The sequence below is a fragment of the Streptomyces turgidiscabies Car8 genome (assembly GCF_000331005.1).
Lineage (GTDB): Bacteria > Actinomycetota > Actinomycetes > Streptomycetales > Streptomycetaceae > Streptomyces > Streptomyces turgidiscabies.
Window position 1 is genome coordinate 1 of the sequence record NZ_AEJB01000361.1, and the last position, 458,149, is coordinate 458,149.

Genomic DNA, 458,149 nt, shown 5'->3' on the forward strand with positions numbered 1-458,149 from the left:
CGGCCAACTTTGATGAAGCAGCGGCCTTGTTACTTGGTGGCAGTACCGCCGTTTGTTGCTTGCGCCTTCTCGTACGCCTGGCGCACGTTGGCCGGTATCGGGCCCTTATCGCTTACGACGTGCCCGTTACGGATCGCCCACTCGCGAATAGCCAGGGAATCATCTCCATTGCGCGGCTTGCGCGGCGCAGAGGTGGGGCGAGAAGCGTTCCTGTACGGTTCGAGGGCGTTTCGGAACTTGGTGGCATTGACCTCGGAGAGGTCTATCTCAAACCACTCGCCATCCAGACCCCAGGTGATGTTTTCGGCGGCCTCGCTCTTTTGGTCGAGGTCGTCGAAGCTGATCAGTCGCTTGCCCACGGGTAGCCCTTCAAAAGGTGCCTACTTACTTCGGACGTGGTGCATGATTAATTTTGAACTATTAACAACTTTAGTCAAGCGGTCGCAATTTTGCTCTTGACTGCCACCGCGGGCGCTGGCGTAGCAATACAAAAACGCCGGAACCCAAACCCGGCTTCACCACTAACTCAAGGGCTTGGCAAGAGTAAGTAGGTGCCGGCGAGCGCTCTAGCCTCACATGCCGCCAAATAGTTATTGTGCGACGCGCTCCCCTGTTACGTTCAATCCCTCCACGGCAAACTCACTAACAAACCCGTTGTGCCTAGATGGCACGCCGCCGTACACTCCCGCCCATGAAAAGACTGAGCCAACAGGAGGTCGAACGGCGGCTGGGTATGCGCGCCGTTGACCCCCATGAGTTGGCGTGGGCTATTGCCAACGTCGTACAGCAGTCGCAATTCACTTCTGAGCTACAAGTGGACTTCCCGCGCGAGGACTCTCCCGCTCTGACACTGCACTACTTCAAGAAGGGCGGCCTGCGGGCCATCGCTCCGGGGCCCAGCCTCACCGAGGAGGTCTTCACTCAGATCGAGCAGAAGGTGAAGGCAACACTGCTGGCTCCGGCGGCTTCCCTCGTCCACCGCATGGTTCTGTTCGCACACGTGCCCACAGAGGGCTACTGGCGATACCGGGACAAGCTCCTGATTCGGCGTGCTCCGGATGAAGCACCCCGGCCTCAGATGGTGATGGGCGAACACCCCCTCGTCTTCGAGGTGGCGTTCAACGGCTCCGCTGACTGGCAGTTGAGGAACATGCGCGCGTTGCAGGAGCCGCGACAGCTTGCCCTATTGCTCTCTCTCCTCATCCCTGGGCTTACCGTGCCGCCCATCAACTCACGTAAGCACTGGATGCTGGACGCAACACCCGGGGCCATGCGCTCCGTCTGGGCACAAGAGACCTACTTCATCCCCAACTTTGAGGGGTACGCCGACGAGCTGTCGCCGCAGGGCGACCTTCCCACCATCGAGATGGTGGCGGCTATGCCCGGCGGTGTGAGTGCAGACACAGTGTTGGTAGTGCCTCAAGACCTTGAGCAGAAGCTCGATACCTTCATGCAGCTCGACGGCGAGGACCGTACGCGTCTGCTTCGTGCCGCCTACTGGCTCCACCACGCGCGGGAGGTATGGGACATCTCCAAGTCCGCCTACTTCCAATCTCTCGTGCAGGGCGTTGAAGCCATGCTCAAGTACCCGCCTCATCGAGAGCGTTGCACTGAGTGCAAGGCTCACCTGGAGGGGCCGACGGCCTACTTTAGGCGTTTCATCGACCGCTACGCTCCAGTGCGGAATGAGCACGATGAAGACGAGAAGAAGGCCCGAAAGCTGCTGTACCAGAAGCGCTCCGACCTAACCCATGGCACATCACTATTGAGCGCCGATGAGGAGGTCGGTTTGGGCTGGCACACTCCAAAGCCGTCTTACGAATACCAGCTCTCCAGTGAAGCCCAGCGCGTTTGTCGACGGGCCATCATTGGTTGGCTGGACGAGCATCCCTCCATGCGCGAGCAGGAGTGACGCGCCAACCCTCTCGGATGCCCAGCATGAGTAGGTTGGTGCCGGCGGCGGTCGCCCGCCCCTCTCCCCTACCTACTACATAGAAGCCACTGACAGCCTCGGTATCCACTCGCTACGCTGCGCACATGATGACGGACATGCCCTACGACGACATGGACGACACCCAGTTCGAGGAGTTCTGCTTTGCACTCATGGGCGAGCTGGGATTCGTAAACCTGGATTGGCGTAAGGGTACCGGCTTGGCGGCCAGCCCCAGCGACTCCGGCCGTGACATCGTGGCGCAACTCCCCCGCGAGGACGTGGACGGCCGCCACTATTTCGAGACCTGGTTTGTGGATTGCAAGCACTACCAACGAGGCATCCCGCCGGACAAAATCACGGGGCTACTCTCATGGGCGACGGCGGAGCGCGCCGACGTCGCGCTCATCATCGCGAGTAACTACCTCTCGAACCCCTGCAAAGACTTCCTGAAGTCGTACGAGACCAACAACCGTCCACCGTTCCGTGTGCGCTATTGGGAGCGCCCCAATCTGGAGCGCCTACTTGAGGGCCGCGACGAATTCATCATGCGGCACCTACGGTCGGAACGGCGCACAGAGACCGAGATCATCGAAGCCGAGCAAGAGTTCTTCGACCGAGTTTGGTACAACCGGAAGATGGTGTTGGAGGAACGGCTCGCCGCCGGTGACAAGAGCTTTTCTCCCGAGCTCATCACCAAAATGCGCGCAGCATACCGGGAGATGGAAGCGAAGTACGGCAAAGAGAACCTCGGCCCGTATAGCGATTTCGAGTGGGGGATGATAAACGGGAAGCTGTCGGCGCTCCGCTGGGTGCTCGGTGAAGAGTGGGACTTCCTCGACACGTAGAACGCAGCAAATAGGGCCATAAACAAACCCGTTGTGCCCATATAGGGCATAGACGTAGACTCCGCCCATGACGACAACCCTGGTAAGGGAGAAGCTAACCACCCTCTTCCTCGACGCGTGCAAAGCGGCCACAACCAAGCTGGCCGAGGCAGGAGTGCCTCTTACCTTTACCCAACCCCGCACGCACGTGATACGGAGCGGAGAAAGCTACGGCTGGGAAATTCAGCGCCCCACGGAAGAGGAGAACATTCTCCGCCTCCGCGGGAAGGCAATCGAACCGGCCGCACCGCTTCTGGGCAATGAGCTGGTACACAATGCGGATGAATGTGCGGCCAGCCTGCTTGCGCTAGAAGGAAATACGCTGCTACGGAACCGCATCTATTTCCCGCACGGCGCTTGGCCGTTGAGTCCCCTACTGCGGGGGCTGGAGTCAGCGAACCGCGATGAGGAACCCGTGCGATGGGCGCGTGAGGTCGTACTCTTGCCTGCGCTCCTGGAGCACATGCAAGCACTCCCCCGTCTCGACCAGGCCGAGCCGCAGCATGCCAAGTGGTTTGCTAATGAGGTTGTGCGAGTAGCTACCACCGAAGCCGCTTCGTACCGGGTGTCGGTGCCGCTCGCTGGCATCGACATTCAGACCTCGGGCGATGCACCCCTTGAGTGGGAGGACGTTACTATCCGCCGTTTGTCAGCGGCCGAGCAGGGCGACCACATGGAGGAGTGGGGCACTAGGTCGCTGATGGTTCTACTCCATGCGCCACCGCTCGTCGTGCTGGAGTACGACGCGGAGCACCCCCGCAACGAGCAGATGCCGATTGCCTTGCCCCGCCGAGTCCGCAGCATCATGGCCGCACTTCAGTTGTACGGCTTCGAGCTGGCTGGGCACTCCGCCAGAGTCGAGGGAGTGCCGAAGTGGTTCAGTATGGGCGCGGGCCTACCGCCCCTCGGACTCCCTGGCACACCGCCGAGTTGGCGGGTACTGACGCCGGAGGTATTCACAGGTGTAACCGCCACGGCACGGTGTTTGGATCGGTGGAACATCGACCAGCCCAAGTCCACCCACGACTTGGCCTTGCACCGCTTCTGTTCGGGCGTCGCCCGCACCAACGACACTGACGCCGTACTCGACTTCACCATCGCGCTGGAATCGTTGCTACTGCCGTACGACGCCAACGCCCGGCATAGCGAGCTGAGTTACCGCTTCCGGCTCCATGGCGCGTATTACCTCACCGATGGGCCGAGCGAGCGCCAAGCGATGAGTAAGGCACTCAATGGGCTCTACACCATGCGTAGCCGTCTGGTGCATGGCGGCAAGTACCCGACGGCCGAGGAGATCCAGGCGACCCGCAAGACTGCCCGAGAACTAGCTCAGCGCGGGTTGATGCAAGCCGTGCACGGTGGCTTCCCTACTGCCGAGACCTTCACTCGTATGGCGCTCGGTCTGGTTGGCGACGCCGAGGAGTAGTCCTGCCCCGCACAGTGCATCGCGCGGAGTGAGTAGGCGCCGGCGGCGGTACTCACTCGCCAGCTTCCGACGACGTGCCCAGCTCTCTCCCGCTGGATTGACGGGTATATGGGCGAACGGGATTGAGTTGGGTACAGCGCTTTTCTAGCGCATTAGTCCACGCGCAGACTATCCGGCAAAAAGCGGTTGATCTCCTCGTTGGTGAACGTCATGTCCTCGTGGATCTGGAGAGCCTTTTGTGCTCTCCGGTATGCCCGGCTAGTAGTATCAGGAGCAAGTTTGTAGATGGATTTGAGCTCTTCCATCAGCTCATCGCGGCGACGCACGACGTCTACCGAAGTAGGGTCGGTGGCGATGTCACTCAACAGGTGAACATACTTCTCTCGCACATACCAGAGCTCGTTAGCGGCGCTACGGTGCCGCTCGGCCTCTTTGGCCGGGTCGAAACTCAGTTGAAAGATGGTGAAAGCGAGAGCGAGACCGGCCAGGCCGCTGCTCACATAAAGGAGCACCTTTTGGTCGGTGATAACCGTGCTGAGGATGGATGCCGACGTCAGCGTCGTGAGTGCAATATTCACCCACTTCACCGCTACAGCTCTAGCCGACGCCATCTCTCGCGCCTTCTCATGAGTTTTATGCGAGTATACTACTCGGCCAAAACTCTCCCGGATCACCTGGACGTTTACGCTCTCCGGCGCTTGATTACCCGACATACTGGCTTCCAAAGATCTTCTGCCACTCTTCGGTGGCGCTATAAGGCATGTCCGAGGCCTCGTACTCGCACGCCTTGCGCGCACGGGCGTACGCAGTCTGCGCTTTGCTCAGCCATGCATCTCCGTACTGGCACTTCTCATCAATGCCGGGAATCTTGCATTGCCCGTTCGCGTACTCGATGAGTGACCCCAAGAAGTCTCTCACCATCCAGTCGTAGTATGTGCTTCCTTTTGCTCGATACTCCCAACTCGCAAGGAAGTTGACTGCTCTGAGCTCAAGCACCAGCGACTTGATAGGTACCGTGCAGTACGCCTGCCACACCTTCATCATTTTGATGAGATTTCGGGTGTCGCCGCCACTCGCGGTATCGGAGGCCTCGATGTTGGCAAACTCGGCGAAATGGTCTACTGTCTTCCAGCTGCCACCATCGTGCGTGTTCGGGATCAGGAATTTATCGTTACTTGCCGACCACGCAGGAAGTACCTCGACCGTGTGTCCGCCTGAGAACGGGACAACTACGACCTGCCCATCTCCACGAATTTTGTCAGTAGTGGGGTATCTCTGCTGGAGAACGGCCTTAACCGCTTGAAGAAGCGCCGATTGGCCGTTGCCGATATACGAGTTATACCGCGCGTACTCGCTGTAGGGCATCAGAAATAGGATGTCTACGTCACGAGGTGGCCGAACCTGGGTTTGCTTGCCGTACGAGCCAATCAGCAGCTTGGTAGACCCGTCATAGGCCGTGCCGTAGTAGTGACTATGCAGCTTCCCTGCAACGCCTGCAACCTTCGTGTTGGCGTCGTTGAGGTCAGTCGTTGTAACCCTGATCTTGTCAAGGAATCTATCGAACCGTGGGCCCGTCGCCATTCTTCGGCTTCTCCTGCCTATAACTCGTCCGCATTGTACACCGCGAGTATGGACGTTCAAAGCAGAAGCGGAAAGCCCTCGGTCGAGGGCTTTTCCTGTGCCTCCTAAAGAGATAGCTGCCCACGCCCACGCCTGCACGCCATTGGTGCCCGTACTGTGAGCGCCTACTGTCGGCACTGTCCCCCGCTCACTACGCTTCCCACCATGGCAGCAGACAGCGTGACGGTTCGTACTCTGGACGGCCTACACCTGGCGGGCACCCTGGTTCGTCCACCACAACCGGCGACTCAGGCGGTACTCCTCGTCCACGGTGGCGGCGTCACCCGGGAGGAAGGCGGCTTCTTCACCCGGCTGGCCAACGCACTCGGTGAAGCCGGTATCGCTTCCCTTCGGTTCGACCTACGTGGCCATGGCGACAGCGACGGCCGTCAAGAAGAGCTCACCCTCTCGACGATCCTCAACGACATCCGCGCCACCCTCACCTACCTGCGGGAGGCCACGGCCGCCGAGAAGGTAACGCTCCTCGGTGCGAGCTTCGGGGGTGGCGTGTGCGCCTACTACGCCGCCAAGCGTCCCGCGGACGTGCAACACCTCGTGCTCTTCAATCCCCAGCTCGACTACAAGAAGCGCACCATCGACAGCCGGGAGTACTGGCACGACGACAGCATCAGCGAGGAAGCGGCGCGCGAACTGGACGAGAAGGGTGCCATCCGGTTCACCCCGACGTTGCGCCATGGGCGGCCCATCATGAACGAGGTGTTCTGGCTACGCCCTCATGAGGCCCTGGGAGAGGTGCAGGCACCCACTCTCATCGTGCACGGCACCGCTGACACCCTCGTCCCCTTCTCGTCGTCCAGCGAAGCCGTAGCGCGTTTCAACGCACCATGTGAGTTGGTGCCGGTGGAGGGCTCACAACACGGCTTCGCGGTGCACGACGACCCCACATACAAAGACCCCAAGAGCCAGGAGTACCAAGCTTTCGTCATCCAGACGGTGAGTCAGTGGCTCGGGGCCGGCGCGTCTTAATAGCCTGCGATGCCGACTACAGGTGGCATTCACACGGACAGACCTCGATCCCCGGGCAGGAAGCCGACGCAAACACCTCGGCGACTAGCCCACGTTGCTGGAGCGCCGACAGTAACCGAAGAAATCCTTGAACCGAATCCCTATCCTTGACCGTCCCATCGGTCGCTGTTGCCGCCAGCCGTGCGCGGGCCGTTGAGAATGCGCAGGCGAACTCGGCAACATGCCATGCCAATCGGCTGTCTAGGTACTGGATGACTGGATCACGACCGTAGCGACGGCGACCTGCAACGAGAGACGTTCGCCCTGCTTCGATTCTCTCGAAACACCACAACATCGTGTAGTAGGCGCCGAAGTGCAAGCGCACCTCGCTTGGATCGCTCAAATCAGGAGTCTGTTCGTGTTGGTGACCGTAGTGGAGTCGTGCCATATTGTGGCGGACAGCCACCGTCTCACCAGAGTTGAGTTCTTGGAGCAGGCTCCGAGCGGTCTCAAATCTGGATCGCCGATGCTCCGTCTGGTGAGCCCGTACGGCGATAGCAATCGCCGCCAACGCCAATACCACTGACGCAACGCTCGATATCGCTGACCAGTCATCGACGTTCATTGGTCCCCCAACCAACAAGGTCAGTTCATGCCGACAGAGCCTCACGGAACTCCCGCACCGCCGGACGGGTGCGCCAACGGTCGAGGGTCTGGAGTACTTCGCCCAGCACCCGCACTGTCCGCTCCGACTTCATGTCGTGGGCGACTTCCGCCGACGACTTCCCTACTCGGGCCGCCTCGTCCGGCTCACCGCTGAGCGCCAACGCCGCCGCCCGCCGCGCGTTGAAGAAGCCGGTATCCCGGTTGGACAGCGCCCCCGCGCTTATGACGTCCGAGAACATGACGGCCGCGGTGCTCGGCTTCCCCGCCTCGGTGAACGTAATAGCGTCGCGCAACAGCCGGGTGTGCCCGGTGAAGTACGCGCCCAACCCGTCCCCATCGTCTTCTGTAGCCGCGCCCAACAGTTGCTCGGCTGTGTCGAGTCCTGCGCGCACCACGTCGAGCGGGTCGCCCAGCATGGCGCGGCCGAGTGCTTCTTGCTGCGTCACCTCGGCCCGGACACGTACCGGCAACTGCCACCGCTCATGGCTGGCGGCCTGGGCGAGGGTGAGCATGCGCAGCGCATCACGTTCGTCGTACGCCATCTGTGACTTCTTCAGGAGTACATACCCCTGCATGGGAGCGTTGCCCGCTTCCTGCGCCCACTCCATGGCGCGGTCGTACCAGAAGACGGCCGTAGTGGGCTCTTGGATGTCGCGGTACAGCCAGCCAACAAACTCCGCGCCTTCCGCGCCCACGGTGAGTAGGTCGCGGCGAACCTGCGGCTTCACGTCGCGCGCGCTGCTTTCAATCGCGCCGAGCAGGCCGAGCACGACCGGCAACGTCTTCTTGGGGCCAAGCGCGCCATCGTCGCGCTTCGCCTGGTCGAGCTGGCGGCGGAAGTAGTCCACCATCGGGCCGTCGAGGTAGCGCCGCGCGTCACTCAGGGCGGACGCAACGTGGTGCAGCTCGTCGAGTCCAAGTCCGGGTAGTGCGGCGGCAGCAATGCCGCCCTTGAGAAGGTCTCGGCGGTTGAGGGGGCTCATGAAGCCTCGTTCTGTGGCAGGCACGGCGGCGGAACTGTCCGCCAGGGAACCGAGTGCGCTGCCCAAACCGCTCGCCGCAATAGCGTCTACGTCCACCGGCACCAGGACGGTGCGGCCATTAACTACGACCGGGAGAAGCGCGCCGGCGGGCTTCTCACTCCTCGGCGGAGCCGCCGCTTCTACGGTCTTGGTCGGGAGTGGCTGGCGACGGCTGGGCAGCTTGAACCACAGTAGGTCGCCCGGAATCCCGAGCCTATGCGCCCATCTCATGAGTTTGGCGAGGTCTTGTGGCGCTTTGCCGCTCTCGATCCGGCTTAGTTGCGCCTGGTTCAGGTCGAGCCACGTTGCCATGGACTCCTGAGAAACTGCGCGGCCATGCCACGGATGAAGCCGGTATGCGTAGAACACATGGCCGATGTGCCAGCTTTCGAGTGCCTCGCGCATGGTGGGGTGTTGCCAGAACTCCGGCGGCACGGCGGGCGGGTTGAGCACTTCCAGCGCCCGTTCCCGACGCAGGCAAACCGCGCACAGGTCACCGGAGTTGTCCCGCGCTAGGCGCGTGCCGCAGGAGCAGTACCGCGCGTCTTGCCTGGTCATGTGGTACCTCGCGCTCCCGTGGCTTCCCCTCGACTGGCGCACGCGCCAAGCCTATAGACGCTAGATGCCGGGCGTCCGACTGTCCATGCATCCCGCGCATATCCGCTCATGCGGCAGCGCCATGACTTCTCTACGTCCAACTCGCCCAAGCTCATTGGCGTGCTTCTCCACCAAGCGACACAGCAAGGGAGCACCGCAATGACCCTGGAACGCTTCGTTAGCCAGCTGGAGTTGGCCGCGCAGTCGCAAGCCGTCCGCTGGGCGCGCAGACACACCCGCGACGTACTGAGTGCGTGGAGCGTGCCCGGCGACCACATCGACGCGACCGCCCTAGCTGTTTCTGAACTCGTAACGAATGCGGTGAAACACGCCGCGCCGCCGGACGACGAGCCTTCCCCTCCTCCGGCAACGCTGACGCTTCGGCACCGCGATACCCACCTCATTGTTGAGGTGGCCGACCCGGACACCCGCCCGCCCATAAGCGAGGGCAATTCCGACCCCACGGAGTTGGGCGGACGCGGGTTGTTCATCGTGGACACCATCTCGAAGGAGTGGGGTTACTACCTACCGCCAACCGGCGGAAAGGTCGTCTGGTGTGTTATGGCGCTCGACTAGAGCGACCCACCCCAACCCACACCGCAACGAGAAGGGCCGCTCATGTCCGCGCCATTTAAGCCGCTCGCCATAGCGTACATACCGCTAGATCCAGAGGCATCCGCCGCCCAAGTCGCGGCGCAAGAGCAGCAATTCCGCGACTACGCCGACGAGCGTGGCTATGAGCTGTGCCAGATTGAGTTGAGCTCCGAAAGCGTTATGCCGCTCGGCCGATTAGTGCGCCTGATCCAGGGACACGGAGCGGAACACTTATTGGTGCCTTCAATGAAGAGCATTGCCAGCCACCCGATAGCCGAGTTAGTCATCCGCGAAGCCGTCACCCTGGACTCACGAGCGGAACTCCACGAGGTGTGCGTGCCAACGGAGTTGACCAGCGAAGAGGCATCAGCCGGCCCGAGCTAAGCGGAACCTACCCCAAGCGAGTCCCCCATATGACCCCCACACCCGTATGGCAACACTTCAATTGGTTTCGCGGTGTGTGCTTCCGCTGCGACCAAAGCGGCATACCCGTGGCCCACGTTGGCGACGTCACTTCCTACGGCAAGCCCATGCCGTTGTACGCCTGCCATCTCTGCATCTTCCGTATGCAGCAACGCCATTGGGTGGAAACCGGCCGCCAGGCGTGGCCGCTTCAATTGCTGCAACTCCCGCCGAGTCCGCGCCCCCGCGCCCACCGGCCTGCGTGGTGCAGCTGGCTGCGCTACCGCAAGCATTCCGAGGGACGGCATACCTGTGCTTCCCGCTAGTTGAGAGAGGAGGGCATCGCCCTTTGCTCCTGTAGCAGTCCCCTCCCCTAACGAACCCGCCCGAGAGCTGTTGTGACGCTCTCGGGCGGGTTCTATTTGTGCCTGGGCTAGTACGGCCGTCTGTGGTACCGGCGAAGCCGCTGAGCTGTTGTACGAGTGCGCCGCGCCTGCTCGTCGCTAGCCACAAGGCGGGCCGCCAGTTGCAGCCACGCCCCGGGGCTCGTGGCGCGGCAGGCGTAAAGATTGAGGCCCGTTCGTTCCGTGACGAAGGCTTTGCAGGCGTTGAGTAATTCGGTTTCGGATTGCATAGTCGAGTGCTCTTCTTACTTCTCCATTGTGCGCTCAATAAATAAATAGTGCAATAACTATTTAAATAAATAACTAAATAGTTAACTAGTTATCTAAATGGCTATTTATTGATCTATTTATTTATTGCCACTACAATTGGAGAGTAAGTAACCGCAGGCACACATGACGGCAGCAGCAATTGCAAGAAAGATAGTAGTAGCCATCCGCAAGGGAGGTTCGGGCAAGACCACAACGGCCGTGAATCTAGCCGGTGCGTTGATGCTTCTTGGTAAGAGAGTGCTGTTAGTCGATCTCGATTCACAGGGCAACGCAACCCGCGCCATGGGTGTCAGTCGCGACGAAATAATTCTAACCGTCAGAGACATCCTCGCTGCGAAAGCGACCAACCTTAAGGACGCTGTCGTAACAAGAGCGTGGAGCGAGTATGCCCAAGGTCGGTCGCTAGATGTATTGCCTTCTCACGAGAAGCTAGGCAACACCGAGATGGGCATGGCTGTTCAGACGGCTCTAGCTCAACTTGGTATGGGTGATGAACCCGTAGACACTATGCAGAGCATAGCCAACCTCCTGCGATTTTACGAGACATCCTATGACTACATCATCATCGACACGGCTCCTAACCCTGGCCCGTTAACACTCGCGGCGCTGTCGGCTGGCGATGACATGCTCATCCCTTACGAAATGGGCGCGTTCAACGATGACGGTCTAATTCATGCCTTCAAGACGGCCCGAGATGTGCAGCTCAAATCCAACCCAAACCTCACGATCCACGGCATCCTATTCACGATGACGGATAACACGCTCTTCTCGAAAGAATCAATGGACGACATGAAGCAGTACGAGGGACACATCTACCCCTTTCGCGTGCCGCGCAGGACGCTCTACAACTGGGCAAATAATAACGGGGTGCCCGCGATCGTAGCTCGACCATCAGATGATGCTACGCGGCCGTACATGCAACTCGCGGAGGCATTCATTAATGGATAAATCGGCTTACAAAAAGTTGCGCGGCTCGGGCGTCAAACCGGTGCCAGTCATAGACTTTGACCCATTCGCCAAACCGAAGCCTAAGAGTGACGCGGTAGTCACACCGGGCGAACCTAAGCAAACTGAGCCTTCCGTAGAAGCCGGTAAGAGTGCGGCGACGGCTCGGGAGCAGACCACCCCAGTAGAGGCACCAGGGAGCTCTAATAAAACAAGTGTCGAGGGTGGTCGCCTGCCATTCATCACCGAGGTTAATAAGACAGAGAAGCTCATTACGCGAACATCAGCGATGTATCCATCCCGCCACACTCAGCTGGGAGATATGGCTTACTGGGAGAACCGCAAGCCATGGCAGATCATCGACCAAGCCCTAGAGGAGTACGTTAAGCGTCACCACTCGAACAAAAAGGGGAAATCCTGAGCTCCACCCAAGCTAAACCGCTATTGATTGTTGTAACCATTACTATTATGCTGGTTGCAAGGCTAGCGTACGTCTTGTAGTTATTTCGCACGCTAGCTACCAAAACTCGGTGGCTTTCGTGTCCTGAATGGCAAACCCCCTCAACAACTTAAAGGGTATTGACTCATCCGGGCAGGGTGTTAAACTTGATGTATAACTACAAGTCGTACGCCAAAGGCCCCGAGTAATCGGGGCCTTTCTCTGTTCTGGCCCGAGTTTTGGGGCGGCAACTCCGCGCGGTACGCCGTCGTCTGATGAAGCAAATCAACGAGCACCAGCCTGCAAGTAGGCTTCTTAGGTGCGCCCAAAAGGGAGACGACATGAATAGTGCAAGTGCAGTCCTACAACAACGCCAAGCGGCCCTCAACGCGGTACGCGACAAAGCGGGCATCCGACCCGACCTCCGTTCTATAGAAGAATTGGTTGCTAAAACCAACAGTTCTTCTATAGAACTACCGGCACAGTTTGACGGCCTCAATAGCGGCTGGGAGTCGATGCGATTAGCTAAAGCTCGCCGGTATCGGATGCTCATCAGGGAGGGCCACCTCAGCAAGCTACTGAAGCTCGCCGAGATCGCCCGGACAAAGGATAAGCCGGACAGATGGTTTGCCGCCGCTGCCTCTGTAGCGAAATGGGAACGCACCCTCGACTACCTATCCAAGCTCGCCAAAGTCACGGAAACCGTCGAGCGGGTTGCCCGCAAGCTCGGGGTAGCGGTAAACGGCTTCATCTACAAACAAGCCTGGAAGGGCGTTAACGTCGAACGCTGGGCGGACATGGCCCGGGAAAACGGCAAGCACAAAGGTAAGTACTTCGCTTGGTTGTGCCTGAGAGAGCAGGGGACTGCTCCACACGCCGCATAGGTTCGCACGTACCCTCGTTCCTACCCTCCCCGATGCAAGACGGCTTGTAAGGGAAGACGGGCGAGACAATAAACAACGCTCTTTGTCAACACAGGGTGCCCCTACAAGCCCGCCCCCTTGGGCCTGTTGCTGCGGCGCTTCTGCCCTCGCTCCAGCCGAGTCAGTACCCCCGCGGCGGCCAGGAGTAGCGCCGCCGGCTGACTACTCACTCCCCGCCAGGACGAGCGAAACCCCGCTCTGGGTGAGCGGGGCCGGTGCCACAACCTCTTACGAGGCGGCGGCTGCTTGCTTCTCTTCCTCGGGCTTCGGCGACGGTTTAGCCTCAGCGATGCGGTCGCGGCCCCATCGTTCTCCTCGGCCGAACAGCGTCCCCAGCTCCTTGCCGGTGAGTGGGTTGCCCTTCTCGACGCTGTGCAGGTAGGCCCGCACAGCTTCATCCTGCCGCCCAGTGGCGTGCGGGCGGCGCTGTTTGGGGCCGGTACGGTGCCACTGAATGCCGGGTGAGTTGTCCGCCGGCTGCGGGATTGCCGCCGAGTGATCTTGCGCCTTCTCCGGCTCCTGGGTGGAGTCAGTACCGCCGATCGGCAGTGGATCTTGCTCTGACTCCGCTACTTCCTCGTGATCCAATGCCGCTGGGGCCACGGTCGGCGGCGGCATTGGATCATGCTCCGCCGGGGGCCCGTGGGCGGCAACCTCCGGCACCCGATCATGGGCCGCCTGCCGCGCCTGAGCGTGCCCGATGGCGAGCAAAGCACCAGAGCAGACGGCCATGAAGCCATCGACGGCCAGGGGCCCGATTGCCGCGCTCACAGCGTCCTCCCCGTACGACGCCAGGAGCGCCGACATGTGGCGGTAGCTGATGATCGCGGCAATCCCGGCAACGGCAGTTAGGCCACCGTGCCGCAGGAGTTTCCAGAGCCAACCATCCGGCCAGTGGACACGTGAGATAACTTCAATGGAAATCAGGAGCGCCACGGGCCAGAATGCCGCCGCGACTATGGCCCCACCTTCTGGCGTCCAAGTTGCCGCCGCGCGGGCGGGCTTGAGGTAGCTGTGGGCGACGTTCGCGGCAATTGAGGCCACGATTCCAACACCAAAACCTAGCCGCGCCCAAGTGCGGCCAGGCGGAGAGTCAGCCATTAGGTTTCCCTTCTCTCGGCCGCATGTTGAGCATACTAAAATCGTGACATTGTGTCAGTTGCGTCCAACTCCTTTGGATCAGATACGTTTAGCCGCGCTCGTGTTCCTCTTCTTGCTGCTGCTTCAAGCTGGCGAGCTCAGCGATGACTGCACCAATCGCTAGCTCAAGCATTCCGATCTGCTGGTTTATGTCGTGCAGTTGGCCATCTGTGCCGTCTGCGGCAAGCGCTACTGCTCCTCGTACGGTTGTTGCGTAGTCGAAATAAGCCGCCCTCAGATCGGTTGCTCTGCCGTACAACAAGCTAAGTTGCTGCACGACGTCTTCAATCAGCACTTCTTGCAACATGCCTCCTACGTGGTGAGGTACCTTGCGGCCTCGTCGAGTTGGGTGATGCGGAACAATTCGGTGTCGCCATGCTCGGCAACCTTTCGTTGGATGTAGCTCGCTCGGGCTTCGTCTGGCACGACAAACACAACTGCCGGAAATCTGCCCTGTGTCCATTGCTGGCGCGCGTCGGAGTAGGCCCGGAGTTTGGCGGGAATCTTCTGGCCCCACTCGCTACCCTCGTCCACCTCAATGAAGCAATCGCGTAGGTTGTCGCCGAGCCGGATTTGCACGCGGGCATCGGGGCGGAGGGGCGTCATGCCGACCCTCAAAGCGGCTTGCTCTTCCGGATGGAAGACCACCGGGCCGCACAATCCATCGTGCTGCGCCATGGCGAGTTGCACCCGGAGTTCAACGATGTCGTGCGTGTGCATCCGCCGGGAACGGGCCGCGCTCGTCGGCGGTATGTAGACGTAACTGCCGCTGCCACCTTCAAAACCGCCAACCCAACGAACGCCCGGCATCCGCTTTATGGCGCCCCTTAGTACCAGGCTTCTCAGAGTGCGTTGCACCCGAGTAGGGCGGGAACGGTCGGTGCCGTCCCGGTAGAAGTGGAGTCTGGTTATTTGGCTGGTGGTGACTTGGTGATGATCGAGGACGGTTTGAACGATGGATTGATGGCGGGGGGAGAGTGGGGGATGAGGGGTCACCAGAGGCCCCCAGTCCGGCCGTTTTCGCGCGCGTCCATGGAGGCCAGCGACCCTACGAGGTGTCTGGCGATCCATACACCGACCCATACAGCGATCCAGACACTCACCAAGCCACCTCCGGGGCCGCCGGGGTGACCGCCTGGCCCTGCCTACTCTCCTGGTCGCTGAGCACTTCCTTAATGCTGCGGCCGTATCGGCTATGCGACTTCTCAATGGCTACTTGCCTGGTTCCCAGCGCTGGAGTGGGTGGGAAGGTTTGAGCCGTCGCCGCCGGGCCACCGTCCATCTTCACGACTACCTCATACTTGTCGAGGGTCTGGAAGTCGGCAGCGGTGAGTTCGCAAGCCAACTCCCGAGCAATGACAAGGGCGTCATTGGCCGAGCAGCCGAACACGATTTTAGAGCGGGTATTGGGCATGATGGACTCACGGATGTTGGGGGAAAGCTGGGTCATGTACTGGTGCGCCAGGACAAACCCCACGCCATACTTACTCGACTCGGAGAGGGCATCGGCGAAGTTGGTGGGGATGTTGATGTAATTCTGGAACTCGTCGATGAAGACAGGGAAGGGGGAGCGCTCCTGTACCGGAATGGCACTGCGGCCCTGGATCGCTTGCCATAGCTTCGTGACGAGCAACGAGCCAAACAGGCGGGAGGTTTCATCGCCGAGTTGGCCTTTGCTGAGCGAGACGATCAGGATTTTACGTTGACGAATAATGCTCTCAAGGTCAAGGCCGCTACCGGCTTGCCCAAGGCAAGCGCGAAGGTTGGGCCGGACTTCAAAGGCACGTAGCCGCCGCAACACGGGTGCGGTCACGTCGAGTTGGCGAGCCTGAGACTGGCCGTTGTACCACTGCCAGAACCTCTTTTGCGCCGGGTCTGTTTCGCGGCGCGTTAGACCTTCTCGGAAGTTGTTGGATGCTGCGTCTACTCCCAGCAGCATCGGTATATCCATGAGTGTCATACCTGCTTGCGCCAGGGTGAGAACGCTTGAGCGCAACACGTCGGCAGTCTGAGGCAAGCGGTGAAGGTCGTACAGCTTGTCGAAGACGGCCAGCACTTGTTCCATCACCATGTGCGGGTCGCCAGCGAGGACGTTGAGCGAGATCGAGCGGCTACTGTCCGCCGGGTTGAACCACACCACGTCGTTGAGGCGATGCTGGGGGATGCGATCTACTATGTTGTTCGCTGCATCACCATGTGGGTCTATGAAAACGCCACCAGAGCCGTTCTGGGCTGCTTGTAGAAACAGATGCTCTAGTACGGTCGTCTTGCCGCTTCGCGTGGCTCCTACGACATGCATATGGCGTGTGAGGGCATCTACAGTCATCGTCAGGTCGCGGGCGTCGCCCGGGTAGTTACTTACTCCGACCCGAATGCCGTTCCGCGGCATGTCTCGGCCGGCTGCCAACCTACGGCTCTGGCCTAGAGAGAGTCCCGGTACTTGAGGCGAGCCGATGGGAAGCGCACACACCACTGCCAGCGTGTGCGCCTTGAGTTGTCCCGGCCATCTGATAGTTGGGGCCGATCGGTGGTTGACTCGGGTCGTCCACTCCGCGCGGAGTTTGCGCGCCTGGAACACTTGCAAGCCGCTGTAGGCGGTGAGTGTCCGCCGGATGAGGGACTTGGCCCGAACGTCATGACCAGACGCCGCCAGCCGACCCACTACCCAGAAGGCAGAGTCTTCCTTGGGGTCGATGACGTTGCCGATGGGCGTCATGACGAACTGCACGATGACGGCTTCGTTCTCGTGCAAGTCCGTGAGGCTGCGTAGCAACACCGGGATGAGCTTCGGATCGGGGTTCACCTCTTTGATGACGCCCTTCTCGTCTTCCACCACAACGTCATGGCGAGCAAGCTCGATGGCGTAGTTCCACCGTCGCGGCTGCTGGGCCACCTCCTCGACCCGGATACCCGGTATGACGCCGGTGAGGTGGCCGCGCACTATGTCAGCCATGTTCGGCGGGAAGCTGAGCAGGTAGTGAATACCCGTATGGGTAGCCAGAACCTCGAACGCGATGGTGTTGCGCCCAAAGGGTTCGCCGACACGTTGCACGGGGCGGTATAGCCCCCGCAGCGACGTGAAGAGCAGAGCGGCATCATCGTGCTTGAGCTCACGCGGGAAGGTGAGTTGATACGTGACGTGGCTAGTGTCCAACTGACGTTGCCCCCAAAGCCTCACGATGAAAAGACCTACAACGAGGAGGCCGCTCAGGGTGATAGCTATGTCGAACCAACCTAGAATCACTCCCCCATAATACGATCGATTTTTGCTTTGGTTTCGCGCTCCAGATCGGCGAGCTGACTGCGGACTCGCTCTTCACTTTTGACTATGTCCTCGACGGCGTAGTCGCGCGCCCACCTCAGTTTTTTCTCAGCTTCGGCGTCCGCGTGCTTCTCGTCGTTGAACCCATTGTCGTCCAGCCACTGGCTGATGCCGCCGCATAGCAGGATCACCAAGGGCGTGATGACGCAGAACCCCAGCACTCCAAGCTCCGACATCAGAACCCCCCGTTGATGATGCGTTTGGCGTTGAGCTCCCAGTTATCGAAGAGATCCACTAGCTTCCCGCGCACCATGGGGTTGTCGTTCTTGATGATCTTCCCGGTGATGTACTCCCCGAACTCGATGTGCTTCTCGGCCACTTCCATGTGAAGGCGGTAACTTACGTCCAGGCGCAGGGCTTTGACCGCCGCCTCCAGCCTGATCATGAAGATGGCTTGACGAGCAGTGCGCTCAAGGGCGCGTATCTCCTTGTAGCTTGCTCCCTCCGTCATCGGAATGAGGTCGTAGTTCTGTCCTTGGTACGGCTCGATGCTCACTGGCTTCCTTCCTTCTCTTTAGGTAGGCATTCCACTGATTGGCGCCGCTACGTTGGCGCTCGCTGATGTACTGCTCGAACCTGGCTCTGGCCTTTATGGTTTGCTCCAGCTGGTATTCCTCCCAGCTGGTTTCGTCATCGGCCCAGTCGGTTGCGTCTTCTTCCAACACTTCTCCCCTCGGCGCTGCCGCGCCGGCAGCGACTCACTCCGGCTCATTGGCCGTGTCAGTCGTGGGTACGGCTCCGGCTCCACCCGCTCGACACGTGGCGGCAAAGCCGGGCGTACAACTCCTCGATCTCGCGCAAGTAGCCGAGCGCCACGGGGTCGGCACCAATCACGACCCTGACGAACTGATGGCGTCCGCCTACCTGTTCCGTGAGGTCGTGCAGCGCACCGAGTAGGCCACGCTCCCACTCGTCCACGTAGTGGCCTTCACTTGGGCTCATCTGGGTTGCTTCCTTCCGATCGTCTTCCGGGTCAGCACCCTTCCTGGGATGCTCGGAACCACGATCAGCCCGTCGCAAGCGAGTAGATGGCAACGGGGTGGAAAGCGCAGGTAGGGGGCGCGCGTTATGCCTTACGACGACGAGGTACAGAAGATCACCAAGGCGCTCATGAGCGCAGTGAGCGCAATCGGCGGCCTCAAGGAACTCGACCTACGTGGGTGCCCTCTCTTGGAGCTCAGTCAAGTTGCGTCACTCCTCGATCGAAGCAGCTCAGGCGCGACACTTGCTGGAGCCGTTCGCAAGGCGGTTTCGCAAGCAATAGACGAGATTCGAGCCCCAACCCACGAGCCTGCCTACCCGATACGGGTGGGCCAAGGAAAAGAAACATTGGCGGTCACGCCAAACCATGTGCGTAATGCATTGCGTATCCTGCTCAATGAGCCGCACGTGTTTGGCAATCAGGTGCCGGAGGTTCGCAGGAAGCAAGTGATGGAGATTCTTGGAATTGACGGCGGGATCAAAACATTTCGCTCACCGAAGGCGGGGCCGGAGCTAGACCTAATAACAATTTTGGCGAAGCAGCTCACGGATACTCATCTTCACAGGTCGGATGTTGACGGGGAGATAGACCACGTAGCTTTTGAGAGCGTAGATATTGAGTATGTAATCGTAGAGGATAGCGAGGGGCCCTATAAGGTCCGCATCGGCAAGGCCATCGTAAAATGCACCGCTACAGCTCTCAGCGTTGACTGCGGCGGGTTTACAGATTTTCCGAGCTACCTCCTCCCCTGGGGTGGGAGCTATGAGAACTGGAGGCCCAATATCCGTCGTCAGTGGTTTGAACAGCCACCCCTTACCGATTACCCCTCCGTCTATCGACACCGGAAGATAACAAGCGCCAACCTCCCAGCCCTCTATCAACCGATACAGGGGTGCGCTCCGGCGTCCCGTATGGACCAAACAGAGCCGACACTATGGGTGGAGTTCGACCCCGGGCTTAAAGCTGGGCAAGAACTCAAGTATGAATACGTCGTCTCCTACCCACCGCACAATCTCCTGCGGCCCGTTGAAGAACCTCTCACGGATAAGGAAACGGGGTTGGAGGCTTGGTATGGCGGACTGGAACTCTGGGCGCGACCTCGTGAGAACATCTCTAGGTTTTCCATCAAGGTGACGTGCGAGGTCAGCAGCATTCTAGGTGGTGCGCTGTGGCTCCAAGAGTTTCCCCAACGCCATCCGTGGAACATCGGGAGTGGGGCAATCCAGCCCTCGGATGCAGGTGAGCGTGTGGCGCACTTTAACAACCCACCGCGCAATTACTGTATCGGGGCGAAGGTATACTTCTTCTATGTTCCAGACCCTGAAGATGGCTAAGGCCGCAGCTGACGCTGCGGCCTATCGGCTTTGAAGGCCACTTCACCCATGTTCGGGGAAGGTTGGGAGTGTACCCAGCTCTTGGCTGGGCTTGAGGCGGTAGAAGATGGCTTCCGTCAGTTGGCCGGAATCGTCCGTGCCGAGCCACCCGATGACCCACACCTTTTCCGGGTAGTCACCCGAGAGCCATCCTTCAAATTCGTACTCGGGGACGTTGAAGAAGGCTTCCGGCTTCGCATGGGCCGGGTTATGCGTCACCCGTATAGCTGTCGGGACGACATGCACGCGCACGAGACCTTGGCTATCTAGCCCTAGAAGCTCGGCCTGCACGTCAAAGGCCAGAGACTTCGGTGAAAGCCGGTGGTTGTGCTCGATGCAGGCGAAGAAGTCCGCGAGGGTGTAGAAGTCGCCCGGGCGCTCGGGGTGGTTGACGCCCGCCTTGGTGCCGGGTACTACTCGTTCTGATTCACTCAAGGTGCCAAGCCTCCGCTTGTTCGGGCCTGGCTTCTGTATCCAGACCGCACCCCTATCCCCCAGCAGGGGCGCGGCATGAATCAGCTTTTATCTCATGAACAACAAAGTTATACAAGCAATAGCGCTTTGCGTGGCAGCAGTTGGCGCTACCTTCTCCGGCGGCTTCACGGAGTAGTGCGCTGGAGTTGCAACGGGGCGCGGCGGCGGCTGGCCGTCCGGCGGCACCGTTCCGACAGGGTGGACCGTCCGGCGGGAGGTTGCTGCCTGGTGAGCGTATGTGACGGCCCATCAGGAGCGTTGCAGGCGAACGATCTAGCCCATGACCAGGGCAAAGGAGAAGAGGAGTGCTCGGGGCGGTGCGCCCCCGCTACGGGGTGGATACGCTAACCATGGCGTTGCCGAAGGTCTCCACGCCGGTGACGACGGTCTCCACGTCCGCGCCGAGCACCTCGATCCGGTCGCCGACCCGTACGGTGCCGCGCTCGACCGCGCCCGTGACCACCGTCCCCCGGCCGGTGATGGTGAGCACGTTCTCCACCGGCAACAGGAACGGCGCGTCCACGTAACGCTCGGGGATGGGCACATAGGTGTCCACGGCGTCGAGCAGCGCGTCGATCGACGCCGTCCAGCGTGGGTCGCCTTCGAGCGCCTTCAGCCCCGACACCCGTACGACGGGTACCGTGTCGCCGCCGTAGCCCTGCGCGCTGAGGAGTTCGCGGACCTCCAGCTCCACGAGGTCCGTCAGCACCGTGTCCTCGCCGTCGCCGACGGCGTCGGCCTTGTTGATGGCGACCACGATGTGGTCGACGCCCACCTGACGGGCCAGCAGGACGTGTTCGGCCGTCTGCGGCATGATCCCGTCGAGCGCGGAGACGACGAGGATCGCCCCGTCGAGCTGCGCGGCCCCGGTGACCATGTTCTTGACGTAGTCGGCGTGACCCGGCATGTCCACGTGCGCGTAGTGCCGGGTGTCGGTCTCGTACTCCACGTGCGCGATGTTGATGGTGATGCCCCGCGCGGCCTCCTCCGGGGCGCGGTCGATCCGGTCGAACGGGACGAACGTGCCGGAGCCGCGCTCGGCGAGCACCTTGGTGATGGCGGCGGTCAGGGTAGTCTTCCCGTGGTCGACATGACCCATCGTGCCGATGTTGAGATGCGGTTTCGTGCGGATGTAAGCCGTCTTGGACATGGCGGTACCTCGAAGCCTCTTCAGCGGTACTGAGTGAAGGTCCCGGCGCGGAGAACTCGGCCGGGACGGGGACCCCGAGGAAGTTCGCCGACCCTCCCCCTACGGGGTCCGCCGGACGATCCGGGAAGGGTCAGCTTCGAGCGCCGTCGACTGCGGCCACAAGGATCGGGACGGCAGCCTTCGGGGCATCCGCGACTGCGGACGCTGCGAGGTGGAAGGCGTACCGGAACATGAGGCCGATCATCGCCGACGCGTCACCGCACGTCGAATGGTTTTCCGGCGACGGAGGCTTCGCGAGCGCGGGAACGCCCACAGCAGTGGCGCATGTCACGGCGTGGTGTTTCCGCAGGGTACGGAGGCACGTGTCACCTGGCGCGCCGGTCGTGTGCCCGGTTGTTCCCTCGTTGAGACGCACCATACGGCGATCACACACACTCCTCGGATAATCTCGCCGAATGCTCGATGCCACCACCCGCTCTGGGGGCACCGCCACGGCCACTCCCCCGGCCATCGCCTCGGAGCTCTCCCCGCTCTCCCCTGCCGTGATCGTCGTAGCCCCGCCAGGCGGCCTCGCCGCGCGCTGCACGAGAGCAGTGCTCTCGCCGTGGTCGCGGCTGTCGCTCCTTGTTCTTCTGCTCGGCGCCGCGGCGTCGTGCGTCGTGCTCTTCGAGCCCCAGCGGCTGCTCGCCGACGGCTGGCCGCCCCAGGTCGGCGGGGCCGCGGCGGCGGTGCTCTTCGGAGCGGCGTACGGACTGTGCACCGTGGCGTTCGTGCCGCGTCCGCTGCTGAACCTCGCGGCCGGCGCGCTGTTCGGTTCCCAGCTCGGCCTCGCCGCAGCGCTCGGGGGGACGGTCCTTGGCGCCGGACTCGCCTTCGGCCTGGGCCGCGTCCTCGGCCAGGACGCCCTGCGCCCCCTGCTGCGCGCCCGCTGGCTCCAGGCGGCGGACGGCCAGCTCAGCCGGCACGGCTTCCGTTCCATGATGGCGGCGAGACTGTTTCCCGGGGTGCCCTTCTGGGCCGCCAACTACTGCGCCGCCGTCTCCCGCATGGGCTGGCTGCCGTTCCTGCTCGCGACGGCACTCGGATCAGTCCCGAACACCGCCGCGTACGTCGTCGCGGGGGCCCGCGCCTCGTCGCCGACCTCCCCCGCCTTCCTGATCGCGATGGCCTTCATCGCCGTACCGGCCGTGGCGGGCGCCGTGGTCGCCTGGCGCAAGCGCCACCACCTGCGCGGACACTGATCCCACTCGACTCAAAGCGTGCCCCGGTACACGTCCAGCCGCCCGCACATCCCGAACTTCCCGTGCGCCGATGGCTGTTCGGCCCGTACGACGGCCTGCGCGAGATGGGACGTGTCGCCCCGTTCCAGCCGGGCGAGCTGGGCGCCCGTCGCCGTGGCCGCCGCCTCGGCGCCGCGCCGCCAGCGCTCGCGCCAGTCGGCGAGCCGGGGCCGTACGAGAGCTGCCGCCGCCTCGTGGAAGGCGGCCAGCGCCTGAGGCCCCTCAGCGTCCCGAAGCACGCGGTACCCCTCCAGGGCGAGGTCGCGGCGGGCCCGGGCGACCCGCTCCTGCTCGGCGACGGGCGCGTCGGCCGGGATCACGGTCGCGGCGGCGTACGTCTCCGGGTCGGTCAGGTACCGCGGCGGCAGGGTGAGCACGGCGTCGCCCGCCTCCGGCAGCCCGCTGTTCTGCATGAGGACGGTGATGCGCAGCTCGTCCTCGTTGACCAGCCGGTGGATGGTGCCCGGCGTGAACCAGGCGACCGTGCCGGGCGCGAGCGGCGTCACCTCGTACCCGGACGTCGTGAGCGTCTGCACCGCTCCCCGCCCGCCCGTGACGACGTACGCCTCCGAACACGTCAGGTGCATATGGGGAGTTCCGCCGCACACCCCGTCGACGGCCGGCCAGTCGTAGACGGACAGGTGCGAGACGGCGACGCCGCCGGGCAGCCCGGCGAAGGCCGCCGCGCCGGGTGCCGGGCCGGGTGCCGCGCTCACCACGAATGCTCCTCCAGGTACTTGGCGACGCCTTCGCGCTCCCACTCCCCGTCGGCGACGACGATCCGGTAGCGGCGGGTGAGCGTGTCGCCGGGCGGGAGCTCCAGTTCGTCGTAGAAGGCCCAGGAGGGGGCGACGGCGGCGAACGGCTCGTTGCGCACGAACCAGTGGGCGGGGTGAGCGCCCTCGGCCCCCAGATGGTCGTTCTCGGGCGCGTGTGCGAAGACCAGCGTGGCATGGCCGTCGGCGCCGTCGAACTCGCCGGAGTAGGCCAGCCACGGCGTCTGCGCGCCCATCAGCCCGGGCCCCTCGGCGTCGGGGCCGAGGATGCGCCCGTCCCGGAAGGCGCGCGGGCCTCGCCAGAACAGGCCGGTGTAGCCGGCCGCCTCGCGCCCGGCGGTGGTCGGGCTGCCGAAGAGCAGCGGCTCGTCGCGCCGGTTGGTGATCGCGCTCGTCCAGGTCAGCGCCCAGGAACCCGCCTCCGGATCGACGTCGTGCACCTCGACCCGGCGCGACTCCTGCGCCCACAGCTCCCCGCTGTACGGGTGCCAGGTGAGCCGCTCCACGATGACGACCCGGCCCGCGCTCGATGCGACCTCGTCGAAGCCGACGTGGGCCATCGAGCCGACGCGCTCGGGGAGGGCGAGATATCCCTCGCCGTGGACGTACGAGTTGCCGCCCCACAGGTTCGCCCCGGACAGGTGCGAGGCCGTCAGCTGGAGGCCCTTGTGCCAGCGGTGGTCGTTGGGCCGGTAGTCGGTGACAACGTTTCCGGCGAGCGTCCGGATCGGGTGCAGATACGGCTTGGGCGACTCCCAGGCCGCCTCCGCCCCGTACACGTAGCTGAACAGCTCGACCCCGGTGACGGGTTCGGTCACGGTGATGCGGTCACCGTGCGCGTGGACGACGCGCAGGTCCTCGGACGTGGTCACGCGGACGCCTCCTCGGTAGCGGAACCGGACAGGGCACCATCGTCGCCGGTCACGGGCGCCCAGCCGGGCGCACCGCCGTGCAGCGCGGCGTAGTAGGGGTCGCCGGGCCCGATGTCGCCCGCCTTGACGGTGGTGTCCGTGAAGGCGGACTTGTACAGCGCGGTGATCAGTTCCAGGCTGGTCCGTCCGTCCGCCCCGCTGCTGCGCGGCCGTTCGCCGGCGCGCATGCTGGCGACCAGTTCGCGCAGCTGCGCGAGGTGCGAACTGGGCACGTCCGCCCCGAAGTCCCGCCAGGCGGTGACCTCGGCCTCCGGCACGTCCGGCGCCGGGGTGATGGTCCAGTCGGCGTTGGAGTGCCCGTACAGATGGGTGAGCTCGACGGTGGCGCGCTCGCAGTCGATGCGGATACGGCTGACCTCGTCGGGGCTGAGCACGCTGTTGACGACGGTCCCCAGCGCGCCGTTCGCGAACCGGACGAGCGCCGTGGAGACGTCCTCGGTCTCGACGTCGTGGACGAGCCGTCCGGCCATCCCCCGCACCTCGCTCCACGGCCCGAGCAGATCGAGCAGCAGATCCATCTGGTGGATGCCGTGGCCCATGGCGGGCCCGCCGCCCTCGGTCTGCCAGCGTCCGCGCCAGGGCACGGCGTAGTAGGCGGTGTCGCGGTACCAGGTGGTCTGGCAGTGCGCCACGAGCGGCCGGCCCAGGACCCCGTCGCCGAGCAGCCGCCGTACATGGGTGGAGGCGGAGCCGAAGCGGTGCTGGAAGACGATCGAGGCGTACGGTCCGCCCCCGAGCCCCTCCTCCGCCTCGATGGCGTCGAAGTCGGCGAGCGTCGGCACCGGCGGCTTCTCGCACCAGACCCAGGCCCCGGCGCGCAGCGCGGCCACGGTCTGCTCTCGGTGCAGGGTGGGCGGCGTACAGATGGTGACCAGGTCGGGCCGCTGCTCCCGGAGCATCTGCTCCAGGTCGGTGTACGCGTGCGGAATCCCGCTCTCCGCGCAGAACGCCTCGACCGCGTCGGCGTTGATGTCGACGGCGGCGACGACCTCTGTCTCGCCCTCGTCGGCCAGCTGGGCGAGCGCCGGCAGATGCGACCCGCGTCCGATGGCGCCCGCCCCGATGACGGCGGCCCTGATACGACGGCCGGTGAGCGGCGGGAGCGGAGCGGGTGAGTCCTGTGGCACGCGGCCTGCGGGAGGGGCGGCGGGAGACGTGCCGGAAGGCGTGCCGGAACGGGGTGCGGGTGTGGTCATGTGCGTGATCAACGCTCCATCGGACGCGATGCCTGACGTGGGCCAACGCGTGATGACTCCGGACCTCCGGGGGCAGCAAGCGCTTACTCTTCGCTGGCAACGTATGTTCCGTCCAAGCGGCCGGTCAACACCACGTCGGGAGTGTCCACGGGGTGGATGGTGCGGGGCGGGCGACCGGGCGAACCCCGCCCTTTACCACCCCTTGACTCCGCCCCCTGTGCTCAGCTTGTCGCCGGAGGCCGCTAGGCTGCCCCCAACACACCTGATCTCCGCCGTTCTTCGAGCGTTCGCGCGCGGCGCCGGGTGTGTCCGTCGGCCCTTCCACGATCAGCGCTTGGACCACGTAACTTCATGTCTTGGTTTGAATCCCTCATCCTCGGACTCGTCCAGGGGCTGACCGAGTTCCTTCCCGTCTCCTCCAGTGCGCATCTGCGCCTGACGGCCGCGTTCTCCGGCTGGAAGGACCCGGGTGCCGCCTTCACGGCGATCACCCAGCTGGGTACGGAAGCCGCGGTGCTGATCTACTTCCGCAAGGACGTCGCGCGGATCCTCTCGGCGTGGTTCCGCTCGCTCACCAACAAGGCGATGCGCAGCGACCACGACGCCCAGATGGGCTGGCTGGTGATCGTCGGCTCGATTCCGATCGGCGTCCTCGGGGTCACGCTCAAGGACCAGATCGAGGGGCCGTTCCGGGATCTGCGGATCACCGCGACGATGCTGATCGTGATGGGCATCGTCATCGGCGTCGCCGACCGGCTCGCGGCACGCGACGAGACCGGCGGGAAGCACCGGGCGGCCAAGGAACGCAAGGGCCTGAAGGACCTGGGCGTACGGGACGGTCTGATCTACGGCCTGTGCCAGGCGATGGCACTGGTCCCCGGTGTCTCCCGGTCCGGCGCGACCATCAGTGGCGGCCTGTTCATGGGCTACACCCGTGAGGCGGCGGCCCGTTACTCCTTCCTGCTGGCCATGCCGGCCGTGCTCGCCTCGGGCGTGTTCGAACTCAAGGACGCGTCGGAGGGCGGCCATGTCTCCTGGGGCCCGACGGCCTTCGCGACGGTGATCGCCTTCGGGGTCGGCTACGCGGTGATCGCATGGTTCATGAAGTGGATCTCCCACAAGAGCTTCATGCCCTTCGTCTGGTACCGCATCGCCCTCGGTGTGGTGGTGATTGTGCTGGTCAGCGCGGGTGTGCTGAGCCCCCACGCGGGCGAATCCGGCGGCTGAACCAGGGCCGCACAGGTAGCGCTATCTAGCATTTCCTAGCGCCTGATGGCAGCACCACGCCATGATCATCTCCCACTTGTCTCCCAGTCATCTCCCACCGGGGAGGCGGGATACGCCCTCTTAGTTAGGGCGTGTGCGTGCGCAACGTAGGGGATGACGCGGAAGGGCGCGCACGGACGTGCGGGCCCTTCCGCACAGAGGGTAGAGCGGGTCAGCTGAGTTTCATGTCCGGCCAAGGCCGGACTCTCGCCACGCGGAAACGCAGCCGCTCATCCACCGTGTCCCAGGCATCACCCGGTGAGGTCGTCCAGCGCCGCGGCCGTGAGGATGAGCCAGCCGAGGCGCGCTTCCATGTCCTCCCACGTGTGCGTCACCTCGACTGCCTCACCGTGTGGACCCGTGCCCCGTACACCGTTATGGCGGCTCTGTTCCGTAGTCGGTGGTGACGGTTGGTGACGGGCGTCGTTGATGTTGTATGCGAGATGTCAACTCCCTCGTGGCAACGGTGTTCTCAGGGCTCTCAGCGCTGGTCATCGAGGATGTGGCGGACGACGGCGAGATGATCCGGGTCTTGGCCCGAACCCGGGATGTTCCCTTTCCCTGCTCGATGTGCGGGGTCCCGACGGGGAAGGTGCACGGATACCACGTCCGGACCGTTGCGGATGTGCCGGTCGATGGCCGCCGGGTCGTGGTCAACGTCCGGGTACGACGTCTGGTCTGCCCGGTCCTGGGCTGTCGGCGGCAGACCTTCCGCGAGCAAGTCCCTGGGCTGATCGAGCGCCTTCAGCGCCGCACCACGCGTCTGACCAGCCAGGTCTCGGGGGTGGTCAAAGAGTTATGCGGCCGGGCGGCTGCCCGGCTCACCCGGTTACTGGCCGTGCCCGTATCGTTCGCCACCGCCCTGCGGGTGCTGCGGGCAATACCCCCGCCGACGCTGCGGATCCCGAGGGTGATCGGGGTCGATGACTTCGCCCTGCGCCGCCGGCACCGCTACGCCACGCTCATCATCGATGCCGAGACCGGGGAACGCGTCGACGTCCTGCCCGACCGGGAAGCCGCCACATTGGAGGCTTGGCTGCACGGGCAGAAAGGGATCGAAGTCGTGTGCCGGGACGGCTCGGCCACCTACGCCGAGGCGATCCGCCGGGCCTTGCCCGACGCGGTGCAGGTCAGCGACCGCTGGCATCTGTGGCGGAACCTGTGCGACAAAGTTCTGGCCGAGGTCCGCGCCCACGCCCCCTGCTGGGCCACCGTCAACCCGCCCCGGCCCGGCGGCGTCCGCGAGCAGACCACCCGCGAGCGCTGGCATAAAGTCCACGCCCTCCTTGACTCCGGCGTGGGCCTGCTCGACTGCTCCCGCAGACTGAACCTCGCCCTGAATACCGTCAAGCGCTACGCCCGCATCCCTGAACCGCCCGCGGATCGCATCGCCCCCCGCTACCGGCCCACCCTTGTCGACCCCTACCGCGACCACCTGCGCCGACGCCGTGCCGAGGAACCCGCCGTCCCGGTCACCCATCTCCTCGAAGAGATCCGGAAGTTGGGCTATACCGGCAGTGCCAACCTGCTGGTCCGCTACCTCAATCAGGGCCGCGCTGAAGGCGACCGCCCCGTGACAACCCCCCGCCGCGTCGCCCGGCTCCTGCTCACCCACCCCGAGCACCTGTGGACCAAGGACACCGACCTGCTCGGCCTCCTCACCGCGGCGTGCCCGGAGATGACCGAACTCGCCCGACTCACCGGCGAGTTCGCCGCGTTCCTTACCCCGGCCCATGGCAACAACGACAAGCTCTCCCGGTGGATCGCGACAGTCCGCACCGCTGGCCTGCCCCACCTGCTCAGCTTCTGTAACGGCCTCGAACTCGACCGCGCCGCCGTGAACGCCGGCCTCACCCTGCCCCACCACAACGGCCGGACCGAGGGCGTCAATACCCGAACCAAGAAGATCATGCGGCAGATGCACGGCCGAGCAGGATTCGACCTCCTCCGTCACCGCATCCTCCTGCAATGAGGAGAACGCACCGTCACCACCGACTACGGAACAGAGCCCGATTGCTGACACGTCCTCAGGCCGATAAACAGGGGCAGCCACGCGCCGTGGACCATTACTGGGCATTCCGGGTCAGCGGGTGCGGGCCACCAGTGGCGGTGCTGGTGGAGAAGGCGTCAACACTGAAGGGGCGGCAGCGCCAGGCCACCCAGGCTTCCGGGGCTCGTCCAGCGAGCGGTGCAGCAGGCGCCCAGCGTTGTGGACCAGGTACGCGACGACGCCAGCAGCGTCACATTGCTGTGTTCAGGGGACCGCGTCCGGCACCTGAACAGCGGTGGCGGTGAGTGCCGCCGTAGCGCCCGCCCCAGAATGACATCGACCGTTTCGCCGATGTCACCGGCGATCACCAGTGGATCCACCTCGACCCGAACAAGGCCGCGAAGGGCCCGTACGGAACGACGGTCGCCCACGGCTATCTGGTCCCGTCCCTCGTCCCCATGCTCCTGTCGGAAGCCGCGCGGACCGAGGGGCTGACCGCCGCCATCAACTACGGCAGCAACAAGGTCCGTTGCCCGGCCCTCACACCCGTGAACTCCCAGGTGAGGGGCATGGTGGAGCTGACGGAACTGCGGCGCGGACCGCAGGGAGCCCAGGCCGTCCTCCGCGTCACCGTCGAGCGGCGGGGCGGCGACAAGCCTGTGTGCGTCGCCGAAGTCGTTGCAGTGCTCTTCGAGTGAACCCACAGAGGAGAAAGCTGACATGAGAACCCCTCCCTCATAGCGGAGGGAGGCATCACCCCGTCGGCGACCTCCTCCCCACGGAGACCAGCCGCGGCATCTTCCCCTTCGGCGGCGTCACCACCCCACCGTTCGACCCGGTCTGCCTCCGGCCAACCAAGGCAGCGCCCTCCTCGACAAGCGGCGGCTGGGCGAACTGGCCGTCCAGCGAGTCGGCCAACTCCCCGCAGGCGAACTGCCACCCCCTATCGTCCCGATACCAAACTTGGATGTCCGCGGCACGCCGTGACTCACCCTTTACCTCGATCCGGCAGCGAGGTTCGGGCGCTGAGCGACTCGGCGGTTCGCTCGCAATGTCCCCTGCAGTCGGGGGTGGGCCGTCGCGTGACGCTGCGGCTGCGCCGGGCTCCACGGGCCCGGGGTGGTGCGGGTCTCCCCCGTTCTGGTCTTCGTCGGGACAGGACCGACGGTCGGGTGACGGCGGGAAGTTCAGAGAGTCGCCGCCCGCAGGTGGTGAACGCGTTGGCCCAGGGCCAGGTGGCCTCGATGCGGAGCAGGCGGCGGGCGTGCTTCGCGATGCGGGCCCGCAGGCGGCAGAGGCGAAAGCGCCTGGTGCCGGGCTCGGCATCGACCAGATCGGCGTGGTCGCGCACCGCCAGGAGCCTCACCCAGGCGTCGCGGTCGGCGGTCAGGTTGGCGGAGAGCATCCAGCCGCAGTTCCCATCCCAGGACTCGGGTGGGAGGTCAATCAGGCCCATCACCTTGTTCGTGGGGCACCCGGTCCTCAGTTCGCTTCGCTGTAGTCGTCACCGCGGATGATGCCCCAAGGCAAGCCCCCACCTTGGGCCAACCGGCCCTTGGCTCGCATCTTACTTACCTGTAAGTTAGAAGCATGGTTACCACCGTGGCCGAAGTGGCCGCATCAGACATCAAGGCCCTTGAGGCGTTCTGCGATCGATGGGAGAGGGCTTGGAACGAGCACGATGGCGATGCCGCGGCGGCGTTGTGCGCCGAAGACCTGGTGTACGACGAGCCGGCGCTCGGTGAGACGGCACACGGCCCCGACAGCCTCCGCGCCTTCGTGACGCAGATGGCACAGGCCTTTCCCGACTACTCGTTCACGCGTATGGGGTTGTACGGGGAGGTGACGCGGCGGGCCGTGCTGGTGGCGTGGCGCTTCTCGGGGACCCTCGCCGGCACGGGGCAGCGCGTGGAGTTCCACGGTGACGACCGTCTGGAGCTGGGAGAGGACGGGCTGATCCACGCCTACCGGTGCCTGTACGACCACCGCTTCGTGCTGAGTCAGATCGGCCGCGCGAAGGCCGAGAAGTGACCGAGCCCGGCCGCACCCGTAAGCCGGCGTCGGTGCGGCGGGCTGAGATCATGGAGGCGGCCGACGCTGAGTTCGCCCGGAAAGGACTGTCGGGGGCGGGCATCGAGGCGATCGCCGCACGGGTCGGCATCTCCCATCCCCGCATCGTGCAGATGTTCGGCTCGAAGCGTGATCTGTTCCTTCAGGTCGTACACGCGGCCTACGACGGGATCGAGGCCACCTTCGAGAGCGCCGAACCGACGCTGAGCGCGCTCGGTGACGCCTACCGGCATCTCCTGCAGAGCCGACCCACTGTCGGCCTCGTCCTGTTGCAGGCTTATGCCGCGTCAGGCGACGCGGTGGTCCAGGAGTCGGTACGGCGGCGCCAGCTCGACCTCCAGCAGACCATCACCCGTCTGACGGGCGCCGACCCGATGCAGGTGCGCTCCTTCTTGGCCACCGGTCTCGTCCTGACGGTCTCCACCGTGCTGGACCTGCCTGAACGGCGCACCGACACGGAGTGGGGCGCCTGGATCATCGGCCGCACGGACCCACCCACCGACGAGCCATGAGGCGCAAGCGGCGACAGAACTGATGCGCCCTGAGGGGCACCCGCAGCGCCGCGACACCGCGCGATCGACGAGCCGTCACCCTAGGTCGCCGCAGCTGTCGCCGCATCTCCACCCGCCGGCTCGTCCTGGCGGTGGCTCTTTCGGCGCTGCTCGGCAGCGGAGCGTTCGTGGGCACGATGCCCCGACGGGGCGCCCACCTTCCCGAAAAGGATGCACCATGACAGAACACCTTGAAATCCCATCGGCTTCAGGCACCTTCGACGCGATCGCAGCAGGACCCGCCGACGGGCGCCCCGTCCTGCTCCTGCACGGCTTTCCCCGGACCGCCGTCCTCTGGGAAGAACAAGTGGCCGCGCTGGGTGACCAGGGCTTCCGCGCGGTCGCGCCCGACACCCGCGGCTATTCGCCAGGTGTGCGCCCGATGCGTGCCGACGCGTACGGGGTGAGCGAACTGGTCGGGGACGTTCTGGCGGTGGCCGACGCACTCGCCTGGAACCGCTTCGACCTCGTCGGACACGACTGGGGCGGCGCCATCGCCTGGTGGACCGCGGCCCGGCACGCCGAGCGACTGCGCACGCTCACCACCGTGTCGACGCCGCATCCCAACGCGCTGGGCGAGGCACATCGCACCGACGACGACCAACGCCGTCGCTCCCAGTACCAGCAGGACTGGCGCAGCCCCGACACAGAGGCCCGCTTCCTCGCGGACGACGCCGCGCTCCTGCGTTCCCTCTACCAGGGCAAGGTTGCCGACCATCACGTCGACTCATACGTACAGCGTCTGTCCGAACCCGGTGCGCTGAGCGCGGCCCTCAACTACTACCGCGCCGACCGGCCTGACGCCGCGGTCGGGAAGATCCAGGTACCCACGCTCTACGTCTGGGGCACCGAGGACGTCGCGCTCGGGTCCACCGCAGCTCATGCCACAGAAAAATGGGTGAGCGGCCCCTACTCGTTCCACGCACTGCAAGGCATCAGTCACTGGGTCCCCGATGAGGCTCCCGAGGTCCTCACCAGCCTGATCATCGACCACCTGAACGAGCATGCACCGGCGCTCTGACGCAGTAGTCAGTACCAGTGCTTGCCCAGCGAGCGGGGAGTGCCCGGCATGGGCCTGCCGCCAGGGGCGGGACCGACGTCGGGGCCCTGGCCGTCGAGCATGCAGGAAACGGAATCTTGCGATATGACCTCACTCACCCTCGTCCAGCTCACTGAACGGCTCCGCAAGGACCTCGGTCGCCCCGAGCGTGACCTGCTGGCGCCGGGCAGCGCCTGGAACCTGTCCCAGACACTGCAGCACTGTGCCCAGACCGTCCGCTACTCCGTCTCCGGTTATCCCAAGCTCAAGCCCGCCCTGTTCCGGGCGACGGCAGGCGCTCTGGCCAAGTGGGTCTTCCTGCGCCGCGGAGCGATGAAGCACCCGCTCGGCGCGGAGATCGACGGAGCGCCGCCGCTGGACCCGGGCCTGCCGGTGAGCGAGGCCGCGGCCGGCTTCACGGACGCGGTGGCCCTGTTCACCGGCCACACCGGAGAACACGCCCCCCACCCCGCCTACGGACGCTGCACACACGACGAGTTCGCGCGGCTGCATACCATGCACCTCGCCGAACACCTCCCGGGACTGGCCCATGCCTGACACTGCTCCCGCCGGTGCTCGTTCATCGTGACGCAGGACGTGCGCGACGCCGTTCTGCGGCCGGGCGAATTCACCCTCCGCACGAAGCTGACAGTTCCCATCGAACGGGCCATGGCTCGCCCTGCCGTGATCATGGCCCCGACGGCAGTCGCACGAAGCTGACGCCGTGGGCGACTCGGCGTGACACGCGGCGGCGGACTGAACGGCACATCGAAGCTCCGGTCGGGCAGAACGACCTGACAGGTCACTCTGCCCACCGGAGCTTCGTCGCGTACGTCGTGTGCCACCTGGCATCGTCACGCCGCCGAGACCCGCCCACCTACGGGATCGTGGCGGTGGTCATACGGCCACCCGAGAACTGTGGCATCGCCCGCCCTACCCCTGTAGCGCCTGTGCCGCGTGCGGACCGGGCGGCTGTCGAGGGGCGGGGTTCTCAGCCGAGTGTCCAGTTGACGCTGTCGGTATAGGTGGAGCCGTTGATGGTCGCGGTGACCGTCACGGTGTTCTGGCCGGGCCTCAAGGTGATGCTGGGCCATCTGAAGATGTGGTCGCTGCTGCTCCGGGTTCCCAGGGAGGTGCCGTTGAGGGTGGCGGTGACCTGGCCCGCGTTGGAGTAGACCTTGAGTTCGGTGGTGGGCTCGGTGCGCTGGGTCCACCGACGGCTGGTGATGTAGAGGGTGGGAGTGGTAGCCCAGTTGGACTTGTACCAATAGAAGGCGTCCTTGCGGATCTGCCGGTCGCGGGTGACCAGGCCCTTGTCGTTGATGCCGGGCTGGCCCCCCTCGCTGCGGCCGTCGGAGGGGAAGTCGAACATGGCCCAGACGAACGTGCCCCAGATGAAGGGACGGGCGGCGAGCTGCTTCCAGGCCGCTTCGTGGAACAGCGACTGGTACTCCTCGGGGTGCCAGGATCCGCCCGGAGCCGGCTTGGGCGGGTTGAGGGCGTGCTGGGTGGTGCTGGCGCCGACGCCGTACTCCGACATGGCGATCCTGCGGGACGGGGAGGTGGCGTGCAGGTTGTCGGCCCACGCGCCGAGGTCGCCGTCCTTGGAGCCGTAGTACCAGCCGTAGTACTTGTTGAAGCCCGTGGTCTGGGTGTGCAGTCCCGCCTGCGCGTTGTCGGGGTCCTCGCCGCGGACCGCGTAGGTGGAGAGCCTGTCCGGGTCCTCGGCCTCGACGATGTCGGCCAGTGACGCGAGCAGCGTGTTCGTGGCGGTGCCGTTGTAGTCGATCTGCTCGTTGCCGATGCCCCAGAAGGCGATCGAGGGGTGGTTGTAGTTCTGCCGGATCAGTTCCCGCAGCTGGTTCTGGGTGCTGGTGGTGAAGGCGGCCGAGTCGGTGACGAGGTCGACCAGGGGAATCTCCGCCCACACGATCATTCCGCGTTCGTCAGCGAGGTTGTAGTCCTTCTGGTCGTGCTGGTAGTGCGCCATCCGGACGGCGTTGGCGCCGATCTCGCTGATGAGGTCGAAGTCCTGGGTGTGATCGGCGTCGGATATCGCCCAGCCCTGGCCGGCCCGGTCCTGGTGCAGGTTGACGCCATGCAGGTGGAGGTGGCTGCCGTTGAGGCGGAACCCGGTGTTGGCGTCGACGGCGATGGAGCGAAGACCCAGGCGTTCGGTCACCACATCCGTGATCTGGTCCCCGCCCCCGGTGACGTCATGGATCTCGACGCCGGCGTTGTGGAGGTAGGGATCCGCCAGGCCGTTCCACAGGTGCGGGCTGCTGATGTGGAGAGTCTGCTGGACCTCCGTGCCGGTGGCCGCGAGGACGGTCTGCGCGGTGCTGCTCGTCTCCGCGACGACGGTCCCGCTCTTGTCCGCGATGACGCTGCGCACGACCACCGATCTGGTGGTGGTGCTGTCGTTCCACAGCTTCGTCGTGACGGTCACCGTGGCCGAGGCCGCGCTCACGTTGGTCTGCCGGAGGTAGACGCCGGGGCCCGCGTAGTCCGTCATCCGGACGTGGAGGTCGTCGACGGCCCACAGGCTCACGTTGCGGTAGATGCCGCCCTGGAAGGTGTAGTCCGCGCTCAACGGGGCGATGCCGGTGTCGCGGGCGTTGGTCACCTTCACCGCGATGACGTTGTCCCCGCCCGGGACGAGCGCGGCCGTGGCGTCGAAACGGAAGCGGGAGTACCCGCCCTTGTGCTGCCCGAGGTACGTGCCGTTGACCCAGACGTCGGCGATCTGGTTGACCCCGGCGAACTGCAGGTACAGCCTCTTTCCGGCGAGTTCGGCCGGCACGGTGTAGCGGCGGCGGTACCAGCCCACTCCGCGGTAGTAGTCGTTGCCGCCGTCGGCACCGCCGACGGCGTTCCACGTGTGGGGGGTGACGACGGACGTCCATCCGGAGTCGTCGAAACCGGGCGCTTGCGCACCAGTGGCGTCCGCTCTGATGAATCGCCACCCGTTGTTGAGGTGGATCCACACCCGCGGATCCGGCGCCGTGTACGTCACAGCGGCGGACGCGGCACCGGCATGCGGGATCCCGGCCAGCGTGGCCAGTACTCCCGCTGCCGTCCCGCCGAGTACCTGTCGGCGACTGGGCAAACCTGTCATGTCAGAACTCACTTTCCGTGGAGTCGAGAAGGAAATCGACCTGGCGCGGCATTACGCCGACGACCGTGGCGGGCCGGGCAGCACCCGGATCGGGCTGACGGCCTGCTTCAGACAACCGGGAGGAGTGCCCCGGCCCGCCTCGCGTCCAGTCGGCGCTTCTCCCGGGCAGCGGCGCCGTAGTGGCACGAGGTGTGATTCTCGGAGATGCGGGGCCGCGCCGGCCGGCGCGGCCGTTGGTCATGTGGAAGCCGGGCGAGGTCGCACCTGGAGAGAGGGCCCCGGCACGTCGGCACAGTCGAGCGGAATGCCTCCCGATGACCCCATGGCCGAACCTCGCCAAGCCCGAGGAAGGACCGACACACGGAGCAACCCCCTATACCTGGGCTCACCACTCGGCTTCCGCCATCGGCTCTCGGACGACTGCGACGCGCTCATGGAGTCGGGAACCCGGTAGAGACAACGCTCGTGGCCGACCCTGCGCGCAGGGCACAGCCCGCAAGGCTGGGTGGGGTTGATCACGACCAGGCCACCGGGCTTGAGGCCGGCGACGGCCGGGCCGACCTCGGTGACCGTGCCCACGCCCTCGCGGCCGAGGATCAGGCCCTTCTGTCCGATGGCGTACTTGCCCTTCCGTTTGGTCATCAGACGGTGTGCGAACCCATGGATGCATCCTTGAAGACCGCACCGCTGTTTCGGCCCGTCGCTGACGAAGTGTGTGCCGGGAAACGGTCCTGACGAGGGCGGTGGGCTTCGCCGGGTCGCCTGGCCGGCCGCCATCGCCCCTCGACAGCGGCCCGGGGCTCGCCGAGCTCGGCACAGGCTCGCGCGTAGGCCTCGGCCCGGCCGATCTCGGAGAGGGGGATGCGGCAGGCGCCCGGCTCGAGCGGCATGCTCTCGTCGAGGGCAGTCCGCGGTCCGGGACCATCGTTCGGGGAACCGCCAGCCACCCCCGCCGCCGGGCCGTGCAGCGCCCGGTCGGCCCGCCGGCCCACGGTGGGCAGCAGCGTCGCCGACGGGCTCTGTTGCTCAGGCGCCCGGTGTGATGCGCAGCCTGATGGTGCGGGCTTCGGGGCGCAGCACGAACTCCGGCCACACGTCCGGCCCGCAGGACCGGGAGCCGAGTCCGTGCTGGACGGCGTCGATGATCAGGTGACTCGCGGTCGACTCCGGGAGCTCGAAGGGATGTGCGGCGCTGGCGATCTGCTGGGGGGTGTGGCGCCCGAGGGTGAAGCCGGGGCGCCGACCGCGGGCGTCGGGGAGTGCCACGAGCCGCAGTACCTCGGTGCCGCCGCTGGTCAGCGTGAGGCGCCGCAGCTGGGAGCGGTGGCCGGTCTCCTGGGGGCGCGCGTAGGCGACCGCGAGGTCCCCGATCGGGTAGGAGAAGCGGCCGGTGCGGGCCGCGCGGAGACTGTCGGGGTAGGACTCCAGCGGGCCCAGGCCGAACCAGTCCGCGCCGTCGACGGGTGCCGTCCCGTCGGGCAGTTCGAAGCGCACCCCGATCCGCGGCCACACCGACCGCCAGCCGCGCGACGGCTCGATCTCCACGCGCAGTTCGAGTTCGCCGTCCTCGATCGACCAGAGGGACTCCACGGTCACCGAGAGGGCGGAGCCCGCGGCGGAGACCCGGTCCACGGTGCGCAGGGCGTCCGCGGCCTGCTCGACGTCGAGGCGCCGCGTGGTCAGCCGGTCCAGGCCGTCGCGGCGCCAGGTGTCGGCGCTCGACACCCCGAGGACGCTGTTGTCGCTTCCCTCCAGCCGGTCGGCCCGGCTCTCGTCGTTGTCGGTGGGCGCGCGGAACAGTTCCAGGCGAGGGCCGGCCACGGGGCGCCCGGCGAGGCGGGTGAGGGAGCCGCCGGTGAACTCGGCGATGCCGAGCGTGAGCGTTCCCTCGCCGGGCCGCCAGTCGCGCCGGGGCCGGGCGACGGGCACCGGCCGCCGTACCGAGCGGTCGAGTTGGGCGGTGGCGATCTCATGCCCCTGCGGCGCCCAGGCGGTCGCCGTCGCCAGCACCGCCTCGACCGTCAGCCAGGTCTCGCCGTCCGGGGCCACCGCGACCGGCGGCAACGGCACCCGCCCCGACTCGCCCGCCGCGAGGACCGGGGCATCCCACTCCCCCAAGTCCACGAGGTTCCCGTCGTGCTCGACGCGCCAGCGAAAGCGCAGGTCGGACGTGTCGGCCGAGTGCCGCAGGTTGGTGATCACGAGCTTGTCGCCGTCGAAGGCGAAGCGGATCGGCGTCACGACCGCCTTGAACTCGTACAGGCTCGGCGTCGGCACGTCGTCGCTGAGCAGCATCCCGTCCATCACGAAGTTGCCGTCGTGCACGACCTCCCCGAAGTCGCCGCCGTAGGCGTGGTACGGCGTCCCGTCCGGGGCCGTGGCCAGGATGCCGTGGTCGCGCCACTCCCAGACGAAACCGCCGTGCACCCGCGGGAACCGGTGGACCAGTTCCTCGTACTGGTCGAGGGCACCCGGCCCGTTGCCCATCGAGTGGGCGTACTCGCACAGCAGGAACGGCTTGGTGCGCTGCCGGGCGCCCTGCGCGGGGGTGCAGCCGAGCAGCGGCGCGACGGAACCGTCCGTGCCGATCTGCTCGATCTCCGGGACCGTCGGATACATGCGGGAGTAGACGTCGGTGTACTCGCCGGTGTAATCGCCTTCGTAGTGCACGGGACGCTCGGGGTCGCGGGCGTGGACCCAGGCCGACATCGCGGCGAGGTTGGCGCCGGTTCCGGCCTCGTTGCCGAGTGACCAGATCACGATGGCGGGGTGGTTCTTGTCCCGCTCGACGGTGCGCTGGACACGGTCCAGATAGGCGGCGCGCCAGGCCGGGTCGTCGCTCGGGTTGTCGGCCCAGTCGACGTTCTCGAAGCCGTGGGTCTCCAGATCGCTTTCGAGGACGACCCAGAAGCCGAGTTCGTCGGCGAGGTCGAGCAGCCGGGGATGCGGGGGGTAGTGACTGGTGCGGATGGCGTTGACGTTGAACCGCTTCATGCGGGCCAGGTCCGCGCGGGCGTGCTCCTCGTCGAAGACCCGGCCGCGCTCGGGGTGGGCCTCGTGCCGGTTCATCCCGTGGAAGACGACACGGCGGCCGTTGACCAGGAGCCGGTCGCCGTGGATCTCGACCGTGCGGAAGCCGACCCGCAGGGCGATGCTCTCCGCGGCCGAGGACACGGTGGCGTCGTACAGGCGGGGCCGCTCGGCCGACCACGGCTGGACGCCCGCGATGTCGAGGGGCGCCACGTCGGCCGGGGTGGCCCAGACCCGCTCGACGCCGAGTTCGGGGATGCGCAGGGTGACGGGGAACGCGGCGGCGTCGGCGGTGACCTCCGGGTCGATACGGCCGTTTCCGTGGTCGTAGCCGGTGCGCAGCCAGACGTCCTCGACGCCCCCGGCCGGGCGGGCGAGCAGGGTGACGTCCCGGAAGATGCCCGGCAGCCACCACTGGTCCTGGTCTTCCAGGTAGCTGGCGGCCGACCACTGGTGCACCCGTACGGCGACGACGTTGCCGCCCGGTCGCACCGCGGACGTCACGTCGAACTCGTGGGCCAGCCTGCTGCCACTGGCGCTGCCGATCTCGACGCCGTTCACCCACACCCGGAACAGCGACTCCACCCCGTCGAACCGCAGCAGGACCCGCTCGGCGTCCGACCAGTCCTCGGGGACGTCGAAACGGCGGCGGTAGTCGCCGGTGGAGTTCTCGTCGGGGACGTGCGGCGGGTCGATCGGGAAGGGGTACTGGACGTTCGTGTAGATCGGCCGGCCGTAGGCGCCGTCGCCCTCCAGCACCCAGTGCGCCGGCACCGGGATGCTGTCCCAGCCCCGGTCGTCGAAGTCCTCGGAGGCGAAGTCCTCGGCGACGGCCGCCGTGGGCGACAGACGGAACTGCCAGGAGCCGTTGAGCGACTGGGAGGGAGCGTCGGAATGCAGCCAGGAGCGGGCCGGGCGCAGGGCGCCCCGCCACGGTGCGGTGTCCGACACATACGTGGGGAGCTGGGAAGGCAAGGGGCTCACAACCTTGTTGGGGCGTTCGGTGCTCACAGGTGCTGCTCCGGGGAAGTGCGGGGAACGAGTGGGGGGTTCAGGTTCAGCCCTTGTTGGCGCCCAGCGTGAGGCCGCTGACGAACTGCCGCTGGAGCACGAAGTACACGATCAGGGTCGGGATCGCGGTGAGCAGGGCTCCGGCTGCGACCAGGTTGGGGTCGGTGAAGTACTGGCCGGAGAGGTTGTTCAGCGCCGAGGTGATCGGCATGTTCTCGCCGGTGGAGATCAGCACGATCGCCCAGAAGAAATCGTTGTAGATCCAGATGGACAGCAACGTCGCCAGGGCGGCCATGGCGGGCTTGCACAGGGGCAGCACGATCTGCCAGTACAGGCGCCAGACGGAGGCGCCGTCGACCAGGGCGGCCTCGGTCAGCTCGTGCGGCAGGGAGCGCATGTAGTTGGCCAGCACGAAGGCGCAGAAGCCGGACTGGAACGCCACGTGGATCAGTACCAGGCCCAGCGCGGAGTCGTAGAGCTTGCCGCTCATGGTGATGCCGGGCAGGTCGATGAGCAGATACAGGCGGTACAGCGGGGTGATGATGACCTGCTGGGGCAGCAGGTTGCCGGCCGTGAACACCAGCAGCAGGAACAGATTGACCCGGAAGTCGAAGCGGCTGACGTAGAAGGCGACCATCGACGACAGGAACAGCGTCAGCAGCACCGCGGGGATCGCCACCAGCAATGTGTTGCCGAAGTAGTGCAGCATGTCTGACTGCTGGAAGGCGTTGGTGAAGTTGTCGAGGCTCAGTTCGTCGGGCCAGGAGACGTAGCCCTTGGTGCTGGTCTCGGCGTACGGGCGCATCGCCGCGTACATCGCCCACAGCAGGGGTGCGAGCCAGGCCAGCGCGGCACCGGCGAGGAAGACGTGCAGCAGGATCCGGGCAGGGCGGACGGGGGTGCGCTGCTTGGCCAGCGCGCCAGAGTTCAAAGGGGTGGCGCGAAGCGCCTCGTTCAGGGTGGTGGTGGGCGACGGGTGGGAGCTCATGCGCGCCGCTCCTTCCGGAAGGTCGCGATCAGATACGGGATGATCACGGCAAGCGAGATCACCAGCAGGACCACGGCGATCGCGGAGCCGTATCCGATGCGGCTGGACTCACCGATGATGTTGTTGGTGACCAGGATCGACAGCAACTCGGTGCCCTCGGCGCCCTTGTTGAAGACGAAGACGAGGTCGAAGGCGCGCAGCGCCTCGATGATCGTCACGACCAGGACGACGGTGTTGGTGGGGCGCAGGGTGGGGAAGATGACGTTCTTGAACGTCTGCCACTCGTTGGCGCCGTCCAGCGAGGACGCCTCCCGAAGCGCCGGGTCGACACCCTTCAGGCCGGCCAGGTAGAGAATCATCATGTAGCCGGTGTGGCGCCAGGAGGCGGCGATGAGGACGGACCACAGGTTGAGGTCCGGGTCGCCGATCCAGTCGATGTAGTGGCCGGGCTCGTTGGCGCCGATGATGCTGTTGATCAGGCCGGTGTCGGGGTTGTAGACGAGCTGCCATACGAACCCGATGACCGCCATCGACAGCACGACGGGCAGGAAGAACGCGGTCTGGTACACCTTGCTGAACCGGATCTTCTTGTCGAGCTGCACGGCCAGGAACAGGCCGAGCGGCGTCGGGATCAGGATGAGCACGACGAACCAGACGATGTTGTGCTCGACGGCGGGCCAGAACTGCGGGTTGCTGGTGAACAGCTCACGGAAGTTGTCCAGGCCGACCCATGTGATGGAGTCGAAGCCGATGCCGTCCCAGGTGGTGAAGGCCAGCGCGATCGAGGCGAGAGCTGTGAGCCAGACGAGCATGACGTGCAGGATCGTCGGCACCCCGGCCATCAGGCCGAGGGTGAGGCGGTCCCGTCGGGTGAGCAGCCGTCGGTGGCCCAAGGGGGCGCGCAGCCGCTTGGTCTGATTCTTGGTCACATTCTTCGGGTTGCCCGGGGGCGGCACTGCGGCCGCCCCCGAGGTGCTGGTGGTTCCGGTCCCGGTACCGGTGTTCGTGGTGGCGGTCATGCGGACGCGAAGATCGTCTTCTTCTGGCGCTCGATCGACGCCAGCAGGCTGTCGACGCCCTTGGGGTCGCGGACGAACTTCTGCAGGGCGGGCTGCATCACCGTGGAGGTGAAGTCCGGGCGGCTGTCGCGGTCCATGAACTGGGTGAGGTGCTTGGCGCCGGCGATCGTCTCGTACGCCTTCTTCTGGAGCGGGGTGTACGAGGAGGTGTCGGCCTTGTTGGAAGCCGCGACCAGGCTCGGGTCGGACTTCAGGTAGATCTGCTCTGCCTCCGGGGTGCCCAGGAACTCCAGGAGCTTCAGCGCGCCGTCCTTGTTCTTCGGAGCCTTGGAGAGCATGAAGCCGTCGGTGGGCGCCTCGACGGTGTCCTGTCCGTGCGCGGAGTCGATCTCCGGGAAGGGGAAGAAGTCAAGGTCGTCCAGGTCGGCCTTGTTCGTGAACTGCTGCGCCACGAAGCTGCCGAACAGGTACATGCCCGCCTTCTTCGAGATCAGCGTCTGGGCCGCGTCCTGCCAGGTGCGGCCGACCGCGCCCTCCTGGTGGTAGGGGAGGATCTCGGCCCAGTGGTCGAAGGCGGTGCGGACCTTGGCATCCGTCCAGGACGCCTTGCCGGCCATCAGCTCGACGTGGAAGTCGTAGCCGTTGGTACGGAAGTTGATCTGGTCGAAGGTGCCGAGCGCGGGCCAGGCGTCCTTGTCGCCGAAGGCGAACGGAACCAGGCCGTCCTTCTTCATCTGCTTGCACAGGGCGACGAGCTGGTCCCAGGTGGTGGGGACCTCGTAGCCGTACTTCTCGAAGACGCTCTTGCGGTAGAAGACGCCCCAGAGGGACGTGGAGATGGGCACGAAGTAGTACTTGCCGTCCGCGCCCTTGCTGAGCGCCTTCATCGCCTCGGGGAAGTTTCCGCCGATCTTCTGCCACACGTCGTCGATCGGGGAGGCGAGGCCCTTGGCGGCGAAGAACTGCATGCGGTAGCCGGCGAACCAGTTGAACACGTCGTCCGGGGTGCCCTGGAGGTAGGTGTTGATCTGCTCCTGGAACGTGTTGTGGTCCTTGGTGTTCACGTCGACCGTGATCCCGGACTGCTTCGTGAACGCCGCGTAGATCTCGGCGAACGCCTTCTTCGGCACCGCGTCCGACGCGTTCGACCCGAGGCTGACGGTCTTGGGGTCGGATGCCGTGCCGCTGCCGCTGCCGCTGCCGCCGCAGGCGCTGAGCAGCGGTATGCCGGCGCCGAGGACGGCTGCGCCACCGATACCGCGCAGGACGGTGCGTCGGCTGGCAGAAGGCATGGGCCGACCGAGGGAGGAAGAGTGCATTTCGGCTCCTGACAGGGCGGCCGTGCTCAGGCGGCACGTCGGCCCGCGGGGTGTGACGGGGAAGCGGTCGTCTACGCGACCAAGACTCAACACGATCGAACAAATTCGACCGGCGGTTGGGAGGAAGAGTGAACGCTCCGAGGAGTCGCTGTCAAGCCCCTTCGACCTGACCTCAGAGCTGACCGTACCTGTCGGCAGGACGGCCGGCCTACCGCCGGAGGGGAGCGACACCCCCGTTCCGCGAGCCGGCGCGAGAGCCAACTTGTATCCCTTGACCAGCAGATATGTCCACCACGGGGGCTCTCCGCACGGCGACTGCGACTCCCTTCGCCGACCGGCCGCCCTCCGACGAACCCGCATCCGCCCCTCGGAATCGATACCGCCGGAACCCTTGACGTACCGCTGTCGGCTACGTAGACATGACCACGCGGTCAGACCGCGTGGTCATACAGTTGACCGCCTTCGATGCAGACGTACGGCCGTCGGGAGACTTCATGGCAGCAGTGGTGGGACGGAGCGAGGGCTCCGCTGTGCCGCGCAGCGCGGACGTGGCCCGCCTGGCCGGGGTGTCACGCAAGACGGTGTCCCGGGTCCTCAACAACGAGCCGTACGTCTCCGAGGACGCCCGCACCAAGGTCCTCGCGGCCGCCGAGGAACTCGGCTACCGGCTGAACCAGGCGGCCAGGACACTGGTCTCCGGGCGTACCGGCTCCATCGGTGTGGTCGCCCTGGGCACCGCCGGCTACGGGACCGCTTCACTGCTCGTGCACATCGAGCGGGCCGTGCGCGACGCGGGCTACGCGCTCCGCGTGGTCAACACGCCCGACGGCGACCCGACGGGCATCGCGGGTGCCGTGGCGTCGCTGCTCGAACAAGGGGTGGACGGCGTCATCGTCTCCGAACCCATCGTGGAAGGAGACATCAGCGTCCGCGTCGGCGTCCCCGTCCTCTTCCTGGGAGCACCGCCCGCCTTCACCGCCACCCGCACCGTGACCATGGGTGTGGGCGCACAGGAACTGGCGCGGGCGGCCACCGAGCATCTGCTGGACCTGGGACACACGACCGTTCATCATCTCGCCGGTCCGCGGCGCTGGTACGCCACCAAGGACCGCATCGAAGGATGGCGTGCGGCGCTCGCGGCACGGGGCGCGCACGAGCCGCCACTGCTCAACGGTGACTGGTCGGCTGCCTCCGGCCATGCCGTGGGCCGGGCGCTGGCGTCGGACAGGTCCGTGACCGCTGTCTTCGCGGCGGGCGACGAGATGGCCATCGGGCTCATCCACGCCCTGCGGGAAGCCGGGCGCCGCGTACCCGAGGACATCAGCGTCGTCGGCTTCGACGGCAACCCGGTCTTCGCCTACGTCTCTCCTCCCCTGACCACCGTGCGCCAGCCCTTCGAGGCCGCGGCCAGAGAGGGCATCCGCCTTCTCGTGCACGCGATCGAGAAGCCCGACACCGACCTGCCGCAGGCGAGCGACCCACCGGTCGAACTCGTCGTCCGCGGCTCGACCGCGCCTCCGCCGTCGCACCCCGACAAGACGGACCGGCCCACCACCTGAGAGCACCCCGGCTTCGGAGAACACACCGCGCCCCGGGCACAGCTCCGCCACTCGCACCAGCCGTCTCACTCGCGAGGCGGATCGGTCCGACTCCTATGCCGCACGACACCGCGGTTCCTCGTACGCGGTGGACGTGCACTCCGGGCTCGCCGCTTCCCACCCGGTTTCGTCCCGGGCGGCACGCACCGGACCCTCCTGTCCCTCCCCTGCCCTGAGAGCCGCACATGTCCCCTGCACTGTTGAGCGCCAGACCCGGCGCCGCTCAGCATTCCCGCCCCACCACCCTGCTGTTGCTCATCCTGGCGCTGATCGTCGCCGCGGCGACGATTGTGCTGCCTGCCTCGGGGCGGGCTCAGGCCCTCTCCCGTCCCTCGCAGACCATGTACACCCCGCCCGCGGGTGCGCCCTCGCCCGGTTCGCTGTACCCGCGGGTGCTGCGTCTGCAGCACAACGGATCGGCCAACGGCACCCTGCTCGCCACGTTCGAGCAGTACACCAACGGTACGCCCGTCTTCCCGATCTACCGCTCCACCGACAACGGCGACTCCTGGAGCAAGCTCTCCGACGTAGCCGACACCGAGAACGGCTGGGGCATGCGCTGGCAGCCCGAGCTCTTCGAACTGCCCACGGCCATAGGCGACTTCCCGGCCGGGACCATCCTGGCCGCAGGTGACTCGGTGCCCTCCGACCGGTCGGCCACCAAGATCGACATGTACGCCAGCACCGACCGCGGTCAGACCTGGGACTTCGTCAGCAACATCGCCACAGGCGGCTCGGCGTTCGACACGAACGGCCAGACTCCCGTGTGGGAGCCGTTCTTCCTCGTCTCCGACGGCAAGCTGATCGTCTACTACTCCGACCAGCGCGACCCCGACCACGGCCAGAAGATCGTCCACCAGGTCTCCACCGACGTCCGCAACTGGGGCCCCGTCGTCGACGACGTGGCAATGCCCACCGCCGGCGACCGGCCGGGCATGCCCACCGTCGCGAAGCTGCCGAACGGCAAGTACGTCATGTCTTACGAGTACGGCGGCGCTCCCGAGGGCAACTTCTCCGTCTACTACAAGATCTCCTCCGACCCGGAGGCGTTCGGCTCGGTCACCGGCATCCCGCTGCGGACGACGGGCGGCGTGGTGCCGCAGAGCGCTCCCTACATGACCTGGCTGCCCACCGGCGGCCCCAACGGCACACTCGTCGTCAGCGCCAACAGCGCCGAGGACCTGTTCATCAACACGCAGAACGGCGCCGCGAACACCTGGACGCGCATCAGCGCCAATGTGATCGGCGGCTACAGCCGCGGCATGACGGCCCTCGCCGACGGGCACAGCCTGCTGATCCTCAGCGCCGGACGGGGAGGCAGCGGCCTCTCCAACCCGGTCACCTACAGCACGATCGACCTGGGCGGCGGCGTCTCCGACGGTGCCACCTACACCATGACCAACGCGAACAGCGCCCTGAACCTCACGATCGTCGGCGGCTCCACCACCAACGGCACCACCGCCACCCAGCAGAACCCCACCACCTCCACCAACCAGCAGTGGCGCTTCGAGCAGCAGTCCTCGGGCTACTTCAAGATCTTCAACGTCGCCAGTGGCAAGGTCCTCGGCGTCCAGAGCCAGTCCACCGCCAACGGCGCCACAGTCCTGCAGTGGGATGACAACGGCACGCCCGACCACGAATGGGCCATCGCGCCCCACCCGGCCGGCGGGTACAGCATCACCAACCGCAGCAGTGGCAAGCTCCTCGAAATACCCAGCGCCTCCACCACCGTCGGCACCGCCGCCGTCCAGTGGAGCGGCACCAGCTGCGGCTGCCAGCGCTGGAACCTCACCCAGACCGCCCTGCCGCCCCTGGGCACCGGCCAGTACGTCCTGGTGAACAAGAACAGCGGCAAGTACCTCGACATCCCGAACGGCTCCACCACCGCCGGCACCGCCGCCAACCAGTGGCAGAACACGAACTGCACCTGCCAGCTCTTCACCTTCCAGTCCGCCGGCAGCGGCGCCTGGAACATCAAGAACACCAAGAGCAACCTCAACCTCGACATCCAAGGCTCCTCCAGCGCCGCGGGCGCTGCCATCGTCCAGAACACCGCCTCCAGCGCCGACTCCCAGAAGTGGACCCTCACCGACGGGGGCGGCGGCTACTACAAACTCCGGAACGTGAACAGCACCCTCGTCGCCGGCGTCACCCAGTCCTCCACCGCCGACGGGGCAGCCGTCATCCAGTGGGGCAGCGCCAGCCTCGACGACCAGCTCTGGAAGATCGTCCGGATCAACTGACCGTCCCACCGTGCCATGACCAGGCGCGGGGACCGCCGGCGAAGCGGTTCCCGCGCCTGACGTCCGCCTCGGCCGACCAGCCGAGGCGCAGCCGACCGCTCCTCTCTACAGTGACCGATGTGAACCTCCTGCCTGCGACGGACGACCCGACCACGACGCGGACCCGCCGACAGGGCTGCCTGCGTGCGACGGGCGTCATCACACTGGTCCTGCTGGCCGCCGCGGACGTGCTCATCGCCGTCACCAACGGCAAGACCCTCTGGCCTGTGCTCCTGCTGCTGTCGCTCGGCCTCGCGGCCGTCCTGTGGCCCTCCGCCCGGCAACCCGCGTGGCTCACTCCCCAACTGCGGGCCGCCCTACCAGCAGGCGCTTCCCTGGCCTTGACCGCCGTGGCCACGACGACCGAGCGAATTCGTATGTTCGGCCCTGGGGAAGTGGCGGTCCTGCTCTGCCTGCTGCTGCTCGCCGTCCGTACCTGCCCACCACGATGGGCAGGCCCCTGTGCCCTGCTCGTCGGCGGGGCGGCCATCGCTGCACCGCTGCGCTTCTACGCAACCGGCACCCAGGACGACGCCCTGATCCTGGGGCTCACACTGGTAGTAGCGCTGATGACCGGCATCACCATCGGCCTCGGCGGCTACCTGCGCTCCCTGGACCACAGGCGCGGCGTCGCGGTCGCCGAGACCCGTCGCTCCGAACGCCTCGCCATGGCAGCCGACCTGCACGACTTCGTCGCCCACCACGTCACCGGCATCCTCATCCAGACACAGATGGCCCGCATGATGGTCAGCAGCGAACCAGATCGCCTGGACCCGGTCCTGGCGGGAATCGAGCACGCCGCGACCGAGGCGCTCGACTCCATGCGGTTGACCGTCGGAATCCTGCGCGAAGGCCCGGAGCAAACGGCCCGGCTGGAGCCGGGCGAGAACCACCTGGTGGGCGACCTGGCAGCCCTCACGGAACTCGTCGACCGATTCGGCGGCCCGACCGGCCCGAAGGCCGAACTGCACCGCTCCGCCTCCATGCCCCCGAATCTGCCCCACGAGGTACAGGCCGCCGCCTACCGCGTCGTCCAGGAAGCCCTCACGAACGTACGGCGCCACGCCGCCGACGCCACCGAAGTCACCGTCGCCCTCGCTCACGCCGACGACACCCTGCACGTGACGGTGCGCGACAACGGCCGCGCAGGCGCCCCGCTGCCCTACGCCGCCCGCGGCGGAGGCTTCGGCATCGTCGGCCTCACCGAACGCGTCACCGCACTCGGCGGCACACTGCACACCGGCCCACGCGAGGACCACGGCTGGGAGGTCATAGCACTCCTCCCCACCATGCGACGAGCGGGCCCTGGCAGGGCCGGGCATCGCTAAGGGCGCCGCCAACTCCCGCAGTCCACCCGCCCCCCGGCACCGGACTGAGGTCTGCCCGCCGGGGCGAGCAGGTGCTGCGTCCAGTTGCTGGAGCCGGTGAACGGGCGCAGGCACTTCCTACCGGGTCCCTTGTCCAGCCGTCGCCCAGTCCTCCAACAGGCGCACTGTGCGTCCGACATGTTCCTCGTGCAGGTAGTGCCCGGTGTCAGGCCAGTGTTCGACGCGGGAGCCGGGGACATGCAGGGTGCCGCGTTCCCAGGTGGCCGCTTGCGCCGAGGTCCATACGGTGAGCGCGGGCTGGCTGCGCCGGCGCAGATACGCCTCGCTGTGCGGGCGGACGCCGACCGCGCCGGAGTCGGTGTACATGCCCGCGTACGCCTGGGCGATGACGTGATCCGGGGTGCCGAGCATGGTGCGGACATGTGCCGTACGCAGTCCGGCCGGAGCGCCTGCCGGGAAGGCGCCGGCGATGAACTCGGCCGCGGCACGCGCCCCGCGTTCCCGGTACTCCGCGAGCCGGGCGGGAATCCCCTCCACTTCCGCCCCGTGCGCGCCGTGAGCCGGATCAAGGGCGATGACCGAGCGGACGAGCTCCTGATGCCGGACCGCGAGCAGGTTGACGACCTGGCCGCCCATGGAGTGGCCCACGGCGATCGCCGGCCCGGTGCCAAGGTGCCGGAGCAGCGCGGCGAGGTCGTCGGCCATCTCCGTCGGCGTGTTGCCCTCGTCGGGGACGTCCGACCGGCCGTGCCCGCGCAGGTCGGGGACGATCACGCGGAACCGGTCGGCCAGCGCCTCGGCGTGCGCGGACCACTCCCGGCCGTCCCCGCCCCAGCCGTGCACCAGAAGCAGCGGCACCGCCTCGTCGGACCCGAGATCGGTGCGGAAGAGGTGGACGCGTCTCAGGTCGTCGATCGTCATGCGGGGCCGTCCGGAAAGGTCCGGTACGTGGCGTGGGCGAAGTCCGCGTGGACACCGGCGCCGTCGAGGTCCTGCACCCACAGGCCCCACATGGCGCCGGTGAAGCCGAGAACGCGCAACTGGCCGTCGTGGAACTCGTCGGCGTGCTCGTCGGACAGGACGGTGGCGTCGAGCTCGATCGGCAGCGTCTGGACTCCCCCGCCGGTGTCGTACGAGAAGCGCAGGGCCGGAACGTCGAGTTCCGCGTGCAGGACGACCGGGCGTCCGGGCTTCAGCGGTACGGTCGGCTCATGTGCGACGAGACGGCCGGCTTCGCAGCTCAGTGCCCGCAGGACCGGGGAGCCGTCGTCCTCGGCGGTGACGTACAGGTAGTGCCAGTTGCGGGTGTTGTAGTAGGCCGTCAGACCGGCCAGATGGTCGGGGGTGCGGGGCGAGAAGGTCAGGCTGGTCTCGAAGGAGCAGCGCGGGGCGGTCACCCGCCGGGCCACCAGACTGGGCGTGCGGCGGCCCACCGGCGACTGACCGCCCCGGATGCGCAGCCGCCCCGGTGCCGGCTCGATCCAGTCGTCGCCGGCCGGGCGGCGCAGGGTGGACCAGTCGGGGCCGAGAACCGGAGCGTCGAAGCAGTCGTGCGCCGGTGGTTCGGCGACGGGCGCCGGTGGCAGCGCGGGTGCCGGCACCGCTACGGCGGGTACGGCGCCGGGGATGCGGGGCCAGCCGTCGTCGGTCCAGGTCACCGGTTGCAATGCGGTCTCCCGGCCGAGCACGCACCGGCCCCGCTCCGTGTGAGGGCGGGCGGCGATGTGAGCGGCGTACCACTGGCCCGTCGCCGTCTCGACGAGGGAGCAGTGCCCGGCCTTCTGCAACTCCAGGGACGGGTCGTGCCGGGACGTGAGCAGGGGGCCGGCCGGATCGGCCTCGTACGGGCCGAGCAGGTCGCGGGAGCGGGCCACGGCCGCGCCGTGTTCGTATCCGGTGCCGCCCTCCGCGTGCACCAGGTAGTACCAGCCGTCGCGCCGGTAGAGATGCGGGCCCTCGGCGACACCGACGGAGGTTCCGGTGGTGAGGGTGCGGGGTTCGCCGAGCAGGGCCCGGGTCTTGCGGTCGTACTCCTGGATCTCGATCCCGGCGAATCCCTCGCGGTCCGGACGCCAGTCGAACCGCATGTTCAGCAGCCAGCTGCGGCCGTCACCGTCCTCGTCATGGAACAAGGAGACGTCGAAGCCGCGGCCGTGCAGCGGAACCGGGTCGGACCACGGTCCTTCGATCGAGGGGGCCGTGGTGACGTAGTTGGGAAGGTCCTTCCATCCCTCGGCGTAGGTGTCGACGACGGTGAAGACGAGGTGGAACAGGCCGTCCGCGTACGACAGTCCGGGCGCCCAGATGCCGCCGGAGTCGGGGACGCCGGTGAGGTCGAGCAGGCGCGTGCTGTCCAGAACCCCGCCCAGGGACCGCCAGTCGACCAGGTCCCTGGAGTGGTGGATCCGGACGCCCGGGTACCACTCGAAGGTGGAGGTGGCGATGTAGAAGTCGTCGCCGACGCGGAGGATCACGGGGTCGGGTTCGAAGCCGCGCAGGACGGGGTTGTGGATCACGAAAGCTCCGCTCAGAGGGTGAACAGCAGGGTGCCGAAGCCCACGTGGTCACATTGGAACGCCGCGCCCTCCGGGCTGATGTTCCCGATGGCCGCGTACGTCCAGGGGGCGGGCAGGCTGCGGCGTTTGACGTAGTGGTTGAAGGCCATCTCGTAGATCGGGCGCAGATTCCCGCGCTCGACGGTGGAGATGGAGTTGAACGTGAGCCGGCAGGAGCCCCAGACGGTGTACGGCACGTCGTTGCCGGTGTTGTACTTCGCCGTGTACTCGAAGCCGGCCAGCAGCCGGTTGGCGGAGGCGGAGTACAGGTCCTGGCCCTGGACCCAGGCGATCTCGCAGGCCTCGGCCATGCTGCCCAGGATGAGCTGGGTGTGGGCCTGGTCGCGTCCGCTGTCCACGCACTGGCCGGAGTCCCTGATCACCCGGCTGATCTTGCAGCAGTCGTGCAGGTGGAAGGCGTCGACGGCGGCGTTGTAGAGGGAGGTGTCGTTGCAGAACACCCCGAACGCCATCATCGCCTTGATGCAGTTGGTGCCCCAGCCCGCGTCGCCGAACGTCCTCACCAGGGGCACGAAGACGTTCCTGAAGAGGTTCTCGGTCTGGGTGATCTCGGCCGCGGACCAGCTGCCCGAGGGGGCGGTGTACCGCATCAGCTCGGCTGCCGCCGCGAGTTTGAAGCCGTAGATGGAGGCCGCGAGCTGGGCGTCCTTGCCGGTGATCGAGGTGAGGGTGGAGGACCATGCCTTGATGATCTGCAGTGCCTTGGTGGCGTGGGCGGTGGTGCCCGTCAGGTTCCACATCAGGGCGTTCTGGTAGGCCGCGTTGCAGTCGTTCCAGAACTCCCAGTTGCCGATCTCGGTGGTGCCCCGGTCGATGGTCGTGCGCGGGCCCAGCATGGCGTAGGTCGACTGCGAGTACGCGTTCGCCCTGAACACGTTCCAGCCGCTGAGCCAGGGCTCGGTGGCGGCCGCGATCCGCGTCTTCATCCGCTGGATGTCGGAGAGTTTGTGCAGCACCCCGGGGTGGATGAAGGAGGTCAGGGCGTCCGCGGTCGGGGCCGCGGCGATCCCGGTGGCGGCCGCCGTGGTGCCGACGGCGGTGATCTGCAGGAAACGGCGGCGGCTCGGGGACGCGGGCGTGGCGGGCTGTGACTCGGACATGCGTCTTCCTCTTTCACTCGACGTTGAGTGTCAGGGGGTGGCAGATGAGGGGGAACCGGGCGTCGGCCCGGCTCCCCCGGTGCGGTCAGCCGGCCGCGCGCCGGCCCCGGTACAGCACGAGCGTGCTGCGCGGGCCGACCTTGGGACGCTGTCCGGCGCCGATGACGCGGCCGGTGGCAAGGTCGCGGGCCGGACCGAAGTCCTGACGGGCGGGCAGGGTGTACGTCCGTTCGGTGCTGGTGTTCATGGCGATCAGGTAGTCGCCGTACTCGCACAGATAGAACGGGGCGCGTCCGACGAGCATGGTCTCCACGCCCTCGAAGTCGACGCCCATGGCCGGGTCCGGGACGTCGGCCGGGACCGGAGCGAGCGGGTACACGTCACCCTTGAGTGCCTGGTGGAGGGTGTCGCCGGGGGGCGGGAAGCCGCCGGGCGGGATGTGTCCGGCCCCGGGATCGTTGATCGCGTAGTCCCACAGGATCCAGTCGTGGACCGTGTACGTGTCGTCGGTGGCGCCCGCCGAACGCTGGCGGATCGTCGCGGAGCGCTGGTCGGTGGGTGTGAGGTGGTGGATGCGGGCGTAGTCGTTGACGCCCTGCCGGGCGCGCCAGTACAGGGAGGCGAAGAGGAGTTCCTCGCCGTTCTTCACGGCCAGGACGCCGTTCTCCTCGTCGGTGAAGACGAAGTCGGGCCGGTCCCAGGCGGTGGGGATGCGCCCCGGGCGGGCCGGGAGGGCCTGGAAGGCGTCCCAGTCGCGGGAGACCAGGCGCAGCGCGGCGAGGCCGACGCGGGTCCAGGTGTGGTGGACGAGCAGATCGAGCTGCCGGTAGAACTGCCCGTCGTCGACCATCTCCTGGGTCCAGCCGACGATGTCCGGGTCCTTGAACACCACCGCCGACATCAGCGGGTGCGAGTCCCAGGCCGTGCGGGAGGCGTAGGCGACCTCACCGGGGTAGACCTCGTTGCGCCAGCCGACGACGGTCTCGATGCGGGAGACGCGGGCGCCCGTCTCGTCGACGTCGACCACCCGGAACCGCCCCCGGGCCTTGATGATCTTCACCATCTGCTCGCGCAGCTCCGGCGCCTCCTGGGCCCGGTATCCGCGCGTGACCGACTCGTACATCATGACCAGCCAGTCGTGGACCTCGCCGTAGCTGCCCACGTACCCCAGTTCGCGGGTCAGGCCGGCCCGGCTGACCTGGTGGTAGCTCTCACCCAGCGGCTTGGTGGGGTTGCCGTCCTTGTCCTCCTTGCCGAGGTAGGGCTTCATGCCGAGCGACTGGTACAGGTAGTCGCGGGCCTTGTCCTCCGGCAGTGCGAGGTCAGGGGCGAGCAGGCCGAGGCCGCGGTTGGCCTGGTAGAGGCCGATGGCGCAGATCTGCGACTGGTTGGTGTAGTGCGGGAAGTGCTGACGCCAGTAGTCCCGGCTCGACTTCAGCATGTCGGTGTAGGCGGCGCGCCGCACCGGCTGCTCGTGGGTTCCGGTGGCCTCGGGCGCGACAACGGCCAGGTCGTCGAACCAGGCGGTGCCCGGTCCGCTCAGCCGCAGATGGAACTCCACCTGGGTGGCGCCGGAAGGGGTTTCCAGGTCTATGGAGACCTGCTCCCACCCATGGGTTCCGGTGGCGGCGTACTGCCGGTGGTCGCCGCCGACGAGTTTGCCGCTCGCGTCGAAGAACAGCGGGTCGATGTGGGCGCCCGTGCCGGTGACGCCGTCGGTCCTGACCCAGGCGCCGTAGGTGTACTTCCCCTTGCCGACCTGGAGCTTCGCCGTGTTGTACGCCGTGACGAAGCCGTTCGCCGCGGTGGCGGCCAGCCTCAGCGACGCGGAACCGGACCGGTTGACGGACGCGTCCCGAGCCCAGGAGGCGTCGGCGGTCTTCCCCCAGCCCGGCACCTCCCAGCCCGACGGGGTGCCGGTGCCCTGCTCGAAGCCGGGGTTGCGCAGCTCGGTGGGCCCCACCATGTCCACGGAGTCGAACCAGGCCGTGCCGGGGCCGGACAGTCGCAGGTGCATCTCCACCTGGGTGGCGCCGTCGGGTGTGTCCAGGTCTATGGAGACGTATTCCCAGCCATGGGTGCCGGTGGTGGCGAACTGGCGGTGGTCGCTGCCGACCAGCTTGCCGCCCGCGTCGAAGAACAGCGGGTCGATGTGGGCGCCCGTGCCCGTGACGCCGTCGGTCCTGATCCAGGCGCCGTAGGTGTACTTCCCCTTGCCCACGCGGGTCTTGGGCGAGTTGTACACGGTGATGAATCCGTTCGCCGCGCTCGCCGTCACCTTGAGCGAGGCGGAGCCCGACCGGTTGACGGTGGTGTCCCGGGACCAGGAGGCGTCGGCGGTCTTCCCCCAGCCAGGTACCTCCCATCCCATGGGAGTGTCGCCGCCCTCTTCGAAACCGGGGTTGGAGATCTCGTACGGCGAACCGGTCACCTTCTCGTCCAGGCGGTCGCCCAGGTGCTCCCAGAGCAGCGCCAGCACCAGCCCGACCCGGCCGAAGCCCTGCCACTGCTGGTCGGAGCCGGTCATCACGGTCGCGTCGTTCTTCCACGCCATGTACCGGCCGTCGAGCGCGCGCAGGACGCGGTCCAGCGCCGCCGGGTCGTGGTACGCGGGGCTGCCGGACCAGAGGTAGCCCTCGGCGAGCGACTGGAAGGCGAAGGCGTCCATGCCGGCGGGGTTGGCCCCGGTCAGGTAGTGCTTCTGGTCCTTGGCGACCCGTTGACGCACCGCCTCCAGGATCTCGGGGCCCTCGACGGTACGAGCCTTCGGCAGCGGCGCGGGGCCCTGCACCTCACCCTTGGGCGGGACGAAGTACGGCTCGGTGTGGGTGTAGAGGCGGTAGATGCCCCGCGACGGCGTGGTCATCTTGTAGTACAGCTGGTCGACGTTCTGGCCGTAGGACCAGATGCGGCCCATCGAGCGGATCTCCAGCTTCACCTTCTTCCTGCCCCGGGTGAGCCGCTCCGGAAGCGGCAGGGTGTGGAAGAAGAACCGGCCCGGGGTGCGCGGCGCGGTGTCCAGGATGTCGAGGCTGTCGACGGCTCCCTCGTCCTGGTAGCCGACCTGCTTGCCGTCGCAGAACAGCTGCAGCCGCCACATGTTCGTGCCGGAGCCCGCCTGCTGCGAGGTGGTGTCGTAGTCGTCGCCCCACAGGCGAACGGTGACGTAGGTGGTGTCGGTCGGGCTGACGACTACGTCGAACTCGAGCGTGCCGCCCCAGTACGTGGCCGGCTCGGTGGGGTTGAGGACACGGGCCTTCTGGCCGAGGCCTCCGGTGACCGTGTCGGAGAGCGTGGCAGTGAGACCGTGCGCCGACTCGGAGCTCCCGTTGCCGAAGACGACGATGTCCAGGGGCTTGCAGACGGCCGGCTCGAAGGCGGCGTCCGCGGCCGGGGCCGCGGCGGCGGACGGGGAGTTCAGCAGGCCGAGGCCGGCCGCGGCGACGCCGGTGGTGCCGGCGTACTTGAGGACATCACGTCTTCTGGGTGCGTTGGGCACGGCTGATCCTTTACTTGAGGCTGCCCATGAGGATTCCGCTGCGCCAGTACTTCTGGAGCGCGAACATGAAGACCGCGAGCGGAACGATGGACAACAGGGACCCGGTGAGGACGAGGGTGTTCATGTCGCGGGCGGTCTGCGCCTGCTGGAGCCAGGAGTACAGCCCGAGGCTCACAGGGAACGTGCGCTCACCGGTGAGCATGAACAGGGGCAGGAAGAAGTTGTTCCAGATGTTGATGAATTCGAGCATGAAGATGGTGATGCCGCCGGTCCGCATCAGCCGCAGCGCGACCGACCAGAAGATCCGCAGCTCCCCGGCGCCGTCGAGACGGGCCGCTTCCATCAGTTCGGTGGGGACGGAGCTGTCCGCGTACACCTTGCCCAGGTAGACCCCGAACGGATTGATGAAGTACGGGATGAGTACCGACCAGATGGTGTTGGTCAGGCCGATCTGGGCGAAGACGAGGTACAGCGGGAAGGCCAGCAGGGTGCTCGGCAGCAGCGAGGCACCGACGATGACCGCGAAGAACGCGCCCCGGCCCCGGAAGTCGAACTTCGACAGCCCGTACCCGGCGGCGAGCGAGACCAGGGTGGAACCGGCCGCGCCGAGTGTGGAGTAGAGGATCGAGTTGCCGATCCAGCGGTTGAACACCCCGTCGTGGTAGGTCCAGATCTCCTGGACGTTGTCCGCCAGGTGGTTGGAGGAGAACCACAGTCCGAAGGTGGAGTACAGGTCCGTCTGGTTCTTGGTCGCGGAGACGATCAGGAACCACGTCGGGGCGAGTGAGTAGATCAGGAAGAGGACCAGCAGGCCGGTGGTGAGCGCCACCGCGCGGCGGGTGGGGCGCACGCCGCCCCCGGATACGGCAGCGCTCATGACATCTTCCTGTTCGTGGCCCGGTAGAAGACGAAGGCGAGGATGCCGGTGACCACGGCCAGGACCAGCGACTCGGCGGCGGCGTACTGGTAGTCACCGGTCTTGAACGCCTTGTCGTAGATCTCCATCATCGGAGTGAAGTCGGTGTTGATCGACTCCGGCGCGATCTGCCGCAGCAGCAGTGGTTCGGCGAACAGCTGCAGCCTCCCGATGAGGGAGAACATGCCGGTCAGCACCAGGATGCCGGTGATGTTGGGAATCTTGACCGACCAGGCGATCCGCCACTCCCTGGCCCCGTCCAGTCGGGCCGCCTCGTACAGCTCGCGGGGCAGCGCCTGTAGCGAGGCGGAGATCAGGATCATGTTGAAGCCGATCCCCTGCCAGGTCAGCAGATTGCCCAGGGAGAGGTAGGTGTTGAGGCCGCCGAAGAAGGTGATGTCCGTGCCGGCGCCGTGCGCGAGGTCGAGCAGCGGAGAGCCCGTCGGGCTGTAGAGGAACAGCCAGATCACGGTGGACACCACGGCGGGCACCACGTACGGGATGAGCAGCGCCGCGCGGAAGAACCGCACCGCACGGGCGGCCACCCCGTCCAGGAGCAGGGCGAGCAGCAGCGACAGGCCCAGCATCACCGTGATCTGAGCCGCTCCGAACAGCAGCGTGCGCAGCATGCTCGACCAGAAGGCGCCGTCGCCGAGGATGGAGGCGAAGTTGGAGAAGCCGGTGAAGACGACCCGGGTCGGGCCGAAGCCCAGCCCGCTGCTCTTCTTCTCCCTCAGGCTCTGGCTGAAGGCATAGCCGATCGGCACGACGTACGTGGCCAGGAAGCCGAGCAGGAAGGGCAGTGCGAACAGCAGTCCCTTGTGGGCTCCCCGGCTCCCGGCCCGGCGGGGGGAGGGCCGCCGGGCCGGGGAGTCGGTGGCGACCTTGGGGGGTCGCGTCAGGGTGGACACGGGTGTCTCCAGAGGTGGGTCCTACAGAGGCGGGGCCTACAGGGGAGGTCAGCTGCCGGCGACGGCCTTGATGCCCTTGCGGTTGAGGTCGTCCACGGTCCACTTCTGCAGCGAGGTCAGCATGTCCTTGACCGTCAGCTGCTTCTTCATGACCTTGCCCCACTGCTTCTGCATCTCGGAGTACATCGCCGCGTAGTTCGGCCCGTACTGCCACTGCTCGCCGACCCGCGAGGCCGCCGTGGTAATCACCTGCGCGCTGTCCGACTTCCCGTTGAACATCCCGGTCGGGATGATCTTGTCGACGTACGGCGAGACGTCCTTGACGGCGGGGAACAGGCCCGACTTGGAGTCCGGGTCGGTGAGCGCCGTCAGTGACTCCTTGCTGCTGCTCAGCCAGGCGGCGAACTCGGCGGCGCGGTCGGGGTACCTACAGCCCTTGAGGACGCCGGTGGTGTCGAAGTTACTGGAGGTCTGCGGCTTGGCGGTGTCGAAGGCCGGCGAGTCGGCGAGCTGCCACTTGCCCTTGGACTTGGGGAAGTTCGTGTCGTAGATCGGCAGCTGCCAGGTCGAGCTGGTCATCGCGATGGTCTTGCCGAGGTCCCAGGTCTTGAAGACACCCGGGTCGGCGTACGACGCGTTGGAGGCGAGGTCGTTGTCGACGAGCTGCTGGACGATGTCACCGGCCTTGAGCGCCTCGGGAGAGGCGAAGTCGATGACCCAGTGGTCGCCGTCCACCTTGTACCACTGCGCGCCGGCCTCCCAGGACAGGTCGACGAGCGAGCTCGGGTCCTCGCCCGCCATGTTGTAGATCTTGACGTCCTTGTCCTTCTCCTGGACCTTCTTGCCCGCGGCGATCAGGTCGTCCCAGGTCTTCGGGGCCTCGATCCCGTACTTCTGGAACAGGTCCGCGCGGTAGGCGGTGAACAGCGGCGCCGACCCCATCGGAATGCCGAAGGTGGTGCCTCCGGGGCTGACCGCGTTCCACGCGGCGACCGTGTACGCGTCCTTGTGCTTGGCCGCGACCTCGCTGATGTCGGTCAGCAGTCCGTCGGCGGCGAAGCTCGCCAGGTTCATCCCGTCCATCTTGGACAGACAGGGCGCGGTGCCCGCGTTCACCGCGGCCCGCAGCTTCTGGTAAGCGGTGTCACCCGCAGCGTTGACGAACTTGATCTGCGTCTCGGGGTGCTTCTTGTTCCACACCTCGGCCTGCGCCTCGATGCCGTCCGTCCAGCTCCAGAACTCCAGCGTGACGTTGCCCTTCGTGGCCGCCGAGGCGTCGGTGCCGGAGTCGTCAGAGCAGGCGGTCAGCAGCAGCGAGAGAGAAGCGGCGGCGGCCACCGAGACAAGGACCCTGGGGCGCATACCGGACTTGGACATCGGTCCTCCACGAAAGGAATGGGACGGCGCCTGCACGTGGGGGAACGGCGCGGTCAGGGCGACGCGAGGGGAGAGAAACGGGTACTGCGCGGCGAGGCAGTAATCGTTTGTTGTCGTGGACGGTACGACCGAGGGAGCCAGATCCACAAGAGGTGGCGCCGGATTGTTTCGCTCGACTTTCCAGAACGTTACCTGTCGATGCGCCTGACCATGGACGTTCGCGCCATCGCGGGGCAGGTGGGTGGACTCTCTGTGACGTACCTGTGTCGCAGAGCTGGTCATTGACCGGGTTCTCTGGGGCTTCTAGCGTGGAATACGTTTACTGTGACGCTCAGGCTTGTCGCCGGCCGATCCCGGCGCCCCTCCCCAGGAGCAGCATGCATACGTCAGTGCCGCCGTTCGCCCTCTTCGCCATGAATCCGGTACATCTGCCCGAACTCTTCCCGCCTCCGCTGCTGACCCGCCTCCAGCAACTGGCGCGGGTCGACCTCACGCTCGTCGCCCAGGACTTCTCCGATCCCGCCGTGGCCGAGGCCCTGGGCCGCGCCGAGGTACTGGTCACCGGCTGGGGCTGCCCGCACCTCGGCGCGGAGGTACTGGCGGCGGCGCCGCGACTGCGCGCCGTCATGCACGCCGGCGGCAGCGTCCGCCACCTCGTGGGTGAGCCGTTCTGGGAGCGCGGTCTCACCCTCTCCAGCGCGGTGCGGGCCAACGCCCTGCCCGTGGCCGAGTACACGCTCGCCGCGATCCTGCTGGCCGGCAAGGACGCCTTCGGGCTGCGCGAACGCTTCCGGGCCGAGCACGTCTACCCCGCTGCGACGGAGTACGTGACGGTCGGCAACCTCGGCCGCCGGGTCGGTCTGATCGGCGCCTCCCGGGTGGGCCGCCGGGTCCTGGAACTGCTGCGGCCCTTCGAGCTGTCGGTGAGCCTCCACGACCCCTACGTCGACGCCGCCCAGGCCGCGGAACTGGGCGCGGTCCCGCTGGGCCTCGACGAGTTGCTGCGCACCAGTGACATCGTCAGCGTGCACGCCCCCGACACCCCGCAGACCCATCACATGCTCAACCGCGAGCGGCTGGCGCTCATCCCCGACGGCGGCGTCCTCATCAACACCTCACGGGGCGCCCTCGTCGACCACACCGCGCTCACCGAGGAACTGGTGAACGGCCGGCTCAGCGCGATCCTGGACGTCACCGACCCCGAGCCGCTGCCCGCGGACTCCCCGCTCTACCGCCTTCCGAACGTGTTCCTCACGCCGCACATCGCCGGCTCCCTCGGCAACGAACTGGCCCGCCTCGGCGGCACGGTGGTGACGGAACTGGAACGCCTGACGACGGGGCTGCCGCCTGCCCACCCGGTCCACCGGGCCGAACTGGCGATCAGCGCCTGAGGACTTCGACGCCCACCCGCCGGCCGAGGACGCCGCCCGCCCGCCCGGGCTCCCGCAACGCCGATCCCGTCGCACCCCACCCCACCCCAGCCCGTCCCTCTTCCCTCGGAGACACCCTTGAACACCATTCAGGCCGGACCGGTCCACCCCTCCCCACGTGCCGTCTCACCCCTGCGTCCCGCCTCCGCGGCCCGCATCGAGGGCGGCTTCTGGGCCGAACGTCGCCGGGTCAACGCCCGGATCTCCCTCGCCGAGGGCCCGGGGCGGCTGGAGCAGGCCGGCAACCTGGCCAACTTCCGTGCCGCCGCGGCCCCGCGCACCGACGGCGCGGACACCCCGTCCGGCACCGGCTTCTCCGGCGACTTCCAGTTCCAGGACTCCGACGTCTACAAGTGGCTGGAAGCCGCCTGCTGGCAGCTCGCGGACACTCCCGACGAGACACTCGCCACCGAGGTCGAAGCCATCGTCGAGCTGATCGCCGCCGCCCAGCGCGAGGACGGCTACCTCCAGACGTACTACCAGCTCGGCGGCGGCATTCCCTGGACCGAGCCGGGCTGGGGACACGAGCTGTACTGCGCGGGACATCTGATCCAGGCCGCCGTGGCGCACCACCGGGCCACCGGTTCCGACCGGCTGCTCGCCGTGGCCCGCCGGCTCGCGGACCACATCGACTCCGTCTTCGGCCCTGGCAAGCAGGTGGACACCGTCTGTGGCCATCCCGAGGTGGAGACCGCCCTCGTCGAACTCCACCGGACGACCGACGAGAAGCGGTACCTGGACCTCGCCCGCTACTTCCTGGAACGCCGCGGTCACGGCACCCTCTCCTCCGGCGCCGACCGGGGCCACGACCGCGACCCGGGGCCCGAGTACTGGCAGGACCACACGCCGGTCCGCGCGGCGGACGAGGTCACCGGCCACGCCGTACGCCAGCTCTACCTCCTCGCCGGAGCCGCCGACCTGGCCGCGGAGACCGGCGACACGGAACTCCGCACGGCGCTGGAGCGGCTGTGGCGGGACATGGTCACGACCAAGACCTACCTCACCGGCGCCGTCGGCTCCCGGCACGACTGGGAGGCCTTCGGCGACGCCCACGAACTGCCGGCCGACCGCGCCTACGCCGAGACCTGCGCCGCCATCGCCTCCGTCCACTTCTCCTGGCGCATGGCCCTGCTCACCGGCGAGGCCCGCTACTCCGACCTCGTCGAGCGCACCCTGTTCAACGGCTTCCTGGCCGGCGCCGGTCTCGACGGCCGCACCTGGCTGTACGTCAACCCGCTTCATCGGCGGGCCCGTTCACACGAACGCCCCGGCGACCAGACCGCCCACCGCACCCCCTGGTTCCGCTGCGCGTGCTGCCCGCCCAACGTCATGCGCCTGCTCGCCGGGCTCCCGCACTACCTGGCCACAGCCGACGACAGCGGTCTGCAACTGCACCAGTACGCCACGGGCGTCTACGGCGGCGACGGCCTCACCGTACGGGTGACGACGGAGTATCCGTGGGAGGGCACGGTGACCGTCACCGTGGACGAGGCTCCCACCGCCCTGCCGCGCACGCTCTCCCTACGCCTGCCGGCGTGGTGCGCCGACCACACCCTGACCGTGAACGGCACCACCGTCGAAGACGGGGCCGACTCCGGCTGGCTGCGCATCACCCGCGCGTTCACCCCCGGCGACACCGTCCGCCTCGACCTCGCGATGCCGGCCCGGCTCACCGTCCCTTCCTCACGCGTCGACGCCGTCCGGGGCTGCGCCGCCGTCGAACGCGGTCCGCTGGTCTACTGCCTGGAGCGGACCGACCAACCGGGGCGCCTGGACCCGGACACGATCGCTGTGCCGCCGGACACGCCACTGACCGTGCGCAGCCGCCCCGAACTGCTCGGCGGGGTGCGAACGGTGAGCGTCGCGGGGAACCGGCTCCGCGCCGACGATACGTCCGGCGACTGGCCCTACCTGCCGTACACGTCGGCGACTTCCGGCGAACCCCACGAGAGCGTCGAGCTGACGGCGGTGCCGTACTACGCCTGGGCCAACCGCGAGCCGGGCGCCATGCGGGTCTGGCTGCCGCTGGCCGCCCGCGGGTAGACGTCGGCGCGGTCAACATGCCCGCAGTAATCGTTTACCAAGATTCGGGAACCGGTCGCACCCTTCTGTGTCCGCGAGGATGCTCAGTGCAGTAACGTCAAGGTGTGACAGCGAACGGAAACGGTTCTCCCCCAACGCCCGCCTCCCAGGCTTCTAGGCGTCGGCGCAAGAACCAGGCAGGTGAAGAGCGCCCCAGCACGATTCGCGATGTCGCCGAACGGGCGGGGGTGTCGGTAGCAACCGTTTCCAGGGCCCTGGCCGGCAACTATCCCGTGTCGGCCGCCACCCGGGAGCGCATCATGGCTGCCGTGGAGTCGCTGCACTACGTGGTGAACGTCCACGCCAAAGCCCTCTCCGGTCGGGTGGCCGGTCCCGTCGCACTGGTCCTGCGGGACATCACCGGGCCGTCGCTGGCCCATGTCGCCGCCGGGGTCGAGCAGGAGGCGGCCCTGCGGGGCCGGCTGAGCCTGGTCTGCGCCACTCACGGAGACACTGCCCGCGAGGACGACCTGGTGCAGTTGATGCGCGAGCAGCACGCGGCCGCGGTGGTCCTCGTCGGCGGGGCAGTGCAGGACGAGGTCTACTTCCAGCGCATGACCGAGTACGCGCGCGCCCTGGACGCCGCCGGGTCACGTCTGGTCCTGGTCGGCCGCCCGCCCCTGCCCGGGCATCACCCAGTCACCGTCGTGGACTACGACAACCGCGGAGGCGCCTTCCAGGCCGCAGACCATCTGTTCGTCCAAGGCCACCGGCGCGTCCTCTTCCTGGGCGGCGACCCACAACTCAGTACGGGGGCGCAACGGAGGGAGGGCTACCTCCACGCCCTGCGCGCGCACGGCGTGGAGTACGCGGAAGAACTGGACGTCCCCGGTCCGTACACCCGCGTCTCCGGCTACCAGCGCACGAGGGACGCGCTGAAGGCGGGGGTCGATTTCACGGGCGTCCTCGCGGGGACGGACATGGTGGCCCTCGGTGCGTTGGCCGCGCTCCGCGACGCCGGCCTGAACGTCCCCCGGGACATCTCCCTGGTGGGCTTCGACGACGTCCCCTTCGCCTCGGACCTGACCCCGTCGCTCACGTCGGTCCGGGTGCCGTACGAGGATCTCGGCAGAACAGCGGTCCGGCTCGCCCTGGAGCACAGCGAACGCATCAGCGGCGACGACCATGTCGTCCTCAGTACGCAACTGGTGATCCGTCAGTCCGTACGCCGCCCCCGTCCGTAAGGCCGTTGAGACTCCTCGTCCGTTCGGTCGGGAACCCTGGACGGCGGGAACAACTCCGCAGATCCCGCCCTGGGTCACTCCGCCCCCGCCAGGGCAATATCACCCAGTCCCGCAGTCCTCTTGGCAACCTCCCACTTCGTTCATACCGACTTCCACTCCAGAAAGAGGCCCGCAGCGGTGTACTCCCGCAGCCCGGACCACCACCCATCCACAATAGCGAGGGCAACGACCAACGCAGCACTTCGTGCGCAAGTCGCAGCCGGGGCGAGTGCAAACCCTCCGTCAACGCATTGGGTGCCCGTGTCTCCAGCCTGCCGGTGGCCCTTCGTCCTCTCACCCGGCGGAGGAGTTGGACAGCACGCGACGCAGACGCCCGGCGCACCCTGTCGTGAGCGCGCCGGGCGTCTATCCCCCGTTTGACCGTAGACGAGAAACTACTTGACGTCAGGCGACCGTCACGTCCACGGGATCCGATTCGGTCGATCCCCTCGCGTTGGTAAGGACGACCTTCAGGCTGTGCTTGCCCTTCGGAACCCCGGACAGAGCTACCTGAGGCGACTGTGCGTTCGGCGAATCGGCGGCCAGCTGGCCCTCACCGACGACTGCCCCGTCGAGGTAGAAGGTGTACGAGGTGGCGTTGGTGCCCCACCACAGGTTCGCGGTGGCGGTGAAGGTGCCGTCCTTGTCCCAGTTGTCGTGGCTGACCACGGGCTTGCCCGGGGCGGCATCCGTGACCGTGACAGTCGTGGTGTTCGTGGACGTGGTGCCCTTCGAGTTGATCAGTTCGGCCCGGTACGCGTAGGTGCCGTTGGGCCTGTCCTTGAATTCGGTCACGACTGACTGCGAGGTGCCGCTGACTGTCGTGGGCACCCGCGCGGCGACGAGCTTGTCGTTCTCGTAAAGACGGAAGAAGCTGCCTGGCGTGCCGTGCCAAAGGTTCATCTTCACGCTGTAGTTGCCGTCATGGAGGCCGTGGGTCCACCCGCTGGTGTTCGACAGGGTGCCGGCGCCAGCAGCCGAGGAAGCGGAGACGAAGTTCCGCAGAGCGTCGCGCGTGGCGTAGTACGCGGGCTTGGGGTTGTACTCCTCGTCGAACATGAGGGGCTTCGCGCCCGGCAGCCACGTGTAGGCGTGCTTGTCGGTGAAGCCCCAGAAGCTGATGTCCCGGATTCCGGCCGCCAGCGCCTCGGCCATGACGTCCCCGTAGATCTGCGTCTGCTGATCCACGTCGTAGGTGTGCACGTCGAGTTCGGTGATCGCGACTTCGAGTCCGAGCTTCTGGTAGGACTTCGTCATCTCTGTGATGACTCCGGGCTCGGGACCCGCCTGTGTCTCGTGCATCTCGAAGCCCACCCCGTCGATGGGCACACCGTCGGCGACCATGCCGGCCACTAGGTCGTAGAGCTCCTGGCGCTTCGCCGGGTAGAACTCCACCAACGCCTCGTTGATGAACAGCTTCGCCTCGGGGTCAGCGGCGTGCGCGATCCGGAACGCTTCCGCGATGTAGTCCTCGCCGAGCACCTCGTAGAAGTGGTTCGGCGCGAGGCCGGTGCCGCCGAAGGTGGAGAACGGCTCGGTCATCACGTCCCACCGGTCCATCTTTCCGGCGTAGCGGTCCATGATCGTGTTGAAGTGAGTCTTCATGACCGCGCGCAACTCGTCCGGGTCGGTGACGTCGGTCACGTATTCCGGGTTGCAGCACTGGGAGATGAGCCCGTGTCCCTTGACTACCATGTCGTTGTCTTCAACGAAGTCGACGAGCCGGTCGAGGCCCCCGAACTCGAAGTCGCCCTCCGTGGGCTGGACGAATTTCCACTTCAGCTCGTTCTCGGGAGACAAGCTGTTGAACTGTTCCGCCAGCACCTCGCCGAACTTCGGTTCGTCGAGATAGGTGGGGTTGGTCGCCCCCGAGCCGATGAGGATTCCCTCCTTCGCTGCCAGTTCGCGGAGGGTCGCGTCTGAATCAGCTGAGGCGCCGGTGGTGGGGAGGGCCACGGTCAAGAGCCCTATGGTGACAGTTGCGAGCGCCGCGCCGATGCGGTGCATTCTCATTGAATGGTGTCTCGCTTTCCTGTTGAAGGATGGTCCGAGGGCACGCTGCGGTATCCGGACGACGTGGACCGTACGCTGTCTCCCGGCGGCCCACGAACGCGGCTCGGCCCGAGACCGCCTCTGCGGGTGTGCAGAATGCGGAAATTGAGGGTGGTCGCTCAGCGGCCGGCGAGGGCCGGGACGACCTTCGTGGCACACAATTCCGCGAACCAGTGCGCGCTCAGTTTCGGAATGCGCTCGTGGGTGTCGTAGTCGACCCGGATGATGCCGAACCGCGGGCCGTATCCCATGACCCATTCGAAGTTGTCGAGCAGCGACCACACGAGGTACCCGACAACGCGGGCGCCCCTCTCGCGAGCACGATGAGCCGCCGTGACGTGATCGATGAGGAACTGTGTTCGGTCGCGGTCGACGACCACGCGCCGGCCACCCGAGTCGTCGACCACGTCCTCGAAGGCCGCGCCGTTCTCCATCACCATGATCGGCAGTTCGGGGAACTCCTTGGAAAGGGCGACCAGATGATCCTCGAGGCCTCGTGGTTCGATCCCCCAGTCCATCACCGTTCGCGCCAGCTCGTCGCGGCGGACGAACTCGATGCGCTCCGAGCCCGGGAAGGGCGTGCCGCCGGAGCTTTCGGCGCTGGGGTCGAAGTCCTGATTCAGACGTACGTGCATGACCTCGTAGTAGTTGACGCCGAGCAGGTCGATGGGCTGGTGGCAGATCTCCAAGTCGCCCGGCAGAACGAAGCTCCAGTCGGTGAAAGCCCGGGTGTCTTGCAGCAGATCGGCCGGATAGTTCCCGCGGAGCATGGGCCCTGTGAACACGCGGTTGGCCACAGCGTCGAACCGACGCGCGGCTTCGGCGTCCTCGGGGGTCTCGGCTTCGATGCGGAAGATGTTGAGCACCACGGAAATCTGTGCTTCGGCATTGGTCACGGTGCGCCGCAGTGCTGCCACCGCGAGTCCGTGGGAAAGGTTGAGGTGGTGCGCAGCCTTGAGCGCATCTGCATGGCTCTTACCGCCAGGCGCGAACACGCCATTGCCGTACCCGGCGAAGGAGTTGTTCCACGGCTCGTTGTGGGTTGACCAGACGGCGACCCGGTCCCCGAGGGCCGCCCCCACGATCTCCGCGTACTTCTCGAAGGCGAATGCGGTTTCCCGCCCTCGCCAGCCGCCGTAGCGATCCTCCAATGCCTGCGGGAGGTCCCAGTGGTTGAGCGTCACGATCGGCTTGATGCCGCGTGCGAGCAGTCCGTCGACGAGGCGCGAGTAGAACTCCAGACCCTCCGGATTCGCTTCGCCCTCGCCCGTGGGCATCACGCGCGGCCAGGAGATGGAGAACCGGTAGGCGTCGAGGTGGAGCGAGGCCATCAGGTCGAGATCGACCTCGACGCGGTGATAGTGGTCCGCGGCGACGTCCCCGGTCGCCCCCTCAGCAGTCTTCCCCGGGGCGTGGCTGAACGTGTCCCAGATGGACGAGCCTCGACCGCCCTCCCTCGCGCCACCCTCGATCTGGTACGCGGCGGTCGCGGCGCCGAGGATGAAGTCGGGCGGGAACGCCAAGTGCCCGCGGTCGATGGAGTCGCGATACATGGATCAGCCTCTCTGGTGACGTGGCGCCAAAACCTATCACCTGAACTGTTATCGGCACAGGGTTGCGTCAAGGCGAACTGCGACTTCACATTCGCGATGACTTCCGCTGCCGAACATCCACGTTGACCTGAGGGGAAGACGGCGATCGACTCACGATGGGCGTGCTTCTGCAGGGATCGACCAATCGGCGCACTTCGGACCAAGCCGTTTCGCCGTCACGGCAGTTGCGGGTGCGTACGGCAACGACGGCAGCCGACGAGGCGCTTGCCAACGCTGACCAGCGCAGGGCTGCCTGAACGCCACAGGTCCTGACCGACCATGGCCGGTGTCGGTGCGGTCCCTGGGCTGGTGCCGTCAGGCAGAGCGCCCCAGGTCGGGCGTAAGGTGGCCGTCGGGTTGCGGCTGGACGGCTCCGGCAGCCGGCGCTTGGAGGGTCTCGGTGGTGCGTCGCGGGTGACGAGCGCGGATGTCGCGCGGGAGTCAGGCGTGTCGCGGTCAACGGTGAGCTTCGTACTCAACTACGTGCCGAAACAGACCATCCCGGAAGCGACGCGACAGAAGGTTCTGGCGGCTGCCGAGCGGTTGGGTTACACCCCGAACGGGCCCACGCAGGCACTGTCGCGAGGACGCGGCAGCACTGTGCTGCTGCGCCTGCCGGACTTTCCGCCCAGCTCGATCGTCGCCGAGCTCGATCGGGGATTGGCCTCGCAAGGATTGATGCTGGTGACCCATACGGCCAGCCCGGGCCGCCAGCCGGCTCTATCGCTGGCCGCCCCGGTCGCGGTACCGGGACTGACCCCCTTCGACGCAAGGCAAGTCGTCGCATTTCAGGCACGCGGCGCCCGGGTGGTACTGCCAGGACCCGACGACCCGCCGCCTCCCCGTGACGACGCGGGCCGCGTCGTCGGCGCGGCCCAGGCGACCCACTTGGCCTGGCGCGGCACCGTCCGCATCGGCTACGTCCACCCCGCCGATCCCCGGCTCGGACCGATGTCCGACCGGCGCCACGCGGGCGCCGACGAAACAGCGCGCCGGCTCGGCCTGCCTATGGTGCCCTCGCGTCGCATGCCCGACGACGGGGACTTCACGCCGATACTGCGCAGTTGGCCGGCACAAGCGCCCGTCACCGCGATCGCCGCGTTCAACGACGACGTCGCCCTGGCGATCTTGAACGCCGCGTGGGTTCTGGGCGTGGAAGTTCCCTCCGAGCCGGCCGTGATCGGCGCGGACGACATCGCGGCCGCCCGGTACGCCTGCCCACCGCTGACTACGATCCGCGGCTCCAACAAGCCCTTTGGGGCCATGCTGGCCGGGTGGGTTCTGCAGCGGCTCGACGCCGGCGGAGTCGCGCCCCCCAGCTCGGACGAACCTCCGGTGTGGACACCGGACATCGTGGCCCGAGCGTCCGCCTGACCGGTTCTCCAATGTCGGAGTCTGCAGCCAAGGAGCCCTCACGGGTGCGGCCACCGTGGCCGTCATACCCGGCGCCACAGAGCCGAAGGTCAAGGCAGTTGTGCTCTTCGGCAACCCCATCCGCGGGTTCCCGACCTACCGTCAGGTGACCGGCACCTACCAGGCACGCACGCTCGACGACTGCGCGACCGGCGACCCGATCTGTGGCGGCGGGACGGACTCCGCCGCCCACGGCGCCTACTCCCAACCGCAACACAACGACTCCGCCGCGGAGTTCATTGCGGCACGCATGTGACGCAACATCCACAGTCCGACAACGGATGCGAGTCATGAGCACCGCTGAGACCGCCGCCTGACGGCCGCTTGCGCCTCCGGCTTCGCGCGCGAGCGGAGCCGGAGGTCTTCATCAACCCGGCGGACCGTGAACGACGCTCAGTCGGAGTCGTCGTCGCGGCGGTTGGAGTCGTCCGAAGCCGCCTGCTGCACCCAGTGCGCCCGAGCAGCAGCCACGAGCCGCCAGAAGGCGTCGATGGCCTCGACGACATCCAGGTCGTCCCGGTATCGCCGCTGGATCTGGAGCCCGTCCTGCAGGGCGGTCCCCAGCGTGGCGATCATCTCCGGGCTGATCCCCATCGGGGCACCTTCGGGCGCCTCAGGGCCGGGGTCGAGCGTGAGTGTCTGGGCTGCCTGGTAGTGCTCGACGAAGTACGGGTGCGCCGGATGATCGCGATCAATCGCCTCGGCCGAGAGGATGATGTACAGGGACGTCAGTCCCTCGTGCTCCGCGGAGTGACGCGCGACCTCGCGGGACCGCGTAGCGACATCGGTGGCGTGCTGCTCCGACAGGTAGTCGGCAACGGACGAATCGCGCAAGTTGAGCACTTCGACCAGGAGTTCTTCCTTGTCGGCGAAGTGGTGGAGAAGCCCTGTCTGTGTCAGGCGCATCCGCCTGGCGAGCTCACGCATCGACGAGTGTGCGTATCCGGATTCAGCAAAGAGCTCGGCTGCAGCGGCGACGATCTCCCGGCGGCGCTGGAGCCCCTTGCGATAGGGCCCCCGAGGCCCGGTGCTTTCCGCCATGCCTTCAACATACAGCGACGCGGCGGCCCGTTTGACCTGGGTGTGGGCGTGACGATGAAAACTCCACAAAAACTTGTCAGGTGAACTGTGTTACGTGATACTGACGGCCACCGCCACTCCGAGACGACATCTCAGCCGGGGACGCAGCGGCATACACGACGTTCGGGTGACGGGGTTCGCGCACGTCTCAGGAGCGTGGTGCGGCCGGGGGGGGCGGCTCCTTGCCGCCGCAACATCGCGGCACACCGCCTGGAAATAAGGAGTACAGATGCGATCCATTCGAAGGTCCCTCGCTGTGCTTGCAGCGGTCGCATTGACCGCCGTCACCGCCGGGTGCGGATCCAGCGACGAGGGCGATGCCGGCGGCAAGATCACCCTCAACGTCTCGACGTTCAGCGAGTGGGGTTACAGCGGCCTGCTGAAGGAGTACCAGAAGCTCCACCCCGACATCACGATCAAGCACAACCGCTTCGCCACGAGTGATGAGGCCAAGGAGCAGTTCCAGACCGCGCTCGGCGCGGGCTCGGGTCTCGCCGATGTCATCGGTGTCGACAACAGCTGGATGCCGCAGATCCTCAAGTACCCGGACAACTTCGTGGATCTCTCCTCACCGAAGGTCGAGGGCCGCTGGCTGGACTGGACAACGAAGATCGCCACCACGGACGACGGCAAGCTGCTCGGATACGCGACGGACCTGGGACCGCAGACGATCGCCTACCGCGCCGACCTGTTCAAGGAGGCCGGTCTGCCGAACGACCGCGAGGAGGTCGCCAAGCTCTTCGGTGGCGACAACGCGACATGGGACGACTTCTTCGCCGTCGGCGAGAAGTTCAAGGCCGCCAAGACAGGTCCGGCGTTCTACGATGCGTCGGCCTCGGTGGCGACCGGCTGGACCGACCAGTACGAGGTGCTCTGGGAGGACCCCAAGAACGGCGAGATCATCGCCGGCGAGAACAAGGACCTCCGGAACATCTACGACACCGTGATGTCGCATGAGGGCCTGTCCGCAGACCTCGCGCGGTTCAGTGAGGACTGGGTCAGCGCATTCCAGAAGGACAAGTTCGCGGTGATGCTCGCGCCTTCGTGGATGCTCGGCGTCATCAAGGGCAATTCGGCCGGGGTCAAGGGCTGGGATATCGCCGACGTCTTCCCCAACGGCGGTGTCAACAGCGGCGGTTCGTACCTCAGCGTGCCGAAGCAGTCCAAGCACCCCGAGGAGGCGCAGGCGCTGGCGGAGTGGCTCACCGCCCCGGAGCAGCAGATGAAGGCGTTCAAGGCGTCGGGCAACTTCCCCAGCCAGGTCGAGGCCCAGAAGAGCCCTGAGATGCAGAAGGTGACCGAACCCTTCTTCAACGATGCGCCCGTAGGAAAGGTCCTCGCCGAGCGCGCGTCGAACATCAGCGTGGTCCCGTACAAGGGTGACAACTACTTCGCGATCACAGCGGCATTCAACGACGCGGTCAACCGTGTCTCGGTCGACAAGACCCACTCCGCCAAGGAGTCATGGGACATGTTCGTCGAGGGACTGGACTCGCTGAAGTGATCGGTTCGTCCGCGCGCTCGGGGGCGCCCTCCGCGGACGGCGCCCCCGATTCACCATCGGAGGAAGAGCGCATGGTCCGTCCGGCAGGGAGCGCGTCACCCCGTGGTGATGCCTCACCTCCACACACGCCCTCGCCCTGGCATCAGCGTCTGGGCCGCTGGGACATGAAGGCGTCGCCGTACGCCTATATCTCCCCGTTCTTCATCCTGTTCGGGATCGTCGGCCTGTTCCCGCTGCTGTACACCGCCTACGTCTCGCTGCACGACTGGGACCTCATCGGTGGGCAGAGCGAATTCGTCGGGCTCGACAACTTCACCTTTATCCTCGACCAGCCGGTCTTCTGGGATGCGATGGGCAACACCGTCAGCATCTTCCTGCTCTCGACGGTCCCCCAGATTCTGATCGCCCTCGTACTTGCCAGCCTCCTGCACGCGAACATTCGTGCGCGCACCTTCTGGCGGATGGGGGTACTGCTGCCGTACGTGATCGCTCCGGTCGCCGTGACGCTGATCTTCTCGCGCATGTTCGCGGACCAGTCCGGTCTGGTGAACGCGCTTCTCGAGCAGCTGGGCATGGATCCGATCGGATGGCACCGGGACAGCCTTCCGGCGCACATCGTCATCGCAAACATGGTCAACTTCCGGTGGACCGGCTTCAACACCCTCGTGCTGCTTGCGGCGATGCAGGCGATCTCCCGTGACCTGTACGAGGCGGCGATCCTCGACGGCGCGGGGCGGATTCGACAGTTCTTCTCCGTCACGGTGCCGTCCGTGCGTCCGACGCTCATCTTCGTCGTGATCACGTCCACGATCGGCGGGCTGCAGATCTTTGACGAGCCGCGTCTGTACGACACGCAAGGGCTCGGCGGCAGTTCAGGGCAGTGGAAGACGATCACTCTGTACCTGTACGAACTCGGCTGGAACCAGCAGCGACTGGGCCGTGCAGCGGCCGTCGCGTGGCTGCTCTTCCTGCTGATCATCGCATTCGCTCTGGTCAGCAACTGGCTGTCGCGCCGCATCGCTTCCGGAGACGACGCCACGGCCGGCTCCCGGCAGACGCGCCGTGCCGCCCGACGCAGCGCACCGAGCGCAGCAGCTCGTACGCCCGACTCCTCCGCACCGTCCGGTGCCACGCCCGGGAGCAGCACGTGACCCCTCCTTCCATCCCGTACATCGAGCAGACGTCCGGTCGTGGAGCCGCCCGTGCGGCGCGCCGTCGGCGTGGACGGAACGACGGCGCTGTGCGCCGACCGGGAAAGACGACCTACGTCATCCTCACTCTGGTCGCGCTCATTTCGATCTTCCCGCTCTACTACGCGCTCCTGCTCGCGTCCTCGACGTCGGCAGAGGTCGCGCAGAACCCGATCCCCTCGCCGATCCCGGGCGGGCAGCTGGCCGACAATCTCACGCGGGTCTTCGAGTCGGACATCGACCTGCCGCGCGCGGTCTGGAACTCGGTCTTCGTCTCGGTGACAACGGCCCTCGCCGTCGTGTTGGTGTCCACGTTGGCCGGCTTCGCCTTCTCGAAGCTCCGGTTCAAGGGACGTGCCGGCCTCCTCACATTCGTGGTGGGCACCATGGCGGTACCCACTCAGCTCGGGGTCGTGCCGTTGTTCATCGTCATGCGCGAGATGGGCCTGACGGGAAGCCTCTGGGCGGTCATCATCCCCGGTATCGCCTCCGCCTTCGGCGTGTTCTGGATGACGCAGTACCTCCAGTCGGCGCTGCCCTATGAGCTCATCGAGGCAGCCCGCATCGACGGGGCATCAACGTTCCGGATCTTCCGCTCCATCGTGCTGCCGGCCGCCAGGCCCGCGGCCGCCATGCTGGGCCTGTTCACCTTCATCGGGGCGTGGACCCAGTACTTCTGGCCGTCGATCGTGCTCGGCACGACCAATCCGACACTCCCCGTCGCGCTGCAACTGCTGCAGGCCGGGTTCTTCAAGGACATCCCCCTCATCATGACCGGCGTTCTCGTGTCCGTGGTGCCGCTTCTCGTGCTGTTCGCCGTACTCGGCAGGCAGTTGGTCGCAGGCGTCATGCAGGGAGCCGTCAAGGGGTGACCCGCCCGCACCGCACTGCCGGACCGGGACATGTGCCGGTGCACTGACACGGTGCACGGCCCCGACCGCCCCGAGGGGGCCTGCACCCAGGCCCCGGGAACGAAATCGAGAGGAACTCCCACCACTCATGCCTGCGACGACTGCATCGGGCAGTACCACCTTCCGCGATCTCAACGGCAACGGGCGCATGGAGCCCTACGAGAACCCGCGGCTCAGCGCCGAGGAACGCACGGAAGATCTGTTGACCCGGCTCTCGCTCGAAGAGAAAGTCGGTCTGCTCTTCCACACAGTCATCGAGATGGGCCCGGGAGGCACCGTCCTCGAAGAGCCCGGTGCGATCAGCAAGTCACCCACCAGCGAGGTGATCCTGGGCAGGGGGATCAGCCACTTCAACACGCACCGAATCGAAGACCCTCGGGCAGCCGCACGGTGGCACAACGCGATCCAGCGGCTCGCAGAGAAGACCCCGCACGGCATCCCGGTCACGATTTCCAGCGACCCTCGACACGGATTCCTGGAGAACATCGGGGCTTCCTTCACTGCAGGTCCGTTCTCGCAGTGGCCCGACGCCCTCGGCCTTGCGGCACTGCGCGACCCGGACACCGTGCGCGAGTTCGCGCGCCGGGTGCGCGAGGAGTACCGCGCCGTCGGCATCCGCATGGCACTGCATCCTCAGGTCGACCTCGCCAGCGAACCCCGCTGGGCACGCCAACTCCAGACGTTCGGCGCCGACACCGATCTCGTGGTCGCCTACACGCGCGCGTACCTCGAAGGTTTCCAGGGCGCGGCGCTCGACTCAACGAGCATCGCCTGCGTCACCAAGCACTTCCCCGGCGGCGGCGCGCAGCTGGACGGCGAGGATGCGCACTTCCCGTACGGTCGCGAGCAGGTCTACCCGGGTGGTGCGTTCGAGGAGCACCTCCGTCCGTTCGTCACCGCCGTCGAGCACGGCACCGCCGCGGTCATGCCCTACTACGGCATGCCGGTCGGTCTTGAGATCGACGGCGAACCGATCGAGGAGGTCGGGTTCGGGTACAACAAGCAGATCCTCACCGGGCTGCTGCGCGAGCGGCTGGGCTTCGACGGGCTGATCGTCACGGACTGGGAGCTGGTGAACGACAACCACGTCGGGGACCAGGTCCTGCCCGCACGCGCGTGGGGGGTTGAAGAGCTCGACGCCCGCGAGCGCATGGTCAAGATCCTCAATGCCGGCGCGGACCAGTTCGGCGGTGAACAGTGCACGGATCTCCTGCTTGAGCTCGTACGGGATGGCGTCGTCCCGGAGAGCAGGATCGACGAGTCGGCGCGCCGCGTCCTGCTGATCAAGTTCCGGCTCGGTCTGTTCGACAACCCTTTCATCGACGAAGATGCCGCCGTGGCCGTTGTGGGCAACGCCGAGACCCGGCGGGTCGCCCTGGAGACACAGTCCCGTTCCGTCACCGTCCTGAAGAACTCCGTGGTCGAAGGAAGGCCAGTGCTTCCGCTCGCCGTGGGCGCGCGCTTGTACGCGGAGGGGATCGATCCGGAGGTCCTCGGCCGGGAGTTCACCCCCGTGACGACGCCGCAGGAGGCAGAACTGGCCATCGTGCGCATCGACGCACCGTTCGAGCCGCGGGACGACCTGTTCCTGGAGTCGTATTTCCACCAGGGGTCTCTTGACCTGCCCCCCGGCCTCGTACACCGACTGCGTAGGATCGCCCACTACGCCCCGCTGATCGTGGATGTCGCCTTGGACCGCCCGGCCATCCTCACGCCGCTCGTCGACGCGCTCGCCGGACTGACCGTCACCTTCGGTGTCTCGGATGACGCTCTGCTCACCGCCCTCACCGGCCGCATCGCTCCGGAGGGCAAACTTCCCGTCGAGCTTCCGCGGTCGATGCAGGCCGTACGAGAGTCCGCGCCGGACGCGCTGGCGGACACCGCCGACCCGCTGTTCCCCCTGGGATCGGGGCTGGAGATCTGATGTCCCGTTCGTGGAACCCGCACTCGCACAGAAGGATCACGTCATGACCGACGCACGTTCCCGCGCCATCGAGTTGCTCGGTCGCATGACCCTGCACGAAAAGGTCGCGCAGCTGACGTCGCTGATCCCGACAATGCTCTTCGACGCCAAAGGCATCCGCCCGGACGTCGCCGCGGCCAAGCTGGCGAATGGCATCGGCTACATCGAACCGCACATGGGGGGCTTTCCGGCGAACGCGGCCGAACTCGCCCGGCTCAACAACGCGGTACAGCGCCACCTGGTCGAGAACACCCGCCTGGGCATTCCCGCGATCATGCACATCGAGGCGCTGAACGGTGTGAACGCCCCCACCTTCACATCCTTCCCCACCGCGATCGCCCTCGCGGCCACCTGGGACACCACCGGGGTGGGCGAGATGGCCGCACTGACCCGTCGGCAGATGCGATCCGTGGGCCTGCACCACGCCCTGTCGCCGCTGCTCGACATCGCCCGCGACGCGCGATGGGGCCGAGTTCACGAGACGTACGGCGAGGATCCATACCTGGTCAGCGCGCTGGGAGTGTCCTTCGTACGCAATCTTCAAGGCGAGTCGCTGCTGGACGGGGTCATCGCCACCGGCAAGCACTTCCTCGGCTACGCAATGAGTGAGGCCGGTCTCAACATGGCGACCGTGCCGATGGGAGCGCGCGAGCTGCGGGAGGTGTACGCGCGCCCCTTCGCCGCCGCCATCCAGCTCGCGGGACTGGGCTCGATCATGAACTCGCTCGCCGACTGGGACGGAGTGCCCGCTGCCGCCGACCCTCGGGTGTTCCGCAAGATGTTGCGCGACCAACTCGGGTTCAACGGCACCGTCGTGTCGGACTGGCTGTCGATCGAGAACCTCGTGACCCATCATCGCGCCGCGCGCGATGCACGCGAAGCGGGCGTGCTCGGCATGCGGGCCGGCATCGACGTGGAAATGCCCGAGCCGTTCGGCTACGGCGACAACCTCGTCGAGGCCGTCCGCGACGGCGAGATTCCCGAAACGACCGTCGACGAGTCGGTCCTCCGCGTACTGACGCACAAGTTCCAACTGGGCCTGTTCGAGAACCCCTACGTGGAAACCGACCCGGTGGAGATCATGTCCGTGGCGCAGGAGGGCCGCGACCTCTCCCTGCGTCTTGCGCGCGAGTCCGTCACGCTCCTCAAGAACGACGACGGGGTGCTCCCACTCAGCGGCGCCCCGCGCATCGCGGTCGTCGGACCTCATGCCGAGGCTGTGGGCACGGCCTTCGCCCCGTACACCTTCCCCTCCTTCATCGAGCTGACCCGAGCACTGCTGAACGGCAAGACGAGTTCCATGGTCGGTGTCGAAAACCTCGACTCCTTCGGCCCCGACGACGCCTACGTGCACGAGGAGATCGGCGACCTGCTCGCCATGAGCGAGGACGAGTTCGCGAGGTCGCGCTACGAAGCGGTCTCCCTGGCGGACGCCCTCCAAGCCGCGCTACCCGACTCCGAAATCCTCGTCGCAACTGGATGCGGAGTCACCGACGGGGCCGAGGGGATCGGCGCGGCAGTCGACGTCGCGCGTGATGCGGATGTCGTGGTCCTGGCACTGGGCGGCGTGGCGCGATGGTTCTTCGGTGAACGGACGGAGGGTGAGGGTGCGGACACCGCCGATGTGACGCTGCCGGATGTACAGCGTCGGCTCGTGCACGAGATCGCCGCGCTCGGCAAGACGACCGTCGGCGTGATCTTCTCGGGCCGCCCTCTCGCCCTTGGTGACGTCGAGCCCGAGCTCGACGCCATCCTGCTCGGGTACTACGGCTCGCAGTTCGGCACACCTGCCGTCGCGGAGATCCTCAGCGGCACGGCCGAGCCGCAGGGCCGCCTGCCGTACACGATCCCCCGCTCCAGCGGTCAGGTCCCCCTCCATGCGGGCCAGCGGTTCGGCAGCGGATACCGCCGTCGGGAAGGCGATCCGCACGGCGGATACGTGGACGAGTCCGCGGCACCGCTCTACCCGTTCGGGCACGGCCTGACGTATACCGAATTCGTCTACTCCGACCTCCAGCTGAGCAGCACGTCGATCGCACCCGACCGCACCGTCGAGGTCACCGCGACCGTCACGAACACGGGCGACCGCCCAGGCGTAGAACTCATGCAGCTCTACGTCGAGGACGATGCGCCCGGCGTGTCGAGGCCGGCGCTCCAGCTCGCGGGGTTCCATCGCCTCGAACTGCAGCCAGGGGATCAGGCGACGGTGAGATTCGCTCTGGAACTCCCGCTGCTGGCCTACCTGTCCCTGGACGACAGATGGGTCGTGGATCCGGGCCCGATGTGGATCTCGGTCGGCTCGTCGTCGAGTGACCTTCGCCTGCGCGGTCGCCTGGACGTCGTCGGTGACACCGTGGACGTCACGCGACGGAGGGTGTACCTGACCCACTCTGCACGGACCGCTCCTACGACGGGAACGTGACACGCGAGACCGCCGCCCCGCCAGCAGCCCGTGGGGAGCGGACCTGACACCGCTCCCCACGGGCCTTCGCCTGGCCAACTATCCGGCATCGCGCCGCACCCCTGGGACGGCGATGGCTGAGAGCGCCGGCAGCGACCTGGCGCCGTCCGCCGCCCTCGCCCGAAGACACCGCTCAACCGGAAGACATCGATGGGAGCCCCTTGCAACACCACGGCATAGACCAGGCCACGGGCCAGCTGATCGTCGGCGGTACGCCGTACCTGATCCGCGGCATCGAGGTCCACAACTCCACCTCGTCCCACGCCGACTACCTGGAACCCGTGTGGAAGCGGTGTGCGGACGCAGCGGTCAACACCGTTCTTGCACCGGTCAGTTGGGAGCTTGTGGAACCGACGGAGGGAGAGTTCGACTTTCACTTGGTCGACGCCATGCTCTCCGGTGCGCGCGACCACGAGCTCAAGCTGGTGCTTCTCTGGTTCGGCAGCTGGAAGAACGCTTCGTCGAGCTACGTGCCGGCCTGGGTCAAGCTCGATCCGGTCCGTTTTCCGCTGCAGGTCGACGAGGCCGGCGATCCGCTGGACAACCTCAGCCCGTTCTCCACGAACAACCGCGACGCCGACGCGGCCGCTTTCGCGGCCTTCATGGAGCACCTCGCACGCGTCGACGGCCGCGAGAAGACCGTGATCATGGTGCAGGTCGAGAACGAGGTCGGGCTGCTCGGGGCACCGCGCTCCTACGGAGCGGACGCGGCAGCCGCATGGGCGGCTCCCGTTCCGGCAGCCCTTGCGGAAGCACTGCGCAACGGAGCCTCCCCGTACGTCCAGGCCCCGGACGAGCCGTCCACCCCGACGTGGGACCTCCTGACGGGCGACTCCGACCGGAAGGCCGAGTTGTTCATGGCCTGGCACTACGCCTGCTACATCGAGCACGTCGCCGCCGCAGGCCTGGCCCGCTACGACATCCCGCTGTTCGCCAACGCCTGGCTGGACTCGAGCGTGCCGAACGGATCGGAGTCCGCGAACATCGCCGTCGCCGGCGGCAGCGCGCCGGGGGTGTTCCCCAGTGGGGGGCCACTACCGCATGTCAGCGCTGCCTGGAAGCTGGCCGCTCCCTCGCTCGCGTTCCTCGCCCCAGACGTGTACTTCGGCGACTTCGACATCCCGTTCAAGCGCTACGCGGACACGAACACCACCTTGTTCGTGCCCGAGATGCGCGCCGACTGCCACGGGGTCTCGCACAGCTTCCTCGCCATCGGACAGTACGGTGCCATCGGGGTCTCGCCGTTCGGCTTCGACTCCCTCGACGATGACCGCACGGTGGAGCTGCGCCGTATCTATGCGCAGCTCGCGGCGCTGGAGAACGACATCCTTGCCGCACAGCCGCGAGGGCGCGTGCGCGGCTTCCGGGTCCCGGCCTCCAAGGAGGAGACGTTCGCCCTCGGCAAGTACGAGTTCGTGATCAGGGCCTATCCGGAACACGGCAACGGCGAGCGGTTCGGCTATGGGCTCCTGCTGCAGTTCGACGACGACGTGTTCATCGCCGTCGGCGACAACTTCACGGTCTGCCCGCGCTCGCCGGACGGCCGGCCGGTGGCCATCTTGCAGGCGGACGAACTCGTGGCAGGCACGGGCCGGCTCCGTCCGCGAAGGCGCCTCAATGGTGACGAGACGTTGTCCGGCACCGGCATCAGGATCGCGGAGCACCCGGCCCCGATGCACGGTTTCATGGCGACCAGCGGGATCCCGTCAGGGGTGGTGAGGTTCTCGCTGTACTTCCCCGGGGCGCCGAGGGGCACCGCCGCCCCGGACTACTGATGGGTGCCGCCGTCAATACGGATCTCCGTGCCGGAGATGAAGGCGCCGTCGTCGGAGATGAGCGTGGCCACGACTGCTGCCACCACCTCCGGCGACCCGTAGCGCTCCCGGACTGCGGGAGTGAGCTTCGCGAAGAGGCTCCAGTCGGTGTCCTCCGGCACCAGTGACGCGAAGTTCTCGGTCATGGCGCTGACGATGCCGCCAGGGCAGATGTTTACCGCGCGCAAGCCCTGCTTGGCGTACTCCTGGGCGATGCTGTGCGTGAAGGACAGGATCCCGCCCTTGCTGGCGGAGTACGCGGCCAGGAACGGATGGGCGAACTGGGCTGACGTGGAGCTGAAGTTGACCACGACGCCGTTACCCGTCTCCAGCAGCGCGGGCAACGCGGCCCGGGTGACCAGGAACGTGCCCGTGAGGTTCACGGCAAGGACGCGGTTCCACAGCTCGAGCGAGCACTGGTGTGTATGCGCTCCGCGCAGCATGCCGGCGATGTTCACGAGCGCGTCGAGCCCGCCGAGGGTGGCAATCGTTTCACCCACGACGTCGACGACCGCGTCCGCGTCCGCCACGTCCAGCGCCGCGGTGACGAGCCGCTCGCCGGTGCCGGCCTTCGCGGCCAGGCCGGCGGTCCCGCTGAGCCCCTCTTCCTCGATGTCCGTCGCGACGACCGCCGCTCCTTCCTCGAGCAGCCTCAACGTCGTCGAGCGTCCGATGCCCGAAGCGGCTCCGGTGACGAACACGCGTCTGCTGCTGAGTCGTTCCATGAGGTTCCTCCAGGTCTCGACGGTGCGCTTGCCCTGGCCGCGAATCGCCGCCCGCTCATTCCGGGATCGGTACCTGGCGGTACGGCGCGATACGGACCGGCCCCATGAGGCCGTATTGCTGCCGGGGCTTCTCGGCCTGACCCGGGAAGCCTTCCGTGACCCGAAGGCGATTGCGCAGCGGTGTCGCCACCCGGACCGTGATGCTGTTGTCTCCTTGCTTCACGTAGCCACTGAGATCGATCCGCCGGCCGACCTGGTCGGACGGTGGCAGCGTCGTGCCGTTGACCGTCACCTCGAAGGTGTCGGTGACCTGTCCGAGGTCGAGGTAGGCCCCGTCCAACCGCACGAGCCGTACCGTGGTGCGATAGGTGCCGACCCCGGAGACGTCCTCAAGGCCGGGGATGGCGGACCAGGGTGCAAGGCGGTTCAGGTGATGCTCGTGCTCGCTGACTTCGAGCTTGCCGTCCGGGCCTCGGTGCCAGTCCTCGACGGAGAGCTCCCACACGTTCAGCTCCTGGGCTGCCCCGGTGGGAGGAACGGTCACCCTCCGTTCGGAGCCGTCGTCAAGCTTCACGGTGTACGAACCAGCCGTTGAGCCCCGCAGGAGCAGACCGCCACCGGGCGCCGTCACGACCTCTCCGCCCGTGGTGGCGACCACATGACGGGCACTGCCCGGTACGAGAACGATGATGGTGGATTCGCCGGGTGCGAGCCGCACCGGGACTGTGATCCGCCCGCGTTCTGTTCGGTACTGGGCGACTGAGGTGACCGTGCCCGTCCAGGCATCCAGTTCGTAGGGGGTGCCTCGGCCCTCCAGGGCGACCTCCTCGGACACGGCTCTTTCCGAGGAGTTGTGCAGGTGATACAGCGCGCCTCGCGACAGTGTGCGACGCAGGGCGAGCACGGCGGGAGCGACGCGCGTGTCCGCTGCGGGACGGATGCCGAGCACCTCGAAGACGGCGGGCAACCCGCTCGGTTCGGCGACGTGGCGTACCGAGGCCTGCTTGAGCAACAGGTCCATCAACTCGGCCAGTGCCGCATCCTGCTGTGCCGCCCGGTGGGCGCCAGGCGTGCGGGTCGGCGGCGCACCGACGATCACTACGGGCAGGCCGCTGCGGGCGTGCGACAGCAGCAGTCGGGCGGTGGCTATGGGCAACGTGGGCTGGCGGTCGAGGATCAGCGCACGATAGGCGGGTCCTTCCGGGGCAAGGCGCCGGTCACGTACGCGGGTTCCGTCGAGTTGTGCCGGGCCGGCGAAGTCGTAAGTGAAGCCGTCCAGCCCGGCCGGGATGCGCATGCCGGTCCCGTAGGCGTGGCGGTAGACGACCAAGTCCACCGAAGGCCTGCCCTGGCGCAGGGCGAACTGCGTGCGCGCAGTCCAGTCGACGATCTTGCCGGTGTCGTTCCACGTGGGCTGGCGCGGCCCCCATGCCTCGGAGAAACCGTTGCCGCCCTGGAGGGTGAACGGTGAGAAGCCGGGCCAGGTGGTTCCCAGGCCCGCCTCGGTGGCGAAGCCGTGATAGACGACCTGGTTGACACCGTGGGCGAAGGCGGCGTTGAAGTGCTTGAGCATCTGCGGCCAGGTCTGCGCGTACGCCTCGCCGTAGATCGCGCAGCCTTCGAGCGAGAAGACGCGCTGCCCGGACAGGTGCACCGCACCGGACGAGAGCCATCGGTATGGCTCGTCGGTGTAGTCGGGCGCCGCGCCGAGCGACTCGGTCTCGTTGATGTCGAGGGCCGCGCCGATCGTGGGAACGTCGGTGGTGGTGCCGTAGGGCTGGGCCCGCAGTCTCAGGCCCATGGCGTGCGCCCAGGACTTCAGTGGCTCGACGTGCTCACTGATGTACAGGTCCGTGAGCGTGTGATAGTAGTCGTCGCGGACGCGGGCGCCACTGTCGTCGGTGAACGCGAAGTCCGGGGTGTCGTCGGGTGTCACGCTCGTGTACTGCCGGTGGATCCGGTCGATGAACAGCACCGGCAGGTTGTCGATCAAGGAGTAGCCGCGCAGCTTCTTGAAGCGCGCCGGAAGTTCCCGGGACCAGTGCTGGGCGGAGTCCAACTCCAGGGAATCTTCGAAGAGATCCCCTCCGTTGTCCTGCAGCAGACTGCGCAGGCGGGGCGTCAGGACGCGCTCGTCCCAGTAGCTGGTTACTGCCCGGGTACCGGCGGCACTGAAGTGGTCGACGACATACGCCGCCTCTGTCGTGGCGGCCTGGCCGACGACGGCGGCCTGGCCGGTGCCGCGCTGCCAGAACGCGAACAGCAGCCACTGCCCATCCGCTGGGGCGGTCCAGGCGAGGGTGCCGTCGCTCACCCGTCCTGTGAGGTCGATCCGGGAAGCCCGCTCGAGCAGTACGGGCTTCGCGTCGGTTGGGCCCGCGCAGCGAAACGCCTGGACCGCTATCAGGGTTTGCTCGGTGACGCCCGCGTGCGGCTGCGGGGCCGCCGGCACGGGCCCGTCGTATGCTTCGCCGCCCGCAAGGACCGCACGCCCGTAGGCGATCTCCTGGGCTGCTTCCGGGCTGTCCGGCGACAGCCCGGGGGCCACCAGCGGCCAGGCCGGGCCCACGGTGAGATCGATGCGCACCCCGTGCCTGTGACCGGCGGCGACCGCCTGCTCCAGGCGCTCGGTGAGCACAGCGCTGCCCCAGCCGTACTGCTGAGCGTCGGCGGTGACGATGCACTGGATCTCGACTGCGCCGAAACCTCGGCCTGCGATCGCCTCGATCTCCGCGTCGATGGTTTCCGCCGCGATCTCTCCGCACGGCCACCAGTAGCGGATCTTCGGCCGGGCATTCGCAGGCGGGTGAGCGAACCGCCGGACGAAGGCGCTGTCCAGCCCGGTCGACGAAGAGGCGGCAGCGCTCTTGGCCCCGGCCCACAAGGTCCCCGTGGGTGCCAGCGTCACCGCGGCCGCGGTCGCACAGAACTGTCTGCGGGAGAAACGGGACACAGCGGCTCCAGATGAAGTGATCCCCGGCAGTCGGGAGTTGGTGTGCCGGGCACCCTTTCATCGCCTGGGCCGTTCGGTGTCGGTCGATCCCGGTGACCGGGAGCGCCTCACGTGGTCCCTCAACCCTCAAGAAGAGGCAGCAGTCCCGCCGTCAGCAAAGTTGCGCCATCCGGCGGGGCGTTCAATCACCCTCGCCGCCGTCGAGCACCTGGTGCAACCAGGCGCGTTCGGCCTGGCTGATGCTGCGGACCATGAGCAGCATGCCGCGGCGGTAGGGATCGGCGGTCTCCTCCGCGGACAGCGGACGATCACCCTCGTAGAAGAAGCTCGCGGAAGTCTCCAGGAACTCCAGCCGGCGCCGCAGCACGGCGTGCTCGCCGGAAGAGCTCCGGTTTGCCGATCGCAAGCTGAAGTGCGACGACTCCGCCCATAGAGTTGCCGACAACGTCGGCCTGCTGCAGTCCGAGCCCGTCGAGCAGCGCTCGCACGGCCCGCGGCGCGGCCAGCATGGGGTGCCTGTCGGTCGGATCGCTGATACCGAAGCCAGGGAACTCCAGGACGAGACAGCGGAATTGCCGCGCAAGCGTCGGCAGGTTGTGCCGGAAGTTGCGCCAGCCGGTGACAACCGGGCCCCGACCCGTGCAGCAGGAGCGGGTCAGAGCGATCCAGAGAAGCGCTTCCTCCCGGGCGTGAACGCCCGGGGTTCCGCGCTAGATCAAGCTGAACTCCCCGGTCGCCGGCAGGGGGACCGGCGACCGGGGTCTGTACAGGGACCAGGAATCTACGCGCAGAGGCGCCGCTCAGGCCGTGCCTACGCGTGCCGTGCGCAGTGCGCTTTCGCCGAACAGGTCCAGAGTGATCCGCTGCGCCATGTCGTACACCAGCGGCGCGATGCGCTCCAGTGGCGACGCGTGCCCGGCGACCAGGGAAATAGCGCCGACCGGACCCTCAGGTCCCCGGATCGCCACGCCGACGCACGCGATCCCCTCGACGCACTCCCCCCGTTCGACGGCGAGCCCTCGGTCACGCCGGATACGGCCGAGTTCACGGTGAAGTGCGGGAAGGCCGTCGACGCTCGCGCCCGTCGCGGCCGGCACCCCGTCGGCGTACAACTCGTCGATCTCTTCCGGCGGCAGCCAGGCGAGCATCGCCTTGCCGAGCGCCGTGCAGTGCGCGGGTGCCCGGCCTCCGACACGGGAGGCGACAGCGGCAGCCCGGCGGCCGCCGACCTTGTCCAGGTACTCGACATACGTCTCGTCGAGGGTGCCCAGATGTACGACGAGGTCAGTCATGACGGCGAGCTCGTGCAGCCACGGCGCGGCGGCCGCGCGCAGATCCGAGTGCCCGCTCTCCCGCGCCCCCCAGGTCCGCACTCGCCGCCCGAGGTGGTAGCCAGAGCGGGTGTGCTCGACCCACTGCAGCCGCACGAGCTGGTCGAGGATGCGGTGCGCGGTCGACCTCGGAAGTCCGGTGCGGCGGGAGACCTCCTCCAACAGCAGCCGGGTCTTCGGTCCCTCGAAGCAGTCCATGATCAACGTCATTCGCTCGACCATCGAGGGCGGTCGCACCGCGACCTCCGGTCGTGACGACAGCGCCAGCGTCATTGTCAGCACCCTTCGGCCACTGGAATTGATTTCAATTCTAGTGACGCCACGGTTACTGCCAAGAGATGTGCATGCCTTTTATCAAGTAATTTTGAGCCCGCTTTCCTCCGCTACAGAATGGAGGAATCGGGCGAAATGGCCCCAACTTGAAGGACAGCTCGGACAGATGACTGTATGCAGCCAAGTAAGGTGTGCGCCCCTCGGGGAGTACCTTGGCAGGGCACTCAGCCCGCGGCGCTCTTCGCCGCGTGCTCCATCGCCAGGTAGCTGAACACCATGGCGGGACCAATCGTGGCTCCTGCCCCGGCGTACTCGTTGCCCATCACCGCGGCCGATGCGTTGCCCGTGGCGTACAGACCAGGGATCACGCTGCCGTCCGGCCGCAGCACGCGGCCCTGAGCGTCCGTCAGTACGCCGCCCTTGGTGCCCAGATCCCCCGCCTCCGATCCGGATCGCGTAGAAGGGTCCGCCGTCAATCGTGTCGAGATTGGGGTTCGGCAGTGAGTGGTCGCCGTAATAGTTGTCGTACGGACTGTCGCCGCGCCCGCAGTCCTCGTCCCTGCCCTTGGCCGCGAAGCCGTTGAAGCGAGCGACCGTGGCCTCCAGGGCGTCCGGCGGGACCGCGATCTTCTCGGCGAGTTCGCGCAGCGTGTCCGCATTCGCCACCAGGCCGCTGCGTAGAACGAGCAGCCACGGCGCGGCGGCCGCGCGCGAGACGACCCGCCAGGCCGCCACGCCCAGCATCCGCCGGGCCTTCCACTCGCGCCGGATCATCATGAGGTTACGCGCTTCGTAGCCCGTGAACCACAGACCGAGCGGCATGGGGACGTCCAGCGCTAGCAACTTCCGCTCCTCGTCCCCCAGTTTGCGGACGTCGATCGGACGCGGCTGGATGGTCCTGCCCGCCGCCCTGCCGCCGGGCAGCTCAGGGTGATAGTCGGAGTAACCGGGACACCAGGAGAACTCCATGTGCCGACTGACGCGATGCAGCATCTCGAGCACCTCGAGCCCGCAGTCGACGTAGGCGTCGATCCGATCGGCCGCGACGCGGTCGCCGACGACAGCCCGCAGATAGTGCCGCACGTCCTCGACATCGTCCGTCTGCCCCTCCTTGCGCGGGGTGGGATTGTTGGGGATCCAGATCCCTCCGCCGGACATCGCGGTCGAGCCGCCGATCCCGGCCGCCTTCTCGACCACGAGCGACGTGAGCCCGAAGGTGTTGGGCCGTGATGGCCCCGACCATTCCGCCGGCCCCGCTGCCGCCGATCAGTACGTCGACCTCGTGGTTCCAAATGGTCCCGTCAGTGCTGGGCACCGCTGCCGACTCTCTGCCACCCGCATGGATGTGCAATGCTTGATAGATGTCCCGTATCTCGGCATACGGGCTGCCGTTCATGGAGTGGTGGGGGAAGGGGAGTCCGCGTGGACCGGGTGCCCGAGGAGCTCGCGCTGGAGAGGGCGACGCTCAGACTCATCAACACGGTCGCCTTCATGTCCGGTACGCGGGCGCACAGCCGCGGGTTGCGAGCGGTGACCGGAACCGAACTGTCGCCCTCCGACCTGCGCTTCATCGAGCTCCTCGGCAGCCGTGGCGCGGTGCCGACCAGCACGGTGGCACGCGAGCTCGGCATCGATCTCGGCCAGACGAGCCGACAGGCGGCCCAGCTCGAGGCTGCCGGACACCTCGTACGCAGCACGGATCCTGCGGATCGCCGCCGGACCCTGTTGGAACTGTCGGAGCCGGCCGCGGCGACGCTCGACCGGTGGCTGCTCGCATGGAGCCGCGACTACCTGGTGGCGGAACCCCGGTGGTCCGCTGACGGCATCGCGGCGCTCGCCGAATGGTTCACGCTCGTGTATGACCGGCTGGTGACGGCGCTGCCCGACAGCCCCCGGTCCGCGGCCGCTGACCGCTGGACGGAGCTTGCGGGTGACGACTACGACGCCGGAACCCGCGCCTTCTTCCGCCCAGTCATCGGAATCGTCACCTGGGTCGGCCAGTCCAGCGGGTTCAACGATCTGCTGGAACTCATCGACGCGCCCGTACGGCAGACCGGGCTGTTCGCCCTCCAAGTGATCCAACGCAGCGGCCCTCTCCCCGTCGCAGAGGTCGCGGCCCGGCTCGCGATCGACCCTTCGCAGGCGAGCAAGCGCCTGCGCCAGCTCACCCAACTGCGGCTGGTGGACCGCGCGGTGGACGGGTTCGACCGCCGCAGCACACTGGTCCGCATCTCGCGCAAGGGGGCGGCGCTGCTCACGCGCGTGCTCGAAGTCCAGCTGACGGTATTCCAGAAGCTGATCGACGACCTCAGCTCCGAGGACCGACAGCGCTGGACGCCCTTGGTCGAGTCGTATGTCACCACGCTGCTCGACGCTCGGGGCTCGACCGGCCCGTCCGGAGGAGATCTGTTCAGCCGGAACTGACCGCATTCGCGGTCACCGCCTTGATGAGCGTCTTCAGCGATACGTCCGGATCCATGAGATCGGAAGCCGCGATCTCCGTTCCGGAGGCCAGCGCCTTCTTCAAGGCCATGAAGTCGGCGGTCGCGTTGACGGCCTCGACAGCCGCCAGTCGCCCGTCCCGGTAGTAGCCGACGAGGCATCTGTCGCGATCGCCGAATTGGCGTGTGACAGCAGTGTCGTCGCTCGCACGCAGTCCGACGATCCGGATGCGCAGGCTGCCCTGATCCGACCAGAACCACGGCACGCACGTGTACGGACGACGCTCGCCGAGGATCGTGGCGGCCGCGGCATCGGGCCGGGCCCTGCGCGGCGAGTTCCACCACGCGCACGCCCGCCAGCGGTCCGCTTCCGGTCGCCATCAGAACCCCTCGGGAGCGGTGCCGACGACGCCCTGCTCCACCAGGCCGGCGTACGCCTCCTCGGTCAGCCCCAGTTCACCGATCAGCACCTCGCGATTGTGTTCGCCCAGGGTCGACGGGCGCCGAGTGAGCCAGGCGGGCCGGCCTCGGTGGCGGAACGGGAGAGTCGGCAACGGAACCGTGCCGGCATAAGGCAGTTCGGCCGTTTCGTACGCGCCTCGTCCTGCGAGGTGAGGGTGCTCGTGCACCCACCGACTGTCGATGGACACGGCGGCGGGGACACCGGCCGCGAGGAGCAGACCGACGACTCATCGGCCTCACGCTCCGCGACCCAGGCGCCGATTCGGGCCTCCACCTCGTCCGCAGCCTGCCGGCCGTCACGGTCGGCTAGGGTTGGATCGGTGCGCCAGTACGTCGCCCGGCTTCCATGCCCGTCTCGACGGCCGCACCTGGCGGGTCGACGGCGCGATGTCGCACGATACGCGCGTGGCGCCGGGCGAGCGCCTGGCGCACCGAAGGGTCGTCCAGGACATACGAGCCATCAGGCGCCTTGGTCTCGGCGGCCCACGCCCGCACACTCGCGAGGATCTACTCGAAGGGCGCCGTGGCCACCACGGCGACGCGTTCGGTGTTGAGCTGACCGGTGATCATGGCCCAGCCGTTGTTCTCCCCACCGATGCAGTTCTCCACCGGCACCCGGACGTTGCGGAGCACTTTCTCCTTAGGGGAACAGGTCTTACTGTGTGGGACACATAACCGCTTCGCTGTTCGCAGGACACCTGCCAACAGCGCAGATGCGGGAGAACTAACGGCTTCATGACAAGCAAATTCCTGATGAGCGGCCGCCTGGAACTCACCGCAGCGGGCGCCCCGATGACGCCGCTTCATGTCGTTCCGCTCGACGGCATGGACTGGGACGACCCCTTGCTCCCGCCTCGCGTAGCTCCTGCTCCGCTGCTCGTGGGCGTTGCCACCGCGCCGCTCCCACCCGAAGCGGTGCCGGTCGTCGAGCAGCTCACGGTCACCCTCGGCGGCGGACTCGCCCCGTACTGCGCGGGGACTGCTTCGGATGTCGACGCCGTCCGTGCCACGGTCGCCGGCGCTCCGTAGGCTGCGCTGACGCTGGACGAAACGCTCCGAGCGACGCCCAAGGCGACGGTCGCCGAAGGACTGCTCATCGAGTCCCTCTCATACTCGATACTGCTCGGCGCCAGGGAGTTCGCGGCTTGGCGATCGCGCTCCAAGCCGCGCCCCACGGCGGCCTGTGCGGATCCGGTGCTCCTCGACCGGGACGACGGCACGCTACGGATCACTCTCAACAAGCCCAAACGGCATAACGCGTTCGGCCACGCCGTGCGCGACGGGCTGCTCGAAGGGCTGGAGTTAGCGCTCCTCGATCGAAGCGTGGAACACGTTGTGGTGAGTGGCGCAGGCCCGTCGTTCTGCAGCGGTGGCGACCTGGACGAATTCGGCACGGCGCCGGACATGGCGACCGCTCACCTCCTCAGGCTGCACCGCTCCGCCGCGCGTCATGTCGCCGCTCTCGGCGACCGAATCCGCTTCGAGGTGCACGGTGCCCGCGTCGGCGCGGGCGTCGAAGTACCGTCCTTCGCACCCCGCGTGACGGCGGCAGACGACGCGTACTTTCGGTTGCCCGAGCTGGAGATGGGCCTGATCCCGGGAGCCGGGGGCACGGTTGGCGTCACACGCAGGATCGGGCGGTGGCGGACGGCGTATCTCGCGTTGACCGGGCACGCCATCGATGCGACGCCGGCGCTGGACTGGGGACTGGGGGACGCACGTGCCGAGAGAGGGGATCCGCACCGGCGGAGCATGGAGGAACTCCCGTGCCGACACGGTCTTCCGCGACGTCGAGGTCGACGGCCGAAGGGTTGACGTCCACGTACGCGGTGCGACCGTCGTGGCGGTCGGTTATATCACCCCCGTCGCAGGGGCAGAGGTGGTCGAGGGTCATGGCGACGCTCTGCTGCCCGGGCTGCACGACCACCATCTGCATCTCCTCGCGATGGCGGCCGCCGCGTCCTCCGTCGACTGCGGTGTCCACGCGGGCGACCCTGACGGGCTGGCCGCCGCGCTGCGCTCGGCCCCCGGCACCTGGGTGCGCGCCGTCGGCTACCACGAGCGCACAGCGGGCCACCTCGACCGGCAGGGTGCTCGACGCATGGGTGCCCGACCGGCCGTGCGTGTCCAGCACCGCAGCGGGGCCCTGTGGATTCTCAACTCCCCTGCGCTGGCTCTCGTCCACCACATCCTGGACCACTCACCCGAAGTGGAACGCGATGCCGTCGGCCGCCCCACGGGCCGACTGTGACGCTACGACGGCCCTGTTCTCGTATAGCTACGGCGAGGGGGCAAGTAGCTCAGTGTGATTTCAGGGCCTCTGCACGGAAGATTTCAAGTCCAGTGAGACGGTCGTACACCGGAGGGCCGGCGGCTTCTTGCATCCGCTTGGCTGCACTCCGCGCGTGCTTGATCCGGTCCTTCGCTTCAGCCTTGCGACCACCGCGCGCGGCAGAGACAGCAGCGCGCAGTTGCAATGTCCCCCAGGCCCGAACAGCCAGCGGGTCACCGCGGTCGTACTCTCGCTGCACGCTGCGAATCGCCTTGTCGGACAGGGCAACAGAGTCGTCCCAGTCTGCCGTTGCCCACATGTCCCACACGCGCATCCAGTCGGCGACGGCAGGCATCACCGGGTCGCCCGACAGCCGCGCAGACCAAGCAGCTCGTTCGCATGCCATGGCCACCAGCTCCGGGTGTCCAAGCGCGTGCGCGGCAGTGTGGGCGAACTTGCAGCACACCGCGTAGATGGCATACGCCTCTTCCTGCTCATGGCCCGTGGCGACTTCGGCCAGGGCGCGCGCCTCACGGAACAGGTCGGGGAGCACCTGCACGATCGCCACGTTCGCGGCAGCGTCGCGGAGGCGATGCAGGCGGGTGGTTTCCTGCCACAGCTGACCGGCTGTACGGGGCGTTCCGTCGAAGACGGGAGCGAGGTCGTAGCGGCGCAGCTCGCGCATGATCGCGGCGGCAGACACCTGCCACTGGTTCTCGGCCGGTGCGGTGTTGTTGTACGGACGCCCGATCAGGTCGTTCGGGTGTACATGCAGTTCCGAGGCGAGCAGGTTGAGCAGGCCGACGCGGTCGAGTTCGATGTGGCCGCGTTCCATCTTGGACACCCAACCCTGTGTTTTGCCCAGGGCGGCAGCGAGGTCGGCTTGCGTCATGCCAAGGCGGAGCCGTGCGCGACGTGCGCGACGGCCGATCTCTTCGGCTTCTTCCAGCATCAGCGCGCCCCCCTGGGGGTGAGGCGCCAGCGTTCGAGAGGGCGGCGAGGCATCGTGCTCCATCCATCAGGGCTTGTCCCCTTGACGGTACCGAGGTCGCTGGGCCGAGTGTGGAGTGCCCAGGGCAGGAGGTGACTACTTGTGGTGCCTGGGTCAGTCCAGCCCCGACGAACCGGCGGCTGGCTGCCATGGCTCCAGCCCAGCCTGCCGGGCTGCACTCAACAGTTCCCTACGTTGTCTGCGGGACAGGGCGAGCCCTTCGTATGGTTCTTCCACCCAGGGGCGTCGGGCGTGGCTTTCAAAGTTCTGCCGCTTGGGGCAACCAGCGATTGGCCACCCGACGCCCCACGACGACTCGGCTGCCAATTAGGAATTGCGAATGATCGCTCCGTAGGGAATCGACAGCGAGGTCGTCCGTCGGGAGGCACCGAGCACACCCACCGCACGGAGGCACCATGGCCGCGATCTGGGCCGGCATCGACGCAGGCAAAACCCACCACCACTGCGTCGCGATCAACGAGAGCGGCCACCGGCTGCTGTCCCGGCGCGTCGCCAATGACGAGCCCGAACTCCTAGAACTCCTCACCGACGTCCTAGCCCTTGGCGACGAGGTGACCTGGGGCATCGACCTGGCCGACGGCGGAGCCGCCCTGGCCATCACAGTCCTCTTCAACCACGACCAGCAGGTCCACTACATCTCCGGCCGCGCCATCCACCGCGCCTCCGAGAGCTACCGCGGCGAAGGCAAGACCGACGCCAAGGACGCCGCCGTCATCGCCGACCAGGTCCGCATCCGCCGCGACCTGAACCCCTTACGCACCGGCGACGAGACCGTCACCGACCTCAAGATCCTCACAGGTCGCCGTATAGACCTGGTCGCCGACCGCACCCGCATCGTCAACCGGCTCCGGGCCCAGCTGCCCGGCATCTTCCCCGGCCTGGAACGGGTCCTGGACCTCACCAACAAGGGCCCGCTGACCCTGCTGACCGGCTACCAGACCCCCGCGGCCATCCGCAGACTTGGCGCCAAGCGCCTGGAGACCTGGCTGCGGAACCGCAAGGTCCTCCGAGCCGACCAGCTCGCCGAGGCCGCGGTCGAAGCCGCCGAACGCCAGCACACCAGCCTGCCCGGCGAGAAGCTGACCGCCCAGATGGTGCACACCCTGGCGAAGGAGGTGATGGCCCTCAACGAGCAGGTCGCCGAGCTCGGAAAGCTCATCGAGGCCCGATTTCGCGATCACCGACACTTCGAGGTGATCACCAGCATGCCCGGCCTCGGCATCATCCTCGGTGCCGAGTTCCTGGCCGCCACCGGCGGTGACATGGCCGTCTTCGGAACCCCCGACCGCCTCGCCGCCTTCGGCGGCGTCGCCCCGGTCCCGCGCGACTCCGGCAAGATCAGCGGCAACCTGCGGCGCCCGCAACGCTACAACCGCCGGCTCCAGCGCGTGCTCTACACCTCCGCGCTGATCAGCATTCGGCGGTCCGAGGCATCCCGGCGGTTCTACGACCGCAAACGCGCCGAGGGCAAGCGCCATACCCAGGCCGTCCTTGCCCTCGCACGCCGCCGCGTCAACGTCCTCTGGGCCCTCCTCCGCGACGGACGGCGCTACGAGCCCGCTCCGCCGACAAGGGCTGCCGCATAGGAAGGGACGCGACACGCTGCGCGCGGCCAATTGGCCTGACCGACCCCGTCAGACCAGGCAAAACTCGTTACCTTCCGGGTCTGCCATCACCACGTGATCCGGCCTGCCCTGCAACTCGTCCTCGCGGACCACGGTCGCGCCCGCAGTGGTCAACCGCTGCACCGCCTCGACCACGCGCGGCCAGCGCACCTCCCACGGGGTTTCACGGCCGCCACCAACTTGCACGTCGATATGCAGCCGGTTCTTCGCCACCTTCGGCTCCGGCACCTTCAGGAAGGACAAGGTGGGGCCCACGCCATCCGGATCTGACAGGTACGCCCCGTCATCCCACTCGTCCTCCGGAACCTCATGATGCGAGAACCACTCCTCCCAGCTCCCGAACCCTGCGGGCGCGGGCTTCTCCGCGTAGCCCAACGCCAGCGCCCAGAACGCGGCCAGTTTCCCCGGGTACGCACAGTCGATCGTCAAGCTCCACTTGGTCGCCATGAGCCCTCCCCAGTCGGATGAACGGACTGTACCCCGCACCTCCGACACCAGGGCCCCGGCGTTTGCCCGGGTCGTCCGGTTTGATCATGTGATGCCGTAGAGGCTGAGGACGAGGGTGCGTTCGGTGTGGGCTCGGCGGCCGGCGGCGGTGTTGACGTACCCGGCAAGCTTGAGCGCACCGCGGATCAGGTCGCGGACGGCGGCGAGGACTGAGGGCGTGTTGTGGGTCCTGACCTGGGACTTGTCCTCGTTGAAGGTCACATCCCGACACCAGTGGACGGTGTTCTCCACGGTCCAGTGCCCGCGAGCCCATGAAGCGATCTCGGCGGCACTCGCTTCCTCGGCGGGCAGGTCGGTGATGGCGTAGACGGTCTCGCTGGACCACTTCTTCGCTCCGTAGAGACGGCGTCTGCGCTGGATGCGCAGGACCTGGGCCGCGTGGGGAAAGAGCAGGCCGTTGACGGTGACGACCTGGACGAGACGCTGTTCGTGGCGGCCGTGGCCGCGGGCGTCGTCACGGTGGATGACGGGGATCTCCTTCCAGGGCAGGGCGTGGAGCTGACGGGCTTGGCCGCGCTGGTTGTTCTTGATGGTCAGCAGGTAGTGGGCGCCGCGTTCGTGCAGGTAGGTGGCGTGGTCGCGTTGGGCGTGGAGGGCGTCGGCGGTGACGACGGCCCCCTTGAGATCGGCGTCGTCGAGCTGGTCGAGCAGGGGTTGGAACTCGGGGATTTCGTTGGTCTTCGCGCCGATCTCGCGGGAGGCGAGGGTGATGCCGTCGCCGTGCCGGACGGCGGAGAGCACGAAGACGCGGCTGCCGTCCGGGCGCTTCGCACTGCGCAGGCACTTGCCGTCCACCGCGATGGCCCGGCGCCGGGAGCGCACCGGTTCGGCGCGGGCGGCCGCCCGGTGGGCGCGGCGCTGTTCGCGTTCGATGCCGCCGTCGGGCATGAGCGGCTCGGGAGAGTGGGACACCGTGGACAGCAGGGGCCGCAGGTGGTCGTAGCCGGCCGCGCTGACCTCACCGGGATCGAGCCGCCCCAGAACGGTGCGCAAGGTCTTCTCGCTCGGGATCCGGTAGCGGCCGCGCAACGGATGGTAGGGCAGACCGAAAGCGGCCAGTTCCTCAGGCGTCGCACGTCGGCACCACTCCGCCGCCGCGGTGATGGAGTCATGGCCCGCCGGGGTCATCGCACAGACCACCAGGGCCAGCAGCGAGGAGACCCGGTAGCGCACCCCGCACGCCCCGCGAGGATCGGTGACCGACTCGAACTCGGCAACCAGGCCGCGGACTTGGTCTCGCGCGGCATCCGAGCCGAGGGCCTCCAGGCGGGGCGCCGGAGAGACGGGAACGACGGCAGGGGATGATGGAGGAACGAACACGGCACCTTCGTGGATCTTGCAGCGTAGAGAACTCCATGATCCACAGGTGCCGTGTTCATCTGCTTCCGAGGCCCGCCAGCATGATCAACCGGCCCAGGCCGGGGCGATCCGGGCAAACGCCGGGGCCCTGCCTCCGACACCTCCTGCCCGCTACCTCAGGCGTGCGCCACGGCTTGACGAACGGCATTAGGAATCGCCGACCGCAGCCCCCGTTTTTTGGGGCCCCGGCCACGTGCTGAGATCCAGGGCTTGCCGTCGGCCCTCACTCGTGTCGTGGTTCTGAGCGCGCCAATCCGGCATGACTCGGTTCGGTGGCAAAAAGACTAAGTTCAATTTCGAAACAATGAAATCCGGAGCTCACCCGAGACACCAGCCGGACTATAGATTTGCCCACCAAGAGCCACGGAAAGCGAAACGACCTGCCAACGGAGTCGGCAGGTCGTCACGAAGGATCGAGCTTCTTTAAGGCCAGTCAGCTACTTTCTCGTTATCCATATAGCAACCGACGACACCTGGTCATTCCACGGCAAATTGGGTATGCCTTGATCGAAATTGAAGCGCTGGGCATTGTTGGAGCTGCTCGCCCTGAACCGTGTTTCGTACTCTCCGAGCGGCACCTGCCCGCCATTGTCTCGATAAAATTGCTGATGAATCGTGACTGTTTCATTCGGGTGATTGGCGCGCGACATCACACTCCCGAGAATGCGAAAGGAGGACATGGTGTCGCTCTGGTCGCGGTACAGTTCATGGAGGTCAATTGTCGATACCGTCGGCCCGTCATCGAAATTCACTGACCATCTGCTACTCGAGCCACTACCTCCCGCACACTGGTAATTCGTGTCGCAATACCCCACAGCAGTGAAGGTGGAATTGGCGAACGCAGCGGAAGGATTTGCGACCACAACGCCCGACGCGGCGAGAATAGTCGCAAGGCTCGTAAGAACGCGACGCTTTGGCGAACTTGATTGAGTCTTTGGCGTCACTCCAGAGGTTCGCATGAGATCTCCAAGAGTGCGAATTTTCAGATTCACTACACGTCCTCTCTGCAGGCGAGGTGTTTTAAAAGGCGCTTTCAGGAAGAAGCATACCGGCCCAAGCACTGGTTGGCCCCCGTTACGTCCGGGGCTTCCGTTCGCGCTCATCTTCGCGCTGTCTCGGCGTGGGCACCTCGACCGAAAGGCCAGAAACCTGCAGACCTTGACCCGCAGTCTGGCCGAATGGCTGAGGCGATTGGCGATCTGAAGTGCTAGCAGTTCGCTCCCGCCGTGGTTGCGTCCATGGAGATGGTGTACGGGTTCGACCTGATCCGGGGGTTTGCTCCGGCGTCGGGATGAGGCCCGCATAGATGAACGGCCACCGGCTGATCTTCGAGGTGTCGAAGCCTCGAAGGAGATCAGCACGATGACCGCATCCGACAGTCTGCCCCTGCACGCCCTCGCCGAAGACAACCTCGCCGCGGCGAGTCCCGATCTGCTGCGCGCGATGGTCAAGACGTTCGCTGACGCGCTCATGTCCGCGGAGGCGGATGCCCTCTGCAATGCTGAATACGGGCAGGTCAGCGAAGAGAGAGTCAACCACCGGAACGGATATCGCCCGCGCGAGTGGGACACGAGGGCCGGCACCGTCGAACTCGCCATCCCCAAGCTCAGGAGCGGGAGTTACTTCCCGCACTGGCTGCTGGAGCGACGTCGCCGGGCCGAGCAGGCCCTCATCTCGGTGGTCGCCACCGCCTACCTGCTGGGCGTGTCCACCCGCCGTGTCGAGAAGCTCGCCGAGTCCCTCGGCGTCACCCAGCTGTCGAAGTCCCAGGTCAGCGCGATGGCGAAGCACCTGGACGAGCAGGTCGCCGCTTCCGCAACCGGCCCCTGGATCAGGGCCCTTACGCGTTCGTCTGGGTGGACGCGCTGACCCAGAAGGTCCGCGAGGGCGGCCGGATCATCAACGTCCACGCCTTGATCGCGGTCGGCGTCAACGCCGACGGGCACCGCGAGATCCTCGGCATCGATGTCGCCACCGCCGAGGACGGCGCCGGCTGGCTGGCCTTCCTGCGCTCGCTGATCGCCCGCGGCCTGTCCGGCGTCCAGCTGGTCATCTCCGACGCGCACGCCGGCCTGATCGACGCCATCGGCGCGGTCCTGCCCGGCGCGAGCTGGCAGCGATGCCGCACTCATTACGCCCGCAACCTGCTCAGCCAGGTCCCGAAATCGGCCCAGCCCTGGGTGGCCACGCTGCTGCGGACCGTCTTCGAACAACCCGACACCGACGCCGTGAAGGCCCAGATGCAGCACGTCCTGGACGCGCTGGAGGCCAAGTTTCCCAAGGCCGCAGCCCACTTGGACACCGCCCAGCACGACCTGCTGGCCTTCACCGCCTTCCCACGCGAGATCTGGCGGCAGATCTGGTCGAACAACCCGCAGGAACGGCTGAACAAGGAGATCCGCCGCCGCACCGACGTGGTCGGCATCTTCCCCGACCGCACCGCCGTCATCCGGCTCGTCGGCGCCGTGCTGGCCGAACAGAACGACGAGTGGACCGAGGCCCGCCGCTACATGGGACTCGACCTGCTGGCCAAAGCCTGCCTCCACCCGATCGAGTCAGAAACCCACGAGACCGACCTGCCCACCGAACTCACCGCATAGCCTCAAAAGGAGATCACCGAGTGGCCGTCAATACACCACTCCAGCGGACGTGACCCCCGCCGTGGTCGCCAGTCAGGGGCATTGCGTGAACGAGATCTGTCTGGGCGCGGCGATGTAGGTCTGGCGTCCGGCTGTCCTGGCGGAAGACGCTGATGGCGAGGTTGCGCAGGGAGGCCATGGCGCGGGGCAGCTTGCCGATTTCTCACACACACCGAGGGACCCTGCTATCCAGGCAGGGCCCCTCGAAGCAGCTCAGTCACCCAATTCGATACCCAAACTGTCCGCGAGTTCGCGGAGGTCTTCAACCGAGATCTGGGGGGCTTTCGCCGCTTGCCGAGATGCCCAACGCTCCAAAATTTCGTCCATGGCGGCTCTGACCTGCACTTTCTCCAAGTGTCTTGACTCAAGTATCTGACGGAAGGCTTGTGTCCCTTGCGCTTGCCGGTGGGGATGAACAGGTCGGGCTGGATCTGCCCGACGGACTCGCCGCCGGCCCGGCGCCGGAGCACGGTGTGCAGCATGTCGTCGGTCATCGCCGGGGGCCGGCCGCCGTGCTTGCCCTTGCGGGCCGCGGTGTCCAGGCCCTCCAACGTGGACTCGCGGATGTTCTCTCGCTCGGTCTCCGCCATCGCCGCGAAGTACGCGAACAGCAGCTTGCCCGGGCCAGTGGGGTCGTAGATGCCGGGCAGGGGTCCGGCGAGCATCTCCAGGACCAGGCCGTGGGCGGTGAGGTGGTCGGTGAGCGCGGTGAGTTCGGCGGCGTCGCGGCCGAGGCGCTTCATCTCGTACACGGTGAAGATGACCCGGCAGTGCGGGGCGTGCGCCTTGACCTCCCGCGCGGTTCGCAGCGCCTTCTCGAACCGGGGCCGGACCCGCACCCGGGTGCTGATCTTCTCGCTGAAGATCTTGCCCCTCGGGATGCCGTGCTTGCTGAGCGCGTCGAGCTGGGAGTTGAGCGTCGAGCATCGCGCGTTAGCCGATGTGGATGTCCGCACTCGGCAGGTCCGGGTCGATCGGCGCCGGTGGCGGGGTGCCGGGCCGCCACGGCCGACCCCGGCCCACGGTCGGCCGGGGTCGGCACCCGCAGCGCCTTCTTCAGCCGGGGCACCTTCGTGAAGCGGCGGGTGTGGTAGGCGGAGGCGACCGCGCCGCCGCGCGAGCGGCACGGGGAACCGGGCTGGGCGACGCACTTCGGACAGGCGTGCTGTTCGGCGTCGTCGGCGTCCGACCGGTCGGTTGAGGAAGGAAGCCGAGGGTCCGTCACGGGCCCGGATCTTCGCACAATGCAAGTCTCAGAAGGAGGCCCGTCCTGCTTCTTAGTGAGAACGGGTTCTGCGAACGAACCCGGGATCGGCGGGGGTCCGGCGGCCCGCGATTGATCTTGCTCGCGCAAAGGACTGTTCATGAGAGAGCTCTGGATGAGACGGGCAGGCCGGAGATGCCGGCGCCTTCGGAGCGGCCTTGCCATCCACTCCGCCCCGCAATAACATTACGACAGTAAGCCATACGATCGAAATTCAATGTGTAAGGAGTCCGTCATGGCGACACAACGGCCGGTAGCACTCGTGACGGGGGCGTCATCGGGGATCGGTAACGCAACCGCTCGGGCCTTCGTCACAGCCGGGTTCGAGGTGATCGGAACCGGACGGAACACCTCGGGGCTCACCCCGCCCGCCGGTGTGGCCTTCCTCGACCTCGACGTGACCAGCGACGAATCCGTCACCGCCGCGGTCCGGGAAGTGATCGAACGGTTCGGACGGATCGACGTCCTGGTCAACAACGCCGGTCTGGGCTCGGCCGGCGCCGCCGAGGAGAGCTCCGTCGCCCAGGCCCAGCGCCTCTTCAACCTCAACTTCTTCGGTCATGTCCGCATGGCGAAGGCCGTTCTGCCGCACATGCGCACCCAGGGCCGTGGACGTATCGTCAACGTCTCGTCCGTCCTCGGCGTCATCCCGCAGCCCTACATGGCCCTCTACGCCGCCGCGAAGCACGCCGTCGAGGGCTACTCCGAGTCCCTGGATCACGAGGTCCGCGAGCACGGCGTCCGCGTCCTGCTCGTCGAGCCCGGCTACACCCGGACCGCCTTCGATGCCAATGCCGCGCAGCCCGACACCCCGCTGCCGCTGTACGCGGAGCGGCGGCGTGTCTTCGACGAAGTGGTCGCCGCGGCGATGAAGACCGGCGACGACCCCGCCGTCGTCGCCAAGGAGATCGTCACGGCAGCCACCGCCTCGAAGCCGAAGCTGCGCTACACCGCCGGACCGCTCGCCTCACGCATCACCACCGCGCGACGCCTCGTCCCCGCCGGGATGTTCGACAAGCAGATCCGCAGGTTCAACCGGATGCCCGGCTGAAACGTCGCACCCGGCCCATCGACCCGCAGCGCGCGCGAGAGGCGCGTTCAGCTCTGACCTGACAAGGAGCATCACCATGGGAATGAGCACGGAAGCGCAGCAGTTCGCGCAGTTCCTCGACAGCGTGCGTGCGAAGGCGTCGACGCCGGGACTCGATCTGGCCGTCGTCCGCGACATCGTCGACACACATGCTTCGGCATCGACCGAGCCGGAAGGCGTCACCTACGCCGACGTGGACGCGGACGGCGTCCCCGCCCTGTGGGTCATCCCCGAGGGCGCCGACCCCGACAAGGCGCTGCTTCACTTCCATTTCGGCGGATCGGTCGCCGCCTCGATCGCATCGGACCGCAAGGCCGCCGGCCACATCGCCAAGGCGGCCGGAATCCGCTCACTCGTCGTGGGCTTCCGCCTGGCGCCCGAGCATCCCCACCCGGCGCAGATCGACGACGCCGAGACCGCCTACCGGTGGCTGCTCGCTCAGGGCTACGCGCCGCGGAACATCGGCAGCACCGGCCACTCCATCGGAGGCACCCTCGCGATCGCGCTGCCGCTGCGCCTGCTCGCCAAGGGCGAGGCAGTCCCCGGCGCGGTCGTCAGCATCTCGCCCTGGACCGACCTCACCATCAGTAACCCGAAGGTGGACGAGAACGAGGAACTCGACAGGATGCTCAGCCGGGGCATCCTCGAGCTGTTCCGAGCGGCTTGGCTGCAGGACCCCGGCGTGGACTTCACCGACCCCGCCATCAGCATCGTGAACGCCGACCTGACCGGCCTGCCGCCCACGGCCCTCCACTACGGCGAGCACGAAACGCTTGCCGGCGATGGCGCCGATTTCGGCCGCCGACTGACCGACTTCAAGATCGTCTCTGAGGTCCGCCCGCTGCCGGAGGGCCAGCACTCGTTCATCCTGGGCGCGGGACGCGTGCCCGAGGTGGACCGGGCGATCGAGCAGATGGGCCAGTGGCTTCGACGGCACCTCGGCCGCTGAGGTGGAAGCTGCCCGGACATGCGCATCGTCCGCCGAGAAGACAACCGAGAAGATCACGCGAAGGGACGGCTGACATGAAGGCGTTCGTCGTCGAGAAGTACGGCAAGGGCGGCCTGCGCGCCGCTGATGTTCCCGAGCCCACCGTCGGGGCCGGCGACGTCCTGGTCCAGGTGAGCGCTGCCAGCATCAACCCGCTGGACAAGATGGTCCGCAACGGGGAGTTCAAACGACTCCTGAAGTACGAGCTTCCGTTCGTGCTCGGCCATGACGTCGCCGGGATCGTGACGCAGGTCGGGCCGACCGTGCGCGGCTTGACGGTCGGCGACGAGGTCTACGCACGTCCCCGCGACCTGCGGGTCGGAGGCTTTGCCGAGTTCATTGCGGTCGACCAGGACGACGTCGCGCCCAAGCCGGCGTCACTCACGCTCCGCGAGGCGGCCGCGGTGCCGCTGGTGGCCCTGGCCGCCTGGCAGATCCTCGTGGAGCGCGCCCACGTGGTGCCGGGCCAGAAAGTGCTCGTCCACGCCGGTGCCGGTGGCCTCGGATCGACGGCCATCCAGCTCGCCAAGCACTTCGGTGCCACGGTGGCCACGACCACGAACTCCCGCGCCGAGGAGATGGTCAGGAGCCTCGGCGCCGACACCGTCGTCGACTACACGAAGGAGGACTTCTCGCAGGTGCTGTCCGGCTACGACCTGGTGCTGGACTCCCTTGGCGGGGCGAACCTCGAGAAGTCGCTGACTGTGCTGAAGCCGGGCGGCCTGGCCATCGGTGTCGCCGGCCCGCCGGACTCCGGGTTCGCCAGGCAACTCGGCGCGCCCTCGTTCATGGGCGTGGCCATGAACGCGCTCAGCCGCAAGGTGCGCAAGCAGGCCAAGGCCCTGGGTGTGCGCTATGAGTTCTTCTTCATGCAGGCCAGCGGCGCCCAGCTCCGTGAACTCGGCGCCCTGTACGACAGCGGACGGCTCCGCCCGGTCATCGACCGGACGTTCCCCTTCGACCGGACGCTCGAGGCGATGGCGTACGTCGAGCAGGGGCGTACCACGGCCGGAAAGGTCGTGATCTCGATGACGCCCGGCGACGACTGAACCAGGCCGGCCGCGCAGAAGGCGTGGCGGTGCTCCAAGACGCCGCCCGCACACCATTAGAGTGCGTTCGTAATCCAATATGATGGCGAGGCCGGCGGAAAGCGGGCGACCCTTCCGGCGCACGAAGGAGCGAGCGCGTGACTCGTTACGGGAAAGAGCACAAGCAGGCGACCAGGCAGCGGATCATCGAGACCGCCGGCCGCCGGTTCAAGCAGGACGGTATCGATGGCTCGGGCATCTCGACGCTGATGGCGGACGCCGGACTGACCAACGGTGCCTTCTACGCCCACTTCGCGTCCAAGGACGACCTCGTGGCCGCCTCGGTCGCGGACCAGCTGCGCACGCAGTACGCCAACGTCATCGACCAGGCGGCCCCCGGCATCGCAGGACTCGAGCAGATCGTGCGGTGGTATCTGTCGCCCCAGCACCGCGACAGCCCCGACGACGGCTGCCCCTCCGCCGCACTCCTCGATGAGATCGGGCGCTGCCCGCAGGAGACCAAGCAGGCGTACACCGACGGGGTGCTCGCCGTCATCGACGGCATCGCCGCCCGCCTGGCGCCCGCCGATCCGCGCTCGGCGCACACGAAGACCCTCAGCGTCTACGCCATGATGGTCGGGACACTGCAGCTCTCCCGCGCCCTGTCTGACCCGCGACTCTCCGACGAACTCCTCGAAGAGGGCATCCGCAACGCCCTCACGCTGCTCAGCGCACAGGAGTCCCGCTGACACGCCGCAGCAGCCTCGCCGAGCCGGCCCGGCGAAGCCGACATCCGAGGCAGCGGGCGCGCGCCCGAGACCGAACGGGCGGGAGAGACTTCGCCGGCTCATCGACACCGCCTGATCGATGAGCGGCCGTCCCCGCTCCGAGCGGTTCCCGGCGTCGGCCCGGCTCTCCCCACCGCCCGGCCGTGACCACGGGATTCTGGGTCGAAGCCGCAGCCGACGGCTTCGACCCGGAATCGCTGGCGCTACCGCTGCGCGGCGCTCTCCCCGGCGGGCGCCGACTGCGGTTCGTCCGCTCGCTGGCCCGGGACGACTACAGCCGACTGGAGATCTAGCCGGTTGCTCATGTCCAGCTCGAACCGGCCGTAGGGGTTGACGTGAGTCCAGAACAGCGGGGACAACGCGCGCCGATCGGCATCGCCGAGGCGCTCGACCCCCTTCGGCTCGGCCAGGACCTCTGCAGCAGCAGGGTGTTGACGTGGACAAGGGCAGCCTGCAGCAGGTGCAGGGCGAGCATCGAGATCTCCTGGCTCTCGCGGTCGGCGCCGGTCAGGTCCCCGTCCTTGCCGTAGAACAGGTCGTGGTTGGCGGAGTTCCAGTTCTCCACCACTTGCAGGCCCTCGTGGATCTCCCGCCGTAGTTCGGGGCTGGCCAGGTAGTCGCAGACGAACGCTGTCCGCACAGCGCGGCCGAGCTCCTCGATCGCCCGGTAGGTCGGGTGCTTCGGGCCGCCGCAGGTGAAGCGTCGTAGCACCTGCTCGGCCTCGGCCGTGCCCAGGCGGAGCGCGGTGGTGTATTTGACGATCTGGTCGTACTGCTGGCGGATCAGCTCCCAGTCGATCGTCTTGCTGGACAGCACCGGGGCCAGGTGCGGCCACGTCTCGTCCTCGCCGGCAACCGGCCGGTACAGCCGGGCCGAGCCCACGTTCTTCAACCGGGGCAGCAGGTTGAAGCCGAGCATGTGCGCGAAGGCGAATCCGACGAATGGACGGGCCGGGCGCTTGACGATGCGGTCCTGAGTGGTGTGGTCGACCGCCACGAGCCCGTGCTTGGGGCGGTAGCCGTCCCAGCACTTGAAAGTGGACGTAGCCGGTGACGGGCAGTCCGTCGTCGATCAGCCGGTGCACGACGCGCAGACCTGCTCGGATGTAGTCGATACGCTTACGTGCATCGCGGGATCCCGTCAGCGGGTGCGGGTGCGTCTTCCGCCAGTGAGACGACTTCCGCCTGGCGGTGCAGGGGCGGCAGGGCGAGCGACTGCGTCAGGCGGGGGCTGCGCAGGATGTGTGCAGGAGGAGTCAGTGGACCCACCGAAGACTGACCTGTTGGGCCTGGGGGCCCCGTGCTCGCCACACAACCGTACGGCCGTAGGCACATCGATGTGCCTACGGCCGTACGGCGATTCCCTCCGTCTAGTCGGTCTTGATGGCCATGAGCATGTTCAGTCGGGACGCGTTGCGGGCCGGCCACATGGCGGCCAGGAGTCCGACGAGCGCTGCCAGCAGCAGGAAGAGCGCGAACCGGCCCCACGGCAGCACCAGCGCGTACCCGGGGATGTCCGCCTTTACGATCTCGCAGACGGCCCAGCCCAGGAAGGAACCGACTCCGATGCCGATGACCGCGCCGAAGAGGGAGATGACCACGGCCTCCAGCTGGATCATCCGCGTCACGCCTCGCCGGTCGAGTCCGACGGCTCGCAGCATGCCGACCTCGCGCTGTCGTTCGAAGACTGACATCGCGAGGGTGTTCACCACTCCCAGCACCGCGATGGCCAGGGAGATCGCGAGCAGTGCGTACAAGACGTTGAGCGCAGCATCGTATGTGCCGCTGAACTCGTTGCGGATGGCCTGCTGGTCGTCGATCTTGATCCCCGGGCGCCCGGGGAGGGCGTCAGCGAGCGCCTTCCTGTCCGTGCTGCCGTCCGTCTTGACGTAGATCTTGGAGAGGGACGCCGCGAGGGTCGATTCGATCACGTCCGCGGAGACGACGACAGGGAAGACGACCTCGTTGGACTCGAAGATAGCCCCGACGGTCACCCTGCGCTTCTTGCCGGAGTCCCCGTACACCGCTGGCAGGGTGTCCCCCACCTTCCAACCGTGGGATCGCGCTTCGTCCTCGGCAACGGCGATCTGCCCCTTGGCGAGCGTGCCCTGTGAGCCGGAGACCACCGGAAGGTCGAGTGCCTTGTCGAACTCCGCCGGGGCGATGGCTGTTACATCCTCCTGGATGCCGTCGATCTGCATCCACGACTGCTGCTCTGGCGACACGGCCCTGACGCCGGGGAGCTTGCGCACGGCGGCGACCGCCGAGGTGTCCAGGTCCACAGCAGTGGTCGTGATCATATAGTCGGCCTTGACGATGTCCGTGGTCATCCTGTCCATGGACTGACCGACAGTGACGCCGAGCACGGTCAGAGCACTGACCAGTGTGAGGCCGATGGCCAGTGCGGAGGCGGTGGCGCCGGTACGGCGCGGGTTGCGTACGGCGTTCTGGCCCGCGAGCGTGCCGGAGACACCGAAGCCCCGCCGCAGCAGCGGCCGTACGAGCGCGATCACCGGCCGGGACAGCAACGGGATCAGCACGAGGACACCGATCACCGCGAGGAAGGCACCGAACCCGACGATCATCGCGCCGCGCGAGCCGCCGGTCCCGGCGCCCGCGACGACGACCGCCGCGCCGAGCAGCGTGAGGATGCCGCCGAACACGTTCCGCAGGATCAGGGACCTGATGGTGGAGGGCAGGTGTGCGCTGCTGATCGCCGCGACCGGCGGGATCTTCGCTGCGCGACGGGCCGGCAGCCAGGCGGCCACCATGGTGACCAGCACACCGACGAATGCTGAGACCAGGACAGTCGTCGACGTGACGATCAGCGGCCCGTCCGGGAGCTTCCCTCCGCCGAAATCGACCACTGACTGTGCTATGGCGGCCATGACGGCACCGAGCCCGAGCCCAGCGACCGCACCGGCCGCGCCGACCACCATCGCCTCGATCAGCACGGAACGGGTGACCTGCCTGCGGGAGGCGCCGACCGCACGCAGCAGAGCGAGTTCCCGGGTGCGCTGGGCAGCCAGCATGGTGAAGGTATTGGCGATCAAGAAGACGCTGACGAAGAGCGCGACACCGGCGAAGGCAAGCAGTATCCCACTGAGCAGCGAGGCGTCTCCCTCCGCCAATTTTGCCTCGGCGTCGGCGAGTTGTTGACCGGTCTCGGCCTTCGCGGAGTCCGGAAGTACCTTGCCGATGGCGGCGGCGAGCTTGGTGCTCGAAACGCCGGGGGCGGCGGTGACGGTGACGTTCTCGAAGAAGCCCGGCTGGAGGTAGAGCCGCTGTGCGGACGGTGTGTCGAACAGCACCAGGCTGCCGCCTCCTGCCACCAGCTGGTCCTCGGTGGTGAAGATGCCGGAGAGCTTGTACTTCTTGGCCGGACCCGTCAGAGCGACAGGCACGGTGTCGCCGACATGGTAGCCACCCTTGTCGGCGCTGTCCTTGTCGAGCGCGATCTGCATGGCCTCTGTGGGACCGCCACCCTCGGTGAACGCGTAGAGCGGGTCCTTGCCGTTCTTGCCCGGCGCGTAGTTGGCGCCCGAGTTGAACGCGCCGCCGATGAGTCCGCCGTCTCTGTCGGAGACGTAGGCGAGTCCGTCGACCCGCCCGGCGGCTTCGGCGACCCCGTCCACACGGGCGACCTCTTCGAGCGTCTTCCGACTGATGCCGGGGGAATCGGAGTAGTGGTTGGGGTCCGGGTCGACCTGGACGTCCACGTGGGCGAAACTCTTGGCTTTCTGGCTGCTGGAGGAGTTCGTGTAGGTGTCGGTGAAGATCAGAGTGCCGGAGACGAACGCGACGCCGAGCATGACGGCGAGCACGGTCATCAGCAGTCTGGCCTTGTGCGCGAGGACGTTGCGCAGCGCTGTGCGGAACATGGTGGTGTGATCCCGGTGAAGTGAGGGGAGCTGAGGACGGAGGGGGTGCGTACCGGTTGGTCGGCTCTGCTGCGGGCCGCTCAGCTCGTACGGAACGGGGTCTCGAACGACTTCATGAGGTCGAGGACCCCGTCCGCGGTGGGCTCGTACATCTCGTCGACGATCCGGCCGTCGGCGAGGAAAACGACCCGGTCCGCGTAGGAAGCGGCGACCGGATCATGGGTGACCATGACGACGGTCTGGCCCAGCTCCCGTACCGAGTCACGCAGGAAGCCGAGGACCTCGCCGCCCGAGCGTGAGTCCAGGTTGCCGGTCGGCTCATCCCCAAAGACGATGTCCGGCTTGGAGGCGAGCGCACGGGCGACGGCGACGCGCTGCTGCTGGCCGCCGGAGAGCTGGGCGGGGCGGTGGCTGAGCCGGCCCGACAGACCGACCATCCGAATGACGCTGTCCAGCCACTCCTTGTCCGGTGTCCGGCCCGCGATGTCCATCGGGAGCGTGATGTTCTCCAACGCGGTCAGGGTGGGCAGCAGGTTGAACGCCTGGAAGATGAAGCCGACCTTGTCCCGGCGGAGTTTGGTGAGTTGCCTGTCCGTCAGTGACCCGAGCTCGACATCACCGACGCGGACCGAGCCGGAGGAGAAGCTGTCCAGCCCCGCGACACAGTGCATCAGCGTGGACTTCCCGGACCCCGAAGGCCCCATGATCGCGGTGAACTGGGACTGCCCGAAGCCGACACTGACCTGATCGAGGGCCACCACATTGGTGTCGCCCTGTCCGTAGACCTTGGAGAGCTCAGTGGCGCGGGCGGCGATGGCAGGGGCGGCGGCGCGGGGGCCGGTGGACGGGCTAGTGATCATGGGTAGCACTCCGATCGGGATAGAGACAGCGAGGGGCACGTGCCACGGGCCGTGCAAACGGCCACAAGAGGCCCATGGACGCGAGAGTCCGGGTCCATCCCGCTGGGAACCTCTCTATCGTCCGGTTCCCACAGATCCTGCGGATCAGCTGAATTGCCGACCACCTGAGGCTGATGCGAGAAAGGGTTTCGTCAGCCTCAGGTATGTCGTCGCATCAGCTCCTGGGATGACGCCCAGCGAAACAGCCTGAGAAACTGGCACGCGGTAGGGATGGTGTCCCTGGATTGGCACGGCGTGCATGCCTGCACCCCGGGACGTTAGGGCGCAGGTCAGGTGCCAAACTCACCTCGAGCTCACTGATGCAAGGCAGATCCCCGCACAGGAGACGCGCCAGAGGCTGCGACCTACGCGCGCGGGGTATCAGCCTTTCGGCCGAGGACGCTTGCGACCGCTTCGTTTCCTGGCCGTTCGGCCGAGGTGGGGCGGTTGGGCGGGCAAGCGGGCTCCCTGCCATGTCTACCGCACACCCAACTGCCCTCGTCGTCAGCCTGTGCATTCCCACGGCCCACACCGCAGTGGTCGCCTCTTCGGCCCGGACTCGGTGGATTGGCCGTCATCGCCCTTGATGATGGCAGACCGACCCTTGACTCTATAGGGGATCACCGCGCCTTCTGCTTCGCGCTGGCCGAGCACCTCTATCAGGACCTGTTCGGACCCGGCCAGGCGGAGATCCTGGTCCGGTTGCGTGCCGAGCACGCCGTCTGCTGGCCGCACGGGGTACCGGGGCGGCGGCGAAGCAGGGCTCCTGTGGGCCGAGGGGCGTGGGCTTGTGGTAGCACAGTCCGGTGCCGTGCAGACAGATGACCAGCAGGCGCGGCTGGCGTCGGCCGGTGCGCGTCTCCACCACGGGTTGCAGATGGTTTCCTCGGCGAGGACGGCGGCAGTTCGACCGGGCGCTTGCCGGGGCTACGGAGCCTACTGCGATCCGGGCCGATGTTGCTTGACGGGATGGTGCTGCGCGCGGACGTCCACCGTCTGGGTGGGACGGGGCCATGGCCGGTGCTGCCGAGTCGGCTGCTGAACGGCAAGCAGACCTCCTTCATGGCCAGGCCTCTCAATCTGTTGCCGCGGCCGAGCGCGGGCTCATGGCGATCATCCAGGACACGCGTGGCCGCTTCGTCTCCGAGGGCGAGTAGTACACCGGGTGGGACATCGAGACGTACAGGGTGCTGGGCGCCCACGGTGTAGCGCTTAGCTGGGGATGCGGGACACCGTGGGCACCGGATGAGGGGAAGCCTTTCAGGGTGTAGGGGCGGACTCCGGCGGAGCGCCCAGTGGCTGTCCGCCCGGCCCGCCGGAGAAGGTCAGCCACGGCAGAGAGGGTTGCTGGGCCACGCCTGGCTCGCGGTAGTCGCACACCCCCTCGGGGAAGGCCTTCCGCAGTCGGCCCCATTGGGCGTTGGAGAAGTCGACGGTGTAGTCGTCCCGGTTGAGTTCCTTGAGTTGGCACTTGAGGATGTTGTTGGCCGTCGGGCCCCCGGCCGCAGTCCGGGGCACACCGAAGTAAGGGTAGGTGGCGCGGCAGACGGACATATCGGAGATCTTGCGGTTGCCGATCCAGCACGCGTCGACAGCGTCGGCCGGCTTGTCGCGCACCACCTTGGTCTCGATCGGGTCGTTGGACGTGTCGGCTTCGATGCGGGTCAGCCATCTGTCCATGAGCAGGAACGCCTTCTCGCGGGCATCGCCGTCGGTTTGCACCGGAGGCACACCCGTCCAGATGATCTGATTGTCATGGCCACCGTTGGCCTGGTCGAAGCGGGCACGCATGGCGTAACTGTGGAAGTCGCTGTGGATCTCCCAGTTGCCGGGAGAGCGCAGATCGATGACGGGGACCTTGGCCGCCTCGCGGGGGTAGGTCACCCGACCGGAGCGGTATGCGACTTCCAGCGCCGCAGGGTCGGCTTCACTACGCTCCGGCTGCCACTTCCAGTCGATGTCGAGCCCGCCGACGCTCTCGTTGAGGTCGACGAACTGCTCAGCGGTGATCGTGCCGGACTCGACGGCCTTCAGGCCGTACTGGACACCGGTGTTGTCGTACGGCCGGTTGGCGAAACCGCGTTGGATGCGTTGTTCGACCGGCCCCCATGAACTCGCGGGCCTTCGGCCCCAGACGGCCACGGCGTAGTCCTGAAGAGTGCACCGCTCACCGGCAGGATTTGCCTCGGCGTCGTACACCCACGAGCGATTGGGCTCCAGAGTGGTGTGGCCGGCCAGGAATCCGCCGAGGCAGCCGGCCCCGTTGTCCGGGTCCAACCAGGTCTTGGAGTACTGCCCGTTGCCTGTCGGGTTGTCCCAGAGTGTCCGGCACACCGTCTCGAACGCGTGGCCGGTCACCGCGGTTCTGTGGGTGGTCAACGCCCACAATGGAGACCTGTCGAAGTGGTGGTCGAGTACGTGACAGTCCTCGGCCTCCTGCAGCGTGGACCAGACGTCGGGGAAGCTGCAGGAGGGCAGGATGCCGTCCAACAGACCGGGGTAGTTGGAGGTGATCCAGTGCTGCTGCATGGAACCGCCGGAGCAGCCTTGCCCGATGGTGTAGCGGATCGGGCCGTAGTTCTCGACGAAGTGCTCCTTGAGCATCACCAGCGCTTCGGTGGAGACCACGTCGTTGCAGTTCTGCCCCAGCATGTTCAGGTTGGACACCGCGACGGCGAACCCGCGGGACAGAGCCGTGTCGTTGAGAACGTTCTCCATGGGTGCGTCCTGTGAATGCCGCGGCGTGCAGTCGCCGCCGAACGGCACAAGGAGTTTTCCGTTGAAGCCGCCTTGCGGTGCCCACGGTTGCCACGGCTTGGCCGGGTCGTACAACACCGCGATGTCGTAGATGCCACGGTCCATCACGCCGCGTTCCCGGCGTACGACGTACGCGACCCGCTTGCCCTGGTCCGTCGTTGTGTATGCGAGGTCTGCGGGCGGTCTTTTCGGATCATATGCGGTGAACTGGCCGGTCAGCCAGGACTTGTAGAAGAGCTTGTACTTCGCTGGAGTATTGCACGCGACATCCTGCGGCTTCCCGAGGCCGTTCTCCTCGGTCGCGCACACCCACGGCTGTACCTGTGGCCCGGCGAACAGCGGTCCGCCGATGGGATGGCCGGTGATGGTAAGGCTTGCCGCGCCCCCCTGTGTCCGGGCCGTCATCCTGTTCTCGCCGACCTGGAGGCCGGTGACCAGGCCCAGGAAGCGGCCGTCCGGCCGGACGGCGAAAGCGGATGTCACATCCCGGCCGTCCACGTCCACGCGCACATTCTCTGGTGTTCCCCCGGAAGGCAGGGCCACCTCGACGAGGGCGTCGCCCCCGGACACCAGATCCGCGCGATTCGACAGCACCCTGATCTGAGGCGATTCCCCTGAGGCGGAGTACGCGATTCCAGTCAGCATGAGATCGAAAGCCATGACGAAAACAACCAGCCATCTGGTTCTGGCCCGTGGCGTGAGCCTGCCTGGGGGCCGTTCTGCACTGTGAGCCATCGGCTTCTCCGGCTTCGGTTGAGTAGCGACGCCGCAAGCGGCTCCACGGGTGCGGGCCACATCAGGCGGCGGAGATCCGTACCGATCCCCTCGGACGCGGTTACGGCAGCGGAGTGGCCGTAACCCCGAACGCATCCGTATGGCTGGCTGGTTGCGGGAACGTCAGTGAGTGGTGTAGCTCAGGCCGATCTGGTCGCGCACGGTGTCGAGCGTGCGCATCACCGCCACGGTCTCGTCCAGAGGCATGATCTCGCTCTCCAACTCCCCTGCGCGTAGCCGCTCCTGGACGTGCCGGATCTGGCGGTGCAGGCCGCCGCCCGCCGTGTCGTCGCCGTCGCCCTCGCGGGCGGCGGGCAGACTCAGGCGTTCGGTGGTGCCCCGCGTCTGCACGGTCAGTTCGTCCGGGCAGTGCATCAGGAACGGCAGTTCGATGTGACCTTCGGTGCCGGTGATACGGGCTGTGCAACCGAGGTTCGCCCGCATGGAACTCTGGGCCAGCGCGACCGCCCCACTGTCGTACCCGGAGAGGACAGCGACATGCTCGTCGACGCCGGTCGAGCCGAGTGTGCCGTACGCCGTGACCCGGTCGGGCGTACCCAGCACCATGCTGGCCAGCGATAGGGGATACACACCCAGGTCGAGCAGGGAACCGCCACCCAGCGCGCGATCGAACAGACGGTGTTCGGGGTCCGCCGGGAATTGGAAGCCGAAGTCGGCCTCCAGGGACTGGACTTCACCGATGACGTCCTCGGCGAGCAGTTCTCTGACTTTGACATAGGCCGGCAGGAACCGGCTCCACATCGCCTCCATCAGGAACAGGCCCCGTTCCCTGGACACAGCCACCATTTCAGCGGCCTGCTCCGCGTCCAGCGAGAACGCCTTCTCGCACAACACTGGACGCCCCGCGTTCAGGAACAGCAACGTGTGCTCGTGATGGTGGGAGTGGGGCGATGCGACGTAGACAATGTCGACAGTGTCATCGGCGGCCAGATCTTCGTACGAAGCGTGCCGGTGTCGCGCGGCGATGCCGTGCTTCTCGCCGAACGCGTCGGCCCCTTTCCGACTGCGGGAGCCGACGGCGACCAAGTGGGCGTCAGGCAACCGGCCCAACGCGTCCGCAAAACTGTTTGCTATGACACCAGTGCCGGCGATGCCCCAGCGGAACGACATGAGAACTCCTTGTTGCTGTGATGGTGATCATGGGATGGCGCTGTGGGCACCGGAACCACGAGGTGGGTGCGGCCTACGGCGGCGACGAACCGCCACCTGGCGTCGTTGGCTCTGATCCAAGGCCGACCGGGCGGTTGTCCTGCGGTACGGGGATGGTGGAGCCAGGCCAGGTGCGTTCGCCACAGTCCATGACGTTCATCGAGACGCCTGCTCCGCAGCCGCATGCAAATTAGGTCGCCCGCCTGACGCGCGCAGTGACCTGGACCGTGCGTGGCGCGATCTGGTCGTTCAGCGCCGCCGATATTCGTATGCGACGCTCGCCCTGGGCCAGTTGCGTGCATGTGGTATCGAAGACCTCAAGGCCTGTCGGCGCCGCTTCGAGGGCGGACTCGGCCACGCCACCCAGCGGGCGAACGGCTCATGCCGAGGTAGCCGTACCGTGTCCCAGGCGGCGGCTCATGTTGGCATCCGGTTGATCCGGGCCACGTCGCCATACCAATGTGCCGATGGTTTGACGACCCGCTCCTGAGTGCTGCGGTCGACCGCCACGAGCCCGTACTTGGGGCCGTAGCCGTCCCACCACTCGAAGTTGTCCAGCAGTGACCAGTGGACGTAGCCGGTGATGGGCAGTCCGTCGCCGATCAGCCGGTGCACGACGCGCAGACCTGCTCGAATGTAGTCGATACGCTCGCTGTCGACGTCGGTCGCGACACCGTGCTCGGTGAGGACGATCTCCTTGCCGGGGAAGAGGCCCGCCACTCGCCGGGTCGTGGCCTCGACCGCCTCAGGAGCCCACAGATATCCCATCTGGGTGCGGCGGCCCTCGCCGACGGGTGCTCCTTCCGCAGACACGGCTGCCGCTTGGCGGCGCAGGTACGGCAGGGCGAGCGACTGCGTAAGGCGACGGCTGCGCAGAAGCGCCGCGCTGAGGGGTTTGGTGATGCGGGGGGCGTTGACGTCGAGGCGGGTGTAGGTCTGGACGCCGATGAAGTCGTCGTCGGCGGTCTCGGCGAAGAACCTGTCTTCGTGGAGTTCCCGAGCCCATTCCATCGCTGGGACTCCGCCGGGATTGGCGTGCCAGTCCTGCAGCGCATGGGCCATGCCGACCTTGACGCCGGGTGCGAGTTCACGGATGACCTCTCGGGCATTGCGGTGTGCGGCGATCACTCCTGAGGCTGCGGCGTCGAACGCGTCGAGGTTCCGGACGAAGGGCGGAGTCGGGAAGGTGCCCAGATACCCCCGCGTGATCATGTTGCCGGGCTCGTTGATCGTGCAGATGTAGGGAGCACGGTTCTGTAGATGTTCCATCACGTGCCTGGTGTAGCGCGTGAACCAGGCCGGGAGTTCGGCATTGGTCCAGGCTCCGGCGTGGGTGACCCAGGCCGGCAACGTGAAGTGCTGCAGCGTGATCATCGGTGTGACGCCGTGGGTCAGGCAGGTCTCGACCATGTCGGCGTAGTGTTGGAGCGCCTCGCGGTCGAATTCTCCCTGGCGGGGCTCGACTCGTGCCCACTCCACGGAGAAGCGGTAGGTGTTCAGTCCGAGTTCCGCGAGCAGCGCGATGTCGTCCTTGTAACGGTTGAAGTGGTCGCACGCCATGCCGGAGGGCCCTGCCATGGGCGCCTTGGGCGCTGGGTCGGTCTCCCATTCCCACCAGTCGCTGTTCGCGTTGTTGCCTTCGACCTGATGTGCGGCTGTCGCGGCCCCCCAAAGGAAGCGCTCGGGGAAGATCAACGGTTCGGGCACGATCAGCAGCTCCTGAGGTTCTGAGTTCGTAGGGATCAGGCGCGCGGTCGTCGAGCAGAACGAATCTGCATGTCTGCGGACGACCTCGAACCCCGCACGGGCTGCGTGGGTTCTGCTCCGCCGGAACACGGAGCAGAACCGATCGTGCCCCTTCAGGGGTAAGCCGTGGATTGGCACCGGCCCCTCTCAGGGCCCTTAGGGGGTGGTTGTCGGAGCGGCATGACGAGTCCCCGTGGCCACGGGGACGCCCTACCGACTATTCATTCACTAACGCGCGTTAGTGAGTGCGGGTACAGTACATCAGGCGTGGTACACCCACAAGAGCGGAAGGGGCGATGGATGGCGGGCGAGGCCGCTGCTCGGCCGGAGGGCCGGGTCACCAGTTCCGACGTCGCCCGGGAGGCCGGAGTCTCCAGGGCCACTGTCAGCTTCGTGCTCAACGGCACCAAGGGGCAGACGATCTCCGAGTCGACGCGGCAGCGCGTCCTCGAAGCGGCGGCCCGGCTGCGCTATGCCCCCTCGGCGGAGGCCCGGACGCTCAGCCGCGGCCGGAGTGACGTCGTGCTCCTCTATCAGCCCCCTCAGTTGCCGCTGACCGACCTGGGCACACTGGTCGAGTTTCTCTCGGCGGAGTTCGCGGCCGTCGGGCTCACTGCGGTGATCCATCCGTGGTCCCGCAGGCCCGATGGTGATGTGTGGACCGTCATCACGCCCGTGGCCGTCCTCGCATGGGACCTGCCCGATAATGACGTCGCCGCGATGCGGCGCAATGGCGTACGCGCCGTGGTCTCTCTCACCGCCGAGTCCGACCCCGTCGCGCAGTGGATCTGGGGAGCCCGGGAAAACAGCATCGCCCGGCTGCAGGTCGAGCGACTGCTCAGGGCGGGGCACCGTCGGCTCGGCTACGCCCGCCCGCACGACGAACGCCTGGCCGAGGCGAGCGAGATGCGCCTGAAAGCACTGCAGGGAGCCTGCGCCGAGCACGGTGTGCCGGGCCCGGTGGCTCTGGCTGTTCCCTGCGACGAGGTGGGAGCCGGAGCCGCTGTCGAGGCATGGCGTGGGATGACCCCCGCCGTCACCGGCGTGTGCGCCCACGACGATGTGGCAGCCTTGGCCGTCCTCGCGGGTCTACGCGAGCAAGGACTAGCCGCGCCGTCGGACCTGGCCGTGATCGGCGCGGTCGATTCGCCGGCCGCACGCCTCGCAGCCCCGCCGTTGACGATGGTGGCAGTAGATATGCGGGACACCGCACGACATCTCGTCGAGGCGATCATCAGTCTCCTCGACGGACGGCCCGTCCCTATCGGTCCTGAGGTCACCCGGGTGATCGAGCGTCGCTCAGTCTGATCTCGGATCACGCCCCGCCGCGCCGCAGCAGGCTGGATGCTGTCTCCTCCGACCGCGGTGAGGGCGTAGGATGGCGCTTGCGCGCGCTACTAACGCGCTTTAGTTATTGTGGATGATGAGATCGAGACGGCAATGCCTCGTCGGCGCGAGGACCCGGGCGCGACTGGTTACTGCGGATCCGGCGACACGATGCGACGGTCAGGCGAGGCGCAGTCGTTGAGCCGGTCACCTCGCTGATCGCCACAAACGCCCTCACGGAAATCGTCTCCCTAAAGGCGGCCTAGAGGCGTCCCGGCCCAGGGTGTGTAGCACTGCCCGGCACAGCCTGTCCTCGGCGAACCGAAAGTGGTAGTCGGGGTTGACGGAATAGTCGACGGCGATGGCCCGTACCATCGCCGAGCACAGCAGGGGCCGGTCCAGCAAGGACCGGGTCAGGGCCACCAGCCGATCGCCGACGGTGGCGCCCGGATCGTTCCCAGGGGATTGCCAGCAGTCCTCAACAAAGCCGTCGATATGCGTCTTCCACAGCGCTGCGAACAAGTGCACCTTGGAGGGGAAGTAACGATAGAGCGTGCCGAGTGCCAGGTCGGCGGCCTTGGCGACCTCCTGCATCTGCACTCGTTCGTAGGCCACATCGGCGCCCAGCTCGGCAGCGACTTCCAGAATGCGTTCGCGCCGTGCCACCTCCGTCGATGACGGTCAGCTCGTACGGGCGGGCGTTGGCCTGATCGGCACTGAGGGCGGTGGTGGTGGAGCGACGGGGATTTTCCTTTGCCCGGGTGAGGTTACTCCTTCGGTAAGATACCCAAGGGGGTATCTTACCGAAGGAGTGTGGGTTGTGGAACTGGCGATGGCGGCTGAGGAACTGAAGACGGTGGTCAACCGGCTGCGCCGGGCGCAGGGTCAGATCGCCGGTGTGATCAAGATGATCGAGGAGGGGCGGGACTGCGAGGACGTCGTCACCCAGCTCGCCGCGGCGTCCAGGGCTTTGGACAAGGCCGGTTTCGCGATCATCGCCACGGGGCTGCAGCACTGCCTGACCGATGCGGACATGGCTGCTTCCGGTGACCGGGAGCAGATGCGTACTCGGCTGGAGAAGCTGTTCCTTTCTCTGGCCTGAGCTGTGGTGCCGCGACGCCGGATCACCCGCCCGGTTCGGAGCTGTTGGCCACATGGCCTGGATACGAAAGGGGAGGGATCCGGAGCCAGGTCCCTCCCCTTTGTGGTGTGGTTCAGCGGTTGCGTAGTGCGGCCAGTGTGTTGTCGAGGTCGGCGGCGCGGGGGCGGTTGTGGGGGAGCTTGGCGAGCATGGCGGCCATGCCGCAGGTGTTGGTCAGGGCGGAGTAGACCAGACCGCCCGCGATGCCGGCGGAGATGAGCTGGAAGGCGGGGTGGACGACGAGCCCGAGCAGCAGGCCGAGCAGCACGGTCACTCCTGCGGTGAGCCTCACCTGTCGCTCCATTCCCCAGGTGGCGCGGGAGGCGCCCTGGGGGCGGTGGAGCTCGTGGCCGTCGGCCGCCCAGGCACCGGTGCCTCCTGACAGGGTGGCGGTGGTGACGCCGTTCTCTGCGAGGATCTTGCAGGCGTTCTCGGAGCGGGCGCCCGAGGCGCAGACGACCAGGACGTCGCCGCGGTCGGTGGCGTGACGGATGTCGGGCAGCGCGCGCCGGATCTGGTCGAGGGGGATGTTGAGCGCGCCGGGGAGATGACCGCCGGCGTATTCGCCCGGGGTGCGCACGTCGATGATGGTCAGTTCGTGCAGGCGGGTGCGCGCCTCGTCGGTGGCGAGGGCCGTGGGTGTGGTCATGGCAGATGTCATCCTTGTGTGTCGGAGTGTGCTGAGCTTGATCTGGCGGGAGCCGGACTGAGGGCGGTCCTGAGATGCGCGGTGGGGCTGGAGAAGCTCTCCTGGTCCTGGTCTGAGCCGGTCGCGGCCCTCGTGTTCAGACGATCACGTCAACGAGCATGAAGGCCGCCACTGCCAGCAGTACGCCGGCGAAAACTCTCTGAAGAGTGGTGCCGGAGATCTTCGTCGCGAGGCGTTTGCCGTCCCAGGCTCCGAGGATCGCGGCTCCGGTGAAGGGGCCGATGACCTCCCAGTGGAGCCCGCCACCGGTGCCGGTGCGAGCGGCGAGCGCGGCGAGGGAGTTCACCGTGATGACGAGCAGGCTGGTGCCCACCGCCCGCCGCATGGCCAGTCCCAGGACGCCCACCAGGGCGGGCACGGCGAGGAATCCCCCGCCGACCCCCAGAAAGCCCGTCACGGCGCCGAGTCCGGCACCGGCGCCAGCCGCCCTGCCGGGACGGATCCGGTCCGGCGGCCCGGACGCGGACGGACGCAACATACGCAGAGCCGCCAGCGCGGCGATGACCGCGAACGCCGCCGTCAGCACCGCTTCGGGCAGGCGCCCTGCAACAGCTCCGGCGAGAAAGGCGGGGACGATGCCCGCCGCAGCGAACAACGCCCCTGTCTTCCATGCCACGTTCCCGCCGCGGGCGTGGGCGTACAGGGCGGTGGCGGAGGTGGCGGTGACGATGATCAGGCTGGCGGTGGTGGCGGCGGCCGGGGTGAAGCCGAGCAGATAGATCAGTGCCGGTACGGCAAGGACGCTGCCACCGCCGCCGAGGGCCCCGAGCGCGAGACCGATGACGGCCCCGGCGATGAGGGCGAGAACGAGTACGGTCACGCTATCCGGCCGCTGTTCCCGCGTTCGTCGACGACCGGGTGCCCGGCGGCGGCCCACGCGTTCATACCGCCCTCGACGTCCACCACCTGCGCTCCGCGGTCGGTGAGGAGCTTCGCGGCCTGCTGGGAGCGGTGTCCACTGCGGCAGATCACCACCAGCGGACGGCCCTGCGCCTCGGCGGGCAGGATGGCGCCGGCGACCAGGTTCGTCAGCGGTACGTGGATGGCGCCCGGGGCGTGGCCCGAGTTCCATTCGGGCTTCTCGCGGACGTCCAGCAGGACGGCGTCAGGCCGGTCGCCGCTGGTACGGCTGTGTGCCTCGTCGACCGTGACACGGGGCCCGTTTCGGCGAAAGAGGAACATCACACGCTTCCTTCCTTGCGGGAGATCGGCCGAACTCAGGCGGAGGCCAGGGGCAGCCCGGCATCCGCCGCGGCGTCGAAGGCGTCGTCGACGGCGACCACCTTGCGGCCGGCGGCATCGAGGAGGGAGGCGGCGATCGCCGCGCGCATCCCGCCGGCGCAGTGCACCCACACCGTCCCGTCCGGCACCTCGCCGATACGGCCGTGCAGCTCGTGGATCGGGATGTGGACCGAGCCGTCGATGTAGCCGCCTACGCGCTCCGAGTCCCGGCGCACATCCAGGACGACCACCTCGTCGCCGCGCTCGCGCACCTGGGCAAGGTCGGCGAAGCGGGCACGCGGGAAAGAAGCGAGCCTCTCGCCCTCATGGACCCAGCCGGCCGGGTCGCCGGTGGCGGCGGCGGCCGGGCGGTCGATGCCTACCCGCGCGAGTTCCCGCTGCGCGGCGCTGATCTGCTCCGGGGTGTCGGCGAGCAGGGTGACGGGCTTGCCCCAGGGGATCAGCCAGGCCAGGTAGGTGGCGAGCTTGCCCTCGCCCTCGAAGTTGAACGAGCCGGCCACGTGCCCCTCGGCGAAGGCCATGCGGCTGCGCAGGTCCACCACCCACTCACCGGCGGCCAGCCGGGAGGAGATTTCGCCTGCATCCGCACGCCTCGGCGGGGTGAGGTCGACGGGGGCGGGGCCGGCGGCGTTGGCCGGGCCCATGTGCGCGTAGTAGGCGGGCACGTCCTCCAGCCCGGCGAGCATCCGCTGAACGAAGGTGTCCACGTCCAGGGTGAGCGCGTCGTTGCTGGTGCGTTCCTTGCCGATCGTGGTCGCGTCCCCCTCGGCCTGGGCGGAGGAGCAGAAGCTGCCGAACCCGTGGGTGGGCAGCACCGGCACCTCGTCGTCCAGCTCGGCGGTCAGGCGGTGGGCGGAGGCGTGCTGGGCCCGGGCCAGCTGCTCCGTCAGCCGAGGCTCCACCAGGTCAGGGCGGCCCACCGTACCGATCAGCAGCGATCCGCCGGTGAACGCCGCCACGCCGCGCCCGTCCTGCTCCAGGACGTAGGAGGTGTGGTGCGGGGTGTGCCCGGGCGTGGCGATCGCACGCAGGACCAGACCCGCGTCCACGTCCACGGTGTCGCCATCGGCGACCGGGGTGCGGGCGAAGGACACGTGCGCCGCGGCCGGCACCAGATAGGAGGCGCCGGTGACGCGGGCCAACTCCAGGCCACCGGTGACGTAGTCGTTGTGCACGTGGGTCTCCGCCACGTACGCGATGCGCACCCCGCGCCTGGCGGCGGCGGCGATCACCTGGTCGATGTCGCGCGGCGGATCGATAACCACCGCGGCAGCGGCCCCGCCGGCCAGGTAGCTGCGGTTGCCCAGACCCTCGAACTCAAGAGTGTCGACGAAGAACACGACTGCGGCTCCTCCACAAGAACGGTGTACCCCGGGGGGTATTCGGCACCTACCCTAACAGGGGTACCCCGGGGGGTATTCCTGTGGTCCTGGACGTCCCCCATATCTCCGGGTGCGGCATTGCGTCCGCTGCGCCGGGTACCCGGCGGGGTATCAAGGAACCGGGTTTTCCGCCTCACCGAAGGAGCAGCGCACCGTGTCCTACGACCGCACCGTCCGACTGGCCGTCACCGACTTCGACGCCGCCACCGCCGCCGTCCGCCAGGCCTTGGCCGACCAGGGGTTCGGCATCCTCACCGAGATCGACGTCCAGGCCACGCTGAAGGCCAAGCTCGGCCACGACATGGAGAACTACCTAATCCTGGGCGCCTGCAACCCGCCGCTCGCCCACCACGCCCTGGAGGCCTACCGCTCCATCGGCCTGCTCCTGCCCTGCAACGTCGTCGTCCGCCGCGACGGCGACCACACGCTCGTCCAGGCCCTCGACCCGGACACCATGGTCACCTCACCGGCCTGGACGCCCTCAAGCCCGTCGCCGACGAAGCCACCGCCCGACTCGACGCCGCGCTCAGCGCCCTGGCCGCCACCTGCCCTCTCCCCGGTTCGGCATCTGGCCGACCCCGGCACGCGGTGCGCGGATCGTGCCCACGCCTGGCAGCAGGAGAGTGGTGAGCCGGGCCCGTTTCAGTACGGAGGCCGCGGTCTCGATCCACTCCCAGTCGGTGTGCGAGCCGGGCCCGTAGTTGACCGAACTGCCCGCCAGACCGTCGCCGTGTGCGATCTCGATCGCGTCCACGCCGGCCTCGTCGAGCGCTGTCACGATGCGGGCGACATCGACAGGGCTGATGCGGTGGCGAACGGCGTGCATGCCGTCCCGGAGGGTGACGTCCTGGACGTAGATCTGCGTGGTCATCGGCTGTCCGCCTTCGCTGCGGCGATCCGCTCGGCGACTTGGAGTCCCGCCGCGGTCATGATGTCGAGGTTGCCTGCGTAGGCGGGCAGATAGTGTGCGGCGCCCTCGACCTCCAGGAACACCGACACCTGATGGGTGGGGCGCCGGGTGCCGGCTTCGAGCAGGGTGTCCAGTGGCTGGTCGCCGGGGATCTCGGTGATCTGCGTCTGCTGTTTGAGCCGATACCCCGGGACGTAGGCCGCCACGTCGGCCACCATCTTCTCGATGCTCTGCCGGATATCGGACCAGGCGGCCGGGTCGGGGGCGTCGACCAGGACGAAGACCGTGTCACGCATGATCAGCGGCGGCTCGGCGGGGTTCAGGACGATGATCGCCTTGCCGCGCTGTGCGCCGCCGACCTTCTCGATCGCTCCGGCGGTCGTCGTGGTCTCGGATCGCACGAAGGCGCGGCCTGCTCGCGACTTTGGGTGAGCGAGCCGTGGCGGAGGCACGGCTGATGTTCCCGCATCAGCCTCCAAGCGCACGAGTCCGGCTGGACGCCCTCGGACCGAGCCTGGCGGACGAACTGGCACGGATGCACAGAAGGGCTCCGTTCCGCGGCAGCACGGCTCTCAGATCGTCGTTCTCCACGGACCTCAGACGATCCTGCTTTCCTACCGCAGGAGGTGAGCAGAGCCCGATGCGAGCATTTCCTACTCGCCATTCCTGTTCACCGGGATCACTTCCAGGGTGCGCGAACCGTGCACCCCCTCGACCCGGTCCAGCCCGACGTCGCTGGTCGCTGAAGAACCGGAGATCCACGTCAACGGACTTACCGGTTCGAGGCGTTCGAGGCCCTGCGGCACCGCGGAGACGACCTGGTCCGGGACCCGTACGACGCAGATGCGCTGGTCGGGCATGAGCGTGATGCGGCGGCGGCCCTGGCCGGGGGAGCCGTCGAGGACGACGGTGCCGGACTCGGCGACGGCCACCGCGCACGCCGTCACCACACTGTCGATCCGGTCCAGCTCGTGCGGGGTGCTCGGCCCGGTCCGGGACCTGCTCGGCGTCGGCGTCCGCGAGCCAGGACTGCTCCAGCCCCGACGGCACCAGGACCGTCTGGAACCCCGCGCCGCCGGCATCCCGGCGAGCGTCGCGGGCAGGTCCGCTGCGGTGCAGTGGTGCACGATCGCCCGGTAGTCGGCGAGGTTCTCGGCCAGGAGGTCCGCCGTCTCCTCGACGCCGCGGTCCCCGTGCTCCCGCAGATACGTCCGCTCGATCGGAGCGTCCTCGCCCGAGACATCGGACAGCGCGCGCCGCACCCGGCCCAGGATCCGCTCCCTGCTGCTCACTTCGAGCCCCCCTTCTCCGAGCGGCCGCCGTCGGTCCGCGGCCACCAGTCGCGGAACGGCTCCACGGGTAGGGCCGGAAGATCCCGGGTACCGCTCCAGGCCTGCCCGGCCCCGGAAGCGAACGCGGATGCAGCCGCCGGGTGCGCGAGGTCGGCCGCTGTCCGGTGCGCAGGACACCGGGGCGGGCGAACGCCCAGCGGGCCGCCCGCATCGCCGCCCGCTCGGCCGCGTGCCCCTTGGCGGGCTTGAGCACCACCTTGTTGCCCTCGCGGACCACCAGCCCGCCCTGAACGACCCGTTCCCGCAGATGCACCAGCACCTCGGGGATGTCGATGGCGACCGGGCAGACCTTGTAGCAGGCCCCGCACAGCGAGGAGGCGTACGGCAGCGGGGCGTCGATCTCGCTTTCCGTGCCGCGCAGTTGGGGGCTGAGGATCGCACCGATCGGGCCCGGTTAGACCGAGCCGCAGGCGTGGCCGGAAGCGTGGCCGCAGGCCCACTCGTAGACCGGGCAGACGTTGAGACAGGCCGAGCAGCAGATGCAGTGCAGGGCCTGGCGGCCGACCTCGTCGGCGACGGAATCGGAGCGAAGCGGCCGACTTCGAAGAATCGGCACGCTCAACAGGAACCGGGTCCAACGCCCGCGCGGATCACCCCCTGCAGGAGACAGGCATACTCGAATCCCGAACGTTGATAGTTTTCTGATGTGGACCACTTCCAGATCGGCGTGCGGTCAACTCCTGGCGCCGCCCACACGCCGATGGGCTCCTCAGTACCGTCGTGCACCCGCGCCGCTCACCGGGGCTGCCGCCCGGTCGGCGTCGCGCGGCTGCCGTGCCGCCCGATCCCATCCCGCCGGCCCGGACGCCTGCGTCAGCCTGCTCGTCAGTCGCTCCCCCTCGATGTCCATGTCCGGCAGCGCTCGGTGCAGGAACCGGGGCAGCCACCATGCCTTACGGCCCAGGACCGCCATCACGGCGGGGACAAGCGTCATCCGGACAACGAACGCGTCCAGGAGCACGCCGACGCCGAGCGCAAAGCCCATGCCTTTGATGACCTGCATGTCGGCGAAGACGAACGACCCGAACACCGCGATCATGATCAGCGCGGCAGCGATCACGACCTTCGCGCCGTGCCCGAATCCGCGGACCATCGCCTCGACCGGCGGCAGCCCATGGGCGTACTCCTCCCGCATCCGGGAGACGAGAAAGACCTCGTAGTCCATAGCGAGGCCGAAGAGGATGCCCACCAGCAGCATCGGCAGGAAACTCAGGACCGGGCCGGTGGTCTTGATGCCGAGCAGGTCGGAGAGCCAGCCCCACTGGAACACCGCCACCAGCGCGCCCAGCGAAGCACCGAGGGACAGCAGGAACCCCAGGGCCGCCTTGAGCGGGACGGCGAGGGCGCGGAACACCACGACGAGGAGGAGGAGCGCCAGGCCCATCACCAGCAGGCAGTACACGGGCAGGGCGGAGGAGAGCTTGTTCGCCACGTCGATGTTGACGGCGGTGGTGCCGGTGACATTGATCTCGGTGCCGCTGTTCTTCTCCACGGCGCCTCGGGCGTTCCGTATCTCTGCCAGGACCCGCTTGGTCGTCTCGGTCTCCGGGCCACCGGTGGATGTGACGCTGAGCAGTGCCGCATGACCGGACTCGGCACGGACCGCGGGGGTCACGGAGGCCACCCCAGGCAGGTCCCGCACCACACCGGCCATGCGCTCGGCGGCCGGGACGACCTCCGTCCTTTCACCCTGTACCAGCACGACCAGCGTGCCGCTGTAGCCGGGGCCGAATCCGTCGTCCACGAGCTTCTGTGCCCTGCCCGCGGAGGTGTCGGGATCCTGCGTGCCGCCGAGCCCCAGTCGGAGATCCGCCGCAGGGACAGCGAGGACGCCCAGGCCCACCAGAGAGACGAGCAAGACGCTCCACCGGCGGCGGGCCACCATGGCCGCCCAACGCTGCCCTGCGGGCTGACGTGCCGAGACGGGGGCGCGCTCGACGGAACGACGCAGGACGGGGACCGTGCTGGTGGCGATGTTCCGTCCCATCAGGCCGAGTACGGCCGGCAGCAGTGTGACGGCGATCGACACGGAGACGACGACCGTCGCCGCAGCACCCAGTCCCATGACGGTAAGGAACGGGATGTTCACCACGGAGAGCGCGGCCAGTGCGATGACGACGGTCGCGCCGGCGAAGACGACCGCTCCACCGGCCGTCCCGGTCGCCAGGCCGGCCGACTCCTCTGGTTCCATGCCCGCCCTGACCTGGGTCTGGTGCCTGGAGACGATGAACAGGGCGTAGTCGATGCCCACGGCCAGGCCCAGCATCACGGCGAGGATCACCGAGGTGCTGTCCATCGTGACGACGCTGGTCAGACTCAGCAGGCCGAGCACACCCACGGCAACCCCGACGAGCGCGGTCGCGACGGGAATGACCGCGGCACGCAGGGAGCGGAAGACGAAGACCAGAATGCCCAGGGCGATGAGCACGCCCACGGCTTCCCCGGGGCCCATCACCTTGACCTCGACCTTGGAGAAGGCGTCTCCGCCGATCTCCCCGGTCAGCCCCTCGCGACGTGCCTCGGCCACGAGTCGCTCGACGCCGTTGGTGGTCGCCTCGGAAAGGGTGCCGGTCTTGTCGGTGGTGAAGGTCAGTGCGGCGATGCCCGTCCGGCCGTCGGCCGAGACCGTCCCCGACGACGCGGAGGGTGCGGTGACCGACCTGACGCCCAGAACATCCGCCGCCTCATCGACCGTTCGCCGTACGATGCGGGCCACGTCGCCGGTCGTGAGGGTCTCACCGCGTGGGGCCCGAAAGACGATCCTTCCGGTGAGGTGGGACTGGTCGCTGGGGAACTCTGCCTGCACGACGTCGAGCGTGCGCTGGGCCTCGGTACCCGGGATGGTCGTCGAGGTGGTGAACGGCTTCATCAGGCCGAGGGCCGCCAGGACCGCGACGAGCAGCAGTACGGACCAAGCGCCGATGACGGACCATTTCCGCCGGTAGGCGAAACGGCCCAGGCGGTACAGCAGGGTGGACACGCGAAGACTCCCGATGGCCGGGGAATGGGAAATGAGCAGTGCCCCGACCGGTGGAGGACGCCAGTCGCCGAGGCCTGCCTTATCCACCGTAGGAACGCCTCCGGGCCACACTCCGCGAAACGGCCCTTCGGGACCGCTGTTCACACACAACTCCCATGGAACGCGCCACGCGGGTCGGAGACGATCAATTGAGCACCGAAGGCGGGCAGGGTCCCGCGGCACTGAGGAAAGGGTTGACGCGCATGCCCGACGAGAACGCCGCAGCCGTGGCGGAGTCCGAGCCACCGCTCGGGCGATTGCTCGTCGTCGACGACGAGCCGGCGATCCTGGACACCGTCGGCCGTTTCCTGCGGTTCATCGGCTACGAGGTCCGGACGGCCGCCACGGTGAAGGAAGCCCTTGCCGAGGCCCGCGACCACCTTCCCGAGCTCATCCTGCTGGACATCATGCTCCCGGACGGCGACGGCATCGAGGTCATGCGGCGGTTGCGCGCCGACGGCCTCCCGCACGCGGTTGTCTTCCTCACCGCACGTGACACACGTAAGGACCTGGTCAAGGCACTCGCAGCGGGTGGTGACGACTACGTCACCAAACCGTTCGGTCTCGACGAGGTGGCCGCCCGGATCGGTGCTGTGCTGCGCCGCACCCGCAGACCCGAGCACGAGAGCTCCGTCCTGCGGGTCGCCGACCTCGAACTCGACCCGGCCACCCACTCCGTACGCCGCGGCGGCACTGCGATCGGTCTCTCCCCGACCGAGTTCCGGCTGCTGCGCTACCTGATGCTGCACAGCGGTCGGATCGTGCCCCGGGCCCAACTCCTCGAACACGTCTGGTCGTACGACTTCAACGGCGACGACACCGTGGTCGCCACGTATATCAGCTACCTGCGCCGCAAACTCGACGCGCTCGGTCCACCCTTGATCCACACCCAGCGGGGCATCGGCTACGCCATCCGGGAGCCGGGATGCTGAAGCGGTTGCGCCGGTCGCCGCTTCGCGCGCGCCTGAGCATGGTCGTCACGGTGCTGTGCGCCGGCGCCATGGCAGCCACGGCACTCAGCTGGATTCTCAGCGGCGATCCGGCCGTGATCGTGCTCGTGGAACTGGCAGGGCTGACCGGTGTGGCCCTGGTGAGCACTACTGTCGTACGGCGGGAACTGCGCCCGCTGGAGCGGGCTGCGGACACGGCCGACACCATCGCCGCCGGCGACTTCGCCCAGCGGTTGACCGTAGCCGCCTCAGCACCCACCACGGAGGTCGGACGCCTCGCGGACGCCTTGAACGGGATGCTCGACCAGATCCAGGCCGCGCTCACCGCCCGCGAGCAGTCCGAGGAGCGGATGCGTCAGTTCGTGGCGGACGCCTCGCACGAACTGCGCACGCCGCTCCAATCCCTGCGCGGCTACGCCGAGTTGTACCAGAGCGGGGCGCTGCCGGACCGGGCCGCGGTGAACGAGGCGGTGGAGCGGATGCTCTCCGAGATCCATCGCATGACACGGCTGGTCGAGTCGCTCCTCGGGCTTGCCCGGTTCGACGAGCAGGACGAGGCAAGTCTTGAGCCGGTTGACCTGAGCGGGCTCGTACGCGACTGCTGCCGCGACGCCAGGGCAGTGGAGCCGTCACGGCCGACCGGGGCGTACATCGAGCCCGACGTGACAGTCAGCGGGGACGAGGCCCAGTTGCGGAGCCTGCTCAGCAATCTGCTCGGCAACGTCCGTATGCACACGGCACCGGATGTTCCCTGTCGGGTCACTCTGAGCACGTCGGGCGACGAGGTGATGCTACGGGTGGAGGACTTCGGCCCGGGTATCCCCCATGAGTCGCTCACCCACGTCTTCGACCGGTTCTATCGCGCCGACAAGGGCCGCAGCCGTGTCGACGGAGGCAGCGGGCTGGGACTGGCTATCGTGGCGGCGATCACGGACCTGCACCACGGCAGGATCCGTCTGGACAGCGTCCCCGGCCGTGGCACGCGGGTGGACGTCCTTCTGCCCGCGTCCCGCACCGGGTCGGTATCGGTCGATCGGGACACACTGCCGCGCTCGTCGGCAGATCGCGCTGAATGCTGACTTCGGCGGCCTGTCCCGGGGGCCCGCTCGTGACGAGCGGGCAGACCCGTCTGTCGGACACGGCCGTCCAAGGCCGCGAACTTCTTCTCCAGGTCAGCGAGGAAGCTGTCGCCACCGGGCAGCATCCCGGCGATGGCCCGGACCGTAGTGCCTGTGGAGCCCCTGAGCCGCCCTCGATGAAGGCGGCGGCCTCCGGGACGTATGCGGTCATCAGTTCCTTGAAGGCACGGGCCGCCTCTTCGCGGTCCAGCAGGTCGTCCATGCTCATGTCCACCGACAGGGGCGTTCGTTCGGCGGGGTCGGCGTCGAACGGAACCGTCCAGGTGTGGCGGCCCGAGCCCACCTCGACGCCGTCGCTGTCGCCGGGCAGGACAACCTCGGCGGCGGTGTTCGACGAGACGAGGGCCGTGACCGTCAGTTCGTGGTTGCCCTTCATCGTGGCAGAGTCCCGCGCCATGGACACGAACTACTGCTGAGCCACCGGCAATTCGCCCACGAGCTGTACCAGGTCGAGCACCGGGTGCTCAGGTTACTCGACGGGTTGCGTTGGTGACCCCGCGCTGGGCCGGATCCGAGAGGGCGGCAACCGCACTGTCGGCCTGGCCTTTCGTCGTACGCGGAAAGACCGCCCGAGATGTCGTCACTGGCGCCAGTCAGGATGCCATTCACCTCGTACCGCGAGGTGAATTCCGTCGACCGGCCCTGCTCGGCCGCCTCCACAGTGCCCCAGGTGTGTCGCCCCCTGAAGCGGGCTTCCAAGACTGCCCCGTTCGCCGCGGGCGCACGGGCGTCTGTCACGCGCGGCAGTGCCGATCTGGACACAGAAGATGTGAACTCCCCCAACTACCTTGCCATGAGCCGGACGTACATGAGCGTCACTCAAGGGTCCTCGCGGATCCATGAACTCTCCGAGGTACCAAGAGCTCCAGTTCGGCATTGGTGCCCGCGAGCCGACCGAGACTGCGCTGATATCGGCGCCAAGGAATGGCAGTTGTGGGGGTGTACCGGATAGCGCGAGAGCACCGGCTGCCGCGCGAGGCGGCGGGGCCTGTGCCACATGGCCCGACCACCGCGCGGCTCCTGGACGGCCCCTGACACGCCCGGCAGGTCGGTCTCGGCCAGGAACCATCAATCCCGGGCCGGCACGCATCAGCCGTCCCGCCTGAAGACATTTCCGCAGGCCGTGATCACGAAAGGCGACCGCCACCAGCAGCGAAGAATCCGCTGGCCAGCCCCCCGCCCCTGGCAGACGACCACCGCCACTCAGTGCCCCGTCAGCGGCTCATCGGCCCTACTGCTCGCCGCGCCACCCCCAGCCGCAAGGCGAATCAGTACACGACCTCGCACCACCCTGACCAGCGGCAATACGCTCCACAACCGAAAACGGTGCGGATTCGACCCGGATTCGCCCCGAGGGCCCCAGACTCCAAAACGAACAGTAGTTGACCTGCAGTGATGCTGATTCTTGCCGCTGTACCGAGCATCCACCGACAGAGGAGTCTCACAATTGAAACTAAGTGGACATTTTTGGGCGATTAGCGCCACGTAGCGAGTAGTCGCACCCGCCGGCGCCACCTCCGGCTCCCCCGAGCGCGAACCGAACAGCAGCACCACCCGGCGCTCCACTCTGGCGACTAGGGGGCTGACAGAACAGGGCTCTGACCAGCCCCTTTACGGAAGTCCTTCCGCCTGACAGAAGACGTCTTGCCGAGCCGATGCAAGCCTCACAACCCTGTTTCCAACCACGGCACGCGGGGCGACGGAGCCCCGCCGACAGAGACGGGAACTGCCATGCCGCACATCACCGCTTTTGCTGGAAACCAGTGGTTCTTGGCGGGAGCGATCAACGAGACGCTCTCGCAGTGATCACTTCCAGGGCCTGCCGCAGGGCGCCCCACCGGTGATCGAGTTCAGCCCGAGCTGGTCGACAAGAAGACACCTCGTACATGTACTTGTGAACCTGTCCGGCGCCTGGATGTCCACTACAGACCGATGCCGGACCACCTTCATCGCCCGGAATGACCGCATCTGCCGCATGTCGGTGGGACGGGAACGACAATACGCGAACCCGAATTCGACCCGGATTCGACCCCAAGTGTTTGTTTATCAATTAAACATAGCCTCTGACCTGCGGAAATACGGGGCGGCAGACGAGTCAGGCTATACGCCGGGTACTGGCCGGGGCGTCCAGCGCCACCAGCAGCCGGGCTCGGGCCCGGCCGACCAGAGCGGTCAGCGCGTCCGGTTGAGGGACGGTCTTTTGTTCGCCCCGCAGGGCGGCGGTGCCGCGGGCAGGGTAGATCAAGGTCCTGGGCCAGGGGTCTTCCAGGTGGGCGGCGATATTCCCGACGAAGACCGAAGGGATCAGCAGGAGACCGTCGCCGGCGAGGCGGACAGTTCCGCCCTGTCACACCGGTGCGGGTGGCGGGAAGTGCGTGGCGCGGAACTCGGCGAGGGTCTGCTCCACACCGGCGATGGTCAGACGCCAGAAATCCCAGCCGTCGATCTTGTTGCTGCCGGTCGCGGCCCTGGCGGCGGTGGTCGGGGTGCGCCAGGGGCGGCCCAGGACGTTGATCTGGCCCTCGTGGTTCAGGACCGCCTGGTGGACCTTCTTCTCGTGCCGGCCCGTGAAGGTGATGCCGGCCTTCAGGTCGTCCGGGTCCAGATGTTCCAGCAGGTCTTGCAGGTCGACTCGGGAGCGTTCCGGGTCGACGGTGGGTGTGGGCGTCGTTGCGGCCGGCGTGGGCGCGGCAGCGGGCCGGTCGCAGGCGCGCTGCAGGGCCAGGGCCATGGCGGCTGCTGAGCTGTATGGCGCCTTGGGCCCCACCTTGTCGTCGATCAGCTGCTGGATGGCGGGATCGTCCCCGTAGCGGGCGAGTACGGTGACCGCCCGCATGAGGCGGCTGCGGAGCGGGACGAGGTGGGAGTCGTTGAGCGCGAGGATCCGTATGGTTTCGTCGGCGCGGCACAGGCCGCGTTTCGCTTCGGCCTGCGAGTAGGGGGTGCTGCTGCGCCGGGCGTAGCCGGCGCTGTCGAAGCCGAGCAGGTCGGGGTCGCTGTGGTGGGCTGGGAGCAGCGGCTGTTCGCGGTCCAGGTCATCGGCTGATGCGCGGGCGCGGGTACCGCCTATGACCGGGAACTGGCTGCCCTTGGCGCGGCCTTCCCGGACACCGTTGTAGCGGGCTCCGCCGCTGTTGCAGTGTCTGCAGGCGATGCCGTAGTTCGACACGTCGCAGGCCAGCCACCAGTGACCCGGGTGGCCGGGCACGTCGCGTACTGGGCACCGAAGATCTCGGCTCCCGCACCGAACCCGTGCTGCTCCGGGAACACGGCCACGGGAGGAAGATCCGGGGGCGCTCCTGGCTGACTCCCGGCCGTCAGGCGCGCAGCAGGGTGACGGTGCGCCCGGAGGGCGTGGTCTGCTGCGAGAAGGCGGTGCGCTCGTGGACCGTGGCTGCTTGCGGGCGGGTGTCGAAGACGACGAGGGTGCCCGTGGACAGCTCCATGCGGTCCAGGTAGTCGTCCAACTGTGCCAGCCCCTCGGCGAGTGGGTCGGTGCGGCCCTGGCGCCACACCTTCAGCTCCAGCGCCTCGCGCTGCACCGCCCGCGAACGGTCGGCAGCGGTGTAGGGCTGGCGGATCAGCAGGTCCACGCGCCGCCGGCCGATCCCGTACTCCCGGTCGATGAAACCCGCCCCGTTCACGATCCGGTGCAGGTAGGCCATCATCACCAGCTGTGCCGCGGCCTCCGGGTAGGTCGAGGCGGTGGCCAGGATCTCGCCGTTCTCCCGCCAGAACTCGGCAAAGGAGCACAGCAGCTTGTCCATGTCGATCCGGCCGTCCGGCAGCCGGAAGCTGCTCGGGGCGGCGACGACCTGGCCCTCCGTGTTGTTCCCCAGGACCCGGACAATGACCTCCTGGTAGATCGGATTGGCCACCCGCACCGGCGCGTCCGGAGCGACCAACCCCAGGTCGCGCACGTACGCCAGATCGTCGTCGTACGTGTCCGTCGGCAGGAGCAGCTCGCCCGCGATCACCGGCTGGATCACCCGCCGCACCCGGTCCTCGCCCAACCTGGCGGCCAGCGAGTCCAGATGCGTCGCACGCGCCAGGATCAGCCGCTCCTTCGCCTCCTCCATGTGCTCGGCCGTGATCGGCGTGTCCGACGGCACCCCCATCTCCTCGACGACCTCCCGGGCCAGCGCGTTGACCAGCCACGGCTGTCCCTGGGTAAAGCCGAAGGCACACTCCAGCGCATCCACCGTGAAATCCTGGCCCGTCTGCGTGGTGTGCTGCCCGTACAGCTCGGCGACCTCGGCCTCGGTGAAGTCGCCCAACCGCAGCGACGCCACCTTGATGTTGAACGGACTCGACGTACCAAGGCGCCCCGGATCCCCGCCCGAGGCCGCCTTGTAGTCACGCACATCCCGCAGCCCGCACAGCACCACCGCATGCGGGAAGCCGCCACGGCTGACAGTGAAGCCATCGCGCAACTGGCGCAGCACACTGCGCAGGCTCTCCCCCCGCAGCGCGTCGATCTCGTCGAAGAACAGCACCAGCGGACGCGGACAGCTCCGCACCCACTCAGTCAGCCCCCGCGTGAGCCGGGACCCGGGCACCGCGTCGGGCCAGGAGGCGGGGGGCGCGAGCTCATCAGCAAGCCCAGCGGACTCCGCGGACCGCCGAATCGCCTCCAGCACCAGCAGCTCGGCCTGGCCGTAGTCCTCCCCGGCCACCTCCGCGCTCTCGCACGAGAAGTGCAGCGCCGCGTACCGGCCCGAGGCCGTCAGTTCCCGGGCCATCGCCGCCAGCACCGTCGTCTTCCCGGTCTGCCGTGGCGCGTGCACCACGAAGTACTGGCCCTGCTCGATGTACCCGCGGGCCCTGGGCAGCCGCTCCTGAGCCGGCACCATGTAGTGACGCGTGGGGACGCACGGCCCGGCCGTATTGAAGTAGCGCATACCGCGCACGCTAGCCGACGGCACCGACAACCTGAGGCGACCGTGCACCCGACCACCGGCTACACCGCCCCGTACGGGCACGAGTGCCAGAGCAGCGGTGCCCCGGTACGGGATCACCCGGCGGGCAGACGCAGAAACGCGGCCAGCGCCCGCTGGGGCGCGGTGACCGCTGGAGCGCCTCCGGCGCCCGCCAGGGCATGCAGGTCACCGCGGCACAGCTCTTCACGTGCCCATCAGCTCATCCGGGGCACCGCTGTCGTCCCAGTCGGCCTCATGCATCCTGCCCTTGCCGAAAATCTCATCCGGGCTGGTGAGCGACCGAGGCGCGCACTGCGGCCAGTGCCTTGTCGGACAGTTTGGCCGCGGGTCAGGGGCCGGTTCCCCGCGACCACGAACGCCGGAAAGCGGCTGTACCTGCTTCGTCACGGCGGCAAGGAGTGGCTGGACGAAGATCGACACAGTCGCATCGCCGTGGAGACCCGCATGGGCCGCGAGGTCGCCGGCGTGGAAGGTCTCCACTCGCACGTTGCCCTGCCATGGAGCAGGAGATTGCCGATTCGCTGCAAAGCAGGTGGCTGCGCCGTTCGTGGTCGGCGAGGGAGGGCACTGGAAAGGCGCCATCTCCCACTGCTCTACCATTCGATCTTGAAAAGTGGTGGAAAACAGCAGGTCAAGTCCGCTCGGTCAAAGTCGTCATAAGTTCGTTCATGAAGTTCATCTCCCACAAGAGCTTCATGCCGTTCGTCTGGTACCGCATCGCCCTCGGTGTGGTGGTGATTGTGCTGGTCAGCATGGGTGTGCTCAGCCCGCACGCGGGCGAATCCGGCGGCTGAACCAGGGCCGCACAGGCAGCGCTATCTAGCATTTCCTAGCGCCTGATTGCAGCACCACGCCATGATCATCTCCCACTTGTCTCCCACTCATCTCCCACCGGGGAAGACGGATACGCCCCACTAGGACGTGTGCGTCCGCAACGTTGGGGATGACACGGAAGGGCCCGCACGTCCGTGCGGGCCCTTCCGTGCAGAGGGTGCGGGTCAGCTGAGGTTCATGTCCGGCCAAGGCCGCGACCCTCGCCACGCGGAAACGCCGCCGCTCATCCACCGTGTCCCAGGCAGCACCCGGTGAGGTCGTCCAGCGCCGCGGCCGTGAGGATAAGCCAGCCGAGGCGCGCTTCCATGTCCTCCCACGCGTGCGTCACCTCGACTGCCTCACCGTGCAGACCCGTGCCCCGTACACCGCGATGGCGACTTCCCCCATGTCCCCATTGATCGCGAGGACCTGGAGGAGCCGGATGCCCCCAGCCGCCGGTGATCCCATCCGGCGCGCGGCCCTGGAGCTGGTGCTCCACCACCGCCGCGCCGTCCCCGCTCACGGCATCCAGGGCAACCATGGCCGTCACGATGACGTCCGCGAACTCCTTCGGCACACCCCACGCGTGAGGCGCCCTTCCGCGGGTTGGCGCCGAGCGCGCCGTGAAGGGCCTCCGCGGCCTCGCCCAGCTCCTGACTGATCTTGAGCACGCGCACCGGCTCCGCCGCACGCCGCCCATCCCCGAAAGGCCCCTCCACCAGACCGACTCACGGACGCTCCTCGCCCGCCGTTCAGCCCACGAGATCTGCACCGTCCCTCGCTACCGCGCACGACGCCGTGGGCCGAGCCACACCCGATCGTGGCCCGAGGGCCGGCACACCGGGATATGACTGGACGACGAGGACATCGTCTGCGCTGAGCCCTGGCCGATCCTGCTCGACTCGCGGTGTACAAGGTCACACAACGCCATCAATACTGAGCGGCGGTCTTCGCACAGCTCGCGGCGAGCCAGATGTGGTGCCAAAAACGCAGCGGCGTCTCGCCATGGACATCTTCGAGTTCCGGTGGTGTCCCTGAGGAGACAATTTGCTTCCACCGGCCGGACGCGACAACGACGCTGATCGCCGAAGCCCCGAGCAAGACACCGATGAGACCCGTCAATGCACCAGCCGGGACACGCATCGGCCTCCGCCAAGACCCTTGATGGCCTCACACGAGTAGGCCCAGTGCCCGACGCGGAACAGCGGCGCGGGAGCGGTCAGTTCTTTCGCCACCAGTACCTCGATCACCTGGCCGTGCGTCAGGTCCGCCCGCGAATCCGGCGGCCGCAGCCCGTCAACGATCAGCGCATTTGGGCCGCAGCGTGTGGGGGACGAGCCCCTGCGTGATCTTTTCCCTTGCCTGGCCCCTGGGGGCGCTGTGCTAGGGAAGACGGCGCGAGCACGGGGGACAGCACCATCCTGGTGGTGTGTGAGGTTCGACTGGATGACCGATCAGCAACGACCGAAACAGATCCAACCCGCCACACCTCTGATCACTTTGAGTCAAGTAGGCAACTCTGCCCCTTCCGTATCAGATACTGCTCTGACTCTCGGTAGTCGCACGCGTATGCCGTCCCGGGAGCGGGGTTGGGGACGATGTCGGGAGTGAGATGCAGCTGACGCATGCCGAAGTGATCAACTTTCGCGCCCTGGAGAGGGTGGACGTCCGAGTTGACCCGAAGGCCACTCTCATCGTTGGGCGCAACAACAGCGGCAAGACGTCGTTCGTCAATCTCTTCGAGAAGTTCTTCGGTGAGGAGGACACGAGGTTCGTCCTGGAGGACTTCTCCACCTGCCGTATCGCCGACATCGAACAGGCGCGGCAGATCTTCGGCGAGGCTCAGGCGCATGCCGGCCGTGGAGACTCCGAGACGAGCGAGGACCTGCTGGCCAAGGCCTACGACCTCGTCCCGGCCATCCGCTTGGTCCTCACCATCGAGTACACGGAAGACGACGACCTCGCGCCGCTCACGGGTGTGATCCTCGACCTGGACGACACCTGCTTCGAGGTCAAGATCGAAGCGGCGCTGGAGGTGGCCCGCCCGCACGACTTCCTCAAGGACTTCTGGTCGGCCAGCCAGCGGGAGCAGTTCGATCGCATCAAGTGGCTGCGCAAGAACTTCTCGGACTACTTCGCCCCGGCTTATCGCGCGGTCAGCGCCTTGAACGAGAGCGTCCGCAAGGAGATCAAGCGCGGCGCCGCCGAGGCCATCCTGTCGGTCAAGTTCGTCTACGCGCAGACCAAGATGGATGACACGCCGAGCGACAAAGCCCGCACGCTGTCGAAGACGTTCGAGGCCTACTACAAGGTCAACAGCGGCAACGAAGACCGTCACCAGAGCATCGAGCAGATCGAGACCGCTCTGGCGTCCGCCTCGCAGCAGCTCGACGACAACTACGCCACGCTGTTCGACCCGATCTTCGAGGACCTGCGCACCTTCGGAGTGGGCACCATCACCCCGGTCCAGAAGCCCCGCATCGTCTCCCTCATCGAGGCCTCAGGCATCCTGCGCGGCAGTACCCGCATCCAGTACCCGTCCGGGGATGACGACTTCCATCTTCCCGAAGGTCACAACGGGCTGGGCTACAGCAAGCTGATCTTTACGATCCTGCAGGTCATCAGCTTTCACCAGACCTACGAGCGCACCACCCCCAAGCCGGCGCTGCAGGTGCTGTTCATCGAGGAACCCGAAGCCCATCTGCATCCCCAGATGCAGGAGACGTTCATCAAGAACATCCAGGACTTCATCGACCGTAAGACGGGCTGGAAGGTGCAGGTGGTCATCACCACTCACTCCTCCCACATCGTCGCCAGCAGCGGCTTCCACACGGTGCGCTACTTCGACCGTTCCGAGCCGCAGCTCACGGTCAAGGATCTCTCGACCTTCGAGGCCAACGTAAAGGCCACTCCGCAGGGTGACGAGACCCTGCGCTTCCTGCGCCAGTACATGGTCTTGCACCGGTGCGACATGTTCTTCGCCGACAAGGTGATCCTGATCGAGGGCACCGCGGAACGGCTGATCCTGCCGGAAATGGTCCGGCGGTGCGCCAAGGGGCTTCTGCACCAGTACGTATCGGTCATCGAAGTCGGCGACGCCTACGCCGTCCGCTTCCGGGAACTGCTCGCCTTCCTAAACGTCAAGACCCTCGTCATCACCGACATCGACTCCGTGTGCCCCAAGCACCGCAAGGCCTGCCCACCCGGCCAGGGGCCGACGGTCACCTCGAATGCGACGCTCAAGAACTGGCTGCCCGCAAAGTCCAGCATCGCCGAGCTGCTCGCCACCGACCCGGCCGACAAAGAGCAAGGACACGTCCGCGTCGCCTACCAGATCCCGGAGAAGGATTCGGGAGCCTGCGCGCGGAGCTTCGAGGACGCCTTCATCATCGCCAACGCAGAACCCCTCGTACGTGGCTTCCGCCAGCTCGTCCTGAAGGCGGCCTTCGTCAAGGAGGTCGGGGCCGACCCCACCGCCGACGACATCGAAGCCAAGGCCTACGACATCGCACAGCAACTCAGTGACCACAAGACGGACTTCGCCTTCGACGTCATGCTCCTGGAGGACTGGGCCGTTCCCCGCTACATCGCCGAAGGACTGCAGTGGCTCGCCTAGACACCCTCGAAGCCGTCACCACCGAGCTGGAAGCCCGACGCAGCTTCCTCGTCGAAGCAGGGGCCGGCGCCGGCAAGACGACCACCCTGGTACGCGCCCTGCAGCACCTCCTGACCCACCACCGCGTAGACCTGGAGGCACACGGCCGGCGGATCGCCTGCATCACCTACACCAACGTCGCCAAGAAAAAGATCGTCGAACGCATCGCCGCAGACCCGCTCGTCGACGTCGACACCATCCACGAATTCCTGTGGAGTGTCATCCAGCCCTACCAGTTTGAGCTCTGGCAGCAGATCCTCGACTACAACAAGGACCTGTCCAAACCGGAAGACCTTGATGATGTCACCGATCCTCCCGTCATCGAGTATTCCGACCGCGGGCGCAGGCTGCACGAGGGGCGCATCTCCCACGACGACGTCATCGCGCTGTCGCTCCGTCTCGTCACGGCCCACCCCAAGCTCATACGCATCATCACCAGCAAGTACCCGGTCATCTTTGTCGACGAGTACCAGGACACTTCGCCCAAGACGATCCAGCTGTTGCTGGACCACCTGGCCGGTGCAGGCCGCGAGAAATGCGTGGTCGGTCTCTTCGGCGACTCCATGCAGAAGATCTACGAGTCGGGCGTCGGCGCGGTAAAACGGCCCGGCCTTCTCACCGAGATCACCAAGCACGAGAACTACCGGTGCTCGCCTCCGGTCGTCGAGGTGCTCAACCGGATGCGTCCCGAGCTCACCCAGGACGCCGTCGGCAAGCAGCAGACCGGCGAGGTCCACTTGTTCCTCAACAGCAGCGTCCCGGCCGGCCCTGCGCGACTCACCGCCGCCGAAGCAATACTCGCCCGGAACGGCTGGACACGGGAGAACAGCAAATACCTGCTGCTCACCCACCGAGGGATAGCCGGCACCCTGGAGTACGCCAACCTCCTAGAGCAGTACCGAAAGCTGGGCCGCTACGGTCCCGACGACCTCATGGCACGCAACGAGCCGTACATCCAGTACCTCACCCGCATCGAGGCCATCAGCGCCGCGTTCCGCGACAACGACTTCGCCGGGCTGACCGATCTGCTGGACGAGGGGCGGACACGGATCACCCGTCACGCCAACAAACGCGCCATCAGTGACGCGATCCGTGCACTCGACGCCGTACGCAGCACCGGCACCATCGGTGAGGTGCTCGATCTGATGGCCGACGGCCATCTCCTCGCCCAGCCGGGAAAACTCAAGGATCTGGAACGCCGGAGATCCGCAACGGACCTGGACGAACGCGACCAGCGACGGGCGGACTTCTCCAACAACCTCCGCACCGTGTCCTACCGTGAAGTCATCAGCGTCACCCACTTCATCGACGAACTCACCCCGTTCTCAACCCAGCACGGCGTCAAGGGTGACGAATTCGAGAACGTCGTAGTGGTGGTCGACGACCGCGCCTGGAACAGGTACAGCATCAGCAAAATGCTCGCCGGCACCGACAAGCCCGACCGTACCGAACGGTCACGCAACCTGTTCTACGTCTGCTGCTCGCGAGCCCAGCGTGGCCTGGCCGTGGTGTTCATCGACGATCTCCCGGACGGAGCAGAGCCCACACTCCACACCTGGTTCTCTTCAGGCACCATCCACCCGTGAAATACGTACCACGCAGAGCAGTTACGCATCCCGGACTCCGGGACGTGCAGCGCAGACCAGCTACTACCAGTGGGCACATTCGCCCTTATGTCGCAGGTAAGCAGCCGCACGCCAGCTCCGGGTCTGCACACTGTTGCTGCGCTGTGTGAGGACCGCGTGGGGATGCCGGGCGGCAAGTAACTTCCCGAAAACTTACCGGACTTGACGATCGTGTTCGGGCAGGTCAAGCCGGGGCTTCTGCTGCTGTGATCATGCTGCCAAGGCGAGGTTGTGCATGTGGGCGACGGCCTGGACCGCATGGTGGAGGCCGTCGCCGCTGCGCTGGCGGCAGTCACGCAGGATCTTGCAGTTCTTCATCCGGGCGACGGCATGCTCGACGCGGGCACGGACCCGACGGTGCTCGGCGTTGTCTTCCTCCTCACCCGCGGGGAGTGGCCGGCCGGGCCGTTTTCGGTGCGGGGCGACCAGGCCTGTGTTGATGTAGGCGCCGTCGCCCAGCACCGTGACGCCGTCGCAGTGCTGGGCAAGACCGGAGTTCCGCCAGACCTGGGCATCGGCCCGGTTGCCCGGGCCAGGCAAGCGGCGGGCACGACCAGCCTGGTGCCAGCATTGATGATGACCTGCACATTTGCCGAGAACCGGTAGTTGCGGCTCGAGGCGCCGATCTTCCGGTCGCGGACCGGGATCAAGGTGCCGTCCACGATCCACAGCCGGTCCGTAGTGTCGGCGGGCCGGGAGATGGGCTCAAGGGCGAGGAGGGGCCGCAGCCGCTGGATGACCCGGCACACCGTCGCCGGCGAGACAGCGAACAGCGGCGCGAGCTGTCGCACGGTCAGGTTGGTGCGGTAGTAGACCGCCACCAGCAGCACCCGATCTGCCAACGGCAGGCGCCACGGCCGCCCGCCGCCAGGACCGCTGCCGCCCCGTTCCCGCACCACCCGTAACAAGCCTTCGAACTGCCGCATCCGCAGGCCCGTGAACGTCTCGACCCACAACGGATCGGATGTCTGGCCTGATGGGCACAGGGGCGGAGCCGTGTCGTCAGGCGATCTTTGCACCGAGAGCAAAGTGGGCACGTCATGAGCGGAATATTTTGAGGTATGTTTCTGCGTATACTGCGCTGGGTTGTATGGTGGTGGCACGCTGACGAGCCTGAGCGCGGGAGGTGGGTGTGGTCGTGGATGACATTGTCGACTTGGTGGCGCAGCCCGCCATGTTGACGCTGGCCCGTGAGTCGCGTGGTTGGACGCAGGCTGACGTAGCACGGGAAATGACATGCCGTGCGGCCGACGACACGGTGTCGCAGGGGTATGTCAGCCGAGCCGAAGCCGGTCGCCTGGCAGTGAGGGGCGAGCGTCTCGCCCTGTTCGCCGCAGCTCTCAGGTACACGCCCCAGATGCTATGCCGCGCCACTGACAGTGGCGGGACGGGCGTTGGTCTCGTTCACCACCGGAAGCGAGCGTCCATGGGCGCGCTGGCACTGCGGCGTGTGCACGCGACCTTGGCAGTTACCCGTCTCCAGGTGGATGCCCTGACGGCAGCGGGTCACGAAGACGACAAGCATGCGTTCAGGCACATCGCGGTGAACGACTTTGATACGCCGGCTGATGCCGCGGAGTCGCTGCGGTTGGAGTGGGGGCTCCCGCAGGGCCCTGTCTCCAATGTGGTAGAGGTGCTCGAAGCCGCCGGCGCTCTGCTCGTGATCCGCGATCTCGAAACTCGTGAGCTGGATGCCGTGAGCCAGTGGCCGCACAGTGAACGCCCGCTCGTCCTGCTCAACTCGACTGCCCCTGCGGACCGTTATCGTTTCAGCCTGGCGCACGAACTCGGGCACATCGTGATGCACACTGAGCCTGGGGACGGACGCTTGCAGGAACAGCAAGCCGATGAATTCGCAGCCGAATTTCTCATGCCGCACGAGAGCATCGTGGCCGAACTTCGGCCGCGCGTGGACTTGGCGCGGTTGATGGAACTGAAGCGTCGGTGGAGGGTCTCGATGGCAGCGCTCGCCCGCCGAGCCAAATCACTCGGCGTCCTCACCGAGTGGCAGTACCGCTCGCTCATGGTGGAGATGTCCGCCCTGGGCTACCGAACCACCGAACCCGCTACGTTCGAGCTCGAGACCCCGCGTCGCCTTGCCGAGGTCGTGACCCGACTGAGGCAACAGCACAACCTCGACCTGTCCCAGGCAGCCCACCTAGCCGGTCTGGAACTCGAGGAGTTCACCGAGATCTACTCGTGTCCTTCCTCCGCCCCGGTGACCACACGGCCACCGGATTCACCAACAAGTAGGTGACAATGGCAAACTCGCCGTTCCCCGGCCGCACCCCCGCCCTGCGGGTCCTCGATGCGTCGGTACCGGCCACGCCGCTACTCCAGGGGCGTGTACTGCTGCATGAGAACGCCCGCTTCGTACCGCAGATGCGGACTCCGCTCGACGATGACCTCGGCGGCGTCGTCATGAGCGGGGAGAAGGCGGGTGAACGCGCCTACCAGCTCCGAACCTCCGGCTACACAGGCGCCCTGCTGATCGACACTGCGGCCTACAAGACGCACACCGCGACAGCCGATGAACCCTTTCTGCTGGATGGCAACGAGCTGTTCGACACGGTCGACACCTCGCTTGAGCTGCAGAAGGCCCGCGGTGCCAGCGCCTCTCTCACACCGACTGGATACATTCCCCCGGGAGCCTCCAGGGCGCTCAAGGCGGTCATGCGCCAGTCCGAACGCCTCGAGCGGGCAGACACAATCGTCAACCTCCCGATCGACATCGCCTGGCTCACCGATGAATTCCTCAGCCAGCTGATCGCAGTCTGCAAGCGCATCCCGCAACCGAAGGCCTTGACCCTGTTCCGGCAGTTCGATCCGATGGAGCAGGCCAAGAGTGTTCCCGCCAACCTGCGCCGCGTCGTAGCCGAGCTACCTGATGTCGCCCTCCTGCGGACTGATCTGGCCGCACTGGACGTACTCGCCCACGGCGGGCTGTTTGCCGGTATCGGCGCCGACAGCGCCAGTCGGCACAGCATTCCCCCTGGCGAGCGGGCGTTGTTCAACCCCAACGGTGGTGGACCCCAATATCCGTCAGTGCTGATGCCGAGCCTGATGTGCTTCAAGGGCACTCAGTCACTTGCCCGCCTGTACGCCAATCACCCGCCAGCAACCTGCAGCTGCGACGTCTGTGACGGTCGAGGCCTGGACCGATTCAACGATCCGGGCGGCGAAGCGCGGCGCGAGTCGGAAGACCACAACATCAGCACCTGGAGCGCCTGGGTCATCGAGATCACCAGCAGGAAGCCCGGGATAGAGCGCAAAGGGTGGTGGCGCGACAAGTGTGCCGCAGCCGTCGCGCACTACGCCCTGGAAAACCAGCGTCTGGGACTGTCGGCAAATTCGAAGGCGGGCTTTGCAGTCCCTGACCCGCTGGAGGCCTGGGCAACGCTGCCGATCACGCCCTGAGGCGGCTCACCGAGCCAAGAGCTGCTTATACGCCTCTTCCACGAACCTCCAGCCGGCCACAGTGTGCCGACGCCGAACGAAGGGGCGAGGCGGGACAACGACCTCAACGTCATTGCTGGTCGCGACGAGTAGCCCAATGCCGTAGAACTCTGCCTCCATCACGGCGTCATCTCGACGCCGCAGAGGCCGGTCGATCAAGACAGCCCGCGCGCAGAAAGGTGTGAACCATTCGGCTTTTTCCTTAGCGGAGGCCCAGCCCTTACCCGGGACGACGGCAAGATCGACTCGGATGGGGTGGGTTGCTTCGCGGACGACGACGTTGTCATGCCGGGTAACCGTTCCCCTAGGCATCCGCCTCAGCACGCGTCGCTCTGTGTCGCTCAGCGAAGTGACCGGTACAGGCTCGCCCAGTGGAAGGTTCATCAGCAGGTCCAGCGCCCGAGGATTGGTGAGCTCCAGCGTGCCGACGCGAGCACGTCGCTCGATCTCGTCCTCGTTTTCGCTGTATGCAACTACGGCATCGATACCAAACATGTTCAACACGCCAATATCTGCACCCTGAGGGAACAGAGTGCCAGGCGCCGCCGCTCCGGAGATCGCTTCCGCCGGACCTCGCGCCGCCACAGCCATGTTGCTACCTCTGCCCTCGCCTCAAGGAGGCTCGCCCTTCACAGACGACCGCCTACTTACCTACCGGTAGGAAACCTTTCACGGAATGGTCTGAACGCGCCAGCACTGCAGGCCGCGGCTGCCACTACCCACGACGACCACGCCGCCTACCAGGCACAACTGAGACACTGCTGCCCGGGTCACGGGCACGAGCCCCTGTCTTCAGATCAGGCTAGTGCTGCCACACCTGCCCCGTCGCAGGAGCGACAGCGATGACCCTAGTGCGAGCCCTCGGCACTCCACAACGGTCGTCTTGCCATGCAATCCAAACGTTTCCCGCTCTTGATCGATCATACGGAATGCTCGCCCCAAGTCGTTCAAGACCCGCGCACTGATACGAAGATCCGCTCTAGGCCGCGACCCTCGCCACGAGGGAAACGCAGCCGGTCATCCAACGTGTCCCAGGCATCGCCGGTGAGGTCGTCCAGCACGGCGGCGGCCGTGAGGACGAGCCGGCCGAGGCGCGCTTCCACGTCCTCCCACGTGTGTGTCACCTCGGTCGCCTCGCCCCGCGGGCCATGCCCAGCGCCCCGTACACGGCGGTGGCGACCTGCCTCATGTCCCCGCTGATCGCGAGGACCTGGACGATACCCCCGGCCGCTGCCGGCTCGTCCACCGTGCGGTCCTGGAGCTGCTGCTTCACCACAGCCGCGGCGTCCCCGCTGACCGTGTCCAGCGCGATCATGGCCGTCACGATGACGTCCGCGCTCCTTCGCCACGTCCCCCCACCCGTGTGACGCGCCCTTCCTCGGGTTCGCGCCGAGCACGCCGTGCAGGGCCTCCGCCCCCAGCTCCTCGCTGATCTTGAGCACTCGCAGGAGCCGGGCGTCTTCCAGCGTCGTCGGCGCCGCGTCCGTGTCGAGCCACTTCCGCAGCAGCGTCACGTAGTCCCAGGTGTCAACCTTCATGCCGTCCTCCTCGGGCGGTTCCTGCATCAGGGTCAGAACAGCGCCGGCGCCGAGTGCTCCACGGCGGCCGGGTCGGTCACGTCCAGGGGCGCCGTGGCATTGAGCGCCAGGGCGACCGTCAGGGCGGAGTGGTCCGTGAGCAGCCGGTCCTCGTCGGTGCGCGGCTCGTGCACGTACCGGGAACCCGTCACGTGGCGCGTGAAAGGCCCGGAGACGTGGGCGTGGTCGTAGCGGTAGCCGTCGCCGGTACGCCCCACCCAGGAATACTCCAGGGCGTCCGGGGCCAGGAGGCGGAAGGCGTCCCGGTACCCGGCCGTGGCGAGCCCGGTATAGAACTCGTACCCCCAGGCCTGGAAGGTCCGGTATCGCGGGACGTGGGTGGACTCCAGGATGTTGAAGCCCCCGAGGACCAGGCGGTGGCCAGCCTTCCCGGTGGGGAGCGCGGCGGCCAGGCCCTCCAGGAACGTGCGCTTCCTGGTGACCTTCGCCTCCGTCTGATCGCGGGACGGTACGTACACCCCGACGACCTCCAGGGGCCCCGTGTCGGTCTCCACGGTCACGGCGGCCACCCGGTGCGGGAGGTAGTCCACCGGCAGCGGGAGCGGGCTTGTGGCGAGGCGGGACACGATCATCGCGCCCCCTCCCGGGTGCCGTGCGGCGGCCGGGGACGTCCGCGTACGGCTCCGCGACGAGCAGAAAGTTCCGATCGTCGCCTACTCGACCTACGGGGAGTGGGCCGCGCTCCAGGCCCTCGGCACGGCCGGAATGGTCGAGTACCTGGCGAGTCCGCGCCGAGCTGGCCGCGCTCCACCCGGACGTGCAGACGACGGTGCTTCCCGTGAAGACGACCGGCGAAGGTGGAGGGGAAAGGCGCCTTCACGAAGGAGGTTGACGCCGCGCTCCTGGCCGGTGACGCCGATCTCGCGGTGCACTGTGTGAAGGACGTCCCCGCGGACCGGCCGCTCCTGGCCGGGGCCGTGTTCGCCGCCTTCCTCAAGCGCGACGACATCCGGGACGCCCTCATCCACCCCGGCGGCGTCACCCTTGACGAGCTCCCGGCCGGCACGCGGATCGGCACCTCCTCCGTCCGCAAGATCGCCCAGCTCCCCGTATACCACCCGCACCTGGAGTGCGTCCCGATGCGCGGTAACGCGAACCGCCGCCTGGAGAAGCTGGGCGCCGGCGAAGCAGACGGGCTCATCCTGGCCGTCGCTGGCCTGGAGCGGATCGGCCGGCGCGAACGGAGACCCTGGCCACCGACGTGATGATGCCGCCCATCGGCGCCGGAGTCCTCGCGCTCCAGTGTCGCCAGCACGACACGGAGCTGATCGACCTCGTCAGCGGGCTCGGCGACCGCGACGCCTACCGGGAGACCGAGGCGGAGCGCATGTTCCTCCACGTCCTCCAGGGGCACTGCGACTCCCCCATCGCCGGGTACGCCCAGGTTGAGCGCGGCGGGGAGCTCTCGCTCCGCGCCACGGTGTTCTCCCCGGACGGGAAGGTCATGATCTACGCCCACGAGTGGGCGGGCCGCCTGGACCCGGCCACGCTCGGCACCTCCGTGGCCGTCTCCCTTCTTCGTCAGCGCCCGCGAGTTGATCGACGGCATCCCGTATTGAGCCCTCCGCGAGGGCGTAGCGGCGAGCCTCGCCTGCCCGTCCGCGCCCTCGCCGGGACCTCCCTGCCGAGGAGTCGGCCGAGTTACGTCATCGGGGGCGGAGCTCGGCGGCCGTTGTCGGTGCGGGCCCGTACGATTTGTCCATGTCCTCCCCCTCCAGGCCTCACGGTCGGCTGCAGCCTGCTGCTGCGCGGATCAACACGGCGATCCGACGACTCATGGAGGAGCCCAACACACCCCGGCGCGCGGTGGAGTACCAACGGCTCCTGGTCGAGTGGGAGAAAGCCACCCGGGCCGATATGGTCAAGGCGGCGTAGCGCACGAGCACCCCGCCGACTGGGCGGGTCCTACCGGTAGTTCGTTAACCCCGCCGGTAGCTGTGGGTTGACGGCTGGGTGGTTCGGCCGCAAAGCGGTGGGTACGAGTCAACTGCCGTGCTGGGGGCTGAAGATGACTGCCCGCCGTTCGTGTCCGCCCGCGCCAGGTCCATTGGAAGAGTACGCGAGCCGGTTCGACGACCTCTTTGCCAGCCTCGCCCAGCGGCGGGGGTTACTTGACCCTAGAGCGGAACAAGACGATCACCTGTCTGGCCGGAGCGGAGCCGGTTGTCGGCGCGCGAACAGCTGCGGCGCAGCGATTGCAGTACTTTCTGTCCGAGTCCGTCTGGGACACCGAGCAGGTCAACGGCCGACGGCTTGACCTGATGCGCGGTCAGACCGCGACCGCTCCGCACGCCGACGGAGTGATCGTGATCGACGACTCCGGGGACCGCAGGGACGGCACGGCCACCGCACATGTGGGTCGGCAGTAGCTGGGCCGGTTGGGCAAGACCGACAACGGCGTCGTCACGGTGACCACGGTGTGGACCGACGGCCGTGTGTACTCGCTTGACCACCGGTTCACTCCGGGGCCCGAAGCCTCTGATCTCCAATGTCCATCAAAGCGGACCGGGCAGTTTCTGTGTGTGCCCTCAGGTCAGCGCAGGCCGTCTGTGTCGTCGCACTCTTCACCGACTGGGAGTGGCCGATGGTCGCCCCCCAGGCTCTCGCTGTAGATGACCGAGGAGACCGCCCTGTCGTATGCATCGTTGAGGCCGTTCCCGCTTGTGCCGAGCATGTTCTCCCAGTCAATTCCCATACCTACGAGCCTATCCGCACCGCTCGAGACACTGCGGCCCTGCGGCTGAACAGCCTGGAGCTGCATCCGATCGAGGGCATCTATGTGCACGTGGGCGAGTCGAAGGCCAACCGGGACAATGTGCTGCCCGACATCGTCGTCCTGCCTTTCAGGCGGACGTCATCGAGCTGTGCGCTGTGCGGCACCGGATCACCGATGGGTCTGGTGGCGGCCTCTACGACAGAAGACGCCCGTAAGCGTCGGCGGACGATCATGCGGCAGCTGCACAGGTACCAACTCGACGCGCATGTCTTCGGTGTCGGCGGCCGTGCGAGGCTGATCAGCGGCGCGGACCTCGCCTCGCCCGCTCCCCTGCTGCGAGCGACGTACCGCAACAGGAGGGACGTACGGATTCAGGAAGCCGGTGTGAGCGGCGACGCGCTGCACGCGATGCTGCACAGGCGCATAGAAGAGGCCGGGATGGATCCGTCGGCATCCGGCTTTCACCGTCTGTGAGCAGGGCACGTCACTCAGGGAAGACGAAGCGGCGCGAGCACCGGGGGAATCATGCGGGCCGGCCGGTGGAGGAAGCCCGAGACGGCGTCTACGACCGGGAATTCAACCCGGCCGCCCGCAACAGCGTCATGCGCCTGGGTCGGTGATCTCTCCGGCCGGCTTGTTGCGGACATCACGCATCCGGGCGTCGAGAGCGGCCTGGGTCTCAGGGTCGAGCTCGTAGTCGCCGGCGGTTTCCGGGTTGACGTCCAGCGCGTGAGAGCGGAATGCCTCCCGCTCGGCGGACAGATGCTGGATGGTCTGGGTGATCCGGTGGATCTTCTGGCGCAGCCTCTCCCATTCCTGCTCGGCAAGGGCGAGTTCGGCGAGCTGGTTCTGGATCTCGGCTTCGTTTTCGCGGGCGTAATTGTCGCTGACCAGTGTGACCAGAGGGACCCCGAGAGCCTCGGCAGCGGTGACCGCCTCGTCGAGCCTGACCGCGCGGGTCTGCTGCTCGATGCGTGTGATGGCGGTGGAGTCAACGTTCGTGCCGAGCAGGGCGGCCATACGGCGCGCTAGCTCTGCCTGGCTGATGCCGAGGCGTTCGCGTTCTTGACGAAGTCGGCGGGCGAAAAGGTCCCCGGGCAGTGGGTTCATGGCGGCTTGGTACTTCCTGGTCGAGATCGCGATCGACGGGGTGCGTGAGGGCGACCCGCCTCGAAATCGAGCAGGCCAGCGCCGCAGCAGTGCTGGAGCGGCACATTACACATCTCACACTGCGGATTCCACAGGCTTCCGCCGCGACCCTGCGGTCGCGCGTCGCGATGCCGATTCGCCTCGTTTCCGAGCCCCTTTTGGGTCTTTATCAATAGACCCTTTCACGGCCTATGTGACTAGCCATTCGAATGAGGTAGATTAGTCACTGCAGATGCGCACGTATACGAGCCAGCGGGGGGGAGCCGACAGCATGTCTACCGACCACCCCGGCTTCTATCACTGCCCGACCGGGCGGATGAGCTGCGCTTGTTGCCTTGTGACTCACTGTCATGCCACCGAATGATTCGAAAGGCGAGAGGAAAGATCCATGACGAAGATCTACGAGGCAGCCGTCCTCACACAGGCTTCCCTGCCGAGTGCAGCCTGGGACCTGACCAGCTTCCTGCAGAACGCCAAGTCCCAGATCCAGCTCTGGGGCGGTCTTCTGCTCATGCTGCTCGGTGCTGCCGGCCTGGTCTGGGGCGGTGTGCTCCTGATCAAGAAGCTGATGGCCAACCCGCAGTCCGCGGGTCAGCAGCAGGGCTGGGGCACGATCGCGCTCCTCATTCTCGTCGGCGGAGCCCTGGGCACCGGCGGGTGGTCGCTGATCTCGACGATCGGTTCCGGCGGCCAGCAGACCATCACGGACCTCGGCGGCGGCACGGTGATCGTCCAGACCACCGATCAGTTCAGCGGGTTCCTGAGCGGCCCTTCCAAGTAAGAGGCCGTCACAGACGTGCACACGACCGGGGACAGAGGCGTCGAGCGAACCGGGTCGGTTGAGGTGCCAGGCCTCCTCCGGCCCGGTTCGCCATATCCGGGCCCGCAGCACGGTGCAGGCACGAAAGAGAGCAGAACATGGGGATCAAGGACAAGGCACTGGCCTTCAGCAGGAAGTTCAAGCTCGACTCGCACCACGCGATCGAGCGGTTTGGGGTGTTCTTCGGCATCTTCGCGGTCACGGGCGCGATCGTGATCAGCGCATCGGGTGCCTCGGCGTACCAGGCGGGGCGTGACTCGCTGTCGCAGACGGCGCTGTACACCAGCGACTTCAAGACGTCGAAGACGAATCTCGACGGCACCGTCGACGGGGTCTACACCAACGAGAGCGGCAGCAAGGCGCTCGTGATGATGCACTTCAGTCCGACCGCTCAGATCTCGTACAACGCCGCGGACTACAGGGCGTTCCTGCTCGGGTCGGACACCTCGCTGAACAGCGAGCCGGTCAGCACCAGCGGGATCAAGGGCTCCTTCTTCGCCTTCGGTTCGACCGGATACGTCGGGGTCCTCCTCAACGCCGACCGGCCCTTCGACCGTCAGGTGTTGAACCTGACGGTCCGTGCGAATGCCGAACTCACCACGCCCGGAGCGGAGCAGGCGCACAGCAGCGGCAAGCTGGCCGGCGACGAGACCTTCTCCAAGTACGACCAGTGGCGGGTCTTCTTCAACCCCGGCGCGTCCGGGGTCCAGAAGATCGCGGCGCTCGACGCTCTGACCTTCGACCCTGCGCAGGCCTACTACGAGGTCGCGCTCAAGGAGATGGAGGCCGAGGCCAGGGATGCCCTGGACCAGAAGCTCGTCGAGATGCGCACGAATCTGACGCAGATTCAGTCGTATACCTCCGACCTGCAGACGACGAAGATCGACGGCCTGTTCCTGCGTCCGCCGACCGTCCCGGTCTCGATTGCCACCGACAAGATCACGGGCGTCTCCGCGGCCGCGGCCAAGGACGGCGTCTCGACGCTGGCGCTGCAGACCAAGCATGTCGTCCCCGGCGGCTTCGACCTCAACTGGCGTGCAGGCAACGTCTACGACGGCTACCTCGACGCCCTGGTGCCGGCCGGTCAGAGCTACGCCCAGTTCTTCACCAAGAAGCGTGACGAGGGCTCGGATCCGACGAGCCAGCAGATCTCGGACATGCAGTGGATCCTCTCGGACGGCACCAGCCTCACCAAGGACTACCAGTCCTCTGACGTGACGATGCGCCCGCTCATGAACATCATGAACAACCTTTCACAGGCGTATCAGGACTACTCCCGAAACAAGTCGCAGTACGAGTCTGATCTGTCGCTCGATCTGCTCCGACTGGACGTGGGTCTGCGGGACGTGCAGTCCAACAGCACCATTCGCGACGACAAGGACTTCCTCACCACGCTCCATTGAGTGCAGCGATGAAGTGACGCATCCCGCTGCCTGGCATTGACCCGGAAAGGAAAACGACATGGCCACCGACAAGCCGAATCGGAGTCCCAAGAAGGGGACGACGAAGGACCAGCCGAGCACGTCGGTGAGTCAGGGGATGCCCCGGCAAGGTCGCGGGACCAAGAGCCTCGGCCCTGAGGAGGGCATCGAGAAGCCTCCCGAGGGCAAGGCCAGCGTGCCCAAGCAGCTCCCGGCCCCGGGAGCTGCTTCTTCTGGTCCTTCTGGCGCGGCAAACACTGCGCCGAAGATGCCGGACGCGGCAGACACCGCAGAAACCGCAGGCAAGGCAGCCGGTGCCGCGAATGCTGGGTCGAAGATCAAGCAGGGCATGAACGGCGTTGCCGGGAACATGGCCGGAGGCGCGGCCCAGAAGGCGATCGAGGGAGACGGCAGCAGCGCGACCCGCCGTAACGCCGGGCGTTACGCGGGAGCTGCCGTCTCCGGTGCCGTGGCCGGCGCACAGGCTGGCGGGCTTCCGGGAGCTGCCGTTGGCGCAGCGAAGAACGTCGGCGTCGAAGGGGCCCAGGACGCCGTCAAGGGCGTGTCCAAGGTCACCGGTGGCAGCCCGGACGCCAAGCCGGCCGACCAGCGCATGCTGGGTGCCGGCGGCACGGGCTACGAGCACGGTGCACCGAAGGACGACGAGGGCCTGGGCTCGAAGGCAGCCAAGGGCGTCGCCGTCGGCGGTGGCGCGGCTGCTGTTCCGCCGGCCATGGGTGTGGTCATGGCCATGGCCTTCCTGAACTGGCTCAAGTCCATGTTCTTCGCCGCCATGGCGATGGCCGTCAACGCCGGGAAGCTGCTGTGGACGCTCATCGTCAGCATTGTCAAGGCGGTTGGTCATGCGATCGCTGCGCCGTTCATGGCGATCGGCAGCTTTATAGCCAAGGGGGCCGGCGCGGTCCTGGGCGTCACTGTCACGGCGACGATGGCCCCTGTAGCGGCAGCGATGTCGGGTGCGGTCGCGATGACCGCCACCGTGGCCCTGTTGGGCACGGTCTTGACCGGCCTCCTCAACTCGACGGCGCTGACCGAAGGCAGCATCAATACGAACGGGACGGCGTGCGTCGTCAACGCGGGTAGCGTCGGCAACGGTTCCGGGGCCACCGTCCCGGCGGACGTGGAGAAGAACGCCAAGGAGATCTACTCGGTACTCAGCAGCTGGGGGATGCCGAAGGAGAACATCGCGGGCATCCTCGGCAACTGGTCGCAGGAGTCTGGGATCGACCCGACGAGCGTGCAGAACTTCCCCTCGGGGACGTATGCCATGACCGCCGAGAAGGCCAGCGCCGCACAGAACACGGACAACGGCATCGGTCTCGGGCAGTGGACGTTCGGCCGCAACACGTTGCTGCGCCAGTACGCGAAGAGCAAGGGCGTCGACTGGTTCACGATCAAGGCCCAGCTGGCCTTCATGGTCGATGGTGACAACCCCGGCGATGTCACGGTCTTCAAGGACATGCTCAAGACGTCGCAGGGCTCGCCGCGTACGGCGGCGCTGCACTTCCACGAGAACTGGGAGCGCTCCACTGACGGCGCGGCCGGGCTCACCGCACGAGGCGACAACGCCGAGATGTGGTTCGGCAAGATGAGCGGCTGGTCGGTCGACAGCTCGATCGTGGGCGACGTCAAGGACATCGTCGGCGGGATCATCGAGAACATCGTCAACGGCATCAACACGATCCTGGGCAACTGCACCTCCAACGGCGGCAGTTCCGTCTCGCTGAAGGACGGCGGGATGACCCAGGAAGAGGCTCAGGCCCTCGTCGACCTCTTCAACAAGGAGGGTGACAAGTTCCTCGACGACCGCTACGGCGACCAGGGTGGTCCCGGCTCGTGCGGGAGCAATCACGCTGAGAACTGCGTCTCGTTCTCGACCTACTTCGTGAACAAGTACACGACGTTCCAGACCTACCCGGCGGGTGACGGCAAGGAGACGGCGTACACGATCGCGGGGGAGACCGGCAAGCAGTTGTCTTCGACTCCGACGGCGTATTCGGTGGGTTCCGGCCCGGGCTCCGGTCCTGCCGGCCACACCCTCATGGTGCTCGGCGTCCAGGGCGACAAGGTCATCCTCGGCGAGGCCGGCTACTGCGCCTTCATGGGCCGAATCCGTGTCGACAGCGCGGCGCGGATGGCGGCCGAGGGCTGGAAGTTCGTGGACATGTCGGATTCGATGCTCCCCTCCGGCAAGATCAAGACGGTCTGATGCGCTGCATCTGATCTGGGAGTGAGAAGCCGGTGCCGGGCGATCTGGGCACCGGCTTCTTCATGTCCGGTGCAGGCCCTGCGTGCCGGCTTCACTTTTCGGAGCCCTTATCGAATGGATTCAGGGTCTATTCCGAATGCCTTTCGAGATAGACTTGAGTCGTTTATGAGGGCAACGTGGAGTGAGGAGTGTGTTCCGTGACGACAGCCCATGACGAGTCCGAGAGCTCGGGCCCCGATCAGGAGACCGGGTCGATACCCGAGGAGAAGCCCGCGGCACCGAAGACGCGCAAGAAGGTCACCGGAGCCGAGCTCGAGGAGCGCTTCGCGGGCTGGACGATGCGCCAGCGCGAGAAGGTCCAGGTGCGCACCCCTGAGGACAACACACGTTTGATCCGGCGCAGCGTGACCGCGGTGATGGGCGTGGGGATCCTCGCCCTGGTCGTCGCCACGGGCGTGCTCGGCGAGAGCTTCAAGGCGAGCACGGCGGACAACGACGCCCAGATTGTCCAGCTCAAGGGGCAGCTGGACAATGCCCAGTCCACGCCCGTAAAGGCGGACGCCGGCGCGCAGTTGTCCAAGCTCACCGAGGCGGCAGCCGCTGATGCGAAGAAGGTCGCGTCCGGGGAGCAGACTTTCGCCACGTTGTACCACCAAGCCGGCATCCAGCCCAGCCCGGACAACGGGTCCCCGAACAAGGCCACGCTGGAGATCATCAAGCACCGCCGAGACATGGCACCGCTGTTCAGCAAGGACTCCTTCCTGGTCAGTGACAAGGAGGCGTACAGCACCTCGTCGCTGACGCCGTTCGATGCGACCACCGAGATCGATCCGCGCCACGCCTGGTACATCCGCTACGACGGCCAGAACGCGGCTGCCCCGAGCACGTACGCATGGAAGGTCGAAACGGTGATGCCCGATCTGAGCGTGAAGGACGGCTCGGGCGCGACGAACCAGGCAAAGGTCGTCTGGCTGTGCCGGGACACGAAGAGCGGTGAGGTGCTCGCCTGGGCGAGCGCGCGCTACGTGCGCAACGGCTCAACGGGGGCCTTCAGCGACCTGGCGCTCGTGGTGACGGCCACCGGTGCTCAGTACGAGAACCCCGCGATCAAGCAGCCGACCGGGTCCGGAGTCCCTGAACTCAGCGGCTCGGGCGCACAGAAGAAGGGTGGGAAGCGATGACGGAGCAGACGGCAGTACCCACGCGGCGGGGGTTCTTCCGGCGCAATCTCTCGGTCCTGGTGACGGCAGCGGTCCTCACGATCGTCGCGACGGCTGCCGGTGTGACCTGGGGCAGCCAGCACGCGGCCCTGGCTGAGCAGGAAGCCCAGATCAACGACGTCGAGGGACATCTAGCAGGCATCCAGAAGAAGAACGCCGAGCAGGTGAACGCGGACGTTATGGCGGCCCTGGGGGTCAGTCAGAACCGGCTGAGCACCGACGGCGGGCGCATCAAGTTGCTGCTCTCGATGGCCTTCACGTGGGACTCGGGACAGAGCTACGAGGCGGCGCGCGAGAGCCTGAAGAGCCGGTTCGGCCTCACCGAGAACGAGACGTTCCTGAAGTCGTTCATGCCTTCGTCGAGGTTCAACGAGGACTCCCAGGAGCGGCGTTACTACTACATCGACACGGTCGGCCTGAACTCGGCCCTCGGCGCGGATCCGGACATCGAGGTCGTCGACGTCAAGGCAGGCGTCTACACCTACGCCGTCCTAGCCGACGTCGAGGTCACCTCCGACGCGGTGTCCCAGAACAAGGCGAGCAAAGCCAGTGTCACGGCGCACCGGCGCGCGCTGCTCTTCGTCACGGTCGACGCCCAGGGCAAGGTCTCGAATCTCTCCGGCGTCCCGGCGAGCGGCGAGACTCGCTATTCCGGATAACCAAGACTCCCTTTCGACTCGTCTCATTGATAGAGTTGTCCTGGTATTCGAGTGAAACGGCGAGTTGAGGACTAATGGCATCGACACAGACCGATGAGTCGGGTGGGGGCGCAGTGCGCAAGACGCGCTTCGTCGCGACGTCCGCGTTCTCACAGGAGGGCGCGGACACTCCTGCGCAGACGGAGCCCGCGGGCGGCCTGCGCAAGCGCACCCTCGCGGCCGGCGTGAGCATGGGTGTGGGCGCACTGCTGTGCTTCGTACTCTCCGCGGGGTTCTCCGGCGGTCAGAGCGCGGTGAGCGATACGGCTGCGCCGGAGATCCCCTCTCTGCAGGAGCAGATCAGGATCACCGAGGCGAAGACGGCGGCGCTGCCGAAGGCCGACGACGCCGAGCGTGGTCTGACCGCGGCCCTGACGGCGGCTGGTCAGGTCGCGAAGCTGCAGAACGACTACCGCTACCTGACGCCCAGCGTGGCGGCAGACGGCGGCTCGCTCGACACGGCGACGTCTCAGTCGACGCTGCGCAACCTCATCCCCTACTTCGCCCCCTCGGTGCACCAGGCGGACCTGGGGCCGTGGTACCTGCTCGCCAGTGACAAGGACGTGGCGGCCGGCGTCGGGATCCCGATGAGCTTCAGCTCCGGCTTTGAGTGGGTCGCCCAGGTGCCCTACCTGGTCAACGACGACAGCACCATCACGGTGACCTGGCTGGCAATGGAGACCAGGACCGGTGCGGGCGAGAGGCCGGCGGTGCTGGCCTGGGCCCGCGCCGATTACGACCAGGTCCGCAAGGCGTTCGTGAACATCCAGACCGGCACGACGGCCACCGGCGAGGCCCTGAAGCAGGAGGTGAAGACACCGTGAACGAGGAGATCAAGGACAAGCTGCGCCAGCACGCCAGGAAGATCCTGCTCGGCGGCACCGGGGCGCTGCTCGCGCTCTCGGTGGTCACGCTCGGAGCCAGCCTGCTCAGCGACGGCCCGGCCGTGTCGGACACCCAGGCCGATGCGGTTGTTCACAAGCTCGAAGGCAACCTCGGCGACGCCCGGGCCAAGCTCGCAACACAGCACACGGCGCTGCTGGCTCAGCTGCCGGGCATGGACATCGAGCGGGTGAACCGTGACAGGGCGACGGGCCGGTCCCTCCTGCTCAGCCTCACCGACAGCTCGGCGTCGGCCCGGACCGTCAAGGAGCAGCAGGTACTCCTCGACGCGCGCTACGCCTTCCTCGACCACAAGTCGCGGGTGCTCACCGAGTTCGTACCGGAGTGGATGACGGCGACCAGAGCCACGAAGGGCGCTGGGACGACGTACACGCTCGCTGATCTGGACATCGATGTGAGTCGGGTGCAGGGCCTGAACTACTCCTACACGGGGGTGGCCCGGTTCGATCCGGTCCGCGTCGGACCGGATCAGAACAGCGCTATCAAGAGCGAGTTCGTGGTCTTCACCTACGCCACCTCTCAGGACGGCACGGCGACGTCGCTGGACGCCTACCGGGCCTCCAGCAAGACCCGCGACGCCCTCGCTGCCGCCAGCGAGGAACAGCCCTCCCCCAAGCCGACCGGGTGAGCGAAGCGCCCACCGCTTCAGCACGCACCAAAGAAGACCCCGACGAGACGTAAGGACACGAACATGTCGACCCAGACCCTGGAGAAGACCGAGACGACCGCCCCGACGAGCACGGCCGCGACGGCGAAGAAGACCAGGGCGAAGCCCGCGAAGGAGCAGAAGGACTCGAAGCTGCGCACCGGATGGCGGCGTCTGGCCCCGAAGAAGGAGACCGGCAGGTTCTCCGTCGTGGTGTGGGCGGGGTTCTTCCGGGTCATCGTCCTTCTCGCCGACTGCCTGCTGGCGTTCATCACGGCCATGGTCATCATCCCGCTGCTGGGCGCATGGCTGCACCAGCAGTCGGGCGCATCCAGGGGTGCGCTCAGTGCGGACGGAACCATCGCCATGTGGCTGATGCCGCTCCTCTTCCTGGTCGCAGTGCTCGCTGCGGGCGAGATCGTCGTGATGCGCGGCATGTGGCGCTGGGCAACGCGGATGATCGCGAAGATCCGGGACGCCCGGGGCGAGGCGACCGGGGCCGACGTCACACCGAAGTCCACGACCAGGACCACCAACCAGAGCAAGACCAATCGCAAGAGGAGCACGTGATGCGCACCGCAGGACTGACGATGAACGACGTGTGGGCCCACCGTGTCCTGCGTGAACGGGGAGTGGAGACGTACCGACTGGAGGGGGTGACCGCCGAGCTCGGCGTCATGGTCGAATCGCTCGATCTCAAGCACCGGGGCAAGGATGAGAACTACCGCCCGTATCTGCACATGACGGGCGAGCTGCGCTCGGTCACCCCGGCCAGGGCCCTGCCGTTCGGCATCTCCCAGGTGACCTACTCCCCCGGCCAGGGCGAGAAGGTAGACGCCTTCTACGAGTTCGACGACCAGCAGCTGGTCGCGCTCGCCAGCAAGGGCTACTTCACGAGCGGCTTCGCCGTGCCCGAGCAGGTCACCGGGATCGAGTGGGAGCTGCCGGCCACGGCGGACATGCTCGTGCTCGCTCCGTCGGGGGCGCAGACCGAAGGCGATGCGCCCGTGGTCTTCACCCAGATCCACGACATCGGGGGCCTGGAGATCGATCTCGAGTCCAGCGGCTACGACCTCGCGGGCTACTTCGCCGACCACTCCAAGGACGGCGTCCCGCGGGCTGAGGCTGTGGTCGATGCGCGCGGGCTGAAGGCACGTTCGGACGCGATCAACTCGCTGTTCACCGAGGACGAGCTGGGCCTGGACACCGAGGTCAAGCAGGTCGTTGGAGCGCCTGTGCCTGAGGCAGCGCCGGTCGCTGACGGCATGAGCGCGCGTCTGCAGCAGATCGAGGCGGAGATCGCCGCCGAACGGGAGCAGTACCAGACCGAGCGCGCGAGCACCGAGGGCACCACGGAAAACCTCTACCGGGAGCGCGTGGCGGCAGCGTTGCAGACGGCTGAGGAGCAGGAGGAGCCGTTCGCTCCCCCGGTTCCGGCCCATGAGGCGCAGCGCGACCTGAACCTGGATCTCGACCTGGAGCTGGAGGAGCAGGAGCAGGAATCCCGACGACGTGAGGTCAAGCCCGCTCCGAGTCTGGACGAGCGCAAGCGCCAGGTGGCCCAGCATGCGGCCGATCTGGACTTCGGCGAGGACGGCGAGCAGAGCCTGGGGTCCTGAGGACGGACCAGGCATGACGAGCGCGGCCCCGGTTGCTGGCGGACAGCAACCGGGGCCGTAGTGCATCGGTACCGAGACAGGAGGGAGAGCGACGTTGGGCCTGAAGCAGGACATCATCGTGGTCAACGAGTTCAGTGTGCCGCTGCCTAGCGGCAAGGGATCGCGTGGTGCGACACCGGGTGACTACGTCACCCGGTACATGGCCCGCGAGCAGGCGACCGAGTCGCTGGCTCCCATCCAGCGTCTGCGCACCGACGACTTCATCATGCGCTACATGGCGCGGGAGTCGGCCGTCGAGCGCGCCGGTATCTCGCGGGGCGCGGCGAAGCATGAGATGCGCCAGGCCCAGGGTGACGGCGGCGTGGCCTTCGGCTACGGCTCGGTCTCACTCTCCGACGAGCAGCTGCGCGCGGCTGGCAAGGACATCCAGCACTACTTCGACGCCGGACACACCGTGCTCAAGACGGTGCTGTCCTTCGACGAGGAGTACCTGCGGAAGCACAAGATCGTCGACGAGGACTTCCACTGCGAAGCCCGCGGCAACTACCGCGGCCACATCGACCAGATGAAGCTGCGCATGGCGATTATGCACGGTCTGGAGCGGATGAGCTCGGGCACCAGCGGCTTCGACGACCTGCGCTACGTCGGGGTCATCCAGGTCGACACCGAGCACGTCCACTGCCACCTGGCCATGGTCGACGGCGGCCGGGGCCAGGTGACGAAGAACGGTACGCAGCGCGGCAAGCTCCTGGACCGGCACAAGTCCAGGCTCCGCCGCGGTGTTGACGCCTGGCTCGATGAGAAGCAGGCGGTGGCGCATCTCGCCAGCGCTGTCGGCTACGAGCGGCGCAACGTCACCACCTTCATCAAGCGGTGGGCGCACGAGCGGATCCGTGCCGAGTCCCTGCCGCAGTTCCTGCTCGCCTGCCTGCCGGCAGACCGAACGTTGTGGCGCGCCGGCTCGAATGACGCCCGTATGCGCAAGGCGAACCAACTGGTGACCGAGCTCGTGAAGGAGCAACTCGACCGTGCAGGGTCCCCGATGCCGGAGGCCATGGAACGCATCGTCGACTACGCCAACGAGCGCCGCGCGAAGGAGTCTCTGAGCACGGAGGAATGGCAGAAGCTGGTCGAGCAGGGACGTACGCAGATCATGGAGCGCGCCGTCAACGGCGTCTACCAGATGCTGCGGGCCATGCCGGAGTCGGAGTTGCGGGTGCGCACGCCGATGCTCGAAGTCATGGGGATGGACTACCAGCAGATGGCGGTGCTCGCCGCGGACCGGCAGGGCGAAGACCAGAATGCTGAGGCCGACTTGGTCTCCTTCGGCTTCCGACTGCGCAGCTACGCCTCACGCCTGCAGCATCATCGGGAGAAGGCCGGGGTCTACCGCGACCTCGCGCACCAGTGGGAACAGGCCGAGAAGGCCGACGTCGCCGCCGAGGACTCGCGCCCGCTCTACGACTTCTACCGCTTCGAGGAGAACTACCACCGGCGGCTGATGAGCAAGTACCAGCACTTCCTGCCCTTCCTCGGGGACGCCGGCCAGTGGTACGAGCAGCAGCAGGACGTGGCGACCTACGGCCAGCGGCTGCTCTCGCTCATGGCGCTGCGCGCGGATGCCTCCCTGCAGCGGATGAAGGACCCCGAGGAAGCCGAGAACCTGGGCCGGACAATCTACGATCAGCCGGGCGGCCGGCTTCTGACTGAGGGCAAGCGCGGCCGGGCGGTGCTGGACGCGCGCATCCGGACGATGAAGCAGTCCTATGACCAGAAGCTGGACGGCCTGCGGGCTGATCTCGCTTCCTCCGGCCTGGTGCTGCGCGTGGGGTCGAGCGCCGAGGACCAGGCGAGTACGGAGACCGACGCGGTCAGCACGGACTTCAAGATCGTCGCCGGTGCCGCGTATGACTTCGACGAGGTCAAGGCCCTGGACCTGCACCACCTGGGACACGACTTCGTCACCGACGTCGAGATCGGGCCGCACGCGCGCCAGACCTTCGTCGAGATGACCAGGGATCGCCGGCGGCTGCTGCTGGCGGCGATGGACTACCTGGACCAGTCCGGCCAGGCCGAGGCAATTCCTGATCTGCCGGTGGACGATGTCGCGGCGATGACACGGGCCTCCCGGGAGCTGACGCTTCAGCAGACGGACGAGGAAACCGGCACGCTCGTGTTGCGTTCCCGGATCGCGGAACTGCGCGCCGAGCGCGGGCAGGCCGAGCGGATGCGGCGGTCCAAGGCATCGTCGCTGGACGCCGGCCTCGTCGTGCGGGTCCAGGCCCAGGTCGATCAGGCTGTGACCACAGCGGATGCCAGGATGGCATTCGACTGGCAGTCACCTTCCATCTCGACTGACTTTGGACGTGAACAGAAAGACTAGTCACAGCCTTGTCGAATGCTCTATGAGAGTATTAGCGTGAAGAGCGTTCGGCGGGACTCAATACCTTGTCCGGACGATGTGACTGATCGCGGCCGACTTGTCAGAGGGCAGTCGGAACGAACGGAAGGAAGAGATCATGGCACTTCTCAAGGGCAAGGGCGCGATGACCGGAGTCAACCTCATCGCGAAGGTCTACAAGAACGGCGTCACCAAGGACGGCAAGTCCCAGTACGCCGACGTCCAGCTCGACGCTCGAGATCCGCGCGGTCCGGAGCAGACGAACCTGCATCTGAAGTCCGATCGGGTTCAGGGTGAGGACGGCAAGGTCCGCTACAACAACGGCGCTCCGTACTCCACCGGTCAGATGGAGGAGATTGCCAAGGCTGCGGGTCCGAACACCGAGCCGATCCTGAACAAGGACGGCACTGAGGTCGGCACCATCTACGGCTTCAAGGGCAACGTGATGCCCGCGACGCGCGGCACTGGCCTGGTGGTTAACACCAAGTCCGTCGAGGCCTCCGAGTTCAAGGTCGACGACAAGACGCTGGACAACCAGTTCGCGTCCATGCGCGCCGCCCGCGAGGCACGGGCGGCGGCCAAGGAGTCGCAGGCTCAGGCCCCGGCTCCCGAGGCCAAGCAGGAGCAGGCAGCTGAGGTCGAGGTCGACGAGCCGGCGGTCGGCTGAGACCGAGGTCGAGTTAAGCCCTATTCGAAAAGCCCCTGGATGTCACTTGGTGAACTCGCCGTCGTCGCAAGCGGAATGCTCGCTGTCGGCCTCGCTGCCGTGGGTGCCTCGACGTACTCACGGCGCCGCTCCCGTCAGGGCGATCAGCCAGCTTCGCACGGCTGATCCACAGATCCCCAGCGCGTCCGCCGCGCTGGGCGGGGGCCGCGTCTCCAGCGTCCCCCGCACCTCGACGAACACCTCCAACCGAAGGTTTCTTCTCATGCGATCCGCCATCCGCAACGCCGTCATGACGACGACGGCCACCGCGGTCCTGCTCGGCGGCCTCGCCGCCGTCGCCACGCCCGCGTCCGCCGTCGGCTCGTCCGCCTGCACCCGCAACGACCGCAACCACTCCGTGTGGGGCCCCAACCTGGAGTGGCCGAACATCCGCACCGGCCCCGGCGTGGCCTACAAGTCCAAGGGCCACCTCGACTCCGCCGGCGAGTTCTGGGTGGAGTGCTCCGCCGTCAACAAGTACGGCAACCGCTGGTACTACGGGGAGAGCCTCTCCTCCAGCTCGTACGGCACGAAGGGCTGGGTCGCCGCCAGCTGGTTCTAGCACCACCGCGCGACGCCGACGCGACGCGCCCCCAGACCGCTCCCTCCTGGAGCGACCGGGCAGAAACGCCCTGACCTGACCACGGCCAGGCCCGCCTTCCGGGCCCCGGCGACGCCGGTGACACGACACCCCGCCAGCGCCTGCCCACCGACCTCTCGCCGAGGCACACCCCTACCCAACCACACCCCTTTTATGGAGGTTTGCACATGTCTGCACGTCGCGTAGCCGCACTCGCAGCCACCGCGGCCGCCGTCGCCCTGCCGCTGCTGTCCGCCCCGGCGGCCACCGCCGCGCCGCAGTCGGTCGCCACCACGGTGCCCGCCTCGTCCTGCACCACCAACCCCTACCTTCCGTGGGCGGTGCACGGCACCAGCGCGGTGACCATCCGCTCGAAGGCGACCACCAAGTCGACCGCGGTCGGGGTCCTCTACAAGTCGCACAAGTTCACGGTGCACAAGACCACCAAGGGCGCGACCTGGGTGTACATCACCGACAAGAACACCAAGAAGACGGGCTGGGTCTCCGGCAAGTACGTCTACCGCGACGTGCGCATGTGCCTGGACTGAGGCACCGCCTCACTTCCGTGCCCCGGGCCGCCCGGCCCGGGGCACCTCCGCCTGGCCTGCCCCCTCGGCGCCGCGCTTCCACTCCAGCCCTCACCCCAGTCCGGCAGGGTTCCGCGAGTCCGAATACGGCGGGTGAGCGACCCGCGACCAGTGCATGGAACGAAAGGCCCCGGAGTCCACTCCGGGGCCTTTCGCATTCTCCATTCAATGCCCTATCGAATGCTACCGTGATAGGATTTCGACTGATTTTTCAGTTAAATCTTCAGTCCAGTCGAGAGGTCTTGCGCGGCATGTTCCACGAGGCACAGCTCAACGAGCGCTACCCACTCCTGTCCAAGCTCTCGGAGCCACTGAAGAAGGCCGAGCGCGACATCGTCGGCCGTGAGCACGAGACGATGCAGCTGCTGGCCTCGATGAGCCGCCCTGAGCTGTGCAATGCGCTTCTACTGGCCGAGGCCGGAACGGGAAAGACCGCATTGGTCCAGGCCACGATGCTCGTGGATCCGGGCCGCCTCTACCTGGAGGTGGACCCGGCGCGCATGATCTCCGAGGCGGGCAACGCCGAGAACATGGCCTCGAAGCTCAAGGGTTTGTTCGACGAGGCCGAGGACTTCGTCAAGGACGAGAAGCACGAAGTGGTGCTCTTCATCGACGAGTTCCACCAGATCATCCAGCTCTCCGACGCCGCTGTCGAGGCCATCAAGCCGGTCCTCGCGGCTTCGGGAACCCGAGGCATCAGGATCATCGCGGCGACGACCTACGAGGAGTTCCACAAGCACATCTCGCCGAACCAGCCGCTCGTCGAGCGCCTGCAGCGCATCAACCTCAACCCGCCGGACCAGGCGACGACCATCAAGATCCTGCAGGGCATGGCCGAACGGTACGGGGTGGCCGGCGAGTTCTACGACGACCACGTCTTCCGGCAGATCTACGAGTACACCCAGCGCTACATGCCGGCCAGCGCCCAGCCGCGCAAGTCGATCCTCGTGCTCGACTCCATGGTCGGCTGGCATCGCCTGACGCACCGGCCGATGGACCGGGACCTGCTCTCGGACGTGCTCATGGAGTCCCTGAACGTGAACGTCGCATTCCGGGTCGACGGCGCGAAGATCAAGAAGCAGCTGGACGCCAAGGTGTTCAGCCAGGACTGGGCGACCGGCGCGGTGGCGCGTCGTCTGCAGTTGTCGGTGGCGGACCTCAACGACAAGGGAAAGCCGATGGCGAGCCTGCTGTTCACGGGATCGACGGGAACGGGGAAATTCTGCACCGACTCGACGCAGGTTCCTGTCTACTCGAGCGACGGCGAGACCACCTGGAAGCTGCACGGCGACCTGGTCCCGGGCGACAGAGTGTTCGGTCGCCAAGGTCACCCGGTCGAGGTGCTCGGACACTTCCCGCAGGGCATGCAGGACGTCTACCGGGTCACGCTCTGGGACGGCCGGACTCTCGACGTTGGAGGACCGCACTTGTGGACGGTCTACACAGCCAAGCAGCGGTCGAAGAAGCATGCGGGCAAGGACGTCGCGCCGATGGTCCTGAGCACGCAGGAAATGGTCGAGCGTGGCGTCGTGCGGACCTACCCCGGCGACTCTCGGGAAGATCTGAAGTTCTTCATCCCGGCGAACGGACCGGTGCACTGGCCGGAGCAGGACTTCGACGTCGACCCGTACGTCTTGGGCGTCCTCATCGGTAACGGGTGCCTCACTGAGAGGCAGCTGACGCTCTCGTCTGACGGGGACGACGCCGACCACACCGTATGGATGGTGGGCGAATGGCTGGGGTCGGCACCGAAGTCGTACGGACGCAACTACAGCTGGGTTTTCCCTGTCGGTGTTGGCCCGGTGGAGGACCGCCGCGATTCGCTGTACCAGACGAAGGACGTGCTTGCCTCGGTTCCCGATCTGATCGGTGCGCGCTCGGCGGAGCGCCGTATCCCGGAGAGGTACAAACACGGATCGGTACAGCAGCGGTGGGCGCTGGTGCGGGGCCTTTTCGACACCGACGGATCGATCGGTGCCTCGAACGACCGCTTCAACGTCTCGTACTCGACGTTCTCCAAGGGGCTCACGGAGGACCTTAGGGAGGTGCTGTTCTCGCTCGGCGTCTCGAACACGATCAAGTCGTGGACACGCACGAAGGAGGGCGGGCGCGAACTGGTCGAGTACGGCGTGCACGTGAAGGTCGGCAACGAGGATAAGGCCCGGTTCTTCTCCCTCCCCCGCAAGCACGAGATCGCACGGCGCGCGGCCATCGAGACCTCGGGTCGTAAGCGCGTGAAGAAGTTCGACATGGTCGGCATCGCGTCGATCGAGAAGCTGCCGGAGCAGCAGAGCTCGTCGTGCATCTACGTCAACGACGAGGAGCACCTCTACCAGGCTGGTCAGTTCGTGGTCACGCACAACACGGAGCTCACGAAGCAGCTGGCACGATTGCTGTTCGGTGACGACCAGCGCCACCTGATCCGGTTCGACATGACGGAGTACGCCGAGGACTCGTCGTTCGCGGCGTTCCGTTCTGAGCTCACCAAGCGCGTGTGGGCCCTCTCCCACGCTGTGCTGCTTTTCGACGAGGTCGAGAAGGCCTCGGCGATGGTGACACGCGTGCTGCTGCAGGTACTCGACGACGGCCGGCTCAACGACGCCAACAACCGCGAGGTGAGCTTCCTCAACACCTACATCGTGCTGACGACGAACGCCGGCTCGGAGATCTACAAGGACATCGCGCAGTACGCGGCGGACGACACCGGGTCGGGCAAGCAGCTGCTGGAGTACGAGAAGCTCATCCGCCGCTCGATCTCCTCGACGACGGGCGACAACCGGTTTCCGCCCGAGCTGCTGGGCCGTATCGACGCGATCGTGCCTTTCCAGCCGCTGTCGCTGCTGACGCAGCAAAAGATCGTGCGGAAGAAGCTGCGCCAGATGGTGCAGGAGGTGTTCGTCAAGCACAACGTGCGCATCGACGTCGATGCGAGGGTCCTGCAGTACCTCATCGAGGACAAGGGCGATACCGCCTCTGATGTCGGCGGTGCGCGTGCGGCTGTGGCGAAGCTGACCGACGAGGTCACCACCGCGGTGGCGACCTTCCTCAACGAGCACCCCTCGGAACGGCGTATCCGCATCGACGTCGTCGGCGACCTGGTCAGCGACGACAAGAACCTGCTGAGTTCCGACGCCTACGTCGAGGTCAGCGCGGTGCGATGAACCGGTCCGAGGACGGCGAGAACGAGTCGACTCATGAGTCGATAGCCCACCCATGCCCCATGATTGCCTATCATGATAGAGAGGCGATAAGATACTCATAAACCAGGTGAACTGTGCTTTATTAGCGGAGGGATCGCGCATCAATGGGCATTCTGGGTACGGCAACGGGAAGCCGCAGGAAGGAGCGGAAGAAGAAGCCCGACGAGCTTCTGGCCTCCGTGGTGAGAGAAACGGCGATCCCGGCGGCGGTAGAGCTGCTGCGGTCGAACACGCAGTTCGTCTTTCCCAGCGGTACGGCCTGGGTGATGCTCGTGCTCGCAGCCGACTCGATCGGTGGCTTGAACAAGCGGCACGGCCGGGACGAGGCGAAGGGCTCGATCATCGAGCTCATCAGCTCCGACCAGATCCGCACGGTCGCCACGGCGGAGATGCTCGAAGAGGAGGTCTTCGGCATCATCCCCACCGACGAGACTCTCGCGCGCATGGAGGAGTACTCGCTGCTCACCGGTGCCACCTACGCCTGGGCCGTCGTGTGGCAGAAGCCCAGCGGCGATCTGCTCGTCGATCTCGTGAACGATGCGACCTTCGCGCAGGCACGCTTTGTCGCTGCAGGTACCACGAGCCTCGAAGAAGCCGTGGGCAAGGAGGCATGGGAAGAGCACAGCGGCCTGGTCGCCGAGGCTGGAGCCACTGCCCCCGCGGTCCTCGGGGAGGACGAGGGGGATGCGATCTTCGACGGAATCCCCGGTGACGAGGGGGCTGCCGAGGGCCTGGACGACGAGCCGCTCTTCAGCGACGTCGTCGACGCGGATGAAGGGGCGGACGCACCCATGCTCGGCGAGGACGCCGCAGGTATCGACGACGCGGGCGCCGTCCCGGTCGAGTCGGAGCCGGACTACGACGGCGACGAGGTGGCCGGCTACGAGGGTTTCGACGAGACCGACGCCGGCTACGGCGTCGAGGGCGACTACCAGGAGGCCGGCGACACTGTGCTGCTGGCCGATCAGGCCCAGGTGCGCGACACCATCGCCCGTCGGTTCCTCTCCGAGGAGCTGGACCTGGACGTCCGGCTCGATGAGTTCAACGCAACCTTCGCCATCGGCGCGCCGGTCGTGCAGATCGCTGTGCCCGAGGGCGCGACGGAGTGGCTCGGGGACCAGGTCGCCCAGCTCAACCGGCAGGCCAACGCAGACCTGATGCAGCTCCGTTCCGCGCATGAGGATGAGCTGCGTGCGCTCTACGTCAACCTCATGTCGGCGCACACCGAGCAGGTCATCCGCGATGTGGCCACCGACCGCGCGGGCTCCCGGTACAAGCTGCTGAAGGACGCCGCCGAGGCCGAGCACCAGCAGCGGCAGACGGAGAAGGATGAGAAGATCCGGGCCCGCCGGGCGGAGATCGCCAAGGACTACGAGTCTCAGGCCTCCAAGGTGGCCCAGCAGGCGGCGCTCTCGGCGGAACTGCAGTACAAGGAGCGCAACCGCTCGAAGATGGAGCGCGAGCAGACCGACTCCATCGCCGGGATCGAGCGGGACATCGAGGACACCCACGCGCACAACCAGCAGGAGATCCTGCGGGTCCGGCGTTCGGACGCGACGCTGAAGATGCAGACCGGGCAGACGCGGATCTTCGAGGTGCTGGCCGAGCGGCAGTCAAAATACCTGGCGGCCGAGGAAGAGCGCCTGAACCAGTGGAAGTCCGAGATCCAGCGGATCGTCGACGACAACCGCAAGGCCGACATCGCCCAGTCCGAGGCGCTGGCCGAGCACCTGCGGACCACGGACGAGATCGGCGCCCTGCGCCGGGAGCAGCAGGACCTCCTGGAGTCGGTGCGCTCTGAACACGCCGACCGGATCCGCCGGATGGAGGAAGAGCTCGAACGCAACCGCAAGGACGCCATCACGCAGATGACGGCTCGGGACGCCGAGTGGCAGCACAACCTCGACCTGGAGAAGGAGAAGACCAACTCCCAGGTGGCACGGGTCACCGACCTGCTCCAGCAGCTGTCGACGGTCGAGGATTCAGTGGCCAGGCGGTATGAGGTGCGCCTGGCGGAGATGCAGGCCGACAAGGAGTCCTACGCCAACGAGCTGGCGCGGGCCTCCGAGATGCAAAGCCGCTCGAACAAGATCCTCGTCGTCATGATCGTCACGCTCTCGCTCCTGATGGGCGCGGCCGGCTTCATCGTCGGGGTGGTCTTGATCCGTTGAGCGGACCGGTCATGACCGACGGGGTGATCTGACGGCGCATGGGTGCATTCCCCATGCGCCGTCGTCGTCTGCGCAGGCAGGCGCACTGGACAGCAGGACAGCAGGACGAGCGAGGCTCGAGATTAAGGGATCACGATGGCCACGAACAGGCGGAAGGCAACACGGCCGAAGGCGAGCAGCTGGGACAAGATCTCGGCGCGGACGCCCGGCGAGACGCTGACGAACCGAGACGTCCACGACAACCAGCAGCTGGACCGCAGCACGTTCCTGACTCTGAGGTCGACCAGACCGGGCATCGTCGTCGCGGTGATTACCGGCGTGCTGGTGACAATCGTCGCCTGGGTCTTCTACTCGCTCATCGCCACGGCGGTGCTCTCGGTGGGCGCGTCCGTGGGTTCGGGCGTGCCCGGCAACGGCACCGGCAAGCCGAGCGTGTACTACGTCCAGGACACCACGACGGGTGCGGGCGGCTCGGCCGTGAAGTGCTACCGGCCCCTGGCCAAGGACGGCAACCCGGACGTGAAGGCGAAGTGCTACCACAGCGCTGAGGCTGTTCCGGTCCCCAGCTGGTACACCGCGGCGAAGGACGGCAAGCCCAGCGCCGAGAAGCCGGCTGAGCCCAAGAAGAGCGCGACGACGGTCGGCGAGCAGCTGGCCGACGTCTCGGGGTTCAAGCTCTTCATCACGCTCGGGTCGGGTCTGATGGTCGCCCTCATCATCGGTACGTGGTTCTCGCGGAAGGTCGCCGCGGCGAACCTGATGAACACCACGAGCGACATCAACCAGTACCAGAACGACCAGCACATCTCCCTGCCGGAAGAGATCCAGCAGAACTACGACTGGTTCCCCGACGCCGGTGCTCACTCAAGCGTGCAGGTCAGCTCGATGCTCAGCCACATGATGCTTAAGAAGAAGGGCCTGGGCACCGTCGAGGTCGCCCAGCGCGCCAAGAAGGACGTCATCGATGAGGAGGGGAACCTCGTCTACTACGCCGGCGAGGTCATGGACGACGACGAGGGCGATCCGCTGACGCAGACCCTGCCGATCATCGACGAAGACTTCGGCGACGAGCTGTTCGAGGCATCCGGGCTCCCCGATGACAAGACGCTGCGGCAGAAGTACGACACGACGCGGATCCCGTACAACCCTGACGGCAAGAACCGGGACAAGCTCGGCTTCGGATCGGACACGTACAAGACCGTCGCTGACCTGATCAAGAAGGACTGGGAGTTCCCGGCGTACGAGGTCCAGCGCCCGGCCGGGGCGTACGTGGTCGATACCGCGCCGGTGAACACCATGGTGCTGGCCATCACCCGAGCCGGTAAGGGCCAGACGTACATCGAGCCGATCATCGACATGTGGTCGCGGGAGAAGAAGCCCTCGAACATGGTCATCAACGACCCCAAGGGCGAGTTGTTGGTGAAGAACTACGTGCCCCTGGTCACACGCGGGTTCGAGCCGGTGCAGTTCAACCTGATCAACTCCATGAAGACCGACATCTACAACCCCCTGGGACTGGCGGCCGACGCGGCGCGTGAGGGCAACTTCACCAAGTGCGCGCTGTACGTGGAGAACATCGCCGGGATCTTCTTTCCGCTCGACGGCGGCGAGGACCCGGTCTGGCCCAACGCCGCCAACAACGCCTTCAAGCGCGCGGCCTACGGACTCATCGACTTCTATCTGGAGGAGGAGCGGGAGCTGCGCAGCGCCGCAGCCGTGCTGAATATGGACCCGGCGCTGCTGGAGCAGAAGCTCGATGACCTCTGGGGCAAGGCCACGCTCTACAACTGCTACCAGCTCTTCGTGCAGATGAGCTCGAAGAAGATCAAGAACCCTGAGGCCGAGCTGGAGAAGCGGGTCAAGGCCGGCGAGTTCGAGAACAACGAGGACGCCCTGGCCGAGGAGCAGGAGAAGGCTGCGGCCCAGGCCTTCATGTGGGAGGGCAAGGCCGATCAGGACATGCTCAGCCTGTACTTCAACGCGAGCGAGGAGCTGCCCCGCAACAACATGCGCACGCTGGTGGGCAACGCCCACAACGCGCTGCGCTCGATGGCCGGGGCGGAGAAGATGCTGGCCTCGGTGTACGGAATCGCGATCACCGCCATGTCGTTCTTCACCGACCCCACGATCTCGACGCTGACCTCGGGCAAGCCCTCGCAGAACACCGACCTGGCCGGCCTGAGCTTCCCGCGTCGCCTCGGCGTGCGCTTCGCGCCGAACTACGTCAAGCGCGACCACCTCGTCGGTCAGCAGGCCGTGTGGTCGGCCTACGCGGACCCGATGTTCACCGAGAACCTGGGTGAGGACTTCGAGCACGAGGAGATCGTCGGCCGCGAGGGTTGGGCCCGGTACAACTTCAAGGGCAAGTTCCCTGACGACGAGGCCTGGCTCAAGCTGGAGCTGGTCAACCCGCAGACAAAGATGCTGGTGCGCACCTTCTACTTCAGCTTTACGAAGAACTACCAGGTCTCGCTCAACGGCCGGCACTACGTGGTCGAGCCGGTGACGGGCAATAAGATCGTGAAGAACGGCGTGATGCGTGAGCTGAAGCCGGTGCGTAAGGGCGGCACCCGGGACGGGAAGATCCTGTCCTTCCAGCCCGGGGACACGCTCTACCCGGACACGCGACTCGACTTCTCCGGCGTCGGCAACCCGGAGAAGGTCTCGTACCAGGCACGGGCGATCACGCAGACGCTGTCGCGCTACTCGGAGTCCCCCAAGGCGCTGTTCCTGGTGACTCCACCCCACCTGATGAAGTACGCGAAGCTGATCCTGATCCTGGTCAAGCAGCTGTTCGACGTGAGCGCCGACCAGGCGTACATGACGAAGTCGAACCAGAAGCCGCTCTACCGCACGCGGTTCATGCTCGACGAGCTCGGCAACCTGCAGTCCGAGGGCAAAGGCATCGACGGCTTCGAGACGATGCTCTCCATCGGCCTGGGCCAGGAGCAGCAGTTCACGCTCATCCTGCAGACCCTGCAGCAGCTGCGCGACGTCTACGGCGAGAGCGTCGACAAGATCGTGCAGGGCAACACCTCGAACATCGTCTTCTTGAAGTCCACGGACGATTCGATGATCGAGACGCTGGAGAAGATGAGCGGCAAGACGCACCGGTCGTACCGTGACAGCAAGCAGATCAGCCAGGATCTCGACAAGGTCATCGGCGGCAAGACCGAGGGCCGGGTCTCCTACACGATGAACACCAAGGAAGAGCCGCTGATCAGCTACAACGACATGGCATTCCTCTCGCCGCGCAACTCGATCGTCTTCCGGGCCGGCGACGCGCCGATCTGGAACCGCAACCAGACGATCCTGCCGATGTCGTTCCGGCTGCTGGGCAACACGATCAAGCACCCGGGGCACACGTACTCGCTGCAGACGATCCCGACGCTGTCCAGTGCCATGGACTTCGACGTGCGGATGAACCAGCCGGACTTCGTGAAGATGCTGGAGAAGCGCATGCGGCAGGCAGTCAAGGCCGCAGACGCGAAGGCGCAGTACAAGGAGATCTACGGCTACCAGGAGGTCGACATCGAGCGCCTGGATCCCGATGTCTACGCCGACGAGGTCATGGAGGTCATCACGACGATGACCACGGTCGACGAGGGCCAGGACCCCAACGCTCCGGTGGTCGTCGACCCCGACGCGTACGAGGGGATGAGCATGTTCGACGAGGACCAGTTCATCGAGAACGTCGAGGTTGGGGTTGCGGTCGCCGAGAGTCAGGCGGTCAGCATCGAGCGGCAGCGTCTGCTCTACGCCGAGGGGACGATCAGCAAGGAGATGCTGGTCAACCCCGACGGCTCGGCGAAGGTCAAGAGCCTGGACATCGAGATCGGTGAGGCCTACAAGTCGGCGCAGACCGAGTTGGAACAGGATCGCGAGCACTTCTCGGTCGGCGGCGACGGCGAGCTGCGCAGCGCCGACGGGTCTCAGACGTACATCAGCCAGATCCGCTCGGACGCGTACGCCCATGCGGCCCGCCGGATCAACGGCCATGTGAACGACGAGGACTCGCGGGTGTTCGCGGAGGGGGACGTCACCGAGGAGGACCTGAAGTCCCTGGCGACGGTGATGGTCCACTCGGCCTTCTACCAGTACCTGGCCTCACTGCCGAGCTGGGAGGTGCTGGCCGACGGCCGGTTCGACCGGGCCATGGCCATCGAGATGAACTCGAAGTAGCCGACGGCCACTTGGGGGCCAGCCAAGGATCACGGCCAGTGCCGAGGTCGTCTCTCGACTAAGGGAGACTGCCTCGGCACTGGCCTTTCTGGATGACTCCTCACTTCCTTTCGATAGGCAGAGTAGGCTCTATACATACTTATGTAACCCCGAGCGTCCACAGGAGGCTGATTGACTATGAAGAAGGCACACGGACTGCGCAGGTACTTCTATGAGTACGTCTACTACAAGGCAGTCGAGCAGGCCCGGGATCAGACCGGACAGGTCATCCCGATCTCCCAGGCCAAGGCGATCCGCGCCCGGGTCGACGAGATCCTCGGACAGCGCGGCACCGCGCTGGCCGACCCGCGGCTGGGCGTCACGGACTGCCTCACCGCCATCGACCAGGCATTCGCGGAGAAGGTGTCCGACTACGAGCCGCAGTTCGGTGACCATTCCCCGCAGAACGAGAGCTACCAGCAGTCGCAGCGGGAGTTCATCCGTGCCACCGGCGTCGGTGCCCAGGCCGACCCGAAGTCGGCCCGGCTGCCGATCAGCCCCTACGACCCCGACTGGTCCGAACGCGCGACCGTGAAGCGCGCCGGGACTGCGCTGGTGTACCTGCCGGACGAGACGATCGCACGCGTGGCCGGCGGCGAGGTGGAGACCCTGGCCGATCCCCGTCGCGGGAACATGGTGCTCTGGCGCATCGACGACGAGGGCAAACCTTTCGAGGCCGGCCGAGCGATGACGAACGATGACGCCGCTGGGCTCACCGCGCTGATGGACAAGATGAGCCAGCAGGAGTACGACCAGGTCCGCGAGTGGGTCATCGACGGCGGCCGGGATCCCCAGACGAACCGTGTCGACCACAACCGCTTCATGTCCCGGCGCGCCGTGGCACGCTCGGCAGCACTGCTCGAAGAGTTGAAGGCCCAGGGCGTGTCCTACGAGGTGATGCGCGACCGCGAGCCCGGTCAGATCAAGGCGAAGATCGCCCAGACCGGCATGGAGATCCGCCTCACCGACACGCGCCAGGAGGAGTATGCCGGAGCCCGGATCTACGACAACGGCACTGTGCTGCGCTACTCGACGAACTACCGGGTCCCCGGCGGCATGGCGGTCTACTCCCCCTCGCCGACGGAAGCCGTTCAGCTGCTGCGCTTCGCCCAGGGCCACCGCATCGAGCGCACGGATCTTCCGGGGCACGCCGCTGGCGAGATGGGCACGACGCACCAGGAGCGCGGCCGTGGCCGCACGCTGGTGGATGTGCCCGACAGCTACCACGTCGACCGGGAGTCGATGTTCGTGGTCGGCAACTATGTGGCCCCGGGCGAGTCCGGTCCCCGGCCCGGGTCGAAGGTGATGCTGCGCCGGGACGCGAAGAACCGCTCCCTGCCGACCTTCTTCATCGACGCCCAGCCCGCTGAGGCCTACGCGAAGGCCGCCGTCGAGAGCGCGCGGGAGAACGTGCAGGCAGCTCTTGGCGTCGAAGACCTGATCGCTCGTGCTGAGGCCGAGCTGGAGCGAACCGGCGGACAGCTGGATGCGATCGAGCCGCCGGAGTACTCGGCTGACTCTGAGGTCGCTGCGATCCAGCGCTCCTACTGGGACGTCCTCACCGGCGCGCACAGCGATCTGCTGCGCCCGGGGGCGACCGAAGAGATGTACCAGGAAAGGCTGGAGGAGATCGGCGAGTTGCAGGCCGAGGAGGTGCCCGAGATGGGCAACCTCGTCTACGGCGGCACCGCCGTCGAGAAGGTCCGGCAGCACGCCGAGGACGTCCCCTTCGAACTCATCGGGACCTGGGAGGCGGAGCCCCACGACGTCGACGGCGAGTGGGTCGACCAGCGCTTCAACCCGGACCGGGTGGCGCGGTACATGACCAGCCCCACCGGGCAGTGGTCGAACCTCGACAACCTCGCCTCGGCGCTTCGTCGTTGCGGAATCTCCCCCGACGAGATGATGGGCTCGACCTTCCAGACGACCCGGTTCAAGGACCGGCTCGTCCGCTTCGACGCCGAGCGCTCCGTGCCGATCGCCGATCACGAATCTGCGTTCATGCGGCGCATCGGGGCCACCGTGCGCGAGAGCATCGAGCGCAACGCGGCGACGGTCTCCGAGATCCTGGTCGACGAGCAGGGCGTCATCCGCTGGAGCGGCGAGAAGCAGCGCCGTGACGGCAAGGGGACTCCGATCGCCGGTGAGATCGGCCAGGTCTTCGATGTCGGCGAGTACGGCGAGATCACCACCGCCTTCGCCAGCGGGGATAACGCCCTGGTCGTGCCGGGCTACGAGGCCACGATCACGGCCCAGACTCCGGGCGAGGCTCCGACCTCGGTCGAGGAACGCACGCGCCTGCGCGGCTACGAGCAGCTCATGCACGAGCGCATCCAGTACCAGATCGCCGGCGACCTCATCGCCGGGCGCAGCGAGACCGGCGAGCCCTCCTCGCTCAACGCGGTCTACTCGCAGCTGTACGGCACGAAGCACCCGATCGACTTCATCGAGCGCGCCACCACGTACCAGCTCGACGAGTCCACCGGCGAGATCAGGGAGCACCTGGACGAGTGGACGGCCGCGATCCTGCAGACCGAGGCGCGCCGTGTGCGCTACTCCAACGAAATCAAGGCCGGCTCGACGATCTACGCCGAGTACCGGGCCCAGCGCGACCAAACTGACCCGGCTGACGACAACCGCTTCGACGCCTGGCGGCTCACCGGCGGGCGGAACATGACGGTACTCACCGGCAAGGACCGGAACAACGTCGCTGCGCCCAGCGGCTACTTCGACCCGGTGATGACCGGAGGCGCGACCAACCAGGGCATCGTGCGGTACCTGACCACTCAGGCCCAGGTCGACGCCGACGGCCGGATCGTGCCGGGCGACGAGAGCGTGGCCGGACAGCGTGCGCCGCTCATGGCTCTCCCCGAGCTCGAGACGCTGCGGTACGACCCGTTCGACCGCCAGCAGATGACGGCCTCGACGATCATGCAGTCTTCTGAGGTCACCGCGCCGGCGAAGACGGCGCTGATGACCTTCGGCGGCTGGACGGCTGATGACCCGATCGTGGTGTCGAAGGAGTTCGCCGAGCGTCACCGCATCCGCGGCGCCGGCGGCCAGGAGCGCGATCTCGTCGTGGGCGACAAGATCTCGGATCTGCACGGCAACAAGGGCGTGATCTCGCTGATCGTCGACCGGGACATGCCGCTGCAGGACGCGCAGGAGCAGGATGTCGTCGAAGAGGTCAACTGGTTCCGGGCCAACCCGGGCCTGGACGTGGTGATGAGCCCGTTCAGCCTGATCTCCCGGCGCAATGCGGGCTCGGCGCGCGAGCTGATGAGCGGAAACGTCTCCGACCTGCGCTCCCCCAACGGAGAACTGCGGCCGAGTGCCCTGGGCGAGATGCGCTTCGTGGTCACCCACATGGCCGTCGACGAGAAGACGAAGATCTACGACGACGAGCAGGTGCGTGCTGGCAAGGGCCGCAAAGCCTCCTCGCAGCTGGCCTGGGCGCTGCAGTCTCAGGACTGCCCGGCGATCATGCGCGAGTTCTACGGCCACAACAGCGGGGCCGAGTCGAACCTGCGCGAGTACCTGCTGGTGACCGGCATGGACATGGAGGCTGACGGCACGCTGCGGGTGGTCGGCCAGGCCGAGGGCATCGACGAGCGCCCCGAGCGCCGGTTCATCCCGATGCCCGAGCTGCTGCGCACTCAGCCGCGCAAGGCGGGCCAGCTCCCGGGACTGAACACCACGGCGATGCGCAAGTCCTTCGGCGATCTCATCGGCGACCGCGGCGGCGACTTGGAGATCCCGTTCCCGCTCACGTATCCGACCGGTGAGCAGACCGAGACGGTGAGCGCGAGCTCGTGGAAGCTGCCGGTGATGTCCTCGCATCTGCGCAGTGGCCAGGAGTTCGAGGACGGGTCCTCCGTCACGCACGACTACACCCGCAGCTACCAGGACGTCTTCGTCGAGGCCTGCCGCTACCGCTACATGACCGAGCAGCTGGACGGCCAGGGTCTGTCCGCGGAGAAGCGCTCCGAGGTGCGCCGCGGCATGAGCGAGTCGGTCTCGCGCGCTCAGCGCGCCTTCGAGGCGATCACGACCGACGTGCAGAACCGGGTGCTCACGGGCAAGAACAACATCTTCAAGACCGGGCTGATGGCCTCGCGGCTGACCGACTCGGCGACGATGGTGTGGACTGCGGACCCGCGGCTGGACGTCGACCAGGTTGCGCTGAGCTCGGTCAAGGCCGAGCAGTTGGGGCTGGCCGAGGGTGACCACGCGCTGGTGTGGCGTGACCCGGTGCTCCGTGACGCCGGCGTGCGTTACATGCGGGTCGCGATCGACGACCGGCTCACCGGTGCCGCGATCAACCCGGTGATGGACGCCTGCTTCGACGGCGACTTCGACGGCGACGCGGTCGCCGTGGTGAAGCTGCACAGCGAGGCCGCCAAGGGGGAAGCCCTGGCGAAGCTCTCGGTGCCGGCCAACCTGCTGGACACCGGCGTGGTCAAGGGCGACGGCTCGCACCCGCTGGCCATGCAGGTCTCGCTGGACACCCAGGTCGCGCTCTCCAAGGACACTGCTCTGGCTGAGGAGCTGGAGAGCTCGCGCAGCGAGGCGAACCGGCTCCGGCTGCAAGCGCTCACGGGCGCAGAGTCGCCTGAGGACATCAAGCTCGACCAGCAGGTCGTGACGGAGGAGCTGAGCGCGCTGTACCGCCAGGCGCAGCGTGGCGAGTTCGGCGCGGCACTGACGTTCTCGGACCGCGAGGCGCACCTGCAGAGCGTGCGCGAGGTCTGCGTCGAGACCGGTGCCAAGGGCAGCGAGAAGAAACTCACCGACTACGCCCGGAACCTGGGCGATGCGCAGGGCACGCCCGGCATCACGCAGGCCGACCAGGAAGCCTCGATGTTCGCCACGGCGATCAAGGCTCACGGCACCGGCCTGGGCGGCTCGTTCAGCCAGCGCGCCGTGCGCGCGCTGCGCGGCGAAGACCTCAAGGCCGTCCTGGAGGTCACCTACCCGGTGACCCAGTCGATCCTGCAGGCCAAGCACGACGCCGCCGAGGCCCGGCACAAGTACGCGATGCTCCAGGGCCCCGGCCGCGAGCTCTGGAGGGGCCGCAGCATCGAACACGTCGGCCCCGGTCAGTGGCGCACGGCATTCCTCGACGGTGAGCCCGTCCAGGCCACGGCCGAGGAGTGGGAGAAGAAGTTCATCGAGTTCTACGAGTCCAAGGAGGGCTTCGGCGTCACGGTCAACCCGGACTACGTGGCCCGCGTGGCCAGTTCGCTGGAGGACCCGAAAACCGGGCTCATCCGCAACCTCGAAGAGGACCCGTCGCTGCGGGGCACCGTGATGGACCGGATGGCCTACGGCGGTGGCTTCGAGGCGCTCGTGCAGGCGGCCAAGAACCGCGAGAGCGTCTACGACGGCGAGAAGAACGAGCAGTTCGCGTCCTCGGGGACCCGGAAGGCCCGGGCGGAGATGTCCCGGCAGCTCGATCAGCTGAGCTCCGCCGAGGCGCAGGGCCTGGACAGCGCTGCGATCGCCGTCGATGACTCGGCGGTCAAGCGCGACGTGATCTCTCAGGACGCGGGGACCTCCCGCACCCGCGGCTCGCACCGCCGCTCTGCGCATGCCGTGGGCGTGGGCACGTCGCGCCCGGTCTACACGCCGAGCATCGAGATCGATCAGCCGGAGGGCGACGACGACTACGGGGCGGGCTACTGAGATGGCACAGCACAAGGAACTGGGAACGGGCCCTGCGGGCCGCCCGCGCGCGGCCAAGAAGCTTCCGGTGGACGACGATCGGCAGCAGGCCGACGAGCCGCAGAGCAGCGCATACGCCTACTGGGACTCGCGCTCGAACGAGCCGATCGACGCCGAGGTGATCGACGAGCCCGGACCGGAGGACGCAGACGGTTCGCGCGCCTGGCGCGAGCGGCTCCGGGACCGCGCCCGCGGGTTCTTCGGCGCGAAGACACAGGATCGGATGGCCGACCGCGAGCGCGTGCACGGGATCGACGTCGACCGGGCAGAGGACGAGACCGAGGGCCTGGACCAGCGCGAGCAGCTGCTCAAGCTCCGGGCGGAGACGCGGCTGGCCGGCGAGAAGTACATGGCCTCGCTGCGTGACTCGAAGCTGCTGGTGCCCGGCTTCAACGACGAGGAACGGACGCAGGAGCTCGGCGTCATGCACCACGTCTACATGCAGATGATGATGCAGTCGTGTCTCAAGCCGCTCTCGCGCGGAGTGAATGCCAACTCGATCATCCAGGCCGTCGGCATGGTGATGACGATGCGGATGCTCGCCCCGGACTTCAAGAAGGAGATGGACAGCTACCTTCAGCCCCTCAAGGACAAGATCCAGGAACGCATCGACACCCGGACCCGCGGCATGATCGCCTCTGCCGAGAGCGGCATCGCGCACCGGCAGAGGATCTTCAAGGACGTGCCGAGCGACGCCCGGCGCGAGCGCCTCATCGGCAGCACCGATCCGCGTGACCACCTGACGAAGAAGTGGCGCAAGCGCTTCGACGCCATGCAGCACCGTGAGCGCGGCCACCGGGAGATGTTCACCCCGGACTCGGCAGCCATGACCGAGGTCGCGCTCATGGAGAACGCCTTCTGGAAGATGCGTGAGCCGGGCGCGGACGCCGGCCTGATCCGCGACAGCTACCGGGCGATGCGCAAGCGGCTGCACGAGCAGATGAGCGAAGACGGCCTGGAGCGCCAGGAGGTCGTCCAGCGCGCGCGAATGATCATCGGCGAGCGGATGGAGTACGAGCCCGAGCTGCGCACGATGTTCAACGGCGTGGCCCACGGCCGGATCGTCAAGGCTCCCGCGCACGAGGAGCGGATCGCAGGCTCCGACCGGGTCCGCACGGTCTGGAGCGGGGAGTTCGACGACCAGCTGGGTCAGCGTCTGCCCGATGACGGGATGTTCACGCTGCGCCGGCCCATGGACGCGGACGCCCACCAGGTCCAGTTCGCCGAGACGATGAAGACCTCGCTGCTCGACGCGCTGGGCCGCGGCGACCAAGAGGGCTACGGGGGCAACATGCTCGGCTACCTGGTCGGCTTCGCGGCACAGAAGCAGGGCCTGGACACCAGCGGACTGCCCGACACGCTCCAGCACCGCCTGGACCAGTCCGAGGTGATGATCGCGAGCATGGACATCGACGGCCTGCCGCCCGAGGAGCAGCAGCGGGTCTACTCCAACGCTTACGTCGACGCGATGGAGGCGGTGAACGAGAAGTACCCGGATCTTGAGGCCGAGCTGAAGCGGAGCCTCGGGGAGAACTGGCAGCAGACGCTGCAGACGGCGGTCGACGACCCGGGTGCCTTCTTCGAGGAGCAGCGGCTCAAGCCGCGGTCGCGCCCTACGGGTCCGTCGTCCGAGCAGGAGGCCGGCCCGCAGAACGAGAGCCCGAACGCTGAGGCCGATTCCGAGGACTACCAGCCCGCCTGAAGGCGATCCGAGAACAAGGAGCAGGAGGAAGGGCCATGAGCCAGGAACAGAATGAGGGACAGCAGGTCAGGTTCGGCTCACGTTTTGCGCGGATGTTCGGCTACGTCACGCCGGAGGACCGGAGCCGATGGGAGCAGCAGCGGGCGCAGAACAAGCCGAACGTCAACGCGATCAAGCAGGGCACGAAGTCGGCGCTGGGCTCGATGATGGAGTTCGGGGAGCGCAACATCGGCGCGAAGCTCGATGCTGCCCACCGCGTAGCGGCGCAGCAGCGGTTCGAGGAGTCCCACGACAGGGTCGTGAACCAGCGCCGCGATCCGAACACGCGGAACATCATCGAGTCGGTCGACTACGAGCCCAAGGACGACCGGGAGGAGATCGAGCCGGATCTGGAGCTCTAGCCGAATGGGCCAAGACAAGCGTATCGAGTGGCACTCTATAAGCCCACCTCTCCTTCTCGACTCGTTACTATCTTCGATAGACTGGTTTCTCAGCGAAACCGCGTCATGAAGGACGACAGGACAGGGTGTGGGTATGGAGACGACGACGAATCCGCGTGTCAGTAAGCGCGAGTTCATCTCTCGGGTCGCGACTCGCAGCGGGTTGCCGATCCGGGTGGTGAACAAGGTGTACGAGTCACTGCTCGGCGAACTCACGGGCGCGGTCAGCTGCGGAGAGACGGTCGTGCTCACGAGCTTCGGCCGCTTCTACCGACAGGACCACAAGGGCCACAAGGTGCGCTTCGGCAAGAGCAACGTCGACGACTACGTGGTGCTGAAGTTCTCCGCGTCGAGCAGCTTCAACCGCCGGCTCGGCGGCGATGAGGACGAGATCTCACCGGAGACCAACGGGATGATCGAGGATGCCGACGAGTTCGAGAACGTCATTGAGGATCGTGAGCTACGGGCCGCGTCGTAGGCAACGAGGAGCCAGCAGAAAAAGAGAACCCCCGTGATGCACAGGCATCACGGGGGTTCTCTTTATGGCGGAACGAGCCCAGTTGCGACGCTCAGCCGTCGGCGATGGCAAAGATCAGCACGAGCACGATGACCGGGACGATGAGCACGCCAGCCCCGGCGAGGAGGTGCTCCCACCCCAGCGGCGAGTTGATCCAGCCCATGAAGTCGTTCCGCAGGCCGGCGACGGTGCTCGCGATCGAGGCGAAGAAGCCGGTGACGCATCCGCCGATGACCGCCAGACTGACGCCGCCGATCAGACCGAGAGCGATGATGGCACGAGCACTATTGAACATGGTCCTGAACATGACGCCCCGTCCTACTTCCGGTCCTCGAAGAGCAGGTAGTACAGCCCGATGTGCGGGATGACGAGGGCCGCCAGCGCGATCCAGGCCCGCCCCGGGTCCTCGACCACCCAGCCGATGAAGTCCTTGACGGGTCCGACGTAGGCCAGCACGGGGGCGAACACCTCAGTGCGGAAGATGACGTGGAAGATGCCGTAGGCCATGCCGAGGGCGATCGCCAGTCCGATGCCGCGCCGTACGAAGAGGGCGCAACGAGGACTGATCCACCGGCGGCGACCCGCGGTTGTGCTGGACTAGGGTTCAGCATCCAGAGCTGCCGCCTGGGTCACTGGCTCGTAGTCGTACATCGCCACCATCTCGCTCTTATCAAATAGCCATTACTTCCATTCTATGAGAAACCATCAATGGTCAGAAGAATCGCGAATTACAGGTCACTCGAACTGGAGGTCAGGCTCATCCGCGGATGGCGTGCCGAAGCTGCTGATCGAGCGCTGTCGGGGTCGTGAGGGACTCGCGATCGGCTCGCGCTGCGCAGCCAGCTCGGCGAGAGTGAAGCCCACGGGGCGACCGAGGCGCTGGCCGGCCATGTAGTAGGCCTGCCCGTTCGCGCGTTCACCCAGGGCGATGATCTCGCGGGTGACGGGCTCACCCGGGCGCTGGGGCGCGCGCTCCCGCCAGACGATCCGGTGCGAGGGCTTCGCATTCGGATCCGCGCCGACGTACGTGGTCTCGCAATCAGAGAGGTCGGGATAACTGGGCATGTACTCCAGCGGGTGCGTGCTCGGCGCGCCCTGCTGGATCCGGCCCAGCTGGTTGAGAGCCACGCGCAGGAGCCGGTCCTCCGGTCCATGAGGGTGCATCACCGCGGCGTCGTGAAGCGTCTGGAGGTCCTCCTTGAGACCGGTCGTCGGCAGAAGGCGGACGGGAGACCGACGCTCACTCATCACGCTTCTCCTGCTGGGCCGCACGATGCGCATCCGCCCACTGCTGACCGAGCGGGCCAAGGCTCTCGGCGAGCTCTTCGATGGTCATGCTCGCCTCGCTGGAAGCGTCGGACTCCTGGATGCGACGGGAGAGCTCGGCCTGGAAAGCAGCCTCAGCGTGGACGTGGGCCGCGTGGTCGTACTTCATGAGGCGCACGAACGCGGCGAAGGGGATGATCGCGGCCTCGGGCTTGTTGCCGTCCCCGAAGATCAGCGGCGTGATCTCGCCGCGGCGATAGAGGTTCAGCATCGTGGCGAGGTCCTCGCGCCTGAGCTGGTCGGTCGGGATGACATTGACGGAGAACTTCGGGAGCTCGGCGTCGGGAGTGCCGTTGTCGTGAGCGTTGCTGTTGTGAGTCATAGCTTCAGCCTAATCAGTCGGGAATAACTTGTCATCGACTCGCATACGACCGTGTTGCCGAGTCAATAAGGGCATTGAATGGCCGATCACTCCGCCGTTGAGAGGTGGTGCGGTTAGGAGAAAGAAGAGACCCGCGCCCCAGTGCCGCGTGGTGCGGAGCCGGGGCGCGGGCCCTGGTGGATGGACGGTCGTGACTTCAGAAGTTCCCCTCGTCGACTTGCAGGCAGACGATGCCGGTGAGCGCCACAGGGCCATCGGATGCGGTGATGACGCGTGTGCGGGTCAGCGGGTGGTGTGCCGGGTGATCGCGATGCGGATCGCGGTGATCAGGCGGGCGGTGTCCTCGGCAAGGTCCGGAATCCCGGCGGGATAGAAGGCGTCACCGGGGAGGTCACCGGCGTAGCCGTCGGGGTAGCAGACGGCGTGCCATCCGGCGTGCTCGGCGGGCGGGTACGCGAGTTCGCTCTCGTGGGCGCCGCTGGCGGTCACCTGGATGACTCCCCCGCCGGTGCCGAAGGGAAGCTCGACGTAGTCGCTGGCCCTGTCGCCGTCCTCGACGGCGGTCCATCCCGCTGCCTGCAGGGCGTTGAGCAGGTAGGCGCCCGCGGAGGATGCAGGGTCGGTAACGGTCACGATGTCTCCTTCAGGTCCATAGTGGGTTGAGCAGGTGCGACCTTGCGTGTGGGCTGGGCAAGCCCTGCAACACGCAGCACCCGGGGGCGGGAGCCGAGAGCGGGGGCGAGTGCGGATGAGGCGCGGGCTTACGGCGCTGTGCGGGCAGGTTGCGTATCGTTGCCGGTGACGGCGCGGATGGAAGCGGCGGCCAGCTCGGCGAGCGCTTCCAATCCGTCACCGGCACAGGCCCCTTCGAGGTAGACCCCCGCGTCGCAGTCGAGCACCCGCTTCGGCAGCTCCGTATCCTCGAAGAAGTCGTCGGTGGAGCCCCAGAACTCGATGACCAGGTCGCCTTCCTCGTCCACGAGGAACGTGAACTTCGCCGCGCGCGGGCCAGAGAGCCTGCCGGTCGTGCCCCAACTGTCGGACTGGGCGCTCCATCTGCCTCCGAGAAGGTGGGCGGTGGTGCGGGCGATGTCGGACACGCTGAACGGGTACTCCGTGCCCGGCGCCGGGACGTACGGCTCGCTCCCTGCCGGGAGCACGGCACCGACGGCCAGGGAAGCGTCGGTCTGGAAGGGGGTTCAGAAGGGGAAGGTGGTCTCACAGAGCGCGGTCGAGGCCCAGTCGGCGTCCGGGTGATTGCTGCGCACGAACCCGAAGACGCGCCGTCCCGGCTCGGCCGGGACGGGCGGCTACTGCTGGATCGCCGCCCAGTCGATTCGGCGTGCACCACCCGCGAGTTGGCCGAGCGCGGCAAGCACGGTGCTTGCCGCGGTGCAGGAGGCGAAGAGCCGTCCGACGTCGTTGCCGGTCAGGTGCCGTTCCCCCTTGGCGACGCCCCGGACTGGCAGGGCATGGCTGCCGGGCTTGTGGGCGACGGTGTGGGTGGCGCGGCTGCCGTGGGAGTCGGACGGACCGTGGACGACTTCGAGGGCGTGGCCGGTTAAGTGGGCGGCGTATCCGGCGACGCACAGGGTCGTCCTGGACAGGGGCCGGTGCTGCCGAGCGGGGTGTCCGGGCGGAGCAGGCTGGTTCAGCGGAGCCAAACGGCCGTGTCGTAGTGGCGGGGACGAGTGACGATTGCGGTCCGGATACGGGCAGCGAGTTCAGCGTTGGGCATGCTCGAGTTCCCTCTCACTGGGTGGGGTGCGCCGACACTGCCCCATGGGGGCCAGCCGCGCACCGCCGGCTCACAAGGCGCCTTCGGTCACGACGAGCTGCTCCGGGTGGCGTTGGATGGCTGCACGCCCTTCAGCACGGCAAGTTCCCGCTGTACCGCGGTCAACTTGGCCAGATACTCCGCGGCCTGCGTCTTCCAGTCCGCTGGCGCGTCCGGCCGCAGGATGACCCGGCCGGTCATGAGGCGGTCCCAGCCATCCAGCGCGTACTCCAGGTCCCGGATACGAGCCCGCAGTCCGTCCGGGTCACGGTCCTGCTGTAGTTCGGCCACCTCATCCTTGAGACGGCGTACGTCGCCGGCAGTGCGCAGCTTCTGGCGTTCCTTGCCCTTGTCGAAGCCGCGGCCAAAGGCGGCACGGCGTTCCTCGCGGGGGCACTCCTGGATCCACGGCGCCAGGTGCGCGGCCGCGTCCCGGTGTTCCTGGGCGCGTTCGGGGTCTTCCTGCTCGAGCTCGGCCAGGGGCCGGTAGTCGTACTGACGGGCCAGCTGGTCGGCCAGGCGCTCCATTTGGGATGGCAGGGTGATGTCGTCCTCGGTGGGATGGCCGGTGACAGAGGCGATCCGGTCTGCCTTCTGCTGGAGGGACTCCGGGGGCCGCTCGGCGTTGACCGGGTCGTCCGGCAGGCTGTCCAGCAATTCCTGCCTCCTCTGTTCCTCCATCACGGCTCCTCCACGCTGTCATTGATGCGTTCGACGGAGAGACCGGGCAGTTGAGGGATCTCGGTGAACGTGGTTGATCGGCCGGAGTTGAAGCGGACCCTGCTCCCGCGGTCGGGAAGGGACGAGCCCGGTGCGGCGGGGCGGGGTCTCTGCGCGCAGCTCAGGCCGTGTACGGCGTCCCGGTGGTCGTGAGTGCGTTCATGGCTGGTGTCCCTCCGTATCGAGGCTGGTGCTTCAGTCGGCTCCCGGAGCAGAGCCAGGGAACTCGCGCACGACGGAGACCAGGAGCGGCACGAGGGTGTCGAACGGGTCAGCTGCCTGCTGTTTCCCGTGTGGAGAGGCACTGTGGAAGAGAGCAACAGGGTCCTCCGGCAGGGTTCCGGACTCGCCGCACTTGGGGCACGCCCAGGTCCAGCCGACGACGGGAGCGTGGACGATCTGGCCGTCCTGGATGATCCAGTCGAAGCGGTCGGCCAGCCTGTGCTCGTCGGAGGCGAAGAAATCGGCGTCGAACAGCTCGTCGGGCACGGTGAGTTCAGGCATCAGTGGGCTCCTCTCAGCCGGTAGCGGGCCCCGGCAGCGCCGGGGCATCGAAGGACGAGGCTTCGATGGAGGGCTCGGTACCCGTCAGTCGGACGACCTCCAGGACGTGGGCCTCGATATCGGCGCGGGCCTGGGCGACGACCTGCTCGCCGGCCTCCACGAGTGAGTCGACGGTGAACTGGGCGTTGCTACCCGCACCGGCGACGGCGTTCTCCAGTGCGTTGAGTGCTTCCTTGGTGGCCCTCACTCCCTTCTTCTCGTGGATCGCCTCGTGCAATGCCGCCGTGGCGGCCTTGACGCGGGCGTACATCCGGTCGGTGACCTCGCGAACCTCTCGCAGGTTCTCGGCGGTGCGGGGCTGATGAGGGATCTCGGGTACGAAGGCGTTGTGCTCGGTACGCCGGATGGTCACCGGGACGCCGCTGCCGAGCCCCATGGAGGACACGAGCGAGCCCCACTGCGCGAGGCTCATCTCGATCTCCACGAGCTCTCGGCCCGGATGGACCCAGTCGTGGTTAAGGTCGCGCTTGCGTACGGCCTCGTGGACGGAGAGCGAGACGGTCTCGTTGTGGAGCAGGTCGGACTGGAACAGCGAACGGCCTGATCCATGCCTGCGCGTCACGACCGCGACGCCGAAGGCGGGGTGGATCTCACCGCCGTGCTCCGCGTCGATCGCTGGGTCCTGGTTTTGACGGCGGCTCATGCCGGCACCGTCTCAGAGGTCTCAGCCTGCTGGGCCTGGTGCTCGGCGGTCTCGCTCAGAAAGTCCGAGTAAGCCTGGGCGTAAGGGTTGGTCGGTTTGGTCATGGCGGGTGTACTGCGCTTCCTCTGAGGTGCAGGGGGATGTTGTGGATCTGGCGGCGAGCACGACGGCATGACGAAGCCGGGGCCTCCGTTGAACTGAGACCCCGGCTTGCCGTACGGGGCTCAGCTGACCAGCACGCTCTGCTTCTCCTGGGCCGGGAGCGTGGCGAGGACGACGTCGGCCACTTCCTTCGCGGGGGTGTCGAGCGGCATCTCGCGCTCGTACCCGTGGCCCCATGAGAAGTCCTGGAACTCCGCGGTGTCGGTGAGCGTGGTCGCCTCGATGGGATACGAGCCGTCCGGGGGCCAGGCGTTCACAGTGGCGCTGTGAAACTGGCAGCCGCCGCACCATGCCCGCCGGCGCAGCGGCTGGGTACTCGTCGTCGGGGCGCCGGATTTCGACGAGGTGGACCGGGCGCTCGGTGCTGTCTGCGGGCGCCAGGTGCGGGAGAGGGGCGTCAACGGTCGTCATCCAGGGGCTCCAGGACGTCGGCCGCCGTGATGTCGCCCCGGATCAGCAGGAGGGCGACAGCGTGGGCCCGGTCGTGCGTGCCGGTCTTCTTGTAGATGCGCCGCAGGTGGGTCTTGATCGTGTCCTCGGAGAGGAACAGGTCCACGCCGGTCTTCGCGTTGGACATGCCGCGCGCCACGCGGACGATGACCTGCTTCTCGCGGCCGGTGAGCGGGTGCGTCAGCGAGGGCGGGAGCATCCCCAGGTCGCGCAGGTGGCCGCGCCTGCCCCGGTGGAACGCCGCCTCCAAGTGGGGCATGACGGCCCGCAGGTAGGTGGCGACGACGTTGCGCTGCGACAGCCAGGCCGCCCGCGTCTTCTCTGTGGCGTCGGCCAGGTCGTGGGTCAGTTCCTCGCGCCAGGTCGGGGGGCGCGTCTCGGTGGGTTGGGCTAAGGACATATCAGCGCTCCTTGCGCTCACGGAACTTCGAGAATTGCTGGCCGCGCGTGGGCATCGAGTCGGCCAGGGCTTGGGCCGCCTCGGGGCGGCAGTTGGGACAAGGGCGTTTCGTCTGGTGGGTGACGGGCTGGCTGTCCCGGGTACGGTCGGCTGTCGGCGCCGCGCTCGGGCTCCTGCTCGACGGTGTCGATCCAGCCCGCCACACACGGAGGCTCGTGCGTGCACCTGCACTCGGCCCACGGGTACGGTGCCCGGCTAGCCGAAGTGGTGCTCTGCGGGCGGTGGGGCCGCCGGAGGCCGGGAGCCGGGGACGTAGTCGGGGGTCGCTCACGGGTCGTCAGCCGTACGCGGCTACCGCTCGAACGTCGGCGGCCCTTCCAGCCCGCAAGGTGCCGAGCGTCACGGGCTGGAAGGGCCGCCTCGGCGAGGGCCTTGAGGGCGCGGGTGATGCGCGGTTCGAAGCACGCAACGCCTTCGGCTTCAGGAACCGAGCCAACCAGCGCCTGCGCTCACGCTGTGCGATCACCTGGCGCAGCCGACGGGAGGCGCACCCCTGCTAGTCGGTATCCGGCGGCGGGGCAGCGGCGCGATAGCTGGTGCGCGTGCCGGTGCGTGGCCGGAGTCCGGGCGCGCCTCAGCCGGGCTAGACGGGGGCCGAGGCCGGCTTCACGCTCCCTCGGCGTCCCAGGCCGTACGCGATGCGGAACGGATCGGGCATGTCCCAGGACCCATCGGTACTGGGGTGCACGACGCCAGCAGCAGTGAGCTCTTCGAGGAGGTCGTGGTAGCGGGCTAGGTGCCGCATGCCGCCGGGGTACGGGTCCGCCGTGCGGGAGCCGAGACGGCGAAGACGGTCTGGCAGGCACGCGTGGTCCCACTGGGCGATGACCTGGTCGGATTCGATCGGCAGCTGCTGCCCGGCCAGCGGAGCGAGTGCCGCCCGCACCCATGGCATGGCCTGCTCGACTTCTGCGGCGCGGGCACGCGCTCCCTCCGGCACGCCCCGGCGGATGTCCCGGTGGTGAAGGGCGCGCGGGTGGTCGGGGTGATCGTCCAGGGCGTGGCGCACGGCCTGCCTCAGTGCGATGAGGAACGGGCGCGGGCTGAGTCCGCCGACACCGTCCTGGAGATACGTGAGCATGAACCGGTACGTGGAGCCCTTGCGGGCGGTCGCGCCCATGTACGGGTCCGCGATCACGGTGAAGAGGCGATCTTGCGCGGCGGGATCGGAGGTCAGTTGCTCGGGCGCGCTGAAGCGACCGTCGGGGGTGAGCCTCCAGCCCGGGGTCAGAGAACGGAAGGCGGCGGCACCTTCACTGGGGTGGTTCGCCAGGAGCTGGAAGAACAGCCCGTAGAGGTGCGTTCCGGTCACCTGGCCCCAGTGGTCCGGCGTGCTCCAGTTCAAGTCGGTCGTACGCAGAGCACGTCGGGCCTCGGACCTGAGCGCCCACAGGGCCGCGTCGAGGGTGTCGGGGCGTAGGAAGACCTTCGCCCTCACGCGCGGCCCGAGGCGGGCCAGGTCGGCAGCGAGCTGGAGGACTCCGGAGGCGAGGCGGTCCGTAATGCGCTGATCGGGGTGGAGACGGTCCAAGCTGTCGAAGACAACCAGATGAGTGTGGCCCTGCGAGTTCAGGTCGGCCACGGCCTGGCGCAGGGCGTCGGGGTTACGCAGCAACCACTGCGCGCGGTCGCGCCAGCTGGGCAGGTGTGTGAGGTCGCAGACGCCCAGGGCGGTCAGGGCGACAGCGGTCCACACCGTCACGGGGCGGATTCCTTCGCCGATCAGTGCCTCCAGCTCCGGCGCGGCCGGATAGCCGTCGCTGTCTCCTGCGGCCCCTGGGGCGGAGATCACCCGGGTATCCTCCAGGCGCGGCATCTTCAGGTCATAGGCGGCTGCCGCACGGAGGTCAGGGTCGGTCATCAGGAATCCTTCGGAGTGCAGTAGGGGGCGCCGGGGCAGGGGCCGAAGCCGTTGTGCTGCGAGCACTGGAGCTGTGACGGATTCGGGCCGCCGTCCTCGGCGGGGTCGATCAGTTCCGAGGCCCTGCGCATTCCGACCTCGTACTCCTCGCGCTCGTAACGGCCGAACGAGTCGCGACGGCTCCAGGAGTCGTCCGCGTATCTCTTGCGCCGGCGCGCGAGACGCCAGCGGTAGAGGGGCTCGGCACACGGTTGGACTTCCGCCGGTTGTGCCGGCGGCAGAGCATCTGGCCGTTCCACAGTTCAGTCGCCCCGCCGCGGCTCCAGGGGTGTATGTGATCGGCCTCAGTTCCCGGTGCCGGGCACCGGAACCAGAGGGGCGGCTTGTGCTCGCACCGGCCGTTGGCCTGGCGGATGAGCTGCTGCTTCTGGGGCCAGCTGAAGAGCCGGGTGGGATCACGCCAACGCCGCTTACGGCCAACGCCGATGGCGAGACACAGGACACCGAGCGCAGCGACGGCCAGGCAGGCGAGCAGCACAGTCGGATCTGGCTGCATAGCGCTCAGTGCAGGTCGTTGCCGAAGGAGATCAGCTCACGCCTGGTCACCCGGAACAGATCCTCGGAGTCGATGGCCGTGACGAGACTGACCTTGCCGAGGTAAAGGTTGGCCCTTCGGGGCTCACGATGCTCTGCGCCGGGGCGGGGCTCGGAGACGATGCGGTACTCGGGCATGGTCGAAGGCTGCTTTCTGTACAGGAACGCGTGAGCCGGACAGCGAACCGCCGAGGAGACTGGAGTGGCGCCTCGGCGGTTCAGATGGGGGCGTCCTCAGAAGTCGATGGAGTACTTCGGGGGACGGCGCAGGATCACCGCGGCGGCACGCAGGTCCTTCTCGTCGTCGGGCGACCTGTCGTCCTCGTCACGGAGGTCGGTGAGCGTGAAGGCACCATCCGGGAGCTGGTAGCCGTCCTCGGACGGGACGGCGTCGCGCATGCGGAACTGCAGCCCGATGCCGGTGTCCCAGTCGTTGATGGTCTGCAGGCTGTCGCTGTTGAACAGATCGACACGACCGTCGAAGACGTCGGTGTCGCCGTTCTTCCAGGTGATGTGGGCCTCGATCCGCGAGCCGGTGTGCTCGCTGCGCTTGATATTCAGGTCACCGATCACCTCGGCGAACGACTCTCCCAGACGCAGCTCGAAGGCGATCGCCCGCAGGTGGTCGAAGTTGATGTCGTACTTCCGGGAGAAGTCGACGATCTCGGCCACTTGCTTCTCGGCTACTCCGGGCACCTGGTCGCGCAGGTAGGTGGCCACCGTCTCGGGCTCGGGGTAGGCGAAGCGCATGTGGTAGTGGAAGCGGCCGGGGCGGTTGAGCATGTAGTCGTTGACGCGGTGCAGCTCGTTGACCGACAGGACGTAGAGGCGCTTCGTCGTGCTCAGCCCGTCGAACAGACTCAGGAACTGGTTCTGCGACTCGTCGTCCTCGTTGGAGAAGATCTTCTCGAACTCGTCGAAGACGACGACGACTTCGCCCAGCTCGTCGAGGAAGGCTGCCAGCCCCGGTGTGTCGTGGTGTACGAGCACGGTGGGCAGGTGGTGCTCCTCGCGCATCCGCTCGGCGAGCAGGCGGAGCATGAGGCTCTTACCCATGCCCTTGTCGCCGGAGAGGATGACGCCGAGCGAGCGGTCCATGGCGGAGTAGCCGGTGACGATCCTCCGTACACGGGAGGCGTGGCTGCCATAGACGGTCTCTCCGGCGCATGCCAGCGGCTCCGTCTGGCGCAGGCTGTAGCCGGTCGTCTGAGAGAAGGCGATCGTGTAGGTGGCCACGGGCAGGTCAGCGAAGGTCTGCACGGAGTCCCCGTAGAGGCGGAACTCCCCGCCGGAGGCGACGATCGTGGATGCGGGCATGAAGACTTCTCGCTTTCGCGGGAGTTGAGTGGATGGAGATGGCGGCGGACCAGCGGATCGGAAGCCCCCTGTTGTCCGAGGGCAATAGGGAGGTGCCCCAGGGAGTTGTGCAGCTCCGCGATGCGACCCTGGTGAGCGCCGAGTGCGACGACGACGAAACTCTGGGAGCGGCGGAACAAGCCGCCTCGCGTGAGGGTGTGTATTCCGCCGGAGAAGAAGCCGCGCCGACCGGGACCTTGCCGTCGTCGTCGAGGTGTGCCGACAGGCTGAGGATCTGGTCGCTCAGCCGCTGGACGGTGCCGTCGGTGAAGTAGTTCTTCATGAAGTAGGAGCGGTCGATCACGAGGTAGACGGCGGCGCGGTCGCCGAGGCCGCCGCTTTTGCGGAGGCCGCTGCGCGCCGCTCGTGGGACATGGCGGCGCGGGTCTTCTTGCGCTGGGCCCGTTGCGGGCGTGCGGGGCGGTGCTTGGCTCAGTGGGTCAAAAGCTCGTCGAGGAAGCTGTCGATATCGACGGTTTCAGACTCCCGGCCTGCGGGGACGACCTCGAAGGTCTTGGCGAGCCATGCCTTCACGGAAGCTGCCGGCCCTTCAAGGCAGGCGTATCCGCCGGGGGATTCCAGTTCGATGCTGAAGCAGCGGTTTCGGTGAGGACCGATCGGAGTGATCTTCACGTCCCCGATGCCAGCGGGTGTGATGAGGCCCTGGTCGAGCAGTTCCCGGGCGAACGTCCACCGGACCACCTCGTCAGGCGTGACGTCAAAGGAGAACTGCACCGCGTACGGGTCGGAGTCCGTGTAGTACAGCCGCACGGGGACGAAGACACGCGCGTCCGGGCCGGCCACGAGCGTCATGCGGATCTTCAGTTCCAGGCCGGGAAAGTCCATGGGTGGATTCCTGTTCTTCGGCGGGAAAGCGTGGTGGAGGCGGGAGGCAAGGCCCGGCGCTGCTCAAACACCGCCGTTCCGCCTAGCTAGGTCGCTGTGCGGGAGGGGGACATGGCGGGTGCGGCTTGCTGCGCCTGGCGTTCTGCCAGGGCGTTGATGGCGAAGAGGACCTCGCCCTGGATGGCCCATTGGACGAGGTAGGTTTGTGCAATGCGGAAGACCGCAGGGGCGGGTGTCTCGCTCGTCGAGAACACCCGCCCCTGCGGCATGGGGTGGCGGCGGTTGGTCAGACGGCCGCAGTGACCGCAGAGCGATCTTCGGTGTTGCCGGGAGCAGCGCTGTCGTTGTCGTCCAAGAGGTCCGGATCGATGCCGAGGGCGCGAGCGGCGTTCCTCTTGTCGCGCTCGGTCAGAGCCGTCACGATCTGCTCGTAACTGCTCTGGATCGGCGGGTTCTTCACGGTGCCGTAGCCGAGTACGTACTGGCTCTTCATGGCACGGGTAAAGGCGACGTAGAACATCCGCTTGACGTCCTGGGTCATCTTCGTGTCCTCCCTGTAGAGGACGACAACGTTGTCGAATTCGAGACCCTTGGCACCGTGGATCGTCGAAACGACCAGGTCGGCCTTGGACTCGAGGTTCTTCCGCTTGCGCTCCTGGTTCTTCTGCTTGTTGATGTTCAGCTTCTGCTGGTTCCGCCGAATCTCGAAGGAGAGCAGGTTGTCGCGCAGCCGATCGAAGAACGCCACGTGCGTGAGCGTGCCCTGGTGGCAGAGCGTGACCCAGCCGTTGATGGTCGCGCTGTTCTCGATCCACCACTCGGAGATCGTGCGCAGGATCGCCTTCTCAACGTTGGCGTTGGCAGCGTTCTTTGTCAGCTTGCCCATGTTGTCCTTGATCCCCTGGGAGACCACGAACGCGGCGTTGGCCGGCGGTGCCTGCAGGACGTCGTTCCAGAAGAACTTGATGTACTTCGAGAAGATGTCCGTGGCGTAGACCCGATCGCTGACCAGAGAGGCGACGTGGCGGTCCGGGTAGCGCTTTTCGAGCACATCCTGGATCAAGGACACCTCGCGGCGCGAGTAGGCCAGGAAAGCCACCTGCTCGCCCCGGTCCAGGCACTTGTCCACGTAGTCGGGGATGACCGTGTTACGCACGATCGCCTGCAGGTCCTGGGTGACGAACCCGGTGAGTCTGGCCACCTCGCGGTACTCCAGGGTGACCTTCTCCTGGAACGAGTCGGCCGTAGGCATGGCGAGCGAGTTCGCCTGCAGCTGGATGTTGGCGAACTGGTTGGTCTCCAGGCCGCCGAGCACGACGTTCGCGAAGTCCAGGATCTCCTGGTTGCTCCGGTAGTTCGTCGTGAGCTTGAAAGTCGCGAAGACCCCCGAGCCCTCCAGCGTGTTGAGCGCGCGCGGGTTCGCTGAGCGGAACTCGTACAGCGTCTGCGAGGCATCGCCGACGATGAACAGGGACTGAGCGTGCTTGGTGATGTACTTCAGCACGTAGATGAACTCAAACACGCTGTTGTCCTGCACCTCGTCGATGATGAGGTACTTCGACTGCACGTGGGCCGGCTCGGCCATGTCGTCGATCTTCTGGTAGCAGATGATGATCTGCAGCTCCAGCGACGTCTGCTCGATGCGGTCGAGCAGGGCGATCACCTCGTCGAAGTGGCTCTCGACGAAGGTGTTCAGGGCCGTGAAGGCACCGGTCCTGTTCTGGTCGACCTCCAGCAGGCGGTGGCGGAACGTCGCCGCGAACTGGCTGTTCGGGTAGAAGATGTCGATCGAGTTGATGATGGTGTCGATGGCCGAGACCTTGTGCCTCGGGTGGTTCATCGAGTAGATGTCGATGATCATCTTGGCGATCGTCATCGAGCCGACGTCCGGGTTCTTCTCCGTGATGTTGTCGGCTGCGGCGTTGGTGAACGAGAGCACCGTGATGTCCGAGGCGGGGACGCCGCAGGCTTCGAGGTACTTAATCCGTTCGAGGATCACGGTCGACTTGCCGGTGCCGGCTCCCGCCTGCGTCATCACCAGCGGCTCGTGCGTGGTGAGCGCGTCGAGCTGCTGCTTGGACAGGTGGGGCGGCAGATTCGGAGGCGTGGCCGGCTGCGCAGGCACGATCAGCTGAGGCTTCATCTGCTCCAGGTGGTCGAGCGTGCGGTTCATCAGCAGGCTGAGGTTCTGCTTCGACAGCTTCGTGGCGATCCGGTCGGAGAAGGTCGCATCCAGCTGCTTGTGGATCTGGCGGTAGGCCTCCAGCGGGACGTTGTAGTTCTCCAGGTAGCGCAGCTGGACGGCGAGCATATTCAGCTGCTGCTCCGTCGGGCCCGCGGGCATGTCCTGGATGTAGCGGCAGACCTCGTCGGCAATCACCTCGGAGTCCCAGATCTGGGCCAGGCGCGTGATGCGCTCGTAGATCGAGTACTGGCGCATCCACTCGTCAAACTCATCGCCGAGGTTGGAGGCCGTCAGGCCGGCGGATGTGAGCACGTCCTGGACGTAGTCACGGGCGTTCTCCAGCGGGCTGGTGTCCCACTGCAGGAAGACGGCGGCGTCGTGGTTGCCGTAGCCGGCCGAGCGCGAGACAGCGGTCGCGTACTCCGGGTCGGGCAGCCCATTCTTGAAGAAGTACAGCTCCATCCGGTACTGGATGACGAGGTCGCGCGTGGACTTGCCGCCGGACTTGTCCTCGTAGAACACGAGCGCCTGCGGGGTCATGTCGAAGGCGACGTCCCAGTCGTCGAATCGGCTGGACGCGGTGTCGACAGCGAAGCGGTCGTCGGCGTGCGGGCTCGGCAAGGTGAAGGACCCGCCGGCGTTCAGAGCGCGGCGCGTGATCGGCGCGAGCGGGATCGACGTCGTGGTGATGTCATGCTGCGTCGAGCTCTGCTTGACCTCGATATCAGTGGCCATGGCGTAGGCGGTGTTGGTGGCAGTGTTGATCGGCAGCAAGGACTCGTTGAGCAGGCCGATCTTCTTGCCGTTGCCGGTGAGCTTCGAGGAGAAGAACTTCGGGTCGACGGCCTTCTGAGCAACGGCATTGGCCGAGAGGTCGAGGTCATCAAGCAGGACAGGCATGTCGCTGCCTTTCTTGAGTGGATTGAGAGGCGGATTGATAGAAGGCATGAATCACGCCGCATAGCAATTCCGACAAGATATTAACAGCAAGTCGAATGCTCGAAGGTGAGCGAAGAGCACAGCGACAGGGCTGGACCATGGGGGCGCAGGTACGAACACGGGCGGGGCTCTCGTCAGCCGACGAGCCCCGCCCGTGTTCCTCTCAACCCACCCGTCAGGGGCCGTTAGGCCCCTGAGTCCGGGGTAGGTGGCGAAGCCACGCCCCGGACACCGCGCGCTACCCAGGCGCGCGGTCGTTCATCAGCGGCAACTCACCTCACGTCGAGGTCGACTCCGAGCGGCGCCGGTCGGTTCCATCGACGGCAGCATCGTCGGCATCGAGATCCCAGGGACAGGCCGTGACGAGGGATCCTGCGGGATCGACCTCGATCAGGCCAAGCATGAGGCCCAGTTCGCGGAGTTCATCGGTGCTCCGGACATGGGCGGTGAGGTTCGTTCGGGCCGCGGCGGAGAGCTCCATGGCTCGCTTTCGGTGCTCTTGGAGCAGAGGTTTGGGGAGCATGGTGGACATGGCTGTCCCCCTTTCTGAGCAATGAGGGCGTGGGGGCGAGGTACGTCGCTGGCGTGCTTCAGGAAGACGAACGGCAGCAGATAGTCCTGATATTGGTGCGGGCTCAGCGGGCCGCGCAGCACCTCGGCGGCGCCCAGCAGGTGCCTCTCGAGCTGAGAGAGCGACAGTGGCATGACGGACGTCCTTTGCACGGCCCATGGGCAGTGGAATCAGTGGTGCCCGGCCGGGAGGCGGGGCGCCGAAGTCGTCTGGTGGGGAAGGGCGGTCCGGCCAGGTGCGGGCTGGCCCGAGCCGTCGCTGGCCCGTGGCCGCCCGATCAGCGTGTCGATCACATTGGCGGTCACGGCCAACGCGGTACTCCCGAGAGGGTTGTGGCGGGTACCCGGCCCGTTGGGCCGGGGTTAGCGCACCACGTCACTACCGCGAGCGCGTCGCCGGTCGGACATCGCGTGCTCGACTCGCGTCCCTGACGGGTCACGCAGTCGGCAGCTGGACGGCGACGGTTCCGCCGGACACGGCCCGGGCGATGAGTTCGACCAGCATCTGGCGAACCACCTGTGAGTCCGCTGTCTCGGGGTTTTGGTGCCCGGCGGCCGCGGCAAGCAGCACCGTCAGCGCCTCGGCCGCGGCGAAGGAGTCGTCCGTCGCGCCGGGTGATGACGGACGAGCGGTGATCGCGTACTCCAGGTGCCCCAGGAGACCGGAGAGTATGCGGCGGCGGATCTCGGCGAACCGGCTGTCGTCCTCGGCCGCCCGCAGGTCGACCACCCGCAGGACCACCTCGTGCTCCCGCCAGAACGCGAAGAAGGCGTCCACCGTGCTCCCGGCCGCGTGACGCCCGCCGCCCCACCAACTGCCGATCTCCGCGTAGATCAGTCCGTCGCTTCCCTCCTGCGCCACGGGCCGGGCCAGCTCCAGGGCGGCCGCGTCGACGTCTGCGAAGTACTGATAGAAGGTCGCGGGCGAGGTACGCGCGCGACGGGCGACATCGATCACTCTCGTCGCGTGATAGCCGTGCTCGGCCAGCAACTCCTTGAGACAGAGCAGCAGTTGGCTGCGAGTCTTCAGACCGCGTGCCCCGATCGGGCACCCTGCGGTGCTCCGGATCTCCTCGGTCATGTCACTTCCTGTTCGGTGGGGTGGCACCGGCCCGGCGCCTCGGAGCCGGGCCGGCGGCGGCCGCTGTCTGGTCCAGGCCCGGCCGCCCGACGCGGGAGCGTGTTCGCCCCCGCGATGCTGGTCAGGGCCGGGCCAGCGCCGCTGTGATGTCGTCGACGGACTTGACGCCGAGCGCTCCTGTTCCGGAACATCCGGAACAGGAGCGCTCGGTGCGATGTGGACGGCTGCTCAGTCATCCGAGGGGGATGCCGAGGCTGTGCCGCCGGTCTGGGCAGCGAGCAGGTAGTCCTCGATCCAGGTGCGAACTGCCTTGCGCGCCGGCCGCGCACCCTGGGAGTCCACGTAGGTGGTCTCTTCGATGGCGCGCAGCTCGTCGTCGGGCATCGACGCGGGAAGCGCCTGGGCCAGCCGCGGCTTGGCCTCAACGATCCGTTCACGCTGCCGCTCGTAGTCGGCGGCCATGATCTGTCGGTAGGTCTGCCGGTCGATGGGGTTGAACCCCACGACCAGTGAGAACCGGCCCAGCAGCTCGGCGTCGAAGAACTGCTCCAGTGCCTTGTTGAGGCTCTGGTTCGAGATGGTCTTCGGGTTGTTGCCGAAGCCGATCATCTTGCCGTCGAGCGAATCACGGGCGGCGTTGGTCGTGCAGATGACCAGGGCCTTGGAGAAGTCCAGGATCTTGCCATGGGCATTGCGGATGTAGCCTTCATCGAATGCCGAGAGGAACAGGCGCTGCACGGCCTTGTCGGCCTTCTCGAACTCGTCGAGCAGGATCACCCGGTGGGGGTTGGACTCCAGCGTGTCGAACGGGAGCTCCTGGTTGGAGTCCGATCCGACATAGCCGGGAGGTGCGCCGATGATCTTCGACGTCGACCACTCGCTGTGGAATTCGGTCAGGTTGAGGATGATCGGCTCGGTGCCGGTCGTCTCCTCAGCGATGATCTTGACCGCCTCGGTCTTACCCACACCCGAGGCCCCGGCGAACAGCCACGTCGTGGGCGTCTTCGTCGGGAACAGGTCGAGCTCTTCGCGGGCCAGACGGTCCGTGAGCTTGGCGAGCACGTCGTCCTGGCCCTGCAGGCGGCTGGTGAGCGTGGCGCTCAGCGCGGCAACGTCGAGGTCCTTGCGCTGGGCGTTTCCGGTCATCAGGCGCTTGGCCACATCGAGCACACGGGTGCTCGTCAGCGGCACCTGCGGAATGGACCGCAAGGTCTGCGCGAGCGCCGTGTCGCCGGCGACCTCGGCCTGGACGATGAGCTTCTTCTGCTCCAGGACCCGGTCAGCCATCGCCCGGTCGAGCAGCGTGATGGCGTTGTCCGGACGGTGCTGGCCAGCCCGGGAGTTCGCTTCGGCTATCTGCAGCACCGAGGCCAGGACGTCGTCGGAGACCCCGATCTGGTGACGGTAGTGCGCCATCAGGCCGGGCCGGACCGTGGTCATCACGGCCAGCGTCTGTTCCACGCTCAGCTCGTCGACGATGAGCCGGGTGAAGCGACGAGCGAAGGCCGGGTCCTCATCGAAGGCACGAGACTCCGTGCTGGTGGTCGCACCGATGACGGACATGTCGCCGCGGGCCAGGGCCGGCTTGAGGATCTGCGAGATCTTGCGGCCGACGGCGTCGCCATGGCTGCCGGACCCTCCGGTGATCTGGTGGATCTCGTCCATGAACAGGATGGCCTTGTTCTTGGGGTCCGAGGCGAACTCGACGATCGCCTTGACCTTCTCCTCCAGCGAGCCGACTATGCCGGTCCCGGCGATGATGTTGGTGATGGGCAGCTCGTAGATCGTGTAGTCCTTGAGCTGGTCGGGAATGAGGGCGTCGCCGAGCGCGATGCGCCGTGCAATGTCCTCGACGATCTTCGTCTTGCCGACGCCGGCGGAACCGACCAGCAGAGCGTTGGGCTTGGTCTTGCTGATGATGACCGAGAGGACCTGCCCGATGAGCGTGTCACGGAACATGGTCGGATCGGCGTTCTTGAACTTCTCGTTGTAGTCGACGAGGAGCTCCTTGACGTCATCGGCGCTGCCACCGCTGGACGGCAAGGCCGCGGACGGGAACTGCGGAGGGAAGCTGCCGCCACCGCCGTTGCCCTTGTCGTCGTCGGAGCCGCCGGGTGTGAAGTTGCTGAGACCCACCGGGTCCTCCTTCGGTGCGGGTCGCTCGGCGTGGTGGCGCGCTGGGTGGATGCGCCACGGTGTCCCGAGCAGGGATATGGATGAGTGAGAGGGAAAGTCAGGGGTCGCCAAGAGCGGTGCCAGCCAGGGGAGTTGGTTGCACGGCACCGCTCTTGGCGGTTCTTGAGGCAGCAGGGTCAGACGACCATGCCGAGGAGCTTCTGCCGGATGCTCGGATCGATGTGCTGCATCGAGTCGGCGTAGCGTTTTGCCAGGTCAACCATGAACGACCAGTCCATGGCGGAGCACGGTGCGTAGTACAGGTTCTTCGGGTGGTCCTGGCGCGTGGACGGCGGCAGCCAGTCGAAGTCGGTGACCACGAGCGAGAGCCTGCGCTGGCGCACGCGGCTGGCGTTGATGTACCGCCAGATCTGGGTGTACTCCGTTCCGCCCGACACCTTCGGGATCCTGCGGAACTCCTTCCAGATCTGAGTCGTCGACTTGTTCTCCGTGCGCAGCATCACCTCCTGGGACAGGAAGTGGCTGAACGAGTTGAAGTACAGGTTGATGTTGAGCTTCTTGGCGATCCGGATGAGCATCATGACCGCCTCCTGGTAGTTCTCCTCGGAGATCGAACCGGAGGTGTCGATGTAGATGTGCAGGTCGGGCATGTACTGCACCGAGGTGATCCGGCCGGGCTTGTTGCAGTCGTCCGGGTCCCGGCGGTTGGCCTTGAGGAAGGTCGCCTTCGTTGTGCGGAAGATGTTCTGTGACTTGTTGACCTTGCCCATCCGGCGCAGCACCCGGGTGATGTCCTTGAGCAGGTCGAGCTTGCTCGGCGGCTGCTTGCGGAACGCCACCTGGGCGCTACGGCTGCCAGGCTGGCCCGGTTGCTGCGTGGCTCCCAGGGCGGCGGCCCGGGCGGCGGCCCGTGGCAGCGACGTGAGCTTGGACAGCGACGTGTTCGAGACGACCTTCACCGGCGAGGCCAGCGACTGGTTGATGAGGTTCCACTCCCCCGTGATCTTCGCCGCGGTGGCCCGGGCATGGGCCTCGACGTTGACCAGGACGAGGGAGCGCGGGCAGAACAACTCCCCGATCGTGAACGGCAGGACGCCTGTGTCCAGGGCGGTGTTCTGCTGGCTGGCCTGGACCCGCTGCTGCTCGATGTAGTTCATGAGCATGTGCACGAGCACGCGGGCGAAGGAGTGCTCATCGTTGGCGTCAGAGTCGTCCTTGCGCACCAGCAGCGACTCGGTGAGCCCCTTCAGGGACAGGGCCGTGAAGTCGTTGAGCAGCTTGGTGGTGGCCAGCGGCAACGCACTGGCCATCGTCTGTGTCTGCTGGGACAGCCAGATCTTGAAGTCGTCGAAGGCCGCGGAGGACTGGAACCAGAACCCGAGGGTGTCGGGGTGGAAGGTGTAGGCGATCGAGGCGAAGAAGGCGCTCTCGTCGCCGGTCCCCGCCAGCAGAGCCTTCGCGGCCGGGAGGACATCAGCCTGCGCGGTGTAGAGCACCCGCGGGGAGGGCGCGGGCATCTTGTTCTGCTGTCCGGCCTGGACGGCGAAGAGCTCGGCGACCGGCAGCGGTGTGCCCTGGTCGAAGTTGATCAGGGTCTGCCCGAGCAGCTCCTTGACGGTCTGCTCGCTGGCCACGTTCAGCGTGTCGCCGAGGCAGCTCAGGACCAGATCCGGGATGTTCCCCGTCAGATCAGCGCCCTGGGCGTCGGTGATGCTCGCCGGGGCGTTGGGGTTCAACGGCTCCAGCAGCGGGTCGATGAGGGTCTGCTGGATCGCCGGCATCGGGTCGTAATCACCGGTGCACGAGATGGTGTGCAGTGCGTCGAGTACGGCCGGCTTCTGGTTCGTGACGGTGATCGTCATGGGTCGTGGTCTCCTTCTGAGGACAAGGCAGCGGCAGAACGCCGCCGGTGGTGGGGAGTTGCAGCAAGGACTGCACCGCAGTAGTCCCCACCACCGGTGAGCGAGCGATCAGAGGAAGGCCGAGAGGACCGGCTTGGCCTGGTTGACGATCGGAGCGTCGATCTCCATGAAGGCCTCGAGGTTCTGGCGGTCGATCTGCTGGCTGGTCACCATCTCGATGAGCGTGCGGGTGTGCTCCGGCTCGATCTGGGTGATGGCCTGGGCCAGCTGCTCGATGAGGCGCGCGTTGTCCTTGCTCTCCTTGAGCGCGTACAGCAGCGACCCGGACTTCTCGTTGTCGGTCAGCGTCGCGATGACCGCGGCCATGTCGGTCATGGTCGCTGCGGCCTTCAAGCTCTGGTAGCAGTTCGGCTTCGGGACGTTCACCCGGTTCTGCTGCACGCCGCCGACGTTGCTCGCCAGGTCCTGGGCGATGGTGGCCACGAGCTGCGTGGTGAACATGGTGTCCCCGACGTAGGCCTCGATGGCCTCGTTCAGCAGCGAGGTCTCGCGGTCGCCGATCTGGATCGGGGTGGCCAGATACTGCGCCAGCTGCTGCGGGTCGGCCGCGTTGAGCCACTTCGACAGGTTGTCGATGGTGCGCGGCGTGGTGAGCTGGTTCATCTCCTCGCCGCCGTCGAACAGATCGGCCATCGTGACGTTGCCGTTGTCGTCGTCGTCCTGGCCGTCGGCGACGATGGCCTCGGGCGTCGACTTCTGGAAGACGAGCCCGGGGGCTTGCGTGAGCACCGTCTTCACCCAGGGGTTCATGTTGTCGCCGAGGACGGACATGAGGGTGGCGGCGTCGGGCTCGACGTGAAAGATCGCGAAGCGGGACAGGCTTGCCTCGTCGAGCGAGGTGACGTTGCCCCTGTCGTTGCCGGCCACGACGATGCGGACGTTCTTGGGCAGGTCGACGTACCCCATGCGGCGCAGCGTGACCAGGGTCAGCGCGCCGGAGGTGACGTCGGAGGTGGTGCGGTTGATCTCGTCGAGGAAGAGGATCGGCCACTCGCGCGGGTTCTTCTCGGCGTAGTCGATGCACTCCTGGATCACCTGGTGCGGGTAAAAGACCTGCTTGTAGCTCTGCGTGCCGTCGTCCTTGGTGTACGGCACCAGGCGCGCACCGGTGAGGTCTGCTTTGTCGGCGAGCTGGTTGCACGGCAGCGTGAATGCCTGCGTGCCCATGGAGTAGGCCAGGTCCTCGACGAAGCTGGACTTGCCGATGCCGGGTTCGCCCATGAGAGCGGGCGTCGCGCCGACCTCAAGGGACTGCTTGATGAGGGTCGTCAGGGTGTCGTTGAACTTCATGTCGACGTCTTTTCTGTGCGGGGGCGAGGAAGAGAGAGAAAGCCAAGAGATGTCGGAGGACGGCGCTGCTGCTCTCGGCGTCGCCGAGGCTGCATAGGCCGTGAAGGGTCCTGTGGCGCGGGCCGCGCCGTCGGAGCCTGGCGGAGACCTGCACTCCCGCCATTGGTGGCGATGGAGCCCCGCTGCACATCGCCACCCGATCGCGCTCCGCGCGATCCAGCACTGTCCTCCACCTGTGCCCGGCCCCGCCGCAGCACCCGTCACCCACCCCACCCCCGTTGCCGGAGGCAGCAGATGAACCAGGAGCAGAAGCAGCAGCAGGAACAGGCACAGAGCGTCAGTTGGTCGACGAGGAACGGGCCTCGCGGTCGGCCACGAGCGCAGCCGCCCGGTCGAGGAGGAAGGGCCGGCCGTTGCGCCGCTCGCGGTGCTTGGGGCGCGCAGGGATGACATCGACCGCCGCCTTGTAGAGCAACCACGCGGTGTCGCCCGTCGAGTACTCGACGCCGAGGGCGCTGTAGGCGCGCAGTTGCGTCCGCATCCAGCCGTAGAGCGAGGCGAGAACCGAGAATTCCCAGCGGGACATGTCGTGGTTGAAGTCGCCGGGATCCCGGAGCTGATGGCGTGCACTGGCCAGGGCCTGCTCGACGATCGCCTGCGAGTACGGGATGTCGGGCATGTCCTCGGTGGTGTCGACAGCTGATGCTGAAGCACCGGAGCTCTCGCTGGCGTTCACGGCCAGCTGCGCGTAGAGGTCCTCGATGGAGGCGAAGGCCGGCACATTAGTTGCTGTGTTGACGTGAGCGACGATGCGATCGGGCACCGGCTGGCGGGTGAAGGTCGACCAGTGGTCCAGGAGCAGCTCGTACCAGCCGTGTTCCTCACGCAGGACGCGCTTGCCGGCGGCTACAGGGAAGTCGTGGAAGTTCTTCGGCAGCGGCATGACGAGATGGAAGCCCTGGCCGGACATCGACAGCTCCGAGTAGAGGATGCCCGGCAGCCGCAGCAGGTCTGTGGCCACTCCTGGCGGGCAGTCGGCCTCGATGTCGAGGACGAGCAGCCCGTCAGTCTGGGCCTGGAGGTAGAAGGCGGTGTTCGCGGCGTTCGGTATCGCCGCGGTGAGTTCGTCGAGGGTGAGCAGGCAGGTCTCGTCCAGGGCGAAGGCTCCGCGTAGTGGGCTGGCGTGCTTGCAGCTGGACGTGCAGCCGGCGAGCAGGTGCCGTACGTCGATCGGGGCCTTGCGCTTCGGCGGCTTGGTGGGATTGTCGGGGGTCTCTTCCCCGATCTGTCCGGAGATGGTCCACCGACAGGCACTGGCGAGAGTGCGGATCGCGGGGTTGCCGTAGAACTGCGGGAACCAGGCATGGGGGTCGGCTGGAGTCATCGTGGGACGCACGCTTTCGGTCGGAGGCGTCAGGAGGGGAAGAGAAAGACAGGACCCCCGTACCGCACGGATGCGAGTACGGGGGTCTCATCGAGGGTCAGCGTGGATCAGCCCTGGTAGGTGATCCCCGCCTGCTGGGCCAGGCCGGAGCCGTTCCAGGGGTCGGTGGCCACGGGCGAGCCCACGGCCGAACCGGCGTCCTTGAGGGAGGCGTTCTCGGCCTCAAGGCGCGCGAGCTTCTGCTCCAGGGTCTCCTGCTGGGCAGGAGCCGCGGCCGGAGCAGGAGCCGCAGCGACGGGCGCAGCCACGGCGGTCGCCGGGGCCTGAGCCTGAACGGGAGCCTGCGCGGCCACGGCCACAGGTGCGGACGCCGGCTGGGGGGCCGGGAAGGACAGGCCGTCCTCGACCTCCGTCGCCACCGGGACGGCGGCGGCAGGGGCAGCGCTGGCAGGAGTGGCCTGAACGGGACGCGGCGTGCCGTTGAGCACGATGCCACGCGCAGCCAGCTCAGCCTGGTCGATGCCGCCGGCCTTGTAGTAGCGCGGCGCCTCGTGGACGATCACCTGCTCGAGGGCCAGGCCTCGGTTGTTGAAGTTCTTCGGCTTGTAGGTGCGCAGCACGAGCGTGACGTCGAGGCCCTGCGCGAGCTCCTGACCGGACTCGTCCTGGTCGTAGGTGCCGTCGCCCTTCGGAGAAGGGATCGCGATGACCGGCAGGGTGCTGCCCTTGGAGTCGATGGAGTAGTTGGGTCCGGTTTCGGGCCGCTTCGGGGAGTCGTAGCGGCGCTCGGAGACGAACTGCTCTTCGAGGGTGGGGTTGTTCGGATCGGCGAACTGGACCTCGGCGTGAATGATCGTCGCGGTGGTGTGCGGCTTGCCGACGGGGCTCATCCCGTTCTTCGTCTTGCGCTGGTCGCTGGCAACGAGCTCCGCGCCTTCGATGAGGCGGGCGAGTACGGCGAAGCCGAGCTTCCCGCGGATGAAGACGTTCTTGCCCTCGGTGATCTGGCTGGCGGAGATGGAGTAGTTGGCCATGGTGATGCGGTTCCTTCGTTCGGTCTGGCGGTCGGTGACTCAGGGGTCCATTGGGGGGCTATCGGACAGGATTCGGACTGCCATCCAATCCCTTATTCTATCAACTTCAGTTCGACTATGAGTAGAATGCCAATGCCGGACATGAATGATTGTGTGTGCTATTCGCAGAGGAGTCGGAACAGGGATGACGGCTACGATTCAGAGGCCAGTGGGGACGACGTCGAAGCCGTCGGCGCAGACGAGAGCAGCTGCCGGGAGTCACGCCGGCCCGATGGGCTTCGGCAACGGACCCGTCATCGCCGCCAGCGTCATGGTGGGCGGAGCGGCGCTCTTCGCCGGATGGGGCCTGACGCAGCTCGCGACGTCCGACGGCGGCTTCATCCAGGCACTGCAGGGCAATCACGCCCCGGTCGAGGCACCGGTGAATCCCGGCGAGAAGAACGCCGGAGGCGGCAGCGCCCAGCAGCCGAGCGAGGGCGGCACGGGGAAGCAGGACGAGAACGGGGCGAGTCAGGATCCGACGCCGGGTCGCGGCGACGAGGACAAGCCCAACGGATCGGGTGCACCGGCCGAGGCGAAGCCCGCGCCGAAGGCGAAGCCGTACACCATCAAGCCAGGCGATACGCTCACCGCGATCTCGGGGACGACGGGGATGCCGATCGGCATCCTGGTCGAGACGAACAAGATCCAGAATCCGGATCTCATCTACGCGGGGGCCTCGCTGCTCATCCCGCCGGTGTGACGACCCGGCAGGGCGGCACTGCCGCGTACCGAGCCTGATTCGATGCCCTGACCGCCACGAGGCGGTCAGGGCATCGTCGTCTTCTCAGGGCGGAGGACTCTGCTTCCCGGCGGGCCCGCAGGTCCATCAGGCGCGTGCGCAGCTGGTGCAGCTGCTCGACCTCGTCGTTCATGGACCGGATGCCATCCGGCGTGTAGTCCTGCGGGTATTTGAGCTTGTACTCGCTGAGCAGCTCGATCTTCGCATCGACGAGATCGAGCGCTGCGCTCAGATCGAGGACGTCGTCCAGCGGGAGCCCGGAATCGGCGGAGGCGGTCATGCTTCGGTCCTGGGCTCTGCCGCCCAGTCGCTGCTCGAGGTCGGGGGGAAGGTTCTGGTCGACGGTGTCGGAGACGAACTGCGTGGGCCTCGTAGAGCTCACCGCGAGGCGTCACCCGGGACCGGCGTTAGCCGGTCCACGGCATGTCTCCCCGCAAAGCACTCGGCCTGGGTTCGACACCCGGATCAGCTGTGCTGATCCCCTCCCCTGTTGCGAAACGCAGCACTCGTAACAGCGTCAGAGATCAGACGACCCCCGCCGGCCAGGCTGCCGGCGGGGGTCGTCTGAGGCACGAGGTCGTGGTCTCTCACGCCGCATCGGTGTCGTCGGACTCACCCCGGCCAAACAGGAATCCGCGGACATCACCGTTCTTCATCATGTCCTGCAGATGCGCCAGGAACACCGCACGCTGCGTGGCCCGGCGATCGGCCAAGGGGTCGTACTCGCGCAGTACCTTCAGGTTGACGACCCAGCCGTTCTCGCGAGAGATGGACTGGTCAAGCTGAGAGTCCGGAACGACGTCCATGCCGGTGAAATCGTGGTCGAACTCGGGCGCGATGCCGAGGTGTTGATTCGGCTCGTCGATGTAGAGCGTGTCGACGCCGACCTGCTGGCCGGCCTTGTCGAAAGCCACGAGGAACACACGGTCTGCCCTGGTGGTGTTGTCGACGTGGACCGCTGCAACGTTCGTGTCACCGATGAAGCTCGTCTGCTCGAACCGTTCGTACACGCGGGCACGAGCTTCATGGCACCACATGATGCGCCGGGCTTCATCGAAACCTTTGAACTCGTCAGAGTTGGACGCTTCGGGGTGGGGGTGGATCATCGGTGCGCTCCTTCATATGCGGTGGCTCCAACCACCTTTCAGCGCCCGCCTCCTGGTGCGTGCAGCGGTTCACCGCCGCGGGCTTTGTCGGCTTCCCCGTGGGCAGTTTCGGCTTGAGCCTCACTCGCCTCATGGTTGGCCGGGCTTGCATCGGCAACGCTAGGCATATGCGCGTGGCGATGCCATTTCGCCGGTGCACAAACTGGCCGTTGACACCTGTCGGTATTGCACCAGTCGGCTACATGCCGGCGCGGAAGTGCACCTTCCTCATGACAGGGGTGTCGGGGTTGCACACTTTCAGGCCCCACGCGTAGCTCGTCTATCACTTGGCAAACTTCCGCCCCATCCTGAACACCACGCCACGAACGGCAGGTTGGTCGATAAGGAGACATTTCCCGGTGGTCTCTTGCGGTGGCGTGGAAGGTGGTCTAACCCCATACTGACGAGCCGTTTTTCCTCGTGTCTTCCTTCGTCCCGCGAGGCGTTTGTGGTAGCCCTCCGATGTGATCGACCTTCCCTCCGAGCCAATGCTGGCGAATCCCGTCGAGACGTTTGCACTTCCCTTGAACTGGTTTGCCGAACCGAAATGGGATGGCTTCCGGGCGTTCGCGGCACACGATGCTACCGGTCCTACGGTGCTGCGCTCGCGCACGGGCAGTGATCTATCCGCGGCCTTTCCGGAGATCACCTCAGCCCTTCGGCGGTTGCCCTTTTCCGTCGTCTTCGACGGCGAATTGGTCGTGTGGGAGGAGAACAGGCTCGCGTTCGGGCGGCTCACGCAGCGGTTGCACCGCCGGGGCGCCGTCGCTCAGCAGGCCGCGGCTGCCCAGCCGGCCCACTACGTCGTGTTCGACCTGCTCCACGTCGAGGGCCAGAGCCTGCGCGAACGCTCATACGTCGAGAGACGGCGGGCACTCGAAACCCTGTTCCAGCGGGAGGGGCTGGCTGCGCCGTGGACGTTGTGCCCGTCAACAAACGATGCCGAAGTGGCCCGAGGGTGGCTGGCCTGGTCCGTGGCCGGCGTGGAAGGCTGCGTGTTCAAGGACGGCGGCGAAAGCTATCGGCCAGGAGAACGCTCCTGGCGGAAGTTCCGGGTGCGCGACACCCTGGAGATGATCGTCGGTGCGGTCACCGGGGCGCCCCACCGTCCCCGGACACTGCTGCTCGGCCGGCACGACTTCGACGGACGACTGCAGTATGCGGGACGCACGAGCGCCTTGCCGGGAGTTCAGGCTCAGATCATGGGGGGTCTCTTGCGCCCGGTAGCGGATCACCCGTGGGCCGGGTGGTCTTTCTCCGCCGGCTGGGGATCACGGGAGAAACTACAGGTGTCTCTGGTCGTTCCGGAGACCGTCGTCGAGATCAGCGTGGATGTCTCCCGGGACGCCCGCGGCCGTCTGCGCCACCCTGTGCGCTTTGTGCGGGTGCGTGCGGACATGGCCGTCGAAGACGTGCCGCCCCTCGACGCGCTGCGAAGGCCGGCCACATGAGGAAGAAAAAGGAGGGGTCTCTCTCACGCCGAGTTCTGTGACGCTGAGGCGCTCAGCAGGCAACGACAGACAGTCCTTGCTGATCTGAGGGCAGATCAGGCTGGCCCGTGACGACATGAAGTGAGAACTGCAGATCGCGTACGCCCGCGAGGGTGGCGAGATCGCGCTGCATGTGGTTCTCCACGGCCCGCAGATGGGAACGCACTGTGACCTCGGAGAGACCGAGCGCGCGGGCTGCCGGCTCGACGTGCGTGTCGAAGGTGAGCCAGGCGAGCGCCGTGGACTGGAGGTCACGCCGGTCTGCCTGGACCGGTTTGACCAAGGTCTGTGCCCAGGCGTGCACCTGGGGAGTGTCCAACAGCCGCGCCAAGGAGGGCGGTTCCGCACCGGCCAGCCGCGGAGAGGCGGAACCCTCTCGTTGCGTGACCAGTTCCATGGCCAGGGCGACGGCTACGCGGTCGCTTATGGACGTGAAGTCCATGCGTAGGAGTTCGGCGGCTCGTGAGGCGCGGCGCATGACCGTGTTGCGGTGCAGGCGCAGCCGGCGGGCGGCCACCGTGTATGGGTAGGCGAGGGCGGCCGGAAGGGTTTCGCGCATGGACTCCCACTGCGTCTCGTCGCGCATCAGCGGGTGCAGCAGGCGGCGGGCCCAGTGTTGCGCTTCCGCCTGCGGCAGGAGACTGACGAGGTCGGAGCCGTGCACGGAGAGGGCCACGGAGTCAGGCTGGAAGGCGGCAAACCTCTGGGCGGTGATGGCCTCGTGAAGTGCGTCGGCGAGCAGGGCCATGGAGTAGACCCCGCTGCCCCCCAGAGACGACGGCGGCCCCAATGCGCCCACCAGGCGGGTGAGTTCGGCGGAGACATCCTCCCCGGAATCCTCGTCGGGGCGGATCGGCTGCACTATCAGTATCCGCCGGTCGTCTCTCGGGGCAGGCACGACGAGGGCATGCTGGCCGACAGATGTCCTGCAGCGGCGGACAGTCAGCTCCCGGCGTGACGGCTGGGTCTCCACAACGAAGACGCGGGCGGTTTCCGTTTCCAGAAGTCCGGGCGCCAAATTGGCCATGACACGCCGCGCCTTTTCAACCTCGCCGTCTAGAAGAAGCTCGAACGCTGCGCTGCGCGCCGCTTGGGAGGCACCGGAGGCTGCCCGGTATTCGCGGTGCGCCTGGTCCACGAGGCCCAGGAGTTTCGCCGCATGACGCAGCAACCGCAGATCCGCCTCGTCGAATGGGGTTCTGCGGGCCACCGCGAGTACGGTGTCCGCGGCCGAGGCCGGGGCGAGCGAGATGAGCTGGGTGTGGGGTCCGGAGAGCGTCTCGGGGAGAACTCCGTCGACGGACTGCCGGATGATGGCCTGAGCCAGCTGCTCTGCTGCCGTGGCCGGTGAGGCGGCGAGGACCCGCTCCGGTTCGCTGACCAGAACCTGGCAGTCGAGGACCCGGGCGAGCCAGTCCGCGATGCGCTGCATGGCCCTGGAATCGGCCAGCTGGGCCGGCAACTCCTGTACCAGGGAGCTGAGTTGGGCGGCACGACGCTCAGCGAACCTCAGGCGGGACTGCTGGATCTCCTCATGCACGCCTTCCCAGCACTCGGTGGGAGCAGACGTGATCAGCAGGGCGATGCCCAGCCCACTGGCCCGGTCCACGATGACCGGGGGGAACGGCTGGCGCGCCCCGGGAGCTGCACTGACGGCCAGACCTGCGCCGCCGTCCCGGCTCATCCGCTGCAGCAACAGATCGAGAACCGTGGTGATACGGCCACGCAGGCGGAAGGGAGAAATTCCGGTGATCAAGACGAGCGAGCCGTCAGGCAGAGCCGACGGGACACCGTCTTCCAGCAGCTGCTCCGGCGTCACCGTCACCACGCCGGTGATCTCCGCGGTCTGGGCACGCAGGGAACCGCTTGCTACGAATGTCAGTTCGAGTTCCGGCCGGTCAGTGGGCAGTGAGCCCAGAGTCAGCATGGTGCGCTCCTCGGGAGTCGGGACGAGGTCGTGAAGTACCTCCGGTACCGGCTGGCCGGCACAGGCACTCAGTGATCACGACCTCATGGCTCCGCTTCCGTCGATTCGCATTACTGGTCCTGGAGGTGCGCTTTGACCCACCCGCGCGCCAGCAAGAAGAAGCCGGGGGCGTGGAGGTGCCGCCCGCTCGAGACGGCGTCCCGCGGGAGGTACCGCGGGATGCACGAGGCGCTCGGCCCGGCGCCATCTGCGGGCGCGGGCCAGTTGCGCCCGGCGGGGAGTCACGCGAGGGCACGGACGAGCCCCTCCCCCGGCGCTCACCCTCCCCCGTCGAGAGCAGTGGCGTTCACGAAGAGCACGCGCCATGGCTGACTCTCCCCGCACATCCCGGCCAGCATGGTCACTGCTGTTGGATGCCAGCTCCATCCTCAACTCTTCCCCCTGCCGGTGCAGCGCCCGAACTGCGAGCGTGAGCCGCAGTTCGGCAAACACCAACGCCGCATCCACCGCCGTCGTGTCCAACTCTTCGGGCTACTGGGGACCCAGCACCCAGGAGATCATTCCTGCACTACAGTCGTTACGGTCAGTAATCAATCTGCTGCGCAGGGTTTCATTCACCCTATCGTGATCCTGCCTTGCGCCCCCGGCTATGTCAACTAAAATACACAGCACCGAACCCCGCCTGAGTGAGAGACCGATACATAGTGGTGTACAGCCTGCAGCAGGACGGCCCCCAGGCCCTGTCCGGCAATCCCTGCCTGTGCTGAGGCGCGGCCGCCGCCCTCTGGCGGAGAGACTTAGCGCGTTGATGGCCGCCCGCCGCGATGCCAAAGGCCGCGCGTTCTCGTCGCGCACGCTGTCTGCCGCCGTCGACGCACTGCCGGGCGAGCACCCGTCGGTGTCTCACGCCGCCATCGCCAAATTGGCCAAGGGTTCCCAGGACAACCCGACGGTGGGCACCATCCTGGCACTGTGCGAAGCTCTCGGCGGCGTCCCACCCGCACATCTTCTGCCGCACAACACCTATGGCGATCTCAAGGCCCTGGAGGCCTTCGAGGATCCTCAGGTACGCCGAGTTCTCGCACTGCTGAACGGCATGCCGCCCGACGAGGTGCACAACCTCATCGCGGACCTTGAACAGCGTCGGGATGATCTCGGTCTAGAGCCGGTGCCGGACGACGAGGCGGACAAGTCGCCCGACAAGCCTCAACGACGCCGGAGTATGGACGACGCCGCACGCTATGCGGCAGATGCACTGGAGGGTTTGTAAGTGGTCGACGGCATAGTCTTCGGGACGTGCACCGCAGCCGGATTGGTGGTCACAGCGCTCTGCACACGGAGGGCCGTGGGCAATCCGCGGGTGTCCACCTGGGCGATCGCCCTCGCCTTCGGGGTGTGCACACTGGGCGTCCTGTGCGCCGTCCCCGCGGTGGCCGATGCGTTGCAGGACATCACGGGCCTGCACAACGTCGGCAAGCTGGTGGCTCACATCTGTGCGGTCCTGTGGTGTGCCTTCCTTCAGATCACGATGGTGGACCTCGCCTACCGGCCCGAGTACCTGAAGGCCGCGATGTTCCAGCGCGGCTTCGCCGCCGCGGTGGAACTGATGATCCTGGTGCCGCTCTTCCTGGCCACGAACCGGCCCGATGTCGAGTTCACGACCGAGTACGCCGACGACCCGAAGGTCGCCGCGTATCTGCTGATCTACCTCTCCTACGTCCTGGTCACCTGCGCTGAACTCGCATTCATGTGCGGCAGGACGGCACGCCGCAACTGGGGCATCAGACCGTGGAGCGGCGCCGGCTTCGCCTTGTCCTCCGTGTCGGCGGCCCTCGGCCTGGCGTACGCGTTCTCCAAGGGCTCGTACATCATCTTCTACACCCTCGACAATCCCTGGCCGCTGAAGGCCGAGGAGGTCGTGAGCCCCACGCTGAGCGGACTGGCGGTGCTGTTCCTCTTCTGCGGTCTGACGCTCCCCATGGTCGGTGCCCTGCGTGAGCGCCTGGGCGACAAGAAGGCACTGGCCGGAGACTAGCTGCCCCGCCCACGCCGGACAGGGCAGCGGCGTCGTCGACGAGTGCCTCGGTCAGGACGAGGACTCGGTGGCTGCGTAGCGCACCGGCAGTTCGAGGAGTCCTCGGGCGCGCAGCGAAGGCCGCCACCGCGGTTCGTTCCCGGTGAGCTCAAGATCCGCGAACCGCTCCAGGAGCGCGGCCAGGGCGATCTCAGTCTCGGCTCGTGCCAAGGGTGCGCCCAGGCAGTAGTGGATGCCGTGGCCGAGCGCCAGGTGGCCGCCGGCATCGCGGCCGAGGTCCAGGCGGTCCGGGTCCGGGAAGCGATCCGGGTCGCGGTTGGCGGCGGACAGGGACAGCAGTACCGTCTCGCCCGCCGGAATCCGGACGCCGCCGATCGTCACGTCCTCGATCGCGAAGCGCCGGATGGCAAGCAAGGCCGGGCCCTCGAAACGGGCGAACTCCTCGACGGCGGCAGGAATCCGGGACGGGTCCTGCCTCAGCAGCACCATCTGGTCCGGATGCTGCAACAGGGCCAGGATCCCGTTGCCGATCAGCTGGACGGTGTTCTCATAGCCAGCGAAGAGGATGAGGAAGGCCAAGGACATCAGCTCGTCCTCGGTGAGCCGGTCGCCCTCAGTGTCCCGTACGGCGATCAGGTCGCAAAGGAGATCGTCGGCCGGCTCGCGCCGCTTGTGGGCCATGAGCTCTGTGAAGAAGCACAGCATGGCCACGATGGCTTCCTTGGCTTCGTGGGGGTGGGCCGGATCCGGGGCGATCAGCGCTGTTGTCCAGGAGCGGAAGTCCCTGCGGTGGCTTGCCGGGACGCCGAGGAGATCGCAGATTACGGTGATCGGCAGCGGGGCCGCATAGGCGGTGATCAGGTCTGTGGTGCCGTCCGCGCCCAGAGCGTCCAGGAGTTGGTCGGCGGTGGCGCGGATCGGCGCGCGCAGCTGCTCGACCCGGCGCTGGGTGAAGGCCTTCCCGACGAGGCGACGCAGACGGGTGTGGTCGGGAGGATCCATATTCAGGAGGTTGGCGTCCAGAGCCGGAGGCAGGGACAGCCCCCGGTAATTGCCCTCACGCGCATGCGTCTTGTCCAGCGACAGCAGCGGATCGGCAAGGCCTGCGCGAACGTCGTCGAACCGAGTGACGAGCCAGGCAGGTTGCCCATCCGTTCCCGTGATGCGGTGTACCGGCGAGGTGGTCCGCAGCCCCTGGTATACGTCGTATGGGCGGGTGATCAAATCGTCCGCAAGATCCATGTGTCCACCCTAGCTAGGGGGCCGTTCCCCTACGCCAGTTTCCGGGCTCGGCACTTGGGGCGTCGACGGGCCTGGACTGTGATCTGCACGTGTGATCCCTTTGGTTCTGCTGGCGGATCGAGGTGTCGGTCAGCCCATGCGCTTGACGTTGAAGGTGTGCAGCCGATCGGCGGCCTCGACGTCCGTGGCGTACGTTCCGAGGAACTGGTCACAGAAGCGGGCGTGCCATCGTCGCGTCGCGTGGCCCCCCCAGGTGTGGGTGATCTGGAACCGGCCGTCGGCCGCCAGCAGCGCTACCCCATGCGGGACGCGGATGCTGTCGACCAGCAAGCTGCGGTTGCTCTTGATCACGACCTTGACGTGGTGGGCGTAGGTCTCGCGTGTGACTGTCCAGTGCGGGTCGTGGGGCGCATCGCTGTAGCGGTCCGCCATGCGCAGCACCTTCACGGCGGTCTCGACGCTGACCCGGTTCGGCGTGGGGTCAGTGCGGTAGCCGGTCGTCATCCGGACCGGGACGAGCGGCTTGTGCGGCTCGGGGGCGGGCTCCAGATCCCGCGGCCACGCCTGCCACCGCGAACCCATGCGGTCCTTGAGGATCACGGCCTTGATCTCGCCGTCCTCCAGGCGAACACCGTCGACTCGGTATGGGGTCCACTCGTCGCGCTGGTGCTTCCAGGTAACGCACCGGCCGTGGCGGGCAATCTCCGGGGCGTATTCCAACCACCGGTCCTGCCAGAACTCGACGATCCCCTGCTTGGTATCTCTGTGGTAGTACTTCGCCTCGAAGGCCAGGCGCTCCTCATGCGTCCAGACCGTTTCCACGAGCCGGTCGACGAACTCGACGACTCGCTTTGTGTCCGGAAGGTTGATCGGCATTCCGTCGTTGCGGCTGTACTTCTGGTATTTTTCGGCAGCAGGCCGCATGGGCTCAGACCTCCTGGAAGTGGTACCGGCCGGCGAACAGGTTGAAGTACTCGGGAATGTCGATCCACGTATCGCGGTAGGTGCGGCCAGCCCGCTCGCGGACCTCGGTGTCGAGGGGCACGACGACGGAGCGGGACCACCAGATGGGCAGACAGCGGCTGTTCTCCACGAAGCGGACCTCCGCGCTCGGGATATCCCGCCCGTGCATTTCGCGGGCTGCGTCGCGCATCTCCTCGAAACGCGGAGACTGGACCCCGAATAGCTGCCTGCCTTCCACGTAGACGTAGAAGCGGCCGGTCGCGTGGGTCACGGTGTGGCTCACACCGATCTCGTAGACGTCGTACGAGTACCAGCCGGTCTCGTCCTTGTAGAACTCCATCCAGCCGAGCGGGTTCGGCATGGAGTAGTCGTGGCCCGTCTCCTGGTCGCGGAGTTTCCCGAATCCGTCCCTCAGGATGTAGACCGGCATGAGCTTGCCGGTCAGCCCCATACTCTGCATGCATTCGGACGCACCGAGCTTGACGACGACGGTGTCACCGGGCTGGACGTAGTGCTTTCGGGCCTCTTGTAGACGTGCGGCATCTGGTTTCCCCTCCTGGACTTCTACTGCGGCTGACATTCGGAAGCCCGGGGCGCGGCGTTGCTGCTGCGTCCTGGGCTGCCGTTAGACTCAGACATCGATTGCTGTGCAGGTGCCATCGGTGTGCACCACGAATGCCTGATGGAATGTGCGCCTCTGAACTCGCGTTCTTTCACGCGGTATTGGGGCTTGCCCTTACGCATGCGTGCACTCATGTGGCGCACGCAGTAAGCCGCGACCGGATCGGATTCCGCGCCGCCCCGCGCGGTTTCAGTTCACGTATCGGGTCGCTGTGTCGACCCATGCGGCCGGTTCGTCACCAGCCGGGGGCACGTACTGCTGGAGCATGAAAATCCACAGCGGCACGTGATCAGTTGTCGGGCACAACCTTGCCGTCCGGGTAGACGGTGTGCGGTCGGCCGGCATAGCCGTTCACCCATTGGAAGACCCGGCCGCGCCACTCGTAGGCTGGCTGTTCCTCCGGCAGCCAGCGCAGGAACGCCAGTGCCTCCGACTTGAACGCGTGCGGCTGTCCGGTCCATCCGGTCGCCCGAATCGAGAACGAGGATTTGTAGTTCTCCCACTCGCCGTGCGAGCCGACAGGACGGCGCTGCTGCTGCATGTGGTAGCTGGGATACCCATCCCGCGCGTCGGCCTCGCCCAACTTCCAGGCGAGCATGCGGTCTTCACCGTCGCCGAACGTGCCCTTGAGGTTCACGTATGCGGCCCCGGTCCACCATGTCTGACCGTTGTCGTCCACGAGACGGGCCTCACCACGCGGCATCGTCGGGCGCTCGTTGAGGATCAGGTACCGGGTGTTCCGCTCGGGCATGTGGCCGGACGCGTCGCATCGGTAGACCAGCTCCTGGCCCTCGACCTTGATGCTCATCCCGCGGTCGGCCCGAGTGATCGGCTTCTTTCCGTCCCACCCGTACGGTAGTTGGGCACGGGTCATTGAACTTTCCCCCTCAATTGAGCTTGTGATTGCATCCATGGCTGTACCGTCACGTGCCGCATCCGGTACTGGCCGCCGCTGGGCGTGCTCCGGACTCGTTCCTCGGTCACGTAGCTGGTGACCTTGCCCAGCACTCCGCCGGACCAGGTGGCGAACCGCTTATGGTCTTCGCCGGTGTAGCCGATCCATACGTCGGCCGTCTTCATCTGCTCCCGCTGCCAGGCGTCCGCGCAGGGGGAGCAGCGCCGTTCGTCGGTCTTCGGGTCCCGGGCGTAGCCGGTACCGGGGCCGTCGCTCGGCATGGGCGGGTGCCCGCACTCCAGCAGGTGGGGCGTCCGGTGCTCGACCCGGGTGGTCAGTCGGGTGCCGTTCATCAGAGAGGTTGAACCGTCGTCGCGGACAATGGCGCCCGTACCGGTTCCGCTTCAAGATCTCCCGCACGCCGCCGGGTGGGTGTCACCTTCAACGCTGGTTCCCTGGGCGCGGCTGGGGCGAATGACGATGTCCGCCGCCGCCTCGTCGTCCACCTCCGTTATGACCTCGTCGGCGTCGCTGCCCGCGCGGGACTCGCCGGCCGCCTCGGTCTGCTCCTCGGCTACCTCGCAGCTGGTGGCGGTCACGGCGTTTCTCCGTCCTGCGGGTGTGGTGCTGGGTCTGAGTGGTGCTCCGGTGCTGCTGGGGGCGGTTGGTCTGCGTTGCGGGTCAGGCGGCGGGCGCGATGGTCATGGTGGTCATGGCGAGGTCCGTTCTGGTGTCAGGCGCACCTGTTGCAGCTGGCGCAGGTGTCGGTGAGCAGGGGCAGCGAGGTCCGGGGGCGGCCAGCCAGCCTGGTTTCCTTGCGGGGCGGCTTGGAAAGGGCGTCCATGACGGACGCCTTCATGGCCTGGAACTCGGGGGTCTCGTCGGGGATGACCACGCCGCCCTTGGGCGCGCCAGGCTGGCGGGACAGGGCGATGAGTTCGTGCATGGAGATGTCGGGGCGGAAGGTGTCGCCGCGGACGGTCTCCACGTGGGCGATCAGCTCGGCGAGGCGCGGGCGGCGCTGTACGGAGATCAGCAGGTCCCGCTTGGAGCCGAGGATGCAGAAGGAGCAGGAGCAGCGGGAGGTACCTGCCCAGTCGCCTGCGCCGGGGTGGGAGTCGTACGTCCAGTGGTGCGGGAAGCCGGTCTCCGCGTGGAAGTCCTTGACCTGCTGCGTGGTCCAGTCCTTGGCCGGGCACCACTCGTCCAGGTGACGGACGCCGTTGGTCATGACGTTTCGGTAGGCGGGGCGGGCGGCGCGGTCGCGAGATTCGTCGCTGCGGAGTCCGAGCGACTTCAGGCGGCGAACGCGCCGGGTCAACTTGACCGCGTTGGGCTTGGTCGCCAGACCCAGCTTCACCTTCAAGCCGTTGATGATCGGGGTGAACGAGGCATCCTCGACCTGCTCCTTGAAGGCCTTCGTGCAGTACCTGGTGCCCAACCGGGGAAAACAGCCGTACGCGGCGATGTACGTCAGCAGGTCGTACGGCTCCGGATCGTCGTCCAGAGTGAGCTTGGTGGCCTCGATGTGCCGCTCGGCTGGCACACCTGATGCGGCGCTCTGCTGGGCAGCGAGCTCGGACACGCTCGGGTAGTACTGGCCGCCGTACTCGACGCCGGGCCATTCCAGCGGGCCCAGGGTGGCGTGGAACGTCCACACGCGGTCGGCGACACCAGCCGCACGGGCAGCGTCCATCAGGACGCTCTGCATCAGCCAGCTGTCCTTGCCGCCGGACAGATTCCCAACGATCAGGTCGTAGTCCGCCAAATTCGGCAACTGGTCACGAGTGACTGTGTTGTCGGGCACGACCAGCGCGGTGGGCTCGATGTCGAACAGGGTGCTCACGGTGGGCCCTTCAGGCGTCAGGGTCGGTGATGGCGGCGGGGACCAGCTCGGTCGTCATGGCGAGGGCGTGCACCAGGACCGGGGTCCGGGAGCCGTCCCGGCGGGGCTCGGTGTGGGTGTGAAGGGTCCAGAGGGTGACGCCGTCGCCAGCCGCCTGGTGGGTGACGTGGCCGCCGAGTGCACGCAGCCAGGCGAGCAGCTCGTGCATGTCGGCGAAGATGTACGCGGTGTCTTCGCGGGCAGCGAGGCGCCCGGTGGGGAGGCTGTGGAGGTCGGCGGTGACCAGAGCGGCCTCGTCCGCGTCGCTGCTCTCGGCGCTCTCGCCGATTGCCTCCTCGGGGGTAGCGACGGCATCGGCGGCCGGCTCGGAGTCAGCGGGGGAGACAGGGAACGGGCTTGCCGTCGGCGTGCGCCCTGACAATGTCGCGGATGTCGTCGATAAACGGCTCGTCGTTGATCACGGACGGGTGGGCGATGCGTTCACCGTCGGGGGACACCACGATCCACGGCCACTCGCGGCCGTCCTCCTTCACGATCGTGTACACCTGCGCGCGCGTGGTCGCGTGCTACAGAAACCCCGTGATCCGCTTCACCGTGATACACCGCTTACCCGCCATGTCCGTGCGTCCATCCGTTTCGTTGTCGTGGTCCTGCCGTGTCCTGCTGTCGCTGTCGCTGTCGCCCGGAGGGAGGGCGGGGAAGTCCTCGATGCCCCGCGCTGCCAGTTCCCGGCACTCCCCGCACCGCCAGTCCAGCGGCCACACCCCCCGGCAGCACCGGCGCGGCGCGGTGCGCTCGGCCTCCCGTGCTGCCTCGCGGCGGGCCTCCCGGCGGTCCCGGATCCGCGCCCGCCGCATCAGGGCCTCGATGCGCTTGCGGGTCTTCTCCGCCTGGACGGCCGTCCGCTCCGCGCCCTTGCGGGCGACGGCCAGGCGGCGGCGTTCCTCACCGCCCCCGGGGAGCACCGGCAAGGCGTGCGCGTCCTGGCCAGCGTGGCTGTCCCACTGGCGGGCGCGGCGGGCCTTGCGAACCGACGCCATGACGTCGGCCTCATCGCGCAGCACGCCCGGCCCGGCAGCCTCGGCGAGCCTGAGCGCCTCGTGTCCGTCCTCCGTCGCCACGACCAGGCCCGAGGCGTGACGCGCGAGGTACCCGCAGCGGGCGAGTAGCCGCACCCGCTCACCCTTGACCCGCCGCCCTGTACGGCCGTCCGCGTCGACCGCGCGGAACCCGGAAGCGTCGGCTTTCAGGCCACCGGTGACAGCCAGCCGCACCGTGTCCACGAACGCGGCACACCAGCCGAGATCGGCCATGGTCCGCGCGGCGTCGCTATCCGGGCCCTGCGAGCCGACCATGACCCGGGGGCCAGCGACCAGCGCCAGCCGGGGGCGGGGGGCCGCCCCGAAGTGGGCGGCCGTCGTCTTGCTGCTCATCAGACCACTTCCCCCCAACGCGAGCGGAGATCGTCAAGCGACGCCGTCAGTGCGTCGAACGGATCCTCCGACAGCAGCGGGCCTCAGCCGGGGGCGCCGGGGCAGGGACGACCGGGTCTCGTCGTACTGGACGGTGAGGTCGTCCTCGGTGACGAAGGGCGGGTCAACAGTGGTGTAGGTCATGGTCTGTTCTCCTGGGTCGCGGTGAGGCTACGGATAGCGCTCAGCCGCTGGCTGATGGTTTGTTCGAAGCCGTTAGATGTCGGCACGTAGTACTGCGTGCCGAGCGCTCGGTCAGGTAGGTACTGCTGGGTGACGACGCCGTGCTCGAAGTCGTGCGGGTACAGGTATCCCTGGCCGTGGCCGAGGGCCTTGGCTCCCGGGTAGTGCGCATCGCGCAGATGCACCGGGACCTCCCCGGTGCGGCCACGCCGCACATCTCCGAGCGCCTGGTCGATACCGCGGATGATTGCCGGCGACTTGGGAGCCGTGGCGATCGCGACCGTCGCCTGGGCGAGGTTGATCCGGGCTTCGGGCATGCCGATCAGCTGGACCGCCTGCGCGGCGGCCACTGCGATGGAGAGCACCGACGGATCAGCCATGCCGACGTCCTCGCTGGCGTGCACGATCAGCCGGCGAGCGATGAACCGCGGGTCCTCCCCTGCCTCGAGCATCCGGGCCAGCCAGTGCAGGGCAGCGTCGGGATCCGAGCCGCGAAGCGACTTGATGAACGCCGAGATGACGTCGTAGTGCTGGTCGCGGTCGTAGCGCTGCAGCACGGATCCGGTGATCTGCTCCAACACCTCACGGTTGATGGTGCTCTTACCGGCGGCCTGCGCCGTGGCGACAGCGGTCTCCAGACGGTTCAACGCCTGGCGGACGTCGCCGCTGGAGATGTCGGCGATCGCATCGAGTGCAGCGTCCTCGACGCCGATTCCGGTCGCGCTGAGTTGCGGGTCGTCATCGAGCGCCCGCGCCAGGAGTGCGACGATGTCACGGCTCTCCAGGGGTCGCAGCACCATGAGGATCGAGCGTGAGACGAGCGCAGCGTTGACCGCGAAGCTCGGATTCTCGGTCGTCGCCCCGATAAATGAGATCAGCCCGGCCTCGACGGCGGACAGGAGCACATCCTGCTGGGCCTTCGAGAAGCGGTGGATCTCGTCGATGAACACCAGCGTCTGCTCGCCAGCGTCCAGCGTCTTCTGAGCAGCAGCCAGCGTCTTGCGCACGTCGGCGACGCCCGCGGACGTGGCCGAGAGTTCGACGAAGCACCGGCTGGTCTGATGCGCGATAGCGCTGGCGACCGTGGTCTTGCCCGACCCGGGCGGGCCCCAGAGTAGGACCGAGGTGGCCCCCTGTCCGCCGGCGAGCAGCTCCAGCGGTGAGCCGGGGAAGATCAGGTGTCCTGGCCCACCATCTGGTCGAGCGAGGTGGGCCGCATGCGGGCGGCCAACGGCTGGCGGCTGGAGGACACGATGGCCCCTTTCGTCGATGGTCGGACGGGAGGGAGCCTCCTCTTGCGTCTGGTCGGCCGGCTGGAACGGGATCAGCCGGCGCGGCCTGCGCTGGCTCCTTTTCCTGCGTGCGGAGCTTGTTGAGCACCCGGTACACGGTCTTGCCGGAGATCCGGAGCTCGGCGGCAATTGGAGGGCACGTCGGTCTCCTGCCGGCCATCGCGGCGGCTGCGTCGTTCAGGCGTCCAGAAGCACGCAGACGGGGCACTCGGGTGCTCCGGATGGTGCGTCGCGCTGCACGGTGTAGCCGCACAGGCAACCATGGGATGTGCCGTCGCTCACGTGCATGTAGGCGTCTTCTCGCCCTTGGATCTGGTTGCGGGCATCGGTGATTTCACCAGGCTCGGCGAAGGTGATGCCGTTTGCGCCCATCGGGGCGAGGTTCCCAGCGATGGATTTCTTGAGGGCCGCCACATTCGGGTCGTAGGCATCGACGTCCAGCCCGGTGAACGTGACGTTCTTATTTGCCGGGTTCGGCTTGGGGCTCCTACGGGGCCTGCCGGCGGTAAAGTCCTGCACTGTGCTGTCACTCCCCTGTCGTGTGTTGGCACGTCCAGTGCTTCGTGGTGCTCGTGGTGGGTCGCAGGAATGCGGAAGCCCTGGGGAACACGGGTCCTCCAGAGCTTCTCGGCATCTCATGCTGTCGTCCGGGGCGGCTGTGCCGCCCGCTCCGCACCGACGTCGGGACCCGTGTAGAGCGCGCAGGACGAAGCGGCGGCCCGTTTGGTGCGCGACGATGCTGGCGATGGTGGTCTTGCCGCATTCGGGCGGGCCATACAGGAGCACTGAGGTCGCGCCGCGGCCGGACACGAGCAGTTCGAGCGGCGAGCCCGGGAAGACGAGGTGCGCCTGTCCGACGATCTGGTCGAGCGACGTCGGCTGCTCCAGGAATGCGGGCATGCAAGGACACTCCAGGTCCGTCATGAAGGTGAAGCGAAATCAGGGGCCGAGCGTGCCCGTGCACTCGCGCTGGCGTCCGGGCGTTCCCTGCTCATAGCGAGGAGCGCAGCGTGATCGTCAGCGTTCTCGGGTGGGTGGGGCCGGTGGGTGAAGGGGCTGCACGTTCCTGGGTGTCCGGCGCCGGACTTGCAGTCGAACGGGATCGGGCGGCCATGGCCCTTGCGGCAGACACGGGGGCTCATGGCGTGCGCCTACGGCAGCACGGCGCGGAACCCGTTGGTGAGCAGGGCCACGGCCGCAGACAACTCGCGGGGTGTGGTCAGCGCGCCCAGCTGAGAGGCCACAGCCGAACTGCTTTGCCCAGCAGCGGCATTGAGTGCCGCCTGAACGACGTGGCGGACGGTTTCCGTGACGCGCATCTGGACTTCGGTGTCCTCCAAGTCGGCAGCTGTGACCTGCCCGCGCCCCATGAGGCGGTTGGTCTTGGAGGCGACATCGAGGGTGGTGAGCGCGTCGTCGTCCACCGCGGGGGCGAGAGCGGAGAGGTTCGCGCCGCCGAAGGCAGTACGGAAGCGTGACGGGCAGTGGGTGTGAAGGTTCATGGCGAGCTCGGCGGCGAGGCCGCGGACGGCTACCAGACCGTACGTGTTGGCCAGTTGCGTCATGAGTCCGAGCGCTGCGTGAAGATCCCCCTGCCTGAGGGCCATCAGGTAGGCGTCGGTGACGGCGCGTATGAGCTTCTCGGGAATCGCGGTACTGGACACGGTGCTTTCCCCGTTCGGGTGTTCGGGTGGCTGCGCGCCGACGGACTCGCAGGTGATCGGGTTGTCCCAGTCGTGATCGGTCATGAGCGCTGCTCCTTGAGCTTGTTGGGTACGGCAGATGGCTGGGGCCAGCAACGAATCTGCCGGTGGAGCTGGGCTGGTCGTTCCAGCACGGCCCCACCGGCAGGCGGGTGTTTCTTTCGCCCCCGAGCCGGCAGTGCCGGCCCAACGCTTGTGCTTCAGAGCGGTTCGGCGACCTGACTCTTGGCGTCGCGGCCCTCGTAGTCACTAAGGTCGATCACCACGGCCTGGCCCGTCGCCTTGTCAACGACGGTGAAGACACAGGTGTCCCCGTCGGTGGCACCGTCGCGGCCGAAGATGTCCGCCCAGACCTGGCGCGCGGCTCCGAGAGCCGAGCCTCCTTCGGCGTCGATCTCCCAGCTCACGAGCCACGCGGTGTCGCGCTCCGTTGTTGGGTCGAGCTCGGCGGGGGCGGAGCCTTGGTCGAAGGCAAGGTTGATAGCCCGGATCCAGTCTTCCCGGGTGGCGTCGGCATCCGTCACCGAGTCGCGGACGGTCATGGCGAGGGTGTCGATGCGGATGCTCATGGTCGAGTCTGCTCCTTCGTGTCGGGGTGTGGTCTCTGCTGGATCTCGGGCGCGTACGGTAGCCGGAACTCACCCAGCGATCCGCTGATGTACGAGTGCGGCTGATGATCGGCCTTGTCGCCGCACAGCCCGTGCGGGAGGTCGCTCTCCCCCGGTGTGCTGCACTCGGTGACGAGCGCCGCGACGAGCAGTTCGACGAGCTTCTCGTCGTTGGCCGGCCCGTGGTGCGAGGTGAAGACCTCGCCGTCGCGCGGCGTGAAGCTGACGTCGTGGGGGGACCCAGTCGTAGGGCCGGCGGGTAGCGCTGTGGCCACTGGGCGAGAAGTGGCCAGTGGATCCGACGGCCACCTCGTTGGGACCCAGGAAAACGATGACCTGGTGCTCACGGTTCGCCAGGGCGGCACGGATGCTGACTTGGAGGTCGGAGCGTTCAAGGGTCTGGGCGCAGCGCTGGTCTGCTTCTCCGATGCCCTGGAAAATGCCGACTGCCTGGGCGGCGTTCAGAGACATCTCCGAGGCGAAGTGCACGTCGTTGTTCGGATCGAAAGCGACCTGGGTCTAGCTGTCGGCGTTGTTGGTGTCTGCGTAGATGGGCTGCACGGTGTCCAGGTCGACGACCTGGCCCACTCGAAGGGTGTTCAGCCCGCGGAGCATCGCGATCTCCTGCTTGCGCTCTGCGACCCCTGCGGGGCTCAGCGGCCGGCCGTCCTGCCTGAAGTTGCCCTCTTCGAGCATCTGCTCCAGCGTGTTCTTCCACTGGTCAACCTGGTACTGCGTGATCTTCTGCGTGCGGGCCATGGGGCGGGCAGTCCTCCCCTAGAAGGGCGTGATGTGGGTTGGATGCTGCGCGTGATGGTGGAGTTAGGCGCGGGGCTTCAGTGCCATGCGCCGGCGCAGGCTCTGCCCTGCGCCGGCGAGGACGTCAGTGACCTCCTTGGGAAACGTCACGTAGACGAAGTCGAGGGACGTCACCTTGTCGAACAGAAGCATCACGGCCTCGTGGCGCTGGATGCCCCGGCTCATGAGGTAGAACAGCTCCTCTTCGTCGAGCACTGGCTCCCCTCCGAGCGAGTTGAGGGTCGCTTCGGGATCCGACGCGAGCTCCATCGGGCGGTCGGCGACGACGTACTCGTGCGGCCACAGGTGCAGGTCTCCCCGGGGCGTGGCGATGACCGCCTGCTTGGGGTACACCTTGGCGGCCTGCTTGCCATGGCCGACGGTTATCGCGCCGGAGTTCAGCTGGTGGGGACGGGCACGCCACATCGACAGCTCGGGGACGCGGAACCTCGAGCGCAGCTCGGTCATCGGCTCCTCGACCACGATGATCCACGCGCCCTCCTCCGGGACGGCCTTGCCGTCCTGCTCGGGGAAGTACATCGACGGCTCAGCGCCGATGGAGGCGGCGATGCTCCAGCCGTCGTCGGCGTGCTCCTTCATGGCGACGAGAGAGCGAATGTGCGGGGCGGCCTCGGTCAGAGAAGTCATGGGGTGCCTGTCTGTCAACGTTTGTTGGTGCGGATCAGCAGATCCGCGGGGAAGTCGCCGGCGTCGGGCGAGACCAGGGCGACGAGACCGCCGGTGCCGATCCTGACGATGGTGTCGGTGCGCCCGGCGATGCCATCGGTGATCGAGAGCGACCTCGCCGCGATGCGGTCCGCCGTCGCTCCTTCCGGGATCAGCACCGAGTCGCCGGCGCGCAGTGGACGGTCGAAGTAGTCGTGGACGGAGTCCGGTTCCGCGTCGGGGAGGGAGATCTCTTCGCACCCGGTGAGCTGTTCGAACACGGACTGCGGGATGACCAGTTCTTCGCCGAAGGTCACCTGGGTCTCGTCGGTGCTGCCGACGTAGACGATCAGCGGTTCACCGTCGTCGGCGAGCCGTGTCACCCGGCCGATCGCCAGGGACGCGTAGGACTCGTAGCCCTTGTCGATGCCGGGCTCGGCGACGATGACGTAGTCACCGGGCTTGGGTCGGTCGGTGTTACGGAACATGTGTGGGCTCCATTTGGATGTGCGGGGCATCGATGCTCATGACGGGCCTCCTTCCGGATCTGCGAATTCCGTGATCCGATCGAGCAGGCCACCGATGAGGCTCCAGAGCTCGTCGTCGTTCTCGTGCTCGGCCAGCCACTCGGCCGCCCGTAGCGACTCGTCGTCTTCACGGTCGCGCAGCGCGTCGGCGAGGGCCCGCGGTACTGCGTTGTCCCAGACAGCAGGCACAGCCCCGTCGACGATGTCGATGGCGCTGCGGACGTGTTGCTTGCGCTCAAGCAAGTCCGCGCGCTGGGCGCTGCGTTCCTCGAAGCGGGCGAGGTGCGCCGCGCAGCAACTGTCGAGCGGTCCGGGCTCTTCGGTGTCCCGGTAGGAGCTGAGGTACCGGTCGGTCTCGGCGGATTTGTCGTACAACGCGTCGATGGTGACGCTCTGCTGGCGTTCGGTCAGCTCGATGCTGATGGTGGGTTCGGTGGCCGTCATCGCGAAGCCTCTTTGTGATCGGACGCCACGCCCTCGGCACAGAGCCTGACGAGGGCCATGAGCATGTCCATGCGGTGCCCGCCCCAGTGGACGGTCCGCTGACCCTCCAACTTGACGGTGATCACCGGGGTCTGCTGGCAGCCGAGCTTCTCAGTGACGTGGCGGTGGTTCTCGTCGCCCGGCTCAAGGTCGATCTTCGTGTAGGCGATGCCTTTGCGCTCGAAGAGCTGTATGGCCTTGTCGAAGTTTGGGCAGTCCCGCGGGCCGTAGATCGTGATCGTCGGCAGAACACGCGCCGTCTGCGGGAGGTCCATGCTGTTGACGGTGGGCATGCGGATGCCTTTCTGGCTCGTGGGAGGGACTGCGGCTGTGTGGAGGCACGGTGCGCAGCTAGGGCGCGACGACGGTGACGCCCTCGTCGAGCACAGCGCGGATCTCGTTGATGCGCTGCCGGTCGATCTCCGTCGTCGGCTCAGCGGGAGAATCGGCAGCGTGCCGCTGCACATGAGTGCGCTGGGCGGAGGTTCCCCTCTTCTTCGGTGGCACGCCGGCGTCCATCGAGATGGTGACGGCGCGTGCAGTGCCGCCGCTGCCGTCGGCCATGTCAGGGACCAGCTCACAGAAGTAGTGGCCGGCTTCGATGTCGAGTGCTTCGTCGAACTTCCACCCGGTGATGTATGCGGTTCCGTTGGAGTTGAGCCCACGGACTTCGTAGACGTGCTCGCCGGTCTCGTCGTCGGCGCAACGCTGCAGCATGAGCTTGCGGGCATCCCGGTCCACAAGGACGATGAGCTTCATCTTTGGCATGTTGCCCGGCCAGCGAGCACCGGCGTCGCCGGGCGTGGGACGGAGCCAGTCCCGCGTGCCCGCGGACAGGGTGATCTGCGAGCGTCCGTTCTCGCTGTGGAGCACGGTGAGCTTCGCTGGTCGCTGCTTGCGCCGCGACTGGCGCAGGTCAGGGCGATAGATCTCGAAGGGCATGATTGCGCTCCTTCCAGAGGCCGGTCAGGAGGGTGTGCCTGGGTCAGCCGGCGAGGTGGTGGCTCAGACGCGCGATGTAGTCGGCATAGCCCTGCGCGACGGCGAAGCCGCTCGTCTTGGTCGCCAGCCGGTCTTCCCACGAGGCGTAGGTCTGGCGGGTGGTGTTGTAGGCCTGCATCAGCGAGCCTCCTTGGTGTCTGGTTGGCGGCCGATGCGTGTCCCAGCTGGTGCACTGAGGGGCCTCATCGGTGTCTTGCCCGGGGCATCGGCGATCAGCGTCGCCCTCCCGTCTGGCCGGTGGCTGCGACGCGTCTTGCTCGGTGCATCACCGGGACTCGGAAACGCCACTGACGAGACGTCGATGGACAAGAAGGGAACGGGCCGGGTGCACGAACACCCGGCCCGTTCCGGTATCGATCCCGCACCCGGGTCGGCTATGCCGACCCAGACCCCCGAGGCCAGCGCCCGTAGGGCGCGAAACCTAGGGGGACACGCTGTCACCCATCGGAACGTGACGCGAAGTGCTTGTTCCACCGGAGGGCGGTGATCTTCTTCATGAGGGAGTCCTCTTCTTGATCATGCGTGTTCGGTGTGCGGTCGCCGCAGTGACCGCCCGGCTGTGGGATCACAACCGGGCCGTCGTCGGATGGGTACGGGTTAGCCGGTAAAGGGCAGCGGGGTACGGGGACGGCCTCGGGCCGGGACGGGTGTCCGGGCGCGGGGCCGTGGCGGAGCTGTTCAGTGGATCGAAGCGACTGAGGGGTATGCCTTGAGGTCTTGTGTGAGTGCCGCAGCAGTGACGAGGTCCGCCGGGCGGCGGCCCGTGATCCCTACGTGAAGCACCACCTTCGGGGGCTCGTGTTGGGCGGTCGATACGTGGTAGCGCCTGCTTCGCACCTGGAAGTGGTAGCTGCCGAGGCAGATCACATCGCTGTCCTGCGGTAGCGGTGCTCCGAGGAGATCGAGCTCGAAGGTTACGTAGGTCGGGTCCTCCGGCTCCTGCTCGCCACGCAGCCGAACGACGACGCGTACAACGTCTATGGTGTGCTCCTGGTCACGGGTGCTGGTGGTACTCGGGGGCTGGGGCATGTCGGTCCCTTCGGATGCCGGGTGGGGGCCGCCGGGAGCGGGGCCGTCGTCGGATGGGTACGGGTATCAGACCCGCTCGGAAGCCCAGAGGTCGTTGAGGTCCTCGCGGATCTCTTCTTCCAGGGCGGCGAGGAGTGCCTGCTCGGCGTTGAAGTCCCCGGACACGGCCTGGATGAGGTCGTCCTGGACCTGCTGCTTGCCGGCGAGCACCGAGGGCATCCGCTCGTCCTGCGTTCCCTTGGCGATGAGCCGGTGGATGATCACTGGCCGCTGCTGGCCGGGGCGGTGCAGCCGACCGTTCGTCTGCATGTAGTGCTCGAGCGAGAACGGCAGCGTGTACCAGATCATTGTCGAGCCGCCGTGCTGCAGGTTCAGGCCGTGCCCCGCGGCGGCGGGGTGGAGCAGCATCACCGGGATCTGCTTGGCGTTCCACCGGCGGACCATGTCGCGCGAGCCGTCGAAGGCCTGCGCGTCGATGCCGACCTTCCGGAGCCTCGTAAGCAGCTGCTCCTTGTCCGACTTGAAGTGATAGGCGATGAGCACGGGCTCGCCGCCATTGTTGCGCACGAGGTACTCGGCCATCTCGAGCTTCTTGTCGTGGATGACCTCGTACCGGCCCTTCGTGGCCGGGTCGTCGGGATCCGCAGTGTAGAGCGTGCCCGAAGCGAACTGCATGAGCTTGCTGGTAAGCACCGCCTGATTCTCGGCGATGATCGACTCGACGCTCTGTGTCACCTTTCCGTCGTCGTCGGTGTAGGTCCGCACGATGTCCAGGACCAGGTCACGCTTGAATTCCTTGTAAGCCTGAAGCAGGTCAGGCGGGAGCGTGACGTTGACGTCCTGGATGGTGAGCGATGGCAAGATCAGTGTGGTGTTCTGCGCGCTCATCACCAGGTGCGAGATGGCCTGATGGATCTCGGCCTCGGCGTTCGCCGTGGGGATCCACTTCGCCGGCGTCGTCGTACCGGGAACCATCTTCGGGACGAACCACCGGTTGCGGAACTGGGTGATATCCCGGCCGAGCGCTTGGCCTTGGTCGAGCAGGTAAATCTGGCTCCACAGGTCGTGGAGACCATTCGGGCTCGGTGTTCCCGTCAGCTCGATGAGCCGGGTCATGGCCGGCCGCACCGTTGCCAGGGCCAGGAAGCGCTGCGAGTTGTGCGACTTGAAACCCTGGGACTCGTCGATGATGACCGTCTGGAAGGGCCAGATGATGGTGTTCTGGCCGTTGATGTTCTGGACCGGCAGCTGGTCGACCAGACCGAAGCGGCACTGAGCGCAGCCTGCGCCGGAACAGGTTCGGCAGTCATAGGCTTCCCACGCCACCAGGGCCGACTTGAGCAACTCCTGAATCCAGGCGCGGATCTTGGCCTTGGCGGGGACCCGGTTGTTGGCGTTGCCGGCGACCAGAGCACGGTATTCGTCGATCAGCTCGTCTCGGCCCAGTGGCCCCCGTGCCTGGAGCAGACCCAGGATCGCCGTCGCCTCCGGTGAGACGGTCGGGGCAGGCACTGCGCCTGGCACTGGCGTGATCAGCTTCGTCTCCTGGGACGGCTGAGTCAGCAGCTCCTGGTTGATGAAGTACATCGTCGGCGGATCTGTCGCGACTTCCTGGAAGCGCTTCAGGCGCTTGGCCTTGGAGAGCTTCCTGTCGTTCTCGTCGACGATGAGCGACTTCGTCCGGATGGGGAAGCCCCACTTCTCGATCTCGTCGATCCAGGTGGAGCGGGCGATCGCCACGGGCGCTATGACGAGGATGTGACCCATCGGGCGGATCGTCTGTAGTACCGCGAGGGTGCTGAGCGTCTTCATGCCACCTACGGGGACCCATGCACCTGCGAAAGGGTGGTCAACGAGGAAGTCGTGGATCTGCTGCTGATGCGGCATCAGCGAGATCGGGGACGGAGCAGTAGCCGTAGTCATGTCGCTGGTCATCCCTTCTCTTCGAGTGAGTGGTCAGGCATGGAAGGCCTCTTGAATAGGGGCGAGTCGGGGATGGGCCTCGTCGGCTCTCTGTTTTTGCTGCGCGACCTCGGTCTCCAGCTCGGCGACCCTCGCTTCGAGCTGCGTGACGCGCGTTGCTCCAGGGGGCGGTCGAGGACGCCGTCAGGCGCGGGTGCGGGCGGTGGCCTGCCGGGCGCGGAAGGTGTTGATGAGTGCTGCTGCGGCGCCCTCGGGGGAGTGGTAGGGGTCGGTGATGCCGGGTCCGGTCCAGCGGCCGTTCTCCGTGTACCGGATCGGTCCGGTCTCGGTGTCGTCGACGCGGACCGAGCGGGTGCCGGCGTCGGTCTCGCGGCCCAGCTCGGCGTCCTGGAGGGCGCTGAGGATCGTGCGGACGCTGCCGTGGCGGCCGGCGTCCTCGAGCAGGAGCGCCGTGGACTCCAGCCGAGCACTGGTGTCGGTGGCGATGGCGGACAGTTCCTGGGCGAGAGCGCGGACTTCAGGCGCGGTATCGGGGGCGGAGGCTTCGACGCTGCGGGCCGCGGTGGCCAGTTCGTCCAGGGCGGAGGCGGCCGCTCGGCAGTCGGCCCGGTTCTTCGCGCAGGGGCCGCTGGGCAGCTGGGCCGCCGCTGCGTCGAGGGCGGCGAGCGCGTGGAGGGTGTCATCAGGCAGGGAGGCCAGGGTGCGGGTGCCGGACTGGACGTCGCGGTAGGTGCGGAAGGCGGTGGCGAGGGCCTGGTCGGCGGCGTGGGGGTCGGGGAAGGGGCCGTCGAGGTCGGAGGGCGGCTTCGACGCGGTGGCGCCGAGGCGGGCGGTGGCCAGTTCGGTGAAGGCCAGCAGGCGGGCGAGGGGGAAGGCCATCCATTCACGTTCGTCGCCGGTGGCGTCGGAGAGCAGGGCCCGGGCGGGTTCACGGACCTGGTCCAGGAGGCGGACGACGCGCAGGCATCCGCCGCGGGTACCGGACGCGTCGTGCTCCCGCACGATGGCCTCCAGGCCGTCGAGGATCGCGGCCACGTGCGGCTGGCGCAGGGCGTGGAAGAAGTAGGCGCGGGCGGCGGAGTCGACGATCTCCTGGCGCTGGAGCGGAATGGGGGAGAGCGCGGCCCGGGCCTCGGAGACACTGGAGTACGGCTGGTGCTCTGCGTCGGCCGTGGCGTGCAGGGCGATATGGAAGACCCCGACGTCCTCGGCCGCCCGCGGAGCGTCCGTGCGCCGGGGGCCGACATCCGTTCCGACGCGGCCGCGGTAGGCGCCGCCGGCGGCGTCGACCTGGCCCACGACTACGTCGTTGGCGTCGACGACTTCGGCCGATGCGGAGCCGTCGGCGGGCGGGCGCAGCCGGAATGCCGGGAACGCCTGCAGGACCGGGCTGTTCATGGGTCTCCTCTGGTGGTGGAAGTCGGGCCGGCGCGGGCGGGTGCGCCGACCCGGGGCGAGCGGATGGTCAGTTCGAAGTGCTCAGGGCGGGAAGGTTGCGGACCCGCGGGTCGGGCCCGAGGGCTTCGCGCACGCGTTGCAGCACTGCCACCGGGTCGTCAGGCTGCTCGACTGCGCCAACCTGTCCGTCCTGCTCGTTCAGTGCGGTGTTGATGACGGTGGGGTTCTACTGCCGCACCTTGTTGCGGGCGTCCTTGTCAGCCTGGTGATGCTGGTCGCTGAGCTGCTGGACGTGGCTGAGGTCGCCTCGGCGGGCGGCGGCACGCACGTTGAGGGCGAGGGCGCGTAGCAGTTCGAGTTCGCCGACGTAGGCCTCGTCGTCTGGCGTCTGGTAGTCGGCGATCTCCTCGAGCTGGGTGATCGCGTCGTTCCAGCCAGTGCCGTACCAGATGGGTCCGGTGAGGGCGGTACAGGTGACCGGGATGGCACGGAGTCGGCCGATGCACTTCTGGATGACCTCAGTGCGGTACCCATCCAGCAGTTCGACGATCTCTGCGTCGGCAGTGGCGAGCACTCCGGGGTGATTGATGATCCGATCGCGAGTGCTCATGCGGCACGCCCCGAGCAGCGGGCCGTGCGCCGGTTGGCGTCGTGGACGCTGCACCTCTCGCGGCCCTGCTTGCGGGCCCACCACGTCTGCGCGACGTCCGTCTGCGCGTTGATCTGCGCCATGTGCCCATTTACCAGGCCGATCACGGTGGTGGCGTAACCGACGACGTACAGGCTGATGAAGACGGTGTCGGGCTCGCGCAGCATCCCGGAGGAGAACTCGTCGCGCTGGCCGGAGTCTTTGGTCTCATAATGCGGTTGCCGGGCCGCGGCTATGTATGTGTGGGTCATGGTGCTGCTCCCTGTTGGTCGGATGAGGTCTTGAGGAGGTGCGCGATGAAGACGTCGACGCTCGCCTTGTCGTCGACGACGTGAACCTCGGCGCCGTGGCGGCGCAGCTTGGCGTGCGTGAGCTGTTGCAGCTTCCGCAGCTGGCCGCCGGGGCGTTTGACCTCGACGAACACGGTGCCGCGGGGGGCGACGACGATCCGGTCGGGCACTCCCCCGCGGGCTGGTGAGACGAATTTCAGGCACAGGAAGCCGTGCGCCCGGCACTGGCTGAGGAGATAGTCCTCGATGGTGCTCTCTCGCGTGCGAGCCATCAGCGCTGTGCCGTCTCGTCCGAGGAGACCGTCGGCACGCCGTACTTCAGCTCACTGGGATCGACGAGGCGGAAGCCCGAGGAGTGCTTGTGCATCCGGGAGACGCTGATGGTCGAGCGCCTCGTGCCGTAGTGGGCCCGGACCCGGGCCCTGCCGTTTTTGACGAACTCGACGACGACGCGGCGCTGGTTCTGCCGGGTGTCGAGGTCCTCCCAGATCTGACCCGGGCAGACCAGGATGCCCTCGCGGGTCGTGTTCTTTTCCTGCTGGACCTGGGCGTCGTCGTCCTCGGCGGAGGTGTCGGTCGCGGCACTCACAACTCGTCGCCCCCCTCAACGGTGCGGACGGGAAGTGTGGTCTGGAACATGACGTTCCTCGATTCTCTTGCCATGGCGAGCAAGACTCGCCTTCATCCGAAATTCGAATCGGGCCCCGAGCAGCGTCGTGTCGGCACGGCCCGGCACCCTGCGGTCCGATGGTGGAGCGGGGAGCTGATCAGGCGGCGTTCTTCCAGTTCTTGGTGAACGTCTCGTCGAGCATTCGGGTGTAGATGCCGAGATCGAGCGCCCCGATGAGCTGCTCGACTCGGGCGGCCGGCAGTGCGCGGAGGTCGTCGTTGACGACGATCACCGACCAGTGCGGGTCGATGCCGTTGATCCGGCGGATCACGACGTCCTGGTTATCGGGCAGCAGCGTGAGGCCGTCGGAGATGCTGGCCTCGCTGCGGTTCTTCGCCCACCCGTGGTGGCGCAGGATCTCCAGCGCGATCGGGTCACGTCGCACCCCGGCGCTGCCGGACTCGCGGCGCTTGCCCTGGCTGGCCGGGTTCACCTTCCATGCGCCGGCGTTGTGCAGGCTCACGGCACCATCAGTGCCGTCGTGGACGATGAAGACCCGGTTGACCATCTGCAGGGCCCGCGGGTTCACCAGCTGCGCATCGGCGTCCTCGTTGTCGTCACGGTCGGGCGCGGCGCTGACCGGGTCGGCGGCGAACGGGTAGGTGATTGATCCGCGCGAGGCGGCGAGGACGTTCTGGAACAGCAGCAGCGTCCGCACGGGATCGGCCGGGTCGATCGCCTCCTCGATCATCTTCCGGCCCAGCACAGGATCGAACGGCTCGGCGAGAGCCTCCTCTCCCCTGCTGGCGACGGTCTGCAGGTAGCGGGCCAGGGCGAAGTCGATCACGGCCGGGTGGGCCAGCGACTTCGTCGGGGTAGGACCCGCGTGGCAGGCCAGCGTCCCGCCGGAGGCGGTGATGATCGGGCTGTCGGCGACGCTCCGGTCCTCACTGGGCGACTCCAGCTCGAGCCGGTTGTTCGAGTCCTTGCTGATGAGGAACATCAGCTCCGGTTCGATGTCGATGCCGATGGCGGCCTGCTGCTCGGCGAGCACCCGGTTGTTGGTGGTCTCATCGAAGCCGTTCTCGCCGCCGACGACGGAGTAGAGGCCGTCGGTGTTCGTCGAGATGATCCGCGCACCGGCCAGCGTCTGGGCCTGCCCGATCCGCCAGCTGAACAGCTGGCCGATGATCCGCATCGAGATGGTGCGGTTGTTCATCCTGATCGGGGTCCGGTGCGCGGCGTCAGCAGCTCCAGAGGCCGAGTTGAGGATCAGCTTCGTGCCGTTGCGCAGGGTCGTGAGCCGGGCCTTCTCCTCGGAGGAGATACCCGGCTTCTTCATCTCGAAGCCCAGGCGCTCCTTCTCGAAGAAGATCGTCGTGTAGCGGTCCGCGCCCAGCTCGGGGTTGTAGAACGCCCTCATGTTGCGCAGCAGGTTCGGGTAGTAGCTCGTGAAGTCCTCATGGATGACGAGGCCTGCCGAGGTCCGTGCGAACTTCGGGTGCAGCTTGGTGGATTTGTCGGCCTTCGCAGTGAACAGCGTGGGGGCCTTCTTCGCCGGCTCATCGCGATAGACGGCCTTGACCGCCGAGGTGACGGCCAGGACTATCTTGCCGTCGAGCACGGTCCCGTCGGCCAGGCGCACGTGCATCGCCTCGGTGTCCGGGCGCTGCGTGTCCAGCAGCTGGGCCGGATCCGGCACTTGGGCCTGCGCACGCGCGAGCTGCTCGGCCTGGTCCTGGTCGCCCTTCTTCGACTTGCGGTACTTCACCTTTTTCGGGTCCGAGCCCAGCAGCACGAGCCGTTTGTCGACGGTCGTCCCGTCGGGCAGCGCGAGCAGGTTGTGCTGGCGCTTGGCCTCGGCGACGAAGTCCTTCGCGTCCGGGTAGAAGAGCTTGGCGAGGCCGATCATCGCTGCCTGTTCTCGGTGCTCGAAGGAGTCGGCGTCGAAGACTGTCATGTCTGCCTCGGCTCCGTGGATGCCGCCTGTGCTGAACGTGGCGAAGCACGATGACGGAGAGGCGTCACGGTGGAAGTAGGGCACGTTGTTCGGTGTCTTCGGCAGCTCGCGCAAGGACTTGGCCGGGAGGTCGAACAGGTCGCGGTACTCCTCGGAGTCGTTGAAGTTCTGTCCCTCGATCGAGCGGTAATAGTTGACGACCTGCATGAACTGGCGGTGCGCCTGCGCCTGTGCCGGCGTCGCGGATGGGTCCCTGGCAGGGTCGGGGGCCACGTTGTCCTCGAAGAATTGCACGCACTCGTCGAGCACGTTGACCTGGGAGATGCCCTGCTCCTCGGCCACCTCCTTGGCCGGATAGAGGAACGACACGGCCTCGATGTCGTTCAGCGAGGTGTACGGCGCGAGGATGCGGCCGACGAACTTCGCGGAGGACGAGTCGATGGTCAGGCGGTCCCGGCGCACCGAGCCGTTCTTGGCGTAGACGGTCTCGGAGTACTGCGCCAGCAGACCGGCCTTGAGGTCGAAGTTGCTGGCGTAGGCCGGGTGCTGGAAGAGCTGGGCCAGGCCCAGGCAGTCGGAGACGTTGTAGGCCAGCAGCTCGTAGAGATCCTCGATCGCGGCGATCGAGGTGTCGTGGCTGAGCTTGTCGGACTCCTTGATCTGGCGGCCGAGCATCCCGAGCAGGCGCTTGAGGCTCACCTTGGTCTGCAGCTCGTTGAGACGGGCGACGTCCAGGTGCCGGCCCGAGTGCATCATGGCGCGGCGGATCTTGGCGGCCGGGCCGTCCCAGCCGAGGTAGCCGGGCATGTACTCGATGTGCTCGTTGAACAGCTTGTCGTTGTGCTCGCGCATCTCGCGCGCGGTGGTCGGCTGGACAAGACGACCGGAGTGCGGAGCCGGGAAGGTCTCCATCAGGTACAGCGCGAGCATGGTCATGTCGTAGTTCAGCGAGTTGTACCCGGCCAGGAACGGGTGCTTCAGCGGGTCGTACTCGGGATCCGTGTCGCAGACCGGGCGCAGGCTCGCCGGATAGGACGAGACCTCGCTGCGGTCGTTGACCTGGTCGGCGTTCGAGAGGCCCATCAGCTCGGCGAGGCGGAGGTTGCCCCGCTCGCCGCGCAGGTTCCACAGCTGGACGCTCACCGCGGGCAGGCCCGGGTTGGAGCGCACCACGGCTTCATAGAGCGCCTGCGGGTCCACGGCGTCGGAGAGTTGCTGGTTGTCGGCAAGGAAGAAGATCTCCAGGTCGTCGACGGCTCTGCCCGGCCGCGGGGTGTAGGCGCACAGAGTGAAGACGTCCGACAACGACTCGATGTCGTAGAAGGTGAAGCGCGCCTTCGAGGCCGTGACGGGTGTTCGCTGTGTGGTCATGATGGGGATCTCCTTTCGTCGGTCCGACCATCACGGCCGGCGTCTGGGGAGGAGGCGCGCGCGGCCTCAGAGGGAGTCGTGAGGAGAGCGCCGGCGCGGGGTATGCATGCGCCGGGACGCCTCACTCATGAGCCGGGCCTCTCCACGGGGTCTGCCGTGATCTGCGAGCGGACGATGAGGTGGGTGATCCACTGCTCGCGCTCGACGTCGGACATCGCCGTGATCAGGCGGGCTTGGCCGCGGGCGAGTTCGAGTACGGCATGGGTGAGTTCGCCGAGTGCGCCAGCCGTTTTAGCCATGGGTGCATCAGTCCTGCTCGTCAGTGGTGTCGTCGGTCGGGGCGGATGGGCCCGTCTGCCGGAGCAGGCCGCGGTAGTTGGCCTGCAGCATCGGCTGGGATTTCTTCTTCGGGTCGCTGCCGGTGTAGCTCGGGTGCATCCACTTCTTCAGCTCGTACTCGGCGATAAGCACCTCGGGGGTGTGCATCATCTGGCCGGGCCGGATCTTGCGGTTCTTGTCCGGGCAGTGCCACAGGGCATCCGGCCGGACGATCGCCACGAGGTCAGTGATGAACTGCTTGTTGCTCACCGGGGAGCCCGACGGCGAGACGTCGGCGAACCAGGCCTTGTACAGGTCATAGAGGAACGTGAACGGTGCCAGGTCCCAGACCAGCCGTCCGCGGAACTCTTCCCAGAAGGCGCGCACGGGGTCGTTGACCTCCTTGTACTCGGCCAGGACTTCCTTGGTGGCCACCGGCTCTGAGAGCTGGTAGTAGTCACCCGGAGATGACGCGCCGGCGCGGTTGACCGCGTACCAGAAGACGTACTCCAGGACCTCGCGGCGCTGGAGGTAGTCGTCCTTGATGTACTTCTTCTCGGCTCCGGTGAAGCTCTTGGTAAAGGGCACAAAGAGCTGCCGGCGGTAGAACGACTCGGACTTGTCCTTCACGCGCGGGAACTCGTTCAGGCACTGGACCATGAAGCCGAAGAACTGGTAGGCGATCGGCATCCGGTACTTGCGGTTGATCTGGATGACGTCGTTGGTCACGATCGCCTTCAGATTGGCCGCCTTGTCGATGAAGGTGCCGACATCGTTCTCGTCGACGATGATCGCGTTGGCGCGCACCAGCGGTTCGAGCGCGAAGTCCTTGCCGAAGTCCGAGAGCGGAATCGAGGTGTGCGCGCCGCTGCCGACGAGGTTGCGCATGAGCACGCAAAGCGTGCCCTTACCGTTGTTGCCCTGCTCGGAGTAGAACCAGGCGGTCTTACCCCAGCGCACGTGCGGCCGGATGATCGCGCCGATGATCTCCCAGATCAGGTCGGCAAGACCCTCGTCACCGGGCTGGTCGAAGAGCTCTTCGATCCAGGCGCCGACTTCCCAATCTCCGTCCTCAGGGTGCGTGATGACCTGCTGCGGGGCGTCGTCCACGTAGTCGACGTCGTTCTTGGTCAGCAGCACGATGGCGGGGTCGAAGGGGTGGACCTGCTTGGGCTCGAAGTGGAAGTCCTTGCCGAAGATCGTGAGGTCCAGCGGCTCGGTGCCGTAGAAGACGATGCCGTTGCGCGCGGCGATGAAGTCGCGGTTCGTGCTCTGGTGCCGACGCGGGCTGTCCTCGCGCAAAACGGCCAGGACCTCGGCGAACTCCTTGAGGGTCAGCTGGGTGTTGTACATGCGCGCCGTGGTGCGGATGTCGTCCTCGCTGGTGGTGTACGTCCCACGCGCGCGGCCCGCGGCCTGGTACATCGCCAGCAGGTCGTACTCACGGTCGGTGTCCTTGGCGTTGGGCGCGATCCGGATGACGTGGTGCAGACGCAGGAGGATCTGCGCGACCTGCCAGTACGTCAGATATCTCGGCAGGGGGTACTTCTCGGCGGCCGTGGCCGCCTTGAAATTCTCGGCCTTGATGACCCCGCCCACGATCGCCAGCAGCTCCTTCTCCAGCACACGAGGCGTCGGAGGATCGGTCGGGTCGATCTGGTCGAGGTAGGCGGCGGTGACGTAGGTGACGATCTCGTTCTGCGGAGCCATGTCGTCGCGGCTCGAGAAGTACCCCATGACGCTGGCCAGGACGTCGGCGACGGGGTTGGTGCGCGGTCCGGCGTTGGAACCGGCGGCAGGTACGGACATGAGGGCATCAGGAGGCGTCATGTTGCTGCTTTCTCGATCATGATCGAGTTCCTGCCGGCGATGAGTGGGAAGCCGATTGGACTCGTAATCGAACGAAACGTGATCTTGACCCTACGTCATCCGAGTGCCCTTTTTCAACGATTGAGACACCATCCAACAAGAGAGTCGACTGATGTCACGAATGGTGGCTAATGGAGACCCAAAGGGCCACCGACAGGGACTGGAGAGAGCGCGCGACCGCCACGGCCACGCCACACGCGTCGCGAGCCTGGGCGGGACATGAGAACCAGCGACTCGTCGGGCACATGCCCCACGGAGTCGCTGGCTTCTCGTACTCGACCACGCACCCGCGGGCGGCGTGAGCCGCCCGGCCCGCGGTCGAGGTTCGGAGGAGTCTTCTGACCGGTCGAGCCAGCTGCCACCAGAGCATCGACCGGACGCTCTCCAGGAGGATCCCGAGCGCCGCACGCCCGCATACCCTCTAGGGGTAAACGAGCGTGTACCACTTGACGTGGTACACCTGTTCCCCCAGGTCAGAGCGATAATTCCGGGAGTTCAAGAGCAAGGTGTACCACGTGGCACTTTCTACGTGGTACAGGTGTTTGCCCAGGTCAGGCGGTGTTTATATACCCCCCGTACCACTTGTACCAGGAAATAGAGACTAGATACACGCGCAGGGGGGGGATAAGAGAGCAGACTGGCGAGCTGGGGCTGGAGCCGCCTGGACCGCTCCCGAACGCGTCCCCTATGTAAACGGTCAAAAAAGCGTGGTACTCGTGGTACATCGACGGGAAATGCTGGGCGACCAGGTAAAACGTCGTACCACGTCGGCGCTCCTATGTGGTACACCCGATGCGGGAAAGAGCCTTACGGTCCAGGTGTTTTCCCAGGTCAGACGCTGCTTTCGGGTGTGTACCACGTCTCGTGGTACAGCTGGCAGCTCGATGCGCCCAGCCCCCTGGCGACCAAGTCGAGGCTGACCTGCGACAGCGAAGATGGCCCGTTCGCCACCGAAGTTGGACCGATGGCCGTTTGTGTCATCGAAGTTGGGTCACTGGATGGTTTGTGACAGTGAAGTTGAGCCGGTGGTGACTCGCGTTGTGCGGTCGCGGAGCTCCGCTCGCCAGCGGATCGCCCTCTGCCGACAGGCGCCCGAGCACCACTTGCGCCCTGTAACCGGCTTGCGATGGGCCATGGAGGTTCCGCAGGCTGCGCATTGCTGTTGGTCGGATCGAGCGAGAACTTCCTGGTCAAAGCACTGATAAGAGCACCAGGGGTTGGGCCTGAGGGGCCGGTAGCACCGCTCGCAGCCCTGACAGGCCGTCGTGCCGAAGGGGCCAGAGGTCTCCGGTCCAGCCGGATCGAGCTCGACTTCGGCTCCCTGGGACGGGATCGCGGCTGCGACCGGGTTCTGCTGGCCGCGCCGTTCCTTGGTTCTGCAGTCGAACGAGCACCACTCGCGGGGCCGGCCGTCGGCTCTGGGAAGGAGTGGTTCCTGGCAGTGACGGCAGGTCGCGGTCGGAAGCGGGCTGCGGGTCCAGTGGGAGATCCTGATACTGCAGCGTTTCGAGCATGCTTTTCGCCTGGTGGCGATGTTCATCGGTCCTTCGCAGACCGGGCAGAGGCCGGTGAGTTCGTCCTCGCCGGCGGGCCCGGCGTCGGCCTTGGAGTTCGGTGGCCGCGGCAGTGGTTCACCGCGCTGGCGGAACTGGAAAGCGACCCGGCGGCAGTGCGATGAGCACATGTGGCGGCGTTGTCCGAGCCTCTTCATCATCTGCCCGCAGACGCGGCAGGGGACCTCCTTCCAGTCAGCCGCTGGGATGCGTCGGCGGTATCGCTTCTGCCGGCAGGCCTTCGAGCAGGTTCGCGGTTTGACGCCGAAGCTCGCCATCGGCCGCATCGGGGCGCCGCACTCCTCGCACTCGATGGTCTCCAGGACCTGGCGCAGTTCGACCGGATCGCGCCCAGCAGCTGCGGCGATGCGGTCCCACCTCGGGGTGCCGCGGTGCATGGGCGGCTCGGCGAGGTATTTCCGCAGGTAGGCGGGTGGAAGACAGTTCGCATGGGCGAGCCGGGTGATGAACGAGCGGGCTCCTTCACCGCTCTGCGGGCGGACCTGGAACGGCAGTTGGGCGACGGGGCTTTCCCCGGCAGGCGGGATCACCGGTCTGTGTCCGGGCGCTTGCGGCGGGAGGCGATGTCCAGGTCGACGGCCAGCAGGCCCGCCTTGTTGATCTTCTCGGTGCGGCCGAGGATGGCATCGATGGCGGCTCCGCGGATCTGGTGGGAGAGGGTGCCGATCATGCCGCCGGTGCGGGTGTGGATGAAGCGGTCCAGGCGGGTCAGGGTGCCGCGCTTGTGCTCGTGCAGCACGAGGTTGGCCTCCATCTGCGCGACCAGTGCTTTCCACTCACTGTTGTAGGGGAAGGGGTGGGTGGCCATCGGGGTGAAGCGGGCGGCGATCTGGTCTCCTCGGGTGCCGGACAGAAGGCTGCCGGACTCGACGTCGATGCCCGCGTAGGCAAAGGTCGCCGGGATGCGTTCGGAGAAGTACTTCAACGTGTCTGAGGCTTCAGCTCCGTGACGGGTCGTCAACGAAATGTTGTGGATCTCGTCGACCAGAATCACGCCGGTCCGGGCTTTGGTGCAGACCCCGACGACGGCTTCGGTGAGGTCGGTGATGTTCGAACTCCGCAGGACTGGCAGGCCCAGGAAGCGGGCGAACTCGGCGGCGATCATGCGGGGTGTCGCGGCCGGCGGGACGGTGATGTAGATGACCGGGATGCGGTCGTCCTGTCCGGGGTGCCGGCGCCGGTCCTGCAGCTCGTGGGCCAGGCCGAGCTGGGTGAGAGCGATCGTCTTGCCGGTGTTGGCGGGCCCGGAGACGATCAGGCCGCGGCGAGCGCTGATCGCCCCGCGGTTGAGGATGGTCAGACGGCGCCCGCAGGTGACGGTGGCGCGGACCGTGGAGGTGGCGACCACCTGGAGGCGGGCATGGTGGTTGAGCCGGTCGTCGTCGTAGGCGTCCTGGCTCTCCGCCTCCAGCGCGTCGTACTCGGCCTTCGTCAGCGCGGCCATGCGCTCGCTGAGGGATGCACCGACGAACTCGCGCCAGCCGGGCAGGGTGGTCAGCTGCCGTCCGAAGTCCTCGTCAGGGTCGTCGGCCGGCAGCGTGGTCACGAGCGTCCCCAGGGGTCTTCGAGTGGGTTGAACAGTCCGAGCGGGATCACCTCGGCGAGATCGTCGTCCTCGGTGGGTGGTTCGGCCTCAGGTTGCTGCGGGGGTTCGGGCGTCGGGGAGGGGACGGTGGCCGGGGCGGTCTTCGTCCGGGCGGCGACCCGCCGCTCGGCCTTGACCGTCTTGCCCGACCCGACCTTCCTGGCCTTCTTCTTCGCGGCCGGCCGGTCGGGGCCGGCGTGGGCGCGGGTCAGCAGGTCGGCGACGGCCTGGGCGAGCTCTTCCTCGGTGGCTCCGGGCAGTTGGTGGCTGACGTGATCCCAGGCCAGGTCTCCGAAGGGGACCGGCGCCCGGTTCAGGTATTTCCAGGTTGCTTGGACCCACTCGCTGTCGCCTCGGTGGTTGCGTACCCAGACGTAGGAGACGTCGTAGGGGTCGCGGTGGACCTCCCAGAGCCCCCGCTTCGCGGTGACACCGGAGTCACGCAGGCGCATCGGACCGAGGTCGGGGCTGTCGTAGGTGCGGTTGTTGATGCGGATGCCGTAGGAGTTGACGGTCCGCCAGGCCGCGGGCAGGAGTTCGACGTAGTCCTGCCCGCTGAGCGCGACCGGGACGTAGCCGCATGCCTCGACCAGGGCCGCGTACTTCTGGTTCGGGGTGAACAGCCGCCCCGGGTGGTCGGGGTCGCGCAGGCCCTCGTGCGGGCGGTTCTGCCAGTGCGCGACGATCCACTCGTCCAGCAGGTCCTGCAGTTCGGGCAGCGACCACAGGTTCTCCTGCTCGGGGTGCCGGCCGCGCTGGTCGGTGTTGCGGCCGGTGTGGCCCGGCAGGAACTGGGCGAACATCGTGGCCACCGAGCCCAGCATTTTTTCGATGTGCCCCTTCTGGAAGGGCGAGCCCTTGTGGGTAGGCTGGAAGTCGATCTCCAGGAACCGGCAAGAGGCCCGGAAGTTGCGGGAGATGAATGCCTTGCCGTGGTCGCAGACGATCATCTCTGGGACGATCACCGGCTTGGCCGCCGCGTGCTCCAGGCGCTCGTCCAGCGTCAGCAGCCTGCGGTGCGGCAGAACCGACCGGGACATCCTCAGCGCCTCGACCCAGCCCGGCCGCATCAGCTCGGGAGTGACCGTGCGGGCCAGCAGCACACTCGCGTCCACCGACTTCGTCGTCGGCCTCAGCACCGCCGCCGACAGCGTCCTGGACGCGACATCGATCATGCCGGTGAGCTCGACCTTCCCGACAACCCCATTGTCGAGGCGGACCATCACGTCCAGCGGGGTGGAGTCGATCTGCATGACCTCGCCCGGGGCCGACACCGTCAGCTCGCCGAACGGAGCCGCCGCCCCGTGGGCCTTCGAGCGGCGTGTGACGGCCGAGCCGGTCGCGTGGGTGCCTTTCGTCAGCTTCGCCAGCAGCCGGTAGAGGGTCCGACGGGTCGGCAACTCGGACAGATCACCGCCCGATTCCCGCAGGATCTCCCCGGTCCGCCAGATCAGGTAGGACCCGTTGCGGGTCGACGTGTCGACGCCTTCCTTGATCGCCTTCCGCATCGCCTCGACGACCGGCTCGGGCACCGAGCCGAACTCCGCCCGCTTGCGGACCGGACGGTGGTCGGCCAGCCCGACCAGGCCCTGTGTCTGGTAGCGGCGCCGCCGGTTGCCGATCGTCTTGGCCGCGACATCGTGCCCGGCAACAGCCAGTTCAGCCGCTTTGGCCCGCTCCCGGGAGGTCATCGAGGACCCCGGTCCGTAACCCGGCCGTGGTTCCGTGCCGGGGTCCGTGTCCGGCGCTATCCCGTGGATTACCTCCAGGATGTGTCCCTCCCACCACAGGGCCTGTTTCACCGCCTCGGGCGGGAACGCCTCCAGCAGCCCGACCTTGGGCAGCGGCATCCGCTCGGCCTGGAACAGGACCTCGAAGTCCGCCGCCTCGAACAAATCGAGGAGGGCGACCACCCGGTGAGGAGCCTCTGCGTCCTCCACCACCGCTGCCTGCGGCGTGACCTCGAGAACCCCTCTGACCTGGCCTTCGAACCGGATTCTGTGGCCGACCGACAAGGCCGGTGGCCGCTTCAACCCGCTCATCCGCGTACCTCCGTCCAGACCAGGCTGCCGGTCTGCATCAAGCCGCCCACCAGGTCCGTGCCCAAGGCGCCGGACCACAGCAGGTGGAACAACACCGGAAGGACCCGCAGCCGGTCCCCGACCAGACCGGCGCCCTCCCACAAGCCCTTCGGCTCACGGAAGACCTCCACCAGCTCGTCGACCACCGCCTCGGGCCGGCCGCAACGCGTCCGCCGATAGCGGGCCAGCCAGCGGACGTTCGCCATGAACACCGGATCCGGCCGACCCGCCCAGACGAACTCCCAGCCCACCGTCTGGCAAGCACGCTCGGTCACGGCGAAGGACTCCCGCGTCCTCTCGTCCATGTCGTCCTCGGCGCGTACGTCGACGACACGGGCCCGCCCGTCCGCGAGCCGAACGAAGTAGTCGGGAGCATGCCGATGCTTCTCTTCGCCTTCGCGCCAGTGCAGCCAGAACGGTTGCGAGGCGACGGCGGTGACCTGCGGATCTCTGTCCAACAGGACGAGCCGGTCCCGCTCGAGCCACGACTCGTAGCCGACGTGCTCCTGCGTGGTCACCGAGTAGTACCAGCCCGCGAAACCCCGGCCGTACTTGTGCCAAGTGAACTCACGCACCGGCTCCACCGCCTCGAACCGCACATCCCAGCTCGTCTGCAGCAACTCACGCCTCCGGACCCCATCCACACAGAAGTCCAGCTCAAAGCCCCCGAGCGCAGCCTGATCAAGCCCATAGACAGGTGCCCCCACCGAATCTCCCACCTGCCGGATGCCCGACCAGCCCAACTCCGTTGTCACAAACTAGCGTTGGCCCAACTTCGGTGACAAGAGATCCATCTCCACTGTCACAGGTCAGCGGACTTCCACGCCGAGCCGCCGTGCGGCTCCCAGGCGGCGCGGCCGAGCCTCAGCGGGACTGGACATCCTCGGCGTCCTGAGGCTCGCAGAAGGCTCCTTACGCGTCCTCCGAGCGCGAGTCAGAACTCTGTCCGAGCCGTTCATCCATGAGGCCCCACTGGAAGCGAGGGAGCATTTGACTGGCATTCGCTGCTCATTGCGAGTGATACACGACAGCTGCTATCGTTGACGCCAGGTGATCAATGTTGCACTGGAACGTGGAAACAGAGAGGCCGGAGAGCATCCCCGTGGGAAGGGAGCTCTCCGGCCTCTTTGCATGTGCTGATGAGTGCGAGGCGTGGATGGCGCGAATCTCCCAGGGGTGACCAGCCTTCAGCCTCGCTGGTATCCCGCATTGGAGGACTCGGGACTGCGGCTACGGGATCGCTCGTCTGCTTCGACGACGTAGAGGATCTCGTAGGAAATCGTGGTGTTGAGGTTGAGCCAGTTCTTGCTCTGGCTCTTCTCCATCGTGATCTTGCGGAAGCCGCGAACGGCCTCAGCGCGATCGAAGAACCGGCGCAGCCTCGAGTTCACGCGCTCACGGGCCTGTTCGGCCGTGACGCCCATGTCGGAGACGACGAAGACATGTGTGTGACCATGCTCGAAGGTGGGCTTCTCACCAGTGTCGAGGTCCAGACGGATCTTCGCACGGCTGATGTCGAGCGCGTCGGGACGGACGAGCTTTCCTCGTGAGTCGTACGTACAGGCGCTGACGATAGCCATGACGAGATCCTCTCCTCTCCTGATGAGTATGACTGAATAGATACTTTCAGTCACCCCCCGGTGACCGGATCACCCCGGTCACCACGAGCATGCCCTCCGCACGAAGGACCGGCGGCTGAAAGGCCGCCAGGTCCCGCACGGAGGGCACCATCGTGTTTCAGAAGAGGCTGAGTACCCCGCTCACTGCATCGCGGACTCGCCTCCCGCGCCCCGGACTGCGCCAGTCGCAGTCCCGCCGGCGACCCGCCGGTAGAGCCCCAAGGCACAACCAGCGAAGGCCAGGCACAGGAACACCGCGGAGACGGGGTTCGCCAGAGCGCCGAGCGCCTGTGCCGGGACAAGGGCGGCAGCGAGGTTGAAGCCCAGGTGCAGGAGCACGCAGGGCCACAGCACGCGTGTGCGTTCGTAGACCAGGGCCAGGAGCACCGCCAGTGGCAGGGTCGAGGCGAACTGCACGGCGTTGCCGTGCAGCAGGCCGAACACCACGGCGGTGACCAGCGTGGAGGCGAGGATACCCACCCGCTTGCGCAGCAACGGGTAGATCAGCCCTCGGAACAGGGCCTCCTCCCCCGCGGGAGCCGCGACCAGGGTGAGCAGAAGAGTTGCCACAGCCCCGGCCGCGTGCCTCGTCTGGTTCGACGCGTCGAAGCCGGCGGACCCGGCCGTGACGTAGATCCACAAGGCCAGCGACTGGCCGGCGAGGAAGGCCAGGACCGCGCAGCCGAGGACGGGCCACCCGAAGCGTGGGATCTCCGGCCTCGGCCGCGGGGCCGACGCATGCGCGAGCCACCGGGGCCGCTGGATCCTCACCGAACCGACCAGGACGACAACAAGCGTGCCCAGGACGGCGGTCGCAACGATCGGCTCTCCGATGAGGAGGACTGCGACGGTGCCGAGGACGAGGTAGACCGCGACGGCGACGAACGGCACGAGGACGCACCACCCGATGCCGATCAGACGCGAGGCGATCGGTGAAGTCGTCAAGGTCTCCTCCTCTACGGGGCTCAAGCAGCCGTGGTGATCTGTTCGTTGATGACGGCCTGCACGCGGGTGTCGCCGCGGAAGGTGTTCAGCTGCAGCGTCGCCGTGAAGCGCAGCGTCCCGAGCTCGGTGCGGCTGGCGCGCTGCACGAAGCCCCGGAGCACGTCGAACTTCTCCTCGGCGACGTTCCACCACAGGCAGGACAGGCCGGACCGGGTGACCAGCCGCAGGTGCTGCGATTCGGATCCGATCCGGTCCACGCGCAGCCCCAGGGGCTCGATCGCGATCTCGACGACAGGAGCGGTGAAGCCGTGCCCGAAGGGCTTGAGCCCCTCGGTCCGGCGCACCAGCTCGAACAGCGGCTGCAGATCCTCGAGGCTGGCGTCGCAGTCGGCGTCCGGGCCGAGTACCAGATCACCGCTCGGTCCGTCGGTGCTGACGGCGAGCAGGGCGACCTGGGTGGCCTCCTGCAGCACGGCGACGAGGTCACCGAGCTTCTCGGCCTTCGCGATGCGGACGCCGCAGGCCTGCTGGTGCCCGATGGCGCTGAGACCGTCGTGCGGCTCCAGGCTGGTGATGATGTCGAACCACCCCGGCGCGCGACCGGAGCCGCTGACGAAATCGTCGGGGCCGGCGGGCCGGTTGACGACGACGACCGGGTGGCCGTTGAGCTCCATCATCCGGTTGGCCAGCAGCCCGTACATGCCCGGGTAGGCGTCCGAGAAGTACACCCACGGGGCCAACGGCTGGTCCCCGGTGGTGAGTTCTTCCATGTGCTCGATGACCAGCTGCTTGCGCAGATCGTTGCTCTCGATCACCTGGTGGGCGACCTTGAGCTTGACGTCAGCACCGGCGGCCGTGAACACCGCGAAGCACGGCTCAAGCGAGGCCCCCGTGCGGCGCGGGCTGTTCATCGCCGGGGCGAGGTAGAAGCCGAAGAAGCCCTCGTCGAGGTCGTCGACGTCTCGGATCTTGCCGATCTGCGCGAAGGCCTTGAGCACGATCGCGAAGCCCTCGAAGGCCCGGAGGAAGACCGGATGATGTGGCTCGGTGCGCAGCAGCTGCATCAGGATCGACTGCTCGACGTCGATGGCATCCGGGTCAGCGTCGAACCCACCCCAGGGATTGGGGATCGTCTTCGGCGCGACGACGCGCAGCAGACGGGCGATCGAGATCGCATCACGCACCAGCTGACGGTTCTCGTACAGCACGGGCATGACGTCGGAGACGGTGCCCAGGCCGGCGAACAGGCGCAGCAGGTGGATCTCCCAGAGCTTCTCGGGCCGGTGCACGCGGGTGTAGGCCTCGATCACCTGGTAGAGCACGTGGGCACCGCAGATCCCGGTGTGGGCGTAGGTCTCGTCGATCCGGCACGGGTCGACGGTGATGTCCGCGGTCGAGCCCGGCGCGAGCTCCTCGTGGTGATCGGTCACCAGCGTCGTCCAGCCCAGGGCACGCGCGGCGGCGATACCGCGGTGGGAGTTCACTCCCCCGTCGCAGGTGAGCAGGACCCGGGTGTCGGGCCACTTCGCGTGGATCTCGGCGATGTCCTCGGGCGCGAGCTCGTGACCGCGGCGGTAGTCGGGCAGGTGCAACTCGACGTCGAAGCCGAGCTCGGACAGGCCGGCGTAGCCGAGGACGCCGGAGGAGATGCCGTCCATGTCGAAGTCGGGGGCGATGGTGATCTTCTTACCCGTGGTCCGGGCGTCATGAAGGGCCTCGACCATCTCGGCCAGGCCCAGGAGCTCGTCGTGCTCGGTGGACTCGATCTCCTTCAGGTACTGATCCGACCACCCCCTGCGCTGGCACAGCAGCTCGAAGAGGTCGGTGTCCTCGTCGGTGAGCGCATGGTCGTCGACGGTATGGAGCGTGGACATGGTGGGACCTCTCATCAAGGTTGTTGGTCGGTGGAGAACGGGGTACGTGACACCCTTCGCATTGCTGTGATTTTAGCAGTTGCATTCACCTTTTCTGCCAATTCAGCAGTGCCTTCGAGTCCCATTTGGGCTCCGAATGGCACTCTTATCTCGAATAGCTGCGACAGACTTTCCAAGGTCCTTGCGCATCAGCTACTCTCGCCGGTATGGCCATTCGAAGCATTGTCGAGTCAGATCTCAGTGGTAAGCCGGATGCGGCTACGGCGACCTTCGGCCTGGGTGACACCTGGTACGAAGTCGACCTCACAGCTGAGGAACAGAAGAAGCTTGAGGAGGCGCTGAAGCCATACCTGAAGGTCGGCCGGAAAGCCGGGAAGGCGGCGCCAGTCAAGAAGCGAGTCGTACCCGAGACGACTGCCGAGGAGCGCGACAAGATCCGTGAGTGGGCCAAGAAGGAGGGCTACGAGTTCGCGGAGCGGGGGCGCATCCCGAAGAAGGTCATGAAGGCCTACGACGAGGCGCACGGCATCGATCGGAGCAAGTAGCGCTGAGCCTGGTGTTCGCCTCCCGGCCAACTTTTCCCATTCGTCCCTGAAGGGCCCTGTGTGCTGCAGGGCCCTTCGCGTGTGCTCAGAACGGATGGATCACGTTGGTCGTCATGATCCCCGCAGCTCGCGCGCGAGCCCTGCAATGGATGGCGCCGTGCGAGAAGTGCCCCGGCGTATGCGGCATGAGCTGCTCCCGGCCTCGCTGCGGGCATCCGGGCTTCCGGCAGAGGTCAAGGAAGGCCGTGCACAGCACCTGAGCCCCGGCACCGCGGAAGACCTGGGCGGCGTCGACCATCTCCTGATTGCGCTGGAAGCCGGCCCGCTTCCCATGAGCCGACCAGGCGGCGGGGAAAGTGCGGATCCCGAAGCCAGCGGCCCGCCACAGGCGCTCGGCCATGGCGTCGGCACCCTCGGCGCAATGCCCCGAGATGAGTACCGGCCGGGTGACGTTCTTGGGACCCCAGTCGCGCCAGGCGTCGTTGAACGTCTCACGCATGCTCTTCTCGTCGTTCCAGCTGCGGGAACCGGTGACGAGGACAACGTGCGAGAACGATTCTGGAATCATTTCAGCAATCATTCGAGTCTCCTCTCCTTGTGACTCGGCGGTCTCCACAGCTGGAGTCGAGAGCTGTGGCCACGATGTCTGGACAGGCGGCGGCCTGCATGTCGCTGGCTCATACCGGCCGGCTGGTACCGGGTTCGATGACGGCCAGGTCCTTCTCCCGGTGGAGCTCGACGGCGGATCTGATCGTCATCACACATCGGCATGAGGTGGACGGTGTACATCCGGTCATCGCTGCGGGAGGCGTGCACGGTGACGACCGTGCCGTTCTCGCCGTTGGTGAAGTCGACGTTGCCGATGCCCCCGGCTTCGCCGGAGCGCATCACCTCGGCGACGGCTTCGCTGTTCGGTTGCCACAACTTCGGCTCGCGGCGGGCTCCGGTGTCGTAGGGCGAGATTTCGGGCTGGGACTGCGTCCTGGTGGCGCCTCTTCGTGAACTCGGGTGCGGGTGGCGACCATCGAGTGCGGACCCCGGCGGGTCCGTGTGATCTCGATGTTCGACCCAGCCCCGTGCCAGCTTTGCTGGCTGACGACCCGGAAGATCTCGATGGCGTGATCTGCTCTCGGATGGATCGCGTGGCGAGCCGTCGCACGGGTCGTCACTTCTCGCCTGAGCCAGGCGCGCAGCGCCAGGCGATCCACCACTGCTGCACCCTTTGCTGCTGTCCACATCTGTGGACAACTGCAGCGGGGCAGTGGTGGGGCTTCCTCTCTCAAGCGCAGCGCTGGGCATAGCCGGAGGGAGCGCCAGCGACCGACGGACCGGCGAGCGAAGCGAGCGGTGGAACCCGTCGGCTATGCCGACTAACACGTCCTCGGAGCGCAGCGGAGAGGCCGAGCGGAGCGAGGGTCCGCAGGACACGTGTTATCAGGTTCCCTTATGCCCTTTGCTTTCTTGCCGTCGTCCTCGCTGTTCCACGGCTGGAGCGTTAGCGGAAGCCTGGAACATCAGGGGAAACGGTCCGTACCCTCTTGACCCGTACCCCTCCCCTTCTTCCGCGTAGCGGGGGTACGGGTCTGGCCGTTTCGCCTGGTCATCGCACCTTTTGGCTGTACTGCTGTTTTGCCGTCCGTGATACGGCCGTACCCCCATGCTGATCCGTCCTCGTGAGGCACGAGCGAGGCGGGGGGTACGGGTCTGCTCCCGACGGGGCGCAGCCCCGGTTCATCGCCCTGCTGCCGCCGGCGGCACAGCCTTCGCCGCGCAGCGGATCCGTCCTCTCGCGACACCGTCGCTCCGGCTGTGTATAACGCTCTGCTCCACCGCTTGCTGCGGCGGCGCAGCCGGCCTCGCCTCGTCGCGTTGTGCTGGCTGCACCGACGTGGATTCACCTCGCTCCGGTCGTTGCTCCGCTGCTGCCGCGGCAGCGTGCCAGCACCTCATGCACCGCGTCCGAGACGGGCGTTCGACACTACCTTGTCGACGCACGTTCCGGCCCCGGGCTGTGTTCCCTTTCGCGCCTGCGCGGCAAGCCCGGGGTGGTCCTTCGTGGACGCATTAGAAGAAGAGAGGCCCGGCTGCTGCAGCCAGCTGCCCATCGGGCACAGCGAGCCGCTCCAGCGTCATCGGGCCGTTGTCGTCTTCCTCCAGGGGCTGCTTCCGCAGCAAATGCCTCTGCTCTTTCTCTACCTCACGGGCCTTTGCTGCGGAAGCAAGTCCTTCCTCGCACGTTCGCTGCGTGCGGGGGTCTACTCCGCCTTCGCTCCTTCTCCCTCTGCTCTCCTCTGCGCGACCATGACGGCCCGATGACACCCCTGTACCGACCGTCGCAGCGGCGCTGTGCCAACACTGTGTTGACGGCTCGCCGACGGCTGTGCTGGCTCGCTCCGCCGGCCTTCCGTGGCTGCGCTGCCGCGCCTGCCGACGGGCTTCGGCAAGGGGCACAGACAGGCTTTTCGGCCCCATGAAACAGCGTCTCTCGCGCGTCTCCGAGGTGACTCATCGGGACACGCAGGGGACGCGACTGGGACACGCATAAGACGCCTACTGCTGCCGCTGGGTCTCTCAGGGTCCCGTGCACGTCCTCACGGTGTCTCGTGCACGCTCCAACAGTGGCGCCCCGGCGTCGCACACGGTGCCCTCCGAGGGCTCGTCCGTGCAGGGGTACCGGGTTGCGTCTCATAGGAGACACCACCTGGACGCCAAGGGGACCTCATTCGTACTCCAATGCGGCTCCTCGGGATCAGTGTTGTGACCGCGGGTGTCTCGCAGGCGTCCCGCGTGAGCATTTGCCGCGTCACAGGTGGGGCCCATAGGCGCACGATGCCGGCGACCTGCGCGCAGTCGCCCCTGGTGGAGGCACGGGGGTGTCTCACAAGTGTCCCTGTCGGTACTCGATAGGGACTCCGACAGCGTCTCTCTTGCGTATCGAATAGGACTTGCATAGGACTCAACAGGGGCACTAGAGTGAGCCCGCGTTGATTCGCATTCGAGAGGAAACGCGAAGGGCGGTGAGTCCATATGACAGAGCGAGAGGCATCCGGCGAACGACCGGATGAAGCGCAGGTGCGAGTGGCGGGGCGAGGTGAGTGCAATGGCGAATCAGCCGGGTGAACCTCGCAAGGTCCGCTGGACCGTGCCCGCTGCCGACACCTCGGTGATCGAGTGGCTCGATCGGCAGGAGAACATCTCGCAGTCGCTGCGACTGCTCATTCGGGAGTCCATTCAGCGCGACGGATACATCGATGTCTTCTACAAGCCCGTCGATCAGCTGCCGCGTCGCGGCCGGCCGCCACTGGAGAGCACCGAGCAGCACGAGGACGACGAGGCCACAACCGATCGCCGTCCGGCCGCCAGGCCGGTTCAGCCGCAGTCCGCAGTCGCCGACGAGGCCGAGGTCGACACGGACGCCGTCGTCGAGAAGACAGCACCAGCGCCGTCAGCCCAGCCCGAGCCGGTTCCCGCACCGGTTGAGACGGCCGAGGAGCCCGCGGCAAACGCCCCCAGCGCACCGCCGGAACCGCCGAAGCAGGCATCCATCGACGAAATCATGGCGAGCACTCGGCGCTGAGTAACGCGGTGAATTTCATTTTCCAGGCAGACAACACAGACACCGAGGGGCCGAATTCATGAGCGCCAACAGCAACGACACCATCACTCTCACCGGCGGCATCGACGTCGGCAACGGCTATGTCAAGGGCGTCATCCAGAACACGAAGCAGGGGACTTTCGACGAGATCGATCTGCCCAGCGCGGTCGTCTCGACTTCCCGCACCTCGCCGAAGGTGCCGCTCCCCGACGCGGATGCGGCCTCCGTGCTGGCCGGCGACTTCTACAACCAGATCGACTGCTCGCTCACCACTCCCCTGGTGGCGGCGTCGGACCGCCGGATCTTCGGCCGCGCAGCGCTGTCTGTGCGCGGCTCGAAGTTCACCGAGTTCGAGGTGCTGGGCAAGCACTCCAAGGCCGATCAGGAGCTGAGCAAGGTTCTGGTCCTGGGTGTCTTCGCCGCGAAGGCCCTGCGCGACTACGTCCGCGAGAACGGCGCGCTGCCCGATCATGAGCTGCGCGTGCAGGTGCGCGCCGGCCTGGCGTTGCCGATCTCTGAGTTCGTCGCGCGTCGCCATGCCTACGCCGCCGAGTTCATCGGTCTGCTGGGCAGCGCGGATCCGACGGTGCACCTGGTGACGATCAAGAACTTCAGCACTCCCGTCTCGGTGCGTCTGCAGTTCGTCGACGTCCAGGTGATGGCCGAGGGTGCCTCCGCGCAGTTCGCCATCACCGACAAGGGCGAGCCGCTCGCACAGGCCCTGCTCGATGATCTGCGCGCCCGTGACGCGTCCATCGTGGAAGGTGTCTCTGCCTCCGATCTGGTGGCGGTGCAGAACACCATCGGCGTCGACGTCGGCGAGGGCACCGTGAACTTCCCGGTCTTCACCGACGGCCGGTTCAACCCCGAGGCGGCCGACACCCTCGACGAGGGCTACGGCACCGCGCTGATGAACGCCATGGAGCGCATGAGCGAGTCGGACGCCACGCTGCAGTTCTCCTCGCGCAAGCAGCTGGCCGACTTCCTCCACGCGGAGCCGTCGGTGCTGGTGAAGAACCGTCACCAGCGCGCCGCCGGCTTCGTCGAGGACGAGGCGAGCTACCTGGTCGATGAGATCGTCTCCTCCTTCGGCGACGTCCTCTCCCAGGCCGGTGCGACGACCGAGGTCGTCTACGTCTACGGCGGCGGCTCGGGCCCGATCAAGCATCTGCTGCACCCGGCGCTGCTGAAGGCCGCGGGCGATGTGCCCGTGCTCTACCTCGACTCGAGCTACTCGCGGCACCTGAACCGCGAGGGCCTGTACATCGCGGCGCGCCACGTCGAGCAGCAGGCCCTCGCCGCGAAGTCCGCGGGCAAGCGCAGTAAGGAGGTGGCCTGATGTGTGAGGCACTGGATGCGACCTCGAAGGCCGAGGTCGAAGAGATCAGCAGCCGCATCGAGTTGTCGGATGAAATCGTGCTCGAGTTCATCCGCGATGGGGCCTTGGTTCTGCTTCGCGAGCAGGCCCGGCGGAAGCTGCTCAAGTCGGATGAGGAGCTTCCGGGCTCCGCCGCAGTCCTCGCGGTCGGCTCGAAGAGCAGCCCCGAGCCGGGCGCATGAGCGGGTACCGCGAGATCGTGAAGTTGCTGGCGGCGAACACCGGCGCGAAGCGTATGAGCGAAGTCTTCGACAGCTTCGTCGAGATGGCGGCGCTGGCTCTGCGCAACGCTGTGGACGTCAGCGGGAGCGAGGCCTGGGGAGTGCGCGAAGGGCAGTACCTCCAGATCGCCGGCCGCTACAGCAGAACAGAGCTGGACCGCTTCGCGCACGCCCTGGCGCTGGTGACCGTGGAGATGGAGCGCGAGCCCTGCGACGTACTCGGCCGCCTCTACATGGAGTTGGAGCTCGGCAACGAGCGGCTCGGCCAGTACTACACGCCCTACGACATCGCCCAGCTGATGGCCGAGATGCAGATCGACTCGGTGGTCGAGCACGTGCGGAGGGACGGCTTCGCCAATGTGTATGAACCCAGCTGCGGCGCGGGCGCGTTCATAGTTGCTCTGTCGCAGGCGATGCTCGAGCACGGCCTGAACCCACAGACGCAGCTGCACGTGACGGCAGAGGACATAGCACCGCAGGCCATGCACATGATCTACGTCCATCTGACGCTGCTGCACATTCCGGCGGTGGTGCGCCGTCGCGACGTCCTCACGCTGGAGACCTTCGAGTCGTGGCCCGCTCCCGCTCATGTCCTGGGCGGTTGGGGCCGGAAGCTCAGGCTGGCCCGGGCGGTCAATGGATCACGGCGGCTGATCATCACCACGCCTCAGGGGACTCCCGAAAAACCCGCTGATGCTCTGGAGGTGCAGCGATGACGATCACGCAAGAACACACCGATCTCTCTGACGTCGAGAGCGACGAAGCGCATGCACGTGCGTGTCAGCTGGCGGTGTCGGCGGCGAGGGGCCGGACGGCGGAGCAGACCACAGTGTCCGACGTGTCCACCGGTGCGGTGAAACTCCTCACCTGGTACATCCAGCACCGACCCGGTGAGACCGCAGCCATCCTCGGCGACATCTGCCTCAAGACCCGTGTGCGCCTGGGTGTGCATCCTTCCAAGACCGGCGAAGTGCTCGGCCGGTCCTTCCACCTGGACAGCGGTCTCGACGGCCGGACCATCGACACCCTGCTCGACATGGCCCTGCCCTCGGCAGCACAAGTATTCCGGAAACGGTAGGCAAGCCCGTACAACCGGTAGCTGCGGCGGCGGCACCGCGTCCTGTGCCTGCGCGGACGCCCCCTCTTGCCGCCGCCTGCGTGCCATAGCTCAGGGTGCGCCTGCTCGGGTTCCGGAGCAGGAAATCCGCGTGCAGTCTCCCTCGGCGCTGGCAGGCTGTGTCCGGCACCCGAACGTGGAGAGGCGACCGATGCCCGACAACGACCGTCGCCAGGAAGACATCAGCGTCCTGGACCAGGCGCTGGAGCTGTACTCCAGTGCTTCGGTCCTTACACTGCTGCGTGCGGCACTTGAGTCTCCAGGCTGCGCCCGCTTCCATGAGCACCTCCTGCTCATCTTCGCCCGCTCTCTGGCGGCCCCGGCCCGGGACGGGCGGGCCGCGACCGTACGGGACCTGCCCGTCCTCCTTCACGCGGCCCTCCAAGCCGCCCGCAGGGGCATCACAACGCACCGCTTTCCGAACAGCCCCGCCGATGCCGTGCGCTTCACGCTCAAGGGTCGCCGGTACCTCGTCCATCCCGGCGACCTCGACCATCCGCTCCCCGTTCTGCGAAGTCTGCGAGACACAGCCGACGCCGTGGACAACCACCTGATCCAGGTCCGTGGCTTCGGCATCGACGATGTCCTCGAACTCGCCCTGCGCCACACCGACCACACCGTCGCGTGCCTCGCCGCGGCCTGGCCGCCGGCAGACGAAGCCGAACCGATGCGCGGGCAGATCACGTGTGAGGTAAGCGGGGCCGAGATCACGGCAGCTGCCGGACTCGGCATCGACCATCTGACTACCGCGGCCGCCGACGATCCGGAGCGGACGACGGCCGCGCTCGCCTACCTCACCCGGAACCTCAACGAACTTCCCCTCCTCTACGACCCCGGACTGCCTCTTCTCGGCCCCACCCTGCTCATCTCGGACGGCGAGCGGACAGTCCCCGTGCCTGCCTCCACCGCCTTGGAGGCCGTCACTGCGGCGGCCGCCGATCTGCTGGACGCCCACCCGGCGCCGCCCGAGGCCCTGATGCAGCTGCGGCGCCGCGCGGCCACTCGCGTGGCAGGCCTGCTCGGTCTGGATCACGCGCCGGCCGAGCCGGAGGAGGTGTGCCGGATCAGCTCGTTGTCCCACCGTCTGGAGATCGCGATCGTTGCCACCCTCGGCGATGACCTGGCGGTCCTGGTGGAGAAGGCACGCACCGAGCTGTCGAGTGCACCAGCTGGTACGGGGAGGCTCGTGATCTACGCCGGCCCGAGGTTCCTGGGTCGCGAGGTGATCACCGACACCCTCTACGTCCACGTCGAGGAGCTCACCGAGATCTTCTCCGCGGCCGGCGGCGACCTGACGAAGGTGGCGCTGTGGGTGCTGGAGCTCACCGAGCACCCCGGTTGCGACGCCGTGGCGTACTACGACGTCCTCGACGCATGGACGGCCTGGTCCATGAAGGCAGCGCTTCTGCCGCCCGGCCCCGCCGGCGAGGGCGGCGTGGTGGTGGAGCCGTGTGGGTGGGACGTCTCCTGGGAGCGAGCGGCACTGTGGGCGCGCACGGACGATCTGCTGGCCGCGACCGGACTGCCGCCCGCGATCGACTGGGCCGACTGCCGCCTTGCCGCCGCATCCGAGGGCGATGGCCAGTGGGCCGACCTGCGTCAGAGGCTCAACGAAGGCATCGTGAAGGCCTGCATCAGCACGCACCCGCCGCTCGTCATCGTCGCCACGCTCGACTGCGACGAGCGGGCCCTGCTGGACGAGGCCTCCTTGGCCGGACTCGCCGACGGTATCCGGGGCACCCTCGCCGCAGACGCCAGCCTCACCCAGCACTCCACCCTGCCCGACCGCCGGCCGGTCCTTCTGCATCTGACCGAGACCCTCCAGCCCCACCGTCCGGCCGCCGACCTGGCGCCGGAGGTTCCGGACGATGCTCTGGCACTACAGATCGGCCTGGACGAGGAAGCAGCTCGCATCGACCTCGTCCTCGACCCGCTATTCCTGGCCCGCTTTACGGAGGACGGCCACCGTGTCCTCGGCCTCGTCCTCAACCACACCATCGGCCGCCTCCGCACCGCCCACGGCGCCAAGAACGGGCTCAATCAGGCGGACTTCAGCAACGCGTGGGACGCGGCGGTCCCCATCCTCACCTGGTACGCCGGCGACCCCTACGCACCGCCGCCCGCCCCGCACCACTACCTGCCGAGCAGCACGCCTCATGTGCGTGTCCGCGCGCTGCGCGTCGCCGCCGACGCGGTGCGCGCCGCAGGCCTGCCGGCCGGCACGTTCACCGGCCGCGAGGCTGTGGGCCGCGAAGGACACGCCAGCCAGCTCCTGACCGCCCTGGAAGACGGTCTCACCGGTCAGCTCCGCGCCCACCGTCCCGACCTGGTGCCCGCACTGGTCCGCCACCTCAACGCAGCGCTCGCCACCCGCACTGAGGGCCGTCGGGAATCCCTGACCGGTCTGGTTCACGCCGGAGGAAAGCCCTGGCAGGAAGAGGCAGAGCGGCGGGAGTCCGACGGCGCCGCCACCACCACCGCCCTGCAACTGCTGATCCAGCAGGCCCTGATCACCCCGCCCGCCGGCGACAAACCCACCGACCTCATCGCCCTGGCCGAACTGACCGCGCTGGCCGAACTCCTCCTGCGCACCGCGCTGGTCGCCATCCCCGCCAGCCGCGGCCTGCACCCGGCCACCCTCACCGTCCATCCCAGCGGCGTCTTCACCCTCGACGGCGCCACCACAACGTCAGGCGCCGACAGCCCAGAACATCTGGGACTCGACATCGCGGCCTACCGCAACGCCCAGGAACAGGCCTGGTTCGCCCGTGCCCGCCAGAGCCATCCCCAACCCCTTGCCCCCGAGGAACTGTTCACCGCCCGCCGCGGCGGGCGCACTCCGATCGCCTTCACCCGCCTGAACCCACCACCGGGCAGCACCCTGGCTCAGGCCGACCGCGACCTCACCGCCTGCTGGGGCTGCGGCCTCGACGGGCTCGCCGCCGTACTCGCCACCGCAGCCGACTGGCCCACCCGCCCGGACGGAACCGCCTTCACCAGCCGCCAGGACCTCGCCCGCGAGGCCGCAGCCTGGTCCCAGCTGCCCGAAACCCAGACCCGGGCCGCCGTCGACCAGCTGGTCCTCGACCCGGCCAACGCGGCCGGCTCCCTCGACCACGCCTATGCAGAGGTCGAGCGCCGCATCCGCCCCACCACCCACCCACTGATCGCCCACGACGACGGCATCATCATCGCGCCCTGGCTCGTACATACCTCCCAGCAGCTGTACGCCGCCGGTCTCGCTGACGGACGCCTGCCGCGCCCAGACGCTCCCGCGAAGGTGACCGGCCTTCTAGAGCGCCATCGCCAGCAGCAGAACAACCAGCTCGAGACCGACCTCGCCCAGGCCGCAGCCCGCGCGGGCCTGCCCCACCTCTCCCGCCTCGACCGCGGGCCGGCGGCCGCCGCCGACATACCCGGCCTCCCCGGTGAGGTTGACCTCCTCGTCGCCGACCCCCGGGGCCGGCTGTGGGTCATCGAGGCGAAGAACCCCCAACGCGCCGTCGGCATCCACAAGGTCGCCCAGAACCTCGGGCGGTTCACCGGCTACCGAAAAAAGCTGCTGGCCAAGGCCGAAGTGATTCGCGCCCATGCCGCGGCAGCAGCACGGGCGTGCGGCGTCCAGACAGCGCGGGACTGGACGGTCACACCCCTCTTCGTCACCCGGAACATCGATCCCGCCGCCTTCACCACCGATCCTCAGATCGCCTTCACCACCATCGACCACCTCGCCGCCCTGCTGGCCGACGGCACAGAACCCAAGGCCGGATGGAACCAATCACCCGCCCGTCACTGAAGTCTTCTCGGCAACGTGACGGTTGCGGTGCGTGATGATGCCGGACGGCGGGACGGTGACTCGGCGTCAGACGTGAGTGGAGCCCCTGGTAGGAACGGGTCTGCGAAGATCACGTTCCGTACAACCAGAGGCTCCACGTGGCGTCCAGTATCACCTACACCGCCGTGCTCGATGTCCGCAGGGCGACCGCCGAGCATCTCGCGAAGCTGCTGCGCGGGCATCGCGAGCAGCTCGGGACCCGCAAGGGCACTCGCGCTCTGGGCGTCTTCCGGCAGGCGGTGCTCGTGCTGCGCTGGTTCGTCGACGGTACCCGGCTGGTCCAGCTTGCCCGGGACAGCGGCATCTCGGTACCGACCGCCTACCGCTACCTGCACGAAGGGCTGACGGTGCTCGCCGACCACGCACCCGATCTGTCCACCGCGCTGGAGAGGGCGGCGGCGGCCGGGTACACCCACCTCAACCTGGACGGCACGGTCATCCGCACCGACCGCGTGGCCGCCGCCGGCCCCAACGGCGCAGACCTGTGGTGGTCGGGCAAGCACAAGCACCACGGAGGAAACGTGCAGGTCATCGCCGCCCCGGATGGCTGGCCCCTCTGGGTCTCCCCGGTCCGCCCGGGCCGCGAGCACGACACCACCTGCGCCCGCGCCCACGGACTGGTCGACGCCCTGAACCGGCTCGCCGCCACCCTCGGCATCCCCACCCTGACCGACCTCGGCTACGAGAACGCCGGGCCCGGCCTCCGCCACCCGGTCAAGAAGCCCAAGGGCGGTGAACTCGCCGAGCCCGACCAGGCGTTCAACGCGGTGATCCGAGGCGTCCACGCTGTCGCCGAACGTGCCAACGCCCTGCTGAAGGTCACTTTCAAGGCCCTGCGCAGGGTCAGCCTCGACCCTGCAGCCATCACCCGCATCGCCCGAGCCGCCCTCGTCCTGCTCCAGCTCGAACACGGCCGCACCGCCTGAACGAAGATCACAAAACGTCACGAGACGTTACCGAGAAGAGTTCACTGACCCGGCACCGTCCCCTTCCGTCCGCATACCCATCCCCGCCGGACACCCCCCATTCCGGCAGGACTCCTTCCCCGCCGCACTGGGGGCTCCGGACGGGCGGGCCGCCGCCGGACGCCCGCCAGCACGGCCCGGCGCGCGAAGGGCACGCACCAGTGCGAGCGTGGAGGAAGGAGCGATACCCCAGGCTTTGCGCTGGGTGCACAGGATGGAGCACGGTCATGGCTCGGGCGATATGAGACGGCATCCAGAAAGGCCCCTCCGAAGCATGCTCACGCGTTGACCAGCCGCTCCCGCGTCACCGGCACGAGCAAGGCGGAACTGCAGAAACTGAGCAAGACCGGGTTGTACGAGTGGGCCGAGCAGATGGTCCCGAGGCGGTCCAAGATGAGTCGCGAGCAGCTCATCAGCTCACTTCCCGGTCCCCGACACCGACGCAGCAAGAGCCCTGCCTGAACGGCCGCGAGGGCTCGCCCCAGGGCACCACTGGCGTCGCGGGGGGACCGTGCGGAAAGGACGAGTCAGTCGGTGTCTTCCGGGACCGCATCCCCCGGCTGACGCGTCTGGGAGGCATAGCGGGGCTGGGCGCACTACCGTCGTACGCGCCTTGCCTTGACAGGACGGTGGGGCTTCGGGCGGCCCTCACCGCGCGCCCTGGTCAAGGGCCGCCCTCCACCGCCCTCGACGGGACGTCGCCGACAGTCCCGTCGTCCAATCAGTGCATCTATGGATGTGGTCACCGATGCCGGGCTCCGTCTCACCTTCCGGTGCGGCACGCCAAAGGGCCTCAGCTTCCTGAGGCAGTCGGCGCGATCCGGAACTTCTCGGACGAGGGCGTCTCAGGAACCACCGCAGGCACTGACCGCCCCGGGCTGCGCGAGCTGGTGGCGGAGTTGCAGGCCGGCGACGAAGTCGTCGTGTGGCGGTACGACAGGCTCGGACGGACCCTCGAGGCGATACGGGCCGTCGTTGAGCTGATCATCGCGAAAGGTGCGACGCTGCGCAGTCTCACGGAGTCCCCCGCCAAGGGGCTGTTCTCGCTGAAGTTCATGATGGCCGCTGCCGAGTACGAGCACGCCTGGAAGCTGGAAAAGTAGGAGCACCGCCGGCCGCCGGCGAGAAAAGAAGATCCCCGCGGAGACGTGCGCTCCACGGGGATCTTCGGCGTTCAGAGTGGGTGTCAGGCACACCGTTCGATGCGCGTGGCCCCCGAGTCGTCCTGAAGCCCGGTGGCCAGGTCGTACCAGAAGCCACTACCCAGTCGGACCAAGGTCTTTTCCTCCCGACCTCCCCAGCCGGGGATTGCGGGGACGTTGCGTCGGTCGAGGACGGTGGTCGTGCAGATGGACTCTCCGGCGTTCTCGTCGAGGCTGCTCTTGACGACGACCTTGTCGCCGGCCTGAAGGTTCGCAAGATCATTCGTGCTGATGGTGCTGGTGCTCATGCAGGGCCCCGGCGTTTGCCCGGGTCGTCCGGTTTGATCATGTGATGCCGTAGAGGCTGAGGACGAGGGTGCGTTCGGTGTGGGCTCGGCGGCCGGCGGCGGTGTTGACGTACCCGGCAAGCTTGAGCGCACCGCGGATCAGGTCGCGGACGGCGGCGAGGACTGAGGGCGTGTTGTGGGTCCTGACCTGGGACTTGTCCTCGTTGAAGGTCACATCCCGACACCAGTGGACGGTGTTCTCCACGGTCCAGTGCCCGCGAGCCCATGAAGCGATCTCGGCGGCACTCGCTTCCTCGGCGGGCAGGTCGGTGATGGCGTAGACGGTCTCGCTGGACCACTTCTTCGCTCCGTAGAGACGGCGTCTGCGCTGGATGCGCAGGACCTGGGCCGCGTGGGGAAAGAGCAGGCCGTTGACGGTGACGACCTGGACGAGACGCTGTTCGTGGCGGCCGTGGCCGCGGGCGTCGTCACGGTGGATGACGGGGATCTCCTTCCAGGGCAGGGCGTGGAGCTGACGGGCTTGGCCGCGCTGGTTGTTCTTGATGGTCAGCAGGTAGTGGGCGCCGCGTTCGTGCAGGTAGGTGGCGTGGTCGCGTTGGGCGTGGAGGGCGTCGGCGGTGACGACGGCCCCCTTGAGATCGGCGTCGTCGAGCTGGTCGAGCAGGGGTTGGAACTCGGGGATTTCGTTGGTCTTCGCGCCGATCTCGCGGGAGGCGAGGGTGATGCCGTCGCCGTGCCGGACGGCGGAGAGCACGAAGACGCGGCTGCCGTCCGGGCGCTTCGCACTGCGCAGGCACTTGCCGTCCACCGCGATGGCCCGGCGCCGGGAGCGCACCGGTTCGGCGCGGGCGGCCGCCCGGTGGGCGCGGCGCTGTTCGCGTTCGATGCCGCCGTCGGGCATGAGCGGCTCGGGAGAGTGGGACACCGTGGACAGCAGGGGCCGCAGGTGGTCGTAGCCGGCCGCGCTGACCTCACCGGGATCGAGCCGCCCCAGAACGGTGCGCAAGGTCTTCTCGCTCGGGATCCGGTAGCGGCCGCGCAACGGATGGTAGGGCAGACCGAAAGCGGCCAGTTCCTCAGGCGTCGCACGTCGGCACCACTCCGCCGCCGCGGTGATGGAGTCATGGCCCGCCGGGGTCATCGCACAGACCACCAGGGCCAGCAGCGAGGAGACCCGGTAGCGCACCCCGCACGCCCCGCGAGGATCGGTGACCGACTCGAACTCGGCAACCAGGCCGCGGACTTGGTCTCGCGCGGCATCCGAGCCGAGGGCCTCCAGGCGGGGCGCCGGAGAGACGGGAACGACGGCAGGGGATGATGGAGGAACGAACACGGCACCTTCGTGGATCTTGCAGCGTAGAGAACTCCATGATCCACAGGTGCCGTGTTCATCTGCTTCCGAGGCCCGCCAGCATGATCAACCGGCCCAGGCCGGGGCGATCCGGGCAAACGCCGGGGCCCTGGGTGCTCATGGCGCCGTGCTTCTTTCGGATCGAATCTGGACTGCGGTTTCAGTTCTGGGTCGCGCTCATGAGCGCCTTCTTCGCGCGGCGCTTCTCGGCAAGAGCCCGAAGGGTACGCAGGAGGAACCACCAGCACACGCCGCTGAAGGCGATGCTGACGATGATCGGCGTGTACTGGCCGGTTATGACGCAGAAGACCGCAGCCGGCGCGAGGACGATCACGTTCGTCGCGATCATCAGGGTGAGCAGGACCCGGCCGATCGTCTTGACGGCGCCGTCGCGCCACGTCGAACCCGCGGTGCTGGTGGTGGCGTTCATGCGCTGGGTCCTTCCTCGATGATGAAGATCTTCTCGGCGACGTAGGCGTCGTCCAGTTCCTCGGCTGCGCTCTCGACTTCATGGGAGATCTGGCTGATCACGGGGATCAGCGTCAGCCAGTCGATCGGGGAGGCCGTGCGGACGGTGATCACGGCGGTGGTGAGTCCGGCCACAGACGGGAACGTCACGCCGTCGAGCTCCGCGTGTGCGCCACGGATGCTGTAGCTCGCCGAAATGGGCACCGTGTGCCGCGGCAGCTCCGGCATCTGCTCTGCGCGTGCGTGCAACGCAGCACTCACTGCGCCATGAACATCAGCGAACTCGCTGGCGTGCAGGACCACCGGCGCAGCGTGCTCGTAGCCCGCCGCCACCTCGAAGGCGACCTTGGCGGCCTCGACGGCGCGCGTCGGACAGTGCGGTCCCGGGGAGACCTCGTCTCGCCCCGTCGTCTCGGAGCACAAGTGGCAGTGCGCGGCCCCCAGGTCCAGAACGCAGTGGCTGCGCATGTGCTCCGTCTGTGGGGGATCAATGGGTTCGAGGGGCTGGCTCATGGCTGTACTCCTGGCGTGAACGTGATCTTTCGAAGACCAGACCGGATCAGCTCCGCTGATCAGGCAGAAAAGGAGAGGCCCCCGCCCGGCGAGCATCATGCTCAGCAGGCGGGGGTTCTGCGGAGTTCAAGCAACCGGCGGGCGGCCGGCCGTTCGGGCCAGCGCAGGCCGTGGCCGGCGTCAGGGCGGCGGTGGGGTTGGTGTCATCCGGGGTGGTGGATCCGGGGCGGGCGCTCATGACGCCACCGGCTCGCGGATCGCGATCAGAGCCTCGCGGTGCTGATCCATGGCCGACTCACGGTCGAGGGCGCGCTTCGACGAGGAGTCGATGACGTAGCCGCCGACCACCTTGCCGCTGTGCCGCTTGTCCGGGCTGTCGTCGAAGATGACGGTGGCGTAATTGTCGCGGGCGATGCGGATCGTCGACACCGTGAGCTGCAAGGTGTCGGTGACCACGGCTCGTCGGGCAACGATCGTGGGGATGCCGATCGGGTTCTGGGATGATGTGGACACGGTCGACGCTCCTGTTCATCGTGGGGTCGGGGTTCAGCGCAGGTCCATGCTGGCCTCGATCGCGTCGCCGTCCGCCTGCTGGTCCTGCCAGCAGGGCTCGCATGGGTCGCTCTCGGAGCACTCCGGGCGGGGCTGGCCGTTGGGGCACAACTCGCCTGCGGCCCCGGCGGGTTGGGCGGGGGTTCAGCCGGTGCCGCACTCGCACGTGTGGGCACAGTCGCCGCAGTCCTCGCAGACCTGGTGCGGGCAGCAGCCGCACGGCAGGAAGCGGTTCGGCGGCAGCGTGCAGCGGTGCGCGGGCTCGTCGGCGGACGCGGCCTCGGCTTCCTCGCGCCCCTTCCGGGCGAGCGCCTTCACGCATGCCTGGCACGACACGTCGGTGTCGGGGTCCTCGAGGCTGCTCTCCGTGTCCCTCGGGAAGTACATGCCGCACGCGCCGGTGTCGCCGATGCCGTCGTCCATCTGCCTGGTGGCGTGCACGGCGCGGCCGCGGTTCGCCTTCTTCCGGCTCGGGTAGCCGTCGCGCCCGGCATCCCGCTCCAGCTTGGCCAGGGCCTGGCGTACCGCGTCGGCATCGGTGTCGCTGCTGATCCCGACGGCGCGCAGCGACTTGCACGGCCACGGATCCCCGCCGCCGATCGTGTGCTCACTGCTCCGGCACTCCGGCCAGTGCTTCCCCTTGCAGACCTTCGGCGTCGCGCAGCACCCGTGCCGGGGGTTCGCGGTCTTCGGGTGCATGGCGAGCATCGCGCCCTGGAGCAAGAGCGCGCCCACCGCGGCGGCGGCCCGGACCGCGTCCTCGTGGGCGTCGAGGAGCGCATTCGCCTCCTCGTGGAACATGGGCCGGCTGGCCTCGGGGGCGACGAGTTGGTTGAAGATCGGGTGCCGGGTCCTGTTCACGGTCGGATCCGGTGCCTGCCCGCCCAGCTCGTCGGCCTGGTCGTCCAGCCGTAGAGCGGAGATGAGGATGGCGTCGTGGGTCTTGGAGTCGGCCGTGTCCGGCAGGTTCAGTTCCGTGCGGCGCAGGAACTTCGCGGCACGGCGCAAGGCGGGGATGTCCTTCAGGGTGAATTCGACGGTGGCCATCGGTGTCCTTACTTTGTAGGCGGGTTGATTCCGGCCACTCGCAGGATCGGGAGACCCAGGAATGCCGGGTGTGGCATACGGGCGGCCGATCGCGTCGGAGACAAGGCTGGTGCAGGAGTACGGGATTGCCCGGTCGACGGTGCGGCGGGGGCTTGACGTCCTCGTCGAGGAGCGGGTCGTGTGGAAGGTCCAGGGGCGCGGGACGTAGGTGGGGCAGTCGCCCGAGTCATAGTCAGCTGTCAGTGTTCGCGGCTACGATCGACGGCATGTTCCTCTCTCCCCCGCCGGATGGCGTCGCGCTGTCTGCTGCGGAGCTGAATGAGCGGATCCGCGCGTTGTGGATTGACGGGCGCGGGCATCCCACGCTGCGGCTGACGGATGCGCAGCGGGCGGAGTACCACTGTCTCCTCGCCGCGCTGCGGGATGTGGAGCGCGGGGACGTCGTCGAAGCGGCGTGACACGCCGAAGCCCCGCGCGGTGGCGGGGCCTGGTTCAGGCAGTACGTCGGTCGTCTGGGCGAAACTCTCGCCGGGTCTCGCGGCCATCCACGGCGTAGGTGGCGGTCATGACTGCGTCGGTGACGCAGATCGACGGCAGGTGATAGAGGTCCCACGCAAGGTGCGCCAATAGGTCTGTCCGTGCTGTCTGCTGGTCCAGTCCTCGGGCTGCGAGCCAGGAGGTGGCTGTGGCGGCGACGCGCCAGTCGATTCGTTGGCGGACGCGGCCGTCGAGCTGGTCCGGCAAGTCCGGCGTGTGCAGACAGCGGGCCCATCCGTCGGAGTCTGCGAGGGCTGGGATGTCGTTGATGCAGGCACTGACGTATCCGCCGAGTTCGCGGGGTACGTCCGCCTCGTCGATGCCGTTGGCCTCCGCGTAGGAGGCGGCCGACACGTCCCACAGGGTGTGGAGGATCGCGATCACGGGGCCGTGCCGTTCGCGTAGGGCTCAGGCCCGATGATCTGCGGCGAGTCCATGCGGCGGGCACCTTTGCGGTCGGCGTACCAATTGCAGGAGTTGCAGGTGCGTGGGGATGTCACGCGAGGTCCCGCAACTCTCGGTGGATCTGATCCAGTTGCGCCACCACTGACCGGAACGCTTCCTTCACGCCCGGGTCGTCGGCGCCCTCCAAGAGCCCCAGGGCGGCACTGACTTCCTGCCGTGCCCCCTCTGCGAGACTGCGGATCCAGCGATCGCGGCGTTCGGGTTCCACTGCCATGGGTGATCAGTCCTCGTCGTCGTTGTCGTCGGCCAGCTCGGCGTGTCAGTCCTCGCAGCCGTTCCTGGGCTGCTCCTCGTGGTCGGGGCAGAGTTCCTTGACCTCGTAGGAGAGGCCTTCGTTCGCGGTGTCTTCCACGTAGGCCTTGACGGATGCTCCGGCGGCGACGCGCCCGTACCCGCCGTGGAAGCCAGTTTCGATGCACTCGCCGTCTTCGAAGACTCCGTACTCCCCGGTGTCGGCGCTGGTCTCGATGACGGGCTTCTTCGCCGCGACTGTTGAGCGACGGCCTTGCCGAGAGAGTCAAGGACCATCGTGCCGTCGGCCAGACAGCCGATGGTGTGCCGCGCGCCGTAGCAGCTGGTCGTGGTGGCCACGTCGAGGCTGGTGACGGTGTCGCGGACCGCGAAGTAGCCGTTGCCGAGTTGGTTGACCGTGTAGCGAGGGGGCGGTCTCGGTCACGGTGCTGGTCTCTCCTGCTCGGTGGTGGTGAAGTAGCCGTGGATGGTATGCTGCAGGGCTTCGCGCATGGCGCGCTTGTTGGGGTAGCCCGCTGCCGTAGTCGGATCCGCTGCTGATGAACCAGCCGGACGCCGTGGCCCCCTCGGTCTTGTAGCAACGTGTAGCCGTCGCGACTACTTCGACGTCCGCGTGCTCGGGGGCCGTGATGTTGTCTGCGACGGCGCGGGGGTTCTTGGCCTGGTCGGGGTTGGGGATGTACAGCGCCCACACCGTGTGGCCCAGTTCGACGATGGCGATGTGCTCGGCGTCGTAGGGGGTGCGGGTCTGGTTCTCGGTCATTGCAATCACTTGAGCTCTCCAGTTCCGTGTACGGCGGCCGTGGAGGGCGAGGTGGGCGAGCAGGGCGGCGATCCCGGGCGCGGCTCCTCGATCTCGAACTGGACGACGATCTCGTCGTCGCCAACGTGAAACCACAACGCGTTGCCGGGCACCGACCCATCGGCCGGGATGCCGTGCGCTGTCCGGAAGCCCTGCTCGGCGGCGGCCTACGCATTGCCGATGTCGTCGGAGGCTGCGCCCCAGGGTTCGGCTGCGGGCACGATCCAGCGGCGAATGGTGCGGGTGACGGTTTCGGTGGTGTGCATGGCCATGGGTCAGGCCTCCTTGCCGGGCTGGGCGACGGCGGTGTCGTCGTTGTAGCTGTGGCCGGGGCACCAGATGTGCGGCTTCTCGTGCCACGGGTGACCGTCGTGGTAGTCGTCGTGACCGCAGTCCTGCGGGCCGGTGATCGGTTCCTCGTCGGCCTGCTGCTCCTCGACAGCATCCAGCGCGGCCAGGACTCGGACCCCGGCACCGGCGTACAGACCTTTCGCGGCGGCCCGGATGCGGTCCACGGCTGCACGGTGGGAGGCGGCACGGTAGGCGGTCGGCGTTATGCCGAGTTCCGCGGCGGCCTCGGCGGTGGTGGGCCGCTCTTCCCCAGCCACCGGACGCGGCACAGCGGGCTGCGAGCAGTCGGCCGGCCCGTCGGCAAGCGGGGCGATCCCGGCCTCAACGGCGGCGCGCAGCCAGAGCCGGGCTTCCGTGGTGGCCTTCTCGCGCTCCGAGAGCGGCAGGTCCTTCCACTCGGGAAGCTTCGTCGCCTTCTCTCGGGCGAGGCGGTGCATGTTCTTGGCGAGCTGGAGGGCGCGCGGGTCGGTGGTCACGGAGGCGCCTCCCGGGGCGTAGGGGCGTGTGGTTCAGGCTCCCGCGGATCGCGGAAGTCGTTCCCCCGGGCCCATTCGGGGCCGGGGAGAGGGTGGTGGTGGGTCAGGCGGCTGCGGTCTCCACAGGGGTGACCGAGTCCGGGCCGACATACACAGCCGCGGCCTCGTACCAGCGGTCGAGGCCCTTGTCTCAGTAGCCCTTGCGGGCCGCCGCGCGGGACTGTGCTTCGGCGTCACGGTCGGGGATGGTGGCGAGGAGTTCGCCAGGGTTGTCGACCGTGGCGAGGCACTTGGTACGGGTCGGGTCGGCGTACAGGGTCCACACGTCGCCGCCCATACGGGGCCGGTAGGAGAGCTGCCAGAACCGGCGGTTGGCGTAGCTGATCTGCCAGGAACGCGGGCCGGACGGGTGCGCGCTCACACCGTCCGGAAGGTCCGACAGTTCCGGCGCGGGACCGTACGCGCGGTCTATGTAGGCGAGGTGTTCGGCGGTCGGCACGATGGCGACGCGCACCGTGTGCGGCCAACGGTGCCCGTCGGGCAGCATCGGCGCCCACTCCTTCCACTGCGCCTCGCTGCTCGCGCTACCGGTGTACGGCGCCCAGGCCGCGCCGCGCGCGTAGTTGAAGCCGAGCCGCATCAGGTGCCAGCCGGCGGCGGTCTTCAGTCCTTCCGTGTTCGCGCCGTCGGTGATGGCGTCCAGGTAGATCCCGGCCGGGTCGTTCTCCCGACCGGCCGCGCCCCGCTCCGTGAGCGGGATCATGTGGCGTTCCGCCGTCCCGCCCTCGGAGGTCATCAGCCGCAGCGTTCCGCCCCCACCGGCGAGCGGGTACGCCATCCGGATTTCCGCGACGGTCGGCAAGGCGGCGAGCTGGCCCGCACGCATCCGCTCGGTCATGTCGGCCGACACCTGGGAACGCTCGCCGTCCTCGGAGGCCAGGCGCCACGCGGTGCCGCGCGCACGGGCGCTCTGACCGCGAGTCGCCGGCGCGGCCGACTCGGGCGCGGCGGCGGCCTTCTCCCGCTGGGTGGCCACGTGCCCGACCACGAGCGCGAGCGCGCCCTTACGGGTGGTGCTGTGGCTGCCGCACTGCCGCCGCTCTCCGCCGACTTCACGCACCTGCCAGAACAACATCCCGTGTTCCGACACCTGGTAGGCGGCATACGTGGCCTGTGGGAACCGGCGGCCGTTGAGGTTCTCGCCGGGCAGGTCGAACAGCCAGCCGTCTACGCCGTACTCGGTGCCCTGCGGCGCACGGCCGTTGGTCGGGGTGTACCGACGGTACGAGCGGGTGACAATCTCCCGAACGATGCTGCGAGCCTGCGTGGTCATGCTAGGGGTTCCTTCCGGGATTGCTCCGTTGTCGGGGACCCTGCGCCGGTCAGCGCGGGTCCGGTGTCCCCGCTCCGTCTTGCTCGGGGCGCCGGTTGTGATCCGGTTGGGGGCTGTGCGTCTTAGAACGGGGGGCCGTCGTAGGGACGAACGACGTACAGGCGGCTGTCGTCGTGCACGGCCAGGCGCTCGCCGTCCTCCAGCGTGAAAGCGCCGCGTCCGGCCTTGTAGCCGCAGCCGCGCACCGTGCACACGTAGACCGGCTGACCGTGGCTGAACAGGCCGGGTACAGGGGTGTAGCCGCCAAAGCCGCACTCTGCGCACACCTGGGGGACGAACTCCTCATCCCCGATCACCATTTCGCCGGTGTGCCGCTCGGCCGCCCGCGCGGCACGCTCCTCACCGCGTGCCACACACGCCGGGTTGTCGCACGGCCGGTGCCCGATCAGGCCGTCCGTGGACGCGTGGCGGATCTCGATCAGGCCGGTGTCGTCGCACCACCCGCAGAAGGACTCGGGGGCGTGCAGGGTTTCGCCGTCGGGGCATCCGGCCTGGTTTGACACGTCATACCAGGTGCCTTGCCCGTCGGCCTCGATCCACTCGATGTCGCGGGCGCAGTGCAGACAAGTGCGGGTCTCGGTCGTGGTGCTCATTCAAGTGCTTCTTCCGGAGGTTGGACCGCGCGCTGGTCGGTCACACGGCAGGGGCGACCGGTCGCGGGTCAGCGGGGTTCGGCCGTGAGGTCCGCCAGACGTCGCTGATAGGCCTCCCACACGCGGTCGGTGTCCAGACTGGGGCCGGTGGTGTAGCCGGTGGTTGAGGAGACGTGTGCCCATGTGCCGTGCACGGTGACGGCTTCCCGGTACTCGGTGCGGCTGGCCGGGTGAGAGGCGATGGTGACCCACTGCGCGCCGGTCAGGGACGGATAGGTGTGCAGGTGGGCGGCCACGTCGGCAGCCATGGCGTCCGCTGCGGCGTGCGGGTCGGTGATGCCGGCCGGTGCCTCGGTGAAGTTGCGGTGAATGTGGCGGGTGTTGAAGTTGTCGGTGATGACGGCGCTGAATCCGAACAGTCCGGCGATCGGCACGTCGTAGCCAGACGCCCAGCACCGGTCGGGGTAGGAGTGGGCGTCGATCCACACGCCCGGTTGTCCGGGGGCGGTGGTCACCAGGGAAGCGCCGAGCAGGGAACGCCACGGGACCACCCGGAATGTGACGCAGTGCGCCGCGAGCGCGGCCTTGAGGATGGTGCCGGTGCGCTCCTCGTCGGCGGGGGCGGTCTTGGTCAGGTCGTGGGGCCGAGAGGTCATGGTGTGCCTCTTTTGTCGATGGGGTGGGGGTGTTGAGTGCTTCCGGACCGGCTCGAACGGGCTACCGGCGTGCCGGCGGTGCGGGTGCGTCAGAAGAGGGGGCGCCGTCGCCGGTGGCTGTCGGGGCGCAGCGGGCCTGAGGCATCCACGCGCGGACGCTCACGGCGCGCGGCGGTTGCGTGGCCGGAGCGGCGCGCAGGTCGCGACGTCGCGGCGTCATCGACGGTCCCGGTGCGCGTCTGCTCGACCGGCGCGGGCTCGGCGTTGCCACGTGATCCGGAGCAGTTGACGAGGGCGCCCGGACCGGGGGGCGGTGAAGGTCTTGTCTGCCAGGGACCAGTGGATTCGAGAGCCTGGGTCACGGCCGTACTCCTGGCGTGGACGTGATCTTTCGAAGACCGGACCGGATCAGCTCCACTGATCCGGCAGAAAGAGAGAGACCCCCGCCCGGCGAGCATCATGCTCAGCCGGCGGAGGCTTCGCTGAATTCACCTGCCGACGCCCAGAGGTGAGCCTCAGTCGGCTACGGCTGAATGCTGCCGTCCGGCACGAGTATCGTGATCCGGTCCTGGCACAGCTGCTGGCCGCCGTTCGAGAAGAGACCACTCAGGCTTCCTGCGTCCGTGCCTTCCTGGTCGGGCCCGATCTTCAGCCGACTCCTGTCGTGCGGGTCTCCGGTGTAGCTCGGCTTCGAAGGGTCGATGGGCTGGACTGTGCAGCGCAGCCGCTCCAGCCGCGGCGTCCGGTCCGCCTCGTGCGGATCGATGATCCGGACCGTGATGTCGTTGGCCAAGGTCTTCTGGTACCAGAGGAAGCCCGTCGGCCTCTGCTCCTGGGTGGTCACCGTGCCGGGCACGACGACGCCCTGGTCCTGGACCGTCGTGAAGTCGAAGCTGATGTCGGACGAATACTCCGAGAAGGTCGTGGCCCTGTAGTAGCTGCCGTCGGCGCGCTGGGCGAGCCTCAGTACGGGGTCCGCGGCGTAGACGATCTTCGTGTTGGCCATGGCGGCGCGGTCCTGAGCTTCCTGGCTTCTCATCTGGTTGCCCCAGATGACCAGGCTCGCGACCAGGGCGGCGACGGCCGTGATCGCGATCCCCCAGCCGCGAAGGAGCGAGCGCCTGCGTAAGGGGATGTTGTACATGGGGGTCTCTCTCTTTCTGCTGGTGCTCAGGCGGTTCCGAGGTTGCTGCGCACGCACAGCCGCTTGGCGAAGAAGCCGCCCTCGATCTCGAAGTGGCCCTGGTGCAGCTCGTAGAGCGCAGGGCAGACGGGCCCGGAGGCCCAGGCCCGGATCGCTTCCGGGAAGGAGGCTCTGCCCTCCCAGGCGAGATACCAGGCCTGGCAGTAGTAGACGACCTTCTGGAGCTTCATCGCGGTCATCGCCGGCCGATCGGGCTCGGCCGCGGCGTGCTTCTGCCGGATGTACTCGGCGACGCCGAAGGCAGATGTCTGAGCCTGAGCGATGGTTCCAGCCTTCATTCCGCTTCGCTCACCACCAGTGCCGGAACAGGTAGTCGCCACGCGGCACTTCGCCGCGACGGATGAAGTCGGCGAGGACCAGTCGCAGCGACGGCGAAAAGGCGCGATCGGCGAAGAACCGGTTTTCGAACACGGCGTTCTCGAGGTCTTGCGCCGCCGGCGGGTTCGCCTCGACGGTGGCTGGTGTGTTCTCGTCGGCGACGCGGATGCTCAGCCAGTAGTCCAGCGCCGTCATACCGGTCTTGAAGGCTCTCTCGCCGGTGCGGGAGTCCCGGCCCAGGTCGATCTCGGCGTTGTCGAGGTCGTCGAGTGCCTGCAGGTAGTCCTCGTCGGAGGTCAGCTCGTAGAGCTTCACGCTGTCATTGCCGATGTGCTCGTCGTCCCGCTGGCATCCGCGCAGCGAGCTGTACGGCTTGCCGTAGACGCGCTCGGCGATGGCCTCGATCGGAATGTATCCGTTCTCGACGGTCACAAGATCAGCATGCGGTTCCAGCGTGTAGACGCTGCGGGGCGTGTATTCGGGTGCATCGGGCATGACGGGGCCTCCTCTGCGCGGTTCGGTGATGGTTGCGGGGACGAGCCGGTGCGGCTCAGCGCTCGCCTCGCAGGAGGTCTGCCAGGGCCTGGGCATGGGCGTTCTTCGCTTGTTCGACGGCGGCCTGCTCCTGGAGGGAGTGGATCTTCTCCCCCGCCGGGATGCGCTCGTCGACGGCGTCCATGGCGAGAATGACGGCAGCGAGTTCGAGCCGGGCGTCCGCCACGCGGCGTTTCAGCTCGGGGTGCCGCTCGGACATCACGCTCAGCCGGTGGACGGCGGCGATTTTCTGCTCATCGCTGACGGTGGACAACGTCATTGGGAATCCTCCTCATCGATTTGGCCCCGTTGTTCGGCGTGGTATCGGCGGACGGCATCGGCCCAGGCTTCGGGCGGGAGGCTGCGTTCGGGTGCTGGCCCGGGTGGGCTGCTGCCTGACGGCCAGGCGCCGGGCTGGTGTCCGGGCGGTGGTGGGGGTTTCGGTTTCGCTGGTGGTTCGCGGCGGGATTTGCCGATGGTGGTCCGCGCCCGAAGTAGTTGCCGGAGTTCGCCACTGTCCTCACAGCGGACCGCGGCAACGTTCTCGACCTGGATGCCGTCGTCCTGGGGAATCTGGGCGTCGGTCACGACGGGGCCTCCGAGATCTTGCGGCCGGCCGCGGTCTTGGGGGCGCCGCCGGCGGCGAAGGGGTGACCGCGCGACTCGGACGGGGGCTGCTTGCCCGGGGATTCAGGGCGGGAGCTTTCGGATGACAACGGCGCCCGGTACCCCGCGAGGTCGACCTTCCGGCCGCGGGCAATCTCGGCGGCCGAGACGACGATGCGGTAGCCGCCGACCGGGTAGCTCGGGTGGTCGGAGAACACCACGGCGCAGGTCCAGGAGCCGGAGTGGAGCTTGCGCGGCAGCGGCTCCTCCTCGACGCCTTCAGGCAGAGCGTCCTTCCGGAACTCGATCGGCACCACGACAACGCGGTAGGGCCGGTCAGTGCGCGGTGGCTCCCACGGCAGTTCGACGAGCAGGTCCTTGGGCCACTCTTCGATGGTCACGGGCAGCGTGGACAGGTAGTGGTTGATCGAGCCTTCGGGGGCCTGGGCCAGCCGGGCCCGCTCCTGTTCTTCGGTCTCGATGAGGCCGATGCGGCTGAGGAAACTCATGGTGGTCAGTACTCCTTGGTCAGTGGCTTGTGCTGGGCCCGGGCCGCCGGCATGGGTTCGAAGAAGGCGACCTCGTCGAGCTCGCCGCGCACGCCGTAGATGCGTGCGGCCTCCAGGGCAGCAAGGTCCTGGTGAACGAGGTCGTCCGGCTTCGTCAGCCAGTGGCCGACATCCCGGCGCCGATGCCGTTCCGGGGAAGAGGTGGGGGCGCAACTCCTCCCCTCAGGTGCCGGGTCCCCGGTCGGGTCAAGGAGGACGCGGCCGATGCGGAGGAGCGGTTGGGTGCACTCCCCCACACCGGTAGCGGCGGGGTGGGGAAGGTGGGCGGTATGCAGTCGGGCGAGGTTGGTCCAGAACGGGCCTCAATGCGGCCTGCCTGCCGGGACCTGCGGCTTCGGCGTGCGGTGTCCGGCGGGGACGGGCCGGTGCGGCCCATGGTGGGTGAGGCACCGCGCAGCGGCGGTCGGCAAGCCCCGCAAGCGGTGACCGGCGGTGGTCAGGGCGCTGTGCGCGGTGCGCTTCCCGCTTTCACTCAGTCGCGTTCGCGGCAGCCAGGCGTTCGGCCAGCGCGAGCACCTGCGCGAGCTGCTCGGTCGTGAGGTGATATCTGCCGGTTTCCCTGCCGTGCGTCTGGCCGGTGACGTCCGCGGAGGTGATGCTCACGCACTTGAGGCCCACGAGGCGCTCGCGCTCGGCCGCCCTGGCCCTGTCCTGCTCCATCTCGTCCCAGAGGGACACGGCGACCTTCGCGGTCTTGCCGATCTTCCAGCCGTCGGCGCGGCGGATTCTCTGGCCGTCCGGGGCGGTGATCTCGATGGCACCGACGTGGTCACCCCACATGCCGGTGAACAGGACGGTGTGGCCGGTCCTCGTGACGGTCTGTGCCCGGACGGAGTTCTTGTGCTTCTTGGCGAGCGCGGCGATCTCGGTGGCGAAGGCGCTGCGCAGGCCGGCGAGCGGGGTGTCCAGGTCGGGCTTCTCGTACACGATGCTGTTCCTGTCTCTTTGCAGGCGGAGGGAAGGAGGAGTCGCTCAGCGCGTCTCGCTGTAGCCGCACTCGGAACACGTGTGCGTGACCTGTTCGGCCTTCTTGCCGGCGCGGACGCCGTGGGCGTTCAACTCCATGTCGATGGCGCAGTTCGGGCAGTCCATGGCTCGGCTCCTGACGCGACGAGGATGTTCTTCAACGCCAGATCCGGATCAGCTCCGCTGATCACATGCTCACTGCCTCCACGGGACGAATAAGACGAGCCACGAAGAAGAAAAAACACAGCACCCCGGCGCAGCTGCTGCCCGAAGGCAGAGCGCGCACCGGGGTGCTGGGGAAGCCGGAGCCGCGGAGATCTCCAGGGGAGCACCGCAGGTATCAGCTGCAGTGCTCAGGAATTGAACCTGTTCCGCATGGTCGGTCTGCACGGTGTGCCAACTGGCGTACGCCGGGAATCAGTCGGCGCACTACGGGTTCGAACCGCTCCGTGCAGAAGTCGTGGTGGTGTGTCGTAGACCGCACGGATCAGCTGCTCTGATCTCGGAGGGCCGGGGTTCGCTTCTCGCGCATCACGGCACTCGCAGGAAACCGATGGGGATATTGACGGTGCTGTCTTCGCACGCGCCGCACAAGGATCTCACGGTGTTCGCGCCCTCCTCGCAGACGATGGCGATCTCGCACCCAGGCAGGGGAGAACGCCGTCGTGGGGCACGTAGTGCCCCAATACCGGGACGTGCCTGGTGGGGAACTGCTCGGGGAAGAGGGGTGGCGGGCGCGGGAGCTGAGGGTGGTCCGTTCAGCAGGGCTCGGCGAGCATGGTGGCCAGCGCGCGGTCCAGGTTCGTGAGGAACCCGGGCGTTTCCGCTTCGCGACCGTAGGGGACGGCCTTCGCGGTCCGTTGGAGAAAGTCGCCGAGCGCCTGACCAGGCAGGCTCAACTCGGCGGTCCCATGCCGGGAATCCAGGCGAAGGCACAATGTGTGCGAAGGCAGATCGGTGGGGTGGATCTGCACATCGCCCATTCCCGCGGGCCCGCTCAGTCCGTCCCGCAGCAGCTCCCGCCCTAGGGTCCACATCACTGGGGCATGGCCACCGCCCAGGTAGAAGGTGACCTCGACGCAGTAGGGGGTGTCCGGCGAGTAGGACAGGCGGGCCAGGACCCACGCGGCTGCCGGGAAGTCGAGGTGCACGTAAAACTGCGTTTCCATTCGGTGCTCCATTGGAATGTTGCCCCAGGCGGGCCGGTGCGTTGCCGCAGAGGCGCTCAGAGCCTCCGGCGCGGCGCTCTGCAGCGCCAAGCCAGCCGGGGAAGCGGGCGGGCGGGGGTCTGGGACCGGGCGGGCCAGGTGGGTACGTGCAGGCCCATTCGGCCTGGGAGGGCGGCGGGTTAGGCCCATGTAAGGGGGAAAGCTGTGAAGGGGCACGGTGCGGCGCCGGAACGAAGTCGCGGCGAACCGCGGCGCGCGCCCCGGAAGGTGGCTGTCGGGACGCTTCGCCTTCTTGCGGAGGGCGCGGTTACAGGTGGGGGTTACGGGCGGCCTCGTCGGCCCAGTCGGCGGCCTCGTGGTCCTCACAGCCCTCGATTCCCGCCGCGAACACACTCCATCCGCCCATCACGTTCGCGGCGCTGAGGTAGCCGTGTGCCCACATCGCGACGGCGGTTGTGTCTTCGGGGAAGGCGACCGGTTCGGATGCGCCGTGCCCGGTGAGGTAGAACCTGTGCTGTTCAGCCTCGCTGGGGAACCACGCGAGGTCGGCGATGACGAATTCAGCCTCGGGGTAGCGTGCGACGACATCTGCGGTGGTCATTCCGCGGTCCTGGTCATGCTGTGTCGGCTCGTGCCACACGATGAGGAGGTCCGGATCGTCGGAGCCTTGGCTACGCCAGACTTCTTCGACTCTGCCGGCCGGAGGGGCGCCGCGCTGGGCAGAGGGAACGGTGCTGGCCGAGGCACGGGGAACCGGAGAGTTCATGACACTCCTGTTGAGGTGACGGGGTACCGGGCTGACCGTCTGGGATGGCGCGTGCAGACCTGGCCACCGGCGGTGCATTACACGCAACAGGACCTGCCATGAGTGCAGTTGACGTTACGTGGCGGGTCTGGTCTTGAGGCAGGCCAGCGCCGGCCCCGTACGGATACGGGGCCGGGCAGGTGCAGGTGGCCCCGGAGCGACTAGCGCGACCCGGGGCCAAAGGGCAGCTGCTCGTCCTGTACGGCGCTGGCGTGCGCGACGGCGACGGGCGCGGCAGCAACGACGGGCGCAACCTGCTCCTGCTTGATGGCGTGGTTCTGCGCCTCGGCGGCCTGCACGCGCTCGCCCAGGCGGGCCTGGGTCACGGATCGCGGCTCGAGGAAGGCGATTTCCTCGGAGATCACCTTGAGGTCGAAGACCTGCTCGCCACCCCTGGAGTAGCGGTCCATACGGAGCGAGAAGCCGACGGCCACAAGGTCACCCCTGTGAATGTTGGCGTAGGGGCCCAGCCCCTGGGTCTGCGCCCGGACGAAGGCCTCGACCGGCACGGCGTCCGAGTCGCGCTGATTCTGCGCGTTGGTGTAGGCGCGGTCGGTGAAGACCGTGAAGAGGACCTTCTTGGAACCGTCCTTGTTCTCGAAGACCTTGGGGTCGTTCGCGAGGCGGCCGATGAGCTGTCCGTTGTTGCGGGGGTTCGACATGATTCTTCTCCTCGAATACAGCACAGCGCCCGGATCGATGTCGTCGTCCGCGCGCAGTTGGGTGGGTTGTTGAGATGTTCAGTTGTCTGTCATGCCACCATCCGGATCAGCTTCGCTGATCAGATGCTGTTCTCTTTCAATGCTTCTTCCGAATCAGCTGTGCTGATCGAATGCCTTGTCACTCCGAGTCCCGAATCGGCTTCGCCGATCAGACTCGCGCTCCTCGCTGAGTGACCGGCCACACACTCCCCCGACCAGACCTCAGGCTTGATGTCCGGATGTCCCGCAACTCGGCCTCCAGTTGGTCCGCTCGTGCGGTGTCGCCGGCCTTGCGGGCGAGCCGGTAGGAGTGTTCGAGATCCGCGATCTTGACCCGGTGGACGACCGCCAAGGTGATCTAGAACATCAGGACCATCACGAAGATCATGAGGGTTCCTGCGAGGAACGGCCCGAGGAACTCAGGGGCGGGAGTCCCTACAGCGTCACCTGCACTTCGTAGGCCGTCGTGAGGTAAGGCCCGACGGTGAGCGCGTGCACGGGCTTCACCAGACCCGCCTGAGCCAGGCGAGCCGTCAGACCCGAGTGCTCGGACCAGTCCTTGATGAAGACGTTCCCGGGCTCGGGCGTGAGGCCGTAGCCCTGCAGGCTGATCGAGATGGGCTCGGCGGGGCCCTCGGCGTTTTCGAGCTCCAGCACGCGGTCCTCGTCGTCGTGCACGAGCGACCCGGTCAGCTCGATGCAGCCGAACTTGACTGTGACGTCGTGCTTCGCGGTGGTCGTGGACTCAGCCATGGTGATCTCGCTCTTCTCACGTAGTGGATGCGTTGTGGTGACCCCCGGGCAGCCGTGGCATGGCCAAGTCTCTGGCGACGCGCGATGCTCCTGGGCGGGGTGGCCACGGGGACATCGGACGTCCACGGGCGCAAAAAGCAGATGCCTCCGCTTTCGCGCAACCGGCCTCATGGGTTCCAGTGCAGCGGTGAGATTCGAACCCACGAAGCAACCGTGCTCGTGAGCGAGGGGGACGCCGATGCCTCTGCAGATCTGCTCCCGGATCGACTGCGTCGATCCAGATCAGTCACCAGCCAGCGCCTGCTCGCGATACAGCTCGCCGATCCGGGCAACGGCTCCAACTGGAGGCTCATAGACGGGCGGCAACTCGCTGATCATGACGTCGAGTTCCCGAGCACCCGGCAGTGGCGCGGGCAGTGGCATGGCCTTGCCCTCGGCAGTGCCGAGGTACTGAGAGATCGCGCGCTCGATGCACTGGTTACGGATCAGCACTCTGTTGATGCCGCTGACCTCGTCGAGGTCCAGGTCGAGGGTCACCGCCCGGTTGAGTGCCCGGCGGATGCGGTGCTCGATGGTGCACTGCGCGTTCAGATCGATGGTGGTGTCCTTGTAGCCGAGCAGCACCGCGTCGAAGACGCCTTCGATGCTGTCCGGGAGATGCCAGCCGGGGAGATGCCCTAAGGTGCCATCCGTCTCGCGGTCGTCGGCGTCGAGCAGACGGTTCCAGTCGTCGCGCCGATGCGTCCACTCGTCGTCCGAGACCTCCGCCGGCCGGTCAGCCTGGTTCTGGTAGTGGTAGTCGACAAAGATCGGGTGGCCATCGGCTTCGAGGGCCAGGAGCGCGTCGGTGTACGCGCGGCTCCCTGGGAAGGAGTACGCCAGCCGGCGCGTGCCGTAGTCGTCGTCGACCTGGCCGAAGACGATGCTGAAGCGCAGCGGATCGTGGAACGTCATGCGGTCATCAAGTCCGGCCTGCTCGTCGAGCCAGAGCTTCCGGGCACGGTAGACGAGGTAGTTGTGCAGAGGGCCGCCCATGTCACGTTCGCGTACCTCGTCGTTGTCGACGACGCGGGCGACGTTCCTGGCGATGATGGGTACAGCCAGCTCGCGGAAGACCTCGCGCATGCGCTTGGAGATCATGCGGGTGAGTTCGAAGAGGTCGGGCGCGTGCGCGGTCAGCCGCAGCCCGTCGTACAGCTTGGTGCTCATCGGATTTTCCGTTCTCGGGACGCCCATATAGCTGTCAGGCAGCTGGAGCGAGGTCGTTTTGAGTGATGTGCCTGGCGTGCGACGTTCGACATAGGCGCGGGTGCGTTCGTCGAAGCGCATCCCGACCAGCACGATGGTGTGCAGCGCGTTGTTCGCGGCCCGGGCACCGTCGCGGTTGAGGCGGTGACGGTGGGTGCGGCCGGAGAAAGCCGGGATCAGCCCGACCCCGGCGAGGTGCGTGAACACCCTCTCGGACCGCATGTGTTCGGGTTTGTCCCCGGCCGAGGTGAGGGCGCGTCGACGACATACGTCACGAACAACCGCGGGTTCCTGGCAGGTTGGAAGTCGCAGAGTGGGCCGCGCGGATGACCGTGGAACGCGACAATACGGCCATGACTGCTTATCTGCTGTCGATCAACGGGGCATTCACGCGGCACGCGACGATCGAAAAGGCCGGCGAGGCAGCCACCGCGGCGGTTGACAGTCGCCTCGATCAGGCGACAAGCACATTCGTGCGCGATGCGAGGTTCATGAAGCGGGCGTTCGCCTCCGGAGACGTCAAGGCCGCTACGCGTGAACACGGCGAGTGGTACGGATCCCTGGGCAGTTCCGGCGATGCCGCGATGCATGTCCGAGTGATCGAGGACGTGAACGGGAAGCTCTGGGCGGAAGTAGCAGCAGAGGCAGCCACAATCAACAACATGGACGCCGAGCCGGACGCGCACCGCGACACACTGCTTGGACAACACTTCGGCGGGCTCAATGAGGAGTCGGCCGACGCCGTACGACGTGAGATACAGCGCCGGGAAGACGCCGGGCTGCCCGCAGTACCTGAGATGCACTGGGAAGACTGACCGGCCGCCCCTGCGGGACCCGCTCGGCACCCCGCAGGGCGCCGCGGCACATCCCGAACAACCGTGGTTTCTGGCAGGCTTTCGCTCGCAGAACGGCCCGCGCCGATGAACACCGGAGAGACACCGTGACCGAGCAGACCAGCCACCAGGACGACCGCGAGACGCGCGTACGGCGCCCCTTCGGCCATCGGCCGTACCTCGTGCCCAACCCCGCGGGGCGCGTGCTCGGCGAGCTGACCGCCATGTACGTCGACGGCGACGTCGACCTCGAAGGGATCGCGAAGGTTCTCAAAGCGTCTGACGACGCCGGCCGCACCTTGGAAGACAACGCCCTCGGCGTGCTCGACGCGCTGCGTGTCGAGGGCACCCTCGACGCCGCTACGCACGAGCGGCTGCGGAGCACCGTCGAGCGGGCAGGCGACGAGGCGGGTGTGTACGTCATGAGCACCCGCGAGCGGACAGACGAACCGGTCGGCGAGGGCGCGTTCGTCGAGAACTACACGTCGCGCAAAGGGGACTGACCGGCGTGTCCCGGCTGACACCGGAACAGGCGGCCGACCGGCTCGGCATCGCCGACGAGCACGTCGACGTGTTCCCCCGGCAGGGGGCGACGAAAGCAGGCGGCGTCAGGTCTCCTCGCTGATCTCGATCAGGTGGGTGCGGATCGCGCCCATCGGGTCTGGCGCCTACACCCGCAGGCGCACCGGCTCGCCGGGCACGGGCGGGATCGGTTCGGCGGTGAGGATGTCGCCGTACTGTGTGCCGGCTTTCTTGTTCAGCGCGGTATGGATCAGTGTGCGCAGCTCGATCGGGCTCATCGCCGGACCTCCTTGACGCTGGGGGTGCCGTTGAACTTCGCGACCCACGCTCCGGGCGGTCCGGTCAGGTGGACCGTTGTGGTGCCGTCCGGGCTCGGCGCCCAGCCGGCCATCGCCGTGCGACGCGCGTCCTCCTCGTCCAGCGCACGGACGGTGGTGGTGATCGGAGCCATGATCGTGACCGTGAACGTCTTGAGCGGCGGCGCCGTCCTGCGCCACTTGCGGTACTGAGCAACGGCGTGCTGGTAGCGCACCAGCTCCCGCACGTACTGCTCGATGCGTACGAACCCGCGGGCCGCGTCGTGGCCGGTGGTGTCGCTGTCGCTGAACCGCACCCACTCTCCGGTACCGACCCCGCAGGGACCCGAACGCTCGTACAGGGTGTCCCGCGGGGCACCTGCGGCCTTCGCCTTCGCGCACCGATCCTTGATGTACTCGGCGTGGGACCCGATCTCTACGGCCCAGGCGACCATGTGCAGGTAGCCGTGATGCTCGGCGGGATCGGTGACGTGGCTGATGGCGCCACCGTAGGGCGGGTTGAACTTCGGCTCCTGCACGGTCAGCTCTCCTTGATCGCGGTGTCGGGGGTGGTGGTCGGAATATCGAGACGGCGTCTGTCGACCCGGCGCTTCGAGGAGAAGCCGGTCCGGTGCGCGGCGCGGTTCGGGTACAGCGGCTCGACGCCTTCGTTTTGGACGCGGGCCCAGTCGTTGGTCTCGTTCGCGGCGGTGTCGGCCTTCGCATAGTCGTCGAAGATCACGCGCTGCTTTGCCCTGGCCTCCAACTTCGGGGCGACCGCGACGGCGACGACGAAGTGAGCCAGGTTCTCGTGTTCGACGAGGGTGTAGCGGGGCGTAGTCAGGTCTCCTGAGAGGTTTTCAGGAGGTGGAGCGACCGAAGGACGCGGCGCTGATGAGGTGCGTGCTGTCTGTGACCATCAGGTCGTAGAAGGCGGCCTGGGCTCGGTTCATCACCTCGATCTCGTGTCACCGGCCAGTTCGTATCTACTGGCCGCCGTCATCGTCGGGCCAGTGCTGCCGTGGGTGGTCTCGACGGCGGCGTTGTCGTCCTTCCGACATAACAAGAGCGGCCCACCGGAATGGTGAGCCGCTGAGTTGTTGTGGCGCCCTTGGGTCTATTGCTCTTCGTGACAGAGCCCGTTGTCGATCAGGTACGTCTTGTCGGCAGCGAGCTGCCGGATCTTCTCGATATAGCTGGAGCTGGTCCTGGCCCGTGCTGCGGCTGCATCCGTAATGATCCTCATTGCGGACTGCCACTCTTCTGCGCTGCCTTCTGCCTGGTGCGCCTGCTGTAGTCGTTTGAGCAGGCGGTAGGACCGCGCGAGATCCTGAGCCAAGTCGCTCGGTGCGGGAAGCGGCATGTGGTGGAGGCTGCTCCACGGCGTGGTGAGCAGCGCGGTCGAGCTGACAACGGCGATCTTCATTGGTCAGGGGTTCCTCTTGAAGATGAAGAGAACCCGGCAACGGCGGCGGCGAGTCCGTCGCCGCTCTGCTCCCAGGCGTCTGTGACTGAGCGTCGTAGGTGGCCCCGCTGGACAACTGCGTTGCTTAGTCGGGGGCGGGTCAGGTGCCGCTCCGCTGCTTCCGGCGGACGGGGTGGTCGTCGAGAGCGCCGGTGAGCCATGAACCGTCGCCCAGGGGCACCAGTTCGTACGGGTTGGTCACTTCGACGGTGATCTCGTCGATGGGCGTGCCCGTGTGGACGTCGACCAGGTGGTAGCGGAACCACTCCTCCTCGTTTTGGCCCTCGCCGCCCAGGGTGACGATGGCCAGGTCCTCGGTCAGGTAGCCGCCGCTCCACTCCACGAACGTCTCCTCCGGGTCGTATCCGAAGGCTTCGACAGGCAGGGTGAAGAGCACGTCCCCGCCGGGGTGGCTGTGGAAGGAGACATCCGCTTGCCCGTGGTCGACGGTCATGAACTGCTGACCGTCCGGTGCCAGGTCGATCAGGCAGCGGTCCGACCACGGGTAGGTCACGAGTTCCGGCTCCTCGGCAGCTCCGGCTGAGGCCCGGAGGATGACGGAACCGTCCTGGCCCTCACCGACGTCGAGGTAAATGCTGCCATCCACCGGATGCACGTACTGGAAGGCACCGTGTCCGACAGTCTCCAGCACTCTGCGGGCCAAGACCGTCCCGCTGCCAGCGTCGTGCACGACCCACTGGTCTGCGCCCCCGCGTCCCGCCATCGCGTCAGGCCGGTAGACCCACACGCTGTGGCCGTCCCTGGAGAGCGCACAGCCAGGGCGGTGACCATGGGACCGGTCAGAATGCGGCTCGAAGTCCGACGCCCACACCAGGTCACCGGAACGCGTCAGGCACACGACGCTGTTGGGCGTCGTGTACACGACTCGCTCCAGATCGGGCCAGACTGCCGACTCCACGACCTCGTCCCCAGACCGCGGCTGAAAAACCACGACAGGCTTCACAGTGCCGAGCGCGCTGGAGTCCAACACGTACGCGTAGATCGCTCCGTCGCGGTTACGCGTGATCACGTTCGAAGGCCGCACAGCACTCATACGCCGAGGCTAACTCCCAGCTCAGACGGACCAACAGGCGGGATCGGCGTCCCCACGAAAGGCGAACGGGCCAGCTGTCCCGCTCAGGGGACAACTGTCGCGCTAACGGTCCAAGCGTCGCGCCCAGTCACAGCGTCGATGTCGTCGAGGCCTCTCTCTTCCGCAATCTGGTAGGCGTCTTGCCAGACCTTCTCGTCGTACAGCTCATTCATCGTGGCCCGTTCAGTTGACGCGGGTGAGGGATGCGTACGACTTCTCGGCCTCGACCCGAACGTTGTGGGCGAGCTGCCTGTCGAACTGGGCGTCCGTCAGCTTCTTCGTGCCGTCGGCTGCGGCCACACCGACGTTCCCTCGGACTTCCTCAGGCCTTGTGAACCGCTGCTCGTCGGCGTCAGCATCCCAGCGGGAGCACCGTACGGCGTCCTCCCACATCCGGATGCGGACCCACACCTTCTCGATGTTCCGCGCGGTGATCTTCTCAATGCCGACGATCCACAGCATCTTCGCCAGGTGCTCTTGCACGTCGCTCACCCGGTGCCCCTTCTGCTCGATGATCACGGCCAGGGTCAGCTCGGCCCACTGCTTCTTGACGTGCGTCTCGGCGTATGAGCAAAAAGAGCACCGGTCTGTTCCTTAAAGTTCAGATGCGGGTGGGCACAGACCTCACCGAATGCCCGGCGGGTCGCTGGCCCGCCGGAAGGGCCGGGCAGACAATGAGGAAATGACCGAGGAAAGTACTCACCACGTTGAAGCTCAGCTGTGGGTGGACGGCATGTGGCGGGGGCTTCAGGAACTGACCGCCAGCCCCTACACGGAGGCCGCCAGCAGGCCGGAGAAGTTCGGCCCGGTGGAGGGACCAGCCCTTCCCGAGGTGCGCCGCCGGGTCAGCTCCTTCCTGGCCGAGCATCCGCACGAGCCGGTGCTGGTCACGACCGACAGGGACATGGAGTACCTGTTCGGGCCGGGTCAGGTCGGTCCCTTCCGGTTCGTGTTCTGGGAATAGGCCCCAGGCAGAGCGCGCCGCCGGGCCCACCCCGGGCAGTTCGTAGAGTGACGCCATGACCTCCCCGACCGCAGCCCCGGACCCGTACGCGATCCTCACCGGCTGGCTCGCCGGGTCGTACGTCGGCCCCGACGGCCAGGAGGTCATCGGGCGCGTCTGGGACGAGGACACCAAGTACCGGTACGGCCTCTACCTCGCCGGAATCGACGCCCCGCCCGGCTGGAAACAGGACTGGTTCACCTACATCGGCGATCTCGTCTGGCGCTTCGAGCCCCTGCACATCCAGGACTGGGCCGCACGCCTCACCGCCTTCGACGGTGCCCCGCTCGCCGCCACCTCCCGCGGCCGTGCCGTCTCCGCCGTCCGCTCGTACTACGCCCACTGCGAGGATGACCTCGGCGCCGCCCGCTGGAACCTGCCGCCCCGGCGTGTGCTCGCCGGGCCCACCCCGCCGGCCGCGCGCGAGACCCTCAGCCGGTTCCAGACCAACGCGCTGCGCACCGCCGCCGACCGCTACCGCGGCCCTCACCCCGAACGCGCCCGCCTCGCCACCTACATGACCCTCGCTGGCCTGCGCCCGGGCCAGTCCATCGCGGCCGTCATGCAGTACGTCCAGCGCGACAACCAGGCGGGTCCCACCTGGAAACTGCCGGTCAAGAACAACAGCGCCTCCGCCGTCGGCCCGCTCACCTCCATCTCCCGCCCGCTTGTGTGGGCACTGGACGAGTACCTGCCGGTGCGCACCCACAAGGCCCCGTACTCCACCGAGACCGAGGGCCCGCTACTGGTCTCCCGCACCGGCCGCGGGCTCGATCACGTCACCTTCACCCGGCTGCTGCGCGAGGTCGCCGCCGCCCACCCCGACCTCAAAGAGATCGCAGCCGCGCTGCACCCGGACGTCGTCGCCCACTCGCCGAGCCCGTTCGCCGACGAGAGCGCCGCGGCCGGCGGAGACGGGCGATGACGGCGTACCGGGCGATCCTCCAGTTCCAGGACGGCCCGGCCGTCACCGGCTACTGGGACAACCCCGCCGTCGCCCGCACCACGTACAAGGGATGGGTCGGGCTCTACACCCACGACCCCGCCGTCGTAGTCCAGTTCATCGCCATCGAGGACGACGGAGCCCAGCGGATCATCCGCAAGTGGGTCGTCGACCGGGAGGTCGTCACCGAACCAGGCGACCCGCTATAGCGTTCCTCACTCGCTGACGGTGCCGTCCGGTATGCAGGAGACCTGACCTACCGGACAAGGAGACCCGCGGGTATGTCGACATGACTGCCCTCGACGAGGAGTGCACCCGCCTGGCCTGCCTCATGGCCGACCGCAGCATGGAACACCTCACCGTCCCCGAGGCGTGCTCCCCGGAGGAGCAAGGTGCCTCTCTGGAGGCGGACTTCTCCAGCCAGCTGGAGAAGTCCTTCGCCCGGATCGCCACAGCGGGCTCGTACCCGGAGTGCATCCTGCCGAGCATGCCGATGGGGGTGACCGGGACGCGGCGGCGGTGATCCGGTCGATCGGCGGCCGGTAGCGGGCGGCCGCCGTCCGGCGACGACATACGTCAGCCGCAGGTCAGCGGTCCCATGGAGGCATGGCGACCACGATGTCCGTGTCGTTAACACGAGTGGGCGCCGGCACGGCGTTACGTCGCGGTGAATCCGGTGCGTCTGCGCTCGGTCCGTACGCGGGACAGCTCGATGGCGGAGGTCCCTGAGCTGACCCCGGCAGACGTGCGGACGTCGCATGTGAAGACGATGCCGCCGCCAGCGGGCAACCGTTGTCAGTCGATGCTGCAACACGCCCATAGAAGCGGCGATTCAGTCCTCCGTGCGGGCGACGCTAACGATCAGGGCCATGTCTTCGGCGTCTCGCCATTCGCCGATCACTCGCCACCCAGCATCGCTCAGAAGCCGCTCAGCCTCGCGCTTGCCATCCTCGAGGTCTCCGCCCTTGGCGGCGATCGTGGTGCGCTCGCTGAACGCAGCAGGCGTGTCATGGTCGGGCGACCATGCCCGCTCGTCCCCCGGGTGCTCGCCGGTCAGCTTGTCCTGCCATACCGAAACATCCATGTGTGGCTGAGAGAGGTGACCGGTGCCGTAGGTCATCCAGGCACTCAAGTGTGGGCGGCTCGACCATTCGGCCTCACGCTCGTTCTCCAGGTCCCAGCGCTTGAACAGCTCACCGAGCTGAGCGTAAACATGGCGGGCCTGCTTCTCGCTCAGGGTGAGTGTGCCGCCCCTGGGCCTGCCGTCTTCGGTGGGGGCAATCGGTGCGTAGTACTCAATGTCTGCGCGGTACCGGGTGATGTCACCGATGATCAGCTCATGGCGACCGTGCAACGACTGCTCCACCGGCAGCAGATGGTTGAGGTCGGCCTTGTAGTAGGGCGGAAGCTTGCGGACGTCGACGATGTCGCGTTCGGACATAAGTCTCCCCTTTCCGGACGACGTGAAGGCGGCCATGGTTCAAGGCTCCGTACAAAGAGCCGTAGCCGCGCTGGTGTTCAGCAAGCAGTGACAACTCCACCGGCGTCCGGGTCGGCCCGTCCGCGCACAGCAGCGCATCGGCCAGTTCAAAGAACGCATCCGCCCGCCTGGACAGACACCCGTAGAAGGCCGTCCGAAAGCGTGACAGTTCCGCGAACGCGTCCGGTTCGCCGGCACACACCAGCACACTCATCCCACGGCCTTCCTTGCGAACTCCCGGACCTCCTCGCAGAGTTCAGGATCACTAGGAAGGCCGCCCTCATATCCTGCGATCACTCCAAAGAGTGACCATGCGGCTGGGCCCGACGATAAGGAACAAGCTTATCCGCCTGCGGTGAGAGCCTGCTGCCCGCGGCCCTGCGAAAGCGTGCATATGTGGTGTGCTGTTCCTACGGGTTGGGGGCGTCATATGTTGGTGCGGTACACCCAGGAGCCGCCTACGAGCACGTAGTGCGCGTGGGCCAGAAGGTCAAGGTCCGCCATCAGTGGACGGAATGCCCCATCGGGCGGAAAGTCTTCATCGCTCAACTGGTACCCCTCGCGGATGATGTCCTTGGACCCCAGGTCTTCCAGACTCCACATCCCGGGCATGTCCCAGATGGTGCGCAGCAGGTCATGCAGGCGCCAGGCGGCCTGCTCCGCCGTCAGATCCTGCACCTGATGGACCATGATGAATCCCTCCAGGGCGCGAGCCGGTTTCGGCTGGCTCCAGTGGACCATCGGGCCCTCGCTGGAGTACTCGACAACGGGCCGTACCGCGCGCTCCGCCAGGATCCCTCCGTCCGCCTTCACCGCGTCCGCATACAGTGCGATCCACGCGACTTCCATGAAGTTCCCCTTAGCTGTGGGAGCCCTTGCTCAGAGCCTCTGCGTTGTCGGCATACCGTGCCGCTCGTTCCTTGAATGTCACGGCCAAATCAGGATCTCGAACGGCTCTTGCCTCAAGGCAGTCCGTGGCGAGAAGGTGGGGAGCCCGCGCATGGTCGGGCTCGGCGTCGACGCGTTTGGCCAGGGCGTGGGCGAGCGCGGTGAAGTCGTTTCGATTCAGCGGGCTGCGGCCATGCCGATGCCATTGCGCCAGGCGGGCTCGTGCGCCATAGGCGACATCAGCCGCCGCCGGTCGTCCGTGTCTGCTCATTGGTTGAGGTGGAGGGCCCCGAAGTAGTCGCGGTCAAGCTGACTGGCCGAGTACTGCGCGGGCCATCGCCTCGGCATACGGACTGACTACGCCTTCGTCGTCCCCAACTGCGGCGTCCTCCAGCAACTCCGCGAGGGGAGCCCGAAGCCGCGCGAAGTCCGCCGTCGCTCCGGAACGAAGCGACGCAACGGCACGGAGCACTATTTCGGACGTCTTGTCAGACTCAGACGAGCTCAAGGCAAACCTCCCTCGGGACGGGCATGTAGTAACGCACTCGTATGGTGCCAGAGCAGTCGAGTTGAGTGCAGACCTTGAAAAATCAAGCTGAAGTCCTTGAGTACGGCCCACATGCCTGCTAGCGGGCTCTGCGTCTCGCCGATCACCTTGTTGTCGATCCGGACGTCGAACTGCCTGTCCTCGTGGTGCTGGAGGTAGCCGATGCCGCTGCCCACGCCCCAGGTGTTGTAGTCGACCAGGAAGTCCCCGCTGCCCCGCATGGGCATGAGGGAAACGAGGACGCCGGAGTGAGGCATGAGAGAGGGCCGCACCCGGTAGGACTCTTCCGTGTCGGGCTGCTCGTCCATGCGGGAGGCGGCCTTGCCGGCCGGCCGGCTGCCGAAGGACCGCGCCGGCGGGGCGAACCAGTAGAAGGCGCCGGCCGCGTCGTCGCTGTCCTTGAATCCGGGCATGGCGACGTGGCCCTGGGTACCCCAGTCGGCAACCCATCCGGCCCCGGCGGTCTCGTAGACGATGCCGAGGTAGCGCCAGGTCTCGCGGGCGGCGCCGGGGGCGCCTTCGTGCGCCGCGAAACGGGTACGGTCCTGGTTGAGGGCCTCGCAGTGGAAGTGCGGTTCGGACACGGCTGTCTCCTATTCGTAGATGCGGGTCTGGAAAGTGATGTCGGCAATGGCACCGAAGGTGTCGCACACGGCGTCGGTCACCTCCGCCAGCGGGTCGCCGGGGCGTGTCAGGCCGGTCAGGCGCAGCACGGCTCTGATCTGCCCCTCGGCGGCGTGGAGAATGACGTCCTGACGGCCGGGGGTCCAGGTGATGAAGTACGTGTTCTCGTACTTGTTCTCCAGGCCGTGGATGTGGAAGACGACCTGCTTGTAGGTGGTCTCGTACTGGGTGTTGATCCGGTCGGGCCGGAGGCGGCCCCGGTTCTCCAGCTTCTCTGCCCAGACGTACGGAATGCTCGGGGAGTGCATAAGGACGTACTCCCGGTCGCGGAAGGTGAAAGTAGCGACGCCAAGGCGATCGTCCTTGATCGGGCGCCAGCCTCCGATGCCCATGCCGACTTCATGGGTGACGTACTTCCACCAACGGCTGGCCAGCTCGTCGCGTGTGGTGTCCGGGCCGATGTCGGCCTGCGCCAGCTCGCGGCTGTTCACGGATTCCGGGCGGGCCCGGCAACCGTGCAAGCCCTTGTCCCGACCCTGCCGGAAGTATTCGACCGACCCCAGCAGAAGGCAGTCGTGGCAGGCCGCCTCATGGAACGGGTGGTCGACCAGCCGGTGCCCTCCAGCAATGTCCTTGAATTCGGGGTTCGGGTTGTAGATGTGCAGCGGCACCAGTACGGCCCGGTAATAGTCGCGGCGGATGAACTCGTATCCGCACGGCTTACACACCGGGTCCAGGTACCGGGAGGTCTCCCCCGGCTCCCGGTCCATGTCGGGCGTGGAGTAAATCAGCATGTGCGTCGCGGTGCCCTCACAGCGGGGGTTGGCGTGGGCCTGGGTGTGGCAGCGCACGATCAGTTGCCCATCTTCCTGTCGGGGTGTGGGTTGCGGGGGATGCGTAGCCAGCGCGCGTCGGTGTCGTTGTAGCGGCCGTGGTACGACAGGTCGAAGCCGTCGCCGGCCACGTTCAGGCGCACCGGCCCCGCCGCCTCGATAGCGGTCTGGTACGCCGTGTACAGCTGCGAGCCGGTCTTGCACTGCGTCGGGTCACGGAAAGCCTCGTGCACCGTGTACGCCTTCCGCATGAGCTTCAGCAGGTCGTACTTCGCCTCGGCCGCGGGCAGCATGTGCGTGCCTTCGCGGATATCACCGGTCTGGCCGGGGTGCACCCAATGCGAGGACATGTCCGCCACGCCCTCCAGCGGCACACGGTTCGCCCAGTGCTGGTCGACTGCCTCACCGGCCCGCTGGTCGAAGATGTAGTCCCAGCAGTCCGCAGCTTCCTTCGCCAGCCGGATGTACTCACGCACCGCACGCAGGGCCCGGTACGCCTCGTGCTCCGTGGTGAGGTCGTAGCGGGTCGCGTACCACCACTCGCCGTTCTCGCTGAACCCGTCGCGCATGCTCTTGCCGATGAACATTCGCCCGGCGATCCAGGAGCCGTCGCGCTCGCCGAGAAATACCCCGTCGAATTCGCCATGCCATTCGCTGCGCCTGGCCTGGACGATCGTCCACCCCTGCACTGTCTTCATTCTCAGTTGCTCCTTACTGTCCGACTGATCAGTTTGTGTGAGGGGTGGCTACGCGGGCTTCTTGCGGAGGTTCTCGACGGCAACTCGGATCGCCGGGTCGCTGCCGAAAACGGGCTTGCAGACGACGTAGCCGGTCCAGGCCGTGGTCAGCTCGTACGGGACTGTCTCGACCCGCTCGACCACCCAGCTCCGGCGTCCCGGGACTATGCGCACGCGGTCGCCGGCCTCGACGTTGTGGCACCCGGTCCACATATCAGCGACGTAGAACCGCAGGTGCTCGTGGGGGATCGCCGCGGGGCTCTTGAACGTCCCGAGCATGTCCTTCGTGCCGACGAAGTTCCACAGGTGTTCCTCGGCGAGCCAGCGGGTGTTGTTGGCGTTCCGCACCTGCACCTCGGCGACGATCGGGATCTTGCGGCCCGCGCGCATTTCTGCTGCGTCCGTGTCCTCGAAGTCGTCGATCAGATACCGGTCGTCGCCCGGATTGGCACGGGCGGATGCCTCAGTCGGCCAGCCCTGATTTCGAATGACGAGCCTACGCAGCGACATGCGTTTCCTTTCCGATGTAGCGATCGGGGGCGCGATCGAGGGGAGCCAGGGCGCGCAGGACGGAGGAAATTCCGCGGCCGTCCTTCCAGTCCCACTTGATGCCGCGCGGTGCAAGGGCTTTTGAAATCGGGTCGATGAGCACCGGCCGAGGGTCGACGACGCCCGTACCCGGAACGACGTAATGGCGATACACCACAGCCCACCGTGTGCGCGGTTCGTGGCCCACCACCACGTAGTAATCGTTGGGCAGGCGCAGCAGAGCCACGGTCCAGCCCTTGGGGCTGTAGCCGGGGTAGGTGACGCGGATACCGAGCGAGGCGACGCCAGGGACGGTGGGAAGCGGGCCGGCCAGCGTAAGGTCATCGGTCCTGCGACGGGTCATAGTCGGAACTCCTTACGGCAGAGATGGAAGGGAGGCGGCGCATTCGGACTCGGATTTCAGGCTGCGAGGTCCGTGCGCTGCTGCTCCTTCCATGCGGCGTACAGCTCGGCCGCCTTCTCCGGCACGAGGTACGGGAACACGTCGGCGAACTGACGGAGTGCACAAGCGTCCACGTCGTCGGCCGGGCCGGTGATCTCCCCGGGGTTCTGCATCAGCGACTGGATCTCTACTCGGCACGTACGCGCATCCCACAGCGGCCCGTGGCCGAGCCGGGCCCACTGCTCCTCGTCGTTGTGCTCCTCGCACAACTGCGTCTTCACACCGGTCGCCTTGTGGATCACCTTCACGGCGGCAGGCTTCGGGTACGGGCGCGGGCAACCCATGCACCACAGCATTCCGGCCGGGCCGAAAGCGCCGCGGTGGACCTCCACGGGGTCCGTGATGAACTCGAAGTCCTCAGCGACCGGCGTGATTTCTGCCAGCGGTCGGCGGGCCCCGCTGTAACCCTCGATCAGATCCACGTACGCGCCGAACGGCTTGGCGACCTTCCGCCGGTACTGCCTGCCGTCCGGCTTGTAGAAACCGGCGAGTCGGCCGTACATGAATTCCTGCCGCCCGTCGATCTCCTTCATCACACGGACCATGTCGCCAATCTTCATGTCTTTCCCTTCCTGCTCTCGGAATCAATTTGGTGCCCGGCGCTGGAATCGAACCCGCCGAATACCGCATAGGGGAAGACGGCATCCGCTACTCGTCGACCGGGCCCGACTTTCAGTCGTCGACCAGAACGCCCCAGACGTTGTCGATGACGGTTGAATTCTCGTCGCCGCCGTCTCTGACGATCTCTTGGTACGCCTGGTTTACAGCCCGGCTGTGCGAGTCCACCAGGTAGGAATGCGCGAATCCGTTGGGGACGTCACCGATCTTCTCGGCGACTAGAACGTCGATTTCGACTTGCGAGTGGTCGTCGGGGAATTCGTCCGACGACTCGATGATGAGATTGCCGCCGGAGTCAAAGTGACCCATCAGAAGAATCATGCCGAGCCCTCCGCCTGCGCCATGGTTTCGGCTGCGTCCGCGCTGACCGAGGTCTCCATGACGGTACGGACGGGAAGATTTTGCGTTTCTGTGCGGTACTCGTACGCCGCCTGAGCCGCCTCCATATCGGTGGCATGGTGACTGATGAATTCACCGCAGAACCACACCACCCAACGCTTCTTGGGTAGCCCGACCCAGGTCTCCGTAATCCGGTACCGACCGTCCAGAAGAACCTCTGCGCCATACGGAAGGCGAAGCACCATGACACCGGTACTTCTCTGGCCGGTAAGCGTGACCTTCAGGTGTCCGGCGTAAATCTGCCTCGTGACCTCCCAGTAATCGGAGTCACTGGAGCGCCTCATCCGGCGCAATTCAGCGACGGCCTTACTGATGGTCAAGCGCTGCACGCCGTTGCTCCACGTGCTGAGGAACAGGCAACTCTTCAGGGGGACGGCCGGCGGCGTCAGGACAGCATTCATGCGGCCCCACCGAAGACCTTCACACCGTCGATTTCCTCCGGAGGCTTGCCCTCACGCATAACGCAACCCGGGCAGGTGATCTTGGGCCAGTGCACGGGGTAGGGGTAGCTCAGGTGGCCCTCCGGATGCCAGCTCCGGCCGCCGGTCGTCTCCCACAGCACGCCGCACATGGTTGATTGCCACGTCTGGCGCTCCTCGTAGTGCTTCCCGTTGTCGAAGCCGGTCGCCGACATGACGTGCTTGGCGTCCTCGGGCATCTCCCATACGGCCAGCCGCTTGCGCCCCTCGGCCAGCTCGCACGCACACAGGTTGGAGATGAACCCGACAATCTCCAGGTGCTCCCGCATGTAGATCCGGAAATGGTTCTGGTTCCGGCAGATTCGGTTGTACGGGAGGTTCGGCTGCTCCCCGTGCAGCACAAACTCCGGCATCCACTGGTTGCGGAAGTTCACGGCATCGGGGTCGAACAGCGACACCCGCTGTCCGGCCTCGATTCCCTGAAGGAATTCCGTTGCCGCCTCGAATGTCATGTTCAGCCCTCCTGCGTCTCGGTTGTGAAGGCGGACCAGCGGCCCTGTACGTGGCCGATGCCGTCGGGGCGGACGCGGACGGTGCCCTCGACACCGGCGATGAGCCACCCCGTGTGTCGGGTGCCGTGTTCGTCGGTGGTCTCGATCAGCCGGTGGTAGCCGATCAGCTTCCCGATGTTGAAGAACCGGGCCTCCTTCAGCAGCGCGGCCTCGTCGACCGCCGGGAACACATCACGCTCCAGGTGCTCCCGGATCTCCTTCAGCAGCGGGCCCAGGGAGTCGTACGAGGGTTCCGATGTCTCGAAGCCGCACCCGCACATCCCGGCCCAGCCCTCGTACGAGGGCAGCCGCTCGAACCGGTGAACGCCGGCCTCGGTGCCGCCCGTGATCATCTGCGTCTTCAAGTCGCGGGCGAACGCCGCGCCGGGAAGGGCGTCGTCCAGGCCCAGTTCCGTGATCTTCGTCATTTCAGGCAGCCTTCTTTTCGGCGTCGTAGGTGTAGGGCTTGTTCGTGATCGAGTCGGTGTAGATACCGGCCTCACCCCACAGGATCGGGAAAGAGAACGGCTGTCCGTCCTTGAAGAGCTGGGCGCCGCGCTCCTGCACCTCCACCTCCATGACCCGGTCGGAGACGTGCATGTGGTCGCACACATCGGAACCCGGCATGGTCATGAAAACGCGGTCGCCGATTTCCAGGTCAACACGTTGCTGCTGCATGGTTTTCCTCCTTCATTCCGGTGGCTGACAGTCGGCGGCCCGGGGCGCGGCGTTTCTGCTGCGTCCTGGACTGCCGTTAGCTCAGACGTCGATTGCTGTGCGGGTGCCATCGGTGTGCACCACGAATGCCTGATGGAATGTGCGCCCTCTGAACTCGCGGACCCTCACGCGGTATTGGGGCTTGCTTGGGGATTGCTCTGACGCATGCGTGCACTCATGTGGCGTACGCAGTAGGCCGCGACCGGATCGGATGCCGTGCCATCGCAAGGCGGTTTGTGTTCTACGTAGCGGGTCGCGGTGTCGACCCATTCAGCCAGTTGGTCACGGTGCGTACCGCTGGAGCATGAAAAACCACAGCCGCCCACTCAGTTGTCGCGCTCAACCCAACCGTCCGGGTACACCCAGTGCGGCCGTCCTCGCCAGTGGATGACGTACTGATCGATGCGGGCTCGCCACTCGTGCCGGGGCTGCTCCTCCGGGTACCAGCGCAGTTCGGCCAGGGTGTTGCCCTTGAACGGGGTCGGGTCCCCGGTGAAGCCTGCCGCCCTCACGCTGTGCGGCATCTTGTAGTTCTCCCACTCGCCGTCACTGCCGGCCGGCCGGCGCTGGAGTTGGAGCATGTACAGCACGTCACCGTCGCGGGCGTCGGCCTCACCGGCGGGCCAGCACACGGTCCGGTCGAACCCGTCGCCGTACGTGTTCTTGGGGTTGATGTAGGCGCAGCCCGTCTGCCAGTGGTTGCCGTGGTCGTCGACCAGACTCGACACACTGCGCGGCATGGTCGGGCGCGCACCGAGGATCAGGAAGTGCGTCGTATCAGCGGGCGTGGGCCCGGTTGCCGACCGGTGGTACACCAGCTCCTGGCCCACGATCTTGATCGTCATGCCCGTGCCGGCGCGGCTGAACTTCTTCTTGCCATCCCACTCGTACGGAAGTCGCGGACGGGTCATGAGTTCCCCCCTAGTTCTTGAGCAGGTCGCGAAGCACCTTCGGCTCCTTGCCGTTTTTGGGCGTCGACTTGGTCACCCGCCGGATCGTGATCGCGTCCATCGCGGTGCTGCCGCGCCCGCGCCATGTCGAGTCGTCGGGCGTGCGGACCGTCACGTGCCGCATCCGGTACCGGCCGCCGCTGGGCGTGCAGCGGTCCCGCTCCTCGGTCTCGTAGCGGGTGACCTTGCCCAGTACTCCGCCGGTCCAGGTGGCGGATTCCTTCCTTTCCGATGACGGGCGGCAGCACCTTCGTGGCGGTTTCGGCCGAACCGCCACGCCACCAGATCGGGCACAGCAGCATCGGCGGAAGCGGCAGGGCGCGAGGCAAGAGAAGTCATGGTGAGCAGCCCTTCGTGGGTGGGATGAGAAGCCCACGAACAGCCGCCCGACAGGGGGCCACCCGTAGCCGACACGCGCACGAGGTGTCGCAGAACCCTCCGGATCAACTCCGTTGATCCCCAAGCACCAAACAGACCCGCAGGCCTCCTGCGCGCCCGGGCCGCGCTCGGCGCGCCCTCTGCACCCCCTCACTTGACGGCATTCCGACTCACCATAGACTGCCATTAGATAAGCATTTGGATAAGATACCCTCGAAGGCCAGTCGATTCAATCGGACTGATCGGCAACAAGAGGGGTGAGGTGAGGGGCGATGAAGACCTGGAGGACGAGGAAGGCTGCGTCCGCGGGCGCAGCACTCGCTGTGGCCGCGGGCGTTCTGCTCGCCGGATGCTCCGGTGGCGACGGCAGCACAACCCAGGCGCCGGCTGCACCGAGTCCGAGCGTGAGCACCGTCAAGGTCACCGATATGGCACTCGGCGAGGCGCTGAACAAGCTCGCCTTCCAGGGCGCCGGGAGCACCAGAAAGGACGGCGGTGCCTGCCTGGCCAGCTCAGCGCGGAAGGCGGGAATGCCGGAGGAGGCGCTGGCCTACATCGTCAAGGCCGATGGCGACGACATGGGTGCAGCCGTCGACGGGCTGAACAAGGTGAGCGAGGGCGGCGCTGCGCTCCTGGCGTCGCGGTCGCTGCGCGAGGACTTCGACGCGTGCATCGACAAGGCTGTACTTCCGAACGGCAGCAGCCCCAGGACTCAGAGCTCCGTGCCGCCGAAGGCAGTTGCGAAGCCTGTAGCTGGCAAGCCGAACCTGAAGCCGGCTTACCAGGCCCCCGCGGATCAGCCGGTCAATTCGCCCATTGAGCTCACCGAGGGCCTGGTCTCGATGTTCTCCTCTTACGCCCGGGACGAGGGTCAGGAGAAGACCTACGCGGCGGCCGGCCAGTGCCTGTCGACCTTGGTGTACAACGCGGGCTTGAGCCAGGAGGCGCTGCACTTCTTCGCCGGCGGCGCGCCCCTCGGCACCGGGTCGATCGTCGAACACCTGCCGAACGACAAGGACAAGGCGATCTGGCAGTCACCGAGGTTCACCCAGGGGCTCGTCGACTGCACGACGAATGCGACGCCGACTCCCATGCCCGGCCCCTGAGCGGAAGTCCATCAGGCAGACGATGGGCCCGGTGCGCCATGTCGCACCCGGCCCTTTTTCTTCTCACGGTCACGCGAGGGTGGGCGTGGTCCGCAGCAGGTGACCCCGTCCGAGAGGAAAGGAATCGAGCGGGGCCACCTGCTGCGGTGATGCGCCGCCAGGGGGGACTGACTGGGCGCGACTGCGACTCTACTGGTATCCGAGTAGAAGCGCAAAGAGAACGCGTGGCTTATTGACTAGTGTCGATAAGATGGGTCTCATAGATCGATTAAATAGGGCAAGGATAAGCCGTGTATGACCGTCACGCAGGAGTTGGAGAAGATGACGCAGCCCGTGCGCGGCACGATGAAGAAGCCGCCCGGCGCGACGCAGAGCAGCAGTAGTGGCCGCCAGGGCATGTTCGTCCGGCTGGATCCGGACGACAAGCAGCGCGCGCAGTACTGGGCTGACAAGCGCGGGTTCTCCTCGGTGAACGAGTACGTGGCCGAGGCGGTGGTCGAGAAGATCCGGCGTGAGAACCTCGACTACGACCTGCCGACCCTGGAGATCGCCCGCCTCAACGAGCTCGTCGACCAGGTCGCGGCACTGGCGAAGAACTCGGCGAACCTCGAACGCGTCGTCACCACAGGCTTCGACTCCCTCATCGGGCTCACCCGTGGCGACAACTACCTCCTGGATGACGAGGACGGCGAGCTCCGATGAGCCGGGACTTCGCAGAGATGCTGGAAGCGGCCACACCCACCGACGAGGTGATGGAGGTGGACACGTCCTTCCTCGACGCCTACCGGCGCGGCGGGAGCGAGGAGCTCAAGCGCGTCCAGGCCCAGGCAGCACAGTCTGAGCCTGAGGTGGCAACGCCCGAGCCGGAGGCGCAGCTTGACGAGGCCGGCAGCGTCGACTCCCAACTCGAGGTTGAAAGTCTGCAGGCTGATCTCGATCTGGAGCCGGACTACGAGCCCGACGCCGACGACTCCGAGCGAGCCGGCGGATCCAACCAGCGTGGTGGTGACGGCGGTGGACAGGGAGGAACTGCCGGGGTGCTCCCGAGCGGTGCGCCGGCGGACCCTGCGGCCGCCGCTGTTCCGGCTCCCGGGGCACGGTCGGACGTCGAGGACGCTGCCGCGGCGGAAGTCACTTCTCACGACATCGTCGCCTCAACGGATGAACCCGAGCATGTAACGCCCGGCTCGCTCCAGCTCACCGACCATCAGGACGCCGTGCAGAGCGCGGCATCGAAGGGCGGATCGGGCAGCACAGCTGATACCGCCACGCTCCCCCAGTCGGGTTTCCGGCTCGCCGGCGTGCAGAGCCAGCCGCACATCAAGGCGCTGCCCGAGAGCATCATGAACACGCTGCGGGAGCAGCTGCGAGCAGCCGCGGTCCGTGAGCTGGGCGTGAGCGACAGCGCTGCCCGGGAGTTCAGCCGGCGACTGAGCCAGGGCACGCTGGTGACGGCGTTCCTGCTGGCGCAGCTCGACCTGCACCTTGATGCCGATCCTGCCACCGAGCGTGCCGTCGAGCTGTTCCGCTCCCGCGACCCGCTGCTGGGCAGCGTGGTGGCACGCCTGGCGAACATCGAGGCCGCTGAACGTGAGCGGGACGGGTTGCTGCGCAAGCTGCGCGACGAGCTGGGCGAGGTGCGCCAGACCAGCGCGGTAGTCGAGCAGGCGCTGGCGTACTCCATCGCCGACCGCACGGAGAACTTCCTGCGGGGCTCGCACAACCTCCACGACGCGCCGATCACGCACAAGGAGGCGATCTACTTCCGGGACAGGGCCCGCGAGGCGACCAGGACGCAACTGAAGCTTGAACGCGAGCGGGAAGGACGGCCGATTCGATGACCACGGCGAGCACGGAGAAGCTCTTCTCCGCCCGGCCGCGCTGCAGTCCCTGCGGCAAGGATCTGGCGTCCGCCTCCAGGATCAGGTGTACCTCGGCCTGTACGGCGCTTAGCGGTGGATGCGTTGCGCGGATGCCGGACGCAGCACGAAGGAACCTGGGCCTTCAAGCACCGCTACCCGAGCGAGCAGGCCGGCACCTCCACCAACATGCCGGATTCGATGAGTCGCGCCCGGGTGGAGGTAGGTGTCAGCAGGCCCGATGGCCCTTTGTCCATGGAGGTCTCTCGGTTGGCCGGTGAACGTCGCCACCCACACGGGCGACAGAGGAGGCTCACGACGTGATCGGGCCCCGCCGCAAGGTGTGCCGTGCCGTACCGTCCCAGGGCCTACACCCAGTTGAGTGCGATGCCGTGGGCTCAGAGCGTCGGCAGCGCACTGGCGTGCGTGTAGGCCCTGGGATCTTGGGCCGCTCCCCTCTGTACGTGACGGCCGGAGTCTGGAGGGAGGTCACGTGGCGGTGATGTCGGCGGGCCGGCTGCGTGGCGGGGTGGTGGTGAAGAAGGCACGCAGGGACTGGCCGATGCGGTTTTCGCGGTCTGTGCCATGGACAGCGGCATCGAGCAAGTGCGAGAGATCCCCGGTGTCGGAAGGAGTCAGGACAAGCCAACGCAGGACGACCTGCAGTGTGAGGAGCCGGAGAGTTCGCAGCTCTTTCAGCTTCTCCTCTTCTGTCTGATCCTTGATCACGTCGCCGTGCACGTAGGTGGATCGGGCTTTGTAAGCACGTTGGACGATGCCCCTGACCTCTGTTTGGTAGTCAAGGCCGAGGAACAGTGCAGACGCACGGGAGCGAATATTTTCGGCGGTGCCCACACGTTCTTCGTCGGGACTGATCAGCAGGGCTTCCAGGGCGATGACGTAGTCGAGGTGCAGTTCGTCGGCCTCCACCTCCCAGACGCCGTCGTCGTTGTAGGTGCGCTGGTAAGCGGTCAGGATGTGCCGGGCTGCGCGTTCGAGTCGGCGGGCGCGCCGATTGAGGATGCGCCGCTCGTGGGTCGCGCCTGCCATGACCGCGTCGATCTTCGCCGAGATCGCGGTGCAGAAGTCGGTCAAGGCCGGAAGACATGCGGCCGGAACATGGAATTCGCCGGTGTCGCGGACCTCTACCTCCTCGCCTCTCCCGTCACGGCTTTCATAGACCTTGATGGTGGTCGGCACGTTTCTGGGGTTCAGATCGAAAAGGCGTCCGCGCGCGACGGTGAAGACCGAGTCCACCCGGAGAAGTTCGTTGTCCCACAGCATCAGGGGAAGAAGTGCCTGCCAGTGCTGGGCTTCCGCACGCGGGCCGGTGAAGTCGAACCAGGTCGGACGACGCGTGACCGAGCCGCCGGGATCAGGAACATGGAGAAACGGTGCGCCGGTGATCAGGTCGAGATCATGGCTCCGGCGCTGCACGACGTTCAGCGCGGGCATCGGGATCGTCCGATTGAGTTCGTCCGCAGTGAAGGTCTGCAGGGTGTGCTGACCCAACGGAATCCGTGTCCCCTGTGGGAAGGCGGCGTTGAGGAGCAGCCATCGCTCAGGGACGGGTGCCGGACCAGTGCAGAAGGTGACGAAACTGTCCGCGACCTCGGAGAGGGGAACCTGCACGCCCTGGGCAATGAGACGTGCCGCCGCAGCCAGTCCCGACACCTCCAGCAGCGTTCGGGAGTCCGGGACCCACTCTCCGTCGGTCTTGGCGTAGAGGTCGGGGTGCTCTTCCCTAGGCGCTGCGACTACCACCGCATTCTCCACGTCTTCCCAGTGGGGCTGGAGCATCAGCACCACGATGGACTGGGGTGTTGGAGACAGGGCGTCCGCGTACTCAAGCCATGCCAACACGGCCTCACGCAGGGAGAGATGCTTGCTCATACGGCCTGAACATAGCGGGCCTCAGTCGCATGTGGGCAGCGGTTTTCTAGGGCGGAACCAGTAGCAACCGGCCATGGTTCGAGCAGCAGCCGAATACCACGTACTCGCACCTAGGGTGCGACCACAGCATGGGACCCAGCACTCCAACGCCTCGTGTCCACGCAGTTCGGGTCGACCTCGATCCCCGGGTGCCATGGCCGGGCGGTGCCACTAGTCATCTTGGGCATGCCGCTCTCCTCTGGCCCAGACCGGCGGCGCGTTGTCCGCGTACTGCTCCCGGTCCCGTGGCCGGAGCTCCGTGTCAGTCGGAGGGATGAGCGCCTTCGCGGGCCGCTCGGGTCGGACCTGGACTACCTTGTGCTGCGGTTTGGGCGGAGGGAGCTGGCGGGTGACCGTGCTCGGCTGCCGCAGATATTCGGGGATTTCGCCGGCCGTGATGCGGGCTGCACGGGCGCGAGCCGCCGCCTTTGCCGCGGCCTTCCGGGCCCCTTTGGCTTCACGAGACTCCTTCGCCATCCATGCAGCGTATGCCGCTCTCGCCGCCTGCGAAATAGGTATCGCGGAACGTGAGCGCATGGGCGCGCGGTCGGTCCAAACGACGGGGGCCGTCACTCTGCTGCGCGCAGGGGCCTGGTTGACGCTGTCGGGGCGTGTCCGACCCAGGCTCGGTGATGGGATGCAACGTGTCGTCCGTCGCGCAGCCGGCCCCCAATGTCGGCGGCGGTTGATTCACCCGTCGCCGACACCCAAAGGACACCGACGCGCGTTCTGCCCTCGACTTCAACCGCTGACCATGAATAAACGAGCCCCGGCGGAACGTCCGCCGGGGCTCCTGCACGTCCACGTATTCAGTGCACCGCGGCACCAACCTCAAGCGACAGCACAACTAGGGCCGGTACACGGCTCCCCGGCTCAGCAGCGTGACCAGGGCGGACGCACAGGTGAGAGCAGCCTCGGCCGCCTCACGGGAGACGGGGACATTCCCCGGCCCTCCCGCATGCCGGTCGCTGTGCCCCTCCCATACCGCGGCCATCATCGCGACCACCGCGTCGACGCTCCCCGGAGCACCGTGCTTGCCGGGCACCACGAATTCGTACGTGCTGGACTGACGCAGGTGGGCGAGGACTGTACCGAGCGTAGGCGTCTGAGCGTTCGGCAGGAACAGCGGGCAGGCAACCGCCTCGACGGCCCGGACCACTTCGTCGTACGCCCCACTGGGATCCGGGTGCAGTCCGAACAGGCGCCCCCTGGACTTCTCCAGATGCTGGCGCGCAGCGGAGTAGCCAGCGGACTCGGCAGCACCTGCCGCACCGCTGACCGCGGCGGCCAAAGTCGCCTCCACCCGGCGCCGAAGACCCCGCCGGTCCGGAGCGATCTCATAGACCGAGAGCGACTCGGCCAGCAGTCGCCCCAGCGATTCTGTGATCTTCTTCGTCTGTCGGTGGCCTTTGGTGAACCCGACCACCCAGGCCGGCTTGGCCGGATCGGGCTCCGTGCACAGCCGGCGCAGGAGTTCGTCGACCAGGTCCCAAAGGATCGTGGCGCTTGTGCCCTCGGCGAGGAAGGCAACACATGGGTGTGTCGGAAGCGGAACCACAGGGAGATGGAGCATGAAGGGCTTGAGCACGTCCTCGGACTGGCCCCTGGCTGCATGGGCGGCCTTGGCCGCTTCCCACTCGGTGTTTAGTTCGGCCTGCCGTGCATTACGGTCGGCCAACTGCTTCTGATAGCGCGCTCGGTAGCTGTCCGGAAGCACCAGATCAAACCGGATCAGCAGAAGCCGGGCTTCCTCCGGATCAAGACTCCCGGTCTCACGGATCCAACCGCGCAACGACGGTTCCAGGGCAGGAGAGATGCCCTCCACCAGGGCAGTCCGCAGAGCCGCTCCAGTACGCACCGACAGCAGGTCCCGATTTGGTCTCATGGCCAGACCATAGCCACCCAGAGTCACATCGCCCCGGGATTTTCAGGATGGCTCTCAGCTGCTGTTGTCCGCCACCTTCTCGGAGGCGGACCCCGGCCAAGGTCCGCTAGCCAGCCGGGGATCATGCCCTCGTCGGTCCCCTGCAACGCGGCCTGAGGCGCCCTGAGCGACTTGAGACGCTCGGCAAGGTGCCGCGGGTGAACCGCGTCCGGCTCGGCGTGCCGTTGCCGACCGGGTGGTGACAGCGCTCGACAGACGACGGCCCCGAGAAGCACAGCCTCTCGGCGCCTTCTCCCTTTTCACGAGCGGCGCTTGCTCGAGCACCGTTCAGGCGTCGACCTTCTCGGCACGACCCTCACACTATTCAGAAGCCTTTCTCGAGTCTTTCGATTCTCATTCAACTGCCCAATCCGAGTAGACTCGCACTCGCTTCAGAGTCAACGGCGAGAAGGAGTCGACATGGCCGCGATCGTGGTCGCAGAGAAGCCGAGCGCAGCGAGGAACATGGCCAGTGCCCTCGGCGGGACGACGGGCAGCTACAAGGGCACGGCCTACGAGGTGGCGACCTTGAGGGGTCATCTCTACGAGTTCGCCCAGCCCCACGCAATGGTGGACTCCTCGCTCGCGGACGACTATCAGACGTGGGACCTGGGCAATCTGCCGTGGAACCCGCAGGATCTTTCGTGGAAGCGCGAGCCGCAGAAGAACGCCGCGGACGTCATCAAGACTCTGCGTGCAGCGCTCGGTCGCGGCGACGAGATCGTCATCGCCACCGACCTGGATCCGTCCGGCGAGGGCGATCTGCTCTTCTGGGAGGCGATCGACGAACTCGGCTTCCTTGGCAAGCGGTTCAGCCGCATGGAGTTCACCGACGAGTCGAAGGCCTCGATCCAGAAGGCCTTCGAGCAGCGTCGGCCCGTGAAGTCCATGCAGGACGAGGGCGATTACCGCAAGGCTATGTACCGCTCGCAGTGGGACTTCCTCTCGATGCAGTTCACCCGTATCGCTACGGCGATGGGCCGCCAGTCCGGCCAGGACCTCGTGCTGCGCCAGGGCCGGCTGAAGTCGGCGATGATCTCTCTCGTCGGTGACCAGCAGAAGGCTTATGACGCGTACGTCAAGAAGCCGTTCTTCCAGAACCGCTTCCGCGACGAGAACGACGTCATGTACACGAACCCTGATGAGCCGCGATTCGACCAGAAGGGCCAGGTGCCGCAGCAGTACGGCCCCTCCCCTGTCGTCCTGGACAGCAAGGCGGACAAGAGGACTGCGCCGCCGAAGCTGCTTGACCTAGCGTCCCTGTCTTCGATGCTCGTCGGCAAGGGTGTGAAGGCGAACCTGACGCTCTCGACCTATCAGAAGATGTACGAGGACCAGGTCGTCTCGTACCCGCGCACAGAGGACAAGACGATCACGCCCGAGCAGTTCAAGGACCTCGCCCCGCTGGTCGACAAGATCGCCGCCGTGGTCGGCGTCGACGCTGGCCTTCTGACGCATCGCCAGCCCCGGTCCACACACGTGAAGCCCCAGGGCGCGCACGGCGCGAACCGTCCGGGCCTGAAGGTGCCTTCTTCGCTGGAAGAGGTCGAGCACAAGTACGGCAAGGCCGGGCGGCTCATCTACGAGATGCTCGCGAAGAACTACCTGGCCATGGTCGCCGAGGACTACCTCTACGAGCAGCAGAAGGGCCACGTGGCGACGTACCCGGACTTCGTCGGCATCGCCAACGTGCCCAAGAGCACCGGCTGGCGGGCTGTGTTCGATCCGGACGCCGGCGACGACACGGCCGAAGGCGACGCGAACGAGTCCGGCAAGGGCCTGGGCCAGACCGCGGAGCCGTTCATCTTCGAGGGCGCGAACAAGCGCCCCGAGCATCCGACGATGAAGTGGCTGATGAAGCAGCTGGAGAAGCACGACGTGGGCACGGGCGCGACCCGCACCTCGACGTACTCGGAGGTCACCAACGACAGGGCGAAGTACCCGCTGCTGGCGGAGAAGGGCCGGAAGCTCAGGCTCGCGCAGGCCGGCGAGATGAGCTGGCGGCTCCTGCCGGGCACGCGCATCGGCGATCTCGGGCTCACCGAGAAGGTCTACGCGGATATGCGCGACATCGCCGCCGGGACGGCGACGGCCGAGGAGCGCCTGGCCGTCGTCGCCGACTGGGTGCGTGAGGACATCGTCACGATGACGAAGAACGCTGCGTCCATGCGCGCCGAGCTGGGCATGAAGGAGCAGGTGGTCGCTACGCGCGCCGAGGGCGTGTGGCAGGCCGCTCCGGGCGGGCCGAAGAAAGTCGCCTTCAAGAAGATCTGGTCGGGCCACGAGTTCAGCGATGACGAGGTGGCGAGGCTGCTGGCGGGCGAGACGATCTCGTTCGCGGCCACGAACAATGCGGGCAATCCCTACACGGCCATCGGAGCGCTCGGCGTCGGCGACTACAAGGGCCGCAAGTTCGTCGGGTTCCAGTTGGAGGTGCCGGACAAGCCGACGAAGTGGTCCGGCCGGACGTTCACGCCGGCGGAGGTCACGGCGCTCCTGGCGGGCCAGGCGCTGGAGATTGACGGCTTTGTCAGCGCGCGGAACGACAAGGCCTTTGGCTGCAAGGTCAGCTGGGACGCGAAGGCGAAGAAGATCGTCCCCGATTTCGGCTCTGGCGACGAGCCGCCGCGGTCCTGGTGCCAGGTGACTTTTACCGATGCGCAAAGGCGTGACCTGGCGGCCGGCAAGACCATCCAGGGCAAGGGCTTCGTCTCGGCCAGGGGCAAGACCTTTGACGCGAAGGTCGCCTGGAAGGAAGAGGGCGGCAAGAAGAAGATCGTGCCGTCGTTCAGCTGACGCCCGAACGAGCACTGACGAGCTGCAGCGGATCCCGGGGCCCGCTGCAGCCTTTTCACGACAACGACAACAGAAGGGATGCGATGAGGACGATGAACGACATCGTGCAGCTGGGAGATCAGGTGGGCCTGATCGGCGATGTTCAGGGCGACACCAGGTTCTTGCATGACGCAGTGGTGACGCCGACGTCGAGAGGCTGCAACTCGTTGGTGCAGCTGGGCGACTTCGGGATGATCTGGCGCGGCACGCGCAGCGAGATCCAATCCGGGCTCTGGAGGCTTTGAACGAGCAGCTCGCCGTGATTGGCGTGCGCCTGCACGTCGTGTTGGGCAACCACGAGAACTACGACCTAATCGACACGCTGTCGCGCAACGGCTCCGGGTCCTCTGGATGGGACCGCATCTGGCGCTCCTCCCCCGCTCCAGTCTCGTGCGCGCCGACCAACACTCCGTCGGCCAGCCGGCAGGGGCCGCGAGTATCGACCGGTGCGGCGGATGCCGGGCCTGACGTGGTGGGAGGCTGAGCTGCCCACGGACGAGCAGGCAGCGGGTCTTCTGGACGCCGGGGCAAGCCCTGATGTGGTGCTCGCCCACGAGCCGCTGTCGGTCCCGGGGGTGATCCAGCGGCTCGGCGACAACCACGGCTGACGCCCCGCCGATCTGGCGTACGCGCGTGAGGCGCAGCAGGTGCACACCGCACGGGCGCTCTCGGTGCTCAATCCGGCCAGCGAGACGCTGTGCGTCGCCGGGCACTACCACTTCCGGCACTCGGAGCAGGCAGTGCTCGATGGGATGCCGGTCCGTCAGGAGATCCTCGACCGGGACAGCTCAGCCGATGTGCTGGGCGTGCTCGACCTGGCCGACGACGTTCCGCGCTTCGAGGCGGTAGCGATGGGCCGAGCGCCTCTGCTTCCGCGGCGCGACTGACCGGTCAGCCGCTCAGACGACGCCCGATGACTCGGACCCGCCAGTCCGAGTCGTCGGACTTCACCATTCAAGCCCCTTTCGTTCTCGATTCAAATAGCCTATCCAAGATAGGATGTCATCCGCACACCTCACACATGAGAGCTTTTCGATAGGCCGAGTAATGACCATTGCGATCGCAGGGGGAGATGAGAGATCCATGGCGAAACTGTCCTATAAGGTGCCGAGTTCGCTGAACAGGAGCTTCCTCGACCACGAGATCACGCTGAGCAAGGGAGGCTGGGCGGCCAAGCCCTCCCCGATCAAGCAGCTGCTCTTCTTCGGCGGCGGCATCCTCGCCCTGCTGTGGTTCAGCACGTCGACGTTCGTCGCGAGCTCGGGACCGGTGGCCATCACGTTCTTCGTCCTCTGGGGACTGGCGGCGATCGCCTACTTCGGTGGGCTGATGAAGACGAAGGAGCTGCGCATCATGCGGGTGCCGGCCCTCCTGGCGTATCTGCCCCGGAAGGCTCGTCACGTCTTTACGCGCCGCAGCTCGAACCCCACGGACTTCTACTCGATCGTCGGCATCGACGGGATCGACGAGGACGGGCTGATCCACTTCTCAGACGGCGGTGAAGGTCAGGTCTACCTGATCGTCGGCTCGGCGAGCTACCTGCTCTTCGACGAGGACCGGGTCAGGATTCTCGATCGGGTCGACTCCTTCTGGCGCAAGATCGAGACGGCCTGCGAGTACAGCTTCATCACGACGAAGGAGCCGCAGCGGGTCTACCACCAGGTGGCGAACCTGGAACGGCGCAACCAGGCCCTGCGGGTCCGTGATCCCGATCTGATCGAGCTGCAGAACGAGCAGTACGACATTCTCACGCAGCACGTGGGAGGGAAGTTCACCTCGATCCACCAATACCTGCTGCTCAAGGGCAAGAACGCCGACGCACTGCGCAAGGGGCACCAGGTCCTCCAGGCCGAGGCCGGCGGCTCCACTCTGATGATCAAGGAAGCCACGATGCTCGACCGCGAGGAGGCCCTGCCGATGCTCCGGGTCTTCTACCAGGGCATCGACGACGAACTGCTCAGTCTCAAGGCGTCGCTGAACTGACCAGCGCCAGGCCGACCACCACGACGAGGAACGAACGAAGGACACCATGGCGCTGATGACGAAAGTCCGGGCACAGCTCGGCATTCCGGGAAAGAAGCCTGCCGAGACGAATGAGACCGCGGAGCTTGTGGTCGATGATCCGCGCGCGGACGGTGCTGCTCAGGCTGAGGGCGTACAGGACGCTGCGCCGGCGGACGGCGCAGCCGATGAGGCCGCCGAGCCGAAGAAGAACTGGTGGCAGCGCCGCCAGGAGGTGAAGCACCTCCAGGGCACGTTCGACGCCTACCCTCACCTGCTCGCGCTGAAGCCGAAGGAGAAGTACCTCTTCCGCTCCGACTACTTCGGGATCGACGGCTCGGTCGCCTGCATCCTGGCGTACTTCCACGACGACGCCGCGCACGACAACTTCGCCGCCTTCTGGGGTATCGACCGGATCCCGGACGGCCTGGACGAGCGAGTCACCGCCGTCGTGCTTGAGCAGGTCAAGCGGATGGATGAGAAGTGGATCGACTCGTACACCAAGCAGTCGGAGAAGCTGGACCGGCTGGATGCGAACGAGCAGGAGGAGACGGGCACGACCTCCTCCAAGCGCAAGGCCGCGAAGATCTCCGGTGACCTCGGGATCACGATCGGCGAGATCCAGGACGGTGCGAGCTACCTCTCGGTACACAACCGGCTCTTCCTCAAGGCCCCCGATCTGGCAACCCTGGACGACACGATCGACCGGGTCACGCGTCTGTACATCGACCGATTCGGCACGCTGAAGGCTGCGCCCTACGCCGGCGAGCAGCGTCAGGAGCTCTCGGGCCTGTGGAAGAACAACGAGAAGAAGAAGGGCAAGGGCTTCCACTTCACCTCGACCGAGCTGGCCGGCTCGTACTCGCTGGTGACCAATGGCCTCAACGACCGAGGCGGCGAATACGTCGGCTACATGGTCGGCGACGTCAACAACAGCGCCGTGCTCATGGACGTCAACGCCTACGACCACCACGCGATCGTCGCCGACGCCACGCTCAGCGAGTACCTCGACCGCCAGCGGGTGGCCAACATGTGGTGCTCGAAGATCTCGCAGGCCACGCTGCTGAACAACGGCCAGGTCGTCCACCTCGTCCTCGACGGAGCGAACCTCGACAAGCTCGGCCCGAAGTTCGAACGGCTCACCTCGCGCGTGGACCTGAATCAGGGCGACGTGAACATGTTCGAGATGTTCGGCGAGGAGGAGGACGAACTGGCGGTCTTCTCCGCCCAGATGGAGAAGCTCAAGCTGATGTTCGAGCAGCTCTACGAGACCAGCGACGGAGCGATCGCCTCGATCATCCGCAGCGCCCTCGAAGACACCGCGACCGACTTCTACATCGAGCAGGGCATGTGGCGGCACAACGCCAAGGAGCAGCGTTACCGCCTGCGCGTGGTGAACATCCCGCACACCCAGGTGCCGCGTCTTCAGATGTTCGTCTCCTACGTGGCAACCGCGCACAAGGCGCTGCTGAACTCCAGCAAGACCGACCCGGACCAGCTGCGCGCCTACAACGTGCTCAGGGGCATCGCCAACGCGATGCTGAGCACCAACGGCGACCTGTTCAACAACCACACGGCCTCGGCGGTGGACGGGGTCCGGGATTCGCGGCGCGTGGTCTACGACTTCTCGCGGCTCATGCGCCGCGGCAAGGGCGTGGCGATGGCGCAGCTGGTGAACATCGTCGGCTTCGCCGTTGGCAAGCTGGGGCTCGGCGACACGGTGATCATCCACGGCACCGAGCACATCGACGACCGGGTGAAGAAGTACATCAAGGACCAGTTCGACCATATGTACGAGCGTGGCGGCCGGGTGGTCTACAGCTACAACGACGTCGACAGGATGCTGGCCGACAGCGACTTCAACAAGTTCGACGCCGCGGACTACACGCTCTTGGGCCCGATGCGCGACGGCACGGTGGCGGAGTACCAGAAGCAGCTGCACCAGCGGATTCCGCCGGATCTCGCCCAGCTCATCACGGCCAAGGGCGAGAACCTCACGTATCTGCGCCGGGGCGTCTCCAACGTGGTCTTCCACCTGGATCTGGCGCTGGGGATCAATCCCTACCGCGAGGCCCAGCGCAGGCAGGTCCGCCTGGAGGCTGCCAGGGCCGAAGAGGCGGTGCGGATGGACGCGGTCATGCACGACAAGCCAGCACCGGGCTCGAATCTCACCAGCATCCGGAAGCACAGCGAGGGCGGTGACGGCGAGGCTGACGCGGGCCAGAGCGACGGGGGCAAGCGCCGCAACGGCAAGAAGAGCCTGCAGCAGTCCGAGGACGGCGCAATGCAGTCAGCGAGGAAGCCCGAGCCGAAGAAGCTGGTCAAGGCATGAGCGAGGTCAGCGCTGATACGAGGGCGAGGAGGAGGGGGGAGACGATGAACGGGAGGATCACGGCGGTGGCGCGGATGCGTGCCTGGGCCGGCCGCGGGGGCGGCGGAGCCCGCCAGGGCAGGCTCGTGCGCGGGCTCGCCCTCGTGCTCCTGGCCGTGCTGTTCGTGCCGGTCTTCATGATGGCGACTTCTTCGCCGGCGTCCGCGGACGACCAGAAGGAGCGCGACAACTACAGCCTCTACCAGCTGGCTTCGAATGCGAGCTCGTACTTCAGCGAGAAGAACTCGCCGTCGAACGACAAGGGCATGCACGAGAACTGGAAGCCGGTCACGAGCAGTCCTGCTTCAGGTGGTTCCATGCTCGGCTACGCCGACTCGGAGTTCAGCCTGGGCAACATCGTGGGCTGGTTCTTCGCCGAGGTGTCGGGGTCCTCGCAGACCGTCACGTACGAGACCCTGGCAGCGAAAGACGACAAGGGCGACGCGAAGTACTCGGGCATGCTCGACTACGCGCACTTCGGGGCGGCGAACGCTGACCTCGGCCTGGACACCATGTCCTCGGGCATCGGCGGCCAGATCGTGAGCGTGATCGGAGGCTCCATCATCTGGGTCCTCTACGCCCTGGCGCTGGCGGTCGGCACGCTGTTCTACGTCATCCTCCAGTTCCTGAAGCTCATCAACCCCTTCATGTGGTTCTACAGCGCAGTCGCGGCGGTCAATCCGACTCTTGCCGAGGGTATGACGGGAGGTGACACCGGAGGCGGCGCGCTCTCGGGTCTGCAGCAGTGGATCAGCGGCTGGTACGGCCTGCTCGTCGACATCTCGTGGCAGGTGCTGGTGCCGATCTTCATCGGCTTCCTGCTCATCGGCCTGGTCATGTTCAAGAAGATGGACCGGGGTTCGGCGATCAAGAAGCTGATCGTGCGCGTCGTCTTCATCGGCGTCGGCCTGCCGCTCATCGGATCGATGTACACCAGCGTGCTCGACAAGTTCGACAACTCGGTTCTCGGCCAGCATGCCGGTCCGACGCGCGTCGTACTGAGCACCTACGTCGACTTCGAAGCGTGGATGATGAACGACCGCCTCGGGATCCCGGACCAGGCCACTGTCTCCTGGAGCGGCGACCAGGCCAGCTCTGACGCGATGATGTCGGTGCGCACGAGCGCGCTGGCGATCAACAAGCAGTCCCACGGAGCGACGTTCAACGGCATCGGCATCGGCACGAAGGCCAACGACGCCGAGTCGGCCTGGAAGGACGGCACGGTCTCCGTCGGCACCGGCGCGTCGGACGACTTCAAGGCGGTGTTCTCGACCTTCGGGATCATCGGCAAGTACATCGCCAGCAACGAGATCGCAGCCTCCGACTTCGAGTCGGGGATCAAGAGCTCGATCACGCAGCTGGACGAGAGCGCCGAGGTCAAGAAGAGCTGGTTCGTCGACAAGGACAGCTACGGCGACGTGGAGGATTTCGGTGAGGAGAAGGGGCCGAAGCCGGTCGATCACCCGGTGATCTCGACCGACGGCACGGGCCTGACCTCCTCTCGTCCCGGCAAGGACTCGACGGTCTTCACGACGACCGGGACGAAGAGCAACTGCGGCTTCACGGTGGGCAAGACGCCCTCCTCGTGCAACCTGTCTCCCCTGGCGGCGTACAACTACCTCAACACCGGGTTCAGCCCCAGCTCGCTGAACATGTACAGCTCGAACAACGCCACGTCCGGCTTCACCCGCGAGAACCACATGGCCGTCAGCCAGGTGGGCACGGGGCCGGCGAAGTTCATGTACTGGTCCAACGCAGCCACGGTCCTGGGCTCCATCGTCCTGCTCGGCTTCTGGTACGCCATCGGCATGCTGGCCGGCTCGGTCAAGCGGATTTTCGGCCTCGTAGCGGCCGTGCCGTTCGCGACGCTGGGCGCGATGGCCGCGATCGCCAAGGTAATCGTCTACTCCATGGCGCTGATCCTGGAGGTCCTCGTCACGCTGTTCATCTACCAGTTCGTCTCGGAGTTCCTGATCTCGGTCCCGGACATCATGGCCGGGCCCGTGTCGAGCTTCATGAGCCCGGCCGGCCTGTGGGGCAGCGCTGCGCTCGGCGGGACCATCGTGGTGATCCTGACACTCATCTCCTCGCTGATGATCATGGGCATCACCTTCGCTCTGCTGCGGGTCCGCAAGACGGTGCTGCAGGCGATGGACGAGGTGGTCACCAAGCTCGTGGACAAGTTCCTGGAGACCAACTCCGCGCCGAAGCCGGACAAGGGTGGGCTGATGCCTGCTCTGGCCACAGGTGCAGGGGCCGGCGCGGGTATGGCCATGGGCAACAAGCTCGCCAACGGGTTCAACAGCAAGACCAGCGGCCCGGCGTCTCCGAGCACGGGCAAGCCCGCGGGCAAGACGGCGTCGACGAACGCCGGCGGCACGAACGGCGACGCCACGGCTCTGCCTGCCGGCAAGCCACCGCTGGCCCTGGAGGGCGGCGGCGAGGGTGACCCGGGCGATCCGAACAGCCCGGCACTGGACGGTGGTCCTGGTGGCGGTGGCTCCGGTGGCGGTGGCGGTCCTGCCGGTGCTCTGGGCTCGTCTGCCCAGGGCGACGATCCCGACGACAAAGGCGGTCCACTGCAGCTGACCAGTGGCGGAGCGGGCAGCTCACACTCGGACAAACAGACGGCACAGAATCTGAGCAACCAGGGCGGCCTGTCGAACCTCGGGTACACCTCGGACGGCAACAAGGTCATCCCCGGCGAGGTCCTGGCCTCGTACACGGAGCCGCCGAGTTCTCGCGGTGGCTCTCAAAGCCAGAGCAGCGTCGGCCGCGCTGGTTCTGTCCCGACCAGCCGAAAGGCTGTCACCGGCCAGACAGGCCAGACGCCGTTCGTCACGGGTACCCAGGATGCGCAGAGCCAGCAGGGCAGCAACCAGCAGGCTGCACCGCAGCGCTTCAACGGCGGCGCTGCTCCTGGTCTCGTTCCCGTTCCCGCTTCTGGGCAGCCGGCCGCGCCGAGCACGCGTCCTACGCGTGCCGCTCAGGACACCCCGACTCCGAGGCAGCTGGGAGCCGGAACGTCGGCTCCTCGTCCTGTGGCCGCTCCGGTTTCGGGTCGGACTCCGGCTGCGCCTGGTGCGCGGACACCGGCTCCTTCGCCGCGGCCGGTTCCGCGTCCTCGTCCCCGTCCGCTCCGGGTTGCCGATCCGGCTCCTCAGAGCGTGGAGACTCCGGAGCGGCAGCAGCGGTCGGCCGGTGGTCTTCGCCGGGGCCGACGCGAGAAGCCGCAGGACTGATCGGGCGAGCGTGGAGGGCTGACGCACCTGGTGAGGACGACCATTGCGATCGTCTTCACCAGGTGCGTCGTCTTTTGCACGGCAGGAGGAGAAGGGGGAAGAGCGTGCAGCTCGGATCGAGGCTTCGCGGTGAGTTCCCGCGCGGCCGGGTGATCCCCCGCGGCAAAGGCTGGGCGGAGAGGCTTCTTCTCACCGTAGGTTGAGCGCTTGCCGACCGGTCGCGGAAGGACTCAGCGCTCTCCGGTGCGGTCGGTGCAGCCCGCGCACGGCGCCGGAATTCCGCACCGGCCGGTCAACGCCCGCACTACGACGCGCGGATGAAGGAGCTGGTGCCGGCCGGACGGCGCACCCTGTACCAGCGCGGGCCGCTGCGCCGCGCACTGCTGGACACCTCCGCGCTGACCACGGACATCATCGCGGCCACCCGGCGGCCGACCCCGGCGTCGTTCGTTGCCGGGGCGCGGGCGGGGACGGTGTGGTGCCTGATCCCAGTTCACGTGTGGGAGAGGTGCCGAGGGTACTGGCCGATCTGGGCCCGGTTAGGACTGTTGGATACTGGTGACGTGGAAAGCAGTATCACCATCCGTCAAGTATTCAAGGTGTGGCGATCGGCATCGAGCGGCACACCGCGGGTCGCCGTGCTGCGGCTGCGGTACCGGGCGGTCGGCGACAACTGGGGACATGCTGGCGGCGGTGGCCGCGGCACCCTGCGGATCAGCGAGCCGGAAGTGCACGCTGACGAATGTGCGGTGGCCGCCCTGTGCGTCAGCCTGGCAGCCGTCGAGCCGGACGACCAGGTGTTCATCATCGCACCGTTGAGCGTGGCGGAGCTGATCCAGTCGCTTGTCCAGGCATGCAGTGTCACCGCCTTGGCTACTCCACTGCGCCCGTACGTGGCGCCGCATCTGGATCGCCTGGCCTCCGCTTCCATCGAGGTGAGGGACAGGAGGGGGATGCGCGACATGTTCCAGCAGGTCTCGGAGAGCAGGCCGGCATCGACCTTCCTCCGACTTGACGACGCGAGCCGTGCCGTTGCCTCCGGAATAGCCACCCGGCCAGGGCGGCCCGCACCGATGGAAATTGGTGAGCTGGGGTGGGTCACGGACTGGGGCCGCTCCCAGCATTACGACGGCGCAGCAGTGGCGTTCCTTCTCGCGTCCGGCGAGGGCGCGCGCGAAGACAGCGTGCGGGTGATGGCCGTACCACAGGAACCGGAGATCGTCGACGGTGAACTGGCGGCCGTTCTCATCGCCTACGCGTACGGGCAGGTGACCGGGCAGAGCGTTCAGGTGTTCTACACCGACTCACGGGACGCCGGCATCCGCCTGCGCCGGTACGTCGAGTCCGGGCGGCCCGACGGCTACGGCACGCTGCTCGCTGCGCTCACCGCGCCTTTCACAGACGCTGAGTTGCTGGACCTACAGGTGTACTGGGTCTACCGAGGGCTGACACGAGCGCAGCGGCTTGCCGACACCGCTGCCCGCCACATGAGCCGCCACGAGCCCGTTCCGGCTGAAGCCGTTGTCACGGCGGACTGGCTGCTGCAGGAGTTGGAAGCGCTGTCCGCAGCATGACCGCCAGGCGCCATTTCGGTCCCCGTGGCCGGAGGCGACGGCCAGGTCCCGCTCGGTGGACGCCTGTCCGATGGCGGTGAGCAGGCCGGTCAGTCCCTGGCGGGTCATGCCCCAGGTGCTGCGGCTGGCGCCCTGCGAGCACATCGCGCACCCGTTGAAGCAGCCAGCCTGCGGGGCCGCGTACTGCAGGCGTGTGAAGGCGTCGTCGGGCAGGGTCCGCAGTTGCTCCAGCAGCCTGGGCACTGCGGTGGTGCCGGTGGTCGTGGAGGTCACCTCGCTGGGGGTAGGGCGGCCGGGGTGAGGTGAGCGGTCAGTGCGTCCAGCAGGTCGCGGCCGGGGCCGGTGAGCTGGTGCGGACCGGCAAAGGGGGCGGCCGGGCGGTAGATGCTCGGTCTGCGCAGCCCGGCCAGTCGTACCGGCCGGTGGGTGTCGATGCGGGCGAACCAGTCGGCGCGCGCCCGCGAAGCAAGATTGGCCGGACGTGATGTCCACAGCGTTTTGTGCTGCCTGGGTGGTGCGGCAATCAGCTGTGCTGGTTGCAGTCCTTGGCCATCAATGCCTTCGCCTGGTCGCTGTCGGCGGGGATGAGCTGGACCTGGTCGATCGAGTAGGCGAAGGTGTACCCGAGCGTGATCATGCTGTCCGACATCGAGATCGAGCCGGATCCCGGGTCAGTGCCTGTCTGGTCGGAGCCGTTGCCGTCGTCCCAGAGCACACTGGTCCGGCTGTCGTTGATCGTGCCGGTCGAGAGAACCTGGTACTGACCCTTGTCGGTCTTGCCGTCCTTGACGATCGAGCCGTGCTTGATGTCGCCGAGGGCCTTCGTGGTCAGCTGGCACTGCTGGTCGCCAGCGGTGACGTTGATGTACGTGATCTTGTGGCCGTCGATGGCGGCGATGCCGCCGCGCGCCCCGTCGGTGATGGAGATGTAGGCACCGTCGAAGCTGGAGGCCTGGTTGCTGCTGGGGCTCTGCGAGGAAGCAGCATCGCTGCTCCCGCTGCAGGCGGTGAGCATGAGAGCACCCACGGCCAAGGCCGCGGCGGACACGGCGATCCTGGTCCGCGTCGCATGCGCGGTCCTGGTGGAGTTCATGGTGTTCTTCCTTCGTTCGTTCTGGGAAGCCGGTTTGGGTCAGCTCTGTGGAGGCCGGGCTGGTGGCATCGGCGGAATCGTCGGCATCTGACGCGGCGACAGCACGATGAGGACCGCAGCAGCCAGCATCACGACCGACAGCAGCGCCAGGAGCACCACGCCACCACGCCCGCCCCGACGGAGGCGTAGCGGGTGCCGCTGACGGAGCCCATGGTCCCGAAGCCGTCGACCACGCCGATCAGGCCGGCGACGATGCCCACGACTCCAGCGGTGATGCGGGACCAGTTCGCCCTGCGGATGACACTGCCACGACAAAGGCAGCGATGGCCACGAGCATGATGAAGAGCAGGAAGCCACTCTCACCTCCGGCCTCATCGCTGAAGTAGTCGACCGAGAAGCCCAAGGCTGAAGCGACCGGCATGAACAGCGAGATGATCGCCAGGAACGCCGCGACGGGAAGGATGAAGGTGGCCAGCCCCCTCAGCCTGGCCAGTGCCGGACGCGAGGTGCTCTGCCCCATCGAGCGCGCGGCGCTCTGCGCGGCGGGGGCAACGCGGTTGCTGAGGAACTCCTTGGCTCCAGAGTTCTCGACGGCCGGCGCGACCTTGGTGTTGAAGAAGTCCCGGGCACCGTTGACGACTTGCTCGGCTCCGTCGGCCATCTGCCGCATCGACGGATCACGAGACCGGCGCTCGGAAGCGATCAGTCCGGCATGAACGGCGGCCTGATACCCGGACATCGTCGGCTCGCGGTGATGCGTCTGCCGCAACCCGGCGCCCCACTTCTCGGCCGTGACAACGGGCGGAACCTGCGGTCGCGGCGGCACGGCCCGTGAAACTGGTACATGGCCCTGGGCCGGCTGCTCGGGTAACTGAGACTGATCCTCAGTCATGATCGCCCCCGCTTTCTCGTTCAGTCCCGCGTGTCCAGGTGGTGCCCTCTTCACAGGGACCAGCATCTCGGCTCCACAGTTCCACGCTGCATCCCCGGGACCCGGCTCCCGACCACGCCCGGGAGCCGAAGCCGGCCCCCTTGAGGACCACCTCACCGACTTCCGGGCTTTCTTCTCGCACATCAGCACGCGCGAAGGCATTCACAAGAGCACTATCAGTATTGCAGATTGATGTACCAGATGTACCACCTAAAGAAAGAAAGCCAGCCAAAGTCGCCTATGGATAGGTGACTTTGACTGGCCGGAACTCAGGCTGTCAGGCCTCTTCTCGGAGGTTGCCGAGTCGATGCTCAGTCAGCGCCAGTGCGACTTCGGACTGGTTGAGCGCGTGCTCGCCGTCCTGGATGCGCCACTGAAGACGCTGCACCGGCGGGGCGTCCGCTTCCTGGAGCGCCAGGTCACCGAGCTCGCGCAGCTCCGCGTACGCGCCCTGCAACTGTTCCTCGTGGTGCGCCGACCGGACCCTGAGGCGGGCGGCCCGCTCTTTCCACCAGCTCACCCGCGACTCACGGTCGAGCGTGGTCCTCCCCTCAAGCCAGGCGCGGAGCTCTGACTGGTCGACGTCGCTGGGGAGCCCGGTGGCCAGGGGCCCCTCGGGTTCCGGCATATCGATGGGAATGTGCGACAGCAGCACCGCGGGGGTCGTGTCGAGCGCATAGGAGATTGCGACGAGGTCGTCGACGGTCACGGGGCGAGCGCATCGCTCCATCTCCGCGAGGGCATCGGCTGAGATCGGGTGATCGAGCATCCGGAGCACGTAGGCCAGCTCATCGGTGGTCAGCTCGCGCAGCTGGCGGTAGTGGGTGATGGCGTCGGACACAGCGAGGGACGTGGGAAGGGGCGACGGCATGCACCGATCATAGGCGCGCCCGGTGCGGCCCCCGGGTGAGTCGTCACATAGACCTGAGCCGTCGCCACGTAGACGCACGACGGGTCCCGGAGTGGCGACCTGCGCGCCCCCTCGGGCCGAGGGCAGGCGCCAGAAGAGGCGCACCTTGGCGAAGACGTTCAGGTCGGTCCTGTCGTCGCAGCCAGTGCTGCAGATGTCCCGCGCAGTGGCGCTCATCGAGTCACAGTCGACTGTCTATTGAATGGCATTCCGAGTCGTGTTTAAATAGGGCGCAATAGGAACTCGATCCACTCTATGTAAGGCGGGCAACATGTTCGGGCGTGACTCTTCCGCTGATCGCGGTGTGGTTGCGACCGTGCGTGCCTCCTCGGTGAGTCGAGTGCGAGTCTCCACTGCCGCGTCTCGCGCAGTCTCGCTTCGCCCGATTCCCATGGAGGCCATTCAGGTCGGAGTCACTGCCGCTGCATCCATTGCCTTGCGGCGCGATGCCATGACGACAACTCAGGCCTCGGTCGCACGCCGGAGGAAGGCCGCATAGAACCGACGGCGCCGCGGACAGCCATGCCCACCGTCCGTGCACTGGCAGCGACCCGTGCGGCTGGTGGGGCGGCTCGCCCCGTCACCCATGTCCCCACCCCATGAATTGAAGGGCTCCCATGCGACTTCGTGCTCCCGCTCGACTTGCCGCCGCGGCCATGTTTGCCCTGTCGGTGACCGCCGCCCTGACCGTGACCGCCGCCCCGGCCGCGCCGAGATGAGCCCATAACACCGAACCCGCTCGCCTCATTCACGCCCCTGAACCAGCGGCGTCCACTCCTGCACCTACAGCTGTTGCACCGGACTGTGTCGAGGTGCCCCCTCGCGCGCCGTGCGTGGCCTTTCACGTGGAAGGTTTGATTCGCATGTCCACTCTCGCTCGCCGCGCAGGTACGGGACTTCTCGCTGTTGCGGCAGTAGCCGGTTCAACGGTGAGCTCCGCATCCCCGGCGGCCGCGCTCACCTGGCACTGCACGTCGAGTAGCCGCAGCATCGACCAGGCCAACTACAGCGGTCCGCAGCCCGACCAGTGGGACTTCACCGTCAAGAACTGTTCCGCGCGCAGCGGCTCCTACGTCTATGCCAAAGCCGTCATCAAGTGGGACGGCCCGCTCTTCGTCTCCGACAACTGGTACGACGGCGCGTACTACCGCCTGGTCCTGAAGAAGTCGGTTGCCGGCACGGACCCGACGGTCGCGAAGAAGGACTACGAGTTCGAGGGCACGCTGGAGAACCGGGACGTCTTCGGCAACGGCAGCTACTCGACCGGCGCGATCAAGGCCAAGGTCCATTCCACGAAACCCTACGCCGACGGCACCTTGTACCTGGACTGGCGCCACTGCTGCGGGGGCTACAAGTCGTGGGGCTGGGCGGCGTCGCCCCGCGTGTGAGCTGCTCCTGGGCGGGGCGGAGTGGTCCGACTACCCCGGCCTGCGACACCGACCAGAAGCTCTCGGCGGGCCAGTCGGAGCAGATATGCCCGGCCTTCCTGATCCCGGCGGGTCAGAAGTCCACCGCCGTGGAGCTCCCGCAGGGCCACTACAAGGAGCCTTGGGAGTGGCCCGCAAAGGGCTGGCCGGCCCGGCCCCTCGCTTCCATCCCCTGGGGCGACATCCCCGCGTCCTTCCGGCGCGGGCGCTGGCCCGGCTGCTCAGTGGGGCGTCGCCCGCCCACGGCGACGCACCCACCCACTCCACCCTTCCCGTCCGGCGCCCGAACCAGCTGACGCCGGCCGCCCCACCGGAACATCCTGCGTCCGCCTTTTTCTGGAGCGTCTGTGTCAGCCACCACCCTGCCCGCCGCCGCCAAGGCTCCCGAACAACCCGCCCCACGCCCATGGCCGCCCGCTATCTGGGCCCTTCTCGTCACTACGCTCGTGGCACGCAGCTTCGGCTTCGCCTACCCGTTCCTCAGCTACCACCTCAAGCACCTGGGCTATGCCACCGAGGCCGTCGGCCAGGTCCTCGCTGCCTTCGGCATCGGCTGGTTCCTTGGTCAGTTGCTGACCGGCTGGGCTGCCGACCGCCTCGGCCGACGCCGCACCCTCGTGACGGCGATGGCAACGGCCGCCGTCTTCCTTCCGCTGCTGGCGCAGGCGCACGACTTCGCCGCCGTCTGCACCGGGGCCGTCATCGCCGGCATCGTGTACGACGCGGCGCGCCCGGTCGTCTCGGCCGTCATTGCAGACCTCATCACGGACGACGCGCAGCGTGCAGCGGTCAACGGGTGGCGCCACGGCGCAGTGAACATCGGCGCGGCCCTCACCGGAGCGGTCGGCGGCTTCCTGGCCGCGCACCTCGGCTTCCAGATCCTGTTCTGGCTCAACGCCGCTGCGTGCGCGGCATGCGCCCTCATCGCACACCGCTGCCTGCCCGCCGACACCCCCCTCGCCACTGCACCCTCCAGCCGCGTCCCCATGCGGGCCGTGACCCGCGACGCGCGGTTGTGGCTGCTGTGGGCGGCCAGCGTCTTCGCCCTGACGTGTGCCGCCGGGATGTTCACCGCGCTTCCGATGCTCATGGCGGACGACGGCCTGGCCGCCACCGCCTACGGATGGACGCAGGTCGCCAACGCCGGAACGGTGATCGCCCTCACCCCCCTGCTCACGCCGTGGCTCAGCCGCCGTTGCGGCGGACAGCGACCCATGATCGGCACACTCGCGGCCAGCTCGCTTGTTCTGGGCGTCGGCATGGGCAGCGCCGGCCTCGCCGACACCACCCTCGGCTACAGCCTCGCCGTGGCCACCGCCGTTCCCGGCGAGATCGCCTTCTTCATTGCCGCATCCGATGTCCTCAACAAGATCTCACCCGAGTCCGCCCGCGGCCTGTACGCAGGCATCTGGGGATCCACCCTCGCCGTCGCCGTGATCATCGCCCCCGTTCTCGCGGCCGTTTCCCTGACCTATGGCGGTGGGGTTCTCGCCGCGCTCACCACCCTTGCGGCCGGCGCCGCGGGCGCAGCCCTGTGCCTGCCGCTCGCCGGGCTCATGCATCGCCGCAGGGCCACCCGTATGACCGCCGTCCCCGTCCCCGCCGCTTCCTGACCGCCGAACCGGAGAACCGACCATGAGACACACCACCACGTGGACCAACTCGTGGGCATCCCAGCGCCCTTGGCCCCCTGTGACGACCGCCCGGCCCACGCCCGCGCCAGGGGCAGGCCGATGACCGTGATCGCTCCGGCCGCGCAGTCCGCACCGCCGACGGGCGACCGACGGCTGCTGCTCGGTGTCTTCGCCGTGATGGGCATCGTCATGGCGGTGTGGGGCACGAGGATGCCCTCAGTGCAGAGGGTGACCAACCTTGGGACGGGCCATCTGTCACTCGTTCTTCTCGGCGCTGCAGTCGGCATGGTCGCCGGACTCCAGCTCGGCGGGCGCCTGGCCGACCGGCACGGTCCCTCCCGACTGCTGGTCGTCCCCGCCGTCGTCCTCGGCCTCGCCCTGGCTCTTCTCGGGCAGTGCCGGACGCTGCCCACTCTGATCGGGGCTGCCGTCGTCTTCGGCCTCGCACACGGGCTGCTTGACGTCGGCTGCAACGTCTCTGCCGTTCACTGCGAAATCGCCTTCCAGCGGTCGATCATGTCCGGGCTGCACGCCGCCTGGTCGATCGGTGCTCTGTGCGGAGCCGCGCTCGCAGCCGTGACCACCTGGATGTCCCACGAGGTGCTGTTCGCGATGGTCGGTGCCCTCACGGTGCTCGCCGCTGTCACCGCCGTCCCAGCCGTACGAGCAACCTCCCTCGACCACGCACCCGTGCGTCCCGAAACGGTTCCGGACGAGGCAAAGCCGGCGCAGACCTCCCACGCCTCGGTCTGGCTGCTCGGTGCCCTGGCCGCTGCATGCCTGCTGGCCGAGGGCGCCGCCGCCGACTGGTCGGCAGTTCACTTGCACTCCCTCCACAGCTCCGAGGCAACCGCGGCAGCCGCCTACGCCCTCTACAGCGCCGCCATGGCCACAGCCCGGCTCACCGGTGACCGACTGACCCGCCGCTACGGAGCACCCGCCCTGGTACGCGCCGGCGCCACCCTGGCCGCCGCCGGACTCGGCGCGGCCCTGATCGCCGGCAGCGCCCCGGCCGCCCTGCTCGGCTGGATGGCCCTCGGAGCCGGCCTGTCCACGACCATGCCGGCCCTCATCACAGCCGCCGGACGGGGAGGACCACGCGCGGTGGGCACCGTCACCACCATCGGCTACCTCGGCCTGCTTGCCGGACCGGCCGCCATCGGGGCGATCGCCTCGCTCACCAGCCTGACCACCGCGCTGGCCCTGCTCGTCGTCATGACCGCGACCGTCGCTGCCGTCTCCCACCGAGCCTTGGAGTCCCGTTGACCTCTTCCCAGCCCACCACCCCCAGCGGCGCCGACCTCGAGGCCGTGATCCTCGACTACAACGGAGTCATCGGCCGCCAGCCCGGACCGGCCCAGTGGTCCCGGCTCGCCGAACTCGCGGACTGGCACCCCCAGGAGACCCACGCCTTCCAACAGGCGTTCTGGCAGGGACGGGAGCCCTACGACCAGGGCACCGCCACCACCCACACGTTCTGGAGCGGACTGCTGCGCAACGGGCGCACCGCGCCGGTGGGCAGCACCCTCCTGGCCGCTCTCGGACGCGCCGACATCGACATGTGGACCGACACGGACTCCGCCGTGCTGGACCTCCTGCACACAGCCCACGCCACCGGGCTGCGTCTCGTACTCCTGTCCAACGCACCCAAACCGCTGGCCAACACCCTCGACGACACCGAATGGTGCGCCACCTTGTTCAGCCGGACCGTCTACTCCGCCCGCATCGGAGTGAACAAGCCCCACAAGCGGGCCTACGAGGCAGCGCTCGAGGCCGCCGGAATGCCCCACCCCTCAAAGACCCTGTTCGTCGACGACCGGCTGGACAACGTCGAAGCCGCCGAGCAACTCGGCCTGCAAGCCCTGCACTACACCGGCGACCCGGCCACACTCGCCCGCCGGCTTCCCCGGCCGCCCGCCGTCACACACCCGGCAGCCGCCCTCACCACGAGCGCATGACCCCCCTCGCGACGCCCTCCCGCCAGCCCGGCACCCGCCGCATCCCGACCACCATGACCGCCCTGCACCCCAACTCCCGTGCCGTGACGAGCCGTGGCACTCCTCGGTGGTCACACTCCCCGCCGAGCGGCGCGCCGCCACCCCCTTCAACACCCGCGAGAGGGCCTCTCCGCCTTGTCCTGCGGCGCCCTGGGCGCCGCGGTGTGCCTGCCGCTCGGCCTGCTCCTTCGCCAGGCCCGCGCACCGAAACAGGCGCCTCTTTTCACCTGAAGTCAATCCCTGGAAGGAACTCCATGTCCGTCTCACGCTTCGTCAAACACACGGTGCCCGTCGCACTGGGCGGTGCGCTCGCCACCATCGCACTCGCCACCGCCCCGGCCTCCGCCGCGAGTTCCGGCTATGTCTACTCCAGCGGCCGCGGCGCCGAGGGCTGGTACTACTACGGCAACGGCCGGGTCTACGCGAACGACATCAAGGTGGACGGCTTCGGCGCCGTCACCCAGATCTTCGCCGACGACGGCCGCCGGCTCCTCACCAGCGTGAAGGACACCGGGGCCAAAAACGGTGGCAGCTGGAAGACACCCATCCTCTTCGAGGGCTATCACAAGATCCGCGCGTGCGTGTACAAGACCGGCCACGCGCCCACGAAGTGCGGCGCGATGACCCGCTGGCACGTCGACTGACCTGTGCGGCTGCCCCCTCTGCTCCCGGCCCGGACTCGCCGCAGGCGCCCCTGACCGCCCGGGCCGGGCCGGGTCCTCGTCTCACCGTTTCCGTTCCGTCCGGATCCACCGGACCACCATTCCCTCGTCCTGGCGGGAGTTCACCTGTGCAACAGCCCACTTCACGGCCGGTCACCGGCGCCTCCGGACCTGCCGTGGCCGTCCTCGGTTCCACGGCTGAGCCGCCGAGGCGTCCGGTGCCTGTCGGGTACCGCGATGTCCTGCGGGTGCCCTGCGCGGCGCGTCTGCTGGCCGGGACGCTCATCGGACGCCTTCCCAACGGGATGGCCCCGCTCGCGATTGTGATCGGAGCTCACAGCTCCGGTGCGGCCATCAGCGCGGCTCTGGCCGCCTTGTACCTGGTGGCCAGTGCGGTCGGCGGTCCGCTGATCGGCCGTCTGGCCGACCGGTACGGACAGACGCTTCCGTTCTCCGCAGCCACCGTGCTGAGCACAGCCGCCCTCGTCGGCGTGGCAGTTGGGTCTCAGCACCGGTGGTGGACAGTCGCCGGCGTTGCCGTCGCGGGGGCGGCCAAGCCTCCGATCGAGGCAGGGTTGAGGGCGTTGTTCGGAACGGGGTCCTTCATGCCGAGCCGCGCCCACCAGCGAACGGCGCTGTCGCTGGAGGCAGCGGCTCAAGAAATGATCTACGTCGTGGGGCCGCTGCTGGTGGCGGGGATCGTCATGGTGTCCTCGGCATTCGCCGCGCTGGTGGCGACGGCCGCTCTCGGTGCCGCTGGCACCGCTCTGGTCGTGACGACGCCGGCCTCCCGGACGTGGACCACCGTCCGCCTCCACAGGTCCGACTGGCGAGGTCCGCTCAGATCCCCGCAGTTGCGCGGGTTGTACCTGGCCATGGTGGGCGTCGGTATCCCCCTCGGCGCCCTCACGCCCCTCGCGGTATCGGCCGCCGCCGAGTACGGCACACCGTGGCTGTCCGGAGCCCTCCCGGCCGTGCTGTCCCTCGGTGCCGTCGCCGGCGGACTCCTGTACGGGGCGCGCCTGTGGCCGGGCACAGCAGTACAGCACCTGATCGTCCTGAGCTCGGCCTTTTCAGGGGGTTGGCTGCTGATCACTCTGGCGGCCAGCCCCACAACGGCGCTGGCCGGCACCGTCGTCCCGGGCCTGGTGATGGCACCGCTCCTGGGCGTCGCCTTCGCGGTCACGGGCGATCTGGCCCCGGCCGGCGCCGCGACGGAGGCACAAGCGCTCCTGGTGGCCGCGCTGGACGTGGGGTGCGCCGCCGGCGCCGCGGCCGCGGGCCTGGCACCGACCACAGGGCTGCTGCCGGCCGGCGCCGCGGGCGCAGCCCTCATCCTCGTCTCCGCCCGCCACCGCCTGAGCGTGACCGCTCGCCGTCCGCCCCTGCCCATGTCCTGACCCCCGTCTCAAGGGAGCTTTGTCGTGAACTCGTTCCGTCTCACCCGCACCCTGCCCAAGAACGCAACGGACGCCGCGCTGCGCGCCGACGTCCGCCGTGGCCTCACCAGCACTCCCAAGACGCTGCCGCCGAAGTGGTTCTACGACGCGTACGGCAGCGAACTCTTCGAGAAGATCACCGAGTTGCCCGGCTACCACATCGCACGCTCGGAGCGTGAGCTGCTGGTGGCCCACGCCGGCGAGATCGCCACAGTGTGCGGCGCACGCACCCTGGTGGAACTCGGGAGCGGTTCGTCCGCGAAGACGCGGCACCTGCTCGATGCGCTGCCCGGATTGCACACGTACATACCGGTCGACGTCAGCGAGAGCGCCTTGCGGCAGGCCGGGCAGGCTCTGATCGTCGAACGCCCGGACCTCACCGTGCACGCACTGATCGCCGACTTCACCAACGCGCTCACCCTGCCGGATACCCCCGGCCCACGACTCGTTGCGTTCCTCGGCAGCACCATCGGCAATTTCCCGCCCGCCGAACGCGCCGTGTTCCTCGCCGCCATCCGCGCCCTCCTCGCGCCCGGCGACGCCCTGCTGCTCGGTGCCGACCTGGTGAAGGACCCCTCGCTCCTCGTCGCCTCCTACGACGACCCGACGACCGGCGCTTTCAACAAGAACGTCCTCACGGTCATCAACCGGGAACTCGGCGCCGACTTCGATCTCGACGCCTTCGAACACGTGGCCCTCTGGGACGCTGCCGCCGAGCACGAGTGGATCGAGATGCGGCTGCGCTCGCGCATCGAGCAGACCGTGAAGATCCCCGCCCTCCAACTCGCCGTCGACTTCGCGGCGGGTGAAGACCTGAGTACCGAGATCTCGGCGAAATTCCGGCCCGCCGGCCTGGCCGGTGAACTCGCGTCCGCCGGAATGGCATTGGAGCGGTTCCTGACCTCCCCGAATCATTCCTACGGCCTGGCGCTCGCCATCCCCACTGAACACACAGCAGTCCAGGACGCGCCAACGAGCCACCTCACCGCCTGCGTCCGCTGATCCCGGCAGCCCTCCACCCCCTGTCCATGCGTCTCAACCGTTTCGGAGTGGCCCCATGGCCCTGCCTTTGATCAGTCCCGACCGGCCCCCTGCTCGTAGCCCCCTTTCGCCGGTTTTCCCGGGGGGCGCCGCTGTCGTCGCCCCGTACGGCTCGGGCAAGCACTACCAGAGTGCGTTCGCCGACCGAGGATGGGACTGCGTCGCGGTCACCCCCACGGATGACGCTCTGCCTCCCCTGTACCGCGGCACTCTCGACCCCACCGGATACCGGCGCGTCGTCGTGCACGACGGCAACCTCGACGCGACCGCCCGGGCACTGCGCGCGCTCCGGGTGAGCGCCGTGGTTGCCGGGACGGAAATCGGCGTACCCCTGGCCGAACAACTGGCGTACCACCTGGGCCTGCCCGGCAACGACCCGCAGACCTCAAACCGCCGCCGCGACAAGGGCGCCATGGCGGCCGCGCTGACGAGTGCGGGCATCGACGCTCCACGGAGCCTGAGCACCGACCGCCTCCGGGACGCCCTGTCCTGGGCGCACACCTTGGACACGCCGGACCTCGTACTCAAGCCGGCCGACTCCGCCGGATCAGACGGCGTGATCTTCTGCTCCAGCCCCGACGAGATCCGAGCGGCCTGGATTCAGCTGCACAGGGTCCCCAACGCCATGGGCGGAAACAACGACCACCTCGTCATCCAGGAACGGCTCCAGGGCTCGCAGTACGTCGTCAACAGCGTCTCCGCCCCCAACGCCGACGGCACGCCCCGGCACACGATCACCGAGTTCTGGGCCGACCACCGTACCGGAACCACGCACGTGTACGACCGCCTCGACCTACTCAACCGCGCGAAGCTGATCCCGCGCACCCTCGCGCACTACACCGTACAAGTCCTCGACGCCCTGGGGATCGCCGCGGGCCCCGCGCACACCGAGCTGATCTACGTGCCCAGGCGAGGGCCCGTTCTGATCGAGAGCGGCGCACGACCCGAAGGCTCGTACGACCCGGCGGCCATGCGGGAGGCGGTCGGCAGCGACCATATCCGCGACGCGGTGCACGCGGTGATCACTGGTGCGCCCAAGAGCCTGGCCGCGGATCGTCCACGCTTCAGTGTCTCCAAGGTGTCACTGATCGCGCCGCACGACGGCGCGCTCGACGAGGACCTCCTGCGCACCCTGCTGACTCTCCCGACAGTCCAGGGGTACGTCGGCACGCTGGTCCCTGGCATACCCGTGCACCGCACCGTCGACCTGCTCACCTCTCCCGGACGGCTGACGCTCGCCGCCGAGAACCCCCGCGCGATCGACCAGGACTACAACACCATCCGCGCCGTGGAGGCCGCCGGGCTGTACGACGGGAGGACGCCGTGAACACCCGGCCCGCCGGCCGACTCGACTGCGCACTCGTGGCCAGCCGCGCAGAAGACCGGGCGGCGCCGGGCATGTACCTGGCCGTCGGCTACCCCACGCTCTCCGGTCGTACCCGGCGAACCGCAAGCGCGGTACCCGGATGCGGCCGGGCTCGCTCATCGAACGGCTCCAGATCTTCGCCGAACAGGCGGGCATGCCGTACATCGATGGCAAGAAGGCCTGCTCCCACTCCAGGCGAGCCGGGGCGAACACCGACATGGCCGAGTGGGGCGTGTCACTCTCGAAACGGAGCAAGGCCGGCCGGTGGGCGGACGGCTCCCACACTGCGGACACTGTCTACGACCGCCGCCACGGCGTCGGCACCCGCGACCCGCTCGCAGCGGTGCCGCTGTATGGCGGTCCCACTCACGCCCCGGTTGCCGAGGCCCGCGCCCAGCGGGCCGCCGAGGAAACCACGGGCTAGGCCAGGGCCGGGGGCAGGGGTCAGGGCTACAGAATGCCGGTCCAGTGCCATGGGCGGCCCCCAGCGCGGCCACGCATGCAGTCGACCCGGTACTGCGCCTCTGCCTGCCACTCGGGGCGTTCCGCGGCGTACTGGGCGGCGTACGTCGTCATGCGCAACTCGCGGGCCCCGGCGAGGAGTTCGTAACCGTCCCACTGCGTGACGTCCGTGCCATACAGGTCGCAGAACTCGGCGTACTCAGCCTCCGTCACCGCACCGGTCGTGGTCAGTTTCAGCGCAGTCGACACCAGATCCCATTCCGGCGGCCCGACGGATACCCGCTCGAAGTCCATGAGGACAGGGCCGTCGGCGGTGCGAGCGACGTTGCCGACCCATGCGTCTCCGTGGACTACACAGTCCGCTAGTCCACTGGGCCGCGGCTCCCATCCGTCTCTCAGCTCGGCGTGCCGTTGCCGAAGCCACTGCCGGTCATCTTCGGGCAGCGTTACGGATGCGTTGATGCGTTCTGCGATGCGAACGAACGGGTCGAGACGGCCGAGACGGACAGACCTTGGCGCGGGCAGGGCATGTAGTCGCTTAAGCAGTTGTACGACGTCGCGCACGCTGCCGTTGCGGTGCGGCGGGAGTTCTTCCCAGAACGTCACCGGACGGCCCTCAGCCTCGACGGGTTGGTCGATCGGAAGAGCGCGAACCGTAGGCACCTCGTTCTCCACCAGCCAACGAGCCACGCCGACTTCACGGACGGCCGCTGCCGATTGACCAGTACGGGCTATGCGCACGATCACTTGGCCGGGGAGACGCCAGATCTCGTTTTCTGCCATCCGAACGGGCTCGGCGTGCGTTGCGTCGAACCCGGCCGCGGCGCACGCCTCGGTCAGCACCGAATGGGAGGCGGCTGCGGAAATCGTCATACCTGCAACGTAACGGCGATACGCTCCCGCAGACGTTCCACTTCAGGAAGCCCCCGATGCTGTTTGGCGAAACGGCCAAGCTCCGCCAAGTCGTCAGCCGTTCGACGCGAGGTGAGGTGTCCCGCATCATCAAGTGCGACTTCACCGATCGCCGCAGCCTGGCATGGGTCCCCCTTCGCCATCAGCAGGCCCGCCCACTTAGTGCCGGAGATCGCCCGCGAACGTGCATAGTCGTCGGAGTGGCCGGCCACTGCAATGCTGAAGCGCTGGCTGGCGCGGGCCGGGTCCTGATGGACCAGGATCGCTAGATCCCAGAAGGCGTGTGCGGTGTCGCCATGGTGCTGCGCCTGGTTGTAGTAGGCCATCCACGAAGGGTCTTCGTCCGGATTCGACCTTCCGAAGGCGTCGTCTGCTGCGCCGACCGCGGCCAGCGTGCCCCGGACGTCGCCCATCTTTCCGAACGCGCGGGCCCGCGCGCTGTGCAACATCGCTTGGATCCTAGGGGTGAGCCGATCGGAGCGAACGAGGCCCTTCTCGGCGTATGTCAGACCAGTGTCTGGGTCACCGACCCAGATAGCTTGGCGCGCGAGGAAGCTGTAGACCTTGGCGCGCAGGTGCCAGTCACGTGCCTCTTCTGCGCACTCGGCAGCGACTTTGAAGGCGACCCTGGCATCGTCGTGGGCGTAGGCGTCAAAGTGGCTGGCCCCAACGACGATACCCAGGCGGGCGACGGCTGAATACAGAGGGGCCTGCAACTGTCCGGGGCAGGGCACGGTGAGCCGTCCGACGGCCCACTGCATGGCATGACCTGCGAGTACGCCGATGAGTCCGCCTCCGCCCCGCATGTTGTCCAGGCGGTGAATCTCGTCGGCGACGGTGAGGATCTGCTCGATGTCCAGGCGTCGGATACGGGTAGGTGGCTGCGGCAAGTCTCGTGGGGCGACCAGGGCGACCAGGTCTATCGAGGCTATGGCGGCGAGGCTGCTGTTTGCGAGGAAGGCGCGGCGGTCCACAGGTGCAGGACTCCCAGAAGGCGATGGGGTATCGCTCTCCAGCATGCGGCCTGCTTGCCCCGGAACGGCGACCTCCGCCGCCTTGGGCCGCCGCTTATCGGCATCAGGTGACTTCTTATCGGCATCCGCCGCTCCGAACACCATCGGCCAAGCCTCGGTGAAGAGGTCGCCAGTGCCTAGGACGTCATCGAAGCGCTCCGCCAGGTGAAGGTGACAGATCGGGTACTTCCCGTGCTCGATGCTCAAGATCATGTCGTCGCTGACCTGCACCAACCTGCCAAGTTGGCGGGCTGACAGGTTGTTGATCTTGCGATGCTTCCTGAGTTGGTAGCCGAACCACTCCCGAGGGGACGCCCCCGGGTCGAGTGTCTTTTCTGGCTGCGGCATCCCTCGCCCCTGTTCCCGCTGATGCCGATAACTGAGGCTCTCGGCATCAGCGCCTGCACGGTGTTCGCTCGGCCTGACTGAATGGTTGCTGACCGGTTCCGCACCAGTACACACCTCAGTCGACCCTTGTTGTGAGGGTTCGGCGGAACGAAGTGGATCTGAGAGATGGTCAAAACCCTTGAGCCTCCCGGGACTCCGGAGGGGGTGCGCGCATTGGCACGTGTGTTTGCCGGTCACCTGGAGATGACCCTCGATGTGACACCGCGATCCGTACGCCTCGCACGGAAGATCGTCGGAAGTCACCTGGATCTGTGGGGCTTCGGATCGCTGTGCGACGCGGCGGAGTTGGTGGTGACGGAGCTGCTCACCAACGTGCTTCAACACACCCGCCCGGTTCGCGGTGACGCAAGAGAGGCACAGATCACGCTCACCAAGATCCCCGGCGGTGTGACCTTGTGCGTCCACGACGACGACCCCAATCAGCCGTGCCAAATGCGCGCTTCTCCCGACTGCGAGAACGGCTGGGGCATCCAGCTCGTCAAGGAACTCGCTGACGAATACGGCTCGGCCTTGTCACCTGGGGGCGGCAAAGACGTCTGGGCGACGTTGCTCGTACCGCGCAAGAACGGCTGACGCCGGTCTGCCGTTCCCACCCTGTTCGCGTCCTACCGGAGATCCGTGCTCATGTCCGATTCGTTATTGACCAGCGCCACCCCCAGCGCTTATCGCGGAGACCCTGTGGCGCCCCCCAATGGCATGAACCTGATTGTCAGCCCTGTCGGTGCCGACTCAGACCTGCGGGGCGCATTGGAAGACCTAAGAATGGGACGCTATTCGGCCGCTCGTGACCTGCTCATCCGCACGGGATCGAACTGGACTCTACTAGCGCGCCGTTGCCAACTGCTCCTATCCGACCCCGGCGCACGCAGCGTCATCAAGATGTGGCGGGACGAAGAACAGCACAGCCGGTACGCGTCCGTGCTGTGGGCTCGCGCCCTCACCCAAGGAGCGTTACAGCTCCATCGAGAGGGCAAGTCACACGGTGTGGTGGGCCGTGCTGCTGGGATGGCTCACAAGGAATGGCAGTGGGCAGAAGGCCTCTGGCCGGAGTCTCCCGAGCCGTGGAATGGCCGGCTTCAACTGACCCAACTCCCCTATGATCCGCGGAACTTCGACCCCTCCTGGCGAACCCGTAAAGAGCCGTGGGACCGGCTGGACGATTTCGAGATGCACTTCTCCGGGCCGTGGCCCCTGTGGGCTGAGGCGAACAGGCGTCACCCCGGCAACAGGGACGCACACCACCGCATGCGCGAATACTTCCTGAGCCGCAGCGGAGCTGTTCCGGCCTTCCAGTATTCGCAGTGGATCGTCTCGGCCCGCCTGAAGCATCCCGAGCTGCTGATGTTGCCGCTGTACTCGCTCATGGACGTTTACAGGGAAAACCATGGCCAGGGCCAGCAGGGCGCGCTCGGGTTCTGGCAGACGGACCAGGTACACCACTTCACGATGCGCGCGTTAAGGGAGTGGTTTTCCCCGATTCCCAGCACCGAGCATCCCTGGCTGTCGCAGTGGGACCTGAACCATCTGGCGTACGCCCTGGTGGCCTGCGGCGAGACCGGCGCGGCGAAGTGGGTGTTCAACGCACTGGGTCCCTATGTCACGCCCCAGCCGTGGAAGGACGTCAGTGACAGCCTCGGCCGCTCCCTGGACTGGACGGATGAATTCCTGCGCGTCCGCGCCTCCGTCCTGAGATAGAGGCCGCCCGATGAACGCTCGCGCCCCACCACCCGCTCCGTGCGCCTGCTCCTTTTCCGATCGCCCTCGCACCCCTCCTTCCCCGAAAGGGATTACTGGTGTCTCACAGAAGTGCCGCCACCATGGCGCCGCCGGATGACGACGACGTCCTCGAAGCCCTCGGAATCAAGCCCGAGTTGTCCCGCAAGATGGGCCCGTTCGGGAACTACGCGATCAGCCTCACCGTCATCTGCGTCCTGGCCGGCGGCATGGCCTTGTTCGGCTTCGGCCTAGCGCACGGCGGGCCCGTCGTCATGCTGGGCAGTTGGGTCGTGATTGGCGGGCTGACGCTGCTGGTCGGAATGTCGCTGGCCGACGTGGTCTCCGCCTACCCGACCTCCGGCGGACCGTACTTCATGGCCGAGAAGCTGGGCGGAAAGCGCTGGGGCTGGTACACCGGCTGGCTGAACCTGCTCGGCCTGCTGGGCGCCATCGCAGGCATCGACTACGGAGCCGCTGCGTTCATCGGAGCCCTCGCACAGCTTCAGTGGGGCATCGCCCCCACCCCGACGAGCACCATGCTGATATTCGGCGTCATCCTGTTGCTGCACGGACTACTCAACTCCGCGGGCGTGCGCCTGGTCACCTTCCTCAACTCGGTCTCGGTGTGGTGGCAGCTCCTGGGCGTCGCCGTCATCGTCAGTACGCTCACCCTCGCCCCGGCCCAGCACCAGTCGGTGAGCTTCGTGTTCACGCACTTCCACAACGACACGGGCTTCTCCAGCCCTTTCTACGTCGCATTGATCGGCGGCCTGCTCGCGGGCTACACCTTCTGCGGCTACGACGCCTCCGCGCACGTGGCTGAAGAGACCAAAGACGCGCAGACCTCCGCGCCCAAGGGCATGGTGCGTTCCATCTGGGTGTCCTGGGTGGCCGGCTTCGCGCTCATCGCCGGCCTGCTGTTCGCGATGCAGGACTACACCGCCACCCAGAACACCGCGACCGGGGTCCCGCCGGCGCAGATCTTCCTCGACGTCCTGGGCGCATCCGGCGCCAAGGCACTCCTGCTGATCGTCATCGTGGCGATGCTGTTCTGCGGCAACGCCGAGGTCGCCGCGGCCAGCCGCATGATCTACGCGTTCTCCCGCAGCCGCGCCCTGCCCGGCTGGAAGAGCTGGCGGCGCGTCAACTCCCGGACCAAGACACCCACCCGGGCGGTGTGGTTCTCCGTCATCGTCCCGTTCGCCCTCGCCCTGCCGGTCCTGTACTCGCCTACCGCCTACGGCGCGATCACCGCGATCAACGCGGTCGGCATGATTCCCACCTACGGCATCCCCGTCTTCCTGGCGCTGCGCAAGGGACGCGACTACCAGCCCGGCCCCTGGACCCTGGGGCCCTGGCGGCGGCCGGTCGGCATCATCGCAGTCGTCTACGTGGTCATCATCACTGTGGTGTTCTGCCTGCCGCAGTCAACACCGATCACCACGGACTCCTTCAACTACGCCGGCGTGACACTGCTGGTCGCGCTGCTGCTCGCCGCGATCACGTGGGTGACCCGTGGCAAGCGGGACTACCAGCTCGCCGCCGCAGGCACCGCCCTGCCAGGGGAAGCCGCAGCGTTCAGCGATGGAGGCTACTGATGGCCGCAGGAAAATCCATCCGTCCCAATTCGCCCTGGCTGTCTGGAGCGGTTGCCGAGGAGTCGCTTGGCGACCTCGTGGAGAAACGGCGCATCACCGAGATCGTGCTCGGTATCACGGACATGCAGGGACGCCTGAAGGGCAAGGTCTACAGCGCGCCGGTGTTTCTGGAGCGGATGACCGGCGGGGCCGAGATGTGTTCCTACATCCTGGCTACCGACGCCGACATGACCCCTCTGGAGGGGTTCGAGCTAACCGGCTGGAAGCATGGGTATGGCGACTTCCTCGTCAAGCCGGACTTGAGCACCGCCCGGATGCTCTCCAGCCGGCCCGGTACCGCCCTCGTGATCGGGACCCCTGTTGACCACGACGACACACCGGTCCGGGTGGACCCACGTCACATGCTCCGCACTCAGCTCAAACGGATGCGCGAGCTGGGATACGAAGTGAGGGTGGGGGTGGAGAGCGAATTCGTCCTCTTCTCGAAAGAGGGCTCCGGCCTGGTACCAGCGTGGAGTGAAAACCTCGACTACGCCCTGAACCTCCCGCCTGCCGTCAGTGACTTCTGCCGCAACCTCAGCGACGCCATGACCGACGCTGGAATCCCCTACGAAGCGATCAAACCGGAGGGCGCGCCGGGCCAATTCGAGGTCACGTTCGCCTACGGTGACGCCCTCGCCGCCTGCGACCACTACGCCGTCTTCCGGCTCCTCACCCGCAATGTTGCCGGGCGCGACGGCTTGGTCCCGGCCTTCATGGCAGCCCCGCAAACCGGCATCGGCAGCGGACTCCACCTGCACCTGTCGCTGTGGAGCGAACACGACGATCCGGGATTCGCCCACCACCGCGGGGACGACCTGCCGCCGCTGATGATGCACGCCATCGCGGGCCTCACCTCCGTGTCGCCGGACCTGGCCCCGCTGTACGCGCCCACGCCCAACTCCTACAAGCGCTACCGGCCGTACAGCTTCGCCCCCACCCGCTACAACTGGGGCATCGATCAACGCGGCTGCGCCGTCCGCGTCACCGGCCACGGCACCGGCACCCACCTGGAGGTCCGCCTCGCCGGCGCCGACGCCAACGCCTACCTCGCCCTGACCGCCTACATCGCCGCGATGGCCCACGGCATCGAGGAGAAGCTGACGCCACGGCTGGTCTGCCAGGGCGACGCCTACCAGGACGGCAGCGCGGAACCCGTCTACGCCGATCTCGCCGAAGCGCTCCAGCACTTCGAGCACAGCCCCGCCGCGAACAGCCTGCTCGGCAAGGACGTCGTGCAGCACTACGGCCATGCTGCACACGCTGAACTCGACTGGCATCGCAAACACGTCACCGACACAGAACGGCACCGCGGAATCCGCTGACTTCCCTGCCGCCGGGCGGAATTCGCTCCCCGGCGACAGAGGGTGGAACGCCCTCGTTCCCCGCACCCGACGGCGGGTGGGGAACGAGGGGTCCAGCTCCCGGCACCGAAGCCGGGACAACACCCAACACCCGAACCAGCCCTCCCCGATCACCCAGCCCATTTCCTCGCTGATCACGCAGGAGACCCTTGTGACAACCACTGCCCCCGAGACGCTCGCGCACCAGGACGCGGATCTGCTCCAGCGCCTGCACTCGGTACTCGGCGAACACCCCGCCGGACCGTCGTTCCAGCTCCTGTTCGCTCCAGAGGGCCTGAACATCGGGGCCGACGAGATCCTCGTCCAAAGGCTCGACCCCGCTCGAAACGTCAATCCACGTCGCGGTCGGGCTCAAGGGACAGGCTGCGGAGGGGAGGACGAGCCATCTCCCCGGAGGGCGTGTGCAGTTCATATCGGAACTGTTCGTTGTCGAAGTCACCGATCCGCTCATGACTAGGCCCAGGCTCGGGCACCACAAGGTGCCCACCTTGTAGTTCAGCCAGTCCTCGAGCTCAGCCGCAAGCCAGTAAGGAAGGACCTACGATGCCGGCGCGCACCACCAACTTCCGCACCACCGTGCAAGAGCGGCGCTGGACGTTCGAGGCTTTCTGTATCCAGTGGAAGCGTGCCTGTGAGGAACTGGCTGAGCGCGATCGAGATCCCCGGCTCGCCACCGTTCCGATGTCGCGCCGGACCTTCGACCGGTGGATGAAGGGCGATCTCACCGAGCGGGGACCGCGCCCGGACACCGCGCGAGTTCTTGAGTACCTCTTCGGTATGGCCGTGGGACAGGTCTTCGCCGAGTCCGATGAGGGCCTCGCTGGGCTTCCGGCCGGCCAGCTCCCCGTCGAGGAGCCGGACCAGGCCGAGGCCGTCCGCCGAAGGCTCGAAGGAGTTCTGACCAGTGGCCATATAAGCGAAGCCGGGCTCGCCTCGTGGGAAGAGACACTGGCGTGGCACGGCCGGGCCACTCGGTTCCGTCCCGAGAGCGACCTCCTGCGGGACTTACGCCGCGATGTCGACGCGCTGAGCAGGGCGCTCGACCAGCGGCAGCCCCTTGGCGCCATGCGCCGTCTTACGAGGTTCTCCGCCCAGATGGCCGGCCTCATGAGCTTGGTCCTGGTCCGCCAGGGCGATGATCACCACGCGAACGCCTGGCTGCGCGTCGCCAAGATCGCGGCGGAGGAGGTCGGCGACAGCGACGTCCGAGCCTGGATCCTTGCCGAAGACGCGTACGCGCTGTTCTACTGCGGCGATCTCACCGGAGCGGCCCGCGCCGCGCGCCGCGCGCAAGTCTCCAGCGTCCAGCCCACCGTCGGCGCAGCCTTGGCTGCTCCGCTGGAAGCTCGGGCCCACGCCGTCATGGGAGACCGCCGGGAAGCCGAGGCCGCCCTCGGCCGGGCGGAGGATACGCTGGCGCACCTGCACGGAGACGACACCGCAGAGTCGGCGTTCGGCTACAACGAGGCCCAGCTGCGCTTTCACCAAGGCAACGCCCTCACCCACCTCGGCCAGACGGACCGTGCCCGGGAAGCACAGCAGCGAGCTCTCCAGCTCTATCCGGCAGATGAACATCTCGACAGGGCCCTGATCGAGCTGGACGCCGCCATGTGTCTATTCCTGGACGGCGAGCTGGCCGGGGCCGCCGACAGTACGGCGGAGATCCTTCGAAAGCTCCCGGCGCAGCACCGTTCCGGGATTATCTTGACCAGGGCCTGCCAACTCGAAGGACTGCTCTCCACGATCCCCAGCGGACCCCGTTCCGTCCGGGTACTTCGGGACGCACTCGCCCCACTCCAGCAAGGCATAGCCTCCGAACACGAAGGAAAGCCGCCGTGAGCGAACTCACCGTGACTCGTGCCGAGTCAACCGATGTGCCGTGCATCGCGGAACTCGTAGCGGACATCGAGCAGTACTACGGCGGCGCAGTCGAAGGCGAGCTGCCCGACCGCGTCGGCCGGCTGCGGGACATGCTCTTCGGAGATCATCCGGCCGCCTCCATCCTTCTGGCGCGGATCGGCGTCGACGTGGTCGGTATGGCCTCCTTCTCGCTGCTCTGGCCTGCCGCAGGTGACAGCCGCTCGCTGTACCTCAAGGAGCTGTTTGTGCGGGAAGCCCACCGCCGCAGCGGGGTGGCAAAGGCCCTGATGGCACGGCTTCACGAGGTCGCCGCCCAGCTCGGATGCAGCCGGATAGAGTGGACGACCGACCGCGACAATCCCGATGCTCAGAAGTTCTACGAGGCACTTGGTGCGGTCCCGCAGGACACCAAGATTTTCTATCGTCAGACCGTCACTTCGGCATAGGTGCTTCAGCCGGAAGTTGACTCCGGGCCGGCACTTGACCATGGCGTGGGGACCGACTAAGAGGTAGCAGCCGGGCGCGTTTGCTCCACCGGCCACAGGCCCGGGAGGGAATTCACAGGTGACCGTGCGCACCAACTACTTCCGTGTACTCGTCCAGGAGCGCCGCTGGACCTACGAAGCCTTGTGCATCCAGTGGAAGAGGGCGCGCGCGGAGCTGGCGGAGAAGGACGGCGACCCGCGCCTGGCCGGCGTCGACCTTCCCCGCCGAACCTTCGACCGGTGGATGAAGGGCGAGCTCAGCGAGAGAGGCCCGCGCCCGGACTCCGCCCGTGTCCTGGAGCATCTTTTCGGCATGACCACCGCGGTCCTTTTCGGACCGCCCCCGGACCGCAACATCGCCCGGCAGCCAACTGGTGTTTCCCCTCCCGTTCTCACCAGTGGCGGGTGGGGAAGCCCCGGTGAGATCCTCCTCCAGGCGCAGGAGTTGACGACCAGCAACACCGATCCCGCCCTGCTGAGTCTGGCGGCTGAGTCGATCGAGAGCATCGTGCAGCGGTACGAGGACCAGGGGCCCCAGCAGCTCGCTGGTGAGGCGCGGCTGCTCCGTAGGATGGTGCGCACCCTCCTTCTCGGTCGGCAGAGCTCCGGACAACGACAGGAGCTCTTCGGTCTGGCAGCCCGGTCGTCCGGCCTGCTGGCGTACATGGCCGTCAACGCCGGCCACGGCGACGTGGCTGAGGCGTACTGCGTGGAGGCCGAAGCGTTCGCCGGCCAGGTCGGCGACGTGGGGGCGAAGATGTGGGTTCTGGGCACCCGGGCCCTGAACCTCTACTACGTCGGTGAGTACGCCGCCTCCGACGCAGCGGCTGCTCAGGGGATCGCGCTGTCACCGCAGAGTCCGCAGGCGATCAGGCTCTGGGTGAACGGCCGCGCCCGCGCTCTCGCCAGGCAGGGGGACGCCCGCGGAACTGTGCGAGCGATCGGGCGAGCACTCGACCTGAGCGACCAGCAGCAGTACCTTCCCGGCGGTGTCACCTCCTGCATCTCCTTCGAGGCGTACAGCCCCGCTCGTACGCTCGCCAACGCCGTCACGGCCCATCTGTCGACCGGCGATGTCGCGAAGGTCCTTGAGTACGCCGGGCAGATTGAGGACTTGGTCGAGCAGTCGCCTTCCCAGTGGACCCGGACACTTGTGTCCCTGGACGTCGCTACCGCGTTGCTGCGGCAGGGTCGCCCCGACCTGGAGCAGGCGTTGTCTCTGGGCACCCGGGCCCTTCACACCAGCGGCAGCACGCCCATCCATTCGGTGTGGCAGCGCGCTACCGAACTCCTCCAGCACACGGGGAAGTGGCAAGCCGAGCCTGTCGTGCGCGACTATGCCAGTGAACTGGCGGCACTGAACTACCAGCCGGCCGTCCAGGCGCAACCCGACCCGCCACCGTGACCGACGGCCCGAGCTACCAAGGAGACTTCTGGTGATGAGCCCGCTGATCGACGACAGCAGGGCCTTCCCCGCGGCGCCGCCTCTCGATCTGGACGATCCCCGGAAAATCATCTCGAACGACTGGGACGCCTTCCGTGCCGTCGAGAGGATGACCGACCACTGGGACCGGCCTGGGTGGCCCCCGGGGCACCGGGCCTACTACTGGATGCTGGCCTTCCCCGAGGAGCCGGAGCTGATCGCCCAGGCACGTTCGTGCCAGCAGGCCCTGGCCGATCTGGGCATGGACGAGGTTCCCCACGACGGTCTGCACATCACCATGAACAAGATCGGTAGCTGCGCGGACGTCGAGCCCGGCACGGTGGACGCGCTCGCCCAACTGGCGGACGGCACGCTTGGCGGTGGGTTCGAGATCCGCGCGGAGCCCATGGCGGGGTCCACGGGGGCGATCCGGTTCAGCGTTACGCCCTGGACACCGCTGGTGGAGCTGCACGCCGCCCTTCACCGCGCGGGGCAACGCGTCGGCGTCCCAGGCGGAAAGCCGAGCAGTCGCTTCCGCCCTCATCTCGGGATTCTCTACAACAACCGGGCCCGGACCGCCTCACCGGTGATCGACGCTGTGGCCCTTCTGAGGAACCGCCCCTCCGTCACGCTCCCGATCGAGCGGGTCCACCTGGTCGAGCTGCGCCGGGAAGTGCGTACGTACCGATGGCATGTCCTGCACAGCCTGGCCCTGCCGGGCCGGTCGCCCGCCCTCTGACTCCAGCGGCGCAGCTGGTACGGGGGGATTGGGGACCGGGACGTTCCGGTCCCCAATCCGTCGGCTCAGCTGTGCCACGCCACCCGCACGCTCCGGGCCTTGAGGGCGATCTCGGCCGCCTCCACGTCCGGGCTGGATCTGGCCGTGACCGCCGCCCCGACCGGCAGCCAAACCCGGCCGTCCCGCTGGAAGACGCTGCGCAGGAGCTGTGACCATTGGAGTCTGCCGTCCGGTGCTGCACACCCGACCATGCCGTAGTACGGCCCTCGCGGGAACTGCTCCAGCTTCGCGATCTCGGACAATCCCTCGGCGGGCGAGGCCCCGGTGGGCAACGCTCCCAACAGAACGCCGGCCGGATTGCTTCCGGGCTTCGGCTCCACCGTCAACCGGGTCATTCCGTGGACTAGTTCCTCGAGTCTCAGGAACTCCGGGGGTCCCGCGCTCACGCTGGCGAAGTGGCTGTACGCGGTCAGCAGCGAGTCGATGGATGACCGGTGCTCTTCGACGAGACGAAGGTCCCAGGGCGCCGGTCGTCGACCGTCACGGGTGTGCCCGGAGGTACCGGACAGCTTGTGACAGGTGAACCGTTCCAGCGACCCGTCGATGAGGAGTTCTGGACTGGTCCCCGCGAACTCCAGCCCACCGTGGTGACAGTAAAACGAGCGGGACACCCCATGGGAGTCGTCCTGCCCCGCCGCCATGGTGGAGACCAGGTCCACCGGTCCGCTCCAGCCGTGCCGCGTTGCGACCGTCAGCCGACGGCCCGGCTCCTGCCCCACCCACCCCAAGACGTCGTCGACCATCACGCGGAAGCGGTCAACGGTTTCGTCGGCGAGTGGAGGCGGTGAACCAGCCTTGGTCGCACGCCGCCCTCGCGGCAGTCGCATCGGACCGGATGCGGACGAGGCACTGCCATCGTCCTTGATCACCAGGACGGACTCCGGAGTGAACAGGAGCACCTCCGGATCCGGCCCGACGGCCAGCGTGCTGTACCGGCTGTGGTGTGCCCCGAATCCGATGTACCCCATGATCCACCGGCCGTCGGTCGCCTCGAAGAAGGACTGGAGTCCAGCGAGCAGGGACTGCGGCGTTGTCGCTTCCCTGCTGGCCAGACCGGGAAGCGATAACGAGCACACCCCTCGGGTGACCTCCAGATGCCCCGTGCTGCCCAGTCCGACGACGACGCGCCGGCGCGAGCCGTAGCTGAAGACGGTGTTCAACGGGGCTTCGAGGCGATGCCCGGCAAGCACCGGTCGGGCGTACCTGCGGGCGTCAGAGATCAACTGGGCTCATTCCCAGGTAGTCCAGGAGGAAGCCGAGGTGGTCCGTGAGGAAGGCGACCATCCGGGCGTGATTCTCACTCGCGCAGACGGTCGCTACCTCCTGGACCGTCAGCATGCCGCCGAACTGCTCGTTGCGCTCCAGGAGCTTCTGGTGCGAGATCTCCTCCAGGATCTCGGAGACACGGACCCACTGCTCCTCGTCCAGTCCCGCCTCTCGGGCGGCCGTGAAGCGACCGATCAGATGCCGGGTCTCGTCCTCGATCGTTCGATCAGCGACCGCGAGCACCTCACGGTCCACCTCGCTGGAGAGGTCCAGCAGGTTCTTCGCGGAGCGGATCCCGAAGTAGAGCCCCAGGCCGCCGCCCTCGGACAGGTCGACCGCGATGGCGCCGAGTTTGTCGTCGCGGTAGCCCAGTCGCAGTTCGGTGAGCGCGGCTCCCTCCTTCAGCTGTCCGAGTTCGGCGATCGCCGGCGGGGGCGTGGCGGATTCGATGAGCAGGAACAGGTCGTGCAGCTGGGCGTAGTGGCGCAGCTCGTCGGAGGCGAAGCTCAGCTTGGTGTAGGTGCTCTTCAGCGGGGAGGGTGCGACCGCTCCGTGGCCCAGCGGCGCGACTTCTTCTGCCACTTCGGCGATCATGCTGGCCACGGTCGTGTGCCGGGGGCCGTAGACCCCGCTGCCGGTCCACTCCTTGAACATCTGGTGCCCGACCCAGACCTTGTCGGAGACGGTGTTCCTGGCGCTCGAACCGAAGTAGCGCAGGGCGATCTCGTGTTCCGCAGCCCAGTACGGGGCGCTCATGCGCAGCGCCTGCTGGATCGTTCCCATGGGACCTCCGTGATTGTGTGCGGGGAGAGTCGCTGCCTGGCTAGGAGGCGGCGCGTTCGGGGATGCGCTTGGGCAGGAGTTGGCCGAAGGCGTGGTCGGCGGCGTCGAGCTGTTCCGCGAGAGGCAGATGTGACTCGGCGACGTGCCGGGGCACGCCGTAGACCGGCCGACGGTATGCGGATTGCGCGGTCACACCGGCACTTCCATGCGGCGGTAGGCATCGCCAGTGGCATGGAGTTCGTTGCGTATCCGGCCGTAGGTGCCGTCGACGAAGGCGAGTTCCTCATTCGTCAGCGGCTCTCCGAGGCAGGAGTAGTTCTCGCGGACCTGCTCGGGCGTGGTGAAGCCGACGATCACTGCCGTGTGGTCGGCCTGCTGCAGGCTGTATCGCAGGGCGACGCGGACCAGTGCCTGCGGGTGACGGCCAAAGTGCTCGCGCAGCGTCTCCAGGCCGCGGTCGATGATTTCGAGTCCAGGGTTGGAGAACCACCGCTTGTGCCGTCGGTGGTCGCCGGGGCCGAAGACGGCGGGGGCACCCGGCTGGTACTTCCCGGTCAGCAGCCCTTGGGCGAGGGGCTCGGTGAGCATGAGCGAGACGCCGTGGCGCGCGGTGAAGCTGAAAAGGTCCTCGCCGTCGACCAGGGTCGGCGGGCTCAGCGGGTTGCACCGGGTCCAGAGCACATCGGGACGCAGCAGACGGAAGATCTTGACGAACCGGGCACTGCGCACGTCCGCCGCGTCCTTACGGTCCGAGGCGAGAGGGTGGGGCCCGCGCATGCCGATGGCCCTGATGTACTCGGCATCCCGCAGGGCGCGCATCTGGTTGATGGCGACATGCAGGTAGTCGTCGTCGTCCCCGAAGTCGAGGGTGTGGAGGAAGTAGGCATCCAGATACTCGACCCCCAGGTTCTCCATGCTCTGTTCGAACTGGTGGCGGAGCTTTGGGCCCGCGTAGGGGTGAGGCGCTGTGCCCCGCACCCATCCGATCTTGCTGGCGATGTGCACGGATTCCCGGTCGACCTCTTTGAGGAGCTGTCCCAGCAGCCTCTCGGAGTGGCCGTGCCCGAACACGTCTGCCGTGTCGAAGAAGTTGGCGCCGTGTTCCACCGCGGTCCGCAGACCATCGAGCGACCGCGCATCCTCGACGGAGCCCCAGCCGACCGGCTGGCCCGCGTTGACGGTCGGGCCTCCGATCGCCCAACAGCCCACTCCGAGCGGATTGACGGTCAGTCCGGGCGCAATGTGCCGCGTCTTGAGATCGAGGGCGGTCATCGTGAGCTGTTCTCCTGGAGCGCAATGGCGAACACCGCGACCACCGCCTTGCCGCCGGCCGCGGTCGGTTCGGCGAACCACTCCTCGGTCAGTCGCGCGACGATGCTGAGCCCGCGGCCGTTCTCGTCGGACTTCTCCGCAGACTTGACAGCCACCGCAGCGCAGTTCGCACCAGCGTCGAACACCCTTACCGTGGCCCGGTCCTGGTCCACCTCCAGCAGGAATGTCCCGACGCCGGGGGTGTGCCGGAGGGCGTTGGCGACCAGCTCGTCCACGACCAAGACCATGTCGTCGACCGTGGCCGCGTCAGCCCTTCCCCCCAGTACCGTGCGGATTTGGGAGCGCGCGGCCCTGGTGGGCCACTCGCTGACGCTGAGGTCGAGGCGGTGCTGTTCGGGGGCGTGGATGAGGTGGCCGGACGGTTTCAGCGCAGCCGGTGGGGGTGGCACCATCGTCTCCCTCGTGCACGTGCGGTGACCGCTGGTGGGCTGAGCCCGTCGGCGGAGGGCCTGCTGAAGGCCCGCTTCAACGGTGGGGGAATCGCGGTGGCGTCGGTACGCCATTGAGTTGCCACTCCACTGCCATTTCCTCCGGCGACAGAGGCGGAGGGAGCAGCCCACCTTGAGGCGAATCACGCACTTTGCTGGGATTGAGATGCGTTGGGCGCTCGACCACCAAGTGGCAGAGAAGTGGCAGACGAATGGCGTACCGACGCCATGCAGACCGGGCGAACGTGGACGCCAGCGGCCCTCGGCGAGCTGACGTACGGGTAGTTCGCCGGGGGCGGCATCCAGCGGACGTCCGGGCGGGCGGACCGCGTGCCGATCCCATTCCTCAGCCGGAGGCTGCCGTGCCCTTACCTTCCACGTCCGCGTTGTGGGGCCATCCCACCCATTACGACACCCTCGTCATCGGCGCCGGCCCGGCGGGGCTGCTCGCGACGATCCGCGCGGGAGCCCCGGCTGGCGGCGTCGTCGTCCTGGAGCAGGGCGCCGACATCGACGGGCGTATCCGGGCCCGCGAGCTGGGCCAGGACGAGAAGCGCACCATCACCTCGGGATTCGGCGGCGCCGGGATGTTCAGCGACGGCAAGCTGTGCCTGTCGCACCGCATCGGCTCCACCATCTCCCACCGCTTCCCCTCACACGAGGTCGAAGCACGGCAGTACGCCATCGACGAGATCTTCCGTGCTGGCGAGGACGCCCCGCTACACGGTGCCGACGACACCAGGGCCGCCGAGCTGGCCGGACGGGCTGGAGCCGAGGGCCTCGAATACCTGCACTACCCCGTCCGCCACATCGGCAGTGACCAGCTCATGCGCATGACGTCCGCCCTTCGCCAGCGAGTCGAAGCCGTTGCTCCCGTGCTCTGCGGAATCCGCTGCACCGAGGTTCGGCCCTCACCCGTCGCCAGCCACCGCTGGGAGGTCTGGGTCACCGGCAACGACTGGGCAGAGCCGATGCCCCTGTACGCGGACAACGTCGTGCTCGCACCGGGGAAGATCGGCGCCGCCTGGCTGCGCGCGCTCGGGAACACCCTGGGGCTGTCCCGCAAGAGCGCCCAGCCCAAGCTCGGCTTCCGCCTGGAAGGGCCGCGCGAGTTCCTGGACCTCCTGCTGAAGGTCGCCACCGACCCCAAGGTCATCTGGAAACCCGGCGCAGGAGCCGAGGTCCGCACGCACTGCGTCTGCTTCGGCGGGGATGTCGTCCCGGCCCAGTACCAGGACCTCACCCTGGTCGGCGGACACTCCACCAGCGACCACGGGAACAACCGCAGCAACACCGCGGTGCTGGCCACCGCCGGAGACGCGTTCCCCCTGAGCACGGAGTACGTGCGCGACCTCGTCGCCCGGATGAACAACGCCACCAGGGGGCGGGTCATGGCCCAGACACTCGGCGACTTCCTGGCCGACGTCCCCACCACCGGAACCGTTCCCGACGCCGCGCACGGGTTCGTCCCCAGCATCCCCGACGCCGTCACCGGGAACCTCGCCACGCTCTTTCCCCAGCCGATCGTCGCCCTGCTGCGCGACTACCTTCACCGCCTCGCCCGGCTGTGCCCGCAGGTCCTGAATCCCGGCAACATGCTGTACGGGCCGGCCGTCGAGCGCTGGGCCGACCGCTTCGAGGTCGGCGACGACATGCAGGCCCCCGGGCACCCCGGCCTCTACCTGGTCGGTGACGGCCCCGGGCTCACCGGCGGAATCATCGGCGCCGCCGACTCCGGCTGGCTCGCCGGCGACGCGATCGCCGCCCGCCGCAGCGTCAACGCCTGACTCCCCCGGCCCCCAAGGACTCCAGCATGCTGACCTCCGCCCGCACACCCCGCCCCAAGTGGCTCACCTCCGACGAGGCCCCGCTGTGGGACCGAAGCACCTTCTCGCCCGAAGCATGGACGTACACGCTCTCGCGCGAGGAGAACATCGAGATCATCGACGCGCTCACCGTCGCGCAGAACCGGCTAACCGGACGCGACATGCTCACCGACCGCGACATCAACCGCAGAGACTTCCCCCTGGGCCACGTCGGCTCGATCCTGGAAGCGATCTCCAGCGAGGTGTCCGACGGCCGCGGCTTCGCCGTGCTGCGCGGACTGCCCGTCGACCGACTCGACGAACGCCAGAACGCACTGCTCCTGCGCGGACTGGCCACCTACCTGGGCCCCATCGCCACCCAGAGCAGGGACGGACAGCTCATCCGGCACGTCCGCGCGACCGGCCGAGCGCTGGGCGACGCGACCGTGCGAGGTCATCAGACCGCCAACCGCCTGTGGTTCCACACTGACGGCGCCGACGCCGCAGCCCTGCTGTGCCTGACCGCCTCCGAGACCGGAGGGCTTTCCCGTCTCGCCTCGGCCGCCACGGTCCACAACCAAATGTTGAACGCCTCCCCGACGCGGACCGCCGAGCTGTACCAGCCGTTCCACTTCCACATGGCCGGCGGCAACGTACCCGGCCTGCCGCCCACCTTCATATCGCCGATCTTCTCCCTCCACCGAGGCCACTTCTCCACCCGCTACGTCCGGCACACGCTGCTGGAGACCCCCACCGTCACAGCGGTCCCCCTCCACCGGGACGCCGTGGCCGCCTTCGACCTGCTGGAGGAGCTCGCCGACGAGAACAGCATCGACATGGAACTGCGCGCGGGCGACCTCCAGTTGGTCAACAACCACACGGTGCTCCACTCCCGCACCGCCTACCGCGACCCGCGGCCCCCAGCCGAGCCCCGTCACCTGCTCCGGTCGTGGGTCACCTTCCCCCACTACCGCGGCCGGCGGGCCGCAGAGGCCGACGAGTACCTGCGCTTCGGATGGCTCACCGACGACCAGCAGCAGCAGCTCGCCACCACTTGGGCGCCCCCGACCGCTCCCGACCCGGCCCCCGCCGCATGACCGTGCACCCGCCGGGGCCGACGTGGACTGCGGACGTCGTCAGCAAACTCCACCGCACCGCCCGCCGGCGGCCCGACCACCCCGCCGTGATCGACCGCCACGGCACGACGAGCTTCCGCTCCCTCTACCTAGCCGCCGCCCAGCAGGCCCAGGACCTGGAATCCCGTCCCGATCACGGCGCGGGCGTCGCGGTGCTGCGCGCCACACCCACCGCCGCGTTCTTCATCCAGGTGTGCGCCGCTCTCATGGTGAGCCGCACGCCCTTGGTCCTGCCCGCCCGCGTGCCCGAAACGGAGGCACTGCGCGACGTGCAGACGGCAAGAAAAGCGGGCTGCCGCCCGTGGAAGGCGGTCCTGGCCGTATCGGGCCACCAGCAGGTTCCGGTCCTGACACACGGCGAATCGCCCACCGCCCCGCGCAAGGCCCGCGCTCTAGGCATGCGGCCCGGCGGACGTGCCATCTTCGCCGCCCCCATGCACCTGAACGGGCCGTTCGAGTTCGCACTGCGTCAACTCCTCCTCGGCGGCTGCATCATCCTCGCTCCCCGCTTCGAGGCCGAGCAGTGGCTGGAGAGCGTCCGCGGCCACAAGCCGGACTGGGCGTTCTTGGTTCCGACGCAGATCCAGCAGATCTGGGACGCATGCCCACCCCGCGAACTCCGCGGCGACTGCTCCTCGCTGCGTCTGCTCCTGCACTCCTCGGCCCCCTGCCCGCCCCCGCTGCGCCAGCGCCTGGCCGACGTCCTGGGGCCCGAGCGCCTCGCGGAGTACTACGGGACCACCCTGTACGACGGGACCTTCAGCCCCTACACCTCTCGCGGCCCCGGCGGATCTCCGCTGCCCGATACCGAGCTGCGGATCGTCGACCCCAGCCGCTGGCCCGTAGCGGCCGGCACCCAGGGAACCATCGAGGGCCGCAGCCGGACCGGACTCATCTCCCACCACACCGACCAGCCGTGCACCGGCCGGCCGCAATGGCAGAGCGTCGGCGACCTCGGCAGGCGCATCAAGGACACCGACCGCATCGAAGTCACCGACGTGGCCGTCCCCGGCCGCGCCATCGTGGCGGGCGTCAAGATCGCCGTGGCCGAGACCCACGACACCCTGTCCGCCCACCCCGCCGTACGGAACTGCGAAATCCACGTCAGCCCCCACGACCGGTTCGGATCCGTTCTGTCCGCCGTCGTACACACCGAGGACCCGGCCCTCACCCCATCGGTCCTGCGCACTTGGTGCGCCCAGCGGCTGACACCGCCTCAGCGCCCCCACGCCATCGAGCTGCGTCGGACCGCAGCTCTCGAACACACGACCCTGCGAGAAGGACATGCCCGACTGTGACCTGTGCCAGGCCGTCAACCCGGACGTCGGCGACTGCACCCTGCAACGCCATCTCCATGCCGGTCAGCAACGCATCGTCGCCGCGTCCGAGTACGCGGCGGCGGTACCAACCATCGGCGCCTTCGTCCCCGGCTACCTGCTCGTGGTGCCCAAAACCCACGTGCTCTCGCTCGGACAACTGAACGACGACGAGCTGGCGGGGGTCGAGGACCTGGCCCACGACCTCGCCAACCAGCTGCACCAGGTCTACCGGCGCCCGATCCTCACCTTCGAGTACGGCCTCAACCTCCCCGCCGGGCGGCGCATCTGCCATGGCCATCTGCACATGCTGCCCAGCACCGCCGACCTCAGCGAATGGCTCGCCGCGCGGACCCCGGGATTCGAGATCGCCAGCTACGCCCAAGTCCCCCGCAGCCCGGACACCTCCTACATCACCGTGCGGGACCAGACCGGCACCCTGACGTGCTACCCCGTTCCCAACGACGCCTTCCCCCGGATCCGGCTGCGGGAGGTCGTGGCCCGGCTCGATCCGCAGATCGAGGACGCCGCATGGGACTGGCAGGCCCACCCGTTCCCCGAACTGATGCGCGCCACCGTCGACGACCTCACCACCGTCACGCCGGCAGCACGCCGGGCACCGGCGTCCCGGGCCGGAGCACCCAGGTGAGCGGTGAGCTCGACTTCGCGAGCCTGTGGCGGCGGATCGCCGCGGACCATCCGGAGCGCCTCGCCCTCATCCACGGCAGCAGCACGGTGACCTGGCGACAGTTCGACAAGCAGGCTGCGACGTTGGCCGCGCATCTGCGCAGCTGCGGCCTCGGCCGCGGGGACGTCGCCGCACTCGCTCTGCCCAATCGCCCGGAGCATCTGGTCTGCCTCGCCGCGTGCCTGCGCATCGGCGTCGTGCCCGCCAACATCAACTACCGCTACCGGGCCCGCGAACTGGACGGCATGCTCACCCTGCTCACGCCGAACGCCGTCTTCCTGGCACCCGAACAGGTCACCGAGATGTCTGCCGCCCGCGCCGGGCTGCCCGGCTGCCGGACGTGGATCGCCACAGGCCCGCAGGACCTGCCCGCCTGGACGCAATCGCTGGAACGGATCCTGAGCGCTCAGGGGTCCGACGGCCCGGACGATCCCTGGGCGTCCTCCCCGGACGACACCTTCATCAAGTGCACCGGCGGCACCACCGGGGAGCCCGCCGCGATCCGCTGGCGGGTGGGTGATCTTGCCCGCAATCTCAACGCCCACAATCCGTGGCTGCGCCGCAGCACCATGGAGACCGCGGGGCTGATCGCCGTCGCGGATGCCCGACTGGTCGTCGCGAGCCCCCTCATGCACGGCTCCGGGCAGACTCGCGCCCTGGGCGCCCTGTGCGCCGGCGGCACGGTGATCACCGTGCCCGAGCCCGGCCCCTCCGCCATCTGGGACACCGTCGCCGAGCACCGCGCCGACACCCTCGCCATCGTGGGCGACCCCCTCGCCCGCCCCCTCGCCACCGCCCTGCACCGCCGACCCGGCCGCTGGGACCTCTCCCGCCTGGCCACCATCACCTCATCGGGTGCCGCGTGGAGCCAACAGGCCAAGCGCAGTCTCCTCGACGCCCTGCCCCACGCACGGCTCATCGAGACGCTCGGTGCCACCGAAGCCACCGGCATCGGCTCCTCCACCGCCACAGCCGACTTCGTGCCGGCCACCGGGACCTTCGATCTCGGCGCCCACGCCGTCGTACTACGGCCCGACGGGACGCGCGCTTCCGTCGGGCAAGACGGCCTGCTGGCCGTCGCCCAGCCCCACCCCCTCGGCCTCCACCCCACGGGCGGCCTCGCAGCGAACCGTTTTCGCGTCAGCGACGGCACCACGTACCTGCTCTCCGGAGACCACGCCCGTCTGGCCGCGGGACGCCGCATCCTCCTGCTCGGCCGGGACAGCGAGTGCGTCAACCTCGGCGGGGAGAAGGTCTACCTCCCCGAGATCACCCGCGTGCTGCTGGCCCACCCCGACGTCCAGGACGCCGCCGTCATACCCCTGGCTCACCCCGTACGCGGACACACCCTGGGCGCTCTCCTGCACCTGGCGGTCGGTGGCGAGGTGGAGGACGTACGCCGCTACGCCTGCGGCCAGCTCGCGGACTTCAAGGTTCCGCGCACGATCGTGCGGGTCGCCTCCATCCCGCGCACCGAGGCGGGCAAGCTGGACACCACCGCCGCCCGTACCCAACTTGAGCAGGCACGACGCGCTGCCGCTCCCGTCAGCGAGGAACTCGTCATCGCCCCCCGAGCCCCTGCCACCAGTCCCGGTATCTGGCAGCACCTCACCCAGGTCGCCGAGCGCGAGCAACTCCTCCTGGAGAGTGCTCTGGCCTCCCTGTTCGTCGACCCGGCCCTGGACGACAAGATCGGCAAAGCCCTCGGCTACCCCGACTGGCCCCAGCCGCTCACCCTCCTGCCGGTCCTCGCCCCCGAGCTGGCAGGCGCCACCGAGGACCTCGCGCTCTACCTTCAGGCGTCCGCCGACGCCACCGCAGAAGTGATCGACGCGGTCGCCCGGCATCACTGGCCGCGGCTCGACCGGCACGATCCCGCCGCCGTGGACGCGGTCTGGCTGCTGATGCAGCACGCGGATCTCGCGGGCGAGCGCAGAGACGAACTGCTCTACGAAGCGACCCGCAACGTCACCACGCGGCTCATCGACGGCCGGCACCTGGCGCTGCTGGACGACCGGGTCCAGTCCTTGCACGGACAACCCCAGCGCTACGGCACCTTCGTGCTCGTCCGCGACGAGGAACCCCGCTTTCTCTATCCGCTCGACGGTGCCTACGGGAAGGTCGACGAAAGGCGCAGGCTCATCGGGATGCCCCTGCTGCATGAGGACCTCAGCCACTCCTACAGTCCGATCACGCCCTACGGCGCCGGACGGACCACCGCAGGCAACCGCTTCTCGCCCCGGCCTGGACCAGCCCGCTTGCACACGGCGGACCCGAACCGGATCCTGCGCAGCGAGAGCGTCCCGCCGGACGCCGTTCCGGTGTACCTCGCGGCCACGCTCCGCCATCGCAACGAAATCCGCCGGCTCCGCGACAGCCTGCCCGCCCCGCTGCACTCCACCTCGCGGTGGCTCGACCTGGACCCGCTCACCCGGCCCAGCTGCCAGTTCGACGCGGGGATAGCGCTCAACCGGCTCGCCGCCCGGCTGTGCCTGGACGACGTCCGCCGCTCCAAGGTGCTGATCGCCATGGGGTTCAGCAGGCGCAGCGCGGGGCTGAGCGTGGAGATCGGATGCGCGCTGGCCGCCGGCATCCCGGTCATCTACGTGGGCGAGCCGAGTTGTTCCTTCGACATGCTCCCTGAGGTCACCCTCGTGCCCGACGTGGACGCTGCGATCGAGACGGCCCTCACCTGGACTGACGACTGAGCCCGGCGTGTACACCCTGAAACTGACGGAGGGGCCGGCGCCGCAAACGAGTCGCGGCACCGGCCCCCTTTCGTGTCGTGGTCCTCAGCCTTGGCGAGGGCTCGTGACGGTTGGCGCGGACATCGCCAGGCCGATCATGTCGGCCCAGGCCGCGTCGCCCACGTTGTCCTGGAGCTCCTTGGCCGCGCGCTCGTCGGCCGTCAACACGCCGAACTCCACCCGAGTGTCGTACGGCAGGAAGTCGAGCGCCAAGCGCCGACCGACGTAATCCAGTACGGAGGTGGCCTGCTTGATCTCAGGGTCATTGGTCATGCCCGCGGGCTCGAAGCGCATGCTGACGTACTCGCGGACGAACACCTCCAGCGGGACCTGGTGCCGCAACCCCTGGGTGATGGTCGTACTGAAGCCGTCCATCAGACCCGCCATGGTCGAGCCCTGCTTGGCCATGAAGATCGTGACCGCAGCAGGGCGACCGTCCTCGGTGCAGGCGACCGTGAGGTAGCCCTTCCCCTCGCCGACGTTGAACGACCGGGTCGTCGACTTCAGACGCCTCGGGGACCGCGGGGGCACCTGGACGAGGGGGTGCTCCCCGCCCCTGTGCTTACGCGCCATGCCGTCAACGGTTCGGTCCGCCATCGAATGTGTCCTCTGGGTGGTCGAAATGGGCATAACAGGTCTGACACCCACAACCTATGGACATCTTGCGTTCGGTGACCACAAGATGTGGGATTCCTACCGTAGAGGTGAGGAGCGGTCGGCACCAATCGCGGCGCGCCGAACACACGCCCCCAGCCCGGTCGTTCGGTGGTTGTGGTGCTCAGGCGTCCACGAGCCGTGGAAGCGTCCTGACGAGGACGTCCGGGTGCTGTTCCCTGAGTTCTAGGAGCCGCCCCAGTACCCGGCGGCGGAAGTCGGGCCGGCCGGACCAGATCGCGCTTCCGGAGTAGGTGTCGCTGCGCGCCCAGTCGCGCTGGCTGCGTCCGTCGTCCTCGCTGGCGCCGAAGAGCGCGTCGTACATGTCGGTGGCCGGGAACGGCGTGAAGAAGTGATGCTTCTGCTCGTTGTGCGGGAGCAGCGCCAGGTCCTGGACGAGCCGGAAGGTGAGGTCGCTGTCTTCGTCGGTCTCGTGCGGAAGGTCGTGGATCCAGCTGGTGAGCTGGACGATGCCGGCTGCCGACAGCATTCGGCAGCCGTCGATCGTGTGCTGGACCGTCGCGTTCTTCGTCATCAACTCCAGCATTCGGTCGGAGCCCGATTCACAGCCGACGAAGATCGCGCTGAAGCCGACCTTCCGGAGCCGTTCGAGGTCGATGTGCCCCGCGAGGTTCACGATGTCCTTGGCCCTCATGTTGGCCCGCAACTGGATGCACAGACCGCGGCGCTCCATCTCCTCGACGATGCCGATCACCCGCTGGGTGTTCGTGGAGAAGTTCGGGTCCATCAGGCTGATCTGGTCCGGCGCGTAGGTTTTCCACAGCTCCTCGACCTCGTCGACGACTCGCTTCGGCGGCAGCCCCTTCCAGCGGCGCAGGCTGGTCTTGGGCTCGCTGCAGAACCCGCAGGGATGCGGGCAGCCCCAGGACGTGAGGTAGCTCAGATCCCGGACCCTGTCGGTGTAGTACGCGGTCACCGGGATGAGGGTGTAGTCCAGGGGCGGAACCGTGTTCATGTCCGCCAGGGCGCCGTACGGGGTCTCCAGAATCCGGTCCGCCACCGCGCCGCGCAGCGAGATCTCGCGCCTCCCGTCCCGGTAGGCCAGGTTCGGGATGGCCGCGAGCGAAGCGGTGTCAGTCAGGCCGCCTTTCCGCTCGGCCAGCTCTGCCAGTGCCACGGCCGCGGCTTCGCCCGGTCCCAGGACGACCACGTCCACCCACCGCTCCCGCAGGATCCCCCGGTAGGCGAGCGAGGCGTGGTAGCCGCCCCACACCACAGGTACGCCCGGCGCGTGCTCGCGCACCGCGCCGATCGCGTCCAGCACGTTGCCGATGCTGGGACCCGTCATGCACGAAACCCCGACGTACAGGGCGTCCTTGGCCTCGTCCGACAGCTTCTTGCGCCAGTCCGGTTCGATCTGGCAGTCGATGATTACCGGTTCGTGCCCGGCAGCCCGCAAGGCGGTGCCGACCGTCAGCACGGACAGCGGGTGCCAGGGGTAGTCGGACTCGCCGGTGGCAAGCGGGTCCACACCGGCGAACAAGACGATCTTCCCCACGAAGGTCACACTCCCAGGCCGTAGATGTCAGTCGCCGCTCGACAGCGGCCGTAACCAGCCTCGGCTCGCCGCGATGGCGTCGGTACGCCACGGGCCTGCCACTCCACTGCCACTTCCCCGCCGGGCCGCAGTACGAGCCCAAGTCGTGCTCTCCTGCACCACACTCTTCAGGCTGCTCAATCCATTTCATATCGTCGTAAAGCAACCGTGGATCGACGCAAATGGCAGTGAAGTGGCAGACGAATGGCGTACCGACGCCACACGCCAGGCGAAACGCTGATGCCGGCGGCCACACATGAAGCACGTACTCGCTGCCGTACCACTACGCCGCACCGACCAGTGAGATTCGGAACTGTTGGCCATGAGGACACAGACGCTCCCCCGCATCACCGGCACCGTCACTGAGCAGGGCCGGATCCTCGTGCTGCCCGATGACCAAGATGTCGACGTACCCACGCCCCGATGTCCGGCCGCGCTCGCCGGGACGTCAGACCCCTCCGCTCCGCGCACCGCCGCGGCGCCGGATTCCTCTAGCAAGCTCGACTGTGCAAGCCAGCCTCAACAGCACTGCGCCGTTGGGACGTTCGGCTCCCATCCCGATCCGGCCAGCGGGACGTCCCAGGACGTCCTGGCCGGGTCCTACGGGGCGGTACCGGTGTCTCTGCGCTCCCTGAACGATGCCCGTGTAGCCCGCAGCGCTGCGTCTCCCGTGAACGAACCGCCCTTGTCGGCGAGTGGCGGCTCGAAATGCCTCGGCGGCTCCTCTTGGGGCGCCGCCGAGGCAACGCCCCGATCGCCAACTACGAACTTCACTGTTGGAGTTGCCCTTATGCCCTGCACCATGACATCGGCCCCTACAGCCAGCCGCGGGCAGACTGGCGGCGTCTCCTGGCCGGAGGGCTCATTCCAGGAACTGGATCGTGGCCTGAGGACCGTTCTGTCGACGCTGACCCCCGGGCCAACGCCTCGCGCGGTACAGGAAGCCCTCCATCGTGAGTTGACCAGACTGGTTTTCGCCGAGACTGCCTCTGTCAGCGACGACCCGGACGAGCGACACGTCCAAATGCTGCTCATGCGCGGCCACTTGATGCGACTGCTCGGGGCAGTCGTTCCCGTCGACGCGAACGAGCCCCTTCTGGAAGACGATCGACTGGTCGTACGCGTGCGTGGCCTGCTCGACGAAGAGATTCCTGGTGACGCCGGGCGTGCGGCGTTCCTGCACCGGCGGATGTCCGAGGTCGGGCGGGAGCTGCTCGCCGTCCTTCCTGCTGCCGACGCCTTTGACGACGTAGTCGATGGCTGGGGCAGGACTGTGTGCGCCGGGTTCGATTCGACGCGTATCCGCGAAGCCATTCTTGCGGCGAAGTCCTGGGAGCAAGCGGGGGTGTACCCGCATCCGCACATCCTCGCGGCGGTCATGCGGGCGCTCGGCGGCTACGTCACGACGCTCGTCCCGTACGTCTCGATCCACTTGGAATCGCTCTCCGCCGGGAGTCGAGGGTGGTCCGCATGCGGTGAAGTGATCGAGCGCTCTCAGGAGGCCCGCGACGTCCCTCCGGGCGAGGGACTCAAGGCGGCGAGGGAGCACGCATTCCGTCTCGCGGTCCACACCGAAGCCCTGCTGCGCTACGCCGAACAGGACTGCGAGCGGAACGGTGAGTGACATGGCCAGGTCCTATCGCACGACGCACCCTCAACGGATTCACCGGGCTCCGGCCTCCCCACCGAATTCGGGCTCACCCCGCAAAGACGAGCCCGCCCCAGGGCGCCTTCGACGTGGCTGGCGACAGGCCCGCGCGCACTGGGGCGCCGTCCTCCTCGCTGCCGCCATCAGCCTCCCCACCGTCTGCATCCTCGCCGAACTCGCCCTGCAGTCCTACGGCCGGTCGTAGCACACGCCCCAACCAGCCGACCAGCAAAGTGGGCCGGCCCCGATAAGACGACGACTGTGCCAGAACACCGAAGGAGTACGACCATGCCAGCCCCGGACGAGACCATCTCGCCGCCGCTTTCCCCTCAGGAGCGTGAGGCTCTGCTGGGCATCTCTCGGGGAAGGACGACCGCAGAGACGGCCTGCGACATGGGAGTGTCCGACAGCACGGTCAAGACGTACATCCTCCGGATCGGCGGAAAGCTCCGAACTTCGGAGCGGGCGGGGATGGTGAACCTCGCCTACCGTCACGGTCACTTGGACGTCCCCATGCTCGTGGACTACGGCGTCGAACTGCCGGAGGAGCAGCGCACAGTCCTGGCAGGGCTCGCCGGCGGAAAGACCATCGAGGAGATCGCGGTCGGCGCGAAACGTCCGCTGGACGACGTGCGCAAGGACGCTCGACGCCTGCTGCGGGCGCTGGGCGCTTCCTCGGCCGCGCACGTGGTCACGCGAGGGTGGCAGTTGCGTCTCCTGGGCCCAGCGAGCGGCCGTGAAGACTCCGGAGACGTCGTCTCCGTGGCAGGACAGGCATGAACGCCCGCGTCGAGGCTGCCAGCGTGCGACCGGGCAGTGGCCACGTTCACGAGCACGCGGGGGACGTGTTCCTCTGCGATCGGCGACAGGACTTCGTGCCCAACGTGATCCGTACGCACCGAGGTGGCCGCTGGCGCAGGGTGGACCGGAGCAAGAACGCGGGCGAGTGGGCGAAGTTCGTCCATCGCTCCGAGATGCTCGTCTTCGACGTCGACGACGGTGGGGAAGGCGGCCCCGGCATCGTCACGGGAGTGATCCCGTCCAAAGAAGACGCCACGGCGCGCTTGGCCGCGCTCGCTCCAGGACCAGGGATGACCGTTGCCGAGATCGGCACAGACTGCGGCTGGACGGCAGCCTCTCTGGAACACCTTCTCCAGGGCGGCCAGGTGGTGACGGTCGCGGACACAGAACGTCTCGCCGAGATCGCCAGACAGCGCCTACGCCCCTACCCGCAGGTTCGGGTGGTCAGCGGGTCCGAGGCCGGGGTCTTGGGACCGGCGGGTTCGTTCCACGGTCTCCTTTCCCATCGTGCGGTGCGCCGTGTGCCGTGGGAGTGGGTCACCCGGGTTCGTCCGGGTGGCCAGCTGTGCCTGCCCGTCCGTACCGCTCTGGGCGGATCCAGCACGCTGCTCGTCCTGACCGTGGCGCGGGACGGGGCGTCGGCCAGTGGGCGTTTCCACGCTGGACCGGCTCATCAGACCGTATGGCTTCGCGAGCACCGTCCTGGTGAGGGCATCTCCGTCGAGTCGCAGGGCAGCCCGAGGACGTCGGAAGCCGACGCGAGGGGGGCGCACGTACGGCCGGCGGCCCGGTTGTTCGCCGGCCTTCTCCGCCCTGACCTTCGGATGCAGGTGGTGCGCGGCGTTGCGCAGTTCGAAGGCGATGTTGCCGACCGCCTGCGTATTCATGACCACCAGGCGTCTCGGGCGGTGGTCTTCCTGCACTCCCCTCGCATCTACGAGTGGGGGCCGCGCGATCTCGGCTCCGATCTGTTCGACGCGCTCGGTCAGTGGCACGCGGCCGGGGAACCAGAGGTTGAGCAGCTGGGCGTGACGATCACGGAGACGGAACACGCGCTGTGGCTCGGTGCACCGGACGGTCCGTCGTGGCGTCTGCCCGAACTCCACACGATCACCGGAGGGGTGGAGCGGCATGCGACCTGACCACCCGATGCTTCTCCACCCCTCCGCAGCGATCGGCGAGTTGCAGGCACGGCCGTCGAGCGCCCGGATGCAGAACTACCTGCTCGGCGGGCGAGACCACTACATCGTCGACCGTGAGGGGGCCCTTCGGGCAGCCGACCGTATGCCGTTCCTGGAGAGCGCCGTCCGTCACGAGCGCGTGTACGTGCTCCTGATGGTGCAGGCCCTGGCCATCGCGGGCGTCCGGCAGCTGGTTGACTTCGGCTGCGGCCTTCCCCACGGCCCAACGCCGGTGGATGTCCTGACCCGCGTTCATCCCGACGCCCGCGCCGTGTGCATCGACAACGACGTGCTGGTGCACACCCACGCCGAAGAAATGATGACGGCCAAGGCGCCCGCTGTCATCGAGAGCCTGTGCGCCGACGTACGCGACGCCGAGTCGATCCTCGCTTCCAGGGAAATCCTGGAGACGATCAACTGGCGAGAACCGGTCATCCTTCTCCTCGGCAGCGTGCTCCACCACATCGAGGACACCGCGGCACAACCCCTGACCGTCCTCGTCGACCAGTACAAACACGTCGCCGCCACCGGCAGCGCTCTCGTCATCACGCACGCCACCGCCGACGTCTCGGGCAAACCCGTGCGCCGATTCGCCGAGACCATGACGGCGGCCGGCTGCCCCGTCCACCTGCGGACGAAGGAACAGATCGCCCGGCTGTTCGACGGCTGGCAGCTGACCTCCCCTGGCCTGACCGCGCCACAGACACTGGCACTCGATTACCCGGTCCTGCCCCAGGCCGCGTCATACGCCGGCACGGCCCGAAAGGAAGCCGCGCATGGCCGAGCTGTGTGATCAGCAGACCGGCGTGATCAAGCCGGTGACCAGCCAACTCCCCTTGGTGTTCCGGCTAGACTCCGTGGCGTCCGGAAACGGGCACCCGGGCGTCGCGGTCACTGACGCTGGACGTCACGTCTGCACCCCGGAGATCCGCATGCCCAACACCCGCGACTTCTCGCGCGTTCCCGTAAACCCCTTTGCAGGGCGGTCGGCCGATGCCACGCCCTGCTGCCCGGACGCGAGAGCGCACCGGCCGCACCCCCGTCCGGCAGGCCAGCGGTGAACGGGCAAACAGCCTCAGATCGGGGCGGCGACAGGGCGCAACGCCACCGCGACGTCCATCTCATTCTGCGGCGCGGCAACAGGGTGCTGCTGAGCCGGCGGGCGGGCGACACCTATGCCTCGGGGCTGCTACACATGCCGTCCGGGCATCTCGACGGCGACTTCGAGGACGTGGTCACCAGGTTGATCCGCGCAGCCGAAGAGGAACTCGGGATTCTCATCCGCCCGGAGAACGTCCGTTTCGCGCTGGTGATGCAGCACCGCTCTCCCGGGGGCGAGAACCTCAGCGTCTGGTTCTTCGAGGTCACCCAGTGGTTCGGCCACCCGCGCATCGCCGAACCGGACAGCTGCTCCCAACTCGGCTGGTTCCCCCTCAACGAGCCTCCCGCCGACATGGTCGCCTACTGCCGTGCCGGCCTGGAGGCGTACCGTCACGGCCACACCGTGGCCCTTCACCTCCAGGAGCCGGACGACCCCATCGCCTACGATCCAGCTGGGCCCAGCCGCCTTTACCCCCTGTCCACCCGGGCTCCGGACGCGCGCGCCGTGCTCGGCGAACGACTCGCCGACTTCGCCGAACAGGCCATCGGCCCCCTGCACGCCGTCACCGACTCGTCCTGGGCGCGAAAGGGATCCCGCGTGTGGAAGCTGACCGGCCGTAGCGGCGGCAGCTGGTTCCTCAAAGTGCACCAGAACACCAAGTTCCACGAACGCGAGGTGGCGGCCTACCGACGCTGGGTTCCCGCGCTCGGCCGGAGTCACGCACCCCAGCTCGTGGCCGCCGACCCCGACCAGTTCGCTGCCGTCATCACCGCCCATGCCGGGATCAATCTTCACGACGCCGACCTGAACGAGCCGACCTGGCAAACGGTCTACCGCCAGCTCGGACAGCTCCTGCGCGTCCTGCACTCCTGCGAGCCGCCCATGATGGCGCCCGCCGTGGGCGGCCTGGCGAAACTGGAACGCCAACTGACCGCAGCCGACGGACTCCTGGAACCGGGGGAGGAGAAACTGATCCGCCGCCTCGCCCAGCGCCTGACGACCCTGCCGCCCATTCCCCACGGCCCACGCCATGGCGACATCCAGCTGCGCAACCTGCTCCTCGACGACAGCATGCTGCTCGCCCTCATCGACTTCGAGCGGGCCGAAGTCGGCCCCCTCGTCAGTGACTTCATCCGGATCGCCGACACCTGGGCGAACGCCCCGGCCCGCCAGGCAGCCATCTTCGACGGCTACGCCCGCTCACTGTCGCCCGACGAGGCCCAGGCACTGCAGGGCCTGTCCGCGCTCGACGCCCTCAGCGGCATCCAGTACGGCGCCGCCCACGGCGACCCCGAACTCGTCGAACGCGGCCACCGCACCCTGTACCGACTCCGGAAGGACGCAGCGTGAGCACCTCCGATTCCGTGACACCGGAACAGGTGAACGAGGACGGCTGGCTGGAGTACGGGCAGCGGCAGCTCGACCGTGGCTACCGGCCGCCGGAAGTCACCGAGATCGACTGGGGATTCTGGGGAACCGGCCCCGGTACGAGCGTCCTGGGCAACATCGCCGGACACCGCCTGCTGGACATCGGCTCCGGAGCCGGCGTCCACGCCGCGCACCTCGCGCGAGCCCACGCGGCCTTCATCGACGCCATCGACATCTCCGCCACCCAGCAGCAGCGCGCCCGCCACCGGTTCACCTACCTGCCGGGCGTGCGGTACCTCCTCGGTGACGCTGTGGCACACCTGCGCGACACCGAGCCCTATGACCTCGTCTACTCCGTGCACGGCCTGGTCTTCATCGACCCGTGCAGGCTGCTGCCCGTGCTGCGGGACGGGATCCGGCCGGGCGGGCGGCTGGTGTTCTCCACCCTGCACACCAATCTCGACGGGCGGGGTCCCTCCTCCGCCATCGCCTCCCGCCAGGAGGAGATAAGGCTGGCGCAGACCCAGCCGATCCCGGTCCAGATGTGGATTCTCGCCCCCGACGTCTGGGAGCGGCTCCTGGCCGAGAACGGCTTCGCCGTCGAGTCCATCGAACTGCTGCACGCGCCGGACGCCGACAACCCCGTCGTGGTCCAGCTCATCCAGGCCCGCCGCCTCATCCACCCCGACACACCCCGAGTCCTGACACAGGAACGCAGCCAGTGGTCACCCCTCCCACAGGCGGCCCTGGGCGTCTGCGTCATCGTCACCAATCCGGACGGCCACGTCCTGATAGGCCAACACCGCCTGGGTACCCACGAGTTACCCGGCGGCAAAGTGGACGCATCGGCCTCCGCGGTCGAATCGATCGAGAGCGCGGCGATGCGTGCACTCGCCGAGGAGACCCGTCTCGTGGCAGACCCCAAGGACGTCCGGGTCCTCGCACTGCTCCTGGACGCACGACACGACATCAACCGCCTCACCGCCGCCGTCGTGATCCGCGGCTTCGACGGCACACCGACCGCCAAGGAACCGAAGACCGTCACGGAATGGCGATGGCACCCGCTGGACTCCCTGCCCAGCCCACTGTTCGTGCCCTCCGCGCAGGTCCTGCGCTGCTGGCGCCCCGACCTGCCCATCGACCATCCACCCGCCCACCGCTACCCCGTGGATTCCTCCCGTCCGCCTCGGCCGCGCAGACACGGCGATGCACGAAGGAGTCCTCCGTGACACCAGCGCTGTTCCGATTCGGCACCTACCACCGACTCAACCTCCGGCTACCGACCACGCCCGACCAGAACCAGTGCTCTGAGCTGACCGTCGGCATGATCCACGCCGCTAGCCTCCGTGCTGCGCCGCGCCCGCCACCACATGACCGTACAAATCGAGTCCGTGTGGCGGGTGATGGAGACGCACCCATACCGACCGCCACACCTACACCTTCGAACGTATCCAGGAGCTGCCCCTGGGGCACTGAACGACAGCCGGCTTCCACCAGCCTGCATCCATCACCGAACCACCATGCAGTTGGCGCCGACGCCAGAGGCGAAGGCGCACGAGGCCCGTAAGGAACCCCTCTATGACCGATGTGACCGTGGCCCCCGACGAGGCCACCCAGCTCCGCAACAAGGTCGTCGACCAGCTCAAGGAGGACGGCACGATCGTGTCACCCACGGTCGAGGCCGCCATGCGCAAGGTGCCCCGGCACCTAGCCGTACCGGAGGCGTCACTGGAGAACGCGTACAGCACGTACGACGCCGTGATCACCAAGGAGGACGAGCACGGCAATCACACCAGCTCGGTGTCCGCTCCGCAGATCCAGGCGATGCAGCTGGAGCAGGCCGGCATCCGCCCGGGCGACAACGTGCTGGAGATCGGCACCAACGGGCCGAACGCCGCCTACCTCGCGGAGCTGGTCGGGCCCACCGGTCAGGTCACCACCGTCGACATCGACCCCGCGCCCGCCGACCGAGCCAAGCGGTTCCTCACCGAGACCGGCTACGCGGGCGTCAACGTCGTCGTCGCCGACGCCGAGAACGGCCTTCCCGAGCACGCCCCCTACGACGCGATCGTGGTGACGGTCGGCGCCTGGGACATCCCGCCCGCCTGGATCGACCAGCTCAAGGACGACGGCCGGCTCGTCGTGCCGCTCCGCATCAACGGCCTGACCCGCACGTACGGGTTCGTCCGGCAGGCTGACCACCTCGTCGCCACCAGCGCCCACGTGTGCGGTTTCGTGGCGGCACAGGGCGCCGGCTCCCACGCGCAGCAGGTCATGCAGTTCCCCGGCGAGGAGGGCGTGACGCTGCGCTTCGACGAGGGCTTGCCCGCCAACCCGTCGCTGCTGGACGGCGTCCTGAACAGCGCCCGCGCCGAGACGTGGACCGGGGTGACCGTCGCCAGCCAGGAGCCCATCGGCACCCTCCAGATGTATCTGTCCACGCAGGTCCCGACGTACTGCTTCATGTCCGCCGACCCCGAGTTGACCACCGGCAGGATCGGTCCCACGGGCAGCAGCTGGTCCATGGTCGCCATCGACGGGCCGCACTTCGCCTACACCGTCGTGCGCCGCGACACCGAGAAGAAGACCGCAGAGTACGGCGTCCACGCCTTCGGACCCGACGCGGCCGAGTTCGCTGAGCGAATCGCCGACATCCTCCGCACCTGGGGCGAAAAGGTCCGCGGCAATGACGGGCCACGCATCGCCGTCTACCCGGCGGGCACGCCCGATGACCGGATCACCGGCGACCGGATCATCGACAAGAGGCACAGCCGGATTTCGATCTCCTGGCCGACCGTCTGAACCACGGCGCTGGGCCAGGGCGTTCTGCACCATCCCATCGGACAAAGAGAGTGATGACATGACCACCGCCGTACTGCACAGCGTCCCCGCCCCGGTCGGCCTGCCGGCCGACGCCCTCGCCGACGACGACTTCGAGCTCGACATCCGGGTCGTCATCTCCGAGAGTCCCCTCACCGTCCTCATGTGCCCCACCAGCGACGGCTGCGGCAACACCTGCGTGAACGGGGCCAGCGCCTGCCAGTCATCCATCGAAGACGCCGCCTGACACGCGGCGTCCGCCGGGGCGGCAGCCGATCATCGCTGCCGCCCCGGCACCACCCGTCCGCGCACCCCACAACAGGAAGGGACACCGGTGGCCCACGGAATACCCCTCACGTATCAGTGGCAGCCCGGAATGCTGCTGCGCGCCTCCACCGCTTCCCGGCCGATCCCCGTGCCGGACTTTGACCTGCACGGCGACGACGCCACGATCCGCGGTCGGCGGTGGCTGGAGGAGGTATGGCGCGCTCCAGTGCCGACGGCGCTGTCCGCGGCCAGCCCCGTCCTGTGTCAGCGTGTCGCCGAGATCCTGAACGGCACCGTCACCGACGACCGCCGTATCAGGCGGGCCGTCCGGTCTGTTGCCGCGTACCTCCTGCGGTGGAACCACCGGCCCACCCCGTTCGGGGTATTCGCCGGCGTCGCTCCCGCTGAGCCCGCTCAAGCCGCCCACATTCTGTGGGGTGAGGGGTACCGGACTGCTCTGCGTCCTGATTCCGACTGGCTGACGGACGTCATTACCCGCCTGGAGAGCCACCCCGCCCTGCTGGCCCGGCTGACGGTCGTGGCCAACAACACCGGCCGCTCCCGCGGCACCCGGCACGTGGTGGACGGGATGCCGACCGACGCGCACACCTCCGGCTACGCCCCCATCGAGCTGTCGGTCCGCCTCACCCGGCCCGTGGCCGCCGTGCTGGAGGCTGCCCGCACCCCGATCCCGTACGAGCTGCTCGTGCACCGTCTGTCCGGGCAGTTCCCCACCGCGCGCCCCGAGCAGCTCGCCGGCCTGATCTCCGACCTACTGAGCAAGCACATCCTGATCAGCAGCCTGTGGCCCCCGATGACGTCCGTCGATACGCTCGCCCACATATGCGATGAGCTGGAGAAAGCAGACGCCACCGGCATACCCGACAGCGCAGACCTGGCCTCCCAGCTCGCTTCGATCCGGGGAGGCTTGAAGCACCCGGACACCGTCGCCCCTTGGACGCTCGGCGACCCGCTGACGCAGAGCATGCAGCATGTGAGTGCCACCGGCCGCGTCCCGCTGCTGGTCGACGCCGCACTGGACTGCACCGCCCACATCCCCGAAGCCCTCCTGGCCGAAGCCGCCGAGGCCGCCCAGGTCATGCACCAACTGTCGCCTCATCCGTACGGGTATCCGCAATGGCGCGACTACCACCAGCGGTTCCTCGACCGGTACGGCAACGAGGCCCTCGTGCCCGTACTGGATCTGGTCGCGGACAGCGGCCTCTGCCTGCCCGCCGGCTTCCTGGGCTCCGAGCGCGCCCGCCCGCCATATGAGGTGACCGACCGGGACGAGAAGATCCTGCGCCTGCTCCAGGAGGCGATGCTCGACGGGAGGCGTGAGTTAGTCCTCACCCGGGCGACGATCGCCGACCTGACCGCCCACCACACCGAACCGCTACTGCCCGTGCCCCGGGCCGAGATCGCCGTGGAGATCCACGCCCCCACTCTGGATGCCGTGCAGTGCGGCGACTACCGGCTGCTGGTCACCGGCGCCCCCCGCCCCGGCAGCAGCATGCTCGGCCGGTTCGCGCACCTGCTCCCGCCGTCCGCTCAGACCGCGCTCACCGACTCGTACGCGACCGCCGGCCCCGGCGCCATCGCGGCGCAGCTGTCGTTCACCCCTCGCCGGCGCCGCAACGAGAACATCGCCCGCACCATGCAGGTCCTGCCCTACACCATCCCTCTCGGCCAGCACCACGAGCCCGGTCCCGGCGTGATCCCGCTCGACGACCTGGCGGTGACCGCCGATACCCGCCGGTTCTATCTGGTGCGCAGGTCAACGGGGCAGCACGTCGAGCCTCGCGTCACCCACGCGCTGGAAGCGTCCGTCCACACACCGCCGCTCGCCAGGTTCCTAGCGGAGATCACCACCGCCCGCAGCGCCGCCTACCGGGCGTTCACCTTCGGCGTCGCCGCCACCCTGCCCTACCTGCCACGCGTGCGGTACAAGCGGACGATCCTCGCGCCTGCCCGTTGGCTGCTGTCCGCCGAGGAACTGCCCGGCCGGTCCGCCCCCATGGCCGACTGGGACAAGGCACTGGCCCGATGGCGCGAACGGCTCCGCGTCCCCGATCACCTTGCTCTGGTCGAAGACGGCCAGCAGCTGCCCCTCGACCTCGACCAGCACATCCACCGAGCACTGCTGCGCGCCGGCGTGGACCGCAACCGCGTTGTCGAACTGCGCGAAAGCACCACTGCGCGGGACTGGGCATGGATCGGCCGCCCCCACGAGCTCCTGATCCCACTGGCGAACTCCACCCCCGCCGACCAGCCCCGCCTGCCGGAGCCGGCTGCCGCCACCGGGACGCCCAGCCAGCCCACCGTCCTGCATGCCCGGCTGTTCGCGCACCCCCAGCGCTACGACGAGATACTGACCGGCCACCTGCCCACTCTGCTCGACCAGTTCGCCACCATGCCGCTGTGGTGGTTCAGGCGCCATCGCGACACCACCCGCCCGGCCTCCGACCAGCATCTGGATCTGTACCTTCGCCTCCCCGATCCAGCCGCCTTCGGCGCAGCAGCCCAACAGGTCACCGCCTGGGCAGACGCCCTCGGCAGCCAACATCTGGCGAGCCACCTGGAGTTGACCACCCACCCGCCGAAGTCCGGCCCGTACGGGCATGGCTCCGCTCTGGACGCCGCGCACCTGGTGTTCGCCGCGGACTCGGCCGCCGGCGTGGCGCAGATCCGTGCCGCCGCGGATGACGCCGCCACCGGGCAGGCCCTGACCGCCGCGAGCATGTTCGACCTGACGGTGCGCTTCACCGGCGACGCAGATCAGGCGTCGGACTGGCTGACCCGCACGCTCCCTCAAGAACGCGGCCCTCTCGCCCGGGAGCGCGTCACGCTGGCCCTGGCCCTGGCCGATCCCGAGCACACTGCCCTCCAAGCCCTGCCGGGCGGCCCCGCTGTCATCGCCGCCTGGCGCCAGCGCGCTGCCGCCCTGACCGCCTACCGGCAGCAACTGTCCACCGAGCGCAACGCCGACAGCGTGCTGCGGTCGCTGTTCCACGAGCACTGCGTGCGGGCGCTGCCCGTCGACCCCGATCACGAACGCGCCACCGGCAGGCTCACCCGAGCCTGCGCCCTGCGACACCGGGAGCGGCAGCCGTGACCACCGCACCAACCAGCCCAGCCGTGCTGGCGGACACCTTCGCCCGCCACCTGGCCACCCCCCTCCCGCCGCCCGAAGACCAGCCCTGGGCGGCGCAGGACCTGGCCGCCGGCGCCGCAGGATCCGCGCTCCTGCACATCGAACGCGCCCGTACCAGGGACGGCACCTGGCAGCAGGCACACCCCTGGATCAAGACCGCCGTCGCCACCCCCGTCAGCGCCGCCGACAGCAGCGGCCTGTACCTGGGGGCACCTGCGGCAGCGTTCATGCTCAACTGCGCCGTCACCGCCGAGGCACCCCGGTACCAGGAAGCGCTGGCAGTCCTGGACCACCACGTGGCTCAACTCGCCCACCGCAGATGCGACGCAGCGCAAACTCGCATCCGCCACGGCCGTCCAGCCGGCTTCCACGAGTACGACATCTTCTACGGGCTCACCGGCATCGGCGCCTACCTGCTGCGCCGGTCCCCGTCCGGCACCGCGATGGCACGCGTCCTGGCCTACCTCGTACAACTGACCCGCCCCATCCGACACGGTGACCTGGGCGGGCTGCCCGGCTGGTGGGTCGATCACCAGCCCGACCTCACCCCGTCCACCGTCCCCGCCGGCCACGCCAACTTCGGCGCCGCCCACGGGATCACCGGCCCCCTGCTGCTCCTTGCCCGCGCCCTGCGCCAAGGCGTGAGCGTCGACGGCCAGGAAGACGCCGTCGACACCATCCTTCACTGGCTCGACACGTGGCGGCAGGACGGCCCCGCCGGTTCCTGGTGGCCCGAGCACCTCCACCTCGGTGAACTCCGCGCCGGCCGTCCCGTTCAACGCGACTCGGCACGGCCCAGCTGGTGCTACGGCACCCCCGGCATCGCCCGCGCCGGACAGCTCGCCGCCCTCGCCCGCCGCGACCCGGCGCGCCAGCGCCTGTACGAGGACGCCCTGGTCCACTGCCTGACCGACCCCGATCAGCTGTCCAAGATCACCGACGCCAGCCTGTGCCACGGCTGGGCGGGCGTCTACCAGACCGCCTTCCGCGCCGCCCACGACGCCGCCACCCCGGCCCTGCGCGCCACCCTGCCCGACCTGGCCGCCGCCCTGACCCAGCACGCCCAACCCGGCCGCGACCCCGGCCTCCTGCGAGGCGACGCGGGCACCGCTCTGGCCCTGACCACCGCAGCCCACGACGCCGCGCCGACCTCGGGATGGGACGCATGTCTACTGATCGACTGAACCAACCCTCCCGCCTGGACGCGACCCTGCACGCCGTCCTGGACGTCCTGGCCGGCACCGACACGGACACCGCCGCAGCCCGCGCCGGACTCGAACCCGCCGACCTGGACGCCGCCGTCACCGTCTACCAGCAGGCCGGGCAACAGGCCCTCGCCCAGCAGGCGGGACCCCCGGCATGGCGACAGCTGTACATCCAGTTCACCGACTGGGACAAGGCCGAGCAGACCGCCTCCGACCACCTCGTCCCCGTCCTGGACCTGGCCCAACAGGACGGTCTGATCACCGGGTGGTGGTTCATCCGTAAGCACCCGTGCTGGCGGATGCGGCTGCTCCCGGCCTTCGGGACGCAGCAGCTTCCCCTGGCGCTGGCCGACCTGCTCGACGAACTCACGGCAGCCGGACACATCCACCGCTGGTGGCCCGGCATCTACGAGCCCGAAACCGCAGCGTTCGGCGGCGACACAAGCATGACCATCGCCCACACCCTGTTCCACGCCGACAGCAACGCCATCCTCACCACCGGCCATGGCGAGCTGGGCCGCCGGGAGTTGTCACTGCTGCTGTGCGCGACCCTGATGCGCGCCGCCGGACTGGAGTGGTACGAGCAAGGAGACGTGTGGCACCGCGTCATCCGGGAACGTCCTCTTCCCTCAGACGTTCCGGCCGTCAAAGTCCACGCCATGGCCGACAGCCTCCGACAGCTGCTCATCGCTGACACCAGCCTCTCTGGCCCCATGCTCCAGTCGGTGCGCACCCTCAAGCCCGCCACCGACTGGGTGAGCGCGTTTCGGCAAGCCGGAAGAGACCTCGGCGCAGCCGCCCGGGACGGAGCCCTCGATCGGGGTCTGCGCGAGGTCATCGGCTACCACGTGATCTTCCACTGGAACCGGCTCGGCCTGCCCGCCCGTACCCAGAGCGTTCTCGCTCACGCGGCACATACCGCGATCCTGTATCCCGTTGAACCCCTGGAAAGGCCAATGCTGTGACCGCGCCTCCACAGGCCCCACAGGCCCCACAGGCAAGGCTCCGTCGGCTCTCCAGGAGGTTTCCGCTGGTCAGCCGGTCCCACCTCGTCTACCCCAGCTTCGCCGCCCGGATCGACGAAGTCCGCACCTGCGGAGACAAGTCGACGCAAGACGGACCCCTCCTCGACCGGATCAACCTCGCATGCGCCACCTGGAACCTGTCCGCGCTGATCGCCTCCGACTGCGGGCTGACCGACCTGGCGACAGACCTCTGCTTGCGTCAGCTCCGTCTCTTCCAGGCCGCATGGCCCGTCACCGGGGACACCGCCATCGCCAGCCTCCAGCCCACCGTCAACCTCGTACGACTGACCGCCCGAACGGGCGACCCGCATGCCGCCTATCAGCAGCTCATGAGCGTGCACCGCGCTGCACACGAGGGCGGCACCGTGACCGTCCACGGACAGCCCATCGACCTGACGGGCTTCACCACCGAAGCCACCTTGGACCACATCCAGCCCTGGCTCCACGACCTCCTGCTCGACGACGGAACCCGGCTCCTGGTCGCCGCCGGCCAATGGCGTCAAGCGGCAGAGCACGCGACCACCTACGACAAAGAACCCGAGCGGCTGCACGGCAGCAGGCAAGCGCACGTCGTGGCGAGCCTGCACACCGGCGCACAGGACGCGGCAAGCTCCCTGATCGACAAGACCACCATCACCGAACCGTGGGAGGAAGCCGTCGCGCAGATCCTCCGCCACTACGCCGACCACCTGGCGGGCCGCGCCACAGCAAAAGGGTTCGCCGCTACGGCACTCGCCGTGCGGGATGCCCTGGAGCCGGACTCGCCACACCTGCGCATGTTCCGGGTGCGGCTGATCCTGGCGGCGATCGACCTGACGCCGGAAGGCTGCGAAATCCTCGCACGCCCCCTGTACGACGCGATCGTCAGCGACACCACGCATGCGCGGGACGCGTACGCAGCACGCGAAATCCTCCGCCACCCCGCTCCACCGGCTGGCGGGTGGTCACGCCGCGAGCTGGAGGCGATCGTCCACGACGGCTGCCTCGACCGCGGCTCCCTGCCGGAATCGGTGCTGTCCACGATGATGCGGGCTGTCAGCACGGCTGAGGCGAGCCTCGCTCAGTGCCTCACTGAGGGGGGAGGTGTATCGCCGCGTGCGAGACGGCCAGGCGTCAGCTGATGCAACGACCGCCGATGCTCTGGAGGCGTGGGACGCGTGCGGCTCTCACCCGCCACACAAGCGCCGCTTCCGACCACACCTGAGTGCTTCCGGCCAGCAGGAGGCTGGCGCATCGGATGCGCCGCCAAGTCGCCTGTGTGGAGGCGCAAGCTACCGACGCGCCTCCCCGTCATTCCACCCCGCCAGCCCCTAACCTCGCGCGAATGGAAACCACCGTGACGCCCGTCACCGACCCCGCCGTATGGCGCGACGAGCTCGTGAACCGCCTCATCGACAGCGGCCACCTGCGCACCCCGGAAGTCATCGCCGCGTTCCGGGGCACCGATCGCCACCGGTTCCTCCCCGGTGTCGACCTTCAGAGCGCCTGCGTCGACGACGCCGTGGCGATCAAGCACGACGCGACGGGCGCGATGCTTTCTTGTATCTCCGCACCCTCCATCGTCGCCACCCAGCTCGAACAATTGGGCGCCCAGCCCGGCCACAAGATCCTCGAAGCCGGGGCCGGCACCGGTTACAACGCCCGGCTGCTGTCAGAACTCGTGGCCCTCGAAGGCCATGTGTGGACCCTGGATGTTGACCAGGACCTCGTCGACGGCGCGCGGAAGAACCTAGTGCAGGCCGGGGCCGTCAACGTCACGGTCGCGCTGGGCGACGGCGCTGCCGGTCTGCCCGAGCACGGGCCCTTCGACCGCATTCATTTCACAGTGGGCGCCGGCGACATTCCCGTACGGATTCTCGACCAGCTCGCCCCCGGTGGACGCCTGGTCATCCCGATGCGGATTCGCGGGAGCATCTCCCGCAGCTTCGCGTTCGAACGCGACGGCCAGACCTGGCGGACGGTCTCAACCGAGATGATGACGTTCGTCCCCCTGCGCAAGGGCGTCTGCAACGATGTCCGAACCATGGTCGACATGGCAGGTGAAGGCGATGTGCGCTTGGAGACTTACAGCGAGCAGAATGTCGACCGCGAGGCGATCCGCACGGTCCTGGACCAGCCCCCGGCCGAGATCTACACCAACGTGAAGTTCCGCAAGGGCGATGCCTATCAGTGGCTCTACCTGTATCTGGCGTATGTGTTGCCGAACGGCCTGTCCCGGATGCCGGGATCCCGCTCCGGCCTCATCCCGAATTTCGGCTGGGGCTCGATGACCGCACTCGACAATGACTCCTTGGCCTACCTCACGAAGCAGGAAGGCGAGGACGAGCACGGCACGTTCTGGCAGCTCGGTGTCATGGGCCACGGCCCGCGCGCCGCCGAACCTGCCGACCAGGTCGCCACCGAAATCAGCGAGTGGAACCAAACCTGGGGTAACAACTCGCCCGAACCCACCTTCCGCATGGCCGTCGGTGCCGCCCGCAACCGACTCACGGCCTCCGAGTCACGCTTCGTCATGGACAAGCCCTGCAGCCGTCTCGTCGTCGAATGGCCCCTCAGGAGTTGAGCCGGCGATGCCATCACAACAATGGAGAGAATTTCAGCCCGGCCGACCCGCATCACCGAGCATGCAGAGCAGCGGCATTTCCCGTTCTGGATCCCAACACCCTTGTGCAGCACGAATTTTTCACAGGCTTGTGACCTGAGAGTATCGATTACTTACCTGGTTTACCTGTAAAATCAACGCAGGCCGGAAACGGTCACCCGGGCGTCGCGGACAAGACGCTAAGACGACAAGTCTGCGCACCCGGAGGACACCGTGCCCGCCCTGTTTCCCGCCTTAGCTGGCGTAACGGCCTATCGCGGCCGTGCCTGGATCATCGAGGCCACCAGTTGCGCAGGCATCCCAACTCCCGCGGACTCGCCGGTCATCGCCGCTCAGCTGATCGGCCACGTGCGGTTTCTCGGGAACATACCCCCAGCAGAGACCCGCTTTCGTGAGCATCACCCTCTCCTTGGTCCTTGTGCTGGCCGTGATGGTGTGGCTACTGATCAGCAAAGGCGGCCTCAAGGCCGGCCATGCCGCAGCAGCCGTACTCCTCGGTTTCCATCTCCACGACAGCTCGCTCGCACCGTCCATCAGCAGTGTTGTGGCGAGCGTGGCCGAGACGGTCAGCAGGGTCCGCATATAGACCGGCCGCCGGGGCACCCCCGTGCGCCCGGACCGTACGCCGCCTCCCCCGTCGGCCGCGGTCCGGTCCGCGTGCCCCGGCGGCCACGCCCACCCGCGTCCCGGCATGGCCGCCACTGTTTGCGCACCTTGTGCCGGTGCGCTGCTCGCCCGGTCCCGGCCGGCCTTCCCGTCCTCCCTGTCAGGACCACGTTCCGCGAGGTCGCCAATGTCTGATCTGTCATGCCCGCGCCCACATGGTCACCGGCGTGGCCAGCGACGGCGTGCGCGCGGTGCCGAACCGCTGCGCACCGAGAAGGGCCTGCGGCTGCGGCTGCGGCTTCTGGTGCTCGTGCCCGCTCTCCTGGTCTCGGCGATCTTGTGCACGGCGGCTGCCGTCGGTACGACGGTCCGCGTCCATGGGGATGGCTGGATCATCGCGGCGGTGGTGGCAGCCACTGGTCTCGCCGTGCTGAGTTGCGCGGACTGGCTGGCGGTTCGCGTGGCGGCTGCGCTGCACCGGCAGCGCAGCGAGGACAGCGATTCCGTGCACGGCTGGCTGCGGCATTTCCAGTCCGGTGTGAACGAAGGGCGCAAGAGCATCAGCGATGCTCTGGAGCAGATCAACCGGGGCGAGCGGCCTTCCCCTCCCGACTTCGGCACACCGCAGGCGAAGTCCGACGGCAACCCGTGGAGCGAAACCGAGGCCGCGCTGCACCGGCTGCACGCCGAAGCGTGGCGGGCGGTGGCGAACGGGCGGCAGACGGAACTGACACAAGCGCTCGTCTACCTCGCCGGGGGCATGACCCTGCTGCTCGTGCGGGCGTTGGGCACCGTGTCCGAGCTGACCAAGCAGGTCCAGGACCCGGACGTGCTGTACAGCGTGTTCGAGGTCAACAATCTCCTCAAGCGGATGCGGCGGTCGGCGGGACGGCTGGCGGTTCTGGGCGGTGTGAAGGCACGCCAGCTGAACCAGCCGACCGGGCTGGTGGATCTGCTGCGTGGCGCGGCGGGGGAAATCGAGAAGTACCGCCGGGTCCGCATGCACACATCCTCTCTGGATGTACAGATACCGGGCTTCGCCGCACCCGATCTGATCCACTTGCTGGCCGAGCTGGAGGAGAACGCGACACTCTGTTCGCCGCCGGACAGCCAGGTCATCGTGCGCGCGACGCGGGTCACCGCGGGTCTGGCCGTGGAGATCGAGGACCGCGGCATCGGTATGGCCGAGGTCGAGCTCGACCGCCGTAACCGGATGCTGGCCGATCCCCAGGACTCGGACCTGGCCGAGCAACTCGCCCTGCGCCAGACCGGCCTGCTCGTGGTGGCCAGACTCGCCCGCCGGTACGGCATCCAGGTGAAGCTGCAGCAGAACCTCATGCACGGCACCACGGCGCTCGTGGTGGTGCCGAACAAACTCCTGCTCTGGCGGGACAAACCGGCGGCCCCCTCGGGGGCTCAACCTGCCGCACATGGTGGCGCTGCACCGGGCCCGGCAGCGCAATTCGCGGCCCGCCCCGTCCTCCAGCCGGCCGGAGGCCCCCGGCCCAGCCCGCCGGCCCAGGTCCCGGTTCCGGCCCAGGCCCCGGCGGGGTTGGCGGCATTGCCCTCCCGGGCTGGGCGGCGTGTCCCGGCACAGCAGCCCGTCGCTTCGTCAGTGGGTGCGGCGATGTCTTCGGAGGGTGCACCGCACGACGCTCGACCCAGGTTGCCGCAGCGGACACCGCAGGCAACCGTCCGTGAGTCTGAGGCTCCTGCCGTGCCGGATGCTGCCCCGGCCCCGACGGTGCTGCCGGATCCGACTTTCGTCAGCAACTTCGCCCAGGGCGTGCTTCGTGCGGAGCAGGCCCACGGGGCCGGCCTGCCCAATCGGCCCGCGGCACGGCCCTCCGACGGGAGCGCGGGCTAGCTAGCTGCCCGCTGCCGCGTCCCGTCCACATCCTTTGTGCCCGGATTCGTACCTGGGTACCGACCGTACGGCGTACGGAGATTCGGAGAATTCGATGACCACCGACTCGACGGCAGTCCAGCCGGAAGAGGTCCTGGTCCTAGACCAGGCTCTCAACGACCTGGCGGGGCTGCCCGAAGTGATCGGAGCCTTGCTCGCCTCGCAGGACGGCCTGCGACTGGCCCACGCGGGACCGGCGATGGACGGCACTCTGGCGGACCGTCTGGCCGCAGTGATCAACGGCATGTACTCCATCGCCCACGGGATCGACGACGGCAAGGGCGCGGTCGAGCAGGTCCTTATCAGGAAGAGCAGCTGGCTCCTGTTCATCATGAGCGCCGGATACCCGCCGGCCGCCGTGGCGGTGAACGCCGGACGTGATCCGGCCAAGGTCCAGAGCGTGTTGGGTGTACTGACCCGTACGAAAGCGGACGAGGGCGCCGTCGCTTTCGCCATGGTCGACCTGATCAACCGGATGGGCGAGCTGCTGGCAACACCAGCACGTGCGGGTGGGGACTCTTCCGGTGACGGCCAGTGAGATGGCGGCCACAGGCGGCCCGGCCTGGACCGTCGAGGACACCGAGGCCCCCAGCCTCTACGTCCTGACCGGCGGCCAGACCAGGCCCACGCACGACCTGCAGATCCAGACGCTGCTGTGGGCCGAGGGAGAACTGCCGCCCGGCCAGCCGCGGGAAGCCGAGCAGGCCGTGGCGTTGTGCCGGGGGCGGCCCCTGGCCGTCGCCGAGATCGGGGCCCTGATCGGGCTGCCCTTCCAGATCACCAGGATCCTCATGTCCCGACTGATCGACATCGGCGCGCTGAACACCATGAGCGCCACGGACTCCGCTGCCCTTCCCGACGTTGCTCTCCTGAAGGCCCTTAGCGATGCACTCCACAAGCTCTGATCTCTGGCTGTCACGCCTGTTCGACGGTGCGACGCCCACCTCCGTCAAGATCGTCGTCGCCGGCGGGTTCGGGGTCGGCAAAACCACGTTTGTGGGCGCCGTCTCCGAGATCGCCCCGCTGCGTACCGAGGCTGTGATCACCACAGCCTCAGAGGGCGTGGACGACCTCACGCTGCTGTTCGACAAGACGGCGACCACCGTCGGCATGGACTTCGGCCGGATCACCCTCCCGCAGCTGAACACCATCCTGATGCTGTTCGGCACACCGGGGCAGACCCGGTTCTGGTTCATGTGGGACGAGCTCACGCGAGGAGCCCTCGCCGCGGTTGTCCTCGTCGACACCCGCCGCCTCGACGAAAGCTTTCACGCGGTCGACTACTTCGAGCGGCTCGGTCTGCCCTTCCTGGTCGCCGTGAACGTCTTCGACGACGCCAGCCGCTACGACCCCGCCGAAGTCTCCTCAGCCCTGGCGCTGGCGGCCACGGTTCCGGTCGTGCTGTGCGATGCCCGCAAGAGAGCGGATGCCGCTTACGTCCTGGGCCATCTCGTCGACCACGTGCTCAACCTCTCGGATGTCTCTGCCCACCTTCTGCAAGGAGCAGCGCTGTGAATCCCCACGCTCCGTCCGGTCTCCTGACCGCCACCGGTCACGACGTTGACTGGCAGAGCCACCTGCCCGACCACTTCGACCCCGCGGCTCCGCCCGTGGGCGCGTTCGACGCCTTCGCCCAGCAGGTCGCCCGCGCGGCCGGCACCCCGTACGCCATGCTCAACTGGGTCGGCAGCCAGCAGTTCTTCATCGGCCTGGCCAACCCCACCGGAGGCGAACTGCCCGCGGTGGACCGCACCATGCCGCTGACCCACGGCTTCTGCCCGCACGTCGTCCAGCGCCGAGGCTCACTCGTCCTGACCGACGTCCTCGACTACGACGACTTCGCCGGCAACCCGGTCGTCGACGAGATCGGCGTCCGCATATACATAGGGGCGCCTCTCATCGACGAGCGCACCAACGACGTCTTGGGCACAATCTGCGGGGTCGGCACCGAGCCGCGACAGCGCTCGGAAGGCCGCGCGCTATGGACCCTCATCGATCACCAGCGCGATCTCTTCATGGCCGAGTTCTACCGGCGTACCAGCGCGTAGCACTGCCGTATTTCGCCAGGGCCGCACCGCAGTGGCCAGCCACGCAGGGAGAAGGGGAGTTTCACGATGCCCGCCACGAGCCCGTACCTGACTGACGATCACCACAGCCTCCGGGAACAGGTCAAGAGCATCGCGGACGCCGAGATCGCCCCCCGTGTCCCGGACATGGAATCCCGGGGCCCGCACACCGACCGTGAGTTGCGACCGATCCTGGGTCAGTGGCTCGGCCTGCTCATCGGCTCGGAGTGGGGCGGCAGGGACGCAGGGCACCTCGCCAAGACGGTCGCGGTGACGGAAGCCTCGCGTGTCAGCGGGGCCGCCGGAGCCATCCTCCAGGCATCGGTCCTCGGGTCCGCGCCGGTCATCGAGTACGGCAGCGACGAGATGCGGCGAAGATGGCTGCCCGCCATTGCCGACGGCAGCGTCTGGCCGAGCATCGCCGTCACAGAGGCCCATCACGGCAGTCACCTGCTGGACATGGACACCACCGCCCGGTTCGACGGCGGAGACCTCGTGATCGACGGTGCGAAGGAATTCATCGGCAACGCCGACCTCGCGGACATCCACTGCGTCGTGGTCCGGACAGGCGAGCGCGGCACCAAACGCGGCCTGACCGCGGTCCTGGTGGAGGCCGACAGGAACGGCGTCGACATCGTCCGCCAGCCCGCCAGCGGTCTGTACGGATTCTCCGTCGACCGCCTCTGCCTCGACGGCGTCCGCGTCCCGGAAGCCAACATCATCGGTGAGGTCGGCGCCGGCCGCGACGTCGCTCTGATGGCGTCGGTGGTCTACGGCCGGCTCAACCTCGCGGCCGTCGCGCTGGGCATCCACCAGCAGGCCCTGGACGTGACCACCACCTGGGTCTCGGAGAAACGCGAGCGCTACAACGGCCACCTGGCCGACGTGAAGATGGTGCGCCGCCGCCTGGCGAAGATGTCCTTCCGGCTGATGCAGGCCGAACTCGCCGCCTATCACGGCGCATATCTCCTGGACCAGGGAGAGCCGTGCGACCGATGGCTGTACAACGCCAAGCTCGTGAACAACCGTCACGGCGTTGCCTCCGCCGAGGACGCCAAGCAACTGCACGGCGGTCACGCCACACGGATCGGCAACCCGTGCGAGCGGATCCTGCGCGACATCCAGCTCATCAACGCCCCCGCGGGACCGGACGACATCCAGCTCAAGTACATCGCCGACGACCTGCTCGCCCCCGCCCGGCATCAGTGGTCCGCACAGCACGCCTCCCGCCGCCGCGCCGCTTGACACTCCCTTCGTTCCCCAAGACCGAGCCAAGACGCGCCGAATCGCGCCGCCATGCCGGCCGCTAACCGGCGTGTCCCGCCGCCTCGATCCCGAAAGTGCCGGACAGCGGTCTGGCCCAGACCGGTATGTCCGTCAACCCACAAGGACCATGACAGTGCGTCGGATCACGATCGTCACCTGCGACTTCGAACCCAGCGGCAACGGCGACCACACCAAGTGGTCGGCCATGCGCCGACGGCTGGCCACGCTGCACCCGGCGATGCGTTGCAGACAGGAGAACGTCGGTCATGGCCGCACCGGCCGCAGATCCGCCCTCTTCGGCGAGTCGAAGCACATCCGGCGTCGGCAGCGGTCCATCGAAAGGATTTCCCCCGTGAGCACCCGGCTTGCCCGCCCGCCCGCAACGCTTCTGCCCCTGACTCCCCTACAGCTGCGGATCGTGCGGAAGATCGCGTACGGCGCGGCCACGACCGCGATCGCCTCCGAACTGTCGCTCACCATCAGCTCGGTCAACGTGCAGGTGACCCTGTGCGGGCGCAAGCTCGGCGCGAGCGGCCGGGCCGCCGTCGTCCACGCCACCTTCGCCACCCACCAACTCCTGCGCCCGGAACGGGCCGACGCCCCCGGGGAGTTCTCGGACCAGCACATTGAGGCATGGCGCATGGTCGCCATCGGCGCAACATCCAGGGTCTATGCGCAGCGCGTCCACACCAGCCGAGGCGAGGCCCTGCGGCGGGTCACGGCCCTGCGCGAGTTCGTCGGCGCCGTCAATGCCCCGCACTTGGTCACCCTCGGCTGGGCGCACGGCCAGCTCGATGACTCCCTCACCAAGATGGCCACCGGTCACCTCCTTCGCGCCCCGGTACGTGCCGGGGCGCGACGGCGGCAGGGGAGGGGAAGGCCGCTGGCAGAACACCTCACCCGTACTCCACCGCCCCAGCAGCACCAGCACGTTGCCATCGGTCCGGATCAGACCGCAGGCGCCCCGCACCGGCTGTTTCCTGTTCGCACGGGCCTGGGTGAGCTGGATGGATAGCACGGAATGGAGTCGTGGGCTGACGGCTGACGTCCTGGAAGAGCAGTACGGATTCACCGTCGTGTCGGTACAAATCACCAAGTTGAGCAGGAAAAGGGCCAGTCGGCACGTCGTCACCGACGAGGGAAGGCGGCTGTTCGTCAAGGAGTATCACTCCACCACCGGCCGGGACGCCGCACGCGTCGCGCTCGACACATCCCAGCACTGCCGGGCCGCGGGGCTTCCCGTCCCCCTCGTACAGCCCGACAAGGACAACTGCCTCATGACGGTCGCGCGGGGCAGCGCCTGGAGCGTGACCGACGAAGCACCCGGCCGCGTGTCCACCTCGGCGATGACGCGCCCCCTCGCCGAGCACACCGGCACCGTACTCGGGCGCATGCACCGGGTCCTGACCGCCTACCCGCCGCCCGAACACGTCCAGCCCAGCCCCTGGCGCACCGAACCAACCGAAAACGCGCACGCCCAGTGCGCCACCGTGCTGAGCAACGCCGCCCGCCACCAGTGGACACACGACGGACAACTGCACGCCGACCTCGACCAGCGCCGCGATGACCTCGACCGCCACGTCCTCCGGCTCCGCCAGCAGTTACCCAACGCCCTGGTGGAACAGGCACTGCACGCCGACGCGGGACGCACCAGCCAACTGGTCCTCGCCGACCAGGTCACCGGCATCATCGGCTTCCGAGGCGCCCGGGGCACCACCGCCTGGGAACTGGCGCGCGTGGCATTCGACCCGCGCACCGTCTCCACCAGTCCCGACTGGATCACCTGCGCGCTGACCCTGCTCGACGCATACCACCTCGCCAACCCCGCCCTCCCCCTTCCCGACTTACAGGCGTGCGCCCGAATCGCCCTGCTGGACCTGCTCTTCGACTTCGAGGGTGCCCCGACCGCCGCGTACAACCAGTGCGAGCTGGAGCAGGCCATCCAGCAGCGGGAGTGGAGCGAGCGCCAGACCACCATCCGGCGTCTGCTGGAACACCTTGACGACCTCGACGACGCCCTCGACGAATTCGGATTCGGAGCGGAAACGGGCGGGCCATGACGAGCCCGCCCGCCGCCCACGCCCAGCTCCGCCACCATCCGCAACTCATCGACAAGTGGGACGACTTGGCCGCAACACGATCGGCCCGCACCATGTATGTACGGCCCAGCCTCCTTACACCAGCCTCCTCCTCAGCGGCTCACGGACCACGCCCCGGCCCTGGCCGGAGCCGGGCCACGATGACGATCCGTACGGGCACATCACCCGCCGGCGAGCACCCCGCGCCCGAAGAAAGCATGCGGAACGAGGAACTGCGGTTCGGCATCCCGGGTGATCGCCGGATCCTGGCCGCCCAGACAGCCACCGGCCGGGTCATGGCCCACCGCCGGTCCCAGCTGATCCGCCGCTCTGTCCGCCGTCCGATCCAGGCCCTCGTATGACCGGCCGCCCGGAGGGCCGGCCGGCCTTCAGCCTCTCCTTCGACCCCCGTGCCCTGACAGACCTGCTCCAGGCCCCAGGGGACATCCGCGACCTCGCCCTCGCCCAGCTCCAGGACGTCGTCAACGCCCGCCTGTTCGGCATCGGCCTCACCGGTGAACTCACGGGCTGCCGCAAGCTGTACGTCGATCACCGGCAGGCGTGGCGCACCGTCTACATTCAGCGCCCGACACCCGCGAACCTCACACACCGTGCCGAAATCCACGTCGTCGCCGTACGCCCGCGCGACAAACAGGATGTGTACAACGCCGCCCGCGCCCGCCTCGGCATCCCCCAGCCGCCAGCGGAAAAGCGGCCTCCCCCTGCACACACCCAGCGCGCGCGGCTGGACGCACATCGCCCGATCCGCAAACCTGCCCCGCCACTGCGCCCCGTGCCCGCCCACCCCCACCCCGGTGCGGATGAGATCACCCGCCCCGCCGCACCTACGCTCCCCGACCCGGACCCCGGCCTCGGTCCAAGACCCGACATGTGTCCCTCATCGCCTGGCACAGCTCGTGACCAGCCCCGTTCGTCAACACCGATTCCGCCCTCTGGCGACGGCGAAACCGGCGCACACCGCGAACGGCGTTCCCGAGACCCGGCTGCCTCCACCGCGGCTATCGCGACCGGTGGCGACGCCGGGTGCATGAGCGGCGCGAACCAACTCCCTTACCCACGGCGCTCTCAGGCCGAAGACATCGTCGGCACCAACGCCTCCCCACGCACCGACGCCGACCAGGCCGTCCGCGTCACGAGAGGACCGTCCACGGCGCCCCGCGCTGAGCTGCCCGCCCCGGCCTCACCCCCGACCAGACCGCGCCGGGTCTGGCGCCCGCCCGCCACACCGATCGCGTCCTGGCAGACAGCACGCCACATCCAGATCTACGCCTCCACCCTCGTCCCCGGCCCCTTACAGGCCCGTGAATACCGGGAAGCGGTCCGCAACTGTCCATGGGCCCGAGAAGGCGGCCACGACGAAGCCGACCTGCCAGGCGGTGTGAAGGCGACAGTCCTCCTCGAAGAGGGAGCCCTCCATCACCAGGTCGGCTCGCCCGATGTCATGTCCGCCCAGATCACCCACCTGATGGCACTCCTGAACCCCGGCACGGACGTGTCGCTCGGGCTGATCCCCCTCAGCGCCGCCCGCACACCGGCCGAACTCCCCCTGGAACCCTTCGTGATCCTCGACGACCACAAGGTCGTCCTGCCCCTCACCACCGTGCCCATCGTTCTCGAACAACACGCCCAGACCTTCCGCTACAAGGCCGCCTTCGCCCAACTGCACCACCTCGCCCTCACCGGAGCCACCGTCCACCACCACCTCTCCCGCCTCGTGAACAGCCCGATACCCGCCTGACCTCCACCACCAGGAAGGAAACCAACTCCCTTATGCACAGCAGCCGTTTGACGAGCGCCGCACTGCTCGCCCTCGCCGGCACCGCCATCACCCACACTGTCCTCACCCACCGCCGCCACCGCGACCGAACCGTCTTGGAAGCCGCACACCTCCACCAGCGCCTCCTCGCCGCACAGGTCGAACGCCCCGGCCTCCGGGCCATCTGGGGAAGCCTCGGCCCACTGGAGCCGGCCGAACGACGCCTCCACCTCCACCGCAACGCGTGGGTCTCGGCCTGGGAGGCGATGTTCCGCGTCGGGGCGCTCTCCGCGGACGGCGTCCACGGCGCGGCAATCTCCCTGTTCGCCACCCCAGACGGCCAGAAATGGTGGACCAGCGTACGGGGGACTCACGCGCCCAGGCGGCCGGCGACGCGTACACCCGCCGCTTCCACACCCTGGTGGACACCGCCTACCAGGACGAAACCGGAAACATCCTGCCCACCTTCCCCTCCTGGCCGGCAGGCCAGACCGCCACCGGCCAACCCGACACAGCGGGACCCTTTCCCTGAACCCAGCTGACCGCAGATCCTCCGCCCGAAGGCGTGCACCGCGCTCCATGACGACCCGGACGTCTTCGAGCAGGTCGTGCTGTGGGACACCGACGGGCCGAACTGGCTGATGCCACCCACCGCGATAACTCTCCGGGTACGCGGCACCGACAAACAACTCCCCACCGCTCAGGTCGATCCAGGCCGACGACGTCACCCGGTTCGCCGACAAGGTCAGGATCTGCCTGGCCCCCGACGGATGGGTGGGACGGAAGCTGCCGGTCCTCGCCATCGGCATGGACTGCGACAGCTACGTCGACCCCGACCACATGCCGCACCGTGCCGAAGACCGCTCCTGCCACTCCCACCGCCGGCTGATGGCGGCAAGGACCGTCATGACCCGCACCGCCCTGATCGACCCCGACTCCACACCCCGCCAGCACCTCCAAGGAAGGCCATGACCATGCCTCGGCACATCACCGCCGTCAGCTGCAACTTCGAACGCAACGGCGACGGCGACTACAAGAAGTGGCTCGCCATGCATCAGCGGCTGGCACAGCTGCGCCCGACGATCCTGTGCAGGCAGGAGAACCCCGGTCACGCTCCCAGAGGAAGCGGCAACAAGCTGTTCAACGCCTCCAAGCGCATCCTCGGCGGCCTTGAAGGGGACCTGGGCCCCAAGTCGGCCACCGCGCTCTACTACGACCCGGACGTCTTCGAACAGGTCATGCTGTGGGACACCGACTGGCCGAACTGGCTGATGCCACCCACCGCGATGACCCTCCGGGTGCGCGGCACCGACAACATCGACCTGGTGGCAGGCTCTGCACACCTGTCCTACAACTCCCCAGCACTCAGATCGATCCAGGCCGACGACGTCACCCGGTTCGCCGACAAGGCCGAGATCTACCCCACGCCAGACGGCGAGGTGGAACGGAAACTGCCGGTCCTCGCCATCGGCATCGACTTCAACAGCTACGTCGACCCCGACCGCCTCGTTCCCGGGGAGCTGCCCATCCCCACCCTCGCGGAGATCAAGGATCCCCAGCACCGGGCGCACCGCAGCTACGAGATCTCCCCCGGCCGGCGGGTCATGGACTCCCTCCCGGACCGGACTCTGCTGACCGCCCATCTGGAGGACGCCGCCCGCCACAGCGCTCTCCTGCCCGGCGGACCCGGTCTGGCCGCGGTCGCGCCCACCGTGGACGCCTCGGAGAGCCACGGGCCGGCCCACCGGGTCGACCGCGTCGTCACCACCGACTTCCTGCTGCCCGCCGTTGTGCGTGTCGAGGTCGTCGACATGAAGGGTTTGTCCGATCACCACACCGTGGTCGTGACGTACGACCTCGACGCCGTCGTCGAGATCTACCGCGCCCGCTTCGGCCTCGCGACCTGACGCACCGGCCCGGCCCACCAGGCGCCGAGCGGCTTCAACGCGCGACGCGTCGATCTGCGCGCCCTGCGCACACCCTGCTCACACCATATGAAGGAGGCCCGTTGACCTGCGACTGCACTGAACTGCGTGTTGCCTGCTGGAACCTTGAGCACAATGGAGGCAGCGGCGCGATGCGTCGTCTGGCGCACCGCATCCTCGCCTCCTACAAGCCGCACATCGTCTTCCGCCAGGAACTGACCGGGGCCTGGGACCATGGCAAACGTGCCCTGTTCGAGGAGGCGACCGCGCTCGGCGGCCTGTTCCCGTTCATGGTCGCTCCACGCGAAGGCCGCAGCCGCAATCCGACCGGTGTGATGGTCGATCCGCATCTGTTCGAGATCGTCGCCCAAACCGATCACGATCTGCCGTGGAAGGCGATCTGCCACGTCCAGGTGCGCCTCAAGGGCTGCCCCAGGACACTTCATCTGGCATCCGGCCACCTGTGCCACTTCGATCCCGACCTGCGCGCCACCGAGGCCCGCCGGCTCACCACCCTGGCCGACCACGAACGCACCGCCCTGATGGGCATGGACGCCAACAGCTACCCGCACCGCACCGCCGACGAGGTCAGCGAGCCGCTGGTCTGGGCGGAGGTCGACGACCGGGTCCACTACCAACATCGCACGATTGAGCGAAATGGCGTACGTGTAAGCGATACACGCCCGAGCGAGATCCTCACCGGCGGCCCGAAGGCAGTCTTCACCGACCTTGCTCACCACGCCGGCACCGTTCTGCGGCAGCCCGGGGCTCTGGCCCCCACCGCCAGCCTCAAGCGCAAGAACCAGGGACCGCCGCAACGCATCGACTGGCTAGTCGCCACACCCGACTGGGCGCCGGCCCTCCGGCGCATCGAGGTCGTCGACAACGAGGACGTCCGCCGGGTGACCGACCACGCCCTCGTCATCGCCACCTTCGACCTCACCTCCGTGCACGGCATCCTCACCACCGCCGCGTAGCCCGGACGCCCCCGACACAAAGACGGGACCCTCCGGGCCCAAACCTTCGTCCGGCACCCGATGGACGCAGCTCCGGTGGCGGGCAGCGACGCTTCACCGCTGGACGAGCCTCTTCCGATCCCTCTCCCACATGACCGAGGAACAGACCGATAATGGACCCGCTCAAGACCCCTGCACCGCTGTTCGCACACCAGCAGGAAGCAGTGGAAACCCTCTCCAAGAGCCTGGTCGACTCCAGCAGGGTCACCGCAGTGATGGCGTGCGGGACAGGCAAGACGCGGGTAGGCGCAGAAGTCGCGGGCCGCGTCGCCGACGCCGGTTCCCAACGCCGCCTGGTGGTTGTTCCCACCTTGGAACTGGTCCGGCAGACGATGACGGAATGGGCACGTCAACTCGGTCGGCACCGGCTAGGGCGCGTCATCGCGGTCTGCTCGGACAGCGAGGTCCTCTCCGCCCAACGCACCGGACTGCAAGGCGAACTCGCTGACACCGACACCCAAGTCGCCAACGAAGCCGCCCAGTTAGCCGATCTCGCCGCAGGCCCCGGTGCAGTCACCGTCGCGTGTACCTACGCCAGTCTCCACATCCTGGCCCAGGCCCAGGCCCAGTACCGCATGGCGCCTCCGGACATCGCCGTGATCGACGAAGCCCACCGCACCGCAGGCACCGCAGGAAAAGCCTGGGCGGCCATCCACTACGACGACATCATCACGGCGCGACGCCGCCTGTATCTCACCGCCACTCCCCGAATCCTCGACAACGAGGGCGACGACGTCATCAGCATGGCGGACGAGCGCCTGTACGGTCCGGTCGCCTACCGGCTGCCCTTCGCGACCGCCATCGACCTCGGCCTGCTGGCCCGCTACCGCCTTGTGGTCCCCGTCGTCACCAACAGTGAGGCCCATCAACTGCTCGGCCGGGACGACGCCTTCCTGCGCATCGGCAGGACCGCCGTAGCGGCCCCCATGCTTGCCAAGCAACTCGCTGTGCTGCGCGCCGCCCACGAACACGGCATCCGCCGCATGATCACCTATCACGCCACCATCGCCGAGGCGAAATGGTTCGCCACCCTCCTGCCTCACGCCCACGCCCTTCTGCCCCCCGACCAGCGCCCTACGGCTTTGGCCGCCGAGCACGTCCACGGCCGCCAGACAACCGCCGAGCGGCGAAGGGCGCTGGACAAGCTCGCCAGACAGGAAGACGGCTTGGTCGTCGTCTCCAACGCCCGCGTCCTGTCTGAAGGAGTCGACGTCCCCGCCGTGGACGCCGTCTGCTTCCTCTGCCCGCGCAGCACGATCGACACCATCCAGGGGACCGGCCGAGCCATGCGGCTCACCGATCGCAGCACACCCAAAACAGCGACCATCATGGTGCCGGTCTTCCTCCAGGAGGACCAGGACCCCGAATCCGCTCTGAGCTCCACCCCCTTCAGCGCGGTCTGGCAGACGGTCCGGGCCCTCGCCTCACACGACGAGACGCTGCACCGGCACCTCGAAACCGCCCGCCGGTCCCTGGCCACCCCCACCGTTGGGGGAAGGGTCCGTCTCGGTGCCAGCACCGAGAGCGAGCTGCCCGACTGGCTGTCCGTCACCGGTATTCCCGTCCCTCCGGACTTCGCCGACGCCATCACCGTGCGGACCGTACGCGCGGCCACCACCGTCTGGCCCGAATACCTCCAGGCCGCCGAAATCTACCGGGGCGAACACGGCGACCTCCGTGTCCATGACGACTACCGCACTTCCACCGGACTGGGCCTGGGCCGTTGGGTCGCCTACCTGCGCAAACTGCACCAGCTGGGAAAGCTCTCTCCTTCCCAGATCGAGGAGTGGGAGGCCGTCGGGATGACGTGGTCAGTTCCCGAGCAGAAACTGCAGGAACTGATCCACGAGTTGAGGGAATTCAAGAAGGATTATGGGCACCTGAACGTCCCGAAGACCTACACAGCCAAGAGGGGAGACCGCGAGTACACGCTCGGCAATATATGCGCCACCCTGCGCACTTCCTACAGCAACGGCCAAGTTCCAGAAGCCAAGGTCGAGGCGCTCAACGCGGAGGGATTCATCTGGGACAGGGCAGAGTATGTCTGGAATCAATTCGTCTCAGATTGCCGCGAGTTCATGATCTGGAACGGCCACCTCGACATACCCCAGACGTACGCCCTGCGCGGTCGGAACATCGGTCAGCAGGTCTCCAGCTTCCGCTCCCACCCGGACCGCCTGACTCCCGAGCAGCACAAGACACTCGACCGCATAGGTCTTGTCTGGGACTCGCTGCAGTACCGCTGGGACCTGCACATCAAAGTAGTCGCCGAGTTCAAGTCCCGGCACGGGCACCTGAACATCCCGGGCAGCTACATCATCGAGAAGCCGATCCTCCTTCGCCCACGCATCTGGATGAACACCTGCGTCCAGAAGTACCGGCGGGGCAAACTCAAGCCAGAGCGGCATCAGCAACTAATGGCCCTCGGAATGGAGTTCCCGGAGAAAAGAGCGTGACCATCGCCCACAGGACGTTGAGGCGCCGGCGCGCGAACTCAAGCAGGGCCTGCTTGAGCCCTTCCCCCTCGCTGCGCTTGCGTTGGCGGTAGGTCTTGGAGGCGGGACAGGTTGTGATGCTGACCGTCGCCGAAATACATGCTCCGCAGCAGCCCGCGGTGATAGCGCCTGGACCTGCACAGGTTCCCGCTGACACCACCGGAATCGCGGAGCTCCGGGCGGCCAAATCCTGTGAGCCGGCGAACCGGGCGTATCAGTGACAGCCATACACAGAGCCCCTGGGCCCTCCGATCTTACGAATAACCAGAGCAACCACCCTTAAAAAGGTAGGACCATCTGTGACACACAGCCTCGTCACCGTGCTGGACGAGCCCCAGAGCCATCCCATGCCGCCCCTGGGAAAGAAACAGACGAATCTCCTCACCGCCATCCTGCGAGGGGTGCCCGTCCTGGGACCTGGCAAGGAACCCCGTCCGCTGACCGACTCGGACGTCCGCGAGGTGTTGGGTACCCTCCCGCCGTGTGCCGACGCGCAGGAGGCCGGTGAGGTCAACCGGCTGCGTCCGCGCGTACTCAACGCGGTCATCGGGGCCGAGGCCAGACGCTCGGGTTACCTCCAGGGGCTGCCGGACCACGGAGTCGCCCCCCTGCTGCGGACCGTCGGCGAGGCCGTCCGCGCCCCGCTGGTGCTGCGGATCGTGTACGGCGCCAGCACCACCGTGCCGCTCCGGGCGCTCAGCTATGTCCTTCCCGCCGTGCGCATGGCGTCCCGGCTGGCCGAGGCGGGCAGCCGCGCGCCCCACCTCCAGATCGTGCTGGCCGGTTCCCTCGGCTGCTGGGTCAACCGTCTGTCCGGGCCCGCCGTGGAAGCGGAGACCGACCTGCTCGCCCGCGGTCTCGGCCGGCTCCTGTCGTACCTGACGCCGGGCCGCTACGGGGTGTACGGCACGCTTCCGTCGGCCGATGTCGTGGCCGCGCTGGGCGATCTGGTGCGGACGCTGACCCCCGCCCGGCGGGCGGCTGTCGTCGAACGCCTCGCCGGCAAGGGCGGCGCCACCGCCGACGAACAGACCCTGCTGTACGCGGCGGCCCATGTCCTGGTGCACGACCGTGCCACCGTCCCGCTCACCCTGCTCCAGGGCAGTCCCGTCCCGGAGAACCCGAGCGTGATCGACATCGGCAGCCTTCAGGAACGTCACTTCCACGACGTACGACGTCTGTTCACGGCCGGGGCCGCCGGTCCGGGGGCGCTGGTGCTGTCCCGGCACTCGGTTCCGCCGTACACCATGGCCAGGGACGGGGACATCGGACTGCGCGAGTTCCTGGACGGCACGAACGCACCGGGCAGGCCCGTGGCCCCCGCCGTCCACCACGATCTGCGGCTGCTGTGGACAGCGCTGCCGCAGGAGGAACTGCGCCGCGTCGTCGATGTACCGCGGGAAGACCCGCACCCGGTCGTCGACAAGTACGGCGCTGCAGCATCGCCCGGCGGCGGCCAAGACGGGCCACCCTCCTCGACCATGCCGGCGATGTCGTCCGCATGACGGTGGGCGCCGTCGTCACCACCTGGCAGGGAACCCCCGCCGACCAGAAGGGCGAGAGCGTCGGCAACTGGCGCTGGTGGCCCCTGGACGCACTGCCACCAGGACTGTTCGTGTGCAGCGCGCAGATCCTCACCGCCTGGCGTCCCGGCCTGCCCATCGACCACACGCCCGCCCACTTCACGCCTTTCGCCGACCAGAGCCCGCCCATCGCGCCGTGACGGCCTGCGGGCGTATCCAACCAACCATCAGGAGAGACCGCGTGACCATACGTGCCGGCAACTTCAACGCCTACAAACTCAGCCTCGCCGCCCGTGGCACCACCGCATGGAACGACCGCGTCACGGCCGTGCGGGAACTCGCACCCGACCTGCTCGGTCTCCAGGAGGTCGTGGTCGACGAGGCGGCAACGCCGCCCGACCAGTGGCATGCCGTCGCCGCCCAGACGATCACAGCGTTCGCCGAGGACTGCGGACTGACCGCCGCCGTCCCCGCCACTCCCGGACGCCCCTATGGGGTGGCGATGGCCGCCAACGTGCACCGGGCCTGGTACACGGCGGCGTTGTGGCGCCCCGATGCGGCAGGCGTCGTGCCGGGCAGCTACCGACCTCTTGGCGCCCCGGACTTCTGGCACGGGCTGACCACGGTCGCCTTCGACGTCGGAGCCGCCGAACCCCTCACCATGGTCGCCTATCAGGGCGATCCCTTCCGCCCGAACTGGCGCGCAGAAGAGGCGCGGCGCATCAAAGGCATCCTGCGCCGCCCTGGCGGTGTGATACCCGCCCTCGTCGTCGGGGACTTCAACGCCGTGTCCGCTGCCCAAGTACCCGGCCCCGACGGGGCCCTGCGCTACTACGACCATGAGGTGTACGCCGAGCAGGATCACGACGATCTCGAATACCAGGTGCAGGAAGGCACTATCGGAGGGGAGCAGCTGGCCGACCGGCGCCAGACCGAACTCCTGCTGCGTCGCGGCTACATGGTCGACGCCGCCGCCCACCTGGGCGTGCCCTGGCATGCCACGGTCGGCCACTGGAAGGATGGCCAGGGCGACCCCGACCCGTTCGGCGAACGCCGGATCGACCTGGTCCTCACCACCCGCCCCGTCGCCCCGGCGTTGGTGGCGTACGGCGTCCAGGACAGTAAGGCGGCTCTTGCCGGCTCCGACCACCTCATCCCCTGGGTCGACCTTGATCCGGCCAGGATCGAAGCCGATGAGGCCGGCCGATGAGGCGATTCCTGAGTGGCTTCGTAGGTGACGGTGGACTCCACTTGTAGGTCAGTTCTGACTCCACCCGGTGCCTGGGGGACCTGATTTTGTAGGTGAGAAATGACTCCACCTGGCGGCCCCGCCGCGGCAGGTGCAGGTGTTCGAGGGCGCTATGTTCGGGGCCTAGCTTTGTGGGAACACGGATGCGACGAGTGCTGTGGTTCTGCGGCCTGGGAGGACACATGCAGGCGAAACCGAGCACGGCCGAACTGATCGCCTTCGTGGGGGCTCGGCTGGCAGAGACCGCAGTGCATGCAGAGTTGTTCCACGAGCTGGCCTGCGAGGCCGTCGCCTCGGGAGAGCCGGGACCGCGCACTGCCGTGCTCGAAGGCTGCGCCTGTCCCGTCCCGAGAGAGATACTTGACCGGGCCCTGGCGCTCCGGTCGGAGTTGGACGACTGCGAACAGCGGATCCGCTGCCAGAACCCGCGGGATCCGAAGTGGCCGCTGGACCCTGTCTTCGCCGAACAGACTCTCCGCGTCCTCGCGCTGCCCTTCGAACTGCACCACCAGTGGCAGGACGCGTGGCTTCCCGGATGACGTCCACGCCTCTCCGGCCGGCCGAAAAGCCACCGCCGCGCCCGGCCCGGTAGGACGGGGCCGTCTTCGTCAGCCCGCGGCGACCGCGGCGGCCTGCTGTGCGGCGCGGGCGCGGGTCGCGGCCAGCCTGTAGGAGTCGGTGCCGGTCTCGATGATGTTCCCGCCGAACGTCAACCGGTCCACTATGGCCGCGCACAGCCGTGGATCCGTAAAGGTTTTGGTCCACCCTCCAAAGGATTCATTGGAGGCGATCGCCACAGAATTCTTTTCCTCACGCTCTGTCAAAACCTGGAACAGCAGCTCCGCCCCGCGGCGGTCAAGTTCCATATAGCCCAATTCGTCAATACAAAGGAGGTCGACGCGGCCGTAGCGGGCGATGGTCTTGGCCAGCAGCTTCTCGTCCGCGGCCTCCACCAACTCGTTGACGAGCTTGGTGGCCAGCACGTACTTCACCCGGTACTCGTGCATCGCCGCCTCGGTGCCCAGCGCGATGAGCAGGTGCGACTTCCCGGTCCCGCTGTCGCCGATCAGACACAGCGGCAGGCCCTTCTTGACCCAGTCGCACTTGGCGAGGGTGTGGATGGCTGCCGGGTCGATGACGGGGTTGGCGTCGAAGTCGAACTGCCGGATCGACTTCTCGCGCGGAAATCCGGCCGCCTTGATCCGGCGTTCGGAACGCCTGCGGGCCCGGTCGTCGCATTCGGACAGCAGCAGTTCGGCCAGGAATCCGCGATAGGTCATCTGGTCGCGGCCGGCGGCTTCGGCGAGTTCGGGGTACTGGGTGCGGATGGTGGGCAGCCGGAGCATCCGGCATGCCTGGTCCACGGCGGTGTCGGCGGCCTGTTCGGTCAGTCCGCGGTTGCGCTTGGCGGTCACGGTGCCTCTTCCTGGTATGCCTGGCCGTCGGCGGGACGCCGGCGGAATCGCAGCAACTGGTCGTAGGCGGCCACCGACGGCAGCGGCCTGGGGTCGGGCGGCAGCGCGGCCAGGCGCCGCTCGGTCAGCGAGGTCACCGTCGCCCCGCCGTCCACCCGGCGCGGTGGGATGTCCTGGTCGGCCGGCTGGTCGGCGCCCTGGTCGGCCTCGCCCCACTTGCGGGCCTCCAACGCGACCGCGTCGGCGGTCAGCGCGCCGGCCCGCAGCGCGGTCGCGATCCCGGCCACCACGTGCTCGTGGACCATGTGCCGGTGCAGCAGCAGGACGGAGATGAGCGCCCGGGTGCCCTCCGCGTCGCCGTGGGCCTTGCAGGCCGCCTGCCACCACGCGTCGTGGACCGGGGTGAACTTGCCCGCCGAGCGTGCCTGGTCCAGCGCGGTCGCCCCGGGCAGCGCGCCGGGCTTGCGGACCAGCGCCTCCAGGTAGTGGTCCAGCTCCAGGCGGGCACCGCCCTTGGCGATCAGCCGCTCGTGCCGGGCGACTTCCTTGTGCGCGTCGTAGACCACCAGCTCGGAGGCGTGCAGCACGACCCGCACCATCCGGCCGATCAACCGCACGGGTACCGAGTAGTGGTTGGTGCGCACGCTGACCTGGCCATAGCGGTTCACCCGCAGCGAGGACACCAGCCCGGTCTCGAACTCCTCCTCCGGCAGCGCCACCAGCAGCGGGCGCTCGACGGCGAACATCTCACCGATGGTCAGCGCCCGCTGCATGATCCGGCGGGCGTCGTCCTCCCTGTCCCAGCGCTCCACCATCGCGTTCAGCTCGGCCAGCGAGGCGACTTTCGGGACGGGGACCAGGTGGTTCCTGCGGAACCAGCCGATCTGCCCCTCGACGCCACCTTTATCCCGAACCGTCAAATGCTCCTGATCCGCATGGTGCGGAGCGACTTGTGACGGTCACGCACCCGTTCCATCCGTGGCACGGCCGGTCGTACGCGTTCGTCGTGCGGCGCAAGAACTGGGGCGAGGACCGCGTGTACTTCCGCGACGAGGCGGGAGAGGTGCTGTCCGCGCCGACGGCGTGGACCGATGCGGGCGGCGAGGACCCCTTCGTCGTCCTCGCGGCGGGCCGCAGCCCGTTCCGCACCGAGGATCTTCTTGCCCTGTCCGACCTGATCGACCATCTCGACGGCCGCGGTGCGAGTGCCCAGGAGATGACGCCGTGACTGCCTTGGGATTCACGCCGCAGTGGTGGGGGCGTGTCCGGCGCACGGTGAGCGAGACAGCGCACGCCATACCAACTGGCCTGCACAGATACGTGATCCGGTGCCTCTGTGCGCTCTTGGCTGTGGTCGGCCGCGACGCAATTCTTGAGGCAGCAGGCGAGCAAGGGAGGCGGCATGGCCGGCAACGCGACGAGCGATCCGAAAGAGGACGCGCTGAGGGCGACGCGGACGCTGAACCCGCGGCCGGAGGCCGTGGTCGATGTGGTGTTCACCGCCTCGCCGTTCTGCGATCCGCGGGATCTGGTGCAGGTGAAGTACGAGATGGTGCGCCGGGTGCGGGTGGACAAGGTGCCTGCGGCCCGGGCGGTGCGGGAGTTCGGGTTCTCCCGGCAGGTCTACTACGACGCCGTGGCCGCACTCGACGCGGGCGGTCCGGCCGCGCTGGTGCCGGGCAAGCCCGGCCCGAAGGGGCCGCGCAAACTCACCGACGAAGTGATGGAGTACGTCGAAACACGGCTGGCCGCCGAGCCGTCTCTGCGCTCGGGGGACCTGGCCGTCGCCGTCGCCGGCGAGTACGGCCTGAGTGTCCACCCGCGCTCCATCGAGCGGGCCCTGGCCCGACGCGCGGCCGCACGCACTCAGGAGTCCTCCAAAAGCTGCAGCTGACAGCCCTGCGACTACGGGACCCGCGGACGCCGCAGCGGCCACAGCCCGTTATGAGGAACTGCGGACCGCGGCGGCCGACGGCACGGGCGGCGGCTGGCGGCTGGGCTGGGGCGTGCTCGTCGGCAAGGGCATGGCCGCCTGGGCCGCGGCCTGGCGGTCCCTGCCCGAGCCTCGGGGCCGACCCGGCCACGAGAGGCAGGCGCCGGCCGGCTTGGCCCGCGACGGCGACGAACTCGTCCGGGTCCTGGCCGCGATGGCCCTGGCACATCTCCACCCGCCCGAAGAACGCACGCAACGAACGACACGAGAAGCACGAGGAGCGGACGGCATCCATGGACGCGACGGCCGCGGCGGGCAAGGTGACCCGCGAACATCTGCAGCGTGACGCCTACCTCTATATCCGGCAGTCCACCCTCAAACAGGTAATCAACAACACCGAGTCCACCCAGCGGCAGTACGCCCTGCGGGGCCGGGCCGTCGCGCTGGGCTGGGAACATTCCCAGATCGTCGTGATCGACACTGACCAGGGACAGTCCGGCGCTTCCGCCGAGGGCCGGGACGGCTTTCAGCGGCTGGTCGCCGAGGTCGGCATGGGACACGCCGGGATCGTCCTCGGCCTGGAAGTGTCCCGCCTCGCCCGCAACAACACCGACTGGCACCGGTTGCTGGAGATCTGCGCGCTGGCCGGCACGCTGATCCTGGACGAAGACGGCCTCTATGACCCCGGGAACTTCAACGACAGGTTGCTCCTCGGCCTCAAGGGGACCATGTCAGAAGCGGAGTTGCACCTGCTCAAGGCCCGCCTTCGAGGCGGAGTACTGTCCAAAGCGAGGCGCGGAGAGCTGGTCCAGCCGCTGCCCGTTGGCCTCGTCTATGACCACGCCGAGCGGGTGGTGCTGGACCCGGACGCCTCCATCCAGCAGGCCATCCGGCATCTGCTGGCCACGTTCGCCGCGACCGGCTCCGCCTATGCCGTCGTCAAGACGTTCGCCGACGAGGGCCTGAAGTTCCCCCGCCGGATCCGCACCGGCCCGAACAAGGACGAGCTGACCTGGGGCATCCTGCAGCACCACCGGGTCCTGCAGATCCTGCACAACCCGCGCTATGCCGGCGCGTTCTTCTACGGACGCCGACATCAACGCCGCGGTCCGGGCGGCAAGACCATCAGCCACGTCCTGCCGCGCGAGGAGTGGACGGTGCTGATCACCGATGCCCATCCGGGCTACCTGACCTGGCCGGAGTTCGAGGCCAACCAGACCCGGCTCGCGGAACTCGCCGCCGCCCACGGCACCGACCGCAAAGCCTCCCCACCGCGGGAAGGCACCGCGCTGCTGCAGGGCATGGTCTCCTGCGGCAAGTGCGGCCGCCGGATGACCGTGCGCTACCAGCACTACAAAGGCACCGGAAAACCGATCTACCTCTGCCAGTTCGAAGGGATCCGCAACGCGGCCCCGATCTGCCAGACCATGGTCGGCGACCAGATCGACGCCGCCGTCGGCGAGCTGCTGCTGACCACCCTCACCCCGCTCACCCTCGAAGTCGCCCTGCGGGTGAGTGATGAGCTGGCCGCCCGCGCCGAGGAAGCCGACCGGCTCCGCGCATCCTGCGTCGAACGCGCCCGCTACCGCGCCGACCTCGCCAGGCGCCGCTACCTGGCCGTCGATCCCGCCAACCGGCTGGTCGCCGACACACTCGAAGCCGACTGGAACGACGCCTTACGCGAACTCGCCGATGCCACCGACGAGTACGAGCACGCGAAGAACACCGCCATTGGCCCGCTCTCGCCCGAGACCCGCGCAAAGATCACCGCGCTGGCCGCCGACTTCCCCCGGCTCTGGAACGACCCGGCCACCCCGATGCGGGAACGCAAGCGCATGCTCCGGCTCCTGGTCACCGACGTCACCCTCACCAAGACCGACCACATCACCGTCGGTGTCGTCCTGCGCGGCGGCCAGAGCCACCAGCTCACCCTGCCCCGCCCGCTGACCGCCTGGGAACTTCGCCAGACCGACCCCACTGTCGTCACAGCCCTCGACGAACTCCTCGAAGAGCACACCGACGCCCAGAGCGCCGACATCCTCAACGAGCGCGGCCTGCCCAGCGGCATGGGCCGACCCTTCACCCGCGGCATGATCGTCCACCTGCGCAACGCCTACCAGCTACGCAGCCACCGCCAACGCCTGCTCGACGCCGGGATGCTGACCGTCTCCGAACTCGCCCGCCACCTCGGCGTCCACTTCCAGACCGTCAAGCACTGGCGCCGCGACGGCATCATCACCGGCGTCCTGGCCAACGACAAGGGCGAGTACCTCTACCCCCTGCCCGGCCCCAACCTGGTCCGGCCCGTCATCGGCCGGCCACGCCGACACGTCCTGGACCCCGAACACTCCGCAACGACCCGATGAGGTGCAGTGTGATGACACAGGTTTCTCGTGGGCGCCCTCGATGCCGGGATTGCAGTAGAAGCTGTTGATCGAGAAGTGCGAGCGGAACGCCGTCCAGCGGTCGCTTTCCACCCGGCCCCGGGTGCGGCCCAGAACCTGGCTGACCGCGGCCCGCAAGTTGTCGTAGCGGACCTTGCCGCGCGGCACGCCGCCCAGCACCTGAAGTGCGTGGACGTGGCCTTCCAGGAATGCTTCCTGCCCGCACGAAGCGAAGATCTTGTGCACGGCCTTCCCGCTGAACGACAGCCGCAGCGAGAACAGGAACACCTTGGTGGGCACCCCGTCCAGGTGGATCCACACGTCCCCGAAGTCGACCTCCGCCTCGTCGCCGGGGCGGTGGGTCTGCGGCACGAACGCCTGCGGAGGACCGCGGCCCTCCTCCACTCGGATCTCCGGACGGCGCAGGGCGATGTAGGCGCGGACCATCGAATACGTGATGCCCCGGGCGTCGTGCTCGTCGATCAGCCGGTCGAAGACCCGTTTGACGGTGTGCCGCTGCTTGCGCGGCGCGTCCAGGTCCTCCCGCAGGATCTGGTCGATCGTCGCCTTGAACGCGTCCAGGCGCGAGATCCGGGGCGGAAGCTGCTTGCGCGGCGCCGGCCACACCGACTCCAGCGCCAGCGCCACCGTCCTGCGGCCCACCCCGTACTTCGCCGACAAAGCCCTGCTGGACAGCCCTTCGGCCCGAGCGTCATGGCGTATCGCCGCGTACAACTCGACCTTCGAAACGGGCACTTGAGCCACCCAGCGCTAGCCGATGCACCCCGATACTCCCACCACAAGCCCTCAAGTGGAGTCAGAACTCACCGACATCATCTGTCCACCGACACCACTGGAGTCAGAACTGACCTACTACTGGCCTCAACTCTCACCTACAAAGCCACTAGCGAATGGGACCACTTCCCGGGGCCAAGATCCCGCAGGTTCCCCAGGAGCCCGCAGCCGGCACTGCCTCCACGACGGCCCAAGCACACCCACCCCAGGTCAGATTTTCCAGAGCCACAGCTCACGGCGAAGGCGCTGTCAGTGGCGTGCGGCATGGTGGGCACCATGAGCAGACGGACCACGAGCGGCGGCACCGAAGCAGAGCGGCAGATCCCAGCGCGGCTGTCCGACGTGGGACCCGGCTGGCGTTCTCTGCTCCAGCGCCTGCACTGGGACCTCGCGACTCTCGCTCCGGACTACCAACTCGACTCCCTCACCAGCCGCCTCGGCGGACTCCGCATCCACCTCGGCGACCGCTTCGACGCATCCGGAGAGTTCGACGGAGACTTCGCCGACCGGTCCGGAGCCCTTATCGACGCAGCCGAAATCGCATCCGAGAAGACCTGCGAACAGTGCGGCCAGCCTGGCCGGCCCCGCTTCCACGGCGACCAGCACCGCACCTGGATTCTCGCCCTGTGCGACACCTGCCACGCTCGTCCGCGCGCCACCGAGCCATCGGTTGCTCACCCGGACCAGCCGGCCTCCTGTTAACCTCGCGCTTTCACGAGGTGGTCTGTCCGAGACTTGATCACGAACGCGAGAAGTGCTCCTGACCTGGAACGATAGGACTTGTCGAGGGTCCAGATCGTGCCGTGGAAAGAAGCACTTCTCAGGTGAAGAAGCGTATCGGGTCGTACCCGCGTGTCCGCGTCGAGGGCAGCGGTCGTGGAGTGGTCTCGCAGGCCGGGGCCGTGCTGCTGGTGGAGACGGTCCGCAAGACGGGCCTGGATACTGCGATATCTGCGGCTCTGGCGCCCTGGCGCAAGCCGCGGGCGGTGCACGATCCCGGCAAGATCCTGCTGGACGTGGCGCTCGCGGTCGCCCTCGGTGGCGACTGCCTGGCCGACATCGGCATGCTGCGGGCCGAGCCGGCCGTGTTCGGGCCGGTGGCCTCGGACCCGACAGTCTCCCGGCTGATCGACACGCTCGCAGCGGGCGGCCAACGCGCCCTGAACGCGATCCGCAGTGCCCGCTCCCAAGTGCGCCAACATGTATGGAAGTTGGCTGACACGTCGGCGCCGGATGCGACCGGTTCTGTGACCGTGGACCTGGACGGCGTTTTGGTGATCGCGCACTCCGACAAGGAAGACGCGGCTGCGACCTGGAAGAAGACCTTCGGCCATCACCCGCTGATGGGCTTCGTCGACCACGGCACGGGCGGGTCCGGTGAGCCGGTGGCCGCCCTGCTGCGGCCCGGCAACGCTGGCAGCAACACCGCCGCCGATCACATCACGACCACCCAACTGGCCCTGGCCCAGCTGCCCAAGTCCTATCGGCGCGGGCGCCGGACGCTGATCCGCACGGACTCCGCGGGCGGCACCCACGAGTTCGTGGCCTGGCTCGCGAAACGCGGGCGGTGGCTGTCGTATTCGGTCGGCATGACCATCACCGACGCAATCCACCAGGCCGTACTCACAGTGCCGCTCGCGGCATGGACGCCGGCCGTAGAGCCGGACGGAGAGATCCGCGACGGGGCCTGGGTCGCCGAACTCACCGGCGGCATGCTCGACGGCTGGCCGAAGGGCATGCGGCTGATCGTCCGGAAGGAACGACCGCACCCAGGCGCCCAGTTGAGGATCACGGATGCCGACGGCATGCGGATCACGTGCTTCGCCACCAACACCACCGGCCGGCCCATCGCCGAGCTCGAACTCCGCCACCGCCTGCGGGCACGGGCCGAGGACCGCGTCCGGGCTGCCCGCGCGACCGGCCTGCGGAACCTGCCCCTGCACGACACCGCGCAGAACAGGGTCTGGCTGGAGATCGTCCAGATCGCACTCGACCTGCTGGCCTGGATGCCGATGCTTGCGCTGAACGACCAGGCCCGGCTCTGGGAGCCCCGCCGCCTGCGGCTCCGCTTGTTCAGCTCGGCCGGACAGCTCGTCACCACCGGCCGCCGCCGGATCCTCCGCCTCGCTCACCACTGGCCCTGGGCCCATGTCGTCACCAGCGCCCTCGGACGGCTCGACCATCTGCCCAACCCAGTCTGACCAGTAGTTTTTCCGTCCCTGCGAGCAGCACCACGTCTCCGGAGCAGTGGAACTCCACGCCCACCCGACACGTCAGTCGGGCCACCGGCCTGCCCGCCAATGGCCACAGAACGCGAAACGGCCCGCCGACTCCGTCGGCAGACCGTCACGAAAGATCGAGGTTAGGATCGTGTCACTTGATTGGGGCTACTGGATGCAGGAATTGATTTACCTGTCGGATGCGAAGCTGCGCCAGTTCGTGCCAGCAGGACGCCGTTGGACGCGGTTCGGCCGTCGGGTCACGAACTTCCGGCTGGAGGCGCCAGCAGGTGCTGGTGGTGTGGAAGTCGGGCTGGCGGAAAGCGGAACTGAACCGAGGAAGGCCGACCAGCTCTCAGACGTGATCAAGCACATTGAGGAACGAGCCCTGTGGTACGGAGATCCCGATGCCAGAGCGGGACGCTGGGTGTACTTCGAAGCCCCGTGCAATATCGTCGTCGCTCGGGACACCGTCCTGTTCCTGGAGGCTTCGTCGGCTCGTGGCGATGAATTGGGCCCTCACGGCTTCCGGCTACTTCTTCATGGTGCGGCCAATCACCTACTTTCTGATGTGCCTACAGCCGATCTTGACCCGCGAAACATAGGATTTCACGGCAGTGCCCTTCGCTTGGCGGTCATCCAGATGCAGTACTTGATGCACGCCCGGCCGGAGGACGAGACTGACGTCGCAAGGTCAAGTCACTATGCCATCGGCAAGATCATGCGCGCGAGTGACCGAAGCCCCGAGAGCGCTGCTTGGGTGCGCGGGTACGCGCGCGTCACGCTGGCAGCCAGCACGAAGCCCTCTCATGATCAGCCTCCGGCGCAGGCAACCGTGGTGGCCACACCTCTTTACGTCGAATACGCACACGACCTACCCGAATGAGCTGAGCTTTTCTTTATGGTCCGATCCGGTTTCGTTCGGTGATGCCTTCCGGTCGCTTCGCGATCTTGCCTACGTCGAGCGGATGGCAGGTCGCCGGTTCGCGACGAACGAGTACGGCCAGCCGGGGATGAACTGATCCGAGGTCCGCCCGCTGCTGCCGTAGACGTGGCAGAAGAGACGCTCCGCGCTAGTCGGGGCGTCGAAGCCGAGCCAGGTGCTGACGTCGACGGCGAGGACCAGGCTTCCGTCGGCGGCCTGTGGCATGCGCAGGCCAGACAGCACCCGCCGCAGCCGGGGCACGTCGATGTTCCCGCGGTTCAGCGCGTCGTACAGGCGCCGTGCCCGCGCCGGTGCTCGGCCACCAGCGTCAGATCCATCGGCGTCCTCACCGGCCCGTCCGCACACAGCAACGCGTCAGCGAGTTCGAACAGTCCTCCCGGAAGCGTGACGCTCGCCCAGGCCCGGTGTCAGGCAGCAGACCCCCCAGCGAGGCAGGCCTCAACAACGCTGGTGATCCCCCAACACGGTGCCCGCTCAAGATCCCCGACGGCGTCAGGTACTGAACGTCGCGGGGCGAGGTTCTCCTTCAACACGCTGACTTGCCAAGGAAACCGACTGTGGCGGCCTTGAGATCGTCGACGAGGACGGACCGGACCACTAAGCCCTCCGCGCCGGGCGCAAGTGCCTCACCGCTCGCATCACCGAGATCGACGCCATCCTCGGATGACCGTTCCTCGGGGTGCCGACACAGGTAGGCCGTCACAACACCCTGAATGTGCGACGCGGGAATGCCCACAGTGCTCCTTCGTCAACTCCCCGATAGCCGCCGTCCGTTCACGGCCGCGCGACGGCATGCAGGCGCGTCGTCCCAACGAAGCACGGATTGCACCAACATCACCCACATCGACGTCCGTTCTCGAAGGTGCTGATGCTAGCCGCCGACGTGCCAATTCAGGGGTCCGCCATCCCGGTCGGCGTGCTGGGCGACACCCCGTCTCGGGCAGTTCAAGCCATCTTGGTCAGCGCTCAACTTCGCGGTGCCGCAGCCTAGTTCGAGAATCCTTTCTTCTGGATTCTTCCCAGGTCATCGGGCCACAGCGCCACTGTCTGCCCGTCGTCAAACGGCCGCTCGGATTGTCCGGATCACAGCCCCGGACCCCACCGAATGTCAGTGCCGTGACCGAAGGTTCCTTCCGCACCCCCCAACCCGCGCCTCGCTGCCGTCTGGACAGCAGCCCTATCCCCCGAGCACGGCACCGCAGATCCGGAGGATCCAGTTGACGACCACCGCGACAACGACGAGTTCTTGGTATCTGCGCGCAGGGGATCGCTACCACCGCTTCGCTGAGACGGCGTGCCGCGCACCACCGGCTCCCCGGCAGATCCGGCAGCTGGCCCATGGCTGCGGCCACCGCGTTCGCGTTCATACCAGTCCACGGCCGGCGCACGTACCGGACGCGTCATCGGCCGCCCACGGCAACTGCTCTTGACTGTGCTGCCTCCCGACACTGACGACTGAATCGAACTGACGCTGGGCGGGCCGCAATGCCGACGCGCCCTGACCGACCAGCTCGCAGTCGAACTCAACTTCGAAACATCGCCCGCTGTTGCCCGTGTCGGTTCCATGAGCAGGCACGTTGTCCGGTTGCTGTGCCCACTTTCCGTCTCCAAGGAGGACCCGTGAATCCCATGCCCGTGCTCGCCGCCCTTCGTCCCGCGTTCGAACATCTCGAGGCGCCTGTCCAGGTGGGTCAGTCCGCTGCCCTGCGGCGTCCTGTTGACGCCCGCCGCGCCTTCGCATCCGCAGCACGCCTGTCGTCGAGGTGGGATGCATGACCGACGCCGCTCCCCCTCCCCCGGGTCTCCGGGCCTGGGCACGACGCCAGGTCGGTCCGATCACCGCCGTACGGGATGTCTCACATCCGCGGCCCGGCTCCCGCGTGTGGCATCTGGAGCTCGGCGGGCGTCTCGATGTCTTCCTGAAGGCTGCGTCGGGTCCGGTGGCCTACCGGCGGGAGTCCTTCGCCTACCGGCACGCGGTTCCGGCTCTCGGCCAGGGCTCCGCACCCCAGTTGATCGAGTCGAGCGCGCAACACCTGGGCCTTCTGCTGACGGCGATCCCCGGCCGGCCGCTCGCCGAGCTGGATGTGCCCCCGGCCGTGAGACATGAGGCCTACCGGCAGGCGGGAGTCCTCCTCGCCCGGCTTCACCAGGCTGGTGAGTTGCGAGGCGAGCACCGTACGGAGGCCGAGGAGGCGCTGCGTCGTACGGCGCACGGAGCGGAGAAGCACCTGGCGGCTGCCGGCGACCGGGTGAGCGGTGCCGAACGGCGGCTCGTCCTGCGCCTGGCCGGGGAACTGCTCGTGCTCGGCCCGGTGCTGCTGGGCTTTCTCCATGGCGACGCGTGGGAGAGGAACATGTTGTGGTCGGGCCGCCGTACGGCCTGGGTGGACTTCGAGCGGGCCCGGTTCGGAGCCGTTGTCCAGGACCTGGTCGCCATGTATTGCGGGGCGTGGTCCGAGGAGCCCGGTCTGCGCCCGGCGTTCTTCCGTGGCTTCGGCCGCGAGTTGAGTGCGCAGGAGGAGCACGCGCTGACCTGCCTGTCCGCGCTGGATGCTGTGAGCTGTCTGGGGTGGGCGCCCGGACAGGGCGATCTGCAGGTCGCTGCCCGTGGCCGACGGGCTCTGGACCGGCTGATGGGGGCATACGCGTGACGCCCGACCGTGTCCCTCGCCCCTGCTCGATCCTCGCCGTTCGACGAACACCTCTTTCGCGCTCGCCAGGTGGTGCCGGTCGTATCCCCCGTCTCCCCCGCTCGCTGTCTTGTCCGAACCGGAGCACGCGATCGGCGCGAGGTGTGTCATGTCGCTGAAGGGACATCGGTCATTCACCGCGTACCTGTCGGGCGAGGCATCCAGCCTCCTGGGCACATCGGCGCACGCCGTCGCCTTGCCCACGCTGGCCGTACTGGAACTGCACGCTGGTCCCGACCAGATCGCGGCCCTCGCGCTCTTCGCCCAACTCCCCACGTTCCTGCTGGCCCTGCCCGCCGGGGCCGTCGTCGACCGGCACGCCAAGAAGCGCTTGCTGGTGGGTACCGATCTCGTGGCCGCGGTCGTGGTAGCGACCATCCCCGCGGCCGCGGCCGCAGGACAGCTGTCCGTCACCCTGCTGTACGGGGTGGCGCTGACGCTGGGGGCGTCGAACGTGATCCATCAGGCGGCGGCCATCGCCATCGTCCCCCAACTGGTCGCTGCCGACGATCTGCCGGCGGCCAACTCCCGGGTCGGTGCCGCCTTCAGCGCGGCCGACACCCTCGGCACGTACGCGGGCACGGCCATCGTCGCCCTCCTCGGCGCCGCGCGCGCCTTCCTCCTGGACGCCGCCTCCTACCTGGTCAGCGCGTGGTGCGCGAGCCGGATTCGGCCCATCCCGCTCCCACTGCGCAACGTGCCGAAGAGACGGCGGATGACGGGCGAGATCGTGGAGGGTCTTTCCTATGTGGCCCGCACCCCGTTGGTGCGTCCCCTCGTGCTGAGCCTGGCCTTGACCGGAGTCGGCAGCGGGATGATCCAGACGTTCTGGGCCTACCGGATGCTGACCACCCTGCACGCCGGCCCGGTCGGACTCGGCGTGGTCATGGGCGCCTCCGGAATCGGCGGCCTGGCAGGCGCGATCAACGCACCGCGGATCGTGCGCCGGTGGGGCCCAGGCCGAGTGCTGGTGTGCGCGTTCATCATCTGCCCCTCCATGTCCGTGCCGCTGCTCCTCGCCTCCCCAGGTATCGACTGGCTGGCGGTGCTCGCGGTCGCCGGCGCCATACAGATGGCTTCCGCGGCGTGTGCCGGGACGACGCAGCGCTCACTACGGCAGCAAATCTGCCCGCCGGAACTCCAGGGCCGAGCCCAGCAGACCTCCACCTGGCTGGTGTCCGGCAGCAGACCGTTCGCGTCCGCGGCGGCCGGCGCGCTCGCCTCATGGGGCTCGGTGTCCGCCGCCTTGTACGCGGGCACCCTCGTGCTCTTCGTTCCGGTCGCGGTCCTCTGGTACTCGCCGGTGCGCCGGCTGACCACCATGCCGCGTGCACCAGAACCAGCCCCTTCGCCCACAGCCTGCTGAACCACACCCCGCCCAACCGGTGCCGTCGTACCGCCCGAAGGCCCGCACCGTTCTCCCTGCCCGTCCCGATCATCAGGAGGCCTGAACCGGTGTCCGATCACGCACTGCCCTCCGCCATCGCCCGACCCTCCACGGACGCCTCCGCCGCTGCCAGGGCGGCGATGGTCGAGCGGCTGGAGAAAGCCGGTGACCTGCACCCCGGCCCGGTCCGCGAGGCGCTCCTCGCCCTGCCCCGCGAGGAGTTGATGCCACAGGCGTACGTCCGACGCAGCCGGCCGGACGAGAAGCCGCCGCGCTGGGATCTCCTGGAGTGGGCCAATGAGGCGGACCGCGAGGAACTGCTGGGCGTCCTCTACAGCGGAGACGGCGTGGCGATCCAGCACGCCGGTGAACCTCTCGTAGACCGCCTGCCCGGTCCCCGGACGGGCGGGCCGATGACGTCGATGGCCAGCACGGTCGGCATGACCGCGAACCTCCTGGAGGAACTAGATGAGTAGTTCCGATGTGGCTCAGTGGTCGTAGGCGATCAGTGACCTGGTGATGGGTGCGCCGATGGCGCGGTTGTGCCAGATTGCGCAGGTCATGGCGAGGATTCGCTGGGCCACCCGGACGCCGACGCCGTCGATGGTGCGTCCGCCGTGCTGTTCGAGGTCGAGTTGACCCTTGAGGGTGTCGTTGACCGACTCGATCAGCTGGCGGACCGTCTTGAGCAGGGGTTCGGCCGGGTGCGGGGTGCCGCGGTTGCGGTAGGAGGGTCGCAGCAGCTGGATGCCGCGGGCGGCGAGGAAGCGGTCGAGTTCGGCGGCGATGTAGCCCTTGTCGGCCAGGATCAGCAGGCCGGGCCGGGTGGCGGCCAGGTCCGGGTCGTCGTCGATGAGCGCTGCCAGGACCTGCCGTTCGTCGATCTTGGGGTCGGCCAGGGCCCAGGTGACGGGCAGGCCGGCCGGGGTGCACACCAGGTGCAGTTTCAGGCCCCAGTAGAAACGTGAGTGGGAGTGGCAGTAGCCGTAGTTCGCCCAGCCGGCGAGGTCGGAGCGGCGTACGGTCTCGCGGGAGCGGGCGCATTCGACCGGGGTGGAGTCCACGATCCACAGGGGGTCGAGCCACAGGTCGGTGTCCGCCGCCAGGGAACGGATGGCCCGTTTGACCAGGGGCAGAGCAGCCCGCAGGCGTTTGTTGTAGGCCGGGCGCTGGGGCAGGTAGGGGAACAGTCCGTGCAGATGTGCGTGGGCGAAGCGGAGCCAGCGGGCCTCGTAGTGAAAGCCCAGGATCGCCTGGGCCACGGCCAGAGTCACCAGTTCCGCGTCGGTCAGCAGAGGCGGCCGCCCACGCCATCGCGGGGTCTTCAAATGGTCATCGACATGCACGTACAGTGCCGTCAAGAGGGTGTCTAAATCGGTCGTCACAACCCGATGTTGGACACCCTCCCCTCATCTGAGAACCCCACAATCGGAACTACTCATCTAGGGCTACGACCGGGCCACCGGGTCCTGGACATCGGCACCGGCGCCGGCATGACCGCGGCCGTCGCCTGCCGGATCTGCGGTGACGCCGGTGTCGTCACGCTCGATCGTGACCGGCATATCACCACCGCCGCCCGGTCCCGTCTCAACGACCTCGGCTACCAGCCGACGGTGGTGACCGGGGCCGGAGAGGCGGGCTGGCCGCAACGCGGCCCGTACGACAGGGTGTTCGTCTCCTACGCGGTGCCGCGGGTTCCGTCGGCGTGGATGGAGCAGCTCGCCCCGGGCGGGCGGGCCCTGGTCAACGTCAGCAGCACCTCGCCGTCCTGGCCCGGACTCGCGGTGATCACCAGATCCCCCCGGGGCCTGGTGGAGGGCGAGTTGCGCCCGGTGGAACTCGGGCACCGTCCCGGCCACGGGTTCGAACGGATCCATATCTCCCGGGAGTTCCGGGACCGGATCGAGACCGGCACCCATGGTCGCAATACCCGAAGCCGCCAGGCCCCGCCGGAGGACGACGCCCGCGGCTTGTGGCTCGCGCTCGCCTTCCTGCGCCCGGGCCTCGTCCGGAACTGGGACGCCGACCATCTCGTGATCGGCGCCCCAGCCTGCGGCTCCTGGCTCGCGGCCCGCCCCGACGCAACAGGTGGCTGGGCTGTGACGGCGTACGGACCCCGGGATATCTGGGGGGGAGATCCAGAACGTTGCCGCTCGCTGGAGGGCCGCAGGCGAACCGTCCGTCTACCGCCTCCACCTCGATGATGACCACCACCAGTGGGTCAGCGCCGGAGCCGGCATCGCAGGTCTCTCCTGGTCGCTTCGCAGTGCCGACTCCACAGGTGTCGAGGAAGAACGGTGACCGCTCGCGCGCCGCAGACTCCGACGGTCCGCCTCCAGCAGCGGGACCAGCGGCAACTACACCGCCCTGTTCATCCTGCACACCGGCGGGCCGACAGCCCCGACCCGAGGAGGTAGCCGAGTGATCCCCACCGCCACCTCGTACGCCCAACTGCACGCCGACATCTGCTCCCCGACCTTCGAGAGGCGCTGACATGCCGCCCGCCCGATCCGACATGAGCGCCCTCGTACGGACGTATCTGGTGCGCCACCCCACCGAACTCGCCGTCGTGGCACCGCTGTTGACGGCTATCGAAGGAGTGGAGGATCCGACGAGCCGTGCGACGATGCCCGCACACGTCACGTGCAGTGCCGTGGTGATCGACCGCGACCGTCGCGTGCTGCACGTCCTTCACAAGGCGAGCGGCCTTTTCCTGGTCCCCGGCGGAACGCCCGGGCCAGGGGATCACACCTTGCTCACCGCGGCGCTGCGCGAGGTGGGCGAGGTGTCCGGGATCAAGCCCGGCGACCTGTGCCTCACCCCGCAGCTCCTGGGCGTCCCCATCGACATCGACGTCCGCGACACCGGCACTCGTCCGGACAAGGGGGTGGCGGCGCAGCGGCACTACGACGTTCGGTTCGCCTTCTACCTGGCCCACGACCATGCCGACATCGCCCTGAACCAAGATCAGGTCGAGGCAGTCCACTGGCGCCCCTTCGACGAGGTCAGCTCCCCGGCGTTGCGCGCCAAGCTGGTTGATTCGGGGCTCGACGGACGGCCGGAGCCGGTGAACGCCTCGGCGATGATTTTCGACGATGCAGGACGGTACCTGCTGCATTTGCGCGACAATTATCCGCATATTTGGGAGCCTGGCTCGTTCGCGTTGCCTGGCGGCGGCAGTGAGCCTCAGGACGCAACGTTGGAGGACACCGTCCGGCGCGAGCTCGGTGAGGAACTTCCCGATCTTGTCGTCCCGGTCCTGGAGCTCTTCGCCGTGGAGATGGCCACCGGCACCGACGGGCTGTGCGTCCCCATCGCGGTTTTCGCCGGCCACTGGAATGGCGACGTCGACCGTCTGCGTCTCACTGAGGGTGTCCTGCTGCGCTGGTTCCCGCCCGAGATGCTGCACCGGCTGCGGCTGAGTCCGGGGACGCGCGACCTGGTGTTCCGGCATGCAGCGCAGCGCGCCGCCGTTCGTGGCCACAACGACCGGGCCGAACAGCGGGACGCCACGGAGCAGGGCACTCATCCGGTCGGCGGCCTCGGCGCGGCGAAGGCACCGGTGGCGGGGTCCCGCACGGGAGCGATGCCTCGACTCGCGGTTCCTGCCGACGCGAGCGAGATCGCCCGCCTGAGGTCCGAACTCATCCTCTCCGAACCGCTGGACGAGGACTGGCTGGTCATCTGCCGCGACCACCTCGCCGCGCGCCTTGTCCCGGGCGGGGACGCCCGGGCCTACGTCGTCGACGCCCCGGAGGGAGGGCTCGCGGCCTGTGCTCTCGCCCTGATCGACGCCGTGCTCCCCGCCCCCCGGTACCCCAAGGGGCTGGCCGCGCGGATCCAGGCCGTCGCCACCGTTCCCGGCTTCCGCCGCCGGGGCTATACCAAGGCCGCCTTGACCGCGCTGCTCGCGCACCTGGAAGGCGACGGCGTGACGCTCTACGAGCTGCACGCGTCCGACGACTCCGCCCCGCTGTACGCCGCGCTCGGTTTCAAGAGCGACCCCGCCCTCATGCGGATGACCCGGACCCCGTCCCCAGTTCGCGCACCCGCCCACGGGACGACCTGACCGGCGCCGAACCCGAGCAGCACAGCGAAAGAGAACCACCACACGATGAGGAGCAGCTACGTGGGTTACGTCCGACGGGACCAGTGGGAGCGCCACTATGCGCAGGAACGAGGCTTTCGACGGGTCGGTCAGACCGAGAAGGCCCTGCTGGCCGAGCACGTTCCCGCGCCGCCCAATGGCCGGGCTCTGGAGGTGGGTTGCGGAACCGGAGAACTCGCCGTCTGCCTGGGCGAACTCGGCTATCTCGTCGATGCCGTCGACTTCGCCGACAGCGCTCTGGCCCGGGCACGGGCCGAGCGGGCGGACGCGGTGGGCCTGCGCTGGCTGTGCCTGGACGTCACCCACGACGACGCGGCCGAGCTGAGCGACGACGGATACGACCTGATCACCCTGCGCCTGGTGTACCCCTTCCTCGGCGACCGTCAGCGGGTGACGCATTCGCTCGCCCGGCGGCTACGCCCGGGCGGCGCGATCGTGGTGATCACTCCCCTGGCCGCCGGCACCCCGGCCGACCGGCGCGACATCGCGCTGGACGAGGACGAGATCCGGCTGCTCACCGAGAGGTGGAAGACCGCGGAGCGGTTCGACGCCGACGGCCTGGCACTCCTCGTCCTACGTGACCCCCTGCAGGAGTTCACCGCGGTGGAGAAGGAGGGAGAGCCGTCGGCGCAGGCGGTCGCCGGCGCATGCATGGTGGTCACCAACGCCTTCGGGCGGGTGCTGCTGGGGCGCTCCAGCGACGGTGTGTGGGAGCTCCCCGGAGGGGGCGTCCTGCCGGGCGAGGACTTCCCCACGGCGGCCGTGCGCGAGTTGGCCGAGGAGACGGGACTGGCCTGCCGCACCGAGGACGCCCATCTGGTGGCGATCCTCCAGGACGACCGCGGCCCGCTGCGGCGCCTGTCCGGTGTGGTGCGCGCCGTCGCATGGTCCGGTGAACCAGCCGTACCCGAACAGGAGCGCCACCTCTTCGAGCGGTGGGAGTGGCACGATCTGCACGCGCTTGCCGCCCTCGGTCGGATCTTCTCGCCGTCCGCCCAAGCGCTGAATCTCGTGTGGCCGGGCGTGCTGCCCGGCCTGCCGCCCGTGCACGCCTACCCGGTGGCCGGCCAGCGGCCGCCGGTCGACGGCGAGCCCCCGCAGGCTGCGCGGCTGCGGCGGCGGATGACCGAGAACATCCTGAGGCGCGGGTACAGCCTGTCGGCACCGGTTCTCGAAGCGCTGCAGAGCGTGCCCCGCCACCGGTACGCGCCAGAGGTCCCGCTGGAGACGGCGTACGACGACAACCTCGCCGTCGTCACCCTCAGGAACGAGGAGGGGCGGGCGGTCAGCAGCGTCTCCGCCTCGTGGTTGCAGGGCACCATGATCGACGGCCTGCGCCCGCAGCCAGGAATGACGATGCTGGAGGTCGGGTCGGGCGGATTCAACGCCGAGCTCCTCGCCCACGTCGTCGGCGGCCGGCGCGGGCACGGGCGCGTGGTGACGGTCGACATCGACCCCTACGTGGTGCATCGCACCCGGCAGTTGACGGCCGAGGCCGGCAGCGGCCGCGTCACCGCGGTCCTCGGCGACGGCGCCCTCGGCGCACCGGGCCATGTCCCCGCTGACGGCTTCGACGGCATCGTGATCACCTATAACGTGTGGGACCTCTCACCGGCGTGGCACGAGCAGCTCGCCGAGGGCGGCCACCTCGTCCTGCCGCTGGAAATGCACGGCTACACCCGGGCGATCGCCCTGCACAAGCGCGGGAATGTACTCGAAGCCGGCCCTGGCGATTGGACATTCTGCGGGTTCATCCGCGACCGGGGATCCGCGGCCCGCACCACCCCCGCCGTCGATCTGCCCGGCGGGCTCCAACTCCGCTTCGAGGACGGACTGCCCGCGGACACCGCCGGCCTGGACCAGGCGCTGCGAGGGCCTCGCTACGAACTCGGCACAAGCGTGAGTGTGGCCGGCGACGAGTCGTTCGAGACCCTGCAACTGCTGCTGGCCACCACGCTGGACGGGTTCTGCCGGCTCGCGTTGGACGGCGAGCGCGACGGCGGCCTGGCGTCCGTGCCGCGCGGCGCGGACGCGGCCGCCATGGTGGGTGAGGGGTCTCTTGCCTACCTGACGCACGTCCTGGTCGAGGACGGGGACACCCCCGCCGAGCGGCGCAGCGAGTTCATCGTCCACGCCTTCGGCCCAGCCGGCGAAGACCTCGCCGGGCAGATGGCCGCTCGGGTCCGCGCCTGGGACAGCACGGTCCGCGCTGGCGGCTACCCCCACTTGACCGTGCACCCGGCCGGCACGGCGGACCGGGACCTGCCCGAGGGCCATGTGCTGGACAAGGCGGAATCCAGGCTGGTCTTCCACTGGCCCTCCCTGGACGGCGACGCGCGCCTCGCGCCAGCAGCGGGGGACCTGACCAGCGCCGGAGACAGCCGATGACCGTATCGATCAACGGCCTGTTCGGCGTGGGAAAGCCGACGCTCGCGGCTGAACTCGTCCAGGCCCTGCCGGGGACGGTGGTGGCTGACCCCGAGGACACCGGCTCCGCCGTCCGCAGCGCCTTACGCAGTCACCGCCGCGAGCACCGGAACTACGAGCGCACTGACTCCACGCCGACGGTCACGTCATAAACACCACCGAGCTCACCCGCGAACAGACCTTCGCTGCCGCCCTCGATCACCCCGGCACCACGCCCAACACCCTCTGAAGGAGACACCACGCCGTGCACGCCATCCCCTGGGACACCATCCATCAACTCGCCCGCCGCTTCAACGAACACGACACCGCGCTCGGCCTGGGCCGAGAGGAACAGTGGACCCTGCAGGTCCTCAAGATCGCCGAGGAGACCGGGGAAGCATCCCAAGCGGTCATCGGAGCCCGCGGCACCAACCCCCGCAAAGCGAAAGCGCCGTGGGCTCACGCGCATGCGGAAGTCGCCGACGTGGCCATCACCGCTCTGGTCGCCCTGGCCCGCATGCGCCCGGACGACGCTGCCGAGTACCTCGACCGGCATCTGGCCGCCAAGTCGGCGAACTTCCTTCCTGCCTCTCCCCCAGAACTCCCGGCCCCGGCGGAACCGGCATGAGCAGCTGCCGACCGACGCAACGACGACCACTGGGCCACGAACGACTCCAGAGCCGTCTGGACGAGGCCGAAGGGGGGCGTGCGTGACGGCTTCCGATGAACCGCTCCCCCGTTCCGCCGCATCCTCGATGCCGACGGCCGCCGAGGACACGGTCAACCGCGACCTGATGATCTACAACAACGGGCTTGCAGTAGGTGTTCTGGGCGGCGCGGTTACGTCCGTCGCACTGCCAAGCCTGGCCCTGATCACACTGAAGGCCACTCCCTGGGAGCTGAGCCTGCTCTACGCCGCCCAACGGTTCCCGCCCGCGGTGACGGCGCTCTTCGGCGGGGCGCTGGTCGACCGGTATCGCAAGCTGGCCTTGCTGACCTGGGGCAAGGCGGTGGGCGGAGTACTGCTGCTGTGCGTGCCGCTCGCCGCGTACCTCGGTTGGCTGTCCCTGCCGCTGCTGTGTGTCGTCGGCCTGCTGCTCGCCGCCGTCAACGACATCTCCTCCACGGCCGGAATCAGCTATCTGCCCTCGCTGGCCAAGGGCGAGAACCTCGCGGCCGCCAATTCGAAGATGGGCGCCCTGTTCTCTTTCACGGACGCCGCGGGCAGCTACTGCGCGGCCGGGTTGATCGCGCTGTTGGGGACGAGCCGCGCGATCATCGCCGACGTCGCCTCGTACTTCATCAGCGTCGTGTGCATGACGCGGATCCGTACACCGGAGCCACCGCCAAGACCGCGTCCGGCCGACAGCACCCTGTGGCGCGAGATCCGCGACGGACTTCGGTACACCGTCCGGCACCCGGTGCTGTGGCCGCTGGTGCTGTCCAACACGGCGCTGTCCCTGGCGATGACTGCCTGGGATGTTCTCTACCTGATCTACGTGGTCCGGGAATTGCACTGGTCACCGGTCGCCCTGGCCGTGGTCATGGGCTGCGCGAGCGTCGGCGGTGTCGTCGGCGCCCTGGCCGGCCGGCGCCTCGCCCGCCCGCGCGGCGCATGGTGGGGCGTCGGCCCGCTGCTGCTGTGCACGCTGGCCCTGCAGCCGCTCATCCTGATGCCGGTGCTCATCGCCGGCCCGGGCCTGCTGTGGCAGATCGTCATCGGAGTCTGCGTGACCGTCCGGTTCGCGGGCGCGACCGCGCACGGCTCGACCCAGCGCTCGGTACGCCAGGGCGTGTGCGAACCCCAGTACCAAGGACGGCAGCAGTCGATCGGTACCTGGATGACGTTCGGCCCAAGATTCCTCAGCGCGCTCGGGGCGGGCCTCCTCGTCTCCGCGATCAGTCTCGTCCCGTCGATGGCCGTTGCGGCAGTCGCCACCGCCGGGGGGTTCGTCGTACTGCTCCACTCCCCTGTCCGGCGCCTTCGGGTGATGCCGACGGCCTCCGGCGGCTGACCGCCCAACCCATCTTGAGGAAGGTCCACCACCCCGTGACCACATCCGCTTCCCCGTCCATCCCGTCGCTGCTCGGCGTGTTCGCCCACCCGGACGACGAAAGTCTCCTTGCGGGAGGAGTCCTCGCCCAGCATGCCGCCGAAGGCGCGCGCACCGCAGTCGTCACCGCTACCTGGGCTCCGGACAGTCATCGGGCGACCGAGCTCGCCGACGCCCTTGCAGTCCTCGGTGCAGGCCGACCTCGGATGCTCGGGTACCGCGACGCCCGCAACAACTCGTCGGCGCCTGGGAGCCCTCGCTTGCTCGACGCGCCCCTGGACGAGGTCATCGCCCGGCTGGTCGCGCAGTTGCGGGAGTTCCGTCCCGACGTCGTGATCTTCCACGACGCCGTAGGCCAACTGACCGGCCATCCGGACCACCGCCACACCCACCGGGTGACCCTGCTCGCGGTGGAGGCTGCCGGGCTCGCTCACCTCTACCCGGAGGCCGGTGAGCCCTGGCAGACCCGTGCCCTTTACGCAGCCACCCACCCGCACTCCGGGGTGGGTGACCTGGGACCGCTGCTGACCGGCGTCGGCAAGACCGTGCTGTCCGTCCCGGACGCGTACGTGACCGCGGCCGTCGATGTAACACCCTGGGCAGAACAGAAATGGCGCGCGATCCTCGCGCATCGCGGCGAAGTCGCACGTGAGCGCCCGTTGCCCGGCATCCTGGCCCGCCTGCCCGAGGACACCCGCCGCAGGATCATCTCCACCGAGTACTTCACACGCCTCGCACCCGGGCCTGTCCCTGCCCGCAGGCATCGTCCTCGACGAGACCCTGCCGGACCAGTTGGAGAAGGCCGTACTGAAACAGGGAAGCCAGGTTCTGGGAGGGTTGCAGTACGGCGCCTGGACCCGAGTGCCGTGAGGCACAGACGGTAGGCAGAGGGCCGATGCCGGGGCTGCTTCCGTCCCCGGCATCGGACGGAGCGCGCCTCCACGGACGGGGGTTATGCGGCCGGTGCTTTCTTTGAGGACGAGGTCGATGAGGCCGGCGACGCGTTGGTCGAGTTCTTCTTTGCGCAGTGTAAGGGGACGAACAGAACAAGGAGCTCGGCATGAGCCAACCGACAGCAACCGGCGGCGCCGCACCGGCGACGATGCGGGCCGTCGTCGTCACCCGGCCCGGCGGCCTCGACGCACTTCAGATCAAGGACGTACCGGTGCCCGTCCGCAAGCCCGGCTGGGTACGGATCAAGGTGAAGGCGTTCGGCGTCAACGAGTCCGAGGTCACCACCCGCAAGGGCGAGTCGGACGCGGTGGTCACCTACCCGCACGCAGCCCAGCATCGTGGGAGTCGTCCAGCTCGATGACCTTCGTAATCATGGCGTCACAGTAGAGCAGCGAGCGTGAAGCCGTGCTGGACAGGGGTTTTGAGGAGCTGACGGGCAGTGCTGGAATTGACTCATGCCGTCTGAGGAAGGCGGTTTACATCGCGGTGAATGGAACGTCCAGGCGGCGGTGGATGAAGACGAGATCACGGATGCGTCGCACCTCGTCGGGCGCGATGTGGGCCAGGACGGGAAGGGCGTGGTGCCAGCCTTCGTCAGCAAGTGCATCGGCCAGGAATCGGCGTGCTGGTGCGGCGGCTTGGACCGGGTCGGGGGGCAGGTCCTGCAGAGCCAGAATCAGGAGAGTCTGTGTGAAGGTGCTACTGCTGTCGCCGGGGATGGGCTGCGCGGCGGCTGTGTGCGTGAGGTAGGCGGCGACCGAGGCGAAGGCCGCGGCGCGTTCGGCCGGGTCGCGGTGGAGTTGTGCGGCTCGGTGGGCGGCTTCGTAGTCCTGGAAGGCGGCGAATGCGACGGCGAACCCATCGACCGGGATCTCCCACGGCGGAGCGTCAGACCAGTTGCGCCATGACCTCATGAGGGCCTGACGTGCCTGCTCTGGCTGTGAGGGGGAGGCCACGATGACCGCAACGAGGACTTCTTCCAGTGTCGCGTCCTTCTGCGCGGCGCGTTGTTCGGACCAGACGCTTTCGATAGCCTCGTCGAGCTGGTCCCTGCTGGCCGGACATGCGCCACCGATCGCGGCGGCGAGTTCGGCGAGGCGGACGATGCGGCTGCCGGGATCGGCCGAGTTGGCCATCACGTGTTCTCGCTCCTGGTCGATGAGGCGGGCGGCAGTCGCCGGATCGTGGGCGCGCAGCCCAGCCGCCACCGCGATCAGCGTCCGCCGGCGCCGAGAACTGTTCTCCTTGCCGACCTCTTCGGCCAGTGCGAGCGCGCCGTCACTGTCTCCCGCATACGCGAGCGCCTGCGCGGCAGCGCGTTGGGCGGCCGCCACCCCCACACCGGGCGCGCCGTCGAGGAGGGCGAAGTTGCCGGCGCCTTCCAGTACCCGGGCCTGGTCGGCGGCCGTGTGTGCGAGCCGATTATCCTCTCGCACACGGCCCGCCATGGCTTCTGAGACGGCGACAGCCGCAAGGGCGCGCACCTGGCCGACGGGATCTTTAAGGTCTTCGGCCAGCCGCTGAGCGTCGGCGGTTTCGCCGACAGAAGCAAGCGCTGCGCACAGCGTGATCAGCCATGTCTGCCGCACACCGCTATTGTCGGGCGAGTCCGCCATCAGGCCCAAAGCCTCCTGCAACCTGCTCTCCGCCTCGTCCTGCTGTCCCTGCCCGGCAAGGTCGCACACCTGCCGGGCCAGGCTCTCCGCCGTGCGCGGGACCTCACCCTCGGGCGGGGAACCGGGTAGCAGAGCGAGTGCCGCGGCCCGTATGTCCCGGCCGAACCAGCCCATGCGCAGGGTCAGGGGGACGTTGGCCACGAGCTCGCTGGCCTCGTCGACGGCACCGGTGTCCAGCAGAGCCCGCACCACGCTCTTCAGCATGAGTTCCAAGAAAATGTCCAGATGCGATGTGTCCTCGCGCGACAGTGACTGTGGTGCGAGGAGGGCGGCTCGCAGCGGTCGTGCCGCCTGCTGGGCCAAGGCGGCTGCCTCATCGGGGCGGTGTGCCGCCAGAGCCGAGGCCGCGACGGCGTGAACGGCGCAGGCCTCAAGACTCTCGTCGCGCGTCTGCGCGTACAGGCTGATGTGCTCCTCCAAGCGTGCCGTGCGGGGCTGGGAGGAGGCCTGTGCGACGGCGGTCCAGGCTCTGACCGGCGGCGTGGGGTCGGCAGCCCAGCCGGATGCCAGTTCGTCGGCACAGCGCTCGGCTTCATCCAGAAGTTCCTCTGCCAGACCGGCGTCGCGGTGGGCGACGGCGAGGGATGCCTCCACGGTGATGCGGCACGTGAGGATCTCGTCGCCTTCTCGGGCCGGCGGCTGGAGAGATGCAAGCAGCGCGCGGCCGTCTTGGTCTTGGCCCACCGAGAACAGTGCGAGGGCGACCTGGCCCGTCGCTGCCTCGGCGTCGTACTCGTCCCCGTTCGCTGGTGACGCCTCGTAGCGGGCTTGTCGAGCCCAGCGGGCGGCCTCCTGCGCCGCCTCGATGGCATGCCGAGGGTCGCTGCCCGCGAGAGCCCGGGCCACTTGCGCCAGCCTGGCGGCCCGATCCGGCGTGTACGGCGCGGTCCTGGCGAGGTCGATGGCACGCCGGGAGTGTCCCAGGGAAGCGAAGGCCACCGGGAGGCTCGGCGGCAGTGCCCGGGCGTCCTCGTGCAGCAGATCGCGGGAAGCCGTGAGCGCCGCCAACACACCCAAATCCTTTGCCCCGTCGAGCTCGACCAGCTGGCGAGCCGCCTCAAGATCGGCCAGTGCCGTGTCGACTGAGGAACGGGACACCAGCGCCAGCTGGCGCCGCGGGTCCAAGGCGAGCGAGACGATGCGCTCGGTGCTGCCCGCGCTGCGGAGCATGTGCGGATAGTCGTAGAGCAGATATGACGGGGTGTGCGACGGCCAGCCCTTGGCCTGGTAGGCGTCCGCCCAGGCGTGGAGCCGGTCCGCGCAGGCGCCGACGACGGACGGGCCCAGCTCGGCCAGCGCCGTGCGGCGGAGCTCTTCATGGCCCAGGAGATAGGGACGCGGGTCGGCTGCCGGCCGAGGCCGCGCGAGGTGCCGGCGTTCGTCGACGAGGAAGCTGCGCCCGGTGATGCTGCGAAGCCGTCTTTTCACATCGTGGGGGCGAACGTCGAGCACTTCCGACAGGTCTCGGTCCGACAGCGCGCCACGAGCGGCTACGAGCAGGCCGAGCAGGTCGCTGCCCACCGGGGTGTCGTTCAGCAGCCGCTCGAGTTCCCGCCCGGCCATGTCGCTGATGACCTGGGCGCGCGGCGAGGGGCTGAGCGGGCGGACGATGTCCGGCTGCCGCAGAGGGTGATCTTGCGGCAGGTCGCCGGGGAGGAGCGGGTGGGGCCGGCCGGTGACGATGACCCGCATGCCGGCGGGCGGGCGCTTGGGTAGCAGGGCGGCGATGCTGTGCCCGCCCGGGCCGCCTCCGCTGTCCTCGTCGAGGCCGTCTACTACGACGACCAGCCGGCGTCCCTGCCTTCGGCATGCCCACCGCCCAGGCTCTCGCCGCGCTGGTACGTGATGCCGCGGCCGAGGCAGGCTCTGGCGGACTGCGCGTTGGCCAAGGGCTTCCGGACCGGGAGCGCGAAATGGGCGCGGCATACCAGGAGGTTGCCGCGGCCGGGCTGGGGCGGCCGGCCGGGGAAGCGTGGGCCCACGGGACGGCCGCGCTCCAGGACCTGCACCACGTCCAGGATGGAGAACCGGGCTGGGTGCTGTGTCTGGTGCCCGATCGACCACCAGTCGCGGTCGCCGCACCCGTCTGGCAGGCGATCATCGACGCCGGGCGGGCAAGCTATGGCCACGATCCGCTCGCGGCCGTGGGCTTCCCCGTCCCGCCCGAAGGCGAGGACGAACCATGGGCTATCGGGCCTGGTTCCCGGGAGGTGGACCTCTACGGCGGGACGTGGGGCGCGGGCCGCCTGGCGCGCTCGGGCCATGGCGTGTGGCGGTGGCAGCCGATCCCCCGCTTCAGCCTCAACCAGGGCCGCTGCGCCACGAACTGGACGGCCGACCAGACGCCGGCGCTGCGCCTGCGCGCCGTGGTGAACCTCCCCTGGGCCGGCGTGGACGGGCTGGAGATCACGAGGGACCGGCGCCGTCAGCTCGAACAGCAGCTCCCGCACAGCGTGCTGGCCGGCGCCGTGACCTTGCTTTCCAGGCGCCGGGGCGCGGAACTGCCCGCTGTTGGCTGGGTGCGGGGCCCGTTCAACAACTCGGCCCGCTCCGCCGGATACACGTGCACGATCGCGCCGGAGGGCCGCCCGGCCCTCACGGCGGCCGCCATGCTCGCCCTGCCGAGCCCGACGGAATCCACCGTAGTCGCCTGCGCGGAGGTCAGGGTCGAGGACGCGACGGCGTGGGCGGCAGCCCTCGGCGCTGGCGGGGAAACTCAACTCGGCCTCGACGAGGTCCAGGCGGTCCTGCTGGACGCGTGGGAGACGGCCGCCGAGCTCCTGCCCGAGATCGTCGGCAACCAGTCGGCCCTCCGGTGGGCCGCACCGTCCCCGCCGGTGGGTGGCGGTGGTCGGTGTCGGTGGATCGCGTAGCCCACGCCTGGGGCTCGACCCCTCCAGGAAGACCTGCAACACCGCCACCGTCCATCGCCACCCACCCCAGTAGCGTTCGTGGTTCGAGCCACCCGCAGGGACCACCTCTCACCGTGCCCGGAGCCGTCGAGCTCCCCACAAGACCGAGGGCCCTGCGGGCAGCTGGGGTCACGAACGGCTAATCGGATGCCGGGCCACCGAGCCCTGCCATTAGGGAGACGCGTGCCCCTGCAGGGCTGACCAGCGGCAACAGCAGGACGGAGAGGAGACCAATAACGTGCATATAGGAGTGTTCTGCGGTATCGACTGGGCCAGCGACCATCACGACGTCGCGCTGGTCAGCGGCGACGGAACCTTGTTGGCCCGCGCGCGGATCGGTGACGACGCCCATGGCCTGCAGCAGCTGCTCGACCTCCTCGCCGCTCACGGCGACACTCCCGAGGACCCGATCCCGGTGGCCATCGAGACCTCCCGGGGACTGCTGGTCGCGTGCCTGCGCGCCACCGAGCGGCCGGTCTATGCGATCAACCCGATGGCCGCTGCCCGCTACCGAGACCGATACTCGGTCGCCCGCAAGAAGTCCGACCATCTCGACGCCATGGTGCTGGCCAACATCCTTCGCACGGACGCGGCCGCACACCGGACGCTGCCGCGCAACAGCGAGCTCGCCAAGGCCACCGCGGTCCTGGCCCGAGCCCAGCAGGACGCGGTCTGGGACCGCACCCAGGCTGGCAACAAACTCCGCTCCCACCTGCACAGTTACTTCCCAGGCTTCCTCGCTGCCGCAGGGCACCACCGCGAGGGCTTGTGCCACCCCATCGCCAGGACCCTGTTCGCCGCAGCACCCACCCCCGCGCGGGCGGCCAGGCTCACCCGCGCCCAACTGCGGGCGCTGGCCAAGAAAGCCGGCCGCCAGCGCGGGATCGAGGCCGAGGCAGACCGTCTCCACACCGCTCTCCGCCTTCCGCAGATGCGTCAACTCCCGCTCGTCGAGGAGGCGATGGGCCGACAGACCCTCGCCCTGCTGCGGCAGCTCGAAGCGGCATGCTCCAGCGCGGACGACCTCGCCGCAGCCACCACGGAGTCCTTCGAGAAGCACCCGGACGCCGAGATCATCACCAGCTTCCCCGGCCTCGGCCCGCTCACCGGAGCCCGGGGACTCGCCGAGATCGGCGACGACCGATCCCGCTTCGCCGCCGCCAGGTCCCTGAAGGCATACGCAGGAGCAGCCCCCATCACCAGGGCCTCCGGCAAGACAGTCAGCGTCCAGGCCCGCCGGGTCAAGAACCAGCGACTGGCCTCCGCCGGCTACCTGTGGGCCTTCTCCGCCCTGACCGCCTCACCGGGCGCCAAGGCCCACTACGACCGACGCCGCGACGACGGCGATCACCACACCGCAGCTCAGCGCAACCTCTTCAACCGGATGATCGGCTGTCTCCACCACTGCCTCAGCAACCGCACCCGCTACGACGAGAGCACCGCCTTCCCCGGCACTGCGAAGTGCCTCAACACAGCAGCCGCTTGACAGATCAACTGCATCGGATGTCTTCCTCGCCGCCATGGCCGCCACCGAGATCGAAAAGGGGGCCGAAGAAACGATTCCCGCACTCTCGCGCCCCTCAGCCTGGCAGAAATCCGGAGACTCCTGGAAGCTCTCCGCCCCGGTCCAACGCGGCATCGGCATCCCGACCGCGCACTGACCTGGTCCCGCTTCAGAAGACGCCACCAAGCGACCGCCAAACGCTGTCACTACGCCCGTCGCACCGCCGGTCACGAACTGCCACAACATGACGCACCATCAGTCAACTAGACTCAATAACAAGCCCCTGACCAGGGACGATAGCGAACTACCGCTGGAGTACTAGCCCGAAAGTCTGACAGAAGCAGCTCCCGCTGGTACTGGCGACGATCCTCAGATGAGCCGTATTCCGTGTCCGGGCGTCAGGATGATGTTCGGGTCGAAGCGTCGCTTGGCGCGTGCGAAGTCGTTCCACAGTGGTCCGAAGTGTCTGCGCCAGTCCTCGGGCGACATCGGCAGGGCGTTGACCGGATAGGCGACGCCGCCTGCTGCCAGAGCTTGTTCGTATATTTGACGGTTACTCGCGATCATCGGACCTTGTTCGCCGGGCAGGGCCGTACGCAGCAACGCGACCATGAACGCTGTCGCGTCGGTGGGCTTTCGGACGAACGGCGTTGCGAGCTTCGCGGTCGGTAGTGGATAGACGATGACGAGCCCTGACCGGCCTGTGGATTCCTGCGTCAGACCGTCGAGTGCCTGCCGAACGAACCCCTCGGCTGTCGGAGCCGGCAACAGCATGTTCAGCCAGGGATGCGGATGGAACCACTCTCCGGTCCTCCGGAGTTCCTGTTCTCCGGCCGCCATCCGGTCGAGGAACTCGGCATGTGGAAGAACCTCGACAGGTTCGGCACGGCATTCGGGGTGAAGGCTCCGGAGCACGGACCGTTCGTCCGGCGGGTCCCCGGTGAGACAGTGCTTGGCCAGGTCAAGCCGATATCGCCACGGACCGCTCCCGAGCGGCAGGACCCGGCCTTCCACATGGTCGAACATTCCCTCGTGCGCGAGGCGTGTCTGCTCGGCGAGAAAGACCGTCAGGTCGTTGTACAGGAACTTGTACCAGTGCGTTTTGTCGAAGGCCGGGACGAGCCGCAGAGTGGCTCGGACAATCACGCCGAACTGGCCAAGCCCCCCGCGCACACAGTCGAACAAGTCACGGTTCCCGAGCGGAGAACACCTCACCAGAGCGCCTGTCCCGGTGACGACATCGAGGTCCACCACGTTGTCGGTCTGCGCGCCGTGTCGATGACTCGCGCCACCAAATCCGCCGACGGACAGCGTGCCGCCGACCGTGGTGCCCAGGAAGTCGGTGAGAACCGGCGGCGTCCGGAGTCCGGGGAGCGTGGCCGCGACCACGTCCGACCATCGGGCACCGGCGTCCACCACGATGTGATCGGGTCCGACCTCGTGCACGGTGTCGAGTTCCGTCATGTCCAGCACGATCCCGTCGGCGGCCTGGCCCTGACCGTACGTGGAGTGCCCGGCCCCCCGTGCGGCGAGCGGTCTGCCCTGGCCTGCCGCGTACGACACCGCTTCCTGGACCTCGGCCGGCGAGCGCGGCGCGAGTACTGCCGCAGGTTTCGCATGTACGCAGTGCCCGAAGTCCTCGGCCGCACTTGTGAGCCCGGCTTCGTCGGTTCGCCATCGATCACGCATCCGGCGAATTCCGGACATGGTGATCGAAAGTCTTCAGGAAGAGTCGCTCCTGTGTGAAGCCGTGCGCCGCGTACCGCTCGCCCAGCATGGTCGAGAGTTCGCCAAGCATCTTCTCTGAGAGGTCGACATCGGCCACCTCCTCTGGTTCGACCGAGTGTTTGGCGCACCATTCGCAGATACTGTCCAGTCCACTGACGGACGCGGCGAAGCGTCGTTGGCCAGGTGTTCTCCAAGCGGCAGCGAACTCTGTGAGAAGGCTCCTTCCGGAACTGTCCGGCAAGAGCATTTTCCGTGCTCTCGCGATTTGCCGCGCCGAATAGTAGCTCTTGTCGAAAATAGGAAGGAGGTCGACGGAAACGCTGTAGGGGAGGTTTTCCATCAGTTCGGCGAAGCGGAGCAGCAGAGAAATCGAACCGCCCTCCAGTACAACCAGCCCACGGTCGGTGACGAGTGATCCGAGTCTGCTCAGCAGGTCTTCCGATGCCTCGCCGAGGGCGTAGTCCCCGTCGCTGACGGTCCGGTCGCTCAACCAGATCCGGTCGACCTCCAGGACATGGGCATCGGCGGCACGACCGCTCGTCACGACCAGATCGGTGAAGCACTGGATACGGTCGGCCACAAGGACTGGTGCTCCGGTGTCGCGCGCCAGTGCGGTGGCCGCCGCGCTCTTCCCGACTCCGGTGGGACCGACGAGCGCGCGCACGCCGATCGTGCCACGCCCACGGGCCGTACGGATTCGAGCGGTCATCTTCAGCACCTTCTCCATACCCCTGCCTGTCTCACGCTTTCGTTCAGACGAGGAACGACCTGATCTGTTCGCCGAGGCTCCGGGCGTCAAGCCCATGGAGGCGGTCGTGGTCGTCGGGCGTGCCGTAGCGACGAGCCTCGACGTTCCTTCGGACTCCCAGGGAGAGGAGCCTGTGCGGCACGTTGACGAGCGTCGAGGACACCTCGTGTGCCGAGGTACCGGCCAGGTACGGCTCCACCAGAACGACATCGGGCCGGTGCCCGGCCAGCACCGAGGTCCGAAGCCCGGCGGAGTCGAACGGCCGGATCGTCGACGCGTACAGGATCGTCACGTCGAGCGTGGATGCCGCGGCCATCACCCTGTCCAGAGTGGGGCCGACGGAGAGAATCACTCCGCGGTCACCCTCCCTGACCACCTCGAACGACTCCGAGACGCTCCGGGGTTCTTTGTTCGCCTGGCTGGACAGCCGGACATACACGCGGTCGTCCCCGGGAAGCGAGCGGAGCAGCAGTTCGGCGGCTTCCTGGGGGTGCCCTGGTACATGTACGGTCCAGTTCGGCAGGGAGTCGAGCAGCGCGACGTCCTCGGGTGTGAAATGCGACCAGGAGAACTCGGTGATGTCGTAGGAGGCTCCCCAACTGGCCAGCACCGCGCCCACGTTCTGCTGGGCGAAGTTCAACTTGATCTGTTCGAAGGGGCGCTCCACGAGGAAGGAGGCGACCGTGTGGACCACGGGCCGTAGCCCGCACATCGCGAGACCACTGGCCACGCCCATCATGAGCTGTTCCCTGATACCGACGTTGATCACGCGGTCGGGATGCCTCTGCTTCGCCGTTTTGAAGAATTGGGTACCGATGTCGGCCAGCACCACGGCCGCGCGCGGATCGGTGTCCAACGCGTTCGCCATCGTGTCACCGAAGGCACTCCACATGTCTGGATAGGTTTTCTCTTCGCTGATTCCTGCCGGAGAAGGCACAGTGATCCGCTCCTCTTGAACGACGGCTAGCGGGTGACGGTGGCCACGACTACCAGCGGCTTTCCTGTGTGTTTCCGCGTCAGCGCGGTGAAGATCTCGTCATGGTTCTTGCCGTCGACCACGTCCGTCGCCCACCCTTCGCGGGCGAATCGCTTCTCGATTCCCCCGGGCCAGCCGTGGCTTGCCGTCCCGTTGTCCACCACGACGACAACGACCTGGTCCAACCCCATCCTCCCGGCGAGAACCATCGCCTCGTGATTGCTCCCCTCGTCGAACTCACCGTCCCCGATCAGTACGAAGACACTCGGGCCGCAGCGCCCTTGAATACGCCAGGCCAGTGCGACTCCGACGGCGATCGGAACGCCGTGACCGAGCGAACCGGACGAGAGGTCCACACCGGGCACAGTGACTCGGTCGGGAACGTAGCCGAGCGACGAGTCCCACGTTCCCCAGTTGTCCAACTGTTCCGGCCGTAGGAACCCCTTCGCGGTGAGCACCGCGTACTGGGCCATAGGGCCGGCGCCTTTGGAGTTGAAGAAACGATCACGTTCGTCGTCGTCCGTACGGTCCGGCGACACGTTGAGGACGCGGTCGTACAGCACCCACAGGACGTCCTTCGTGGACGACGACGAGAAGGCGTGGCGTTCGTCGCCGGTCATACGGGCGATGAGGCCGGGGAGATCGTCGTAGCCGAACGCCGTCGACGCCACCGTGCTCGGTTCGCTTCCCTCGCTGAGCCGGATCGCCGCCACCGGGCAGGCCAGGGCTGCCTCGCGGACGGCGGCGCGGCGCGACTGGTGCGGTTCGGTTTCGAGAGCCACGGTGACGCCGTTGGCACGCTGTTCGAAGACCTCCGGGGCGATCATCGCGCACTGGCCTGTGCCCAGGCATGTCGTCTCGTCGACCACGACCTTCATGGTGGATGGAGTCCCGGTCACCATGTCACCCGCAGCTTGTCCAGGCCGAACACCAGGCTGGAACCGCGGAACTCGATCTCCGCGGTGGGATCGGCGAGGGCCAGGCCGGGGAAGCGCCGCAGCAGGGCCGGCAGGGCGATACGCATCTTCATCCGGGCCAGCGCATGCCCGATGCAGAAGTGCACACCATGGCCGAAGGCGAGGTGACCGGCGGCTCCCCGGGCGATGTCGAGGGCGTCTGGACTTTCGACGAGGGCGCTGTCGCGGTTGGCCGCCGGTATCGACAGGATCAGGAACGACCCCGCCGGGATGGTCCGGCCTGCTATCTCCACCTCGGTCGTCGTCCTGCGGGGCAGCAGCGAGTGAGCGATGGACAGCCAGCGCAGCAGTTCCTCGACGGCGGCTTCCGCGAGGGCGGGATCATCCCGGACCAGGGCCAGTTGTTCCGGGTGCCGCAGCAGAGCCAGGGTGCTCAGGCCGATCATGTTCGACGTGGTCTCGTGCCCGGCAATCACCGACAGGCTCGCGATGCCGATCAGTTCGTCCGTGGTCAGCACGTCACCGTGCTGACGCACCAGCGACCCGAGCAGGTCGTCCTGCGGATCCGCCTGAGCCCGGGCGACCAGCTCGGCCATGTACTCCCGGTCCTCCCGCCGGGTCGCCTCACGCTGTGCCATGGGCAGCGTGAGGTCGAGCAGTCTGGCCGAGCGGTCCTGGAAGTCGGTGCGGTCGGAGTACGGCACCCCGAGCAGTTCGCAGAGGACCAGCGACGGCACGGGCAGCGCGAAGTGCGTCATTAGGTCGGCTGGCCTGCCCGCCGCCGCCAGGTCGTCCAGGCCCGCCTCGACGATCTCGATGATGCGCGGTTGCAGGCGGCGCAGCCGGTGCACCGTGAATTCGGGGGTGAGCAGACGGCGCAGCCGGGTGTGCTCCGGCGGGTCGAACCCGAGCAGGTTCCCGGCCCGCATCAACGTCAGTTCCTCCTCCGTCACATCACCTCCGCTGTCTATGCCGAACAGCGGCGAGCGCGCGTTGCTGAACCGGACCGGGTCGGCGAGTACCTCTCGTACGTCCTCGTAACGGCACACGAGGTACGCGGGCGCCCCGAACAGCGTCTCCACCCGCACGACCCCGTCCGTGTCGCGCACCCGTGCCAACTGCGCGATCGGGTCCAGCCCGTCCCGCCGCATCTCCAGCGACAACTCCGGCGCTTCGGCCATCGTCTGTCCACCTCTTTCCCTCGGTCCTTGGCAGAATCTGCTGTCCGTGCCGAACTCGTCCATACCGTGGCGGCCTCGTCGGCTGCCCTGCGGCCCGCCAGGTGACGGGCCGGACCCGGTCGGTCGTACGTCAGGCCGGGTCCGGCCCGCTCCTCCTGGCTCGCCGAGGCGGCGAGGGGCCTGGCTAGACGCGTTCGCTGGCGATGACCAGATAGTCGATGCTCTGTTCGCGGAATCCCCGCAGGAACGGCGCTTCGACACCGGTGCGCAGCTCGGAGTGCTCGCGCAGTTCCCAGTACGGGATGGCTTCCTCGGTGTGGTCCCGCACGTGGTAGGGGACCAGACCGTTGGCAGCCAGGGCCTCGAAGTAGGTACTGCGCTTGTGCATGCCGCACAGGTAGTGCTCGTCGATCTCGCGCGACGCCTCCGAGCGTGGGTGCACCGCGTCGTGCCTGCTCCAGGTCACGGCGACGTAGCGTCCGCCCGGGCGCAGCAGCCGGGAGAACTCGGCGAACGCCTTGTGGATGTCCACGCACATGGTGGTCTCGTTCGACACGATGAAGTCGAAGGTCCCGTCCTCGAACGGGGTCTGCATCATGTTGGTGAAGTGGAACTGGACGCGGTTGGCGACGCCACGCTCACGGGCCAGGTTCTGGGTGAAATCCACGTGGTGAGCGCAGTAGTTCACCCCGTCGACCCGGCAGCCGAACTTGTCCGCGATCACGAAGGAGGTGCCACCGCGCCCCGATCCGGCGTCCATGACGCGGGCCGTGGACGGCACCTCGCCCAGTGCGTCAAGGACCAGACCCGTCTCCAGGGTCTCCATCCGGTGGAGTTCCCTCTGAATCTGTTCCTCCCGGCGTCCGGCCGGCGCGTCGAGAACCGCGTGGTCGTAGTCACCGATGCCGTAGTGGTGGTGGTAGAGGCCGTCTTCGGATCCCAGCAGGAGGTTGATGTCGTCCGTCTGTTTGGCGTCCCAGTAGCCCCGCTGCTCCGCGTCGTGCTCACCGAGGGTGACGGTGTCCATGTTCGGCATGCGTGAGTTCCTCCATGGTGGTTTCGGTGTGAACTGAGTGGTGGCGTGGGATCAGATCCGCTCGGCCGCGACGACCATGTAGTTCAGGCTTCCGTCGCGGTAGCCCTCCAGGAAGGGCTCCTCGACTCCCGTGCGCAGGGCGCTGAGGTTGCGGAGCTCCCAGTACGGCATGGCTTCCCGCGTGTACCGCTCGACCCGGTAGGGGGTCAGGCCGTGGGCTGCGAACGCCTGGAAGTAGGTGCCGCGCCGGTGCATGTTGCACACGTAGTGCTTGTCGATGCTCCGGGTCGCCTCGGAACGCGGGTCGACCGCCTCGTCTCGGCACCAAGTGGTCATGACGTAGCGTCCACCGGGGCGCAGCAGCCTGGAGAACTCTCGCATCGCCTCGAAGGCGTCGGCGTACATCGTGGTCTCGTTGGAGACGACGAAATCGAACGAGCCGTCCTCGAAAGGTGTCTGCAGCATGTTGCCCAGGTGGAAGCGGACGCGGTCGTCCCAGCCTCGCTTGCGCGCCAGCCCCTCGGCGAACTCGACGTGATGCTCGCAGAAGTTGACCCCCTCGACACGGTGACCGAGTTCGCGGGCGATGGTGAACGCGGTTCCGCCGCGGCCCGAGCCGGCGTCCATTCCCCGAGAGTCGGCCGGCAGCGTACCCAGGGCGTCGAGGATCAGCCTGATCTGATCGCTCTCCATGCGGTGCAGTTCACGCAAGATCGCCTCCTCCCGGTGCTCGGGCGGGGTGTCCAGGACCGACCGGTCGAAGTCGCCGATGGCGTAGTGGTGATGGTAGAGATCGTCCTCGGCGCCGAGCAGCAGATTGATCTCGTCGGCCGTCTTGGCGTCCCAATGGGATTTCAATTCGCGTTCGTATTCGTTCCGGGCATGATTTCCGGTCGTGATGGTCATTGCCACATCCGTTTCTCCGTGGCGATTTTCGCCATACTGAAGGGAGGGGGGGCAGGTTTCGACATATTCTTCCACAGAAGCCCGTTGCCGATATCAAGGAATCTACTCGCACCCCGTGCGGCAAGAGAAGTAGCTGTGTGCGATTCGGCACGCATCGACAACAAAGTGCGCACCGAATGCAACAAATTCGAACCTCGTTACGGTTCACGATCCAAGAGAGAGTTTCATGCTGTTCGGCAACCCTTTACGGAATATTTATAGCGTGCTGCCATATTTTTGGCAGCACGCTCATGAGCCGTAGCAGGCAATGTCGGGCCGTGTGAGCCCGGCGGTGGGTCAGGCCTTTTGGACGGTCTCCGCCGTGGAGTCGTTCTCCCTAGCCTCCCGCGTCGGCGTTCCGCGTCCGCGCAAGGCCAGGGTGGCGGCGAGGATGGCGGCCAGGACGACTCCAGACGTGGTCAGCCAGCCGAGCCGGAAACCGTCGGTGAGCGCCTCACGTACCGCCACGCCGTCCTGAATCCGCCGGCCGGTCCGCCAGGCGGCAAGGGACGCCAGCACGGCGAGTCCGAGGGCGCCGCCGACCTGTTGCGACATGTTGACCAGACCACCGGCCAGGCCCGCCCGTCGCGGTTCGACGCCGGAAACGGCGAGGACGATCAGCGCCACGAAACCGAAACCACCGCCCACAGAGACGAGAACGGCCGGGCCAAGGACGTCTCTCACGAAGGAGCCGTCGGCAGACACGAGTGAGAACCACCCGAAGCCCAGTGCGGCGGCACCCATGCCGACGAGCAGCACCCCGAGCGTCCCGAGCCGAGGGAGGCAGCGTGACGCCAGCTGGGAGAAGAGGATCTGGCCCAGTGCCAGCGGCAGGAGTGACAGCCCGGCCTCGAAGGAGCCGTAGCCGAGGACCTGCTGGGCATAGAGAGTCACGAAGAAGTTGGTGGCCACGACGCCGGCCGTGAAGACCAGGATCATTCCGTTGGCCGTACTCAGAGAGCGTGACCGGAACATTTCGAAGTGGACCAACGGCGTGGGCACGCGCAGTTCGACGACGACGAAGACTCCCAGCAGGACCACCGCGGCCACCACCGCGGCCTGGGCCGCGCCCGACGTCGGGCCGTGTTCGCCGAACTGCACCAGCCCGAGGATCAGCGCGGACAACCCGGCGGTCACGGCCACCGAACCGAACACATCGAATTCCCGCAGTCGGGGCGCGAGTCGGCCTGAGGGTTCGGTGATCAGTCTGAGACCGATCAGGGCACCGGCCAGAGTCAGGGGTACGTTGACCCAGAAGACCCACTGCCAGCCGAGGCTGTCGGTGAGTGCCCCACCGAGCACCACGCCGGTCGCACCGCCCGCGCCCGCCACGGCGTTCCAGATTCCCATGGCCCTGTTGCGCTCCGCGTCCACCTGGAACGTCAGGGCCACCAGGGACAGTGAGGCCGGCGACAGCAGTGCGCCACCGAGACCCTGCACCGCGCGGGCCGCTACGAGTTCACCGCTGTTCGCCGCGAGACCGCAGGCCATCGATGCCAAGCCGAAGACCGTCAAGCCGATGAGGAACATCCGTCGCCGTCCGAAAAGGTCCGCTGCCCGCCCGCCGAGGAGCAGGAAGCCGCCGAAGGTCAGCATGTAGGCGTCGACGACCCAGGTGAGACTCTCACCCGAGAAGCGCAGCGACGTCTGGATCGACGGCAGGGCGACGTTGACGATGGTAATGTCCAGAACCACGACGAACTGTGCCATCGCGAGGAGGGCGAACGTCGGCCGGCGCCGACCGGCCAGCGGGCGTGCAACGCTCATGTGGAGCCTCCGATTGCAGTCTCGACAGCTGAACGGCGGATACTCCCCTGGCTCTACGGGCGACAAGGACGCTCACGCGTCCGCGGTGTCAATTCCGCCCGGGATGCCGACATGCCGGAGCACTTCGAAGACCTGCTCGACCCGTTCGCAGACGATGACGCGGCGAGCGGTGTCGGAGTCGATGAAGCCTTCACGGACGGCATGCTCGATGAACGCGAGCAGAGGACGGTAGTAGCCGTGGATGTCGAGGAGTACGCAGGGCTTGTCGTGCAGGCGTAGGTGGGACCAGGTGAGAACTTCGAAGAACTCCTCCGCGGTGCCCACGCCGCCGGGGAGGGCGACGAAGGCGTCGCCGAGTTCGGCCATCATGGCTTTGCGCCGGTGCATGTCGGGCACGACGTGTAGTTCCGTCAGCCCCGGGTGTGCTGCTTCGGGGACGACGCTCAGGTACTGCGGAATGACTCCGACGACGACGCCACCCGCCCCCAGCGCCGCGTCGGCGAGGGTGCCCATGAGTCCTACCGTGGCACCGCCGTAGACAAGGCGGAGGCCGTTTCGCGCGATGGCGCTGCCCAGTTCGGCGGCTGCCCGCGTATGGATGCCGGCAAGGCCGGGTGTCGCTCCGCAGAAGACGGTGACGCACTTCAATGGTCGGCCCCTCCGTAGGTTCCCTGTGGTCGGAAAACGCTGGCTCATGCCGCGATACGCGCCGCGACGTCCGTGCCGGCATCGCAGGTCATGCAGGCTGGCGCGGATGAGGTGGACCACGCAGGTCTGCACGACGGCATGGGGCCAGACGGTGTTCACCGCGTCGGGCGGGGCGCTCAGCCCGTCGCCGACCAGCATGAGCACGTCGCGGACGCCTCTGTTCTTGATCTCGGTCAGGACGGTCTGCCAGTACTTGGCGCCCTCGCCGCCGTTGCCGGCCCACAGTCCGAGAATCTCGCGGTAGCCGTCCGCGGTGACCGCTACGGCCACGTAGACCGGCCGGTTGGCGACGTGACCGTCCCTGATCTTGACGTGCACTGCGTCGATGAAGGCGACCGGATCGAGCGGGCGCGGGCGCCCATTCCGCCATCGATTCCTGGGCCTTGTCGGTGATCGTGGAGATGATCTCCTTCGTGGTCACCACCCCGTCCGCCTGAGCGAGGTGGAGACGATCTCGCCGGTGCGGCGGGCGTGCACGGGCAGCAGCCGGGGCCGGAAGGTGCCCAGCCTGTCTCTGGGGACCTGCACCGTCACGGCGCCGACCTCCGTCATGACCTTCTTGGCCCGGTACCCGTTGCGCATATTGCCGCCCGAGCGGGACCCGCGCCCGCCGATCCGGCCGGCCTCCGCGGCGAGGTGCTCGTCCATCTCGGCCTCCAGGGCGGCCTGCATCAGATGCTGGGCCAGTTCGGGCAGCAGCCCGCCCTCGCCCATCAGCCTCAGCCCTTCGCCGCCATGGACCTTCTCGGCCGCGAGCGCGGCCAGCTCCTCCAGCAATTCGCTGGACAGACCGTTCTCAGACACCGGCATCGACTTCACGTCGGCACCCTGGACACTGCCGTCGGCCACGGCAAGCGACACGCGGTCCACGGCCTCAATCAGGTGACCTGTCGTCGCATTCATCAGATGACTCCTTCGGGAAGGATCACACCTAATTCATGACACTCCATCACGGTAAGGACACGCAGGCTCTGGCCTTGAGGGCCGACGACAGTCAAACCTGCGGCCCTTCCCCACCTCGTTATCCTCGATGAGCTCGACAGTGCCGCTGGCGCCTCCAGCAGATGCTGCGGGGCGGGTTTGTGGACGCCTCATGGGCCTCACTGATGAGGGTAAAAGTTGGGGCGCTGGTCGGCGTTGTCGTAGTAGCGGTGGAAGACGGGGGTGATGCCGCTGGAAAGCGGAGGGACGATCCAGCTCCAGTCCGCGGGTACGGTGCGGCCCTGGCGTTCCTCCTTGGTCAGGTGGGCGAGGAAGCGCCGGGACTCCTCGTGGTGGTCACTGATCCGGACGCCTGCGGCCGCGAAAGAGTGCAAGACGGCAACGTTGAGTTCGACCAGAGCGCGGTCACGCCACAGGGTGGACTCGCTGGTGGTGTCCAACTGGAGGCAGGCGGCCACGGCGGGGAGCAGGTTGTAGCGGGCCTCGTCGACGAGGTTACGGACGCCGATCTCCGTGCCCATGTACCAGCCGTTGAACGGGGCGAGGGGGTAGTCCACCCCGCCGATACGCAGGCGCATGTTGGAGATAACGGGTACGGCGTGCCAGCGCAGGCAGAGTTCGGCCAGTCGTGGGACGTCGGGGTGGGTGATAGGGACCTCCAGGACAACCTCCCGCGGCAGCTCGAAGAACCGCGGTTTGTCGTCGTGGGCGTCGATGACCAGGGGCAGGACGTCGAACGGCCCTTGGCGGCCTCCCTGCCATCCGAGGCCGCGGATGGCCTCGGTGAGGTCGGCAGATCGCGGGTCGCCGAGTACGGTGCCGTCGTCGCGACGGTGGCCGGCGTACCGGACGAGTTGCTCGTTCCACACCCGCGGGCCGGGTCGGCTGGGTGCGTCCGGGGCGAAGACCGAAATCACCGGCCTGATACGCCCACCGTTGGTCGCCTGGCGCAGGTGCGTGCAAAGGTGCCGGTGGATTACCTCGGGGGCTGTGGTGTCCCGGCGGTCCAGGACGCGCAGGCTGTTCCAGTACAGGCGGCCGATACAGCGACTGGAGTTGCGCCACGCGACACGGGCACCGAACACGAGCTCGGCGGTGGTATGACGGTAGGTGCCCGTGGCGTCGATGGCAGCGCGAACCTGGTCCAGGCGCCGAGTGAGCGGGACGGCCTGGTCGGACTGCTCCGCGTGAAACTGGCGCAGGAACTCCTCGGCCTCGTCTGGATCGGCGACGCCGCAGTCCTGCGACGTCGCCGGTTCCGCCGACGGGACGGGACTGAGGGGCGAATCGTGCGCCAGCGCCGGGCACGCTGTCGGGGACGGGGCGGGCAAGGAAGGGCCCAGGGCGACTTCGAAAGTCACGATTCCTCGCAGGGGTAGAGCGCCAGCCTCGTCAGCGGAGGCTGAGCGGCAGTGAGCGGAGAGAGCGGAACTCGAGGTTCTCGTTCCAGATCGGCTGGCCCGACGGCCGGACGCCCGGGAAGCGGCCCAGCAGGGCTACGTAGAACCACTTCAACTGCAGGGAAACGATCTGCGCGGCGAGACAGGCGTGCACCCCCTGGCCGAACGACAGGTGCCGACCACTGTTGGGACGGCCGAGGTCGAAATCGTGCGGCCTCTCGAACATGTCGGGGTCCCGGTTGGCCGCGCCCAGGAACAGGGCGACGGCCTGCCCTGCCTTGATCTGTACGCCGCCCATGTCGACGTCCGTGGCCGCGACGCGCCATGTGAACTGGTTTGAGGCGTTGTAGCGGAGGACCTCGTTGGCCGTATTGTCCACACATGCCTGGTCCGCCAGGAAGCGTTCGATCTGCTGCGGGTTGCGGGCGAACGCGAGCATGCCGCTACTGAGGGAGCCCGGCGTCGTGGGTGCGAACAACGCGATGAACACCAGCGCCAGTTGATGCACGGTTTGTTCCGGCGTGGTCTCGGTCAGACCATCCTGGGCGGCCGCCAGGCGGGCGATGACGGTGTCCGGTAGGACCTTACCCCGCATGCCCCGGAGGAGTTCGAAGGCGTACGTGTGTAGGTCGGTGAGCTGTTCCATAACTGTCCCCTGGGTCACCGGCTGGTCTTTCGGACCGGAGTGGTACGTCATGATCGTCTCCACGCGCGGAATGAGGAATCCGAGGTCCTCCTCGGGGACTCCGAAGGCGTGCACGGCAGCGCGTAGGGGGAGTTGGGCAGCCAGGGCGGGGACGGCGTCGATCTCGGTGGCACCGGCCGGGATTGAAGCGACCAGGTCGTGCGCGGCCTTCTGGATGACCTGGTCGTAGTGCTGGTGCGCGGAACGGGTGAAGCCCGCGTGGACGGACCGGCGCAGAGCGTCGTGGAGCGGCGGGTCCGTATACATCACCACGTTCTTGGTCCAGCGGTGGAAGATGCTCTCCGGCGGCAGTGGCTGCCCGGGGAACTTCGCGGCCAGCACTTCTGTCCCCCGGTCGGCGGTGAACTGGGGATCCTTCAGCCCGGCGGCGCACTCTGCGTACGGCAGTACCGCCCAGGCATTCAGGCGCTCGACCCAGTGGATGGGGTCGCGCCGGACCAGGTCGGCGTAGACGGGGTAGGGGTCGGCCACGATGGACGGGTCCGCGAGTGGCGAGAGGGCGGTCACGGGAGCTCCTTGGGGTAGTCGAAAAGGAATGCGGAGGCGGGGGGCGCGGCAGGGATTCCAGAAAGCGCAGGAGGCGAGCATCTCGATCCCGTGGTCGTCAGCCGCAGCGCATAGGTGCTGACAAGGCGGCAACGCGACATCGCCGGGCGGGCTCTCCAGCGACAGACGAGCCTGACCACGGGGCGGAGGAAGCCTGTGGCGAGCGGCGACGATTTATAGGTGAAGCAGCCGACAGGGGACCACGCTCACCCGGGTTGCCTGTCCTGGTGACGCAGCCGCCGTAGTACCGGAATTCTCTCTACTGAAGGTCACGCGTTGGCACGCCTTCATCATGGATAGGCGTGCCCCGTGAAATCTTGTCGATCGACGACCGATACCTAGCTGTTGGATGCCAGTTCTGCTACCGGTACTGCGGTTGAACTCGCAGCGAGGCTGCGCCATGCTCGTTTTCGCAGTTCAGCGGAGCTCCCGGAACACCGCGAGGCGTGGCAAATTAACCCGAACCGGACGGCATCTGACTACGCGAAACCCTGTCGTACGGCCGGCCCGACCCGCCGTCAGCCCACGCCGCCGCCGAATGCAACGAACAACCTTACGCCTCTTTCGGTACCTCCTCGGGCAGGATGCCCGGGCGGGGCTGGGGCCAGGGGCCGTTGCGTGATCGAGCACGCCGCCATAACCGTCAGCAAAGCCCTGGTCGACCAGGGCTTCAAGGATCAGGTCGTCGCACGCGGCGTCGGCCTGAGAATTGACGTCGAGATAGTCGCACGCAACCCGCAGGTCAAGGGGTTCGTGCCGCAGCCGAAGCGGTGGAGGGTCGAGCAGACCTACGGGATCCTGATACTGCACCGGCGCTTGGTCTGCGACTACGAGCACAGTCCCTCCTCTTCCGCCTCCCGCGTCTACTGGGCGATGACCCACGTCATGACCCGACGCCTCACCGGCGCGCGCGCCACCGCCTGTGCCGCGGCGCAGGCGGTGGCAGTGTGAACATCCGGCCCCTGCTCGATGCCCTGGACCTCCAGGAAGACGCTGCCCGGGCCCTGGCCGACAACCTCCGCGCACAGATCGACGGCCTGCAGACCCGGTTACGGGAGGCCGAGACGCACCTGGAGCACCTCACGATCACCCGCAAGACCGTGAGCCTTTTTCAACCTCTCGCGTCGGCTGGGCAGTTGGCCTGACAAACAGGTGAAGCCCCTGGTAGATGGGTTTTCGACCAAGAGAACCGTCTCCACCAGAGGCTTCGCATGCTTGTCTACCCGTCCGGCGTCAACGTGTCCAGCTCTACCCTCCGCTTCCTCGCCACCCGCCTGAGAGAACGTCGGCGCTCTCTCGGCACGCGGTGGCGGCGTCTGAATGCGGGCCGACAGGCCCTGCTCACCCTCGCCCACCTCCGCAACGGCCAGCCCTACGCGCAGCTCGCAGCCGGTTTCGGGATCGGCACCACCACCGCCTACCGGTACATCGCGGAGGCTGTCGAGCTCCTGGCGGCCCTCGCCCCCACGCTCGCCGAAGCAGTACGGGCCGCGTCGACGAAGGCGTACCTGATCCTCGACGGGACGCTTCTGCCGATCGACCGGATCGCTGCCGACCGCCCCTTCTATTCAGGAAAACACAAGAAGCACGGCATGAACGTGCAGGTCATAGCCGATCCGAAGGGCCGTCTCCTGTGGGCTTCACCGGCCCTGGCCGGTGCCGTCCATGACGTGCGGGCCGCCCGCGAGCACGGCATCATCGACGCTCTCGCCGAGGCCGGCATCAACTGCTGGGCAGACAAGGGATACCAGGGCGCAGGCGGCACGGTCCGTGTCCCTTACCGAGGCCGATGGGACAGCCTCTCCGCCGGCCAGCAGGCCGTCAACCGGTCCCATGCGAAGGTCCGGGCACTGGTCGAACAAGCCATCGCCACCCTCAAATCCTGGCGGCTCCTGCGTAAGCTCCGCTGCTCGACGACCCGGATCACGAGCCTCGTCCAAGCCGTCCTCACCCTCCATCTGGCCAGCTCAGACTGAGGATGGAAAAGGCTCACTGTGTGGCGCCACTTCTTCCTCGTTTCCTTGTTCAGGACAACCCTATTGGGTGCCTGTCCGGAAACTTCGTGGCCCCTCATCAAGCAACGGCATTGTGTGCCCGGCGGCAGGTGGCACACGCTGATCTCCAGACCCGTCTCGGTGGCCAGTACGGCGAGGTTGGCCTTCCAGGCCCGGGCGCGGGAGCTGTTCGAGCCGCCGCCGTCCGCGGTGATCAGAAGTCTGCGCGCGTCGGGGTAGGCCGCCCTGCCTTCCTCCGTCCACCAGCGGTGCAGGGCCGCGACCGCGAACGCGGCGGGATCCTCCTCCAGCTCGGCCAGTCCGCGGGAGACGCAACCCTTGGAGACTCCGGCCGCCTTCGCGACGGCGGCGATCCCGCCGTGACCGAGTATCCGGGCCTCCGCCCCGTACAACAGGTACTACAGCCGTGACTCGTGTCCGTGTCCGGTGGCCGTGTGATGCGTTGACCTGTCCGTGAGTACGGAGCGGGCTGTAAAAGTCTGGGCGGGCTGGTTCGATGACTTCTTCGCCTCTTTGGCGGGTGTCTTCGGGCGGGTCGAGCCGCGGCGGATGGCGATGGCCTATGTGAAGGCTCTGGTGGCGCCGGTCGAGCGCAAGAACGGGTGGCAGATCGCCGAGCACGTCGGGCACCCGAGTCCGGACCGGGTCCAGTGGTTTCTGGCCCGCTCGACATGGTGCGCGGATCAACTCCGTGACGCCCTGCGGTCGTTCGTTGTCCAGTTCCTGGCCCGGCCGGACGGGGTGCTGGTACTGGACGAGACGGCGTTCTTGCAGAAGGGCCGGATGTCGGCCGGGGAGGCCCCGCAGTACGCCGGGATCACCGGCCAGATCGAGAACTGCCAGGTCGCGGTGTTCTGCGCGTACGCCACCGACACCGGACGCGGGCTGATCGACCGCGAGTTGTACCTGCCCGCCGCCTGGTGCGCCAACGCCGACCGCTGCCGCACCCAGCACATTCCCCGAGCGCGCGCGAAGGCGGTGGTGACCAAACCGGAACTGGGCCGGCGCATGGTCGAGCGGTGCCGCCGGGCCAAAGTGCCCTTCGGCTGGGTGGCCGCCGACAGCGCCTACGGCCAGGACCGCAAACTCCGTGCCGCACTCGAACGCCGCCGCATCCCCTATGTGATGGCCGTCCCGGTGGACGAGACGGTGTCCACCCATGGCACCGGGCCTTGGCGCGAGGACAAGCTGGCCGCTGGTATCCCGCTGATCTTCGAACGCCGCTCCTGCGGCGTGGGCGCCAAGGGCCTGCGCTCCTACGACTGGGCACTGGCCGACGTCACCTGGCCCGGCGGCGCCGAAGGCGGCCCCCGGCGCGGCCATGTCCACTTGCTGCGGGTCAGGCGCTCGATCTCCGACCCCGGCCAGGTCGCCTACTTCGCCGTGCACGCCAAAGCCGGCACCCCGATCGGCGAGATCGTCCGCGTGATGGGGCTGCGCTGGTCCATCGAAGACTGTTTTGAGACCGCGAAGTCCGACTGCGGCCTGGACCACTACGAGGTCCGCACCTGGGACGCCTGGCACCGCCACATCACCCTTTCGATGGCGGCCCTCGCCTTCCTCACGATCACTGACACCCGCAGCCGCCACCTCCAGGAACCCGACGAGCACGACCTATTGCCCGCACCGGTCCCGGCGCCCGAAAAGGGGGCCCGTCGGGCCGCGTTGAAAAGCTGATCCGGCTACACCGCCGAGGAGATCCGCCGCCTGCTCAACCGGCTCGTATGGGCCACCACACAGCCACCACCGGCGATCGTGATCATCCAGTCACGCTGGCGCCGAACCCACCAAGCACGCGCACAACGCTGCCACTACGCCACCCGCGACAAACGAGATCGCGAGTCACGGCTGTAGTACAGGCGGCGCTGACGCTCGTTGAGGTGCGGCGCCACTGCTTCCAGCTTCGCCCGTAACGGGCCGATCAACTCATCGAAACGTCCCATACCACATCAACGATCCGAAATCCTGGAAGCAACCCGGAGATAATCGACGCCCCCCCCGGCCAGTCGCCGCCACGCCCTCGCCATTTCAGGTGGGGCAGTACTGCTTCCGATAGGCACGGGGAGACATTCCGTAGGCTGAGCTGAAGTTTTTACTCAGCATCGCGGCATCCAACATCCCCCAGTCCGCCGCCAATTCGTTGATCTTTCGGTGCCTCAGGCTCGGATTCCTTAGGTCGCATGCGAAACGCTCCAGGCGACGGCGTTTGACGTAGCTCATGCTACTTTCCCCGATCGATTCGAAAATGCGATGCAACTGACGCACCGATATATTATGTTCGGCCGCGAAGGTCGCCGGGCTGATCTCAGGATCAGCCAATTGCCGGTCGATCGACTCCTGAACGGCGATCAGAAGTGGGTCGAATCCCCCAGAGTGTTGCTTGCCGAGCTCGATATATGCGGTTCTCATCGCCGAGGCCGCTAGGATGCGCACGACCTCTCTCATACCAGGGGGTAGAATAAAATCGGTTTTCATCATCTCTGCAGCCAGGGCATTCAAGGATGAAAGAAGAAATCCGGATCCGGGATCTTTGGTAAGATTTACCACGCCGAAAGTTCCCCGAGGCGACATCGGGAGCCCGTCCTTCGCCGCCTCGATGAAACGCAGCACGAGGAATCGCGCCGCAACCGGCACATAGATCGAAAATGGAACACTGCCGTCGTTCATGGCCAGCATCCCCGCGCCGATCTCCGAATTTTCCTTGCCATGCGTGATACATGCAAGGCCCGACAGTGCACATACGACTGTCCGCTGTGGCAAAGTCGCCTCCGAACTTACTGCCTCGAACTCAATGATGGCTTTACCAGAATCTACGGCTGTCGCCTGGATTTCGCACGCCTCGAAATATTTTACCTGAATGCCTGAGCTCGATAAGAGACGGTACTTTGCGTTCGGCACGTTGTTCGGGAATCGAGTAAAGGTGGAATTCTCCCCCTCCTCGACTGCGAGCGCGACAAACAGTTCAGGAACAATCATGTCGAGACCCTCCGCAGGTAACGAATCCGGCCGCCCACCTGCCATATTTGCTTGAAATTTCAATCTTTAGGTCATTCGGGTCCGCCATCGAGAGCGAGAAAACCCTGTTGGCAACCTGCCTGTGGGCGAAATACCGGACGCAGATCAGATGTGATGACACTCCGCTGCGAACGTCTTCGTCTCGAGCGCGCGGACACTTGGATCGGATTTCGGCGGCCTACTCATCACCTCAGCACGCCACAGAAACATTCCCGTATGCCGCAGTCGGCCTCTCCGGAAACAGCACAGAGGGGGGAATGCCGTCTCTGTGATCGGGTTTCCGGATCAGCCTGAGGGGAACTTCTCATCGGGTTTTCCATACTCGTCACGAGCGCACGACCGACCGCAACTAGACAGATGCCGTGCGTGTCGTCGCGTGCTGGCAAAATTTGACTCCACCGTTGCCCACCAGGAGGGGTACTGCGCCGTACGTGAGAGCACCGTGGGAGCGCTCCCGTATTGACCATGCACTGCGGTTGGCAGCCCAGTCAAGTACCTCATGATTGACTTTTCTTCTTCATTGACCGAACCTTCCATTCGTTGACCAAATAAGCGGAGAGCGCCCCTGAACTGCAACGATGGAATTTGTCTAGACCGCACCTCGCGAATCTGCAGAGTCACCGTCAGCCCTCTGACGATGACTCATGAACAATCAAGGTAGCCGGAGTCTGTGTGGCCAACTCCCCGGGGTATGACCAGGGACATTGTCCTGTCGGGCGGTGCGTAAGCTTCGGCGGGATTGGTGGCGGATCCATATGCCCTACTCATTGGACTCGGCTGCCGGCTTTGCCCTGCCAACTGCCCACCCAACCGCACTTACGCGCCACGCTGGAGGGTGCATTTTGAGACAGCGGCCCGCCGGGCAGGCGGAGTCGTCGAGCGCAAGCGCCGCCGATTCGGAAGTCGCAGGCAGCTCCTGTTTTCCCCTGGTCGCGGGAGGCCACTATCCCCGTTTGTTAGCCGAACTCTTTCGGTTGCGGCGAGGCGGCAGGAGCCGTACGTGGATTACCGTCTCACCGTTGCCAAAGAGGAAGCTTGGCGTCCAGATGCAACGACGCGGTCACTGATCGACAAGACTGCACCACGGAAACAGCCCCATGATGCTTATGTTCCAACGTACGAGAACCATTCACGGGGGGGACCTCTATGTCTTTCTTCTTTCGTCAAGCGAGACGTGGGGTTCTGGGTTCGTAGAAGGTGCCGTCGCGGAGCATCGCGAACAGCACGCTGATCCGCTGTCGGGCGAGGCGAAAGAGGGGCCTGGGTATGGGATTTTCCGCGGTCGTAGTAGGTGCGGAAGGCGGGATCGTGCAGGGCGGCGAACGCGGACAGGAACTATGCGCGCTTGAGTTGCCGGTTGCCGATTCTGGGCGTGCGTTCGCCGTGGATCGAGGTTCCCGACGACCTTGTTGTCGGGGCGAGGCCGGCGTAAGAGGCCAGGTTAGCGGTGTTGGGGAACCTGCTGCCGCCGCCGACGGTGACCAGCAAGGTGGCGGCGGTCCTGACCGCGACCCCCGGCATCGAGGTCAGGACCGGGAAAAGAGGGTGAGTCTCCAGCGACTGCCCGATCTGCGCTTCCAGAGCTCGTCGCCGTTCGTGGACGGCCGCGAACGATCGGGCCAGCGACGGGATCACAACATCGAGGGTGCCGGTGCCCGGGACCACGACGGTCTGCTCGTCGAGCGTGTCGAAGACCTCGTCTTCCAACCGCTGGGCCATGCGCGGAACCTTGGGCCGGATCACCTCAACCAGCTTGCAGCGCCCGGCTTTCCGCAGGGCGGCCGGGAAGCCGTAGCGTTCCCGCAGCCAGGTCACGGCCTGATGGCCCAGACGCGGCCCGAGGACGCGCTCCAGGCTGCGGTGGAACTGGGTGAGCAGGCCGCGTATCCGGTTGGAGGTACGGGTGGCCTCGGCCGCCAGGTCCTGGTCGAAGTCCACCAGCACGGTCAGTTCGGCGGTGATCTCGTCGGTCAGTTCCAACGAGCGCAGGGTGTGCGGCATCGTCCGGGCGGCGTCCGCGACCACTGCGGCGTCCTTCGCGTCGGTCTTCACCTCGCCCGGGTAGAGATCGGCGATCCGCCGCATCGCCAGGTCGGGCAATTAGGCGACCTTGGCCCGCGTCCCGGGCGACCGTCAGGGGCAGGGCGCCGATGGAGGCGGGCTCGTTCACGATCACCAGGACGGTCCCGACCTTCGCGGCCAGCTTGCCGAAGACCGCCCGCAACTTGGGCTCGCTGTTAGGCAGCTGTTTGTCGAAGACCTTCTTGCCGGCCGGCGTGAGCCCGTGCCCGTGATGGGCGTTCTTGCCGACGTCCAGGCCACGGACGACGCCCACGTCGTCGATGTCGTACAAGCCGTCCTCCCGAACGGGATTCAGGAGGTGCTGGCCAGGGCTTCGGCATCGTGCGCGCATCCACGTTATGTAGGCCTGCCGCCCGCGAACGGCCGGGCATGGTGCCCGGCCAGGCGGTAGTCGGACCTCTCATCAGCGTCTCCAACGGCGCCTCTCGGGCCCGGTGGCCCCCTCGGTCATCCCTTTGACAGGGGGAACAGCCACGCCGGGCCTGGAGGCCAGCAGTCCTCTTGCAGGACCGCGAAAAACATAACGGGAATTCCCGGTGCCATGAAACCTGCTTTACCGGGATGAACGGTACATCCGAGGACGACAGAGAGGAACGGATTCCCGTGTCACACCTGACGGGTGGAGATCGACCTGAGGGAGCGCTCGCCACGACGTGGCCGAGTCTCCTCGAAGCGTGGGCGGCCGACACACCTGACGCCATCGCGCTTGTCACTGCGGACACGGCACTCACGTACGCGCAGTTCAATGCCCGTGCGAACCGGCTTGCCCGTTGGCTGAAACACCTCGGCGCCGGACCGGAGCGGTCGGTCGGGCTGGTGCTGGGCAGGTCCGCAGACTTCTTCCTGTGCGCGACTGCCGTGCTCAAGTGCGGGGCGGCGTACCTTCCGCTGGATCCGAGCTACCCCATGGAGCGGCTGTCCTTCATGACCCGGGACGCGGCACCCGTTGCGCTGGTGACGACATCGGACGTCCCGGGCGAACTCCTGGACCAGCTGTCCACCCGACGCCTCGTGTCGCTGGACGATGAGGTAGCCGAGGACGCATTGCGCCGTCTGCCGGACCACGACATGGAGGACGGGGAACGCCTGGAGCCACTGCGCCCTGCGAGTCCCGCCTACATCATCTACACCTCCGGGTCCACGGGGATCCCAAAGGGAGTCGTCGTCACCCACCAGGGCGTCGCGAGCCTGATCGCGACCCAGCGTCGTCGCCTCGCCGTCACCGGCGTCTCACGCGTGCTCGCCTTCTCGTCCCCGAGTTTCGACGCCAGTTTCTGGGAGATGTCGATGGCGCTACTCACCGGAGCCGCGCTCGTGGTCGGCAGGCCGGGACGGCTGCTGCCTGACACCGAACTGGCCGCGCTGATCGCGGACCAGGGAGTTACCCATCTCACTCTCCCGCCCTCAGTCGCGGGTTCGCTGGATCCCGGCATGTTGCCTCCGGGTGTGACGCTGGTCGTCGCGGGCGAAGCATGCCCGGCAGCTCTCGTACAGCGCTGGCGCCCGCACCGGACGATGGTGAACGCCTACGGCCCTACCGAGTCCACCGTCTGTGCCACCATGAGCGATCCGCTGGCCGACGACATGGCGCCGCCGGTCGGCCGGGCAGTGGACGGCACCCGGATCCATGTCCTCGACGATCGCCTCGCACCTGTTGTGTCGGGAGCGGTTGGCGAGATCTTCATCGCGGGGCACAGCCTGGCCCGCGGGTACCTCAAGCGGCCGGGTCTGACCGCTCAGCGGTTCGTGGCGGACCCCTTCGGCCCGGCCGGCAGCCGTATGTACCGCAGCGGTGACCTCGGCCGCTGGACCCGTTCAGGAGAGCTGGAGTTCGTCGGCAGGGCGGACGACCAGGTCAAGGTACGCGGCTTCCGTATCGAGCCGGGTGAGATCGAATCCGTCCTCGCCGGGTGCCGCGGGGTCCGGCAAGCCGCCGTCGTCGTGCGCGAGGACCGGCCGGGAGAGCCGTACCTCGCCGCCTACGTCGTACCCGAGAACGAGGCCGCCGACGAGACGGCCGAGGAAGAACTGGACGGTCGACTCGCCGCCTGGCGACGGCTTTACGACGATCTGTACGACCGGGCAGACACCCCCGACTTCGGCGAGGACTTCTCTGGCTGGGTGAGCAGTTACGGTGGGCGGCCGATCGAGGGGATGCGAGAGTGGCGTGCGCAGACCGTGCAGCAGATCCGCGAACTGGCTCCGCGCCGTGTACTGGAGATCGGCTGCGGTTCCGGTCTGCTGCTCTCGCAGCTGGCGGGCGACTGCGAGAGCTACTGGGGCACCGACATCTCTGGGGCTCTGATCGAGCGGCTGCGCGGGCAGGTCGCTGAGCGCCCTGGCCTCGCAGACCGGGTCGTCCTGCACCGGCTCTCCGCCCATGAGCTGGGGGGTCTGCCCCGCAGTGGCTTCGACACCGTCGTGCTCAACTCCGTTATCCAGTACTTTCCTTCGGGCGACTACCTGTTCGACGTACTGCGTGAGGTGTCTGGGCTCCTTGCACCCGGGGGGGCGGTGTTCCTCGGTGACGTCCGCAACCTTCGTTTGTTGCGCACCTTCCACACTGGGGGGCTGCTGGCGTCGGCCTCGCCCGCCGACATTCCGGAGACGGTGTGCGCGGCTATCGACCGGGCCATGGCACAGGAGAGGGAACTGCTCGTGGACCCGGAGTTCTTCGCGACGGTCGTCGGCGCGCTGCCTGGCATGACGCTGGAGTCGTGCACGCTCAAACGGGGCGGTTATGACAACGAACTCAGCCGCTATCGCTACGAGGTGGTGCTGCGCAAGCACGCCGGGCCCGCGGACGACCCGGGGCCGGTCGTGCGGCTGCCGTGGGACGGCGGGACGGCGAGCCTGGCCGGCGTCGCCGATTGGCTGCGCCGTGGGAAACCAGAGCGGGTGTGCGTCACCGGAATACCGAACGGCCGGGTGGCCGGCGAGCATGCCGCGACACTCGCGCTGTTCGACCGGCGCCCCCTGCCCGAGGTGTTGTCCCTGGGGCAGGTTCCGGCTGGTGTGGCACCGGAGGACCTGCGCCAGCTGGGCGCGGAACTGGGCTACCGGGTCGACTGCGCATGGTCGTCCGAGAACGACGCCTTGATCGACGCCTCCTTCACCCTCGCCGGAACGCTCGTGCCGCGTCCCGCCCCCCGGACCGACGCTAAGCCGGACGACTTCTCCCCGGCCAGGTTCACCAACAGGCCGGCGTTCGCCCGCCCTGACTCCCGGACGATGGCCTCACTTCCCGGGCAGGTGGCGGCGCAGCTGCCAGCCTTCATGGTCCCCGAGGTCTTCGTCCCGCTCGACAGGCTGCCGGTCACGGTGAATGGAAAACTCGACCGCGCCGCCCTGCCCCGGCCGCAGCGCGCCGCCCCTGCCGCGGGACGTCCGCCCAAGACCGCCCGCGAGGAGGTACTCGCGGCGATCTTCGCCGACGTACTCGCGACCGCCGACGTCACAGCCGACAGCGACTTCTTCGCCACCGGCGGCAACTCCCTGCTGGCCACCCGCCTCGCCGCCGAGGTCCGGCACCGCCTGGACACCGAGATGCCGCTGTCGTGGCTGTTCGAGTCGCCCACCGTCGAGGCGCTCGCCGCCCGCTTCGACGCAGAGGACGAGGCTAGGCCGGTGCCCGTGCCGGGCGAGTACGCCTCCGGCAGCACGGCACCGTTGTCGGCCCAACAACTGCAGATGTGGGACGAGTACCGCCAAAGCCTGCACAGGGACATGTTCAATGTACCGCTGTCGCTGCGGCTGACTGGTGCCGTCGACGCTGAGGCACTGCGCGCCGCCTTGGCCGACGTCGTCACCCGGCACGTTCCGCTGCGCACGCTCGTCCGGGACGACGGTAGCGGTCCGTGCGCGGTGATCACGGAAGCCACCGCGGACGACATCCCCTGGACGCAGACCAGGACGACACCCAAGCGGCTGCCCGAGGATCTCGCGCACGCCGCCCGCCGCCACTTCGACCTCGAAACCGAGATCCCGCTGCGGGCCGCACACTTCACGCTCGGCCCGAACGAGTCCGTACTGCTGCTGGTCATGCATCACATCGCCGCCGACGGCTGGTCCTTCGGCCCCCTGCAGGAGGACCTGGTGCGCGCCTACCGCTCCAGGACCGAGGGACACGCACCACAGTGGGAGCCGCTGTCCCTCGGCTACCTCGATTACGTCGCCTGGCAGCGCCGACTCCTCGGCTCCCCGGACGACCCGAGCGATGTCGCGCTGCGCCAGGCCGAGTACTGGAGGAAGACACTGCACGGTGCCGACGACAGGCCGGTCCTGGAGACCGACAGCCCGGCGCCGTCCCGGCAGGACTTCGCCGGTAGGTCCCTCGACCTTCCACTCGAAGTCGGCGGCCACCGGGTGCTGACAGCCGCGGCTCGTGAACACGGTGTCACCGTCTTCATGATCCTGCACGCGGCGCTCGTCGCAATGCTCGCCCGAAAGGGGGCGGGAGGAGACATCACCGTCACGACCGCGGTGGCTGGCCGGACCGACACCCAGTTCGAACCGCTCGTGGGCCTCTTCGCCAACACCCTGGCCCTGCGCATCGACACGTCGGGCAACCCCACTTTCCGTGAACTTCTGTACCGGGTCCGCGTGACCGATCTCGCTGCCTACGCCCATCAGGACCTGCTCTTCGAGCACCTGGCCGACATGCCATCGCCGCAGGTGTCACTCGTCCTGCGCACGGTCGCGGCCCCGCCCTCCGACCTGCCTGGCCTCACTCTCGCTCCCGGCCCACGACCCGCGAGCGAATCCGCCCGCTATCCGGTGCTGTGGACCGTGGAGCACCTGGCCTCCACCGCCGACAGCGGGACGCTGCGCAGCCACATCCAGTACCAGAGCGGGCTGCTGCGCGACGACACGGTCGCCCGGATCGCCCAGCGGTACGAAGTCGTGCTGTCCCTGTTGCTGAAGGATCCGGACCTCCGCGTCCAAGACCTCCCACCGCAGTGAATCCCAGGGCCAGCCCGTCCGATCCCATCCTCTGTGAGGTCCACTCGATGTCCACGCTGCCGCCGGGGCGAAGCCGTACCACGGCCCCGCCCGCCGGGCCCCAGGCCAGCCCCGAGTTCACCCCCGACCTGTGGGGACGGCTCTTCGAAGCCCGTGTCGACGCCGACCCCGAATCCACCGCGATCAACTCCGCGAGCGATCGGCTGAGTTACGCCGAACTGAACTGGCGGGCCAACCGCCTGGCCAGACTGCTCGTCGCACATGGCGCCGGCCCGGAGAGCCTGGTCGGTATCGCCCTGCCGCGCTCGACCGACTTCGTGGTGGCCGTGGCGGCCGTACTGAAGTCGGGCGCCGCCTACTTCCCGCTGGACCCGGAATATCCTCCGCAACGGCTGGCGTTCATGCTCGCCGACGCCGCTCCCCTGCTGGTTCTGACCAGAAGCGACATCGAGCCCGAGCTGCCGGCCGAGGCGGCCTCCCGCACGGTGGTCCTGGACGACCCGGCCGTCGTACGGACCCTGACCGACCGCTCCGCAGCGGACGTGACCGACGACGAACGCGTCGCCCCGCTCCGGACCTGGCATCCGGCCTATGTCATCTACACCTCGGGTTCCACCGGTACTCCCAAAGGGGTGGTCCTCACCCACCACGGCATCGCTGGCCTGGTGGGCAGCCATGCGCGAGACCTGGGGATCGGGGCGTCCAGTCGGCTCCTGCTCTTCTCTTCGCCGAGCTTCGACGGCGCCTTCTGGGACGTGTCGATGGCTCTACTCACTGGCGCCACGCTGGTGGTCGCGCCACGTGAACGGCTCCTGCCCGGACCGGAGTTCAGCGCACTCGTTGCCGAGGAGGGCATCACCCACTTCGCCCTGTCGGCCTCCACACTCTCCGCCCTGCCGGACGGCGCTCTGCCCGCCGGGGCCACCGTCGTCAACGTGGGCGAGGCATGCAACGGCGAGCTGGTACGCCGCTGGTCGCCGGGTCGGCTGATGGTGAACGCGTACGGGCCGACCGAATCGACCGTCTCCGCGACGATGAGCGGACCGCTGGCCGCGGAAGGCATGCCGCCCATCGGCCGTCCGCTCTCGGACACCCGCGTACACGTGCTCGACGAGCGGCTCCGGCCGGTACCGCCGGGGGCGGTCGGAGAGATCCACATCGCCGGAGCGGGGCTGGCCCGCGGGTACCTGGGGCGACCCGCGCTGACTGCTGAGCGGTTCGTGGCCGATCCCTTCGGGGCGCCGGGCAAGCGGATGTACCGGACAGGTGACCTGGCGCGGGTGCGTGACGATGGGCAGCTGGAGTTCGTGGGCAGGGTCGACGACCAGGCGAAGATTCGGGGTTTCCGCGTGGAGCCCGGCGAGGTCGAAGCCATGCTGCGCGACCATCCCGAGGTCGCGCAGGCTGCGGTGCTGGTCCGGGAGGACACTCCGGGAGACCAACGGCTCGTCGCCTATGTCGTGCCGGACCACCCGGCCGTTCGTCAGGCCGACGGCACCGCCTCGGAGCACGTCGGAGAGTGGCAACGGCTCTACGACGAGGTCTACAGCACGGTAGGAGCGCTCCCTCTGGGTGAGGACTTCAGCGGATGGAACAGCTCCTACGACGGCGATCCCATTCCCCTGCCGCAGATGCGAGCCTGGCGGGATGCCACGGTCGACAGCATCCGTGCCCTGCGACCGCGCCGAGTACTGGAGATCGGCGTGGGCACCGGGCTGCTGCTGTCCCACCTCGCCGGTGACTGCGAGGCGTACTGGGCCACCGACTTCTCCACCGAGGTGATCGAGGCACTCGGCAAGAAAGTGGACGGCGACCCGGTGCTGCGCGAGACGGTCCACCTGCGGCCCGGCCCCGCACACAACCTCCCCGGCCTCCCAGAAGGATACTTCGACACCGTTGTCCTCAACTCGGTGATCCAGTACTTTCCGTCGGCCGACTACCTGGTGAGCGTCCTGCGCGAGGCGGTACGCCTGCTGGCGCCGGGCGGCCGGGTGTTCGTCGGCGACGTCCGGCACTTGCGTCTGCTGCGCCCGCTGCGCAGCGCCGTCCGGCTGCGCTCCGCCATCGGGCGGGAAGTCTCGGCCTCCGACGTCCGTGCGGCGGTCGACCAAGACTTGATGGACGAGAAGGAGTTGCTCCTCGATCCCGCATTCTTCACGGTCGTATCCCGGTGGATTCCGCAGATCCGCGGGGTGCGCACAGCGGTGAAGCGCGGCACGCACCACAACGAACTGACCCGTTACCGGTACGACGCGGTGCTCATCAAGGAGCCGGTGAAAACCGGTACTGTCGCGCCGGACGCGCGGACCCTGACCTGGGGCACGGATGTCGGTGGACTGCAACCGTTGTCCGGCCTGTTGGCCCGCATCCGTACGCCACTGCTGCTGCGCGGCGTACCGAACAGCCGGATTCTCGCTGAGGTCTCGGCTGCGGCGGCGCTGGCCACGGCCCCGTCGCTCGACGAACCGTCGCGGTTGCTGCGCGAACCGGCGACCGGGATCGACCCCGAGGAACTGCACGCCCTGGGCGAAGGTGCTGGCTACGAGGTCCACCTCACATGGTCAGCGCAGGACCCCACGCGAGTGGACGCACGGTTCACACCCGCGGGCGGTGAACCGGACGCCGTCCCGCCGGCGGACTCCGCCGACAGTGTCAGGACGTCCCCCGGTGACCACGCCAATCAGCCGACCACGCACCGGACCGGCATGGCTCTGATGAGCAAGCTCCCCGGTTATCTGGCCGCCAGGCTCCCCGCGTACCTGCGGCCTAGCGCCCTGGTACGTGTCGAGTCGCTCCCCCTCACCGTCAACGGCAAGCTCGACCGCGCGGCGCTGCCCCCTCCCCTGCTGTTCCCGCAGGCCGACGGGCAGGCACCCCGCACTCCGCGCGAGGAGATCCTCACCCATCTCTTCGCCGATGTGCTCGGCCTGCCTGGGGTGCCGAGGGACGCCGACTTCTTCGCCCTGGGCGGCAACTCGCTGCTGGCCACGCGCCTCGTCGGCCGCATCGCGAAACACCTCGAAGTAGATGTTCCGATCGCCTGGGTCTTCGAGACACCGACCGTCGAGGGCCTGGCCGGGCGTACCGCGCCGACGAGCAGGTTCCGCCGACGGCTGGTCTGCCGCGACGAGCACCACACGGCGGTGCCGCTCTCGCACAGCCAGTACGGCATGTGGTTCATCAACCAGCTCGGCGGACCCGCGAGCCGGATCTACAACGTGCCGTACTGCCTGCGGCTCACGGGCCGGGTGGACTCCGCGGCGTTGCGGATCGCACTCGACGACGTCGTGGCTCGTCATGAACCTCTGCGCACTGTCTTCCCCGACGACGGTGACGGCCCCCGCCAGCGGGTCCTCGCCCCCGAGGACGCCGTGGTGGTCCTCCATGAGACCGATACCTTCGAAGACCGTCTCGCCGGCGAACTGTCACGGGCCGCGGCGGAACCCTTCGAGCTCAGGACGGACCTTCCCCTACGTGCACGCCTGTTCCGGCACGGCCAGGACCGGTCCACGCTGCTGCTCCTGATGCACCACATCACCGTGGACGCCTGGTCACTGGCCCCCCTGACCGCTGACCTGACGCGTGCCTACCGTGCTCGGCTCGGGCAGCGGGCCCCGCAGTGGCAGCCGCTGCCGGTCCACTATCGCGACTACGCCGTATGGCACAACGCCCAGGTAGCCGGGACCCAGGACCGCAGCAGCGGCTTCGGGCGCGGGCTCGCCTTCTGGGAGCGGATGCTGCGAGGTCTTCCGGTCGAGATGCAACTGCCGGTCGACCGGCGCCGGCCAGCCAGACCCACCTACCGTGGCGGCACCGTCCATACCCGCATCGAAGCCTCCCTCCACCAAGAACTGCTCAACTGCGCGCGGGAGACGGGCGCGACGCCCTTCATGGTGCTGCACGCTGCGCTCGCGGCACTGCTGACCCGGCTGGGCGGCGGCACCGACATTGTCGTCGGCACCGCTGCCGCAGCACGCACGGACCCCGCGCTGGACGACCTCGTCGGGCTGTTCGCCAACAGTGTCGTCCTTCGCGTCGACACTTCGGGCGACCCGACATTCCGCACTCTGCTTGCCCGTGCCCGTGCCGTGGACCTCGACGCCTTCACCCACCAGGAGGTCCCCTTCGACCAGGTGGTGGATCTCCTCAACCCGGCACGCCACCCGGCACGTCACCCGCTCTACCAGACGGCCCTCGTCCTCCACACACCGCCCGGCGACGGCCATCGAGCCCACCTCGTCACCCTCACCCCCGAACCGCCCCCGGACACCGGAACGGCCCGCTTCGATCTGATGTTCAACTGGGACGAGAACCGGGACAGCGCCGGCCTTGCCCAGGGCCTCACCGGCCGCACCGAGTACAGCTCGGATCTCTTCTCCCAGGAGACGGTCGAACTGCTCCTGGAGCGGTATGTCCTGCTGCTGTCCGCAGTGGTCCGCGAGCCGGACACACGCCTTCACACCCTGAACATCCTCACCGAGCCGGAACGGCAGGCCTTCTCACGACGGCCGTAGCCCTCCGACTCCGTATCACCGGGAGAAATCCTCCATGCCTTCACCCTTCGACGACCACCACGGGCAGTTCTATGTACTCCGCAACGAAGAAGGTCAGTTCTCACTCTGGCCGGATTTCGCTGACATCCCCTCCGGGTGGCATTCCGTGAGCGGGCCCGTCTCCCGCGACAGCGCCCTTGGCTACATCGAGGGGCAGTGGACGGACATGCGCCCGACGTCCGCCCGTGCATGACCCTGCCAAGTCGGCACCCAGGCACGACCCTGCCCACTTCCTCAGTTTCGACCACGCGGTATGACGTGAGGCGCCGCCATGATGCCGCACGAGCCCGCGGCATTGGAAAGGAAACGGCACCATGGAATCTACGCCCGACCAAGCCCACCCTACGAACTCACCGTTGGAGCCCTATCACATCTACCCGGAGGCCAGGTCCTGTCCGGTGGCGAAGGTCAGCCTGTGGAACGGCACACCAGCGCACGTGTTCTCCGGGCATGACGAGGTGCGGACCGTGCTACAAGACAGGCGGTTCAGCTCAGACTCGCGACGGCCCAACTTCACCGAACTCACTCCGACGCTCCAATCGCAGGCCGCGCAACCGCCGTTTGTACGCACCGACAACCCTGATCATCGGCGCCTACGGGGCACCGTCGCCCGTGAGTTCCTGCCCAAGCGCATCGAGCTGCTGCGCCCCGCGATCCGCGAGATCGTCCAGGGTGTGCTCGACAGGCTCGCCGAGACCGCACCTCCCCAGGACATGTTCGAGGCCTTCGCCGTCCCCGTGGCGTCCGCGACCGTCTTCCGGCTGCTGGGGATTCCGGCCGAGGACCGCGCATTGCTCACCCGATGCGTCAAGGGCGTGGTTTCGGCGGTGGGGAGCGAGGACGAAGGTGCTGAGGTGTTCAGGATACTCGGCGAGTACATCGGCGGCCTCGTCCAAGACTCCTCCGCACTGCCCGAGGACAGCATGATCCGGCGTTTGGTGGAGGGCCCGTACTCCGCGAAGGAGCTCACCTTCCACGAGGCCATCGGCGTGATCCTCATGCTCATCGTCGGCGGTTACGACACGACGGCGAGCACCATTTCGCTGTCCTTGGTGAGTTATGCGCTGCACCCGGAGAAGTTCTCCTTCGTCCACGAACGGCCGGAGCGGATCCCCATGCTCGTCGAGGAGTTGCTGCGCTATCACACTGTCGCGCAGCTCGGGCTGGGCAGGATCGCCACCGCTGACGTCGAGGTGGGCAGTGTCACGGTGCGGGCCGGCGAGATGGTGGTGGCCGCGCTCTCGCTGGCCAATCGAGACAAGAGTGTCTTTCCTAACCCGGACAAACTCGACTTCGACCGCCCGTCCGTTCCTCATGTCGGCTTCGGCTACGGACCACACCAGTGCGTCGGCCAGGCGCTGGCCCGTGTCGAACTTCAAGAGGCCATTCCTGCCGTGATCCGACGACTGCCCGGCCTGCGGCTCGCCTGCACTCTGGAAGACCTTCCATTCCGGCACGACATGTCCACCTACGGCGTCCATGAGCTGCCTATGACCTGGTGACCAGGTCTGCCGCGAGGCGCACTTCGGGGTCACGACCGGCTGTCCAGCTGCCGCAACATCGCGATCCGGTCGCACTCCATGGCTGTACGCACCTCACCTACAACCTCCACCGGATGACCGTCATCGCCCGGTGAACGATGACGGCACCCGACGCCCGACAACTGGACCACTCCCCAGCGACAGCCCTGCCACCAGGCCAAACCCTTTTTCAGGGGCAAGTAGCTAAGGGCCCGTAAAGAATCAACACGTTGCTGCGGTCTCTGCAGTGAGGGTCACGCCGTGTGCGGCGGCGTGGACGAGGAGTCCGGCCACGGTGTTGAGGTGTGCTGCTGGGGGCCGGAGTGTGTGTGCGTGCTGGTCCATCAGCCGCCGGATCTCGCTGGTGGTGTGGCGGATGGTGTCCTTGCTGACGGCGAAGAGGTGGGCCAGCACGGTAGGCGGCAGGGCGAGGTTTTGGTGCAGCACGGTGACCAGGACCCGGTCGGCCAGGTCGAGTTTGGCTTTGCGGCCGCCGCCCGGGGCCCGGCGTCGCTCGCCGCCGTCGCGTCGGGCGGCGGGGTCCTGTTTCTGCAGCGTCTGCCAGTCGACGGTCAGGGTCTCAGTCAGCTCGGTCAGTGCGGTGCAGGTCATGCCGGTCAGCGCGGGATGTGACAGAGCTCCGCGGTCGAAGACCGCCGTCGGCCCGAGTGTTGGTCCGGTGGGGCCTGCCGGGCTGGCGGGGTGAGGGTGCACGGTGCAGTTCCAGCTGCCCTGAAAGGCATGTCCGGTGACCGGCACTGCGTTTAGCTCCGCATCGCTGACCTTCACACCGATGGGATAGGCGCCGGTGTCGAGTTCCGCGTGGACGGTGAGACCGGTGCGGGTGGTGGTCGCGGCGATGGACTGCACGACGACCTCGTGGCTGTTCAGCGGTCTGCCGCGCCAGTTCATGGTGATCCCGGAGAACAGCCGATGCTCCACCTTGTTCCACTTCGATGTGCCTGGCGGCATGTGGCAGACCGTGACGGCCAGGCCGGTCCGGGCGGCGAACGCAGCCAGCTCGGTCTTGAAGGCCCGGGTGCGATAGCCGTTGGAGCCGCCGGCATCGGCAGTGATCAGCAGACGTCTGGCCTGCGGATAATCGAGGCGTCCTTGCCCGTTCCACCAACTGTTGATCGATTCGACCGCGAAGGCTGCGGTGTCGTGATCCGTACCGACGTTCACCCATCCGGTGTTCGCCGCCAGGTCGTAGATGCCGTAGGGCAGGGCCTTGCCCAGTGCATCACCGGGGAAGTCATGGACGTCAACCCGCACGGGCTCACCGGCCGGCCGCCATTGACGTCCCGCGTTCTTGAACTCCCCGACGACTTCCTTCTTTTTCGTGTCCACACTGACCACCGGCTCGCCGTCCGCCTGATGGTCCTTGACCTGGCCGTTGATGTACCGGAACTGCGCATCCCGGTCGGGGTGTTGAGCGCCCTCAAGGGTCTTGGCATTGGCCTGCAGACTGAAACCGTTCTCCCGCAGCAGCCTGCCCACGGTCGGCGCCGAGGCGGCATGGCCCTGGCTCGTCAGCTCCCCGGCCAGAGACCGCAGCGACCTGGTCGTCCACCGCAGCGGCGACATCGGATCGCCCCGCTCATCCGGCTCGACCAGCGCCAGCAGAGCTGGAACGAGCAGCGGGTCAAGCTCCTCGGCGCTCTTGCGACCGCCGCCGGCCCGGCGCACCCGGCCATCGGGCAATGGGTCCTCACCGCCCTCCAGCTCGAAGACCCCCTTGCGCACCGTCGTCTCGCTCACCCCTGCGGATTGGGCGACGGCCCGGACCCCGCCGTGGCCCAGCAGCCGGGCCTCGGCGGCCAGCGCCAGCCGCTGCTGCCGCTCATTCAGATGAGGTAACAACACCCCAAGCTTCAGGGCAAGTTGGTCACGAACCTCGTTCGGTATGGGCATACCACACCAACGACAGGCAGACCGGGAAGCAACGTGTTGATTCTTTACGTGCCCTTAGTGAACGGCCCGCAGGTCGCCGTGGACGATGCGGTTGCCGTGGGCGAGGCCGGGCCAGACGGCTTCGAGTTCGGCGAGCTGCTCCAGGCGGTCACGGGCGGCGCGGGCGAGGTCGGTCCACCAGGAGTCCGGCAGCTGGGGGACCGGGCCGTTGGAAAGGACCGGCTCATCGACACGCGCCGACAGTTCCGCCCGGTAGGCGGTGGTGTCGTCGACGGCGTCGTGGACGACCAGGCGCACGGGCCGGTGGCCATACAGGTCGCCGAAGGCGTGCCGGGCATCGACGGCACCATCCCACACCTTCCCCGACGCCTTGTCCTCCGGTGTGAGGAGAACGGGCGGAACCGGCTGGCCAACCAAGCGCGCCGTGGTGACTCATCGGGACACGTACGAGACTCGACGGGGACACCGATAGGACGCCGGCTGACGCTTGTGTACCTCTTGAAGTTCTGCGCACGTCCTCACGGTGTCTCGCGCATGCCCCGGCAGGGCCGCACTGGCGTCGCACACAGAGCCTTCGGAGGACTCATCTGTGCAGGGATGCCGGGTGGTGTCTCCTAGGAGACATGATCGGGACACCACAGGGACGTCGTCGTACTTCGCTGCGCCTCTTCCAGAAGGGCCCGGCTGGCGCTTCCGCCGACGGAGCAGCTGTTGGCGCGGGCCGCGAGTATCGAGGCGAAGTGGATCATGCACCCCGCAGAGGTCTCGGCCGAGGAGGTCAAGGCCACCCAGAAGTCGCGGAAGACCACGACGCGTTGGTGGCGAAGCTCGTCGCTAACTGGCCGGACGTCCCCGAGAAGCGCAAGGCCGAACTCGGTCGCCTCCTGACTGGCCCCTGATACGACTCCTGATGCAACGAAAACGCCCCGGCTCACCGGGGCGTTTTCGTGTGTGCGCTCAGGTCAGCGCAGGCCGTCTGTGTCGTCGTACTCTTCGCCGACTGGGAGTGGCCGACGCTCGTCTCCTGGGTCCTCGCTGTAGATGACCGCGGAGACCGCGCTGTCGTAGGCATCATTGAGGGCGTTACCGCTTGTGCCGAGCATGTTCTCCCAGTCGATTCCCATGCCCCCGAGATTAGCTGTACCGCTTGAGGATCTCGGCGCTGCGGGCGTTGAGCTCGTCAGCCCGGGCGAAGATCGCGGGTTCCGCTTCAGGGGTGCTGTGCCGGTCGTCGAGCTGGCCTCGGCATGGGATCAGGAGCAACAGCTGAGACGAAGGCGCTCTCGGTCATGGTCGTCATCGTCTGAATGAGGACCGATAGGGACGAGACCTGCATCGAGGTGTACTGGTCTGTGCGCCCTCCACCCGGCGCGGCTCCTACGATCACCAGGTCTTCGCCGCCACCCCGACCCACACACCTTCCGTCTCACCCCATACTCGAGAAGCCGATGCCTGAGTTGGACTGCCTCTAGATGGTCCACGGTGTCAACGGTCACGCTCCTCGCGTCTGGATGCCCGCCGAACCGGCGTCGACCACCGCGATGGGCTGAAGGCACGACTGGGACACCATCCACGCGGCCGGTTTCTCGCCGAACAGCCCCCTTCCGGGAAGCCGGTCGTTACCGTGGGGAGCTGCACCTGCGACATCCCAGCGGCCGGCGATCGAGAAAGCCGAGCGCGGCATCACGTGCACGCACAAGGGAACGTGGCGGCCTGCCTCCCGGTAGTTGACATAGCAGTGGGGCTTGGTGTGCCACCCCGCGCACACCGGGCCCCACTGTCGTCAGCTCGCGCCGACTGAAGCCTCGCGACTGCCACGTCGATCCGTGCCGACGTCCGCTCACGGCCCAGTACCTGCACCGACTCGAACAGCGGCAGCCCCACCATCCTGCCCGTCACCGCGACCCGGACCGGCGCCTGTTCCCGTGCGCCGGTCCTGCCTCGCCCGATCTTCCCCGCGGCCCAGTCGTCCCACACCTCATCCGGTGCGGGGTTCTGGCGCGTGCGGGGACGTCAGCACAGAGTGGCGCCTCGAAGCGCTTGGTGATCAAGTGAGGCAGAGGCGTCACAGGCATGTCGTACACGATGAGGTACGACAGTCCGGCCGCGATTGATTCGGACCCGAGTGGCGATGGACCGCCAGGCAAGTAGTGACACGAATTGGACAGCGATAGACCTGATTGACTAGTTGATGCACGAGTCGATAGGCTTTTCAGATAAGCCTTGATAGGCGAACCGGGGAGACGCTACTCGTGAGAACTTGACATGCGCCGGGAACCGACTCGACATCATCGCCATTCGCGCTGTCCAGGATCACTAGAACGAAACCCGCTTCGAGAGAGACCAGGCCAACCCCAGCCCGACCGTGCCGCGGCTCATCACTGAAGAGCTCCACAGCCGACGCCGAATCCGGGCCGTGATCGCCAAGATCACCGACACCGAAACCGAGGCATCCCATGACCAGCCCCCCGGCCGAGGACTCCCCCCACCTCACCGTCGCCGAACTGGCCAAGCGCTGGAAGACCACCCCGAACGGCATCCGAATCCGCCGCCATCGAGGTCGCGCCCCGAAGGGCTTCAAGAGCGGAATCCAAGTGCTCTTCCCGCTCTCCGAGGTCGAGGCGTGGGAGGCCAAGCGGATGGCTGAAGACAAGCCCTCCCACCGCGGCACGACGGTCGAGCACCGTCCGGCCGAGCCGCTCCGCGCCCGCCGCGCGAAGGCCTAGCACCCCCTGAAAACGCCGAAGGGCCGCTCCGACTTGCCGGCCTCTACCGTTGTGAGCGCGGGGCGGACGAGCGGCCTACCCCTGACGCCGCCTCCGCTTTGCAGGCGCCTGAAAACCCAGCAATACGCCCGCGTCCGGCAGGTCGTACGGCGGAGCCAGGCGCTGCCGCGGTCCCGATCCTCCTCCTCTGTCCGAGGCAGCCGCTGCTCAATCAGCCGCTTCAGGCGAGCGTGGGCGGCAGCGGCTTCAGCGTCCTCTCCGATGCACCTCGCGAGTGCCCGCATGGTTGCCCGCGCCTGGTGTCGGCGGCGGCTGAAGTCTGGTTCTGGATCACTTTCAGTGCCAGAGCCACGGAGGGTCACCACACTCGCGATCATGAACGGCCTCGCGGCGAGGAGGACTCGTTTACCTGTTGACTGAACTACTCAGGGAGTTTGCGCAGTTCAGGAGACATGGGCTGCAGGATTACCGAGGCTATAGATCGGCATGGAATGGGCGTAGAAGCGGATACTGAGGGGCCGGAGGGCACTGCAGTTGGCTGCTCGCTGGCCCCGCGCCGTGACGCAGGTAGGTCAGATCGGTCCTTCGCACGTGTCGATCCAGTGCGCGAGGAGGCTCTTGGCTGCGAGGCGTTCCAGTGCCTGCTGGACAGTCATCTCGTCGGACGCCACGTGGGTGGCCGTGTTACGGACGGTCATGTTGAGTCCGGGCACGTACTTGGACAGACCGTTCTGCATAGAGATGACCGTGCGGTCGCTCGGGTCCCCGGGCCACGTCAGTATCGGACTCCGGGCGTTGAAGACCTTCTCGTAGACGTTGGTGGCGTCCATGTCGGCCAGCCCGGTGCGGGTCTTCAGCTGGGAGGTGAGGGTTTCGGCGGCGCTTTGTACGGCGAGACGGAAGTGGCCATCGAGCCAAAGCTTCCGGGCGGCTTCCCAGATCGTCGGGTGCATCGCCTCCACTCCGGTAGTCGGAGGGAGTTCAGCCTCCGCCTTGTCAGTCAGCGCCTCCAGGCGGCCCAAGATCTGCTCTGCGGAGTCGAGCACGTCACCCGGTTCCAGCAGCGGCTTCGGCGTGGTGACGGTCCTCCAAGTCGCGATCGGGTCCACGGGCTCGGGGAAGCCGGTGACGCCTATGTACATCCGGGTCAGGCCGGGGGCCGCCGACGCGCGGCCAGCTGCGCGTGCCACCCGGTCTGTGGCGGCCTGCAGCTCTTCAGGCGGCACGCCTTCCCGGGCGACCGCCGCAGGCAGGAGACCACGCCCGAAGCGAGCGTCCTTCGTCTCCATGTGGAGCTCCATGAATGCCTTGAAGGAGTTCTTGAACTCGGTCACGGCTTCGGTGGTCTTGCGGAGGTACTCGGGGTTCCGGGCAGCGTCCCTGCTGCTGATCGTGTCACGTGCCTGGCAGATTGTTGCCCGAGTAGGGGCAGAGCCGGCGGAGTTCACGGAACAGGCTACGGAGTACGGCGCCGCCGCTGAGCAGAGAAGGCGAAGGGCGGGTCACTTCTTCTTCGGACCCGTCTGGCGAAGCTGTGTCATAAGGGTGTGGCGGCGGCCCGCGTAGCGGACTATGGCCTGGTCGAGGCCTTCCGGTGAGTCATCGATTCGGTAGTGCTCCAGGGTGAGGATGCGCAACCCGCCGTGTCGAAGGCGGAAGGGGAGGAGCCACCACGCCTTCGGCGGGGCGACCTTGTGGCGTGGATACAGCACGAGGGCGTGCTCCTTGGGGTCGGAGCGGGCCACGATTCCGATGCGTTCCACGTCCCGCCACCGAATGTGCAGTTGGAGAATGCCGAACGCTCTGATGGTCAGCCCGGAGGGGCCTATGTGAAGGTGTATGTGGTGTGTGCCGGTGAGCAAGTAGGCAAGGAAACCGAAGAAGGAGAGGGGAAACCATAAGTTGTTGAGGGCTGCGACCTCGTCGGGAATCTGTGGAAGGTCGGCTAGCGCTGAAGTGATCATGGCGGGAACCCAGAGCACCAGCCCTATGAGGGCGGACACCTCCATCGGTTGACGGCCGACGAACGTGGAGCCGGTCCTGAGCGGCGCCGGGACCCTGGCAGAAGTCCGCAGCCAGGCCTGGCCGGGCAGGGCGAGCTGCTCTTCGTCGGCGAACCTCGCGAGCGCGGTCTCCAGGAGCCGCCGATCATGCGTTATTTCCGGCAGCAGACACAGAGTCAGGGCACCCGGCACCAGTTTCGGCAGCCACCAATTCGTGCGGTCGATCCTCTCCTCGATGCGCCCGATGGGCCGGATCGCAAGCAGGCCCAGGTGGCGAAGGCCATGGGGCCAAGTCACCACGCCACGGGGCCAAGCCACCACGGCGATCCGCTCGATCTCCGACCAGGCGTACGCGATCTGCAGTGTGCCCCGGGTCAGGGTCAACCCGGCCGCGCCGACCGTCAGCCGTACCGGTCGCACGAAACGCGAAATGGCGAACCAGGTCGTGCTGAAGGACAGCGCGCACAGGACCAGAGGCGTCAGCGCCGAAAAGACCTCCACTGGCCGCATGAGCTCACGGAGCGGAATAGTTATGTAACCCATGGCCGTGCCGAGCACTGCCAAGACAGCGAGGAAGCGGCGGTCGGCGGTGAAGACAGGCTCTGTGGTGGCAGCCCGCCGTACGGCGAAGTCGGGGCTGGGGGTCCACGCGGCACCGGCATACGTGGCAAGCGCGCTCTCGACGGCTTCCGGCTTTTTCCTGATCCTGCGCAGGTCCGCAAATCGGAGAGTGCCCTCCGCATCTTCCTGGTGGGGCCCAGGGGTGCCCCTACCTGCCATCTGTGGAAGGACTGCGGGCATGGGGCGGACCATGAGGTCGTATCGACGGCGACGTAACCGGCTCTGGGGTCTTTGCCGTATCCAGCACCGACTTATCCCATGCCACGGGTAGGAGAAGTGCCTGGAGTTCCCGTACTGCAGTTCGATGCCGTCCGAGCTCAGCACCAGTGAATAGTCAGCCGGGTTCCGCCTTCCGAGGAAGTGGAGCAGCGCTATAAAGGCCACCCCTATAAGGACCACAGCCACATGGCCCGGATTGGCCAGGTCAATCGAATCGCCTTCGAGCGGCGGCAGTGCGGATATAGCCATCAACAGGCTGAGAGAGACCGGTAGCGCGATGCCCCAATTGCGGATGTGGTGGAAAGTGCGGCTGGGTTTGAAGCGGATCTCACCGCTCGGGGGGCGATCGCTGGACGTCTCCTCCGCCGTACCGTCTCCCGTCACCGCCCTGACCGGCAGGATCCTCGCCCTGTTGCGTACCACCCCCAGCCGCGCGTGCCCGTCGGAGCTCTGCTGGCGCGGTTCCGGGTAGCCGCGTCGGGACAGAGACTTGGTCAGTGGGTCGTAGAGACTACTGAGGGTCAACAGCTCGGGGCTGCCCGGCAAACCGTCACGGAGGAGTCGGATGAACTCTCCGGTGAAGGCGGTGTAGCGCTCGCCAGCGGGGGCGTAGGAGGGTGCGTTCGCGGAGGACGTGAGGATGTAGGTGCCCCGGATGGTCAGGGCGTCGGCCAGCTCGGTCCGGCCCATGAGCGTGTCCAGGACGCGGCCGCTGTTGCAGCAGTCGAGGATCAGGATCTTGTTTGGGCAGGGTGATTCCTCGAGGATCTCCCGGATTGCGTCGAACGGGATGGCCGTCCAGCGCAGATCGCTCTCGTCCGTGCCGGTCAGCGCGAGGTGCAGGATCAGGTTGTCGTTGAGGACGCCATGGCCTGAGAAGTAGATGAGCAGGGTGTCGGTGGCTGTCATGGCGGCCTCGCGGATCGTGGCGCAGACCGAGCGCGGATCCGGGGCGTCCTGCACGACCGTGCAGCGTCGGCTCGGGAAGCCGCCGAAGGCGTCGGACGTCAGCAGTTCCTGCAGGACCTCTAGGTTGTTGCGTACGGCGAGGAGGTCCGGCAGGTCACTGTCGTAGCGGGAGGTGCCGATGAGGACCGCGCGGGAACCCCGGGGGTCCGGCAGTCGGAGGGTCACGGCTGACGGTGGTCGCGCAGCGCGGCGTCGAGAAGAGTCCGGGCGTCGTCGGCGGAGTCAGCGGTGATCTTCACACTGCGGCCATCAGGCAGCGTGAGTTCCGCTGTAGCCGCCGCCCGCCGCGCCTTGAGCAGCGCCGGGAGCGAGCGCACGAGGGCGCTGACGGCGCCGCTGCTGCCGATGGCGATGGCCAGCAATTCGATGCCGGACCCCATCTGCCCCTTCTCGGGAGCCCTGGGTACCGGATGTACCCGGCCGCGTAGTTCAGGCTCAGCAACCAATCCTCGACGCAGGAGGAACAGGTCGTCGTCGGTGGCGGAGGGGGCATGGCCCGCCTGGTCGGTGACGCTGTCGGTGAGCAGTCTCAGCATTACGTCCAGCATGTCGTCCCCCGACCGTGGTGTCTCGATCACATGCAGGACAGTGTGCAGTACGGGAGGCGAACTGGCCCAGCCCTGTGCGGGGAGTGATGCCCCGTCATCAGCGCTGTCGAGCCCACCCCGCTGTGCGACCTGGTGGCTCCCAGGCACTCAACGGGCTTGCCCGATCAGGTCCGGCGATGGAACATGCGTTCCAGCACGGCCCGGCAGCCCTCACCCAGCGGGTGGAACGTAAAGGCGTGGGCCGGCCGGTGCCACGCGGCCACGGTGAGCCGATCGCGATCGAGGGCGAGACGAAGTCAGTGGGGGCGACCGTCGCCAAGTCAGACAACGGGATTATGGGCTGCCCCGGAGCGCGGCGTGGGCACTGCAGCCGGCTGGCGCAGTTGGTCGGGAAGAAGATCGCCGTGGCCGTGCCGGAGGTAGGCGAGTGCCTGTTCGTCTGAAATCGCCCTGTTGTCGCCCACGGCCCGTGGCCATGACCTCTCCCGCGTGGCTCCGCGTCAACCAGCCCACTGCCCGGCGCCCCTCGCTGATCGTTGGAGTTACCGCACCTACACGCACGCGTCGGCTGGGTGATCGTCACCGACATCACGCTTTCAATTTCAGTAGCTCCTGGGCGGTGGGGGTGCAAAGAGAGGCGTCGCGGTCGGCTTCACGGCGTTGCGCCGCGTCGTTCTCGTCCTGGGGGAACAGGGGCATGGGGCAACGCCGTCCCGTCAGGGGACGGTCTCGATGGTGCGGTGGCGGCCAGAGGAGGCTGGGTTCGGTCGGCGCACTTGGTGCGCCGCAGCTACGGAAACAGCAGGAGTAGGCGCTCGTCACTGGTGGAGACTGCGACGGAGATCAGGGCGCCGTCGGCGGTCTGGGGCTGTGGGTCGATTGCCGCAGACGCCCGTGCTGGCCTATCTTAGATACGGAGGCGTCGTTTCAACGGATGGGAGTGTGTGGTGATGGTCGAGCGCACTGAAACCCCTGCTGTCCGTCCGTGGCCACTCGTGGAGTGGCATGACGTGCTCAGCGCCTACACACCGACAGACCGGCCTACAGAAGGGCGGCTGCGTACGCTGCGGCGCAATGACATCGTGTCCGAGGGCGTCCAGGGCCTGCTCAAAGCACGTGCTGGCCGTTTCAGCGGAAAGCTGTCCCTGTTCTGCGAGCTGAACCTGGACGCTGCCGTGCTTTCACGCCGCGGCCTGGCCGAGATGGCGGGACAGTATCGCTCGGCGGCCAGCACCCTGGAAGAGAGCCTGCGGAAGCTGCTCGTCGAGCACAGCGTGCAAATCGCGGAGCTCATGCGCCCCACTGAGCCCCGCAGACGTGAGGCCTGGCACGTCCTGCTGCTCTTCAGTGAGGCGGTGAGCGAGGCCCGTGAGCATCTTCCTCCCGTTCCGGACGAGGACGCAGTGCCGGGAATTCTTGAGGCCCGGACAGGGCAGTGGGTGCGCTTTGTCGCTTCCGTCGGCACGGGCCGTTACGACGTGCCCTGGCAGATGGTCCGGTCGGCAGACCTCTCGGTCGGGGATCCTGCTGTCCTCTTCCGTGAGCTGCTCCCCAACGGCAACGCCGTGCTGCGCCTGCAGGCCGGCCTTGACCCGAGACAGGTCGAACAAGCGGACGACGTCGATGAGGAGCTGGACCCCTTGGAGGCAAGGGCGCTGAGACGTCCCCAGCCGCAAGCGGCGAGAGCAACCCTGCTGGCATCCCTGGAGCACGAGGAGCCCCTGGCCAGGCGGGTCCTGGGGTGAGCGACGTCCGGTGGCGCCCGGCGGCCAAAGCAGATCGGCAGAGACTGCAGCACTTCACCTGCTGCCCCGATTCCGACCATCCGCGCAAGAGTGACTGCGAACAGCCCTGGGCCCATGAGGTCCAGGGCTATCTGCGCCAGAAGGCGCTGCCCTTCTGCCTGCGCAACCCCGCAGCACGTGATCAGCGACTACTCTTGGTCGAGGATGGGCCTGCCCTCGTCGGAGCGGCCGTACATGCCCTCACCGATGTTGACGACCCACAGGGCGTACGCGACCGCGCCATCGTCGTCTACGCCGTTGCCCTCGACTGCCAGGGCAAACAGCTCTCGGACGGGAGACAGGCCTCCCACGCCGTCCTGGACGCGGTCGTCGAGGACGGCGTCTCACGTCACGAGCAGGGCGTACGTATCGTCATGAACGCCCTGGTCGACCCGCGAAACATCTCCTCCTGCGCCTGCCTGCGCAGCTACGGACTTCTACCTCGGGGCCGCGATGAGTCCGGAGAGTTTGTCCTTCACTCCGCGAGGATCAGCTAAGCCCTCCACGGACGACCGGCTGAGGCGGCAGTCGACATCGACCAGGCTCTGGAACCCGGCCTGTCGGCGACGGGTGAATCGTGACGCTACACCGCCTGCCGCACTTGCGAGGGCGCGGCGATGGACGACTGCGTCCCGATGAACACCACCGAGCCGCCCCGCTCCTTCAGTCCCGGCAGGCATGCCCGTGTCATCCGCAGCGTCCCCAGCAGGTTCACGTCGAGCACCGACTGCCAGGTCGCGAAGTCGGCGTCCTCCAGCCCGCCGAAGTAGCTGTCCCAGGCGGCCACATGGACGACCGCGTCGATCCTGCACCTGCCGAGAACCTCATCCGCCCTGGTGGGAGGCAGTGTGGTGGCGTGCCGGGAACTGCGGGAACATGACCGACCGTGCTGCTGCGCCTGCTGCCGATGAGCGACCATGGCAATGACGCCGAGATCCTCGCCCTGCGCCGTCAGCTCATGGTGCTGGAACTCCAGCTCGGCAAGGAGAGGGCACGGTTCACTCCGGGTGGCTGGGCATTCCTGGCCGCGCTGCTGCACCGTCTCGCGCGCGACGCGCTGCGTCAGGTGCGGCTGGTGGTGCGGCCGGACACGGTGATGCGCTGGCACCGTGATCTTCTCACGCGCCGCCATGCGGCCCGTTCCCGGCCCAGCCGCCCGGGCCGGCCCCGCACCGTCCGCTCCGTCCGCGTCCTGGTGCTGCGCCTGGCCCGGGAGAATCCCGGCTGGGGCTATTGGCGCGCCCACGGTGAGCTGCTGGTCCTGGGGGTGAAGGTGGCCGCTTCCACGGCACACGGGAGAGCAAACCTGCACCGGCCGACCATGGACAGCCCAGCACCGCACCCCTGACTCCACCCCGGCGACAGCGGCAAGTTGGTCGCAACCGTCCGCGTGAGCGGCACGGCGGCCCGTCACCTGCGGCGCGCGGCCGCGTTCCAGCAGCGTCCGGTCAACGATGTGGCGGCCGACTGCGTGCGCGACGAACTGCACCGCGACGTGTACGACGTGCTGTACACGAACGTCGAAGACTACGCGTCCACGGCCGACGGCCTGTCCCAGCGGCTGGC

The 458,149-nt window shown here is 67.4% G+C and carries 415 protein-coding genes and 25 pseudogenes; 203 read left to right on the forward strand and 237 right to left on the reverse strand.

Features of this window, described 5'->3' with window-relative positions; translation table 11 throughout:
- Positions 1-29: 29 nt before the first annotated feature.
- A complete protein-coding gene (locus STRTUCAR8_RS50030; protein WP_044472771.1) occupies positions 30-359 on the reverse strand; it encodes a histone-like nucleoid-structuring protein Lsr2 in 330 nt (109 codons plus the stop codon).
- Positions 360-691: 332 nt separating this feature from the next.
- Here STRTUCAR8_RS50030 and STRTUCAR8_RS24020 point away from each other — a divergent pair, with 332 nt between their 5' ends.
- From STRTUCAR8_RS24020 to STRTUCAR8_RS24030, 3 genes are all read left to right on the forward strand, one after another.
- Positions 692-1,912, forward strand: a complete 1,221-nt coding sequence (locus STRTUCAR8_RS24020) for a hypothetical protein (RefSeq protein ID WP_006378651.1) — start codon at positions 692-694, stop codon at positions 1,910-1,912.
- 137 nt (positions 1,913-2,049) lie between these two features.
- The gene (locus STRTUCAR8_RS24025) at positions 2,050-2,778 is read left to right on the forward strand and encodes a restriction endonuclease (RefSeq protein ID WP_006378938.1); all 729 of its coding nucleotides are present in this window, start codon (positions 2,050-2,052) and stop codon (positions 2,776-2,778) included.
- 67 nt (positions 2,779-2,845) lie between these two features.
- Positions 2,846-4,243: a HEPN domain-containing protein gene (locus tag STRTUCAR8_RS24030; protein ID WP_143666535.1), complete on the forward strand. Its 1,398-nt coding sequence runs from the start codon at positions 2,846-2,848 to the stop codon at positions 4,241-4,243.
- Positions 4,244-4,395: 152 nt separating this feature from the next.
- On the opposite strand, the gene STRTUCAR8_RS24035 is transcribed toward STRTUCAR8_RS24030, so the two are convergent.
- Together STRTUCAR8_RS24035 and STRTUCAR8_RS24040 are read right to left on the reverse strand one after the other, a co-directional pair.
- Positions 4,396-4,956 (reverse strand): SLATT domain-containing protein, encoded by a 561-nt coding sequence (locus STRTUCAR8_RS24035; protein ID WP_100247640.1) that lies wholly within the window; start codon positions 4,954-4,956, stop codon positions 4,396-4,398.
- Positions 4,946-5,824, reverse strand: a complete 879-nt coding sequence (locus tag STRTUCAR8_RS24040) for an SMODS domain-containing nucleotidyltransferase (RefSeq protein WP_006379167.1) — start codon at positions 5,822-5,824, stop codon at positions 4,946-4,948. The genes STRTUCAR8_RS24035 and STRTUCAR8_RS24040 overlap by 11 nt, the downstream gene beginning before the upstream one ends.
- Before the next feature lie 204 nt (positions 5,825-6,028).
- On the opposite strand from STRTUCAR8_RS24040, the gene STRTUCAR8_RS24045 reads away from it, so the two are divergent.
- Positions 6,029-6,850 carry an alpha/beta hydrolase gene (locus STRTUCAR8_RS24045; protein ID WP_044472773.1) on the forward strand — a complete coding sequence of 274 codons (822 nt, stop codon included), beginning with the start codon at positions 6,029-6,031 and terminating at the stop codon, positions 6,848-6,850.
- Between the two features lie 629 nt (positions 6,851-7,479).
- Here STRTUCAR8_RS24045 and STRTUCAR8_RS24050 read toward each other — a convergent pair.
- Positions 7,480-8,922, reverse strand: coding sequence for an NsdA family TPR-like regulatory protein (locus tag STRTUCAR8_RS24050; protein ID WP_100247662.1), 1,443 nt, complete (start codon positions 8,920-8,922; stop codon positions 7,480-7,482).
- A gap of 351 nt (positions 8,923-9,273) precedes the next feature.
- On the opposite strand from STRTUCAR8_RS24050, the gene STRTUCAR8_RS24055 reads away from it, so the two are divergent.
- The 5 genes from STRTUCAR8_RS24055 (at position 9,274) to STRTUCAR8_RS52625 (ending at position 13,052) form a co-directional block, all read left to right on the forward strand.
- On the forward strand, positions 9,274-9,690 hold the full coding sequence (locus STRTUCAR8_RS24055; RefSeq protein ID WP_006379076.1) for an ATP-binding protein: 417 nt from the start codon (positions 9,274-9,276) through the stop codon (positions 9,688-9,690).
- 42 nt (positions 9,691-9,732) lie between these two features.
- Positions 9,733-10,092: a hypothetical protein gene (locus STRTUCAR8_RS24060; RefSeq protein WP_044472774.1), complete on the forward strand. Its 360-nt coding sequence runs from the start codon at positions 9,733-9,735 to the stop codon at positions 10,090-10,092.
- A gap of 815 nt (positions 10,093-10,907) precedes the next feature.
- Positions 10,908-11,732 carry a ParA family protein gene (locus STRTUCAR8_RS50035; protein WP_078507298.1) on the forward strand — a complete coding sequence of 275 codons (825 nt, stop codon included), beginning with the start codon at positions 10,908-10,910 and terminating at the stop codon, positions 11,730-11,732.
- A complete protein-coding gene (locus STRTUCAR8_RS52620) occupies positions 11,725-12,150 on the forward strand; it encodes a hypothetical protein (RefSeq protein ID WP_143666536.1) in 426 nt (141 codons plus the stop codon). Before STRTUCAR8_RS50035 ends, STRTUCAR8_RS52620 begins: the two co-directional genes overlap by 8 nt.
- A gap of 359 nt (positions 12,151-12,509) precedes the next feature.
- Entirely contained in the window at positions 12,510-13,052 is a 543-nt protein-coding gene (locus STRTUCAR8_RS52625) for a hypothetical protein (RefSeq protein ID WP_143666537.1), read from the forward strand.
- A 267-nt stretch (positions 13,053-13,319) separates the two neighbouring features.
- Here the strand turns inward: STRTUCAR8_RS52625 and STRTUCAR8_RS48390 are convergent, their stop codons facing one another.
- The 6 genes from STRTUCAR8_RS48390 to STRTUCAR8_RS24100 all read right to left on the reverse strand — a co-directional run bounded on the left by STRTUCAR8_RS48390 (position 13,320) and on the right by STRTUCAR8_RS24100 (position 18,049).
- Entirely contained in the window at positions 13,320-14,135 is an 816-nt protein-coding gene (locus STRTUCAR8_RS48390; protein WP_143666538.1) for a hypothetical protein, read from the reverse strand.
- Between the two features lie 145 nt (positions 14,136-14,280).
- Positions 14,281-14,538, reverse strand: a complete 258-nt coding sequence (locus STRTUCAR8_RS24080; RefSeq protein WP_044472776.1) for a hypothetical protein — start codon at positions 14,536-14,538, stop codon at positions 14,281-14,283.
- 5 nt (positions 14,539-14,543) lie between these two features.
- Positions 14,544-15,314, reverse strand: a complete 771-nt coding sequence (locus STRTUCAR8_RS56005; RefSeq protein WP_338399706.1) for a replication-relaxation family protein — start codon at positions 15,312-15,314, stop codon at positions 14,544-14,546.
- A gap of 16 nt (positions 15,315-15,330) precedes the next feature.
- Positions 15,331-17,475: a type IV secretory system conjugative DNA transfer family protein gene (locus tag STRTUCAR8_RS24090; RefSeq protein WP_044472778.1), complete on the reverse strand. Its 2,145-nt coding sequence runs from the start codon at positions 17,473-17,475 to the stop codon at positions 15,331-15,333.
- On the reverse strand, positions 17,472-17,729 hold the full coding sequence (locus STRTUCAR8_RS24095) for a hypothetical protein (RefSeq protein WP_044472779.1): 258 nt from the start codon (positions 17,727-17,729) through the stop codon (positions 17,472-17,474). Before STRTUCAR8_RS24095 ends, STRTUCAR8_RS24090 begins: the two co-directional genes overlap by 4 nt.
- Complete coding sequence (locus STRTUCAR8_RS24100; protein WP_006378854.1) at positions 17,729-18,049, reverse strand: hypothetical protein; 321 nt, start codon at positions 18,047-18,049, stop codon at positions 17,729-17,731. The genes STRTUCAR8_RS24095 and STRTUCAR8_RS24100 overlap by 1 nt, the downstream gene beginning before the upstream one ends.
- Positions 18,050-18,312: 263 nt before the next feature.
- Here STRTUCAR8_RS24100 and STRTUCAR8_RS52630 point away from each other — a divergent pair, with 263 nt between their 5' ends.
- Together STRTUCAR8_RS52630 and STRTUCAR8_RS52635 are read left to right on the forward strand one after the other, a co-directional pair.
- Positions 18,313-18,450, forward strand: coding sequence for a hypothetical protein (locus tag STRTUCAR8_RS52630; protein WP_158697424.1), 138 nt, complete (start codon positions 18,313-18,315; stop codon positions 18,448-18,450).
- 171 nt (positions 18,451-18,621) lie between these two features.
- Positions 18,622-19,869, forward strand: a complete 1,248-nt coding sequence (locus STRTUCAR8_RS52635) for a hypothetical protein (protein ID WP_143666540.1) — start codon at positions 18,622-18,624, stop codon at positions 19,867-19,869.
- Between the two features lie 42 nt (positions 19,870-19,911).
- Here STRTUCAR8_RS52635 and STRTUCAR8_RS24110 read toward each other — a convergent pair whose 3' ends face one another.
- Together STRTUCAR8_RS24110 and STRTUCAR8_RS24115 are read right to left on the reverse strand one after the other, a co-directional pair.
- Positions 19,912-20,343 carry a hypothetical protein gene (locus STRTUCAR8_RS24110; RefSeq protein ID WP_006378613.1) on the reverse strand — a complete coding sequence of 144 codons (432 nt, stop codon included), beginning with the start codon at positions 20,341-20,343 and terminating at the stop codon, positions 19,912-19,914.
- Between the two features lie 388 nt (positions 20,344-20,731).
- Positions 20,732-21,532, reverse strand: a pseudogene (locus tag STRTUCAR8_RS24115) (GTP-binding protein); the annotation flags it as partial.
- Between the two features lie 455 nt (positions 21,533-21,987).
- Between STRTUCAR8_RS24115 and STRTUCAR8_RS24120 the strand changes: the two are divergent.
- Positions 21,988-22,773: a TVP38/TMEM64 family protein gene (locus STRTUCAR8_RS24120; protein WP_044472780.1), complete on the forward strand. Its 786-nt coding sequence runs from the start codon at positions 21,988-21,990 to the stop codon at positions 22,771-22,773.
- An 11-nt stretch (positions 22,774-22,784) separates the two neighbouring features.
- Here STRTUCAR8_RS24120 and STRTUCAR8_RS24125 read toward each other — a convergent pair whose 3' ends face one another.
- Genes STRTUCAR8_RS24125 through STRTUCAR8_RS24135 form a run of 3 tightly spaced genes read right to left on the reverse strand, consistent with a single transcriptional unit; the run spans position 22,785 to position 25,716 of the window.
- A complete protein-coding gene (locus STRTUCAR8_RS24125; protein WP_006378587.1) occupies positions 22,785-23,531 on the reverse strand; it encodes a cupin domain-containing protein in 747 nt (248 codons plus the stop codon).
- Positions 23,525-24,460, reverse strand: a complete 936-nt coding sequence (locus tag STRTUCAR8_RS24130) for a DUF6807 domain-containing protein (protein WP_006379178.1) — start codon at positions 24,458-24,460, stop codon at positions 23,525-23,527. The genes STRTUCAR8_RS24125 and STRTUCAR8_RS24130 overlap by 7 nt, the downstream gene beginning before the upstream one ends.
- Positions 24,457-25,716, reverse strand: a complete 1,260-nt coding sequence (locus STRTUCAR8_RS24135) for a Gfo/Idh/MocA family protein (protein ID WP_044472781.1) — start codon at positions 25,714-25,716, stop codon at positions 24,457-24,459. The genes STRTUCAR8_RS24130 and STRTUCAR8_RS24135 overlap by 4 nt, the downstream gene beginning before the upstream one ends.
- Positions 25,717-26,067: 351 nt before the next feature.
- Between STRTUCAR8_RS24135 and STRTUCAR8_RS24140 the strand changes: the two genes are divergently transcribed.
- The 7 genes from STRTUCAR8_RS24140 (at position 26,068) to STRTUCAR8_RS24175 (ending at position 33,190) form a co-directional block, all read left to right on the forward strand.
- Positions 26,068-26,943, forward strand: coding sequence for an undecaprenyl-diphosphate phosphatase (locus STRTUCAR8_RS24140; protein ID WP_006378977.1), 876 nt, complete (start codon positions 26,068-26,070; stop codon positions 26,941-26,943).
- A gap of 475 nt (positions 26,944-27,418) precedes the next feature.
- Positions 27,419-28,954, forward strand: coding sequence for an ISL3 family transposase (locus STRTUCAR8_RS24145; protein WP_225966627.1), 1,536 nt, complete (start codon positions 27,419-27,421; stop codon positions 28,952-28,954).
- A 353-nt stretch (positions 28,955-29,307) separates the two neighbouring features.
- Positions 29,308-29,670: a MaoC family dehydratase gene (locus STRTUCAR8_RS24150; RefSeq protein ID WP_075693505.1), complete on the forward strand. Its 363-nt coding sequence runs from the start codon at positions 29,308-29,310 to the stop codon at positions 29,668-29,670.
- 892 nt (positions 29,671-30,562) lie between these two features.
- Complete coding sequence (locus STRTUCAR8_RS24160; RefSeq protein WP_044472782.1) at positions 30,563-31,003, forward strand: ester cyclase; 441 nt, start codon at positions 30,563-30,565, stop codon at positions 31,001-31,003.
- Positions 31,000-31,554 carry a TetR/AcrR family transcriptional regulator gene (locus tag STRTUCAR8_RS24165; RefSeq protein WP_231885174.1) on the forward strand — a complete coding sequence of 185 codons (555 nt, stop codon included), beginning with the start codon at positions 31,000-31,002 and terminating at the stop codon, positions 31,552-31,554. The genes STRTUCAR8_RS24160 and STRTUCAR8_RS24165 overlap by 4 nt, the downstream gene beginning before the upstream one ends.
- Positions 31,555-31,771: 217 nt before the next feature.
- Positions 31,772-32,614 carry an alpha/beta fold hydrolase gene (locus STRTUCAR8_RS24170; RefSeq protein WP_006379149.1) on the forward strand — a complete coding sequence of 281 codons (843 nt, stop codon included), beginning with the start codon at positions 31,772-31,774 and terminating at the stop codon, positions 32,612-32,614.
- A gap of 123 nt (positions 32,615-32,737) precedes the next feature.
- The gene (locus STRTUCAR8_RS24175; RefSeq protein WP_006379044.1) at positions 32,738-33,190 is read left to right on the forward strand and encodes a DUF1569 domain-containing protein; all 453 of its coding nucleotides are present in this window, start codon (positions 32,738-32,740) and stop codon (positions 33,188-33,190) included.
- Between the two features lie 433 nt (positions 33,191-33,623).
- Here the strand turns inward: STRTUCAR8_RS24175 and STRTUCAR8_RS24180 are convergent, their stop codons facing one another.
- The 6 genes from STRTUCAR8_RS24180 to STRTUCAR8_RS24200 form a co-directional block, all read right to left on the reverse strand.
- Entirely contained in the window at positions 33,624-35,750 is a 2,127-nt protein-coding gene (locus STRTUCAR8_RS24180; RefSeq protein ID WP_173402941.1) for a glycoside hydrolase family 2 protein, read from the reverse strand.
- Positions 35,751-35,987: 237 nt separating this feature from the next.
- Positions 35,988-36,527, reverse strand: coding sequence for an alcohol dehydrogenase catalytic domain-containing protein (locus STRTUCAR8_RS55730; protein ID WP_078507299.1), 540 nt, complete (start codon positions 36,525-36,527; stop codon positions 35,988-35,990).
- Between the two features lie 249 nt (positions 36,528-36,776).
- Entirely contained in the window at positions 36,777-39,791 is a 3,015-nt protein-coding gene (locus STRTUCAR8_RS24185) for a glycoside hydrolase family 2 TIM barrel-domain containing protein (RefSeq protein WP_407705443.1), read from the reverse strand.
- Positions 39,792-39,837: 46 nt separating this feature from the next.
- Positions 39,838-40,779, reverse strand: coding sequence for a carbohydrate ABC transporter permease (locus STRTUCAR8_RS24190; RefSeq protein WP_006379287.1), 942 nt, complete (start codon positions 40,777-40,779; stop codon positions 39,838-39,840).
- Complete coding sequence (locus STRTUCAR8_RS24195) at positions 40,776-41,798, reverse strand: carbohydrate ABC transporter permease (protein WP_006378583.1); 1,023 nt, start codon at positions 41,796-41,798, stop codon at positions 40,776-40,778. Before STRTUCAR8_RS24195 ends, STRTUCAR8_RS24190 begins: the two co-directional genes overlap by 4 nt.
- Entirely contained in the window at positions 41,795-43,090 is a 1,296-nt protein-coding gene (locus STRTUCAR8_RS24200) for an ABC transporter substrate-binding protein (RefSeq protein ID WP_006378736.1), read from the reverse strand. The genes STRTUCAR8_RS24195 and STRTUCAR8_RS24200 overlap by 4 nt, the downstream gene beginning before the upstream one ends.
- 521 nt (positions 43,091-43,611) lie before the next feature.
- Between STRTUCAR8_RS24200 and STRTUCAR8_RS24205 the strand changes: the two genes are divergently transcribed.
- The 3 genes from STRTUCAR8_RS24205 to STRTUCAR8_RS24215 all read left to right on the forward strand — a co-directional run bounded on the left by STRTUCAR8_RS24205 (position 43,612) and on the right by STRTUCAR8_RS24215 (position 48,325).
- Positions 43,612-44,676: a LacI family DNA-binding transcriptional regulator gene (locus tag STRTUCAR8_RS24205; protein ID WP_173402939.1), complete on the forward strand. Its 1,065-nt coding sequence runs from the start codon at positions 43,612-43,614 to the stop codon at positions 44,674-44,676.
- A gap of 224 nt (positions 44,677-44,900) precedes the next feature.
- Entirely contained in the window at positions 44,901-46,958 is a 2,058-nt protein-coding gene (locus STRTUCAR8_RS24210) for an RICIN domain-containing protein (protein ID WP_037727461.1), read from the forward strand.
- A 110-nt stretch (positions 46,959-47,068) separates the two neighbouring features.
- Complete coding sequence (locus STRTUCAR8_RS24215; RefSeq protein WP_006378614.1) at positions 47,069-48,325, forward strand: sensor histidine kinase; 1,257 nt, start codon at positions 47,069-47,071, stop codon at positions 48,323-48,325.
- A 117-nt stretch (positions 48,326-48,442) separates the two neighbouring features.
- Here the strand turns inward: STRTUCAR8_RS24215 and STRTUCAR8_RS24220 are convergent, their stop codons facing one another.
- From STRTUCAR8_RS24220 to STRTUCAR8_RS24250, 7 genes are all read right to left on the reverse strand, one after another.
- Complete coding sequence (locus STRTUCAR8_RS24220; RefSeq protein WP_006379216.1) at positions 48,443-49,246, reverse strand: alpha/beta fold hydrolase; 804 nt, start codon at positions 49,244-49,246, stop codon at positions 48,443-48,445.
- On the reverse strand, positions 49,243-50,841 hold the full coding sequence (locus tag STRTUCAR8_RS24225) for a glycoside hydrolase family 43 protein (protein ID WP_006379147.1): 1,599 nt from the start codon (positions 50,839-50,841) through the stop codon (positions 49,243-49,245). Before STRTUCAR8_RS24225 ends, STRTUCAR8_RS24220 begins: the two co-directional genes overlap by 4 nt.
- A gap of 11 nt (positions 50,842-50,852) precedes the next feature.
- Positions 50,853-52,001 carry an alginate lyase family protein gene (locus STRTUCAR8_RS24230; RefSeq protein WP_006378835.1) on the reverse strand — a complete coding sequence of 383 codons (1,149 nt, stop codon included), beginning with the start codon at positions 51,999-52,001 and terminating at the stop codon, positions 50,853-50,855.
- 85 nt (positions 52,002-52,086) lie between these two features.
- The gene (locus STRTUCAR8_RS24235; RefSeq protein WP_006379029.1) at positions 52,087-55,500 is read right to left on the reverse strand and encodes a hypothetical protein; all 3,414 of its coding nucleotides are present in this window, start codon (positions 55,498-55,500) and stop codon (positions 52,087-52,089) included.
- A 10-nt stretch (positions 55,501-55,510) separates the two neighbouring features.
- Entirely contained in the window at positions 55,511-56,377 is an 867-nt protein-coding gene (locus STRTUCAR8_RS24240) for a carbohydrate ABC transporter permease (protein ID WP_173402938.1), read from the reverse strand.
- Positions 56,374-57,327, reverse strand: a complete 954-nt coding sequence (locus tag STRTUCAR8_RS24245) for a carbohydrate ABC transporter permease (RefSeq protein WP_006379128.1) — start codon at positions 57,325-57,327, stop codon at positions 56,374-56,376. Before STRTUCAR8_RS24245 ends, STRTUCAR8_RS24240 begins: the two co-directional genes overlap by 4 nt.
- A gap of 48 nt (positions 57,328-57,375) precedes the next feature.
- Complete coding sequence (locus tag STRTUCAR8_RS24250) at positions 57,376-58,704, reverse strand: ABC transporter substrate-binding protein (RefSeq protein WP_006378647.1); 1,329 nt, start codon at positions 58,702-58,704, stop codon at positions 57,376-57,378.
- 377 nt (positions 58,705-59,081) lie between these two features.
- Between STRTUCAR8_RS24250 and STRTUCAR8_RS24255 the strand changes: the two genes are divergently transcribed.
- From STRTUCAR8_RS24255 to STRTUCAR8_RS24265, 3 genes are all read left to right on the forward strand, one after another.
- Positions 59,082-60,095 carry a hydroxyacid dehydrogenase gene (locus tag STRTUCAR8_RS24255; protein ID WP_173402937.1) on the forward strand — a complete coding sequence of 338 codons (1,014 nt, stop codon included), beginning with the start codon at positions 59,082-59,084 and terminating at the stop codon, positions 60,093-60,095.
- Positions 60,096-60,212: 117 nt separating this feature from the next.
- Positions 60,213-62,177, forward strand: coding sequence for a glycoside hydrolase family 127 protein (locus STRTUCAR8_RS24260; RefSeq protein ID WP_006378894.1), 1,965 nt, complete (start codon positions 60,213-60,215; stop codon positions 62,175-62,177).
- Positions 62,178-62,404: 227 nt separating this feature from the next.
- A complete protein-coding gene (locus STRTUCAR8_RS24265) occupies positions 62,405-63,400 on the forward strand; it encodes a LacI family DNA-binding transcriptional regulator (protein ID WP_231885171.1) in 996 nt (331 codons plus the stop codon).
- Positions 63,401-63,844: 444 nt separating this feature from the next.
- Here the strand turns inward: STRTUCAR8_RS24265 and STRTUCAR8_RS24270 are convergent, their stop codons facing one another.
- Both STRTUCAR8_RS24270 and STRTUCAR8_RS24275 read right to left on the reverse strand, forming a co-directional pair.
- On the reverse strand, positions 63,845-65,395 hold the full coding sequence (locus STRTUCAR8_RS24270) for an endo-1,4-beta-xylanase (RefSeq protein WP_231885299.1): 1,551 nt from the start codon (positions 65,393-65,395) through the stop codon (positions 63,845-63,847).
- Between the two features lie 215 nt (positions 65,396-65,610).
- Positions 65,611-67,044 carry a GH1 family beta-glucosidase gene (locus STRTUCAR8_RS24275; RefSeq protein ID WP_010354074.1) on the reverse strand — a complete coding sequence of 478 codons (1,434 nt, stop codon included), beginning with the start codon at positions 67,042-67,044 and terminating at the stop codon, positions 65,611-65,613.
- A gap of 396 nt (positions 67,045-67,440) precedes the next feature.
- On the opposite strand from STRTUCAR8_RS24275, the gene STRTUCAR8_RS24280 reads away from it, so the two are divergent.
- On the forward strand, positions 67,441-68,457 hold the full coding sequence (locus tag STRTUCAR8_RS24280) for a LacI family DNA-binding transcriptional regulator (RefSeq protein WP_231885170.1): 1,017 nt from the start codon (positions 67,441-67,443) through the stop codon (positions 68,455-68,457).
- On the forward strand, positions 68,339-68,752 hold the full coding sequence (locus STRTUCAR8_RS55135; RefSeq protein WP_223786226.1) for a cutinase family protein: 414 nt from the start codon (positions 68,339-68,341) through the stop codon (positions 68,750-68,752). The genes STRTUCAR8_RS24280 and STRTUCAR8_RS55135 overlap by 119 nt, the downstream gene beginning before the upstream one ends.
- Positions 68,753-68,889: 137 nt before the next feature.
- On the opposite strand, the gene STRTUCAR8_RS24290 is transcribed toward STRTUCAR8_RS55135, so the two are convergent.
- Positions 68,890-69,537, reverse strand: a complete 648-nt coding sequence (locus STRTUCAR8_RS24290) for a TetR/AcrR family transcriptional regulator (RefSeq protein WP_006379142.1) — start codon at positions 69,535-69,537, stop codon at positions 68,890-68,892.
- Between the two features lie 268 nt (positions 69,538-69,805).
- Between STRTUCAR8_RS24290 and STRTUCAR8_RS24295 the strand changes: the two genes are divergently transcribed.
- The 6 genes from STRTUCAR8_RS24295 (at position 69,806) to STRTUCAR8_RS24320 (ending at position 79,380) form a co-directional block, all read left to right on the forward strand.
- Entirely contained in the window at positions 69,806-71,080 is a 1,275-nt protein-coding gene (locus tag STRTUCAR8_RS24295) for an ABC transporter substrate-binding protein (protein WP_006378806.1), read from the forward strand.
- A 164-nt stretch (positions 71,081-71,244) separates the two neighbouring features.
- Complete coding sequence (locus STRTUCAR8_RS24300; protein ID WP_006378862.1) at positions 71,245-72,231, forward strand: carbohydrate ABC transporter permease; 987 nt, start codon at positions 71,245-71,247, stop codon at positions 72,229-72,231.
- The gene (locus tag STRTUCAR8_RS24305) at positions 72,228-73,142 is read left to right on the forward strand and encodes a carbohydrate ABC transporter permease (protein WP_029183909.1); all 915 of its coding nucleotides are present in this window, start codon (positions 72,228-72,230) and stop codon (positions 73,140-73,142) included. Before STRTUCAR8_RS24300 ends, STRTUCAR8_RS24305 begins: the two co-directional genes overlap by 4 nt.
- Before the next feature lie 127 nt (positions 73,143-73,269).
- A complete protein-coding gene (locus STRTUCAR8_RS24310) occupies positions 73,270-75,105 on the forward strand; it encodes a glycoside hydrolase family 3 protein (RefSeq protein ID WP_006378679.1) in 1,836 nt (611 codons plus the stop codon).
- Between the two features lie 43 nt (positions 75,106-75,148).
- A complete protein-coding gene (locus STRTUCAR8_RS24315; protein ID WP_223786224.1) occupies positions 75,149-77,566 on the forward strand; it encodes a glycoside hydrolase family 3 N-terminal domain-containing protein in 2,418 nt (805 codons plus the stop codon).
- Positions 77,567-77,766: 200 nt separating this feature from the next.
- Complete coding sequence (locus STRTUCAR8_RS24320; RefSeq protein WP_006379260.1) at positions 77,767-79,380, forward strand: GH35 family beta-galactosidase; 1,614 nt, start codon at positions 77,767-77,769, stop codon at positions 79,378-79,380.
- On the opposite strand, the gene STRTUCAR8_RS24325 is transcribed toward STRTUCAR8_RS24320, so the two are convergent.
- From STRTUCAR8_RS24325 to STRTUCAR8_RS54425, 7 genes and pseudogenes are all read right to left on the reverse strand, one after another.
- Positions 79,374-80,144, reverse strand: a complete 771-nt coding sequence (locus tag STRTUCAR8_RS24325; protein ID WP_010354077.1) for an SDR family NAD(P)-dependent oxidoreductase — start codon at positions 80,142-80,144, stop codon at positions 79,374-79,376. The two genes, STRTUCAR8_RS24320 and STRTUCAR8_RS24325, sit on opposite strands and share 7 nt — an antisense overlap.
- Positions 80,145-80,199: 55 nt before the next feature.
- Entirely contained in the window at positions 80,200-83,097 is a 2,898-nt protein-coding gene (locus STRTUCAR8_RS24330) for a glycosyl hydrolase (RefSeq protein WP_006378968.1), read from the reverse strand.
- Between the two features lie 181 nt (positions 83,098-83,278).
- Positions 83,279-83,503, reverse strand: coding sequence for a hypothetical protein (locus STRTUCAR8_RS24335; RefSeq protein WP_075693497.1), 225 nt, complete (start codon positions 83,501-83,503; stop codon positions 83,279-83,281).
- Positions 83,406-83,762, reverse strand: coding sequence for an alpha/beta fold hydrolase (locus STRTUCAR8_RS50050; RefSeq protein ID WP_107307715.1), 357 nt, complete (start codon positions 83,760-83,762; stop codon positions 83,406-83,408). Before STRTUCAR8_RS50050 ends, STRTUCAR8_RS24335 begins: the two co-directional genes overlap by 98 nt.
- A gap of 135 nt (positions 83,763-83,897) precedes the next feature.
- Positions 83,898-84,701 carry an IclR family transcriptional regulator gene (locus tag STRTUCAR8_RS24340; RefSeq protein ID WP_010354078.1) on the reverse strand — a complete coding sequence of 268 codons (804 nt, stop codon included), beginning with the start codon at positions 84,699-84,701 and terminating at the stop codon, positions 83,898-83,900.
- 224 nt (positions 84,702-84,925) lie between these two features.
- Positions 84,926-85,360: an FAD-binding protein gene (locus STRTUCAR8_RS54420; protein WP_306080762.1), complete on the reverse strand. Its 435-nt coding sequence runs from the start codon at positions 85,358-85,360 to the stop codon at positions 84,926-84,928.
- 196 nt (positions 85,361-85,556) lie between these two features.
- Positions 85,557-85,859: pseudogene (locus tag STRTUCAR8_RS54425) on the reverse strand (FAD-binding protein); the annotation flags it as partial.
- 264 nt (positions 85,860-86,123) lie between these two features.
- Between STRTUCAR8_RS54425 and STRTUCAR8_RS24350 the strand changes: the two are divergent.
- Complete coding sequence (locus STRTUCAR8_RS24350) at positions 86,124-87,125, forward strand: MarR family winged helix-turn-helix transcriptional regulator (RefSeq protein ID WP_006378900.1); 1,002 nt, start codon at positions 86,124-86,126, stop codon at positions 87,123-87,125.
- On the opposite strand, the gene STRTUCAR8_RS24355 is transcribed toward STRTUCAR8_RS24350, so the two are convergent.
- The 3 genes from STRTUCAR8_RS24355 to STRTUCAR8_RS55140 form a co-directional block, all read right to left on the reverse strand.
- Positions 87,112-87,408: an oxidoreductase C-terminal domain-containing protein gene (locus tag STRTUCAR8_RS24355; protein ID WP_006378921.1), complete on the reverse strand. Its 297-nt coding sequence runs from the start codon at positions 87,406-87,408 to the stop codon at positions 87,112-87,114. The genes STRTUCAR8_RS24350 and STRTUCAR8_RS24355 overlap by 14 nt on opposite strands.
- 114 nt (positions 87,409-87,522) lie before the next feature.
- The gene (locus tag STRTUCAR8_RS24360; protein ID WP_223786222.1) at positions 87,523-87,771 is read right to left on the reverse strand and encodes a hypothetical protein; all 249 of its coding nucleotides are present in this window, start codon (positions 87,769-87,771) and stop codon (positions 87,523-87,525) included.
- A 340-nt stretch (positions 87,772-88,111) separates the two neighbouring features.
- Positions 88,112-88,237, reverse strand: a complete 126-nt coding sequence (locus STRTUCAR8_RS55140) for a hypothetical protein (protein ID WP_010354081.1) — start codon at positions 88,235-88,237, stop codon at positions 88,112-88,114.
- Positions 88,238-88,339: 102 nt separating this feature from the next.
- Between STRTUCAR8_RS55140 and STRTUCAR8_RS24370 the strand changes: the two genes are divergently transcribed.
- The 3 genes from STRTUCAR8_RS24370 to STRTUCAR8_RS24380 all read left to right on the forward strand — a co-directional run bounded on the left by STRTUCAR8_RS24370 (position 88,340) and on the right by STRTUCAR8_RS24380 (position 89,855).
- A complete protein-coding gene (locus STRTUCAR8_RS24370; RefSeq protein ID WP_006379120.1) occupies positions 88,340-88,633 on the forward strand; it encodes a hypothetical protein in 294 nt (97 codons plus the stop codon).
- A 243-nt stretch (positions 88,634-88,876) separates the two neighbouring features.
- The gene (locus tag STRTUCAR8_RS55735; RefSeq protein ID WP_409081025.1) at positions 88,877-89,419 is read left to right on the forward strand and encodes an enoyl-CoA hydratase/isomerase family protein; all 543 of its coding nucleotides are present in this window, start codon (positions 88,877-88,879) and stop codon (positions 89,417-89,419) included.
- Positions 89,325-89,855, forward strand: coding sequence for a hypothetical protein (locus tag STRTUCAR8_RS24380; RefSeq protein WP_006378840.1), 531 nt, complete (start codon positions 89,325-89,327; stop codon positions 89,853-89,855). The genes STRTUCAR8_RS55735 and STRTUCAR8_RS24380 overlap by 95 nt, the downstream gene beginning before the upstream one ends.
- Before the next feature lie 97 nt (positions 89,856-89,952).
- Here the strand turns inward: STRTUCAR8_RS24380 and STRTUCAR8_RS24385 are convergent.
- A pseudogene (locus STRTUCAR8_RS24385) lies at positions 89,953-90,828 on the reverse strand (helix-turn-helix domain-containing protein); the annotation flags it as partial.
- 455 nt (positions 90,829-91,283) lie between these two features.
- Here STRTUCAR8_RS24385 and STRTUCAR8_RS24390 point away from each other — a divergent pair.
- Positions 91,284-92,474: an IS110 family RNA-guided transposase gene (locus STRTUCAR8_RS24390; protein WP_006378715.1), complete on the forward strand. Its 1,191-nt coding sequence runs from the start codon at positions 91,284-91,286 to the stop codon at positions 92,472-92,474.
- A 48-nt stretch (positions 92,475-92,522) separates the two neighbouring features.
- On the opposite strand, the gene STRTUCAR8_RS24395 is transcribed toward STRTUCAR8_RS24390, so the two are convergent.
- The 3 genes from STRTUCAR8_RS24395 to STRTUCAR8_RS54435 form a co-directional block, all read right to left on the reverse strand.
- Positions 92,523-92,960 (reverse strand): VOC family protein, encoded by a 438-nt coding sequence (locus tag STRTUCAR8_RS24395; protein WP_010361140.1) that lies wholly within the window; start codon positions 92,958-92,960, stop codon positions 92,523-92,525.
- A gap of 84 nt (positions 92,961-93,044) precedes the next feature.
- Complete coding sequence (locus tag STRTUCAR8_RS24400; protein WP_006378747.1) at positions 93,045-94,340, reverse strand: ISAs1-like element IS1629 family transposase; 1,296 nt, start codon at positions 94,338-94,340, stop codon at positions 93,045-93,047.
- A gap of 476 nt (positions 94,341-94,816) precedes the next feature.
- Positions 94,817-95,131 (reverse strand): hypothetical protein, encoded by a 315-nt coding sequence (locus STRTUCAR8_RS54435; RefSeq protein WP_223786220.1) that lies wholly within the window; start codon positions 95,129-95,131, stop codon positions 94,817-94,819.
- A gap of 610 nt (positions 95,132-95,741) precedes the next feature.
- Between STRTUCAR8_RS54435 and STRTUCAR8_RS50065 the strand changes: the two are divergent.
- Positions 95,742-96,979 (forward strand): annotated as a pseudogene (locus tag STRTUCAR8_RS50065) (IS256 family transposase).
- A 224-nt stretch (positions 96,980-97,203) separates the two neighbouring features.
- Here STRTUCAR8_RS50065 and STRTUCAR8_RS24415 read toward each other — a convergent pair.
- Positions 97,204-97,974 carry a recombinase family protein gene (locus tag STRTUCAR8_RS24415; RefSeq protein ID WP_006379225.1) on the reverse strand — a complete coding sequence of 257 codons (771 nt, stop codon included), beginning with the start codon at positions 97,972-97,974 and terminating at the stop codon, positions 97,204-97,206.
- Positions 97,975-98,108: 134 nt separating this feature from the next.
- A pseudogene (locus tag STRTUCAR8_RS55740) lies at positions 98,109-98,447 on the reverse strand (zinc finger domain-containing protein); the annotation flags it as partial.
- 70 nt (positions 98,448-98,517) lie between these two features.
- Here STRTUCAR8_RS55740 and STRTUCAR8_RS24420 point away from each other — a divergent pair.
- From STRTUCAR8_RS24420 to STRTUCAR8_RS53475, 5 genes are all read left to right on the forward strand, one after another.
- Complete coding sequence (locus tag STRTUCAR8_RS24420) at positions 98,518-99,333, forward strand: oxidoreductase (RefSeq protein WP_010358267.1); 816 nt, start codon at positions 98,518-98,520, stop codon at positions 99,331-99,333.
- Between the two features lie 76 nt (positions 99,334-99,409).
- The gene (locus STRTUCAR8_RS24425; protein ID WP_006378832.1) at positions 99,410-100,321 is read left to right on the forward strand and encodes an alpha/beta hydrolase fold domain-containing protein; all 912 of its coding nucleotides are present in this window, start codon (positions 99,410-99,412) and stop codon (positions 100,319-100,321) included.
- 74 nt (positions 100,322-100,395) lie between these two features.
- The gene (locus STRTUCAR8_RS24430; RefSeq protein WP_006378619.1) at positions 100,396-101,409 is read left to right on the forward strand and encodes an NADP-dependent oxidoreductase; all 1,014 of its coding nucleotides are present in this window, start codon (positions 100,396-100,398) and stop codon (positions 101,407-101,409) included.
- 137 nt (positions 101,410-101,546) lie between these two features.
- On the forward strand, positions 101,547-102,137 hold the full coding sequence (locus tag STRTUCAR8_RS24435; protein ID WP_006378871.1) for a TetR/AcrR family transcriptional regulator: 591 nt from the start codon (positions 101,547-101,549) through the stop codon (positions 102,135-102,137).
- 182 nt (positions 102,138-102,319) lie between these two features.
- The gene (locus STRTUCAR8_RS53475; RefSeq protein ID WP_162138053.1) at positions 102,320-102,469 is read left to right on the forward strand and encodes a hypothetical protein; all 150 of its coding nucleotides are present in this window, start codon (positions 102,320-102,322) and stop codon (positions 102,467-102,469) included.
- A gap of 8 nt (positions 102,470-102,477) precedes the next feature.
- Here the strand turns inward: STRTUCAR8_RS53475 and STRTUCAR8_RS24440 are convergent, their stop codons facing one another.
- The 6 genes from STRTUCAR8_RS24440 to STRTUCAR8_RS24465 form a co-directional block, all read right to left on the reverse strand.
- Positions 102,478-103,173, reverse strand: coding sequence for a Tn3 family transposase (locus STRTUCAR8_RS24440; RefSeq protein ID WP_006378841.1), 696 nt, complete (start codon positions 103,171-103,173; stop codon positions 102,478-102,480).
- A 373-nt stretch (positions 103,174-103,546) separates the two neighbouring features.
- Positions 103,547-106,057: an ABC transporter permease gene (locus tag STRTUCAR8_RS24445; RefSeq protein WP_006378563.1), complete on the reverse strand. Its 2,511-nt coding sequence runs from the start codon at positions 106,055-106,057 to the stop codon at positions 103,547-103,549.
- A gap of 80 nt (positions 106,058-106,137) precedes the next feature.
- A complete protein-coding gene (locus STRTUCAR8_RS24450) occupies positions 106,138-106,917 on the reverse strand; it encodes an ABC transporter ATP-binding protein (protein WP_006378852.1) in 780 nt (259 codons plus the stop codon).
- 1,299 nt (positions 106,918-108,216) lie between these two features.
- Positions 108,217-110,373, reverse strand: a complete 2,157-nt coding sequence (locus STRTUCAR8_RS24455; RefSeq protein WP_006378768.1) for a DUF6351 family protein — start codon at positions 110,371-110,373, stop codon at positions 108,217-108,219.
- Positions 110,374-110,610: 237 nt separating this feature from the next.
- Positions 110,611-111,618 carry a Gfo/Idh/MocA family protein gene (locus STRTUCAR8_RS24460; RefSeq protein WP_010358260.1) on the reverse strand — a complete coding sequence of 336 codons (1,008 nt, stop codon included), beginning with the start codon at positions 111,616-111,618 and terminating at the stop codon, positions 110,611-110,613.
- A 456-nt stretch (positions 111,619-112,074) separates the two neighbouring features.
- A complete protein-coding gene (locus tag STRTUCAR8_RS24465; protein ID WP_010358259.1) occupies positions 112,075-113,364 on the reverse strand; it encodes a glycoside hydrolase family 1 protein in 1,290 nt (429 codons plus the stop codon).
- A gap of 339 nt (positions 113,365-113,703) precedes the next feature.
- On the opposite strand from STRTUCAR8_RS24465, the gene STRTUCAR8_RS24470 reads away from it, so the two are divergent.
- Positions 113,704-114,711 carry a LacI family DNA-binding transcriptional regulator gene (locus STRTUCAR8_RS24470; protein ID WP_006379104.1) on the forward strand — a complete coding sequence of 336 codons (1,008 nt, stop codon included), beginning with the start codon at positions 113,704-113,706 and terminating at the stop codon, positions 114,709-114,711.
- 252 nt (positions 114,712-114,963) lie between these two features.
- Here the strand turns inward: STRTUCAR8_RS24470 and STRTUCAR8_RS24475 are convergent, their stop codons facing one another.
- The gene (locus tag STRTUCAR8_RS24475) at positions 114,964-115,395 is read right to left on the reverse strand and encodes a TetR/AcrR family transcriptional regulator (RefSeq protein ID WP_006379224.1); all 432 of its coding nucleotides are present in this window, start codon (positions 115,393-115,395) and stop codon (positions 114,964-114,966) included.
- 154 nt (positions 115,396-115,549) lie between these two features.
- Here STRTUCAR8_RS24475 and STRTUCAR8_RS24480 point away from each other — a divergent pair, with 154 nt between their 5' ends.
- Positions 115,550-115,831 (forward strand): metal-sensitive transcriptional regulator, encoded by a 282-nt coding sequence (locus STRTUCAR8_RS24480; RefSeq protein ID WP_010358257.1) that lies wholly within the window; start codon positions 115,550-115,552, stop codon positions 115,829-115,831.
- Positions 115,832-115,943: 112 nt separating this feature from the next.
- Here STRTUCAR8_RS24480 and STRTUCAR8_RS24485 read toward each other — a convergent pair whose 3' ends face one another.
- The 4 genes from STRTUCAR8_RS24485 to STRTUCAR8_RS24500 all read right to left on the reverse strand — a co-directional run bounded on the left by STRTUCAR8_RS24485 (position 115,944) and on the right by STRTUCAR8_RS24500 (position 119,161).
- Entirely contained in the window at positions 115,944-116,519 is a 576-nt protein-coding gene (locus tag STRTUCAR8_RS24485) for a rhodanese-like domain-containing protein (RefSeq protein ID WP_010358256.1), read from the reverse strand.
- 136 nt (positions 116,520-116,655) lie between these two features.
- A complete protein-coding gene (locus STRTUCAR8_RS24490) occupies positions 116,656-117,399 on the reverse strand; it encodes a sulfite exporter TauE/SafE family protein (RefSeq protein WP_006378575.1) in 744 nt (247 codons plus the stop codon).
- Positions 117,396-117,761, reverse strand: coding sequence for a rhodanese-like domain-containing protein (locus STRTUCAR8_RS24495; RefSeq protein ID WP_010358255.1), 366 nt, complete (start codon positions 117,759-117,761; stop codon positions 117,396-117,398). The genes STRTUCAR8_RS24490 and STRTUCAR8_RS24495 overlap by 4 nt, the downstream gene beginning before the upstream one ends.
- A 35-nt stretch (positions 117,762-117,796) precedes the next feature.
- A complete protein-coding gene (locus tag STRTUCAR8_RS24500) occupies positions 117,797-119,161 on the reverse strand; it encodes an MBL fold metallo-hydrolase (RefSeq protein ID WP_006378722.1) in 1,365 nt (454 codons plus the stop codon).
- A 196-nt stretch (positions 119,162-119,357) separates the two neighbouring features.
- On the opposite strand from STRTUCAR8_RS24500, the pseudogene STRTUCAR8_RS50070 reads away from it, so the two are divergent.
- Positions 119,358-119,746 (forward strand): annotated as a pseudogene (locus STRTUCAR8_RS50070) (DUF302 domain-containing protein); the annotation flags it as partial.
- A gap of 52 nt (positions 119,747-119,798) precedes the next feature.
- On the opposite strand, the pseudogene STRTUCAR8_RS24505 reads toward STRTUCAR8_RS50070, so the two are convergent.
- The 5 genes and pseudogenes from STRTUCAR8_RS24505 to STRTUCAR8_RS24520 form a co-directional block, all read right to left on the reverse strand.
- Positions 119,799-120,074 (reverse strand): annotated as a pseudogene (locus STRTUCAR8_RS24505) (4-hydroxy-2-oxovalerate aldolase); the annotation flags it as partial.
- Positions 120,071-120,523, reverse strand: a pseudogene (locus tag STRTUCAR8_RS24510) (acetaldehyde dehydrogenase (acetylating)); the annotation flags it as partial. The pseudogenes STRTUCAR8_RS24510 and STRTUCAR8_RS24505, both read right to left, overlap by 4 nt.
- Before the next feature lie 243 nt (positions 120,524-120,766).
- A pseudogene (locus STRTUCAR8_RS24515) lies at positions 120,767-121,405 on the reverse strand (LutC/YkgG family protein).
- Positions 121,402-121,994: pseudogene (locus tag STRTUCAR8_RS50075) on the reverse strand (lactate utilisation protein LutB domain-containing protein); the annotation flags it as partial. The pseudogenes STRTUCAR8_RS50075 and STRTUCAR8_RS24515, both read right to left, overlap by 4 nt.
- A gap of 180 nt (positions 121,995-122,174) precedes the next feature.
- Entirely contained in the window at positions 122,175-124,445 is a 2,271-nt protein-coding gene (locus STRTUCAR8_RS24520) for an MMPL family transporter (protein WP_006379207.1), read from the reverse strand.
- A 242-nt stretch (positions 124,446-124,687) separates the two neighbouring features.
- Here STRTUCAR8_RS24520 and STRTUCAR8_RS24525 point away from each other — a divergent pair, with 242 nt between their 5' ends.
- The 3 genes from STRTUCAR8_RS24525 to STRTUCAR8_RS52645 all read left to right on the forward strand — a co-directional run bounded on the left by STRTUCAR8_RS24525 (position 124,688) and on the right by STRTUCAR8_RS52645 (position 126,989).
- A complete protein-coding gene (locus tag STRTUCAR8_RS24525; RefSeq protein WP_006378898.1) occupies positions 124,688-125,416 on the forward strand; it encodes a response regulator transcription factor in 729 nt (242 codons plus the stop codon).
- On the forward strand, positions 125,410-126,513 hold the full coding sequence (locus STRTUCAR8_RS24530; protein ID WP_010358252.1) for a sensor histidine kinase: 1,104 nt from the start codon (positions 125,410-125,412) through the stop codon (positions 126,511-126,513). Before STRTUCAR8_RS24525 ends, STRTUCAR8_RS24530 begins: the two co-directional genes overlap by 7 nt.
- A gap of 266 nt (positions 126,514-126,779) precedes the next feature.
- Complete coding sequence (locus STRTUCAR8_RS52645; RefSeq protein WP_143673346.1) at positions 126,780-126,989, forward strand: hypothetical protein; 210 nt, start codon at positions 126,780-126,782, stop codon at positions 126,987-126,989.
- A gap of 1,682 nt (positions 126,990-128,671) precedes the next feature.
- Here STRTUCAR8_RS52645 and STRTUCAR8_RS55745 read toward each other — a convergent pair.
- The 3 genes and pseudogenes from STRTUCAR8_RS55745 to STRTUCAR8_RS24545 form a co-directional block, all read right to left on the reverse strand.
- A pseudogene (locus tag STRTUCAR8_RS55745) lies at positions 128,672-128,914 on the reverse strand (ArsR family transcriptional regulator); the annotation flags it as partial.
- A gap of 6 nt (positions 128,915-128,920) precedes the next feature.
- The gene (locus STRTUCAR8_RS24540; RefSeq protein WP_006378819.1) at positions 128,921-129,781 is read right to left on the reverse strand and encodes a restriction system modified-DNA reader domain-containing protein; all 861 of its coding nucleotides are present in this window, start codon (positions 129,779-129,781) and stop codon (positions 128,921-128,923) included.
- Positions 129,782-129,890: 109 nt separating this feature from the next.
- Positions 129,891-131,474 carry an ATP-binding protein gene (locus STRTUCAR8_RS24545; RefSeq protein ID WP_234372717.1) on the reverse strand — a complete coding sequence of 528 codons (1,584 nt, stop codon included), beginning with the start codon at positions 131,472-131,474 and terminating at the stop codon, positions 129,891-129,893.
- A gap of 692 nt (positions 131,475-132,166) precedes the next feature.
- On the opposite strand from STRTUCAR8_RS24545, the pseudogene STRTUCAR8_RS50090 reads away from it, so the two are divergent.
- Positions 132,167-132,307, forward strand: a pseudogene (locus STRTUCAR8_RS50090) (undecaprenyl-diphosphatase); the annotation flags it as partial.
- A 263-nt stretch (positions 132,308-132,570) separates the two neighbouring features.
- On the opposite strand, the gene STRTUCAR8_RS55410 reads toward STRTUCAR8_RS50090, so the two are convergent.
- Complete coding sequence (locus STRTUCAR8_RS55410) at positions 132,571-132,903, reverse strand: hypothetical protein (RefSeq protein WP_006379281.1); 333 nt, start codon at positions 132,901-132,903, stop codon at positions 132,571-132,573.
- Positions 132,904-133,938: 1,035 nt separating this feature from the next.
- On the opposite strand from STRTUCAR8_RS55410, the gene STRTUCAR8_RS24560 reads away from it, so the two are divergent.
- Both STRTUCAR8_RS24560 and STRTUCAR8_RS24565 read left to right on the forward strand, forming a co-directional pair.
- The gene (locus STRTUCAR8_RS24560) at positions 133,939-135,942 is read left to right on the forward strand and encodes an ATP-dependent nuclease (RefSeq protein WP_006379039.1); all 2,004 of its coding nucleotides are present in this window, start codon (positions 133,939-133,941) and stop codon (positions 135,940-135,942) included.
- On the forward strand, positions 135,930-137,567 hold the full coding sequence (locus STRTUCAR8_RS24565) for a UvrD-helicase domain-containing protein (RefSeq protein ID WP_006378712.1): 1,638 nt from the start codon (positions 135,930-135,932) through the stop codon (positions 137,565-137,567). The genes STRTUCAR8_RS24560 and STRTUCAR8_RS24565 overlap by 13 nt, the downstream gene beginning before the upstream one ends.
- Before the next feature lie 249 nt (positions 137,568-137,816).
- On the opposite strand, the pseudogene STRTUCAR8_RS50095 reads toward STRTUCAR8_RS24565, so the two are convergent.
- Positions 137,817-138,532: pseudogene (locus tag STRTUCAR8_RS50095) on the reverse strand (transposase family protein).
- A 212-nt stretch (positions 138,533-138,744) separates the two neighbouring features.
- On the opposite strand from STRTUCAR8_RS50095, the gene STRTUCAR8_RS24580 reads away from it, so the two are divergent.
- Entirely contained in the window at positions 138,745-139,863 is a 1,119-nt protein-coding gene (locus tag STRTUCAR8_RS24580; RefSeq protein ID WP_234372718.1) for an ImmA/IrrE family metallo-endopeptidase, read from the forward strand.
- A 2-nt stretch (positions 139,864-139,865) separates the two neighbouring features.
- Positions 139,866-141,023 (forward strand): hypothetical protein, encoded by a 1,158-nt coding sequence (locus tag STRTUCAR8_RS24585; RefSeq protein ID WP_006378961.1) that lies wholly within the window; start codon positions 139,866-139,868, stop codon positions 141,021-141,023.
- A 6-nt stretch (positions 141,024-141,029) separates the two neighbouring features.
- On the opposite strand, the gene STRTUCAR8_RS24590 is transcribed toward STRTUCAR8_RS24585, so the two are convergent.
- The 4 genes from STRTUCAR8_RS24590 to STRTUCAR8_RS24600 all read right to left on the reverse strand — a co-directional run bounded on the left by STRTUCAR8_RS24590 (position 141,030) and on the right by STRTUCAR8_RS24600 (position 143,232).
- Positions 141,030-141,653, reverse strand: coding sequence for a hypothetical protein (locus STRTUCAR8_RS24590; RefSeq protein ID WP_063748533.1), 624 nt, complete (start codon positions 141,651-141,653; stop codon positions 141,030-141,032).
- Positions 141,654-142,009: 356 nt separating this feature from the next.
- On the reverse strand, positions 142,010-142,186 hold the full coding sequence (locus STRTUCAR8_RS52650) for a hypothetical protein (RefSeq protein WP_158697426.1): 177 nt from the start codon (positions 142,184-142,186) through the stop codon (positions 142,010-142,012).
- Entirely contained in the window at positions 142,183-142,386 is a 204-nt protein-coding gene (locus STRTUCAR8_RS55415; RefSeq protein WP_044472787.1) for a hypothetical protein, read from the reverse strand. The genes STRTUCAR8_RS52650 and STRTUCAR8_RS55415 overlap by 4 nt, the downstream gene beginning before the upstream one ends.
- 246 nt (positions 142,387-142,632) lie before the next feature.
- Positions 142,633-143,232 carry an endonuclease exonuclease phosphatase gene (locus STRTUCAR8_RS24600; protein ID WP_006378859.1) on the reverse strand — a complete coding sequence of 200 codons (600 nt, stop codon included), beginning with the start codon at positions 143,230-143,232 and terminating at the stop codon, positions 142,633-142,635.
- A 164-nt stretch (positions 143,233-143,396) separates the two neighbouring features.
- On the opposite strand from STRTUCAR8_RS24600, the pseudogene hemC reads away from it, so the two are divergent.
- The 4 genes and pseudogenes from hemC (at position 143,397) to STRTUCAR8_RS24620 (ending at position 145,850) form a co-directional block, all read left to right on the forward strand.
- A pseudogene (gene hemC, locus STRTUCAR8_RS24605) lies at positions 143,397-144,219 on the forward strand (hydroxymethylbilane synthase).
- Positions 144,220-144,361: 142 nt separating this feature from the next.
- Complete coding sequence (locus STRTUCAR8_RS53485; protein ID WP_199791706.1) at positions 144,362-144,535, forward strand: hypothetical protein; 174 nt, start codon at positions 144,362-144,364, stop codon at positions 144,533-144,535.
- 133 nt (positions 144,536-144,668) lie between these two features.
- Positions 144,669-145,101: pseudogene (locus STRTUCAR8_RS55750) on the forward strand (transposase); the annotation flags it as partial.
- 143 nt (positions 145,102-145,244) lie between these two features.
- Complete coding sequence (locus STRTUCAR8_RS24620) at positions 145,245-145,850, forward strand: hypothetical protein (RefSeq protein ID WP_158697428.1); 606 nt, start codon at positions 145,245-145,247, stop codon at positions 145,848-145,850.
- A gap of 126 nt (positions 145,851-145,976) precedes the next feature.
- On the opposite strand, the gene STRTUCAR8_RS24625 is transcribed toward STRTUCAR8_RS24620, so the two are convergent.
- Positions 145,977-146,486, reverse strand: a complete 510-nt coding sequence (locus STRTUCAR8_RS24625; RefSeq protein ID WP_006379194.1) for a helix-turn-helix domain-containing protein — start codon at positions 146,484-146,486, stop codon at positions 145,977-145,979.
- 427 nt (positions 146,487-146,913) lie between these two features.
- Here STRTUCAR8_RS24625 and STRTUCAR8_RS24630 point away from each other — a divergent pair, with 427 nt between their 5' ends.
- The 11 genes from STRTUCAR8_RS24630 to STRTUCAR8_RS24680 all read left to right on the forward strand — a co-directional run bounded on the left by STRTUCAR8_RS24630 (position 146,914) and on the right by STRTUCAR8_RS24680 (position 159,150).
- On the forward strand, positions 146,914-147,306 hold the full coding sequence (locus STRTUCAR8_RS24630; RefSeq protein WP_006378607.1) for a hypothetical protein: 393 nt from the start codon (positions 146,914-146,916) through the stop codon (positions 147,304-147,306).
- 137 nt (positions 147,307-147,443) lie between these two features.
- Positions 147,444-148,748, forward strand: a complete 1,305-nt coding sequence (locus tag STRTUCAR8_RS24635) for a hypothetical protein (protein WP_006379164.1) — start codon at positions 147,444-147,446, stop codon at positions 148,746-148,748.
- A 58-nt stretch (positions 148,749-148,806) separates the two neighbouring features.
- Positions 148,807-150,996 carry a phage tail tip lysozyme gene (locus STRTUCAR8_RS48395; protein WP_006379264.1) on the forward strand — a complete coding sequence of 730 codons (2,190 nt, stop codon included), beginning with the start codon at positions 148,807-148,809 and terminating at the stop codon, positions 150,994-150,996.
- A gap of 197 nt (positions 150,997-151,193) precedes the next feature.
- Complete coding sequence (locus tag STRTUCAR8_RS24645) at positions 151,194-152,177, forward strand: hypothetical protein (RefSeq protein ID WP_006379274.1); 984 nt, start codon at positions 151,194-151,196, stop codon at positions 152,175-152,177.
- Positions 152,174-152,875, forward strand: coding sequence for a hypothetical protein (locus STRTUCAR8_RS24650; protein WP_006378950.1), 702 nt, complete (start codon positions 152,174-152,176; stop codon positions 152,873-152,875). Before STRTUCAR8_RS24645 ends, STRTUCAR8_RS24650 begins: the two co-directional genes overlap by 4 nt.
- A gap of 113 nt (positions 152,876-152,988) precedes the next feature.
- The gene (locus STRTUCAR8_RS24655) at positions 152,989-153,738 is read left to right on the forward strand and encodes a hypothetical protein (RefSeq protein ID WP_006379002.1); all 750 of its coding nucleotides are present in this window, start codon (positions 152,989-152,991) and stop codon (positions 153,736-153,738) included.
- The gene (locus STRTUCAR8_RS24660) at positions 153,735-154,445 is read left to right on the forward strand and encodes a hypothetical protein (protein WP_006378916.1); all 711 of its coding nucleotides are present in this window, start codon (positions 153,735-153,737) and stop codon (positions 154,443-154,445) included. The genes STRTUCAR8_RS24655 and STRTUCAR8_RS24660 overlap by 4 nt, the downstream gene beginning before the upstream one ends.
- 63 nt (positions 154,446-154,508) lie before the next feature.
- A complete protein-coding gene (locus tag STRTUCAR8_RS24665) occupies positions 154,509-155,033 on the forward strand; it encodes a hypothetical protein (RefSeq protein ID WP_006378766.1) in 525 nt (174 codons plus the stop codon).
- The gene (locus tag STRTUCAR8_RS48400) at positions 155,033-156,082 is read left to right on the forward strand and encodes a hypothetical protein (RefSeq protein ID WP_006378905.1); all 1,050 of its coding nucleotides are present in this window, start codon (positions 155,033-155,035) and stop codon (positions 156,080-156,082) included. The genes STRTUCAR8_RS24665 and STRTUCAR8_RS48400 overlap by 1 nt, the downstream gene beginning before the upstream one ends.
- Before the next feature lie 94 nt (positions 156,083-156,176).
- On the forward strand, positions 156,177-158,465 hold the full coding sequence (mobL, locus tag STRTUCAR8_RS24675; RefSeq protein WP_006378626.1) for a relaxase MobL: 2,289 nt from the start codon (positions 156,177-156,179) through the stop codon (positions 158,463-158,465).
- Between the two features lie 136 nt (positions 158,466-158,601).
- Entirely contained in the window at positions 158,602-159,150 is a 549-nt protein-coding gene (locus STRTUCAR8_RS24680) for a hypothetical protein (RefSeq protein WP_006379159.1), read from the forward strand.
- Positions 159,151-159,267: 117 nt separating this feature from the next.
- Here STRTUCAR8_RS24680 and STRTUCAR8_RS52655 read toward each other — a convergent pair whose 3' ends face one another.
- The gene (locus tag STRTUCAR8_RS52655) at positions 159,268-159,414 is read right to left on the reverse strand and encodes a hypothetical protein (protein WP_158697430.1); all 147 of its coding nucleotides are present in this window, start codon (positions 159,412-159,414) and stop codon (positions 159,268-159,270) included.
- On the opposite strand from STRTUCAR8_RS52655, the gene STRTUCAR8_RS24685 reads away from it, so the two are divergent.
- The 9 genes from STRTUCAR8_RS24685 (at position 159,413) to STRTUCAR8_RS24730 (ending at position 178,292) form a co-directional block, all read left to right on the forward strand.
- Positions 159,413-159,751: a hypothetical protein gene (locus STRTUCAR8_RS24685; protein WP_044472790.1), complete on the forward strand. Its 339-nt coding sequence runs from the start codon at positions 159,413-159,415 to the stop codon at positions 159,749-159,751. The genes STRTUCAR8_RS52655 and STRTUCAR8_RS24685 overlap by 2 nt on opposite strands.
- A 206-nt stretch (positions 159,752-159,957) precedes the next feature.
- A complete protein-coding gene (locus STRTUCAR8_RS24690) occupies positions 159,958-160,317 on the forward strand; it encodes an SH3 domain-containing protein (RefSeq protein WP_006379094.1) in 360 nt (119 codons plus the stop codon).
- Between the two features lie 227 nt (positions 160,318-160,544).
- Positions 160,545-163,517, forward strand: a complete 2,973-nt coding sequence (locus tag STRTUCAR8_RS52660) for an AAA family ATPase (RefSeq protein ID WP_158697432.1) — start codon at positions 160,545-160,547, stop codon at positions 163,515-163,517.
- Positions 163,518-163,660: 143 nt separating this feature from the next.
- Entirely contained in the window at positions 163,661-165,727 is a 2,067-nt protein-coding gene (locus STRTUCAR8_RS24705; RefSeq protein ID WP_006379284.1) for a hypothetical protein, read from the forward strand.
- Between the two features lie 135 nt (positions 165,728-165,862).
- Positions 165,863-169,909: a type IV secretory system conjugative DNA transfer family protein gene (locus STRTUCAR8_RS24710; protein ID WP_006378690.1), complete on the forward strand. Its 4,047-nt coding sequence runs from the start codon at positions 165,863-165,865 to the stop codon at positions 169,907-169,909.
- 177 nt (positions 169,910-170,086) lie between these two features.
- Entirely contained in the window at positions 170,087-175,633 is a 5,547-nt protein-coding gene (locus STRTUCAR8_RS24715) for a hypothetical protein (protein ID WP_006378592.1), read from the forward strand.
- A gap of 1 nt (position 175,634) precedes the next feature.
- Entirely contained in the window at positions 175,635-177,374 is a 1,740-nt protein-coding gene (locus STRTUCAR8_RS24720) for a hypothetical protein (RefSeq protein ID WP_006378611.1), read from the forward strand.
- A gap of 35 nt (positions 177,375-177,409) precedes the next feature.
- Positions 177,410-177,775 carry a hypothetical protein gene (locus STRTUCAR8_RS24725; RefSeq protein WP_006379250.1) on the forward strand — a complete coding sequence of 122 codons (366 nt, stop codon included), beginning with the start codon at positions 177,410-177,412 and terminating at the stop codon, positions 177,773-177,775.
- Positions 177,776-177,908: 133 nt separating this feature from the next.
- Positions 177,909-178,292: an HU family DNA-binding protein gene (locus STRTUCAR8_RS24730; protein ID WP_006378618.1), complete on the forward strand. Its 384-nt coding sequence runs from the start codon at positions 177,909-177,911 to the stop codon at positions 178,290-178,292.
- Between the two features lie 91 nt (positions 178,293-178,383).
- Here STRTUCAR8_RS24730 and STRTUCAR8_RS24735 read toward each other — a convergent pair whose 3' ends face one another.
- From STRTUCAR8_RS24735 to STRTUCAR8_RS24860, 27 genes and pseudogenes are all read right to left on the reverse strand, one after another.
- A complete protein-coding gene (locus tag STRTUCAR8_RS24735; protein WP_158697434.1) occupies positions 178,384-178,626 on the reverse strand; it encodes a hypothetical protein in 243 nt (80 codons plus the stop codon).
- A gap of 23 nt (positions 178,627-178,649) precedes the next feature.
- The gene (locus tag STRTUCAR8_RS24740) at positions 178,650-178,838 is read right to left on the reverse strand and encodes a hypothetical protein (RefSeq protein ID WP_006378692.1); all 189 of its coding nucleotides are present in this window, start codon (positions 178,836-178,838) and stop codon (positions 178,650-178,652) included.
- A gap of 228 nt (positions 178,839-179,066) precedes the next feature.
- Positions 179,067-179,579, reverse strand: a complete 513-nt coding sequence (locus STRTUCAR8_RS24745; RefSeq protein ID WP_006378915.1) for a hypothetical protein — start codon at positions 179,577-179,579, stop codon at positions 179,067-179,069.
- Positions 179,572-179,979, reverse strand: a complete 408-nt coding sequence (locus tag STRTUCAR8_RS24750) for a hypothetical protein (RefSeq protein WP_006378609.1) — start codon at positions 179,977-179,979, stop codon at positions 179,572-179,574. The genes STRTUCAR8_RS24745 and STRTUCAR8_RS24750 overlap by 8 nt, the downstream gene beginning before the upstream one ends.
- Positions 179,980-180,261: 282 nt before the next feature.
- Positions 180,262-180,612, reverse strand: a complete 351-nt coding sequence (locus tag STRTUCAR8_RS24755) for a hypothetical protein (protein WP_006379046.1) — start codon at positions 180,610-180,612, stop codon at positions 180,262-180,264.
- Between the two features lie 128 nt (positions 180,613-180,740).
- Positions 180,741-181,139 carry a hypothetical protein gene (locus STRTUCAR8_RS24760; RefSeq protein ID WP_158697436.1) on the reverse strand — a complete coding sequence of 133 codons (399 nt, stop codon included), beginning with the start codon at positions 181,137-181,139 and terminating at the stop codon, positions 180,741-180,743.
- A 665-nt stretch (positions 181,140-181,804) separates the two neighbouring features.
- A complete protein-coding gene (locus STRTUCAR8_RS24770; RefSeq protein WP_006378989.1) occupies positions 181,805-182,437 on the reverse strand; it encodes a hypothetical protein in 633 nt (210 codons plus the stop codon).
- Positions 182,438-182,671: 234 nt separating this feature from the next.
- Positions 182,672-182,980, reverse strand: a complete 309-nt coding sequence (locus tag STRTUCAR8_RS24775) for a hypothetical protein (RefSeq protein ID WP_006378703.1) — start codon at positions 182,978-182,980, stop codon at positions 182,672-182,674.
- 13 nt (positions 182,981-182,993) lie between these two features.
- Positions 182,994-183,683 carry a hypothetical protein gene (locus STRTUCAR8_RS24780; RefSeq protein WP_006379118.1) on the reverse strand — a complete coding sequence of 230 codons (690 nt, stop codon included), beginning with the start codon at positions 183,681-183,683 and terminating at the stop codon, positions 182,994-182,996.
- A 224-nt stretch (positions 183,684-183,907) separates the two neighbouring features.
- Positions 183,908-184,102, reverse strand: a complete 195-nt coding sequence (locus STRTUCAR8_RS24785; RefSeq protein WP_006378770.1) for a hypothetical protein — start codon at positions 184,100-184,102, stop codon at positions 183,908-183,910.
- 140 nt (positions 184,103-184,242) lie between these two features.
- Complete coding sequence (locus STRTUCAR8_RS55755; RefSeq protein ID WP_006378846.1) at positions 184,243-184,695, reverse strand: helix-turn-helix domain-containing protein; 453 nt, start codon at positions 184,693-184,695, stop codon at positions 184,243-184,245.
- A gap of 643 nt (positions 184,696-185,338) precedes the next feature.
- The gene (locus STRTUCAR8_RS24795) at positions 185,339-186,616 is read right to left on the reverse strand and encodes a hypothetical protein (RefSeq protein ID WP_006378756.1); all 1,278 of its coding nucleotides are present in this window, start codon (positions 186,614-186,616) and stop codon (positions 185,339-185,341) included.
- A gap of 109 nt (positions 186,617-186,725) precedes the next feature.
- Positions 186,726-187,172 (reverse strand): HNH endonuclease, encoded by a 447-nt coding sequence (locus STRTUCAR8_RS55760; RefSeq protein ID WP_078507301.1) that lies wholly within the window; start codon positions 187,170-187,172, stop codon positions 186,726-186,728.
- A 5-nt stretch (positions 187,173-187,177) separates the two neighbouring features.
- Positions 187,178-187,348: a hypothetical protein gene (locus STRTUCAR8_RS52665; RefSeq protein WP_006379173.1), complete on the reverse strand. Its 171-nt coding sequence runs from the start codon at positions 187,346-187,348 to the stop codon at positions 187,178-187,180.
- 96 nt (positions 187,349-187,444) lie between these two features.
- Positions 187,445-188,527, reverse strand: coding sequence for an AAA family ATPase (locus STRTUCAR8_RS24805; RefSeq protein WP_048818813.1), 1,083 nt, complete (start codon positions 188,525-188,527; stop codon positions 187,445-187,447).
- On the reverse strand, positions 188,454-188,849 hold the full coding sequence (locus STRTUCAR8_RS55765) for a vWA domain-containing protein (protein ID WP_078507328.1): 396 nt from the start codon (positions 188,847-188,849) through the stop codon (positions 188,454-188,456). Before STRTUCAR8_RS55765 ends, STRTUCAR8_RS24805 begins: the two co-directional genes overlap by 74 nt.
- Positions 188,850-188,998: 149 nt before the next feature.
- On the reverse strand, positions 188,999-189,412 hold the full coding sequence (locus tag STRTUCAR8_RS24815) for an SsgA family sporulation/cell division regulator (protein WP_006378990.1): 414 nt from the start codon (positions 189,410-189,412) through the stop codon (positions 188,999-189,001).
- Positions 189,413-189,698: 286 nt separating this feature from the next.
- Positions 189,699-192,497, reverse strand: a complete 2,799-nt coding sequence (locus STRTUCAR8_RS24825; protein WP_006379206.1) for a UvrD-helicase domain-containing protein — start codon at positions 192,495-192,497, stop codon at positions 189,699-189,701.
- Between the two features lie 316 nt (positions 192,498-192,813).
- On the reverse strand, positions 192,814-193,068 hold the full coding sequence (locus tag STRTUCAR8_RS52670; protein ID WP_158697438.1) for a hypothetical protein: 255 nt from the start codon (positions 193,066-193,068) through the stop codon (positions 192,814-192,816).
- Positions 193,069-193,112: 44 nt separating this feature from the next.
- Positions 193,113-193,241 (reverse strand): annotated as a pseudogene (locus STRTUCAR8_RS55770) (type I restriction-modification system subunit M N-terminal domain-containing protein); the annotation flags it as partial.
- 36 nt (positions 193,242-193,277) lie between these two features.
- The gene (locus tag STRTUCAR8_RS55145) at positions 193,278-193,412 is read right to left on the reverse strand and encodes a hypothetical protein (RefSeq protein ID WP_267889078.1); all 135 of its coding nucleotides are present in this window, start codon (positions 193,410-193,412) and stop codon (positions 193,278-193,280) included.
- Between the two features lie 130 nt (positions 193,413-193,542).
- Positions 193,543-194,187, reverse strand: a complete 645-nt coding sequence (locus STRTUCAR8_RS24835; protein ID WP_006378595.1) for a TetR/AcrR family transcriptional regulator — start codon at positions 194,185-194,187, stop codon at positions 193,543-193,545.
- A 228-nt stretch (positions 194,188-194,415) separates the two neighbouring features.
- A complete protein-coding gene (locus STRTUCAR8_RS24840) occupies positions 194,416-196,323 on the reverse strand; it encodes an AAA family ATPase (protein WP_006378729.1) in 1,908 nt (635 codons plus the stop codon).
- 176 nt (positions 196,324-196,499) lie between these two features.
- The gene (locus STRTUCAR8_RS24845) at positions 196,500-198,185 is read right to left on the reverse strand and encodes a vWA domain-containing protein (RefSeq protein ID WP_006378804.1); all 1,686 of its coding nucleotides are present in this window, start codon (positions 198,183-198,185) and stop codon (positions 196,500-196,502) included.
- Positions 198,186-198,293: 108 nt separating this feature from the next.
- Complete coding sequence (locus STRTUCAR8_RS24850) at positions 198,294-199,535, reverse strand: AAA family ATPase (RefSeq protein WP_006378909.1); 1,242 nt, start codon at positions 199,533-199,535, stop codon at positions 198,294-198,296.
- 337 nt (positions 199,536-199,872) lie between these two features.
- Positions 199,873-200,919 (reverse strand): hypothetical protein, encoded by a 1,047-nt coding sequence (locus STRTUCAR8_RS24855; RefSeq protein ID WP_006378925.1) that lies wholly within the window; start codon positions 200,917-200,919, stop codon positions 199,873-199,875.
- A 107-nt stretch (positions 200,920-201,026) separates the two neighbouring features.
- Positions 201,027-201,953: a hypothetical protein gene (locus tag STRTUCAR8_RS24860; protein ID WP_006378826.1), complete on the reverse strand. Its 927-nt coding sequence runs from the start codon at positions 201,951-201,953 to the stop codon at positions 201,027-201,029.
- A gap of 271 nt (positions 201,954-202,224) precedes the next feature.
- Between STRTUCAR8_RS24860 and STRTUCAR8_RS24865 the strand changes: the two genes are divergently transcribed.
- Complete coding sequence (locus STRTUCAR8_RS24865) at positions 202,225-202,695, forward strand: LysM peptidoglycan-binding domain-containing protein (RefSeq protein WP_006378639.1); 471 nt, start codon at positions 202,225-202,227, stop codon at positions 202,693-202,695.
- Here the strand turns inward: STRTUCAR8_RS24865 and STRTUCAR8_RS24870 are convergent.
- Entirely contained in the window at positions 202,679-203,014 is a 336-nt protein-coding gene (locus tag STRTUCAR8_RS24870; RefSeq protein ID WP_006378928.1) for a hypothetical protein, read from the reverse strand. The genes STRTUCAR8_RS24865 and STRTUCAR8_RS24870 overlap by 17 nt on opposite strands.
- A gap of 307 nt (positions 203,015-203,321) precedes the next feature.
- Positions 203,322-203,840: a hypothetical protein gene (locus tag STRTUCAR8_RS24875; protein ID WP_006378675.1), complete on the reverse strand. Its 519-nt coding sequence runs from the start codon at positions 203,838-203,840 to the stop codon at positions 203,322-203,324.
- A gap of 503 nt (positions 203,841-204,343) precedes the next feature.
- Between STRTUCAR8_RS24875 and STRTUCAR8_RS24880 the strand changes: the two genes are divergently transcribed.
- Entirely contained in the window at positions 204,344-205,330 is a 987-nt protein-coding gene (locus tag STRTUCAR8_RS24880) for an ATP-dependent DNA ligase (RefSeq protein WP_006379241.1), read from the forward strand.
- Positions 205,331-205,382: 52 nt separating this feature from the next.
- Here the strand turns inward: STRTUCAR8_RS24880 and STRTUCAR8_RS24885 are convergent, their stop codons facing one another.
- Positions 205,383-207,296, reverse strand: coding sequence for a helix-turn-helix domain-containing protein (locus STRTUCAR8_RS24885; RefSeq protein WP_006379070.1), 1,914 nt, complete (start codon positions 207,294-207,296; stop codon positions 205,383-205,385).
- 808 nt (positions 207,297-208,104) lie between these two features.
- Between STRTUCAR8_RS24885 and STRTUCAR8_RS24890 the strand changes: the two genes are divergently transcribed.
- Positions 208,105-208,566, forward strand: a complete 462-nt coding sequence (locus tag STRTUCAR8_RS24890; protein WP_006378830.1) for a hypothetical protein — start codon at positions 208,105-208,107, stop codon at positions 208,564-208,566.
- 75 nt (positions 208,567-208,641) lie between these two features.
- Positions 208,642-209,331 carry a hypothetical protein gene (locus STRTUCAR8_RS24895; protein ID WP_006378638.1) on the forward strand — a complete coding sequence of 230 codons (690 nt, stop codon included), beginning with the start codon at positions 208,642-208,644 and terminating at the stop codon, positions 209,329-209,331.
- Positions 209,332-209,382: 51 nt separating this feature from the next.
- Here the strand turns inward: STRTUCAR8_RS24895 and STRTUCAR8_RS24900 are convergent, their stop codons facing one another.
- From STRTUCAR8_RS24900 to STRTUCAR8_RS25075, 39 genes are all read right to left on the reverse strand, one after another.
- Entirely contained in the window at positions 209,383-210,573 is a 1,191-nt protein-coding gene (locus tag STRTUCAR8_RS24900; RefSeq protein ID WP_006378705.1) for a cytochrome P450 family protein, read from the reverse strand.
- 129 nt (positions 210,574-210,702) lie between these two features.
- Positions 210,703-211,497: a hypothetical protein gene (locus STRTUCAR8_RS24905; RefSeq protein ID WP_006379015.1), complete on the reverse strand. Its 795-nt coding sequence runs from the start codon at positions 211,495-211,497 to the stop codon at positions 210,703-210,705.
- A 4-nt stretch (positions 211,498-211,501) separates the two neighbouring features.
- Entirely contained in the window at positions 211,502-211,996 is a 495-nt protein-coding gene (locus STRTUCAR8_RS24910) for a hypothetical protein (protein ID WP_158697440.1), read from the reverse strand.
- Positions 211,997-212,447: 451 nt separating this feature from the next.
- Positions 212,448-213,032, reverse strand: a complete 585-nt coding sequence (locus tag STRTUCAR8_RS24915; RefSeq protein WP_006379034.1) for a hypothetical protein — start codon at positions 213,030-213,032, stop codon at positions 212,448-212,450.
- Positions 213,029-213,406 (reverse strand): hypothetical protein, encoded by a 378-nt coding sequence (locus STRTUCAR8_RS24920; RefSeq protein WP_006378650.1) that lies wholly within the window; start codon positions 213,404-213,406, stop codon positions 213,029-213,031. The genes STRTUCAR8_RS24915 and STRTUCAR8_RS24920 overlap by 4 nt, the downstream gene beginning before the upstream one ends.
- A gap of 51 nt (positions 213,407-213,457) precedes the next feature.
- Complete coding sequence (locus STRTUCAR8_RS24925; protein ID WP_006379282.1) at positions 213,458-213,652, reverse strand: hypothetical protein; 195 nt, start codon at positions 213,650-213,652, stop codon at positions 213,458-213,460.
- Positions 213,653-213,786: 134 nt separating this feature from the next.
- Complete coding sequence (locus STRTUCAR8_RS24930; RefSeq protein ID WP_006378754.1) at positions 213,787-214,899, reverse strand: phosphoadenosine phosphosulfate reductase; 1,113 nt, start codon at positions 214,897-214,899, stop codon at positions 213,787-213,789.
- Between the two features lie 10 nt (positions 214,900-214,909).
- A complete protein-coding gene (locus tag STRTUCAR8_RS48410; RefSeq protein ID WP_006378906.1) occupies positions 214,910-215,320 on the reverse strand; it encodes a hypothetical protein in 411 nt (136 codons plus the stop codon).
- On the reverse strand, positions 215,271-215,432 hold the full coding sequence (locus STRTUCAR8_RS52675) for a hypothetical protein (protein ID WP_158697441.1): 162 nt from the start codon (positions 215,430-215,432) through the stop codon (positions 215,271-215,273). The genes STRTUCAR8_RS48410 and STRTUCAR8_RS52675 overlap by 50 nt, the downstream gene beginning before the upstream one ends.
- Before the next feature lie 33 nt (positions 215,433-215,465).
- Positions 215,466-216,332 carry a hypothetical protein gene (locus tag STRTUCAR8_RS24940; RefSeq protein ID WP_006378833.1) on the reverse strand — a complete coding sequence of 289 codons (867 nt, stop codon included), beginning with the start codon at positions 216,330-216,332 and terminating at the stop codon, positions 215,466-215,468.
- Between the two features lie 33 nt (positions 216,333-216,365).
- Positions 216,366-216,515, reverse strand: coding sequence for a hypothetical protein (locus STRTUCAR8_RS52680; protein ID WP_006378903.1), 150 nt, complete (start codon positions 216,513-216,515; stop codon positions 216,366-216,368).
- Positions 216,512-217,975, reverse strand: a complete 1,464-nt coding sequence (locus tag STRTUCAR8_RS24945; protein WP_234372719.1) for a replication-associated recombination protein A — start codon at positions 217,973-217,975, stop codon at positions 216,512-216,514. The genes STRTUCAR8_RS52680 and STRTUCAR8_RS24945 overlap by 4 nt, the downstream gene beginning before the upstream one ends.
- 48 nt (positions 217,976-218,023) lie before the next feature.
- Positions 218,024-218,746, reverse strand: coding sequence for an AAA family ATPase (locus tag STRTUCAR8_RS50125; RefSeq protein ID WP_234372720.1), 723 nt, complete (start codon positions 218,744-218,746; stop codon positions 218,024-218,026).
- Between the two features lie 251 nt (positions 218,747-218,997).
- Entirely contained in the window at positions 218,998-219,594 is a 597-nt protein-coding gene (locus tag STRTUCAR8_RS24955) for a hypothetical protein (protein WP_006378740.1), read from the reverse strand.
- Between the two features lie 155 nt (positions 219,595-219,749).
- Positions 219,750-220,118 (reverse strand): hypothetical protein, encoded by a 369-nt coding sequence (locus tag STRTUCAR8_RS24960; protein ID WP_006379244.1) that lies wholly within the window; start codon positions 220,116-220,118, stop codon positions 219,750-219,752.
- Positions 220,115-220,432, reverse strand: a complete 318-nt coding sequence (locus tag STRTUCAR8_RS24965) for a hypothetical protein (protein WP_006379127.1) — start codon at positions 220,430-220,432, stop codon at positions 220,115-220,117. Before STRTUCAR8_RS24965 ends, STRTUCAR8_RS24960 begins: the two co-directional genes overlap by 4 nt.
- Before the next feature lie 244 nt (positions 220,433-220,676).
- Complete coding sequence (locus STRTUCAR8_RS24970; RefSeq protein WP_006378843.1) at positions 220,677-220,916, reverse strand: hypothetical protein; 240 nt, start codon at positions 220,914-220,916, stop codon at positions 220,677-220,679.
- A 63-nt stretch (positions 220,917-220,979) separates the two neighbouring features.
- Positions 220,980-221,603, reverse strand: a complete 624-nt coding sequence (locus STRTUCAR8_RS24975) for a SufD family Fe-S cluster assembly protein (protein WP_006379078.1) — start codon at positions 221,601-221,603, stop codon at positions 220,980-220,982.
- Between the two features lie 14 nt (positions 221,604-221,617).
- The gene (locus STRTUCAR8_RS24980) at positions 221,618-222,109 is read right to left on the reverse strand and encodes a hypothetical protein (protein ID WP_006379113.1); all 492 of its coding nucleotides are present in this window, start codon (positions 222,107-222,109) and stop codon (positions 221,618-221,620) included.
- Positions 222,110-222,145: 36 nt separating this feature from the next.
- Complete coding sequence (locus STRTUCAR8_RS24985; RefSeq protein WP_006379220.1) at positions 222,146-222,592, reverse strand: hypothetical protein; 447 nt, start codon at positions 222,590-222,592, stop codon at positions 222,146-222,148.
- The gene (locus STRTUCAR8_RS24990; RefSeq protein WP_006378589.1) at positions 222,589-222,924 is read right to left on the reverse strand and encodes a glutaredoxin family protein; all 336 of its coding nucleotides are present in this window, start codon (positions 222,922-222,924) and stop codon (positions 222,589-222,591) included. Before STRTUCAR8_RS24990 ends, STRTUCAR8_RS24985 begins: the two co-directional genes overlap by 4 nt.
- A gap of 58 nt (positions 222,925-222,982) precedes the next feature.
- Complete coding sequence (locus tag STRTUCAR8_RS24995; protein ID WP_006379166.1) at positions 222,983-223,573, reverse strand: hypothetical protein; 591 nt, start codon at positions 223,571-223,573, stop codon at positions 222,983-222,985.
- Positions 223,574-223,616: 43 nt separating this feature from the next.
- Complete coding sequence (locus tag STRTUCAR8_RS55150; protein WP_258039954.1) at positions 223,617-223,751, reverse strand: hypothetical protein; 135 nt, start codon at positions 223,749-223,751, stop codon at positions 223,617-223,619.
- Between the two features lie 560 nt (positions 223,752-224,311).
- Positions 224,312-224,662, reverse strand: a complete 351-nt coding sequence (locus STRTUCAR8_RS25000) for a hypothetical protein (RefSeq protein ID WP_006378939.1) — start codon at positions 224,660-224,662, stop codon at positions 224,312-224,314.
- A gap of 66 nt (positions 224,663-224,728) precedes the next feature.
- A complete protein-coding gene (locus tag STRTUCAR8_RS25005; protein WP_199791707.1) occupies positions 224,729-226,474 on the reverse strand; it encodes a DEAD/DEAH box helicase in 1,746 nt (581 codons plus the stop codon).
- Positions 226,475-226,768: 294 nt separating this feature from the next.
- Complete coding sequence (locus STRTUCAR8_RS25010) at positions 226,769-227,983, reverse strand: hypothetical protein (RefSeq protein WP_006378876.1); 1,215 nt, start codon at positions 227,981-227,983, stop codon at positions 226,769-226,771.
- A gap of 226 nt (positions 227,984-228,209) precedes the next feature.
- Positions 228,210-228,593 carry a hypothetical protein gene (locus tag STRTUCAR8_RS25015; protein WP_006379146.1) on the reverse strand — a complete coding sequence of 128 codons (384 nt, stop codon included), beginning with the start codon at positions 228,591-228,593 and terminating at the stop codon, positions 228,210-228,212.
- On the reverse strand, positions 228,590-228,883 hold the full coding sequence (locus tag STRTUCAR8_RS25020; protein ID WP_006379176.1) for a hypothetical protein: 294 nt from the start codon (positions 228,881-228,883) through the stop codon (positions 228,590-228,592). Before STRTUCAR8_RS25020 ends, STRTUCAR8_RS25015 begins: the two co-directional genes overlap by 4 nt.
- Positions 228,880-229,194 (reverse strand): VRR-NUC domain-containing protein, encoded by a 315-nt coding sequence (locus tag STRTUCAR8_RS25025; RefSeq protein ID WP_006378588.1) that lies wholly within the window; start codon positions 229,192-229,194, stop codon positions 228,880-228,882. Before STRTUCAR8_RS25025 ends, STRTUCAR8_RS25020 begins: the two co-directional genes overlap by 4 nt.
- Positions 229,194-229,511, reverse strand: coding sequence for a hypothetical protein (locus STRTUCAR8_RS25030; RefSeq protein WP_006378714.1), 318 nt, complete (start codon positions 229,509-229,511; stop codon positions 229,194-229,196). Before STRTUCAR8_RS25030 ends, STRTUCAR8_RS25025 begins: the two co-directional genes overlap by 1 nt.
- A gap of 178 nt (positions 229,512-229,689) precedes the next feature.
- Positions 229,690-232,863, reverse strand: coding sequence for a hypothetical protein (locus tag STRTUCAR8_RS25035; RefSeq protein WP_006378822.1), 3,174 nt, complete (start codon positions 232,861-232,863; stop codon positions 229,690-229,692).
- A 125-nt stretch (positions 232,864-232,988) separates the two neighbouring features.
- The gene (locus tag STRTUCAR8_RS52685; RefSeq protein ID WP_006378624.1) at positions 232,989-233,162 is read right to left on the reverse strand and encodes a hypothetical protein; all 174 of its coding nucleotides are present in this window, start codon (positions 233,160-233,162) and stop codon (positions 232,989-232,991) included.
- A gap of 7 nt (positions 233,163-233,169) precedes the next feature.
- A complete protein-coding gene (locus tag STRTUCAR8_RS25040) occupies positions 233,170-234,990 on the reverse strand; it encodes a DNA primase family protein (RefSeq protein ID WP_199791708.1) in 1,821 nt (606 codons plus the stop codon).
- 2,160 nt (positions 234,991-237,150) lie between these two features.
- Positions 237,151-238,170, reverse strand: coding sequence for an ATP-binding protein (locus tag STRTUCAR8_RS25050; RefSeq protein WP_006379212.1), 1,020 nt, complete (start codon positions 238,168-238,170; stop codon positions 237,151-237,153).
- Positions 238,167-240,251 (reverse strand): Mu transposase C-terminal domain-containing protein, encoded by a 2,085-nt coding sequence (locus STRTUCAR8_RS25055; RefSeq protein ID WP_044472798.1) that lies wholly within the window; start codon positions 240,249-240,251, stop codon positions 238,167-238,169. The genes STRTUCAR8_RS25050 and STRTUCAR8_RS25055 overlap by 4 nt, the downstream gene beginning before the upstream one ends.
- Positions 240,248-240,910, reverse strand: a complete 663-nt coding sequence (locus STRTUCAR8_RS25060) for a TnsA-like heteromeric transposase endonuclease subunit (RefSeq protein WP_006379097.1) — start codon at positions 240,908-240,910, stop codon at positions 240,248-240,250. The genes STRTUCAR8_RS25055 and STRTUCAR8_RS25060 overlap by 4 nt, the downstream gene beginning before the upstream one ends.
- A 567-nt stretch (positions 240,911-241,477) precedes the next feature.
- Positions 241,478-241,870 carry a hypothetical protein gene (locus STRTUCAR8_RS25065; RefSeq protein ID WP_006378972.1) on the reverse strand — a complete coding sequence of 131 codons (393 nt, stop codon included), beginning with the start codon at positions 241,868-241,870 and terminating at the stop codon, positions 241,478-241,480.
- 180 nt (positions 241,871-242,050) lie between these two features.
- Entirely contained in the window at positions 242,051-242,854 is an 804-nt protein-coding gene (locus STRTUCAR8_RS25070; protein ID WP_006378902.1) for a CPBP family intramembrane glutamic endopeptidase, read from the reverse strand.
- Between the two features lie 20 nt (positions 242,855-242,874).
- On the reverse strand, positions 242,875-244,728 hold the full coding sequence (locus STRTUCAR8_RS25075) for a DHH family phosphoesterase (protein WP_006378810.1): 1,854 nt from the start codon (positions 244,726-244,728) through the stop codon (positions 242,875-242,877).
- A 206-nt stretch (positions 244,729-244,934) separates the two neighbouring features.
- Between STRTUCAR8_RS25075 and STRTUCAR8_RS25080 the strand changes: the two genes are divergently transcribed.
- On the forward strand, positions 244,935-245,273 hold the full coding sequence (locus STRTUCAR8_RS25080) for a histone-like nucleoid-structuring protein Lsr2 (RefSeq protein WP_006378738.1): 339 nt from the start codon (positions 244,935-244,937) through the stop codon (positions 245,271-245,273).
- Between the two features lie 85 nt (positions 245,274-245,358).
- Here STRTUCAR8_RS25080 and STRTUCAR8_RS25085 read toward each other — a convergent pair whose 3' ends face one another.
- The gene (locus tag STRTUCAR8_RS25085) at positions 245,359-245,889 is read right to left on the reverse strand and encodes an SLOG family protein (RefSeq protein ID WP_158697443.1); all 531 of its coding nucleotides are present in this window, start codon (positions 245,887-245,889) and stop codon (positions 245,359-245,361) included.
- Between the two features lie 153 nt (positions 245,890-246,042).
- On the opposite strand from STRTUCAR8_RS25085, the gene STRTUCAR8_RS52690 reads away from it, so the two are divergent.
- The 10 genes from STRTUCAR8_RS52690 (at position 246,043) to STRTUCAR8_RS51365 (ending at position 257,487) form a co-directional block, all read left to right on the forward strand.
- A complete protein-coding gene (locus STRTUCAR8_RS52690; RefSeq protein ID WP_158697445.1) occupies positions 246,043-246,228 on the forward strand; it encodes a hypothetical protein in 186 nt (61 codons plus the stop codon).
- Between the two features lie 2,187 nt (positions 246,229-248,415).
- Complete coding sequence (locus STRTUCAR8_RS52695; protein WP_158697447.1) at positions 248,416-248,850, forward strand: hypothetical protein; 435 nt, start codon at positions 248,416-248,418, stop codon at positions 248,848-248,850.
- Positions 248,851-248,908: 58 nt separating this feature from the next.
- Complete coding sequence (locus STRTUCAR8_RS25095; protein ID WP_006378820.1) at positions 248,909-250,207, forward strand: ParM/StbA family protein; 1,299 nt, start codon at positions 248,909-248,911, stop codon at positions 250,205-250,207.
- Positions 250,207-250,428, forward strand: coding sequence for a hypothetical protein (locus tag STRTUCAR8_RS25100; protein WP_006378670.1), 222 nt, complete (start codon positions 250,207-250,209; stop codon positions 250,426-250,428). Before STRTUCAR8_RS25095 ends, STRTUCAR8_RS25100 begins: the two co-directional genes overlap by 1 nt.
- Positions 250,425-251,183, forward strand: a complete 759-nt coding sequence (locus STRTUCAR8_RS25105; RefSeq protein ID WP_006378577.1) for an N-6 DNA methylase — start codon at positions 250,425-250,427, stop codon at positions 251,181-251,183. Before STRTUCAR8_RS25100 ends, STRTUCAR8_RS25105 begins: the two co-directional genes overlap by 4 nt.
- Positions 251,180-251,545 (forward strand): hypothetical protein, encoded by a 366-nt coding sequence (locus tag STRTUCAR8_RS25110; protein WP_006379295.1) that lies wholly within the window; start codon positions 251,180-251,182, stop codon positions 251,543-251,545. Before STRTUCAR8_RS25105 ends, STRTUCAR8_RS25110 begins: the two co-directional genes overlap by 4 nt.
- 190 nt (positions 251,546-251,735) lie before the next feature.
- Positions 251,736-255,380, forward strand: a complete 3,645-nt coding sequence (locus tag STRTUCAR8_RS25115) for a serine/threonine-protein kinase (protein WP_044472799.1) — start codon at positions 251,736-251,738, stop codon at positions 255,378-255,380.
- Positions 255,381-255,517: 137 nt separating this feature from the next.
- Positions 255,518-256,345, forward strand: coding sequence for an IS5/IS1182 family transposase (locus STRTUCAR8_RS25120; RefSeq protein ID WP_006377767.1), 828 nt, complete (start codon positions 255,518-255,520; stop codon positions 256,343-256,345).
- 324 nt (positions 256,346-256,669) lie between these two features.
- Entirely contained in the window at positions 256,670-256,846 is a 177-nt protein-coding gene (locus STRTUCAR8_RS52700; protein WP_006378656.1) for a hypothetical protein, read from the forward strand.
- Positions 256,847-257,157: 311 nt separating this feature from the next.
- Positions 257,158-257,487, forward strand: coding sequence for a recombinase family protein (locus tag STRTUCAR8_RS51365; protein ID WP_006378863.1), 330 nt, complete (start codon positions 257,158-257,160; stop codon positions 257,485-257,487).
- An 83-nt stretch (positions 257,488-257,570) separates the two neighbouring features.
- Here the strand turns inward: STRTUCAR8_RS51365 and STRTUCAR8_RS25130 are convergent, their stop codons facing one another.
- From STRTUCAR8_RS25130 to STRTUCAR8_RS25155, 6 genes are all read right to left on the reverse strand, one after another.
- Positions 257,571-257,834, reverse strand: a complete 264-nt coding sequence (locus STRTUCAR8_RS25130) for a hypothetical protein (protein ID WP_006378837.1) — start codon at positions 257,832-257,834, stop codon at positions 257,571-257,573.
- Between the two features lie 37 nt (positions 257,835-257,871).
- Positions 257,872-259,167 carry an ISAs1-like element IS1629 family transposase gene (locus STRTUCAR8_RS25135; RefSeq protein ID WP_006378747.1) on the reverse strand — a complete coding sequence of 432 codons (1,296 nt, stop codon included), beginning with the start codon at positions 259,165-259,167 and terminating at the stop codon, positions 257,872-257,874.
- Between the two features lie 178 nt (positions 259,168-259,345).
- Positions 259,346-259,615 carry a hypothetical protein gene (locus STRTUCAR8_RS25140; protein ID WP_006379183.1) on the reverse strand — a complete coding sequence of 90 codons (270 nt, stop codon included), beginning with the start codon at positions 259,613-259,615 and terminating at the stop codon, positions 259,346-259,348.
- Positions 259,612-260,166 (reverse strand): hypothetical protein, encoded by a 555-nt coding sequence (locus STRTUCAR8_RS25145; protein WP_006378689.1) that lies wholly within the window; start codon positions 260,164-260,166, stop codon positions 259,612-259,614. Before STRTUCAR8_RS25145 ends, STRTUCAR8_RS25140 begins: the two co-directional genes overlap by 4 nt.
- A gap of 234 nt (positions 260,167-260,400) precedes the next feature.
- The gene (locus tag STRTUCAR8_RS25150; protein WP_006378948.1) at positions 260,401-260,679 is read right to left on the reverse strand and encodes a hypothetical protein; all 279 of its coding nucleotides are present in this window, start codon (positions 260,677-260,679) and stop codon (positions 260,401-260,403) included.
- A gap of 183 nt (positions 260,680-260,862) precedes the next feature.
- On the reverse strand, positions 260,863-261,765 hold the full coding sequence (locus STRTUCAR8_RS25155; protein ID WP_006379025.1) for a hypothetical protein: 903 nt from the start codon (positions 261,763-261,765) through the stop codon (positions 260,863-260,865).
- A 61-nt stretch (positions 261,766-261,826) separates the two neighbouring features.
- On the opposite strand from STRTUCAR8_RS25155, the gene STRTUCAR8_RS25160 reads away from it, so the two are divergent.
- Both STRTUCAR8_RS25160 and STRTUCAR8_RS25165 read left to right on the forward strand, forming a co-directional pair.
- Positions 261,827-261,973 carry a GntR family transcriptional regulator gene (locus tag STRTUCAR8_RS25160; protein ID WP_078507307.1) on the forward strand — a complete coding sequence of 49 codons (147 nt, stop codon included), beginning with the start codon at positions 261,827-261,829 and terminating at the stop codon, positions 261,971-261,973.
- Positions 261,974-262,031: 58 nt separating this feature from the next.
- Positions 262,032-262,223, forward strand: a complete 192-nt coding sequence (locus tag STRTUCAR8_RS25165) for a hypothetical protein (RefSeq protein WP_100247666.1) — start codon at positions 262,032-262,034, stop codon at positions 262,221-262,223.
- Between the two features lie 34 nt (positions 262,224-262,257).
- Here STRTUCAR8_RS25165 and STRTUCAR8_RS25170 read toward each other — a convergent pair whose 3' ends face one another.
- The 18 genes from STRTUCAR8_RS25170 to STRTUCAR8_RS55775 form a co-directional block, all read right to left on the reverse strand.
- Entirely contained in the window at positions 262,258-262,686 is a 429-nt protein-coding gene (locus STRTUCAR8_RS25170) for a hypothetical protein (RefSeq protein WP_006378629.1), read from the reverse strand.
- Between the two features lie 112 nt (positions 262,687-262,798).
- Positions 262,799-262,981, reverse strand: a complete 183-nt coding sequence (locus STRTUCAR8_RS25175) for a hypothetical protein (RefSeq protein ID WP_006378617.1) — start codon at positions 262,979-262,981, stop codon at positions 262,799-262,801.
- Between the two features lie 1,115 nt (positions 262,982-264,096).
- Positions 264,097-264,648, reverse strand: a complete 552-nt coding sequence (locus tag STRTUCAR8_RS25180) for a hypothetical protein (protein WP_006378654.1) — start codon at positions 264,646-264,648, stop codon at positions 264,097-264,099.
- Between the two features lie 190 nt (positions 264,649-264,838).
- On the reverse strand, positions 264,839-265,981 hold the full coding sequence (locus STRTUCAR8_RS25185; protein WP_006378872.1) for a hypothetical protein: 1,143 nt from the start codon (positions 265,979-265,981) through the stop codon (positions 264,839-264,841).
- Between the two features lie 122 nt (positions 265,982-266,103).
- Positions 266,104-266,634, reverse strand: coding sequence for a hypothetical protein (locus STRTUCAR8_RS25190; protein WP_006378844.1), 531 nt, complete (start codon positions 266,632-266,634; stop codon positions 266,104-266,106).
- A gap of 68 nt (positions 266,635-266,702) precedes the next feature.
- The gene (locus STRTUCAR8_RS25195; RefSeq protein WP_006378684.1) at positions 266,703-267,290 is read right to left on the reverse strand and encodes a hypothetical protein; all 588 of its coding nucleotides are present in this window, start codon (positions 267,288-267,290) and stop codon (positions 266,703-266,705) included.
- A gap of 523 nt (positions 267,291-267,813) precedes the next feature.
- Positions 267,814-268,434 (reverse strand): hypothetical protein, encoded by a 621-nt coding sequence (locus STRTUCAR8_RS25200; protein WP_006379037.1) that lies wholly within the window; start codon positions 268,432-268,434, stop codon positions 267,814-267,816.
- Positions 268,435-268,460: 26 nt separating this feature from the next.
- Positions 268,461-268,772 carry a Panacea domain-containing protein gene (locus STRTUCAR8_RS48785; RefSeq protein ID WP_006378608.1) on the reverse strand — a complete coding sequence of 104 codons (312 nt, stop codon included), beginning with the start codon at positions 268,770-268,772 and terminating at the stop codon, positions 268,461-268,463.
- 10 nt (positions 268,773-268,782) lie between these two features.
- The gene (locus tag STRTUCAR8_RS25210; RefSeq protein ID WP_006378993.1) at positions 268,783-269,307 is read right to left on the reverse strand and encodes a hypothetical protein; all 525 of its coding nucleotides are present in this window, start codon (positions 269,305-269,307) and stop codon (positions 268,783-268,785) included.
- Positions 269,308-269,362: 55 nt separating this feature from the next.
- Positions 269,363-269,626: a hypothetical protein gene (locus STRTUCAR8_RS25215; protein WP_006379099.1), complete on the reverse strand. Its 264-nt coding sequence runs from the start codon at positions 269,624-269,626 to the stop codon at positions 269,363-269,365.
- 304 nt (positions 269,627-269,930) lie between these two features.
- Positions 269,931-270,461, reverse strand: a complete 531-nt coding sequence (locus STRTUCAR8_RS25220) for a hypothetical protein (RefSeq protein WP_006379214.1) — start codon at positions 270,459-270,461, stop codon at positions 269,931-269,933.
- Between the two features lie 5 nt (positions 270,462-270,466).
- On the reverse strand, positions 270,467-270,757 hold the full coding sequence (locus STRTUCAR8_RS52705) for a hypothetical protein (RefSeq protein ID WP_006378601.1): 291 nt from the start codon (positions 270,755-270,757) through the stop codon (positions 270,467-270,469).
- 232 nt (positions 270,758-270,989) lie between these two features.
- Complete coding sequence (locus STRTUCAR8_RS25225) at positions 270,990-271,448, reverse strand: hypothetical protein (RefSeq protein ID WP_006378653.1); 459 nt, start codon at positions 271,446-271,448, stop codon at positions 270,990-270,992.
- A 797-nt stretch (positions 271,449-272,245) separates the two neighbouring features.
- Positions 272,246-272,656: an SsgA family sporulation/cell division regulator gene (locus tag STRTUCAR8_RS25230; protein ID WP_006378877.1), complete on the reverse strand. Its 411-nt coding sequence runs from the start codon at positions 272,654-272,656 to the stop codon at positions 272,246-272,248.
- A 307-nt stretch (positions 272,657-272,963) separates the two neighbouring features.
- On the reverse strand, positions 272,964-273,257 hold the full coding sequence (locus STRTUCAR8_RS52710) for a hypothetical protein (protein ID WP_006378959.1): 294 nt from the start codon (positions 273,255-273,257) through the stop codon (positions 272,964-272,966).
- A gap of 365 nt (positions 273,258-273,622) precedes the next feature.
- Entirely contained in the window at positions 273,623-274,123 is a 501-nt protein-coding gene (locus STRTUCAR8_RS25240; RefSeq protein WP_006379105.1) for a single-stranded DNA-binding protein, read from the reverse strand.
- A gap of 474 nt (positions 274,124-274,597) precedes the next feature.
- Entirely contained in the window at positions 274,598-274,915 is a 318-nt protein-coding gene (locus STRTUCAR8_RS25245) for a hypothetical protein (protein ID WP_006378976.1), read from the reverse strand.
- Between the two features lie 282 nt (positions 274,916-275,197).
- Complete coding sequence (locus STRTUCAR8_RS55775; RefSeq protein WP_407705509.1) at positions 275,198-276,475, reverse strand: transposase; 1,278 nt, start codon at positions 276,473-276,475, stop codon at positions 275,198-275,200.
- Positions 276,476-276,516: 41 nt separating this feature from the next.
- On the opposite strand from STRTUCAR8_RS55775, the gene STRTUCAR8_RS25255 reads away from it, so the two are divergent.
- Together STRTUCAR8_RS25255 and STRTUCAR8_RS25260 are read left to right on the forward strand one after the other, a co-directional pair.
- Complete coding sequence (locus tag STRTUCAR8_RS25255; RefSeq protein WP_158697449.1) at positions 276,517-276,978, forward strand: hypothetical protein; 462 nt, start codon at positions 276,517-276,519, stop codon at positions 276,976-276,978.
- A 125-nt stretch (positions 276,979-277,103) separates the two neighbouring features.
- Positions 277,104-277,499 carry a hypothetical protein gene (locus STRTUCAR8_RS25260; RefSeq protein WP_006378586.1) on the forward strand — a complete coding sequence of 132 codons (396 nt, stop codon included), beginning with the start codon at positions 277,104-277,106 and terminating at the stop codon, positions 277,497-277,499.
- Between the two features lie 165 nt (positions 277,500-277,664).
- Here the strand turns inward: STRTUCAR8_RS25260 and STRTUCAR8_RS55155 are convergent, their stop codons facing one another.
- The 6 genes from STRTUCAR8_RS55155 to STRTUCAR8_RS25285 all read right to left on the reverse strand — a co-directional run bounded on the left by STRTUCAR8_RS55155 (position 277,665) and on the right by STRTUCAR8_RS25285 (position 280,864).
- On the reverse strand, positions 277,665-277,796 hold the full coding sequence (locus STRTUCAR8_RS55155; RefSeq protein ID WP_006378664.1) for a hypothetical protein: 132 nt from the start codon (positions 277,794-277,796) through the stop codon (positions 277,665-277,667).
- Positions 277,793-278,353, reverse strand: coding sequence for a hypothetical protein (locus STRTUCAR8_RS25265; protein WP_006378773.1), 561 nt, complete (start codon positions 278,351-278,353; stop codon positions 277,793-277,795). Before STRTUCAR8_RS25265 ends, STRTUCAR8_RS55155 begins: the two co-directional genes overlap by 4 nt.
- Before the next feature lie 2 nt (positions 278,354-278,355).
- Positions 278,356-278,556 (reverse strand): hypothetical protein, encoded by a 201-nt coding sequence (locus STRTUCAR8_RS25270; protein ID WP_006379004.1) that lies wholly within the window; start codon positions 278,554-278,556, stop codon positions 278,356-278,358.
- A 375-nt stretch (positions 278,557-278,931) separates the two neighbouring features.
- Positions 278,932-279,240 (reverse strand): hypothetical protein, encoded by a 309-nt coding sequence (locus tag STRTUCAR8_RS25275; RefSeq protein ID WP_006379011.1) that lies wholly within the window; start codon positions 279,238-279,240, stop codon positions 278,932-278,934.
- A gap of 139 nt (positions 279,241-279,379) precedes the next feature.
- On the reverse strand, positions 279,380-280,333 hold the full coding sequence (locus tag STRTUCAR8_RS25280) for a hypothetical protein (RefSeq protein WP_006378861.1): 954 nt from the start codon (positions 280,331-280,333) through the stop codon (positions 279,380-279,382).
- 222 nt (positions 280,334-280,555) lie between these two features.
- Positions 280,556-280,864 carry a hypothetical protein gene (locus STRTUCAR8_RS25285; RefSeq protein ID WP_158697451.1) on the reverse strand — a complete coding sequence of 103 codons (309 nt, stop codon included), beginning with the start codon at positions 280,862-280,864 and terminating at the stop codon, positions 280,556-280,558.
- Between the two features lie 190 nt (positions 280,865-281,054).
- Between STRTUCAR8_RS25285 and STRTUCAR8_RS25290 the strand changes: the two genes are divergently transcribed.
- The 4 genes from STRTUCAR8_RS25290 to STRTUCAR8_RS25305 all read left to right on the forward strand — a co-directional run bounded on the left by STRTUCAR8_RS25290 (position 281,055) and on the right by STRTUCAR8_RS25305 (position 282,841).
- A complete protein-coding gene (locus tag STRTUCAR8_RS25290; RefSeq protein WP_006378730.1) occupies positions 281,055-281,336 on the forward strand; it encodes a hypothetical protein in 282 nt (93 codons plus the stop codon).
- A 55-nt stretch (positions 281,337-281,391) separates the two neighbouring features.
- Positions 281,392-282,300 (forward strand): site-specific integrase, encoded by a 909-nt coding sequence (locus STRTUCAR8_RS25295; RefSeq protein WP_006378637.1) that lies wholly within the window; start codon positions 281,392-281,394, stop codon positions 282,298-282,300.
- Positions 282,297-282,527, forward strand: a complete 231-nt coding sequence (locus tag STRTUCAR8_RS25300) for a hypothetical protein (RefSeq protein WP_006379238.1) — start codon at positions 282,297-282,299, stop codon at positions 282,525-282,527. The genes STRTUCAR8_RS25295 and STRTUCAR8_RS25300 overlap by 4 nt, the downstream gene beginning before the upstream one ends.
- An 80-nt stretch (positions 282,528-282,607) precedes the next feature.
- Entirely contained in the window at positions 282,608-282,841 is a 234-nt protein-coding gene (locus STRTUCAR8_RS25305; protein ID WP_006378974.1) for a hypothetical protein, read from the forward strand.
- Positions 282,842-283,150: 309 nt separating this feature from the next.
- On the opposite strand, the gene STRTUCAR8_RS25310 is transcribed toward STRTUCAR8_RS25305, so the two are convergent.
- The 16 genes from STRTUCAR8_RS25310 to STRTUCAR8_RS52715 all read right to left on the reverse strand — a co-directional run bounded on the left by STRTUCAR8_RS25310 (position 283,151) and on the right by STRTUCAR8_RS52715 (position 292,349).
- Complete coding sequence (locus tag STRTUCAR8_RS25310) at positions 283,151-283,759, reverse strand: hypothetical protein (protein ID WP_158697452.1); 609 nt, start codon at positions 283,757-283,759, stop codon at positions 283,151-283,153.
- Positions 283,656-284,012, reverse strand: a complete 357-nt coding sequence (locus STRTUCAR8_RS54480; RefSeq protein ID WP_241784701.1) for a transposase — start codon at positions 284,010-284,012, stop codon at positions 283,656-283,658. Before STRTUCAR8_RS54480 ends, STRTUCAR8_RS25310 begins: the two co-directional genes overlap by 104 nt.
- Before the next feature lie 212 nt (positions 284,013-284,224).
- A complete protein-coding gene (locus tag STRTUCAR8_RS25315) occupies positions 284,225-284,647 on the reverse strand; it encodes a hypothetical protein (protein WP_006378970.1) in 423 nt (140 codons plus the stop codon).
- Positions 284,648-285,190: 543 nt separating this feature from the next.
- The gene (locus STRTUCAR8_RS25325) at positions 285,191-285,817 is read right to left on the reverse strand and encodes a hypothetical protein (protein ID WP_006379293.1); all 627 of its coding nucleotides are present in this window, start codon (positions 285,815-285,817) and stop codon (positions 285,191-285,193) included.
- Between the two features lie 9 nt (positions 285,818-285,826).
- Positions 285,827-286,651, reverse strand: coding sequence for a hypothetical protein (locus STRTUCAR8_RS25330; RefSeq protein WP_006378655.1), 825 nt, complete (start codon positions 286,649-286,651; stop codon positions 285,827-285,829).
- A gap of 59 nt (positions 286,652-286,710) precedes the next feature.
- On the reverse strand, positions 286,711-287,388 hold the full coding sequence (locus STRTUCAR8_RS25335; RefSeq protein WP_006378635.1) for a hypothetical protein: 678 nt from the start codon (positions 287,386-287,388) through the stop codon (positions 286,711-286,713).
- A 48-nt stretch (positions 287,389-287,436) separates the two neighbouring features.
- Positions 287,437-287,937 carry a hypothetical protein gene (locus STRTUCAR8_RS25340; RefSeq protein ID WP_006378751.1) on the reverse strand — a complete coding sequence of 167 codons (501 nt, stop codon included), beginning with the start codon at positions 287,935-287,937 and terminating at the stop codon, positions 287,437-287,439.
- The gene (locus STRTUCAR8_RS25345; protein WP_006378807.1) at positions 287,924-288,319 is read right to left on the reverse strand and encodes a hypothetical protein; all 396 of its coding nucleotides are present in this window, start codon (positions 288,317-288,319) and stop codon (positions 287,924-287,926) included. The genes STRTUCAR8_RS25340 and STRTUCAR8_RS25345 overlap by 14 nt, the downstream gene beginning before the upstream one ends.
- 56 nt (positions 288,320-288,375) lie before the next feature.
- Positions 288,376-288,978, reverse strand: a complete 603-nt coding sequence (locus STRTUCAR8_RS25350) for a hypothetical protein (RefSeq protein ID WP_006378984.1) — start codon at positions 288,976-288,978, stop codon at positions 288,376-288,378.
- A gap of 112 nt (positions 288,979-289,090) precedes the next feature.
- Positions 289,091-289,357 (reverse strand): hypothetical protein, encoded by a 267-nt coding sequence (locus tag STRTUCAR8_RS25355; RefSeq protein WP_006379234.1) that lies wholly within the window; start codon positions 289,355-289,357, stop codon positions 289,091-289,093.
- Positions 289,354-289,836, reverse strand: coding sequence for a hypothetical protein (locus STRTUCAR8_RS25360; protein ID WP_044472803.1), 483 nt, complete (start codon positions 289,834-289,836; stop codon positions 289,354-289,356). Before STRTUCAR8_RS25360 ends, STRTUCAR8_RS25355 begins: the two co-directional genes overlap by 4 nt.
- On the reverse strand, positions 289,833-290,366 hold the full coding sequence (locus STRTUCAR8_RS25365) for a hypothetical protein (RefSeq protein ID WP_006379083.1): 534 nt from the start codon (positions 290,364-290,366) through the stop codon (positions 289,833-289,835). The genes STRTUCAR8_RS25360 and STRTUCAR8_RS25365 overlap by 4 nt, the downstream gene beginning before the upstream one ends.
- A 2-nt stretch (positions 290,367-290,368) precedes the next feature.
- Positions 290,369-290,833 carry a hypothetical protein gene (locus STRTUCAR8_RS25370; RefSeq protein ID WP_006379160.1) on the reverse strand — a complete coding sequence of 155 codons (465 nt, stop codon included), beginning with the start codon at positions 290,831-290,833 and terminating at the stop codon, positions 290,369-290,371.
- Between the two features lies 1 nt (position 290,834).
- Positions 290,835-291,083, reverse strand: a complete 249-nt coding sequence (locus STRTUCAR8_RS25375; protein ID WP_006378908.1) for a hypothetical protein — start codon at positions 291,081-291,083, stop codon at positions 290,835-290,837.
- A 365-nt stretch (positions 291,084-291,448) separates the two neighbouring features.
- On the reverse strand, positions 291,449-292,033 hold the full coding sequence (locus STRTUCAR8_RS25380) for a hypothetical protein (RefSeq protein ID WP_006378649.1): 585 nt from the start codon (positions 292,031-292,033) through the stop codon (positions 291,449-291,451).
- A gap of 10 nt (positions 292,034-292,043) precedes the next feature.
- Positions 292,044-292,349, reverse strand: a complete 306-nt coding sequence (locus tag STRTUCAR8_RS52715; protein WP_006379024.1) for a hypothetical protein — start codon at positions 292,347-292,349, stop codon at positions 292,044-292,046.
- Between the two features lie 505 nt (positions 292,350-292,854).
- Here STRTUCAR8_RS52715 and STRTUCAR8_RS25385 point away from each other — a divergent pair.
- The 3 genes from STRTUCAR8_RS25385 to STRTUCAR8_RS25395 all read left to right on the forward strand — a co-directional run bounded on the left by STRTUCAR8_RS25385 (position 292,855) and on the right by STRTUCAR8_RS25395 (position 295,397).
- Entirely contained in the window at positions 292,855-293,556 is a 702-nt protein-coding gene (locus tag STRTUCAR8_RS25385) for a hypothetical protein (RefSeq protein WP_241784702.1), read from the forward strand.
- A gap of 294 nt (positions 293,557-293,850) precedes the next feature.
- Positions 293,851-294,258 (forward strand): hypothetical protein, encoded by a 408-nt coding sequence (locus STRTUCAR8_RS25390; RefSeq protein WP_006378955.1) that lies wholly within the window; start codon positions 293,851-293,853, stop codon positions 294,256-294,258.
- 17 nt (positions 294,259-294,275) lie between these two features.
- Positions 294,276-295,397: a hypothetical protein gene (locus STRTUCAR8_RS25395; RefSeq protein ID WP_241784703.1), complete on the forward strand. Its 1,122-nt coding sequence runs from the start codon at positions 294,276-294,278 to the stop codon at positions 295,395-295,397.
- A 507-nt stretch (positions 295,398-295,904) separates the two neighbouring features.
- Here the strand turns inward: STRTUCAR8_RS25395 and STRTUCAR8_RS25400 are convergent.
- Together STRTUCAR8_RS25400 and STRTUCAR8_RS48415 are read right to left on the reverse strand one after the other, a co-directional pair.
- Positions 295,905-297,308, reverse strand: coding sequence for a HEPN domain-containing protein (locus STRTUCAR8_RS25400; RefSeq protein WP_044472805.1), 1,404 nt, complete (start codon positions 297,306-297,308; stop codon positions 295,905-295,907).
- An 886-nt stretch (positions 297,309-298,194) separates the two neighbouring features.
- Positions 298,195-299,232: a hypothetical protein gene (locus STRTUCAR8_RS48415; RefSeq protein ID WP_158697453.1), complete on the reverse strand. Its 1,038-nt coding sequence runs from the start codon at positions 299,230-299,232 to the stop codon at positions 298,195-298,197.
- A 312-nt stretch (positions 299,233-299,544) separates the two neighbouring features.
- On the opposite strand from STRTUCAR8_RS48415, the gene STRTUCAR8_RS25410 reads away from it, so the two are divergent.
- The 9 genes from STRTUCAR8_RS25410 (at position 299,545) to STRTUCAR8_RS25445 (ending at position 311,595) form a co-directional block, all read left to right on the forward strand.
- Positions 299,545-302,067 (forward strand): DNA topoisomerase, encoded by a 2,523-nt coding sequence (locus STRTUCAR8_RS25410; RefSeq protein WP_241784704.1) that lies wholly within the window; start codon positions 299,545-299,547, stop codon positions 302,065-302,067.
- Positions 302,068-302,159: 92 nt separating this feature from the next.
- On the forward strand, positions 302,160-302,351 hold the full coding sequence (locus tag STRTUCAR8_RS25415) for a hypothetical protein (RefSeq protein ID WP_006378848.1): 192 nt from the start codon (positions 302,160-302,162) through the stop codon (positions 302,349-302,351).
- A 210-nt stretch (positions 302,352-302,561) separates the two neighbouring features.
- Positions 302,562-302,714, forward strand: a complete 153-nt coding sequence (locus STRTUCAR8_RS52720) for a hypothetical protein (RefSeq protein ID WP_158697454.1) — start codon at positions 302,562-302,564, stop codon at positions 302,712-302,714.
- 39 nt (positions 302,715-302,753) lie between these two features.
- On the forward strand, positions 302,754-302,993 hold the full coding sequence (locus STRTUCAR8_RS25420; RefSeq protein ID WP_006378584.1) for a hypothetical protein: 240 nt from the start codon (positions 302,754-302,756) through the stop codon (positions 302,991-302,993).
- A 196-nt stretch (positions 302,994-303,189) separates the two neighbouring features.
- A complete protein-coding gene (locus STRTUCAR8_RS25425; RefSeq protein ID WP_006378847.1) occupies positions 303,190-304,089 on the forward strand; it encodes a hypothetical protein in 900 nt (299 codons plus the stop codon).
- Positions 304,090-304,144: 55 nt separating this feature from the next.
- The gene (locus STRTUCAR8_RS25430; protein WP_241784705.1) at positions 304,145-306,439 is read left to right on the forward strand and encodes a hypothetical protein; all 2,295 of its coding nucleotides are present in this window, start codon (positions 304,145-304,147) and stop codon (positions 306,437-306,439) included.
- A 44-nt stretch (positions 306,440-306,483) separates the two neighbouring features.
- Positions 306,484-309,720: a hypothetical protein gene (locus STRTUCAR8_RS25435; protein ID WP_006378695.1), complete on the forward strand. Its 3,237-nt coding sequence runs from the start codon at positions 306,484-306,486 to the stop codon at positions 309,718-309,720.
- A gap of 317 nt (positions 309,721-310,037) precedes the next feature.
- Entirely contained in the window at positions 310,038-311,294 is a 1,257-nt protein-coding gene (locus tag STRTUCAR8_RS25440) for a PIN domain-containing protein (protein ID WP_044472807.1), read from the forward strand.
- Between the two features lie 70 nt (positions 311,295-311,364).
- Positions 311,365-311,595: a hypothetical protein gene (locus tag STRTUCAR8_RS25445; protein ID WP_044472808.1), complete on the forward strand. Its 231-nt coding sequence runs from the start codon at positions 311,365-311,367 to the stop codon at positions 311,593-311,595.
- Positions 311,596-311,817: 222 nt separating this feature from the next.
- On the opposite strand, the gene STRTUCAR8_RS25450 is transcribed toward STRTUCAR8_RS25445, so the two are convergent.
- From STRTUCAR8_RS25450 to STRTUCAR8_RS48420, 4 genes are all read right to left on the reverse strand, one after another.
- Positions 311,818-312,387, reverse strand: coding sequence for a hypothetical protein (locus STRTUCAR8_RS25450; RefSeq protein WP_044472809.1), 570 nt, complete (start codon positions 312,385-312,387; stop codon positions 311,818-311,820).
- A gap of 128 nt (positions 312,388-312,515) precedes the next feature.
- The gene (locus STRTUCAR8_RS55160) at positions 312,516-312,647 is read right to left on the reverse strand and encodes a hypothetical protein (RefSeq protein ID WP_006378975.1); all 132 of its coding nucleotides are present in this window, start codon (positions 312,645-312,647) and stop codon (positions 312,516-312,518) included.
- Positions 312,626-313,279: a hypothetical protein gene (locus STRTUCAR8_RS25455; protein WP_158697455.1), complete on the reverse strand. Its 654-nt coding sequence runs from the start codon at positions 313,277-313,279 to the stop codon at positions 312,626-312,628. The genes STRTUCAR8_RS55160 and STRTUCAR8_RS25455 overlap by 22 nt, the downstream gene beginning before the upstream one ends.
- Positions 313,280-313,595: 316 nt before the next feature.
- Positions 313,596-314,159 carry a hypothetical protein gene (locus tag STRTUCAR8_RS48420; RefSeq protein WP_006379204.1) on the reverse strand — a complete coding sequence of 188 codons (564 nt, stop codon included), beginning with the start codon at positions 314,157-314,159 and terminating at the stop codon, positions 313,596-313,598.
- A gap of 998 nt (positions 314,160-315,157) precedes the next feature.
- On the opposite strand from STRTUCAR8_RS48420, the gene STRTUCAR8_RS25465 reads away from it, so the two are divergent.
- From STRTUCAR8_RS25465 to STRTUCAR8_RS25505, 9 genes are all read left to right on the forward strand, one after another.
- A complete protein-coding gene (locus STRTUCAR8_RS25465) occupies positions 315,158-315,616 on the forward strand; it encodes a hypothetical protein (RefSeq protein ID WP_006379275.1) in 459 nt (152 codons plus the stop codon).
- 386 nt (positions 315,617-316,002) lie between these two features.
- The gene (locus STRTUCAR8_RS25470) at positions 316,003-317,268 is read left to right on the forward strand and encodes an MFS transporter (RefSeq protein WP_006378625.1); all 1,266 of its coding nucleotides are present in this window, start codon (positions 316,003-316,005) and stop codon (positions 317,266-317,268) included.
- A 120-nt stretch (positions 317,269-317,388) separates the two neighbouring features.
- The gene (locus tag STRTUCAR8_RS25475; RefSeq protein ID WP_006378842.1) at positions 317,389-318,555 is read left to right on the forward strand and encodes an MFS transporter; all 1,167 of its coding nucleotides are present in this window, start codon (positions 317,389-317,391) and stop codon (positions 318,553-318,555) included.
- The gene (locus STRTUCAR8_RS25480) at positions 318,552-319,247 is read left to right on the forward strand and encodes an HAD family hydrolase (protein ID WP_044472812.1); all 696 of its coding nucleotides are present in this window, start codon (positions 318,552-318,554) and stop codon (positions 319,245-319,247) included. Before STRTUCAR8_RS25475 ends, STRTUCAR8_RS25480 begins: the two co-directional genes overlap by 4 nt.
- Before the next feature lie 293 nt (positions 319,248-319,540).
- Complete coding sequence (locus tag STRTUCAR8_RS25485) at positions 319,541-319,930, forward strand: hypothetical protein (RefSeq protein WP_006378907.1); 390 nt, start codon at positions 319,541-319,543, stop codon at positions 319,928-319,930.
- A gap of 146 nt (positions 319,931-320,076) precedes the next feature.
- The gene (locus STRTUCAR8_RS25490; protein WP_006378960.1) at positions 320,077-321,348 is read left to right on the forward strand and encodes an MFS transporter; all 1,272 of its coding nucleotides are present in this window, start codon (positions 320,077-320,079) and stop codon (positions 321,346-321,348) included.
- 24 nt (positions 321,349-321,372) lie between these two features.
- Positions 321,373-322,389, forward strand: a complete 1,017-nt coding sequence (egtD, locus tag STRTUCAR8_RS25495; RefSeq protein ID WP_006379053.1) for an L-histidine N(alpha)-methyltransferase — start codon at positions 321,373-321,375, stop codon at positions 322,387-322,389.
- A gap of 55 nt (positions 322,390-322,444) precedes the next feature.
- The gene (locus tag STRTUCAR8_RS25500; protein WP_006379108.1) at positions 322,445-323,755 is read left to right on the forward strand and encodes a hypothetical protein; all 1,311 of its coding nucleotides are present in this window, start codon (positions 322,445-322,447) and stop codon (positions 323,753-323,755) included.
- Between the two features lie 139 nt (positions 323,756-323,894).
- Positions 323,895-324,218, forward strand: coding sequence for a site-specific integrase (locus tag STRTUCAR8_RS25505; RefSeq protein WP_006379051.1), 324 nt, complete (start codon positions 323,895-323,897; stop codon positions 324,216-324,218).
- A gap of 26 nt (positions 324,219-324,244) precedes the next feature.
- Here STRTUCAR8_RS25505 and STRTUCAR8_RS25510 read toward each other — a convergent pair whose 3' ends face one another.
- Entirely contained in the window at positions 324,245-325,129 is an 885-nt protein-coding gene (locus STRTUCAR8_RS25510) for a phosphotransferase family protein (protein ID WP_006379060.1), read from the reverse strand.
- Positions 325,126-326,529, reverse strand: a complete 1,404-nt coding sequence (locus tag STRTUCAR8_RS25515) for a helix-turn-helix transcriptional regulator (RefSeq protein WP_006378988.1) — start codon at positions 326,527-326,529, stop codon at positions 325,126-325,128. Before STRTUCAR8_RS25515 ends, STRTUCAR8_RS25510 begins: the two co-directional genes overlap by 4 nt.
- Before the next feature lie 222 nt (positions 326,530-326,751).
- On the opposite strand from STRTUCAR8_RS25515, the gene STRTUCAR8_RS25520 reads away from it, so the two are divergent.
- The 8 genes from STRTUCAR8_RS25520 (at position 326,752) to STRTUCAR8_RS25555 (ending at position 335,813) form a co-directional block, all read left to right on the forward strand.
- Positions 326,752-327,162: an ATP-binding protein gene (locus STRTUCAR8_RS25520; protein ID WP_234372725.1), complete on the forward strand. Its 411-nt coding sequence runs from the start codon at positions 326,752-326,754 to the stop codon at positions 327,160-327,162.
- 123 nt (positions 327,163-327,285) lie between these two features.
- A complete protein-coding gene (locus STRTUCAR8_RS52725; RefSeq protein ID WP_158697456.1) occupies positions 327,286-328,284 on the forward strand; it encodes a hypothetical protein in 999 nt (332 codons plus the stop codon).
- Positions 328,285-328,406: 122 nt separating this feature from the next.
- Complete coding sequence (locus STRTUCAR8_RS25530) at positions 328,407-329,903, forward strand: amino acid permease (RefSeq protein ID WP_044472815.1); 1,497 nt, start codon at positions 328,407-328,409, stop codon at positions 329,901-329,903.
- Positions 329,903-331,267, forward strand: coding sequence for a glutamine synthetase family protein (locus STRTUCAR8_RS25535; protein WP_006378858.1), 1,365 nt, complete (start codon positions 329,903-329,905; stop codon positions 331,265-331,267). The genes STRTUCAR8_RS25530 and STRTUCAR8_RS25535 overlap by 1 nt, the downstream gene beginning before the upstream one ends.
- 582 nt (positions 331,268-331,849) lie before the next feature.
- Positions 331,850-333,145 (forward strand): tetratricopeptide repeat protein, encoded by a 1,296-nt coding sequence (locus STRTUCAR8_RS25540; protein ID WP_006378748.1) that lies wholly within the window; start codon positions 331,850-331,852, stop codon positions 333,143-333,145.
- Positions 333,142-333,612 carry a GNAT family N-acetyltransferase gene (locus tag STRTUCAR8_RS25545; RefSeq protein ID WP_006378572.1) on the forward strand — a complete coding sequence of 157 codons (471 nt, stop codon included), beginning with the start codon at positions 333,142-333,144 and terminating at the stop codon, positions 333,610-333,612. The genes STRTUCAR8_RS25540 and STRTUCAR8_RS25545 overlap by 4 nt, the downstream gene beginning before the upstream one ends.
- Before the next feature lie 118 nt (positions 333,613-333,730).
- The gene (locus STRTUCAR8_RS52730; RefSeq protein ID WP_006379016.1) at positions 333,731-335,056 is read left to right on the forward strand and encodes an NsdA family TPR-like regulatory protein; all 1,326 of its coding nucleotides are present in this window, start codon (positions 333,731-333,733) and stop codon (positions 335,054-335,056) included.
- A gap of 34 nt (positions 335,057-335,090) precedes the next feature.
- Positions 335,091-335,813, forward strand: a complete 723-nt coding sequence (locus tag STRTUCAR8_RS25555; RefSeq protein WP_044472816.1) for a 2'-5' RNA ligase family protein — start codon at positions 335,091-335,093, stop codon at positions 335,811-335,813.
- A gap of 65 nt (positions 335,814-335,878) precedes the next feature.
- Here STRTUCAR8_RS25555 and STRTUCAR8_RS25560 read toward each other — a convergent pair whose 3' ends face one another.
- From STRTUCAR8_RS25560 to STRTUCAR8_RS25575, 5 genes are read right to left on the reverse strand one after another with little or no spacing between them, the layout of a single operon-like run.
- A complete protein-coding gene (locus tag STRTUCAR8_RS25560; RefSeq protein WP_206742941.1) occupies positions 335,879-337,096 on the reverse strand; it encodes a chorismate-binding protein in 1,218 nt (405 codons plus the stop codon).
- Complete coding sequence (locus STRTUCAR8_RS25565) at positions 337,086-337,922, reverse strand: hypothetical protein (RefSeq protein ID WP_006379087.1); 837 nt, start codon at positions 337,920-337,922, stop codon at positions 337,086-337,088. The genes STRTUCAR8_RS25560 and STRTUCAR8_RS25565 overlap by 11 nt, the downstream gene beginning before the upstream one ends.
- Before the next feature lie 40 nt (positions 337,923-337,962).
- On the reverse strand, positions 337,963-338,115 hold the full coding sequence (locus STRTUCAR8_RS52735) for a hypothetical protein (RefSeq protein ID WP_006378569.1): 153 nt from the start codon (positions 338,113-338,115) through the stop codon (positions 337,963-337,965).
- Complete coding sequence (locus STRTUCAR8_RS25570) at positions 338,112-339,194, reverse strand: aldo/keto reductase (protein WP_006378687.1); 1,083 nt, start codon at positions 339,192-339,194, stop codon at positions 338,112-338,114. The genes STRTUCAR8_RS52735 and STRTUCAR8_RS25570 overlap by 4 nt, the downstream gene beginning before the upstream one ends.
- Entirely contained in the window at positions 339,191-339,646 is a 456-nt protein-coding gene (locus tag STRTUCAR8_RS25575; RefSeq protein WP_048818818.1) for an ATP-binding protein, read from the reverse strand. Before STRTUCAR8_RS25575 ends, STRTUCAR8_RS25570 begins: the two co-directional genes overlap by 4 nt.
- Before the next feature lie 398 nt (positions 339,647-340,044).
- Between STRTUCAR8_RS25575 and STRTUCAR8_RS25580 the strand changes: the two genes are divergently transcribed.
- The 5 genes from STRTUCAR8_RS25580 to STRTUCAR8_RS25600 are packed head-to-tail and all read left to right on the forward strand — an operon-like array spanning position 340,045 to position 347,335.
- Complete coding sequence (locus STRTUCAR8_RS25580) at positions 340,045-341,469, forward strand: FAD-dependent protein (RefSeq protein WP_006378733.1); 1,425 nt, start codon at positions 340,045-340,047, stop codon at positions 341,467-341,469.
- A 26-nt stretch (positions 341,470-341,495) separates the two neighbouring features.
- The gene (locus STRTUCAR8_RS25585; RefSeq protein ID WP_006379163.1) at positions 341,496-342,584 is read left to right on the forward strand and encodes a TauD/TfdA family dioxygenase; all 1,089 of its coding nucleotides are present in this window, start codon (positions 341,496-341,498) and stop codon (positions 342,582-342,584) included.
- Positions 342,581-343,921 carry an AMP-binding protein gene (locus STRTUCAR8_RS25590; RefSeq protein WP_006379294.1) on the forward strand — a complete coding sequence of 447 codons (1,341 nt, stop codon included), beginning with the start codon at positions 342,581-342,583 and terminating at the stop codon, positions 343,919-343,921. Before STRTUCAR8_RS25585 ends, STRTUCAR8_RS25590 begins: the two co-directional genes overlap by 4 nt.
- Positions 343,908-344,588, forward strand: coding sequence for an HIT family protein (locus tag STRTUCAR8_RS25595; protein ID WP_006378964.1), 681 nt, complete (start codon positions 343,908-343,910; stop codon positions 344,586-344,588). Before STRTUCAR8_RS25590 ends, STRTUCAR8_RS25595 begins: the two co-directional genes overlap by 14 nt.
- A complete protein-coding gene (locus STRTUCAR8_RS25600; protein WP_006379138.1) occupies positions 344,585-347,335 on the forward strand; it encodes an AMP-binding protein in 2,751 nt (916 codons plus the stop codon). Before STRTUCAR8_RS25595 ends, STRTUCAR8_RS25600 begins: the two co-directional genes overlap by 4 nt.
- 84 nt (positions 347,336-347,419) lie before the next feature.
- Here STRTUCAR8_RS25600 and STRTUCAR8_RS25605 read toward each other — a convergent pair whose 3' ends face one another.
- On the reverse strand, positions 347,420-347,947 hold the full coding sequence (locus STRTUCAR8_RS25605) for a TSCPD domain-containing protein (protein ID WP_199791709.1): 528 nt from the start codon (positions 347,945-347,947) through the stop codon (positions 347,420-347,422).
- A gap of 205 nt (positions 347,948-348,152) precedes the next feature.
- Positions 348,153-349,547, reverse strand: coding sequence for a B12-binding domain-containing radical SAM protein (locus tag STRTUCAR8_RS25610; RefSeq protein WP_006378944.1), 1,395 nt, complete (start codon positions 349,545-349,547; stop codon positions 348,153-348,155).
- Positions 349,548-350,544: 997 nt separating this feature from the next.
- On the opposite strand from STRTUCAR8_RS25610, the gene STRTUCAR8_RS25615 reads away from it, so the two are divergent.
- The 30 genes and pseudogenes from STRTUCAR8_RS25615 to STRTUCAR8_RS25755 all read left to right on the forward strand — a co-directional run bounded on the left by STRTUCAR8_RS25615 (position 350,545) and on the right by STRTUCAR8_RS25755 (position 381,855).
- The gene (locus STRTUCAR8_RS25615) at positions 350,545-351,210 is read left to right on the forward strand and encodes a DUF6415 family natural product biosynthesis protein (RefSeq protein ID WP_006378931.1); all 666 of its coding nucleotides are present in this window, start codon (positions 350,545-350,547) and stop codon (positions 351,208-351,210) included.
- A gap of 312 nt (positions 351,211-351,522) precedes the next feature.
- On the forward strand, positions 351,523-352,014 hold the full coding sequence (locus tag STRTUCAR8_RS25620) for a response regulator transcription factor (protein WP_006379047.1): 492 nt from the start codon (positions 351,523-351,525) through the stop codon (positions 352,012-352,014).
- Positions 352,011-353,177: a protein-L-isoaspartate O-methyltransferase family protein gene (locus STRTUCAR8_RS25625; protein WP_006379032.1), complete on the forward strand. Its 1,167-nt coding sequence runs from the start codon at positions 352,011-352,013 to the stop codon at positions 353,175-353,177. Before STRTUCAR8_RS25620 ends, STRTUCAR8_RS25625 begins: the two co-directional genes overlap by 4 nt.
- A complete protein-coding gene (locus tag STRTUCAR8_RS25630) occupies positions 353,167-354,009 on the forward strand; it encodes an SAM-dependent methyltransferase (RefSeq protein ID WP_006378920.1) in 843 nt (280 codons plus the stop codon). The genes STRTUCAR8_RS25625 and STRTUCAR8_RS25630 overlap by 11 nt, the downstream gene beginning before the upstream one ends.
- 264 nt (positions 354,010-354,273) lie before the next feature.
- Positions 354,274-355,668: a phosphotransferase gene (locus tag STRTUCAR8_RS25635; RefSeq protein ID WP_006378594.1), complete on the forward strand. Its 1,395-nt coding sequence runs from the start codon at positions 354,274-354,276 to the stop codon at positions 355,666-355,668.
- Positions 355,665-356,915, forward strand: coding sequence for a bifunctional class I SAM-dependent methyltransferase/NUDIX hydrolase (locus STRTUCAR8_RS25640; RefSeq protein WP_006378648.1), 1,251 nt, complete (start codon positions 355,665-355,667; stop codon positions 356,913-356,915). Before STRTUCAR8_RS25635 ends, STRTUCAR8_RS25640 begins: the two co-directional genes overlap by 4 nt.
- A 349-nt stretch (positions 356,916-357,264) precedes the next feature.
- The gene (fxlM, locus tag STRTUCAR8_RS25645) at positions 357,265-358,488 is read left to right on the forward strand and encodes a methyltransferase, FxLD system (protein ID WP_006378734.1); all 1,224 of its coding nucleotides are present in this window, start codon (positions 357,265-357,267) and stop codon (positions 358,486-358,488) included.
- Positions 358,489-358,546: 58 nt separating this feature from the next.
- Positions 358,547-358,753, forward strand: a complete 207-nt coding sequence (locus STRTUCAR8_RS25650; protein ID WP_006379227.1) for an FxLD family lanthipeptide — start codon at positions 358,547-358,549, stop codon at positions 358,751-358,753.
- Between the two features lie 87 nt (positions 358,754-358,840).
- Complete coding sequence (locus STRTUCAR8_RS25655) at positions 358,841-361,888, forward strand: lantibiotic dehydratase (RefSeq protein WP_006378945.1); 3,048 nt, start codon at positions 358,841-358,843, stop codon at positions 361,886-361,888.
- Entirely contained in the window at positions 361,885-363,111 is a 1,227-nt protein-coding gene (locus tag STRTUCAR8_RS25660; RefSeq protein WP_006379019.1) for a lanthionine synthetase C family protein, read from the forward strand. The genes STRTUCAR8_RS25655 and STRTUCAR8_RS25660 overlap by 4 nt, the downstream gene beginning before the upstream one ends.
- Positions 363,093-364,097 carry a thiopeptide-type bacteriocin biosynthesis protein gene (locus STRTUCAR8_RS25665; protein WP_006379081.1) on the forward strand — a complete coding sequence of 335 codons (1,005 nt, stop codon included), beginning with the start codon at positions 363,093-363,095 and terminating at the stop codon, positions 364,095-364,097. Before STRTUCAR8_RS25660 ends, STRTUCAR8_RS25665 begins: the two co-directional genes overlap by 19 nt.
- Positions 364,094-365,278: a hypothetical protein gene (locus STRTUCAR8_RS25670; RefSeq protein ID WP_006379191.1), complete on the forward strand. Its 1,185-nt coding sequence runs from the start codon at positions 364,094-364,096 to the stop codon at positions 365,276-365,278. The genes STRTUCAR8_RS25665 and STRTUCAR8_RS25670 overlap by 4 nt, the downstream gene beginning before the upstream one ends.
- A gap of 203 nt (positions 365,279-365,481) precedes the next feature.
- A complete protein-coding gene (gene fxlM, locus STRTUCAR8_RS25675) occupies positions 365,482-366,720 on the forward strand; it encodes a methyltransferase, FxLD system (protein WP_044472821.1) in 1,239 nt (412 codons plus the stop codon).
- Between the two features lie 430 nt (positions 366,721-367,150).
- Positions 367,151-367,345 (forward strand): hypothetical protein, encoded by a 195-nt coding sequence (locus STRTUCAR8_RS25680; RefSeq protein ID WP_006379283.1) that lies wholly within the window; start codon positions 367,151-367,153, stop codon positions 367,343-367,345.
- 207 nt (positions 367,346-367,552) lie between these two features.
- Positions 367,553-369,232 carry a sensor histidine kinase gene (locus STRTUCAR8_RS48425; RefSeq protein WP_006378627.1) on the forward strand — a complete coding sequence of 560 codons (1,680 nt, stop codon included), beginning with the start codon at positions 367,553-367,555 and terminating at the stop codon, positions 369,230-369,232.
- A 94-nt stretch (positions 369,233-369,326) separates the two neighbouring features.
- On the forward strand, positions 369,327-369,809 hold the full coding sequence (locus STRTUCAR8_RS25690; RefSeq protein WP_044472822.1) for a roadblock/LC7 domain-containing protein: 483 nt from the start codon (positions 369,327-369,329) through the stop codon (positions 369,807-369,809).
- The gene (locus STRTUCAR8_RS25695) at positions 369,796-370,176 is read left to right on the forward strand and encodes a DUF742 domain-containing protein (RefSeq protein ID WP_006378744.1); all 381 of its coding nucleotides are present in this window, start codon (positions 369,796-369,798) and stop codon (positions 370,174-370,176) included. The genes STRTUCAR8_RS25690 and STRTUCAR8_RS25695 overlap by 14 nt, the downstream gene beginning before the upstream one ends.
- Positions 370,157-370,786, forward strand: coding sequence for a GTP-binding protein (locus STRTUCAR8_RS25700; RefSeq protein WP_006379151.1), 630 nt, complete (start codon positions 370,157-370,159; stop codon positions 370,784-370,786). The genes STRTUCAR8_RS25695 and STRTUCAR8_RS25700 overlap by 20 nt, the downstream gene beginning before the upstream one ends.
- A complete protein-coding gene (locus tag STRTUCAR8_RS25705) occupies positions 370,783-371,319 on the forward strand; it encodes a GAF domain-containing protein (protein ID WP_006379243.1) in 537 nt (178 codons plus the stop codon). The genes STRTUCAR8_RS25700 and STRTUCAR8_RS25705 overlap by 4 nt, the downstream gene beginning before the upstream one ends.
- A gap of 66 nt (positions 371,320-371,385) precedes the next feature.
- Complete coding sequence (locus STRTUCAR8_RS25710) at positions 371,386-372,582, forward strand: acyl-CoA dehydrogenase family protein (RefSeq protein ID WP_006378910.1); 1,197 nt, start codon at positions 371,386-371,388, stop codon at positions 372,580-372,582.
- A 148-nt stretch (positions 372,583-372,730) separates the two neighbouring features.
- Positions 372,731-373,618 (forward strand): helix-turn-helix domain-containing protein, encoded by an 888-nt coding sequence (locus tag STRTUCAR8_RS25715; RefSeq protein ID WP_107117894.1) that lies wholly within the window; start codon positions 372,731-372,733, stop codon positions 373,616-373,618.
- Positions 373,611-374,663 (forward strand): phosphotransferase enzyme family protein, encoded by a 1,053-nt coding sequence (locus tag STRTUCAR8_RS25720; RefSeq protein ID WP_006378728.1) that lies wholly within the window; start codon positions 373,611-373,613, stop codon positions 374,661-374,663. Before STRTUCAR8_RS25715 ends, STRTUCAR8_RS25720 begins: the two co-directional genes overlap by 8 nt.
- 179 nt (positions 374,664-374,842) lie before the next feature.
- A complete protein-coding gene (locus STRTUCAR8_RS25725; RefSeq protein ID WP_006378623.1) occupies positions 374,843-375,043 on the forward strand; it encodes a hypothetical protein in 201 nt (66 codons plus the stop codon).
- Positions 375,040-376,440 (forward strand): Scr1 family TA system antitoxin-like transcriptional regulator, encoded by a 1,401-nt coding sequence (locus tag STRTUCAR8_RS55780; protein ID WP_006379263.1) that lies wholly within the window; start codon positions 375,040-375,042, stop codon positions 376,438-376,440. Before STRTUCAR8_RS25725 ends, STRTUCAR8_RS55780 begins: the two co-directional genes overlap by 4 nt.
- 32 nt (positions 376,441-376,472) lie before the next feature.
- Positions 376,473-376,793 (forward strand): annotated as a pseudogene (locus STRTUCAR8_RS55785) (DUF6082 family protein); the annotation flags it as partial.
- A gap of 11 nt (positions 376,794-376,804) precedes the next feature.
- Entirely contained in the window at positions 376,805-376,990 is a 186-nt protein-coding gene (locus tag STRTUCAR8_RS25735; RefSeq protein WP_006379107.1) for a hypothetical protein, read from the forward strand.
- 242 nt (positions 376,991-377,232) lie between these two features.
- Positions 377,233-377,430 (forward strand): hypothetical protein, encoded by a 198-nt coding sequence (locus STRTUCAR8_RS53490; protein WP_006379098.1) that lies wholly within the window; start codon positions 377,233-377,235, stop codon positions 377,428-377,430.
- A complete protein-coding gene (locus STRTUCAR8_RS25745) occupies positions 377,427-378,365 on the forward strand; it encodes a hypothetical protein (protein WP_006378981.1) in 939 nt (312 codons plus the stop codon). Before STRTUCAR8_RS53490 ends, STRTUCAR8_RS25745 begins: the two co-directional genes overlap by 4 nt.
- A gap of 170 nt (positions 378,366-378,535) precedes the next feature.
- Positions 378,536-379,360, forward strand: coding sequence for an endonuclease/exonuclease/phosphatase family protein (locus tag STRTUCAR8_RS25750; RefSeq protein WP_100247653.1), 825 nt, complete (start codon positions 378,536-378,538; stop codon positions 379,358-379,360).
- A gap of 152 nt (positions 379,361-379,512) precedes the next feature.
- Positions 379,513-381,855: a DEAD/DEAH box helicase gene (locus STRTUCAR8_RS25755; RefSeq protein WP_006379129.1), complete on the forward strand. Its 2,343-nt coding sequence runs from the start codon at positions 379,513-379,515 to the stop codon at positions 381,853-381,855.
- On the opposite strand, the pseudogene STRTUCAR8_RS54490 reads toward STRTUCAR8_RS25755, so the two are convergent.
- Positions 381,791-382,073 (reverse strand): annotated as a pseudogene (locus STRTUCAR8_RS54490) (hypothetical protein); the annotation flags it as partial. The gene STRTUCAR8_RS25755 and the pseudogene STRTUCAR8_RS54490 overlap by 65 nt on opposite strands.
- A 120-nt stretch (positions 382,074-382,193) precedes the next feature.
- Here STRTUCAR8_RS54490 and STRTUCAR8_RS25760 point away from each other — a divergent pair.
- The 4 genes from STRTUCAR8_RS25760 to STRTUCAR8_RS25775 all read left to right on the forward strand — a co-directional run bounded on the left by STRTUCAR8_RS25760 (position 382,194) and on the right by STRTUCAR8_RS25775 (position 385,205).
- Entirely contained in the window at positions 382,194-383,399 is a 1,206-nt protein-coding gene (locus STRTUCAR8_RS25760; protein ID WP_006378568.1) for a hypothetical protein, read from the forward strand.
- On the forward strand, positions 383,396-383,617 hold the full coding sequence (locus STRTUCAR8_RS25765) for an NUDIX hydrolase (RefSeq protein ID WP_006378678.1): 222 nt from the start codon (positions 383,396-383,398) through the stop codon (positions 383,615-383,617). The genes STRTUCAR8_RS25760 and STRTUCAR8_RS25765 overlap by 4 nt, the downstream gene beginning before the upstream one ends.
- A 41-nt stretch (positions 383,618-383,658) precedes the next feature.
- On the forward strand, positions 383,659-384,627 hold the full coding sequence (locus STRTUCAR8_RS25770) for an endonuclease/exonuclease/phosphatase family protein (RefSeq protein WP_006378799.1): 969 nt from the start codon (positions 383,659-383,661) through the stop codon (positions 384,625-384,627).
- Between the two features lie 221 nt (positions 384,628-384,848).
- Entirely contained in the window at positions 384,849-385,205 is a 357-nt protein-coding gene (locus STRTUCAR8_RS25775) for a DUF6221 family protein (protein ID WP_006378891.1), read from the forward strand.
- A 69-nt stretch (positions 385,206-385,274) separates the two neighbouring features.
- On the opposite strand, the gene istB is transcribed toward STRTUCAR8_RS25775, so the two are convergent.
- Positions 385,275-386,081 carry an IS21-like element helper ATPase IstB gene (istB, locus tag STRTUCAR8_RS25780; RefSeq protein ID WP_006379012.1) on the reverse strand — a complete coding sequence of 269 codons (807 nt, stop codon included), beginning with the start codon at positions 386,079-386,081 and terminating at the stop codon, positions 385,275-385,277.
- Positions 386,078-387,001 carry a Mu transposase domain-containing protein gene (locus STRTUCAR8_RS25785; protein WP_006379063.1) on the reverse strand — a complete coding sequence of 308 codons (924 nt, stop codon included), beginning with the start codon at positions 386,999-387,001 and terminating at the stop codon, positions 386,078-386,080. Before STRTUCAR8_RS25785 ends, istB begins: the two co-directional genes overlap by 4 nt.
- A 32-nt stretch (positions 387,002-387,033) precedes the next feature.
- Between STRTUCAR8_RS25785 and STRTUCAR8_RS25790 the strand changes: the two genes are divergently transcribed.
- The 6 genes from STRTUCAR8_RS25790 to STRTUCAR8_RS52740 all read left to right on the forward strand — a co-directional run bounded on the left by STRTUCAR8_RS25790 (position 387,034) and on the right by STRTUCAR8_RS52740 (position 394,298).
- Positions 387,034-387,309, forward strand: a complete 276-nt coding sequence (locus tag STRTUCAR8_RS25790; RefSeq protein ID WP_006374419.1) for a DUF5372 family protein — start codon at positions 387,034-387,036, stop codon at positions 387,307-387,309.
- 174 nt (positions 387,310-387,483) lie between these two features.
- Entirely contained in the window at positions 387,484-387,975 is a 492-nt protein-coding gene (locus STRTUCAR8_RS25795; protein ID WP_006374402.1) for a helix-turn-helix domain-containing protein, read from the forward strand.
- A gap of 332 nt (positions 387,976-388,307) precedes the next feature.
- Positions 388,308-390,380, forward strand: a complete 2,073-nt coding sequence (locus STRTUCAR8_RS25800; RefSeq protein ID WP_006374406.1) for a recombinase family protein — start codon at positions 388,308-388,310, stop codon at positions 390,378-390,380.
- A gap of 1,089 nt (positions 390,381-391,469) precedes the next feature.
- Positions 391,470-391,895: a TraR/DksA family transcriptional regulator gene (locus STRTUCAR8_RS25810; RefSeq protein ID WP_158697457.1), complete on the forward strand. Its 426-nt coding sequence runs from the start codon at positions 391,470-391,472 to the stop codon at positions 391,893-391,895.
- A gap of 122 nt (positions 391,896-392,017) precedes the next feature.
- Positions 392,018-393,394 (forward strand): IS1380 family transposase, encoded by a 1,377-nt coding sequence (locus STRTUCAR8_RS25815; protein ID WP_044472826.1) that lies wholly within the window; start codon positions 392,018-392,020, stop codon positions 393,392-393,394.
- 169 nt (positions 393,395-393,563) lie between these two features.
- On the forward strand, positions 393,564-394,298 hold the full coding sequence (locus STRTUCAR8_RS52740; RefSeq protein ID WP_006379285.1) for an SAVMC3_10250 family protein: 735 nt from the start codon (positions 393,564-393,566) through the stop codon (positions 394,296-394,298).
- 99 nt (positions 394,299-394,397) lie between these two features.
- Here STRTUCAR8_RS52740 and STRTUCAR8_RS25825 read toward each other — a convergent pair.
- Together STRTUCAR8_RS25825 and STRTUCAR8_RS25830 are read right to left on the reverse strand one after the other, a co-directional pair.
- Positions 394,398-394,729 (reverse strand): annotated as a pseudogene (locus tag STRTUCAR8_RS25825) (transposase); the annotation flags it as partial.
- A 155-nt stretch (positions 394,730-394,884) separates the two neighbouring features.
- Positions 394,885-395,094, reverse strand: a complete 210-nt coding sequence (locus tag STRTUCAR8_RS25830; protein WP_006379082.1) for a hypothetical protein — start codon at positions 395,092-395,094, stop codon at positions 394,885-394,887.
- A 1,036-nt stretch (positions 395,095-396,130) separates the two neighbouring features.
- Between STRTUCAR8_RS25830 and STRTUCAR8_RS25835 the strand changes: the two genes are divergently transcribed.
- From STRTUCAR8_RS25835 to STRTUCAR8_RS25845, 3 genes are all read left to right on the forward strand, one after another.
- Positions 396,131-397,012, forward strand: a complete 882-nt coding sequence (locus tag STRTUCAR8_RS25835) for an aminoglycoside phosphotransferase family protein (RefSeq protein ID WP_006379045.1) — start codon at positions 396,131-396,133, stop codon at positions 397,010-397,012.
- A gap of 148 nt (positions 397,013-397,160) precedes the next feature.
- On the forward strand, positions 397,161-398,417 hold the full coding sequence (locus STRTUCAR8_RS25840) for an MFS transporter (RefSeq protein ID WP_006378706.1): 1,257 nt from the start codon (positions 397,161-397,163) through the stop codon (positions 398,415-398,417).
- Positions 398,418-398,506: 89 nt separating this feature from the next.
- Positions 398,507-398,914: a hypothetical protein gene (locus tag STRTUCAR8_RS25845; protein ID WP_006378881.1), complete on the forward strand. Its 408-nt coding sequence runs from the start codon at positions 398,507-398,509 to the stop codon at positions 398,912-398,914.
- A 12-nt stretch (positions 398,915-398,926) separates the two neighbouring features.
- On the opposite strand, the gene STRTUCAR8_RS25850 is transcribed toward STRTUCAR8_RS25845, so the two are convergent.
- Entirely contained in the window at positions 398,927-399,823 is an 897-nt protein-coding gene (locus tag STRTUCAR8_RS25850) for an IS982 family transposase (protein WP_006378631.1), read from the reverse strand.
- A 6-nt stretch (positions 399,824-399,829) separates the two neighbouring features.
- On the opposite strand from STRTUCAR8_RS25850, the gene STRTUCAR8_RS25855 reads away from it, so the two are divergent.
- The 8 genes from STRTUCAR8_RS25855 (at position 399,830) to STRTUCAR8_RS25890 (ending at position 408,321) form a co-directional block, all read left to right on the forward strand.
- Complete coding sequence (locus STRTUCAR8_RS25855) at positions 399,830-400,642, forward strand: protein-L-isoaspartate O-methyltransferase family protein (RefSeq protein ID WP_006379125.1); 813 nt, start codon at positions 399,830-399,832, stop codon at positions 400,640-400,642.
- A 290-nt stretch (positions 400,643-400,932) separates the two neighbouring features.
- Positions 400,933-402,507 (forward strand): NUDIX hydrolase, encoded by a 1,575-nt coding sequence (locus tag STRTUCAR8_RS54495; RefSeq protein ID WP_063748535.1) that lies wholly within the window; start codon positions 400,933-400,935, stop codon positions 402,505-402,507.
- Between the two features lie 60 nt (positions 402,508-402,567).
- Positions 402,568-404,934: a methyltransferase, FxLD system gene (fxlM, locus tag STRTUCAR8_RS25865; protein WP_006379030.1), complete on the forward strand. Its 2,367-nt coding sequence runs from the start codon at positions 402,568-402,570 to the stop codon at positions 404,932-404,934.
- A complete protein-coding gene (locus STRTUCAR8_RS25870; RefSeq protein ID WP_006378888.1) occupies positions 404,931-405,125 on the forward strand; it encodes a hypothetical protein in 195 nt (64 codons plus the stop codon). The genes fxlM (STRTUCAR8_RS25865) and STRTUCAR8_RS25870 overlap by 4 nt, the downstream gene beginning before the upstream one ends.
- 92 nt (positions 405,126-405,217) lie before the next feature.
- The gene (locus tag STRTUCAR8_RS25875; RefSeq protein WP_006378724.1) at positions 405,218-405,580 is read left to right on the forward strand and encodes a MazG-like family protein; all 363 of its coding nucleotides are present in this window, start codon (positions 405,218-405,220) and stop codon (positions 405,578-405,580) included.
- An 82-nt stretch (positions 405,581-405,662) separates the two neighbouring features.
- Complete coding sequence (locus STRTUCAR8_RS25880) at positions 405,663-406,967, forward strand: MFS transporter (protein ID WP_158697458.1); 1,305 nt, start codon at positions 405,663-405,665, stop codon at positions 406,965-406,967.
- Between the two features lie 35 nt (positions 406,968-407,002).
- Positions 407,003-407,890 carry a PIG-L deacetylase family protein gene (locus STRTUCAR8_RS25885; protein WP_006379229.1) on the forward strand — a complete coding sequence of 296 codons (888 nt, stop codon included), beginning with the start codon at positions 407,003-407,005 and terminating at the stop codon, positions 407,888-407,890.
- 176 nt (positions 407,891-408,066) lie between these two features.
- Positions 408,067-408,321: a hypothetical protein gene (locus STRTUCAR8_RS25890; protein ID WP_006379102.1), complete on the forward strand. Its 255-nt coding sequence runs from the start codon at positions 408,067-408,069 to the stop codon at positions 408,319-408,321.
- Positions 408,322-408,436: 115 nt separating this feature from the next.
- Here the strand turns inward: STRTUCAR8_RS25890 and STRTUCAR8_RS25895 are convergent, their stop codons facing one another.
- Complete coding sequence (locus tag STRTUCAR8_RS25895) at positions 408,437-411,328, reverse strand: hypothetical protein (protein ID WP_006379058.1); 2,892 nt, start codon at positions 411,326-411,328, stop codon at positions 408,437-408,439.
- A gap of 221 nt (positions 411,329-411,549) precedes the next feature.
- Between STRTUCAR8_RS25895 and STRTUCAR8_RS25900 the strand changes: the two genes are divergently transcribed.
- From STRTUCAR8_RS25900 to STRTUCAR8_RS52745, 3 genes are all read left to right on the forward strand, one after another.
- Positions 411,550-412,509: a hypothetical protein gene (locus tag STRTUCAR8_RS25900; protein ID WP_006379267.1), complete on the forward strand. Its 960-nt coding sequence runs from the start codon at positions 411,550-411,552 to the stop codon at positions 412,507-412,509.
- A gap of 283 nt (positions 412,510-412,792) precedes the next feature.
- Positions 412,793-414,034 (forward strand): IS110 family RNA-guided transposase, encoded by a 1,242-nt coding sequence (locus STRTUCAR8_RS25905; protein WP_044472923.1) that lies wholly within the window; start codon positions 412,793-412,795, stop codon positions 414,032-414,034.
- A gap of 34 nt (positions 414,035-414,068) precedes the next feature.
- Positions 414,069-414,209 (forward strand): hypothetical protein, encoded by a 141-nt coding sequence (locus STRTUCAR8_RS52745; protein ID WP_158697459.1) that lies wholly within the window; start codon positions 414,069-414,071, stop codon positions 414,207-414,209.
- 212 nt (positions 414,210-414,421) lie between these two features.
- On the opposite strand, the gene STRTUCAR8_RS25910 is transcribed toward STRTUCAR8_RS52745, so the two are convergent.
- The 12 genes and pseudogenes from STRTUCAR8_RS25910 to txtE all read right to left on the reverse strand — a co-directional run bounded on the left by STRTUCAR8_RS25910 (position 414,422) and on the right by txtE (position 427,613).
- On the reverse strand, positions 414,422-415,741 hold the full coding sequence (locus tag STRTUCAR8_RS25910; RefSeq protein ID WP_006379010.1) for an FAD-binding protein: 1,320 nt from the start codon (positions 415,739-415,741) through the stop codon (positions 414,422-414,424).
- A complete protein-coding gene (locus tag STRTUCAR8_RS25915) occupies positions 415,734-416,489 on the reverse strand; it encodes an isopentenyl transferase family protein (RefSeq protein WP_044472924.1) in 756 nt (251 codons plus the stop codon). Before STRTUCAR8_RS25915 ends, STRTUCAR8_RS25910 begins: the two co-directional genes overlap by 8 nt.
- A gap of 43 nt (positions 416,490-416,532) precedes the next feature.
- On the reverse strand, positions 416,533-417,420 hold the full coding sequence (locus STRTUCAR8_RS25920) for a transketolase family protein (protein ID WP_044472829.1): 888 nt from the start codon (positions 417,418-417,420) through the stop codon (positions 416,533-416,535).
- Between the two features lie 71 nt (positions 417,421-417,491).
- Positions 417,492-418,382, reverse strand: a complete 891-nt coding sequence (locus STRTUCAR8_RS25925) for a 4Fe-4S domain-containing protein (protein WP_006379290.1) — start codon at positions 418,380-418,382, stop codon at positions 417,492-417,494.
- A 17-nt stretch (positions 418,383-418,399) separates the two neighbouring features.
- Positions 418,400-419,602: a cytochrome P450 gene (locus STRTUCAR8_RS25930; protein ID WP_044472830.1), complete on the reverse strand. Its 1,203-nt coding sequence runs from the start codon at positions 419,600-419,602 to the stop codon at positions 418,400-418,402.
- Between the two features lie 184 nt (positions 419,603-419,786).
- The gene (locus tag STRTUCAR8_RS25935; protein ID WP_006378713.1) at positions 419,787-420,638 is read right to left on the reverse strand and encodes a methyltransferase domain-containing protein; all 852 of its coding nucleotides are present in this window, start codon (positions 420,636-420,638) and stop codon (positions 419,787-419,789) included.
- 51 nt (positions 420,639-420,689) lie between these two features.
- Positions 420,690-421,496 carry an SAM-dependent methyltransferase gene (locus STRTUCAR8_RS25940; protein WP_234372780.1) on the reverse strand — a complete coding sequence of 269 codons (807 nt, stop codon included), beginning with the start codon at positions 421,494-421,496 and terminating at the stop codon, positions 420,690-420,692.
- Between the two features lie 384 nt (positions 421,497-421,880).
- Positions 421,881-423,350: an MFS transporter gene (locus tag STRTUCAR8_RS25945; protein WP_006379059.1), complete on the reverse strand. Its 1,470-nt coding sequence runs from the start codon at positions 423,348-423,350 to the stop codon at positions 421,881-421,883.
- Positions 423,351-423,422: 72 nt separating this feature from the next.
- Complete coding sequence (locus STRTUCAR8_RS55790; protein ID WP_052350918.1) at positions 423,423-424,046, reverse strand: LOG family protein; 624 nt, start codon at positions 424,044-424,046, stop codon at positions 423,423-423,425.
- 48 nt (positions 424,047-424,094) lie between these two features.
- A pseudogene (locus STRTUCAR8_RS55795) lies at positions 424,095-424,868 on the reverse strand (transposase); the annotation flags it as partial.
- A gap of 290 nt (positions 424,869-425,158) precedes the next feature.
- Positions 425,159-426,361, reverse strand: coding sequence for a nitric oxide synthase oxygenase (locus STRTUCAR8_RS25960; protein ID WP_407705513.1), 1,203 nt, complete (start codon positions 426,359-426,361; stop codon positions 425,159-425,161).
- A gap of 31 nt (positions 426,362-426,392) precedes the next feature.
- The gene (gene txtE, locus STRTUCAR8_RS25965; RefSeq protein ID WP_006379043.1) at positions 426,393-427,613 is read right to left on the reverse strand and encodes a 4-nitrotryptophan synthase; all 1,221 of its coding nucleotides are present in this window, start codon (positions 427,611-427,613) and stop codon (positions 426,393-426,395) included.
- A gap of 678 nt (positions 427,614-428,291) precedes the next feature.
- Here txtE and STRTUCAR8_RS25970 point away from each other — a divergent pair.
- The 3 genes and pseudogenes from STRTUCAR8_RS25970 to STRTUCAR8_RS25980 form a co-directional block, all read left to right on the forward strand.
- A pseudogene (locus tag STRTUCAR8_RS25970) lies at positions 428,292-428,603 on the forward strand (IS5/IS1182 family transposase); the annotation flags it as partial.
- Positions 428,600-428,797, forward strand: a complete 198-nt coding sequence (locus STRTUCAR8_RS25975; protein WP_006378860.1) for a hypothetical protein — start codon at positions 428,600-428,602, stop codon at positions 428,795-428,797. The pseudogene STRTUCAR8_RS25970 and the gene STRTUCAR8_RS25975, both read left to right, overlap by 4 nt.
- A gap of 66 nt (positions 428,798-428,863) precedes the next feature.
- Entirely contained in the window at positions 428,864-429,628 is a 765-nt protein-coding gene (locus tag STRTUCAR8_RS25980; RefSeq protein ID WP_006379256.1) for an IS5-like element ISStu1 family transposase, read from the forward strand.
- A 113-nt stretch (positions 429,629-429,741) separates the two neighbouring features.
- Here STRTUCAR8_RS25980 and STRTUCAR8_RS54505 read toward each other — a convergent pair.
- Positions 429,742-429,954: pseudogene (locus STRTUCAR8_RS54505) on the reverse strand (ISAzo13-like element transposase-related protein); the annotation flags it as partial.
- Positions 429,955-430,120: 166 nt separating this feature from the next.
- Here STRTUCAR8_RS54505 and STRTUCAR8_RS25990 point away from each other — a divergent pair.
- Positions 430,121-431,344, forward strand: a complete 1,224-nt coding sequence (locus STRTUCAR8_RS25990) for an IS701 family transposase (RefSeq protein ID WP_006379007.1) — start codon at positions 430,121-430,123, stop codon at positions 431,342-431,344.
- A gap of 351 nt (positions 431,345-431,695) precedes the next feature.
- On the opposite strand, the gene STRTUCAR8_RS25995 is transcribed toward STRTUCAR8_RS25990, so the two are convergent.
- The 3 genes and pseudogenes from STRTUCAR8_RS25995 to STRTUCAR8_RS55805 all read right to left on the reverse strand — a co-directional run.
- On the reverse strand, positions 431,696-432,643 hold the full coding sequence (locus STRTUCAR8_RS25995; RefSeq protein WP_078507316.1) for a helix-turn-helix domain-containing protein: 948 nt from the start codon (positions 432,641-432,643) through the stop codon (positions 431,696-431,698).
- A gap of 1,374 nt (positions 432,644-434,017) precedes the next feature.
- Positions 434,018-434,401: a transposase gene (locus STRTUCAR8_RS55800; RefSeq protein WP_407705516.1), complete on the reverse strand. Its 384-nt coding sequence runs from the start codon at positions 434,399-434,401 to the stop codon at positions 434,018-434,020.
- A gap of 201 nt (positions 434,402-434,602) precedes the next feature.
- Positions 434,603-435,095 (reverse strand): annotated as a pseudogene (locus tag STRTUCAR8_RS55805) (IS110 family transposase); the annotation flags it as partial.
- A gap of 272 nt (positions 435,096-435,367) precedes the next feature.
- Here STRTUCAR8_RS55805 and txtA point away from each other — a divergent pair.
- From txtA to txtC, 4 genes are all read left to right on the forward strand, one after another.
- Entirely contained in the window at positions 435,368-439,726 is a 4,359-nt protein-coding gene (gene txtA / locus STRTUCAR8_RS26005) for a thaxtomin non-ribosomal peptide synthetase TxtA (protein ID WP_006378967.1), read from the forward strand.
- A 47-nt stretch (positions 439,727-439,773) separates the two neighbouring features.
- On the forward strand, positions 439,774-444,240 hold the full coding sequence (gene txtB / locus STRTUCAR8_RS26010; protein WP_006379172.1) for a thaxtomin non-ribosomal peptide synthetase TxtB: 4,467 nt from the start codon (positions 439,774-439,776) through the stop codon (positions 444,238-444,240).
- 34 nt (positions 444,241-444,274) lie between these two features.
- Entirely contained in the window at positions 444,275-444,472 is a 198-nt protein-coding gene (locus STRTUCAR8_RS26015; protein WP_006378732.1) for an MbtH family protein, read from the forward strand.
- Positions 444,473-444,593: 121 nt separating this feature from the next.
- Positions 444,594-445,781: a thaxtomin biosynthesis cytochrome P450 TxtC gene (gene txtC, locus STRTUCAR8_RS26020; protein ID WP_006378739.1), complete on the forward strand. Its 1,188-nt coding sequence runs from the start codon at positions 444,594-444,596 to the stop codon at positions 445,779-445,781.
- 240 nt (positions 445,782-446,021) lie between these two features.
- On the opposite strand, the gene STRTUCAR8_RS26025 is transcribed toward txtC, so the two are convergent.
- The 5 genes and pseudogenes from STRTUCAR8_RS26025 to STRTUCAR8_RS54515 form a co-directional block, all read right to left on the reverse strand.
- Positions 446,022-447,713: an ISAzo13-like element ISStu2 family transposase gene (locus tag STRTUCAR8_RS26025; RefSeq protein ID WP_006378839.1), complete on the reverse strand. Its 1,692-nt coding sequence runs from the start codon at positions 447,711-447,713 to the stop codon at positions 446,022-446,024.
- A 54-nt stretch (positions 447,714-447,767) separates the two neighbouring features.
- Complete coding sequence (locus tag STRTUCAR8_RS54510; RefSeq protein WP_006378922.1) at positions 447,768-448,130, reverse strand: hypothetical protein; 363 nt, start codon at positions 448,128-448,130, stop codon at positions 447,768-447,770.
- Positions 448,131-448,675: 545 nt separating this feature from the next.
- On the reverse strand, positions 448,676-448,837 hold the full coding sequence (locus tag STRTUCAR8_RS53495) for a hypothetical protein (RefSeq protein ID WP_006379005.1): 162 nt from the start codon (positions 448,835-448,837) through the stop codon (positions 448,676-448,678).
- A gap of 10 nt (positions 448,838-448,847) precedes the next feature.
- Positions 448,848-448,976, reverse strand: coding sequence for a hypothetical protein (locus STRTUCAR8_RS55170; protein ID WP_267889083.1), 129 nt, complete (start codon positions 448,974-448,976; stop codon positions 448,848-448,850).
- Positions 448,977-449,513: 537 nt separating this feature from the next.
- Positions 449,514-449,639 (reverse strand): annotated as a pseudogene (locus tag STRTUCAR8_RS54515) (glutamate--tRNA ligase); the annotation flags it as partial.
- Positions 449,640-450,169: 530 nt separating this feature from the next.
- Here STRTUCAR8_RS54515 and STRTUCAR8_RS26040 point away from each other — a divergent pair.
- Positions 450,170-450,439 (forward strand): hypothetical protein, encoded by a 270-nt coding sequence (locus STRTUCAR8_RS26040; RefSeq protein WP_006379026.1) that lies wholly within the window; start codon positions 450,170-450,172, stop codon positions 450,437-450,439.
- Between the two features lie 572 nt (positions 450,440-451,011).
- Here the strand turns inward: STRTUCAR8_RS26040 and STRTUCAR8_RS26045 are convergent.
- The 3 genes from STRTUCAR8_RS26045 to STRTUCAR8_RS26055 all read right to left on the reverse strand — a co-directional run bounded on the left by STRTUCAR8_RS26045 (position 451,012) and on the right by STRTUCAR8_RS26055 (position 454,829).
- Positions 451,012-451,773 carry a TIGR02391 family protein gene (locus tag STRTUCAR8_RS26045; protein ID WP_234372777.1) on the reverse strand — a complete coding sequence of 254 codons (762 nt, stop codon included), beginning with the start codon at positions 451,771-451,773 and terminating at the stop codon, positions 451,012-451,014.
- A gap of 168 nt (positions 451,774-451,941) precedes the next feature.
- Positions 451,942-454,416: a caspase family protein gene (locus tag STRTUCAR8_RS48435; protein ID WP_006378918.1), complete on the reverse strand. Its 2,475-nt coding sequence runs from the start codon at positions 454,414-454,416 to the stop codon at positions 451,942-451,944.
- Positions 454,413-454,829, reverse strand: coding sequence for an effector-associated constant component EACC1 (locus STRTUCAR8_RS26055; RefSeq protein ID WP_158697460.1), 417 nt, complete (start codon positions 454,827-454,829; stop codon positions 454,413-454,415). Before STRTUCAR8_RS26055 ends, STRTUCAR8_RS48435 begins: the two co-directional genes overlap by 4 nt.
- Positions 454,830-454,975: 146 nt before the next feature.
- Between STRTUCAR8_RS26055 and STRTUCAR8_RS26060 the strand changes: the two genes are divergently transcribed.
- The 3 genes from STRTUCAR8_RS26060 to STRTUCAR8_RS26070 all read left to right on the forward strand — a co-directional run bounded on the left by STRTUCAR8_RS26060 (position 454,976) and on the right by STRTUCAR8_RS26070 (position 457,080).
- Positions 454,976-455,242 (forward strand): hypothetical protein, encoded by a 267-nt coding sequence (locus STRTUCAR8_RS26060; protein WP_044472834.1) that lies wholly within the window; start codon positions 454,976-454,978, stop codon positions 455,240-455,242.
- A gap of 567 nt (positions 455,243-455,809) precedes the next feature.
- Complete coding sequence (locus STRTUCAR8_RS26065; protein WP_158697461.1) at positions 455,810-456,544, forward strand: hypothetical protein; 735 nt, start codon at positions 455,810-455,812, stop codon at positions 456,542-456,544.
- Positions 456,541-457,080 (forward strand): hypothetical protein, encoded by a 540-nt coding sequence (locus STRTUCAR8_RS26070; protein ID WP_006379154.1) that lies wholly within the window; start codon positions 456,541-456,543, stop codon positions 457,078-457,080. The genes STRTUCAR8_RS26065 and STRTUCAR8_RS26070 overlap by 4 nt, the downstream gene beginning before the upstream one ends.
- 92 nt (positions 457,081-457,172) lie before the next feature.
- Here the strand turns inward: STRTUCAR8_RS26070 and STRTUCAR8_RS26075 are convergent.
- A pseudogene (locus STRTUCAR8_RS26075) lies at positions 457,173-457,388 on the reverse strand (SDR family oxidoreductase); the annotation flags it as partial.
- 81 nt (positions 457,389-457,469) lie between these two features.
- On the opposite strand from STRTUCAR8_RS26075, the gene STRTUCAR8_RS26080 reads away from it, so the two are divergent.
- A complete protein-coding gene (locus STRTUCAR8_RS26080) occupies positions 457,470-457,931 on the forward strand; it encodes a hypothetical protein (RefSeq protein WP_006379143.1) in 462 nt (153 codons plus the stop codon).
- Positions 457,932-458,149: the final 218 nt, after the last annotated feature.

Bases quoted from the DNA above. Each gene is read 5' to 3' on its own strand.
- STRTUCAR8_RS24095 (WP_044472779.1), bottom strand. From the start codon at position 17,729: ATGTCGGAGCTTGGAGTGCTGGGGTTCTGCGTCATCACGCCCTTGGTG.
- STRTUCAR8_RS25305 (WP_006378974.1), top strand. From the start codon at position 282,608: ATGACTGCCCTCGACGAGGAGTGCACCCGCCTGGCCTGCCTCATGGCC.
- STRTUCAR8_RS25910 (WP_006379010.1), bottom strand. From the start codon at position 415,741: ATGCGTGATCGATGGCGAACCGACGAAGCCGGGCTCACAAGTGCGGCC.
- STRTUCAR8_RS24445 (WP_006378563.1), bottom strand. From the start codon at position 106,057: ATGTTCCGCACAGCGCTGCGCAACGTCCTCGCGCACAAGGCCAGACTG.
- STRTUCAR8_RS53485 (WP_199791706.1), top strand. From the start codon at position 144,362: ATGTCCTCCCCCTCCAGGCCTCACGGTCGGCTGCAGCCTGCTGCTGCG.
- STRTUCAR8_RS24035 (WP_100247640.1), bottom strand. From the start codon at position 4,956: ATGTCGGGTAATCAAGCGCCGGAGAGCGTAAACGTCCAGGTGATCCGG.
- STRTUCAR8_RS25725 (WP_006378623.1), top strand. From the start codon at position 374,843: ATGACGATCCGTACGGGCACATCACCCGCCGGCGAGCACCCCGCGCCC.
- STRTUCAR8_RS25720 (WP_006378728.1), top strand. From the start codon at position 373,611: ATGGATAGCACGGAATGGAGTCGTGGGCTGACGGCTGACGTCCTGGAA.
- STRTUCAR8_RS25065 (WP_006378972.1), bottom strand. From the start codon at position 241,870: ATGGCTATCGTCAGCGCCTGTACGTACGACTCACGAGGAAAGCTCGTC.
- STRTUCAR8_RS25920 (WP_044472829.1), bottom strand. From the start codon at position 417,420: ATGTGGAGTGCCTTCGGTGACACGATGGCGAACGCGTTGGACACCGAT.
- STRTUCAR8_RS25980 (WP_006379256.1), top strand. From the start codon at position 428,864: ATGCTTGTCTACCCGTCCGGCGTCAACGTGTCCAGCTCTACCCTCCGC.
- STRTUCAR8_RS25200 (WP_006379037.1), bottom strand. From the start codon at position 268,434: ATGTACAACATCCCCTTACGCAGGCGCTCGCTCCTTCGCGGCTGGGGG.
- STRTUCAR8_RS24890 (WP_006378830.1), top strand. From the start codon at position 208,105: ATGGCCGCCCGCCGCGATGCCAAAGGCCGCGCGTTCTCGTCGCGCACG.
- STRTUCAR8_RS24255 (WP_173402937.1), top strand. From the start codon at position 59,082: ATGCATACGTCAGTGCCGCCGTTCGCCCTCTTCGCCATGAATCCGGTA.
- STRTUCAR8_RS25330 (WP_006378655.1), bottom strand. From the start codon at position 286,651: ATGCTGATTTACTCCACGCCCGACATGGACCGGGAGCCGGGGGAGACC.
- STRTUCAR8_RS24180 (WP_173402941.1), bottom strand. From the start codon at position 35,750: ATGACAGGTTTGCCCAGTCGCCGACAGGTACTCGGCGGGACGGCAGCG.
- STRTUCAR8_RS25075 (WP_006378810.1), bottom strand. From the start codon at position 244,728: ATGTCCACGCTCCATACCGTCGACGACCATGCGCTCACCGACGAGGAC.
- STRTUCAR8_RS24460 (WP_010358260.1), bottom strand. From the start codon at position 111,618: ATGTCGTTCCGCTGGGGCATCGCCGGCACTGGTGTCATAGCAAACAGT.
- STRTUCAR8_RS24690 (WP_006379094.1), top strand. From the start codon at position 159,958: ATGTCTGCACGTCGCGTAGCCGCACTCGCAGCCACCGCGGCCGCCGTC.
- STRTUCAR8_RS25595 (WP_006378964.1), top strand. From the start codon at position 343,908: ATGCCCGACTGTGACCTGTGCCAGGCCGTCAACCCGGACGTCGGCGAC.
- STRTUCAR8_RS25435 (WP_006378695.1), top strand. From the start codon at position 306,484: ATGAACGGGAGGATCACGGCGGTGGCGCGGATGCGTGCCTGGGCCGGC.
- txtC (WP_006378739.1), top strand. From the start codon at position 444,594: ATGGAATCTACGCCCGACCAAGCCCACCCTACGAACTCACCGTTGGAG.
- STRTUCAR8_RS48400 (WP_006378905.1), top strand. From the start codon at position 155,033: ATGCGCACCGCAGGACTGACGATGAACGACGTGTGGGCCCACCGTGTC.
- STRTUCAR8_RS26025 (WP_006378839.1), bottom strand. From the start codon at position 447,713: ATGCCCATACCGAACGAGGTTCGTGACCAACTTGCCCTGAAGCTTGGG.
- STRTUCAR8_RS24325 (WP_010354077.1), bottom strand. From the start codon at position 80,144: ATGGAACGACTCAGCAGCAGACGCGTGTTCGTCACCGGAGCCGCTTCG.
- STRTUCAR8_RS25835 (WP_006379045.1), top strand. From the start codon at position 396,131: ATGACCGACGCCGCTCCCCCTCCCCCGGGTCTCCGGGCCTGGGCACGA.
- STRTUCAR8_RS26015 (WP_006378732.1), top strand. From the start codon at position 444,275: ATGCCTTCACCCTTCGACGACCACCACGGGCAGTTCTATGTACTCCGC.
- STRTUCAR8_RS24920 (WP_006378650.1), bottom strand. From the start codon at position 213,406: ATGAACGGCACCCGACTGACCACCCGGGTCGAGCACCGGACGCCCCAC.
- STRTUCAR8_RS25195 (WP_006378684.1), bottom strand. From the start codon at position 267,290: ATGACCTCTCGGCCCCACGACCTGACCAAGACCGCCCCCGCCGACGAG.
- STRTUCAR8_RS48395 (WP_006379264.1), top strand. From the start codon at position 148,807: ATGGCCACCGACAAGCCGAATCGGAGTCCCAAGAAGGGGACGACGAAG.
- STRTUCAR8_RS24805 (WP_048818813.1), bottom strand. From the start codon at position 188,527: ATGCCCGCATCCACGATCGTCGCCTCCGGCGGGGAGTTCCGCCTCTAC.
- STRTUCAR8_RS24525 (WP_006378898.1), top strand. From the start codon at position 124,688: ATGCCCGACGAGAACGCCGCAGCCGTGGCGGAGTCCGAGCCACCGCTC.
- STRTUCAR8_RS24170 (WP_006379149.1), top strand. From the start codon at position 31,772: ATGACAGAACACCTTGAAATCCCATCGGCTTCAGGCACCTTCGACGCG.
- STRTUCAR8_RS24625 (WP_006379194.1), bottom strand. From the start codon at position 146,486: ATGAACCCACTGCCCGGGGACCTTTTCGCCCGCCGACTTCGTCAAGAA.
- STRTUCAR8_RS24340 (WP_010354078.1), bottom strand. From the start codon at position 84,701: ATGACGCTGGCGCTGTCGTCACGACCGGAGGTCGCGGTGCGACCGCCC.
- STRTUCAR8_RS24585 (WP_006378961.1), top strand. From the start codon at position 139,866: ATGGCAAACTCGCCGTTCCCCGGCCGCACCCCCGCCCTGCGGGTCCTC.
- STRTUCAR8_RS24715 (WP_006378592.1), top strand. From the start codon at position 170,087: ATGAAGAAGGCACACGGACTGCGCAGGTACTTCTATGAGTACGTCTAC.
- STRTUCAR8_RS25105 (WP_006378577.1), top strand. From the start codon at position 250,425: ATGAGCGGGTACCGCGAGATCGTGAAGTTGCTGGCGGCGAACACCGGC.
- STRTUCAR8_RS25300 (WP_006379238.1), top strand. From the start codon at position 282,297: ATGACGGCGTACCGGGCGATCCTCCAGTTCCAGGACGGCCCGGCCGTC.
- STRTUCAR8_RS48425 (WP_006378627.1), top strand. From the start codon at position 367,553: ATGTCTGATCTGTCATGCCCGCGCCCACATGGTCACCGGCGTGGCCAG.
- STRTUCAR8_RS25485 (WP_006378907.1), top strand. From the start codon at position 319,541: ATGTCCGTCTCACGCTTCGTCAAACACACGGTGCCCGTCGCACTGGGC.
- STRTUCAR8_RS25370 (WP_006379160.1), bottom strand. From the start codon at position 290,833: ATGACGAAGATCACGGAACTGGGCCTGGACGACGCCCTTCCCGGCGCG.
- STRTUCAR8_RS25055 (WP_044472798.1), bottom strand. From the start codon at position 240,251: ATGAGCGGGTTGAAGCGGCCACCGGCCTTGTCGGTCGGCCACAGAATC.
- STRTUCAR8_RS25700 (WP_006379151.1), top strand. From the start codon at position 370,157: ATGCACTCCACAAGCTCTGATCTCTGGCTGTCACGCCTGTTCGACGGT.
- STRTUCAR8_RS25440 (WP_044472807.1), top strand. From the start codon at position 310,038: ATGAAGGAGCTGGTGCCGGCCGGACGGCGCACCCTGTACCAGCGCGGG.
- STRTUCAR8_RS24315 (WP_223786224.1), top strand. From the start codon at position 75,149: ATGACCGACGCACGTTCCCGCGCCATCGAGTTGCTCGGTCGCATGACC.
- STRTUCAR8_RS25390 (WP_006378955.1), top strand. From the start codon at position 293,851: ATGACCGTCACGCAGGAGTTGGAGAAGATGACGCAGCCCGTGCGCGGC.
- STRTUCAR8_RS24145 (WP_225966627.1), top strand. From the start codon at position 27,419: ATGCGAGATGTCAACTCCCTCGTGGCAACGGTGTTCTCAGGGCTCTCA.
- STRTUCAR8_RS24040 (WP_006379167.1), bottom strand. From the start codon at position 5,824: ATGGCGACGGGCCCACGGTTCGATAGATTCCTTGACAAGATCAGGGTT.
- STRTUCAR8_RS24855 (WP_006378925.1), bottom strand. From the start codon at position 200,919: ATGACTCCAGCCGACCCCCATGCCTGGTTCCCGCAGTTCTACGGCAAC.
- STRTUCAR8_RS24900 (WP_006378705.1), bottom strand. From the start codon at position 210,573: ATGGATCTTGCGGACGATTTGATCACCCGCCCATACGACGTATACCAG.
- STRTUCAR8_RS24160 (WP_044472782.1), top strand. From the start codon at position 30,563: ATGGTTACCACCGTGGCCGAAGTGGCCGCATCAGACATCAAGGCCCTT.
- STRTUCAR8_RS25605 (WP_199791709.1), bottom strand. From the start codon at position 347,947: ATGGCGCGTAAGCACAGGGGCGGGGAGCACCCCCTCGTCCAGGTGCCC.
- STRTUCAR8_RS24850 (WP_006378909.1), bottom strand. From the start codon at position 199,535: ATGAAGTTCAACGACACCCTGACGACCCTCATCAAGCAGTCCCTTGAG.
- STRTUCAR8_RS25925 (WP_006379290.1), bottom strand. From the start codon at position 418,382: ATGAAGGTCGTGGTCGACGAGACGACATGCCTGGGCACAGGCCAGTGC.
- STRTUCAR8_RS24745 (WP_006378915.1), bottom strand. From the start codon at position 179,579: ATGAGTGAGCGTCGGTCTCCCGTCCGCCTTCTGCCGACGACCGGTCTC.
- STRTUCAR8_RS25005 (WP_199791707.1), bottom strand. From the start codon at position 226,474: ATGAAGACGCTCAGCACCCTCGCGGTACTACAGACGATCCGCCCGATG.
- STRTUCAR8_RS25515 (WP_006378988.1), bottom strand. From the start codon at position 326,529: ATGCCGCAGCCAGAAAAGACACTCGACCCGGGGGCGTCCCCTCGGGAG.
- STRTUCAR8_RS25800 (WP_006374406.1), top strand. From the start codon at position 388,308: ATGGACGCGACGGCCGCGGCGGGCAAGGTGACCCGCGAACATCTGCAG.
- STRTUCAR8_RS24680 (WP_006379159.1), top strand. From the start codon at position 158,602: ATGGCACTTCTCAAGGGCAAGGGCGCGATGACCGGAGTCAACCTCATC.
- STRTUCAR8_RS25190 (WP_006378844.1), bottom strand. From the start codon at position 266,634: ATGAGCACCACGACCGAGACCCGCACTTGTCTGCACTGCGCCCGCGAC.
- STRTUCAR8_RS24200 (WP_006378736.1), bottom strand. From the start codon at position 43,090: ATGCCTTCTGCCAGCCGACGCACCGTCCTGCGCGGTATCGGTGGCGCA.
- STRTUCAR8_RS25425 (WP_006378847.1), top strand. From the start codon at position 303,190: ATGGCGAAACTGTCCTATAAGGTGCCGAGTTCGCTGAACAGGAGCTTC.
- STRTUCAR8_RS24875 (WP_006378675.1), bottom strand. From the start codon at position 203,840: ATGATCCACCCCCACCCCGAAGCGTCCAACTCTGACGAGTTCAAAGGT.
- STRTUCAR8_RS24020 (WP_006378651.1), top strand. From the start codon at position 692: ATGAAAAGACTGAGCCAACAGGAGGTCGAACGGCGGCTGGGTATGCGC.
- STRTUCAR8_RS24420 (WP_010358267.1), top strand. From the start codon at position 98,518: ATGGCGACACAACGGCCGGTAGCACTCGTGACGGGGGCGTCATCGGGG.
- fxlM (WP_006378734.1), top strand. From the start codon at position 357,265: ATGACCGATGTGACCGTGGCCCCCGACGAGGCCACCCAGCTCCGCAAC.
- STRTUCAR8_RS25895 (WP_006379058.1), bottom strand. From the start codon at position 411,328: ATGCGGGTCATCGTCACCGGCCGGCCCCACCCGCTCCTCCCCGGCGAC.
- STRTUCAR8_RS24730 (WP_006378618.1), top strand. From the start codon at position 177,909: ATGGAGACGACGACGAATCCGCGTGTCAGTAAGCGCGAGTTCATCTCT.
- STRTUCAR8_RS25310 (WP_158697452.1), bottom strand. From the start codon at position 283,759: ATGTCCGAACGCGACATCGTCGACGTCCGCAAGCTTCCGCCCTACTAC.
- STRTUCAR8_RS24195 (WP_006378583.1), bottom strand. From the start codon at position 41,798: ATGACCGCCACCACGAACACCGGTACCGGGACCGGAACCACCAGCACC.
- STRTUCAR8_RS25855 (WP_006379125.1), top strand. From the start codon at position 399,830: ATGTTGGACACCCTCCCCTCATCTGAGAACCCCACAATCGGAACTACT.
- STRTUCAR8_RS24190 (WP_006379287.1), bottom strand. From the start codon at position 40,779: ATGAGCTCCCACCCGTCGCCCACCACCACCCTGAACGAGGCGCTTCGC.
- STRTUCAR8_RS55730 (WP_078507299.1), bottom strand. From the start codon at position 36,527: ATGGCGGCCGGCCAGGCGACCCGGCGAAGCCCACCGCCCTCGTCAGGA.
- STRTUCAR8_RS25535 (WP_006378858.1), top strand. From the start codon at position 329,903: ATGGCCGCAGGAAAATCCATCCGTCCCAATTCGCCCTGGCTGTCTGGA.
- STRTUCAR8_RS53495 (WP_006379005.1), bottom strand. From the start codon at position 448,837: ATGGGAATCGACTGGGAGAACATGCTCGGCACAAGCGGTAACGCCCTC.
- STRTUCAR8_RS52745 (WP_158697459.1), top strand. From the start codon at position 414,069: ATGGCCGCCACCGAGATCGAAAAGGGGGCCGAAGAAACGATTCCCGCA.
- txtB (WP_006379172.1), top strand. From the start codon at position 439,774: ATGTCCACGCTGCCGCCGGGGCGAAGCCGTACCACGGCCCCGCCCGCC.
- STRTUCAR8_RS24960 (WP_006379244.1), bottom strand. From the start codon at position 220,118: ATGAGCATCCGCATCGACACCCTCGCCATGACCGTCCGCGACTCGGTG.
- STRTUCAR8_RS25630 (WP_006378920.1), top strand. From the start codon at position 353,167: ATGCGACCTGACCACCCGATGCTTCTCCACCCCTCCGCAGCGATCGGC.
- STRTUCAR8_RS25335 (WP_006378635.1), bottom strand. From the start codon at position 287,388: ATGAAGACAGTGCAGGGGTGGACGATCGTCCAGGCCAGGCGCAGCGAA.
- STRTUCAR8_RS24815 (WP_006378990.1), bottom strand. From the start codon at position 189,412: ATGGACTTTCCCGGCCTGGAACTGAAGATCCGCATGACGCTCGTGGCC.
- STRTUCAR8_RS25365 (WP_006379083.1), bottom strand. From the start codon at position 290,366: ATGACATTCGAGGCGGCAACGGAATTCCTTCAGGGAATCGAGGCCGGA.
- STRTUCAR8_RS25080 (WP_006378738.1), top strand. From the start codon at position 244,935: ATGGCCATTCGAAGCATTGTCGAGTCAGATCTCAGTGGTAAGCCGGAT.
- STRTUCAR8_RS24135 (WP_044472781.1), bottom strand. From the start codon at position 25,716: ATGACCACACCCGCACCCCGTTCCGGCACGCCTTCCGGCACGTCTCCC.
- STRTUCAR8_RS24990 (WP_006378589.1), bottom strand. From the start codon at position 222,924: ATGCCCACCGTCAACAGCATGGACCTCCCGCAGACGGCGCGTGTTCTG.
- STRTUCAR8_RS24620 (WP_158697428.1), top strand. From the start codon at position 145,245: ATGGTCGCCCCCCAGGCTCTCGCTGTAGATGACCGAGGAGACCGCCCT.
- STRTUCAR8_RS24295 (WP_006378806.1), top strand. From the start codon at position 69,806: ATGCGATCCATTCGAAGGTCCCTCGCTGTGCTTGCAGCGGTCGCATTG.
- STRTUCAR8_RS24600 (WP_006378859.1), bottom strand. From the start codon at position 143,232: ATGATCGTGTCCCGCCTCGCCACAAGCCCGCTCCCGCTGCCGGTGGAC.
- STRTUCAR8_RS25095 (WP_006378820.1), top strand. From the start codon at position 248,909: ATGAGCGCCAACAGCAACGACACCATCACTCTCACCGGCGGCATCGAC.
- STRTUCAR8_RS25175 (WP_006378617.1), bottom strand. From the start codon at position 262,981: ATGGCAGTGGAACCCGAACGCCGCGATCGCTGGATCCGCAGTCTCGCA.
- STRTUCAR8_RS25215 (WP_006379099.1), bottom strand. From the start codon at position 269,626: ATGACGTTGTCCACCGTCAGCGATGAGCAGAAAATCGCCGCCGTCCAC.
- STRTUCAR8_RS24995 (WP_006379166.1), bottom strand. From the start codon at position 223,573: ATGCCCTTCGAGATCTATCGCCCTGACCTGCGCCAGTCGCGGCGCAAG.
- STRTUCAR8_RS25010 (WP_006378876.1), bottom strand. From the start codon at position 227,983: ATGAACAGCCCGGTCCTGCAGGCGTTCCCGGCATTCCGGCTGCGCCCG.
- STRTUCAR8_RS25165 (WP_100247666.1), top strand. From the start codon at position 262,032: ATGTTCCTCTCTCCCCCGCCGGATGGCGTCGCGCTGTCTGCTGCGGAG.
- STRTUCAR8_RS50125 (WP_234372720.1), bottom strand. From the start codon at position 218,746: ATGCCCGCATTCCTGGAGCAGCCGACGTCGCTCGACCAGATCGTCGGA.
- STRTUCAR8_RS52690 (WP_158697445.1), top strand. From the start codon at position 246,043: ATGAGGTGGACGGTGTACATCCGGTCATCGCTGCGGGAGGCGTGCACG.
- STRTUCAR8_RS25255 (WP_158697449.1), top strand. From the start codon at position 276,517: ATGACTGCTTATCTGCTGTCGATCAACGGGGCATTCACGCGGCACGCG.
- STRTUCAR8_RS24425 (WP_006378832.1), top strand. From the start codon at position 99,410: ATGGGAATGAGCACGGAAGCGCAGCAGTTCGCGCAGTTCCTCGACAGC.
- STRTUCAR8_RS24905 (WP_006379015.1), bottom strand. From the start codon at position 211,497: ATGCGGCCTGCTGCCGAAAAATACCAGAAGTACAGCCGCAACGACGGA.
- STRTUCAR8_RS25505 (WP_006379051.1), top strand. From the start codon at position 323,895: ATGCGGCCGGGCTCGCTCATCGAACGGCTCCAGATCTTCGCCGAACAG.
- STRTUCAR8_RS25590 (WP_006379294.1), top strand. From the start codon at position 342,581: ATGACCGTGCACCCGCCGGGGCCGACGTGGACTGCGGACGTCGTCAGC.
- STRTUCAR8_RS25575 (WP_048818818.1), bottom strand. From the start codon at position 339,646: ATGGTGCCACCCCCACCGGCTGCGCTGAAACCGTCCGGCCACCTCATC.
- STRTUCAR8_RS25665 (WP_006379081.1), top strand. From the start codon at position 363,093: ATGTCTACTGATCGACTGAACCAACCCTCCCGCCTGGACGCGACCCTG.
- STRTUCAR8_RS24870 (WP_006378928.1), bottom strand. From the start codon at position 203,014: ATGACCGCCTCCGCCGATTCCGGGCTCCCGCTGGACGACGTCCTCGAT.
- STRTUCAR8_RS52655 (WP_158697430.1), bottom strand. From the start codon at position 159,414: ATGAGAAGAAACCTTCGGTTGGAGGTGTTCGTCGAGGTGCGGGGGACG.
- STRTUCAR8_RS25395 (WP_241784703.1), top strand. From the start codon at position 294,276: ATGCTGGAAGCGGCCACACCCACCGACGAGGTGATGGAGGTGGACACG.
- STRTUCAR8_RS25000 (WP_006378939.1), bottom strand. From the start codon at position 224,662: ATGCCCCAGCCCCCGAGTACCACCAGCACCCGTGACCAGGAGCACACC.
- STRTUCAR8_RS52635 (WP_143666540.1), top strand. From the start codon at position 18,622: ATGCCTTACGACGACGAGGTACAGAAGATCACCAAGGCGCTCATGAGC.
- STRTUCAR8_RS24635 (WP_006379164.1), top strand. From the start codon at position 147,444: ATGGGGATCAAGGACAAGGCACTGGCCTTCAGCAGGAAGTTCAAGCTC.
- STRTUCAR8_RS24470 (WP_006379104.1), top strand. From the start codon at position 113,704: ATGGCGGGCGAGGCCGCTGCTCGGCCGGAGGGCCGGGTCACCAGTTCC.
- STRTUCAR8_RS25735 (WP_006379107.1), top strand. From the start codon at position 376,805: ATGGTGGACCAGCGTACGGGGGACTCACGCGCCCAGGCGGCCGGCGAC.
- STRTUCAR8_RS24175 (WP_006379044.1), top strand. From the start codon at position 32,738: ATGACCTCACTCACCCTCGTCCAGCTCACTGAACGGCTCCGCAAGGAC.
- STRTUCAR8_RS25445 (WP_044472808.1), top strand. From the start codon at position 311,365: ATGGCGGTGAGCAGGCCGGTCAGTCCCTGGCGGGTCATGCCCCAGGTG.
- STRTUCAR8_RS25355 (WP_006379234.1), bottom strand. From the start codon at position 289,357: ATGATTCTTCTGATGGGTCACTTTGACTCCGGCGGCAATCTCATCATC.
- STRTUCAR8_RS24210 (WP_037727461.1), top strand. From the start codon at position 44,901: ATGTCCCCTGCACTGTTGAGCGCCAGACCCGGCGCCGCTCAGCATTCC.
- STRTUCAR8_RS55800 (WP_407705516.1), bottom strand. From the start codon at position 434,401: ATGGCCCAGCGGTTGGAAGACGAGGTCTTCGACACGCTCGACGAGCAG.
- STRTUCAR8_RS25160 (WP_078507307.1), top strand. From the start codon at position 261,827: ATGCCGGGTGTGGCATACGGGCGGCCGATCGCGTCGGAGACAAGGCTG.
- STRTUCAR8_RS24030 (WP_143666535.1), top strand. From the start codon at position 2,846: ATGACGACAACCCTGGTAAGGGAGAAGCTAACCACCCTCTTCCTCGAC.
- STRTUCAR8_RS24250 (WP_006378647.1), bottom strand. From the start codon at position 58,704: ATGTCCAAGTCCGGTATGCGCCCCAGGGTCCTTGTCTCGGTGGCCGCC.
- STRTUCAR8_RS24735 (WP_158697434.1), bottom strand. From the start codon at position 178,626: ATGTTCAATAGTGCTCGTGCCATCATCGCTCTCGGTCTGATCGGCGGC.
- STRTUCAR8_RS25765 (WP_006378678.1), top strand. From the start codon at position 383,396: ATGACGGTGGGCGCCGTCGTCACCACCTGGCAGGGAACCCCCGCCGAC.
- STRTUCAR8_RS25890 (WP_006379102.1), top strand. From the start codon at position 408,067: ATGAGCCAACCGACAGCAACCGGCGGCGCCGCACCGGCGACGATGCGG.
- STRTUCAR8_RS52725 (WP_158697456.1), top strand. From the start codon at position 327,286: ATGAACCTGATTGTCAGCCCTGTCGGTGCCGACTCAGACCTGCGGGGC.
- STRTUCAR8_RS48785 (WP_006378608.1), bottom strand. From the start codon at position 268,772: ATGAAGGCTGGAACCATCGCTCAGGCTCAGACATCTGCCTTCGGCGTC.
- STRTUCAR8_RS25400 (WP_044472805.1), bottom strand. From the start codon at position 297,308: ATGAGCAAGCATCTCTCCCTGCGTGAGGCCGTGTTGGCATGGCTTGAG.
- STRTUCAR8_RS25620 (WP_006379047.1), top strand. From the start codon at position 351,523: ATGCCAGCCCCGGACGAGACCATCTCGCCGCCGCTTTCCCCTCAGGAG.
- STRTUCAR8_RS25185 (WP_006378872.1), bottom strand. From the start codon at position 265,981: ATGACCACGCAGGCTCGCAGCATCGTTCGGGAGATTGTCACCCGCTCG.
- STRTUCAR8_RS24725 (WP_006379250.1), top strand. From the start codon at position 177,410: ATGAGCCAGGAACAGAATGAGGGACAGCAGGTCAGGTTCGGCTCACGT.
- STRTUCAR8_RS24720 (WP_006378611.1), top strand. From the start codon at position 175,635: ATGGCACAGCACAAGGAACTGGGAACGGGCCCTGCGGGCCGCCCGCGC.
- STRTUCAR8_RS25900 (WP_006379267.1), top strand. From the start codon at position 411,550: ATGGGCGCGGCATACCAGGAGGTTGCCGCGGCCGGGCTGGGGCGGCCG.
- STRTUCAR8_RS54480 (WP_241784701.1), bottom strand. From the start codon at position 284,012: ATGAGTGTGCTGGTGTGTGCCGGCGAACCGGACGCGTTCGCGGAACTG.
- STRTUCAR8_RS24775 (WP_006378703.1), bottom strand. From the start codon at position 182,980: ATGCCTGAACTCACCGTGCCCGACGAGCTGTTCGACGCCGATTTCTTC.
- STRTUCAR8_RS50035 (WP_078507298.1), top strand. From the start codon at position 10,908: ATGACGGCAGCAGCAATTGCAAGAAAGATAGTAGTAGCCATCCGCAAG.
- STRTUCAR8_RS25240 (WP_006379105.1), bottom strand. From the start codon at position 274,123: ATGTCGAACCCCCGCAACAACGGACAGCTCATCGGCCGCCTCGCGAAC.
- STRTUCAR8_RS24665 (WP_006378766.1), top strand. From the start codon at position 154,509: ATGTCGACCCAGACCCTGGAGAAGACCGAGACGACCGCCCCGACGAGC.
- STRTUCAR8_RS25290 (WP_006378730.1), top strand. From the start codon at position 281,055: ATGACCGAGGAAAGTACTCACCACGTTGAAGCTCAGCTGTGGGTGGAC.
- STRTUCAR8_RS24705 (WP_006379284.1), top strand. From the start codon at position 163,661: ATGGGCATTCTGGGTACGGCAACGGGAAGCCGCAGGAAGGAGCGGAAG.
- STRTUCAR8_RS24885 (WP_006379070.1), bottom strand. From the start codon at position 207,296: ATGCTGACTCTGGGCTCACTGCCCACTGACCGGCCGGAACTCGAACTG.
- STRTUCAR8_RS25350 (WP_006378984.1), bottom strand. From the start codon at position 288,978: ATGAAGATTGGCGACATGGTCCGTGTGATGAAGGAGATCGACGGGCGG.
- STRTUCAR8_RS25715 (WP_107117894.1), top strand. From the start codon at position 372,731: ATGACAGTGCGTCGGATCACGATCGTCACCTGCGACTTCGAACCCAGC.
- STRTUCAR8_RS24045 (WP_044472773.1), top strand. From the start codon at position 6,029: ATGGCAGCAGACAGCGTGACGGTTCGTACTCTGGACGGCCTACACCTG.
- STRTUCAR8_RS24450 (WP_006378852.1), bottom strand. From the start codon at position 106,917: ATGATCACTAGCCCGTCCACCGGCCCCCGCGCCGCCGCCCCTGCCATC.
- STRTUCAR8_RS24630 (WP_006378607.1), top strand. From the start codon at position 146,914: ATGACGAAGATCTACGAGGCAGCCGTCCTCACACAGGCTTCCCTGCCG.
- STRTUCAR8_RS24430 (WP_006378619.1), top strand. From the start codon at position 100,396: ATGAAGGCGTTCGTCGTCGAGAAGTACGGCAAGGGCGGCCTGCGCGCC.
- STRTUCAR8_RS25155 (WP_006379025.1), bottom strand. From the start codon at position 261,765: ATGGCCACCGTCGAATTCACCCTGAAGGACATCCCCGCCTTGCGCCGT.
- STRTUCAR8_RS24980 (WP_006379113.1), bottom strand. From the start codon at position 222,109: ATGTTCCGTAACACCGACCGACCCAAGCCCGGTGACTACGTCATCGTC.
- STRTUCAR8_RS24770 (WP_006378989.1), bottom strand. From the start codon at position 182,437: ATGGAGGAACAGAGGAGGCAGGAATTGCTGGACAGCCTGCCGGACGAC.
- STRTUCAR8_RS25230 (WP_006378877.1), bottom strand. From the start codon at position 272,656: ATGGAAACGCAGTTTTACGTGCACCTCGACTTCCCGGCAGCCGCGTGG.
- STRTUCAR8_RS55150 (WP_258039954.1), bottom strand. From the start codon at position 223,751: ATGCAGGCCTACAACACCACCCGCCAGACCTACGCCTCGTGGGAAGAC.
- STRTUCAR8_RS24290 (WP_006379142.1), bottom strand. From the start codon at position 69,537: ATGGCGGAAAGCACCGGGCCTCGGGGGCCCTATCGCAAGGGGCTCCAG.
- STRTUCAR8_RS25145 (WP_006378689.1), bottom strand. From the start codon at position 260,166: ATGAGCCAGCCCCTCGAACCCATTGATCCCCCACAGACGGAGCACATG.
- STRTUCAR8_RS24750 (WP_006378609.1), bottom strand. From the start codon at position 179,979: ATGACTCACAACAGCAACGCTCACGACAACGGCACTCCCGACGCCGAG.
- STRTUCAR8_RS24835 (WP_006378595.1), bottom strand. From the start codon at position 194,187: ATGACCGAGGAGATCCGGAGCACCGCAGGGTGCCCGATCGGGGCACGC.
- STRTUCAR8_RS52680 (WP_006378903.1), bottom strand. From the start codon at position 216,515: ATGACCTACACCACTGTTGACCCGCCCTTCGTCACCGAGGACGACCTC.
- STRTUCAR8_RS24120 (WP_044472780.1), top strand. From the start codon at position 21,988: ATGCTCGATGCCACCACCCGCTCTGGGGGCACCGCCACGGCCACTCCC.
- STRTUCAR8_RS25870 (WP_006378888.1), top strand. From the start codon at position 404,931: ATGACCGTATCGATCAACGGCCTGTTCGGCGTGGGAAAGCCGACGCTC.
- STRTUCAR8_RS52645 (WP_143673346.1), top strand. From the start codon at position 126,780: ATGTCCACCGACAGGGGCGTTCGTTCGGCGGGGTCGGCGTCGAACGGA.
- STRTUCAR8_RS25930 (WP_044472830.1), bottom strand. From the start codon at position 419,602: ATGGCCGAAGCGCCGGAGTTGTCGCTGGAGATGCGGCGGGACGGGCTG.
- STRTUCAR8_RS24860 (WP_006378826.1), bottom strand. From the start codon at position 201,953: ATGGCCAACTACTCCATCTCCGCCAGCCAGATCACCGAGGGCAAGAAC.
- STRTUCAR8_RS25375 (WP_006378908.1), bottom strand. From the start codon at position 291,083: ATGCAGCAGCAACGTGTTGACCTGGAAATCGGCGACCGCGTTTTCATG.
- STRTUCAR8_RS24910 (WP_158697440.1), bottom strand. From the start codon at position 211,996: ATGCAGAGTATGGGGCTGACCGGCAAGCTCATGCCGGTCTACATCCTG.
- STRTUCAR8_RS25935 (WP_006378713.1), bottom strand. From the start codon at position 420,638: ATGCCGAACATGGACACCGTCACCCTCGGTGAGCACGACGCGGAGCAG.
- STRTUCAR8_RS25275 (WP_006379011.1), bottom strand. From the start codon at position 279,240: ATGAAGATCGCCGTTGTCAGCTCGACCGCGCTGCTCACCACGCCGTGG.
- STRTUCAR8_RS24710 (WP_006378690.1), top strand. From the start codon at position 165,863: ATGGCCACGAACAGGCGGAAGGCAACACGGCCGAAGGCGAGCAGCTGG.
- STRTUCAR8_RS24915 (WP_006379034.1), bottom strand. From the start codon at position 213,032: ATGACCCGTGCCCAACTACCGTACGGGTGGGACGGAAAGAAGCCGATC.
- STRTUCAR8_RS25690 (WP_044472822.1), top strand. From the start codon at position 369,327: ATGACCACCGACTCGACGGCAGTCCAGCCGGAAGAGGTCCTGGTCCTA.
- STRTUCAR8_RS25555 (WP_044472816.1), top strand. From the start codon at position 335,091: ATGAGCCCGCTGATCGACGACAGCAGGGCCTTCCCCGCGGCGCCGCCT.
- STRTUCAR8_RS25565 (WP_006379087.1), bottom strand. From the start codon at position 337,922: ATGGGAACGATCCAGCAGGCGCTGCGCATGAGCGCCCCGTACTGGGCT.
- STRTUCAR8_RS24275 (WP_010354074.1), bottom strand. From the start codon at position 67,044: ATGTATCGCGACTCCATCGACCGCGGGCACTTGGCGTTCCCGCCCGAC.
- STRTUCAR8_RS24740 (WP_006378692.1), bottom strand. From the start codon at position 178,838: ATGGCCTACGGCATCTTCCACGTCATCTTCCGCACTGAGGTGTTCGCC.
- STRTUCAR8_RS25020 (WP_006379176.1), bottom strand. From the start codon at position 228,883: ATGACCCACACATACATAGCCGCGGCCCGGCAACCGCATTATGAGACC.
- STRTUCAR8_RS54420 (WP_306080762.1), bottom strand. From the start codon at position 85,360: ATGCGGACACGCTGCGCGAACTCGCCGAGAAGATCGCGGTCCCGCCGG.
- STRTUCAR8_RS24560 (WP_006379039.1), top strand. From the start codon at position 133,939: ATGCAGCTGACGCATGCCGAAGTGATCAACTTTCGCGCCCTGGAGAGG.
- STRTUCAR8_RS24955 (WP_006378740.1), bottom strand. From the start codon at position 219,594: ATGACCGATCACGACTGGGACAACCCGATCACCTGCGAGTCCGTCGGC.
- STRTUCAR8_RS55790 (WP_052350918.1), bottom strand. From the start codon at position 424,046: ATGAGCCAGCGTTTTCCGACCACAGGGAACCTACGGAGGGGCCGACCA.
- STRTUCAR8_RS25745 (WP_006378981.1), top strand. From the start codon at position 377,427: ATGACCATGCCTCGGCACATCACCGCCGTCAGCTGCAACTTCGAACGC.
- STRTUCAR8_RS55780 (WP_006379263.1), top strand. From the start codon at position 375,040: ATGACCGGCCGCCCGGAGGGCCGGCCGGCCTTCAGCCTCTCCTTCGAC.
- STRTUCAR8_RS26060 (WP_044472834.1), top strand. From the start codon at position 454,976: ATGGAACATGCGTTCCAGCACGGCCCGGCAGCCCTCACCCAGCGGGTG.
- STRTUCAR8_RS24530 (WP_010358252.1), top strand. From the start codon at position 125,410: ATGCTGAAGCGGTTGCGCCGGTCGCCGCTTCGCGCGCGCCTGAGCATG.
- STRTUCAR8_RS24080 (WP_044472776.1), bottom strand. From the start codon at position 14,538: ATGTTGCAAGAAGTGCTGATTGAAGACGTCGTGCAGCAACTTAGCTTG.
- STRTUCAR8_RS24050 (WP_100247662.1), bottom strand. From the start codon at position 8,922: ATGCGCGAGGCACTCGAAAGCTGGCACATCGGCCATGTGTTCTACGCA.
- STRTUCAR8_RS25130 (WP_006378837.1), bottom strand. From the start codon at position 257,834: ATGAGCACCAGCACCATCAGCACGAATGATCTTGCGAACCTTCAGGCC.
- STRTUCAR8_RS25110 (WP_006379295.1), top strand. From the start codon at position 251,180: ATGACGATCACGCAAGAACACACCGATCTCTCTGACGTCGAGAGCGAC.
- STRTUCAR8_RS24590 (WP_063748533.1), bottom strand. From the start codon at position 141,653: ATGGCTGTGGCGGCGCGAGGTCCGGCGGAAGCGATCTCCGGAGCGGCG.
- STRTUCAR8_RS25315 (WP_006378970.1), bottom strand. From the start codon at position 284,647: ATGGAAGTCGCGTGGATCGCACTGTATGCGGACGCGGTGAAGGCGGAC.
- STRTUCAR8_RS24220 (WP_006379216.1), bottom strand. From the start codon at position 49,246: ATGACGATCGACGACCTGAGACGCGTCCACCTCTTCCGCACCGATCTC.
- STRTUCAR8_RS25750 (WP_100247653.1), top strand. From the start codon at position 378,536: ATGCGTCGTCTGGCGCACCGCATCCTCGCCTCCTACAAGCCGCACATC.
- STRTUCAR8_RS25450 (WP_044472809.1), bottom strand. From the start codon at position 312,387: ATGAACTCCACCAGGACCGCGCATGCGACGCGGACCAGGATCGCCGTG.
- fxlM (WP_044472821.1), top strand. From the start codon at position 365,482: ATGGAAACCACCGTGACGCCCGTCACCGACCCCGCCGTATGGCGCGAC.
- STRTUCAR8_RS25510 (WP_006379060.1), bottom strand. From the start codon at position 325,129: ATGACGATTTCCGCAGCCGCCTCCCATTCGGTGCTGACCGAGGCGTGC.
- STRTUCAR8_RS25840 (WP_006378706.1), top strand. From the start codon at position 397,161: ATGTCGCTGAAGGGACATCGGTCATTCACCGCGTACCTGTCGGGCGAG.
- STRTUCAR8_RS24055 (WP_006379076.1), top strand. From the start codon at position 9,274: ATGACCCTGGAACGCTTCGTTAGCCAGCTGGAGTTGGCCGCGCAGTCG.
- STRTUCAR8_RS24970 (WP_006378843.1), bottom strand. From the start codon at position 220,916: ATGGCCCGCACGCAGAAGATCACGCAGTACCAGGTTGACCAGTGGAAG.
- STRTUCAR8_RS24650 (WP_006378950.1), top strand. From the start codon at position 152,174: ATGACGGAGCAGACGGCAGTACCCACGCGGCGGGGGTTCTTCCGGCGC.
- STRTUCAR8_RS25340 (WP_006378751.1), bottom strand. From the start codon at position 287,937: ATGTCGCTGCGTAGGCTCGTCATTCGAAATCAGGGCTGGCCGACTGAG.
- STRTUCAR8_RS25035 (WP_006378822.1), bottom strand. From the start codon at position 232,863: ATGACCACACAGCGAACACCCGTCACGGCCTCGAAGGCGCGCTTCACC.
- STRTUCAR8_RS25345 (WP_006378807.1), bottom strand. From the start codon at position 288,319: ATGACCCGTCGCAGGACCGATGACCTTACGCTGGCCGGCCCGCTTCCC.
- STRTUCAR8_RS52620 (WP_143666536.1), top strand. From the start codon at position 11,725: ATGGATAAATCGGCTTACAAAAAGTTGCGCGGCTCGGGCGTCAAACCG.
- STRTUCAR8_RS24395 (WP_010361140.1), bottom strand. From the start codon at position 92,960: ATGGCGACCAAGTGGAGCTTGACGATCGACTGTGCGTACCCGGGGAAA.
- STRTUCAR8_RS24845 (WP_006378804.1), bottom strand. From the start codon at position 198,185: ATGACGATCACCGTCACGAACCAGAAGCCGGCCGTACTCGACGCACTG.
- STRTUCAR8_RS24455 (WP_006378768.1), bottom strand. From the start codon at position 110,373: ATGGCTTTCGATCTCATGCTGACTGGAATCGCGTACTCCGCCTCAGGG.
- STRTUCAR8_RS24985 (WP_006379220.1), bottom strand. From the start codon at position 222,592: ATGACGGCCACCGAACCCACCATCAGCATCGAGCTGACCGAACGCCAG.
- STRTUCAR8_RS52685 (WP_006378624.1), bottom strand. From the start codon at position 233,162: ATGGCTAAAACGGCTGGCGCACTCGGCGAACTCACCCATGCCGTACTC.
- STRTUCAR8_RS25915 (WP_044472924.1), bottom strand. From the start codon at position 416,489: ATGACCGCTCGAATCCGTACGGCCCGTGGGCGTGGCACGATCGGCGTG.
- STRTUCAR8_RS25530 (WP_044472815.1), top strand. From the start codon at position 328,407: ATGGCGCCGCCGGATGACGACGACGTCCTCGAAGCCCTCGGAATCAAG.
- STRTUCAR8_RS25500 (WP_006379108.1), top strand. From the start codon at position 322,445: ATGGCCCTGCCTTTGATCAGTCCCGACCGGCCCCCTGCTCGTAGCCCC.
- STRTUCAR8_RS52665 (WP_006379173.1), bottom strand. From the start codon at position 187,348: ATGCCCGAGTACCGCATCGTCTCCGAGCCCCGCCCCGGCGCAGAGCAT.
- STRTUCAR8_RS24485 (WP_010358256.1), bottom strand. From the start codon at position 116,519: ATGACCACACCCACGGCCCTCGCCACCGACGAGGCGCGCACCCGCCTG.
- STRTUCAR8_RS24060 (WP_044472774.1), top strand. From the start codon at position 9,733: ATGTCCGCGCCATTTAAGCCGCTCGCCATAGCGTACATACCGCTAGAT.
- STRTUCAR8_RS25775 (WP_006378891.1), top strand. From the start codon at position 384,849: ATGCAGGCGAAACCGAGCACGGCCGAACTGATCGCCTTCGTGGGGGCT.
- STRTUCAR8_RS52720 (WP_158697454.1), top strand. From the start codon at position 302,562: ATGCCGGGCCTGACGTGGTGGGAGGCTGAGCTGCCCACGGACGAGCAG.
- STRTUCAR8_RS25650 (WP_006379227.1), top strand. From the start codon at position 358,547: ATGACCACCGCCGTACTGCACAGCGTCCCCGCCCCGGTCGGCCTGCCG.
- STRTUCAR8_RS24780 (WP_006379118.1), bottom strand. From the start codon at position 183,683: ATGAGCCGCCGTCAAAACCAGGACCCAGCGATCGACGCGGAGCACGGC.
- STRTUCAR8_RS25115 (WP_044472799.1), top strand. From the start codon at position 251,736: ATGCCCGACAACGACCGTCGCCAGGAAGACATCAGCGTCCTGGACCAG.
- STRTUCAR8_RS24975 (WP_006379078.1), bottom strand. From the start codon at position 221,603: ATGACTTCTCTGACCGAGGCCGCCCCGCACATTCGCTCTCTCGTCGCC.
- STRTUCAR8_RS55765 (WP_078507328.1), bottom strand. From the start codon at position 188,849: ATGAAGAACTACTTCACCGACGGCACCGTCCAGCGGCTGAGCGACCAG.
- STRTUCAR8_RS24545 (WP_234372717.1), bottom strand. From the start codon at position 131,474: ATGCGCTACTTCAATACGGCCGGGCCGTGCGTCCCCACGCGTCACTAC.
- STRTUCAR8_RS24205 (WP_173402939.1), top strand. From the start codon at position 43,612: ATGGCAGCAGTGGTGGGACGGAGCGAGGGCTCCGCTGTGCCGCGCAGC.
- STRTUCAR8_RS25210 (WP_006378993.1), bottom strand. From the start codon at position 269,307: ATGCCCGATGCACCCGAATACACGCCCCGCAGCGTCTACACGCTGGAA.
- STRTUCAR8_RS52710 (WP_006378959.1), bottom strand. From the start codon at position 273,257: ATGACCACCGCAGATGTCGTCGCACGCTACCCCGAGGCTGAATTCGTC.
- STRTUCAR8_RS55760 (WP_078507301.1), bottom strand. From the start codon at position 187,172: ATGCAGCCAGATCCGACTGTGCTGCTCGCCTGCCTGGCCGTCGCTGCG.
- STRTUCAR8_RS48415 (WP_158697453.1), bottom strand. From the start codon at position 299,232: ATGAGACCAAATCGGGACCTGCTGTCGGTGCGTACTGGAGCGGCTCTG.
- STRTUCAR8_RS25795 (WP_006374402.1), top strand. From the start codon at position 387,484: ATGGCCGGCAACGCGACGAGCGATCCGAAAGAGGACGCGCTGAGGGCG.
- STRTUCAR8_RS24825 (WP_006379206.1), bottom strand. From the start codon at position 192,497: ATGCCTGTCCTGCTTGATGACCTCGACCTCTCGGCCAATGCCGTTGCT.
- STRTUCAR8_RS25295 (WP_006378637.1), top strand. From the start codon at position 281,392: ATGACCTCCCCGACCGCAGCCCCGGACCCGTACGCGATCCTCACCGGC.
- STRTUCAR8_RS24795 (WP_006378756.1), bottom strand. From the start codon at position 186,616: ATGACCGACCCTGACCTCCGTGCGGCAGCCGCCTATGACCTGAAGATG.
- STRTUCAR8_RS25360 (WP_044472803.1), bottom strand. From the start codon at position 289,836: ATGAATGCTGTCCTGACGCCGCCGGCCGTCCCCCTGAAGAGTTGCCTG.
- STRTUCAR8_RS24685 (WP_044472790.1), top strand. From the start codon at position 159,413: ATGCGATCCGCCATCCGCAACGCCGTCATGACGACGACGGCCACCGCG.
- STRTUCAR8_RS55155 (WP_006378664.1), bottom strand. From the start codon at position 277,796: ATGAGCCCGATCGAGCTGCGCACACTGATCCATACCGCGCTGAACAAG.
- STRTUCAR8_RS24390 (WP_006378715.1), top strand. From the start codon at position 91,284: ATGGCCGCGATCTGGGCCGGCATCGACGCAGGCAAAACCCACCACCAC.
- STRTUCAR8_RS24025 (WP_006378938.1), top strand. From the start codon at position 2,050: ATGCCCTACGACGACATGGACGACACCCAGTTCGAGGAGTTCTGCTTT.
- STRTUCAR8_RS25245 (WP_006378976.1), bottom strand. From the start codon at position 274,915: ATGGCTGAGTCCACGACCACCGCGAAGCACGACGTCACAGTCAAGTTC.
- STRTUCAR8_RS55755 (WP_006378846.1), bottom strand. From the start codon at position 184,695: ATGTCCTTAGCCCAACCCACCGAGACGCGCCCCCCGACCTGGCGCGAG.
- STRTUCAR8_RS24370 (WP_006379120.1), top strand. From the start codon at position 88,340: ATGACAAGCAAATTCCTGATGAGCGGCCGCCTGGAACTCACCGCAGCG.
- STRTUCAR8_RS25100 (WP_006378670.1), top strand. From the start codon at position 250,207: ATGTGTGAGGCACTGGATGCGACCTCGAAGGCCGAGGTCGAAGAGATC.
- STRTUCAR8_RS24495 (WP_010358255.1), bottom strand. From the start codon at position 117,761: ATGTTCCTCTTTCGCCGAAACGGGCCCCGTGTCACGGTCGACGAGGCA.
- STRTUCAR8_RS25040 (WP_199791708.1), bottom strand. From the start codon at position 234,990: ATGTCCGTACCTGCCGCCGGTTCCAACGCCGGACCGCGCACCAACCCC.
- STRTUCAR8_RS25140 (WP_006379183.1), bottom strand. From the start codon at position 259,615: ATGAACGCCACCACCAGCACCGCGGGTTCGACGTGGCGCGACGGCGCC.
- STRTUCAR8_RS25755 (WP_006379129.1), top strand. From the start codon at position 379,513: ATGGACCCGCTCAAGACCCCTGCACCGCTGTTCGCACACCAGCAGGAA.
- STRTUCAR8_RS24240 (WP_173402938.1), bottom strand. From the start codon at position 56,377: ATGAGCGCTGCCGTATCCGGGGGCGGCGTGCGCCCCACCCGCCGCGCG.
- STRTUCAR8_RS25220 (WP_006379214.1), bottom strand. From the start codon at position 270,461: ATGAGTTTCCTCAGCCGCATCGGCCTCATCGAGACCGAAGAACAGGAG.
- STRTUCAR8_RS24310 (WP_006378679.1), top strand. From the start codon at position 73,270: ATGCCTGCGACGACTGCATCGGGCAGTACCACCTTCCGCGATCTCAAC.
- STRTUCAR8_RS25025 (WP_006378588.1), bottom strand. From the start codon at position 229,194: ATGGCTCGCACGCGAGAGAGCACCATCGAGGACTATCTCCTCAGCCAG.
- STRTUCAR8_RS25475 (WP_006378842.1), top strand. From the start codon at position 317,389: ATGACCGTGATCGCTCCGGCCGCGCAGTCCGCACCGCCGACGGGCGAC.
- STRTUCAR8_RS25015 (WP_006379146.1), bottom strand. From the start codon at position 228,593: ATGAGCACTCGCGATCGGATCATCAATCACCCCGGAGTGCTCGCCACT.
- STRTUCAR8_RS25710 (WP_006378910.1), top strand. From the start codon at position 371,386: ATGCCCGCCACGAGCCCGTACCTGACTGACGATCACCACAGCCTCCGG.
- STRTUCAR8_RS24940 (WP_006378833.1), bottom strand. From the start codon at position 216,332: ATGAGCAGCAAGACGACGGCCGCCCACTTCGGGGCGGCCCCCCGCCCC.
- STRTUCAR8_RS24865 (WP_006378639.1), top strand. From the start codon at position 202,225: ATGGGCTTCGGCAACGGACCCGTCATCGCCGCCAGCGTCATGGTGGGC.
- STRTUCAR8_RS25540 (WP_006378748.1), top strand. From the start codon at position 331,850: ATGCCGGCGCGCACCACCAACTTCCGCACCACCGTGCAAGAGCGGCGC.
- STRTUCAR8_RS25810 (WP_158697457.1), top strand. From the start codon at position 391,470: ATGAGCAGACGGACCACGAGCGGCGGCACCGAAGCAGAGCGGCAGATC.
- STRTUCAR8_RS24300 (WP_006378862.1), top strand. From the start codon at position 71,245: ATGAAGGCGTCGCCGTACGCCTATATCTCCCCGTTCTTCATCCTGTTC.
- STRTUCAR8_RS25455 (WP_158697455.1), bottom strand. From the start codon at position 313,279: ATGACTGAGGATCAGTCTCAGTTACCCGAGCAGCCGGCCCAGGGCCAT.
- STRTUCAR8_RS25945 (WP_006379059.1), bottom strand. From the start codon at position 423,350: ATGAGCGTTGCACGCCCGCTGGCCGGTCGGCGCCGGCCGACGTTCGCC.
- STRTUCAR8_RS52625 (WP_143666537.1), top strand. From the start codon at position 12,510: ATGAATAGTGCAAGTGCAGTCCTACAACAACGCCAAGCGGCCCTCAAC.
- STRTUCAR8_RS25625 (WP_006379032.1), top strand. From the start codon at position 352,011: ATGAACGCCCGCGTCGAGGCTGCCAGCGTGCGACCGGGCAGTGGCCAC.
- STRTUCAR8_RS56005 (WP_338399706.1), bottom strand. From the start codon at position 15,314: ATGGGTCGGTGTATGGATCGCCAGACACCTCGTAGGGTCGCTGGCCTC.
- STRTUCAR8_RS25585 (WP_006379163.1), top strand. From the start codon at position 341,496: ATGCTGACCTCCGCCCGCACACCCCGCCCCAAGTGGCTCACCTCCGAC.
- STRTUCAR8_RS25430 (WP_241784705.1), top strand. From the start codon at position 304,145: ATGACGAAAGTCCGGGCACAGCTCGGCATTCCGGGAAAGAAGCCTGCC.
- STRTUCAR8_RS25995 (WP_078507316.1), bottom strand. From the start codon at position 432,643: ATGATTGTTCCTGAACTGTTTGTCGCGCTCGCAGTCGAGGAGGGGGAG.
- STRTUCAR8_RS54495 (WP_063748535.1), top strand. From the start codon at position 400,933: ATGCCGCCCGCCCGATCCGACATGAGCGCCCTCGTACGGACGTATCTG.
- STRTUCAR8_RS24230 (WP_006378835.1), bottom strand. From the start codon at position 52,001: ATGTCCGAGTCACAGCCCGCCACGCCCGCGTCCCCGAGCCGCCGCCGT.
- STRTUCAR8_RS25280 (WP_006378861.1), bottom strand. From the start codon at position 280,333: ATGAGTGCTGTGCGGCCTTCGAACGTGATCACGCGTAACCGCGACGGA.
- STRTUCAR8_RS52670 (WP_158697438.1), bottom strand. From the start codon at position 193,068: ATGTCCACCATGCTCCCCAAACCTCTGCTCCAAGAGCACCGAAAGCGA.
- STRTUCAR8_RS25570 (WP_006378687.1), bottom strand. From the start codon at position 339,194: ATGACCGCCCTCGATCTCAAGACGCGGCACATTGCGCCCGGACTGACC.
- STRTUCAR8_RS24140 (WP_006378977.1), top strand. From the start codon at position 26,068: ATGTCTTGGTTTGAATCCCTCATCCTCGGACTCGTCCAGGGGCTGACC.
- STRTUCAR8_RS26040 (WP_006379026.1), top strand. From the start codon at position 450,170: ATGACCAGCCCCCCGGCCGAGGACTCCCCCCACCTCACCGTCGCCGAA.
- STRTUCAR8_RS25415 (WP_006378848.1), top strand. From the start codon at position 302,160: ATGAACGACATCGTGCAGCTGGGAGATCAGGTGGGCCTGATCGGCGAT.
- STRTUCAR8_RS25380 (WP_006378649.1), bottom strand. From the start codon at position 292,033: ATGACCCGTCCGCGACTTCCGTACGAGTGGGATGGCAAGAAGAAGTTC.